Origin of the sequence: Pseudaquabacterium inlustre, assembly GCF_038066595.1 — a bacterium.
In the GTDB taxonomy this organism is placed as follows: domain Bacteria; phylum Pseudomonadota; class Gammaproteobacteria; order Burkholderiales; family Burkholderiaceae_C; genus Pseudaquabacterium; species Pseudaquabacterium inlustre.
This window is the reverse complement of sequence record NZ_JBBUTH010000007.1, coordinates 111,353-568,050: the sequence shown is the minus strand read 5'-3', so window position 1 is coordinate 568,050 and position 456,698 is coordinate 111,353. Positions and strand designations below refer to the sequence as shown.

The window sequence follows — 456,698 nt, the reverse complement described above, 5'->3', positions numbered from 1 at the left end:
ATGAAGCGGCGAAAGCCGTCGATTTCAATTGGCGCAGAAAGGGCACAGGCATGGCCCGATGTTAGACAGGCCGGGCCATGCCCCTGCCCGCCGCAGGGGCCACCGGGCGCTCACAACTGGCGTTCGAGCTGCAACCGCAGCCGTGCGAAGCCATCGGTGTCGTACAGCCGGGTGCTGCCGATGGCGCCGGGCGGCGCATCGCTGGCCGGCAGGTAGCGCGTGCGCTCGTGGCGCGTGGGGCGCAGCAGGTTGGCGGCGCCCAGGCGCAGCTGGGTGCGCGGGTCGATGCGGCACAGCGCATAGGCATCGAGCGTGCCGCTGGCCGAGTCGCGCGTGTCCCACAGGCCACCCGCGACACCCGTGTCACCCGGGCCGGCCATCAGCGTGGCCTGGGTGCCGGCGCGCCAGGCCAGGCTGGCACCCAGCGTCCAGCGTGGGTTGACGGTCCAGTCGGCGCCCAGGTGGGCGCTGAGGGGTTGCTGTGCCGCCAGCACGTTGTGCGGGCCGGGCAGTCGGTCCACGCGCGAGGCGTTCCAGGCCAGGCTGGCGCTCAGGTTCAGCGCCGGGGCCTCGGGCCGCAGCTGGCGCAGCGGCGCCTTCCATTCCAGCTCGGCGCCCCAGGCCCAGGCGGCGCCGCTGTTCATCAGCGTGCTGACCCAGCTGGCGCCGTCCTGGAACAGCTGGCGCATCACCACGGCGTCGATGCGCCGCAGATGCGCGCCGACCGACCAGAAGCCCTGCGCGCCGAAGCTGGCCTCGTAGGCCGCGTCCAGGCCCCAGGCCAGCTCGGGCCGCAGCGCCGGGTTGCCCTGCTGGTCGGGGTTGCTGGGGCTGTTGCCGTTGTTCACCGTGTAGCGGCGCGGCACCAGGCTGGCCGGTGCCGGCGCCTTGTAGGTGCGGGCCAGCGCCAGGCGCAGCTGCTCCTTCGGGCGATCCGGCAGCTTCCACACCAGCTGGGCCACCGGGCTGGGCACGCTGCTGCGCTGGCGCACCGGGCTGAAGCTCAGGCCCGTGACCTCGGTGTCCAGGCCTTCCCAGCGCAGGCCCAGGTACAGCGCCAGGCCGGGCCGCAGGCGCCACTCGTCCTGGGCGAACAGCGCCAGCTGGCGCACCGTGGCGGTGTAGGCCTGGTCGAGGCTGTAGACCAGCGCGTCGGCGGCATCGCGGTCGCGCTGCTGGCGCTGCTCGCTGCGGCGCAGCAGCGCGCCATCCCAGCCCAGGGCCAGGCGGTGCGTGTCGCCCAGGTCGAGGCTGAAGCTGCCCTTGAACGGCGCGGCGTCATCCACCGCGTTGGAGTGCACCGCGCGGTCCAGTGCCGGGTGGCCCGCGTCGGCATCGGCCCGCGTGGCAAAGCCCTGGAAGTCGAAGTCGGTGTCGCGGCGGTTGTGATGGAGGCCCAGCTTGGCATCGAGCTGCGCGGCCTCGCCCAGCTGGCGCGTCCAGGCCAGGTCGGCACGCAGCGTGCGCGCCACGTAGCGGCGGTTGCGCCAGTCGCTGGCCGGGTAGTCGCTGGGCGCGCCTTGCAGCGTGTCCTCGCGCATCGTCCAGTGCGCCGGGGCGTCCTGGTGTTGCAGTAGCGCTTGCAGGCTGAGGGTCTGGCGCTCGTCCTTCCAGCTCAGGCGCGGCGTGAGGTTCAGCGTGGTGTTGCGCTGCCGGTAGTGCATGGCCGTGCGGCGCATCCCGGTGACCTGCTGGGCCGGGTCGAGCGTAAGGTCGGTGATGGTGGCCGTCTCCACCGGTTGCGCCAGGCTGGCGCTGGCCGACAGCTGGGCCTGCAGCGCGCCGGCCTGCTGCTGCCACTGCAGGCTGGCGGAGGGGCTGGCGCGGCCCGATGCCTGCTCCAGCCCCAGCTTCAGGCTGCGCTGGGTGACGCTGACGCGCTTGCGCAGCACGATGTGGATCGTGCCGGCGATGCCGCGCATGGCGTACTCGGCCGATGGCGCGCGCAGGATCTCCACGCGCTCGATCATCTCGGGGTCCAGGCTGTCGATCGAGAAGCCGGCCGGCGCCGGGTCACCATCGATCAGGATCTGCGTGTAGCCCTGGCCCAGGCCGCGCAGGCGCAGCTCGCCATCCACCGTGACACCGGGCACGCGGCGCAGCGCGTCGCGCAGCGAGCGGTCGCCGAACTTCAGCAAGGCCTCGCGCGGCACCACGATGCGGCTGGTGAGCTCCAGCTGGCGCGCATCGGCCGGCGCGGCGCCCTGGATCTCCACGCGCTGGGCTGACGTGGATGGAGCGGGAGCGGCGTCACTGGCCTGGCCATCGGCTGCCAGGCTGGGCGCGGCGAGTGGCGTGGCGGCAGCCAGCGCCCAAGCGGCCGCCGTCGTGGATAACTTCATCAATGCGCGTCCTGATCAGCGCGGCGCAGTATGCCCGACGGGCGCCTGCGCCGTGCTGCTTTCATCCCATCATCAGCCGCCACGCCAGCCCGGCCAGGCCGGCGCCCAGCACCACGCGCAGCACGCTCTGCTTGCCGCGCCACAGCGCCAGCGCGGCCACGATGCCGATCACCGCGGCCGGCCATTCGACGCCGCCGCCCCAGCCGGCAGGCCACAGCACATGCCAGGCGAAGAACAGCGCCAGGTTCAGGATCACGCCCACCACCGCCGCGGTGATGGCGGTGAGCGGCGCGGTGAAGCCCAGGCGGCCATGCGTGGTCTCGATGAAGGGCCCGCCCAGCAGGATGAAGGCGAACGAGGGCAGGAAGGTGAAGAACGTGACCACCGCAGCGGTCAGTGAGCCGGACAGCGCCGCCGAGTCGGCGCCGAACAGCGGCTGCCCCCAGCCGCCGACGAAGCCGACGAAGGCCACCACCATGATCAGCGGCCCCGGCGTGATTTCGCCCAGCGCCAGGCCGTCGATCATCTGCGGCGCGCTGAGCCAGTGGAAATGGTCCACCGCGCCCTGGTAGACGTAGGGCAGCACCGCATAGGCGCCGCCGAAGGTGAGCAGCGCCGCCTTGGTGAAGAACCAGCCCATCTGCGCCAGCAGGCCGTGCCAGCCACCGGCCAGCGCCAGAGCGCCCAGCGCGGCGGCCCACAGCAGGCCGAAGGCCAGCGCCACCTGCCGCAGGCGCGCCCAGCTGAAGCGCGCATGCGCCGGCGTGGGCGTGTCGTCGTCGATCAGCGCCGGCCCGCCGTGGCCCTGGGCCGCGCCATGGCCGCCGCCGCCGGCCCGGAAGTGCTGCGGCGCCAGCCGCCCGCCCACCGTGCCGGCCAGCGCGGCGGCCAGCACGATCAGCGGAAACGGCAGCTGCAGCGCGAAGATGGCCACGAAGGCCAGTGCGGCGATGCTCCACAGCCAGGCGTTCTTCAGCGTGCGCGAGCCGATGCGCCAGGCCGCATGCAGCACCAGGGCCGTGACGGCGGGCTTGATGCCGTAGAACACGCCGGCCACCGCCGGCAGGCTGCCCCAGGCCATGTAGACCCACGACAGCGCCACCAGCAGCAGCAGCGACGGCAGCACGAACAGCCCGCCGGCCACCAGGCCGCCCCAGCGCCCGTGCATCAGCCAGCCGATGTAGGTGGCCAGCTGCTGCGCCTCGGGGCCGGGCAGCACCATGCAGAAGTTCAGCGCATGCAGGAAGCGCCGTTCGCTGATCCAGCGCCGGCGTTCCACCAGGTCCTCGTGCATCAGCGCGATCTGCCCGGCCGGGCCACCGAAGCTGACGCAGCCCAGCTTCAGCCAGTAGGCGAAGGCCTGGGCGCGCGTGGGCGCCGGCGGTGGTGCGGGTGCGGGTGCGGGTGCGGTGGGTGGCGAGGGGTGGTGTGCGGTCATGGGGTGTTGTGCCGGGCCAGCCAGGCATCGCGCTGGCGGATGAAGCTGGCGGCCTGTGCGCCCAGCCAGGCGCGCACGGCCTCGACGCCGGGCACGGCATCGGCCGGCGCCACCAGGCGGTAGGCGGCGCGGCCTCGCAGTGCCACGCCGCCATCGGCCAGGCGGAACGGCGCCACCAGCCGGCCGGCGGCCAGATCGTCCATCACCAGCGCGGCGCGGCCCATGGCCACGCCCTGGCCGGCCAGCGCGGCGGCCAGCGCCAGCTGCGTGAGGTTGAAGTGCCGGCCCAGGTGCAGGCCCTGGGCCAGCGCGGGGGGCAGGCCGGCGGGCCGTGCGGCCTGCAGCCACTGCAGCCATTCCTCGTGCGGGCCGGCGCCGTCCCAGGCCTGGTCGTCGTGCAGCAGCTGCTCGGGCGCCAGCGTGTCCAGCTGCGGCGGCTGCGGCTGCGCGGCCAGCCAGGCCGGGCTGGCCACCGGCAGCAGCCATTCGTCGAGAAACAGGCTGTCCTGCAGGTCGGCATAGCCGCCGGGGTCGTAGCGCACGGCGGCGGCCAGGCCGCGCTGGGCCATGCGCGCGCGGTCCAGCGATTCGAACTCGCCCAGCACGCGCAGCTCCAGCCCCGGATGCTGGCGGAAGAAGTCGCCCAGCCGCGGCGTCAGCCAGCCCATCGCGAAGGATGGCGCGCAGCTCAGCGTCAGCGGCGCGCCCTCGGCTGGTGCACGCAGTTGCAGCAGCGCGGCTTCCAGCGCGTCGAAGGATTCGCGCAGCACGCCGTGCAGGCGCAGGCCCTCGGGCGTGAGCACCAGCGCGCGCGGGCTGCGCAGGAACAGCGGCCGCCGCAGCCACTGCTCCAGCTGCTTGACCTGCTGGCTCACCGCGCCCTGGGTGATGCACAGCGTGGCCGCTGCCTGCGTGAAGCTGCGCGCGCGCGCCGCGGCATCGAAGCAGCGCAGCCACGACAGCAGCGAGGGGTTCAGCGCAGAGGTCACTTCGGCATTGGTGAAACTAATGTGCGGATGAGTATAAGTGGCTTGCCGCCGCGGCCCGCCGGCCCGAGGATGCAGGCCATGTCACTGCCTGTTCACGCCGCCGTCACGCCCTCGACATCACCGCTGCCGACCTGGCACAGCGGCATCGACTGGGTGGCCCTGGCCGGTGGCCGGCCGGTGTGCTGGGCGCAGCGGGCTGCCCCCAGTGGCATCGATGATGCGGCGACCACGGCCGGCGCGGCCAGCGCCCCGCCGGCCGGCGGCCTGCCTGCCGCCGCGCAGCGCCTGGCCTGGTTTGCGCCGCTGCTGGCGCAGCTGTTTCCCGAGGCGCTGGCCGCGGCCGGCGGCCTGATCGAATCGCCGCTGCTGCCGGTGCCTGCGCTGCAGGCGGCGCTCGGCCTGCCGGCAGACGCCGGCACGCTGTTCGTCAAGGCCGACCATGCGCTGCCGGTGGCCGGCTCGGTGAAGGCGCGCGGCGGCATCCACGAGGTGCTGGAGCATGCCGAGGCCCTGGCCCTGCGCCACGGCCTGCTGCCGGCCGATCTGCTGACGAGCCCCCAGGCCCGCGCGCAGGTGCCGTCCACCGTGCTGGCCGGGCCCGCCGCACGGGCGCTGTTTGCCGCGCACCAGGTGGCCGTGGGCTCCACCGGCAACCTGGGCCTGGCCATCGGCGTGATGGCCGCAGCGCTGGGCTTCGAGGCCGTGGTGCACATGTCGGCCGAGGCCAAGGGCTGGAAGAAGGACCGGCTGCGCCAGCGCGGCGTGCGCGTGGTGGAGCACGCCGGCGACTACGCCGAGGCCGTGGCCGCCGGTCGTGCCGAGGCGCAGGCCGCCGGTGGCCGCATCCACTTCGTCGACGACGAGCGCTCGGCTTCGCTGTTCCTGGGCTATGCGGTGGCGGCCGAGCGCCTGGCCGCGCAGCTGGCCGCCGCCGGCCGCGTGGTGGATGCCGAGCATCCGCTGATCGTGTACCTGCCCTGTGGCGTGGGCGGCGCGCCGGGCGGCATCGCCTGGGGGCTGCGGCAGCGCTTCGGCGCGCATGTGCACTGCTTCTTCGCCGAGCCGGTGCAGTCGCCCTGCTTCCTGCTGGGCCTGCTGGCGGCGCATCCGCTGGCGCGCGCCCAGGTGCCGGCGCTGGCCGCGCAGGCAAGCCGGGCGGCCGCCGAGGGCGAGCCGCCGTCGGTGTACGACATCGGCCTGAGCAACCGCACCGAGGCCGACGGCCTGGCCGTGCCGCGCGCCAGCGCGCTGGCCCTGGCCTGGGCGGGGCCAGGCCTGGCCGGCGGCTACACCGTCACCGACGACGACCTGCACCGGCTGCTGCACCAGGCCGCGTTGAGCGAAGCCCTGCGCCTGGAGCCTTCGGCCGCCGCCGGCCTGGCCGGCCCGCGGCTGCTGCTGCACAGCCCTGCCGGCCGCGCCTGGCTCGATGCATCCGGCCTGCGCCCGCAACTGGCCCGCGCCACGCACATCGCCTGGACCACCGGCGGCCAGGCCGTGCCCGATGTCGAGATCGCCGCCTTCCGCCACCGCGGTGCGCAGCTGGCCGCCACGCCCTCCGACGACCCCGCGCTGGCGTCCTGAGCCGGCCCACCGTCTCGCCGTCCAGCCTGCCGTTCACCGCCCTCCCCATCCACCCCGTTCACCCCGCCCCTGTCGGAGACCTCATGACCCACCGCCCCTGCGCCCCTTCGAGCCCGTCGATCGCTGCACCGGCCCGCCGCCGGCTGCTGCGTGGCCTGGCGCTGACTGCCGCCACCGTCGGCGGTGCCGCCGCCCTGCCGGCGCTGGCCGCCGACGCCTGGCCGTCCAAACCCATCCAGATCGTCGTGCCCTTCCCGGCCGGCGGCGCCACCGACGTGATGGGCCGGCTGTTCGCCAAGGCGCTGGGCGAGAAGCTGGGCCAGACCGTGGTGGTGGAAAACCGCGGCGGCGCCGGCACGGTGATCGGCGCGGCCTATGCCGCCAAGGCGCCGGCCGACGGCTACACGCTGCTGATCAGCTCGGGCACCACCTTCACGGTCAACCCGGCCATCAACCCCAAGCTGCCGTACGACCCGGTCAAGAGCTTCGAGCCCATCGGCCTGGTGGGCCGCACGCCGCTGATCCTGCTGGCGCATCCGGACGTGAAGGCCAGCTCGCCCAAGACCTTTGCCGCGCTGGTCAAGCCCGCGCCGGGCAAGTTCACCTGGGCCTCGTTCGGCCAGGGCACCACCTCGCAGTTCACCGGCGAGTTGCTGCAGCGCGCCACCGAGACGCAGATGCTGCACGTGCCCTACAAGGGCAGCGCGCCGGCCATGACCGACCTGATGGCCGGCCAGGTGCAGTTCTCGGTGGACACGGTGACCGCCGCGATCCCGCAGCTCAAGGCCGGCAAGGTCAAGGCCATCGGCGTCACCACCGCCAAGCGCAGCGCGCTGCTGCCCGACGTGCCCAGCTTCCAGGAGCAGGGCTATGCGCTCAACGCCGACACCTGGCTGGCCTTCGTGGCGCCGCGCGGCCTGCCGCCGGCGGTGCGCGCCAAGCTGGAAAAAACCCTGCAGGAGCTGGTGGCCACGCCCGACATCCGCGAGAAGATGCTGGCCAACGGCATGGAGCCCGGCTTCCTGAACGGCGCCCAGCTGGGCCAGCTGATCGAGAACGAGCTGCCGATCATGCGGGCCACCGCGGCCCGCGCCAACATCAAGGCTGAATGAGCACCTTCACGCCCCTGCCCGACGCGGCGCACCCAGGCCAGGCGGCCGCCACGCTGCCCACCCCCACGCTGCTGCTGGACGCGGCACCGTTCGAGCGCAACCTGCAGCGCCTGCAGGCCGCCGCGCAACGCCATGGCGTGGCCGTGCGGCCGCATGCCAAGGCGCACAAGTGCCCCGCCGTGGCGCTGGCGCAGGTGCGCGCCGGCGCGGTGGGCATCTGCGTGCAGAAGGCCAGCGAGGCCTGGCCGTTCCTGGAAGCCGGCGTGCGCAGCGTGCATGTCAGCAACCAGCTGGCCGGCGCGCTGCAGGCCGGCTGGCTGGCGCGTTGGGCGCGGGAAGGGCGCGGCGTGCAGCTGTCGGTGTGCGTGGACGATGTGCGCCAGGTGGCCACGCTGGCCGAGGCCGCCGCACGCGAAGGCCTGGCCGGCGACCAGCGCCTGGGCGTGTTCGTCGAGATCGACATCGGCCAGGGCCGCTGCGGCGTGCCCGGCGCCGACCGCGACGCCTCGGCCGTGCGTCGCCTGATCGACGCCATCGCCGCCGCACCGGGCCTGCGCTGGGCCGGGCTGCAGGCTTACCACGGCGGCGTGCAGCATGTGCGCGATGCGGCCGAACGCCGCGCTTCAGCCCGCGCCGCCGCTGACCGTGCCGGCTCCGTGGTGGCCGCGCTGCAAGCCGCGGGCCTGTCGCCCGCCGTGGTGACCGGCAGCGGCACCGGCAGCGTGGGCTTCGACCTGGCCAGCGGCGTGTACACCGAGGTGCAGCCGGGCAGCTACGCCTTCATGGACCGCGACTACGCCGACAACGAAGCCGGTGGCGATTCTGGCGGCGCTGAAGACCTGCGCTTCGAGCACGCGCTGTTCCTGTTCAGCACCGTGATCAGCACCGCCACCCCTGGCCAGCTGGTGCTGGACTGCGGGCTCAAGACCCTGTCGGCCGAGAGCGGCCCGCCGCAGCCCTGGCCGCCGCGCGCCGGCTGGGGCCCGGTGCGCCTGAACGACGAACACGGCGTGGTGGCCCTGGCCGCCGATGCCGCGCCGCCGGTGCTGGGCGAGGTGGTCCGCCTGATCCCCGGCCACTGCGACCCCACCCTCAACCTGCACGACCGGCTGGTGGTGCTGCGCGACGGCCGCGTGGTCGATCTCTGGCCCATCGCGGCCCGCGGCCACAGCTGGTGAACGCCTTCCTGCCTTCTTGCCTGCTTTTCGATGAACGACAACGCCTCCCCCCACGCCGACCTGCTGTCCCTGTCTGCCGTGGAGCTGCGCCGCCGCATCGGCGCCAAGCAGCTTTCGCCGGTGGAACTGCTGGACGCCTGCGTCGCGCGCATCGCGGCGCTCAACCCGCATGTCAACGCCGTCACGGCCACGGCCTACGAGCGTGCCCGCGCCGAAGCCCGTGCGGCCGAGGCCGCGGTGATGCGCGGCGAGCCCCTGGGCCTGCTGCACGGCCTGCCGCTGGGCGTGAAGGACCTGGAAGAGACCGCCGGCCTGCTCACCACCTATGGCTCGCCGATCTACCGCGCCAATGTGCCGGCGCTGGACAACGTGCTGGTGGCGCGGCTGCGCGCGGCCGGCGCCATCGTCACCGCCAAGACCAACGTGCCCGAGATGGGCGCCGGCGCCAACAGCTTCAACCCGGTGTGGGGCGCCACCGGCAACCCCTTCGATCCGCGGCTGAACGCCGGCGGCTCGTCGGGCGGCTCGGCCTGCGCGCTGGCGCTGGATCTGCTGCCGATCTGCACCGGATCGGACACCGGCGGCTCGCTGCGCATCCCGGCGGCCAAGTGCGGTGTGGTGGGCTTCCGGCCGTCGCCGGGCCTGGTGCCCAGCGCGCGCCGGCCGCTGGGCTGGTCGCCGATCTCGGTGGTGGGGCCGATGGGCCGCACGGTGGCCGACGCCGCGCTGCAGCTGGCCGCCAGCGCCGGCGTGGACGCGAGCGATCCGCTGAGCTACCCGGTGGATGCCAGCGCCTTTCTGAACCTGCCGCCGGTCGATCTGGGCCGGCTGCGCGTGGGCATCACCGAGGACTTCGGTGTCTGCGACGTCGACGACGAGATCCGCGCCACCTTCCGCGCCAAGGTGGCGGCCATGAAGCCGCTGTTCCGCTCGGTGCACACGCTGGACTTCAGCGGTGATGAGCAGCCCTTCGCCCACGCGCACCGCTGCTTCGACGTGCTGCGCGCGGTGGCCTTCGTCACCGGCATGCGCGAGGCCTACGAGCGCGACCCGATGAGCCTGGGCCCCAACCCGCGCAGCAACTACGAGATGGGCGCGAAGATGAGCCTGCTGGATGTGTCGTGGGCCGAGGCCGAGCAGACGCGCCTGCTCAAGCGCTTCCAGCGCGTGTTCGACGAGGTGGACCTCGTGCTGTCGCCGGTGACGCCGGTGTCGCCCTTCGCCTGGACGCTGCCGCATGCCGCCAGCGTGGGCGGCCAGCCGCAGGCCAACTACTACCGTTGGCTGGCGCTGACCTATGTGACCACGCTGACCACCCACCCGGCGCTGGCCCTGCCCTGCGGCCGCGACGACAAGGGCCTGCCCTTTGGCCTGCAGGTGCTGGGCCGCTTCCGCGATGACCTGGGCACGCTGGCCGCCGGCCAGGCGATGGAAGCCGCCTTCGCCACCCACCCGGCGCTGGCCCGCCCGCGCCCCGATGCCGCACGCCTGGGCCCGGTGGAGCCGGCGCTGCGCTCCATCGTCACCGCGCCGCCGGTGCTGGATGCGGCCGCGGCGGCCGGCACTGCCAGTGCCGTTTGATCGGACAGCACGCACCATGAGCGACCACACCCCGATGGACTCCCCGATCGACACCCCGGCTCTGGCCGACATCGCCATCATCGGCGCCGGCATCGCCGGTGCCTCGCTGGCCTGGGCGCTGACCCATGCGCCCGATCAGGCCACGCCGCCACGCGTGCTGCTGCTGGAGCGCGAATCGCAGCCCGGCTACCACACCACCGGCCGCTCGGCCGCGCTGTACATGGCCAGCTACGGCACGCCGGCCATCCGCGCGCTCACCCGCGCCAGCCGCGATTTCTACGACGCGCCGCCGCCCGGCTTCACCGACCACCCGCTGCTGTCGCCGCGCGGCGTGCTGCATGTGGCCACCGCCGCCGAGCTGCCGGCGCTCGATGTGCTGCAGGCCGAACTGCAGGCCATCGACCCCACGGTGCGCCGCGTCGGCACGGCCGAGCTGCTGGCCACCGTGCCGGTGCTGCGGCCCGAGGCGGCCGTGGCCGGCCTGGTGGAAGACAGCGCCGCCGACATCGACGTGCATGCGTTGCACCAGGGCTACCTGCGCGGCGCGCGCGCGGCCGGCGCGACCTTGCTGACCCATGCGGAATTGACCGGCCTGGCGCATGACGGCGAAGCCTGGACGCTCACGCTGGCCGACGGGCGATGCTTGCGCGCCCGCCAGCTGGTGAACGCCGCCGGCGCCTGGGCCGATGCGGTGGGCGTGCTGGCCGGGGCCGCGCCCATCGGCCTGGAGCCGCGCCGGCGCAGCGCGTTCACCTTCGAGGCGCCCGCGGGCACCGACGCCAGCCGCTGGCCTGCCGTGGCCGCCGTGGTGGCCGATCACGGGCCGGACGGCGAAGCCTGGTACATCAAGCCCGATGCGGGCCTGATCCTCGGCTCGCCGGCCAATGCGGATCTCGTGACGCCGCACGACGTGGTGCCCGAGGAACTCGACATTGCACTCGGCATCCACCGCATCGAGCAGGCGACCACGCTGAGCATCCGCCGCCCGCGCAGCACCTGGGCGGGGTTGCGCAGCTTCGTGCCCGATGGCGACCTGGTGGTGGGGCCCGATGGTGCGGTGCCCGGCTTCTTCTGGCTGGCCGCGCAGGGCGGCTACGGCATCCAGAGCGCGCCGGGCGTGGCCGCGCTGGCCGCCAGCCTGCTGCTGGGCCGGCCACTGCCGGCCGAACTGGTGCGCGAAGGGGTGGACCCGGCCGCGTCGTCGCCGGCGCGGCTCAGACGCTGAGCCACAATCTTCGCCATGCATTTCGATCTGGTCGATCTTCGCCTGATGGTCCGCGTGGCCGAGTCCAACAGCCTCACCCGCGGTGCCGAGGCCTCGCACATGTCGCTGCCAGCGGCCAGCACGCGCATCAAGAACCTGGAAGAGAGCATCGGCGCCAAGCTGCTGTACCGCACCAGCCAGGGCGTGACGCTGACGCCGCCGGGCCAGGCCTTCGTGCACCATGCGCGCCAGGTGCTGGGCCAGATCGAGCACCTGCGCGGCGACATGCAGGAGTACGCCCGCGGCATCAAGGGCCACCTGCGCGTGTTCGCCAACACCACCGCGCTGGGCGAGTTCCTGCCGCCGGTGCTGCGCAGCTACCTGCGCACCCACCCCGACGTCAACATCGACCTGCGCGAGCGGCTCAGCCACGACATCGTGCGGGCGGTCAGCGAGGGCCAGACCGACATCGGCATCGTCGCCGGCCATGTGCGCACCGAGAACCTGCAGACCATCCCCTACCGCCAGGACCGCCTGGTGCTGGTGGTGCCCACCGGCCATGCCCTGGCCGAGGCCGGGGGCGGCGTCGGCTTCGAGCAGACGCTCGACCTGGACCATGTGGGCCTGCATGAGAGCAGTGCCATCCACGCCTTCCTGCGCCAGGTGTGCGACGGTCTGCACCGCAGCCTGCGCCTGCGCATCCAGGTGGGCAACTTCGAGGCCGCCTGCCGCATGATCGAGGCGGCCGTGGGCGTGGGCATCCTGCCGGAGTCGGCGGCACGCAGGCATGGGCAGACCATGGCCATCCGCATCGTGCCGCTCACCGACGACTGGGCGGTGCGCGCGATGCATGTGTGCGTGCGCCATCTCGAGGCGCTGCCGCTGTTCGCCCGCGACCTGGTGGACCTGCTGGTGGCCGATGCGGCCCAGGCCGCGCCGTGGGTGCAGCCGGCGCCACCGGTCCGCACGGGCAGTGCCGGCTGAGCTGCGCGATGGCCTGGCCCGGCTACCTGTCGCTGTTCTTCACCGTGGTGCTGCTGGTCACCACCACCTACTTCCTGCTGGGCGGGCTGCCGCTGCTGGTGCTGCAGCACGACACGCCGATGGACGGGCGCTTCGTGCGCCGCTTCTTCGAGATCTACTACAAGGCCCTGTTCGCCGGGGCGGTGGGCGCCTGCATCAGCTATGCGCTGTGGGGGCGCTGGTTCTTCGCGCTGGGCGGTGGCGGCATCGCGCTGGTGGCGCTGGCGCTGCGCCGGCGCGTCATCCCGGCGATGCAGCGCCTGGGCGAGGCCATCCAGTGCGACGACCGCGGCGCCATCACCGCCTTCCGCCGCGTGCATGCGGCCGCGCTGAGCGCCAACCTGCTGCAGCTGGTGCTGCTGGTGTGGGCGGTGCTGCGCATCACGATCTGAGCGCATTCGCCGGCCACGCGCCGGCCTTATCCCTGTTGTTGGCATGGCCTTCATTAGATGCGAACGATTCGCATTTAGGATGGTACCCATGTCGATGCCCTCCGTTCTTCCGCCCCCTGCCCACGCCCGCGAGGCCGTGCCATTGCCTGGGGCCGCCCCGGCCCCGTCGGTTGAGTCGAGCGCCATCACGCCCTGCTGGCCCAGCGAGGTCTTGCTGGGCGACGGGATCGAGGCGCACATCCGCCACGGCGATGCGCTGTACCGCCTGCGCCTCACGCGCCAGGGCAAGCTGATCCTCACCAAGTAAGGCCAGGCGCTCCACACGCCCACCGGCAACGCACCCAGTCCTTCGTCCACGAACGCCCGCGCCGCTGCCAGCAGTCGCCCGCCTGCCGCGCCCGCGTCCAAGCATCCGCCGCCCACCGGCGGCCTGCCCACGGGAGTTCGTCCATGTACCTCGCTCGCAACTGCGTGGCCGCGCCGTCGGCCACCCCGCCCGGCCACCGGCCACCCGCCTTGCCGTGTCACGCCGATGTCCGTGCCGCGGTCGAGGGCGAGGCCTTGCCCGATCTGCGGCTGCTCGACGGGCTGGCCCGCTGGCCCGGCGCCTGAACCCTGGCGCACCGGAGTCCCTGGCATGTGCCGCATCGCCCGCCCGCACCCGTTCTGGCCCACCGCGGGCCAGCCCCTGAACCTGTGGCCCACCCAGGCCGCGCCGGCGCTGCCGGACATCCCCGCCCCACGGCCGTCCGGCTCGCGCCGGCGTCGCCTGTGGGAGCTGGACAGCCATGCCTTCTGCCCGGTGATCGGCGTGTGCCTGCCGCTGGACGCGGTGCGTGCGCTGGTGCAGCGTGAGCAGGGGGCCGAGGCCCCCACCGACGACTACGGGCTGCACTGCGAGGCCATTGCCGCCAGCAAGCGCCGCACGCCGCTGGCCGAGCGCATCCAGCAGGCGCTGGACACCCGCTATGCCGAGGCGCTGCGCACGACGCGGGCGATCAAGGACACCGAGGCGCTGGCCAGCTGGTGGCGCGCGGCGCTGCAGGGCGATGGCGTGGCCGGAGCGCTGTGGGCCACGCTGACCCACGCCGCCTGCGACACCCTGCTGGAGGAGCAGGTGCTGCACGACATCCACCTGCTGCAGCACCAGTGGGGTGCCGCCGAGCGTGCCGACCGCCGCCGCCTGCGCGAGCTGCAGACCGCGCACGAGCGCCTGCAGCACAGCCAGGGCACGCTGCTGGCGCGCCAGGCCGAGCAGTTGCAGCAGCAGGCGCTGCGCCTGGAGCAGCTGCAGGCCAGCCTGGTGCAGTTGCGCGGCGAGCTGATCGGCCGCGACACCCGCATCGCGCAGCTGTCGCACGCCCTGGCGCAGGCGCAGCAGGCCAGCCCCGACCTGGCGCCCCGGCGCGAACTGCAGGCCCAGGTGCTGGCGCTGCGCGAGCGCCTGGTGGGCCTGGACCGCGCCCTGCGCCATGCACGCCTGGCCGCGGCCGGCCCGGCCACGCTGCCCGCCAGCGCCAGCGCCTGTACAGCGCCCGCGGCGGCCGCCGCGCCGGTGCCCGTGCCGCTGCCCTGGCCGGCGCTGTCGCAGCGTGCGGTGCTGTGCGTGGGCGGGCGCAGCCGCGCCGTGCCGGTGTACCGCCATGTCATCGAGCGCGAAGGCGCGCACTTCGCGCACCACGACGGCGGCACCGAGCACAGCCCGGCGCAACTCGAAGCCTGCCTCGCCGCCGCCGACCTGGTGATCTGCCAGACCGGCTGCATCAGCCACGACGCCTACTGGCGCGTGAAGTCGCACTGCAAGCGCACCGGCAAGCCCTGCCTGTTCGTCGAGCAGTCCAGCCGCAGCGGCCTGCAGCGCGCACTGGGCCTGGCGCACGCCGCGGCCAGCCCGGCCACCCCCTCCTGAACCCCCGTCTTCGCGGAGCCTCGCACCATGAACCCCGTCCACGCCCTCCAGCCCCAGGCCGACCCCGCCCCTGACGACGAGGCCACCCTGCCCTGCCCGCATGCGCTGATCGCCGGCACGCTGGCGCTGATGACCACCTGGGCCGATCCCGCCCCCGGCAGCGCGCTGGACGTGGCCGGCCTGCGCTCGCTGCTGGCACGCAAGGTGGTGTCCAACCTGTTCTTCCTGGCCGAGCACCCGGCGCTGTCACCGGCCATGCGGCAGGTGATGACCCAGGCGCGCGAGCGCTGGCAGGGCCTCACCCACGCCGTGCCGGCCGGTGGCGCGGCCCTGGCGGCGGGCGGCGCCTTCTGGCACTGAGCCGGGCGCGGCCCGGCCTGGCGGGCGTCAGTCGGTGCCGGCCTCGGTCAGCCCGCCCGGGCCGCCCGTGGCGGCCGGCGTGAACAGGCCCAGCGCCGTGGCCACGGCCACGGCCTTCTGGCGGTTGGTGGCCTCCAGCTTGGTCATCGCGCGCTGCAGGTGGAAGTTCACCGTGGCCTCGCTGACGTTCAGCAGCTGGCCGGTCTCGCCGCTGGTCTTGCCGCGTGCGGTCCAGTGCAGGCATTCCAGCTCGCGCCGGCTGACCTGGCCCAGGCGCGTCGACAGGCATTCGTCGCGCACGATGCGCAGCAGGCGGTCGTGCAGCAACTCGGCCAGCAGGCCGTATTCGTCGGGTACGTCGGGCAGCACCTCGGCCTGGCAGAAGGCGCCGCGCCCGCGCACCAGCGACACCAGGCACAACGACATCGGCCGGTGGCTGGCCACGCTCAGCCCCTCCCAGAAGCCGGCACAGGTGGCGGCACGCCAGTACTCGGGTGCCTCGTCCCACAGGCGCTCGGCAGTCCACACCAGCGGCTCCGTGCTCTGGCGGCAGTGCCGCACGATCGGGCTGGTCTCGTGCAGCCGGTGCTGCCGGTAGGTCAGCACCCAGGTCTGCCCGGTCGAGGCCACCATGTGCCGCACCGGCGCGCCAAAGCTGCGCCAGTCCTCGATGACCGCGACCGCGGCGTCGAATCCCAGCGCACCGGCCAGCCGGGCCAGGGCCTGTTCCAGTTCGGCCGACGAGCCGGCGCGTGCCAGGCCCACGATCTCGGGCCGCATCAGGACCGGTGGCGTGGCCGGCGAGGCACCCGCGTGGTGCGCCGTGCTGCCATCAGGTGCAACTGCCTGGCGCCACATCACCACCACTCCATACCGGTGCATTGAGCACCATGATCGAGCGGGTTGGCCATGGAATGACCTAACGTGGAATCGAGAGGACCTCCGTGCAGCCCGCGCCGCACGCCTCCGACTGACTTGCTCATGACTGCGCCTTCTGAGAAGTGCTGTGGCCTGCGCCTGTGCGCACAACAGGCCATGTGGGCCCCGCACGGGGGCTGGCACTGCATCGGTGGGCGCCGTTACCCCAGGGTTGCTGCAGCGTGCGAGGCAGCCGCGCCTGATCTCGATGTCGAACGAAAAATAGCAATTATCGTGCGCGTCATCACAGTCAGGGCTCCACCTCCCCGGTGAACGGCCGATTCACAGGAATCTGACTATCTGAAATATGAGTTTCGGGCCTGTGACGAAGCTGTTACGTTTCCTCGAACCCTTTCTGCGCACCCCTGGGTGCTCCTGCCTTGGCCTTTCCTGACGCCACCGATCCCAGCCCTGCCGGCGATGCCGCCCTGCCGTCGGCGCTGTCTGCGCTCGGCGCTGGTGTCACCGAACGGACACCCGCGGGCCGCGCGTGCGAGCCGCTGTGGCGCCGGCTGCAACGGCGGGTGGCCGATCTGTCGGTGGCGCAGAAGCTGCTGCTGATCTACCTGCTCGACCTGTGCGCGGTGATCTTCATCAGCCACATCCTGGTGCGCGAGAAGTACATCGCCATCGACTTTGCGCGCAAGGAACTGCAGGGCGTGGCCTATGTGGAGGCGCTGCAGCCGCTGATGGTGGCCAGCCTGGCGCCGCTGCCGAAGGCCGACGCCCGCGCCCGCATGGCCGACGCCGTGCTGCAGGCCGACGCGCTGCACGGGCAGGACATGGGGGCCACCGCGCAGGCCACCGCCTGGGCCGATGCGCTGCGCGCCCCGCCGCCAGCGGCGGTGGCGCGGCCACTGACCGCGATCCCGCCGGCCCAGGCCTTGCTGACCCGCGTGGTCAATCAGTCGAACCTGGTGCTCGACCCGGCACTGGATTCCTACTACACGATGTCGCTGGCCATGCTGCGCTATCCGCAGGTGCTGGACCTGCTGACGCGCACGCTGCAACTGCTGCAGGCCCAGCCCTCGGGCAGCGTGCAGAGCCGCGAGGCCCAGGCCCAGCTGCTGGTGCTGCAGGGCGCCATCGTGGTGCTGGCGGCCGATCTGCGCAGTGACTTCGACCAGGCCGTCCAGGCCGGCGGGCCCGAGCTGCAGCAGGCGCTGACGCCCAGCCAGGACCAGATTCTCGACCTGGTGTCGCGCGCCGAGCTGCTGATCACCCATGCGGTGAACGACGGTGTCGATGCGCGCGACCGCGGCGAGTTGATCCGCCTGCGCGAGGACGCGCCGCAGACTGTGCTGCAGGCCTGGTCGCAGGTCACGCGGGCGCTCAGCGGCCTGCTGCAGCGCCGCGTGGACGCCGACTTCCACCGCATGCGCGTGCACCTGGGCACGGCCGCGGTGCTGCTGCTGGCCATCCTGGGGGCGGTGTTCTGGATGGCGCGGCGCATCACCCGGCCGGTGCAGGCGCTGGTGCGGCTGGCCGACGAGGTGCGCGTCAGCGGTGATGCCTCGCTGCGGCTGCAGTGGGACAGCGGCGACGAACTCGGCCGCCTGGGCCGCGCCTTCAACGACATGCTGGGCGAGATGGCCGAGCAGCGCCGCGTGCAGGCCGAGCTGGCCGGCGCCGCGCGCGCCGCCGAGGCCCAGCGCCAGCTGCTGGAGCACACACCGGTGCCGCTGCTGGTGACCTCGGTGCCCGAGCACCGCGTGCTGCATGCCAATGCGCAGGCCGCGCGCTGGCTGCCGCCGGGGCAGCACAACCCCTGGGCGCGCTGCCTCAGCGCCGATGCGCGGCGGCAGTTCTTCCAGACCCTGTCCGATCTGGACGTGGTGCGCGAGCAGGAGGTGTGCTGGCGCACCGCCGGCGTCGAGCACTGGGTGCTGCTGTCGGCGCGCCGGTTCGATTACCAGGGCCAGCCGGCGGTGCTGACCACCATCACGCCGATCGGCACGCTCAAGCAGGCCGAGCAGCGGCTGGAGCTGTGGGCCAAGGTCTTCGAGGCCTCGTCCGAAGGCATGGTGCTGCTGGATGCCCAGCGGCGGGTGCTGTCGGCCAACCAGGCCTTCTGCCGCGTGGGCGGTGTCGACGAACTGGGCCGCCCGGCGCTGGCCTCGGTGCGCCTGGGCCCGCAGGCGCTGGCCGACGTGCCGGCCGTGTGGCAGGAGGCCGAACGCCGCGGCTGGTGGCGCGGCGAGGTGAGCCTGCATGCGCCGGACGACAGTGCCGCCGAAGGCCTGCCGGCCCTGGCGGTGGTGACGGCGGTGCGCCACCGCGAAGGTGCGCTGACGCACTTCATCCTCACCTGCATGGACATCAGCGACCGCAAGAACGCCGAGGAGAGCGTGCGCTACCTGGCACACCACGACGTGCTGACCGGCCTGCCCAACCGCACCGTGGCCGAGCAGCGCCTGCGCGAGGCCATGGCGCAGGCGGCCGCTACGGGCGAGTCGATGGCGCTGCTGTTCATCGACTTGGACCGCTTCAAGAACATCAACGATTCGCTGGGCCACCATGTCGGCGACGCGGTGCTGCGCACGGTCTCGCAGCGCCTGCTGCAGGCGGTGCGCCATGGCGACACGGTCAGCCGCTTCGGCGGCGACGAGTTCGTGGTGCTGCTGCATGCGGTGAGCGACCCGGCCGAGGCGCACCACGTGGCCGAGCGCCTGGCGGCCACGCTGCGCGAGCCGATCGGCGTGGACGGCATCGACCTGATCTGCTCGTGCAGCGTGGGTGTGGCCATGTTCCCCGGCGAGGCCAGCACCATCAACGAGCTGATGCGCCATGCCGACGCGGCGATGTACGAGGCCAAGGCCGACGGACGCGACCGCATCCAGTTCTTCAACCGCGACGTCAACGGCCGGGTGCAGCAGCGCCTGCGCCTGGAGATGCACCTGCGTCAGGCCATCGAGCAGGGCGAGCTGAGCCTGGTGTACCAGCCGCAGGTGGATGGCCACAGCCGCCGGCTGCAGACGGTGGAGGCGCTGCTGCGCTGGCAGTCGCAAGAGCTGGGCAGCGTCTCGCCGGCCGAGTTCATCCCGGTGGCCGAGGAGTCACGCCTGATCGTGCCCATCGGCGAGTGGGTGATCGAGCAGGTCTGTGCCCAGCTGGCCGACTGGCGCACCCGCGGCGTGCCCATCGACAGCGTGGCGATCAACCTCTCGGCGGTGCAGCTCGACGACGACCAGCTGCCGGCGGCGCTGCACCGCTCGATGGCCCGGCATGGCGTGTCCGCCAGCGCGCTGGAGCTGGAGCTGACCGAGTCCACGCTGATGGAGCGCGGCAGCGTGCAGCGCTTCGGCCAGCTGCAGGCCTTGCGCGAGCTGGGCGTGCGCCTGTCGATCGACGACTTCGGCACCGGTTATTCCAGCCTCAGCTACCTCAGCCGGCTGCCGATGGGCAAGCTCAAGCTCGACCGCGAGCTGGTGCGCCATGTGCTGCAGGAGCCGCGCGACCTGAAGATCGCCCACGCCGTCATCTCGCTGGCCCACGGGCTGGACATGCGCGTGGTGGCCGAGGGCGTGGAGGACGAGGCGCTGCTCGTGCGCCTGGTCGAGCTGGGCTGCGACACGATCCAGGGCTACCACACCGGCCGGCCGATGACGCCGGCCCTGCTGGAAGCCTGGGTGCAGAGCAGCCAGACCGCGCCGGTGCCCTCAGCGGCCTGAGAGCACCACGGCGGGCCGGCCGGCACGGCGGGCGCATCGCACGCCGCACCCACCCCTATGAGATCTCACAGTCCAGTGCGCTGGACGCGCGACGATATCCAGGACATCCCCTACGTCCATGAGAGAAGTCCGCATGAGATCGATCGAGATGCCCCCCACGCCCGGGATGCCGGCAGCGCACGATGACGGGTCGGAGCCCGCCTTCTTCCGCTACCACGGCGTGATGTCGCCGGGCATCCGCGCCTTCCGCCGCATCGGCTTTCCGGCCAAGGCGGCCTGGGTGTCGATGGCCTTCCTGCTGCCCATCGTGCTGCTGGCCACCTCGCTGTGGATCACGGCGCTGGGCAACATCGACTTCTCGGCCCGCGAGCGGGTGGGCGTGCGCTATGTGCGCGCCGTGCTGCCGGTGCTGCAGGCCTCGCAGAACCTGCGCCGCGCCGCCGCCAGCCAGGCGGTCGATCTGCCGCAGGCGCGCCAGGCGCTCGACGAGGCCATGCAGCGCCTGGCCGAGGTGCAGAACACGCTGGGCGCCGAGCTGAACACCACCGAGGCCTGGGACAAGCTGCGCCAGCAGGTGCAGCAGGCCAACGCCGGCGCGCACGGCACCGGCGGGCCGGGCACCGCCTTCAGCGCCCACACCGCGGTGGTGGAGGCCGGGCTGCGCCTGCTCAATGACGCGGCCGACAACTCCAACCTGACGCTGGACCCTGACCTGAACACCTTCTACCTGATGGATGCGTCGGTGTTCGCGATGCCGCAGCTGGCGGAGCAGTTCGCCCGCCTGCGCGGCATGGGCATGATGGTGCTGCGTGCCGGCTCCACCACCGCCGAGCAGCACGACGGGCTGAACACCGCGCTGGCCTTCGCGCAGACGCACCAGGCGCAGACCGAGAAGTCGCTGCAGCGGGCCACCGCCGCCGACGCCACGCTGAAGGACGAGCTGCACCTGGCCGACATGCAGGACGCCAGCCGCCGCTTCACCGGCCTGGTGCTGTCGCAGGCGCTGGGCGACATGCCGGGCGGTGATCCGGCCGCGTTCCTGGCGCAGGCCAACACCGCGATCGAGCTGCAGTACAAGACCATCCACACCGTGCTGGAGGCGCTCGACAAGCGCCTGGCGCTGCGCGTGGACGGCCTGCGCCATGTGCTGATGCTGCAGAGCCTGGTGTCCTTGTTCGGTCTGGTGGTGGCGGTGTACCTGCTGGTGGCCTTCTACCGTGTCACGCAGGGCGGCATTGCCGAGGTGGCGCGCCAGCTGCGCGAGATCTCGCAGGGCAACCTGACGCTGCAGCCGCGGCCCTGGGGCCGCGACGAGGTGGCCTCGCTGATGAACACGCTGGCCGCCACGCTGGATGCGCTGCGCCGCACCGTGACCGTGGTGCGCGACGGGGCCGGCGAGATCCACACCGCCAGCAGCGAGGTGGCGGCCGCGTCGCTGGACCTGTCGCACCGCACCGAGCAGACCGCCAGCCAGCTGCAGCGCACCGCCTCGGCGATGTCGCAGATCGGCGGCACGGTGTCGCAGTCGGCCGAATCGGCGCGGCACGCCGCCGAGCTGGTGGCGCGCAACGCCGCGGTGGCCGCCCAGGGCGGCAGCGAGGTGAACCAGGTGGTCGACACGATGGGCGAGATCCGTCGCTCGTCGGGCCGCATCGAGGAAATCATCGCCACCATCGACGGCATCGCCTTCCAGACCAACATCCTGGCGCTGAACGCGGCGGTGGAAGCCGCGCGCGCCGGCGAGGCCGGCCGCGGCTTCGCGGTGGTGGCCAGCGAGGTGCGCAACCTGGCCCAGCGCTCGTCGAGTGCGGCGCGCGAGATCAAGGGCCTGATCGGCGCCAGCGTCGGCCAGGTGGAGACCGGCTCCACCGTGGTGGGCCAGGCCGGCCACACCATGCGCCAGATCGTCGACCAGGCCAACCAGATCAAGCAGCTGATCAGCGAGATCAGCGACGGCACGCTGGCGCAGACCAGCGGCCTGTCGGAAGTGAACCAGTCGGTCGAGCAGCTCGACGGCATGACGCAGCAGAACGCTGCGCTGGTGGAGCAGACCGCCGCGGCGGCCGCCTCGCTGCACGACAGCGTGCAGCGCCTGAACCAGAGCGTCGCGTTCTTCCGCATCGCCTGATCCGGCCGCTGGCCGGGGCCACCCCACACCATGCACACACGCGCCGCCCACGGCGCGACAGGGAGTCCACCACATGCGCATGAACCTGCCGGTCACCGACCGCGAATACCCGCTGGGCGCCGACCAGACCCTGGTGTCGGTCACCGATCTGAAGGGCCGCATCGTCTACTGCAACGATGCCTTCGTCGAGGCCAGCGGCTTCACGCTGGACGAACTGCTCGGCCAGCCCCACAACCTGGTGCGCCACCCGCACATGCCGCCCGAGGCCTTCCGCGACCTGTGGGCCACGGTCGGCGGCGGACGGCCCTGGACCGGGCTGGTGAAGAACCGGCGCAAGAACGGCGACCACTACTGGGTGCGCGCCAGCGTCACGCCGATCCGCAGCGGACGGCAGATCAGCGGCTACCTGTCGGTGCGCACGGTGCCGGGCCGCGACAGCGTGGCCCAGGCCGAGCGCCTGTACGCGCAGATGCGGGCCGCCTCGGGGGCCGGGGCGGTGGTGCTGTCGGGCGGCCAGGTGCTGGTGCCGGGCGCGCTGGCGCGCCTGCGCCGCCAGGTGCAGGGCCAGTGGCGGCGCTGGCACCTGGAGGGCGCCGCCAGCCTGGGCGCGGCGCTGCTCACCGGCCTGGCCGCCGCCGCCGGGCCGGCGCTGCTGTGGCTGCCGCTGGGCGTGGCCCTGTCGGCGCTGGCCTGGTGGCTGGGCTGGCGCCGGCAGGAGGCACGCGTGCAGGCCGTGGCCGACGATGCGCTGGCCCTGGCCGCGGGCGACCTGACCCACGGCGTGAACGTGCACGGCCCCGACGCGCTGGGCCTGTTGCAGACCGCGCTGGCCCAGCTGGGCGTGAACCTGCGCGCCACCATCGCCGATGTGCGCCAGCAGATCGAGCAGGTGCGCGCCTCGGCGGGTCACATCGCCGCCGATGGCCGGGCGCTGTCCGACCGCACCGAGTCGCAGGCCGCCAGCCTGCAGGAGACGGCCGCGTCCATGACCCAGATCCAGCAGACCGTGAGCGACACCGCCGAGCGCGCGGGCCGCGGCGCCGATCTGGCCAGCACGGTGCGCAGCGTGGCGCAGCGCGGCCAGGGCGCGGTGCGTGACACGGTCGACTCGATGGACGGCATCAGCGCCTCGTCGCGCAACATCGGCGACATCCTGCAGGTGATCGAGGGCATCGCCTTCCAGACCAACCTGCTGGCGCTGAACGCGGCGGTGGAGGCGGCCCGCGCCGGCGACAGTGGCCGCGGCTTCGCCGTGGTGGCGGCCGAGGTGCGCGGCCTGGCCCAGCGCACCACGCAGTCGGCCAAGGAGGTGCGCCAGCTGATCGCCGAATCCAGCGGCCGCATCGGCGAGGGCGTGCACCACAGCGTGCAGGCGCAGTCGGCGATGGGCGAGGTGCTCAGCAGCGTGGAGGCCGTCAGCGAGATGCTGGGCGGCATCGGCGATGCCGCGCGCATGCAGCTGATCGGTGTGTCGGAGGTGGCGCAGGCCGTGTCACAGCTTGACGAGGTGACGCAGCGCAACAGCGCCATGGTGGAGGGCCTGGCCGCGGCCACCGTGCAGCTGGACCACCGCGTGCTGCGCGTGCGCAGCGCGATGCAGCTGTTCCGCCTGCAGCACAGCGACCGCTTCGTCTGCGAGACCGATGCGGTGGCGCTGCGCCGTGCCGCCAACGACCGGCGCGACGCACCGGCTGCCGCGGCGGCCTGAGGGCCTCAGTCGGCGTACTGGCCCGCCGAGCGGATCAGCGCGCCCCACTTGTCGATCTCGGGCTTCAGCCAGCTGCGCAGGCCCTCGGGCGTCTGCTTGGCCTCGGGCACGATGTCGGCGCCCAGCTCGGCCATGCGCTGCACGATGGCCGGATCCTTCAGCGCCGCGCGCAGCGCGTTGCCGAACTTCTCGACCACGGCCGGTGGCGTGCCCTTGGGCGCGTACACGCCGTGCCACACCTTGACCTCGAAGCCCTTCAGGCCCGATTCGTCCAGCGTGGGCGTGTCGGGCAGCGACTTCAGGCGCTCGTGCGTGGTCACGCCGTAGAGCTTCACGCTGCCGGCCTTGATGTGCTGCAGCGTCTGCGTGGTCTGGTCGCACAGGATGTCCACCTGCCCGCCCAGCAGCGCATTCAGCGCCGGCGCCGTGCCCTGGTAGGGGATGGTCGTCAGGTCAGTCGCCACCATCTTCTGGAACAGCATGCCGCACAGCTGGCTGACCGCGCCCAGCCCGGCATGGGCCAGCGTGAGCTTGTTGCCCTGCGCCTTGACATAGGCGATCAGCTCCTGCGGCGTCTTGGGCGGCAGATCCTTGCGCGCCAGCAGGGTCATCGGCACATCCACCACCTGGCCCACGTACTCGAAGTCGGTCAACGGGTTGAAGGCCAGCTTGCGGTACAGGCCCGGTGCGGTGGCCATGCCGTTGTGGTGGATCAGGAAGGTGTAGCCGTCGGGCGCGGCCTTGGCCACGTAGCCCGAGGCCAGCGTGCCGCCGGCCCCGGTCTTGTTCTCCACCACCACGCCCTGGCCCAGCGTCTTGCTCATGCTGGCGCCCAGCGCGCGGGCCACCACGTCGGTGGGGCCGCCGGCGGCAAAGGGCACCACCAGGGTGATGGACTTGGTGGGATAGGTCTGCGCCTGGGCCAGCATCGGCAGGCCGGCCAGGGCCAGCGCGGCGACGCCGCACCAGGCGGCCAGGCGGCGCCGCGGCGCCAGGGGTGTGCGGGTCATGTTCTTGTCTCCTGTGATGCTGGCGCCAATTGCCAGCGCCAATTGCCGGCGCCAATTGCCGGCTCCCAACGCGTGAATGGGCCGCGGGGCTCAGTCGCCGGCTTCGCGCAGGATGGCTTGCGCACGCAGCAGCACCGGCTTGTCCACCATCTTGCCGTCCACCGCCACCGCGGCGCCACCGGACGATCCCGCAGCCGCCAGCACCCGCTGCGCCCAGTCCAGCTGGGCCGGTGTGGGCCGGAAGCCGGCGCGCACCGTTGCCACCTGCTTCGGGTGGATGCACAGCTTGGCGCCGAAGCCCAGGCGCTTGGCACGGGCCACGTCGGCGCCCAGGCGTTCGGCGTCATCCAGCGCCGTGGTCACGCCGTCGATCGGCGCGGCCATGCCGGCCAGCCGGCTGGCCAGCACCAGTTCCAGCCGCCAGGGCAGCAGTTCGTCTTCGGTGGCGTCGCGCAGGCCCAAGTCCACCTGCAGGTCGATGCTGCCGAAGGCCAGGCGCTGCACGCCGGCTGTGGCGGCGATGGTGCGCACCTGGGCCAGGCCCGCGGCGCTCTCGATCAGTGCGATGACGGGCAGGCCGGCGCGCGTGGCGGTGACGCGGGCGATGGCAGCGGGCGATTCGCTCTTGGGCAACATCACCGCAGCCACGCCGGCATGGCGGGCCAGTGCCAGGTCGGCCGCGAACCAGGGCGTGTCAGCGCCATTGCAGCGCAGCACCACGCCGGGTGCATCGCCGGGGCGCGCGGCCAGCCAGGCGTCCAGCGCGGCGCGGGCCGTGTCCTTGGCGGCGGGCGACACGGCGTCTTCCAGGTCGACGATCACCGCATCGGCGCCGCTGGCCAGGGCCTTGTCGAAGCGCTCGGGCCGGTCGCCCGGCACGAACAGGAAGCTGATCGCCTCAGCGGTGTTCGCCATCGCCATGATCAGACTGCGGCGGGCAACAGGCGGCCCACCACCGGCACATCGGCCATGGCCCACATCGTCGCGATCAGCGCGCGCATCTCGGCCTCGTCGGCACCGCCGCGGTAGGCCGCGAGGCGGATCGCCTTGCCTTCCAGCTCAGACCGGCTGAGCGTGTTGCCGGGGTCGCCCTTGGGTTCGTCGACGCGGCCTTCCAGCCGCCGGCCGTCGGTGGTGCTGACCACCACCTTGCCGATCCAGCGCGCCGGGTAGGCAGTGTCCACCTCGGCATCCAGCGTCATGCTGACGCGGTTGCAGAAGGCCACGGTGGCCGGATCGCGGTAGTGCGCGTCGAACTCGCCCAGGCCCGCATAGCCGTGGATGGCGGCCAGCGCCAGCACCGTGCCCATCGAGAATTTGCTCTGGTGCACCGTCTGTGGATCGACCACCGGGCCCAGCACGTCGATGGCGCCCTGGTGCACAAGCGTTTCCACACGCGCGATGTCGTCGGGCTTCAAGCCATGCGCCGTCATCACCGCCAGCAGCGCATCGGCCGCCGGGTGCGTGTGGCGGCACGAGGCGTGGTACTTGAACGAGGTTTCGGCCGTGGCCCAGCGCGTGCCCAGGCCGTCGGTCAGGCGTGCCGGATCGCTGTCGCTGCTCATGCCGGCGGCCATGCCCTGCGCGCCATCCAGGATGCGCTGCGCGCCGGTGAAGCCATCGGCCGCCAAGTAGGCTGCGGCCAGGCCGGTGTGCGCGGCGTGGGCGGTGTGCAGCTGCTTGCTGTCGGCGGCGGTGCGCAGAAACTCCCACAGCCCGGCCGCCTGCGTGCCGGCCGAGCCGAGTGCATGGCCCATCTGCTCGGGCGTCAGCCGCAGCAGGTGGCCCACGGCCGCCGCAGCGGCCAGCGAGCCGGCCGTGCCGGTGGTGTGGAAGATGCGGTAGTGCGAGCGGCCCAGGAACTCACCCACGCGGATGCCCACTTCATAACCTGCGATGCTGGCGGCCAGCAGATCGGCGCCCGAGCGGCCCAGCGCCTGGGCCACGGCCAGCGCGGGCGGGAACACCACCGCCGCCGGGTGGAACACCGAGCCGTTGTGCACGTCGTCCTGCTCGGCCACGTGCGAGGCGGCGGCGTTGATGGCGGCCGCGGCCAACGGACTGGTGCCGCTGCGGTGGATCAGCACTTCCGACGGGCCGGTGGCCGGGCTTTGTGATTGCCAGAACTTCGCGATGCTTTCCACCGGCCGCGAGCCCTTGCCGGCCAGCGTGGAGCCGGCCCAGTCGAGCATCAGGTCTTCGGTGCGGCGCACCACGGGTGCCGGCACATCCGACAGGCGCAGCGTGGCGGCGAAGGTGGCCAGTTGCTGGCCGGGATGTTGGCCGGGATGTTGGCCGGGGTGGGAGGCGCTCATCGTTGGCTTGCCTTTCGTGTTCTCGTGTTCGCGTGGTGGTCCGCGGGCCAGGGCCCATCAGGGCTCAGACCGTGCCGGCCGCGCGCATCGCGGCAATCGCTTCGGCGGTGTAGCCCAGGCCCTGCAGCACGCTGTCGGTGTGCTGGCCCAGCGCCGGCACGGCGTCCATGCGGGCGGTGGTGCAGCCGGGCGGCAGCAGCGCGGGCACCGGGCCGGCGGGCGTGTCCACGCTGGCCCAGCGCTGGCGCGCCTTCAGCTGCGGGTGCGCCCACAGGTCGGCCATGGTGTTGACCTGGGCGTTGGCGATGCCGGCCTCATCCAGCCGGCTCACCACCTGCTCGGCCGTCAGGCTGGCAAAGGCGTGCACGATCAGCGCTTTCAGTTCCACCCGCGCGGCCGAGCGGCGGGCTGTGGTGTTGAAGCGTTCGTCGGCCGCCAGCGCCGCGTCGCCCAGCACCTTTTGACAGAATACCTGCCACTCGCGGTCGTTCTGCAGGCCCAGCATCACGGTCTTGCCGTCGCCGGTAGGGAACGGGCCGTAGGGGTAGATGGTGGCGTGGGCGGCGCCGGCACGCGGCGGCGGCGGTGCGCCGTCCCAGGCGTAGTACAGCGGGTAGCTCATCCACTCGCCCATGGCTTCGAGCATCGACACATCCAGGTGCTTGCCGCGCCCGGTGCGACCACGCTCGATCAGCGCGTTCAGGATGCCGGTGTAGGCGTACATGCCGGCGGCGATGTCAGCGATCGAGCAGCCGGCCTTGGCCGGCTCGTCCGGCGTGCCGGTGATCGACAGAAAGCCCGACTCGCTCTGGATCAGCAGGTCGTACGCTTTCTTGTCGCGATAGGGTCCGTCCTCGCCATAGCCCGAGATGTCGCAGACGATGAGCTTGGGATAGCGATCCTTCAGCGCGTCGAAGCCCAGGCCCATGCGCGCCGCGGCGCCGGGCGCCAGGTTCTGCACCAGCACATCGGCGCCCGCCAGCAGCTTGTGCAGCACCTCGTCGGCCACGGGAGCCTTCAGGTCCAGCGACAGGCTTTCCTTGCTGCGGTTGGTCCAGACGAAGTGCGAGGCCAGGCCCTTGACGCGCTCGTCGTAGCCTCGCGCGAAGTCGCCCACGCCGGGGCGCTCGATCTTGATCACGCGCGCGCCCTGGTCGGCCAGTTGGCGGGTGCAGAACGGCGCGGCGATCGCGTGTTCCAGCGTGACGACGGTGATGCCTTCCAACGGCAGCATGGTCAGAAGCTCCGGGGCAGGCCGAGGACGTGTTCCGCGACGTAGCTGAAGATCATGTTGGTGCTGATCGGCGCCACCTGGTACAGCCGCGTCTCGCGGAACTTGCGCTCCACGTCGTATTCGCAGGCAAAGCCGAAGCCGCCATGCGTCTGGATGCAGGCATTGGCCGCTTCCCAACTGGCCTTGGCCGCCAGGTACTTGGCCATGTTGGCGGCCGCGCCGGCGTTCTGGTGCGCGTCGATCTGCGCGCAGGCCTTCCAGCGCATCAGGTTGGCGGCCTCCAGCTCGATGAAGGCATCGGCGATCGGGAACTGCACGCCCTGGTTCTGGCCGATCGGCCGACCGAACACCACGCGCTCCTTGGCGTACTTGGCGGCGCGGTCGATGAACCAGTAGCCGTCGCCGATGCACTCGGCGGCGATCAGCGTGCGCTCCGCGTTCAGGCCGTCGAGCAGGGTCTTGAAGCCCTTGCCCTCGGGGCCGAGCAGCGCGTCTTCGGGCAGTTCCAGGTTGTCGAAGAACAGTTCGTTGGTCTCGTGGTTGACCATGTTGGGGATCGGCCGCACGGTCAGGCCGTGGCCGATGGCCTGCTTCAGGTCGACGATGAAGCAGCTCAGGCCTTCGGAGCGCTTGGTCACCTGGTCCAGCGGCGTGGTGCGCGCCAGCAGGATCATCAGGTCACTGTGCTGGATGCGCGAGATCCACACCTTCTGGCCATTGACCACCCAGCGGCCGTCCTTCTTGACGGCCATGGTCTTGAGCTTGGTGGTGTCGCTGCCGGTGGTGGGCTCGGTCACGCCCATGCTCTGCAGGCGCAGTTCTCCCGCGGCGATCTTGGGCAGGTACTGGCGCTTCTGCGCCTCGCTGCCGCTGCGCACCACGGCGTTCATCACATACATCTGGCCGTGGCAGGCGCCGGAGTTGCCGCCCGAGCGGTTGATCTCTTCCATGATCACCGAGGCCTCGGCCATGCCCAGGCCGGAGCCGCCGTACTCCTGCGGGATCAGCGCGGCCATCCAGCCGGCCTTGGTGAGCGCGTCGACAAAGGCCTCGGGGTAGCCGCGCTCGGCGTCGATCTTGCGGTGGTATTCGTCGGGGAACTCGGCGCACAGCGCGCGCACGGCGTCGCGGATCTCGGGGAAGTCGGTGTCGGGGGAGGTGGACATGAGGTTGCAGACGGAAGCGAAAGAGGAGTCAAGCCAATTCGGCGGTGGCGCGCATGGCCAAGTGGCCTTCGTGGTTGCGCGCCCACAGGCTGTAGCGGTGATCGCCGGGCTCGCCTTCCGGCTTGCCGCAGACGGTGAACGGGTGGATGTCGAACAGCGGCTTCATCGCGGTGAACGCGAAGCGCTTGACGCGGGCCTCGGGCTGCTGGCGGCGCAGCAGGTCGAGCAGCAGCGTGGCGATCAGCGGGCCGTGCACGATCAGGCCGGGGTAGCCCTCCACCTGGGTGACGTAGGGCTGGTCGTAGTGGATGCGGTGGCCGTTGAAGGTGAGCGCAGAGTAGCGGAACAGCAGCACCGGGTCGGGCGTGATGCCGCGCGAGAAGACCTCGTCGGTGGGCGCCATCTGGGGTGGCGGCGTGGGCGCGCCCGGCGCCGGCGCCTCCCGGTAGACGATGTCGTGCTCCTCGCTGAGCGCCAGGCCCTGGGCATTCGTCACCTCGTGCCGCACGGTCACGAACACCAGCGTGCCGCTGCGGCCGGTCTTGGTCTCGACGTTGAGGATGCGCGACTGCCGCGTGACCTCGTCGCCCACGCGCAGCGGGTGGTGAAACTCGAGCCGGCCGCCGGCCCACATGCGGCGCGGCAGCGGCACCGGGGGCAGAAAGCCGCCTCGCTTCGGATGGCCGTCGTCGCCGATCTCGGACTGGCGCGCCATCGGCAGAAAGTACAGCCAGTGCCACAGCGGCGGCACGGCGCAGCCGGGCTGCGGTTCGGGGTCGGGCCGGTCGAGGGTGGCCGCCAACGCGGCCAGCGGCGCGGCGGTGATCCAGTCGCCGCGCTGTTCGGCGCGGCCGATCCAGTCTTTCAGGTGCGACAGGTCGGTGGGATCGGGTGATGTCATGCGGGGCGGCAGCGCCCACGCGGGCGCTGCTCTCAGGGGTTTCCGAGGTGCCCGAGCATGACCGCAGCGCCCGCTGCGCGCCATTCGTAATGCGGGAAGCGCGCCTTTTGCGGGCCTTAACGCGCAGCGCCGGGCCGCCGCCGCAGCCGCCAGCCCAGCGCCGTGACACCCAGCGCCCACAAGGCGGCAGTGCCGGGTTCGGGCACCGGCGTCAGCAGTGCGGCGTCCACCGGCGTGCGGCCCCAGCCGGCCAGATCGCCATAGACCTCGGTCACGCCGTCCAGCACCGTCCAGCGCGCGCTGGCCGTGGCGCTGGCACGTCCGCTGCCGGCGGTGCGCAGCGCCATCATGTAACCCCCGTAGGTGCTGCAGGGCACCCAGGCGAACATGGGATCCATGCTGGCGGTCTCCAGGCAATTGGCAGTCCTGTCGCCCCCGACCGGGTAGCGCTGCAGCGTCCCGTGGCTCGGCTGCAAGGTGATCGAGCGGCTGAAGGCGCCCACCGTGTCGATCTGCAGCGACTGCGTGGACCAGGTCTCCGGCAATCGGTAGTCATGGAACACGCTCACGTCCAGCCAGACGGTGGGCATGAACGGGCTTGGGTCGGGCCCGGTGGCCGCCAGCGGGCCGATCTCGCCTTGCAGGTCGATCGTCAGCGACAGCGGCGCGGTGCCCGTGTTCACCTCCTCGGCCAGCGCGCGGCTCATCGCCACGCCAAAACCGCCGCGCATCTCGGCCGTCGCCGTCCCCCGGGTCCACACCCATTCCTGGCTGAACGGATTGGGCCAGATCCGCGTCTGGCTGACAGCGCTGCCGTTGCTGCGCACCTGCAGCAGGCCGGCGCTGGCACTGGCCAGCGCCCAGGCCTCGCTGGCGAGCGACTGGTCGGCCTGGGTCTGGAATCGCGCCGTGGTCTGGCCCTGCATGCCGGCGGCCAGGCCGCTGCCCGGCCGCTGGGTGGGGATCCAGTCCATCACTCCGGCGTAGTCGCCGTTCACCGCCACCCGACCGTCCGGGCCCAGCAGCCAGCCGTTTCCGGTGATGGGCCCGCTGGTCGGGCCGTGGTTGTCGTAGATGTCCGCGCCCACCCAGGCGCTCACACGCTGGTAGTACGGTCCATCAGGGTCGGTGTCCACCGCCGCGGTGGCGGGCAAGGCCAGGTGCAGCAGCAGCGCGGCGGTCAGGGCGGACGGGTGGCGGGCAACGGACAACGTGTGCATGGCGGCAGGCGGGTCAGGTGTTGGCAATGGGTGACGGGCCCCGCCGCACCGTGGCGTGCGGCCCGGCAGAACCTTAGCAGCGCCGCGCAACGTCCAGCGTGGCGGGCCGGCCGCCCGGCTCCCCAGCTTGAGGGGGGGTGGCTGCGGGGGCCAGGCGTTGGCAGATGGCCTGGCAGGTGGCCTGGCAGATGGCCTGGCAGGTGTTGGCCATGCCGTGCGGCGGAATCCACCTGTCACGTCAGTGACGCGGCGTGGCGTTGTCGCCGAATGCGCCATCATCGTAAACACCAGGTTCGGGATAGCAGAAGACACAGCCGTGGCGCAGCGGCATAGACTGCCCTCGCCCCGCCCGCGGAGGAGACGCCATCACACAAGAACACGCGTTGGGCAGCACGAGCAACGTGCCACCGCACAGGCCGGGACTTTCGTCGCCCCCTGACACAGGAGAAGTCCACATGAAGACCTGGAAGAAGATCGCGGCGGGTGCCGCGCTCGCCGCAACGTTCATCGCCCCCGTGGCCGCGCAACAGCTGTACGTGTTCACGTCCGGCTCGATGGGCGGCTTCCCCAAGGCCGCGCTGCAGGCCGGTGGCCAAGGCAACATCGACTGGGCCCCGGTGTCCTTCTACGTGCTCAAGCACCCGAAGGGCAACGTGATGTTCGACTGCGGCAACAACGACAAGACGATCGCCGATGCCGACGCCTGGTGGGGCCCGCTGGCCAAGGGCTTCGGCCTGAAGATGACCAAGGACGACGCGATCCCGGCCCAGCTGGCCAAGATCGGCCTGACCATCAACGACATCAAGTACCTGGTGGTGGGCCACCTGCACCTGGACCACGGCGGCAACGTCGGCCAGTTCACCAAGTCCACCATCGTGGTGCAGGACGACGAGGTGAAGAACGCCCTGGCGCCCGAGGAACCCGGCGCGCTGTACTACATCAAGGGTGACTTCGACAACTTCCGCAGCCTGAACGTCATGCGCATCAAGGGCGACCTGGACCTGTTCGGCGACGGCAGCTTCCGCATCTTCGCGGCGCGCGGCCACACGCCGGGCAGCCAGTTCGCGGTGGCGCGCCTGCCCAAGACCGGCTCGGTGATCCTGACCAGCGACGTGGTGTACCTGAAGGAAAGCCTGGACAAGAACCTGATCCCGCCGGTGCCGGGCGTCAGCCACCCGGTGGACGCGCTCAAGTCGTACCAGAAGATCCGCCACATCCGCGACACCGAGAACGCCAAGATCTTCTACGGCCACGACCCCGAGATCTTCAAGGCCACCAAGAAGGCGCCCGAGTTCTACGACTGATGACCCAGGTGCCGGCCGTCCGGTCGGCCTGAACCGAACCCGAAGGGGCGGCCTGCGCAGGCGGCCGCCCCTTCGTGCGATGCAGTATCCCGTCGCCGCTGATGTCCGCTGTTACGCCTGCCATCCCCTCCCCTGCTGCCGCGGCCCAAGCCGTCCCCCGCCTGAGCGACGAAGTCGCCGTGCGTGCGACGGGTGTGTCCAAGCACTACGGCCCGGTGCGCGCGCTCGATGCGCTGTCGCTGGAGATCCGCCGCGGCGAGATCTTCTGCCTGCTGGGCCCCAACGGCTCGGGCAAGACCACCTTCATCCGCCTGCTGTCGGGCTTTCTCACGCCCACGGCCGGCAGCATCACCGTGGCCGGCCATGACGTGGTGGCCGAGCCCATGGCCGCGCGCCGCGCCATCGGCTATGCGCCCGAGCCCGCGCCGCTGTACCGCCACATGCGCGTGGGCGAGTTCCTGCGCTTCATGGCGCGGCTGCGCCAGGTGCCCGGCCGCGAGGTGGACGCCGCCGTGGCCCGCGTGGCCGACCAGCTGGACCTGGCGCACAAGCTGGATGCCCCGGTGCCCACGCTCTCACGCGGCTACCGCCAGCGCGTGGCGCTGGCCCAGGCCCTGGTGCACCAGCCCGCGCTGCTGATCCTCGACGAACCCAGCAACGGGCTCGACCCGCGCCAGATCATCGAGATGCGCCACCTGATCCGCTCATTGGCCGGCCACTACACGGTGCTGATGAGCTCGCACATCCTGTCCGAGGTGGCCAAGACCGCCGACCGCGTGGCCGTGCTGCTGGAAGGCAAGCTGCGCGGCGAGCGCGTGATCCAGGCCGGTGACGACCTGGAAGACTGGTTTCTCAGCCTGTCATGAATCCTTCGCTCAATGCTTTTGGCGCCTTGCTGCGCAAAGAGTTCGGCGCCGCGCTGATGTCACCCATCGCCTATGTGGTGGGCGCGGTGTTCCTGCTGGTGCTGGGCTACACCTTCGCGCTCACCTTGTTCGCCACCAAGGTGGCCAACCTCAACTACATCTTTCACCAGATGTACGTGCTGTCGATCCTGATCACGCCGGTGCTGACGATGCGCGCCTTTGCCGAGGAGCGCCGCAACGACACGCTGGAGTTGCTGCTCACCGCGCCGGTGGGCGAGGTGTGGATCGTGCTGGCCAAGTTCCTGGCCACCTACGCGGTGATGCTGGCCATCTACGCACTGGCCGGCGTGTACGCGCTGGTGCTGGCCTGGGTGGGTGATCCCGACTGGGGCCCGATCCTCGTCGGCTACGGCGCCATGGCGCTGCTGGCCGCGCTGCTGGTGGCGGTGGGCGTGCTGGCGTCCAGCCTCACCGAGAACCAGGTGATCGCCGCGGCCCTGAGCCTGGGCACCTTCCTGATGCTGTGGTTTGCCGACAGCATCGCGCCAATGCTGCCCTCGGGCCTGGAATCGCTGGCGTTGAACCTGTCGCTGATCGGCCACTTCAAGCCGCTGGCCACCGGCAGCGTGTTCGTCAGCGACGCGATGTACTTCATCACCGCGGCCCTGGCCGCGCTGTGGCTGGCCGCGCGGCGGCTGGCCGACCGCTGAAGGGGCGCGGGCATGGGCATCGTCTGGGCCTTGGGTGTGCTGGCCGCGCTGGTCGTGCTGTTTGCCGCCGGCCTGCGCGCGCCGCTGGGTCGCGGGCGTGGCCGCATCGTCGTGCGCGCCATCGGCGTGGTGGCGGCACTGGGCGCGGTGCTGGCGGCCAATGTCATCGTGTTCCGGCACGACCAGCATTTCGACGTCACGCACGAGCAGGCCTTCACCCCGGCGCCCGAGACCCGCGCCGTGCTGGAGCAACTGACGCAGGACGTGGAACTGGTCTACTTCTACCAGGCGCAGAACCCCGCCGCGCGCGCCGCCAAGACCATGGTGGAGATCATGGGCCGCGAGTACCCGCGGCTGAAGGTGCGCACGGTCGATCCCGACCAGACCCCCGCGCTGGCCAACCGCTACGGCGTGCGCATGTACAACGCCGCGCTGCTGATGGCCGGCGGCCAGCGCATCGAGGTGGCCACCACCGAAGACCGCGAGATCGCGCTCGGCATCCTGCGCCTGCTGCGGCGTGATCCGCGGCCGGTGTGCTTCCTCACCGGGCATGGCGAGTACGACCCCGAGAACTTCGAGTTCCACACCCACTTCGAGGGCAGCCAGGGCCACAACCACGATGCCGGCGGCATGACGGTGGTGAACATGCAGCAGCACGGTATCGGCCGCCTGCGCCGCGCGCTCGACAAGCTGGGCTATGCCATCCGCAAGGTGGGTCTGGCCACCGGGGGCGCCGTGCCGGCCGATTGCGCGGCGCTGATCCTGGCCAATCCGCGCACGCCCTTCGCGCCGCCCGAGGTGGACCTGCTGGGCCGGTACCTGCAGGGCGGCGGCAACCTGCTGGCCCTGCTGGAGCCCGACTACGCCGTGAGTGCCGAGTTGCAGACGCTGCTGGGCCGGGCCGGCGTGAGCGTCGGCGACGGCGTGATCGTCGACCCGCTGAGCCACTACTTCACCGACGAGCAGATGGTGGCGGTGGAGAAGTACGCCGCGCACCCGGCCAGCGTGGGCCTGGCGCTGAGCTTCTTTCCCGGTGCGCGGCCGCTGCAGGCGGTGGCGGCACCGGGCGTGAAGACCACGGTGCTGTTCTCCACCAGCGCCCAGGCCACGGTGGTGGCGCAGGCACAAAGCCAGCGCGCGGCCGATGGCGGAGGCCCGGCGGCCGTGCGGCCGCTGGCCATCGCGGCCGAAGGCACGCTGCCGGGGGGCGCCAGGCCGTTCCGCCTGGCCGTGGTGGGCGATGCCGACTTCGCCAGCAACTCCTTCTACCCCTTCCTGGCCAATGCCGATCTGGCGCTGGGCCTCACCGCCTGGCTGCGTGGCGAGCCGCGCGGCGTGGCCATGAAGCCGCCGGTGGAGGTGATCCCGCTGGTGACCATGACCAACCAGCAGATGCAGCTGATCTTCGTGCTGTGCGTGATCGGTGTGCCGGGCCTGTGCGCCCTGGCCGGGGCCTGGGTGTGGTGGCGCCGCCGGTTCTGAGCGCCTGGCGCCAGCGTCTGGCCGGTCGAGGCTGGCGCACCTGGCTGGCCAGCCATGGCTGGCTGGGGGTGGCCGTGCTGGTGGGCGGCGGCCTGGCCGTCACCGCGCTGATGAGTCCGGATCGTCAGCAACAGTTGCAGGAGCACGTGGCCTCGGGCCCGCTGCGCGACGTGGCCGAGGCCCAGGTACTGCGCGTGGACTTGCAGCAGGGTGATCGCCAATGGCAGGCCCTGCGCACCGCAGGCGGCTGGACGCTGAACGCGCCTGGTGCCGCAACGGCCACGGCGCCGCAGGCACTCAGCGCCCAACTGGACGGCGCCGTGCGCCTGCTGCGCAATGCCGCCATCGAGCGCGAACTGCCGGCCGAGGCGCCCGAGTACGGCCTCGCCGCACCGCAGGCGCTGCAGGTGCGCGTGTTCACGCGCGCCGATGCCGCTGCGGCGCCCGACTTCACTTTCACCTTCGGCGGCGCCAACCCGGTGGCGCTGGCCCGCTACACGCGGCTGCAGGTGGCGGGCGGCGCCGCCTCGGCACCCGCCGCCCAGGTGGTGCTGCTGCCCAGCTACGTGGCCGAGGCCTGGGAGCAGGCCGTGGGCCTGCGCTGACCCCATGCCGGCCGCTGCGCTGCGCTGTGTGCTCCGGGCCCTGCGGGCCGGCCTGGTCGCCAGTCTGATCGCCGGCCTGGTGGGCGCGGCCGGCCTGACCTGGCACCTGCCCGCCCAGGCCCATGCCACCGCCACCGGCCTGGCCAGCATCGATGCCGGCACCGACTCGCCGCACTGGCGCCTGACCATCACACCCAGCGAACTGGGCGCGCCCGCCGCCGACATCGCCCCCGCCGCCCAGGGCCACCAGGCGGCCGCCCAGCGCGTGGCCGGCTGGCTGGCCGCCCATGTGGCCCTGGCCGTGGACGACCAGCCCTGCCGCATCAAGCGCACGCGCATCCAGGGCTCGCCGGCGGGCGATGAGCGGCTGGCCCTGCTGCTGGATTTCAGCTGCCCGGCCACGCCCGGCACGCTGACCGTCACCGACCGGCTGAGCGCCGTTTTCGGCGAGCACTACCGCACCATCGCCAGCGTGCGCCGCGCCGATGGCTCGCACGAGGAGCTCGTGCTCGACCGCGAGCATCCCGAGGCCCGCTTTGCGCTGGGACGCAGCGCGCCCGAGGGCTGGTGGGGCTTCGGCCGCCTGGGCGTGGCCCACATCCTCAGCGGGGCCGATCACCTGCTGTTTCTGGCGGCGCTGCTGGTGGGCAGCCGCAGCCTGCGCGGCCTGCTGCTCACGGTGACCGCCTTCACGCTGGCCCACAGCGCGGCGCTGGCCCTGGCGGTGCTGGGCTGGGTGGATCTGTCGCCACGCATCGTCGAGCCGCTGATCGCAGCGTCCATCGTGGCCGTGGCGCTCGAGAACCTGTGGCTGGCCCGCGCCGGGCCGGCGTCGCCCCCGGCAGCGGGCCGCCGCGCCGCCCTGGCCTTTGCGTTCGGGTTGATCCACGGCCTGGCGTTCTCGGAAGCGCTGCGCGACCTGGGCCTGACCGGCTGGCCGCTGGCGCGGGCACTGCTGGGCTTCAACCTGGGGGTGGAGGCTGGCCAGGCCCTGCTGGTGCTGGTGCTGGCGCCCGCCCTGGCCTGGGCGGCGCGCCGGCCCGCGGCGGCACGCTGGGAGCGTGCCGCGTCGGCCGGCATCGGGGCGGCGGGTGTGGTGTGGCTGGTGCAGCGGCTGGCGGGCTGATCGTGTCGCATACGATCGCGCACCCGTTCGCTGCCACCGCCTTTCGCATGTCCGTGTCGCCTGCCCTCTTCACCACGCCCCCGTCCCTGTTTGCCGGCGCGTGGCGCGCTGCGCTGCTGCTGGGCCTGGCACTGGGCAGCCAGACGGTGCAGGCCAACGACCGCCCGTTCCAGGTGGCCCGCACCGCCGTGATGGAAGACGACGACGAGGTGTTCGGCCTCGACGTCTGGGCGCAGCGCCGCGGTGGCCTGCGCGGCTTCAGCGTGGAGCCCGAATACGCCTTCAGCCCCGCCACCTCGGTGCAGGTGGAACTGACGCGCTGGGTGGACCGTCGCGGCGGGGATCGGTCAGGCCACGAGGCCGAGATCGAGTTCAAGCACTTGTTCAACCACATCGCGCGCGACGGCTGGGGCAGCGGCATCAGCCTGGGCGTGGGCCGCGAGGTGAGCGCCGACGAAGGTGGCCGCAACTCGGCCGTGCTGCGCCTGCCGGTGTCGGTGGCACTGCACCCGCTGATTGGCCGAGGCTCGGGCACCTACCTGCACCTGAACCTGGGCCTGGCTCGCACCCAGGGCGAGCGCCGCCAGTTCACGCAGGCCCTGGCGGCCGAGCACGCGTTCGCGCGCCACGCCACCGCCTTTGTCGAGTGGACGCACCAGGGCGGCGGCCAGCATTACGCCCAGGCCGGCGTGCGCCACTGGCTGAAGCACGAGAAGCTGTCGTTCGACGTGGCCTGGCAGCAGCACCGCGGCGCGGGCGTCGATGGTGCCGACAGGCCGGCGCGGCGCGCATCGGGCCTGATCGTCGGCTTCGGCTGGTACGACCTGTAGCGTCTTGCGACGCGGCCGCAAGCGTAGCCGGCGACCGGGTGCAGCACTCAGGCCCGCGGCTCCAGGATCAGTTGCGTCTGCGTGACCACCGCGCACAGCTTGCCGCTGGCGTTGAACACCGAGGTCTGCCACACCTGGGTGGTGCGGCCGCGGTGCAGGGCCACGCTCTCGCCGCGCACCGTGCTGCCCACCGGCGCGCCGGCGATGAACTTGGTGCTGGAGTCGGTGGTGGTGGTGTGGCGGCCCGGCGGCAGGTTCACCACCGTGCCCACCGCGCCCAGCGTGTCGGCAAAGGCCATGTAGGCGCCGCCGTGCATGATGCCGCCGCTGGTGCACAGATCCGGCCGCACCAGCATCTCGGCCACCACGCGCTCGGGCGATACCTCGGTCAGCCGCACGCCCATCAGGCCGGGGAACAGCGGATCCAGCCGCTGCTGCAAGCTGTCGAGATCGGTCATGGCGCGGGTCTCCGGTGGGGATGACGTGAGTCTGCAGCTTAGGCCGCCGGCACCGGCCTGGGCCTTGGGGTAGACGCGCAGACCGCCGCGGCCGCTCACTCCAGCGCCAGCTTGCCCTCGGTGTGGCGCTTGAAGTTGTCGAGGATGGCCTGCCAGCCGCCGCGCTGCTGTTCCTCGGGGTGGGTGTCCTCGGCGTCGAAGGTGACGGTGACCGTCACGCCATCGGCGCCGGGCGTGAACTCCACCAGGCCGGTGCGCTCGCCAAAGACATAGGCCAGGCGCTGCAGGTGCAGCACCTCGGTGTACTGGCCCGCGAAGTCGAAGCCGAAGGAGCCGTCCTTGGCCTCCATGCGCGAGCTGAACTGGCCGCCCGGCCGCAGATCGACCGTGGCCGCGGTGGTGTGCCAGTCGGGCGAGGCGGTGTTCCACACCACGATGTCGGCGGGCGTGGTGTAGGCCTGCCACACGGTGTGGATCGGTGCGGCGACCAGGGTGGACACGGTGATCTTCATGGCGACTCCGGGGGGTGGGCGGGCTGCAGCGCTTGAACGGCCTGGGCGGCCGCGTCAAATTGGCAGCACAGGTGCCGGGGCAGTATGCATGCACCTCCATCTACCGGCTGCGGCTGACCGTCGACAGCGGACCGATCAAGCCGGTACGCCCGGCATCACGTGGTGCCCCGCACCCATGGCCTGGGCGATCAGCGCCAGATCGTCCTCGGTCATCTTCAACTGCCCGAAGCGGAACGCCGCGCCCCAGTTGGCCAGGCCGCGCGTGAAGCTCAGCTGCGACAGCAGCGGACGGATCGGCGCCTCGTGCACCGGCAGGAAGTCGACATCCACGCGGTAGGGCTGGAAGTCGGGCGCCATCTCCACCTGGTAGACCTGCCCGGTTCGCACCTGGCCCAGGGCCGTGAAGGCCTGCAGCAGTTCACCATCCGGATAGGCCGTGCGCGGCGAGTACACGGCCAGCCAGTCACCGGCCTTCAGCCGGCTGACCGGCGCCTTTTTGCCGTGGTTCAGTTGCATGAAGCTGCCCGCCACGCCGCGCTGCACATGCGACCGCGACACCACACCCACCCAGCACTGGCTCATCTTTGGCTCCAAGACGCGGCGACCCTGCCGCTGCCAGCCACTGTAGGCAGGGGCTGCTGACAACCTGCCGTCAGCAGGCCGCTGCCCTTGGCCCCGGCGCTATGCTGGCGCCATGAACCCCGTTGCCGATGCCAGCCCTGCCACCGTGAGCGCGCCAACGCCGTTGATCGCCGTGATCACCACCGTGGCCACCGAGGCCGATGCCGACACCCTGGCCCGCGGCGCCGTGGCGGCCCGCCTGGCCGCCTGCGTGCAGGTGGAGGCCATCCGCAGCACCTACCGCTGGCAGGGCCAGGTGTGCCAAGAGCCCGAGCAGCGCCTGCTGTTCAAGACCACCGCCCACCAGGCGCCGGCCCTGATGCAATGGCTGGCTGCGCAACACCCGTACGAGCTGCCTTCGATCTACACCCTGCCGGTGGCCGATGCCAGCCCGGCCTATGCCGCCTGGGTGCAGGCCGAGACGGGGGCCGCATGAGTGCATCGCCCGCCGCCCAGGCCATCCTGGACCGCCTGCAATCGGTGGCCGAGCTGGGCCAGCGCCGGCGCAGCGGCGCCGAAGGCCAGGCGCAAGCCGCCGCCGGCGCCGCGTGGGTGATGCCGCTGAAGGCCTACCAGGCTGCGCGCTTCCAGCGCACCTATGCCGACCTGCTGGACGGCCGCGTGGCCGCCGGCCGCTATGCCGCCGGCGCGCGCTTCTTTCTGGACGAGCTGTACGGCCCCAAGGACTTCAGCGCCCGCGATGCCCAGTTCTCCCGCGTGGTGCCCACGCTGGTGCGGCTGTTTCCGGCCGCGCTGGTGGACACCGTGGCCGAGCTGGTGGAACTGCATGCGCTGAGCGAGCAGATGGACGACGCCATGGCGCAGCAACTGGCCCGGCAGCAGGCCGAGGCGGTCGCGCCTTCTGAACCGGCCACGCCCACGCTGAACGCCACCGCCTACATCCGCGCCTGGCAGGCCGTGGGCCAGCCCGCCGCGCGCGAGCGCCAGATCACGCTGACGATGAACATGATGACCGCGCTGGAAAAGCACACCCGCCACCGCCTGCTGCGCGTGGGCCTGCGCGCCATGCGCGGTGCCGCGCACGCGGCCGGCCTGGGCGCGCTGCAGGATTTTCTGGAAGCAGGCTTCGACACCTTCGGCGCCATGGGCGACATCGGCCCCTTCCACACCCTGGTGGCCCAGCGCGAACGGGCGCTGGCGGCGGCGCTGTTCAAGGCGCCGGTGACGGGCGATGCGGGGCAACCCGATACCGCGCTGCAGTGGCTACCCTGATCCCTTGAACGTCTCGGCCCGGATGCTGCCAGCGACTCAACCCAGCGGCGGCGCAATCGGCGGCAGGTCCGCAAACTCAGCCGCCTGCTTCTTCTGCTGCGCCGCGATGGCGCGCTCGATGTCGGCCGGGTCGAACACGCCGGGTTGCAGCGCGTTCATGTAGGTGAAGCTCTCGGCCACCGAGTGGTCGCGGCTGTAGTTGATCATCTCCTTGCTGGCGGCCACGGCCACCGGCGCGCGCTGGGCGATGCGCTGGGCCACGGCCAGTGCGCCGGCCACGGTGGCGGCGGCATCGTCGAACAGGCCGTTGACGAAGCCCAGCCGCTCGGCGCGCTCGGCGCCCAGGCGGTCGCCGGTGTAGGCCAGCTCGCGCATCACCGCATCGGGGATCAGCTTGGGCATGCGGTTCATCGTGCCCACGTCGGCCATCATGCCGATGTTGATCTCGTGGATGCAGAACCAGGCCTCGCGGCTGGCATAGCGCAGGCAGCAGGCGCTGACCAGATCCACGCCGCCGCCGATGCAGCCGCCCTGCACCGCCGCAATCACCGGAAACCGCACCTCGGCAATGGCATTGAAGCTGCCCTGCAGCTGCCGCAGCTGGTGGCGGAACTGCTCACGCGCGCGCACATCCACCGTGCCCAGCGTGCCGGCATTGGCGAACACGCCCAGGTCCATGCCCGCGGTGAAGTTCTTGCCTTCCGACGACAGCACGGCCGCGCGCACGTTGCCCGCCGCATCCAGCGCGCGGAACAGCTGCGGAATCTCGGACCAGAAGGCCGCCGTCATCGCGTTGTGGCGCTGCGGCTGGTTCATGCGGATGTGGGCAACGCCGCCATCCATCGTCACGTCGAAGCAGGTCCAGGAGGTCATGGGGCAAGTGGGCTGGGTGGGATGGATGGCATTGTGGCCAGCGGCTGGTGGGCGCGCTGTGCCGCTCACGACACCCGCACCCACCTCTGCGCGCCAGCGACGTGCCCTCGCCCCTCGCCCCACGCGCCACGGCTCTTGCCCCGAAATTCGCACAGCAGGCCGCTCTCCGAGAGTCGTTTTGCGGCGGAGCGGGCGCTGTTCGTCAAACTCTTACGCGCGGTGCTGCCAATACCTTGGCTTGCGCCGGAATGGGGCGACCGCCAGAACAATCAGCGCGTCTGTCGTCTCGCGATAGATCACCGAGTGCGGAAAGCCATTCGGGAACACGCGGCGGGTGCCGAGCCGGTGCGGGCTGCCAATGCCGGGCATGGACAGCGCCAGCTCCAATGCCGCCTCGACCCGCGCCGTGAATCGCTCACCCAGCCCTGGACTGCGTTCTTCATAGAAGACGGCCTGCGCCTGCAGCTCGGCAAGCGCCTCGGGATGAAAGCGCAGCGCCTTGGTCACTTGCCGATGGCACGGCGGACCTGGGCCAGGGCCTGGTCGCCCGGGATCAACTCAACCGTTCCACGCTCGACTTCGTCAATGCGCCGGCGCAATTCTTCGTCCCACGCCGCGTCGACGGCTGAATCCTGCGGATCCAGGCTGGCCAGCAGTTCCTCGGCCAGACGCGCACGATCCTCGGCCGGCAAGGCCTTGGCCTGGGCTGAGAGTTCATCGACGAGGTTGGGCATGGTTTGCTCCTAGGGCCGGTGGCTCAGTGTACGCAGGTGCCGGTCGGCAGGCTGTCCTGCAGATGCTTCGCCCATTCCTCCCGCGTGATCCGGTACAGGCAATGCCGCCGCAGCGCATGCCCTTCCGGCAAGGCCGGGTGGTCGAAATCCTGGCCCGTGTCGCGCATGCCGATGCGCGCCATCACCGCCCGCGACGGCGCATTGCCCAGCGCCGTGAACGACACCACCTCGGCCAGGCCCAGCTGCTCGAAGCCCACCTGCAGGCAGGCCCGCGCGCCCTCGCTGGCCAGGCCCTGGCCCCAGAACCGGCGGGCCAGCCGCCAGCCGATCTCCACGCACGGCGAGAACGGCAGCACCCGCCGCGGCACCGACAGCCCGATGAATCCGATGAACTCGCCCGTGGCCTTCAGTTCCACCGCCCAGTTGCTCCAGCCCTGCTGCGCAAACTGGCACATCCACAGGTCAATGCTGGCCTGCGTCTGCTCGATGGTTTGCGTGGACGGGAAGTGGCGCATCACCTCGGGGTCGGCGTTCAGGGCGGCGAACGGGGCCAGGTGCTCGGGCCGCCAGGGCATCAGGCGCAGGCGGGGCGTGTCGAGGTGGATGGGCGGGATTGGGGTGGCGTCAGGCATGGGGCCGTTGGGGGGCTGCGTCGCACAATCTCCAGATCACGAAAAGTCAACCAGCTGGGGCATTTACATGGTCGATTCCTTATTTCGATTCTGTTGAGGGATAAGGTCACCGAATATTTTTGTGGCCTCGGATTTTTGTGCTTCCGCTTGATTTATCAGGCGCCAAACCTTGAAGGCTGTGATGTAACTGTGAGCCTTTGCAAGTTCAAAGACCGCAGCGTTCATCTTCGGAATGGCAGCGGATCGTAATCTGGACTCCATCTGCTCAAATCCCTGTAAACCGTCTGGCGTTGATGCTGCCAGTGCTCTTGCGGTATTTAAGATGCCCGGGAGAAGATTTTTGGACCTCAGGCGAAACCCTAAGATGGGGTCAATTCCTGCTAGTGTCGTCACCGCTGCGTCGTACCTCTTATTTAATTCGAGTCCATCTGGAAGAATTGACTCAAGCTGGTTTCTAAAAGTCGATATTGTCTCTGCTGGTATATTGGCTAGTGCGCCGATTTCTTTAATTGCCGCATCAATGGCGTAAATCCTATGTCGTACTTCTAGAAGATCGGCGAGAGCAATTGCTATGACCCGCCTCCTTTCTCTACGCATTCGTATTGCAGACGTCAACCCCGTCAGGATTGCTCCCACAATGACGCCTAAAAGTGGTGCAATGAATTGCAATATTTCCATGCTGCTAACTGGCTGGGTGTTGTTGACAGCGGGTCGCGGAATCGCTCGCCTTGGAGGTGTTGGTCTATGTAAACACGATTAGATTGAAATATCGGGCGCGCTAGGCGTGGTTCTGAGGTTTGTCGCCCAGGCATGGCGAGTCAGAAGTAATTCAATATTCACCTGGTCTGTGCACCCGTGTGAGATATTCGACGAGCGTATCCAGCGCCATGCGTCCGCTGCCAGCGTCTTTGTGGTTCTGTAGAGCAACGAAGGCCCATGTGACCCCTCCAGCACCCGGCACCACCCCCGCCAACGCCACCACATTCCTCAGCGTCCCCGTCTTCAACCGCGCCACCCCCTTGGCCGGGCTGTCCGTCAAGCGCCGTCGCATCGTCCCGTCCTCCCCCGCCACCGGCAGGCTCATCAGCAGTTCATTCGCGCGGCGGCCTGCCAGCGCCACCTGCAGCGCCTGGGCCATCTGCGTGGCGCTGATGCGCTCAGTGCGGCTCAGGCCCGAGCCGTTGTCCATCACCAGGCCGGTGTCGTCAATGCCGTGATCCCTGAACCAGGCGTGCACGCGCTGGGCCGCACGCTCTGCCGTGGTGATGGGGGCGGCTCCCGGCGCTGGCGGCGCATCGCCCGGCCGGGGCAGGCCGAGTGACAGGTACAGCAGCCGCGCAAAGGCGTTGTCGCTGCGCTTGTTCATCGTGCGCAGCAGTTCGCCCCAGGGGTGGGCCACGCGGCGGAAGATCAGGCGGCCCTGGGGCGATTGCGAGGTGGCGGCATCTTGCACCGTGCCCTCGCGCACGCGGCCGCGCCAGGTGCCGCCCAGGCCTTGTTCCCACACCAGGCGCAGATGCGCCTCGGCCAGGCGGTTGCGTTCCATCAGCTGCAGTTGCGGCGTCACCTTGCAGCCGCGGGGAAAGCCGCCTTGCAGGCGCACGCGCACGCTGCCGTCGGGCTGCGGCATCGCTTCGGGCGTGCGCCAGCCGTGTTCGTCCCATTCGCGGCAGGGGGCGTCGATGGGTTGCAGCGCGGTGCTGTCCAGCGTGATGCCGGGCAGCGGTGGGTCGAGCCGGGCGGTCACTGTCGCCTGCGGGCCGGTGCCGGCCTCGATCACCACGCCGGCCAGGCTGCCGTTGAGGTTCAGCGCGTCGGGGATGACGTTGTAGGCGAACTCGGGCGTCTCGTCGAAGGGCGGCAGGCCGATGTCGGGGCGCGGCGGGTTGAACAGGGTGCGGTCGAGCACGATGTCGCCGGCGATTTCGCGCACGCCGGGCTGACCGTTGGCGCCCCAGCGCAGGGCCGAGAGCAGTTGCCACAGCTCGGGCAGGCCCAGTTCGGGGTCTGCGCCGCCGCGCAGCACCAGATCGCCTTGCAGCACCTCGCCCTGCTGGGGCGCGGCCGTGCGCAGCTCGGTGAAGCCGCGGTGCTCGGGGCCCAGCACGTCCAGCGCCACGATGCTGGTGATCAGCTTCATGGCCGAGCCGGGCTGCATCAGCCGGTCGGCGTTGACGCTCAGCAGCGGCGGGCCGAGGGTGGCGCGGTCCAGCTTCTGGCCTGGCCAGGGGGCGGGCACCACCAGCACCGACAGGCTGTCGGCCGGCAGGCCAGCCTCGGCCAGTGCGGCCAGCACCGGCGGCGGCAGCTGGGTGAGCGTGGCGTGCGGGGGTGTGGCGCAGCCTGAGAGCACCAGCGCCAGGCCCAGGGCCAGCGTGGTGATGACACGCCGCGTGAGCGTGCGGGGCTGGGGCGGCAGGGGTGGCAAGAACAGCGGCATGGGGTGTGTGGGGTGGGGTGTTGCCGCGCTGGGGTGAGGTGCCGGGTGGGTGGTTCAGGCCACCGGCCCGGCTGGCGCGGCGGGCCGGCGCACAAAGCCCTGGGCCGCCGCCAGCAGCGCCTGCGTGGCCGGGGCCTGCACGCGGCGGGCGGCGAGATCGGGCGCGGTCAGCTGTTCCACGATGCGGCCGCGTTCCATCACCAGCAGGCGCTGGCACAGGTGCGTCACCACGGCCAGGTCGTGGCTCACCATCAGGTAGCTCAAGCGCCGGCGCTGGCGCAGGCTGTCCAGCAGGTTCAGCACCTCGGCCTGCACCGAGGCATCCAGTGCCGATGTGGGTTCGTCCAGCAGCAGCACACGCGGCTCCAAAATCAGCGCGCGGGCAATGGCCACACGCTGGCGCTGGCCGCCGGAGAGTTGATGCGGGTAGCGGAAGCGGAAACCGTCGCTCAAGCCCACTTCGTCGAGCGCGCGGGCGATGCGCGCCTCGGCATCGGGCACGCCGTGGATGGCCAGCGGCTCGGCCAGCTGGCGGTCCACCGTCTGGCGCGGGTGGAGCGAGCCGAACGGGTCCTGGAACACCATCTGCACGCAGCGGCGGAAGGCCAGGCTGCCGGGGCTGGGCAGTGCGGTGGTTGCGCCCTCGCCTTCGGCTTGCAGTTGCACCTGGCCGGCGTTGCGCGGCGCCAGGCCGCAGATGGCGCGCAGCACCGTGCTCTTGCCCGAGCCGCTGCCGCCCACCAGGCCCAGGGCTTCGCCAGGGGCCAGCGTGAAGCCCACTTCGGTCAGCGCGGTGAAGGCGCCGTAGCGCACGGTCAGGCCATCGACCGTCAAACCGATGGCGACGGGGGTGTCGCTCATGCCAGCCACTCCGGCTTTCGGTCCAGCACGGGCAGCGGATACCGCGGCGTGTCGATCTGCGGCAGGCAGTTCAGCAGGCCCTGGGTGTAGGGGTGGGTGGCCTCGTGCAGGCGGCCGCTGTCCAGCGTTTCCACCACGCGGCCGGCATACATCACCAGCACGCGGTCGCAAAAGCTGCTCACCAGGCGCAGGTCATGCGAGATGAACACCAGGCCCATGCCGCGCTCGCGCACCAGGCCGTCCAGGATGCCCAGCACCTCCAGCTGCACGGTGACGTCCAGCGCCGAGGTGGGTTCGTCGGCGATCAGCAGCTCGGGCCCGGCGATCAGCATCATCGCGATCATCGCCCGCTGGCCCATGCCGCCGGACACCTCGTGCGGGTACAGGCCGGCCACGCGGGCGGGGTCGTCGATGCGCACGGCCTCCAGCGCGGCCAGCATGCGGCGCTTGGCCTCGCTGCGGCCCACCGTGGGCTGGTGGGCGCGCAGGGTTTCAGTGATCTGCGCGCCCAGCGTCATCACCGGGTTCAGGCTGAACTTGGGGTCTTGCAGCACCATGGCGATGCGCCCGCCGCGCAGCGCGCGGCGCTGGGCGGGTGGGCAGGTGAGCAGGTCGATGCCGTCGAAGCGCAGCGCATCGGCCGTCACCTGCCCGCCGGGCGCGGTGAGGCCCAGGACGGCGCGGCCGGTCTGGCTCTTGCCCGAGCCCGATTCGCCCACGATGCCCAGCCGCTCACGGCCGAGGGCAAAGCTCACGCCGCGCACCACCTCGCGCAGGCCCATGTCCCCGCCGTGGCGCTGGGGGTAGGCCACGCGCAGGTTCTGCACGGTCAGCAGCGGCTCATGCGTGCTCATTGATCACCTTTGGGATCGAGCGCATCGCGCAGCCCATCGCCCAGCAGATTGAATCCCAGGCTCACGATGAAGATGGCGGCGCCGGGGGCGGCGGCCACCCACCATTGATCGAGCACGAACTGGCGGCCGGTGGCGATCATCGCGCCCCACTCGGGCTGCGGCGGCTGCGCGCCCAGGCCCAAGAAGCCCAGGCCCGCGGCGGTGAGGATCACGCCGGCCATGTCCAGCGTCACGCGCACGATCACGCTCGGCAGGCACAGCGGCACGATGTGGCGCAGCACCACGCGCGCGGGGCTGGCACCCAGCAGGCGCACGGCGGCGATGTAGTCGCTTTGCGCCACCACCAGCGTCTCGGCCCGGGCGATGCGCGCATAGGCCGGCCACGACACGATGCTGATGGCCAGGATGGCGTTGCCGATGCCCGGCCCCAAGGCCGCCACGAAGGCCAGCGCCAGGATCAGCTTGGGGAAGGACAGGAAGATGTCGGTGATGCGCATCAGCACCGCATCCACCCAGCCGCCGGCATAGCCCGCCACCGTGCCCACCAGCAGGCCGATGGGCGCGGCCAGCACCGCCACCAGGCTCACCACGGCCAGCGTGATGCGCGCGCCATGCAGCAGCCGCGCGGCGATGTCGCGGCCCTGGTCGTCGGTGCCGAACCAGTGGGTGGCCGAAGGCGCCTGCAGCCGCTGCGTCAGCTCGCCCGCGGTGGGCGAATGGCTGGCCAGCCAGGGCGCCAGCGCGGCCAGCAGCACCAGCCCGATCACGATGGCCAGGCCCAGCAGCGCCAGCCGGTTGCGCGCAAAGCCGCGCCAGGCGGCATAGGCCCGGCCGAAGGTGGCCTGGCGGCGCGAGGCGGGGTGCTCGCTCATCAGCCAGGCGTGTAGGTTGGCGGTGCTGCTCATGGGCGCCTCGTGCGTGGGTCGAGCACGCGGTACAGCAGGTCACTCAACAGGTTCAGCGCAATGAACACCGTGCCCACCACCAGCGTGGCGCCCAGCACGGCGTTCATGTCGGCGTTCTGCAGGCTGTTGGTCAAATAGAGGCCCAGGCCGGGCCAGGCGAACACGGTCTCGGTGAGTACCGAGCCTTCCAGCAGGCCGGCGTAGCTGAGGGCGATCACCGTTACCAGCGGCACCATGGCATTGCGCAGCGCATGGCGCCAGATGATGCGCGCCTCGCTCAGGCCCTTGGCGCGGGCGGCCACGATGTACTCCTGCGCCAGCTCGTGCAGCATGAAGCTGCGCGTCATGCGCGAGATGTAGGCCAGCGAGAAGTAGCCCAGCAGCGCGGCCGGCAGCACCAGGTGGCTGAGCGCGTTGCCAAGGGCCTCCCACTCGCCGGCCAGGGCCGCATCCAGCAGCAGCAGGCCGCTGACGGTGGGCACGCTGAACTCGTAGGCCACGTCGATGCGCCCTGGGCCGCCCACCCAGCCCAGCTTGGCGTAGAACACCAGCAGGGCCATCAGCCCCAGCCAGAAGATGGGCACCGAGTAGCCGACGAGTGCCATCACGCGCACGGCCTGGTCGGCCCAGCCGCCGCGGCGCACGGCGGCCCACACGCCCAGCGGCACGCCCAGGCCGGCGCCGATCAGGATGCCGCAGGTGGCCAACTCCAGCGTGGCCGGGAAGGTCTTGCGGATGTCCTCCGCCACCGGGCGGGCGGTGAGCACGCTGGTGCCCAGATCCCCACTCAGCGCCTTGCGCACGTAGATGCCGAACTGCCTGGTCAGCGGCTGATCCAGGCCCAGTTCTGCGCGCACCCGCTGCACCACATGCTCGGGCGCGCGGTCGCCCACGATGGCCAGCACCGGGTCGATCGGCATCACGCGGCCGATGAAGAAGGTGGCGGCCAGCAGGCCCAGGTAGGTGAGGGCCACCACGGCACTGAAGCGTGCCGCGGCGGCCAGGCGTCGGATCACTTACTTCTTGCCGACGTTGAACACGTAGTTGGTGTCGAAGGTGGGGCCGAGCTTCAGCCCTTCCACATTGGCGCGGTACGCCGCCACCTCGGTCTGCTGGAACAGCATGATGAACGGGCTGGTCTTGCGGAACTCGGCCTGCATGGCCTGGTACATCTTGGCGCGCTTGGCGCCATCGCGTTCCAGCACGGCGGCATCCGCCTGCTTGGTCAGCTCGGGGATGTCCCAGGCATTGCGCCAGGCCAGCGGCTTGCTCTTGGCCTGGTCGCTGTTGTCGGGGTTGCGCACAAAGGTGTCGGCATTGGTGTGCGGATCCCAGTAGTCGGCGCCCCAGGGGCCGATGTACATGTCGTGGCTGCGGGCGCGGTACTTGGTGAGCGTCTGCTTGCCGTCGCCGGGGATGATCTCGATGTCGATGCCGGCGCGCTTGGCCGTGGCCTGGAAGGCCTCGGCCATGCCCTGGATGGGCTGCACGGTGCGCACATCCATCGTGATCTTGAAGCCGCCACCCAGGCCGGCCTTGGCCAGCAGGGCCTTGGCCTTGTCCACGTCCAGCTTGTAGGGGTTGTCCTTGGCGGCGCCAAGCAGGCCTTGCGGCAGGAAGTTCTGGTGCACCACACCGATGTTCTTCATCAGCGTGCCGCCGATGGCCTGGTAGTCCACCAGCCACTTCAGCGCCTCGCGCACCTCGGGCTTGGCCAGGTTGGGGTTCTTCTGGTTCAGGCCGATGTAGTACACCGTGCCCTTGGGCGAGGCGATCTGTTTCACGTCCTTGTTGGCACCCAGGGCCTCCAGGTCTTGCGGGCTGAGGTTGCGGGCGATGTCGATGTCGCCCTTTTCCAGCATCAGGCGCTGGGTGGCCGATTCCTTCACGTGGCGGTAGATCACGCGGGCCTGCTTGGCCTTGGTGCCGGCATAGGCGTCGTTGCGCTCCAGCGCCACCAGCTCGTTGGCGCGCCATTCGCGGATCTTCAGCGGGCCCGAGCCGGCGTAGTGCGTCTTCAGCCAGGCGGCGCCCAGGTCGCCATTGGCCTCGTTGGCCAGCACCAGCTTCTTGTCGACGATGCTGGCCACGTTGGCGGTCAGGCAGTTCAGCACGAAGCTGGGGGCGTAGGCCTTGTCGGTGGTGATGGTCAGCGTCAGCGCGCCGGTGGCCTGGATGGCGGTCTTGACGTTGTCCTTGGTGAAGCCGAACTGCGTGAGGATGAAGGCCGGGTTCTTGTCGAGCAGCACCGCGCGCTGCAGCGACCAGGCCACGTCGTCGGCGGTGATCGGGTTGCCCGAGGCGAATTTCAGGCCCGGCTTCAGCTCGAAGCTGTAGGTCTTGCCGTCGGCCGAGACCGTCCAGCCCTTGGCCAGGTCGCCCACCAGTTTGCTGGTGTCGGCCGTATCCAGGCGCACCAGGCGGTCGTAGCTGTTGCCCATCAACTCGCCGGCCGAGATCTCGAAGGCCTCGGCGGGATCCAGCGTGATGATGTCGTCGAAGGCCAGTGCGATGACCAGCGTGTCTTTCGGCGTGGCGGCCAGCGCGGGGCTGGTGGCGAAGGGCACGGCGGCGGTGATCAGTGCGGCCAGGCTGGCGGCGTGGATCGCACGGCGGCTCAGCGGCAGGCGGGTCGGGCGGGCGGCGGCAAGGGTCATGCGTCAAGTCCTCCTGGGATGTGAAAACCATTCTATGCAGGGGTCATGCCAGGGCGACCTGGGCATTGCCAGAGGTGATGGCCCGGTGCCATCCAGGCATCCGGGGTGGCGCGGGGCTTCACAAGCCGGTGGCCGGCGGGCTGCACAATCGGCCGGCTTGGCTTTCACCGCATCCGATGGCGTTCGACGCAGTTCCCTCGCTCGCATCCTCCACACCGCCGCCCCAGGGCCCGGCCCTGCCGGCGCTGGGCCTGGGCCTGGACGTGGGCGGCACCTCCACGCGCTGGGCGCTGGCCGATGCCACCGGCCGGCTGCACGCCCAGGGTGATCTGCCCGGCTTCACCGCCGCGCTGCTGGGCCAGCCGCACGGCCAGCAAGCCGCAGCCGAGGTGATGGCGGCGCTGGGCCAGCGCGTGCGCGGCAACGGCCACCCGGTGGGCAAGCCGCTGCAACTGGGCCCGGTGGGCGCGGTGTGCGCCGGCGTGACGGGCACCGACCGCGCCGGCGGCACGCTGCTGCGGCAGATGCTGGCCAAGGTGCTGGGCGTGCCCGGTGCTCGCATCGAGGTCACCAGCGACATCGAGATGGCCTGCCAGGTGGCCTTTGCGCCGGGTGCGGGCTTTCTGGTCTATGCCGGCACCGGCTCCATCGCCGGGCATGTGGATGCCGGCGGGCACTTCCACCGCGTCGGCGGCCGGGGCGGCCTGATCGACGACGGCGGCAGCGCGCACTGGATCGCCCGCCAGGCGCTGCGCCGCATCTGGCGCGCCGAGGACGCCGAGCCCGGCGCCTGGCGCCGTTCCGGCATGGCACGGCGGGTGCTGGCCGTCATCGCCCGCGAGGCCGGCGAAGGCGTGGACCTGGACAACGACCTGGGCGACTGGGCGCTCAGCCGCCACTGGCTGGCCCATGCCTCGCGCGGCGAGATCGGCCTGCTGGCGCGCGCCGTGGCCGCGGCCGACGGCCCGGCGGGCACCGAGCAGGCCGATGCCGATGCGGCCGACATCCTGGACGAGGCCGGCCGCGAGCTGGCGCGTCTGGCGCTGGCGCTGGCGCGGCGCTTCGGCCCGCGGCCGGTGGCGCTAGCCGGGCGGGCCTTTCTGCTGAGCCCGCGCCTGGCCGCCGCCATGAGCGCGGCCCTGCCCGACACGCTGCCGGTGACGCAGGCGCCGCTGGCCGAGGAAAGCACCGCCGCCGGCGCCGCGCGCCGCGCTGCGCGGCTGATGGGGGACGCCGCATGAGCCGCCGGCGTCACCTGCTGGCCCTGGCGCTGGGCGCCGTGGCGCTGCTGGCCGGCTGTGCGCAGCCCGGTGGCCTGCAGATCGACCGCGACACCTACCGCGCCAAGGGCCAGGACAGCCGCGTGCAGTTCCTGATCCTGCACTACACCGACGAGGACATGCCGCGCTCGGCACGCATCCTCACCGAGCAGGCGGTGTCGGCCCACTACCTGCTGAGCGACGAAAGCCCGCCGCGCGTCTACCAGCTGGTGGACGAGAGCCGCCGCGCCTGGCATGCCGGGGCCAGCTTCTGGGCCGGCAGCGCCAACCTCAACAGCGCGTCGATCGGCATCGAGATCGTGAATGCCGGCGAGGAGAAGAACGCCGACGGCAGCAAGCGCTTCACGCCCTACCCCCAGGCGCAGATGGACCTGATGGTGGCGCTGGTGCGCGACATCGTCACGCGCCACCAGATCAAGCCCGAGCGCGTGCTGGGCCACAGCGACATCGCGCCGCAGCGCAAGATCGACCCCGGCCCGCTGTTCCCGTGGCAGCGGCTGGGCGAGGCCGGGCTGATCGCCTGGCCCGATGCCGCCAAGGTGGCCGCGGTGCGGCCGGTGTTCGACGCGCAGCTGCCCGGCGTGGCCTGGTTCCAGGAGGCGCTGGCCCGGCACGGCTTCCAGGTGGACCGCCACGGCCAGCTGGACGCGCCGACGCGCCGCGTGATCGCGGCGTTCCAGATGAAGTACCGCCCGGCCCGGTACGACGGCCAGCCCGATGCCGAGACCGCCGCGCTGCTGCAGGCGCTGACCGGTCTGGCGCCGCCCGCGGTGGCCGGGCCGGTGGGCGCGGCTGCCTCGCGCAACGGCGGCGGCGCCACTTCACCCACCGCCAGCCCCGCCAAGCCGTGACACGGCCCGCCGCCCTGCCCACACGACGCGCCCTGCTGGCCGCGGCCGGCGGCGGGGTGGCAGTGGGCGCGGCCGGCTGGCTGGCCGGCTGTGCCATCCCGGCCGGTACGCCGCTGCCGGCCGCGCCAGCGATGTGGCCCGAGGTGCCGGCAGTGGATCTGCCGGCGGCCGAGCAGCCGCCCGAAGCCCCGCGCGAGTTGCGCGCCGCCTGGGTAGCCAGCGTGGCCCACATCGACTGGCCCGCGGCGCCGGGCCTGCCGGTGGCCGCGCTGCGCGCCAGCGCGCTGGCGCAGATCGAGCGCGCCCAGGCCATCGGGCTGAATGCTCTGATCCTGCAGGTGCGGCCGGCGGCCGACGCGCTGTACCGGTCGGCGCTGGAGCCGGCCAGCGAGTACCTGTCGGGCACGCAGGGTGTGGCCCCGATGGACGAGGCCACCGGCCAGCCCTTCGACGCGCTGGCCTTCTGGGTGGCCGAGGCGCACCGCCGCGGCATCGAGCTGCATGCCTGGCTGAACCCCTACCGGGCGCGGCATGCCTCGGCCCGCTCGGCACCGGCCGCGGGCCATGTGTCGCAAGCCCATCCCGAATGGGTGCGCCAGGTGGCTGACCAGCAATGGCTGGACCCCGGCGAGCCCGGCGCGCTGGCCCACACGCTGGCCGTGGTGGCCGATGTGGTGCAGCGCTACGACGTGGACGCCATCCACCTGGACGACTACTTCTACCCCTACCCGGTGAAGGACGCGTCCGGCCGCGATTTGCCCTTTGACGACGAACGCAGCTGGCAGGGCTACCTGGCCAACCAGGCCAGTGGCGGCCGCCTGGCGCGCGACGACTGGCGCCGCGCCAATGTCGACCGCCTGGTGCAGGCGCTCAAGCCCACGGTGCAGGCCCTCAAGCCCTGGGTGCGCGTGGGCATCAGCCCGTTCGGCATCGGCCAGCCGGCACTGCGCCCGCCGGGCATCACCGGCTTCAGCCAGTACGACCAGCTGTTCGCCGATGTGGAGCGCTGGTGCAGCGAGGGTTGGATGGACGAGCTGGCGCCGCAGCTGTACTGGCCGCGTGCCCGCACGGCCCAGGCCTTCGAGCCGCTGCTGGATTACTGGCTGGCCCGCAACACCCACCGCCACCACCTGTGGCCGGGCCTGTTCAGCAGCCGCGTGGCCGATGGCAGCGCCGACCCCTGGCCGGCCGACGAGGTGCTGGCGCAGATTGCGCTGCAGCGCCAGCGGCCCGGCGCGCGCGGCCACATCCACTTCAGCCTGAAGGCCCTGCTGCAAGACCGGGGCGGCCTGGCCGAACGCCTGCGCCAGGAGGCTTATGTGCAGCCCGCGCTGGTGCCGGCCACACCCTGGTTGACCACCGGCGACGCGCCGCCTGCCGCGCCGGTGCTGCGCCGCGAGGCCGGCGGCACGCTGCAGCTGCGTACGGCGGACGGCCGCCCCCCCTGGCGCTGGGCGCTGTGGCGGCGTCGCAGCGGCCAGTGGTTCTTCGACACCCTGCCCGGTGCGGCCACGCAGCTCGATGCCCAGGCCGCCGACACCGTGGTGCTGCAGGCCACCGACCGCCTGGGCGACGACGGGCCACGCCGCGCCTTCAGCCTCGTTTCCTGAGCCCTGCTCTCGCCATGAACGCCCCATGAGCCACCTCAGCGCCACCGAGACCCCGCACCCCGCGCATGCCGCGCTGGACCTGTACGACACACCCTCGCTGCTGGCCGCGCTGGTGGACGACCAGCAGCGCGCCGTGGCCGCCGTGCAGGCCGCCGCACCACAGCTGGCGCGTGCGGTGGACGCCGCCGCGCAGCGCCTGGCCCAGGGCGGCCGGCTGATCTACGCCGGCGCCGGCACCAGCGGCCGGCTGGCGGTGCTGGACGCGGTGGAGCTGAACCCCACCTTCAGCTGGCCGCCCGACCAGGCCCCGGCGCTGCTGGCCGGCGGGCCGGGCGCGATGTTCCTGGCCGTGGAAGGCGCCGAGGACGATGGCGCGCAAGGCGCCGAAGACCTGCACCGCCTGGGTCCCACGCCCAACGACGTGGTGTTCGCCATCGCCGCCTCGGGCACCACGCCGTTCGCCCTGGGTGTGCTGTCGGCCGGCCGCGCGCTGGGCACGCTGACCATCGGCATGGCCAACAACGCCGGCTCGCCTCTGGTGACCGAGGCCGAGATCGGCATCGTGCTCGACACCGGGCCCGAGGTGATCTCGGGCAGCACGCGGCTGAAGGCTGGCACGTCGCAGAAGATCGCGCTCAACAGCTTCAGCAGCGCGGTGATGGTGCGGCTGCACAAGGTGTACGGCAACCTGATGGTGGACCTGCGCGCCACCAACGTGAAGCTGGTGCACCGCGCCGTGCGCCTGACTGCCCAGGCCGCCGGCTGCGCCCCGGCGCAGGCTGAAGCCGCGCTGCGCGACAGCGGCTACCGCGTGAAGCTGGCGGTGCTGATGGTGCGCCTGGGCCTGGGCGCCGACGCGGCGCGCGCCCGGCTGGAGGCGGTGCATGGCGATCTGCGCGCCGCGCTCGGCGAGGGCTGATCGGCCGGGCGACACACGGGGTCGACCCGGTGTGCCGCAGCGGCGTGGCCGCTGACAATGCGGGGCATGCCAACACCGATCGTCCGAGGAGCCCGCATGCCGATCCACCGCCGTCAACTCCTGAGCACCACCCTGGGCCTGGCCGCTGCGCCGCTGCTGGGCGGCAGCCTCGCCGGCTGCGCCACCACCGCGGGCGGCTGGACTACGCTGCTGGACGGCCCCAGCCTGAAGAACCTGGACGACTGGTCGCCGCTGGGCCAGGGCAACTGGAAGATCGTGGACGGCACGCTGGAGGGCCGCAACGGCAAGCTGGGCTACCTGCTGACCCGCGAGGCCTATGCCGACTTCGAGCTGCGCTGCGAGTTCTGGGCCGACGCCGACTGCAACAGCGGCCTGTTCCTGCGCTGCCAGGACCGCGCCAAGGTGGACGCCGACAACAGCTACGAGGTCAACATCTTCGACAAGCGGCCCGACCCCAGCTACGGCACGGGCGCCATCGTCAACGTGGCCAAGGCACCGGTGCCGATGCCCAAGGCGGCCGACCGCTGGAACACCTACGAGGTGACGGCGCGCGGCGACCGCATGGTTGTGGTGCTGAACGGCCAGCAGACGGTGGACGTGCGCGACGCCAAGTTCCGCAGCGGTCCGATCGCGCTGCAATCGGCCGGTGGCGTGATCCGTTTCCGCAGCCTGAAGATCCGCACGCTCTGACGGCCCTGTGGCCGACACGCGCCGGTGCTAACCTGCCCGGCCCCACGCCCTGTGAACCTGGAGTTGTGACATGCCCGGCCTGAACCCGAACGTCGATCCCGACGGCCTGCTTGAATACTCGGTGGTCTACACCGACCGCGCGCTGAACCACATGTCCAGGCGCTTCCAGGGCGTGATGCGCGACATCTCGGCCACGCTGAAGCAGGTGTACCACGCGCGCTCGGCCATCGTGGTGCCAGGCAGCGGCACCTTCGGCATGGAGGCCGTGGCGCGCCAGTTCGCCAGCGGCCAGCCGGCGCTGGTGATCCGCAATGGCTGGTTCAGCTTCCGCTGGAGCCAGATCTTCGACATGGGCGGCATCCCGTCCGGCCACGAGGTGCTGAAGGCCCGCCGCACCGGCCCCGGTGCGCAAGACCCCTACGCCCCGGCACCGATCGACGAGGTGGAAGCCGCCATCGCCCGCATGAAGCCCACCGTGGTGTGCGCCCCGCATGTGGAAACCGCCAGCGGCATGCTGCTGCCCGATGACTACTTGCGCCGCGTGGCCGCCGCCACGCATGCGGCGGGTGGCCTGTTCGTGCTGGACTGCATCGCCTCGGGCTGCCTGTGGGTGGACATGGCGGCCCTCGGTGTGGACGTGCTGGTGAGCGCGCCGCAGAAGGGCTGGAGCGGCTCGCCCGGCTGCGCCTTCGTGATGCTGAGCGAGGCCGCGCGGGCGCGCATCGACGCCACCACCAGCAGCAGCTTCGCCTGCGACCTGAAGAAGTGGCTGCAGATCATGGAGACCTATGAGGGCGGTGGTCATGCCTACCACGCCACCATGCCCACCGACACGCTGGCGCGCAACCGCGAGGTGATGGCTGAGAGCGCGGCCTATGGCTTCGAGCGCCTGCGCGCCGAGCAGATCGAGCTGGGCCGCCAGGTGCGTGCGCTGCTGGTGAAGCACGGCTTCCCCAGCGTGGCTGCACCCGGCTTCGAGGCGCCGGGCGTGGTGGTGAGCTACACCACCGACGCCGCCGTGCAGAACGGCAGCGCCTTCATCGCCCAAGGGCTGCAGACTGCCGCTGGCGTGCCGCTGCAATGCGACGAGGGGCCGGATTTCAAGACCTTCCGCATCGGCCTGTTCGGGCTGGACAAGCTGCATGAGCCGGCGCGGGCCGTGGCGGCGCTGGAGCGTGCGCTGCGTGTGGTGGCCCCGCTGCCTGAAATGCAGACAGTGTCCGCCAAGTGACTAGATTTCGGACGATTGCCTGACGGTCTATCGTCTGAAGATCGGACAGTGAAATCCGGCCCGCGTGCCGGATTTCGCATTTCAGGGCGCCAGAACGGGGCCAGGCCGGCCTGAATGGTCGCCTGAGTCCCTGGAATCTCAGGGTTTGCACCAGGTTCGTGCCGGACGGCACGGCGGTTGCACTGACTCCGGCACGAGCCGCCGCCGCAGCATGGTCGGCCGCATCCAACCGCCCGAGTCAGGAGACCCCCGTGATGAACCGTCGCCTCTTCCACACCGTTGCCTGGGCTGCAGCGCTGGCCGCCGGCGTCACCGCCGCGCCCGCCACTTTCGCCCAGGGCAAGGGCGAGGTGAAGATCGCGCTGATCGCCAGCAAGACCGGCCCGCTGGAAGCCTTTGCCAAGCAGACCATCGTCGGCTTCAACCTGGGCCTGGAATACGCCACCAACGGCACCATGACCGTGGCCGGCAAGAAGCTGGTGGTGATCGAGAAGGACGACCAGGGCAAGCCCGACGTGGGCAAGAACCTGCTGGCCCAGGCCTATGCCGACGACAAGGTCGACATCGCCGTCGGCCCCACCGCCAGCCCGGTGGCGCTGGCCATGCTGCCGGTGGCCGAGGAGTACAAGAAGATCCTGCTGGTGGAGCCGGCCGTGGCCGACAGCATCACCGGCGACAAGTGGAACAAGTACATCTTCCGCACCGGCCGCAACAGCAGCCAGGACGCCATCGCCAACGCCGCAGCACTCGACAAGGCCGGCACCAACATCGTCACGCTGGCGCAGGACAACGCCTTCGGCAAGGACGGCGTCAAGGCCTTCAAGGACGCGGTGAAGAAGGCCAAGCTGGTGCACGAGGAGTACCTGCCCGCGGCCACCAGCGACTTCACGGCCGCCGCCCAGCGCATCATCGAGAAGCTGAAGGACCAGCCGGGCCGCAAGATCGTGTGGATCATCTGGGCGGGTGGCAACCCGTTCAAGATCGCTGACCTGGACCTGAAGCGCTACAACATCGAGATCGCCACCGGCGGCAACATCCTGCCGGCGATGACCGCGTACAAGCAGTTCCCCGGCATGGAGGGCGGCCTGTACTACTACTTCGGCATCCCGAAGAACAAGGTCAACGAGTGGCTGGTGGCCAACCACTACACCAAGTACAAGAACCCGCCCGACTTCTTCACCGCCGGCGGCATGAGCGCGGCCATCGCCGTGGTGGAGGCGCTGAAGAAGACCAATGGCGACACGGCCACCAACAAGCTCATCAGCACCATGGAGGGCATGAGCTTCGACACGCCCAAGGGCAAGATGACCTTCCGCAAGGAAGATCACCAGGCCATGCAGGACATGTACCACTTCAAGATCAAGGTCGATCCGGCGTTCCCGTGGGGCGTGCCGGAGCTGGTGCGCGAGATCAAGGCGTCCGAGATGGACGTGCCGATCCGCAATAAACGCTGACGCCAGCGACCTGAAGGAACCTCCCCCGCTGTCAGTCGGAGGCGCGGGGGTTCCCGCGGCAGGTGGCGCACAAGACGCCGCCGCCGCACCCCACCACTGAGGAGACAACCCCATGGTTCAACCGGCCCGTTCCGGCCGGCTGGGCAGCGCTTTGCTGTTCGCCGCCGCACTCACCCCGATCGCGATGTTGCACACCACCGTCCATGCCGCCAGTGCACTGCCCGCGCTGGTGCTCGACAAGACCCAGACCACGGTCTCGGGCCTGTCGTCGGGCGGCTTCATGGCCGTGCAGCTGCACGTGGCCTACTCGGCCACCTTTGCCAAGGGTGCCGGCGTGGTGGCCGGCGGGCCGTTCTACTGCGCCGAGGGTTCGGTGACCAATGCCACCGGCCGCTGCATGGCGCACAACACCAGCATCCCGGTGGCCACGCTCGTCAGCACCACCAAGAGCTGGGCCACCAGCGGCTATATCGACCCCGTGGCCAACCTGCAGAACAGCAAGGTCTACCTGTACTCGGGCACCAGCGACAACACGGTCAAGCAGGCGGTGATGAACGACCTGCAGACCTACTACGCCAGCTTCGTGCCGTCGGCCAATGTGGTCTACAAGAACAACATCGCTTCCGGCCACGCGATGATCACCGACGACACCGGATCGAGCTGCGCCACCACCGCGTCGCCCTACATCAACAACTGCGGTTTCGACCTGGCCGGCGCCATGCTGCAGCAGCTGTACGGCACGCTGAACGCGCGCAACAACGGCACGCTGGGTGGCAGCTTCATCGAGTACGACCAGACGGCCTTCATCACCGGCCACGGCATGGCCACCACCGGCTGGGCCTACGTGCCGGCCGCGTGCAGCACGGGCAGCACCTGCAAGCTGCACGTGGTGCTGCACGGCTGCAAGCAGAACACCGCCGACATCGGCACGCAGTACGTCAAGAACACCGGCTACAACCGCTGGGCCGACACCAACAAGATCGTGATGCTCTACCCGCAGACGGGCACCGGCGCCACCAACAGCTGCTGGGACTGGTGGGGCTACGACAATGCCAACTACAGCAAGAAGAGCGGCCCGCAGATGGCGGCCGTGAAGGCCATGGTGGACAAGCTGGGCAGCGGCACGCCGCCCGCCAACCTGGCCGCACCCACGGGAGTGGCCACCTCGGGCGCCACAGCCAGCAGCCTGGTGGTGAGCTGGGGCAGCGTGAGCGGCGCCGCGGGCTACAACGTGTACCGCGCGGCCACCAAGGCCAATGCCACGCTGGTGGCCGGCACCAGCTACACCGACACCGGCCTGGCCAGCGGCACCACCTACAGCTACACCGTGCGCGCGGTGGACGCCAATGGCGCCGAAGGCCCCGCGTCGGCCACGGCCACCGGCACCACCACCGGCACGGCGGCGGTGTGCTTCACCGCCAGCAACTACGCCCACACCACGGCCGGCCGCGCCTACCAGAGCGGGGGCAACACCTTCGCCAATGGCAGCAACCAGGCCATGGGGCTGTGGAACACCTTCACCACCACCACGCTGAAGCAGACCGGCCCGAACTACTACGTGATCGGCACCTGTCCCTGACCGGCGCCCTTTGAAGTCCCGCCCCGCACCCATGCTCGAAACCAAGAACCTCACCATCCGCTTCGGCGGCCACGTGGCGGTGGACCATGTGTCGTGCGCCTTCGCGCCCGGCACGCTCACCGCCATCGTCGGCCCCAATGGCGCCGGCAAGACCACCTACTTCAACCTGATCTCGGGCCAGCTGCCGGCCAGCGAGGGGCAGGTGCTGCTGGATGGTGAGGACATCACCGCGCTGCCCGCCCCGCTGCGCACGCGGCGTGGGTTGGGGCGGGCCTTCCAGCTGACGCAACTGTTCCCCAACCTCACCGTGCGCGAGAACGTGCGCCTGGCCATCCAGGCGCGCGAGGCGGGCCGCGGCCAAGGCGGCGGCCTGGGTGGCGTGGACCTGCTGCGCGTGTGGCTGGACCGCCAGACCTGGATCGCCGAGGCGCAAGCCATCCTGCAGCAGGTGCGCCTGGCCGACAAGCACGACGTGCACGCCAGCGCCCTGCCGCACGGCGACCAACGCAAGCTCGAGGTGGCGATGCTGATCGCCCTCGACCCCAAGGTGTTCATGTTCGACGAACCCACCGCCGGCATGAGCGTGGACGAGGTGCCAGTGATCCTGGACCTCATCCGCGCACTCAAGCAACGACGCGACTGCACCATCCTGCTCGTGGAGCACAAGATGGACGTGGTGCGCGAACTGAGTGACCGCATCATCGTGCTGCACAACGGCCAGCTGGTGGCCGATGGCGAGCCGGCCACGGTGATCGCGTCGCCCGTCGTCCAGCAAGCCTACCTGGGCATGGCGGCGGAGGAGCCGGCATGAGCACCAGCCCCATCCTCACGCTCAAGGGCGTGCACACCCACATCGGCGCGTACCACATCCTGCATGGTGTGGACTTCGAGGTGCCGGCCGGCGAGGTGACCATGCTGCTGGGCCGCAACGGCGCCGGCAAGACCACCACGCTGCGCACCATCATGGGCTTGTGGCAGGCCAGCCAGGGGCAGCTGAGCTTCAAGGGCCAACCCTTGAACGGCCTGGCCACGCCCGACATCGCCACGCGCGGCATCGCCTACGTGCCCGAGAACATGGGCATCTTCAGCGACCTGACGGTCAAGGACAACATGGTGCTGGCCGCGCGCGCGGCGCGCCATGCCGGTGAGCTGGACACGCAGCGGCTGGAATGGATCTTTGGCCTGTTTCCGGCGCTGAAGAAGTTCTGGCTCTACCCAGCCGGCAAGTTGAGCGGCGGCCAGAAGCAGATGCTGGCCGTGGCCCGTGCCATCTGCGAGCCGCGCGCGCTGATCCTGATCGACGAGCCCAGCAAGGGCCTGGCGCCCTCGATCATCCAGAACCTGGTGACGGCCTTCAACGAGCTCAAGCGCCAGCAGACCACCATCCTGCTGGTGGAGCAGAACTTCATGATGGCCAAGGCACTGGGCGACAGCGTGGCCGTGATGGACGACGGCCGCGTGGTGCACCGCGGCCGCATGAAGGAACTGGCCGAGGACGAATCGCTGCAACAACGCCTGCTGGGCCTTTCTCTGGGAGCGCATCAATGAGCGCCGCCACCGCCACTGCCGCGCCGGCCGCCGCCGCCGCGGCCATCCCGAAGGCCAGCTTCGACTGGAAGCCGATTGTCCTGCTGCTGGCCTTGATGGCCATCGGCCTGCCGGCCGTGGGCAGCGGCAGCACCTGGGTCACGCTGACCGTGGCCGGCCTGGCCATGGGCCTGATCATCTTCGTCATCGCCTCGGGTCTGACGCTGGTGTTCGGCCTGATGGACGTGCTGAACTTCGGCCACGGCGTGTTCATCGCGTTGGGTGCCTTCGTGGCCACCAGCGTGGTGGGCGGCATGGCCGGCTGGGCGGGTGATTCGGGCCTGAACCAGATCGTCAGCATCTTCGCGGCGATGCTGGTGGCCATGGCCGTGGCCGGCGCCATCGGCTGGGCCTTCGAGCGCGTGATCGTGCGGCCGGTGTACGGCCTGCACCTGAAGCAGATATTGATCACGATGGGCGGCATGATCGTCGGCGAGGAGATCATCAAGGTGATCTGGGGCCCGCTGCAGATCGCGCTGCCGCTGCCCGAGGTGCTGCGCGGCGCGTGGTACCTGGGGGATGCGGCAGTCGAGAAGTACCGCGTGCTGGCCTCGCTGATCGGCATGGCGGTGTTCGCGGCCATGGTATTCACGCTCAACCGCACCAAGGTGGGCCTGCTGATCCGCGCCGGCGTGCAGGACCGCGAGATGGTGGAAAGCCTGGGCTACCGCATCAAGCGCCTGTTCGTCGGCGTGTTCGTGGCCGGTTCGGGCCTGGCCGGCCTGGGCGGCGTGCTGTGGGGCCTGTATCAGCAGAACGTGACGCCGCAGATCGGCGCGCAGGTCAACACGCTGACCTTCATCGTCATCATCATCGGCGGCCTGGGCAGCACGCTGGGCTGCTTCGTCGGTGCGCTGCTGGTGGGGCTGATGGCTAACTACACCGGCTTCCTGGCGCCCAAGGTGGCGCTGTTCTCGAACATCGGGTTGATGGTGGCCATCCTGCTGTGGCGGCCGCAGGGCCTGTATCCCGTGACGAACCGTTGAGCGCCCGGTCATGCTGAATCGAATCCTCTCGCACGACCTGCCGCGCAGCCGCTGGCTGGCGCTGGCGCTGATCGTCATCACCGTGGCGCTGGCCGTGGCGCCCTTCGCCTTCCCCGGCAGCAAGGCGCTGGGCGTGGCGGCCAAGATGCTGGTGTTCATCCTGTTGGTGGCCAGCTACGACCTGCTGCTGGGCTACACCGGCATCGTCAGCTTCGCGCACACCATGTTCTTCGGCATCGGTGCCTATGGCGTGGCCATTGCCAGCACGCGGCTGGGGGCGGGCTGGGGCGCGGTGGCGCTGGGCCTGGGTGGGGCGCTGGGCATCTCGCTGGTGCTGTCGCTGGTGATCGGCCTGTTCTCGCTGCGGGTCAAGGCCATCTTCTACGCGATGATCACGCTGGCCGTGGCCTCGGCCTTCCAGACCCTGGCCTCGCAGCTGAGCGAGGTGACGGGAGGCGAGGACGGCCTGAGCTTCAAGAACCCCGAGGTGCTCAGCCCCAGCTTTGAGCCCTTCGAGAACCCGCTGCTGGGTGTGACGGTGGACGGCAAGCTGTTCGCCTACTACGCCATCTTCGTGGCCGTGGCGCTGCTGTTTTTGCTGCTGCTGCGCATCGTCAACTCGCCCTTCGGCCGTGTGCTGCAGGCCATCCGCGAGAACGACTTCCGGGCCGAGGCCATCGGTTTCCGCACCGTGGTGTTCCGCACGCTGAGCAATGTGCTGGCGGCGCTGTTCGCCACCGCGGCCGGCGCGCTGCTGGCGCTGTGGCTGCGCTACACCGGGCCCGACACCACGCTGAGCTTCGAGATCATGCTCGACATCCTGCTGATCGTGGTGATCGGCGGTATGGGCACGATGTATGGCGCCGTGCTGGGCAGCGTGCTGTTCGTGCTGGCGCAGAACTACCTGCAGGACCTGCTGAAGCTGGGTGCGGGCGCCGTGGAAGGCGTGCCGGTGCTCAGCGCGCTGGTCTCGCCCGACCGCTGGCTGCTGTGGCTGGGCGTGCTGTTCGTGCTGAGCGTCTACCACTTCCCCACCGGCGTGGTGGGCAAGCTGCGCGCGGCCGCGCTGCGGCTCAAGGCCTGAGACCGAGGGAGCGACAACGACCATGGAACCCACCTCGAACTACCTGGTCTGCGCCGGCCGCGAGATCCACTACATGGAATGGGGCGCGCAGCACGCCGACACCATCGTGGCCTGGCACGGCCTGGCCCGCACCGGGCGCGACATGGACGACATCGCCGCGCACCTGAGCAAGCGCTGGCGGGTGATCTGCCCCGACACCATCGGCCGCGGCCTCAGTGAATGGAGCCCGGCGCCCGACAGCGAATACTGCCTGGGTTTCTACGAGCAGCTGGCCGTGAGCCTGCTCGACCAGCTGGGCATCGCCAGCTGCCTGTGGCTGGGCACCAGCATGGGCGGCGCCATCGGCCTGCATGCGGCGGCGGGTGGCCTGCGGGGCCGCATTCGCCGCCTGGTGATGAACGACATCGGCCCCGAGCTGGCGCAGCCGGCGGTGGAGCGCATCCGCAGCTATGCCGGCAGCCCGGCGTCGTTTGCGCGCGTGAGCGAGCTGGAGCAGTACCTGCGCACGGTGTACAAGCCCTACGGCTGGTTGAGCGATGCGCAGTGGCGCCGCATGGCCGAGACCAGCACGCGTCGCCTGCCCGATGGCCGCGTGACGCCGCACTACGACCCCGCCATGGTGCGCCAGTTCATCGCCCACCCGAACGACTACGACCAGTGGCCGGCCTGGGACAGTCTGGAGATCCCGGTGCTGGTGCTGCGCGGGCAGGACAGCGACCTGCTGCTGCCCGACGTGGCCGAGGCCATGCGCAACCGCGGCCCGCGCGCCGTGGTGGTGAACCTGCCCGACTGCGGCCACGCGCCGGCGCTGAACACGCCCGAGCAGTACGCGCTGGTGGAACGCTTCTTCGCCGCGGCTTGACCCTTGCGCGACCGGGCGGGGCCGCGGCACCCGCTTTGCCCCATCGCGACTTTCGAAATCAGGAGACGAGGATGATCGAGAGCAGCAAGAAGGCCTTGTGCCTGGGCACCCTGGCCGTGGCCATGCTCGGCGCCGGCTTCACCGCGCAGGCCGGTGGCACTGTGGGCACCAGCTTCCCCAGCAACTTTCCGGTGATCGAGGACGCGTCGCTGGCCAAGCCGGTTATCGGCTTCGGCGCGGCCGGCACGGTGCAGCGCACGCCGGTGATCTTTCTGCACGGCAACAACGACACGCCGTACCCGATCAAGGGCTGCGCGCTGTTCGGCAATGCCCAGGCCTTTGCCCAGTACCTGGCCGACAACGGCTGGTCGACCAGCGAGCTGTGGGCGCTGGGCTACCAGGGCGACCAGTGCAACCTGGCGGCTGACCAGACGAACCGCTCGCGCATCGCGCACAGCAACCAGGCCAACGTGCCCGACCTGCGCCGCTTCGTGGCCGCGGTGCTGGCCTACACCGGCGCCAAGAAGGTGGACATCGTGGCCCACAGCCTGGGCGTGACGCTGGCGCGCGAGTGGATGCGCCAGGACGACGCGTACGGCCAGGTGCGCCGCTTCGTGGCGGTGGACGGGCCCAACCACGGCATCATCAACTGCAGCCCGGACGCAGCCAACTACTTCCAGGCTCCGGCGGCCGGAGGCTTCACACCCGCGAGCGAGGTGTGCCAGGAACTGGGCTCGCCGAACACGCCCTTCCTGAAGCGCCTGAACGGCGTGGGCGAGGGGCGTGATCGCGGCGAGCGCGAGGCCCGCGAGATCCCCAGCCACCCGCGCACGCTGGTGATCCGCAACACCGACGCGAGCTTCGTCTACATGCCGGTGCAGGACGGCTACATCGCCCCGGTGCCGGCGCAGGACAGCTATGGCCAGCCGACCGACTTTTCGAAGAGCGCCAGCCTCAAGGGCGCGCGCGAGATCGGCCTGACCGGCCAGGGCGTGTACGACCCGGTGCTGAAGACCGCGCACATCGGCATCTTCAACTCGCCGCAGACCTGGGCCGCGGCGGTGGAGTTCCTGGGCGGGCGTTGACCGAACCGGCGCGTCAGCCATCCACCGGCTGCGCCGGCGTCTCCAGCAGCAGCTGGTAAAAGGCCAGGTCGAGCCAGCGGCCGAACTTGAAACCCACCTGCGGCAGCGTGCCGGCATGGCGGAAGCCCAGGCCTTCGTGCAGGGCGATGCTGCCGGCATTCGACGCGTCGATGCCGCCGATCAGGGCGTGCACGCCGTTGCGGCGGGCGATGGCGATCAGCTGCTGCATCAGCTGGCGGCCGAGCCCTTGGCCGCGATGGTCCTTGTGCACGTAGACCGAGTGCTCGACGGTGTACTTGTAGGCCGGAAACGCGCGGAAGGTGCCGTAGCTGGCAAAGGCCATCAGCGTGCCCTGTGCGTCTTCCAACCCCAGCACCGGAAACGCACCCAGCGCCGGATGGCCGCGGCGCTTGGTCTCGAACCACGGTGTCATGCTCTCCAGGCTGCGCGGCTGGTAGTCGTACAGCGCGGTGGAGGTGACGATGGCGTCGTTGAAGATGTCCAGGATCGCCTGGGCATGGCGTTCGTGGGTGCAGTCGACGAGGGTGGGCTGGGTCATGGTGGCTGGCGGCGGCAGGGCCGGCTGAACATTGAATCCATCATACTGGAGCACCAATCCATTGAATTGGAATTTGTCCAGCCACTTTCCACAAGCCAGCCTGGTGGCCGCTGGCTAGAGTGGGTTGCGCAAGCCCGGCCGTTGCCTGGGCACGGGACGGGGCTGCGCGATGGGATCGGCAACTGCAACGCATGGGGCGCTCTCGGCGCCCAGCCCGCGCGCCCAGGCCTTGCTGGCCCAGGTGCAGGCCTTCATGGCGGCCGAGGTGCTGCCCGTCGAGGCGCGCTTTCGCCAGCAGTTGCGCGAGGCCGCTCCCGGCCACGCCCCGCCGCTGCTGGCCGAGCTGAAGGCCAAGGCCCGGGCGCTGGGGCTGTGGAACCTGTTCTTGCCGGGTTCGCACGGCGCGGGGCTGACCAACCTGGAATACGCGCCGCTGGCCGAGGCCATGGGCCGGGTGGAGTGGGCCAGCGAGGTCTTCAACTGCTCGGCACCCGACACCGGCAACATGGAGGTGCTGTCGCTGTACGGCACGCCGGAGCAGCAGGCACGCTGGCTGCAGCCGCTGCTGGACGGCGAGATCCGCTCGGCCTTCTCGATGACCGAGCCGGCGGTGGCCTCGAGTGACGCCACCAACATCCAGTGCAGCATCACGCGCGATGGCGACCACTACGTCATCCACGGGCGCAAGTGGTACAGCTCGGGCGCGATGAACGCGGCCTGCCAACTGCTGATCGTGATGGGCAAGACCGCGCCCGATCACCCCGACCGCCACCGCCAGCAGTCGATGATCCTGGTGCCGCGCGACACGCCGGGCGTGACCATCGTGCGCGACATGCAGGCCTTCGGCTATGACCATGCGCCGGGCGGCCACCCTGAGATCGTGTTCGATAACGTACGGGTGCCGGCGGCCAACCTGCTGCTGGGCGAAGGGCGTGGCTTCGAGGTCGCGCAGGGCCGCTTGGGCCCCGGCCGCATCCACCATTGCATGCGCCTGATCGGCTGCGCCCAGCGGGCGCTGGAGCTGATGTGCCAGCGCGCCAACAGCCGCATCGCCTTCGGCAAGCCGCTGGGCGAGATGGGCTCGGTGCGAGAAGACATCGCCCGCTCGCACTGCGAGATCACGCAGGCGCGGCTGCTCACGCTGGCCGCTGCCGACAAGATGGACCGCGAGGGCAACAAGGCCGCGCGCGACCTCATCGCCGCGGCCAAGATCGTGGTGCCGCAGATGGCGGCCACGGTGATCGACCGCGCGATCCAGATCCACGGCGCGGCCGGCGTGTCGCAGGACACCTTTCTGGCCGAGGCCTACGTCTATGCCCGCTTCATCCGCATCGGCGACGGGCCCGACCAGGTGCACCTGGCCGCACTGGGCAAACAACTTCTCAAGGAATTCGCATGACGACCACAACGATGAAGGCCGTGCTCTGCCAGCAATACGGCCCGCCCGAAAGCCTGGTGGTGCAGGACGTGCCCATGCCTCAGCCCGGCCCCGGCCAGGTGCGCGTGGCGGTGCATGCCGCGTCGGCCAACTTCCCCGACACGCTGATCATCGAAAACAAGTACCAGTTCAAGCCGCCGCTGCCCTTCTCGCCCGGTGGCGAGGTGGCCGGCACGGTGGATGCAGTGGGCGATGGCGTCACGGCGTTCAAGGCCGGCGACCGCGTGATCGCCGCCTGCGGCTGGGGTGGCTTTGCCGAACAGGTGGTGGTGGATGCGGGCAAGCTGACGCCGCTGCCCGAGGGCATTGCGATGGATGCCGCGGCCTCGCTGCTGGTGACCTACGGCACCACGCATTACGCGCTGCGTGAGCGTGCGCATCTGCAACCCGGTGAAACGCTGTTGGTGCTGGGTGCGGCCGGCGGCACGGGCCTGTCGGCCATCGAGCTGGGCAAGCGCATGGGCGCGCGCGTGATCGCCGCGGCCTCCAGCGACGAGAAGCTGGCCGTGTGCCGCCAGATGGGCGCCGACGAGACCATCAACTACGCCACCGAAGACCTGCGCGCCGGCTTGAAGCGCCTGACCGGCGATGTGGGCGTCGACGTGGTCTACGACCCCGTGGGCGGCGCCTACACCGAGGCCGCGCTGCGCGGCACGGCCTGGAACGGCCGCTACCTGGTGATCGGCTTCACCACCGGCGAGATCCCGCGCCCGCCGCTGAATCTGGCGCTGCTGAAGGGCTGCGCCATCGTCGGCGTGTTCTACGGTGCCTTCAATGCCAAGCAGCCCGCCCGTTCCGCCGAGCTCACGGCCGAACTGCTGGGCTGGCTGAAGGACGGCAGCATCCGCCCGCACATCGCCCAGCGCCTGCCGCTGGAGCAGGCGGCGCAGGCGCTGCGCACGCTGGCCGACCGCCGGGCCACCGGCAAGATCGTCATCAGCACGGCGCTGGGGCGGCGCCACGGCGTGGCGGGCGAGTCGCGCGGTTGACGGTGCCCGCCCCGCCTGGGCGGCACACTGCGCGGCATTCCTTCCCCCTGCACCACGAACCCATGGCCTTCGAACCCACCCCGCGCGTTGCCGAACTGCAGGCCCGCCTGCAGGCCTTCATGGCCGAGCACATCTACCCCAACGAGGCCCGCCACATGGCCGAGGCCGAGAAGCTGGGGCCGTTCGCGGTGCACCCCATCATCGAGGAGCTCAAGCCCAAGGCCCGCGCCGCCGGGCTGTGGAACCTGTTCCTGCCCAAGGACACGGCCGAGCTGGCGAGCCGCGTGCTGGAGCCCGGCCAGGGCGGCGCCGGCCTGACCAACCTGGAATACGCCCACCTGTGCGAGATCATGGGCCGCTCGGTGCTGGCGCCCGAGGTCTTCAACTGCGGCGCGCCCGACACCGGCAACATGGAGGTGCTGGCCCGCTACGGCACCGACGCGCACCGTGAGCAGTGGCTCAAGCCCCTGCTGGCCGGCGAGATCCGCAGCTGCTTCGCGATGACCGAGCCCGCCGTGGCCTCGAGCGACGCCACCAACATCGAGAGCTTGATCCGCCGCGACGGCGACGAGTACGTGATCAACGGCCACAAGTGGTACACCACCGGCGCCAGCGATCCACGCTGCAAGATCAGCATCTTCATGGGCAAGACCGATCCGGACAACCCGAACCGGCACCTGCAGCAATCGATGATTCTGGTGCCGATGGACAGCCCGGGCATCGAAGTGAAGCGCTCGCTGCCGGTGTTCGGCTTCTACGGCATGCCCGACCGCGCCAGCGAAGTCACCTTCACCAATGTGCGCGTGCCGGCGACCAACATGCTGCTGGGCGAGGGCCGCGGTTTCGAGATCGCGCAGGGCCGGCTCGGCCCCGGCCGCATCCACCACTGCATGCGCCTGATCGGCCTGGCCGAGCGTGCGCTGGAGCGCATGTGCACGCGCAGCCTGCAGCGCGTGGCCTTCGGCAAGCGCGTGGCCGACCAGGGCGTCACCATCGAGCGCATCGCGCAGGCCCGCATCCTGATCGAGCAGACGCGGCTCTTGACGCTGAACGCCGCGCACAAGATGGACACCGTGGGCAACAAGGAGGCCAAGCTCGAGATCGCGATGATCAAGGTGGCCGCGCCCAAGATGGCCTGCCAGGTGGTGGACTGGGCCATCCAGGCCCACGGCGGCGGCGGCACCAGCAACGACTTCGGCCTGACCGTGGCCTATGCGCTGGCCCGCCTGCTGCGCCTGGCCGACGGCCCCGACGAGGTGCACGAGGCGCAGATCGGCAAGATGGAGCTCAGAAAACACAAGGCTTGAGCACCCGGCGCCGCGGGTACGCGGCGCCACCCGCCAAGCGGGTTGGCCGGCCGGGCTTGCGGGCTGAGCCCGGACACAAGGCGTCCTGGGGACGGCTTGTGCCTGGCGAAGGCCAAGAGCCTCCGGCTCTTGGCGGCCCGGCGCTTGGCCGGTGTGTGCCCTTCGGATAAACCCTGACCGGGAAGATCCCGGCGCGAACAGCCAGCTCGCACAAGAACAGGGGCACCGGGTTTTCCTATGCTGCGCGCAGGCGGTGGCTGTCGCCTGCGCAGCAACGCGCGGGGGCGGCCACCGGGATCATTCGCAGCACGCCCGCGTTGAACGGGCCACAGGAGACGAGCCCCATGCAGACGAGCCCCTGCACCGCCGCCGCCACCGCGCCGCGCCGCTGCACCAGCGCTGACCGCTTGATGTGGATCACGCCGGACCGGGTGCTCTACGTCGGCCTGCTGGGCGTGCCCTCGGTGCGCACCATGGGCGGCATCGTCGCCTATGTGGCGCTGGACGGCGACATCCAGATCCGCACCGAGCAGGGCGACGGCGGCCTGGACGGCGCCTGGCAGCGCACCCAGCTGGCCGTGGTGCAGCCCTATGTGCGCCACCAGGTGGCCTGCGACACGCGCCACATCGCGGTGCTGAAGGTCGAGCCCGAGAGCGTCGATCTGGCCCAGCTGCCGCCGCTGCTGCGCGCGCCCAGCGGCGCAGTGGACGATGCCGCGTTCGTGGCCCATGTGCGCGCCTGCCATGCCCGCCTGGCCTCGGCCGGCCGCAACCTCGACCTGCAGCTCGAAGACTTCGACCACCTGCTGTTCGGCCGCGCGCTGGCGCCGCGCCAGATCGACCCGCGCATCGCCGCCGTGCTCGAACGCATCAAGCGCGACCCGGCCGCCCCGGCCATGGCCGAGGAGTTCGCGGTGCAGGCGCGGCTGTCGTTCTCGCGCTTCCTGCACCTGTTCAAGCAGGAGGTGGGTGCGCCGTTCCGCAGCTTCCGCACCTGGAAGCGCGCGCGCAGCCTGCTGCACTACGTCAACCGCGAGACCAATCTGGCCCATGTGGCGCTGGATGCGGGCTACCCCGACAGCACGCACTTCAGCCACTCGATCCGGCAGGTGTACGGGCTGAAGCCGCGCGACATCTTCGCCGGCAGCCGCAAGCTGCGGGTCATCGACCCGCTGCCGCCGCGCGACGGCCAGCGGCTCGGATTCTGACGAAGGCCCCTGCCGCTCAGGGCGTGCGCATGCGGCAGCGCGTGGGCGGCGGCTCGGCCACCTCGTTGCAGCGCGTGAAGGCTTCGGCCTTGAGGCCACCGAGCACGGTGCGGTAGGGCGCGAAGCAGTCCAGGCTTTCCTGGTACAGGCGTTGCCAGGTGGCGCAGTCGGTGCGCTCGTCGGGCAGCCGCGCCGGACGCTTGGGCACCGGCGCCGAGGCGGCCGAGGCCGGCGCGCGTGCGGCACTGGCCGCGCTGGCAGCCGACGTCGCCGCTGCGGCCCCCAGCGCCGCGGCCCGCGCCTTGTCGCGCCGGGCGCGTTCCTGCGCCTGCTGCTGCTCCTGCGCGCTGGGCGCGGTGGCCGGGCCGTCGATGGCGCGGGCGCGCTCGCGGTAGCGCTCGGGCACGGTTTCGCCGTAGTGCACCCGGCCCTCGTCGTCCTGCCAGCGGTACACGGTGGCGGCGTGGGCGGCGGCACACAGCCACAGGCCGAGCACCACCGCCGTCATGCGCGTGGCCAGGCCGTGCGCGGCCAGGGTCGGGCTGAGCGGCATCACGCGGCCATCAGGTGGGTGAGCGGGCCAGCCAGGTGGCGCTGCCAGTCGCTCTCGTTGTGGCCGCTGCCCTCGTGCACCAGGCTGCGAAAGCGCGGCGGTGCGAAGCCGCGCTCGGCCATCAGCGCATCCACCTGCGACTGGGCCTCGTCGTACAGCGCGTCCAGTTCGCGGGTGCCGCGGTCCATCCACAGCCGCACGCTGTCGGGCGGCGGCAGCCGGCTGCGCAGGTAGCGCAGTGCGGCATCGGGCACCGCCCGGTTGCGCTCGAAGCTGCCGATCCAGTGCGTGCTGAGGCAGCCCGCCGCGCCGAACACCTGCGGATGCTCGCACAGGCCGTACAGGCTGATCAGGCCACCCATGCTGGAGCCCATCAGCGCGGTGTGCTCACGCGCCGGCCGCGTGGCGTAGCGTGCGTCGACGGCCGGCTTCAGCTCCTCGACCAGGAAACGCAGGTAGGCATCGCTGCGCGGCGCGCCCTGCAGTGCCCGCTCGGCCAGGGCCTGGCGCCAGGCGTCGTCCAGCAGCGCCAGCCAGGCCTGCGGAAAGTACTCGGCAAACCGCAGCGCGCCGTTGTTCCACGGGCCCACCACGATGAACGGGCGCAGCACGCCCTGCGCCAGCAGCGGCGCGGCCACCTGGTCGACCGCCCAGGCCTGGCGGTTCCAGGTGGTGGCGGCGTCGAACAGCATCTGGCCGTCGTGCATGTACAGAACGGCGTGCGGGGTGCGGCCGTCGTAGGTGGGCGGCAGCCACACCTCCACCGGCCGGGTGTCCACATGGCGCGATCGGAAGGCCGGCCAGCGCTCCAGGCGGCCGAAACGCACCTGCGGGCTGGCGCTTTGCGTCGCACCGTCTTTCGCCGCCGACAGGCCTGGCAGGCCGGCGCCCAGCGCGGTGGACGACAACTGCTGGAGCACGGTGCGGCGCGAGCGGGGCATGGTCAGGCGGTGCGGACGGTGGTGTGGACGGTGGTGCAGACGGTCGTGGGGGCGCTCAGGCGCTGGCCGGCCGGTGGATGCGGTAGCGCAAGCCGGGCTTGCCGCCAAACTGCGCCGGCTTGGTGAAGGTCTCCACCAGTTGCCCGCCATTGGCCAGGATCACGCGCTGCGAGGCCAGGTTGTCGGGATCGGTGGTCAGCTCCACGTAGGACAGGCCCACCGCCCAGGCCTCGGGCAGCAGGGCCGCCAGCGCCTGGGTGGCCAGGCCTTGGCGCTGCTTCCAGGGCACCACGGCATAGCCGATGTGGCCCAGGCAGTGCGGCGGCAGCGCGGTGGTGCCGGGCTGCCAGCGCAGGTTGAGGCTGCCGCAGAACCCGCCGTCCCAGATCCAGCGGCGAAAGCCGGGGATGCGCTGCACCATCGAACCATCGGGCAGCGTGACCGGCGGGCCCTTGGCCTCGCCATCGTCCATCGCGTCCAGAAAGGCCGCGGCGTCCTGGCCGATGCGCTGCAGTTCCTCGGCCGCCGCAGCCGCGCCGCGGACGTTGTCGGCCGACCAGCCGCGCTGCAGCGCGGCGGTGTAGCTGTCGAGGTGCTGAGGCTGGGGGCGGACGAGTTGCATGGCCCGCTTTATACCGTCGGCGGCGCGGCCTTTCAGCCCGGGATGTCGGGCTCCACCAGCTGGGCCAGCTGGGCCAGCGATTCCTGCCAGCCCAGATAGCACATTTCCAGCGGAATGGCCTCGGGGATGCCGCTTTGCGACACCGACAGCTCGGTGCCGCACAGCACCGGCTTCAGGTCCACCGTCACCACCAGTTCTCCGGGCAGGTTCGGGTCGTCGAAGCGGTCGGTGTAGCGGATGCGTTCGTGCGGCACCAGTTCCAGGTAATCGCCGCCGAAGGCATGGCCGTTGCCGGTGGAGAAGTTGCGAAAGCTCATGCGGAAGCCGCCGCCCACGCGGGGGTCGAACTGGTGCACCTGGCAGGTGAAGCCGTAGGGCGGCAGCCACTTGGCCAGCGCCTCGGCGTCCAGGAAGGCGCGGTACAGCTTCTCGGGGGTGGTGCGCAGCACGCGGTGCAGGCGGACGGTGCGGTCGGTGCAGTCGGTCATGGGGGAGCTCCCGGTGGCAGGGCGGTGTCAGCGCCGCGCCACCGCGCCGCTGCCCACCGCCGTGTAGGCGTCGTTGATGCGGCCGAAGCTGGCCTCGCGCTCGGCCTCGATGAAGGCGCGCAGCCCGTCGATCTGGAAGGGCCGCAGCGCCGACACATGGTGTAGCGCGATCTCGGCGGCCAGCGCCCAGTCGACATGGCCGGCGTCGGGGTCGAGCCACAGCGGCGCCTCGGCCGCCTCGGCCGGCCGCGCGGCCAGCAGGGCATCGGCCGCCGCCTCGGCCGGCAGCGGCGCCAGCAGCACCAGCCGGGGCCACCGGCCGGGATGCGGCGCATCCAGCCCTGGCGGCGCCCACAGCACCAGCAGGCGCTGGGCCTCGTAGCTTTCCACCACCGGGGCCGTGCCGGGGGCGGCACCGGCCGGGGTGACGAACTCGGTGCTGGCCGCCAGCACCTCGCGTTGCGCCCCGATCCAGGCGCCGGGCTGCCAGCGTGGCAGCACGCGGGGATCGGCGGTGCGGCGCAGTTGCAGCGCCTGCGGATCGGGCTGCCAGTCCACCGTCGCCTGGGCCGAGGCCTCGGCCGCCTGGGCCGCCGCCGCGCTGGCCGCACGGCCGATGCCGTCCAGCAGCGCGGCGTTCTGCGCCGCGTCGGCTGCGGCAGCCGGGGGCACGCGCGGCAGTTCCACCACCGGCACATCGGTCACGTCGTCGGCGGTCCAGCGCTCGCCGTTGCGCAGCGTGCCGCCCTTGTGGCGGGCGGCGGCGGTGCTGCGCTCGGGGTTCAGCCGGGCCGTCAGGCCCGACAGGTCGATGAGGTCGTCGTCGGCCCCGGCGGCGGGCGGGCTGGTGGGCCGCATGCGGCGCAGGAAGTCGTCCAGCGCGTGCGTGGGGTCGGGCATGCCGGCGGCGTCGGCCGGGTCGTCGGGGCGCGTGCTCATGGGGCGATTCTGCGCCGGCCGCGGCGCGGTTCGTCGCGGCGTCACGCCCCTGTCACGGGGGATTCAACTGCCGCGGCGAAGATGCGCTGGCGGCGACGCTCAGGCGGTGGCGTTCAGTCGGCGGCGGCCAGGCGCTGGTGCCGGCGGTCCTGCCATCGGCTGCGCGCCAGCGCCAGGCACTCCAGCAGGCCGAAGGCCAGCGCCGCGGCGATCACCGCCCAGTGGCCGATGGCCGGGCCGGCCGCGCGCAGGATGCGGGCGGTGCGCGCCGCGCCGGGCGACGCCACCGACGAAGGGACATGCGAGGGATGTGTCATGCGAAGAATCTCCAGCCGGGCGGCGCGGGGCCGGGCCCGCAGCGGGCCAGTCTGCGCGGCGTGCATGACGGCGGCGTGACCGTACGCCCGGCGCCCGGCCGTGGCACCGGCGGCGCCGGCGGAGCGGGCGATGGCAGCTGAGCGCCTGCCCGCGCCACCGCCGGCGGGTCCGCCGGGCGATCTGCCGCTGCTGGACGAGGTGCGGCACCTGGCCGGCATCAGTGGCGGCCTGGCGCAGCTGCGCACGGTGTGCGAGGTGCACACCGGCGGACGGCGCTTCGCGGTGCCGGTGGTGACCTTGGGCAACCCCGATGCGGCGGCGCCGGCCGTGGGCTTCTTCGGCGGCGTGCACGGGCTGGAGCGCATCGGCGCCGAGGTGGTGGTGGCCGGCCTGCGCCAGCTGGTGCAGCGCCTGCGCTGGGACGACGGCCTGCACGGCCTGCTGGCCGGCGTGCGCGTGGTGTTCATGCCGCTGGTCAACCCCGGCGGGCTGTGGCGTGGCACGCGCGCCAACCCGCAGGGCGTGGACTTGATGCGCAACGCGCCTGTGGATTGCGCCGGCCGAGCGCTGCCGCTGATCGGCGGCCAGCGCATCGGCCCCACCCTGCCCTGGTACCGCGGCCCGGCCGGCGCGCCGATGGCGCCCGAGGCCCAGGCCCTGTGCGAGGTGGTGCGGCAGGAGCTGCACAGCCACCGCGTGGCCCTGGCCGTCGACTGCCACTCGGGCTTCGGCCTGACCGACCGGCTGTGGTTCCCGTTCGCCCACACCGCCCGGCCGGTGCCGCAGCTGCCTGAATGGCTGGCACTGGCCCGCCTGCTCGACGACAGCCTGCTGCACCACCGCTATGTGTTCGAGCCGCAGAGCCGCCAGTATCTGGCGCATGGCGACCTGTGGGACCACCTGGTGCTGCAGGCGCCGGCCGAGCGCCTGTTCCTGCCGCTGACGCTGGAGATGGGCTCGTGGCTGTGGGTGCGTAAGAACCCGCGCCAGGTGTTCTCGCGCCGCGGCATCTTCAACCCGCTGATCGCCCACCGCCAGCAGCGCGTGCTGCGCCGCCACCTGGGGCTGCTGGACTTTTTGCTGCGCGCGGCCTACAGCCACCGCCGCTGGCTGCCGGCCGCGCATGAGCGCGACGCGCTGCGCGAGGCGGCGCTGGACCGCTGGTACCGCGGCACCGGGGCCCAGGCATGACCGCCGACCAGCCCGAGACCTGGGTGCTGCTGCGCGGGTTGACCCGCGAGGCCGGGCATTGGGGCGGCTTTCCAGCGCAGCTGGCGCAGGCCTTGGCGGCGGCCCGCGCGGGGCGGCCGCCGCCGCGCATCCTGATGCTCGACCTGCCGGGCGCGGGCACGCTGCACCGCCGGCCCTGCCCGCTGAGCGTGCGCGCCATGCTGCCGGCGTGCCGCGCCCAACTGCAGGCGCAGATGCAGGTGCAGATGCAGGTGCAGATGCAGGCCCTGGACCTGACCGGCCCGGTGTACCTGCTGGGCCTGTCGCTCGGCGGCATGGTGGCCACGGCCTGGGCGGCGGCGCATCCGCAACAGGTGGCGGCCCTGGTGGTGGTGAACACCAGCCTGCGCCCGCACAGCCCCGTGCAGCAGCGGCTTCAATGGCGCCACCTGCCGCAGCTGCTGCGCCTGCTGGCGCCGCGCGACGCACTGGCGGCCGAGCGGGCGATCCTGGCGCTGACCAGCGCCTGGCCCGAGCGGCATGCCGACGTGCTGGCCGACTGGGTGGCCATTCGCCGGGCGCGGCCGGTGAGCGCTGCCAACGCGCTGCGCCAGCTGTGGGCGGCGGCACGCTTCGCCCACCCCGGCGCGCCGCCGCCGGTGCCGACGCTGGTGTTGGGCAGCGCCGGCGATGCGCTGGTCAGCCCACGCTGCGCGCAGGCACTGGCCGCCGCCTGGGGCTGCGCCTTCGCCCAGCACCCGGCGGCGGGGCATGACCTGCCGCTGGACGACGGGCCGTGGGTGGCCGAGCAGGTGGCGCGTTGGTGGGACGGCACGGACCGTCGCGCCAACCACTGGCCGCAAGACGCCGGCACCCCTGGGGCCTAGGCTGGCGGATCCGATCCGCACCGCTTGGAGCCCCCGGCATGAGCCTTTCCCCCGTCACCCTGCGCCGCGACGGCACGGTCGCCGTGCTGCACATCGACAACCCGCCGGTCAATGCCTTGTCGCCCGCCACGGTGCAGGGCCTGATCGACGGCCTGAAGGCCTTCGAGGCGGATGCCTCGTTCACGGCGCTGGTGCTGCACTGCGAGGGCCGCACCTTCGTGGCCGGTGGCGACATCGCGTCCTTCGACATCCCGGACTTCAGCGCCACGCCGTTCAACAGCTTTCTGGCGCGGCTGGAAGGCCAGGCGCGGCCGGTGGTGGCCGCCGTGCACGGCACGGCACTCGGCGGCGGGCTGGAACTGGCGATGGCCTGCCACTGGCGCGTGGCCACGCCCAGCACGCGCGTGGGCCTGCCCGAGGTGAAGCTGGGCCTGATTCCCGGCTCGCTGGGTACGCAGCGCCTGCCGCGCCTGGCCGGGCCGGTGCTGGCACTCGACATGATGAGCAGCGGCCGCATGGTGGACGCCAAGACGGCGCTGGCCGCCGGCATCCTGGACGAGATCAGCGAGTTGCCGCCGCTGCAGGCAGCGGTGGCACGCGCTCAGGCGCTGGCGGCGGAAGGCTGGACGCTACGCCGCGCCAGCGCCTTGGCCGTGCCGGCTGACAAGATCCCCGACGGATTCCTGGACAGGACAATAGCCGACGCAGCCGCCAAGCCGCAGTACCCGGCGCTGGGTGCCATCGCCCGCAGCGTGGTGGCGGCCTGCACGCTGCCGTTTGCCGAGGGTGAGCGTGCCGAGAGCGAGAACTTCATGGGTGTGCTGCGCTCGCCGCAGTCGGTGGCCATGCGGCATCTGTTCTTCGCTGAGCGCACGGCCAACAAGATTCCCGGCCTGCCGCGCGATGTGACGCTGCGCGAGGTGCAGCGCGTGGGCATCGTCGGGGCCGGCACCATGGGCGGCGGCATCGCGATGACCTTTGCCAACGCCGGTTTCCCGGTCACGCTGGTGGAGGCCACCGATGCGGCCTTGCAGCGCGGGGTGGGCATCATCCGCGCCAACTACGAGGCCACGGTGGCCAAGGGCAAGCTGAAGCCCGAGGCCATGGCCGAGCGGCTGGGCCGCATCACGCCCACGCTGAGCTATGACGACCTGGCCGGCTGCGACCTGGTGATCGAGGCCGTGTTCGAGAACATGGATCTCAAGAAGGAAATCGCCGCCAGGCTGGGTGCCGTGTGCAAGCCCGGTGCCATCATCGCCACCAACACCTCCACGCTGGATGTGGACCAGATCGCCGCCGCCACCGGCCGCGCCGCCGACGTGCTGGGCATGCACTTCTTCAGCCCGGCGCATGTGATGCGGCTGCTGGAGGTGGTGCGCGGCGCGCAGACCGCGCCCGGCGTGCTGGCCACGGTGATGAAGCTGGCCGGGCGCATTGGCAAGGTGGCCGTGGTGTCGGGCGTTTGCTATGGCTTCATCGGCAACCGCATGGCCGAGGCCTACATGCGCGAGGCCGAGTTCCTGCTGCTCGAAGGCGCCACGCCGGCCCAGGTGGATGGCGCGGTGGAAAGCACCGAGCGCCTGGGCCTGGCGATGGGCCCGTGCCGCATGCTCGACATGGCCGGCATCGACGTGGGCGCCAAGACCGTGATCGAGCTGGACAAGAGCGGCGGCCTGCCGGCCGACCCCAGCTACCGCGTGCTGGTGCGCGCCTTGTTCGAGCGCGGCCTGTTCGGCCAGAAGACCGGTGCGGGCTACTACCGCTATGACGGGCGCAAGCCACTGCCCAATCCGGACGTCGAGGCGCTGTGCATCGAGCTGGCGGCCCGGCACGGCATCACCCGCCGCAGCGACATCACGCCCGACGAGATCCTGCAGCGGCTGATGTTCGCGATGGTCAACGAGGGCGCGCGCATCCTCGACGATGGCATCGCCTACCGCGGCAGCGACATCGACATCGTGTGGACCGCCGGCTATGGCTTCCCTGACCACCGTGGCGGCCCGATGTGCTGGGCCGATCTGCAGGGGCTGGGCAACGTGGTGGCCGGCATCGAGCGCCTGGCCGCCACGTGCGGCAATGCCCACGGCTACTGGACCGTGAGCCCGCTGCTGGTGCGGCTGGCGCAAAGCGGCGGCAAGCTCAGGGAAGCCACCGCCCCCGGCGTGAAGTGAACGACGCGGTCGTGCCACCGCGTGTAGCCAACGTGACGCGTGCCACGGCGCGCCGCGGCCTAGACTGATCCGACAACACGCCGGCCACACGAAGCGGCGGCCCTGAACCCCACTGCAGGAGACACCGACCGATGATTTCCCCCTTCGTCATCCGTGTGGCCACGGCCGCAACCCTGGGCGCCGCGGCGCTGCTGGCCCAGGCCGCCACCAAGACCGAGATCAAGCTGGGCAACACCGTGCCCTACAGCGGCCCGGCCTCGTTCTACGGCCTGGTGGGCCAGGCCGCCGCGGCCTGCTTTGCCGAGGTCAATGACAAGGGCGGCATCAACGGACGCAAGGTCACGGTGATCACGCTGGACGACGCGCTGCAGCCGCCCAAGACCGTGGAGCAGGTGCGCAAGATGGTCGAGCAGGAAGAGGTGGACGCCATCATCAACCAGGTGGGCACGGCCACGGCCTCGTCGGTGCGCAAGTACCTGAACGACCGCAAGGTGCCGCAGCTGTTCGTGATGTCGGGCTCGAACAACTTCCAGCAGCCCAAGGACTTCCGCTACAGCACCTCGGCGTTGATGAGCTACGAGTTCGAGGCCAAGGTGTATGGCCAGTGGGTGGCGCGCGACAAGCCGGCCGCCAAGGTGGCCATCCTCTACCAGAACGACGACTACGGCAAAGACTACCTGCGCGGCCTGAAGGCCGGCTGGGGCAAGCCGCTGGTGGCCGAGATCACCTACGAGCAGACCGATCCGACCATCGACTCGCAGATCGTGGCGCTGAAGAGCTCGGGCGCCGACGTGGTGGTGCTGGCGGCCTACAGCAAGCAGGTGAGCCAGGCGCTGCGCAAGATCACCGAGCTGGGCTGGAAGCCGCAGATCTGGATCAGCCATGTGTCGGCCCAGGTGCATCCCACGCTGTCGGTGGTGGGCCTGGACAACGCCGTGGGCGTGATGACCGCCTCGGTGATCAAGGACCCGTCCGACACCAGCTGGCACAACGACGCCGACTACAAGGTCTACCAGGCCTGGATGCAGAAGTACCTGCCCAAGGCCGACATCGCCAACTCCAGCTATGCCTCGGTGTATTCCACCTGCGCGGCCATGACCCAGGTGCTCAAGGCCGCGGGCGACGACCTGAGCCGCGAGAACATCCTCAAGCAGATGACGCAGCTGAAGGATTTCACCGCGCCGATGCTGTTTCCCGGCGTGACGATGAACATGTCGGCCGACAACTACAACCTGTTCCGCAAGATCCAGATCTTGAAGTTCGACGGCAAGCGCTGGGTGCCCCAGGGCAAGCCGGTCGGGGATTGAGCGTGGGCACGACAAGCGCTCCGTTCGGCTTGCCCGTGGTGGCGCCGCGCCCGGCGGCCACCACGCTGGTGGTGCGCGATGGCGATGCCGGGCTGGAGGTGCTGATGGTGCGCCGCTCGTTGCAGGCCAGCTTCATGCCCGGCGCCTATGTGTTCCCGGGCGGCGCGGTGGATGCCGCCGATGGCGAGGCCGCGCCGCAGTGCGATGAGCCGGCTGACGCGCTGGTGCAGCGCATCGGCGCGGTCACGCAGGTGGGCGATCAGGCGCTTGCCTTCGCGGTGGGCGCGCTGCGTGAGTGCTTCGAGGAATGCGGCCTGTGGCTGGGCGCTGGCGATGCAGCCGCGGCCGACTTCGGCGCGCTGCGCGCCCGGCTGCATGGTGGCGCGGCGCTGCACGGCCTGGCGGCCGATGCCGGGTTGCGGCTGCACACCTCGGTGCTGCAACCCTTCAGCCACTGGGTGACGCCGCTGGGCCTGCCCAAGCGCTTCGACACGCTGTTCTTCGTGGCCGCTGCGCCGCCGGGCCAGGTGCCCGAGGTGGACGCCGGCGAGACCACCACACTGGCCTGGGTGAACCCGGCACAGGCGCTGGCGGCGCATGCGCTGAAGGAATTTCCGATGGAGTTCGCCACCGTCAGCACGATGCGCCAGCTGCAACCCTTTGCCGATGCCGCCGCCCTGCTGGCCCATGCCGCCGCGCAGACCGCGCTGCCGCCGCTGCACCCGCGGCTGAAGCTCAGTGCCGAGGGCAAGCCCGCCGGCGTGCTGCTGCCCGGCCAGACCGGCTACGACGACCTGTGGGGCGACGGCTGAACGCGCCGCCCCGACCTCCCGACGCCCCCATCCCTTTCACTGGAGACCGCACATGACCGAGGCCTACATCATCGACACCTGCCGCACGCCGCGAGGCATCGGCAAGGTGGGCAAAGGCGCACTGGCCGATTTCCACCCGCAGCACCTGGCCGCCACGGTGCTCAAGGCGCTGGCCGAGCGCAACAACCTCAACACCGCCGACGTGGACGACGTGATCTGGGGCACCAGCACCCAGCGCGGCAAGCAGGGCATGGACATGGCCCGCATGGCCCTGCTGGACGCCGGCTACGACCAGCGCGCCAGCGGCGTCACGCTCGACCGTTTCTGCGGCTCGGGCATCACCAGCGTGAACCTGGCGGCCGCGTCCATCCTGTCGGGCATGGAAGACCTGGTGATCGCCGGCGGCTGCGAGATGATGAGCTACACCGCCACGCTGGCCGATCCGAAGAACCCGTCGCTGATGGACGCCGGCAACCTGCGCCTGCGCGCCAAGGTGCCGCAGTCGCACCAGGGCGTGTGCGCCGACGCCATCGCCACGCTGGAAGGCATCCCGCGCGAGGCGCTGGACGACCTGGCGCTGGTGAGCCAGCAGCGCGCCGCGGTGGCCATCGAGGAAGGCCGCTTCAAGCGCAGCGTGGTGCCCGTGGTCCGCGATGACGGCACGGTGGCGCTCGACCGCGAGGAGTTCCCGCGCCCGCAGACCACGCGCGAAGGCCTGGCCGCGCTGAAGCCCTCGTTCGAGGTGCTGGCCAACGTGGTGATCGACGAAGCCGGCAACACCTTCGGCGGGCTGATCCGTCAGGTCTTCCCCGATCTGAAGATCCAGCACATGCACCATGCCGGCAACAGCAGCGGCGTGGTCGATGGCGCGGGCGCCATCCTGCTGGCCTCGCCGGCCTATGTGAAGAAGAGCGGCCTGAAGCCGCGCGCCCGCATCGTGGCCACGGCCAATGTGGGCGACAGCGCCACGCTGATGCTCAACGCCCCGGTGCCGGCCGCGCGCAAGGTGCTGGCCAAGGCCGGCCTGACGGTGGACGACATCGACCTGTGGGAGATCAACGAAGCCTTTGCCGTGGTGGCCGAGAAGTTCATCCGCGACCTGAAGCTCAACCGCGACAAGGTTAATGTCAACGGCGGCGCGATGGCGCTGGGCCACCCGATCGGCGCCACCGGCTCGCTGCTGATCGGCACCGTGCTGGACGAACTGGAGCGCCGCGACCTGAAGCGCGGCCTGGTCACGATGTGCGCTGCCGGCGGCATGGCGCCGGCCATCATCATCGAGCGGGTCTGACACCGCCTTCGTCGGGGAGAATGCGCCCTGCGCGATGACCCCTGACCTGACCCCCCTCAGGCCGACGCACCCGCGTCGGCCTTTTTCGTTCCGCCATCCGCTGGCGCTGTGCGCCGCCCTGCTGCTGGGCGCGGCGCATGCCGCCGGACCGGCGGTGACGGACCTGCCGTTCTCGCAGTTCTTCCAGCAGCCCATCGGGCCGCGGGGGCTGCAACCCACCGCCGCGCTGCGTGCCGCCGATGGCCAGCGTGTGCGCCTGGTGGGCTACATGGTGCAGCAGGAGCATGCCCAGCCCGGGCGCTTCCTGCTGGCGCCGCGGCCGGTCAGCATGAGCGAGCATGCCGACGGCGAGGCCGACGACCTGCCGCCGGCCACCGTCACCGTGCTGCTGGATGCTGCCCGTGCCGACCACCTGGTGCCGCACCGCGCCGGGCGCATCGCGCTGGTTGGGCGCCTGTCGCTGGGCCGTGTCGAAGACGCCGAGGGCCGTGTGTCCTGGGTGCGCCTGCAACTCGAAGCCGAACCTGCTGCCAAGCCATGAACCTGCGTTCCTCCCCCGTTGTCCGGGCCGCGCTGAGCGCGCTGGCCGCGATCGCCACCCAGCTGTCGCCCGCCACGGCGCAGGCCGCGCCCACGGTGAGCCGGCTCACGCCACCCAGCGAGCTGTTCGCCAATGGCCGCGAGGCGCCGCTGATCGCGCGCTTCCTGCCCGGCCAGCGTTTTGACCTGCAGGCCACGCTGCGCCCGGATGCGGGGCAGAAGATCGTGTCGGCGCGCTTCAGCATCGACGGCAAGCCGGTCGATGTGACCCATGCCTTGCGCGACTGCGCCAGCGGCTGCCGCAAGGACCTGCCGGCGAACACGGCCATCGCGACCGTGCGTGCGGTGTCGCTCGACAAGCCGGGCGTGCACCGCTTCAGCGTGCAGGCCCTGCAGGACGACGGGCGCAGCGTCACGGCCGAGGGCAACTTCGAGATCGTGCCCTTCCAGGCGGCGCTGGGCCCGAAGGTGAAGAACATCATCATCCTGCTGGGCGACGGCATGGGCGCGGCCCAGCGCACGGCGGCGCGCATCGTGCGTGGCGGCTATGCACAGGGCAAGGTGATCGAGCCACTGGCGATGGACACCTTCTCGGCCACCGCGCTGGTGAAGACCGCGTCGCTGAACTCGGTGGTCACCGATTCGTCGCCGGGCATGACCGGCTACGTGCTGGGCAACAAGAACGACAACAACGAGGAAGGCGTGTTCCCCGACGACACGGTGGACGCCTTCGACAACCCGCGCATCGAGTACCTGTCGGAGTACCTGCACCGCACCCAGGGCAAGGCGCTGGGCATCGTCACCACGGCCGACGTGTTCGATTCCACGCCGGCCGGCAATGCCATCCACACCAGCAACCGGGGGGCCGGCACCGGCATCGTCGACCAGTTCTTCGACGACCGCCGCCACACCGGCCTGGCCGTGCTGATGGGCGGCGGGCGCAAGTGGTTCCTGCCGGCGGGCACACCGGGCTCGGCGCGCGCCGAGCGCAGCGACTACGCGTTCTCGGCCAGCGAGGCCCACACCGCCGAGATCGTGCGCCGCTGGGGTGCGGCACCTGGCGCGGTGGACACCCAGCGCGACCTGATCGCTGATTTCCAGGGCGCGGGCTGGCGCTATGCCGCCACGCGCACCGACCTGGACGCGGTGGACGCTGGCCGCACCGATCGGCTGCTGGGCCTGTTCGCGTTCTCGAACATGAACGTTGCGCTGGACAAGATCGACGGCCGCCGCCGCAAGGCAGCCGGCACGCCGGGCGCCACGGTGGTCGACGACTTCGGCCTGCCCGATCAGCCGATGCTCGACGAGATGGCGGCCAAGGCGCTGGGCGTGCTGTCGCGCCAGCCGCAGGGCTTCGTGCTGATGATCGAGGGCGCCTCGATCGACAAGCAGGCCCATGCCATGGACACCGAACGCTGGATGCTCGACACGATCGAGTTCGACCGCGCGGTGCGTCTGGCCCAGACCTTCGCGCGCGAGCGCGGGGACACGCTGGTCATCGTCACCGCCGACCATGAGTGCTCGGGCGCGTCGCTGATCGGTGGGTCGCGCGTCAGCGATGCGCGGCTGCAGGAACTGGTGCAGGCCGGCGGCAAGGAGAACCTGCGCGACAAGGTGGTGGGCATCTACGAGCAGGCGGGCTTTCCGCGCTACCGCATCGCCGCCGACGGCTACCCGGAGACCACCGACATCGACCACCGCCTGCTGGTGGGCTACGGCGCCAACGCCGACCGCCACGAGGACTGGCGCACCAACCCGCAGCCCTTGCGCGACGGGCAGCAGCCCTTCGTGAAGGAGCCGCCGCTGGCCAGCTACCCGGCCAGCGCCCTGGCGCGCGATGCCGAGGGCCGCTACCTGGTCACCGGCCAGGTGCCGGGCAGCAGCGCGGCGCACACCGGCACCGACATCCCGTTGTCGGCCTTCGGGCCCGGCGCGCTGGCCTTCACCGGTGTGATCGACAACACCGATGTGTTCTTCAAGCTGGCGCAGGCGGCCGTGCGCGGCGTGGTGGCGCCGGCCGATGCCAGCGGCCGCTGGACGCCCGTGTCGCCGACCCAGACCGCAGCGCCTGCGGCCATGTCGGCTGGCAAGGCGGCCGCGGCGGCGAGCCGGCAGCGCGTGTCGGCCACGCGCTGATGCATGTCGGGCCCGCGAGGCCCGCGGAGTCTGAGGCGCCCGGCCGCGCGGTCGGGGGCTGACTGGATGCGCCCGTGATCAGGCTTTCCTTCGGGGAACTACCGATATTGCAATCGATTGCAACGATGCGATGATTCGGCAACGGCCCGGTTGCGGGCCACGCCCTGGCCACTGGCCCGTCGTGTCATGCACCTCGATTCCGCCCAACTGCCTCCCCGTCGAAGCCCTGTCGGCTTCGGCATCGTCGTGCTGCTGCACGTGGTGCTGGGCTGGGCCCTGATGAACGGGCTGGCGCGCAAGGTGGTCGAGGTGATCAAGGCCCCGATCGAGACCAAGATCATCGACGAGGTCAAGCCGCCGCCCCCGCCTCCGCCCGAGAACCTGCCGCCGCCGCCCAAGATGGCCGCACCGCCGCCGTCCTTCGTGCCGCCGCCCGAGGTGCAGGTGGCCACCCCGCAGCAGGCTCCGGCCATCACCGTCACCCGCGAGGCTCCGCCGCCCGCCCCCGTGACCGTCGCGCCCGCCCCGGCCCCCGCCGTGGTGGCCGCGCCGCCGGCCCCGCCCGCCCCGCCGGCCCGCCCCCGCGTGCCGGTGGCCCGTGTGGACGTGGGCAAGTGCGTGAACTACGACGACTACCCGGCCGCCGCGCTGCGTGCCGAGGCCTCGGGCACCACGCGGCTGCGCCTGACGGTGGATCCGTCGGGCGTGGTCAGCAAGGCCGACGTCATCAACTCGGCCGGTCCGACGCGTGAGCACCGCCTGCTCGACCGCGCCGCCGTGTCGCAGATGGCCTCGGGCACCTGCAAGGGCGTTGCCGCCACCGACGAGGCCGGCAAGCCCATTGGCAGCACCATCGACGTCGACGTCGTCTGGCGCATCCAGTAGTTCGTCATCACCCGCCCGCCCTCGCCTGGCCTCACGCACCCCTGCCCGGCCGCCACCCGTCCGCTTTCCCGAAGGAGCCCGCCCCATGTCCTGGATGAAGACCCTGCGCGCGCCGCTGGCCGCAGCCCTGATGGCGTTCGCTGCGCTCGCCACCACCGCCCTGCCCGAGACCGCGCAGGCCCAGGCCTCCGCCCCGGCCGCCGAAGGCTCGGCCCCGGCGCCCGGCGCCGCACCCGCCCCGGCCGCCACCGTGCACAAGGAAGAAGTGGCCAACCCCTATGGCGTCGAAGCCATGTGGAAGGAAGGCGACTTCGTCACCAAGGGCACCGCGATCATCATGATCATCATGTCCATGGGCTCGTGGTACATCATCTTCACCAAGCTGTTCGAGCAGCAGAAGCTGATGAACGCCTACAAGAAGGTCGGCGACGGCTTCTGGAAGGCCGCCTCGATGAAGCAGGCCGCCACCACGCTGGACGAAGGCAGCGCCTTCCGCTACATCGCCGAGCAGGGCGTCAAGGCCGATGACCACCACGAGGGCACGCTGGTCGAATCGATCGACCGCCACACCTGGATCAGCATGAGCATCGACCGTGCGGTGGGCAACGTGCAAAGCCGCATGCAGGACGGCCTGGCCTTCCTGGCCACCGTGGGTTCGACCGCGCCGTTCGTCGGCCTGTTCGGCACGGTCTGGGGCATCTACAACGCGCTGACGGCCATCGGCATCAGCGGCCAGGCCTCGATCGACAAGGTCGCCGGCCCGGTGGGTGAAGCGCTGATCATGACCGCCTTCGGCCTGGCCGTGGCCGTGCCCGCGGTGATGGGCTACAACTGGCTGATCCGCCGCAACAAGACCGTGATGGAAGGCGTCAAGGCCTTCAGCGGCGACGTGCACAACGTGTTGCTGGCGGCCCCCCGCACCTGACGGCGCGCGCCCCCCGCGGGGGCTGCCGCCGCCGGACGCTTGGGGCGGCCCGGCGCTGGCGGCGGCTCTCTCCGATCAAGATTTCTAGGAGCCAGACATGGCCATGGCAGTCGGATCGCCCGATGGCGAAGAAGACGGGATGAATTCGGCCATCAACACCACGCCCCTGGTGGACGTGATGTTGGTGCTGCTGATCATCTTCCTGATCACCACGCCGGTGATCACGCAGAGCGTGAAGCTAGAACTGCCCAAGGAAGCCAACGTCCCCACGCAGACCAAGCCGGAGAACATCCTGCTGGCGGTCAGCAAGGAAGGCGAGTGGTACTGGGCCACCAAGCGCTACACCGACCTCGAGGCCCTGGTGTCCGACCTGAAGAAGGAATCGGTCAAGGAGCCGCAGCCGGAGGTGCACATCCGTGGCGACATGGACTCGCGCTACGAGAGCGTGGGCAAGCTGGTGGTGGCCTGCCAGCGCGCGGGCATCGCCAAGGTCGGCTTCATCACCGAGCCCCCGCCCAGAAATTGACAACCCCGGGACCTGGGGTACCAGGTCCCACCCCCGGGGGGTGTGCGCCGGCTTGGGGCGGCCCGGCGCCCGGCGCACCCCTTCGACACCCGTTCAGGAGCAGCCACCATGGGCATGCAAGTAGGAGGGGCCGAGGACGACGGCCCGATGATCGAGATCAACACCACGCCGCTGATCGACGTGATGCTGGTGCTGATCATCATGCTGATCATCACGATCCCGATCCAGACGCACGCGGTGAAGATGAACATGCCGGTGGGGCCGAGCGCGGCGCCGCCCAAGCCGCCCGAGGTGGTGCGCATCGACGTCGACTTCGACGGCACGATCGGCTGGAACGGCACGGTGGTGGCCGACCGGGCGGATCTGGAGAACCGCCTGACCCAGGTGGCGGCAATGCCCGACCAGCCCGAGGTGCACCTGCGGCCGAACAAGCTGGTGAGCTACAAGGTGGTGGCCATGGTGATGGCCAGCGCACAGCGCCTGGGCGTCACCAAGATCGGCATCGTCGGCAACGAGCAGTTCATGTCATGAGCCAGGTCAAGCCGCATCTGAGCCTGGGCCAGGTGCTGAACATGAATGTCGGTTTCTTCGGCATCCAGTTCAGCTTCGGGCTGCAGCAGGGCAACATGACGCCCATCTACCAGTACCTGGGCGCCGACGAGGCCAGCCTGCCGCTGCTGTTCCTGGCGGGCCCGGTCACCGGCCTGGTGGTGCAGCCCATCATCGGCGCGATGAGCGACCGCACCGAGAGCCGCTGGGGCCGCCGCACGCCCTACTTCCTGATCGGCGCGCTGCTGTGCAGCCTGGGCCTGCTGGTGATGCCCTTCAGTCCCACGCTGTGGTTCGCGGCCAGCCTGCTGTGGATCCTGGACGCGGCCAACAACGTGACCATGGAGCCCTACCGGGCCTATGTGTCCGACCGGCTCGACGCGAAGCAGCACGGCATCGGCTACCTGAGCCAGAGTGCCTTCACGGGTCTGGCGCAGACACTGGCCTACCTGGCGCCCAGCATCCTGGTGTGGCTGGGCATGAACAAGGACGCGGTCAACAGCCACAACATCCCGCACATCACGATCGCGGCCTTCATGATCGGCGCGGTGTTCTCGCTGACCACCGTGTGGTGGAGCGTGCACACCACGCCCGAGCTGCCGCTCACCGAGGCCGAGCGCGCCCACATCCGCGCGCAGCCCAAGGGCGTGGTGGCCACGTTGCGCGAGATCTGGCAGGCCATGCGCGACATGCCCGACACCATGCGCCGGCTGTGGTGGATGAAGCTGTTCCAGTGGTACGGCATGCTGTGCTACTGGACCTACATCGTGCCCAGCCTAGCCAGCAGCATGTTCGGCACGCACGATGCCAGCACCACCGGCTACCGGGATGCCAGTCTGCTGAACGGGCAGATCGGCGGCTTCTACAACGCCGTGGCCTTCGTCGCCGCGCTGGCCATGGTGCCGTTCACGCGGCGCCTGGGCGCCAAGTGGGTGCATGCCTTCTGCCTGACCGCCGCAGGCATCGGCATGTGGGCCATTCCGGGCATCCAGAGCAAGGCGCTGCTGTTCATCCCGATGATCGGCGTGGGCCTGGCCTGGGCCAGCATCATGGGCAACCCGTACATCCTGCTGGCCGGCAGCATCCCGCCCGAGCGGGCCGGGGTCTACATGGGCATGTTCAACATGTTCATCGTGGTCCCGATGATCATCCAGCAGCTCACGCTGCCGCTCTACTACAAGAGCTTGCTGGGCGGCCAGCCCGAGAACGTCATCCGTCTGGCCGGTGTGCTGCTGATCGCAGCCGCCGTGGCCGTCTGCTTCGTCAAGCCGGCCACCCCGGCGACCACCGCACGCACCTCCCCATGAAGAACCAGGTTCAACTGATCACCTACGTCGACCGCCTGGGCGGCGGCAACATCGCCCAGTTGCAGGCCCTGCTGCGCGGGCCGCTGCAAGGCCTGTTCGGCGGCGTGCACCTGCTGCCCTTCTATCACCCGATCGACGGCTCGGACGCCGGCTTCGATCCGATCGACCACACGCAGGTCGATGCGCGCCTGGGCGACTGGGGCAGCGTGGCCGCATTGACGCAGGACGTGGACGTGATGGCCGACGTCATCGTCAACCACATGAGCAACCGCTCGCCGCAGTTCCTTGAATATTCCGCAAAGGGCGCGTCCTCGGCGTATGCCGGTCTGTTTCTGACCATGGACGCGGTGTTCCCCAACGGCGCCACCGAGCGCGACCTGCTGGCGGTGTACCGGCCGCGGCCGGGTGTGCCGTTCACGGTGGTGACGCTGGCCAATGGCGAGCGCAAGCTGTTGTGGACCACCTTCACGCCGCAGCAGATCGACATCGACGTGCAGCACCCACAAGGCCGCGCCTACCTCAGCGGCATCCTGCGCACGCTGGCCGATGCCGGCATCCGCATGGTGCGGCTGGACGCCGTGGGCTACGCCATCAAGAAGGCCGGCGCCAACTGCTTCATGATGCCGGAGACCTTCGCCTTCATCGACGCCTTCGCGGCCGAGGCCAAGGGTCTGGGCATCGAGGTGCTGGTGGAGATCCACTCATACTACCGGCGGCAGATCGAGATCGCCGAGCGCGTGGACTGGGTGTATGACTTCGCGCTGCCGCCGCTGGTGCTGCATGGCCTGTTCTTCGGCACAGCCAAGCCGCTGAAGCACTGGATCGCCATCCGTCCCAACAACGCGCTCACCGTGCTGGACACGCACGACGGCATCGGCGTCATCGACATCGGCGCCGATGCGGCCGACCGCGCCGGCTCGCCCGGCCTGGTGCCGCCGGAGGAACTGGACCGCCTGGTGGAGATGATCCACGACAAGAGCGGTGGCCAGAGCCGCCAGGCCACCGGTGCCGCCGCCAGCAACCTGGATCTGTACCAGGTGAACTGCACCTACTACGACGCACTGGGCCGTGACGATGCCGCCTACCTGGCAGCGCGCGCCATCCAGTTCTGGCTGCCGGGTGTGCCCCAGGTCTACTACACCGGCCTGCTGGCCGGCCACAACGACATGGACCTGCTGGCGCGCAGCGGCGTGGGCCGCGACATCAATCGCCACCACTACACGTCAGCCGAGATCGACGCCGACCTGCAGCGGCCGGTGGTGCAGGCGCTGTGCAGCCTGATCCGGCTGCGCAACACCCATCCGGCCTTCCAGGGCAGCTTCGAGGTGCTGCCGGCAGACGATCACCTGCTGCATCTGCAGTGGCGGGCCGAGGACGGTGCGGGCCTGGCGCATGTGGCGCGGCTGGCGGTCGACCTGTCGCTGCGCAGCGCGCGCATCAGCGTCTCGGTGGCGGGCGTGGCCGGGCTGCGCGAGCTGTCGCTGGATGGCAGCGCTTTCAGCATTTGATTGTTTTGCAATCGTTGGCTAGAGCCAACGGGTCGCCACCGCATCGCCTGTGGTGAAACCTTGATGTCTAGGGTTTTGCCCAATAACGCAATCGATTGCAGCGTAATGCAATCACATCAGTTCCCTCATGATCGGGTCCGGCACGCTGGTGCCGCCCGGCGCTCAACACCAGGAGACACTCCATGAACCGACGACTCTTCAACCTGCGTCCCGTGGCCCTCGCGGCCAGTTTCTGCCTGGCGCCGGCGTTGGCCGCCGCCCAGCAGGCCACCGAGCCAGCCGGCGACGGGTTGAAGCTCGACACCGTGGTGATCACCGGCACCTCGACCGCCCGCACGAAGATGAAGCAGTCGGTGTCGGTGTCGACCATCGACGCGGACTCGTTGCAGAACACCGTGGCGGCCAGCGCCACCGAGGTGCTGCGCACCGTGCCGGGCATCCGTGCCGAGGCCAGCGGTGGTGAAGGCAATGCGAACCTGGGCGTGCGTGGCCTGCCGATGAGCGACGGCGGCGGCCGCTATGTGCAGCTGCAGGAGGATGGCCTGCCGGTGCTGCTGATCGGCGACATCTCGTTCGCCACGGCCGACCAGTTCGTGCGCGCCGACTTCATGACTGACGGCGTCGACGCCATCCGCGGTGGCTCGTCGGCCACGCTGGCCACCAATGCGCCGGGCGCCATCGTCAACTTCCGCAGCAAGACCGGCAAGGCGGCCGGGGGCGCCTTCGGTTTCTCCACCGGGCTGGACCATCGGCAGCAGCGGATCGACTTCGCCTACGGCGGCAAGCTCGGCGACGGGCTGACCTTCCAGATGGGCGGCTTCTACCGCAATGGCGAGAGCACGCGCAACACCGACGTGACGGTGGAGAACGGTGGCCAGTTCCGCGCCAACATCACCAAGGACCTGGGCAAGGGCAGCTACCTGCGCGTCAACTTCAAGAGCCTGCATGACAAGACGCCCACCTTCCTGCCGGTGCCGGTGGTGGCCAATGGCAGCAAGATCGAGACGATCGCCGGCATCGATCCGCGTTCGGCCTTCTTCATCAACAGCAAGTTCGCCAGCGATGTGGTGGTCGACAAGAACGGCAACCGCGTCTCCACCAACCCGGCGGACGGCCTGCAGGTCAACGTCGACTCGATCGGCGTGGAAGGCCAGTTCAACCTGGGCGGCGGCCTGACCGTGACCGAGCGCTTCCGCAAGAGCGCGATCAGCGGCCGCTTCATCGGCGTGTTCCCGGCCGGCAGCCAGCCTGCCGACTACAGCGGCACGGCCAAGGTGTTCTCGGCGCACATTTTCAACACCTCGCTCGACGACATGGGCAATGTGTTCAACGACCTGCGCGCCACCAAAGAGATCGCGCTGGCCGGCAACAGCAAGCTCACCGTGGTGGGCGGTCTGTTCAACGGACAGCAGAACGTCGGCCAGACCTGGTACTGGAACCGCTACAACATCGGCCTGAACGGCGATGGGGCCGGCCTGTTCAGCAATGCGGGCGCCGCCACCACCGCCGCGGTGGGCGATGCCACCACCACCTGGGGCGGCTGCTGCTTCCGCAACATCGACGTGCGCGTGACGGCCACGGCGCCCTATGCCGCCCTCACCTGGGAGCAGGGGCCGCTGTCGGTGGATGCCAGCGTGCGCCATGACAAGCAGAAGGGCAGCGGCACGCAGAAGTTCGGCAGTGCCACCACCGGCACCTGGGATCCCGCCAAGCTCAACACCATCGGCTGGAGCAGCAGCGCCACGTCCTACTCGCTGGGCGCGAACTACGAGTTGCAGCGCAACATGGCCCTGTTCGCGCGCGCCAGCCATGGCGCGTCGTGGAAGTCGCCTGACCGCGTGGTGTGGGATCTGGACGTGGACAGCGGCAAGGCGCCCTACCCGATCAACAAGATCGACCAGGTGGAAGCCGGTGTGAAGTACCGTGGCAACGGCTTCTCGGCCTTCGTGACCGCCTTCTTCGCCAAGACCAAGGAAGGCGCCGGCTATGAGTTGACGACGCAGACGGTGAAGAACAACTCCTACGACTCCAAGGGCATCGAGGCGGAGTTCTCCACCAGCATCGGGCCGGTGCGTCTGATCGGCGGTGCCACGCTGACCGATGCCGAGATCACCTCCGGCAGCAACCAGGGCAAGACGCCGCGTCGCCAGGCCAAGCTGATCTACCAACTGTCGCCCAGCTACGTGATGGGTCCGGTGGAAGTGGGCGCGTCCATCATCGGCACCACCAAGAGCTATGCGCAGGACGACAACGTGGTGGTGCTGCCCGGCTTCGCGACGGTCAATGCCTACCTGAACTACGAGCTGCGCGAGAACCTGACGCTGCAGCTGGGCGTGAACAACCTGTTCAACACCCTGGGCTACACGGAAGCCGAGGGCCAGAACAACCTGGGCACCAACCCGCTGTACGTGGCCCGCGCCATCAATGGCCGCAGCGCCAAGCTGGCCGTGCGCTACAACTTCTGACCACGGGCGCGCACACGGCAGGGCAGCGCCTCAGCTGCTCTGCCGCGCCACCAACTCGGTGCGCAGCAGCCGCGGGCCCACGCGCTCGCCGGCCAGCTGGGCCAGCAGGCCCTCCACCAGCAGTTCGCCGGCCTCGCTGATCGGCTGGCGCACGGTGCTGATCGGCGGCTCGAAGTTGGCCGCCAGCGCGATGTCGTCGTAGCCCACCACACGCACATCCTCGGGCACGCGCCGGCCGTGGCGGCGCAGCGTGCCGATGACCGTCATGGCCATCAGGTCGGAGGCGCAGAACACCGCGTCGAAGGCCAGCTTCTGGCGCAGCAGCGACTCCACCTCGGCGCGGATGGCCTCGGCCACGAAGGGCACCTTGCGCGCCAGCGTGGGGTCGGCCATGCGGCCGGCGCGGGCATGGGCGCGTTCCCAACCCTGCTGGCGCTGGCCGATCTCGGGTAGGTCGGGGTCGCCCATGAACAGCACGCGCTGGGCACCGCGCTCGAACAGGTGGGCGGTGGCCAGTTCGCCGCCGGCGATGTTGTCGCTGCCCACCGTGGCGTACAGCTGCTGCGGCAGCTGCGCGCCCCACACCACGAAGGGCACGCCCTGCACCGCCATGGCGTTGAGCTGGTCGTGGTGGTGCCACTGCCCCACCAGCACCACGCCCGCCGCCTGGCCGGTGCGCCAGGGCCGCGCGGCCTCGTCCAGGTGGCCGGCGTCCACGCGGGTGATCAGCATGTCCAGGCCGCGGTCGGTCAGCGCATCGGCCAGGCTGCCCAGCAGGCTGAGGAAGAACGGGTCGCTCAGGTGCTGCCGCGTGGCGGGGTCGTAGGGCACGATGACCGCGACGGTGCGGTTCTGCTTCAGGCGCAGGTTCTGCGCCCCGATGTTGATGCTGTAGTTCAGCGAGCGGGCCAGCTCGGCCACGCGGGCGCGTGTCTCGGGATTGACCAGGCTGCTGTCGGACAGCGCCCGCGACACGGTGGACACCGACACGCCGGCCAGGCGCGCGATGTCGGACATCTGCACCCGCGACGGGCGGGCCAGCGGGGCCGTGCCCGCGCCGCCCTTGCCCGTGGCGGACGAGGGCGTGGGCGCGGGGGAAGGCGTGGAAGTCTTGGGTGGGCGGGCCATGACGGGGCGCGGGCGATCGCAGGCGGTCAGGCGGCGGGTCTGCCGCCGGGTGGCCGTGGATGATGCCACGCGGCCAGGGCCGCGCCAGGGCTGGCGGCGGCGATCAGCCGGCCATCCCCTTCAAGGCGGTGGGGTGGCCCTGATGGTCGGCGATGTACTGGCGGATGATGTCGTCGAAGCTGGCGTCGGCCTGTAGCCCCAGCGCGTTGGCACGGGCGGCCGACGAGGCCCTGGGCCAGCGCGCCACGATGCCGGCGATGCGCTCGTCGTGCTGGAAGCTGACCCGCGCGCGCACCTCGGGGCCGGCCACGCGGGCCAGCGCGTCCAGCATCTGCTGCACGGTGATGGTCAGGCCCGGCAGGTTCAGCGCGGTGCGGCCGCCATAGGCCTCGCGGCTGGCCTCGTAGACGGCGATCAGACCGGCCACGGTGCTGGCGGGCGAGGCCACCGGGTGCGAGGTCTCGGGCGCCACCGGGCACACCGAGGTCTCGCCGGCCAGCGGCTCGCGGATGATGCCGCTGAAGAAGGACGAGGCGGCGCCGTTGGGCCGGCCAGGGCGCACGGTGACGGTCATCAGGCGGGCGCTGCGGCCGTCGATGAAGCCCTTGCGGGTGTAGTCGGCCACCAGCTGCTCGCAGATGAACTTCTGGATGCCGTAGCTGGTCTGCGGCGTGGGCAGGGTGTCGTCGCCCACCACCTCGGGCATCGGGTGTGCATCCTCGGGGCCGAACACGGCCACCGAGCTGCTGAACACCAGGCGCGTGGGCGCCGCGCCGGCCTGCACGCGGCTGCGCAGTGCGTCCAGCAGCGCGCGGGTGCTGTCCAGGTTCGAGCGCATGCCGAGGTCGAAATCGGCCTCGCACTCGCCCGACACCGCGCTGGCCAGGTGGAACACGCCGTCGAAGGCTTCGTCGCGCAGCGCCTCGCACTGCGCCAGCAGCGGGCTGGTGCGGGCTTCCACGCGGGCGTCGGCGGCCAGATCGGCCAGGTGCGGCCCCAGCGGGAACTGGTCGGACAGCACGATGCGGGTGATGGGCTGGCCGGCCAGCGTGCCGCGGGCCAGCAGGGTGCGCGCCAGGCGGGCGCCGACGAAGCCGGCGCCGCCGGTGATCAGGATCTTCATGAGGGGCTGTGCAGGGACTTGGGGGAACGAAGGGGCTTGGGCGCCTTCAGGCGCGGTGCGGGGTCGGCCAGCGAGGGCAGCTTGCGGCGCGGTGAACCGAGCACTTCCTCGATGTCGTCCTGCGCACCGTCGATCTGTGCCAGCGAGGCGCGTTCGGCGCGTGCCGCGTCGCGGGCGATCAGTGCGTCGAGCACCTCGCGGTGCAGCGGCAGCGAATGGGCCGGGCCGTCGGGGCGCGAGGTGGAGATCTCGAAGCTGGTGCGCAGCAGCGCGCCGAGCGCCTTGCCCATCTGCACCATCATGCGGTTGTGGCAGGCGTGCAGCAGGCCCTGGTGGAAGCGCAGGTCGTGGGTGACGTAGTCGCCCCCGTGCTCGATGGCGTCCTTCATGCCGGCGTAGGCGGCCTCGATCTCGGCGATGTCGTCGGGCGTTGCGCGCTCGGCGGCCATGCGCACGGCGGCGGGCTCGACGATGCGGCGCAGTTCCTGCAGATCACGCAGGAACTCGCGTGTGAGCCCGATGCGCGACTGCCAGGCCACCACCGAGGGATCGAACCAGTTCCACTGGTCGGCCGGCAGCACCCGGGTGCCCACCTTGGGTCCGGTGCTGACCATGCCCTTGGCCACCAGCGACTTGATGGCCTCGCGCACCACCGTGCGGCTGACGCCGAGCTCGGTGCACAGCTGGGCCTCGGGCGGGATGGCGCCGCTGGCGCCGTAGCGGCCGGCCACGATGGCCTCGCCCAGCAGGTCGAGCGTGTGGCCCAGGACGTTCTTGATGGCGTTCATGGGCGCGGGATTGTCACAGCGTTGCCGTCACGCCGCCGTCCACGTACAGGATGTGGCCGTTGACGAAGGCCGCGGCATCGCTGGCCAGGAACACGCAGGCCGGCGCCAGCTCGTCCACCTCGCCCCAGCGGCGGCTGGGCGTGCGGTTGATCAGCCAGCCGCTGAAGGTCTCGTCGGCCACCAGCTTGGCGGTGAGCTCGGTCTTGAAGTAGCCTGGGCCGAGGCCGTTGACCGTGATGCCGTGCGGGCCCAGGTCGATGGCCATGCCCTTGGTCAGCATCTTCACCGCGCCCTTGCTGGCAGCGTAGGGCGCGATGCCGGGGCGGCCCAGTTCGCTCTGCACCGAGGCGATGTTGATGATGCGACCGCGCCGGCGCGTCACCATGCGCCGGGCCACCGCCTGGCCGACGATGAACAGGCTGTCGACATTGGTGCGCATGATGTCGGCCCAGTCGTTCGTGGCGAACTCGTGGAAGGCACCGCGGCGCTGGATGCCGGCGTTGTTGACCAGGATCTCGACCGGGGCGATGCCGGCCTCGATGGCGGCCACGGCGGTCTCCGCCTGGGCGGCGTCGGTGACGTCGAAGGCGCTGGCGTGCACGCGCAGGCCCTCGGCCGCCAGTTGCGCCCGGGTGGCTTCCAGCTTGGCGGCGTCACGGCCGTTGAGCACCACGGTGGCACCGGCCTGGGCCAGCCCACGCGCCAGCGCCAGGCCGATGCCGGCCGACGAGCCGGTCACGAGCGCCAGCTTGCCATCCAGGCGGAAGGTGGAAGCGTCGATCATGGGAGGCGGTCCGGCCGGTCAGAGGCGCTGCTGCGACTTGCCGTCGAAGACATGCGCCTTCACCGGGTCGAACTGCAGGTGCACGGTGTCGTCGGGCTGGGCGGCGGTGCGGCCATGCATCACCACCACCAGACGGGCGTCGCCCACCTGCACGAGCAGCTCGGTCTCGGCGCCGGTGGGCTCCACCACCACCACGCGGGCCGCGACGCCGGAATCGGCCAGCCGCAGGTCGGTCGGGCGGATGCCGTAGTGCACGGCCTGTCCGTGGCGGGCCGCGGTGCCCGGCGGCAGCGGCCAGCGGGCTCCCAGGGCCTCGACCGCACCGTCGTTGACCGTGCCTTCGAACACGTTCATGGACGGTGAGCCGATGAACTGCGCCACGAACAGGTTGCCCGGCCGATCGAACAGCTCGAGCGGCGTGCCAATCTGCTCGACGATGCCGTCGTGCATCACCACGATGCGGTCGGCCATGGTCATGGCCTCGATCTGGTCGTGCGTGACGTAGACGGTGGTGGTCTTCAGGCGCTGGTGCAGGGCCTTGATCTCGGCGCGCATGGCCACGCGCAGCTTGGCGTCCAGGTTGGACAGCGGCTCGTCGAACAGGAACACCTTGGGGTCACGCACGATGGCGCGGCCCATGGCCACGCGCTGGCGCTGGCCGCCCGACAGCTCGCGCGGGTAGCGGCCCAGCAGGTGGTCGAGGTTCAGGATCTTGGCGGCCTTGGCCACGCGTTCCTCGGTGGCCTGGGGATCGGCCTTGCGCAGGCGCAGGCTGAAGCCCATGTTCTCGCCCACAGTCATGTGCGGGTACAGCGCGTAGCTCTGGAACACCATCGCGATGTCGCGGTCCTTGGCCTCCAGGTCGTTGACCACCTTGCCATCGATCAGGATCTCGCCGCCGGAGATCTCCTCCAGGCCGGCCAGCATGCGCAGCAGCGTGCTCTTGCCGCAACCCGAGGGGCCGACGAGGACGACGAACTCGCCGTCGCGGATGTCGACATCGATGCCGTGCAGCACCTTGACCTTGCCGCCGTAGGTCTTCTGGACGTTCTTGAAAGTGACGGATGCCATGTTCTTCTCGCGTTAGCTCTTGACTGCGCCTGCCGTGAGACCGGACACCATGTAGCGCTTGAATGCGTAATAGATCGCTGCCGGCGGCAGCGCGTAGACCAGGCCGGTGGCCATCAGCACCTCCCAGGGCGAATCGTCGGCAGCCAGGAAGTTGCCCAGCGCCACGGCCAGCGTGATGTCGGTCTCGGCCGACAGCAGCAGGAAGCCGTAGAGGTACTCGTTCCAGGCCAGCAGCAGCGCGTAGGTGCCCACGGCCACCAGACTGGGCACCATCAGGGGCACGTACACCAGGCGGAACAGCTGCAGCGGGCTGGCGCCGTCGATGCGCGCGGCCTCGTCCAACTCCCAGGGCAGCTTGTCGCTGGCCTGCTTGAGCACCCAGATGCAGTACGGCGTGGCGATGGTCACCATGGCGAGGATCAGCGACCAGTGGTTGTTCAGCAGGCCGTAGGTGGCCATGGTCTTGTACATCGGCACGGCCAGGAAGGCGGCCGGGATGAAGTACGTGAACAGCGCCATGTTCATCACCGTGCGGCCGCCCTTGACCTTCAGCCGGCTGATGGCGAAGGCGGCGCAGGTGGCCACCGCCAGTGTGATGACACCCACGCTGACCGCGATGAACAGCGAGTTGCCGAGCTGCGTCCAGAAGTGCGTGAGGTAGTAGTGCTTCTGGTGGAAGACGGTGTCGAAGTTGTCCAGCGTGGGGTTCTTGGGCCACAGGCGGCCGCTGGTGGCCTGGTCGCGCGGGGAGATGGCGAACAGCACCAGGTGGTAGACCGGGATGAGGGTCCACAGGAGCACCGGAATGCCCACCAGCAGCAGCTGGGCCTCGGTGACGATCTTCTTGAGCTTCATGGCGGGCGCCTTACTTCGACAGGCGTTTCATCATCAGGTAGACCATCGGCAGCACCAGCGGCAATGCGACGACGATGGTGGCCATGGCGAGTTCCATGTGGTCGAGCCGCAGGTAGCGGATGCCCAGCGTGGCCAGCACATGGGTCAGGTCGGCCGGGCCACCGCCGGTGAGCAGGTACACGCTGTTGAAGTCGCCCAGCGTCCAGATCATCGACAGCACGGTGCTGGTGAGGTAGAGCCCCGCCATCGCCGGCCAGGTGATGAAGCGGAACTTCTGCCAGCGCGTGGCGCCGTCGACGCTGGCAGCCTCGTAGTGCTCGCTCGGGATGGCCAGACGCCCGGCCAGCAGGATCAGGGTCCAGAAGGGCAGCGACTTCCAGATGTGCATCAGCATCGAGAAGGCCAGGGCCAGCGTGGGGTCGTTCAGCCAGTTCGGGCCGTCCAGCCCGGTGAGCTTGAAGTAGGTGGTGTTGATGACACCCCATTCCGGGTTGAGCATGAAGCGCACGCTCAGGATCGTGGGGATGCTGGGCATGGCCCAGGGCAGGATGAAGATCGCCGACAGGATCTTGATCCACCAGCGCCCGGTGGTGAAGAAGCCCGACAGGCCCAGCGCCACCATCATCTTGATGTTCACCGCCACCACGATGAAGACCACCGTGTTGATGGCCGTGCGGAAGAAGATCGGGTCGTCGAAGAGCTTGACGTAGCTGGACGGGTGCCGTGCCAGCCACAGGCCGTAGCCCACCGGATACAGCACGAAGACCAGGAAGATGACCAGATAAGGCAGCAGCATCGCCCGGCCCCAGAAGGTCCAGGCGCTCATCGGCCGCGCGGGCAAGGGAGCAGGTAAGGCTGCGGTGCTCATGACTCGCTGCAATCAAACGGGGGAGAAACGGCAGGGCCGGCATGCGGCTTCGGCATTCGGCAGGCGCGGGCCACGGGCATTCGCCCGGCGGGCGCGGTGCCCCGCGCCTTCCAGGGGTCGGACCAGCCCCTTCACGGCGGGCCGGCCGGCAGAGCGCCCCGGCCGCCAGGCGCCGGCGATGCGGCGTCTGGCGATGCCGGGCGGGGACTCAGTTGCTGGCCACCGCCTTGATGCGGGCGATCATCTCGTCGACGGCCTTGTCCACCGGCACCTTCTCGTTGAGTACGCGGTTCATGGCCTTGGCCCAGACGTTCTCGTTGTTCAGCACGGTGAACTTGTAGTTCTTGGTGAACTCGAAGGGCACGGTGCCGCTCTTGAACTGGTTGTAGACCGTCTGGCGGTGCGGGTCGGCCTTCCAGAAGGCACTTTCCTGCGCGGCCTTGGTCACCGGGAACCAGCGGCCCTGCGAACCCTCGACATACGGCGTCAGGTTCTTCTCGTCGAGCATGAAGGCCACGAACTGCTTGGCCAGGGCCTTGTTCTTGGCCTCCTTGAAGATCACACCGGTCTTCACGGCCGCGCGGTACTGCATCTTGCTGCCGTCGGGCTTGGCCGGGAAGGCGGCGGTGGCGATGTTCTCGCCGTAGTTCTTCTTGGCGGTGGCACGCTGGGCGTCGGTCAGCGTGGGGTTCACGCTGTCGTCCAGCCACTTGGCCGCGATCGAGATCGTGGCGTTGTGGGTCAGGATGATGGTCTTGTTGTGGAAGGCGACGTTGTTGTCCGGGTCCTTCCAGCTGGTGGACGACGGCGGCGTGCAGCTCTTGGTGTAGACCGAGGTGTAGTCGGTCATCGCGTTGATCAGGCCCTGGCGCACGGCCGGGTCATCGACCAGCAGCTTGCCGGAGTCGTTCACCAGCTTGACGTTGTGGGCGTCCATGAAGGTCAGGAACGAATAGAACGCGTCGCTGGAGTCCACGCCCATCGGGAAGCCGGTGGCGTAGCCGCGCGAGCCGGTCTTCTGGCGATAGGCCGGCTGCACCTTCTCGCACCAGAAGCTCCAGTACTCCTTCCAGGTCTTGGGGATGTCGGCTTCCTTGAAGCCGGCTTCGCCCAGCATGTCCTTCCAGTACTGGATGTGCATGGTCTGCTGCTTGATCGGGAAGGCGTAATAGGCGCGCTTGCCGTCGGCGTTGTTCAGCAGGAAGGTGGTCGACAGGGCCTGCGGCTCGAACTTGGCGCGCAGCGGGTCGATGATGGAGCTCAGGTCTTCCAGCTTGCCGTCGTAGGCCCACTTGGCCGTGACCTGGAAGTCGTACACGTCGCCATAGGCCACGTCGGGCGGGTTGCCGGCGTCCAGCGCGGCCACGCTCTTGGGAATGATTTCCTGCGGGGCGTACAGCGACAGCGCCACCTTGCTCTTGGTCTTGTCCTCGAAGGCCTTCACGGCGGCGAACAGCGCGTCGTCCTCGCCCTTGTAGTAGCCCTTGTTCCACCACACGGTGAGGGTCTGCTGCGCGAAGGCGGGGGCGGCGGAGATCAGGCCGGCAGCGATCAGTGCGCCGGTGATCCAGGTCTTGGCATGCATCGTGAGGTCTCCTTGTTCCTGTCGAAGGCAGGGCTGGGCTGTGCTGGCCGGCAGCTCTCCGACCATGGTGTGATCGTATGATGAATGACGAGGGCAGGCTTCGGGGCTTACCCGTGGGCCGGCCGGCTCAGCGGCACTCGGGCACCGGCGTCAGCAGGGGCTGGCCAGCGAAATGCGCGGCCAGGTTGCCGTAGGCCAGGTCGGCCATGGCCTGCCGGGTGGCGGTGGTGGCGCTGCCGATGTGCGGCGCCAGCACCACCTGCGGCAGGGCGCGCAGGCGCTCGGGCACGCGCGGTTCGTCCTCGAACACGTCCAGGCCCGCGCCGGCGATCACGCCCTGCTCCAGCGCGGTGATCAACGCGGCCTCGTCGACGACCGAGCCGCGCGCCACGTTGACCAGGATGCCCCGCTCGGGTGAGCTGCGGCCCAGCGCGGCCAGCACCTCGGCATCGATCAGATGGCGCGTGCCCGCGCCGCCGGGCGTGATGACGACCAGGAAGTCGCTCTCGGCGGCCAATGCGGCCGGGCTGGGCAGGTAGCGGTAGGGCAAGGCCGGCTTGGCCGAGCGCGCGGTGTAGGCGATGGCCATGTGGAATGCCGCGGCGCGGCTGGCGATGGCCTGGCCGATGCGGCCCATGCCCACGATGCCCACCCGTGCGCCGCTCATCTTTCGTGCCAGCGGCAGGGCGCCCTTCTCGGCCCAGGCGCCGCTGCGCACATGCCGGTCGGCGGCGGGGATCTGGCGTGCGGCCGCCAGCATCAGGGCCAGTGCCAGGTCGGCCACGTCGTCATTCAGCACGTCGGGCGTGTGCGTGACGGTGATGCCGCGGGCCTTGGCTGCCTCGACCGCAATGCCGTCGTAGCCCACGCCCATCACCGAGATGACTTCCAGCGCGGGCAGCTGGGCGATCAGTTCGGCGCTGACCTTGCTGTCGCCGCTGGCGGCGATGCCGCGGATGCGCGGCGCCACGGCGGCGAAGGCGGCCGCGTCGGATTCGTGCACGCGGTCATGCACGGTGAAGGCGGCGCGCAGCCGTGGCTCGAGCAGCGGCGACAGCCGGGTGACCGACAGGATCTCGGGCAGGGACGCGTCGGCCGGATGGGAGGTGGCGGGGGTCAAGGGCGGGGCTCCAGGGCTGTCTCGGGGGTTCTACGGGTGTTCGCCTCAATCGTCATACCATAGTATCTCGACCGCTCCGGGCCAGGCGCCCGGGAAAACGAGAACCCAGCGAGAAGACGATGAGCGACGCACCGAAGAAGAAACGCCCCGAGGAACTGCGCAGCCAGCAATGGTTCGGCCGCCAGGACCGCGACGGCTTTGCCTACCGCAGCTGGGTGAAGGGCAAGGGCGTGCCGCACGACCAGTTCGACGGCCGCCCGGTCATCGGCATCTGCAACACCTACAGCGAGCTGACGCCCTGCAACAGCCACTTCCGCACGCTGGCCGAACAGGTGAAGATCGGCGTGTACGAGGCCGGCGGCTTCCCGCTCGAGTTTCCGGTGATGAGCCTGGGCGAGACCCTGCTGCGCCCCACGGCCATGCTCTACCGCAACCTGGCCAGCATGGACGTGGAAGAGAGCATCCGCGGCAACCCGATCGACGGCGTGGTGCTGCTGATGGGCTGCGACAAGACCACGCCCAGCCTGCTGATGGGCGCCGGCAGCGTCGACCTGCCCACCATCGGCGTCAGCGGTGGCCCGATGCTCAACGGCAAGTGGCGCGGCCAGGAACTGGGCAGCGGCACCGGCGTGTGGAGCATGAGCGAGCAGGTGCGCGCCGGCACGCTGAAGCTGCAGGACTTTTTCGAGGCCGAGAGCTGCATGCACCGCAGCCACGGCCACTGCATGACTATGGGCACCGCCAGCACCATGGCCAGCATGGTGGAGGCCTTGGGCGTGGGCTTGCCCGGCAATGCCGCCTACCCGGCCGTGGATGGCCGCCGCAATGTGTTGGCGCGCAACGCCGGCCGCCGCATCGTCGAGATGGTGCATGCCGACCAGAAGCTGTCCAGCATCCTGACCCGCGAGGCCTTCGAGAACGCCATCCGCACGCTGGCGGCCATCGGCGGCAGCACCAATGCCGTGATCCACCTGATCGCCATCGCCGGCCGCCTGGGCGTGCCGCTGTCGATCGACGACTTCGACCGCCTGGGCAGCGAACTGCCCTGCCTGGTGAACCTGCAGCCCAGCGGCGAGCACCTGATGGAGGACTTCTGCTACGCCGGCGGCCTGCCGGTGGTGATGCGCCAGCTGCTGGAGGCCGGCCTGCTGCATGCCAACGCCGTGACGGCCAACGGCTGCACCGTGGCCGAGAACGTGGGCACGGCCGAGAACTACGACGCCCGCGTCATCAAGACCATGGCGCAGCCGTTCAAGCCGGCCGCCGGCATCGCCGTGCTGCGCGGCAACCTGGCACCGCGCGGCGCCGTCATCAAGCCCAGCGCCGCCACGCCCGAGCTGATGAAGCACACCGGCCGCGCCGTGGTGTTCGAGGACAGCACCGACTTCCACGCCCGCATCGACGACGAGAGCCTGGATGTGGACGAGACCTGCATCCTGGTGTTGAAGAACTGCGGCCCCAAGGGCTATCCCGGCATGGCCGAGGTGGGCAACATGCCGCTGCCGCCCAAAGTGCTGCGCAAGGGCATCACCGACATGGTGCGCATCAGCGATGCACGCATGAGCGGCACCGCCTACGGCACCGTGGTGCTGCACACCGCGCCCGAGGCCGCGGCTGGCGGCCCGCTGGCTCTGGTTCAGAACGGCGACCTGATCACACTGGATGTGCAGGCGCGCAGCCTGCATTTGCATGTGGACGACGCTGAACTGGAGCGCCGCCGCGCACACTGGGCGCCGCCCACGCCGCCGCTGGACAGCGGCTACTGGAAGCTCTACATCGACCACGTGCTGCAGGCCGACGAAGGGGTCGACCTCGACTTCCTGCGCGGCAAGCGCGGCGCGTTCGTCCCGAAGGACAACCACTAACTCCTGCCATCCATGAGCATTGCCCATAACAAGTACGCGCTGGTCACCGGCGCCAGCAGCGGCATCGGCCGCGCCTGCGCCCTGGCCCTGCTGGCCGAGGGCTGGACCGTGGCCCTGGTGGGCCGCCGCGCCGATGCGCTGGCTGAAACGGCCGCCGCCGCCGGTGAGGCCGCCAGCCGCGCCCACGCCCTGCCCTGCGATGTGAGCGACGACGTGGCCGTGGCGCAGCTGTTCGACACCGTGCGCGAGCGCTTCGGCCGGCTGGACCTGCTGTTCAACAACGCCGGCGTGTCGCTGCCCAACACGCTGCCCGGCGACCTGTCGGCCAGCGAATGGCGCCGCGCGGTCGATGTCAACCTGCACGGCATGTTCTTCTGCCTGTCGGCGGCCTTCAAGCTGATGCAGACGCAGGCACCGCAGGGCGGTCGCATCATCAACAACGGCTCGATCTCGGCCCATGTGCCGCGCCCCGGCACCATCGCCTACACGGCCACCAAGCATGCGGTCTCGGGCCTGACCCGCGCCGCCGCGCTGGACGGCCGCAACTTCGACATCGCCGTGGGCCAGATCGACATCGGCAACGTGGCCAGCGACATGACCCTGAAGATGGCCGCCGGCGTGCCGCAGCCCGACGGCAGCATCCGCCCCGAGGCGCGCATGGACATGTCCTCGCTGGTCGAGACCTTCATGGCCATGACCCGCCTGCCGCTGAGCGCCAACGTGCTGTTCACCACCGTGATGGCCACCAAGATGCCCTTCGTGGGCCGGGGTTGAGACACCATGACGCTGGCCTGCCAGATCCACGCCGCGCATGACCTGCGCCTGATCGACGAAGCCCCGCCCGAGCTCGGCCCGCACGATGTGCGGCTGCGCCTGGGCGCGGGTGGCATCTGCGGATCCGACCTGCATTACTACACCCACGGCCGCGTGGGCGCCTTCACCGTGCGCCAGCCGCTGGTGCCGGGCCACGAGGCCTCGGGGGTGGTGGATGCCATCGGCTCGGCCGTCACGCGGGTCAAGCCCGGCGACCGCGTGGCCTGCAACCCCTCGCACGCCTGCGGCCGCTGCGATTACTGCCGCGCCGGCCGCGGCAACCTGTGCCGAAGCATGTTCTTTCTCGGCAGTGCCAGCGTGTTCCCGCATGCGCAGGGCATGTTCCGTGAGCGCTTCGTGCTGGGCGAGGCGCAGCTCACACCGATCACGGAGGATCACATCAGCCTGGGCGAGATCGCCTGCGCCGAGCCGCTGTCGATCGGCCTGCACGCCATCCACCGCGCCGGCCCGGTGCTGGGCGAGACGGTGTTCATCACCGGCGGCGGCACCATCGGCTGCATGACGGCCCTGGCCGCACGCCTGGCCGGTGCGGCGCGCATCATCGTGGCCGATGTGCAGCCGCGTGCGCTGGAGGTGGCACTGCAGTGCGGCGCCGACGAGGTGCTGCGCAGCGACCAGGTGGACCTGGCCACGCTGGCCGATGTGGCCGATGTCAGCCTGGAATGTGCCGGTCATCCCGGCGCGCTGCTGGGCTGCCTGACCGTCACGAAGCGCGGCGGCCGCATCATCCAGGTGGGCACGCTGCCCGACGAGGTGGCGTTCCCGGCCAACAAGATCATGGCCCGCGAGCTGGACTACCGCGGTGTGTTCCGCGCGCACCTGGCCTTCGACTGGGCGGTGCAGGCCATCCGCAGCCGCCGCGTGGACGTGCGGCCGCTGATCACCGCGCAGTTGCCGCTGTCCAAGGCGCGCGAGGCCTTCGATCTGGCGCTGGACAAGACGCGCAGCACCAAGGTGCAGCTGGTGGCCGAGGCCTAAGCCGGCGCACCGTTTTCTCTCTCTCCTCTTCCCTTGCACAGGACCACAGCATGACTTCCCGACTTGCGGGCAAGACCGCCCTCGTCACCGCCGCCGGCCAGGGCATCGGCCGCGCCACCGCGCTGGCCTTCGCGGCCGAGGGCGCGCGCGTGATCGCGACAGACATCAACCAGGCGCTGCTGGACAGCCTGGCCACCGAGCTGGGCGCGGGGCACAGCGTGCAGCGCCTGGACGTGACCGATGCCGACGCCATCCGCGCGCTGGCCGCGGCACACACCGACGTCAACGTGCTGTTCAACGGCGCCGGCTTCGTGCATGCCGGCACTGTGCTGGAGTGCACCGAGGCCGATTTCGACATGGCCGTCACGCTGAACGTGCGCTCGATGTTCCGCACCATCCAGGCCTTCGTGCCGGCGATGCTGGCGCGGGCCAAGGCGGGCGGCGTGGGTGGCTCGGTGATCAACGTGGCCTCGGTGGCCGGCAGCATCAAGGGCGCGCCCAACCGCTTCATCTACGGCACCACCAAGGCAGCGATCATCGGCCTGACCAAGGCCGTGGCCGCCGACTTCATCACCCAGGGCGTGCGCTGCAACGCCATCTGCCCGGGCACGGTGGAGTCGCCCAGCTTGCGCGACCGCATTGCCGCCCAGGCCGCCGCCAGCGGCCAGACGCTGGAACAGGTGGAAGCCGCCTTCGTGGCCCGCCAGCCCATGGGCCGCCTGGGCAAGGTCAGCGAGATCGCCGCGCTGGCGGTCTATCTCGCGAGTGACGAATCTTCCTTCACGACCGGCACCGCTCAAGTCATCGACGGCGGCTGGAGCAACTGAACTCTCTCGACAGAAAGCACAAAGCATGAAACTCCTCCGCCACGGCCCCCGCGCCAACCCCAAGCCCGGCCTGATGGATGCCCAGGGCCAGGTGCGTGACCTGTCCGGCCTGATCGGTGACATCACCCCGGCCACGCTGTCGCCGTCGGCGCTGGCGGCGCTGGCCAGCGTGGATGTGAACACCCTGCCCGTGGTGCCGCTGGGCGAGTACCAGGTGCCCTTCACCGGCATGACCAAGTTCATCGCCATCGGCCTGAACTACGCCGACCACGCCGCCGAGTCGAACCTGCCGATCCCGGCCGAGCCCATCGTGTTCCAGAAGACGGTGGAAAGCGCCGTGGGCTGCAACCACGCCGTCGTGCTGCCCAAGGGCTCGAAGAAGACCGACTGGGAGGTGGAGCTGGGCGTGGTGATCGGCACCCGCGCGCGCTATGTCGACGAGGCCGATGCGCTCAAGCATGTGGCCGGCTACTGCACGATCAACGATGTGTCGGAGCGCGAGTACCAGATCGAACGCGGCGGCACCTGGGACAAGGGCAAGGGCTGCGACACCTTCGGCCCGATCGGCCCGTGGCTGGTGACGGCCGACGAGGTGGGCGACCCGCAGAACCTGGACATGTGGCTGGAGGTCAACGGCCACCGCTACCAGAACGGCAACACCAAGACGATGATTTTCACGGTGGCCAAGATCGTCAGCTACGTCAGCCAGTTCATGACGCTGAACCCCGGTGATGTGATCACCACCGGCACGCCGCCGGGCGTGGGCATGGGCGTCAAGCCGGCGCCGGTGTTCCTGAAGCCGGGCGACGTGATGCGCCTGGGCATCCAGAAGCTGGGCGAGCAGCAGCAGACCGTGTACGCCTGGGATCCGGCGCTGATCGACGCCTGAGCCCGTGGTTGCCCACCGCCGCACGAACTGGACGCAGGAGGCCCGCATGACGCCATCGACCGCTTGTACCTCCGGCCGGGGCCGGCGCCTGTGGGGGGCCGGCGGTCTGCTGGCTGCCCTGGCCCTGGTGCTGGGAATGCAGGGTTGCGCCGTGCCGGGCGGCGGGGCGTCGAGCGCGCCCGCGCCCGCGACGGCCGAGCCCGCGGCCTCCGGGCCGCCGCAGTCGATGCTGTGGGTGGGCAACAGCTTCTTCTACTACAACAACAGCCTGCACGGCCATGTGGGTCTGCTGGCGGCTTCGGGCGGCGTGCGGGTGCGCGGCGTCTCGTCCACCATCAGCGGCTCGGGCCTCGACTGGCACGACCTGCCGTCGCTGCTGCGGCCGGGCGGGCTGGGCCGCTACTCCTTCGTGGGCGACAACGAGATCCGCTTCAATCCGCCGGGCCGGCAGTTCGACAGCGTGGTGATGATGGACTGCAGCCAGTGCCCCGTGCACCCGCAGCTGCAGGGCGCCTTCCATGACACCGTGAAGAAGAACGCCACGTTGCTGCGCGAGCGCGGCATCCGCCCGGTGCTGTTCATGTCCTGGGCCTACGCCGACAAGCCCGACATGACCGAGGCGCTGGCGGCCCAGTACACCGCCGCCGGCAAGGCCAATGGTGCCCAGGTCATCCCGGCCGGCCTGGCCTTCGCCCGTGCGCTGGCGCTCGACCCTGCCGTGCAGCTGTATGCGCCCGACAAGCGCCATCCCAGCTTGGCCGGCACCTACCTGGCCGCCTGCACCACCTATGCGGCGCTGTGGGGCAAGAGCCCGGTGGGCCTGGGCTACACCGCCGGCCTCGACCCCGCCCTGGTGCGCACGCTGCAGACCGCCGCCTGGGACGCCGTGCAGGCGCAGGCCCGGCGCTGATGGCGCCGCGGCCGGCGCCCTCTCCCCCTTCTGACCGAACCGAGGTGCTTCGCGTGAGCGTTCCCCCCGTCATCCGCATCCATCCCGACGACAACGTCGTCATCGCCCGCCAGCAGCTGGTGGGCGGCACGGCGCTGCCGGCCGAGGGCGTCACCGTGGCCGGCCTGGTGCCGCCGGGCCACAAGCTGGCCACCCGCGCCATCCGCCAGGGCGAGCCGGTGCGCCGCTATGGCCAGATCATCGGCACGGCCACGCGCGACATCGCGCCCGGCGAACATGTGCACACGCAGAACCTGGCCTTCAGCGCCTTCGAGCGCGCGCACGAGCCCGGCGCCGCCGCCACGCCCACCGCCTACGTGGCCGAGCCGGCCACGTTCATGGGCATCGTGCGCGATGAACCTTGGCGCAAGGGCCGCGTGGCCACGCGCAACTACATCGGCGTGCTCACCAGCGTGAACTGTTCGGCCACCGCCGCACGCGCCATCGCCGACCACTTCCGCCGCGACATCAAGCCCGAGGCGCTGGCCGACTACCCCAACGTCGACGGCGTGGTGGCGCTCACCCACGGCATGGGCTGCGCCACCGCCAGCGACGGCGAGGAACTGCAGGTGCTGCGCCGCACGCTGGGCGGCTATGCCAAGCACCCCAATTTCGCCGCCGTGCTGGTGGTGGGCCTGGGTTGCGAGACCAACCAGATCCAGGGCCTGATCGCGCAGGAGGGCCTGCAGGAAGGCGCCAAGCTGGCCGCCTTCAGCATCCAGGACACCGGCGGCACGGCCAAGACCGTGGCCCGCGGCATCGAGCTGGTGAAGGCCATGCTGCCCGAGGCCAACCGCGTGCAGCGCCAGCCGGTGCCGGCGCGGCACCTGGTGGTGGGCCTGCAGTGCGGCGGATCGGACGGCTACAGCGGCATCAGCGCCAACCCGGCGCTGGGCGCTGCGGTCGATCGCCTGGTGCGCCACGGCGGCACGGCCATCCTTAGCGAGACGCCGGAGATCTACGGCGGCGAGCACCTGCTGACCCGCCGCGCCGTGAGCGCCGAGGTGGCCGACAAGCTGACGCGGCGCATCGCCTGGTGGGAGGCCTACACCGCCCGCAACCAGATGCAGATGGACAACAACCCCTCGGCCGGCAACAAGGCCGGCGGGCTGACCACCATCCTGGAAAAAAGCCTGGGCGCCATCGCCAAGAGCGGCACCACCAACCTGGTGGATGTGTATGAATACGCCCAACCGGTCACGGCGCAGGGCTTCGTCTACATGGACACGCCGGGCTACGACCCGGTGTCGGCCACCGGCCAGGTGGCGGGCGGCGCCAACCTGATCTGCTTCACCACCGGCCGTGGCTCGGCCTACGGTTGCGCGCCCAGCCCCAGCCTGAAGCTGTCGACCAACAACGCGCTGTACGCGCGCCAGGCCGAGGACATCGACATCAACTGCGGCGACATCGTCGACGGCGGCGAGACGGTCGACGAGGCCGGCGAGCGCATCTTCCGCATGATGCTGGCCGCGGCCTCGGGCGAGAAGACCAAAAGCGAGATCCATGGCTACGGCCAGAACGAATTCGTGCCCTGGCAACTGGGCGCGGTGATGTGACATGAGCCATCCGATTGCTGCCGGATCCGTTCCGGTTCCACACGACACGCTGCGCACCTGGGCCACCGCCTGCCTGCAGGCCGTGGACATGCCGGCCGACGATGCCGCCGAGCTCGCCGACAGCCTGGTGCAGACCAGCCTGTGGGGCGTGGACAGCCACGGCATCGCGCGCCTCACGCACTACCTCGACCGGCTGACGCGCGGCTCGATCAAGGCCCGGCCTCAGCTGCAGATCACGCGCAGCGGCCCCTGCACCGCCCAGGTGGCCGGCGATGCCGGCCAGGGCATCGTGGTGGCGCACAAGGCCAACCGGCTGGCCATGGAGATCGCGCGCGAGAACGGCGTCGCGGCCGTGGGGGTGAACGATTCGTCGCACTGCGGCGCCATCGGCCTGTACACGCGGGCCGCGGCGCGCCAGGGCTTCGTGGCCTTCGCATTCACGCATGCCGACAGCATCGCGGCGCCGCATGGCGGCACGCGGCCCTACTTCGGCACCAACCCGATCAGCATCGCCTTTCCGCGCGCGGGGGCCGAACCCACCTGCCTGGACATGGCCACCACGTCGATTCCGTGGAACCGCGTGATGAACGCGCGGCGCGAGGGCCATCCGCTGCCGCCCGACGTGGCCATCGACGCCCACGGCCAGCCGACCACCGATGCCGATGCGGCCATCGCTGTCACGCCGCTGGGCGGCGAGCAGTACGGCCACAAGGGCTATGCCATGGCGCTGATGGTCGACCTGCTGTGCGGCCCGCTGAACGGCGCCCCCTTCGGCGCCCACATTCCGCCGATGTTCAAGGACCTGGATGCGCCGCGGCGCATCGGCGCCTTCTTCATCGTCATCGAGCCGGCGCGCTTTGCCGGTGGTGCGATGCTGGCCGCCGTGGTGGCGCAGCTGGCTGGCGAGCTGGCGCTGGAGCCCGGCAGCCCGCGCATGCCCGGCGATCCCGAGCGTGACCACGACGCGCAGCGCCGCGCCGAGGGCATCCCGATCGAGCCGGCGCTGGCCGAGCAGATGCGGGTCTGGAGCCAGCGGCTGGGCGTCGCGGCGCCGCTGTAGCCCGCGCATCGTGTCCAATCGGGCCATGCCCGATGACCTGACCCACCCGACCGACCAACGCCTGACCGAGCTGGAGATCAAGCTCAGCTTCACCGAGGACGCGCTCGACCGCCTGAACGAGGTGATCGTGCGCCAGCAGGCGCAGATCGACGCGCTGGTGCGCGAGGTGCTGGCGCTGCGCAGCCAGGCCGCCAGCGGCGACGCCGGCCAGCCACCGTTCCGCAGCCTGCGCGACGAGCTGCCTCCGCACTATTGAGCCGAGGGCGCGGTCTCGCCGCCGAACTGCTCGTAGGCCTGCAGCGCGTGGGCGGCGTACATCAGCGACGGGCCGCCGCCCATGTACACGCACATGCCCAGCATCTCCTCGAACTCGGCGCGGCTGCAGCCCAGCTTGACCAGCGCCTCGGCATGGAAGCCCAGGCAGGGGTCGCAGCGCGCGGACACCGACAGCGCCATCGCGATCAGTTCCTTGGTCTTGCGGTCCAGCACGCCGGCCTTGCCGGCCGCCTGGGCCAGGGCCGAGAAGCCGCGCAGCGTGTCGGGCGTGTCGGCGCGCAGCTTGGCCATCAGGGCCGAGACCTCGCGCGTGATCTCCGGGTAGTTCTTGCTCATCGTCATGCCGGGTGGGGTATGTGGATGCGTGGATGATAGGTTGGCGGGTGACCAGGCGGGTGCCCCATCTGTCCCCCGCTTGACAGCGCGCAAGGCCTTCGATCGCCGACGCTCGATGGTCCCTGCCGCAGGGCCGCCGACGGGCGGCAGCCGTCCCCTCCGATGAACCTCGTCTCGCGCTGCCGCGCCCCGATCGAACGCGCCGTCAGCCGCGCCACCGCCCGCACCGCCCACTGGAGCCCCACCACCCGCGGCCTGCTGTGGATCAGCAGCTCGGGGCTGATCTTCAGCATGCTCAACGCGCTGATGCGGGGCCTGACGCTGCACATCGACCCGTTCCAGGCGCAGTTCCTGCGGTACTTCTTCGGCCTGCTGGTGCTGCTGCCGGTCGTGCTGCCGGCCGGGCTGGCCGCCTACCGGCCGCGCGATGTCGGCGCGCAGTTCACCCGTGGCCTGGTGCACACGCTGGGCCTGTGTCTGTGGTTCACGGCGCTGCCGCGCATTCCGCTGGCCGACATGACGGCCATCGGCTTCACCGGCCCGATCTTCATCATGATCGGCGCCCGCCTGGCCTTCCAGGAGCCGATGCGCTGGGAACGCTGGGTGGCTACGCTGCTGGGCTTTGCCGGCGTGCTGATCATCGTGGGCCCCAAGCTGTCGGGATCGGGCGGGGTGTGGCACCTGGTGATGCTGGCCTCGGCGCCGGTGTTCGCCGGCTCGTTCCTGCTCACCAAGGCCATGACGCGGTACGAGACGGCCAGCGTGATCCTGGTGTGGCAGTCGATCACCGTGTCCATCATCAGCCTGCCGCTGGCGCTGTGGCACTGGCAGGGGCTGAGCACGGCGCAGTGGTCGCTGTTCGCGCTGTGCGGCGTGCTGGGCAGTGCCGGGCACTACTGCCTGACCCGCGGCTTTGCCGCCGCCGACATCTCGGCCACGCAGTCGGCGCGCTTTCTGGATCTGGTGTGGTCGGCGGTGATGGGCTGGCTGCTGTTTTCCGACGTGCCCAGCGCCGCCACGCTGCTGGGCGGCACGGTGATCAGCGCGGCCACGGTGTGGCTGGCGCGGCGTGAGTCGCAGCGCCGCCAGCGCGCCGCGCGCGAGGCCGAAGCCCAGGCCGAGATCGAGGCCGAAGCCGAGGCGCGCGGCAGTCCCTGACCGCGCCACGGGCCGGTCAAGACCCTGACCGCGGTTGGGGCGCTGCGCCGGGATGCTCCATTTCCGTGTGCGGCGGCCGATATACCCCCATGGCCATCGGCCTCGCGGGGCAGTCACAGCGGGACGAGGGTCAGATCCTGCAACCTGTTGTCCTGACTGTCCCGCGAGGGCCTTTCCATGTCATTTTTGAACCATTGGCGCATCGGCCAACGCGTCGCGCTGGCCTACGGCCTGGTGCTGGCGGTGCTGCTGGCGGTGATCGCCGTCACGCTGCCGCAACTGGCCTCCACCGAAGCCTCGATCCGCAACCTCGTCACCGAGCAGGCCGAACGCCTGGCCCTGGCCCAGGAATGGCGCGAGGCCATCGCCACCAACTCGCAGCGCGCGCTCGCCCTGGGCCTGAGCGCCGACGACGGGCTGAAGGCGCATTTCGAGGACAAGATCAAGGCCACCTCCGCGCGCACGACCGAGGTGCAGAAGCGCTACGCCGAACTGGAGACCACGCCCGAGGGCCGGGCCGGCCAGGAGCGCCTGGCCGATGTGCGCAAGCGCTACCTGGCCACGCGCGAGCGGCTGCTGGCCGCCCGCGGCAACCCGGCGCAGGTGGCCAGCATCGGCGAGGAGTTCAAGAAGACCGCCGACGAGTACATGGGCGTGGCCCGCGAGGTGGTGAGCTTCCAGCAGAACCGGGCCAAGGATGTGGGCGCCAAGGTGCACGAGGACCTGGCCTTCGCGCGCGCCGTGTTTCTGGGCGCGGTGCTGCTGGCGGTGCTGGTGGCCGCCGGCTCGGGCGTGCTGCTGTCGCGCTCGCTGAGCGTGCCGCTGGCCCGGCTGGAGGCCAGTGCCCAGCGCATCGCGGCCGGCGATCTGGGCGAGCGCCTGGCTGCCACGGGCGAGCGCTCGGAGGTCGGCCGCCTCAACGATGCGATGGCCAGCATGCAGGAGGCCCTGCGCCAGCTGGTGCAGCAGGTGCGCGACAGCAGCGAATCGATCCGCGTGGCCAGCGCCGAGGTGGCCACCGGCAACGCCGACCTGAGCCAGCGCACCGAGGCCACCGCCAGCCACCTGCAACAGACCGCCTCGTCGATGGAGCAGATCGCCGGCACCGTGCGCCAGAGCGCCGGCACCGCCGCCGAGGCCAACCACATGGCCGCGCAGGCCCAGCAGGTGGCGCAACAGGGCGGCCAGGCGGTGCACAGCGTGGTCGACACGATGGCCGGCATCCAGGATGCCTCGCGCCGCATCGCCGACATCATCGGCACCATCGATGGCATCGCCTTCCAGACCAACATCCTGGCGCTGAATGCGGCGGTGGAGGCCGCCCGTGCCGGCGAGCAGGGCCGCGGCTTCGCCGTGGTGGCCGGCGAGGTGCGCACGCTGGCGCAGCGATCGTCGGCCGCGGCGCGCGAGATCCGCGGGCTGATCGAGGCCTCGGTCGAGCGCGTGTCGCAGGGCACGCAGGCGGCCGAGGGCGCCGGGCGCACCATGGGCGACATCGTCTCGGGCGTGCAGCGGGTCAGCAGCCTGATCGCCGAGATCAACGTGGCCACCACCGAGCAGAGCCAGGGCCTGGACGTGGTGAACCAGGCCGTGGCCTCGCTCGACCAGGCCACGCAGCAGAACGCGGCGCTGGTGGAACAAGGCGCCGCCGCCGCCCACAGCCTGCAGGAGCAGGCGCAGCGCCTGCACAGCCTGGTGGCCGGGTACCGGGTCTGACGGGGAGTGCTCAGGCCGCGCCCCCCGGCGCGCTACAGTGCCGGGCATCGATGAGCCTGCCGCGTTGCCTGATTCCCCAGCCGCCTGGCGCCCTGGCGCGCCTTGCCGCCTGGCCCCTGCTGGCGCTGGTCTGGGGCCTGTTGACCGCCGGGCCGGTGGCCTGGGCGCAGGGCGCGCCGGCGGCCGCGCCCATGACCTTGACGGCCCCGGTGGCCTCAGCGGCCTCTGCGGCACCGGGCAGAACGCCTGGTGCACCGGCAGCGTTGCCGCCCATCGACTCGATGGCGCGCCGAGTGCTGGCCTGCACCGCCTGCCATGGCGCGGAGGGCCGTGCCGTGGGCAGCGCCTTCGTGCCGCGCATCGCCGGCAAGCCGGCCGGCTACCTGTACCGGCAGATGCTGAACTTCCGTGACGGCCAGCGCCGCCACGAGGGCATGGCGCGCCTGCTGGCGCCGCTGAGCAACGAATACCTGCGCGAGATCGCCGCGCATTTCGCCGCGCTGGACCTGCCCTGGCCCACGCCGCAGCCCGGCCCCGCCACACCGGCGCTGCTGGCGCAAGGCGAGCAGCTGGTGCGCCAGGGCGATGTGGCGCGGCGGGTGCCCGCCTGCACGGCCTGCCATGGCGCGGCGCTGACCGGCGTGGCCCCGGCCGTGCCCGGCCTGCTGGGCCTGCCGCACGACTACATCACCGCCCAGCTGGGCGCCTGGCGCGCCGGCACGCGCCGCGCGCTGGCGCCCGACTGCATGCACGACGTGGCGGCACGCCTGAGCCCGGAAGCCTCGGCCGCAGTGGCCGCCTGGCTGACCCGCCAGCCGATGCCGGCCGACCACCGCGCCGTGGCCGCCCTGCCGGCCCCGATGCCGCTGCGCTGCGGCGCGGCACCCGAGGCGCGGTGATGGCCACCGGTACCCCGGCGTCGCCGCCACCGCCGAGCGCGCAGCCGGGGCCTGCGCCCGCGGGCGCCGGGCCAGCGGCGCGCGGCGCCTGGCGCCGTGGGCTGCGGCGGCTGGGGCTGGGTGCGCTGCTGGCGGTGGCCGGTCTGGCGGCGGCCGTGGCCTGGCTGGACCGCCTGCCCGAGACGGTGCCCGCCACCGCGGGCGTTGCCGACGCCGCCACGCTGGCCCGCGGCGCGCAGCTGGCCCGCCTGGCCAACTGCGCCGGCTGCCACACGGCGCCGGGCGGTGCCGCCTATGCCGGTGCGCGGGCGCTGGCCACACCGTTTGGCACCGTGTATGCCGGCAACCTGACGCCCGATGCCGACACCGGCCTGGGCCGCTGGAGCGCCGACGACTTCTGGCGCGCGTTGCACCATGGCCGGGGCCGCGATGGCCGGCGCCTGGTGCCGGCCTTTCCGTACACCAGCTTCACCCACATCGGCCGCGCCGACAGCGACGCGCTGTTCGCCTGGCTGCGCACGCTGCCGCCGGTGGCCGCCGCACGCCCGGACCATGCGCTGCGCTGGCCCTTCGGCAGCCAGCCGGCGCTGGCGGCCTGGCGCGCGCTGTACTTCCGTCCGGCCGCCGACCAGCCGGCCCCGCCCCCCGGCCCCAGCGCCGATCGGGGCGCCTGGCTGGTGCGCGGGCCGGGCCACTGCGCCGAATGCCATGCCCCGCGCGATGTGCTGGGCGGCCGCATCGACCCCGCTGCGCTGCGCGGCGGGCTGATGCCCATGGGCGACTGGGAAGCCCCGTCGCTGGCCTGCCTGAGCGGCCGGGGCCAGGCCGAGCCGGCGCGCGGCGCGGCGCTGGTCGCGCTGCTGCGCGACGGGCAGTCGGGCCCCGACGCCGTGGCCGGGCCGATGGCCGAGGTGGTGCGCGGCAGCACCCAGCACTGGCCCGAGGACGAATTGCGCGCCGTGGCCGCCCACCTCGCCACCCTGCCCTGCCCGGCCGCGGCGACGACGCACACCGCCCGGCCTGCGCCGCTGGACGACGCGCGCCGCACGCTGGGCCAGCAGCTCTATACCCGGCACTGTGCCGATTGCCACGGCACCCAGGGGGAGGGGGTGGCGGGCGTCTACCCGGCGCTGGCGGGCAACCGCTCGGTCAACCTGCCCACGGCCACCAACCTGGTGCAGGCGCTGCGGCACGGGGGCTTTGCGCCGGCCACGGCGGCGCATCCACGACCGCACGGCATGCCGCCACAGTTCCTCAGCGACGACGAGATGGCCGCAGTGGCCAGCTGGGTGCGCCAGGCCTGGGGCAACGCGGCCGAGCCGGTGGGCTGGCTGGCCGTGTCGCGCATGGGGCGCTGACGCGCCCTGCCGCAGGCCGGGCGAGCCCAACCCGGCGGCTTGGGTCTGTGGCTGGACTTGCCGGTGAGCGTGACGTAGCCGTGGCCGGTCCACGGTGCCCATCCCCAATCGGGCGGATGTTCCGGGAACGCCTTTGGCCGTGCCGGGCGGCGCCGTTCAGCGCCCGGTGAAGCGCGGTGGCCGCCGCTCACGGAAGGCCGCCACCGCCTCGGCATGGTCTTCGGTGCGGTTGGACAGGCATTCGTAGGCCAGGCCGGCGTCGAAGTGGGCGTGGAACAGCGCCTTCAGTGGCAGGTTCACGGTGATCTTGGTCCAGCGCATGGCTTGCGTGGCGCCGGCGGCCAGGCGGTCGGCCAGCGCGTCCACATGGGCGTCGAGCTGCGCGCGCGGCACCACCTCGGTGACCAGGCCGATGCGCTCGGCCTCGGCGGCAGGGAGCAGTTCGCCGGTGAACAGGTAGCGCCGGGCCTTGGCATAGCCCACGATCTGCGGCCAGATCAGGGCGCCACCATCGCCGGCCACCAGGCCCACGCCGACATGCGGGTCGCCGATCTTCGCCTCGTCGCTCATCACGCTGATGTCGGACAGCAGCGCCAGGCTGGCGCCCAGGCCGGTGGCGTGGCCGTTGATCTTGCAGATCAGCGGCTTTTCCAGGTCGAGCTGGCCGAGGGCGATGTCCTTGCCCTCGCGTGCCATGCGCTCGAAGCTGGCGGGGTCGTCCACATGCTGCTGCATCCAGTCGATGTCGCCGCCGGCGCAGAAGGCGCTGCCCCGGCCGGTGAGCACGATGACGTCGGAGTCGGCATCGCGCTGCAGCTCAGGCCACAGGCGCGACAGCTCGGTGTGCAGCCGCGCATTCACCGCGTTGCGCTGCTCGGGGCGGTTCAGCGCCACGGTGAGCACGCGGCCGCGCCGCTCGAAGGTCAGGCATTGGTAGTCGGCGAAGTTCATCGGCCCATTGTGTTGGGGCCGGCCCGCCGGGGCTGTCGTCAATGCGGCAGTTCGTCCAGCCCGGCCAGCTGGCTGGGGCGCAGCCGGGTGTCGGCCAGCGCGCCGCGGCTTTCCAGGATCGGGTAGGCGATCGAGCAGATGTGCGAGTTGATGCGCTTCAACTCGCTCAGCAGGTCCAGGTGCAGCGAACTGGTCTCGATGCTCTCGGGCGTGTGCTCCTGCAGGCGCGCGATGTGGGTGGCGGCGTAGGCATGCTCCAGCTCGCGAAAGCGCGCCTTCTCCTGCAGCAGGCGCTGCGCGTCGCGCGCGTGGCCGTCGAGGAACACGCTCATCCCCAGGCGCAGGTTGGCCAGCAGGCGCTCGTGCAGGTGGCAGATCTCGGCCATGCCGGCGTCCGAAAAGCGCCGGCCCTTGCGGATCTTCTTGTCCTCGATGTCGATCAGCACGCGCTCGATGCCGTCGCCGATCTGCTCCATGTTGATCGTGAAGCTGACGATGTCGGTCCAGCGCCGGCCCTCGCGTTCGCTCAGCGCCTCGCGCGAGATGCGGGTGAGGTAGAGCTTGATGTCGGTGTAGAGCCGGTCGACCTCGTCGTCGCGTGCGCGCAGCTGGCCGGCCAGCGCCAGGTCGTTGTTCTGCAGCACCGGCAGCACGCCGCGCAGCATGGCCTCCACCACGTCGGCCTGGTGCAGGGCCTCGCGCGCGGCGCAGCTGATGGCCAGGCTGGGCGTGGCCAGGGCCACCGGGTCGAGGTGACTGTTGCGCGCATGGTGGCGGGCCTCGGGCGTCTCGGCCAGCCAGCGGTCGACCAGCCCCGCCACCGGGCCGGTGACGCCGACGAACAGCAGCGCCAGCACGACGTTGAAGCCCAGGTGGAAGCCCACCACCTGCGCATGCACATCGGGCACCCACTGCGCCAGCAGCGGCAGCAGCGGGCCCAGCAGCGGCATGGCGATCAGCGCGCCGGTCAGCTTGAACAGCAGGTTGCCCAGCGGCAGGCGCCGCGCCACCGGCGAATCGGCCCCGGTGGCCAGCCAGGCCAGCAGGCCGCTGCCCAGGTTGGCGCCCAGCACCAGGCCCAGCGCCACATCCACCGGCACCAGGCCCTGCGCCGCCAGCGTGGCGGTGAGCAGCACGATGGCCAGGCTGGAATAGCAGGCCACGGTGAGCGTGGCGCCCACCACCATGTCCAGCAGCACCTCGTGCGGCAGGGCGGCCAGCAGCGCGCGCACGGCGGGCGCCTCGGTCAGCGGGCGGGTGGCGGCCACGATCAGCTGCAGCGCCAGCGTGATCAGGCCCAGGCCGATCAGCACCCGGCCGATGCGCCCGGCCGGGCCGGACGCGGCGGTCTGGCGCGAGGTGAACAGCACCACGCCCACCACGATCAGCAGCGGCGACAGCCAGCGCAGATCGAACGAGAACACCACCGCCATCAGCGCCGTGCCCACGTCGGCGCCCAGCATCACCGTGAGGGCCGCCGCGGTGGGCACCAGGCCCTTGCCGACGAAGCTGGCCACGATCAGGCAGGTGGCGGTGCTGCTTTGCACCAGGCTGGTCACGCCCAGGCCGGCGGCCAGTGCGGCCGGCCGGTTGCCGAAGCTGCGGGCTAGCACGCCGCGCAGGTTCTCGCCGAACACGCGCAGCATGCCGGTGCGCACCTGGGAGGTGCCCCAGACCAGCAGGGCGATGGCGGCGAGCAGGTTGAGCAGGTGGATCACGGCAGGGCCCGGTGAGCGCGTGCGGTTCAAATCCGGTTGTCAGCAAGGCCCGTGCCGCGCACACGCGCCCAGGCGACGATGGTGCGCCGCTCGGCCGGCGGCCGAAGCCGCCAACAGCGCCGGGATTCCCGCGCTGGCGGGGCGATGGCCCGGCGATGGCCCGGCGGTGGCATGACGTTGGCGGCCGCAGGCCCCCGGCGGCCAGGGGCATGCCGGGGCAGAGACAATCGCGGCATGTCCCTGCCTGCTTCCGACGCCTTGGCCTGCGGCCCCGGCGGCCAGCCCCTGCGCGTGCTGTCGGTCATCGCCCCGATGACCCAGCTGAACACGCCCTACCCGTCCACGGCCTACCTCACCGGCTTTCTGCGCGGCCGCGGCATCGCCGCGCAGCAGGAAGACCTGGCGCTGGCCCTGGCGCTGGCGCTGCTGTCGGCCGACGGGCTGGATGCGCTGAAGACCGAGGCCGAAGCCCAGCCCAAGCGCGAGCGTTCGGACCGCGTGGCCTTCTTCCTGGCCAACTTCGCGCGCTACCGGGCGGCCATCGGCCCGGCCGTGGCCTTTCTGCAGGGGCGCGACGGCACGCTGGCCCAGCGCATCGCCGGCCGCGAGTTCCTGCCCGAGGGCGAGCGATTCCGCAGCCTGGACGTCTACGAAGACCCCGACGGCGGCGATCCGATGGCCTGGGCCTTCGGCGCACTGGGGCAGACCGACCGTGCCAAGCACCTGGCCACGCTGTTCCTGAATGACCTCGCCGACGTGGTGAAGGACGCCGCCGACCCGCGCTTCGAATTCGTGCGCTATGCCGAGAGCCTGGCGCAGAGCCAGGCCAGCTTCGAGCCGCTGGCCCGGGCGCTGGCCGCGCCGCCCACGCTGGTGGACCGCCTGCTGCAACGCCTGACGCTGGAGGCGGTGCAACGCCACCAGCCCGGCCTGGTGCTGCTGAGCGTTCCTTTCCCAGGCGCCGTGTACGCGGCGCTGCGCATCGCGCAGACGATCAAGGCCCGGCATCCGCAGATCGCCATCGCGCTGGGCGGCGGCTACGTGAACACCGAGCTGCGCGAGCTGGCCGAGCCACGCGTGTTCGACCATGTGGACTACGTGACGCTGGACGCCGGCGAGCGCCCGGTGCTGGCGCTGATCGAGCACCTGCAGGGTCAGCGCGGCGCGCAGCGCCTGGTGCGCACCTTCCGCCGCAGCGCAGATGGCCAGCGCGTGGACTACGTGAACTGGCCTGAGCCCGACATCCCGTTCGAGGACACCGGCACGCCCACCTGGGACGGCCTGCCGCTGCACCGCTACCTGTCGCTGCTGGACATGCTGAACCCCATGCACCGGCTGTGGAGCGACGGGCGCTGGAACAAGCTGACCGTGGCCCACGGCTGCTACTGGAAGAAGTGCAGCTTCTGCGACGTGGGCCTGGACTACATCGGCCGCTACGAGGCCGCCAGCGCCGAACGGCTGGTGGACCGCATCGAGACGATCGTGGCCGAGACCGGGCAGACCGGCTTCCACTTCGTCGACGAGGCCGCGCCACCCAAGAGCCTGAAGGCGCTTGCCGCCGAGCTGACGCGCCGCGGCACTGCCATCAGCTGGTGGGGCAACATCCGCTTCGAGAAGAGCTTCAGCCGCGAGCTGGCGCTGGCCATGGCCGACAGCGGCTGCATCGCCGTGACCGGCGGCCTGGAGGTGGCGAGCGACCGCCTGCTGCAGAAGATGAACAAGGGCGTGTCGGTGGACCAGGTGGCGCGCGTCACCAAGGCCTTCAGCGACGCCGGCATCCTGGTGCACGCCTACCTGATGTACGGCTTTCCCACGCAGACCGTGCAGGAGACGGTGGACGCGCTGGAGACCGTGCGCCAGCTGTTTGCCGAGGGCTGCATCCAGAGCGGCTTCTTCCACCGCTTTGCCTGCACCGTGCATTCACCGGTGGGCCTGGACCCCGACGCCTACGGCATCCGCCTGAAGCCGCTGCCGGTGCCCGATGGCGGCCGCGTGTTCGCGCGCAACGACGTCGACTTCACCGACCCCACCGGCACCGACCACGACCTGCTGGGCGTGGGCCTGCGCAAGGCCATCTACAACTTCATGCACGGCATCGGGCTGGACGAGGACGTGCGCGCCTGGTTCGACCACCCGGTGCCCAAGGCGCGCGTGGCGCGCCACCGCATCGCCAAGGCGCTGGCCGAGGCGGGTTGAGCGCGCCGCCCGTCAGTCGGCCACCGTGTCCACCTGCACGGCGCTGACCGGGCGGTGCCGGTCGGCCGCGGCGCGCACGTTCAGCCAGGCGCTGGCCGCGCCGCACACCCCGATGACGGCCATGCCCAGCCAGCTCCAGCCGTCGGGAGCCAGGCCGAAAGCCAGGTAGCCGGCCAGCGCGGCGGCGGCCAGTTGCACGTACTGGAAGGGCATCAGCGTGCTGGCCGGCGCCTTGCCCAGCGCCATGATCAGCAGCAGGTGGCCGGCCGTGCCCAGCACCGCGATGGCCGCCAGCGCCCCCACCTGTTCGGCCGGGGCCTGCAGCAGCGTGTCGATCGGGTCGGCCACGCTGGCCAGCAGCAGCGGCGTGGCGATGGTCATGCCGGTCAGGCCGGTGTAGAAGTTGGTGGTGAACGGGTTCTCGTGCGGCGCGTAGCGGCTGGTCATGATCTGGAAGCTGGCGTTCGAGAACGCCGCGGCCAGCGGCAGCAGCGCCGCCCAGCCGATGATGCCGCTGCCCGGCCGCACGACGATCAGCGCGCCGACGAAGCCACCCACCACCAGCGCCCAGCGCAGCCGCGACACCGGCTCGCCCAGCCACACGCGCGCGATCAGCGTGGCCACCACCGGCGTGAGCATGGTGATGGCGGTGAACTCGGCCACCGGCATGCGCCGCAGCGCCGCGAAGGCCATGGTGGACGAGAAGGCCAGCAGCGTGCCGCGGGCGATCTGGAACATCGGGTTGGCGCTGCGGAAACCGTGCGCGCGCGACAGCGCGATCCACACCGTCATGATGGCCGCGTGCAGGCCGTAGCGCGCCCACAGCACCAGGGCCACCGAGAAGTAGGCGCCGACGTAGCGGATGGTGGTGTCCATCGTGGCGAAGCAGCAGGCCGCGCCAATGACGAACAGGATGCCGAGCAGGGTGTGCTGCTTCTCGGGTGCGGACATGCGGACGGTGGGGCGGCGGAGGTGTTGGCCAGTATCCCCGTGCCGACGCGGGCTTGCCGGCACAGCCGGCCTGCGCGGGTGCACGGGTGCAAGGGTGCGCGGGTGCGCGGGTGCGCGGGTGCCCGGGCGCTGGCGCGACCGGGCTCAGGCGGCCGGGTGGGTCGCGGCGTCCGCCAGGCCCCACCAGGCCGGCAACAGGGCCGTGACCTCGGGCGCGCGGTAGCGCTGGTCCAACAGCCACAGCCAGCCACGGTCGTCGGGGGTGCGCAGCACGCGGCCGGCGGCCTGCACCACGCGCTGCAGCGCCGGCACGCGGTCGGCGTAGCCGTGGCCGGGGCCGAACAGCGCGTCCAGCCGCTCGCGCAGGTGCGTCTGCAGCGGCGACACCGGGGGCAGCCCCAGCGTGGCGATGAAGGCGCCGATCAGCAGCGGGCCCGGCAGGTCCACGCCCTCGGCGAACACGCCGCCCAGCACCGCGAAGCCGATGCCACGGCCCTGCGGCGCAAAGCGCGCCAGAAAGGCCAGGCGAGCCTCCTCGGGCATGCGCCGCTGCTGGCACCACTGCGGGATGTCGGGGCGCTGCCGGGCCAGCTGGGCCGCAGCCTGGGCCAGGTAGTCGAAGCTGCTGAAGAAGGCCAGGTAGTTGCCGGGGTGCGCGTCGAACTGCCGGGCCATCGTGTCGACCAAGGCCTGCAGCGAGCGGCGGCGGTGCGCATAGCGCGTGGACAGGCCGTCGGCCACCTGCACGCACAGGTGTTCGGGCGGAAAGGCCGGCGGCACGTCGATCCAGCCGGTGTCGTCGGGCAGGCCCAGCAACTGGCGGGCGAAGTCGGGCGGCGCCAGCGTGGCCGAGAACAGCGTGGCGCTGTGCAGCGCCGCCCAGCGCGGGCGCAGGAACGGCGCGGGCACCACGTTGTGCACGGCCAGCACGCCATCGCCGTCGGCGGGCAGCGCGGCCAGCGGGGCGTCGTCCGGCAGCGTGGGCGTGGGCGGCGAAGCCTGCAGCTCGAACAGCGAATGCTCGCCCAGCGTGTCCACCAGCCGCTGCAGCCGCTGCAGCTCGAAGAAGAAGTCCAGCAGCGTGCCCACGCTCAACGGCTGCTGCTGGAAATGCTCGGCCAGCGCGCCGGTGGCCGTCTGCAGCGCCTGGGCGAAGCCCTCGGGCACGCGGCCAAGCACCGTGCCCTCGGGGGGCCCGGCCTCGCCCAGCAACTGCGCCGCGGCACGCCGCAGACCGGCCAGCGCCGGCGCCACGGCGGGCGGGGCGCTGCGCAGCGCGGTGTCGATCTGGCGCAGCCGCAGCTGGGCCGAGTACATGCGCCGCGTGCGCTCGACCAGGTTGTGCGCCTCGTCCACCAGCACGGCCAGCTGCCAGTCCAGCGCCTGGGCCAGGCCGGGCAGCTGGCCGTGCGGGTCGAACAGGTGGTGCACGTCGCCCACCAGCACGTCGGCCCAGCGCAGCAGCTCCTGGCCCAGGTAGTAGGGGCACAGCTGGTGCTGCGCCGCCACCGCGCGCAGCGCCGGGCCGTCCAGCCAGGCCTGGGCCACGGCCTGCGCGCGCGCGGCCGGCAGGCGGTCGTAGAAGCCGCGGGCCAGCGGGCAGGCGTCGCCGTGGCAGGCCTTGTCGGGGTGCACGCAGGCCTCCTCCTTGGCCAGCATCAGCTGCACGCGCAGCGGCGCCGGCGCACCGGCCGACGGTGTGCCGCGCAGGTTGTGCAGCGCCTCCAGCGCGGCCAGCCGGCCGGTGTTCTTGCAGGTCAGGAAGGCGATCTTGTCGATGCGCTCGGCGGGCATGGCGCGCAGCAGCGGGTACAGCGTGCCCACGGTCTTGCCGATGCCGGTGGGCGCCTGTGCCAGCAGCCGGTGGCGCTGCCGTGCCGTGCGGTACACGGCGGCAGCCAGGTCGCGCTGGCCGGGGCGGAAGGCGGGCTCGGGAAAGGCCAGGCCGGCCAGTGCCGCATCGCGGGCGGCGCGGTGGGCCAGCTCCTGCCGGGCCCAGGCGCTGAAGGCCTGGCAGCGCTGCGCCAGCAGGGTCTCGAGCTCGGCGGCGCCGTACACCTGGCGCAGCTCGGTCTCGGTCTGGCTGGCGATGTCGAAGTACACCAGCGACAGCGCGATCTCGTCGACGCCGCGCGCACGGCAGAACAGCGCGCCATAGGTCTGCAGCTGGGCCCAGTGCAGCCGGCGGCGGTTGGCCGGGATCTCGTCGGGCGGCCCGCGCAGGGTCTTGATCTCCTCCAGGCAGCGGCGGCGCGGGTCGTAGCCGTCGGCGCGGCCACGCACGCGCAGCGGCCCCAGCGTGGCCTCCAGGGCGATCTCGGTCTCGTAGTCGGGGCCGCGGCGCTGCGCCACCAGGCCCTGGCCGAGCAGGCCTTCCAGCGCCGTGGCGCTGGGGGTGAAGCGGCGGTCCAGGTCGCCCTGCTTGGCGGTGAACTCGCACAGCGTGCGCACCGCGACGCTGTAGGGCGCATCGGTGGCAGGGGGCGGCAGGGGCGCGTTCACAGGGCGTGATTGTCGCCACGCGGCACCGTCGCAGCGGCCCGTTGGCGCGGGCGTCCCACGCACGGGCGGCGTTGCTCAATCCCTATGTCGACACGTTTGTTTCAGGGGGATCTGGCGGGCACTACGGCTTGTTACCGTTGACACAGGTCGGGCCGCGACGGCCAATGGTCTTCCAGGCCGCCCAACCCGTCGGGCGGCCGATGTCACACCCGCCTTACCGAGGAGAGCCCCATGCGCCCAACCATGGCCAGTGCGCTGGCCGGTCTGTGTCTGACACTCGGCGCGCTGTACGCGCCAGTGCAGGCCGCCGATGCCAGCCCTGCGACGCCGGACGCCGGCACCGCCGCCGCCCCAGCCCCCGAACGGCAGCCTGCCCCCAAGGGCGGCAAGCCCGGTGCGCTGCGTGAGCACCTGACGCTGCTGAAGCAGGCGCTGCCGCCCAACGCGATCGAGGGCCCGGGCTCGGCCGGCGACGGCGGCTTCCTGCAGCGCGCCTACCCCGACACCGACATCCCGCTGGCGCGCATCGAGGCTGCGCGTACCGCGGCCAAGGCGGTGGGTGGGCGCAACTTCCCGTCCGGCAAGGGCCGTCCCGGCACCTTCGTGAGCGTGGGGCCGGCCGACGCGCTGTACCCGCGCACGCCGTTCCGCAGTTCGTCGAGCTATGTGCCCAACGACTACCTGGCCGCCGGCCGCACCGTGGCGCTGGCCATCGACCCGAACTGCGCCCCCGGACAATGCCGGCTGTGGGCCGCACCGGCCGGTGGCGGCATCTGGCGCACCAAGAACGCGCTGTCGGGACAGCCGAACTGGCAGTACCTGAGCGGGCCCTTCGGCATCAATGCCGTGGGCGCCATCACGCTCGACCCGAACGACCCCAGCGGCAACACGCTGTGGGTGGGCACCGGCGAGGCCAACTCCTGCGGCAGCGGCTGCATCGCCGGCGTGGGGCTGTACAAGAGTACCGACGGTGGTGACAGCTGGACCGGCCCGTACGGCAGTGCCGCCTTCAATGCCCGTGGCGTGGGTGCCATCGCCGTGAAGAAGGGCGACCCGTCGACGCTGTACGCGGCGTCGGTGCGGGCCGGGCGCGGCGTGTCGGCCGTGGGCACGGCCGGCGTGGTGACGCTGGTGCCGGGCGCGCCGCAATGGGGTCTGTACAAGAGCACCGATGGCGGCCAGACCTGGACCTTCCTGCACAACGGCGCGGCCACCGCCGCGGAGTGCACGGCGCTGACCCTGCTTGCGCAGGCCGGCAATGGCAGCACCTGCTCGCCGCGCGGCGTGCGCCAGGTGGAACTGGACCCGGTGGACCCCGACGTGGTGTACGCCTCGTCGTTCTCACGCGGCGTGTGGCGTTCGGCCGATGGCGGCGCCACCTGGGTGCAGATCAAGCCCTCGCTGAATGCTGGCAACGCGTCCACCCGGGCGATGCTGGCCGTCAACCGCCTGCCCAATGGCAGCACGCGGCTGTATGTGGCCGAGGGCAATGTGGGCTCGCCGTCGGCGCGGCTGTTCCGCACCGACGACGCCCGCGCCGCGGCGCCGGTCTTCAGCATGCTGACCAGCAGCAACCCGGCCGACCCGGGCTACGGCTCGTACAACTACTGCACCGGCCAGTGCTGGTACGACAACTTCGTGGTGTCGCCGGCCGGCCATCCCGACGTGGTCTACCTCGGTGGCTCGTACAGCTACGGTGAGACCGGCAACATCTCCAACGGCCGTGGCGTGGTGCTGTCCACCGACGGTGGCGTGTCGTTCACCGACATGACCATGGACGGCACCGATCCGGTCAACCCGAACGGCCTGCACCCGGACCAGCACGCGCTGGTGGTCCACCCCGCCAACCCGATGCAGTTCTTCGAGGCCGGCGACGGTGGCATCGTGCGCTCCAGCGGCCTGTTCAGCAACGTGTCGTCGTGGTGCGACAACCGTCCGCTGTCGGGTGACCGGCTGACGCGCTGCCGTCAGCTGCTGTCACGCGTGCCGGAGCGGCTGGAGAGCATGAACAAGGGCCTGCGCACGCTGCAGTTCCAGAGCCTGTCGGTCAGCCCGCACAACGTCAACCTGGTGCAGGGCGGCACGCAGGACAACGGCACCTGGCAGTCCAGCGGCAACCCGACGCGCTGGATCAACACCATGGTGGGTGACGGCGGTCAGTCGGGCTTCGACGTCGGCGAGCCGGCGTTCCGCTTCCACACCTACTTCGATGCGTCGCCCGACGTGAACTTCAGCCATGGCGACATGGCCGACTGGAACTGGATCGGCGATCCGATCTACGGCCATGCCAACACGCAGTTCTACGTGCCCATCATCTCCGACCCCAAGGTCAGCAAGACGATGTTCGCCGGCACCGGCCGCACCGTCTACCGCACCAAGACCTGGGGCATGGGAACGATGAGCCTGGCCGAGTTCCGCCGCCAGTGCAACGAGTGGACCGGCGTGTTCCAGGTGGTGTGCGGTGACTGGGTGCCGGTGGGCCCGGTCTGGCTGACCGCCGGCAATGCGAACGACCGCGCGGGCGGCGCGATGGCGGCCATCCGCCGCACCGCGTCCGACACCGGCACCGCCTGGGCGGCCACCACCACGGGCCGGCTGTTCCTGTCGCGCAATGTCGATGCCGAGCCGGCCAGCGCGGTGGCCTGGACGCGCCTGGACACCCTGTCCAGTGCCGATCCGAACCGCTTCGTCAGCGGCATCCATGTCGACCCGGCCAACCCGAACCGTGCCTGGGTGTCGTACAGCGGCTTCAGCGCCAGCACGCCGGCCACGCCGGGCCATGTGTTCGAGGTGGTCTACAACCCCGACGCCGGCACCGCCACCTGGACCGACCGCAGCTTCGACCTGGGCGACATCCCGATCACCGACGTGGCGCGCGACGACGTCACCGGCGATCTGTACGCGGCCAGCGACTTCGGCGTGTTCCGCCTGGCCGCCGGCACCAGCAGCTGGACCGTGGCGGCGCCGGGCATGCCCCATGTGGAGGTGGCCTCGCTGACCATCATCCCGTCGGCGCGCAAGATGTACGTGGCCACGCATGGCCTGGGCGCCTGGTTGCTGAACCTGCCCTGAACCTGCGGCTCAGGCCGCCGGGCGCTGGCGCCCGGCGGCCTCGGCCGGCAGCCACAGCACCGTGAACGCGGTGCACAGCGCCACGCCGGCCAGCAGCTGCAGCAGCGCGCTGAAGCCCAGGCCCTTGACCAGCGGGCCCAGCAGCCACACCGCCAGCGAGCTGATGCCCAGCGACACCGCCAGCCGCAGCCCGGCCACGCGCGAGCGCATCGCGTCGTCCACGTAGCGGGCGATCATCGCGTCGGTGAACGGGATCGCGCCGAAGATGAACACCATCATCGCCAGCATCGCGGCATAGGCCCACCAGCCCTCGGCCCGCGACAGCAGCAGCAGCGCCGGCACCTGCATCAGCACCACGCCCAGGTACAGCGGCTTGAGGGCCACGCGGTCGATCAGCCGCCCCACCACCACCTGGGCCAGCGAGGCCATCGCGTACACGCTGGCCAGCACCGCACCCAGCCGCGCGGGGTCGGTCATCAGGCCGTGGAAGCGCTCGGCCAGCAGCTGCGCGTTGCCGTTGGTGGTCAGGTTGAACAGGATGCCGCCGGTGGCCGAGGCCACGGTCATCACCGCCAGCGCGCGCAGCACCTGGGCGCGGCTGTAGGCCACGCCGGCACCCCCCTTGCGCCGTGCCGGGGCCTCGGCCTCGGGCGGCACGACGCGCAGGAACAGCGCGCCCAGCAGCAGGCACAGCACGCCCGGCACCGCGAAGGCTGCGCGCCAGCCCAGGGCCTGCATCAGCGCCCCGGTGACCGCGGCGGCCACTGCGATGCCCAGGTTGCCGGCCAGGCCGTTGACGCCGATGGTGGCGCCGGGCCGCGCCGCGCCCTGCAGCAGCATCGGGATGCCCACCGGGTGGTAGATCGACGCGAAGGCGCCGATCAGCGTCAGCGCCGCGGCCAGCTGCCAGGGCCCCTGGGCCAGCGCCGCCAGCAGGGCCGAGACGCCCATGCCGAAGAAGAACACGCCCATCATCGCGCGCCGGCCCCACAGGTCGCCCAGACGGCCGGCGGGCAGCGAGCCCAGGCCGAACATCGCGAAGGCACCCACGCCGTAGGGCATCAGGTCTTCCCAGCGGGCGAAGCCGAACTCGGCGGCGATGCTGCCCACGGCGGTGGCGAAGATCAGCAGGAACATGTGGTCCACCGCGTGGGCCACGTTCAGCAGCAGGATGGTCGGTCGGGCGTGCATGCGCCCGAGGTTAAGCCATCGGCCAGCGCCACCAGATGCAGGGCGGCCCGCAGCTCAGCGCTGAGGCATGTCCTTCGCGCCGTAGCCCAGGCTGACCGTGGCGTCCTCGGGGATCGGCGGCATCGACGCGTTCCAGGCCTCCCAGTCGGCGCGCATGGCGGCCAGGCGCTCGGGCTGGCGCGGACCCAGGTTGGCGCGCTCGCGGGCATCGGCCGGGATGTCGAACAGGTAGTCGTGGCCGTCCACGCGCAGGTACTTCCACCGGCCCTGGCGCAGCGCGCGCTGGCCGCGGTGGTTCATGCGCCAGTGCATCGGCCGCTCAAAACACGCGCTGGGGTCGGCCAGCACCGGGGCCAGGCTCACGCCGTCCAGCGGGCAGTCGTCGAGGGGCGCGGCGCCACCCAGGTCCAGCATCGTGGCCGTCCAGTCCATGGTCAGACAGTGCTGGTCGGTCACGCCGCCGGGGGCGATGCCGGCCGGCCAGTGGGCGATCCAGGGCACGCGGATGCCGCCTTCGGTGAGGTCCATCTTGCCGCCCACCAGCGGCCAGTTGTCGCTGAATCGCTCGCCGCCGTTGTCACTGGTGAAGACGATCAGCGTGTCGTCGAGCTGGCCAGTCTCGCGCAGCGCGTCGACGATCCAGCCGATGCCCTCGTCCATGTGGTGGATCATGCGCTGGTAGGTGTGGATGTTGCCGCCGTGCAGGTGGAACAGGTTGGCCTTGACGTCGTCGACGATGTGCGCGTCGTCACGCGTCTCCCACGGCCAGTGCGGTGCGGTGTAGTGCAGGCTCAGCAGGAACGGGGCCGCGCCGCCGCCGTTGTCGGGGCCGGCCATGCGGCGCACGTAATCGGCGGCGCGGCGGCTCAGCAGGTCGGTCAGGTAGCCCTCGTCGTGGCGCTCGGTCTCGCCTTCGAAGAGGTCGTGCGCGCCGGTGTTGCTGCAGTGGCTGAAGTAGTCCACGCCGCCCGACATCGGGCCGTAGAACGCCTCGTAGCCTGATTTCAGCGGGCTGAAGTGCGGCGGATAGCCCAGATGCCATTTGCCGATCAGCGCGGTGCGGTAGCCGGCAGCGCGCAAGCGCGAGGGCAGCGTGGGCAGCTCGGGCGGCAGGCCCAGCGTGGTGCTGCCCTTGCTGCGGCTGTTGATCGGCTCTTCGGCGGCGCCGCGCAGCCGGTACTGCCAGCGGCCGGTGATCATGGCGAAGCGCGTGGGCGAGCACACCGGCGAGTTGCTGTAGCCCTCGTTGAAGCGCAGGCCGTGGGCAGCCAGGCGGTCGAGCTCCGGCGACACGGGGCCGAACTTGGCGTCGCGGCCGCCGTAGCAGCCCAGGTCGGCAAAGCCGAGGTCGTCGGCGACGATGAAGATGAAATTGGGGCGGCGGGAGTTCAATTCGGGGCGGCGCTCGGTCATGGGGGCGTGATGGGGTCAGTCGAGCTTCATGTCGGTGGCCTTGACGATGCGCTGGTAGCGCGCGCTGGCCTCGGCCAGGCGCTTGCTGGCGGCGGCGCCGGTCAGGCCTTCCCAGCGCATGTCCAGCTGGGCCAGGCGTTGCTGGTTGTCAGGGCGCTGCAGCGCGGCGGTGATGGCCTGGGCCAGCTGGGCCACGATGGGCTCGGGCGTGGCGGCCGGCGCCATCACCACATACAGCACCTCCTGCTCCAGCTGCGGCAGGCCCAGTTCGGCCACCGTGGGCACCTCGGGCGCCAGGCTGCTGCGCTCGCGGCTCGTCACCGCCAGTGCGGCCACCTTGCCGCTCTTCACATGCGGCAGCATGCCGGGCGTGGCCAGCATGCCGGCGCCCACCTCGCCGGCCACCACGGCCTGCACGGCCGGGGTGTTGCCCTTGTACGGGATGTGGGTCACGCGGGCCTGTGCGGCATCGGTGAACTGCTCGGCCGCCAGGTGGCCGGGGCTGCCGTTGCCGCCCGAGCTGAAGCTCAGGCCCTTGGGCATCTTGCCCTCGGCGATCAGGTCCTTCAGCGTCTTGACCTGCGGCAGGGCCGAGGTGCTGGCGCCGATCAGCAGGCCCGAGGCAGCCATCACCAGCACCGGCTTCAGGTCGGCCGGCTTGAACGGCATGCTGCGGTAGACATGCGGGTTGACGGTGAAGGTGCTGTCGATGCCGAACAGCAGCGTGTAGCCGTCGGCTGGTGCCTTGGCCACCGCATCGGCGCCCAGGTTGCCGCCGGCCCCGGCGCGGTTGTCCACCACCACAGCCTGCTTCCACTGCGTCTGCAACACATCGGCCACGCTGCGCGCCAGGATGTCGGACGGGCCGGCCGGCGGAAAGTTGTTGACGAAGCGCAGCGGGCGGCTGGGGAAGGCGTCTTGTGCCAGCGCGATGGGGCTGGCCAGGGCCAGCGCGCTGGCGCCCAGGCCGGTGAGAACTTGGCGGCGATGCATGCGGGGGTCTCCAGGCGCGGTGTCAGTCCAGCTGCACGCCGGTGGTCTTGATCGGGCGCTCCCAGCGCGCCAGGTCGGCCTTCTGCGCGGCGGCCAGTTCCGTGCCGGTGGAGCCCACGGGCTGGTAGCCCAGCTTCTGCAGCTTCTCGCGCAGCGCGGGGCTGCGCACGGCGGCCTGCGTGGCCTTCTCGATCCTGCCCAGCACCTCGGGCGGCGTGCCGGCCGGCGCATACAGCGCAAACCAGGCGGTGATCTCCAGCGGCACGCCCTGCTCCTTCAGCGTGGGCACTTCGGGCACCTGCGGGTCGCGCTCGGGGCCGGTGACGGCGATGACCTTCACCTTGCCCTGGCGGTGCAGCTCGGCCGACTCGGACACCACGTCGATCTTGTAGCCCACATGGCCGCCCACCAGCGCGGTGTTGGCCGGTGCGCCGCCCTGGAAGGGCACGTGCAGGAAGGGCACGCCCATGGCCTGCTCGAGCATCACGCCCAGGAAGTGCGGCGCCGTGCCCTGCCCCGGCGTGCCGTAGGTGGCGGTGTCGGGCTTGGCCCTGGCCTTGGCCATCAGCTCGGCGATGGTGCCGGCGCCGGTGGCTGGCCCGGACACCACGCCGAAGTTGAAGCGCGCCAGCAGCGACACCGGCGCGAAGTCCTTGACCGGGTCGTAGTCCAGCTTCTTGAACACATGCGGAAAGATCACCATCGGCCCGCTGGGCACCAGCAGCAGGGTCTGGCCGTCGGGCTTGGCCGTGCGCACGGCGTTGATGGCGAGGCGGCCGGCGGCGCCGGGCTTGTTGTCGACCATCACCGTGCCCAGGCCGGTCTCGCGCAGCGTGTCGGCCAGCAGGCGGGCGATCACGTCGGCCGAGCCGCCGGGTGGAAAGCCCACCACGATGCGCGAGGTGCCGGTCTGGGCCGTGGCCAGTGGCGCAAAGCCGGCCAGCGGCAGGGCCAGGGCCACCAGCGCAAGGCTGGCACGCAGGGTCAGGCGTCGGGTGATGGTGGGCATGGCAGTGTGAAGTGGAAGCGGCAGACCGGCGCACTCTAGTCAGCCGACAATGGATTGACCAAGTCAATCATCCTGCGGGCTTACCCGATGGCCGACCCTGCGGCGCCCGATGGCGCCAGCCTTCCGTCCCGCGGCGCGGCCCTGCGCGCGCCGCAGCGGCTAGACGATCTGTTCCTCTACCGCCTGGCGCAGTTGCAGAACCTGGCGCGCCAGCCGGTGGTGCGCCTGTGCGAGCGCGAGGCCGGCATTACCCGGCGCGAGTGGCGCCTGCTGGCGCTGCTGGCCGAGCATCCCGGCATCGCGCCCTCGGCGCTGGCCGAGCGTGCCGGGCTGGACCGTGCGCGCACCTCGCGGGCCCTGGGCTCGCTGGCGGCCAAGGGCCTGCTGCTGCGCGCCGCGGCCCCGGCCGACCGCCGCGAGGCGCGGCTGAGCCTCACGCCCGCCGGCGAGGCGGCGTGCCAACGCCTGCTGCCGCGCATTGCCGCCGTCAACCAGGCCTTGCTGGCCGAACTGAGCGACGCCGAACTGGCGCAGGTGGACGCGCTGCTGCAGCGCCTGCACCGCCGCGCTGCGGCCTTGCGTGACGGCAACGACGGCACTGACCCCGGCTGATTGCCGCGCGCGCTGCGGGTCGGCTCCGTGCGGTCCCGTGCGCCTCTCAGTGTGGTGCCGGGGTGGTGTCGGCCAGTGGCGGCGCCACCGGCGTGCCTGGGGCGCCGGGCATCACCGGTGCGCGCCGCGCCATGGCGCTGGCCACCAGTGCGCTGGCCGTGGCCGCGGCGGGCGTGGTGCCGGGTTCCGCAGATGCCAACGCTGACGTTGGCGGGGCGGGTTCCACCGCGGTGACAGCGGCCCGCGGTGCCGGCGCGCCGTCCGTGGGCTCGTCCTCGCCCACCTGCCGGCCGCGGCCGGCCGCCTTGGCGCGGTACAGCCGAGCGTCGGCCTCGTGCAGCAGCTCGGCCACGCTGGCCTGGGCGCGCGGCAGCACGGCCACGCCGATGCTGGCGCCCACGTGCCGGGTCTGACCCGACAGCTCGAAGGGCCGGCCCACGGCGGCCAGCACCTTGTCGCCCACGCCGCGGGCGATCGCGCGGTCGCACACGCCGGTCAGCAGGATGGCGAACTCGTCACCGCCCAGGCGGCACACCAGGTCGGTGCTGCGCACGGCGCGCTGCAGGCGGCGGGCCACGCCCTGCAGCACCTGGTCGCCGGCGGCATGGCCCAGCGTGTCATTGATGGCCTTGAAGTGGTCGAGGTCGATGTACAGCAGGGCCAGTTCGTCGCCCGTGCCCTGCAGGCGCTGCTGCTGCACGCGCTGCTCGAAGCCGGCGCGGTTGAGCAGGCCGGTCAGCGGGTCGCGCTCGGCCAGGTGGGCCAGGCGCTCCTGCTCGCGGCGCTGCATCGTGATGTCCTGGCTGATGCCGACGAAGCCGTCGAACACGCCGTCCAGCTTGATCGGCAGGCAGCTCAGCGCCAGCCAGGTGGTGCCCTCGGGCGTGGGGTAGTCGAGCACGAACTCCACCGGCTCGCCGGCAAAGGCCTGCTTCATGAACGGGCGGCGGCGTGCCACCTCGTCGGCGCCCAGCACCTCGCCGGCGGTGCGGCCGATGATGTCGGCCGCCGGCCGCCCGGCGTAGCGCTCGAAGGCGCTGTTGACATAGCGGTAGCGGCCCTGCGAGTCGACGATCACCACGGTGGCCGGCAGGGCCTCGGTGATGGCGCTGAGGATCTGGTTCTGGCGCTGCGTCTGCTGGTGCGCGGCCTGGTCGGCCGACAGGTCGCGCAGCACCGCGGTGCAGCCCTGCCAGCGGCCGGCGCGGTCGCGCTGGGCCAGCACGGTCAGCGCGAAGGGCACATGGCGGCCCTCCAGGCGCAGCGTGGTCTCGCCGGCCCACACGCCGCGGATCAGCAGCGTGGGCCGGATCTGGCGCAGCCAGCGCCGCCACTCACCGGGTGCAGCCAGGCGCCGCAGGCGCGCGCCGGGCAGCAGCGCGGCGCGCAGGTGCAGGGCCGCGCGCTCGTTGCCGCCCACCACGCGGCCGTCGGCGTCCAGGTGCAGCACCAGGTCGGGGCTGTGGGCCAGCAGGTCGGCCAGGCCGCCGTCGCCGGCCACGGGCGGGGCCGGCGCCGCAGCGGGGCTGGGCGGGGCCATGGGCGGGGTTGGGGCCGGGGCGCTCTGGCGCCAGGCGGCGCGCGCGGCCCGCCAGGCCAGGCCGATGCGCTGGGCCAGGCTGGGCGGGGTGGCGGGGCCCGGTGGGGGCGGCGTGGGGGAATGCAGCGGCGGCATGGGCAGGGTCCGGTGGGCGGCGGCCGGCGGGCGCCGGCACGGTGGCGGCCCGAGGTGCTGCGTGACGGCCCGCCACGGCAAGATCGGCTGGCTCGGCGCGAACTTGAGTGCGCTGGCCTGCGATGATCGCCACCCGCGCCGCCGGGGCGCGCAGTTGCTGGAGTGGGCAAGGCATGTCGTCGTTCGCTTGGGGCCTGATCGGGCCGGGTCGCATCGCCCACAGATTCGCCGAGGTGGTGCAGCAGCGCCCCGGCATGCACCTGCATGCCGTGCAGGGCCGCGACGCGGGCCGCGCCCAGGCCTTTGCCGCGCAGTGGGCGCGGGCCGGCCGGCCGGTGCCGCAGGTGGCGGCCGATGTGGCCGCGCTGCTGGCCGATCCGGCGGTCGACGGCGTCTACATCGCCACGCCGCATGCCCAGCATGCCCAGGCCATCGAGGCCTGTCTGCAGGCCGGCAAGGCGGTGCTGTGCGAGAAGCCGCTGGTGGCCACCCTGCCCCAGGCGCAGCGCGTGGTGGCGCTGGCGCGCGAGCGCGGCGTGTTCCTGATGGAAGCGCTGTGGACGCGCTTCCTGCCCGCGGTGGCCGCCGCGCGCGCCTGGCTGGATGCCGGCGAGATCGGTGCCGTGCAGCATGTGCAGAGCAGCTTCTGCTTCGCCGCACCCTATGAGCCCGACAGCCGCATCTGGAACCCGGCGCTGGCCGGCGGCGCGCTGCTGGACCTGGGCGTCTACAACCTGGCCATGAGCCGCTGGGCGCTCGAGCCGGCGCCCGGCCGCTGCCCGCCGCTGGCGCGCCTGCATGTGGACGGCGCGCTGGCGCCGACCGGGGTTGACCGCCGCGTGGCCGGCAGCCTGGTGTTCGACGGGGGTGCGGTGGCGCAGTTCGTCTGCGCGGTGGACGGCCAGGGCGAGAACGCGCTGTCCATCCAGGGTGAACGGGGCTGCATCCGCCTGGCCGAGCCCTTCTGGGGCGCCACCCAGGCCACGCTGCAGCGCCACGGCCAGCCGCCGGTGCTGCTGCAGCGCCCGCACGAGATCAACGGTTTCGAGGGCGAGATCGACGAGGCCGTGCGCTGCGTGCGCGCAGGCCTGCCGGAGAGCCCGACCATGCCGCTGGACGAAACCCTGGCGCTGGCCGGCTGGATGCAGGAGATCCGCCGCCGGCTGGGCGTGCGCTACCCGTTCGACTGAACGGCCGCGCGACGCCGCCGAGCGGCCGGCTTCTTGGCGGCGGATGGCGCCGGCAGCACGCTGCGCAGCAGGGCCTCGCAGGCCATCTGCGTCATGCGGCGCGGCACCGGGTAGTTGGTGTCGGCCTCCCAGCAGGCGGCGCGGGCCAGCGCGGGGATGTCCTCCTCACGCAGCGCCGCCAGCGTGCGCGGGATGCCCAGCGCGTCGTTGAGCGCCTGCACGCCGTCGATGAAGCGCAGCGCCAGTGCGGCGTTGGCGTAATGGCCGTCGTCGATGCCGTCGTCCAGGCCCACGGCGCGCGCCAGGGCCGCCAGCGGCGCAGCCGCCTCGGCCTGGCAGAAGCGCAGCACGGCCGGCAGCATGATGGCGTTGGCCAGGCCATGCGGCGTGTGGTAGCGGCCGCCCAGCTGGTGCGCGATGGCATGCACATTGCCCACGTTGGCGCGGGTGAAGGCCAGGCCGGCCCAGGTGCTGGCCAGCGCCATCTGCTCGCGCGCCTGCAGGTGGGCGCCGTCGGCATGGGCCCGCTTCAGCCAGCGCCAGATGAGCGCCACGGCGGCGCGGGCATGGCGGTCGGTGTGCGGCGTGGCCCACTGGCTGATGGTGGCCTCGATGGCGTGGGTGAGCGCGTCGATGCCGGTGGCCGCCGTCACCTCGGCCGGCAGGCCCAGCATCAGCGTGGGGTCGAGCGCGGCCATCTCGGGCACGATGCGGGTGTCGGCCACCACCATCTTGCGGCCGGGCACGCTGTCGCTGCCGGGGTCGGAGATGACGGCGGCCACCGTCACCTCGCTGCCGGTGCCGGCGGTGGTGGGCACGGCGTAGATCGGCGCCGGGCCGTGGCGGCCCTTGAAATAGCCCACCAGCTCGGCCGGTGCCTTGCCATTGGCGGCGGCCAGCGCGATGACCTTGGCCGCGTCCATCGCCGAGCCGCCGCCCACGGCCACCACGCCGTCACAGCCGGCGGCGGTGTAGCGCGCCACGCCGGCTTCCACCAGCGGAATCGGTGCATCGGGCGTCACCGCGTCGAACACCTCCACCGCCACGCCGGCGGCGGCCAGTGCGTCGGTCAGCGGCCGGGCCAGGCCCAGCTTGGTGATGATCGCGTCGGTCACCAGCAGCAGCCTGCGGTGCCCGAAATCGGCAATCGCCTGGCCCAGCCGGGCCGACGAGCCGGCACCCACCAGCAGCACCGGCTGCGGAATCGGCAGCCGCTTGGTCACCACACCGGCGGCGCGCTTCAACCGGGGCAGGCCAACACTGCGGGCCATGTCGCTGATCAATTCGGGAATCATCCGGCGGCTCCATCATCTTGACTTTGGCCAGTTTGCCGAAGGAAGAGCATGAAGAACGTGATCGGCATCAGTCTCGGTGCGCGTCGCCAGGATTTCGAGCTGCGCACCCGGTTTCTGGGCGAGGACCTGCACGTGCAGCGCGTGGGCACCGACGGCAGCCTGGCGCAAGCCACCAAGCTGCTGAAGTACTGGGACCGCCATGCCCAGGCCATCGGCCTGGGGCTGGTGAAGGACAGCGCCCGCATCGGCGCCCAGCGCGAGATCGACGCCGACTTCGCCCGACTGGCCGGCGTGGCCCACCGCGTGCCGGTGACCAACGGCGCGCGGCTGTCCGAGATCTTCCTGGAGTGGGCGCTGCGCCATGCGCAGACCTCGCTGGGCCACTACTTCGACAACGCCAACGTGCTGTTCTTCTCGGGCCTGGCCAACTACCGCCTGGCGATGGCCATGCAGGAGTACACCGAGAACCTGCTGTTCGCCGACCCGCTGATGCAGCTGGGCGTGCCCAAGCTGCTGACCTCGCTGGACGCGCTGGGCCTGTACGCCAGCGGCGCGCATTACGTGAGCGACTGGACCCCGCCGCGCATGATGAGCGGCCCGCTGCTGCGGCAGTGGACGCAGTTCGTGCTGCGCAAGGCGATGGCCCGCGCCACCGTGGTGGTGGCGCCGGTGCACGAGCTCGACGGCTTCGGCCTGGAAGAGCTGGCCGGCAAGACGATCATCACCACCACGGTGAACGACGAACGCCTGGCGCGCTTCAAGGACTGCGGGGTGCTCCTGGTGATCGATGGCGCGCCGCTGTGCGAGGGCCAGGTGCTCGACCCCGCGCTGCTGGATGCCATGGTGCTGGCCGCCACCGGCAAGGCGGCCGACGACATCGCCGACGACGATTACCTCGGCATCCTCACCAGCCAGGGCCTGCAGCCGCGGCTGCTGTACCCCAACGGCTTCAAGCGGGTGAACCGCTTCGCCTTCGTGATCCACCCGCTGTCGCAGGAGTACTTCAAGAAGGTCAAGCCGATCGAGCTGCTGAGCCGCGTGTCGCCGCCGCTGCTGATGGACTCGCTGGAAAAGGTGATGGCCTATGCGCCGCCTTTCGTCTACAGCAAGGTCGAGGGCATCCGCAGCCCCACCGGGGTGGAATGCGAGGGCTGGCTGATCAGCGTGGGCGGCACGCCGCGCGAGATCATGAACCACCGGCCCGAGTTCACCTACCGGCGCCTGCTGGCCGCGGCCGACATGGCCAAGAAGCTGGGCGCGCAGATCATGGGCCTGGGCGCCTTCACCAAGGTGGTGGGCGATGCCGGCGTCACGGTGGCGCGCCGTGCGCCGCTGCCCATCACCACCGGCAACAGCTATTCGGCCAGCGGCGCGCTGTGGGCCGCGCACGATGCGCTGCTGCGCATGAACCTGCTGCCCAAGCCCAAACCCGGCAGCAAGGAACGGGTGAAGTTCAAGGCCATGATCGTCGGCGCCACCGGGGCCATCGGCTCGGCCTGCGCGCGGCTGATGGTGCGCGCCGCCGAAGAAGTGACGCTGGTGTCGCCCGAGACGGCCAAGCTGCTGGCGCTGAAGGAATCCATCCTGCGCGAGACGCCCGACGCCAAGGTGGTGCTGTCGGCCCAGGCCGACACGCACATCGGCGAGATGGACATGATCGTCACCGCCACCTCGGGCGCCGGCAAGAAGGTGCTCGACATCCTGAAGGTCAAGCCCGGCTGCGTGATCACCGATGTGGCGCGCCCGCTCGATCTGCCGCCGGCCGAGGTGGCTAAGCGCCCCGACGTGCTGGTGATCGAGAGCGGCGAGATCCAGCTGCCCGGCGAGGTGCAGATGAAGAACATCGGACTGCCCAGGGGCGTGGCCTATGCCTGCCTGGCCGAGACCATCGTGCTGGCGCTGGAGGGCAAGTTCGAGAACTTCACGGTGGGCCGCCAGATCGAGTGGGAGAAGGTGCGCGAGATCTACCAGCTGGGCCTGAAGCACGGCATGAAGCTGGCGGCGATCTCGGGCGTCAACGGCGTGTTCTCGGACGAGGACATCGCCCGCGTGCGCGCGCTGGCGCTGGCCGCCCGGGCGAAGGCGCAGCGCGCCGGCCGTGCGCGCCGCTCGGCGCTTGTCAAGCCCGCCAGCCCGGCCGGCAGCGCCCGGACAACGCGGGCAGCGCCCGCTTCTTCGGCCGATCGACCCGCCGCGCGCCGCCGCATCATCGCGGCCAACGACTGATGGAGTGACTGGTGATCGTGCTCGATGCTGCGACGGGATGGCTGTGGGGTGGCGCTGTGCTGGCCGTGGTGCTGGTGGGGTGGCGCCTGCTGGCCCGCCGCCGCCGCGGGGCACACTGGGAACGGCACGCGATGCCGGCCTCGCCACCGCCGGTGGAGGCCACCGCGGCGGCGCGCCCGGCACCCGGCTCGGCACCTGGCTCGGCCCCCGCGCCGGAGGCCGACGCCGCAGCGCGGCGCCAGGAGACCATCCGTGCCGAGCTGGCGGCCCATGCCGACCGCCTGGCGGCTGCCCGTGCCGCACGGGCGGCTGCGGCCGCCCAGGCCCCGGTGGCCGGCGCGGCCGCCGGTGACGGCACGGCGGCCCAGCCGGCCGGGCCGGCCGTGTTCGACCCCACCCGCACCACCCCCTGGCAGCAGGTGGTGGATTCGGTGGCGCGTGCCCGCGCCGGCCTGCCGCCGCAGGCCGGTGGCACCGAGGCGCTGAGGGCCGCCGTCGCTGCGGCACCCGCGGTTCAGCCGAGCCCTGCCCTGACCCATGCGCCGACCCGTGCGCCGACCCCCGCTGCCCTGCCCGCCAGCCCGCGCCCGGCCAGCGTGCGGCCCGGCGACTTCATGGTGCGCACCTCGGTGCCGCGCGTGCCGCCGCTCGATCCGAACGAACTGGGCGCCCGCCCACGCCGTGTGCTGGTGGCCGACGATGCCCGGGTGGTGCGCGTCAAGCTCCATCGCCTGCTGGTGGCCCAGGGCTGGGAGGTGATCGAGGCCGAGGACGGCGACGCCGCGCTGCGCCTGGTGCGCAGCCGCGCCCCCGATCTGCTGATCACCGATGTGGACATGCCCGGCCTGGACGGCTTTGCACTGACCCGCGCGGTGCGCGGCGACGCCGCCACGGCGCAGCTGCCGGTGGTGATGATCACCGCCGCCGACGACCAGCACCGCGACGAGGCGCAGCGCGCCGGCGTCACCGTGCTGCTGGGCAAGCCCTATGGCGAGGCGGCGCTGCTGGCCCACCTGCGCCGGCTGATGGGCCTGCACGCCGTGGCCGGCGACGCGCTGCCGGCCTGACCTGCCCGCCCTGCCCGGTTGACCCTTGCGGGGGGGCGATTCAGGCGCCGGCCGGCCCGTGGCCCAGCCGGCGCGACACCGACGCCGCCGCCTCGCGCAGCCGGCGGGCCATGGCGCCGTCCCAGGCCGTGTCCATCGCGGCCGACGGGGCAATGATCACCAGCGCCAGCACCATGGCACCGCGGTGGTCGAACACCGGCGCCGCCAGGGCGCTGACGCCCGCCACCACACCACCATCGGTGCGCGACAGCCCCTGCGCGCGCACCTCGGCCAGCACCTGGCGCTCGAACTGCGGCCACGGCGCCAGCGTGTCGTCGCGGCGTTCGGCCTCGTAGAACGGGCGCACCAGGGCCTCGGGCAGATGGGCGGCGAAGGCCCGGCCCGAGGCCGTGCCGGCGATCGAGAACACCGTGCCCTGGCGCATGTTCACGTGCACCGCGGCGGGCGATTCGGCCAGCCACACGATGGTGGGCCCGGCCGTGCCCCACACGGCGATGGCCAGGGTGTGGCCGGTCTCCGCCGCCAGCTCGTCCAGCAGCGGCGCGGCCATGCGCACCGGGTCCACCTGCTGCAGGCTCATCAGGCCCAGCTGCAGCGCCAGCGGGCCCAGGCCGTAGCGGCCACTGGCCTTGTCCTGCTCCACCAGGCCGATCTTGCCGAAGCTCACCAGGTACGGGTGGGCCTTGGCGGCGGCCATGCCGGCGGCGGCGGCCAGGTCCTTCAGCGCCATCGGCCGGCCCTGGTGCGCCAGCGCGCGCAGCAGCTGGCCACCGACCTCGATGCTCTGGATGCCGCGCTGTTCGTGTTCGGGCTTGGGCTCGGGCGTGTTCAAGGGTGGGCTCGGTCAGGGGCGGCGGGGCCTCGATTGTCGTCGCGGCGCGGGTGCGTCGGGCTGGCGGCAGAATGGGCCGATACCGACTTTCAGACGTGCCGTCCGGTGCGCCGTTTCCCGCCATGTACGAGTGTCACCACTGCCACGACCGCCCGTCCCTTCCCGCGCGTGCCGCCCGTGTGCGGAGGCCTGCATGAGCGCCGCGCCTTTGCGTGTGGCCGTGGTGGGTGTGGGGGCCATCGGCGGCTTCATCGGGGCGCGGCTGGGCCTGTTGCCCGATGTGCAGGTCAGCGCGCTGGCGCGCGGCGCCACCTTGCAGGCGCTGCAGTCGCACGGGCTGCGGTTGCGCCAGGGCGGCGAGGTGCTGAGTGCCCCGGTGCGGGCCAGCGCGCAAGCCGCCGATCTGGGTGAGCAGGATCTGGTCATCATCGCCGTGAAGGCGCCTGCCCTGGCCGCGGTGGCGGCGGGCATCGCCCCGCTGCTGGGCCCGCACACCGTGGTGCTGCCGGCCATGAACGGCGTGCCCTGGTGGTTTGGCGAGGCCCTGCCGGCGCTGGGCCGCCAGCCGCTGGCGGCGGTGGACCCCGACGGCGCGATCGCCGCGGCCATCCCCTTCGCGCAGGTGCTGGGCTGCGTGGTGCATGCCAGCTGTTTCACCGAGGCGCCGGGCGTGGCCACGCATGTGATGGGGCGCGGCCTGATCGTCGGTGAGCCGCTGGGTGCATCGCAGGCGTCGTCGGCGCGGGCCGAGGCCCTGGTGGCGCTGCTGGACCGTGCCGGCTTCGAGGCCACGCTGTCGGCCGATGTGCGGCGCGACGCCTGGTACAAGCTGTGGGGCAACATGACGATGAACCCCATCACCGCGATCACCGGTGCCACGGTGGACAAGGTGCTCGACGACCCGCTGACGCGCCAGCTGTGCACCCGTGCGATGTCCGAGGCTCAGGCGGTGGGCGCCGCGATCGGTTGCGAGATCACGCAGACGCCGGAAGACCGGCACCAGATCACGCGCAAGCTGGGAGCCTTCAAGACCTCGATGCTGCAGGACGTGGAGGCGGGTCGGGCGATCGAGCTGGACGCGCTGGTGAGCGCGGTGCACGAGATCGCCCAGCGCGTGGGGGTGGACACGCCCTTCATCGGCGCGCTGCTGGGCCTGACCCGGCTGCGCGGGCAGGTGCTGGGCCTGTATCCGGCCTGAGGCTGGCCGCGCCGCTCCGGTGGTGCGCGCCGGGCGATTCAGGCCGTGGGTGACGCGGCCGCGGGCAGCGGCGGGCGCTGCTCGCGGATCGGCAGGTGCAGCAAGGCCGCGGCCACGGCCAGCGCGATGTCGGCGAACCACATCCAGTCGTAGTGGCCGCTGCGCTCGAAGGCCTTGCCGCCCAGCCAGGCGCCGAGAAAGCCGCCGATCTGGTGCGTCACCATCACCAGGCCGAACAGGGTGCCCATGTGCGCCGGGCCGAAGAAGCGCGCCACCAGGCCGGCGGTGGGCGGCACGGTGCTCAGGAAGGTGAGGCCCATCACCGCGGCGAAGGCCAGCATCACGCCAGGCGTCTTGGGGGCCAGCACGAACAGCAGCACGGCCACGGCGCGCGTGGCGTAGATCAGCGACAGCAGCCGCTTCATCGGCCAGCGGCCGTGCTGGAAGCCGATGGCCCAGCCGATGCCGAAGCTGCCGACGATGTTGAACAGGCCGATCATCGCCAGCGCCCAGGCGCCTACCTCGGGCGGCAGCTGGCACGAGGCCACCACGCCCGGCAGGTGCGTGGCCAGGAAGGCCACGTGAAAGCCGCAGACGAAGAAGCCCGCGGCCAGCAGGCGATAGCTGCGGTCGGCCAGGGCCTGGGCCACGGCCTCGCGGGTGGTCTGGCGCGGGACGCCGGCCGTGGTGGCGGCGCCCTGGCCCTGGCCACGCAGCACCCAGGCCGCGGGCAACGCCAGCAGCGTCATCAGGGCCAGGGTCTGCAAGGCGGCCGCCCAGCCGGCCGCGGCGGTGATGGCCTGGGCGATCGGTGCGAAGACGAACTGCCCGAACGAGCCGCCCGCGTTGACCACGCCGGTGGCCAGGCCGCGCCGCTCCGCAGGCACCAGACGCGTGGTGGCGGCCATCAGCACCGACGGGCCGGCCATGCCGGCGCCGCCGGCGGCCAGCACGCCAATGGCGAGGATCAGCCCGGCCGTGGAGTGCATGTGCGGGATCAGCGCGGTGCCCGCGGCCACCAGCAGCACGCCACACACCAGCACCCGGCCGGGCCCCACGCGGTCGGCCACCATGCCCGCCAGCGGTTGGGTGAGGCCCCACCACAGCTGGCCGAAGGCGAAGGCCAGGCTGATGCTGGCCAGGCCCAGGCCGGTGTGCGTGTTCAGGGCGCCGAGGAACAGCCCCATGGATTGCCGCGCACCCATGGTCAGTGCAAAAGTGCCGGCGGCGGCCAGCAGCACCCAGGCCAGGGCGGGCACCGCGGGTTGGGCCGATGGCGGACGGGCGGGCTGGTCAACCATGGCGGGCTCCTTTGCGGCGCGTGGCCGTGGGGGGTGAGGCGGGTGCGGTGGCGGCGCGGTCGTCGGTGCCAGCGTCCAGGGGTTCGGGCCCCATCAGGCGCATGCAGTCGTCCAGCAGCGCATGCAGCTGGGCCACGCGCTCGGCGCCGATGCGCGCGTTGAAGGCCAGCTGGGCGGCCTTCCAGGCGCGCCGGGCGTCCTGGCGCTTGGCCAGGCCGGCGTCGGTCAGCACGATCGCGCGCGAGCGGGCATCGTGGCCCGGCCCCACCTGCACCCAGCCCTGGGCCACCAGCGGCTGCAGGTTGCGGGTCAGCGTTGAGGGCTCCAGGCCCATGTGCTGCGCCAGCACGGCCGGCTGCACCGGCGCCAGCGCGGCGATGTGGCTCAGCAGCGAGTACTGCGAGGTCTTCAGCCCGGTGCGCGGCAGCAGGTGGCTGTCGTAGAAGCGGCTGACCACGCGGTCGGCCTGGCGCAGGCGGAAGTTGCTGCAGCCCTGCGGCGCGGGCATGGCGGCGGCGGCGTCGTCGTCGGCGGGGCTGTCGTTGGCTTGCAGGGCGCGTGGCGGCATGTCGGGCTCCGGGCGGGCGGGGGCTCTGGCGGCGGTGTGTGCCGGCAGAGACCTTGCGGCATCGAAGGTTTTTAGTGTACCTACAATGAATGTACCTGCAACAAACAAGGTGAAGCCGTGAACCGTGCCCATGAACTGCCGACCGATGTGATCGAGACCCTGGCCCGATGGGAGGCCGATGAAGCCCGGGTGCGTGGCCTGCTGGCCGCACCCGGCGTGGCGCGTCGCGAGCAACTGGCTGGCATGACCGGGCTGGACATGTTCGACGCCATCGGTCGCGGCGAACTGCCCTCGGTGCCGATTGGCGCGTCGATGGACTTCTGGCCCATCGAGTACGAGCGCGGCCGCTTCGTGTTCCAGGGCCGGCCCGGCGCCCGCTTTCTCAACCCGCTGGGCACGGTGCACGGTGGCTGGATCGCCACGCTGCTGGACTCGGCGGTGGCTTGTGCCGTGCACACCATGCTGCCGGCGGATGTGAGCTACACCACGGCGGAGCTGAAGGTGAGCTATGTGCGCGCGCTGACGCCGGACGTGCCGCTGGTGCGGGCCGAGGGCCGGGTGATCAACAGCGGCCGCACGCTGGGCTTTGCGGAAGGCCGCTTGCTGGGCCCCGACGGCCGCTTGTATGCGCACGCCACGACCACCTGTGTGGTTCTGGGCTGCCCGCGGTGATCGCGGCGCCCGGCCATCGGTGATGATCGGGCCATGCAGATCGATCGTGCGGGCGAGGCAAGGGCAGCGTGTTTTCCGGCGACGCGACGGGCCGGCATGGGGCGAGGGGCGCGGTGCGTGGCCCGCGCATCCGGGGTGATCGGTGTGACGGCGGCCGCGCTGTGTCCAGCGTGGGCGCACGCGGCCGACACGGCCACGGCGCAGGCCGAGGCCGGTGAGCCGTCCGCTGCGGCGGCGGCGCCTGCGCAGCCTGCCGCCACCGAGTACGCCCTGGGCCTGGCGCTGGTGAACCGGCCGGCGTATGCGGGCTCGTCGCAACTGGCCTGGAAGCTGCGTCCGCTGTGGACGGTGAAGTGGGGCCGCTACCGGCTGAGCGGGCCGCGCGCCTCGGGCTTGCTGGGGCGCACCGGTGATGAAGGCTCCGGGGCCAGTGCCGAGCTGGCCGAGGGCGCGCACTGGCGCCTGGGCGCGTCACTGGGCGTGGATGGCGGGCGCAGCAGCGGCGATGACCCGCGGCTGGCCGGTCTGCCCGACCAGCGCCCCAGCCTGCGGGGCAAGCTCTACGCCAGCCGCGATCTGGGTGGGCGCTGGGGCGTGTCGGCCCATGTCAGTCAGGACCTCGCGGGCCGCGGGGGTGGCACCCTGGGCGGTGTGGACCTGGGCTACAGCCTCGTGCCCGGGCCCGGTTGGCGGGTGTCGTTCGGCGCCGGCATCGGCCTGGCCGACGCGCAGGCCATGCGGCACCAGTTCGGCATCGCGCCCGAGGTGGCTGCGCGCACCGGACGCACCGCCTATGTGCCGGGCAGCGGCCTGCGTGACCTGCACGTGGGCGGCACGGCGCAGTGGGCGGTGTCGAACGTGTGGTTCGCCTTTGCCGGCCTGGGCCTGTCGCAGCTGCAGTCACAGGCTGCGCAAAGCCCGCTGGTGGCCCGGCGCAGCAGCAGCTCGCTGGCGCTGGGCCTGGCCTGGCGCAACCTGCCGTGAATGGGGGCGCCGGTCTGGCCTGGCGGCAAGATCAGTCCTCGGCGTCGCGTGGACGCTGTTGCCAGCGCAGGTAGCGCTGCATCACCGCCGGATCGCTGACGCCCAGCCAGCGGGCCACCGTGTCGGGCGCATGGCCGCGCTCGAGCTGGCGCAGCGCAAAGCTGTGCCGCAGGCGGAATGAGCCGCCGGCGGCACGCGCTGGAATGTCGGCCGCGCCCAGCACGGCGCAGCCGGCCTCGTACTGCGCCACCTTGCCCCAGGGCTTGCCGGTGCGTGTGGACGGCAGCAGCCAGTCGCCTGGAATGCCCAGCTGCGCACGCAGCTGCAGCCAGGCCAGCAGCACGCGCGTGGCCCAGGGCGCCAGCGGGGCCTCGTGCGTGGGCGCGTTGCCGTTGGCGGGCACACGCACCCACAGGCGCGGCGCTGTGCGAGCGGGCGTGGCGGCGCTGTCGGCCACTGGCGGGGGCAGATCGGGCCAGGCCTGGTTGCTGCCGGTGGCGGCGTGGCGGGGCGACAGCGCAGGGTCGGCATCGCGGCAGGTCAGGGCCCGCACATCGCCAGGACCCAGGCCCGCCCCCAGTTGCAGCGCGGCCGCGGTGACGTTGCGCAGGTCCTGCCAGCGCGCCAGCCGGCCTTGCCGCGCCAGTCGGTGCTGGTGGCCAATGACGCGCAGCAGCCGTCTCACCTCGTCGGTGCCGAGGTGCTCGATCGCTTCGTTGCTGCGCTGCAGATTGGCCAAGCGGACTTCCGGACGGGCGGCCATCAAGAGATCGGCCGCAGTGCCCCCACGCGGTGCGGCGGCGGCCCAGGTCTGCACCCGGCGTACCAGGCTCATCAGGCGCCATGCGTAGCGTGGGGTGAGCGACTCGCCCGGCGGCAGCAGCGCCTCGCGTGAGGCCACGAAGGCCGCGAGTGTGGCGCTGTCCAGCTCGACTAGCTGGCGCACGGCGGGGGTCTGGCCCAGGCACCACTGCGCGAGCGCGCCCCACATCGCGGCGTAAACAGCCTGGGACGAGCGACGGTGAAGGCGGCCCAAGCGGTGCTCCTCCGCCAGCCAGCGATCGAAGATGTCTTGAATTTGAACCATAAACGAACTAACGGCATTATTCCGTATCCAAGGCTCCGGTGACCGTCAAACCTCTATCAACGACGCGCAAAAAAGACACCGAAGCCGTTAGTTCAGTCTTACGTCTGACCTGACAAACCGCAACGACCCACCAAGGCCCGAGGCCCGAGGCCCGAGGCCCGCCGGCAGCCCCAGCCCTTGAAATCTAGGGCGCGGCCTGCAGTTGATGCGTCATCCCGCCGCCCAACCCCGCCGCGCACACCATGTCCACGCCCAGCTCCACGCAACGCGCCCTGCCGCCCGCCCTGCATGCCCTGGCCGCCATGGCCTTGCTGCTGGAGAAGCTGGAACGCCAGCCGCGTGACGCCAGCCCCGGCCAGTACCGCCAGGTGGCCATGCAGGTGCAACAGCTGCTGGCAGAGGCCGCGCATGGGCCGGCGCTCGATCAGCTGCTGCAGGCCATGCCCGCCGCTGCACAGCTGTACGAGAACCTGCACTACGCGCAGGCAGGCCTGTGCCGCGCGCCGCTGCAGCCGGCGCTCGATGCCGAGCTGGCCGCCGCCGCCGCGCTGCGCCGGGCGCGCGGACGCGCCTGATCATCGCGCGGCGCCGCGCCCCGCCACAGCCTGCGCCACATCGCGCAGGCAGCCGATGAACTGTTCGGCCGCCGGTGCGCGCAGGCGGCCGCGCAGCGTGATCAGGCCCACCGGCGGCAGATCGATCGGCACCGCCACGGGCAGCACCCGGGCCAGACCCTGCGCCGCGAAGTGCTCGGCCACCGAGCGCGCCCAGAACCCCACCGCGCCGTGCTCGCGCAGCCCCGTCAGCGTCACCAGGAACGATGCGGTCTCGATCACGTCCACCGGCGGCTGCAGCCGGTGCTTGTAGAACAGCTGGTTCAGCTTGATGCGTGACGAGGCCCAGGTCGGCGGCATCACCCAGGGCTGCGTCGCCAGATCGGTCCAGCGCACGCGGCTGCGCCCGGCCAGCGGATGCTCCGGCGCCACCACGATGCACATGGCTTCGTCGTAGAAGGGCTCGGTCTCGAGGTCGGGCGCGGCATAGCCCGGCTCGAGCCGGCCCACCAGCAGGTCCAGCTCGCCCTGGCGCAGCCGCGGCAGCAGGCGGGTCAGGTCGCCCTCCTCCACGGCCACCGTGGTCTGCGCCGAGCGCGCCTTCATCGCCGCCACGGCCTGCACCAGCAGCACCGGCGTGGCCACCACCATCGCCCCCACCCGCACACGGCCCGCGGCACCGCTGGCCACGGCCTGCAGTTCCTCGCGCGTGCGCTCCAGATCGGCCAGCACCGAGCGCGCGAAGCGCACCACCGTCACGCCATACGGTGTGGGCTCGGTGCCGCGCGTGCTGCGCACGAACAGCGGCACGTCGAACAGGCGCTCCACCTCGGCCAGCGTCTTGCTGACCGCCGGCTGCGTGAGCGACAGGTACTCCGAGGCGCGTCCGAGATGCCGGAACTGGTCCAGCGCCAGCAGCAGCTGCAGGTGCTTGAGCTTCAGGTTCGAGCGCAGCAGGCGCTCCACGCGGCTGTCATTCTTCTTCATATCAAAAATGGCATCCAGCCTGTCCACTTCTTCATTGGACGGCGATGTTAGGCCAACGCATCATGCGCCCCGCTCGGTGCCCAGACACCACGACATCCGGAGACAGCCCGCATGACCTTCCCCCGCCTCACCCGCCGCAAATTCGCGCTCTCGTCGCTGGCCGTCGCCGTCCCGTCGCTGGGCCGCGCCGCCACCTACCCCGACAAGCCGATCACCTTCATCTGCCCGTGGCCGGCCGGCGGCACCGCCGACACGCTGATGCGCGCGCTGTGCACCGCCGCCGCCAAGCCGCTGGGCCAGACCGTGGTGGTGGAGAACAAGGCCGGCGCGTCCGGCATGCTGGGCCTGAAGGCGCTGGCCACCGCCAAGCCCGACGGCTACACCATCGGCCAGGTGCCGATCTCGGTGACGCGCTTCGCGCAGCTGGGCACGGTGCAGCTCGATCCGATGAAGGACCTGACCTACCTGGCCCGCGTGTCGGGCCAGACCTTCGGCATCGCCGTGCGCGCCGACAGCCCCTACAAAACGCTGAAGGACCTGGTGGCCGCTGCCAAGGCCGCCCCCGGCAAGATCACCTACGCGTCGGCCGGCATCGGCGGCGCCACGCATGTGGGCATGGAGGAGTTCGCCCACACCGCCGGCGTGCAGTTCAACCACATTCCGTACAAGGGCGGCGCCCCGGCGCTGCAGGACCTGCTGGGCGGCCAGGTGGATGCGCTGGCCGACTCGAGCAGCTGGGCGCCGCATGTCAAGGCCGGCAAGCTGCGACTGCTGGCCACCTGGGGTGCCAAGCGCACGGTCGACTTCCCCGAGACGCCCACGCTCAAGGAGCTGGGCTGGGACGTGGTGGTCGATGCGCCCAACGGCATCGGAGCGCCCAAGGGCCTGGACGCCGCGATCGAGAAGCGCCTGCGCGAGGCCTTCAAGGCCGCCGCCAACAGCCCCGAGTTCCTGGCCGCCTGCGACAAGATCGACGCTCCGCCGATGTACCTGGACGGGCCCGACTACGCGGCCTACATCGCCGCCACCTACAAGCGCGACACCCAGCTGATCGAACGGCTGAAGCTGCGCGAACTGCTCGCCAAGGGCTGACATGTCCCCGCTGATCCGCCTGCACCCGCATGACAACGTGCTGGTGGTGCGCCACCCGCTGGCCCTTGGGCAGGAGCTGCCCGAGTTCGGCCTGAAGCTCAAGGCCCAGGTGCCGGCCGGCCACAAGATTGCCGCGCGCGACATCGCCCAGGGCGAGCGCGTGCTCAAGTACAACGTGGTGATCGGCGCGGCCACGCGCGACATCGCTGCGGGCGAGCATGTGCACGGCCACAACATGGCCCTGGTGGACGAGTACCGTGACCCCGGCTTCGGGCTCGATGTGAAGCCGGTCGACTTCGTACCGGTGGCGCAGCGCGCCACCTTCATGGGCTACAAGCGCGCCAACGGCCGCGTGGGCACGCGCAACTTCATCGCGCTGATCAGCACGGTGAACTGCTCCGCCACGGCCATCCACAAGGTGGCGGCGCACTTCACCCCCGAACGCCTGGCGGCCTATCCCAATGTGGATGGCGTGGTGGCCTTCGCGCAGACCAGCGGTTGTGGCATGTCCAGTCCCAGCCCGCACTTCGACCTGCTGCGCCGCACGATTGCCGGCTATGCCACGCATGCCAACGTGGCCGGCGCGCTGATCGTGGGCCTGGGCTGCGAGCGCAACCAGGTAGCCGACCTGATCGCCAGCCAGGGCCTAGGCGACCAGCCGCAGATCAAGCCCTTCGTGATGCAGGACAGCGGCGGCACCCGCGCCACCGTGGCCGCGATGATCGACGCCATCGAGGCCATGCTGCCGGCGGCCAATGCCTGCACGCGCGAGCCCTGCAGCGCCGAGCACCTGACCATCGGCACCGAGTGCGGTGGATCCGACGGCTTCAGCGGCATCGGTGCCAACCCGGCGCTGGGCGCGGCGATGGACATCCTGGTGCGCCACGGTGGCACCGCCATCCTGTCCGAGACGCCCGAGATCCACGGCGTGGAGTTCATGCTCACGCGCCGCGCCATCACGCCCGCCGTGGGCCAGAAGCTGCTGGACCGCCTGGACTGGTGGGCCGAGTACACGCGCGGCCACAACGCGCAGTTCAACGGCGTGGTGGGCGCCGGCAACCAGGCCGGCGGCCTGGCCAACATCTTCGAGAAGAGCCTGGGCTCGGCGATGAAGGGCGGCACCACGCCGCTGATGGAGGTGTACCAGTACGCCGAGCCGATCACGCAGCACGGCTTCGTGTTCATGGACTCGCCGGGCTACGACCCCGTGGCCACCACCGGCCAGATCGCCAGCGGCGCCAACCTGATCTGCTTCACCACCGGGCGCGGCAGCATGTTCGGCAGCAAGCCGGCACCCACCATCAAGCTGGCCAGCAACACGCCGATGTTCACGCGCCTGGAAGAGGACATGGACATCAACTGCGGCCTGGTGATCGATGGCGACCTCGACATCCAGCAGATGGGCCAGCGCATCTTCGAGCACATCCTGCGCACGGCCAGTGGTGAACGCACCAAGAGCGAGTTGCTGGGCCTGGGCGACCAGGAGTTCGTGCCCTGGCACCTCGGCATTGTTTCTTGATTGACGTCGTCACCATGACCCTCACCCTGACCCGCACCGACCTGATCCGCACCCGCCACTGCATCGGCGGCCAGTGGGTGGACAACCGCGATGGCCGCGAGGCTGCGCGCCACGCGGTCACCAACCCGGCCGACCTGTCGGCCATCGCCGAGGTGGCCGACGGCGGTGCGGCGGATGCGCAAGCCGCGGCCGATGCTGCGCACGCGGCCTTTGCCAGCTGGCGCGCCACACCGGCCAAGGCCGGCGCCGCCATCGTGCGCAAGTGGCATGACCTGATCCAGGCCCATGCGCAAGACCTGGGCAAGCTGATCAGCCTGGAGCAGGGCAAGCCGCTGGCAGAGGGTGTGGGCGAGGTGCAGTACGCGGCGAGTTATGTGCAGTGGTTTGCCGAGCAAGCCACGCGCAGCAATGGCGAGATCATTCCCGCGCCCGTCAGCGGCCGCCGCATGATGGCCGTGCCTGAGCCGGTGGGCGTGGTGGCCGTCATCACGCCGTGGAACTTTCCGGCGGCGATGATCGCGCGCAAGATCGCGCCCGCCCTGGCTGCAGGATGCACCGTGGTGGCCAAGCCGGCCGAAGACACGCCGCTCACCGCACTGGCCCTGGTGCTGCTGGCGCACGAGGCGGGCGTGCCGGCCGGCGTGCTGAACATCGTGGCCGCCTCGCGCGCCCAGACCCCGGCCGTGGTGGATGTGTGGCTGGCCGACGACCGCGTGCGCAAGATCAGCTTCACCGGCAGCACGCCGGTGGGCATGCACCTGGCGCGCCAGTCGGCCGCCACGCTGAAGAAACTGAGCCTGGAGCTGGGCGGCAACGCACCGTTCATCGTGTTCGAGGATGCCGAGCTGGATGCCGCGGTGGATGGCCTGATGGCCGCCAAGTTCCGCAATGGCGGCCAGACCTGCGTGTGCCCCAACCGCGTGTACGTGCACGAGGCCGTGCACGACGCCTTCGTGGCCAAGCTGGCCGCCCGCGTGGGTGCACTGAAGGTGGGCCCGGCCAGCGACACCAGCTCGCAGATCGGCCCGATGATCAACGCCCGCGCGGTGGAGAAGATCGAACGCCATGTGAACGATGCCGTGGCCAAGGGCGCGCGCGTGGTGGTGGGCGGCAGGCGCCTGCAGGGCGCGGCGCTGGCCAGCCCGAACTATTACGCCCCCACCGTGCTGGTGGACGCCACGCCGGCCATGGACTGCGCCTGTGAGGAAACCTTCGGCCCCGTGGTGCCGGTCACGCGCTTCAGCACTGAAGCCGAGGTGATCGCCCAGGCCAACGCCACGCCTTACGGCCTGGCCGCGTACTTCTACAGCCAGGACGTACGCCGCATCCACCGCGTGACCGACGCGCTGGAGGCCGGCATTGTGGGTGTGAACGAAGGCGCCCTGGCCGCCGAGGCCGCGCCCTTCGGCGGCGTCAAGCACTCGGGCTACGGCCGCGAGGGCTCGGTGCACGGGCTGGAGGACTATCAACACCTGAAGTACGTCTGCCAGGGCGGCCTGCAGTAGCGCAGGCCACGCGGGCAGCGGTGCCACGGCACTCCATCGCCCACCGCACGTACCATGGCGCCTGGCCGGCAATGCCGGCAGACCCCCCGAGGAGCACACCGACCATGAGCAACCCCTTCAAGACCGCCATCACCAGCGGCCAGCAACAGGTCGGCCTGTGGCTGTCGCTGGCCGACCCGTATGCCACCGAACTGTGCGCCACCGCCGGCTTCGAGTGGATGCTGATCGATGGCGAACACGCGCCCAATGACGTACGCAGCATGCTGCACGCGCTGCAGGCCTGCGCGGCCTATGGCAGCCACCCGGTGGTGCGCGTGGTGCAGGGCGAGACGGCACTGATCAAGCAGGTGCTGGACATCGGCGCCAAGACCATCCTGGTGCCGATGGTGGACACCGCCGAGCAGGCCGCCACCATGGCCCGCGCCATGCGCTACCCGCCGCAGGGCAACCGCGGCGTGGGCTCGGCCGTGGCGCGTGTGTCGCAGTGGGGTGCGCGCAGCAACTACCTGAACGAGGCCAACGACGAGGTGTGCCTGCTGGTGCAGGCCGAGACCGCCACCGCGCTGGACAACCTGGAAGCCATCTGCGCCGTCGATGGCGTGGACGGCGTGTTCATCGGCCCGGCCGACCTGGCCGCATCGATGGGCCACCGCGGCAACCCCGGCCACCCCGACGTGCAGGCCGCCATCGACGGCGCCATCCGCCGCATCACCGCCTGCGGCAAGGCCGCCGGCACGCTGACCAGCGACGTCAACGCCGGCCGGCACTATCTCGACATCGGCGCCCGCTTCGTTGCCGTGGGCATCGACACCAGCCTGCTGGCCCAGGCCACGCGCAAGCTGGCGCGCGAGTTCGGGCTGGGCACCGCGCCGGTGGCACCGGCCAAGGGCAGCGGCCCGTACTGAGCGGACACGGCACCGCGGCCGGGCGCCTACCCGGCCGCCTGCAGCTTGGCCAGAAAGTGCGCCAGGTTGGGATCGCTGGGCAGCCGTGCCGCTTCAGCGAACGGGAACCAGCGCACGCCGTGGAACTCGGCCTCGTCGAACACGATCGGCGCATGGCGCGGGTGGCGGATGGGGTACCACAGCGAGACATCGGTGTGGCCCGCGGTGAGCCCCACCGTGCCGGTGACCGACACCATCAGCGGCGCCGGCACCTGCGGCACGGTGATGGCGATGCCCAGCTCCTCCAGAAGCTCGCGCACCACCGTCTGGCGCGGGTCTTCACCCGGCTCCACATGGCCGCCGCTGGGCAGCCAGCGCTGGGCATTGCGGTGGTCCACCAGCAGGATGTGGCCGTCGTCCACCACCGGAAAGTAGGCCACCAGGTGCTTGGGCGGCGTGGCCGGCTTGGCCGTGCGGCACAGCGGCGCGCCCGAGGCCACCCACTGGCGCGCATCCAGCCACTGAGACCGCTCATTTTGAGCGCTGGGCTGGATCTGGTCGAGTTGTTCAAGGACGAGTGCGTGCATGGCCGGCATTGTGCGTGGCGCCGCACACCGCGGCCGGCCCCAACGTCGCTCAGACCTCGGGATCGTGCATGAACACCCGCAGCTCCTGCGCGCAGCGGCAGGCGGCGGCGATCTTGGCGGCCCAGTGCACGGCCTCTTCGCGCGTGGCGCATTCCAGCACCGAGTAGCCGCCTTCGAGGCGCTGCGTCTGCGGGTAGGTGCCGGGCGTCACCGAGCCATCGGCCGCCACGCGCACCGGCGGCACCGCTTCGTCGATGCCACCGCCGAACACCCACACGCCGGCCGCCTTGGCCTCGCGCACCACCGCATGCGCGGCGTCGGCCACGGCCGGCAATTCGTCGGGCGTGCAGGCCATCTCGCCGCTGGGAAAGGAGATCAGGTACTTGGCCATCGGGTGCTCCGGGTAGGGGTGATCACTGCCGCTCAATCCACCGCCAGATGCCCGCGCGCGATGGCCGCATCGCGGTCGCGAAAGATGGCCATCGCCGTGAGCATGTGGCCAAAGCCCAGCTTGCGGTAGAAGCCCTCCTTGCCCGGCACCGAGTACAGGATGATCTTGCGGTAGCCGCGGCTGTCGTCGACGAGGCGCTGCACGATCTGTCGGCCCAGCCCCGTGCCCTGCCACTCGGGCAGCACGGCCACATCGCAGATGTACGAGCAATCGCCGCCGTCGGCCAGCGCGCGGCCGGCCGCCACCAGTTGCCCGCGCTGCCGAACCAGCCAGCGGTAGCGGCTGTGGCCGAACACCGTCTGCAGATCGGCCGCCGACTTGTTGCCCAGTGGCGCACGGCGGTACAGCGAGGCCAGTTCGTGCCAGTCGACATCGGCCACGGTGGACGACCAGACCAGGGCGTCAACGTGCGTGGGCACCGCATCGGCCACGGCCGCGGCACCTGCCTCAGCCCGCAGTGTCTTGGCGAACACGACGTTCTCATAACCCACACCGTGGATGACATAGGTGGTTCGGCCCACATCGCGAAAGCCGGCCTGGGGGTAGAAGCGCAGGGCACGCCCATTGCCCACCCAGGCGGTGAGCCACAGCGCGCCTGCCGGCTGAACCGGCGCGCCCCGCGCGGCCTGCTCGGCCCGCTGCAGCAGCGCGCGGCCCAGGCCCCGGCCCTGGAACGCGCGCAGCACATACAGCCGCAGCACTTCCGAGCCAGCCCACGCCGGCACCGGACATGCGCGGCCATGCTGCACATCGACAAAGCCGACCAGGCCGCCGCCCTCGGCCACGGCGACGAACATCTCCACATCGGGCAGCGCCAGGCGCTGCGCGAACACCGGCTCGGCGTACTGGTCCTTGGCCTCTTGCGCCAGATCGGGCCGCACACCCTGCGTGGCATAGGTTTCCAGAAACACCTGCGTGGCCACGGCCGACAGGCAGGCTGCATCGTCCGCCGTGGCGCGGCGGATCTGCACACACGCGTCATTCACACCGGCCATCGGCCCGTCCCCTTCGGCGACTGGCGCCATGCCCCCAGGCCGGCGATTGTGAGCCGGTTGCGGGCACAGCGGCCCACGGCCGAATCTCTCTCTGCCGGGACGATGGTGAGGCTGAGAAGCAACAAGCGGCATAGCCGCTGAAGGGGCGGCCTCTCGTCAATGTCACAGGTCGGTTGACTTCGGTTGAAGCCCCTGCAGTTGCCGTTGCGGTGTGCAGCCAAGAGCCCGGCATGAGGAGGAAGGAATCTGGGCCGCACGTCGCAATCGGTCCGGCTGAGCGAATAGCTAGGCGGCACCCCTTACAGCCAGCAGGGCCATCGCAGTGCCATTGACCAATGCGTGCGGGACTGAGGCAGCGATGAAGGCATGAGCGAAAGAGCGCTGTCGCCATACCAGAAAGGCACAGGAAAACAGAAAGAAGCTCCAGAATGTGCCGAAGAACCAGAGCGCCCCTTGGACGGCGTGTAGCAGGCCCCAGATAACTGCCGACAGGCCAGCAGTTACCAGAAGGCTCTGCTTCAGTAGACACAGAATCCGAAGACCTGCCGCTAGCAAAAGGGTCTCAGCCACTGGCGCGAAGGCCACTGCGCCAAGAACTTCGCCCATCGAAGGAGAGCGATCAGGCGGCATGAGTTGCTGCGCAGGAAGACCTGTTGCGACGGAGATGGTCAACGCAACTTTGAAGAGCGCAGCGGAAGGGAAAATGGCTGCCGGAAACAGTGCCAGTGCGTGACGCCATGGTCCAACGCGTGGCCTGAGAAGGGCGGACAGCACGGTCTCGATCAGCATGAGAACAGGGTTACACACCGGCCACCGCCGAGTACGGCCGAATGCGTCAGGCTCCAGAGGTCAGATTGGCGGCAGGCAAGCTCGATAACTCGCCAGTACCTTGTGCACGTTGAACGAATGGGTCCGTGTCGAGCGGTTCGTATATGGGGCCTCGGCATTGACCGCAAGAAGCCAGTCTGCAGATGTGCAGTCTGTTCCTCATCGGTGGCGATCTATTCGTCATTATTCCATTGCCGCTCATATCGTCTATCCAAGTGCAGGATGACCATTGCTATGACGACGAACAACTCCGGCTGGCCAATCACTTCGATGTTGTGCCGGCCTCTCAGCGTGAGAATCCTGCCTGTGGCTCGCGCGATGGTTTCCTCGCCCAGCTGCACCTCAAAGCGAAGGTCAAACAGATTACCTTTGATGATCGCGCCATCAAGTTCGCCTCCGACAGCGTAGTACTGGCGAGTCCACGAAAGGAGCTTACGCTTGACCTTGAACTCGCCGAGTTCGCCGCAAACGACCCAAGTCGGAACCCATGCAAAAATCTTTCTGCGAACTTGAGCGACTTCTCTTCCCTCGCCCGTAATTCGCCAAGTAGGCGACAACAGCGAAAACTCGCCTCGAGCTTCATAGGCTTGATTCCCTTGGCCATCAGCAATCTCCATTCGGCCGCGCAGGGAAAGAAGCTTGTTTGCAATTGAAAGTTGCCTAGGCATCACGGGTGCTTGTGGAGAGGGCTAACTTCGGCCGTAACCGAACGGCTAAAGCCGGCGAAGCCGGCTTTAGCCGATCCGGTTGACGAACAGGTTAGCCATTACCCGCCACCTGCTGTTTGGCTCAGGCTCAGCAAAGTGCCTCCGTGCGCGAAGACAAGCTCTACCGCCTTCTTGGCGGCCTCAGATCCGACATTCTTAATACCCCCCTTGACCAAATCACGAAGCGTTTCGGCGATGCTGACGTGTGTAGTCAATGAATCTGGCGTTTGGCCAAGCAAAGCCAGACTCTTGCTTGTGAGCCTTGCCTGTTGGAAGGCCGTGCCGTCTAGATAGTGGTCGACATAATCGATATAGCCTTCCTTCTTCAGGAACTCAATGGTGTAGAAGACAGGCTTGATCGATTCGAACGATTCGTCGAACTCAGCGTCAGGAGGGAGTGTGTCCATCGCAATCTTGGACGCACTTAGCTCGACAGGAACAGGGAACGCCAAGTACAGCGTGTCGAAGACGAGCAGCGTTGCCTTGTTGAAGCGATCAATGTTGGGCGGCACGGACATGACTCGACTCTCCCTGTGATGGCTAACGCAGAGGTAACCGGGGCGACGCGGCAGGACGGCCGGGCCGTGCGGCCGACGATAAACCAAGGCGGTTGCACGGCCCGGCTGGCCTGCCGTGGCGCCTCCGGTTGACCGACCTGTTAGGCCATACGGTTTTCGCCGCAGGCAAGTACTTGGGGCCCGAATGCGAACGAGGCGCTTTGGATGAGGCCCTGCTCGACGACGTACACGCAGATGAGCTCGATATGGCCCGGACCTTCAGGAAAAGTACGAGTGACATCCTCGTGGTCGACTACGACATTGCCCATGACTTCCCGGCGCAGAAGCTTTGCATGGAGATTGGGCTCTGAGAATCTTGGAGCCGTTCGAGCCTTGATCTGATCATGTCCTTCCGCGAGGAGCTTGCCGCCAAGTTCGTATTGGCGAGCGTCCGGTGCGTAGGTGCTGAGCCAGCCCTCAAGGTTCTTCGAGTTGTATGCATCCAATTGCCTCTGGATGACGACTTCCGGTGATGTGTACTGTGGCATTGCGGTACGAGGGGGAAGTGGCGTTGAGTCTGTGTGGCCTAACTTGTTATCGAGCGCGGAGCCGCGCCGTATCCGGAAACGGGCGATGCGGGCGTACCCAGATACGGGCGCAACCCAAGCATATCCTGCCCCCCATCCGCAGCGTCCACCCCATCACACCCTCCCCGCCTCCGGCCCCGCGGTCGCCCTCACCGTCCTCCTCAACCACTGCTGCAAGAACGCCACCGCCACCCGCACCTTGGCGGAATTGGCCAGACGCTGCGGCGTGACGGCCCACACGCTGGCGGCCTGGTGCCAGCCGGGCAGCAGCACTTGCAGCTGGCCGGCGTGCACATGCTCGGCAATGTCCCACCAGCTGCGCAGCACGATGCCGCGGCCGTCCAGTGCCCATTGCACGCCCACCTCGCCGTGGTTGGTGGACAGCGGACCGGTCACCTTGGCGGTAGCGCTTGCGCCACCTGGCCCCTGCAGGCGCCACACGCCGAAGGGGTGGTCCCGTTCCTTGATCACCAGGCACGCGTGCTGCGACAGATCGGCCGGTGTGCGTGGCGGTCCACCGCTGCGGGCCACCTTGGCCAGGTAGGCGGGCGCGGCGCACAGCACGCGGTGGTTGTCCAGCAGCTTGTGGGCGATGAGGTTGGGCGCGATCTCGTCGCCCACGCGCACGTCCAGGTCGTAGCCTTCGGCCACCGGGTCCACCAGGCGGTCAAACACCTCGAAGCGCACCTGCAGGCCGGGGTGCTGTTCCACCAGGGCCGAGATGGCCGGCGCCACCCTGCGCCGGCCGAAGCCGAAGCTGCTGCACACGCGCAGCAGGCCGCGTGGCTGCTCACGTGCATGGCCCACGGCCTGCACCAAATGGTCCAGTTCGTCCAGCACCTGCAGCGCATGGCCGTACACGCGCTCGCCGGCCTCGGTGACGGTGACGCGGCGCGTGGTGCGCAGCAGCAGCGGCGTGCCCAGGGCCTGCTCCAGCAGGCGGATGCGCTTGGTGACGTAGGCGGGCGAGACGCCCAGCTCCTCGGCCGCGGCACTGAAACCGGCACGGCGCGCCACCACGGTGAACACGCGCAGGTCGTCGTGCGAGGGCAGGCTGACCGGGCCGGCGGGCGCGGGCTCGGCCAGGGCAGGTTCAACAACGGGCGGGGCGCGGCGGCTGGGCATGGCGCCGATCATGCACGAAGCGTGCATGACGGATGAACCAAACCTGCATTGATGCCAATCCGTGCACGGCGACAATGGCTGCTTTCACCATTCGGCCCCACGCCAGGAGACGCACGCATGAGCAAAGCCCACAAGATCGCCATCATCCCGGGCGACGGCATCGGCAAGGAAGTGATGCCCGAAGGTCTGCGCGCGCTGAAGGCCGTGGCCCAGCGCTTCGACCTGAACCTGGAGCTCACCGAGATCGACTGGGCCAGCTGCGACTACTACGCCGCGCACGGCCAGATGATGCCCGACGACTGGAAGGCGCAGCTGCAACCGATGGATGCGCTGCTGTTCGGCGCCGTGGGCTGGCCGGCCACCGTGCCCGACCATGTGTCGCTGTGGGGCAGCCTGCTGAAGTTCCGCCGCGAGTTCGACCAGTACATCAACCTGCGCCCCGCCAAGCTGATGCCCGGCGTGCCCTGCCCGCTGGCCAACAAGAAGCCCGGCGACATCGACATGCTGATCGTGCGCGAAAACACCGAGGGCGAATACACCTCGCTGGGCGGCGTGATGTTTCCCGGCACCGACCGCGAGTTCGTCATCCAGGAGAACGTGTTCACCCGTCAGGGCAGCGAGCGCCTGCTGAAGTACGCCTTCGAGTTGGCGCGCCAGCGCGCGCGCAAGCATGTGACCGTGGCCACCAAGAGCAACGGCATCGCGGTCAGCATGCCCTGGTGGGACGAGCGCGCGGCCGAAGTGGCCTCGCAGTTCAGCGATGTGACCTGGGACAAGCAGCACATCGACATCCTCTCCGCCCGCTTCGTGCTGCAGCCGCAGCGCTTCGACGTGGTGGCCGCCACCAACCTGTTCGGCGACATCCTGAGTGACCTGGGCCCGGCTTGCACCGGCACCATCGGCATCGCGCCCAGCGCCAACCTGAACCCCGAGCGCAAGTTCCCCAGCCTGTTCGAGCCGGTACACGGCAGCGCGCCCGACATCTACGGCCAGAACATCGCCAACCCGGTGGCCATGGTGTGGAGCGCGGCAATGATGCTCGACTTCCTGGGCCGCAAGGACGCGCACGACGCCATGCTGCGCGCCATCGAGGCGGTGCTGGTCGACGGGCCCCGCACGCGTGACCTGGGCGGCACGGCCAACACCACCGAGATGGGCATCGCGATCGCTGAGCGGATCGCCGGCGGGATCTGATCCACCTTAGGGCGGCGCAGCACGCGCCGTCCTATGCTGCAGCCATGGATCTGCTGCCGTATGTGCACTTCGGTGACACGCCCTTCAGCACCACCGAAGTCCAGCTGATCGCACGTCGTGGCACGCCACGCAGCCGCCAACTGCTGCCGATCGGCCTGCTGGAGTTGGACCACGGGGACGTGGTGCACCGCTTCCAGACCAGCACCGGCCGGCTGGAGGAGATCACACGCCCTGCCCCGCTGCTGTGGCTGAATGGCCAGATGCTGCTGTTTCCACAGCTTGGTGCGCATGTGCGGGCTCACGACGCCACGGCCTTCGAGCGCGGCGGCTTTCTGGTGAGCCCGCGCTACGGCCTGGCCTTCGTGCCTGGCCAGCCCAGCTGGGTGACGGCGCTGGCCGTGCATTGCATCGATACGTGGCGGCGCATGGGTTGAGCAGGTGGGCCGCTCGCGCTGCGTTCAGACCGGCTGCGCGTGCAGCCGGACACCAAGCGCTCGGGCCACCTTGAGCACGGTGGCGAAGCTGGGGTTGCCACCTTCGCTCAGCGCGCGATAGAGGCTCTCGCGGCTCAGGCCTGCCTCCTTGGCCACTTGGCTCATGCCCTTGGCGCGGGCAATGTCTCCCAGCGCACGTGCGATGCCCGACACATCGTCGGGCGCCTCTGTCAGCCAAGCATCAAGGTAGGCAGCCATTTCTTCGGGCGTACGCAGATGCTCGGCCACGTCATAGCTGGATGTCTTGGTCCTGGCAGCCTTGCCTGGCTGGGCGTCGACGTTGGCGGCGACAGCTGTGCGCTTGGTGGTCATGTTGAATCAGTCCTTGTAAGCCTCGGCCAGGCGAATGGCTTTGGCAATGTCACGCGGCTGGCTGGACTTGTCGCCGCCCGCCAGAAGGAGCAGCAGAAGCCGATCACCACGCAAGGTGTAGTACACGCGATAGCCAGGTCCAACATCCACTTTCAGCTCGGACACGCCGTGAGTCAGATGCCGGTGATCGCCTGGGTTGCCATGGATCAGGCGGTCTACCCGCATCAGGATGCGAGCGCGCCCTGACAGATCCCTCAGGCCATCTATCCAATCACGATACTCGTCGGTCTTTTCGACGCGCATGCCAAAATGTAGCCCATGAGCTACAAGCTGGCAAGCTCATCGTTGCCGGCCTTCATCGGGCGCATCACCCAACGCAGCCAGCCGCCGGTACAGCGTGCGCTGGCTCCAGCCCAGGGCGCGGGCCAGATCGGCGCGGCGGCCGGCATGGCGGGCCAGGTGCTGGCGCAGTTCATCGTCGGTGACGGCGCCGCTGCGGGCGCGGGCCAGCCCGGCATCGTCCGGTTGGACGCTCACCTTTTCAGCCATTGACGGCCCCGCCCGTCGCGCACCACCGGCCGGCCGCGCCCAGCCGGCTTCCAGCGCATCGGCCACGTGCGCGGCGGTGATCGTGTCGCCATCGCACAGCAGTGCGGCGCGCTCCACCACGTTGCGCAGCTCGCGCACATTGCCGGGAAAGGCCTGCTGTTCCAGCAGGGCCAGCGCGGCCGGCGCAAAGACCAGTCGGCGCGCACGCTGCGACGCATGGGCCACGCGCGCCAGCAGCGCAGCGGCCAGCAGGCGCACATCGCCCGCGCGCTCGCGCAGCGCCGGCAGGCGGATCGGGAACACGCTCAGGCGAAAGTACAGGTCTTCGCGGAAGCGGCCGTCGGCCACCATCGCCTGCAGATCGCGGTGGGTGGCGGCCACCACGCGCAGGTCAGCGCGCTTCAACTCCGTGCCGCCCACGCGGCGGAATGTGCCGCTTTCCAGCAGGCGCAGCAGCTTGACCTGGATGCTCAGCGGGATGTCGCCCACCTCGTCGAGGAACAGCGTGCCGCCATGCGCGCTTTCCACCAGGCCCGCCCGCGGGCCGCTGGCGCCGGTGAAGGCGCCGCGCTCATGGCCGAACAACTCGTTCTCGAACAGGGTTTCGGGCAGGCTGGCGCAGTCCACCACCACCAGCGGCGCACTGGCGCGCGGGCTTCCCTCGTGCACGGCGCGGGCCACCAGTTCCTTGCCGGTGCCCGATTCACCCAGCAGCAGCACGCTGGCCTGCGACGGCGCCACGCGGGCCACGCGCTCCAGCATCTGCTGGAAGGCGGGCGAGCGGCCGATCAGGCCCTGCACCGCCGTCCCACTGGCCGACCCTGTGGCCATCGGCAGCGCCTGCATTTGCTCGATGAAGAAGGCGGGCTGGCCGCTGGCATCGCGCAGCGGCGTCAGCGCGATCTGCACATAGGCCTCGCCCTGCGGCGTGTGGTGCAGGTGCAGCACCTGCTCGCGCTGGCCCGACCTGCGGGCACGGGCCAGCGGGCAGCTTTCGCCGGCCTGGTCGCACGGCACGTCGATGTGGTGCGACACGGCATGGCAGGTGCGGCCGACGACGCTGGCGCGCGGGCTGAACTGGCGCCGGTAGGCGGCGTTGGCGGCCAGGATGCGGTAGTCGGTGCCGAACAGGATGTGCGGCTCGGGCAGGGTCTCGAGGAAGGACAGCAGCTCGGGCGGCGGCGGGGTGGTCGCGGTGGGCTTGGCCATGGTGGCGGGCATCGTACGCCGGCACTGCCAGTTTGTCTGCCATGGCAGTGCCATTGGCAGCCAATGGCGGCTTGAGTGGCATCACATCGGGCGCTGCAGGCCGTTGCAGCCATCCGTCGAAAGCGCCGCAAGTGGCTGTCAGCGCTGGTGTTTTCGCACGCGGCCACTCGGCGCGGTGGCCCGGCTGGTGCCTGGCTGGTGCCTGGCACGCGGGTTGCGCTGTCTTGACCATGGTCACATCCACCCTGCCCCTCCCGCAGCCGCTGCCTGGCAGCGAACCCCAGGCCGCCGACCCCGAGCGCCGCACTTGGCTGATCGCCACCGGCGCGGCCGGCGGCGTGGCGGCGGCGGGCACGGCCGTGCCGCTGCTGTCCAGCTTCGCGCCCAGCGAGCGCGCCCGCGCCCAGGGCGCCGCCGTGGAGGTGGACATCGCCGCGCTGGCCCCGGGCCAGATGACCACGGTGGAGTGGCGCGGCAAGCCGGTGTGGATCGTGCGGCGCACGGCCGCGATGCTGGCCGCGCTGGGCGGCCACGATGCGCAGCTGGCCGATCCGGCCTCGGCGCGTGAGCAGCAGCCGGCCTACGCCACCAATGTGCAGCGCTCGACGCGGCCCGAGATCTTCGTGGTGATCGGCATCTGCACGCACCTGGGCTGCTCACCCACGGCCGTGCCGCAGGGCAGCGCGCACCCGAGCGTGGGCGGCGACTGGCCGGGCGGCTTCTTCTGCCCCTGCCACGGCTCCACCTTCGACGGCGCCGGCCGTGTGTTCAGGAACAAGCCCGCGCCCACCAACCTGGAAGTGCCGCCGCACCGCTACCTGAGCGACACGCGCCTGCTGATCGGCGAAGACGCCCAGGCATGAGCACCGCGCCGCAGGCCCCTGCCCCGCACACGGCCATCGAAACCCCGCATCCCCCATCCGCCATGAACGCCCACACCACCGCCGCCACCGCCGATCCGGGCGCCACGCCCCGGCCTGCCGAGACGGTCGAAGTCAAGCCCGTCTTCCTGTACCAGGCCCACAGGAAGATCTACCCCAAGGCCGTGCAGGGCCTGTTCCAGAACTGGCGCTGGGCCGTGGTGTGGATCACCCAGCTGGTGTTCTACGGCCTACCCTGGCTGAGCTGGAACCAGCGCCAGGCGGTGCTGTTCGACCTGGGCGCGCGGCGCTTCTACATTGGCCCGCTGGTGCTGTACCCGCAGGACTTCATCTACCTGACCGCGCTGCTGCTGATCAGCGCCTACGCGCTGTTCCTGTTCACCGCGGTGGCCGGGCGCCTGTGGTGCGGTTATGCCTGCCCGCAGACCGTGTACACCGAGGTCTTCATGTGGCTGGAGCGCCAATTCGAAGGCGACCGCGCCGCGCGCATGAAACGCGACGCCGGCCCGTGGACGGCCGACAAGCTGGCGCGCAAGAGCGGCAAGCAGGCCAGCTGGCTGGCATTGGCCGGCTGGACGGGCTTCACCTTCGTCGGCTACTTCACGCCCATCCACACGCTGGCTGCGTCGGTGATTGCCGGCACGCTGGGGGCGTGGGAGATCTTCTGGGTGCTGTTCTACGGCTTCGCCACCTACGGCTTTGCCGGCTACATGCGTGAGCAGGTGTGCAAGTACATGTGCCCGTACGCCCGCTTCCAGAGCGCCATGTTCGACAAGGACACGCTGATCATCAGCTACGACAGCGCCCGCGGTGAGCCGCGCGGCTCGCGCAGCAAGAAGGCCGATCCGTCGCAGCTGGGCCTGGGCAGCTGCGTGGACTGCAACCTGTGCGTGCAGGTGTGCCCCACCGGCATCGACATCCGCAAGGGTCTGCAGTACGAGTGCATCGGCTGCGCCGCCTGCGTGGATGTGTGCGACCAGGTGATGGACAAGATGAACTACCCGCGCGGCCTGGTGCGCTATGCCACGCAGAACGGCCTGGCGCAGGGGCTCAGCCAGAGCCAGATGCTGCGCCGCATGGCGCGGCCGCGGGTGCTGGTGTACACCGCCATCCTGGCGCTGATCACGCTGGCCTTGGGCACCAGCCTGGCGCTGCGCACGCCGTTCAAGGTGGACATCGTGCGCGACCGCGCCTCGCTGGCGCGCATGGTCGACGATGGCTGGGTGGAGAACGTCTACCGCCTGCAGGTGATGAACGCCACCGAGGCGGCCCAGACCTACCGCGTCAGCGCCGACGGCCTGCCCGGCCTGGTGGCCGACAGCCAGCCGCTGAAGCTGGGCCCGGCCGAGGCCCGCTGGCTGACGCTGGCGTTGCGCGTGCCGCCGCAGACGGTGCAGCAGCAAAAGGCCGGTGCGCACGAGGTCCATTTCACGATCGAGCGCGTGGCGCACGATGGCGACGCGGCCCGCTTACTGCGAGAAAAGAGCACCTTCATGATCCCGAGGTAAGGGCACCCCGGAGCTTCCCGCGCCTTGACACCTAAGTGACCACGGCGGCGCGTGAACGGGCCACACTGGCCCGCCATGAACCGCCTCGACAGCCTGAGCCTGACGCCCATCCCGCCCGAGGACGAGGCGCTGCGCGCCCCGGTGCGCGCCTTCCTGGCCGAACAGCTGCGCCACATGCCGGCCGTGCGCCGCGCGCGCAGCTGGAGCGGGCACGACGCCGCCTTCAGCCGCGCGCTGGCCGCCCAAGGCTGGCTGGGCCTGACGCTGCCACGTGACTACGGCGGCGGCGGCCGCAGCCCCTACGCCCGCTATGTGCTGGTGGAAGAACTGCTGAACGCCGGCGCTCCGGTGGGCGCACACTGGATCGCCGACCGGCAAAGCGGGCCGCTGATCCTGAAGTACGGCACCGAGGCGCAGAAGCAGCGCCACATCCCGGCCATCTGCCGCGGCGAATCCTTCTTCTGCATCGGCATGAGCGAGCCCGGCGCCGGCTCCGATCTGGCCAGCGTGCGCACCCGTGCCACGCGCCAGGCCGACGGCAGCTGGCGTCTGAGCGGCCAGAAGATCTGGACCACCAACGCGCACCAGTCGCAGTTCATGATCGCGCTGGTGCGCACCTCGGGCGCGCCGGAAGACCGGCATGCCGGCCTGTCGCAGCTGATCGTCGAGCTGGGTCTGCCGGGCATCACCATCCGTCCGATCACCGACCTGTCGGGCGACCGGCACTTCTGCGAGGTGTTCTTCGACGACGTGGCGCTGGACGCCGACGCGCTGATCGGCACCGAGGGCCAGGGCTGGGCGCAGGTGACGGCCGAGCTGGCCTACGAGCGCAGCGGCCCTGAGCGGCTGTACTCCAGCATGGTGCTGTTCGACGAATGGCTGCACTGGGTGCGCACGCCGCAAGGCCGCAGCGACGCCGCCGTGCAACTGGCCGGGCACATCGCCGCGCAGCTGGCGCCGCTGCGCGCGATGTCGATCGCCGTCACCGCCAAACTGGCTGCCGGCGAAAGCCCGGTGGTGGAGGCCGCACTGGTCAAGGACCTGGGCACCGGCGTCGAGCAGGCCATTCCGGCGCTGATCGCCGACGACCTGGCTTCGCGGCCCGAGGACTGCGAGCCGCCCGCCGAACTGCTGCGCACACTGGCCTATGTGACCCAGGTGGCGCCCAGCTTCTCGCTGCGCGGCGGCACGCGCGACATCCTGCGCGGCATGATCGCCCGCGGCCTCGGCTTGCGCTGAAAGGTTCCCCGATGACCGAAGCCACCGACACCCTGTTCTCCGACGCCCTGGCCGCGCTGCTGGCCGACCATTGCACGCCCGCCACCGTGCGCGCCATCGAGGCGGCCGTGGCCTCGACGAATGGCGCGGCCGCCCCACCCGCCTGGCAGCCGCTGTGGCGCGCGCTGGCCGACGCCGGCTTTGCCGATGCGCTGGTGCCCGAAGCCGCCGGTGGCGCCGGGCTCACGCTGGCCCAGGTGGCGCCGCTGTGGACGCTGTGCGGCGCCCATGCCCTGCCCGTGCCGCTGGCCGAGACCATGCTGGCCCGCGCGCTGCTGGCGCAGGCCGGCTTCGCCACGCCCGATGGCCCGGTGGCGCTGGCCCGCATGCGGGCCTTGCCGGACGGTGCGCTGCGCGCCCAGGGCGTGACGGGCGCGCGCTGCGCCGTGGCCGTGCTGGCCAGCGATGGCGCCCAGTACCGCCTGTTGCCGACGGCCGCCGCGCAGCTTGACGCCGCCGCCTTCGAGCTGGACGCCACCCTCACCTGGCCGGCCGCCGCCTGGGCTGCCGCGCCGGTGCTGCAGCCCCCTACCCTGCCCGATGTTCGTGAATGGCAAGCCCTGGTGCTGGCCCAGCAACTGGCCGGCGCGCTGGGCGCCGTGTTCGAGCGCACGCTGGCCCATGCCAATGAGCGCCAGCAGTTCGGCCGCGCGATCGGCAAGTTCCAGGCCATCCAGCACCAGCTGAGCGTGATGGCCGAGGAGGTGTTCGCCGCCCGCATGGCCGCGCAGATCGCCGGTTGGGCTGATGGCCACAGCCTGCGGCCCGACCCGCTGCGCGTGGCCACCGCCAAGGCGCGCTGCAGCGAGGCGGCCTTGCAGGTGGCGGCGCTGGCGCATGCCATTCACGGCGCCATCGGCTTCACGCGCGAGTTCGACCTGCAGCTCTACACCCGCCGCCTGCACGCCTGGCGCCAGGCTGCTGGCAGCGAATCGCACTGGCACCGCGTGCTGGGCGCAGCGCTGGTGGACGGCAGCAATGCACCGCTGCTGCACACGCTGCAGCGCATCAGTGACCATCCACACACGGCCTGAGCTTTCATCCATCCACGAACAGAAATACACAAAATGAGCGACTTCCTGCAGATCACCCGCGACGGCGCGGTCGTCACCTGGACCATGAACCAGCCGGCCACGCGCAACGCGCTGACCGGCAACACCGCGGTGGCCGAGTTCGTGGCGGCCATCGAGGCCGTGGCGGCCGACCGCACGGTGCGCGCGGTCATCCTCACCGGCGCCGGGCCGGTGTTCAGCTCGGGCGGCAACGTCAAGGACATGGCGCGCTTTGCCGACGCGGCCGAGGCCGGCACGCTGGATGCCGAGGCCGTGCGCAACGAGTACCGCCACGGCATCCAGCGCATCCCCAAGGCGCTGTGGCACCTGGACGTGCCGGTGATCGCCGCCGTCAACGGCCCGGCCGTGGGCGCGGGGCTCGACATCACCTGCATGTGTGACCTGCGCATCGCCAGCAGCACGGCCACCTTTGCCGAGAGCTTCGTGCGCGTGGGCATCGTGCCGGGCGACGGCGGCGCCTGGCTGCTGCCGCGCGCGGTGGGTGCGGCCAAGGCCGCCGAGATGGCCTTCACCGGCGACCCGATCACTGCCCAGGAGGCCCTGGCCTGCGGCCTGGTGAGCCAGGTGGTGGCGCCCGAGGAACTGATGAACGCCGCGCGCACGCTGGCCGGCCGCATCGCGCGCAACCCTGGCGGCGTGCTGCGCATGACCAAGAAGCTGCTGCGCGAGGGCGTGCACAACACGCTGGAATCGGTGCTGGAGACCTCGGCCGCCTACCAGGCCCTGGCCCACCTGGGCCCGGACCACCGCGAGGCGGTGCGGGCCTTCATCGAGAAGCGCCCGCCGATCTTCAAGGACTGAGCCCACCCGACCGGCGGGGTTTTGACGCGGGCACGAAAGACTGTATGAAAATACAGTCATGCCCGACCTGCACCGCAAGATCGAGATCCTGGCCGATGCGGCCAAGTACGACGCCTCGTGCGCTTCCAGCGCCGCGCCCAAGCGCGATTCGCGCGACCAGCGGGGCCTGGGCAGCACCTCGGGCATGGGCATCTGCCACAGCTATGCGCCCGACGGGCGCTGCATCTCGCTGCTGAAGATCCTGCTGACCAACTGGTGCCAGTACGACTGCCTGTACTGCGTCAACCGCGTCAGCAGCGACGTGCCCCGCGCCCGCTTCACGCCCGAAGAGGTGGTGGAGCTCACGCTCGACTTCTACCGCCGCAACCTGATCGAGGGCCTGTTCCTCAGCTCGGGCATCGTGCGCTCGCCCGACCACACGATGGAGCAGCTGGTGGAGGTGGCGCGCAGCCTGCGCGAGGACCACCACTTCCGCGGCTACATCCACCTGAAGACCATTCCCGACGCCAGCGACGACCTGCTGGCCCGCGCCGGCCGCCATGCCGACCGGCTGAGCATCAACATCGAGCTGCCTTCGGCCGACGCGCTGCGCGCGCTGGCGCCCGAGAAGGACGCGGCCGGCATCTCGCGCTCGATGGCGCGCATCCGCACCCGGCTCGATGAAACCGCCGCGGCCCGGCGTGCGCCCGTGGCGCCACGCTCGATGGCCGGTGCCACACCGCGTGTGCCGCGGCCGCCGCGCTTCGCCCCGGCCGGTCAGAGCACGCAGATGGTGGTGGGCGCCGATGCCAGCGACGACCGCAGCATCCTGAAGACCAGCGTGGCGCTGTACCGCCGCCACAAGTTGAAGCGGGTGTACTACTCAGCCTTCAGCCCGATCCCGCATGCCAGCCCGCGGCTGCCGGCGCAGGCCGCGCCGCTGATGCGTGAGCACCGGCTGTACCAGGCCGACTGGCTGATGCGCTTCTACGGCTTCGAGGAACACGAGCTGGTCACGCCCGGCGGCATGCTGTCGCTGGCCATCGATCCCAAGCTGGCCTGGGCGCTGGCCCACCCTGAGGCCTTTCCGGTCGACGTGAACCGCGCCCCGCGCGAAACCCTGCTGCGCGTGCCCGGCCTGGGCAGCACCTCGGTCGAGCGCCTGCTGGCCGCGCGCCGGGTGCGCACGCTGCGCCAGGCCGACATCGCGCGCCTGGGCACCGAATCGGCCCGCGTGCTGTGCTTCGTGGTGCTGCCCGACCACCGGCCCGATGCGCAGGCGCTGCAGCGCTGGCTGGCGCGCGACGGGCGGCGGCGCGCGGGTGACGCTGAGCCGGGGGATGCCGCCGCCATCCGGCCGGCCCGCAAGCCCTCGCCGCAGCTGGACCTGTTCGCCCCCGCGGTGGCGGTGCCATGAGCCGCACCGTGCACCTGGCCGGCCCCGACGACGTGGCCGGTGTGCTGGCCGCGCTGGCCGAGTTGCTGGTGTGCGACGTGCCCCCCGAGGCCGTGCGCTGGGACGATGGCTCGCCGCAGCAGACCGATCTGTTCGGCGACCTGTTCTCGGATGCGCCGGTGAATGATGCTCAACATGAGCGTCCATCGCACAGCGAGCGCGGCCGCACCCAGCGGGCTGATCTGGGCCTGCCCGCCGAAGCCGAGCGCCTGCTGCGCCAGGCGCTGCTGCATGCCGAGCCGCTGCGCTTTGCCTGGGTGCATGGCTATGCGCGCCGGCTGCACGCCGACCCGCGCATCTGGCTGGACCGCCTGCACCCCGACCGCCTGCGGCTGGAGCGCATGGCGCGCGAGGTCTCGCGCGAGATCCACAAGATGCACGCCTTCGTGCGCTTTCGCCCGGTGGCCGACGACGAAAGCGCCGCGGCCCAGGATGGCAGCACGGCGGGTACACCGGCCATCCGCCACGTGGCCTGGTTCGAGCCGGCGCACCCGGTGCTGCGCGCGGCGGCGCCCTTCTTCCAGCGCCGCTTTGCCGCGATGCGCTGGGCCATCCTGACGCCCTGGGGCAGCGTGCGCTGGGATCCCGATCCGGCGCTGCATGCGCCTGGCTCGTCCGACGAACCCAGCACCCCGCGCCCGCGCCCGCGCAGCACCCTGCACTACGGCCCGCCCGCGCGGCGCGAGGACGCGCCGGCCGCCGACGCCGGCGAGGCCCTGTGGCTGGCCTACTACCGCAGCACCTTCAACCCGGCCCGCGCCAACCCCGCGATGATGTGCCGCGAGATGCCGCCGCGCTACTGGCCCAACCTGCCCGAGGCGGCGCTGATCGGCCCGCTGCTGCGCGATGCCGCCGTCCGCACCGAGGCCATGCAGGCCCACACGGCCGACACGCAGCGGCGGCTGCCGGCGGCCGCACGCCGGCCACGCTAGCGGATGCGCGCATGAGCCGCTGAGCGGCCAGCGGCTGGGTACAGTCGTGCCCATGTCGTCGATGCCTCCCGCTGTTGCGCCCGCCGTCCCCTCCGCCTCCGCGGCCGATCCCATCGCCGACCCCGCCCCGCCGCGACGCCAGCTGGGCGTGTGGCATGCCATCTCGGTGTGCGTGGGCATGGTGGTGGGAGCCGGCATCTTCAAGACCTCGCCGATGGTGGCGCAGAGCCTGGCCAGTGACCAGGCGCTGTACCTGGCCTGGGCGCTGGGCGGTGTGCTGTCGGTGATCGGCGGGCTGTGCTTTGCCGAACTGTCGGCGGCCTTCCCCGATGCCGGTGGCGACTACCACTTCCTGCGCCTGGCCTATGGCCGGCGGCTGGCGCTGCTGTTCGCGTGGTCGCGCTTCGCGGTCATCCACACCGGCTCGATGGCGCTGCTCGCCTTCGTGTTCGGCGATTACCTGGGCCAGCTGGTGCCATTGGGACGCTACGGCAGCGCGGTGTTCGCCGCCGGCGCCATCGGCTTGCTGATGGCGCTGAACCTGCGCGGCGCGCGCTGGGGCCTGGGCACCCAGGTGGGGCTGATGCTGCTGGTGATCGCCGGCCTGCTGGCCGTGGGTGCGGCCGGCCTGAGCCTGGTGCTGCAGGGCCAGGCGCCGGCCACGCCGCTGGCCAACCCGGTGGTCACGGCCGATCGGCCGGCCTGGGGCGTGGCCCTGGTCTTCGTGTTCCTGGCCTATGGCGGCTGGAGCGATGCCGCCACGCTGTCGGCCGAGATGCGCGACCCGCGGCGCGGCATCGTCCAGGCCCTGCTGGGCGGGCTGGCCATCGTGGCTGCGCTGTACCTGCTGGCCAACTGGGCCTATCTGCAAGGCCTGGGGCTGGACGGCCTGGCGCGCAGCGAGGCACCGGCGGCCGAGCTGCTGCGCCGCGCCGCCGGGCCCTGGGGCGAGGTGGCCATCGTCGGCGTGGTGGCCATCACCTCGATCACGGTGATGAACGCCACGCTGATCGCCGGCGCCCGCACCACCTATGCCGCGGCGCGCGACCTGCCCCACCCCACGCGCCTGCTGGGCCGCCTGGGCGACTGGGACTTCGACCGCGGCGTGCCGCCCGGCGCGGTGCTGGCACTGGGCAGCGTGGCGCTGCTGCTGGTGGGCTTCGGCACCGCCACGCGCGGCGGCTTTGCCACCATGGTGGACTACCTGTCGCCGGTGTACTGGTTCTTCCTCACGCTGTCGGCGCTGTCGCTGATCGTGCTGCGCGTGCGCCTGCCGCAGGCGCCGCGGCCGCTGCGCGTGCCGCTGTTTCCGTGGCTGCCACTGCTGTTTGCCGGCTGCAGCGCCTACCTGCTGTGGTCCAGCGTGGTCTACGTCAAGGCCGGGGCCATCGCCGGCCTGGCCGTGCTGGCGCTGGGCGCGCTGCTGCTGTGGCCGCTGACGCGCAGCGCGCGCTGACGGCAGCCCGGCCGCCCTCCCCCGCTCTCGCTCGCTTTCCGTTTCTCAGCTTCGTCCTTCAACAACGCCTCATTGCCATGAACCGATCCCTGCCTCCCCTGAAACGCCGGCTCTCGCTGCTGGTGCTGGCCAGCCTCGGCGCCCTGCCCGCCTTCGCCCAGTCAGAGCCCGCAACGGCGGCCGAAGTCACCATCGTCGGCTCACGCGTCAAGGGCCGCACGGTGTTCGACAGCGTGGCCCCGGTCGACCGCTTCAGCGCCAAGGATGTCGAGCAGGCGCTCGGCGCCACCGGCGAAGTGGGCGCGGCGCTGCAGGCGCTGTCGCCGTCGATCAACCAGCCGCGCGTGTCGGCCAGCGGCAGCGCGGATTCGGTGCGCGTGGTACAGCTGCGCGGCCTGGCGCCCGACCAGGTGCTGGTGCTGGTGAACGGCAAGCGCCGCCACACCAATGCCGTGCTCGACCTGGAAGGCATCTTCCAGGGCACCGTGCCTGTGGACCTGAACGCCCTGCCCGGCAGCGCCATCGAGCGCATCGAGATCCTGCGCGATGGCGCCGGCGCGCAGTACGGCAGCGACGCCGTGGCCGGCGTGATCAACATCGTGTTGAAGAGCGGCGGCACGGGTGGCAGCGCCAGTGCCGATGTGGGCGCCTATCACACGAAGTTCGCGCCCACCGGCCGCACCATCACCGACGGCCAGACCGTGCAGCTGGCCACCGACCATGGCTTCAGCTTTTCCAACGGCGGCACGCTGCGCCTGGGTGCCGAAGTGAAGCGCCAGGCCGGCACCCACCGCGCCGGCCGCAGCGATGCCGGCTGGACCTCGTGGAACAGCACGCCCGAAGACCTGGCGCTCGATGGCCAGGTGCTGTTCAAGAGTGGCGACCCCAAGCTGCACGCGGCCAGCGCCTTTGCCAATGCCACGCTGCCGCTGGCCAGCGGCGTGCTGGGCTACGGCTTTGCCACGCTGCACACACGCGGCACCGAGGGCGCGGCCTTCTTCCGCTACCCCGGCGATCCGAACAATGTGGCCGCGCTGTACCCGGCCGGCTACCGCCCGGTGACGACCGGCAACGTGAACGACCTGGGCGCCACGCTGGGCGCGCGCTTCGACTGGGCCGGCTGGGCCAGCGATGCCAGCCTGCGCGTGGGTGACAACCGCTACGAGCAGGGCGTCCAGCAGTCGCTCAACGCCTCGCTGGGCGCGGCCAGCCCCACGCAGTTCCACCTGGCCACGCTGCGCTCGGGCCAGACCAGCCTGAACCTGGACGCCAGCCGCGCCTTCACGCTGGACGGCGGCCGTGCGCTGAACCTGGCGCTGGGTGGCGAGTGGCTGCACGAGACCTACCGCACCCGGCCGGGCGATGCCGCCTCGTACGCCGCGGGCAGCGTCACCAGCGCGCCACCGGGCGCCCAGGCCGGCCCCGGCCTGCGTCCCGAGGATGCGGTGTCCTTGAGCCGCAACGTGCGCTCGGTGTTCGCCGATGCCGAGCTGGAACTCAGCCGCGCCTGGCTGCTGGCCGCCGCGCTGCGTGCGGCCGACTACAGCGATGCCGGCAGTTCCACCACCGGCAAGCTGGCCAGCCGCGTCAAGCTCAGCCCCGCGTGGCTGCTGCGCGGCAGCCTGGCCACGAGCTTCCGTGCGCCGGCGCTGGCGCAGACGGGCTTCCGCTTCGCCACGCTGAACTTCAATGCCGATGGCACGGCGCTGCAGAACAACGCGCTGCTGCCGGCCAGTGACGCGCTGGCCCAGGCCTTCGGCGCGCAGGCGCTCAAGCCCGAGACCTCGCGCCACCTGTCGCTGGGCGCCGCGTGGCGCCCAGCCGCGGCCACCACGGTGACGCTGGACGCCTACCGCGTCAAAGTGCAGGACCGCATCACCCGCAGCAGCGACTTGCAGAGCGACGCGGTGAGCGACTGGCTGACCGCCCACGGCCGCAGCGACATCCAGAGCGTGGCCTTCCTGACCAATGCACTCGACACCACCACCACCGGCCTGGACCTGGCGGCCAGCCACGAGCTGCGCGCCAATGGCGGCGCGCTGCAGCTGAACGCCGCGCTGAACCTGAACCGCACCGTGCTGGACGCGGTGCGCCAGGGCTCGGCCGCACTCAGCGCCATCGACCCGGCGCTGACGCTGATCGGCGACGACGCACGCCTGCGCGTGACCCGCGGCACGCCACGGCACAAGCTGATCCTGGGCGCCGACTGGCAGCAGGGCCAGGCCGGGCAGGCCGGTGCCTGGGGCCTGAACCTGCGCGCCACGCGCTACGGGCCGGTGTGGGCCTATTCCTTCGACAGCGCGGCGCCGCTGGTGGACGGCGCCCCGGCCCAGCGCCTGGGCAACACCTGGGTGGTGGATCTGGAGGCGCGCTATGCACTGGCCCGCGGCCTGACCGCGAGCCTGGGCGCGGCCAACCTGTTCAACCGCTATCCGGCGCGCACCTATGCCGACAGCAGCTACGGCGGTGCGTTCCCGTACAACTTCACCGATCCCACCGGCCTGAACGGGCGCTACCTGCACGCCCGCCTGGCCTGGACCTACTGACCCGCAGCGGGCGCCGGCCGGTCCCAGCCGGCGCCATAGCGCGCGGTGGCATAGCGCTTCACCACCACCGAGCCCAGCATGCCGTGCAGCACATCACCCTGGGCGGCGCGGCGTGACACCACGGCACTGAGCAGGCCCTTCTCGGCCAGTTCGGCCAGGGCCTGGTCGACCCAGGGCTGGCGGTGCAGCGGATCGAGCGCGGCGATCTCGGCCTTGATCTCGGCGATGCGACCGGCCAGCCACTGGCCCTGCTGTTCATGCGCGGCCAGCGCCGGCGAGACCGGGGCGCCAGACAACGCAGCGGTGCCGCCCTGCCCGGTGATCGGCACGATGGGGGCGGCAGCCGCCGCCGAGACGGCCGACAGCGCCGTGACCGGTGCCGCGGCGGCACCCGCGGCCGGCGCACCCGACGCGGCCGACATGGCGCGAGGCAGCGGCGCGGCATCCGCCGCAGAGACCGCCGCCGCGCCCGTGCCGGCCACGGTCTCGGTGCCAGCGACGCTGGCGGCACCGGCCTCGTCGTGGCGCAGCAGCGAGCGCAGGTAGGAATAGGCGTTGTCCACGCCACGCAGCCGGCTGTTGCTGGCGCGGCGCTCGAGCACCTCCACCTTGTCACGCACCGCCGCCTCGCCAAACTCGTTGATCAGGCCTTCGAGCTTGGATTCGCGCACGCCCAGGCTCTCGGCGCGCAGCACCAGGTTGGCATCCACCGGCGCGGCCTCGCGCGTGGGCAGCCGGGCCGGCGCGCGCTTCTTGCGCACCGCGAACTGCGCCTCCACCACCGCCCTGCCCTCGCGGTGCTCGATCAGCTCGATCTCGAGGTCGGTCTCGCGGTTGATCTCCTCGATGGCGTCCTTCACGCGCTCGTTCTTGAACTTGCGCCACTCGCGCCGCTCGGCGCCAGCGGGCGCGGCGCTCAGCGCATCGGCCCACCACTGCACCGGCTTGCGGCTGGTGACGCCCGAGGGGTTGTCGCGGTAGCGCGCGCAGATCTCGTACAGCGCCAGCGCGGCATAGGTGCCCAGCTTGGCCAGGATGTCCAGGTCGATGCGCGCCCAGCGCGTGGGCTCCTTCAGCGCAGCCATCAGCGTGGGCGGGTAGGACCACGACACCCAGTTCTCGCCATGGCGGATCTCGATGGCCACTTCCGACAGCATCGAGAAGCCGCGCCACTTCACGCCATCGCCCGGCGCGGTGGATTCCCAGTCGACCTCGAGCCCGCGCATCTCGCGCAGGTAGCGCTTGGCGGCGGTGCGGTCTTCGCCACTGGACCCGGTGGTGCGCAAAATGGCGGGCAGCGGCGCCTCGAACATGTAATCGGCCGGTGGCATGCTGCTCATGGCCGCCAGGCGCGACTGCGCCACCTGCAGCAAGGCGTTGTAGATGCGCCGGCCGGTGAGCGTGACCCGCTTGGCCCGCGGCACCAGCACGATCATCTCGTGCGGCTTGCGCAGTTCGGTGCCGGTGTCGACACCGGGCACCAGCACCGGTGTGGCCGAGGCGGGCTCGGGCAACGGGGTGGGCGCCGGCGGGGTCGAACTGTCCATGCGCAATGATATGTCCTTCTTCGATTGGACAGACACCGCCGCCGCATCGCCGGGACGGTTCCATCCGCTTGTCCCAAGCCGGTAAAAAGCTGGACATCGGGCCGGAATCGGCGCATTCGTCAGGCGGTAAAAACCTGGACAGTCGGCCAGAACGCCCGCACTCACCCGCGCCCGGGCTGTCCGGTAAGAACGCGGACACTTGCCAAAGCGACTGGAACAGCCCGTTCGGCCCATCGGGGCCGTGTGCCAGCCGTCACACGCGCGCGGTGCGGGTAGTCAGCGGACGCCAGGCGGTTAAAACACGGACAGAAGCGGTAAGCGCACGGACGGATGCGGTAAGCATCCGGACAAGTTGCTTGAAAAAATTTCTGCAAGTACTTGTTTTAAATGGATAAATTGACTTATCCACAGGCGCTTAATCTTTTGAAGAAGATGAACTACCTTTGAATCTCCCCCGGGAGATGTGAAGATCTTTGGGAAACCCCAGGGTTCAAGGCCTCCACGAAGTGTCCGCAGATGCCCCGGCCCCTGTTCAATGCACCGTCCGTCATGCGATTTTCGGGTGGATGGGCAGATAATCGCAGGTACTGCATTGAACGGGGACTCTCCTGATGGATGGCAAGAAGACCGTGCTGGCCGATGGCGCCCGGCCAGGCACCGCACCGATCCGCCGGCAATCGCTGGCCGACATCGAGCTGCAGGCCGCCCGCATCGCGGCGATGATGACGCAGATCCGCGCGACCATGCTGTCGCCCAACGCCGCCAAGACCGCCCCCACGGTCAGCGCCGCGCAACTGGCCGCGCTGTGCGGTGTGGACAAGAGCAAGATCGCCTACCGCCTGACCCGGGGCGACCTGCCCGAGGGCCACATGGTGGGCAACCGCCGCGAGTGGCGCATGGACGAGGCGCGCGACTGGGTGCGCGCCTTCCGCAGCCAGCACCTGCGGCCCGAGCACGCGGCCGGCACCACGCTGACCGTGGCCAACTTCAAGGGCGGCGTGGCCAAGACCACCTCGGCGGTGACGCTGGCGCAAGGCCTGTCGATGCGCGGCCACCGCGTGCTGGTGGTCGACCTGGATCCGCAGGGCTCGGCCACCACGCTGTTCGGCGTGCTGCCCGATGCCGAAGTGGAGCCCGAGCACACCGCCATGCTGCTGTTCGGCGGCCAGCAGGAAGACCTGAGCTACGCGGTGCGCCCCACCTACTGGCCGGGCATCGACCTGGTGTGCGCGGCGCCGCTGCTGTTCGGCGCCGAGTTCGCGCTGCCGGCGCGCCAGACGCGTGATCCGGGCTTCGAGTTCTGGCGCTGCCTGGACCGCGGCCTCGACCAGGCCCGTGCCGACTACGACGTGATCGTCATCGACACGCCGCCCTCGCTGTCGTACGTGACCATCAACGCGCTGATGGCGGCCGACGGCGTGATCATGCCGCTGCCGCCGTCGGCGCTCGACTTCGCCTCGTCGGCGCAGTTCTGGGACCTGTTCTCCGACCTGTGCAACCAGCTGATCCGCAGCCGCGGCCAGGACAAGACCTTCGAGTTCATCGACGTGCTGCTGTCGCGCGTGGAGTCGTCGGACGCGGCCAGCTCGGTGGTGCGGCAGTGGGTGCTGGAGGGCTACACCGAGAAGGTGCTGCCGATCGAGATCCCGAAGACGGCGGTGACGGCCACCGCGTCGGCCGAGTTCGGCACGGTGTACGACCTGCCACGCGGCGCGATGAACGCCAAGACCTTTGCCCGCGCCCGCGACGCCTACGATCGCATGTGCGAGCTGGTGGAACAGCAGATCGTGGCCGTGTGGGCCATGCAGGTGGAACAACTGGGAGGCTGAGCAGATGGCGAGCAACAAGCTCACGGCCAAGGCGGCCAAGCTGGACTTCAGCGCCCTGCCGGGCGCCCTGCCCTCCCCCGTGGCGCCGTCGCCCGGTCCCGGCGGTCAGCCGGCGCCTGCGGCCGCCGCGTCGGCACCGGCCGGCACGCCGGCGGCTCCCGCGGCGGTGGTCCATGAGCCGATGGGCTTGCACCGCCCGAAGACGGCGCCTGGCGCGATGATGGCCTTTGCCACCGACGCGCGCTCGGACCTGATGCGCGAGAACGAGAGCCTGCGCGCCAAGGCGCAGGAGGCCGATGCGCTGCGCGGCCAGCTCGACGAGGCGCTGGGCGATCTGGCGCAGTGGGACGGCGCCAAGGCCGCCCGACTGCTCGACCCGCGCCAGGTGGACGCCAGCCGCTTTGCCAACCGCCATGCGCTGAACTACGCCACGCCCGAGTTCGCCGCGCTGCGCGCCGAGATCGAGAGCGCCGGCGGAAATGTGCAGCCGATCAAGGTGCGCCGGGTGGTGGCGGCCGAAGGGGCGGGCGGGGTCACGGGCGAGGGCGCCGCGGCCGAGGGTGAGCGCTACGAACTGGTGTTCGGCCACCGCCGTCACCGTGCCTGCCTGGAACTGGGCCTGCCGGTGCTGGCCGTGATCGACAACCTGGACGATCGCGCGCTGTTCGTCGAGATGGACCGCGAGAACCGCGCCCGCAAGGATCTGTCGGCCTGGGAGCAGGGGATGATGTACCGGCGGGCGCTGCAGCAGGGCCTGTTCCCGTCCAACCGCAAGCTGGCCGAGGCCATTGGCGTGGACCTCAGCGCGCTGGGCAAGGCGCTGGCGCTGGCCGATCTGCCCGACGCCATCGTGCAGGCCTTCGCCTCGCCACTGGCGCTGCAGTTCCGCTGGGCCAAGCCACTGGCCGACGCGCTGGCCAGCAACCCGGACGCCGTGCTGGCCTGCGCCACGGCCCAGGCGTCAGGCCCTGCCGATCGCAAGCCCAAGGACGTGTTCGATCGCCTGGTGGCCGCTGGCCAGAAGGGGGTGGAACCGTTCCACCCCCCGCAGACCATCACGCTGGAACACGACGGTGTGGCCGTCGGCACGGTGAGCCAGGGCAGTCGTGGCGAGGTGAGCATGTCGCTGAAGCCGGGGCAGGTGCCGGCCGAGAAGCTGGTGGCGCTGGCCGAATGGATCGACGAGTTCCTGCGCAAGCCCAAGGGCCGGCGCTGAGGTTCGAGCCAACGCGCTGACGGTCGACCAGGCACTCGCCTTGGGCCAGCAAGCAGAAGGGGGTGGAACCGTTCCACCCCCTTCTGCTTTTCAGGCATCGGTCGGGGCCGGCGAATCCAGGCCGCGGGCCAGGCGGCTGTAGGCGGCGGCAGATGCGCGGCTGCGGTGGCCCATCTGCTGCTGCAGCGTGGGGCCGGCCACGCCCTCGGCCGCAGCACGCAATCCGTAGCCGTTGCGCAGCCAAATCGTCGAAACCTGCCGAAGTCGCAGGGCCTCATCCGGTTTGAAGCTGGACAGTTCGTCGGCGCAGTGGCTGAAGGCCTGGGCGAACAATTCATACAGGCGCGCTGCGGACAGTGCGGATTCAGTGCGCAGCTGGGCAAGCAAGGGAGCCTGGTGCGACGCGCCAGCGGCTGGGGCGTCCAGCGGGCGGCTGTCCAGGTAGTTGCGCAGGGCGTGCGTCACGTGCGCCGGCAGTTGCACCAACCGGGCCTTGCAGCCGAGGCCATCGGTCACCTGCAGCCAAGTCTCGACGACGCCAGTCACTGCCGTGTCCGCGTCGGGTGTTCTCTGCAGCCAACCGATGCGGGCGGCCGCCAACTCGGCCGGCCGCAACCCCGCATCCAGGGCCAGGCAGAGCATGGCGCGCAGCCGCAAAAGGGCGGGCGTGCGGCCCTGCTGCCGGATGCGGAGGTCGATCCACTGCCTCAGTTCAATTTGCAAGTCGAGATCCAGCGCACGCGGCAGGCGCAGGCCGGGTGCACGCTGGGTCGGCACGCGCAAATTGGCCGGCTGATCGGCCGGCTGATCGACCGGCGGGGTGGCTTCCTCAACTGTCCAGCCATTAACCGCCAGGTAGCCCTGGGCCTGCCACCAGGCGAACAACCCGCGCAGGATGCCCAGCGCCATCGACCGCGAGCGCTCGGCCAGCGGACCTTCGAACGGGCGCCAGTCATCGTGCCAGCGCGGCGTGCCGCGGGGCGCCGTCCAGTCTGCTGGCGGGGCGGCCAGGAACGCAGCGTAGGCGTGCAGGTCGGCCGCGTCCAGCGACGACACCGGCTTGCCCGCGATCCACAGCGCCCACAGCGTCAGGCGCTCGGCCTCCTTGCGGTAGGCGCGCCAGGTGGCGCTGCCCGCGGTGCGCAGCGACAGCCAGGCCTGCAAGGCCTGCAGGTCGTCGGCCGCCGCGATGCGCAGGTGCGCCGGCGCGGCGCGGAAGCGGCCGTTGCTGCCGGTCAGGCCGGCCGGCACGCGCAGCCGCTCCAGCGGCACCGGGCGGGCTGGCATTGCCGCACGCCGCATCAGGCTAGGGCGGTCGAGCTGGTGGGGCGGCGTCAGGGCCCAGGCGGGCAGGGCACCCAGCGTGCGGGCATGTTCCTGCCACCACTGGGCCAGACGCTGCGCCGCCGCCGGCCCCACGCGCTCGACACCCCGGTGCCAGTGGTAGCCCCGGGCCTGAATGCGCTGCTTCAAATCGTCCAGCCGGTGCAGGCCGGCCCGCGCCAGCCGCGCGGCCAGGCGCTCGTCCAGCCAGGCGCCCACCGCATCGTCGGGCCGGGGCTCGCGCACGGCCACGGTTTCCAGCCACTGCAGCGCGGCCACCTGGCGCGCGCGCAGGCGCTGCCGGCGGCGTGCGCCGCTGCGCGCATCCGGCGCGCCGTGCGTGGCCTCGTACAGCTCCAGCAGTTCGGCTTCGGAGTAGAAGTCCTCGGGCTGTTGCGCGCGGAAGTCGTCGAGGCTGGGCCGGTCCGTCCCAGCCTCGGCCATGGCCTCGGGGTCGCGGCGCAGCAGCGCGGCCAGATCGGCTCGGCCTTGCGCGCGGGCCACGCCACGCAGCACATCCAGCAGGCGTTGCAGCTCGGCGCGCACCCGCCGGCCGTCGGCGGGCTGGCCTTGTCCGATGTAGCGCTGCCAGGCCTGCGCGGCGTCCAGGCCTTCGGCCCAGGCGCGCACAAAGGCCATCTGGTGCGATCCCAGACGGCGCGTGGCAGCCGCCGACAGCACCGGCTGGGCGCGGGGCTTCGGTGAGGGCGTCACGCGTCGCTGCCGCGGACCTGTCGCCTAGCGACTGAGCAACCCGATCGCTCGCCCAGGACTTTCGGAATCGACGCCAAGTTCATGATTTAACGCAGTTTTTCTTTCCCGCCTGTCCGTCCTGCATGGATTGTCCAGGTAAAACAAATACCTTGATAATCATACAGCCGCATGCCGTCCGCAGGTTGTGCCGGGCCCCTGGGCGATGGGTGCCCTGGGCAGGCCACGGCGTCGCGGTACGCTCGCACCCCGATGAACCTGATCGAGGCCTATCGCTACCTGGCTGCGCTGGCGCAGCACCGGCACTTCGGCCGTGCGGCCACCGCCTGCCACATCACGCAGCCGGCGCTGTCGAATGCGCTGCGGGCGCTGGAGGCGCACCTGGGCGTGGCCATCGTTCGGCGCAGCCGCCAGTACGAGGGGCTGACGCCCGAAGGCGAGCAGGTGCTGGCCACCGCCCACCGCGTGCTGCGCGAGCAGGAGGCGCTGCGCCAGCAACTGGCCGGCAGCGCCGAGCAACCGCGCGGACGGCTGCTGATCGGCGCGGTGCCCACGGCCGTGCCGGTGGCCGCGCGCTTCGCCGCACGGCTGCAGGCGCGCCACTCGGGCGTGCAGCCGCAGGTGCGGTCGATGGCCTCGCAGGAGATCGAGACCGGACTGGACGCGCTGGCGCTCGACCTGGGCCTGGGCTATGCCGAGCGCGCGGGCCGCGGCACCGCACCGCAGGTCTGGCCGCAGTACCTGGAGCAGTACTACGTGCTGACCCACGGGCCCGCCGCGTCACCCAACCCGACGACCGATCTGGCGGCCGGTCTGGCGGCCGATTTGGCGGCGCCAGAACCCGCGGGCCAGCGCCTGCCGCCGATGACCTGGGCCGACGCCGCCACGCGGCCGCTGGCGCTGCTGTCGGCCGAGATGCACAACCGCGTGCTGATCGACGCGCAGTTCCGGCGCCTGGGTCTGGCGGTGCAGCCGGTGCTGGAGACCAATTCGGTCAGCGCGCTGCTGGCCGCGGTGCAGACCGGCCAGCTGGCCGCCGTGCTGCCCGGCGCGGTGGTGGCCACCGTGGCGGGTCAGCCGGGGTGGTGCGCGCGGCCGCTGGGCGAGCCCGAGCTGCGCACGCCGATCGCCTTCATGGCGGCTGCGGGCGCACGCCGCTCCCAGGCCCTGGAGGCCGCGCTGCGCCTGGCCGCCGACGCCGAATGGCTGGCCGAGGTGGCGCGGCACAGCGGGCAGCTGGGTCAGGGCTGAGGGGCCGCTGCCAGGGCCTGCCCGTCATCAGCCGATTGAATCGCCCGGTTCGGCGATTCCATTGGACAGCGGGCCCGCGCATGACCATCATGCCCCGCGGCGCATGAGGGCTTTCGGCCCTGGTGCGGCCACACGCCCGACCGACGCCACGCCCCGCCTCGCCCATGACAGAACCGCATCACGAGCCCGTGCCGAGCCCGGCGCAGCAGCAGGCGCTGGCCCAGGCCATCGCCCGCCACGCCCAACGCCCCGGCGCCCTGCTGCCGCTGCTGCACGATGTGCAGGCCGCGCTCGGCCATGTGCCGCCGGCCCTGGTGCCGGGCATCGCCCAGGCGGTGAACCGCTCGCGCGCCGAGGTGCATGGCGTGATCAGCTACTACCACCACTTCCGCAGCACGCCGGCCGGGCGCCATGTGGTGCAGGTGTGCCGCGCCGAGGCCTGCCAGGCCAATGGCAGCGAGGCGCTGGCCCAGGCGGCCGAGGCGTTGCTGGGCTGCGCCATGCACGGCACGCGTGCCGACGGTGCCGTGACGCTGGAGCCGGTGTACTGCCTGGGCCTGTGCGCCACCGGCCCGGCGGTGCAGATCGATGACCGGCTGCATGCACGCATGACACCCGAGCGGCTGGCGCAGCGCCTGCAGGCGCTGGGCGTGGCCGTGACGGCAGGGGAGGGTGCATGAGCCCGGTGACGACGATCTGGGTGCCTCGCGACTCGGCCGCGCTGGCCGCTGGCGCCGACGAGGTGGCCGCGGCCCTGGCCACCGAGGCAGCCCGCCGCGGCCTGGCCATCGACCTGAAGCGCAACGGCTCGCGCGGCCTGCTGTGGCTGGAGCCGCTGATCGAGGTGGCCACGCCGCAGGGCCGCATCGCCTACGGGCCGGTGATGGCCGAGGATGTGCCGGGCCTGCTCGATGCCGGCCTGCTGCGGGGCGACGCGCATGCGCTGCGCCACGGCGTGTCCGAACAGATGCCGTATCTGGCGCTGCAGGAGCGCCTGACCTTCCGCCGCGTGGGCCTCACCGACCCGCTGAGCCTGGACGACTACGCCGCGCACGAGGGGTGGGCCGGCCTGAAGGCGGCCGTGGCGCTGGACAGCGCGGCGCTGCTGCACGAGGTCACGCACTCGGGCCTGCGCGGGCGCGGCGGCGCGGCCTTTCCGGCCGGCATCAAGTGGCGCACGGTGGCGCATGCGCAAGCCGTGCAGAAGTACATCGTCTGCAATGCCGACGAGGGCGACTCGGGTACCTTCAGCGACCGCATGCTGATGGAGGGCGACCCGTACCAGCTGATCGAAGGCATGGCGATTGCCGCGCTGGCCGTGGGCGCCACGCAGGGCTTCATCTACATCCGCAGCGAATACCCGCACGCGCTGGCGACGATGGACGAGGCCATTGCCCGCGCCACCGCGGCCGGCTGGCTGGGTGACAGCGTGGCCGGCAGCGGCCGCGCCTTCCATCTGGAGACACGCCAGGCCGCCGGCTCCTACGTCTGCGGCGAAGAAACCGCGATGCTGGAGAGCATCGAAGGCAAGCGTGGCATCGTGCGCGCCAAGCCGCCTCTGCCGGCGCTGCAAGGCCTGTTCGGCCAGCCCACCGTGATCAACAACGTGATCACCTTCGCCAGCGTGCCGGTGATCCTGGCGCGCGGCGCGCAGTACTACCGTGACTACGGGGTGGGCCGCTCGCATGGCACGCTGCCCTTCCAGCTGGCTGGCAATGTGAAGCACGGCGGCCTGGTGGAGAAGGCCTTCGGCCTGACGCTGCGCGAGCTGGTCTACGGTTTTGGCGGCGGCACGCGCAGCGGCCGGCCGATCAAGGCCATCCAGGTGGGCGGCCCGCTGGGCGCCTATGTGCCCGAGCACCAATGGGACGTGCCGCTGGACTACGAGGCCTACACGGCCATCGGCGCGGTGCTGGGCCATGGCGGCATCGTGGTGCACGACGACACGGCCGATCTGGCCAGGCTGGCGCGCTACGCGATGGACTTCTGCGCCATCGAGAGCTGCGGCAAGTGCACACCCTGCCGCATCGGCAGCACGCGCGGCGTGGAGGTGATCGACCGCATCACCCGCAGCCAGGGCGTGCAGCGCGCGCAGCAGGTGGAACTGTTGCGCGACCTGTGCGACACCATGCTGCAGGGCAGCCTGTGCGCCATGGGCGGCATGACGCCGTACCCGGTGCTGTCGGCGCTGAACCACTATCCGCAGGACTTCGGCCTGGCGCGCGATGGCGCGCCGGCCGCGGCCACGCCATCGGCGGCCTGACCGAACGAGGCAGAGGAACACCATGCTGCACCACCACGCCCCCGAGATCGACCACGGCACGCCGGCGCGCGAATCTGCCGAGACCGTCAGCCTGCAGATCGATGGCCACACCGTCAGCGTGCCGCGCGGCACCTCGCTGATGCGCGCCGCGGTCGAGGCCGGCATCCAGGTGCCCAAGCTGTGCGCCACCGACAGCCTGGAACCCTTTGGCTCCTGCCGGCTGTGCCTGGTGGAGATCGACGGCCGCAAGGGCACGCCGGCCAGCTGCACCACGCCGTGCGAGCCCGGCATGGTGGTGCGCACGCAGACGCCCACGCTGCAGCGCCTGCGCCGCAACGTGATGGAGCTCTACATCAGCGACCACCCGCTGGACTGCCTGACCTGCAGCGCCAATGGCGACTGCGAGCTGCAGACCCAGGCCGGCGTGGTGGGCCTGCGCAACGTGCGCTACGGCAATGCCGGCCAGGCCGTGGCCGGTGTGACGGGTGCAAATCACTGCGCCGACGCCAAGGACGAATCGAACCCCTATTTCACGTACGACGCGTCCAAGTGCATCGTCTGCAACCGCTGCGTGCGTGCCTGCGAGGAAGTGCAGGGCACGTTTGCGCTGACCAACTCGGGCCGCGGCTTCGACAGCCGCGTCACGGCAGGGCAGGGCGGCAGCTTCATGCAGAGCGACTGCGTCAGCTGCGGCGCCTGCGTGCAGGCCTGCCCCACGGCCACGCTGCAGGAAAAGAGCGTCATCGAGCTCGGCCAGCCCGAGCACAGCGTGGTCACCACCTGCGCCTACTGCGGCGTGGGCTGCGGCTTCAAGGCGGAGATGAAAGGGACGACGGTCGTTCGCATGACGCCGTGGAAGGACGGCAAGGCCAACGAAGGTCACTCTTGCGTCAAGGGCCGCTTCGCCTGGGGCTATGCCACGCACAAGGACCGCATCACCAAGCCCATGATCCGCGCCAAGATCACCGACCCCTGGCGCGAGGTGAGCTGGGACGAGGCGATCGGTCACGCTGCGGCGGAGTTCAAGCGCATCCAGGCGAAGCACGGCAAGGATTCGGTGGGCGGCATCACCAGCAGCCGCTGCACCAACGAAGAGGTGTACCTGGTGCAGAAGCTGATCCGCGCAGCCTTCGGCACCAACAACGTGGACACCTGCGCCCGCGTCTGCCATTCGCCCACCGGCTACGGCATGGGCCAGACCTTCGGCACCTCGGCCGGCACGCAGACCTTCAAGAGCGTGGCGCAGGCCGACGTGATCGTGGTCATCGGCGCCAACCCCAGCGATGCGCACCCGGTGTTCGCGTCGCGCATGAAGCGGCGTCTGCGTGGTTCAGCTGAGCATCCTGGGGCGCGCCTGGTCGTCATCGACCCGCGCCGCATCGACCTGGTGGATGCGCCACATGTGCGCGCCGACCACCACCTGGCGCTCAAGCCCGGCACCAATGTGGCGGTGATCACGGCCATGGCGCATGTGGTGGTCACCGAAGGCCTGGTCAACGAGGCCTATGTGGCCGAGCGCTGCGACAGCAAGAGCTTCAACGACTGGCGCGCCTTCGTCGCCCGGCCCGAGAACTCGCCCGAGGCGTTCGAGGCCACGACAGGCGTGCCGGCGGCCGAGATCCGCGCTGCCGCGCGCCTGTATGCGCAGGGCCCCAACTCGGCCATCTACTACGGCCTGGGCGTCACCGAGCATGCGCAGGGCAGCACCATGGTCATCGGCATCGCCAACCTGGCCATGGCCTGCGGCATGGTGGGGCGCGATGGCGTGGGTGTGAACCCGCTGCGCGGCCAGAACAATGTGCAGGGCAGCTGCGACATGGGCAGCTTTCCGCACGAACTGCCGGGCTACCGCCACATCAGCGACACCACGGTGCGCAGCCAGTTCGAAGCCGCCTGGGGCGTCACGCTGGACCCCGAGCCGGGCCTGCGCATTCCCAACATGTTCGACGCCGCGCTGTCGGGCAGCTTCAAGGGCCTGTATTGCCAGGGCGAGGACATCGCGCAGAGCGATCCCAACACCCAGCATGTGCAGGCGGCGCTGGAGGCGATGGAATGCATCGTCGTCCAGGACATCTTCCTGAACGAGACCGCCAAGTACGCCCATGTGCTGCTGCCGGGCAGTAGCTTCCTGGAAAAGGACGGTACCTTCACCAATGCCGAGCGGCGCATCAGCCGCGTGCGCCAGGTGATGCCGCCGCTGGCCGGCCTGGCTGACTGGCAGGTCACGCAAAAGCTCAGCACCGCACTCGGCTACCCGATGCACTACGAGCATCCGGAACAGATCATGGCCGAGATCGCCGCGCTGACGCCCAGCTTCGCCGGCGTGAGCTACGCCAAGATCGAGCGCCTGGGCAGCGTGCAGTGGCCGTGCAATGAGAGCACGGACGAAGCCGGCACCGCCATCATGCACCGCGAGCGCTTCGTGCGCGGCAAGGGCCGCTTCTTCAACACCCAGTACGTGCCCAGCGACGAGAAGGTGACGCAGCGTTACCCGCTGCTGCTGACCACCGGCCGATGCTTAAGCCAGTACAACGTGGGCGCGCAGACGCGGCGCACGCCCAACAACCAGTGGCACGACGAGGACCGGCTGGACATCCACCCGCACGACGCCGAGGCGCGCGGCATCGCCGATGGCGACTGGGTGGGCATCAGCAGCCGTGCCGGCCAGACCGTGCAGCGCGCGCGTGTGACCGAGCGCATGCAGCCCGGCGTGGTGTGGACCACCTTCCACTTCCCCGAGAGCGGCGCCAACGTCATCACCACCGACAGCTCCGATTGGGCCACCAACTGCCCCGAGTACAAGGTGACGGCGGTGCAGGTGAGCAAGGTGATGCAGCCGTCGGCCTGGCAGACGGAGTACGCGGACTTCAACCGCACGCAGCTGTCGCTGGCTGAGCAGGCGCACCACCCGGCGGCCAAGGGCGGCGCACATCACCCGGTGACCGCCAAGTGAAGCCCATGGACGCCCCGCTGCCGCCCGCCGGTGCCCGCCTGGCCCAGGTGGTGGCCCGGCGCGACGGCGCCGCCGCGCCGCAGGCCGATGCGCTGGCCGAGGAGCTGCCGGTGGCCCTGGTGTTCAACGGCATCACGCATGCGGTGATGCTGGCCACGCCGATGGACCTGGCCGACTTCGCCCTCGGCTTCGGCCTCACCGAAGGCCTGCTGGACCATGCCGGCGAGTTGTACGGCGTGGACGAGGTGCGCGTGGCCGATGGCATCGAGCTGCGGCTGGACGTGGCTGCCGCCTGCGAATGGCGGCTGAAGGAGCGCCGTCGCACGCTGGCCGGCCGCACCGGCTGCGGCCTGTGCGGCACCGACAGCCTGGCCCAGGTGCGCCAGGTGCTGCCCATGCTGCCGGCCGTGGCCTTCGACCCCGCCGCCTTCGGCCGCGCGCAGCGTGATCTGCGCCAGTGGCAGGTGCTGCAGCACAGCACCGGCGCCACCCATGCCGCGGCCTGGTGTGCGACCGATGGCACGGTGCGCGTGGTGCGCGAGGACGTGGGCCGCCACAACGCGCTGGACAAGCTGGTGGGCGCGCTGCAGCGCGGGCCGCAGGCGGTGCCGGCGCAAGAGCGGGCGCAGGGCTTCCTCTGCATCACCAGCCGCGCCAGTTTCGAGATGGTGCAGAAGACCGCGCGCGCCGGTGTAGCGGCGCTGGCCGCCGTGTCGGCGCCCACCGCGCTGGCCGTGGACACCGCGCGCGGCTGCGGCCTGCTGCTGGCCGGCTTTGTGCGCGGCGACGACCTGGTGGCCTACAGTTTCAGCGAGCGCCTGGGCCTGCCCGCCCTGGGCCCGACCACCCCCGACCTTTGACGCCGAGACACGCGATGGACCTGGATAACCTGGTGCTGATGGCCAACCGCATCGGCCAGTTCTTCGAAGCCATGCCCGACCGGCAGGAAGCCATCGACGGCATCAGCGGTCACATCCGCAAGTTCTGGGAGCCGCGCATGCGGCATGAACTGCGCGATGCCATCGCCAGCGGCCGGGCCGAAGGCCTGCGGCCGCTGGTGGCCGAGGCGCTGGCGGCCAAGCCGGAGGTGCTGGCGTGAACTGACGTGCGCCACGCGGGCCAGCGCCGGGCCGCCCCAAGCAGGCCCGCGCCACCCGCCCGGCGGGTGGCCTGGCGTACCCGCCAGGCCGGGTGCCTCATTCCCCCTTGAAGACCGGCTTGCGCTTTTCCAGGAACGCGGCGCCGCCCTCGGCGGCATCGGCGCTGTCGCCGGCCACATGCTGGTGGGCGGCTTCCATCTGCAGCGTCTCGGCATAGGTCTGCTGCAGCGAGCGCGCCACGCCCTTGCGGATCAGGCCGAGCGCCAGCGTGGGGGCGTTGGCCAGGCGCTGGGCCAGCGCGGCCACCTGGCCCTGGAATTCGGCATCGTCCACGGCCTTGTAGATCAGGCCCCAGCTTTCGGCCTGCTCGGCCGGGATGCGCTCGCCCAGCATCATCATCTGCATGGCGCGGGCCTTGCCCACCAGGCGCGGCAGCATCCAGGTGGCGCCGCCATCGGGCACCAGGCCGATGTTGACGAAGGCCTCGAGGAAGTACGCCGCCTTGGCCGCGACGACGAAGTCACCGGCCAGCGCCAGCGAGGCGCCAATGCCGGCCGCCACGCCGTTGACGGCGCAGATCACCGGCATCGGCAGCTCGGCCAGCGCCAGCATCGTGGGGCCGTACTGCTCGGTCAGGGCCTTGAAGGCGCCGGCGCCGCGGGTCAGGTTGCCGGCCAGTGCGCGGCCCTGCAGGTCGGCGCCGCTGCAGAAGGCGCGGCCTTCGCCGGTGATCACCAGCACGCGGGCGCCGCTGCCGGGCAGCCACTGCAGTGCGGTGCGGATCTCGCCGAACATCTGCGGCGGCGCGGCATTCAGGCGCTCGGGGCGGTTCAGCGTGAGGGTGGCCACCGCGCCGTCGACGGCAAGGCGGATGGTCTCGAAGCTGGGCTGGGTGCTCATCGCGGGTCTCCTGGGCGGCGCGCGGCCGCGGGGTGTCGGTGGAATGCGTTCAGGGGCGCTGCGGCCACGGCCGGCCAGGGTAAGTGTGCCCTCGCGGCGCGGCTGTCACGCGAAGGACGCCGGTGTGCGGTGCGGCATCAGCTGCGCGCCTCGTCGAGTGCGGGCCCGAGCCGGCGCACCAGCGCGCCACGCTGTCGCCACTCGGCCTGTACCCGCGCGGTGAAGGCGGCGCGGCCCAGTTGCAGCGGCAGGTTGTCGGCGGCGATCAGGCGCTGGCGCCAGGCCTCGTCGGCGGTGGTGGCGGCCAGGGCCTGGTGCAGGGCGTCGAGCAGCGGTGCCGGCGTGCCGCCGGGCGCAAACAGGCCGAAGGTGGAGCCCAGGTTGGCCTCGGGGTAGCCGGCCTGGGCCAGCGTGGGCACGCCGGGCAGGCTGGGCAGCGGGCTGTCCGCGCCCACGGCCAGGGCCTTCAGCCGGCCCTGGCGCACCAGGGCCAGCTGGGCCGCCGCCACGTTGCTGGACAACAGCTCGAACTGGCCGCCCAGCGCATCGCTGATCTGCTGGCCGCCGCCCTTGTAGGGCACGTGCACGATGGGCGCGCCGCTGGCCAGGCGCACGGCCTCCAGCGCCAGGTGGCCGCTGGTGGCCAGGCCCGAGCTGGCCCAGCGCAGCGGCCCCGGCAGGCGCAGGGCCTCGGCCAGCGTGGCGGCGCGCAGCGCGGGCGTGCCCACCACCAGCAGCGGCACCGCCATCACCGCGAACAGCGGCTGGATGTCGCGCAACGGGTCGTAGCGCAGCCGGCCCAGGTGCGGCGAGACGGTGAGCGGGCTGGTGGCGCTGAACACCAGCGCCTGGCCATCGGGCTCGGCATGGGCCAGCCAGTCCATCGCCAGCGCGCCGCCGGCGCCGGGCAGGTGGTCCACCAGCACCGGCACGCCCAGGCGCGGCGCCAGCCGGGCGGCCAGCGCGCGCAGCACCTCGTCGCTGACGCCGCCCGCCGGGTAGGCCGAGCGCAGGCGCAGCGGGCGCTGCGGCCAGGCTGCGGCGTTGCTGGCAGCTGCAGTGAGGCCGGGTGTGGCAGGGCCGGGCGAGGTGGTGACCGCAAGCGCAGGGGCTGTCCGCGCGCCGATGAGGCCGCCCAGCGCCAGGCCCAGCGCGCGGCGCCGCGTGGGCCGCCGTTTGGCGCTTTCCGCAGGTGGTGAGAGGACGCTCACGTTGTCGCCCAGGCCTGCGCCGTCTCGCAGGCGCTGCGGCAAAAGCGCTGCAGCAGTGGCGAGGCCTCGGCCGGCCGGTGCACCAGGGTCAGCGGGGCGTCCAGCGGCTGGTCGGGTGGCAGCGCGCGGTAGGCCACCGATTCGGTGTGCACGCCGGTCATCGAGGCCGGCACCACCGACAGGCCCTCGCCGGCGGCCACCAGGTTCAGGTTGGTGAGCATGCGCTCGACCTCGGCCACCACCTGCACCGTGATGTCGCGCTGCTCCAGCTGGCGCAGCAGGTTGGCATACAGGCCCGGTGCGCCGGGGCGGCGGGCCAGGATCAGGCGCTCGCCGGCCAGCGCCTCCAGCGGCACGGGCTGTCCGCGGCCGTAGCGGCGGGCCAGCGCATGGTCGATCGGCAGGGCCAGCATGGCCGGCTCGGTGAGCAGGGTGTCGAACTGCAGGCCGGGCGGCGTGGCCACCGGCACGCGCAGAAAGGCCGCATGCAGGCTGCCGGCCGCCAGGCGCTCGGTGAGCTCGGCGGCGGTGGCCTCGCTCAGGCGCAGCTGCACCTGCGGGTGGGCGCGGCGCCAGTCGCGCAGCAGCGTGGGCGTGAAGGCATGGGCCGCGGCCGAGCTGGTCAGGCCCAGGTCCAGCACGCCGGCGGTGCCGGCGGCCACGCGCTGCATGTCGTCCATCAGCTGCCCGTGCAGGGCCAGCACGCGGCGCGCGCGCGGCAGCAGCTCGCGGCCGGCATCGGTGAGGGCCACGCCGCGCGGATGGCGCAGGAACAGCGCCGTGCCCAGCGCGCCCTCGATGGCGCGGATCTGCTGGCTCAGCGGCGGCTGCTGCAGGCCCAGCGTGGCGGCGGCGCGGGTCATGTGGCCGGCCTCGGCCACGGCGACGAAGTAGCGCAGCTGGCGCAGATCCATATGGTGAACGTATTGATTCCGGTGTTGGATGGTATTTGACGCTATGACGACGGCTGGCCACCATCCGCAGATGCCCTCGACACCGCGTGTTCCCCGTCCCTGTCTCCCCCGTTGGATCGGCGCTGGCCTGGCGCTGGCCGCCCTGGCCTGGCTGAGCGCCTGCAGCACCCCGGCGCCGAATGTCGCGTCCAGCGCGGTGGCGGCAGCTGCCGCCACCGAGCCGGCGCTGCAGCCCACCGCCTGCCCGGCCGAACTGCCGGCCGGCACGCGCTGCCTGGCCGGGCGCGACAGCGCCGGCGCCCATGTGCTGGCCGCCGTGCCGCCGGCCTGGAGCGGCGTGTTGGTGGTGCATGCACACGGCGGGCCGCTGCTGGGCGCGCCGCGGGCCGACCGCACGCTGGAGGACCTGCAGCGCTGGGCCATCGTGGTGAAGGCCGGCCATGCCTGGGTGGGCAGCAGCTACGCCCAGGGCGGGGTGCAGGTGCGCGCCGCGGGCGACGACACCGAGCGCGCGCGCCGCATCTTCGTGGCCCAGGTGGCGCAGCCGCAGCGCACCGTGCTGCACGGCCAGAGCTGGGGCGCCAGCGTGGCCGCCAAGCTGGCCGAGCGCGCCGGCGCCCGCTACGACGCCGTGCTGCTCACCAGCGGTGTGCTGGCCGGCGGCACGCGCAGCTACGACTTCCGGCTCGACCTGCGCGTGGTCTACCAGCAGCTGTGCGCCAACCACCCACGCCCCGACGAGCCGGCCTACCCGCTGTGGATGGGCCTGCCGGCCGGCAGCACGATGACCGCCGCCGACCTGGCCGCGCGCGCCCGCAACTGCCTGGGGCTGGGCCTGCCGGCGGCGCAGCGCACGCCCGAGCAGGCCCAGCGGCTGAAGACCCTGGTGGACGTGATCCGCATCCCCGAGCGCAGCGTGCTGGGCCACCTGAACTGGGCCACCTTCCACTTTGCCGACATCGCGCACCAGCGCAGCGGCGACCGCCCGGTGTTCGGCAACGAGGGCGTGCGCTACAGCGGCTCGGCCGACGACGCGGCGCTGAACGCCGGCGTGCTGCGCTACCGCGCCGACCCCGCGGCCGTGCGCACCTTCGCCGACGACACCGACCCCACCGGCGCCATCGACCGCCCGGTGATCACCGTGCATGCGCGCCAGGACCCGGTGGCCTTTGTCGAGCTGTCGGGCGAGTTCGGCCGCACGATGGCGCGCGCCGGCCGTGCCGACCGGCTGCTGCAGGTCTACACCGACCATGCCGAGCACAGCTACCTGGCCGACCCGGTCTACCCCGCCTTGCTCGAGGCGCTGCTGGACTGGGCCGCCACCGGTCAGCGCCCCCGCGAGGCCGCCCTGGCCGCACGCTGCGAGGCCCTGCGCAGCCGCTTTGCCGGCGACTGCCGCTGGCTGCCCGGCTGGCAGCCGCCGCCCTTGAGCCAGCGCGTGCCGCCGCGCTGATGCGCTGACACGCGATGGCCGCAGCGACCACACCAACCACAACCACAGCCCGAAGGAGACAACGATGCACCCGATCCACCCCGTACGCGCCCGCAGCCCGCTGCGCCGCTCGCTCACCGCGCTGGCCTGCGCCGCCGCTGTCGGCCTGACCTTGCTGCCCGGCATGGCCCATGCGGCCAGCAGCGAGCCGATCAAGCTGCTGTTCGTCGGCAACAGCTACACCTTCGGCCGCCTGAACCCGGTGCTGACCTACAACGCGGCCAATGTGCACGACCTCACCCAGCCGCAGGGCGCGCTGAACGGCGGGCGCGATCCGGCGCTGGCCTTCACCACCGGTGCGCCGTTCACCAACCTCACCGGCACCAACTCGTACCCGGCGGGCACCATCAACCCGGCTACCGGCGCCGAGTTCACCTCGTACTCGCCGCACAGCCAGACGGTGGCCTGGGGTGGCGTGCCCGGCATCTTCAAGCAGCTGACGGTGCAGGCCGGGCTGAACTACGACGTCTCGCTGTCCACGCGCAATGCCGCCTCGCTGCGCGGACAGTTCCTGAACACCGCCAACAGCAACTGGGACCTGCGCGGCAACATCGGCAGCCAGAAGTGGGACCAGGTGGTGCTGCAGGAGCAGAGCGACGAGGCGCTGTCGCCCAAGACGGTGAACGGCGTGGCGCTGGGCTCCAACAACCCGGCGTTCACGGCCTACGCCAACGTGATCGAGAACTGGGTGCACCAGGGCACCGCGCTCAGCTACACCGAGCGCGGGCTGTACGAGGGCCTGTACGGCAGCGTGGCCAACTGCGTGGCGGCCGGCGGCAGCACCGCGTCATGCAGCAACAGCACCACGCGCAACATCGTCGCCAACGGCAATGCCAATGCCAACGCGCAGATCTGGCTGATGCAGCCCTGGGCGCGGCCCAACATCATCAACGCGCCGGGCACCAACACCATCGACCCGCGCACCGGCAATGCACTCTATGACCTGAACAGCCCGGCCCGCTCGTACTACGACTCGCTGGAGGCCATGACCGCCGACAACACCGCCGCCTACCTGCGCGCCGTGGACGTGGCCGACAACGACGGCAGCGGCGGCTTTGCCGGCATCGCGCCGGTGGGCCAGGCCTTTCTGCGCGCGGTGACCAGCGGCGTGGCCACGCGCGACATGTACGGCGCCTCAGCCGCCACCGACGGCTTGATCGACCTGTGGTTCAACGACGGCACGCACGCCAGCGTGGCGGGCTCGTACCTCAGCGCACTCACGCTGTTCGGCACGCTGACCGGGCAGGATCCGGCGCGCTTCGGCGCGGCCGAGATCGCGGCGCGCGACCTGGGCCTGTCCTCGGCCGAGGCCTTGCTGCTGCAGCGCGTGGCCAGCGACCAGCTGGGCTTCAGCGCGCCGGTGCCCGAGCCCGGCACCGTGGCGCTGTGGTTGCTGGGCCTGGCCGGCGTGGCGGGTGCCGCCCGGCGCCGCGCGGCATGACGGCGTGACGGCATGACGGCGTGACAGCGGGCGCGGCTGTCCGGTAGGGGGCAGCGCGGGGCAGGCGGGCTGCCCACAATCGGCCGATCGTCCTGATCTGTGGACCGACTGCCGGAGTGCCGATGACCCCCACCCCCGTTTCTGCCCCCAACGCGGGCGGCCGCCTGCAAGGCCGCGTGGCCCTGATCACCGGTGCCGGCTCAGGCATCGGCCGCGCCGCGGCGCGGCTGTTTGCCGCCGAAGGCGCGCGCCTGGTGCTGGGCGACAAGACCGAGGCCGTGCACGCCACCGCCCGGCAGGTGATCGACGCCGGCGGCCAGGCCGTGGCGCTGCAGATCGACGCGGGCAACGAAGCCGACGTGATGCGCCTGGTGGCCACCGCGCAAGAGGCCTATGGCCAGCTCGACATCGCGTTCGCCAACGCCGGCATCTCAGGCGGCATGGCCGGCATCTTCGACGCCACGGTGGACCTGTGGACCGAGGTGCTGCGCGTCAACCTGATCGGCCCCTGGCTGATGATCAAGCACGCCGGCAAGGTCATGGCCGATGCCGGCCGTGGCGGCAGCATCATCTGCACGGCCAGCGTGGCCGGCATCCGCTCGGGCGCGGGCGGGCCGGCCTACTCGGCCAGCAAGGCCGGCGTGATCAACCTGGTGACGGTGGGCGCGCAGCAGCTGTGCGAGGCCGGCGTGCGCGTCAACGCCATCTGCCCCGGCCTCACCGAGACCGGCATGACCCAGCCCACCTTCGACTACGCCAAGGACAAGGGCGTCACCCACAAGCTGGGGCGCCTGAACCCGCTGCGCCGCGCGGCCCAGCCCGATGAGCTGGCGAATGCCGCGCTGTTCCTGGCCAGCGATCAGTCCAGCTACGTCAACGGCCAGGCACTGGTGGTGGACGGCGGCCTGTCGAGTTCGCATCCCGTCACACGACAACTGACCGGCCAAACCGCAGTCTGATCCACAGGAGACAAGCACCATGGGCGTTCAGATCACCAAGCCGGGCATCGATCTCGGCATCGTCACCACCAACGGCGAGGCCATGCTGGCTTTCTACCGCGATGTGCTGGGCCTGGAGTTCAAGGCCAGCATCCCGATGCCGGTGGGCGACGGCACCATGCACCGCTTGATGTGCGGCGACACGTTGATCAAGCTGGTGGCCGTGCCCAGCCTGCCGGCCCAGGCCGCGCCGGGCGGCATCCAGGGCGCCTCGGGCTACCGCTACTTCACCATCACGGTCAGCAACCTGGCCGAGATGGTGGCCACCTGCGCCGCCGCCGGCCACAAGGTGGCGATGAAGCCGCGCGAGATCCGGCCGGGCGTGTCAATCGCGATGGTCGAGGACCCGGATGGCAACTGGGTGGAGTTTCTCCAGGTGGGTTGACCCAGCCTCAGCCCGGGTTGCGCTGCTGCAGTTCGTCGAACGACAGCAGCGTGCCGGCGATGGCGCTGGCCGCCACGGTGGCCGGGCTGGCCAGCCACACACCGCCGGGGCCGCTTCGGCCAGGGAAGTTGCGGTTGATCGCGCTCACCGTCACCTGATCGGCGCGCTCCGACGAGCCCGGCCCGCAGTTGGCGCAGGCGCCGCAGGCGGGCTGCAGCAACTCGGCGCCCACGGCCTCGAACACCGGCAGCCAGCCTTGGGCGGCGCACCAGTCACGCACGTCGGCGGTGCCGAACTGCAGGTACAGCCGCGTGCCGTCGGGTACGCGCAGGCCGCGGGCAGCGGCCCAGGCCAGCACGGCGTGGTACTGCGCGAAATCCTCGCGTTTGCCGGCGGTGCACGAGCCACCATAGCCGATGTCCACGTGCGGCCGTTCGGTCATCGGCAGGTCGGCCAGCGGCACGCCGCGGCCCGGATCACCCGGCCGGGCCACCACCGCTGACAAGGCCGCGGCATCCACGGTGATCACCTCGGCATAGCGCGCGCCGGGGTCGCTGGCCATCCACGGCTCGATGTGGAAGTCCACGCCGCGCCGTTCACGCAGAAAGCGCTGCGTCTCGGCGTCGGGCTCGACGATGCCGGTGAAGCCGCCCAGTTCGGCCGTCATGTTGGTCAGCGTGGCGCGCTCGTCGATCGACAAGGCGCGCACGCCCGGCCCGCCAAACTCGAACACCCGGCCCACGCCAGCCCCGGCACGCAGCGCGGGCAGGGCCAGCAGGTGCAGCACCAGGTCCTTGGCGCTCACGCCGGCGGGCAGCGGCGCATCCACCTCGATGCGCAGCACCTCAGGGCTGGCGGCAAAGCGCACCGCGCCGGTGGCGAAGGCATTGGCCATGTCGGTGCTGCCCACGCCGAAGGCCACGCAACCCAGCGCGCCGCTGTGCGGCGTGTGCGAGTCGGTGCCCACGATCAGCTGGCCGGGCAGGGCGTAGCGCTCGGCCACCATGGCGTGCGAGATGCCTTGCGAGCCGCCGTCGGCGTCCGCGGCCTGCTGGTCGGGCCCCAGCGGGCCGTGGTCCACCAGGCCGTGCCGGGCCACGAAATCACGGTGCGCGCGCTGCAGCCGCCGCACGCCACCCACCAGGCCCTGGCCCAGGTGCAGCGGGCTGCGGTGCACATAGCTCAGGTGGTCTTCGAAGCAGACGATACGGGACGCGTCGTGCAGCCGGTAGGCTTCACCGAACTGCCCGGCCAGCAGGTGGTGGCACATGCCGGTGTAGTACTCGTGGATGAAGCGCAGGTCGGCGCGCACGAAGCCCGGTGTGGCGCGGTGGCGCGCGACGATCTTCTCGAACAGCGTGCGCGGCCGGTCGGCCTCTTCCGGTCCGGGCGCGGGTTGAGCATCGGCATGGCCCAGCCCGTAGGCCAGCAAGCCGCCGGCACGCAGGATGGCCGCGGCCTGCGCATCGCGCCCGGCCAGAAACTGGTCCAGCGTCACCGGCTCGCCGCGTTCCAGCCGCGTCAGCAGGCCCAGGTCGGTGCTGGTGATCAGGCCCAGGTTGTCGGCGTTCTGGCGGTAGATGCGCTCGAAGCTCTCGGCGAACACCAGGCGCACGCCGGCCGACACTTCGGCCAGCGGGCTGTGCTCTCGGGAGCTGCCCTTGCCGTAGCGGCGGCCGCCCACCAGCACCACCGGCGCGGCATCGCGCAGTGCGTTCTTGCCGATGGGCCGCGTGCCGTCGGCGGCGGTGAAGCCGGTGTGGGCGTAACGGCCCAGTTCGGCGTCGAAGTTCACCATCGCGGCCAGCGGCGAGATCTCGTCGGTGGAGATGTCATCGCGCAGCGCACCGGCGCTGGCCAGCGTGAGCTGCGTGCCAGCCAGCTGGGCCTGCAGCGTGGACGCGTCTTTCGTCAGGTAGAGACGGCGGCCGCTGAGCCACGGCGCGGCGTTGGAAGCGGGTTCGGTCACTGCGCCTCGACGCCCGCCTTCTTCACCAGCTGCGCATAGCGGGCCAGTTCAGCGCGGAAGAAGGGCATGGCCTTGTCCGGCGCGCCCACGTTGATCACATTGCCCTGCTTGGCCATGGCCTCCTTGGTGGCCGGGTCGTTGAAGGCGGCCACCACGGCGGCGTGCGCGCGCTGCACCTCGGCGGCGGGCAGGCCTTTGGGGCCGATCACCGCGAACCAGGCCTCCACCACATAGCCCGGCAGGCCTTGCTCGGTCATCGTGGGGATGTTGGGCGCGGCGGCCACGCGCTGGGCCGTGCCCATGCCGATGGCCTTCAGCGCGCCCGAGGCCAGGTGCTGCTGCACGCTGGGCAGGGCCACCACGGCAAAGTCGATCTGGCCGCCGATCAGGTCGGTGACCATCGGACCCACGCCCTTGTACGGGATGTGGCGCGCCGTGGTGTGGCTCTCTTCCAGGAACTGCTGGCCGGCCAGGTGCAGGATGGTGCCGTTGCCGCCCGAGCCATAGGTGAGGTCGCCCTTGCGCTGCAGCAGCAGGGCCACGAACTCCTTGGCATTGGCCGCCGGCACCTTGGCATTGACCACCAGCACCACCGGCGTCGAGCCCACCACGGCGATGGGCGTGAAGTCACCGGGGATGTCGAAGGGCATGCTCTTCAACACGCTGGGAAAGATCACCACGTTGTTGGACACCACGCCCAGCGTGCTGCCATCGGGCGCCGAGCGGGCGATGGCCTGCAGGCCCACGATGCCACCCGCGCCCGGCTGGTTGTCCACCACCACCGGCCGGCCCAGCGCCTTGGCCAGCGCCGGCTGGGCGGCGCGGGTGATGGCGTCCACGCCCGAGCCGGTGGCATTGGGCAGCACGAAGCGGATGGGCTTGGCATCGCTCTGTGCCAGCGCGGTGGCCGGGGCCAGCGCGGCAGCGGCGGCCGACAGCAGGGCCAGGGTGATCGCGCGACGGGTGGCGCGGCGCGTGGTCTTCAGGGTCTGCGTCATGGCGTGTCTCCGTATCGGTGGTGTTGTGGGATCGGAATCGTCAGGCGACCACGCTGCGCTGGCGCAGGTCGGCCATCTCGTCGGCCGCATAGCCCAGGCCGGCCAGCAACTCGGTGGTGTGGGCGGCAAAGCGGGGCGGCTGCAGGCGCACGCCCAGGCGCTGGCCGTCCATGGTGATCGGGAACAGCGTGGTCTTCACAGTGCGGCCGGCGTCGGCGCCGTCGGGCAGTTCCACATCGGCCAGGCCGCCGGTGGCGTTCAGATGCGGGTCGTCGAACAGGTCTTCGGGCCGGCGGATCGGCGCGAAGGGCAGGCCGGCGCGTTCCATGATGTCGGCCAGCTCGGCGGCGGGGCGGTGGGCCAGGCGCTCACGCAAGGTGGCCAGCAGCTGCGGGCGCCGCTGCACGCGCTGGTTGTTGGTGGCGAGCTGGGGGTCGGCCTTCAGGTCGGGCAGGTCCAGCGCATCGCAGAAGGTGGCGAACTGCGCATCGCTCACCGCGGCCAGGAAAATCTGCTCGCCGTCCTTCACGGTGAACACGTCGTACACGGCCCAGGGGTTGTCGCGCGCGGGCATGGGCTGTGGGTGGCGGCCGGTCATCGCGTACTGCAGCATGTGCTGGCCCATCAGGAACACGTTGTTCTCGTACAGCGCGCTCTGCACCTCCATGCCGCGGCCGGTGATGCCGCGCTGGATCAGGGCGCCTAAAGCGCCGATGGCGCCGAACAGCCCGCCCATGATGTCGTTGACGCTGGTGCCGGCGCGCAGCGGATCACCCGGCCGGCCGGTCATGTAGGCCAGGCCGCCCATCATCTGCACCACCTCGTCGAGTGCGGTGCGGTGCTCGTAGGGGCCGGGCAGAAAGCCCTTGTGGCTGACGTAGATCAGCCGGTCATTGCGCGCGGACAGGCTGGCGTAGTCGAGCCTGTACTTGGTCAGCGCACCGGGCTTGAAGTTCTCGGCCACCACGTCGGCGCTGAGCGCCAGGCGGCGCGCCACCTCGGCGCCGTCGGCCTGCTTCAGGTCCACCGCGATGCTCTTCTTGTTGCGGTTGAACATCGGGAAGAAGCCGGCCCCGGCGCCCAGCAGGCGGCGCGTGCCCTCGCCATCGATGGGCTCGACCTTGATCACCTCGGCACCCATGTCGGCCAGCACCATGCCGCAGGTGGGGCCCATGACCATGTGGGTGAATTCAACGACCCTCAGTCCTGCCAGGGGTTGCGGCGCGGCGGCTTGCACAGACATCTTCTCGGGCGCGTTCATGCAGCCTCCTTCAAATTCTTGGGCAGGCCAGCGCGCCAGATCGCGCCATGCAGCGCCTCGCCTTCCAGCCATTGGCCAATGCGCGCGCGCAGCGCGATCAGCGCGTTGAAATCCAGCCCGGTGGCCACGCCCATGCTGGCGAACAGCCAGGCCAGGTCTTCGGTGGCCACATTGCCGCTGGCGCCGGGCGCATGCGGGCAGCCGCCGATGCCGCCCACGCAGCCGTCGAACTGGCGCACCCCCGTCTGCCAGGCCGCGTAGGCATTGGCCAGGCCCAGGCCGCGCGTGTCATGGAAGTGCGCGCAGCCCAGGCGATCGCCGGCCACGGCGCGGGCACGCTCGAACAGGCGCTGCACCTGCAGCGGGTTGGCGTAGCCCACGGTGTCGGCCAGGCCCACCACGTCGGCGCCGGCGTCCAGCACGGCCTGCAGCAGGCGCAGCACCTCGCTTTCAGCCACCTCGCCCTGCAGCGTGCAGCCGAACGCGGTGCTCATGCCGACCTCCAGCTTGCAGCGGCTGCCGGCCGCATCGCGTGCGGCGCGGATGCGGGCGATCTCGGCCACCACCTCGTCGGGTGTCTTGCGCAGATTGGCCAGGCTGTGGGCATGGCTGGCCGACAGCGGCAGCAGCATCAGATCTGCCCCCGAATCCAGCGCGGCTTGCGCGCCCTTCAGGTTGGGCACCAGCACCGAGGTGGTCAGTCCGGGCAGGGCGCGCGCGGCGGCCACCAGCTCGGCCGTGTCGGCCAGTTGCGGCAGCAGCCGGGCGGGCACGAAGGAGCCCACCTCGATCTCGCGCAGGCCGGCGGCATGGGCGGCGCGCAGCCAATCGAGCTTGGTGGCGGTGGGCACGGTGCGGGCGATGCTTTGCAGGCCGTCACGCAGGCCCACTTCGCGAACCGAGACCGACGGGGAAACAGGGGTGGAGGAAGACGTCATGGCCGCACACTCTAGACGTTCCGATCGGAATCCTGGGTGGCAAATTTTCAGCGTTGACGTTCCAATCAGGAACGTCTTGGCCATTTCAGCATGTCGCAATCCAGACCCCCAATGAACCGTCCCTTCGATGCCGTCTCGGTGCAGCTGTTCGTGTCCGTGTGCGAGGAGGGCAGCCTGGCGCGCGCCGCCGAGCGCCATGCGCTGGTGCCCTCGGCGCTCAGCAAGCGCATTGCCGCACTCGAAGCAGACGCCGGCGTGCCGCTGCTGCAGCGCCAGCGCCGCGGCGTGCTGCCCACGCCGGCCGGCCATGCGCTGTTGGCCGGCGCGCGCGAGTGGCTGTCGGGCATGCAGCGCGTGCGCGCCGAACTGGGCGCCTTCGGCCAGGGGGTTCAGGGCAGCGTGCGCGTGCTGGCCAGCCCGTCGGTGCTGGCCGAGCAGCTGCCTGACGACATCGCCCGCTTCCTGGCCCAGCACCCCACGCTGCAGGTGAGCCTGGACGAGCGCAACAGCGCCGACATCGCGCGCAGCCTGCGCGAGGGCGCGGCCGACCTCGGCGTGATGTGGGATGCGGCCGACCTGCAGGGCCTGCAGGCCTGGCCCTACCGCGGTGACCAGCTGTGCGTGGCGATGGCGCCCGGCCACCCGCTGGCACGGCGCAGCCAACTGAGCTTTGCCGAGACGCTGGACCAGCACTCGGTGGGTGTGGCCACCGCCGGCATGATGGAGCGGCTGATGCAGCGCCACGCCGCGCTGCTGGGGCGCAGCCTGGTGCACCGCATCCAGGTGTCGAGCATGGACGCCGCCTGCCGCATCGTGGCCGTGGGCTTAGGGCTCGCCATCCTGCCGCGCGAATCGGCCGTGCCCCACGCCGGCGCCGGACGCTTGGCCCTGGTGCCGCTGAGCGACGACTGGGCCCGACGCCGCTTCGTCGTGGTGGGCCGTGGCGAGGCGCTGCTGTCACCCGCGGCGAGGGCGATGGTGGCGCATCTGCAGGCGGTGGCGGGGGAGGGTGGGTGAACCCGCCACCGAGCTGGCGATCGGCGTGCGAGCGGGCTTCAGCCTTCGGCCACGGCGCGCTGGATCGCCTCGGTGGCCCACTGGTTCAGGCTCTTGCCCTTGGCCTGGGCGGCCACAAGGGCGCGGCTGTGCACCTCGGGCGGCACACGCAGCAGCAGCTTGCCTGAGGCGGGCTTCTCGGGCGCCAGGCCCTGTGCCTCGCAGTCGCGCAAATAGTCCTTCACCGCAGCGGCGAACTCGCGCCGCAACTGGGTCACCGTCTCGCCGTGAAAGCTGATGATGCTGCGCAGGCCCAGGATGCGACCGACGAAGATGCCATCACGCTCGTCAAACTCGATCCGGGCCGTGTAGCCGCCGTGGCTCATCGTGTTCATGGGGTCACTCCTGCGCGCTCCAGCAGTTCTCGCGCTTCTTCCACCTGGTACCGCTTGGCTTCCTTGCCGGGATGCGGCCGATGGCAGCGCCACTGATGCCCGGCCAGTTCGATCTTCACACGCGAGCCTTCGCGCTCTGTCACGGCGCCTCCCAGCGCCTTGATCAGCGCTTCGATGTCCGAAAAGACGATGGATGCCGAGGTGGGCTTGGCGAAGATCGAGGCCAGCGTCTTGCGGTGACGAGCGTTCACAGCAGTATGATATCGCGAAGTGCTATCAATCAAGGCGTGGCATGCCCGGCATGTCCGCCCTGTGGTGCGTGGATCGAGGCCGGGTCGTTCCACATCAGCGTGGGATCCAGCATGCCGAAGATCATCGCGATGTGGGCCACCACCAGGAAGATGGCCACGCACACGGCGTGGCGTGCCAGGCGCTGCTCGGTGGTCCAGCGCCGGCCCACCAGGCCCAGGTCGATCAGCGCCATGGCGCCCAGCGGCAGCACGCCCGCCAGGTAGAAGCCCACGGCGATCACATCGGCCGGGCCGCGCCAGCCGCCGTCGCGGGTGAGTGGCAGCACGGCGTGTGCCATCAGCCAGACAAACACGCCGACGAAGTACAGGCCGCCCAGGATGCTGGCCGCGCGGTTGATCTGCGCCAGCGCGCCGGCCGCGCCACGGCGCAGCAGCACGAAGAGCTCGGTGACGGCCACGGTCTCGGCCAGCAGCACCGGCACCACCATGAAGAGCAGCAGGTTCCAGGGCTGGTTGTCGGCCAGCAGTTGCATGTAATGGGTCATGTTCATGATCGGGTTCCTCGCAGGAACGGAAGAGGGCACGGCGGGCCGAACGGCGGGCGCCGGAAAGCGGTGTGAGAGAGAGGGGCTCCGGCCGCGGGCCGGGGCAGGGCGCTCAGATGGCCCGGGGCGGGCGGCGCTCAGGCATCACCACGCGGCCCGGGGGCAGCGTGGGCTGCGCATCCAGCCGCGCGCTGGCGCCATGGGCCAGCCACAGCGCGGGCACCTGCACCGGCAGCACGGCCGCGAAACCGGCCGACAGCGCCAGGCAGGCCTGCCTGCAGCGCGGCGTGCTGCCATGCGTGGCCATGGCGCTGCCGGTGTGGCGATGGGGGTCGCAGGCGGCGTGCGGGGCCGCGGGGCGCGCCTCGGCGGCCAGCGCCACGGGTGTGGCGTCCTGCACCGCGCCATGCCTGTGCGATGCGGCCGAGGCCGATCCCGCTGCCAGCAGCAGCATGGCCAGCAGGGCGTGCAGCACAAGATGGAAGAGCGGGCGCATGGCGAGCGGCGTGGACAGCCTTCAGCTTACGACCGGGCCGCCGGCACGCGGCTTGATCTGCGGCAAGTGCCGCCGACTCACAGCATCTCGCGCACCAAGCCCGCCACCCGCGCCGGCTCTTCCATCGGCATCAGGTGGTTGCAATCGGCCAGATGCACCTCGTGCCCGTGGCGGAACTCGGCGGCCAGCCCAGCCCAGGTGGGCGAGCCCAGCGGGTCGAAGGGCAGCACCGATGGATCGCGGTCGCGCACGCGCACCACGCGCACCGGGATGTGCAGTGCGCGGATGCTGGCGTAGATGCTCGCGTTGAAGTGCGCGCTGCTGTAGATCATGGCCTCGGTGAGCGGGGCGCAGCACAGTTCGTAGCCCTGGTGGTGGCCCTGGGCGTCGATCACCGGTTTCAGTGCGTGCTCGCAGTAGTCGCGCAGCGCCTGGCGGTCGAAGCGGGCATAGGGCACGCGATCGGCAAAGCGCTCGGCCATGGCCTGGGGCGAGGTGAAATGGTTCTTGCGCGAGGCGGCTGGATGCTTGGCCGCGGCCACGGCATCGAACGCGTCCATGCGGTGATAGGCCTCGGGCTCGAACAGCACCGGGTCGATCGTCACCAGCGCGCCGAAGCGGCTGGGCTCGAAGGCCGCGGCCTGGATCAGGCTGTGCGCGCCCATGCTGTGGCCGATGCCCACGGCGCGCTCCAGGCCCAGCGCGCGGGCGGCAAGCGCCACGTCACGGCCGAAGTCGCTCCAGCCCATGAAGGGCAATCCGCCCGGCAGGTGCGTGGGTAATGCGCTGCGGCCGTGGCCGCGCAGTTCCAGCGCGACGATGTGACGCGGCTGCGGCAGGCTGGCCGTGAGGTGGTGGATCACCTGGTCCCACACCCGGCCGTGGAAGCCGGTGGCGTGCACGAACAGCAGCGGCGGTGCCTTGCCGCGCTGCTCGGCAAACCACTCCCACGCGGCCAGGCGCAGGCCGTTGGCGTCGACGTGGATCAGCTGCGGCGTGTTCACACCAGGGCGGCCATCTCGCTGGCCTGCTTGATCGCGCGCTTGGCATCCAGCTCGGATGCTTCAAACGCACCGCCCACCAGCTGCGAGTTCACGCCCAGCGCCAGCAGCTCATCGTGCAGCGTGCGCAGCGGCGTCTGGCCGGCGCACAGGATCACGGTGTCCACCTCGAAGAGCCGCGGCTCGCCGTTCACCCGCGTGTGCAGGCCGGCGTCGTCGATCTTCAGGTACTCCACGCCGGCCACCATGTTGACGCCGCGGCGGCCCAGCACCATGCGGTGCGTCCATCCGGTGGTGCGGCCCAGGTTCTTGCCCAGCGCATCGGCCTTGCGCTGCATCAGGTACACGGTGCGGTCGTTCTTGGCCACCTGCGGCTGCACGCCGGTGACGCCGCCGCGCGGGTGGTTGACGAAGTCGATGCCCCATTCGCGCGCGAAGGTGGAGATGTCGAGCGCTGCCGAGGTGCCCTCGTGCGTGATCAGCTCGGCCACGTCGAAGCCGATGCCGCCGGCGCCCAGGATGGCCACCGTCTTGCCGATGGGCTTGCGACCCAGGATGGCGTCGATGTAGGGCACCACCTTGGCGTGGGTGATGCCGTCGATCTGGGGCGTGCGCGGCGTGATGCCGGTGGCCACCACCACGGTGTCGAAGCCTTCGTCTTTCAGGGCCTGAGCCGTGGCCTTGGTGTTCAGCCGCAGCGTGATGCCCAGCAGCTCGATCTGACGGCGGAAGTAGCGCAGGGTCTCGTGGAACTCTTCCTTGCCGGGGATGCGCTTGGCCAGGTTGAACTGGCCGCCGATCTCGGCCGCGGTGTCGATCAGCGTCACCTGATGCCCGCGGCGGGCGGCCACCGTGGCATAAGCCAGGCCGGCCGGGCCGGCGCCCACCACGGCCACGCGCTTGCCGGCCTTCACCGGCAGGTACTGCAGCAGCGTCTCGTGGCAGGCGCGCGGGTTCACCAGGCAGCTCACCTCCTGGTTGCCGCCGAAGGTGTGGTCCAGGCAGGCCTGGTTGCAGGCGATGCAGGTGTTGATCTCGTCCTCGCGTCCCTGCAGCGCCTTGGTCACCAGATCGGGGTCGGCCAGCATCGGCCGGGCCATGGACACCAGGTCGGCATCGCCGCGCGCCAGCACCTCTTCGGCCACCTGCGGCATGTTGATGCGGTTGCTGGTGATCATCGGCACCTTGAGGTGCTTCTTCAGCCGGCCGGTCACCTGCGCAAAGGCCGCGCGCGGCACCATCGTGGCGATGGTGGGCACCGGTGCTTCGTGCCAGCAGAAGTGGGTGCTGATGATGTTGGCGCCGGCGGCCTCGATGGCTTTGCCGAGAGAGACCACCTCGTCCCAGGCCAGGCCGCCATCGAGCATGTCCATCGCCGAGATGCGGAACACGACGATGAAGTTCGGGCCCACCGCTTCGCGCACGCGCTGCACCACCTCCACCGCGAAGCGCATGCGGTTTTCCCACGGGCCGCCGTACTGGTCGGTGCGCAGGTTGGTCTTCTGGACCAGGAAGGTGCTGATCAGGTAGCCGGCCGAGCCGATGATCTCCACGCCGTCGTAGCCAGCCAACTGCGCCATGCGCGCGCATTGCACGAAGTCGGCCTGCTGCTTCTCGATGCCGGCCTCGTCCAGCGCATTCGGCGTGTGGCGGCCGATGCGCGATTTCACGGCCGAGGCCGCCACGCAATCCGGGTTGCCGGCCAGCGGGCCGGTGTGCAGGATCTGCAGGCAGATCTTCACATCCGGGTCGGCCTGGTGCACGGCGTCGGTGATCAGCTGGTGCTGCGCGGCCTCTTCGGGCGTGCTGAGCTTGCTGCCACGGCCGGCTTCCAGGTTGGGGCAGATGCCGCCGGTGATGATCATGCCCACGCCGCCGCGCGCGCGCTCGGCGTAGTACTCGGCCATGCGCGGGTAGCCGTCGGCGGCCTCTTCCAGGCCCGTGTGCATCGAGCCCATCAGGATGCGGTTCTTCAGCCGGGTGAAGCCCAGGTCGAGCGGTTCGAACACATGCGGGTAGCGGGTGAGGCCGGGCAGGGCGGTGGCTTCAGCTTGGGTGATGGCAGTCATCTTGAGCGACTTCTCTTCAAGGATGGAAATGGGTGTTCAGCGCTTCTTGGCTGTGGCCGCGGTCGGGATCTGATTGAACGGCAGTCCGCGATCCGCGCGCAAGTCGGCCGGCAGGCCCAGCACGCGCTCGGCGATGATGTTGCGCAGGATCTCGTCGGTGCCGCCCTCGATGCGCGTGGCCGGTGAGCGCAGCAGCATGGCCTGGAAGCGCGCGGCGGCCTCGGATTGGTCGTCGCCCATCAGGATGCCGGCGGGGCCTTGCAGGTCGAGCGCGAACTGCGCGATCTCCTGCAGCGTGCTGCCGGCCACCAGCTTGCCGATCGAGTTCTCCGGTCCCGGCTCCTGGCCCTTGCTGAGGGCCGAGATGCTGCGGTAGGCCGTGTACTTCAGGCCGCTGGTGCGCACGGCCCAGGTGGCCAGGCGGCTGCGCACGGCAGGGTCGTCCACGGCCTTGCCCTCGCCGGTCTCGAATTCACAGCACCAGTCGAACAGCTCCGGAAAGCCCGTGGGCATGCCGGCGCCGATGGACAGGCGCTCGTTCATCAGCGTGGTGAGCGACACGCGCCAGCCCTGGCCCACACCACCCAGGCGCTGGTGATCGGGCACGCGCACGTTGGTGAAGAACACCTCGTTGAAGCCGCTCTGGCCGTTCACCTGCTTGATCGGCCGCACCTCCACGCCCGGGCTCTTCATGTCCAGGAAGAACATGGTCAGGCCGTCGTGCTTGGCCACGCCGGGATCGGTGCGCACCAGGATCATGCCGTGGTCGGAGTAGTGCGCGCCGCTGGTCCAGATCTTCTGGCCGTTGATGATCCAGTCGTCGCCATCCTTCTCGGCCTTGGTTCTCAGGCCGGCCAGGTCGGAGCCGGCCACCGGCTCGCTGAACAGCTGGCACCAGATCTCCTCGCCCGAGGCCAGCGGCGGCAGGAAGCGGCGCTTGTGGTCCTCGGCGGCATAGGCCATCAGCGTGGGCGCGATCATGCCCTGGCCGATGATGAACACGCCGGCCAGCTTGGCGTACACGCCTTCCTCCTGCTGCCAGATCACGCGCTGGATGGGTGTGGCGCCGCGGCCGCCGTAGTCTTTGGGCCAATGCAGGCAGGCCCAGCCGGCCTCGGCCTTCTTCTTCTGCCAGGCCTTGGATTCGGCGATCACGTCGCCGCTGGTCAGCGCGGGCTGGCCGAAGCCGGCCAGTTCCAGCTGCGGCTTCAGGTTGTCCGGGGCGTTGGCGGCGATCCAGGCGCGCGCCTCGGCGCGGAAGGCGGCTTCTTCGGGGGTGTCGTCGAAGTTCATCGCTGGGGTTCCGTGTCTGGGGTGCGTTGGATTGAAATCAGGCTGCAGCGCGCCGTGCTTTGAGCGCGTTGACCAGCCGGTCTTCCCACTGGCTCAGGGGGCCCAGCGCCAGCGCCAGGTGTTGCGAGCGGCGGTAGTGCAGGTGGCAGTCGAACTCCCAGGTGAAGCCCATGCCGCCATGCGTCTGCAGGTTGTTGCGCGCGCAGTGCTGGTAGGCCTGCGTGGCGGCCACGCGCGCGGTGGCGGCCGCCTCGGGCAGCTCGGCCGATTGCGTGCTCAGCGCCCAGGCGCCGTAGTAGGCGTTCGATCGCGCCAGCGTGGCCGACACGTACATGTCGGCCAGCATGTGCTTGATGGCCTGCTGCGTGGCGATGGGCCGGCCGAAGGCGTAGCGCTCCTGCGCGTAGGCCACGGCGGTCTCCAGCGCCTTGTCGGCGCCGCCCACCTGCTCGAAGGCCAGCGGCACGGCGGCGCGGTCGAGGGCCGCATCCAGCAGCGCGGCGCCCTGGCCGGGCGTGCCCAGCAACTCGGCACTGGCGCCGTCGAACGTGATGCGGGCCTGGCTGCGGGTGAGGTCCACGCTGCTCAGCGTGGTGCGGGTTATGCCGGCAGCGGCGGCCTGCACCAGCCACAGGCTGTAGTTGCCGGCCGTGTCGGCCTCGCCGCGCGCGGCCACGATCAGCAGCTGCGCGATGTCGCCATCGGCCACCGGCTGCTTGGTGCCCGACAGCTTGCCGCCGCGCACCGCGCAACCCGCCACCTGCGCCGCATCCAGCCGCCCCGGCTTCTCGGCCCAGGCCACGGTGGCGATCACCTCGCCGCTGGCCAGCGCGGGCAGCCAGCGCTGCTTCTGCGCCTCCGTTCCGGCGGCCAGGATCAGCGGAGCCGCCAGGCCGATGCTGCTGGCAAAGGGCACCGGCGCGATCGCGCGGCCCAGTTCCTCGGCGATCACGCACTGGGCCAGCACGCCGTCGGCCAGGCCGTCGCTTTCGGCGATGCCGCCATAGGCCTCGGGGATGGCAGCGCCCAGGTAGCCCTGCGCCCCCAGGCCCTTCCACAGCGCGGCGTCGAAGCTTTGCGGGCCGTCCAGCACCGCGCGCACCTGGGCGCGGCCGCACTGGTCGGCCAGGAAGCGGCGCGCCTGCGCCTGCAGTTCACGCTGATCGGGGGAGAAGTCGAAGTCCATGGCCGTCCCTTGATGCCAACCGATGCCCGGCCCCGGCACAGGGCCGCCTGCCGGCATGGTGCTGCGCGTGACGGCGGCCGCAAATCGTCGGAAGGGACGAATGTGGCGGCATCCGGGCGGCATCCGCGGCCGCCTGTCGCCTGCGGCACAGCCGGTCTGCAGCCCATGCCCTACAAGCACGACCCCATGGCCACCTACCACCCCGAAGCCCTGTTGCAGGGCGACGAACCCGGCGCCTGGAGCGCACCGGTGCCGCTGAGCTACACCCGCCGCAGCGTGCTGCTGTATGCACTGGGCATCGGCCTGCCGGGCAGCACCGGCACACCCGGCGCGGCGCCGGACCTGCGCTATGTCTACGAAGGCCACCCCGAATTCGCGGTGTTTCCCACTTTCGCCATCCGCTGGGGCAGCCTGGGCCTGCAGCTCGATCCGGCGGCGCTGCCGCCCTCACCCGGCCCGCTGATGATCGACGCCGAGCGTCAGCTGGAGCTGCTGGCCCCGCTGCCGCTGGAAGGCACGGTGCAGGTGCGCTCGCGCCTGCTGGCGGCGCACCCGCGCGGCAAGGGCAGCGCCTTCGTCGAGGTGGAGAGCGAGGCGCACGACGCCGAAGGCCGGCTGTGCGTGCGCATGGTGTTCGGCTCGTTCCGCCGCGGCGTGGCGGCGCTGGGCGACATCGCGCCCTTCACCGGCCGTGGCCTCACCCGCTCGATGAAGATCGAGCCGCCGGCGCGCGCCTCTGATGTGCAGGTGCAGGCCGTGATCCCCACCACGCAGGCCATGCTGTACCGCCTGTCGGGCGACTACAACCCGCTGCACATCGACCCCGAGGCGGCACGCTTCGGCGGCTTTCCGCGGCCCATCCTGCACGGGCTGTGCACCTACGGCCATTGCGGCCAGCTGCTGCTGCGCGCGCTGGCCGGTGGTGATGCGTCGCGCTTTGCCAGCCTGCGCGCGCGCTTCTCGGCGCCGGTGTACCCCGGCGACACGCTGCGCATCCTGGGCTGGCACGACGGCCCGGGCCGCCTGGTGTTCGAGGCCCGCACCGGCACGCCGGGCGGCGCCGACGACACTGTGGTGGTCAGCCACGCGGCCTTCGGCTGGCGGGCCTGATCGGGGCGGCAGCGACGGCATAGGATGGGGCCATCCCCATCCCTGAACGCCCTCGCCCTGCCATGAACCGACTTCCCTCCCGCCGCGCCCTGCTGCTGGCCGCGGCCGGCGCCGCCGCGCTGGCCCCCTGGCTGCCGGCGCACAGCCAGCCCAAGCCCATCCGCCTGGTCGTGCCCTTTCCGGCGGGTGGCGCCACCGACCTGTTCGCCCGCGCCTTGCAGACCCGGCTGGGCGAGGCCCTGGGCGCGACCGTGGTCATCGACAACAAGCCCGGTGCCGGCGGCAGCCTGGGCAGCGACATCGTGGCCAAGGCGCCGGCCGATGGCCTGACCCTGCTTCTGGCCACCACCAGCACCCACACCATCGGGCCGGCGCTGGGCGTGAAGCTGCCCTACGACACGGTGCGCGACTTCACGCCCGTCGTGCATGTGGGCAACGCGCCCAGCGTGATGCTGGTGCCCAACGCCTCGCCGGCGCACAGCGTCAAGGACTTCATCGCGCTGGCGCGGGCCAAGCCGGGGCGGCTGAACTACGGCTCCAGCGGCAACGGCACCATCGTGCAGCTGACGGCCGAGCTGTTCAAGGCGCAGGCCGGCATCTTCGTCACCCACATCCCGTACAAGGGCACGGCGCTGGCCATCCCCGACCTGGTGAGCGGCAACCTGGACGTGATGTTCGACTCACTGCCCACCGGCATGCCGCACGTGCGCGACAAGCGCCTGCGTGCGCTGGCCGTCACCTCGCTGCAGCGCAGCCCGCTGGCGCCCGAACTGCCGCCGGTGGCCGACACGCTGCCGGGCTTCGAGTCGGTCACCTGGTTCGGCCTGTTCGGGCCCAAGGGCCTGCCGGCGGATGTGGTGCAGCGCCTCAACACGGCGGTGAACACCGTGATCGCCCAGCCCGAGATGCGCGGCAAGCTGGCGGTGCTGGGCATCGACCGGGTGGGCGGCACGCCGGCCCAGCTGGCCAAGACGGCGGCCGACGAACTGGCCAAGTGGAAGCGCATCATCACCGAGCGCAAGATCAGCAACGAGTGAGGCGCAGGCCGCTCAGGCCACCACGCCCCGCGCCCGCAGCTCGGCAATCTGCGCAGCCGTGAGGCCCATGCCGGCCAGCACGGCGTCGGTGTCGTCGCCCAGCCGGGGCGCGCTGCTGCGCACCGTGCCCGGCGTGGCCGACAGCTTGGGCACGATGCCGGGCACGGCCACGGTGTGGCCGTCGCGCGTGGCCTGCTGCAGGATCATGTCGCGGGCGCGGTAGTGCGGGTCGTCGTGGATGTCGGCGGCGGTGTACACCTTGCCGGCGGGCACGCGCGCGGCGTCCAGCGCAGCCAGGGCCTCGGCCATGGTGCGCTGGGCGGTCCAGGCGCCGATCACCGCATCCAGCTCGGCCACGCGGGCCACGCGGCCGGCGTTGTCTGCCAGGTCGGGCGCTTGGGCCAGGTCGTCGCGGCCGATCACGGCCATCAGCCGCTTGAAGATGCTGTCGCCATTGCCGCCGATCAGCACCCAGCCGTCGCTGCAGGGGTAGGCGTTGCTGGGCGCGATGCCGGGCAGCGCGCTGCCGGCGGGCTGACGCACCACGCCGAAGGCGCTGTACTCGGGGATCAGGCTTTCCATGCAGTTGAACACCGCCTCATGCAGCGCCACGTCCACCACCTGGCCCTGGCCACCGTTCACCTCGCGGTGGCGCAGCGCCATCAGCACGCCGATCACGCCATGCAGCGCGGCCAGAGTGTCGCCGATGCTGATGCCCACGCGCACCGGCACGCGGCCGGGCTCGGCGCTCAGGTGGCGCAGACCGCCCATGGCCTCGCCGATGACGCCGAAGCCGGGCTTGTCGCGGTAGGGCCCGGTCTGGCCGTAGCCCGACACGCGCAGCATCACCAGTTTCGGGTTCAGCGCCAGCAGCTGCTCGGGCGCCATGCCCCAGGCCTCCAGCTGGCCGGGGCGGAAGTTCTCCACCAGCACGTCGGCCTCGGCGATCAGGCGGCGTGCCAGGTCCTGACCCGCGGCGCTGCGCAGGTCGATGGCCACCGACTGCTTGTTGCGGCTTTGCACCTGCCACCACACCGAGGTGCCATCCTGCAACAGGCGCCAGTTGCGCAGCGGGTCGCCCGCGCCGGGTGGCTCGATCTTCACCACCTCGGCACCGAACTCGCCCAGCATCTTGGCCGCGAACGGCCCGGCGATCAGCTGGCCCATCTCGACCACGCGCAGACCGCGCAGCGCGGCGGGGGAGGGGGGTGTCAGGGCCAGGGTGGGGTCGTGGGCCATGGTGCGGTGGGTGCTGTGGGATGTGGCAGCGGGATTGAAAGCCGCATGCTAGCTGCGCCCTGATGCGTTCCTGATGCGGGCTTTGCTACCGTGCAGGCATGCCAGCAGTCGACGAACTCACCACGGATCCGGTGCCGCCCGGCCTGCCCGCGCGCCTGGCGCTGGCGGGGCTTGCCTGGATGGGCGGCTGGGTCGCCATGGCGGTGCTGGATGGCCAGGTGGATCTGGCCAACCTGGCCATGGTGCTGGTGCTCAGCGCCGCCGTGGCCTCGCTGTGGTTGCCGGTGCTGGCATCGGCGGCGGCCAGCGCGCTGGCGGTGCTGGCCTTCAACTGGGCTTTCGTGCCGCCACGCGGCAGCTTTGCGGTCAACCTGCACCAGCATGCGCTGCTGCTGGGGGCCATGCTGGGCGTCAACTGGATCGTCGCCGCGCTGATGGCGGCGCAGCGCCACCAGGCGCAGCAGGCCCACCGCCACGCGCGGCAGGCGCAGCAGCTGCGCCACTGGAGTGAGACCCTGCGTGACGCCGTCGATCCGCTGGCCCACACGGGCGCGCTGCATGCCTCTCTGGTGGCGCTGAGCGGCGGCCCGGTGGCGCTGATGGCGCTGATCGACGGCCTGCCGGCCGGCAACGACGATGCCGCCGTGCTGCGCGTGGGCGAGCCCGATGCCGACCAGCGCGCCGGCCTGTGGCACTGCCTGCGCCAGGGCCATGCCATGGGCCCCGGCACCGGCCGGCACGACGAGCTGCCCGCCTGGTACCTGCCGCTGCGCGGCCGTGGCAGCTGCTGGGGGGCGGCCGTGCTCACCGGCCCGGCGCCCGAGCGCGGTGACGACGCTGTGCGCGACCATGCCCAGGCGCTGTGCGACCCGCTGGGCCTGGCGCTGCAGCGCCAGCAGGCTGCCCGCGAGACCCAGCGTGCCCACGATGCGGCCCAGGCTCAGGGCGTGCGCAACGCGCTGCTGGCCGCCATCTCGCACGACTACCGCACGCCGCTGGCCACCATTCTGGGCGCCGCCTCGTCGCTGGACGAGCAGGGCGAGCGGCTCCCTGCCGCGCAACGCCAGGCCCTGGCGCGCCGCATCGTCGACGAGGTGGGCCAGCTCAGCCGCCTGACCGACAACACACTGCAGCTGGCACGCCTGGATGCGCCCGGCGTGAGCCTTCGCTGCGACTGGGAATCGGCCGAGGAGCTGGTGGGTGCCGCACTGCGCCATGCCCGCGCGCGCGACCCTGAGCGCCGCACCCGCGTGCGCGTGGAGCCGGGCCTGCCGCTGCTGTGGTGTGATGCGCTGCTGATGAGCCAGCTGCTGGACAACCTGATCGACAACGCGCTGAAGCACACCCCGCCCGAGGGCGCGGTGGAGTTGCTGGTGCGGCGCCAGTTGCCGGGCGGGTTGCCGGGCGGGTTGCCGGGCGGCTTGCCTGGCGGGTTATCGAGCGGACTGCCGGGCCAGGTCGCCGCGGACGCCAGCGCGGCCTCGCTGGGCTGGGCTGTGCTGGCCGTGCGCGACCGCGGCCCCGGCGTGGCGCCGGCCTGGCGGGAGCGCATCTTCGAGGTCTTCCAGCGCGGGGCCGAGGCCATGCCTGGTGCGGCGGCGCCGCTGCCCACACGCGGCGCCGGCGTGGGCCTGGCCGTGTGCCGCGCCATCGCCCGCGCGCACGGCGGTGAGTTGCGCCTGCGCGCCCGCGGCCATGGCGGCAGCAGTTTCGAATGCTGGCTGCCGCTGCGCGAACCACCGGCCCCGGCGCCGGAGGCGGATGCATGACACTGCGCGTGTTGCTGGTGGAAGACGACCGCGCGCTGCGCGCCACGCTGCGCGCCGCGCTGGCGGTGGAGGGTTACGAGGTGCTCACCGCAGCCAGCTTGTCCGAGGGCCTGGCTGTCGTGGCCCATGCCGCGCGGCCAGGCGAGGCCAGCCCGGGTCTGGACCTGGTGCTGCTGGATCTGGGCCTGCCCGACGGCGACGGCGATACCCTGCTGCAGAGCCTGCGCAAGCGCCACGGCCTGCCGGTGCTGGTGATCTCGGCGCGCGAGGCCGAGGGCCAGAAGATCCGCCTGCTGGACGCCGGCGCCGACGACTACCTGGTCAAGCCCTTCGGCATGGCCGAGCTGCTGGCGCGCATGCGCGTGGCCTTGCGCCACCGCGGCACCGCCCTGGCCCCCGCCATCACCCGCTGGCAGCACGAAGGCGTGTGCGTCGACCTGGCCGACCCGCGCGTGCTGCGCGACGGCCAGCCGGTGCACCTCACGCCCACCGAGTTCAAGCTCCTGGCCCGCCTGGTGCGCAGTGCGGGCCGCATCGTCACCCACCGCCAACTGCTGGCCGACGTGTGGGGCGCCGAGTACGTGGACCACACCCACTACCTGCGCCTGTACATGGGCCAACTGCGTGCCAAGCTGGAAGCGGTGCCGGCCGAGCCGCGGCTGCTGCTCACCGAGCCGGGGATGGGCTATCGGCTGGTCGAGGGGGCGTGAGCCGTGGCGCCTGGCGCCGGCGACGTGTCCCTGGCTTCTGCCGACAGGCAGCACAGACCTGCGGCATGGACCGTCAGCCGATCAGCCTGCCGATGCAGCCGATTTGGTGGAAGCGTCAGGATCTCCCGAATTTCTTGCTATAGTCGTGGGCTTCAGTCAGTGACTGACCTGAAAGCCCAGGTGGCGGAATTGGTAGACGCACTAGTTTCAGGTACTAGCGGGTAACTCCGTGGAGGTTCGAGTCCTCTCCTGGGCACCAACACCAGCAAGCAGCCAGCACGCACGTGCTGGCTGTTTTGCTTTGGGCGTCCGGTTCCCTGCCGTGGGGGTGGCGTGGGTGGCGCGGGTGCCATGGGTGGCGCTTATGCGTTCCTGATGCCGGCCGCGGCACCGTGCAGGCCTGTTCACTGACAGCCTGCACAGGGCTGGACATCATGGCCATCGCTGTTCCCGCAGGTGCCGAGCCACCCGTCTCGCCTGCATCCGCTCCTTCTGCTGCCCACCCGCAGCGCAGTTCACGGGCCGCCCTGACCCTGGGCGCCATCGGCGTGGGGTACGGCGACATCGGCACCAGCCCGCTGTACACGATGAAGGAGGTGTTCTCGCCGGCCACCGGTGTGCCGCTGGATGCGCCGCACCTCATCGGCGCGGTGTCGTGCATCGTGTGGGCACTGATGGGGGTGGTCACGCTGAAGTACGTGATCCTGATCCTGCGCGCCGACAACCGGGGCGAGGGCGGCGGCCTGGCGCTCACGGCGCTGGCCGTGCAGGCGGTGGGGCATCGGCCGCGCCTGCGCCGTGCGCTGCTGCTGCTGGGCGTGGCCGGTGCCACGCTGTTCTATGGCGACAGCATCATCACGCCGGCCATCTCGGTGCTGGGCGCGGTGGAGGGGCTGGAGGTGGCCACGCCGGCCTTCAAGCCCTACGTCGTGCCGGCCTCGCTGCTGATCCTGGTGGGGTTGTTCGCGGTGCAGCGGCTGGGCACGGCGGTGGTGGGGCGGCTGTTCGGCCCGGTCATCGTGCTGTGGTTCGGCGTGCTGGCGGCGGCGGGTGTACTCAACATCCTGGCCCAGCCGGGCATCCTGGCGGCGTTGAACCCGCTGCATGCGCTGCACTTCCTGATCGACCGCGGCCCAGGCGTGCTGCTGGCCGTGGGCGCCATCGTGCTGGCGCTCACCGGGGCCGAGGCGCTGTATGCCGACATGGGCCACTTCGGTCGCCAGCCCATCCAGATCGCCTGGACCGGGCTGGTGCTGCCCGCGCTGGCGCTCAACTACCTGGGCCAGGGCGCGCTGCTGATGGGCCAGCCGGCGGCCATCGACAACCCGTTCTTCCGCATGTTTCCGGCCGGGCTGATCTGGCCGGTGCTGCTGCTGGCCACGGCGGCCGCGGTGATCGCCTCGCAGGCAGTGATCTCGGGCGCCTATTCGATGACGCGCCAGGCCATCCAGCTGGGCTTTCTGCCGCGCATGGCGGTGCGCCACACCTCGGCACGCGAGTCGGGCCAGATCTACCTGCCGGCCGTGAACTGGCTGCTGGCCGCTGGCGTGCTGGCCGCGGTGCTGGGCTTCGGCAGCAGCAGCGCGCTGGCCGGCGCCTACGGCATCGCCGTCACGCTGACGATGATGATCACCACCGTGCTCACCTTCGTGGTGGTGCGCCTGGGCTGGCGCCTGCCGGCGCCGCTGGCCTTGGGTGCCACGGCCGTCTTCCTGGCCATCGATGCGCTGCTGGTGGCCGGCTGCGCGATGAAGTTCTTCGACGGCGGCTGGTTCCCGCTGGCCGTGGGGGCGCTGCTGTTCGGGCTGATGCACACCTGGCAGGCCGGCCGGGCCCGCGTGCTGGCGACCATCCGGCGCGATGGCCTGGACCTGGCCGGGTTCGTGGCCACGCTGGATGCTGGCAGCGTGCCGCGTTGCCAGCGCGTGGCGGTGTACCCGGTGGCCGACCCCACGTTGGTGCCGCAGGCGCTGCTGCACAACCTCAAGCACAACCAGGTGCTGCACGCCACCAACGTGGTGGCCACGGTGCAGTTTGCCGAGACGCCCTTCGTCGACGAGGCGCACCGCGTGCAACTCGAGCCGCTGGGCCAGGGCTTCTGGCGCGCGCGGCTGCGCTTCGGCTTCATGGAGCAGCCCGATGTGCCGCGCGCCATGGCGCTGTGCCGTGCGCAGGGTCTGGACGTGCCGATGTTCGAGACCAGCTGGTTCCTCAGCCGCGAAACGCTGGTGCCGGCCGAAGCCGTGGCCGCCCTGCGCGGCCCGCTGCAACGCTGGCGCGACCGCCTGTTCGGCGCGATGAGCCGCAATGCCGGCAGCGCGGCGGCCTACTTCCGCCTGCCCGACAACGCGGTGGTGGAACTGGGCACGCGCGTGCAGGTGTAGGACCGGTCGGACATCGGTGTGTCCCGGGGCGTGGCGCGGCCGCTCAGGCCGCGCCGTCCAGCCGGTGGCGCAGCACCGTCAGGGCCTCGATGGCGGCGCTCACGCGGGCCGGCAGCAAACGGCCGGACGGGTAGATGACGTGGATGGGCATGGACTCGGGGCGGCAGCTGGGCAGCAGTTCCACCAGTTCGCCGCGGGCCAGTTCCTGTTGCGCCAGCATGTCGGGCAGCTGGCAGATGCCCAGGCCCAGCTTCACGGCGGCCAGCAGGCCTTCGGTCTCGTTCACGCGCACCTGCGGCGCCGGCTGCAGCGTCACCGGCTGGCCGCGCTGGCGCAGCTGCCAGGGCCGGTCGCGTCCGCTGGTGGGCAGGCGGAACACGATCGCGGCATGGCCGCCCAGGTCTTCGATGCGGCGTGGCGTGCCGCGCCGCGCCAGGTAGGCCGGGCTGGCGCACAGCACCAGGTGCTGCCGGTCGATGCGGCGGGCCACCAGACTGGAGTCATTGAGCGCGCCGATGCGCACGGCCAGGTCGACGCCGTCGCGCACCAGGTCCACCTGGGTGTCGGTCATGCGCACATCCAGCCGCAGCTGCGGGTAGCGCTCGGCCAGATCGGCCAGCAGCGGCATCACGAAGGTCTTGCCGTAGTACACCGGCAGATCGATGCGCAGCGTGCCCATGGGCACGGCACGGCTGCCCGAGGCTTCGGCCTGCAGGTCCTCCACCTCGGCCAGCACGCGCTGGCAGCGCTGGTACAGGCGCTCGCCATCGGGTGTCAGCGTCACCTGCCGCGTGGTGCGGTGGAACAGCTTCACCCCCAGCGCCGCCTCCAGCCGGCCCACCGCCTTGGCCAGCGTGGACGGGGCCACGCCCTGCTCGCGCGCGGCGGCGGCAAAGCCGCCGTGCTTGGCGGTCTCGGCAAAGGCGATGAACTGCTGCAGGCCCTGCATCGCGTTCCCCTGGCTGATTGACGATGGAATGTCGGCAATGTTACGGCGCGCGAGGCTATTCACGCGGCAATGATGGATCGCCACACTGCGAAGCACGTCAACCGGAGAACCCGCATGAACCTGATCGAACAGACCCCGCCCGCTGCCACGCTGCTGCCGGGCATCCAGCACAGCACCTGGGCCGGCCAGGCCGACGGGCTGGCGCAGCTCTCGCTGTGGCGGCAGAGCCTGGCGGCCGGCGCGGCCACGCCACCGCACCAGCACGACTGCGACGAAGTGGTGCTGTGCCTGGCCGGCTGGGGCGAGGTGCACAGCGACGGCCAGGTGCTGCGCTTCGGCGCCGACACCACGCTGACGCTGCCGCGCGGCCATGTGCACCAGATCTTCAATGTGGGGCCGGAGCCGCTGGAGATCCTGGGCATCTTCGGCGCCTCGCCGGTGCCCACCAGTCTGCCGGATGGCCAGGCGCTGGCGCAGCTGAGGCCGTGCGCCGCGGCACTGGCCTTTGATGCGCATCAAGCGCCGGGCCAGCCCCGTCGCTGCCGCGACAAGCCGGGCCGGTGGGGCCCACCAAGATCGGCGCTCTGCTTGCACCGCCGGCCTGTTGGCCGCACACCGCGATGGACTTCACGCCCTCTCCCCGCAGCCTGGCGCTGCGTGCCCAGATCGAGCGCTTCATGGCCGACCTGGTGCTGCCGTCGATGGCCGAGTGGCACCGCTGGAGCGACGCCGGCGTGTTCCCGCTCGACCTGGTGCTCGACCTGCAGGCCCGCGCGCGCGAGCAGGGACTGTGGAACCTGTGCCTGCCCAAGCTGGCCGACGACGAGCCCGGCACGCGCCTGAGCACCACCGACTACGCCCCGCTGGCCGAGGCCATGGGCCGCGTGCCCTGGGCGGCCGAGCTGTTCAACTGCAACGCGCCCGACAGCGGCAACATGGAGCTGCTGCAGATGTTCGCCTCGCCGATGCAGCGCGAGCGCTGGCTGATGCCGCTGCTGCGTGGCGAGATGCGCTCGTGCTTCGCGATGAGCGAGCCCGACGTGGCCTCGTCCGACCCCACGCAGCTGGAAACCCGCATCACCCGCGATGGTGACCACTATGTGATCAACGGCCGCAAGTGGTTCATCACCGGCGCGGCGCACCCGAACTGCCGCGTCGCCTTGGTGATGGGCCACAGCGCCTCGCCCAGTGACGAGGAGGGCGCTGACCACCACCACAGCCACTCCATCGTGCTGGTGCCGATGGACAGCCCGGGCCTGGCCATCGAGCGCAACATCCCGGTGATGGACCACCAGGCGCTGGACGGGCACTGCGAGCTGGTGTTCCGCAACGTGCGCGTGCCGGTCGATCACTTGCTGGGCGAGGAGGGCGCCGGCTTCGCGATGGCCCAGGCGCGGCTGGGGCCGGGCCGGGTGCACCACGCCATGCGCAGCATCGGCCAGTGCGAGCTGGCGCTGGAGCTGATGTGCGAGCGCGCGCTGGAGCGCCGCACCTTCGGCCAGCGCGTGGGCGACTTCGCCAATGTGCAGGACTGGATCGCCGAAAGTCGATTGGAGATCGACCAGGCGCGCCTGCTCGTGCTTCACGCCGCGTGGAAGATGGACACGCTGGGCAATGCCGCGGCGCGCGTCGACGCGTCGGCGATCAAGTTGGTGACATCGCGCCTGCAGACCCGGGTGCTGGACCGCGCGATGCAGGTCTTTGGCGCTATGGGCCTGACGCCCGACACGCCGCTGGCCCGGCTGTGGGCCTGGGGCCGCGCGCTGCGCCTGCTGGACGGGCCCGACGAGGTGCACCTGCGCACGGTGGCGCGCGCCGAGTTGTCGGGCGCCAAGAAGCGGCGCGGCGCCAATGCCGCGCACCTGCGGCGCTGGATGCCGGCGCCGACCTGAACCCCATCTGACGCGCGTTCGACCCTGCCGCCACGCTACATTGCGCGTGGCGCAAGGCCGGACGCCGGCCGGCGCCGACTTGCAGGAGCACAGGAGGACAGGTCATGGTGTTGCGCATCGTCAGGCTGGGCTCGCCACGGGCCGAGCAGGAAGGCACCCGCATCGGCACCGTGCGCCGGCCGCCGCGCGGCGTGCCCAAGGCCGAGTTCGCCACGCAGAACTGGTACGACGTGTGGTTTCCGCTGCTGGCGCCCAGCGCCGAGACCATGAAGGACGGCCAGGCCGCGGTGGCCGCTGGCGATGACGCCGCCTGGCAGGCCTTTGTCCGCCGCTACCGCAGCGAGATGAAGGCGCCCGAGGCCGAGCAGGCGCTGAACCTGCTGGCCGCGCTGTCGCACACCTCGAACCTGTCGGTGGGGTGCTACTGCGACACCGAAGCGCGCTGCCATCGCAGCCTGCTGCGCGAACTGCTGGCTGCCCGCGGGGCGGATCTGGCATGAGCCCGGGCGCCAAGCGCCCGGTGGCCAACGCTCAGAGCCCCAGGCGCTTGCAGATCTCCAGCGTCAGCGCACTCTGGTTCAGCGCGTAGAAGTGGATGGCCGGCACGCCGCCGGCAATCAGGCGCTCGCACAGGCGCGTCACCACATCCAGCCCGAAGGCGCGGATGCTGGCGGCGTCGTCCATGTAGCCCTCCATCTTCAGCATCACCCAGCGCGGGATCTCGATGCCGTCACGGGCAGCAAACTGCACGATGCGCGAGAAGCTGTGGATGGGCATCACGCCCGGCACGATGGGCACGTCCACGCCCAACGCCCGCACCTCATCCACGAAGTGGAAGTAGGCGTCGGGGTTGAAGAAGAACTGCGTGATCGCCGCATCGGCGCCGCACTTCACCTTGTGGGCGAAATGCTGCAGGTCCTTCTTCGCGTAGCGCTGCTCGGGGTGGTACTCCGGGTAGGCCGCCACCTCGATCTTCCAGTCGGGCCCCTGCGTCTCGCGGATGAAGCTCACCAGTTCCGACGCATAGCGGAACTCGCCCGCCACCGCGGTGCCGCTGGGCAGATCGCCCCGCAGCGCCACGATGCGGCGGATGCCCTGGGCCCGGTAGGTGGCCAGGATCTCGGCAATGCCTTCGCGCGTGGAGCCCACGCAGCTCAGGTGCGGGGCGGCCTCGAAGCCCAGCGCTGCGATGTCGCGCACCGTGGCCAGGGTCTTCTCGCGCGTGGCGCCGCCGGCGCCATAGGTCACGCTGAAGAACTCCGGCTTGAGGGCCGAGAGCTCCTGCACCACGGTCTTGAGCTTCTCCGCCCCCACCGGGGTGTTGGGCGGGAAGAACTCGATGCTGATCGGCAGCGTCATCTCAATAGCGGTAGGTGTCGGGCTTGTACGGACCCTGGACCTGCACGCCGATGTAGGCGGCCTGTTCCTCGGTCAGCGTGGTCAGCTGGGCGTTCAGCGTCACCAGTTGCAGGCGGGCCACCTTCTCGTCGAGGTGCTTGGGCAGCACGTAGACCTTGCCGATGTCGTACGCGTCCTTGTGGGCGTACAGCTCGATCTGGGCCAGCGTCTGGTTGGCGAAGCTGGAGCTCATCACGTAGCTGGGGTGGCCGGTGCCGCAGCCCAGGTTCACCAGGCGGCCCTTGGCCAGCAGGATGATGCGCTTGCCGTCGGGGAAGATCACGTGGTCGACCTGGGGCTTGATCTCCTCCCACTGGCACTTCTCTTCCAGCTTGGCAACCTGGATCTCGTTGTCGAAGTGGCCGATGTTGCAGACGATGGCGTTGTTCTTCATCGCCGCCATGTGCTCATAGGTGATCACGTCGCGGTTGCCGGTGGTGGTGACGAAGATGTCGGCCTGGGCGGCGGCCCAGTCCATCGTCACCACGCGGTAGCCTTCCATCGCGGCCTGCAGCGCGTTGATCGGGTCGATCTCGGTCACCCACACCTGGGCGCTCAGTGCGCGCAGGGCCTGGGCGCTGCCCTTGCCCACGTCGCCGTAACCGCACACCACGGCGATCTTGCCGGCGATCATCACGTCGGTGGCGCGCTTGATGCCGTCCACCAGGCTTTCGCGGCAGCCGTACAGGTTGTCGAACTTGCTCTTGGTGACGCTGTCGTTGACGTTGATGGCGCGGAACATCAGCTGGCCCTTGGCCGACATCTCGTTCAGGCGGTGCACGCCGGTCGTGGTCTCTTCGGTCACGCCCAGGATCTGCGCGCTCTTGCGGCTGTACCAGGTGGGGTCCTTGGCCAGTGTGGCCTTGATCGAGGCGAACAGCTCGCGCTCTTCCTCGCTGCCCGGGTTGGCGATCACCGAGGCGTCCTTCTCGGCCTTCTTGCCCAGGTGCATCAGCAGCGTGGCATCGCCGCCGTCGTCCAGGATCATGTTCGGGCCTTCGCCGGGCGTGCCAGCGGCGCCGAATTCGAAGATGCGGTGGGTGTAGTCCCAGTAGTCGCGCAGCGTCTCACCCTTGTAGGCGAACACCGGCGTGCCCTTGGCCACCAGGGCGGCGGCGGCGTGGTCCTGCGTGCTGAAGATGTTGCAGCTGGCCCAGCGCACCTCGGCGCCGAGGGCCTGCAGCGTCTCCACCAGCACGGCGGTCTGGATGGTCATGTGCAGGCTGCCGGTGATGCGCGCGCCCTTGAGCGGCTGCGCGGCGGCGTATTCGGTGCGGATGGCCATCAGCGCCGGCATCTCGGTCTCGGCGATGTTGAGTTCCTTGCGGCCCCAGTCGGCAAGCGACAGGTCGGCAATGGCGTACTGGTCGGCGGCCAGGGCGGTGTGGATGGCGTTCAGGGGGGCGTTCATCGTTCAGCTCTCCAGGGCGGGTGAAGATCACGCCGGGGGCGAACGGGAACCTGTGGCACCCACTCACCCTCGGCACAAACTGCTGGGTGAGCGCGGTTGCAGGAGACTGGCCGACAGCGGGCCCGACTCGACATGTGTTCCGAGCCTGGGGCCTGCACGACGGGTCGGCGGCCTCGCAACGCTCCTCGGAACGGGGCGCATTCTACGCAGAGCCACTCGGCCTGCACCGGCCGCGGCGCGTGAAACAGAGTGCGAAGCGTGGGCTTTTTCGCCCCCGCAGGCGCTGGCGGGGCGTCAAGACGCCATCAGGCCGGCATCAGGCGGCGGGCCACCTCGGCGGCCACCGCCTCGACGCCGCTTTGCAGCGCCTTGCGCGCCTGCTCGACCTGGCCCAGCAGCGCCTGCACGTTGTCGAATCGCTCGGGCATGTCCACCACCTCCAGGTGCGTGGCACGCGGGTCCAGCCCACGGAAGCCGGCGGTGAACACCGCGTCCAGCAGCGGCTTGCTGCCGGCGCCGGTCTGCGCGGGAATGACCTTCACGCCGACCATCAGGGCCGGCGCGTAGGCCGCCAGGCCGTGCAGCGCCACGAAGCGGCCCATCACGTTGGCCAGCAGCAGCGCATCGGCCTGCGGCGCCTTGCGGCGCATCTGGGCCATCAGCTTGTCTTCGCTGTCGGCAGCTTCCACCGGCACCAGCAGGGTCTTCACCTCGGCCTCGGACAGTTCGTCGGCCAGGGCCTGCACGAAGTGCTCGTGCAACTGGGTCTTGTCGGGGTCGAGCGCGGCGGTGAGCTTCTCGCTCTTCAGGTACTCGTCGGTCTCGGTGACGGCGCGTGTCAGCACCCGGCCGACGATGCCGCGCGCCAGCGGCGGCGCCGCGGCGATGACGACCTCGTACTCCTCGACGAAGGGTGGGTCGGCCACCGCCAGGCGGCGAAACGGCGCGCTGCGCGCGGCGAGGGACACACCCGGCAGGGCGAGTGCCGCACCACCCGCCAGGCCGCTGGACAGCAGGCGGCGTCGATCGAACGTCATGCCGCGATGCTAGCGGCTCCGCGGTGTGGCGGTGTGGTGGCCTGGCTCAGCTGTTGCCTTGCGACAGCAGGTCCTCTCCCGTGCCGGGCACCAGCGAGGGCCGGCCGACGATCAGCGGATCGACCGCGCCGATGGTGCCCAGGTCGCGCCGCGCGAAGGGCATGCGGTGCAGCACGTAGCGCATGGCGTTCAGGCGTGCGCGCTTCTTGCAATCGCTCTTGATCACGGTCCACGGCGCATCGCTGGTGTCGCAGTGCAGGAACATGGCCTCCTTGGCGCGTGTGTAGTCGTCCCACTTGTCCAGGCTGGCCAGGTCCACCGGGCTCAGCTTCCACTGCTTGAGCGGGTGCAGCTTGCGCTCCTTGAAGCGGCGGCGCTGCTCGTCCCGGCTGACCGAGAACCAGAACTTGAACAGGTGTATGCCGCTGCGCACCAGCTGGCGCTCGAACTCGGGGCACTGGCGCAGGAACTCGTCGTACTCGCGCTCGCTGCAAAAGCCCATCACCCGCTCGACGCCGGCGCGGTTGTACCAGCTGCGGTCGAACATCACGATCTCGCCGGCCGTGGGCAGGTGCTGGATGTAGCGCTGGAAGTACCACTGGCCGCGCTCCACCTCGCTGGGCTTTTCCAGCGCCACCACGCGCGCACCGCGCGGGTTCAGGTGCTCCATGAAGCGCTTGATCGTGCCGCCCTTGCCGGCCGCGTCGCGCCCCTCGAACAGGATGACCACGCGCGCGCCGGTCTCCTTCACCCAGGCCTGCAGCTTCAGCAGTTCCACCTGGAGGCGGTATTTCTGGCGCTCGTAGGTGCGGCGGCTCAGCAGGTTCTTGTACGGGTAGCCGCCTTCGCGCCAGCCGGGGGCCAGCGCGGTGTCGGCATCGGGCGTGGGTGCCGTGGTGGCCGTGTGCTGGGCCAGCAGGCGGCGCAAGGCCTTCAGGTCGTCGGGCGAGGCGCCGGCCAGCAGCGGGCTCACGTTGTCCAGCAGCGGCGGCTGGCCAGCGCCCAGGCCGGCCTGGGCGGCATCGGCGGCCAGGGCGTCCTCGAGGGCCAGGCTCTGCACCGTCTGGGCCCGGGTGAGGGCGCGGGCCACGCGGTGGCGCTCCAGTGCCGCCGGCGCCATCGAGGGCGGCGTGTCGCCGGCCTGCACGGCGCGCGCCCGGCGGGCGGCGGGCTTGGCCGAGGCCGATGCCGCGGACTGGCGCGGCGCGGCCTTGCGGGCGGCGGGGCTGGGCGAGGTGGGGGCGGTGTCCTTGGCCATGGCGGTCTCGTGTGTCAGGCGGATGAAAACAAGCATGGTGTGCCTGCGCAGGGCACCGGTCTTTGACACGCATCAAGCGCGGCCGGCCCTTCGCGGCGGCTTTGCGGCCCATGCGAGACTGCGGCCCATGTCCGCTTTTCACCGTGGCGACCTGCCTGCCGCACCAGCCGTTGATCGACCCGCCGACGCGCCCAACCGCCGCCTGCGCCCGCTGGCCGAGTTGCCGTCCGAGCGCCTGCGCAGCGTGCGCGGCGTGCTGACCGACATCGACGACACGCTCACCGCCGACGGCGCCATCGCGCCTGCTGCCTTGCACGCGCTGGGTGACTTGGCCGCCGCCGGCGTGCCGGTGATCGCCATCACCGGCCGCCCGGCCGGCTGGAGCGAGCCGATGGCGCGCGCCTGGCCGGTGGCCGCCATCGTGGCCGAGAACGGCGGCGTGATGCTGCGCCGTGACGCCGCAGCGCCCGACGGCCTGCGCCGCGACTACACGGTGGACGAGGCCACCCGCGCCGCGCGCTTCGCACGCCTGCAGGCCTGTGCGGCCGAGGTGCTGGCGCGCGTGCCCGGCGCCACGCTGGCGCAGGACAGCCCGGGCCGCTTGACCGACATCGCCATCGACCACAGCGAGTTCGCCCACCTCGACGCGGCGCAGATCGACGCCGTGTGCGCCGTGATGCGCGCGCATGGCCTGACCGCCACGGTGAGTTCGATCCACGTCAACGGCTGGATCGGCGAGCACAGCAAGTGGACAGCCGCCGCCTGGGCCGTGAGCGAGGTGCTGGGCCAGGCCTTCGGGCCGGCTGAGCAGGCCGACTGGCTGTACGTGGGCGATTCCACCAACGACCAGCTGATGTTCGAGCGCCTGCCGCTGAGCGTGGGCGTGGCCAACATCGCGCGCTTCGTGCCGCAGCTGGCGCACCTGCCAGCCTGGGTCACGCAGGCCGAGCGCGGCGAGGGCTTTGCCGAGCTGGCGGCGCGGGTGCTGGCGGTCAGGTGATTGGGGCACCCGGCCCGCTGGAGCACCCGCCCCGCTCAATCCACCATCACGGCGCCATCGCGCAGCTGCGCGATCTCGGCCCGCGGTGGCGCGCCGAACAGGCGCCGGTACTCGCGGCTGAACTGCGAGGCGCTTTCATAGCCCACGCGGTGAGCGGCCGCGGCGGCATCCAGGCCCTCGGCCAGCATCAGCCGGCGCGCCTGGTGCAGGCGCAGCTGCTTCTGGTACTGCAGCGGCGACATGGCCGTCACCTGCTTGAAGCGCAGGTGCAGGCTGGACGGGCTCATGTGCGCGGCGGCCGCCAGTTCGTCGATGCGCACCGGCTGGTCGAAGCGGCGCTCCAGCAGGCCGATGGCACGCGCAATGCGCTGGCCGTGGCCATCGGCCAGCGCCAGCTGCCGCAGCGGGCCACCCAGCTCGCCCACCAGCACGCGGTACAGGATCTCGCGCATGGCCAGCGGCGCCAGCACACGCAGGTGCTCGGGCGTGTCCAGCAGGTGCAGCAGGCGCAGCACCGCGTCCAGCAGGGGCGGTGACACGCGGGCCACGTTCAGGCCGCAGGTGGCACTGCTGGCGGGGGCGGCGCTGGCGCTCGCCGCGGCGGGCGTGGTGCCGGCCGGCCCCAGCTCCAGCAGCAGCGCGCTCAGCGCCTGGGTGTCCAGGCCGAGACGCAGGCAGAGGTAGGGCGCCTCGGGCGAGGCCTCGGTGATCTGGCCGGCGGGCAGCATCTTCACCGACACCACCAGGCAGTGCAGCGGGTCGTAGCGCAGCACCTGCTGGCCCAGCAGCGCCTGCTTGCGACCTTGCAGCACCACCACCAGGCCGGGCTCGTACACCGTGGGCAGCGGCTGGGCCGGCGCGCTGGCGCGGATCAGCATCAGCCCCGGCACCGCGGTGGCATGGTGGCCGTCCACTGGCGCATGCCGCAGCGCTAGTTGCACGGCCTGGCTGAGTCGGGCGGCCCATTCGGGTGGCAGGGGATCGAGGCTGGAGGATCGTGTCGGCAGCATGGCCGGCGGATTGTGGTGGCTGCCAGGGCATCGCGGGCCGCTCGGGGGCTGGCCAGAGGCCGGGTCTGGAGGATCGGGCAAACATCGGCGAGCTTCGCGCTGGCCGGCGGACCGGTGGCTGCCTACGCTGGCGGCCTGCTCGATCCATCGCTGTTTCCGGAGTTCTCACGATGACGCACGCCACCCCGTCCTTTCCCCGCCGCCGCCTGGGCGCCGATGGCCCCGAGGTCTCCGCCCTGGGCCTGGGCTGCATGGGCATGTCCGACTTCTACGGCCCGGCCGACGACGCGCAATCGCTGACCGTGCTGAACCATGCACTCGACATCGGCATCAACTTCCTCGACACCGCCGACATGTACGGCGTGGGCGCCAACGAGCGCCTGCTGTCGCGTCTGCTGGCCACGCGGCGCAGCGAGCTGGTGCTGGCCACCAAGTTCGGCAATGTGCGCGCGGCCGACGGCGCCCTGCTGCGCATCGACGGCAGCCCGGCCTATGTGAAGCAGGCCTGCGACGCCAGCCTGCAGCGCCTGGGCGTGGACCACATCGACCTGTACTACCAGCACCGCGTGGACAAGACCGTGCCCATCGAGGACACGGTGGGCGCCATGGCCGATCTGGTGCAGGCCGGCAAGGTGCGCTTCCTGGGCCTGTCGGAAGCCGGCCCCGAGACGCTGCGCCGCGCCGCCGCCGTGCACCCGATCGCCGCGCTGCAGACCGAGTACTCGCTGTGGACGCGCGACGTCGAGGCCGCCATCCTGCCCACCTGCCGTGCGCTCGGCATCGCGCTGGTGCCCTACAGCCCGCTGGGCCGCGGCTTTCTCACCGGCGCCATCCGCAGCACCGATGCGCTGGCCGCCAACGACTGGCGCCGCGCCAACCCGCGCTTCCAGGGCGACAACCTGGCCCACAACCTGGCGCTGGCCGATGCCGTCAGCCGCCTGGCCCTGGCTCACGGCATGAGCCCGGCGCAACTGGCCCTGGCCTGGCTGCTGGCCCAGGGCGACGACATCGTGCCCATCCCCGGCACGCGGCGCATCGAGCGGCTGGACGAGAACGCCAGCGCCGCCCGCACGCCGCTGAACCCCGCGCTGCGCGCGGCCGTGGATGCGCTGCTGGCCGTGCAGCCGGTGGCGGGCACACGTTACCCGGCGGCAGCGATGGCCAACGTGGGCGTCTGACGGGCGCTCAGCCCAGTCCCAGGAAGGTGCCCATGCGCTGCAGTTCCTCGTCCAGCGCCGCGCGGTAGGCTGCCTCGCGCGGCGGCTTGCCGGCCACATAGCCCAGCTCGGGCTGCAGCCGGCCCGCCTTCACCGACAGGTTGCCCCAGCCGATGACCTGGTCGCGCCACAGCAGCGGCAGCGCGTAGTAGCCGCGCACACGCTGGGGCGCCGGCGTGTAGGCCTCGAAGCGGTAGGCCCAGCCCCAGAACCTCTCGAAGCGGCGGCGGTCCCACACGATGGGATCGAACGGGGCCAGCAGGCGCACCGTGTCGGCGGTGGCGGTGCGGGCGTGGCGCAGGCTGCGCGGGTTCTCGCCGGCCGGCCAGTACCAGTCCACGCCGTCCACGCGGGCGCTGGGCAGCCGCGCGCGGGTGCGGGCCAGCGCGGCGGCGCGCTCGCCCGCCCATTGCGGGGCGCCGCCGCGCAGGTGGCTGACCAGTTCGGACAGCGAGCGTTGCGGCAGCGGCGCGTACTTGGCCACGATCACGTCGATCAGCGCGTCCATGGCCGCAGCGGCATCGGTCGCAGGCTCGTGCACATCGCGTGCCGCATACAGGCGCACGCCGCCCTCGCGCCGCGCGATGCGCAGCAGGCCGCGGTAGTGCATGCCGTCCAGCAGCTGGGTGCTGGCATTGCTGCTGCCGCCGAACCAGTTCTTCGTCTTGCCGTGGGCGAACTGCGCATCCACCTCGCGCGGGTGCACCACGCCGCGGTCCTTCACGAAGGCCAGCACCTCATGCGCCTGCTGCCAGCGCGTCTTGGGCCACACCGTGCGCGGCGTGCGCGGGTGCATCAGCGCCGCCGTGGCGCGCGGCAAAAAGCCGTAGTTGACGAAGAAGTCTTCCTCGATGCCCAGCCGGGCGTAGCGCGCTTCCAGATCGCCGGCGCGGTAGCCCTGGACGCGGTGGCGCAGCGTCAGATCCTGCGCCCGCGCCGGGGCGCGGATCGGATCGGCCTGCACGAAGCCCAGGCGCGCGATGGCCTTCGGCAGCGTGGTGGGCGTGAACAGCGTGCGCGCCACGGCGTGGTGGCGCAGGTGGTCCAGCGTGAGCGGTGCGGCGGGCATGGCAGCAAGCGTAACCGGGCGTCGGCCGGCCGCTGGCGAGGCGGCGACAATGCGCCATTCACCCCCACCTTCTGCGCCCCGCCATGACGAAGCCGATCGGAACCCCGCTGTCCCCCAACGCCACCCGCGTGATGCTGCTGGGCAGCGGCGAGCTGGGCAAGGAGGTGCTGATCGCGCTGCAGCGCCTGGGTGTGGAGACGATCGCGGTCGACCGCTACCAGAACGCGCCCGGCCAGCAGGTGGCGCACCACGCGCGCACCATCACGATGAGCGATGCGGCGCAACTGCGTGCGCTGATCGAGGCCGAGAAGCCCGACCTGGTGGTGCCCGAGATCGAGGCCATCGCCACGCCCGAGCTGCAGGCGCTGGAGGCCGAAGGCAAGGTGCGCGTGATCCCCACGGCCCGCGCCGCGCGCCTGACGATGGACCGCGAAGGCATCCGCCGCCTGGCCGCCGAGACATTGGGCCTGCCCACCAGCCCGTACCAGTTCTGCGACTCGCTGGCCGAACTGCAGGCGGCCATCGACGGGGGCATCGGCTACCCCTGCATTGTCAAGCCGGTGATGAGCAGCAGCGGCAAAGGCCAGAGCAAGATCGACGGCCCCGCCGATGTGCAGAAGGCCTGGGACTACGCCATGGCCGGCGGCCGGGTCAGCCACGGGCGCATCATCGTCGAGGGCTTCATCGATTTCGACTACGAGATCACCCAGCTGACCGTGCGCGCCTTGGGGCCTGACGGTCAGGTGCAGACCCACTTCTGCGACCCGATCGGCCATGTGCAGGTCAGCGGCGACTATGTGGAAAGCTGGCAGCCGCACCCGATGACGGCCACCGCGCTGCAGCGCTCGCGCGAGATCGCCAAGGCCATCACCGACGACCTGGGCGTGGGCCTGGACGGACAGCCCTCCGGGCTGGGCCTGTTCGGCGTCGAGCTGTTCGTCAAGGGCGACATGGTGTGGTTCAGCGAGGTGAGCCCGCGCCCGCATGACACCGGCATGGTGACCATGATCACGCAGTGGCAGAACGAGTTCGAACTGCACGCCCGCGCCATCCTGGGCCTGCCGGTCGACGCCACGCTGAAGAGCCCCGGCGCCAGCGCCGTGATCTATGGCGGCGTCGAGGCGCAGGGCATCGTGTTCGACGGCGTGGCCGAGGCGATGCGGGTGCCCAACAGCGAGATCCGCCTGTTCGGCAAGCCCGAGAGCTTCACCAAGCGCCGCATGGGCGTGGCCCTGGTGCACGATGCCGATGTGGAGCGCGCACGCACCCAGGCCAAACTGGCTGCGTCGAAGGTCAAACCCCGCCAGGCCTGAAGCAACCCGCGTCACCCCCGCGACCCGCCGGGCCGCTGCGGCGCCTTCACAATCGGCGGCCATGCCTGCCGCCATCCACACCCGCGCCAGCGATCCGTTCGACGGCCTCACCGTGCTGGAGCGCGGCTGGCTGTCGTCGAACAACCTGCTGATCCACCCGGCGCGCGGCGAGGCCGGGGCGCTGCTGGTCGACGCCAGCCACGCCAACCACGCCGCGCAGACGCTGGCGCTGGTGCGCCAGGCGCTGGCGGCTGCGGGTGAGGCGCCGCTGGCCGGCATCGTCAACACCCACCTGCACTCCGACCATTGCGGCGGCAATGCCACGCTGCAGGCGGCTTTCGGCGCGCCGCTGCGCATCCCGCCCGGCCAGGCCGAGACGGTGCGCGCCTGGTTCGACAGCCGTCCGCCGGTGGGAGCCGATGGCGTGGGCCGCAGCTGGGACGGCACCGGCCAGCGCCTGATGCCCTTCTGCCACGATGGCGTGCTGACCCCTGGCGAGCCGCTGGTGGCCGGCGGGCGCGAATGGCAGGTGCTGCCCGCGCCGGGCCATGACCCCGACTCGGTGATGCTGTTCGACGCCGCGAGCGGTGTGCTCGTCTCGGCCGACGCGCTGTGGGAGCACGGATTCGGCGTGGTGTTTCCCGAGATCGAGGGCGAGCCCGGGTTCGACGACGTGGGCGCGGTGCTCGACCAGATCGCCGCGCTGCCGGTCAGGTGGGTGCTGCCGGGCCACGGCGCACCCTTCAGTGACGTGGCCGGTGCGCTGGGGCGGGCGCGCTCGCGGCTGGCCGGCTTCCAGGCCGATCCGTCGCGCCATGCCCGGCATGCGATGAAGGTGCTGTTGAAGTACCACCTGATGGAAGAACGCAGCCAGCCGGTCGAGGCCCTGCTCGACTGGGCCGAGGACACCCCGCTGCTGCGCGGCGCCTGGGCGCTGAACCCGCCGCGCGGCGTGCCCAGTGCCCGCGCTTGGCTGCGCGCGCTGCTGGAGGAACTGGCTGCGGCCGGCGCGCTGCGCGCCGACGGTGACACCGTGCACGACTGCTGACACGGCGCAGGCCCGCGGGCGGCGGATCAACCCGCATCCGGGCTCCAGTTCGGCGGCCGGATGCCGAAGACAAGGGCTGGTCGGGTGGCGCCCAGGCGCCGCCGTTTCGTTCCTCACGCACGCACGCCGTGCCCGCCTCCATGTCCGACAACACCCCGTCGCTGGCCGCCAAGGTGCTGCTGTTGGAGCACGATCCCTCGCACTACCGCGCATTGCTGGAGTTCTGCGACGGCATGGGGCTGATGCCGCTGCCCTGCACGCCGGCCGAAGCCCAGTCGACGCTGGCCATGCACAAGGACCTGGCCGGCGTGCTGCTGGCCGAAGATCTGCCCTGCGAGAGCGGCGATGCGCTCGCGCTGGCGCGCAGCATCCACGCGTTGCGCGCCGAGCTGCCGATCTTCCTGCGCCGCACCGGCAGCGCGCCGCTGTCCGACGCCGATGCCCAGGCGGTTCGCTACCCCTGGCCGACCGGCGAACTGGCGATGCTGCGCCAGCTGGTGCAGGGCAGCCTGTTCCGCCTGCATTACCCGCATGAACTGGTGCAGGGCGTGCTGGACCTGACGCGCGAGGCGCTGGCCGGCATGTTCCCCGGCGCCGAGGTCAGCCACGAGCCGCCGTACGCGGTGCACGACCGCATCATCTTCGGCCAGGTGTCGACGCTGATCCCGATCGAGAGCACCTGGTGCCGTGGTTACATGATGCTGCAGACCGAGGAGGCCGCCCTGCGCCAGGCGGTGATCCAGGGCCTGGGCATGGAAGGGGCCAGCACGGACCTGAGCTTCCGGGCCATGAACCAGCTGCTGGCCGAGACCACCAACCTGGTGTGGGGGGCGTTCAAGAACCGCTACATCCCGCCCGAGGCCTTTGCCAGCGAGCAGATCCAGGTGCCGATCGTCATCAACCACGAGCAGAAGTACATCTCCTTCGGCTCGAGCGACCCGCAGCTGTGCGTGCGCTGGCGCCTCAGCGATCCGCGCCGCGCCGGCATGCCGGCACTGACCATCGTGCAGCGCCTGATCTTCAACCTGCTGTGGTCGCCCGAGGGCTACGCCAGCTATGCCGCGAGCGCGGTGCCGCCGCAGGCCTCGGGCGCGCTGGAATTCTTCTGACCCGCCGTGGTCGACCGCCACATCGCCACCCCTGCCGCGCCGCCCCTGATCCTCGCGCGAGAAAAACCTGCCCATGGCCCATGTCCTGATCGTCGATGACTCCAGCGTCTCGCGCGACTTCGTCGCCGGCTACCTCAGCCGCAACGGTTTCGAGGTGGCCACGGCCAGCGATGGACGGGAGGGCTTGGCGCAGTTGCGCGACGACCCGTCGATCCGCCTGGTGGTCAGCGACGTGAACATGCCCAACATGGACGGCATCACCATGGCCGAGAAGATGCGCCAGGAGCTGTGCAACAAGCAGGTGCGCATCGTGATGCTGACCACCGAGAACAACACCAAGCTGCGCGAGCGCGGCAAGGCCGTGGGCGTGAACGGCTGGATCGTCAAGCCCTTCCGCGGCGAGCAGGTGCTGGGCTCGTTCCGCATGATCTGCGGGCTGAACTGAGGCGGGCTTCAAGCCCTCGGCCATGAAAAAGGGCGGCCTTGCGGCCGTCCTTGGCGTTTGTGGCCCGGCGCGCGCGGCGCCGGAGCCAACCGGACTTACTTCAGGCCGGCGGCGGCACGCAGCGCCTGGGCCTTGTCGGTGCGCTCCCAGGTGAACTCGGGCTCGTCGCGGCCGAAGTGGCCGTAGGCGGCGGTCTTCTGGTAGATCGGGCGCAGCAGGTCCAGCATCTGGATGATGCCCTTGGGGCGCAGGTCGAAGTGGGCCTCCACCAGCTTGGCGATCTCGTTGTCGGGGATCACGCCGGTGCCCTCGGTGTACACCGTGATGTTCATCGGCTTGGCCACGCCGATGGCATAGGCCACCTGCACCTGGCACTGCTTGGCCAGGCCCGCGGCCACCACGTTCTTGGCCACGTAGCGGGCGGCATAGGCGGCCGAGCGGTCTACCTTGGACGGGTCCTTGCCCGAGAACGCGCCACCGCCGTGCGGGCAGGCGCCGCCGTAGGTGTCGACGATGATCTTGCGGCCGGTCAGGCCGCAGTCGCCCTGCGGGCCGCCGATGACGAAGCGGCCGGTCGGGTTGACCAGGTAGCGCGTGTCCTTCAGCCACTCGGCCGGCAGCACCGGCTTGATGATTTCCTCGATCACGGCCTCGATGAAGCTGGCCTTCATCGTGGTCTGGGTCTCGCTCTGGTCGGGGCTGTGCTGCGTGGACAGCACCACGGTGTCGATGCTGTGCGGCTTGCCGTCCACGTAGCGCATCGTCACCTGGCTCTTGGCGTCGGGGCGCAGGAAGGGCAGGCGGCCGTCCTTGCGCAGCTGGGCCTGGCGCTCGACCAGGCGGTGCGCGTAGTGGATCGGCGCCGGCATCAGGCTGGGCGTCTCGTCGCAGGCGTAGCCGAACATCAGGCCCTGGTCACCGGCGCCGGTGTTCAGGTGGTCGTCCGAGGCGTGGTCGACGCCCTGGGCGATGTCGTTGCTCTGCTTGTCGTAGGCCACCAGCACCGCGCAGCCCTTGTAGTCGATGCCGTACTCGGTGTTGTCGTAGCCGATGCGCTTGATCGTGTCGCGCGCGACCTGGATGTAATCCACGTGCGCGTTGGTGGTGATCTCGCCGGCCAGGACCACCAGACCGGTGTTGGTCAGGGTCTCGGCGGCCACGCGGCTGCGCGGGTCTTGCGCGAAGATCGCGTCGAGGATCGCGTCGGAGATCTGGTCGGCCACCTTGTCGGGATGGCCCTCGGAGACGGATTCCGAGGTGAAGAGGAAGTCGTTCGCCATTCAATACACTCCTGAGCTGTTGAAAAACGCGTCGCCGTTTCAACGTCTGGAGGCGGCGAACGCTTTAGCGGTATTTGGCGCACTGCCAGGGCTCAGGCCCCGGCCGCACGGCGTGGACTTGCACCACGCTTCGCCCCGCAAGTTGTCCTTTAACTCGGCGATCCGCCCATTATAAGAACCATGTTGTCGCTGATGCGCTGGTTAGCGCGGCGTTCCCTGAGCAATTTGCAGCGTCTGGGTGCCCTGTTGGGTTGGCTGGCCTACGCCTTGTCGGCCGTGTACCGGCAGCGCCTGGCGGCCCATGTGGCCCAGGCGGGCTTCGATGCGGCCGTGTGCCGCCAGGCCGTGGCCGAGGCCGGCCGCATGGTGGCCGAGCTGCCCTGGCTGTGGCTGCGGCCGGTGGACCGGCCGCTGGGGCCGCTGGTGCAGTGGCAGGGGGCCGAGCGCATCGAGCAGGCGCTGGACGCCGGCCGCGGCCTGGTGTTGCTGACGCCGCACCTGGGCAGCTTCGAGGTCTGTGCCCAGGCCATCGCCGAGCGCTGGGGCCAGCGCACGCGGCTCACCGCCATGTACCGCCCGGCGCGGCAGGACTGGCTGCGCACGCTGCAGGAGACCGCCCGCGCCCGCCCCGGCCTGGCCACCGCGCCGGCCGCGCTGGCCGGCGTGCGGCAGATGATCCGCGCCTTGCGCCGTGGCGAGTGCGTGGGCGTGCTGCCCGACCAGGTGCCGCCCGAGGGCATGGGCGTGTGGGCGCCGTTCTTCGGCCGGCCGGCCTACACCATGACGCTGGCGGCCCGCCTGGTGCAGCAGACCGGGGCCGCCTGGCTGCTGATCTGGGCCGAGCGCCTGCCGGCCGGTGCGGGCTGGGTGCTGCGGGTCAGCGAGCCGGCCGCGCCCCTGCCCGCCTCGGCGGCCGATGACGAGGCCCTGCAACTGGCCTGCGCCAGTGTGCTGAACGACGAGATGGCCCGCCTGATCGCCCAGCAGCCCGGCCAGTACCTGTGGGGCTACCACCGCTACAAGCAGCCGCGCCGCGTGCACGCGGCCACCGGCGAGGAGACCGGAGCTTGAGCGCCGGTCGATCGGCTTCGCCGCTGGCCCAATTCGGCGCGCGCGCCGTGCTGGCGCTGCTGTGGCTGCTGCACCTGCTGCCGCTGGGCCTGCAGGCGGCGCTCGGCCGCGGGCTGGGTCGGCTGCTGTACGCACTGGCCGGCTCGCGTCGCCGGGTGGCGCTGCGCAACCTGCAGCTGTGCTTTCCCGATCTGGACGGTGCCGCGCGCGAGCGCCTGGCGCGCGAGCACTTCCAGTGGCTGGCGCGCAGCCTGCTGGAGCGCGGCCTGCTGTGGTACGCCTCGCACGATCGGCTGCGCCGCCTGATCCACGTGGAGGGCGAGGTCGACTGGGCCGACCGCCACCCCGACCGCGCGGTGATGTGGCTGGTGCCGCACTTCGTGGCGCTGGACGTGGCCGGCGCCAGCACCCAGTTGTTCCAGCGCCGCCAGGTGGCGTCGATCTACCAGTCGCAGAGCAACCCGGTGTTCGACGCTGCGATGCGCCGCGGCCGCCTGCGCTTCGGCCAGGGCCAGGTGTTCTCACGTGGCGAGCGTGCATTGCCGCTGATCCGTGCGGTGCGCCAGGGCCATGTGTTCTTCAACCTGCCCGACATGGATTTCGGCGAGCGCGACGCGGGCTTCGTGCCGTTCTTCGGTGTGAGCGCTGCCACGCTGCTGGCGCCAGCGCGCATGGCGCGCAGCCTGAACATGGTGGTGCAGCCGGTGGTGGCCGAGCTGCTGCCCGGTGGCCAGGGCTACCGCGTGCGCTTCCTGCCGCCGTGGGAGGACTTCGCGGGCGACGATGACCTGGCCGCCGCGCGCCGCATGAACGCCTGGATCGAGGACGAAGTTCGCCGCCTGCCGGCACAGTACCTGTGGGTGCACCGCCGGTTCAAGACGCGGCCACCCGGCGAAGCCGACCGGTACGGCCGGGACCGCGGCGGATAATCGGCGCATGCGATTGAAATTCACCAAGATGCACGGCGCGGGCAACGACTTCGTCGTGCTCGACGCCACGCGCGCGCCGATCGAGCTCACGCGCGAGCAACTGCGCCACCTGGGCGACCGGCGCTTCGGCGTGGGCGCCGACCAGATCCTGATGGTCGAGCCGGCGCGCAGTGCGGGGGTGGATTTCCGCTACCGCATCTTCAACAACACCGGCGACGAGGTGGAGCATTGCGGCAACGGCGCGCGCTGCTTCACCCGCTTCGTGCACGAGCAGGGCCTGACCACGCAGCGCACGGTCAAGGTCGAGACGGTGAACAACCTGATCGAACTGACGCTGCAGGACGACGGCCGCGTCACCGTGGACATGAACCGTCCGATCTTCGAGCATGAACGCATCCCGTTCAGCGCCGACGGCCTGACGCCGCGCCTGGAGAACGGTTTCGCGCTGTGGCCGTTGGACGTGGGCGAGGGCCGGCGCGTCGAGGTGGCCGTGCTGTCGATGGGCAACCCGCATGCGGTGCAGCGCGTGAGCGATGTGCGCGAGGCGCCGGTCACGGCGCTGGGCCCGCTGGTCGAGACGCATGCGCGCTTTGCGCGCAAGGTGAATGCCGGCTTCATGCAGGTGCTGTCGCGCCACGAGATCGCGCTGCGCGTGTGGGAACGCGATGCCGGCGAGACCCTGGCCTGCGGCACCGGCGCCTGCGCCGCCGTGGTGGCCGGCATCCGCCTGGGCTGGCTGGACCGCCGCGTGGACGTGCAGGCCCGCGGCGGCCTGCTCACCATCGAGTGGCCGGCCGACGACGCCAGCGTGCGCATGACCGGGCCCGCCGCAACCGTGTACCAAGGAGAGATCGAACTGTGACCATCGAAGGCGCGATCACCGAGACCGACATCGCCAACTACCTGGCCAACACGCCCGGGTTCTTCGAGCGCCATGCCGAACTGCTGGCCAGCATCCAACTCACCAGCCCGCACGGCCAGCGCGCCGTGTCGCTGCAGGAGCGGCAGATGGAGATGCTGCGCGAGAAGATCCGCGGCCTGGAGCACCGCATCATCGAGATGATCCGCCATGGCAACGAGAACATGGCCATCGCCGACCGGCTGCACCGCTACACCCGGGCCATCATGCTGGTGCGCTATGCCGGCAACATGCCCGAGGTGCTGCTGTCGACGCTGAAGCACGAGTTCATGATCCCGCAGGCCACGCTGCGCCTGTGGGGCATGGACGAGGCCTACGATGACCTCACCTTCACCCAGGGGGTCAGCGAGGACACCAAGGCCTTCGTCGGCAGCCTGGCGCTGCCGTATTGCGGCCTGAATTCGGGCTTCGAGGCGGTGGGCTGGCTGGAAGACACCGCCCATGTGCAGAGCGTGGCGCTGATCCCCCTGCGTGGCGGCCTGGCCGACGAGCCCTTCGGCCTGCTGGTGCTGGGCTCGCCCGACCCCACGCGCTACACCGCCGAGATGGGCACCGATTTCCTGGTGCGCATCGGCGAGGTGGCGGGCGCGGGCCTGTCGCGCCTGCTGCCGATGAACTGACGCCCAGGCGCGGCGGTGCATGGCGCAGACGCAGGTGTCGCAGGCTGACGCGCAGGCTGAGCGTGCACCGCTCGGGCCGGGCGTGCTGCAGTTCATCGAGCACCTGCGCGTGGCGCGCCGTCTGGCGCCGCGCACCGTGGCCATGTACACCGATGCACTGCACTGGCTGCAGGCCAGTGCGGCCGAGGAAGGCATCGCGCTCGACCAGGCCCAGGCGTACCACATCCGCCGCTGGATGGCTCAGCTGCGCGAGCGCGGCCTGGGGCCGCGCAGCATCGCCATCGCGCTGGCCGCCTGGCGCGGGCTGTACCGGCACTGGGGCCGTGAGCTGAAGGTCACGCACAACCCGGTGGACGGACTGCGCCCGCCCAAGGCGCCCAAACCGCTGCCCAAGGCCTTGTCGGTCGACCAGGCCATGGCCTTGGCCGACCAGCCGGTGCCCACCGAGAACCCGGTGCTGGCGGCGCGCGATCACGCCATCGTCGAGCTGCTGTACGGCTGCGGCCTGCGCGTGGGCGAGCTGGTGGGGCTGGACGCTTCGCCGGGCCCGCATGCCGCCGGCTGGATCGACGCGGCCGAGGGCACGGCCCATGTGCTGGGCAAGGGCAGCAAGCGGCGCAGCGTGCCGGTGGGCGGCGCCGCGCTGAAGGCGCTGGCGGCCTGGCTGGCGCTGCGTGGCGAGATGGCCGCGGCCGACGAGCCGGCGCTGTTCGTCACCCGCACCGGCACGCGGCTGTCCAGCAGCCAGGTGCGCACGCGGTTGGCAGCCATCGGCCAGGCGGCCGGCCTGCCCACCGGCGTGCACCCGCACATGCTGCGCCACAGCTATGCCTCGCACCTGCTGCAAAGCAGCGGCGATCTGCGCGGCGTGCAGGAACTGCTGGGCCACGCCAGCATCAGCACCACGCAGATCTACACCAAGCTCGATTTCCAGCACCTGGCCAAGGTGTACGACGCCGCCCACCCCCGGGCCAAGAAGAAGAAAGAACCCTCATGAAGACCATCCGCTTGCGCGACGGCAAGGAGCGCTCGCTGCAGCGCCGCCACCCCTGGGTGTTCCAGGGCAGCATCAGCCAGGGCCAGGCCGAATCGGGCGACACCGTGCGGCTGGAGGGCGCCGATGGCCGCTTTCTCGGCTGGGGCGCCTACAGCCCCACCTCCAGCATCCGGGTGCGCGCCTGGAGCTTTGACGAGGCCGAGGCCATCGACGAAGCCTTCTTCGAGCGCCGCCTGCGCCGCGCCATCGCACTGCGCGAGCGCCTGGCCATCCAGAGCGACGGCGTGCGCCTGGTGCATGGCGAGGCCGACGGCCTGCCGGGCCTGATCGTCGACCGCTATGGCGACACGCTGAGCGCGCAGTTCCTGGGTGCCGGTGCCGAGCGCTGGCGCCCCGTGATCGCCGATGCGCTGCTGCGCATCACCGGCCTGCAGCGCCTGTACGAACGCTCGGACGCCAGCACGCGCAAGCTGGAAGGGCTGGAACTGCGCGCCGGCTGGCTGCGCGGCGATGGGCCGACCGAGCTGGCCATCACCGAGCATGGCTGGACGCTGGGCCTGGACGTGGCGCAAGGCCACAAGACTGGCTACTACCTCGACCAGCGCGACAACCGCCACCGCTTCAGCCAGCTGGTGCGCCAGCTGGGCTGCCAGACGGTGCTGAATTGCTATGCCTACACCGGCGGCTTCAGCGTGGCGGCGCTGGCGGGTGGTGCCAGCCATGTGACCACGGTGGACTCATCCGGCCCGGCGCTGGAGCGCGCGCGCGACAACCTGCGCCGCAACGGCTTCGATGACACGGCGCACAGCTTTGCCGATGCCGACGTCAACGCCTACCTGCGCCAGGCCCTGGCCGAGGGCCGGCAGTTCGACGCCATCGTGCTCGACCCGCCCAAGTTCGCGCCCAGCGCGGCGCATGCCGAGCGCGCCTCGCGCGCCTACAAGGACATCAACCGCCTGGGCCTGAAGCTGCTGGCCCCCGGCGGCCTGCTGATGACCTACAGCTGCTCGGGCGGCGTGGGCGCCGAGCTGTTCCACAAGATCGTGGCCAGTGCCGGGCTGGATTCGGGCGTCAACGCCACCATCCTGCAGCGCCTGGAAGGCGCGTGCGACCACCCGACGACGATCGAGTTCCCCGAGGGCGAGTACCTCAAGGGCCTGGCGCTGCTGCGTGTCTGAGCTGCCGTTGCGTCAGGCCGGCGGGCGCCGCGTCGGCCTGATCGAGGATGACCCGGCCAGCGCGGCACGCCTGTGCATGGCGTTGGCGCCGGGCGGCTGGCAGCTGGCCTGGCAGGCGGCCAGCGTGGCCGAAGCCCAGGCCGCACTGGCGCGCGAGGTGCCCGAGGTGCTGCTGGTGGACCTGGGCCTGCCCGACGGGCATGGCACGGCACTGATTGCCGAGGCCCTGCGCCGCCGTGTGGATTGCCAGGTGCTGGTGATCAGCGTGTTCGGCGACGAGCGCAGCGTGCTGCAGGCGATCGCGGCGGGCGCCAGTGGCTATCTGGTGAAGGGGCAGGGTGACGAGGACATCGCACGCCACCTGGGCCACCTGACCGAAGGCGGCTCGCCGATGTCGCCCGCCATCGCCCGCCACCTGCTGCTGCAGCTGCGTGAGCGCATGGCGCCGCCGGCGGCCGCCCCGGTGGCCGGGCCGGACACCCCGGACCTGGGCGAGAGCCTCACGGCCCGCGAGCAGGAGGTGCTGCGCCACATCGCCCGCGGCTACACCTACGACGAGACCGCCACCGCGCTGGGCCTGAGCGTCAACACCGTACGCCACCACGTCAAGCAGATCTATGCCAAGCTGGCCGTGCGCTCGCGCGGGGCGGCCGTCTATGTGGCGCAGCAGCGCGGCTGGCTGGCAGCGCCGCCGCGGCGCTGAGGTGATGGGCGGGCGGGCCGGCGGGCCATCCGGGGCAAGGTGCCGGAGGCCGCTGCGGGCATCGGCCGGGATGCTGGTCTGCCTGATCGTCATGGCGCTGGCCGGGTGGGTGTGGCCTGCGCGCGCCGTGTCTGCCGCCGTCGACACCGCTGACACCGAGGTGCAGACCCTGTGGCAGGCCGAGCGGGCGGTGGGCCTGCGCGATCCCGCGCAGCCTGGCGCCGCGTCCGACTGGCAGGCGGTGGCATTGGACGAGGCCTGGCGCCGTCAGCAGCCGCCGATCGCCGGCCTGTGGACCTACCGCCTGCATTTCACCGCTTCACGCGACAGCCCGCCGCTGGGCTTGCTGATCCCGCGCGTCGGCGACCGCGTCCGCCTGTTCGTCAACGGCCGGCAACGGCTCGAGCTGGGTGCGCCGGGGCAGCCTGCCGGCGACGGCGAGGACCACTCGGCCTGGCCCGTGTGGCTGCCGCTGGAGCAGGCCGACCTGCGCGAGGGCGAGAACACGCTGCACATCCAGGTGCAGGGCAACGGCTGGCGGCTGTCGGGCCTGTCGCATCTGGTGGTGGGCCCGCGGGACCGGGTGGCCGCGCAACACCGCCGCAGCCTGACCGCGCAGCTGGCGCTGGCCGGCATCAGCCTGAGCGTGTGCGCGGCCGTGGCCCTGCTGGCCGGTGCTTATGCGCTGTGGTGGCCGGGGCAGCGCGTGGCCGGCATGCTGGCGCTGTCGGCCGCGGCGTGGGGGCTGCGCTCGCTGCTGTGGTGGTGGCCGGACAGCGGCCTGTCCCAGGCCCTGCGCCTGCTGTTGCTGGACCTGGGCTTCAGCGCGGCCGTGGCGCTGGCCAGCGCCACGGCCTTGCGTCTGGCCGGTCTGCCCACGCGCCGCTGGTGGCTGCTGCTGGGGGCGTTGCTGGCGCTGCAACCGCTGGTGGCGCTGTGGCTGGCGCATGGCGGGCCGGTGGCCGGGCGTGCCCTGGCGCAGAACGCGCTGGTGCTGGTGTGCGTGGGCGTGCTGTTGCGTCTGGCGTGGCGGGCACGGCGGCGCGGGCAGTGGCCGGCACGGGTGGTGGCCGCAGGTGGCCTGGCCATGCTGGCGCTCAGTGGCCATGACCACTGGTTCCTGTTCCTCTCCACGGCACGCGACGCCCACTCGCAGCCCTACCTCACGCCGCTGGGCCTGCCGCTGTTCCTGCTGGCGTGCGGCTGGTTGCTGGCCTGGCGCGTGCACCGCGGCCTGCGGGCCGAGGCGCTGGCCCAGCGCCTGCGCGACCGCCGCGAGCAGCTGCGCCGCGCGGCGGCCGAGCATGAGCGGCAACGCCTGCTGCGCCAGCTGCACGACGGGCTGGGCGCGCAGCTGGTGGGCCTGCTGGCCGCCGTGCAGCGCGGCACGCTGCAGGGGCCGCAGATCGCCGATGGCCTGCGTGACACGCTGGACGAGTTGCGGCTGTCGCTGGACCTGATGGACTGCGATGGCGATGACCTGGGCGAACTGCTGGGCCAGCTGCGCTTCCGGCTCGAACCGCGCCTGCGCCAGGCGGGGCTGGCGCTGCACTGGCAGGTGCCGGTGGGCCCGGCACTGCCACCGCCGCCCGGCATGGCGCGGCCGGGCGGGCCCGATCACCTGCGGCACTGGCTGCAGGAGGCGCTGACCAATGTGCTGAAGCACGCGCGGGCGACGCGGGTGCAGGTGTCTGCCGGCCCGGGTTGGCTGGCCGTGCAGGACGATGGCATTGGCGCATCGGCGCCGACGGGCATGCCTGAACAGAGCGCCGCGGGCGGGCGCGGCCTGCGCCACCTGGGCGAGCGCGCCCGGGCCCTGGGCGCGGTGCTCGAGGTCGGCCCCGCACATCCTGGCTGGCGGGTCGCCCTGCGCTGGCCCGTGCACAGTTCACACACCTAGGCCGATGGTGCAGCGGCACTGCATGAAGATGTGATGCGGCGACCAGGCAGGGGCCAAGAGACTGCGGGCCTTTCCCACTGTCCGGTTCCCGTCATGAAGCACACCTCTGCCCTTGTTCGTTTCTCCGCCTCGCTCGCGCCGTTGGCGGTGCTGTTGTCGCTGACTGCCTGTGGCGGTGGCAGCGGCAGCGACGAGCCTGCCACCGTGACGCTGGAAGGGCAGGTCATCAAGGGCCCCGTGGTCGGTGCCACGGTGGTGGCTTACCGGGTGGGGGCGGATGGGCAGCGGGGCGCCGAGCTGGCGCGCACCACCAGCATCGCCGGTGGCACCTATCGGCTGGTGGTGCCGGCCGATGCCGCCACGTTGCTGGTGCAGGCCACGGGCGGCACCTACGACCACGAGGCCATCGAGGGCGTGGACAGCACGCCGCTGGACACGCCGCTGCGCAGCTGGACGACGCTGACCGCCGGCAGCAGCGGCAGCCGCACCGTGCACCTGACGCCGCTGACCGAGACCGCGGTGCGCCGCGCCCTGGCGGCCAAGGACGGGGCCACCGCCGCCAACCTGGCGGCGGCGGCCAGCGCCGTGGTCAGCGAGGCGGCGCTGGGCAACACCGATCTGGTGACCACCACCCCGGTGCTGAGCGGCAGCACCAACGCCTACGGGCAGGCCGTTCTGCGTCTGGCCCGGCTGATGCTGTACGCCGGCAACCTGGACAGCATCCTGGCCACCTATGCCCAGGCGGTGCCCGGTGACCAGGCGGTCCTGGCCACTGGTGCCTTGCCCGGCACCTTCTCGGCCACGGCGCTGAACGGCACGCACTGGCGCAGCGACTGCAAGCCGGGTGCCGGCCGCGCCAGCGAGGCCTCGGGCCAGGCCTTCAATTACCAGTCACGGGTGGAGACGGCCGCGTACGACAGCACCGGCACCGACCACGAGTACCGGGTGAGCACCGAGACCGGCTACTTCAGCGATGCCGCCTGCACCCAGCCTGTGGCCATGGTGAGCGACGCCTACGCGGCCGACCTGCGCAGCGACCGTGTGCGCTTCACGGCCCTGGTGAAGCTGGCCGACGGCAGCAGCGCCTACCGCTACACGCGCACCACCGTCACCCACAGCACCGGTGTGCAGCGCGAATCCACCGGCATGCTCAAGCTGGATGGCAGCGGCAGCAGCCGCCGGCTGGTGCGCGCCGACGGCTACAGCGAGGCGCTGGGCGTGAACTTCAGCGGCGCCACCGGCTTTGGCCTGGCCTCGGGCAGCGACATTCCCGAGCGCTACCAGAACAGCCTGGTGCTGGCCAATGCCTGGTACCAGCCCTGTGTGACCGGCAGCGGCACGGCCACCGTGCCGGAGTGGAACATCAGCTACCCCTATGCGTCCTACCGGCCCGGTGTGGCCGTGGGCAACATGGGGGCGACCACGCCGCTGCTCTACACCTACCAGACCGAGGTGGTCTATTTCAGCGATGCGGCGTGCCAGAGCGCGGTGCTGATCGACGGCGCGCGCGGTGATCACCGCATGACGCTGGAGTCCTGGGTGACGCTGGCCGATGGCAGCACGGCCGTGCGCGGCACCCAGGTCAGCACCCTCACGGACAGCAGCGGCAGCCAGACCGTCAACCGCTACAAGGTGCTGCTGCGGCTCAACAGCAGCGAGGGCGTCGACACCCTGGATGCGGCCACCAGCACCGCCGGTGCCACGGCGTACCCCGAGGGCAGCAGCCTGCGCCGCCACACCGCAGGCTGGCAGGCCGGCGGCCGGTGAGCAGCGCGCCGCCATCTGTCCACCACTGCCACCAGCGCCACCAACGCCACCAACGCCACCACCACATGCACACCTCCGTGAAGTTCCAACGCCTGGCCATCTCCCTGGCCGCGGTCATGCTCGTGACCACGTTCCCGACGGCCGCATCGGCCCAGGCCCTCTTCGACAAGCTGGCCGAGAAGGCCGCGCAGAAGCTGGCGCCAGCCCAACCCAAGCCCGGCGAGTTCAGTGCCGACGACGCCAGGCATTCGGCACCAGCACCCAGTCCAAGAGCCGCACGCTGCGTGCGCTGGCCGGTTTCACGCACTTCCTGATGCGCGACGCCAGCCCGGAGGCGCGTACGAACCACCAGTACGGCCAGATGTCCTGCAAGACCGACCTGCAGCACAACGAGGTGCCGGACAAACTGCTGCCCCAAGGGCTGGAGAGCCTGCTGCTGCTGGAGCCTGGTGTGGTCTACGTGGGGCCGCCACCCTTTGCGGGGGACAAGACCAGGCCCTCTGGTCACAACCTGCTGCGTCCGGGCTTCGTGCTGCCCCTGCTCTACAAGGAGGGCAAGGCCGAGGCGGCCAAGGTGCAGTGGGCGCGCGTGATCAAGGATCGCAACGTGGCCGACACGCAGAAGACCCGCAGCTTCACGCTGGTCTACACCTACCCGGCCACCGGCTTCGAGAACATGACCCAGAAGCAGGTCATCAACAACAGCTACGTGGACACCATCGTGTCGCGCAGCCGCGTCTACGTGGCCGTGTGCCAGGACCAGGACAGGAAGTACTGGACCCACCGGTTCTACCTGGTCGAGAAGGCGCCGCCGGGTGTCTTCTTCGGCGAGCGCTGGTCGGGCCAGTACGACCATGCCCTGCCGGCCAGCGCCGTGCCTGTGGCTATTGCGTCCGAGGCGGCGCTGAAGTACCAGGGATTCAAGCCACGCTGATGGGGTGGCGCCGCGCCAGTGGCCGACAGCCCGACCGGGCGGCCCGCCATGGCCGGGTCCCGATCATGGGGCCGGCAGATCCACCCGCGGCTCGAACTTCGCCCGGTGCGTGGCGAAGAAGGTCTTCACGTTGCGCACGTTGGCGTCCTGCGTGAAAAGGCGCTGCACCAGCGCGTGGTAGGCCGGCATGTCGGCCAGCCACAGCACCAGCACCACATCGGGCCCTGGGCTCACGCGGTAGCACTGCTGCACGGCGGCATCGGCCACGGCGCGGGCCTCGAAGGCGGCCACCTGCTCGGCGCCCTGGCGGTCGAGCGTCACCTCCACAATGGCCTGCAGCCCGCCGGCGCGCTGCGGTGACACGATGGCCACCTGGCGCTCGATGACGCCCAGTTCCACCAGCCGCCGCACGCGCCGCAGCGCCGTGGCCGGCGACACATGCGCTGCCTCGGCCAGGGCCTGGTTGGAGCGCGAGGCATCCTGCTGCAGCAGGGTGAGCAGACGGCGGTCGATCGCGTCCAGCACCTCTGACGAGATTGATTCTTGCGTTGAAGTCAACATTGCAGTCTGAAAATTGCAGACGGCATCATGCATGCTCATGGATTGCAGAATCAAGTTGATTTTGCACGCCTCTTTCATGGTGGCTTGGCTAGCATGCGCGGCAACCACTGTTCATCACCGCAAGCAAAGGCCCAAACCCATGTGTGGCATCGTCGCAGCCGTCAGCAACCGCAACATCGTGTCCGTGCTGGTCGAGGGCCTGAAGCGCCTGGAGTACCGCGGCTATGACAGCTGCGGCGTGGCGGTGCACCAGGACGGCACCCTGCGCCGCACCCGCAGCACCAGCCGCGTGGCCGAGCTCGATGCGCAGATCGCCGCCGATGCCGTGGCCGGCGGCACCGGCATCGCCCACACCCGCTGGGCCACGCATGGTGCGCCGGCGGTGCACAACGCCCACCCGCACTTCTCGGGCGATCGTATTGCCCTGGTGCACAACGGCATCATCGAGAACCATGACGAATTGCGCGCCGAACTGCAGTCCAAGGGCTACCAGTTCGCCAGCCAGACCGACACCGAGGTCATCGCGCACCTGATCCACCAGCTGTATGACGGCGACTTGCTGGACGCCGTGCAGCGGGCCGTGGTGCGCCTGAAGGGTGCCTATGCCATCGCCGTGTTCGCCAAGGACGAGCCCCACCGCGTGGTGGGCGCACGCGAAGGCAGCCCGCTGGTGCTGGGCGTGGGCGAGGGCGAGACCTTCCTGGCCAGCGATGCCATGGCCCTGGCCGGCGTGACCGACCAGATCGTCTACCTGGAAGAGGGCGACGTGGTCGACCTGCACCTGGGCAAGCACTGGATCAGCCAGCGCCAGGCCGATGGCGGCTTTGCCCGCGTGGAGCGTCCGGTGCGCACCGTGCATGCTCACAGCGGCGCGGCCGAGCTGGGCCCCTACCGCCACTACATGCAAAAGGAGATCTTCGAGCAGCCCAAGGCCATTGCCGACACGCTGGAAGGCGTGGCCGGCTTCGACCCCGACCTGTTCGGTGACAAGGCGGCGGAGGTGTTCGACGCCATCGACCGCGTACTGATCCTGGCCTGCGGCACCAGCAGCTACTCGGGCCTGACCGCCAAGTACTGGCTGGAGGCCATCGCCGGCATTCCCTGTAGCGTGGAGATCGCCAGCGAGTACCGCTACCGCGAGAGCGTGCCCGACCCGCGCACCCTGGTGGTCACCATCAGCCAGAGCGGTGAGACCGCCGACACGCTGGCCGCGCTGAAGCATGCCCGCTCGCTCGGCATGACCCGCACGCTGACCATCTGCAACGTGGCCACCAGCGCCATGGTGCGCGAGTGCGAACTGGCCTACATCACCCGCGCCGGCGTGGAGATCGGTGTGGCCAGCACCAAGGCCTTCACCACCCAGCTGGTGGCGCTGTTCCTGCTGACCATGGTGCTGGCCAAGCGCCGCGGCAAGCTGCCGGCCGAGGGTGAGGCCGCCGCGCTGCGCAACCTGCGCCACCTGCCCGCCGCGCTGCAGGCCGTGCTGGCACTGGAGCCGCAGATCATCGGCTGGGCCGAGCAGTTCGTGCCGCGCCAGAACGCGCTGTTCCTGGGCCGCGGCCGCCACTACCCCATCGCGCTGGAAGGCGCGCTCAAGCTCAAGGAGATCAGCTACATCCACGCCGAGGCCTACCCGGCCGGTGAGCTCAAGCACGGCCCGCTGGCCCTGGTGGATGCCAGCATGCCGGTGATCACCGTGGCGCCGGCCGACGATCTGCTGGAAAAGCTCAAGAGCAACATGCAGGAGGTGCGTGCCCGCGCCGGTGAGCTGTATGTGTTTGCCGACGCCGACACCCACATCGAGAGCAGTGCCGGTATTCACGTGATCCGCCTGCCCGAACACTACGGCGCACTGAGCCCGATCCTGCACGTGGTGCCGCTGCAGCTGCTGGCCTATCACACAGCCTGCGCGCGCGGAACGGACGTGGACAAGCCTCGCAATTTGGCCAAAAGCGTCACAGTGGAGTGACGCGTTCAGGGCGCTCGATCATCCCGTTGATCCGCGTCCGGCCCGCGCCTCCCGAGGAGTCACCCACGCCCTCACCGAGGCCAGGCGCCCGCCTGTCGGCTCGGCAGTCAGGGCGTCCGTGATGCCGCCTGGGCAGGCGTGATCAGGCGCGGGATCTCGCCGGCGCAGGCCGTGCGGCCGCGGGCGTATTCCTGCGGGCTGTCGAACTGCCGCTGGGCATCCATCAGCCGCGTCAGTTGCTGCCTGGCGTATTTCAGGACGGCGTCGCTGCCGAGGCGGTCTGGCCAGGGGTAGGTCAGGGCCCTGAACTGGCGCGCGATCTCCTGGTGGATGCGCACATGGGTCTGCTCATGCGCCATCACCAGGGCGTGGCTGCAGCTGCCGGCGGGCATCTCGCGGGCGATGCGCAGCACCGGCTGCACGAAGTCCAGCCGCACGGTCAGTCCGTTGCACGTGGTCTGGGGCTCCACCGACAACTGGGTCTTGACCACCACATGTCCGAGCTGCGTGCCCGGCCCGCGTGCGGCGCCGGCCAGGGCATCCAGTTCCGCGGCCGATTTGCTGTGGTCAAACTGCGGATCGGTCAGCCACGCGGCGGTGAAGCGCACGGGTTGCACGCACGCGGGCAGCCCGGCAGCCAGTGTGGGCAGGCCGATGGCGGTCAGCAGCAGGGCGAGGGCCGGTTTCATGTCCTGGCGGCTGATGATGCCGGATGCACCGCCGCCGGATCGGCCGAACATCGCGCCGGATCACCCGCAGGCCGGGCGATGGCCCCTCGGACGCCGCCCCGGCTGGCCCGTCGGCGCTCAGGCCGGCAGGTCGATGCGCTGCAGCAGACCGGTGAAGTAGTTGACGGTCCGGGCCAGGCCCGCGTCCAGCGCCACCTGGGGTTCCCAGCTCAGTTGCTGTCGGGCCCGTGTGATGTCGGGATTGCGCTGGCGCGGGTCGTCTGAGGGCAGCGGCTTGAACACCAGCTGCGACCGTGAGCCGGTCAGCGCGATCACCTGTTGCGCCAGTTCCAGCATGGTCATCTCGCGCGGGTTGCCCAGGTTGATCGGGCCGGTGATGTCTTCCGGCGAGGCCATCAGCCGCACCAGTCCGTCGATCAGGTCGTCCACGTAGCAGAACGAGCGTGTCTGCGTGCCTTCGCCGAAGATGGTGATGTCCTGCCCGCGCAGGGCCTGCACGATGAAGTTCGACACCACGCGGCCATCGTTGGGATGCATGCGCGGGCCGTAGGTGTTGAAGATGCGCGCCACCTTGATCTGCAGCCGGCTCTGGCGCCAGTAGTCGAAGAACAGCGTCTCGGCACAGCGCTTGCCCTCGTCGTAGCAGGAGCGCGCACCGATCGGGTTGACATGCCCCCAGTAGTCCTCGGTCTGCGGGTGCACCTGCGGATCACCGTAGACCTCGCTGGTGGAGGCCTGCAGGATGCGCGCCCGCAGCCGCTTGGCCAGCCCCAGCATGTTGATCGCGCCATGCACGCTGGTCTTGGTGGTCTGTACCGGATCGTGCTGGTAGTGCACCGGCGAGGCCGGGCAGGCCAGGTTGTAGATCTCGTCCACCTCCACGTACAGCGGGAAGGTGACATCGTGGCGCATCAGTTCGAAACGCGGGTTGCCCAGCAGATGGGCGACGTTGTCGCGCGTGCCGGTGAAGAAGTTGTCCACGCACAGCACGTCGTGGCCGTCACTGACCAGGCGTTCGCACAGGTGCGAACCGAGGAAGCCGGCGCCGCCGGTGACCATGACCCGCTTGCGCAATGCATAGGACGCCATCGAATTCCCTGCCAGACCCGAAGCTGTCGTGCGCGGATTGTGCGGGGATGCGTGCATGCCGCCTAGCCGCCGGGGCGCTTGCCGAGGCCCTCGAATGCAGGTCCTGGCCGCGCCTTCCCTAGTTGTGCAGTGCGGCGGCGGCGCCGCTATGCTTGCGCGCGGCGCCACCCGGTGCCACCCGGTGCCACCCGGCGCGCCAATCGCTTCAGCGCAAGGGGGGTGTCCGGGGCGGGGGGCGCGGCGGACGGAGGTGGCATGGCAGGTTTTTCGCGCGCGCGTCGCCAGCTGGCGGTCTGGCCGGTGGCCGCCTCGCTGTCCGGGCTGGGCCGATCGGCCGCTGCGCGGGGGCGGCCGGACCTGTCGGTGTCGATCGATGTCGATGCCGACGAGGTGGTGGCACGCTCGGCGCCGCCGATGTTCGGCTTCGGCGGCAACATCTGGCTGACGCCGGGCGCGTTCGGCCTGGGCATTGCCGATCGCATCCTCGACATGCCGCACCTGGGCATGAGCCGCGTCAGCCTGGGCGATCAACTGCTGGAGGACGCAAGCAGCCTGGCCGAGCTGCGGCGTCGCCTCGAGCAGTTCGCGCTGAACGACTTCCTGCGGCGCGTGCGCCAGCGCGGCGGCCGGGTGATGCTGGTGCTGGACGGCACGCCGCGCTGGCTCAGCAGCAACCCGTCCACCACGCGTCAGAAGAATCCGAACCAGCCCTTGTTCCGTCTCAGCCCGGCCGCCAACCTGGCGGGTTGGGCCGAGGTGGTCGAGGCCATCGTGCGCCACTTCAATGGCGTGCTGGGACTCGATGCCTGGTACGAGGCCTGGAACGAACCCAATCTGTACTACCAGGGCTCGTTCGAACAGTTCATGGCGCAATACCGCGCCTCGGTGCTGGGGGCGCGGCGGGCCGATCCCAAGGCGCGCATCGGCGGGCCGGGCGTCGGTCACTTCAATGGCGTGCGCACGGCGCAGCAGCCCGGGGCCGAGCGTGAGCGGCTGGCGGCCGTGAACCAGACGCTGGAGCAGAAGTACCTGTTCCAGCAGTTCATCGAAGCCGCCGCGGCGATGCCGCTGCCCGAGCTGAGGCTGTCGCGGCTGCCGGTCGACTTCTTCTCGTGGCATGGTTTCTATCTCGATCCGTCACAGGTGTATGCGACGGTGACGCCCTACATCCGCGAGGTGCTGGCCAGCGCCGGTTATCCGCGGGACACGCCCATCGTGAACAGCGAGTGGAACCTCGCCCCGGTGCCGCCCTATCCCGAGGGCGATCTGAACGCCACGCATGTCGGCGCGGCCTTTGCCGCGGCCTCGGTGTTGGCCATGCACGCGGCCGGTGTCGATCAGCAGATCTTCCAGATGTACGTCGACCCCGGCGTCGACGGCTACAGCGGTGGGCTCTGGACAGCGCAGGGCCTGGCGCGCGCCAACTGCCACGCGCTGCGTCTGCTGTCGATGTTGCGTGGCCGTGAACTGCGTGTGCGCAGCGACGACCCGTGGGTGCGGGCGGCGGCCTTCCGCGATGGCCGCCACCTGCATGTGCTGGTGGCCAGTTGCACGCCGACGCCCGAGATGCTGAAGAACGCCGAGAACGTGCTCGGCCCGCTGCGCAATGCCGACTTCATGCGCAAGCTCGCGCGCGAGGGCCACGGCGAGCGCCTGTTGCGTGGCGTGCCGCTGCCCACCGACCGGGCACGCGAGGCACAGCAGCGCGAGCAGGCGGACGGCGCCCGGCTGCGCGCCGACACCGAGCGTGCCAAGGCGCGGGCCCGCGGCACGCTGGACCTGCGCATCAGCGTGCGCGGGCTGACGGGCGCGACCGGCCGTGCGGCGCACTGGCTGATCGACTCGCGGCACGCCAACATCGCGCCGGAGGTGGCCACCGCCGCGCGTGCGCTGGAAGGGCAGCGCCGCGCACTCGGCAGGCTGCCCGAGGACATCCGCCAGGCGCTGCGGCGCGACGGCGTGCCCGCCGGCGAGGCCGACCGCCTGGTGGCCGCCCTGGCTGCCGGCCGCCCGCTGGACGACGCGCTGGCCACGGTGGATGCGCGGCGCCAGCCGGAAGTGCGGCGCCTGGTGGAGTCGGTGGTGGCCGATGCCTCGGCGCCGGTGCGCAAGGCGCTGGCGCAGGCCGAGGCCTCGCCCCAGGCGGCACTGGTGGAGCGCGAGCTGGACTGGCCGGCCTCTGGTGTGCTGGACATCGAGGCCGAGCCGCACTCGGTGCAGCTGTTCACGCTCAGGCTGGGGGCCTGAGCGTGCGATGCCCCGGCGCTCAGTACACCAGGTCGCCGAGGATGCCCAGGAGCACCAGTGACACCAGCGTGAGCAGCAGCGCCAGCAGCGTCAGCTCGAAGGCCTGGATCCAGGCCTTGCGCCGTGCCTGACGCTGCCTGGCCGCCACCTCCTCGGCGGGCAGCCACTGGCCCTCATGGGGCAGCAGCTGCGCGGCCAGGCGTCGCTGCATGGCCTGGTGCAGGCGTTGCTGAAGCGACGCGGTGCCTGCGGTGGCCGGCGCCGGTGCGGCGGGCGGCATGGTGCTGGGATCGGCGCTCATAGCCAGGTATAGCGCGAGAAGTCCACGTGCAGCAGCACGCGGGTGACGACGAAGACCAGCAGCACGCAGGTCGAGGCGATCAGCAGCCCCAGCACGATGGCGCAGCCGTATTCGAACAGCGCGCGAAAGCGCGTGAGCACGGTGCCACCGGACGGCAGGCGGCCACTGGCGCGCTCGGCCGCTTCGATCTCCAGGTAGGTCTGCAGCAGCAGGTCCCTGGGGTCCTGCGGCGGGCGTCGGGTGGGTGGCGTCACGGGGCGGCCTCCGTCAGGGGGCTGTCGTCCAGCTGGCGGCGGATGCGCTCGAGCCGCAGCTGCCGCAGGTATTCCAGCAGCAGCGCGCAGTAGCAGCCCGCGGCCAGGCCCACGATCAGCGCGACGATGGCGTTCAGGGTCATGATCGGGAAGCCGGGCACCGACGGTGGCCGGGCCACCTGCACCTGCACCACCTCGACATTCGGAAACTCGATCTGCAGCCGCGTCTCGGCCAGGTTGGTCTCAGTGTTGACCAGCTGCTGCTCGAGCACGCGCTTGTCGGATTCCAGGTTCTGGATCGACGAGGTCTCGCTGATGGCCGAGCCGGTGGTGCGCGCCAGTTCGTCGATGCGCTTGCCCAGCGCCGTCTGCCGGGCCTCCAGCGCCTTCAGCTGCTCGAGCCGGGGGTTGGCCAGCACGGCGTCGTCGCGGGCGCCGGTGTCGTTGGGCCCCAGCACCACGCCATCGGCCAGCAGGCGCTGCCGCGCCGACGAGATGGCCAGCGCGTTCTCGTCGCGCTGGCGTTCCAGGTCTTCGCGCTGGCGCAGGTACAGGCGCTCGGTGGCCGAGCCCGACAGCACCTTGTTCGACTCCTGGTAGGCCAGCAGTTCGGCCCGCTTGGCGACCAGGCGGGTGCGCAGTTCCGCCACCTTGCCCTCCAGCGCCTTGACGGTGCGCTCGGCCGAGTTGCGCAGGTTGTTGGCGTGGAAGTCGCGGTAGGCCTCCACATAGGCGTTGGCGATGTCGGCGGCCAGGCGCGGATCGCGGTCGCGCACGTAGATGTCGGTGAAGAACTGCGGGCTGGTCACGAAGTTCACGTTCTTCTTGAAGAAGCCGGCCTCCTTCTGCGGGAAGCGCCGCTGCACGGCCTCGATCATGTCGTTGCTGCGCAGGATGCCCACATGGATGCCCGCCTCGCGGTCATCGGGCTGCGGACGCAGTGGCAGCTGCGCCGGCCCGAGCGGGGCCCCGTACAGCTTGGGGCTGAGGTTGGCCGGCACGTACAGCGTGGCTTTGGCCTCGTACACGGGGGGCAGGTAGCGGGTGATGGCCATGGCGAAGACCATGGCCGAGAGCGCCACCGCGAGGATGATGCCCTTGCGGGTGTACAAGGCCATCCAGTAGTCGGCCAGGGTCGCGTGTTCACGCATCGTGCTGCTGCTTGGCTGGAGAAAGGGTTGCCATCGGGTGGGTCGGCGCGGGCGGTGGTGGCAGGGCCGGGCGGCCGCGCGCCTGCCGGTTGGCGATGAGGATCGCCGATTGCGCCAGTGCCAGGTAGAACCAGACCAGCGGCGCGCTCATGTGCGGCTCGGCAAACATCTCGACAACGATGCCGGTCAGTCCCAGGGCCAGGGCCTGCAGGTGCTGGCGGATGGGGCCGCTGCGTGACATCGCCAGCAGCCACAGCTGGGTGAACAGCGTGCCCAGCATCGCCAGGTAGACCAGGAAACCGGCCAGACCCAGGTTGGTCCACAGCTGCAGCCCGGTGTTGTGCACCCGTTTGCGGTAGAAGTTCTCCGAGAACGACTGCTCGGCATGGAAGCCCGAGCCCCACCACGGGTCACGCGAGAGTTCCTCGATGGCCGCCTTCAGGTAGACATCGCGCTCGACGATGCCGGCCGACTGCAGCACCAGCTTGTGGAACAGGTGCCAGGCCCAGTCGAAGCCGCCGAAGGCGTAGAACAGCGCGCCGAAGAACATGGCGCCGATCAGGAAGTGCAGGGCGCGGTGCGGCCAGCCATAGACCGGAAACAGCAGCAGGATGACCGCAAAGGCCGCGTAGGACGCGTAGGTGAAGGTGCCCACCACGCCGGCCAGCAGCAGCAGCACCGCGAGCACATGGCCGGCCCGTGCTCGGGTGGTGCTGGCGTTCACCAGGCGGAACAGCGTGAACGGCAGCGCCATCACCAAAAAGTCGGCCAGCCAGCTGGGCCAGGCGGTGAGCCCCGACGATCGCTTGGTGGTGCCCAGGAAGGTGGGCTTGGTCTCCAGCTCCTCGGCCACCAGCGTCCATGAGTTGCCGGTGAAATAGGCCTGTGCGGTCTGGCCCACGCTGACCAGCGCGCTGGCCATGGCCACCACGAAGAAGGCCTGCAGCGTGAACGTCAGGTGGCGCTCGGTCTGGATCAGGTTCACCAGCACGAAGGCCACCAGCAGGGCTCGGAACACCGACACAAAGTTGGCGAGAAACGTGACTGGCGAGTGGACCAGCGGATTGGCCAGGTGCGGCAGGTCCAGCAGCAGCAGCAGCAGGCCGAAGAAGGTCAGCCCGGACAACTGCATCGGGCTGTCCGGCCGCAGCATGGCCTCGGCCAGCAGGCCCAGTGCGATCAGGAAGGGCAGGAAGGTGATCAGGTCCAGCCCCGGTCCGAGCTTGATGCCGTTGGTCTGCAGTGCGATGAGCAGCAGCACGATCCACAGGCTGCGGGCATCGGGTGCCTTGCGCACCTGCAACAGCAGCCAGGTGATCGACGCCATCAGCAAGGGCGCGATCCACGACAGCTTGTAGTCCAGCTCGAGCAGGTGCAGCCGCTGCCACAGTCCGTGCGGCAGCAGGGCGCTGAGCAGCGGATCGAACGCGACCAGCGCCGCGACCAGCAGCGATGCCAGGGCGAACGGCCACCAGGGTGACGGCAACGACGGGCGGTGAAGTGGTTGCGCGGAGGCCAAAACTGCGTTCCCGCGTGGGTCCAGGTCCGGTCCGCAGGGCCGGCAGGCACACCGCGGTTCACGCCTCGCTCAGGCCCGCCCGCGCAGGGCGGCTGATCGATCGAAGCCGACTGTAGCGTGCAGTGCGCGCGGCGACATGGGCCGTGGACGACCGACCAGGGGGGTGTGCGCGTTTGCGCGACATTCCTTTAGGGGGTGGCGCGATTGTGTGCGGTCTGTAAACTTTTCCGCACGAAACGCATGTAGAGGGGTCGCCATGATGCGCAGTCTCATTGCCAAGCTGGTACTTGCCGCAGGCGCCTGCCTCGCATTCGTGGCACCGGCACAGGCCTTGACCCTGGCCGGCGTCTTCGGCCCCGGCCAGAGCCCGATCCTCATGGGCGACCTGACCGACAAGGCGGGGGTGCTGATCAACCAGCATGTCGGTGCCACCGACCCGTTCAGCGATCTGTTCCTGTTCACGGTGACGCAGCGGTCGCTGGGCGTCGCATCGATCGTCCTGCCCAACCCGCCCACGCTGACCGGTCCGACCAGCGATCTGGCCGCGATCGCGGCGATCGCCTTTGTTTCCGTCGCGCCCGACAACACGCCCACGCTCCTGGGCATCGACACGACCGCCAGCGACGGCTTCACGCTGCCGGCGTTGCTGCCGCAGGCGGGCCTGTACGGCCTGGTGGTCGTTGGTGTGTCGGCCGGTGGCAATGGTGCCTACCTGGGTGTGCTGGGCAGCACGCCGCTGCCGGTGCCCGAGCCAGCGTCGCCGCTGATGCTGATGGCCGGTCTGCTGGCCTTCGGCGTGCATCGCGGACTGCGCCGTCGCTGAGGCGTTCGGCGCCGAGGCGCCATCGCGTGCAACAGGCCGCCTGCGGGCGGCCTGTGTCGTTCAGGCGGGCAGGAAGCCCAGCGGCGACGAGCCGCTCACGGCCGACAGGTTGGGCAGCGCCTGTGCCAGCTGCGAGCTGTCGGCCCCGCACCAGCGCAGCAGCGTGGCCACGTACTCTTCCACGGCGGTGGTGGGCAGCCAGCGCCCGGCCGGCTCGGTGGCCAGCGCGTCGATGTCGTCCGGCCCGGCCAGCTGCAGCTGGGGATGCAGGCCCCAGCCGCGCCCGCCCAGCACCGACGAGCCGAACACCAGCTGCGTGTTGCCCCAGGCATGGTCGGTGCCCAGGCTGCGGTTGGGCCGGAATGTGCGGCCGAAGTCGCTGTGCGTGAACGTGGTCACTGCGCCGTCGAGCCCGATGGCGGCCATGGCGCGGTGCAGCGCGGCCACCGCGTCACCGAACTCGGTGAGCAGCCGCGCATGGTCGCCAGCCAGCACGTCGCCCCGCGCGATCTGGCCGCGGTGGGTGTCGTAGCCATGCTGCGAGGTGAAAAAGATCTGCCGGCGCACGCCCAGTCCGGCACTGGCGGCCACCATCTTGGCCACCTGGTAGAACTGCTGGCCCATCGAGGTCTGGATGCCGCCGTTGGCCACCAGCGGCGCGAACGCGGCATCGACCGCGGCCAATGCGCTGGCCTGGCCGGGCTGCACCTTGACCAGCGAGGCCAGACCCGAGGCCATGTCGAAGGCCTGCTGCTGGCCCGCGACGAAGGCGTCGGCCAGGGCTGAATCACCTGGGGCGGCGTACATGGCGGCCAGGGCGTCGCGGCGCGCCGCACCTGCTGCAGTGGCCAGATCGGCGGTGCTGAAGCCGGCGGGCACCAGGTCGGTGCCCGGGCCCGGCAGCACCACCGCGCCCGATTGCGACGACAAGCCGAAGCGCAGCCCGGCGTCGCCGATCGCCATCACCGGCCAGGTGGTGGCCAGCGCCTGGCTGGCCCGGCCACCCCAACCGGTGCGGTCCAGCGTCGAGGCGCCAGCGGTCTCCCACAGCACCTGCTGGTCGGAATGCGAGAACAGGTTGTCGGGCACCGCGCTGGCGTCGCCGGCCAGGATGGCGGCGCGCAGACCGGCGAGGTCGAGGCGGCGGCGCATCGGACCGACGTTCCACACCGGCGCGGCGCGGCGCTCGGCAAACATTGTGGCCAGCGACGACAGCGCCGGATGCAGGCCGAAGTCGGTGCCCGGCACGGCAATCAGGCGCTCGCGCGGCAGCGCCAGCTCGCCGCGCACCGCCGCATAGGCAGCGTAACGGGCGTCGTCGGTCGGCACGATGGTGTTCAGGCCGTCGTTGCCCCCGTACTGGAACACGCAGACCAGTGCGCGGTAGTCGGCCGCCTGCACCGACGAGGCGGGCAGCAGCAGCGAGGCGCCGGCGCCGCCGCCCAGGGCGGCACCGAAGCCGGCCACACGGCGCAGCCACTGGCGGCGCGACAGGAGATGCTGAGGGTTCATCGTTGGACCTGGAACTGCGGCGAGGCGAAGACCAGCCAGGCGGCGCGCTTGGCGCGTGCCAGCTGGGCGGCGGTACCGGTCTCGGCACTGCCGGCCGCTTGCACGGCCTGCACCACCTTTGACCGGGCCGATGCCGGCAGCGTGCCGCCGGTGGCCAGCGTGGACAGGCGGTCGACCAGCGCGCCGGCGTCGTCGGCGCTTGTGGCGAAGCGGCTGAGATCGACCCGTGTCGGCAGTGCGTCGCTGCGGCCCGTGCCGGCGGCGCTGCCGCCCTGGTCGATCAGCCATGACAGGAAGTTCAGCCGCGCCAGTGCCGTGTTGGCGCCGTGGATGCCGAAGGCGGGGGCCACCAGCGTGCTGCCGGGCAGCGGCTGGTCGGGCAGGTAGAAGCTGAACACCGTGGGCGGCCGGAAGACCACCTGGCGCAGCGCGCCGCCGATGGCGAAGCCGAAGGGTTCACCGTCGGTGGTGCCGTCGAGTGCGCGCAGCACGCTGGTGAACAGCAGGGCCGGTTCGCGCAGGCGGCCGAAGTCGCGGCCCGGATCGGCGCGGCGTGCCTCGCTGTCGAGCAGCACGGCGGCCACCGTGGCCGCCAGGTCACCTTTGCGGCCGGTGCCGAAGGTCTGCGCGCCCGCGGTATAGCGCCCGCTGTCGAAGGCGCTGGCCACACGGGTCACATAGGCCGCCGAGGGGTTGCTGGTGACCAGGTGCTGGATCAGTTGCCGGCCGATGAACGGGCCCATCGAGGCGTGGGCCATCAGGCTGTCGAGCACCAGGTCGGCGGCAGACGCCGGGTCGCTGCCGGCGGGTACCACGATGCCCGACAGCAGGCGCCGCGTGCTGGTGTCGTGGTAGGCGGGCAGCGCCACCATCTCGCCGTCGAGGTAGCGACAGTTCGTGCCGGCCGGCCAGCAGCCGCCGGCGCCCTGGCCGCCAAGCGGATAGGTCCAGCCGGTCAGTGCATAGGCATAGGCCCGCACGGTCTCGTTGTCGTAGTTGGCAGTGCAGCGCCCGCCCTCGAGGCGGCCGTCGGCGGACAGGCGGCAGGTGCCGATCGAGAACAGCTGCAGCAGCTCGCGCGCGAAGTTCTCGTTCGGCGCGGCCTTGTGGTTGTTGATGTGGCCCAGGTACTCGCCCATCAATGGCGAGACGATGGCCTGGCGCAGCACGTCGCGCCAGTTGGCGAAGGCCTTGTCCAGCAGCGCGTTGTGCCAGCGGCGATGGCCGTAGGTGCCCAGCACCTCGGCATTGCTGACCACGACGATCTGCTGGATCGCGAAGGCCACGCGCTGGCGCAACTGGTCGGGCTGGGTCAGCGCGTTGCGGTAGAAGTCGCGCACCAGCGGCTGGGTCGATTGGTACTCCATCCAGCAGGCGGACACGTCCACGCCGGCGCGGTCGCACCAGGCCACGCCGCTGGTCTGGCGGTCGATCTCGTCGCCGCCGCCGCTGTGGTAATGCGAGCCGGAGGCCTGCATCTGCGTGGCGATCCAGGCGCCCGGGCCCTGGTTTCGGATGTCGTCGACCAGGGCTTCGGTGGCGCCGAAGCTGGCCTGGGCGGCCAGGCGTGCGGCGTCGGTGCTGGTGGTGCGGGGCGATGCCGCCGTGGCATTGGCCGTGGTGGCCGCGCTGGCGGTGGATTCGGTGCTGCTCGTGCTGCTGCTGGCACCGCCCCCGCCGCCGCCGCAGGCGGCGAGCAACCACAGGGCCGACAGCATTGCTGCGCCGGTACGGCTGGCACGCCACAGGGTGCGGGGCTTCCGCAGGGACAGGGGATCGGCTGACATGGTACGTCAGTGTTCCCCGCAGCCGGGGCGGCCGATCCCGCGAAAAACCGCCCTTTGCGAAACCTAATGCGGCCCGCGTGCACGCGGTGGCGGGGCAGCCTCAGGGCCAGGCGCTGTGCTGCAGCGTGGCTGGCAGGCCGTCGCCGGCCACCGCGGCGCGATAGGGGCCGGCCACGCCCAGATCGCACCACCACCAGGCGTGCCGCGCGGCGGCGGTGTCTGGCGGCGCCGTCACCGTGCCGTGCCCGGCCGGCGATGCGACCTCGAAACGGTGCAGGTCCACGGCCAGGCCGTCGCCCCAGGCCTTCAGCACCGCTTCCTTGCGTGACCACAGCGTGATGAAGGTGTCGTCCGGTGAAGACGAGGCCTGCACCGCGGCCGCCTCCAGCGGGTGGAAGAAGCGCTCACCCAGGCCCTCGCGGCCGATGCCGGGCCGCACCTGCTCGATGTCGGCCCCCACCTCGATGTCCCAGGCCCAGGCCACCAGCACCCGGTCGCCGGCATGCGAGAGGTTGAAGCGCCAGGGCGAGGGCGGCCACAGCGCCGGCTTGCCGCCGGGTGCGTCGACGAAGCTCAGCGCCGCAGGATCAGCGCCGATGGCGCGGCCCAGCAGTCCACGCAACAGGCCGTGGGCGCGGCGGTGGCGCCTGGCGTCGACCTCGCGGTGGAAGCGCGCCGCGCGGGCTTGCTCGTTGGCGTGCAGCCAGCGCGCGAACTGGTCGTCCCAGCCGGCCAGCGCATCCACCGAGGCTTCGCACCAGTGCACCGTGCGCGTCGGCTGCCGGCTCATCGCGCTGCGGCGTGGTGATCGGGGCGGCGGCGCAACAGCTCAGCCATGCCGCGCCGACAGCACCTCCGACAGCGCGGACATGAACCCGGCGCGTGCGCTGTTCAGGTAGAAGTGCCCACCGTCGAACATGCGCAGCGTGAAGCCCGCGCCGGCGAGTGCCTGCCAGGGCTGGAGCTGGGCCTCACCGGCCTCGGGATCGCTGCGGCCACCGAACACGGCCAGCGGCACCGGCAGCGGCGTGGTGTCGCGCAGCCGGTACTCGTCGCACACCTGGCAGTCGGCGCGCAGGATCGGCAGGATCATCTCCATCAGCTCGGGCGAGTCGAGCGCCGCCTGCGGCGTGCCCTCCAGCTTGCGCAGGCGGTCGACGAACTCGTCGTGGGGCAGGTCGTAGGGCAGGGCGCTCCAGTGCGGCAGCGTCGGGGCGCGGTAGGCCGACAGCACCAGCTGCTCGGGCGGGCGCAAGCCGCGGTGCAGCAGCTCGCGCGTCAGCTCGAAGGCCATCAGCGCACCCATGCTGTGGCCGAAGAAGGCGTAGGGTTCGTCGAGCAGCGGCTCCAGTGCGCCGGCGGCCATGCGCACCAGCACGGGCAGCGCGGTCTGCAGCGGCTCGGTGATGCGGGTCTCGCGCCCTGGATACTGCACCGGACACACCTCGACGTCGGACGGCAGTTCGCGGGCCCAGCCTCGGTAGGCGGACGCGCCCCCGCCGGCGAACGGAAAGCAGAACAGCCGCAGGCGTGCGGCTGGGTTCGGCACATGGTGGCTGATCCAGGGCTGGCGGCGGGGGTCGAAGGGGCGCATGTCCAGGGCCTCAGCGCGGGATGACACCGAAGATCGGGACGGCCTGCCGCAGCGTGCGCTCCCAGTCGGTGAGGCCGGTGGCCGGCACGAACAGCCGGTCGCCGGGCAGCAGTGCGATCTCGGGGGCGGCCAGCGCCTCCTCCAGCGAGAAGCGGTAGATCGCCGGCTCGGCCGCGTCGCCGGCGCGCAGCAGCACCAGCGCGCGCTGGTCGGCCTGCGGCACCAGCGGGCCCTTGGCCTGTGCCAGGGCCTGCAGCACCGTGAGGCCCTGGGTGGGGATCGGGTAGAGGCCGGGGTTCGAGACCTCGCCGAAGACATACACCACACCGACGCGGCGGGGCGGGAAGTAGATGCGGTCGGCCGGCTGCAGCGCCACGCGGTGCAGGTCGCTGCCGCCCTGCTGCGCCGTGTCCCAGTCCAGCGCGTACTGGTCGCCGCCGCGGAAGAGCACGCCACGCGCCGGGTTGGCGGCCTCGGTGAGGCCGCCCGCCGCGCCGACCACGGCCTCGCCCAGCGTGCTGCCCTCGGGCGCCAGCGTCACCTGGCCGGGGCGGACCACGGCGCCTTCGACCAGCACCGTCTGGGGGCGGGCGCGGGCCAGCGCGGCATCCACCTGGAAGCGCGCACCGGCCACGCCGCGGTAGGCCTCGCCGATGCGTTGCAGCGCCTCGGTCACCGTCAGGCCGGCCACGGCCACACGGCGCACCAGGGGCAGCACGATGGCGCCGTCGTCCTGCACCGTGACCTGGCTGCGCGATGGGTTGCCGCCTTGCGGCACCACGTCCTGCCAGACCTCGCGCGGGCCCCACACGGTGACGGCCAGTTCGTCGCCCGCGCCCAGGCGGTAGGCCGGGCGCGGCGCGCTGGCCGGCAGGCGCGGCAGCGTGTTGGCGCTTTGCGCCGGTGCGGATGCGGTGGTCTGCGCCAGCAGGTCGGGCAGGCCGCGTTCGGTCTGGTAGCGCGGGGCGGTGCTGCAGCCGGCGGCCAGCAGCGCCAGCGCCAGGAGCGGACAGAGTGGCTTCATGGCAGGGATGGGGAAACGAGCGGGTCGGCGGGCAGCGGCAGGCGGCCGGGGGGCCGCAGGCCGAACAGGTGGTCGAAATCGGCGAAGACGCGGCTGCGGCCGAACTCGCGTTCGAACACGGCCGACGCGGCCTCGCCGATACGGCGGTTGCAGTCGCGGTCGAGCAGGCGCTGCATCGGGGCGGCGAAGCTGGCGGGCGTGTCGGCCAGCAGCACCTGCTCGCCGTCGCGCAGCGGCAGGCCCTCGATGCCGGCTGCGGTGGCCACGATGGGCAGGCCGTGGTGCATGGCGGTGAGTGCCTTCAGGCGCAGGCCGCCACCGGCCAGCGAGGGCACCAGCAGCGCACAGGCGCGCGCGAACAGCGGCGCGATGTCGTGCACGAAGCCCGCCAACTCGGTGCCCGGCCGGCGCCGGCAGGCCTCGACCACCCCGGTGTCGGCACCGTCGCCGACGATCACCAGCCGCAGCCCCGGCAGCGCCGCGAACACCGCATCGCCCTCGGTCCCGATGAAGCGCAGCACCGAGGCCCGGTGCACCGGATGGCGCAGCGACCCGAACAGCACGAACAGCGCCTCGCCGGCGTAGGCCCGCGGTGGCGGCGTGGGGCCCTGCACCAGCAGGGGCCGCACGGTCTGGACCTGTGCCGCCGCGGCGCCGGCACGCGCGCGCAGCAGCGTCGTCTCGTCGGGGTTGATCAGCAGGCAGGTGTCGAAGCGGTGCGGTGCGGCCAGTTCACGGCGCTCGACCTTGCGTGCCTCCAACCGGTACAGCCGGTTGCGCAGCGCCGGCCAGGCCAGCAGGGCCCGGGCTGGCGCGGGCAGCACGCGCGCGAAGGTGCCCGCCGGCGCCATGGCCTGGCCCGCGCCCTGCGCAGCCAGCGCGGCCAGACGTGCGAAGCGCAGGTGGAACAGGTCGTCCATGTACAGCACCCGCCGCGGGCCGTCGGCGTGGCCCTGCTCGACGTACTGGCCGACGCGCAGGGTGTCCAGTACCAGCAGCGCCGGGCGCCGCTGCGCCACCAGCGCCCGCAACGCGGCGCCGACACGGCCCGAGCGGGTCATGGCCTCCTGCAGCGACAGGCCCGACAGGCCCGCCAGGCTGGCCAGCGCGTGTGCGACCTGGGCCATGCGGCCGGGCGGCGGGATCCACACCGTCTCGCAGGGCAGGGCCTCGGCCACACCGTCGGCGGGCGGATGGTCGATGACCACGTAGGTGACCTGCGCCGCGCCATGGCGTTCGATCAGCCAGGCGGCAAACCCGGCCAGCACGGCCTTCTTGCCGTCATCGGTGGGGTAGGGATGCTTGTGGCTGATCAGCATCGCACGGGGCGCGGCGTGGCGCGGGCCTTGCGCGCTCATGGCGTCTCTCCCCGTGCCGCGGCGGCCACCAGGTCGAGCACGCGGTGTGCATTGCGCCGGCCGTCGAACTGCGCCAGCGCCATCGCGCGGGCGGCAGCGGCCATCGCGGCGCGGCGCGGCGCGTCGGTGGCCAGCGCACGCACGGCGGCCAACAGCGCGGTGGCATCGCCCACCGGCACGACCAGGCCGGTGCGGCCATCGATCACCATCTCGTGCACCGCGCCGACGGCCGTGGCGATCACCGGCAGCCCGCTGGACAGCGCCTCGACGATGGCGAACGGGCTCGCGTCGCCCTGGCTGGGGTGCAGGAACAGGTCGGCGCGGGCGAACAGCGCGCGCAGCGCCGGATCGCCGGGCGACAGGCCGGTGTGCACGCGCAGCCCCGGTGCCGGCGGGATGTCGGCGTCGCGGCTCACGATGTCGAGCTCGCAGTCGGCCGACAGGCCGGCGCGCCAGGCCTGCAGCAGCGTGGCGCCGCCCTTGCGCAGGAAGTTGCCGCCGACGAACAGCAGGCGCGTCGGGCCGCCGGCCGCACGCGGCGGGGGGGGCGAGAACTCGGCCGTGTCAATGCCCGGCGGGATGACGCTGATGCGCGAGGCCTCGACGCCGTAGTCGCGCTGCAGCCCGTCGCGCACCCAGGCCGACATCGCGACAAAGGCCTGCGCGCGGCCGAACAGCGAGCGGAACATCAGGTGCTTGATGCGGCCCTTGGTGCCGGTGGCCACCTGGCTGTCGTAGGCGAAGGCCAGCTGGTTGAAGTCGGCCGGCGTGGCGTCCATCGAGATCACGCTGGGCGTCGACGCGATCTGGTGCCAGCACGCCGGCAACAGGGCCTGGGTGTGGAAGAACAGCGCCTGCGGTGCCTGCGGCAGCTGGGCCAGCGCCGAGCGTGCGCGCAGCGACAGCCGGGCGCTGAACGACAGGCCGCGCAGCCGCCCGGGCCAGTCGGTGGCGGTGTAGGGGATCTGCACGAAATGCGCCGCCAGGTCGTCGCGCTCGGCGGCTGCGGCGCGCAGCGCGCGTGCGTGGGTGACGTGGCCCAGCGCGTCCTCGACGACGAAGGCCGCCGACAGGCGCTGCGCGGGCATGCCGGCCACCACCTGGCGCTGCGGGGCGGACGCGGGGGCGGTGGTCATGGGCGTGGGGGCGGGCGTGGCAACCGGCGTGGGGTGCTAGAACACGCCCAGGCTGCCGTCGCGCTTGGCGCGTGCGATCGCTGCCGTGCAGGCCATGAACGCCAGCGGCAGGCCGACGGCCGCGAAGGCCAGCAGCTTGGCCAGCTGCGGCAGCAACTGCACTGGCGTGGCCCCGGCCAGCAGCCCCAGCCGCAGGCCGTCGTAGGCATAGGTCATCGGCAGCGCCTGGGCGACGAAGCCCAGCCACGGCGGCAGCAGCTCGACCGGGAAGAACGCGCCACCGATCATGGCGGTGGCGGCACTGAAGGCGGTGTTCAGCACGTCGCCACGCTTGAGCACCAGGATCATCGACGCCACCAGCAGGCCGAACACGCTGTACGAGGCCACCGTGGCCAGCACCATCAGCACCGTGCTGGCCAGGTTGGCGCGGCCCAGGTCGGCGCCGAACAGCACGATGCCCATGGCGATGACGACGCAGGCCTTCAGCGTCTCGAACACCATCGACCACACGCAGGGCAGCACGATGACCCAGGTGGGGCGCACGGGGCACGAGAAGGTCATCTCCAGCGAGCCCTCGGTCATGCCCATGCGCAGCTGGTCGGCAAAGCCGTTCAGCGAGGCCTGCATCAGCCCGGCCACCGCGGCACCGATCAGGATGAACGAGAAGTAGTCGGCCTGGTAGCGCGCCAGGGCCTCGCGCGCCGCGCCACCGTCCATCAGCTTGGCCATGAAGTAGAAGACCGCGACGATGAAGTAGCCGTAGGTCAGCTGGAAGACGAAGTTGACCTTGTAGCTCGTCGCGATCTCGAAGTCGCGGCGCAGGAAGGCGGCGATGGTGCGGCTCAGGTGCATGGCGTCAGGCCCCGGCGGCATGCGTGGCGGGTTGCGCGCGCTCGCCGCTGGCCAGGTGCGAAAACACCTGGTGCAGCGGCTCGGCCTGGCGCTGCACCTGCCGCACCAAGGCGCCTGCGGCGATCACGGCCGACAGCACGCCCGAGAGCGCGCGTTCGTCGCCGTGGCCCACCAGGGCGAGCTCGCCGCGCTCGTTCACCGGCCCGCACTGCAGGCCCAGGCGCGCCATGGCCTCGGTGAAGGCGTCGCTGCCGGCCGCCGGGGCCAGCGCCTCGATGGTGAACACCATGTGACGGCGGCTGATGCCCAGGAAGCGCTCGGCGCTGTCGTCGAAGTGCACGCGTCCGCCGATCATCACGATCACACGGTCGCACAGCCGCTCGATCTCGTCGGCGCGGTGCGTGGCCCACAGCACGGTCTTGGGCCGCCGCCCGATCTCCTGGCGCACCATGGCCAGCAGCTCGTCGGTGGAGCGGGTGTCCAGCCCGCTGGTGGGTTCGTCGAGCAGCAGCACCGAGGGCTCGTGCAGGAAGGCGCGCGCCAGGCCCAGGCGCTTCTTCATGCCGGCCGAGTAGGTGTGGAACAGCTTCTCGGCGTGGGCCTGCAGGTCGAAGCGGCGCAGCATCTCGTCGGCGCGCGCACGCGCCTCCTCGCGCGGGTAGTCCTGCAGCGCGGCGAAGAACTCGAGGTTGCTGCGCCCCGACAGCCGCCAGAAGAAGCTGCGGTCGTTGGTGGAGCAGTAGCCCAGGCGGCGGCGTGCGGCCCGGCCCTGCTCCGGGATCTCGAAGCCGGCCAGCTCGACGCGGCCCTCGTTGGCGCGGGTCAGGTCGCACAGGATGTTGATCAGCGTGGTCTTGCCCGCGCCGTTGGGGCCCAGCAAGGCCGTCACCTGACCGGCCTGCAGCGCGAAGGACACGCCGTCGAGCGCCTGCGTGATCCGGGGCGGGCGCAGGCCCAGCAGGCTGCGGAAGCCGGTCGAGACATAGGTCTTGCGCAGGCCGTCCACGCGCAGCAGGCAGGGCGCGGCCAGCGCGGCGCCAGGTGCCGGCGCGTTCATCGCCACGACCCCGACACGGCCGCGGCCAGCGCCCCCCCGGCGCGGGGCCCGGCGCGGCGCGGTGCCACCACCGTCTCCACCCGGTCGGCCGCCTGCCTCACCCCGGTCTCGGCGTCGGTGCGTTCGCGCCAGTGGGCACAGCGCGCGGCCACGCTCTCGGAGTCGATCAGCCGGGCCATGGTGCGGGCGATGTCGTCCACGCTGTCGCGGGCGGCAGACATCATGCGCCCGGTGCCCAGGCGCTGGACGCGGTTGGCGTTGTCGAACTGGTCGCCGCGCATCGGCATCATCAGCTGCGGCACGCCGGCGGCCAGCGCATAGGCCGCGGTGCCGATGCCGCCGTGGTGCACCACCAGCGCGGCACGGCCGATCAGTTCGTCGAACGGGGCGTGTGCGACATGGCGCACGCCCTCGGGCAGCGAGGCCGGGATGTGGCACTGGTTGGGCGAGACCAGCAGCGCCTGCAGGTCGGGCCGGCCCAGGCGCATGAACGCGGCCACCGCCTTGTCGTAGAACGCATCCTGGGCGGCAGCCAGCGTGCCGGTGGTGATGACCACCAGCCGCCGTTCAGCGCGCGGCAGCGGCGGCTGCGGGCGGGGATACAGCGGAAAGCCGCACACGCGCATGCGGGGCGGCCAGTCGCGCTGTGCCGGTGCGAAGTGCGCGGGCCACATGCACAGGGCCTCGCGCGGCGCGCAGTCGAACTCGGGCCGCAGGCCCAGCGCCACACGGAACGCGCGCGCCTCGTCGGTCATGAAGGCCGCTTCGCCCTGCAGGCGCGGCCAGCGCCACAGGCCATGGCGGGCGTGGTGCAGGCGCCAGTACAGCCACACGCCGCGCCCGCTGCCGGCCAGCCAGCGCAGCGGCCGTGGCATGGGCCGCTCGGGGTGCAGCGGGTCGCTGCGGCTGTCGATGCCGGTGTTGCCGCCAGGTGATGCCGCCACCTTGAACCAGGGCACGCCGGCCACCTGCGCGGCGGCGATGGAGCCGAGCTCGCCGCCCACCAGTACCCGCGCGCCCGCCGCAAAGGCCTGCGCCGCGACCCGGTGGAAGTCGGCCATGCGCGGAAAGTAGTGCTTCTCCAGCAGCTCGATCGGCGACAGGCGCTGCGCATCGAACAGGTCGTTGTCGGCCATCATGGCCTCGTGGTGCGCACGCTCGCCCACGGCCAGCACCTCGAGGCCGGCGCGCTCGGCCAGGCCCTGGAAGTACGGGTTCGCCGCGAAGGCCACGGCATGGCCGCGGCGCTTGAGCTCGCGCCCGATGGCCAGCGAGGGCAGGATGTCGCCGGTGCTGCCCCAGATCGCGACCAGGACCTTCATCGGCCGCTCAGAGCACCCGCTCGATGAAGCGCATCAGGGCCAGGTTGGCGACATGCAGTGGCAGGGGCAGCGGCCGGCGCACATACATCAGCAGCACCGCGCGGTGGTGCGGCGTGTCGTTCCAGACCTCGTGCTCGAAGGTGTCGTCGAACACGATCATGCGGCCCAGGTCCCACGACACGGTGGTGTCGCCCACGCGCAGCTTGCAATGATCGCGGTCGTCAGGCACGCGCAGGCCGAGGTGGCAGTCGACCAGTCCGGCATAGGGCCCGTGGTGCGCCGGCAGCCGCTTGCCCGGCGCCAGGATCGAGAACATCGCGTGCTCGAGGCCGGGCACCCGTTCGAGCAGGCGCCGCGTGGTCGGGCAGCGGCGGCAGTTGTCTTCCTCCCATTCACCGGCGCCGCGGCAGAAGACGAAGGCCTTCCACTTGTCGTCGGTGGACAGGAACTCCTGGCCGGCATAGGCCTTGTGCGTGTCGGGCACGTCGGCCAGCCGGGCCAGCACGGCATCGAGCTCGTCGCGGATCTCGGTCCAGTGCGCCTCAAGCTCGGCCACCCAGGGCAGTTCGTCGCAGGGATAGAACTCCACCGCCCCCAGCCGGGTGCGGCGCACCGCGCGGTTGAACGGTGGAATGAGCTTCAGCCCCAGCTTCAGCAAAGGCTGGCGGACGGCATTCGGCAAGGCCTTGATGCGGCGGGGGCTGACGTCGATGTCCATGGAGAAATGCGCTCCGAAGGTACGCGTCCAGTATCGCCCAACGCCCCTTTTCAGACGCCTGCGTGGACCCCCTACCTTGGGGTCGGGGCCGACCCGGTCCGGTGCCTGCCGGGCAGGAGGCGATGCCATAGTATTGCTTCACAAAAGGCCGCCCGCCCGCATGGACCGACTTCAGATGTTTCGCGAAGAGCCTGCGTTACTGGACGTCTGCGTCAGTGAACGTTCGGACGCGTCCGGGCATCGTGTCGGCGTCGTGCATGTCGTGGTGCGCGGGCCGTGGCAGCCCGACGCGCTGCTGCAGCGGCTGCGCCAGGCCTGGGGCAGCCGCTTCGACGAGATCGTGGTGGACCGTGTCGATCACCTGCCGCGTGACGCGGGCGGTCAGGTGGATGCCCAGGCGCTGCGCGCGCTGCCGCTGCCCGACGACACGGCCGGCCGTGCGGCCGAGGCCGCGCTGGCGCGGCAGCCCGGCGTGCGTGCGGCGGTGGCGCTCGGGCCGGTGTGCGAGCCGCCCTCGCCACTGCATCTGGCCGATCTGCTGCCCGGCTGGCAGCGCCCGCCGCTGAGCCTGCCCGGCACGGGTGCTGCCGCGGCCGCCGCGGCGGTGGCGCAGGAGGGCGCCGGGCCGCTGGCGCTGGCCGATGGCGGGCCGCTCGATGCGCCGCCCGATACACCGTGGACGCTGCCGGCCCTGCTGGCCGCGGCGGCCGAAATCCGCAGCGGCCCGGGGCTGGTGTGCATCGACGCCGATGGCATCGAGTCCACGCGCAGCTATGCCGAGCTTCTGGCCGATGCGCGGCGCGTGGCCGGTGGCCTGCTGGCGGCCGGGCTGCGTGTAGGCGATGCCGTGCTGCTGCATGTGCGGCACAACCGCGAGTTCTTCGATGCCTTCTGGGGCTGCCTGGTGGCCGGTGTGGTGCCGGTGCCCACGCCGGTGGCGGTGTCGTACACCGACCTGGGCGCCAACGTGCGCCGCCTGGCCGACGCCCATGCACTGCTCGGCGGCGCGACGGTGCTGGCCGGCAGCGGCGAGGCCGCCGCCGTGGCGCAGGCGCTCGGGCGCGCCGGCGTGGCCGCGCCGCGCGTGCTGGAGGTGGCGGACCTGGCAGCGGCGGCGCCCGCCGCGGTGGCCCGCCCGGCGCGCGACGACATCGCGCTGATGATGCTCACCTCCGGCAGCACCGGCCGGCCCAAGGGCGTGCCGCTGCGCCATCGCAACCTCATCGCGCGCGGGCTGGGTTCGGTGCGCGTCAACGGCCTGGGGCCGCACACGGTGTCGGTCAACTGGATGCCGCTCGACCATGTCGGCGGTCTGGTGCTGATGCACCTGCGCGACGTGGGCGCGGCCTGCCTGCAGGTGCATGCCGCCACCGAGACGGTGGGCGCTGATCCACTGGTCTGGCTCGACCTGATGAGTCGCTTCGGCGCCACCGCCACCTTCGCCCCCAACTTCGCCTACGGGCTGGTCAACGGCCAGGCCGCGCGCATGGCCGGCCGGCACTGGGACCTGTCGGCGCTGCGCATGATGACCAACGGTGGCGAGGCCGTGGTGGCCGCCACGGCGCGCCGCTTCCTGACGCTGCTGGCCCCGCACGGCCTGCGGCCGTCGGCGATGGTGCCGGCCTGGGGCATGTCGGAGATCTCGTCGGGCGTGGCCTACTGGCCGGCCCTGACGCCCGACAGCGTGAGCGACGCCGACCCCTGCGTGCCGGTGGGCCCGCCGCTGCCCGGCGTGCGGTTGCGCATCGTCGATGAGCAGGGCCGGCTGCTGCGCGAGGGCCAGGTGGGCTCGCTGCAGGTGGCTGGGGAGACCGTGTTCCCCGGCTACCACGGCAACCAGCCGCCGCGCGACGAGGTGTTCACGCCCGATGGCTGGTTCCGCACCGGTGACCTGGCGCGCATCGACGCCGGCGTGCTCACGATCACCGGCCGCGAGAAGGACGTGATCATCGTCAACGGCGCCAACTACCCCGGCGCCGCAATCGAGGCCGCGGTGGAGGACACCGGCCTGGTCGAGCGCTCGTTTACGGCGGCCTGTGCGGTCGGCGATCCGCGGGCCGATGGCGGCGAGGGACTGGCCGTGTTCTTCGTGCCGGCGGCCGACGACGACGCCACGCTGGCCGCCGCGCTGCGCGCGGTGCGCGAGCGCACGCTGGCCGATTTCGGCCTGGTGCCGGCCGTGCGCGTGCCGCTGTCGCGCGCCGACGTCCCCAAGACCTCGCTGGGCAAGATCCAGCGCCGCGCGTTGCAGCAGGCCCTGGCCGAGGGCCGCTTCGAGGCCGCGCTGCGCCGCGTGGACCGCCTCAGCGCGTCGGAACACACGCTGCCGCCATGGTTCATGCGCCGCAGCTGGCGGCTGCGGCCGGGGGACGAGGCCACGGCGCCGATCGCGGCGCCGGTGGCGCTGATCGGCGCTGCCGGTCCGCTGGCCGACGCCCTGGCTGCCGCGCTGGCCGCGCACGGTGCCGTGGTGTCCCGGCAGCCCGGCGACGACCTCGCCGCGGCCTTCATGGCGCTGGCGCCCGATGCGCGGCGCCGGCTCGAACTCGTCGTGCTGGCGCCACCCGGTGTGGCGGATGCCTCGCCAGCGCGGCGGGCCGCGGCCCAGGGCGCGCGCCTGGCGCGGCTGATGGCGGCGCTGCACCGCCATGGCGGCGAGGTGGGCCTGAGCTGGGTGGGCGCCTGCGGCGAGCACGTGGCCGACGGCGATGCGCCCGATGCCGCGCAGGCCGATCAGGCGGCCCTGGTGGGCCTGCTGCAGTCGGCCGCGCGCGAGCAGCCGGCGCTGACGCTGCGCTGCCTGGACGTGTCGCGCCTGCCCGCCACCGAGGCCGCGGCGGCCGTGGCTGCCGAAATCGCCGCCGGGCTGCCGGCCGAGGAGGTGGCCTGGTGCGGCGGCCGCCGTGTGCCGGTGCTGGCGCCGTGGGTGCCCGTGCCGCAGGCGGCTGCGCGGCCGCTGCTGCGCCGGCAGGGGCGCTATGTGGTGGCCGGCGGTGCCGGCGGCGCCGGGCGGCTGCTGTGCGAGATGCTGGTCACGCGCTGGCAGGCCCAGGTGCTGGTGGTCGGGCGCAGCGGCCGGGCGCCGGCCGGGTGCGACGCGGCGGTGGCCGACGTGGCCGACGCCGGCGCGCTGGCGTCGGCACTGGCGTCCTGGCTGGCCGGTGGTGCACCCGATGCGGTGTTCCATCTCGCGGCCGAGGTGTCCGAGTGCGCCGTGGCCGACGAGACCGAGGCGACGCTGCACGCGCGCCTGGCCGCCCGGATCGACGGTGCGCTGAACCTGCGGGCGCTGGCCCGCGCCCACGGCGCCCCGCTGGTGCTGTACTCGTCCATCGTGGGCCTGGGAGGCGGCGCGCAGTTCGGCGCCTACGCGGCGGCCAGCCGTGCCATCGACGCGCTGGCCGCGCCCGATGTGCGGGTGATCGGCTGGAGTGCCTGGCGCGACACCGGCCTGAACCAGCGTTACGGCGCCGCCGAGCCGCTGCGCGCGATGGGCGGTCTCGAGATCGCCCCCGAGCAGGGCCTGCTGAGCCTGCAGGCGCTGCTGGCGGCCGAGCCCGCGGCCTGCCTGGTGGGGCTGGACCCGCAGGCCGCGCCAATCGCTGCGCGCCGCGACGATGCGCCCACCCCGCGCCGGCTGCGCGTGGTGGCCGAGACCGACGCTGCATGGCTGCCCGCGCCCGCGCCGGTGGCCGACCGATTCGGCACCCCGCTGGCGCTGCAGGTGCAGGTGCTGGACGCGCTGCCGCGCACGGCCGAGGGGGCGCCCGATGTCGCGGCGCTGGCAGCTCTGGTCGGCCAGGGCCAGGGCTTCAACGCGCCGACGCGGCCCACCGAGATCGAGGTGGCCGCGATCTGGCGCCGCGTGCTGGGCGTCGACGCCATCGCCGTCGACGCGAGCTTCTTCGACCTGGGCGGCCAGTCGCTGCTGGCCACGCAGTTGCTGCACGCGATCGCCCAGCGCTTCGGTGTGCGCTGGAGCCTGCGCGATGTGTTCATCGCCACCACCGTGGCGCAGCAGGCCGAGCGCATCGACAGCGCCCGTGCAGCGGCGCCAGCCGCCGCCATCCCCACGCCGGCGCCGGCGCAGGCGCAGGCGCAGGCCGAGGCACCGGACCCGGCCGCGGCGGCGCAGCGCCCGGCCGCGCGCGTGCTGCCCATCGGTTCGGGCCAGCAGCGCCTGTGGTTCATCGACCGGCTGCTGCCGCACAACCCGGCCTACCACGTCACCTGCTCGGTCAGCTTCGACGCGCCACCGCCACTGGCGCAGATCCAGGCCATCGTCGACACGCTGGTGGCCCGGCACGACAGCCTGCGCACCCGGCTGCCGCTGCTGGAAGGCGAGCCGGTGCAGTGCATCGAGCCCGCGCTGGCGGTGCCGGTGCGCGAGGCGACTGTGGCCGATGCGGCGGCGCTGGCCCAGGCCGAGCAGGACGAGGTGCGCGCAGCGTTCCAGCTGGCCACCGGGCCGCTGGTGCGCGCCTGCCTGTGGCGCCTGCCCGACGGCCGTGCGCGGCTGCAGCTGTCGATGCACCATGCCATCGCCGATGGCTGGTCGTTGCAGGTGCTGTTCGGCGAGATCCAGGCGCTGCTGCGCGGCCAGGCGCTGCCGGCCGCGGTGGCGCAATACCCCGAATTCGCCCAGTGGCAGCGCCAGCGCCTGGCCTCCGGCGCGCTGGAGGCCCAGGCGGTGTTCTGGCAGCGCCGGCTCGAGGGCAACCTCGACGGCATGGTGCTGCCCGCCGATCGTCCGCGTCGCAGCCAGCCCTCGCGCCGGGGCGGTCGCTGTGTGGTGCCGGTGCCGGCCGCGCTGTCGCGCCGGCTCAAGACCCTGGCACGCGAGCGGGGCGTGACGCCCTTCGTGGCCCTGCTGTCCGCGTTCAAGGCGCTGATGGCCTGGACGACCCAGCAGGACGACATCGTCGTCGGCAGCGTGGTCGCCAACCGCCACGACGAGCGCCATGCCGGCCTGGTGGGCTTTGCGGTCAACATGCTCACGCTGCGCACCGACCTGGGCGGCGATCCGCGCTTCACCGAGGTGCTGCAGCGCGTGCACCGCGTGCTGCTCGACGCCCACGCCAACCAGGAGATCCCGTTCGAGACCCTGGTCGACCGCCTGCAGCCGCCGCGCGATCCGGGCCGCGCGCCGCTGTTCCAGGTGGCCTTCGACATGCGCGATCCGGCCATCACCCGCAGCCAGACGCCCGGCGTCCGCTTTGCGGTGATGCGGCCCGACCTGGGCGCCTGCCAGTACGACCTGCACCTCACCTTCGACGACACCGACGACGGCTTCGTCGGCTTCTGGATGTTCGACGCCGAGCTGTTCCTGCCCGAGACGGTGCAGCGCCTGGCGGCCAACTTCGAGGCCCTGGTCGAAGGCGTGGTGGCCGATCCCGAGGCGCGGCTGGCCGCACTGCCGCTGCCCTGCGCCGCCGAGCGGGCGCTGCTCGACGCCTGGAACGACACCGCCCGACCCTACCCGCGCGACCGCACCGTGCATGCGCTGTTCGCCGAGCAGGCGGCGCGCACGCCCGATGCACCCGCCGTCGCGCAGGGCGACGAGGTGCTGAGCTACCGTGCCCTGGAGGCCCGCGCCAACCGGCTGGCGCACACGCTGCGCGCCGCCGGCGTCACGGCCGGGGTGCCGGTGGGCCTGGCGCTGCCGCGCACGCCGGCCCTGGTGGTGGCCATGCTGGCCATCCTGAAGGCCGGCGGCGCCTACCTGCCGCTGGACACCGACTATCCCGCCGAGCGCCTGGCCTTCATGCTGCGCGACACCGCTGCACCGCTGGTGCTGGCCGATGCCGGCACCGCGCCGCGCCTGCCGGCCTTTGCCGGGCGTGTGCTGCGCGTCGACGAACAGGCCCTGGACGACGCGGGTGCCGACACCGCGCCGCCGGCCGAGGTGGCCCAGGCCACCGACCTGGCCTATGTGATCTACACCTCGGGCTCCACCGGCGTGCCCAAGGGCGTGGAGGTGCTGCACCGCTCGATCGCGCGCCTTGTCTGCAACACCGACTACGTGCGCTTCGGGCCCGATGACCGCGTGGCCCAGGTCTCGGTGGTGTCCTTCGATGCCGCCACCTTCGAGTTCTGGGGCGCGCTGCTGCACGGCGGCTGCCTGGTGATCGCCGAGCGCGAGACCACGCTGGCGCCGGCCGCGCTGGCCCGCTTCCTGTCCGAGCAGCGCATCAGCGTGATGTTCCTCACCGCCGCGCTGTTCGACCGCGTGGCCCGCGACCAGCCGCGCGCCTTCGGCGGCATGCGCTACTTGGTCTACGGCGGTGCGGCGGCTTCGGTGGACGCGCTGCGCGCGGTGCTCGATTCCGGCGCGCCGCCGGCCCACCTGGTCAACGGCTACGGCCCCACCGAGGTGACCACCTTCGCGGTCACGCACGAGGTGCGCGGCATCGAGCCCGGTGCCAGCACGGTGCCCATCGGCCGGCCGATCGCCAACACCAGCGCCCATGTCGTCGGCCGCCACGGCGAGCGCCTGCCCATCGGCGTGTGTGGCGAGCTGCTGCTGGGCGGCGATGGCGTGGCGCGTGGCTACCGCGGCCGGCCATCGCTCACCGCCGAGCGCTTCGTGCCCGACCCGTTCTCGCCTGCGCCGGGCGCGCGGCTGTACCGCACCGGCGATGTGGTGCGCCGGCGTGCCGACGGCCTGATCGACTACCTGGGCCGCAACGACCAGCAGATCAAGCTGCGCGGCTTCCGCATCGAGCTGGGCGAGGTCGAGGCCGCGCTGTGTGCGATCGACGGCGTGCGCGAGGCCGTGGTCACGGTGCGCGCCGCGGCCGACGGCGACCGCACGCTGGCCGCCTATGTGACGCCCGCCGACCCGGCCGCGCCGCCGGCGGCCGATGCGCTGCGCCGCCGCCTGGCCGAGACGCTGCCGTCCTACATGCTGCCCACCGACCTGCTGCTGCTGCCGGCGCTGCCCTTGTCGCCCAACGGCAAGGTCGACCGCGCGCGGCTGCCCGATCCCGCCGCGCTGGCCGCGCCGGCGCCGGCCGGTGACCTGCCGCAGGGCGAGCTGGAACGCGTCATCGCCGGCATCTGGCGGCAGGTGCTCGAGCGCGCGCAGTTCGACCGCCGCACCAACTTCTTCGATGCCGGCGGCCATTCGCTGAAGCTGGCCCAGATGCACGGGCTGCTGGCGGCCCGCCTGGGCCGCGAGATCGCCATCGTCGACCTGTTCCGTCACCCGACGATCGCGGCGCTGGCCGCGCACCTGTCGCGCACGGCCGATGCCGACGCGCCCGAGACCACCGGATGACCGAACCCACCGCGCCGAAGGACGCCGCCGCGCACAAGGATGCTGCCGCGCAGAAGGTCGAGCTGCTGCGCCGCCTGGTCGCCGAGGGCAAGATCGCGCCGTCCGACCTGCCGATCCCGCCGCGCGCCGCGGCGGTGGCCGAACTGCCGCTGTCCTTCGCGCAGGAGGACGTCTGGCTGGTCGACCGCATCGAGCCGGGCAGCGTGGCCTACAACCTGGCCGTGCCGCCGCTGTGGCTGGAGGGCCCGCTGGATGCGGCCGCGCTGGCCGCGGCCTTCGACGCAGTGGTGCGCCGCCACGAGGCGCTGCGCACCACGGTGCGCACCGGTGACGACGGCGAGCCCCGCCAGGTGGTGGCCGACGAACTGGCCGTGCCTTTCGAGACCGAGACGCTGACGGTGGACGCCGCGGTGCGCGAGGCGGCGGTGCGCGAGGCCATGCGCCGCGAGGTCGAGAAGCCTTTCGATCTGGCGTGCGGGCCGCTGTTGCGCGCACGCCTGCTGGTGCTGGGCCCCGAGCTGCATGCGCTGCTGCTGACGATGCACCACATCGTCTTCGACGAACGCTCGATGGGCATCGTGCTGGGCGAACTGGGTACCCTGTATGGCGTGCTGCGCCGTGGCGAGCCCGCGCCGCTGCCGCCGCAGCGCCTGCACTATGCCGACTTTGCGCTGATGCAGCGGCGCTGGTTCAAGGGCCCGGCCTTCGAGCGCCAGATCGCCTACTGGCGCGAGCGCCTGCAGGGCGCCGAGGAACTGCGCCTGCCGCTCGAGCGCGCGCGCGCGGCGGGCCAGCCCGACCGCACGCTGCGCGACTCGGTGCAGCTGTCGCCCGAGCTCAGCGAGGCGCTGCGGGCGCTGGGGCGGCGCGAGGGCGTGACGCCCTTTGCGCTGATGCAGGCGGCCTTCGGTGCGCTGATGCATCGCTGGTGCGGGCAGGACGACGTGGTCATCGGTTCGCCGGTGACCACACGCACGCGGCCCGAGATGGCGGGCGTGGTGGGCTTCTTCGTCAACATGGTGGTGCTGCGCACCGACTTTGCCGGCCGGCCCTCGTTCCGTGAGGCGCTGGCCCGCGCGCGCGACACCACGCTGGCCGCGATGCAGCATGCGCAGGTGCCGTTCGACGCCGTGGTGCGCGCCACCGGCGTGCGCCGGCGCGGTGCGCTGAACCCGCTGTTCCAGGTGGCCTTCGCCTTCGAGAGCGGCCAGGCCGACGCGCTGGCCTTCGACGGCCTGCAGGCGCGGCTGCTGCGCTTCCATGCCGACGGCGGCAGCGGGGCTCTCGAGTCGGCCGTGGCGCGCTTCGATGTCGAGGCCTACGCCCGCGACGAGGCCGGCTGCCTGAGCCTGGAGCTGTCGGTCACCGAGCGGCTGGGCCGCGGGCCGCTGCGCCACCTGCTGCTGTCGTTCCGGCAGCTGGTGGCCGGCATCGTGGCCGAGCCCGACCGGCCGCTGGCCGAGCTGCCGCTGCTGGACGAGGCCATGCGCCGCCAGGTGCTGGACGACTGGAACCGCACCGGTACCGACTGGCCGCAGCACAGCGGCCTGGTGGCGCTGTTTGCCGCCCAGGTGGCCCGCGCGCCCGACGCCGTGGCGGTCGAGCATGGCGCGCAGCGCCTGAGCTATGCCGCGCTGGACGCGGCGGCCAACCGCCTGGCGCAGCGCCTGGCCGCGCGCGGCGTGGGGGCCGGCACCATGGTCGGCGTGGCGCTGCCGCGCTCGGTGGCGCTGGTCACGGCGCTGCTGGCCATCGTCAAGGCCGGCGCGGCCTATGTGCCGCTCGACCCCGACTACCCGGCCGACCGCCTGGCCTTCATGCTCGAGGACACCGCGGCCCCGGTGGTCGTCACCGACGCCGCGCTGGCCGGCCGCCTGCCGCCGGCCTGGGCCGGGCGCCTGCTGCGGCTGGAGGGCGACGCCGATGTGCCGCTGGCCGGTGCGCCGTTGGCCGAGCCACCGGGCCTGCCCGCGGCCGGCGACGACGCGTCCCGCCTGGCCTACGTGATCTACACCTCCGGCTCCACCGGCCGGCCCAAGGGCGTGATGGTCGAGCAGCGCTCGATCGTGCGCCTGGTGTGCGGCACCGACTATGTGCAGATCGGCCCTGGCCAGCGCGTGGCGCAGGTCTCGGTGGTGTCCTTCGACGCCGCCACCTTCGAGATCTGGGCGCCGCTGCTCAACGGCGGCACGGTGGTCGTGGTGCCGCGCGAAACCGTGCTGGCGCCCGACGACTTCAGCGCCTTCCTGGCCGGTGCCCGGCTCTCGGCGCTGTTCCTGACCACGGCGCTGTTCAACCAGATGTCGCGGCTGGCGCCGGCCGCGTTCCGGCCGGTGGGCGCCGTGCTGTTCGGTGGCGAGGCCTGCGATCCCGCGGCCATCCGCCGCGTGCTGGACGCCGGCCCGCCCGGTCGGCTGTTGCATGTCTACGGCCCGACCGAAGTCACCACCTTCGCCACCGCGCACGAGATCCTCGACGTGGCCGAAGGCGCCTTCACGGTGCCGATCGGCCGGCCGATCGCCAACACCCGCGCCGTGGTGCTCGACCCGCTGGGCCAGCCCCTGCCGATGGGCGTGGCCGGCGAGCTGTACCTGGGCGGGCCCGGTGTGGCGCGCGGCTACCTGAACCGCCCCGACGCCACCGCGCAGGCCTTCGTGCCCGATCCGTTCAGCCGCGAGCCCGGCGCGCGCCTGTACCGCACCGGCGACCAGGTGCGCCAGCGCGCGGGCGGTGCGATCGAGTTCGTCGGCCGCCGCGACCACCAGGTCAAGCTGCGGGGCTTCCGCATCGAGCTCGGCGAGGTCGAGACCGCGCTGCGCGCCGCTGCCGCGCTGAGCGACGTGCTGGCCATGGTGCGCGAGGACGAACCGGGCGACCGCCGCCTCGTCGCGTATGTGGTGCCGGCGGCCGGTGCCACGGTGACGGGCGAGGCGCTGCGTGCCGCCCTGCGCGAGCGTCTGCCCGCCCACGCCGTGCCGGCGGCCGTGGTGGTGCTGCCGCGCATGCCGCTGAACGCCAACGGCAAGATCGACCGCGGCGCGCTGCCGCCGCCGACTGCCCGCCCGACCGGCGGCGCCGACGGCACCGGCTCGGCGGCCATGGCTGCCGGGGCTGGTGCACCCGACGGTGCCGGCGCGGCGGTGCCGCCCAGTGCGCTGGAGGCCCGCATCGCCGGTGTCTATGCGCAGATGCTGGGGTTGGACGCGGTGGACCCGCGCGCCAACTTCTTCGAACTGGGCGGGCATTCGCTGCTGCTGGTGCGCACCCATGCCCGGCTGGTGGCCGCGCTGGGCATCGACTGCAAGGTGGTCGACCTGTTCTCCTACCCCACGGTGGCGTCGCTGGCGGCGCACCTGCAGGGCCAGGCGCAGGCGGCGCCTGCGGCTGACCCACTGGCCGCCGAGGCCCGCGCACGCCAGGCCCGCCGCCGCAGCGGCGTGGCGCCGCCGATCGCCATCGTGGCGATGGCCGGCCGCTTTCCGGGCGCGGCCGACGTGCAGACCTTCTGGGACCACCTGTGCGCCGGGCGCGAGGCGATCCGCTTCTTCAGTGCCGACGAGATGCGCGCCAGCGGTGTGCCCGAGTCGCTGATCGCCGATCCCGACCATGTGCCGGCCCGCGGCTGGCTGGCCGATGTCGACCAGTTCGACGCCGGCTTCTTCGGCTACTCGGCGCGCGAGGCCGAGGCCATCGATCCGCAGCAGCGCCTGCTGCTCGAATGCGCGCACGAGCTGCTCGACGCCGCCGGTATCGACCCCGAGCGCAGCCCGGCGGCGATCGGCGTGTTCGCCGGCGCCAGCCAGAACAGCTACCACGCCCACCTGCTGGCCTGCGGCGCCGAGCTGCCCGGTGGCCTGAGCCGCGTGCTGGCCGGCGGGCAGGACTTCCTGGCCACGCGCCTGTCGTACAAGCTGAACCTGCGCGGCCCCGCGCTGAACCTGCAGACCGCCTGCAGCACCTCGCTGGTGGCGGTGCACGCGGCCTGCCGCGCGCTGGCCGACCACGAGTGCGACGCGGCCATGGCCGGCGGCGTGTCGGTGACCGTGCCCACGCTGTCGGGCCATGTGTGGATGCCCGAGGGCATCGGCTCGCGCGACGGGCATTGCCGCGCCTTCGACGCCGACGCCGGTGGCACCGTGGGCGGCAACGGCGTGGCGCTGGTGATGCTCAAGCGCCTGGACGATGCGCTGGCCGACGGCGACCGCATCCACGCCGTGATCCGCGGCAGCGCGATCAACAACGACGGCGCGGCCAAGGTCGGCTACACGGCGCCCAGCGTCGAGGGCCAGGCCCGCGCGATCGCGCTGGCCCAGGCCGCCGCAGGGCTGACCCCCGACGAGGTGCAGGCCATCGAGGCCCACGGCACCGGCACCGCGCTGGGCGATCCGATCGAGATCGAGGCGCTGACGCGCGTCTTCGGCCCGCGGCCGCGGGCGGGCGAGCCCTGCTGGATCGGTGCGCTGAAAACCCATGTCGGCCATCTCGACGCCGCGGCCGGCGTGGCCGGGCTGATCAAGGCCGCGCTGCAGGTCGAGCATGGCCGCCTGGCGCCGACGCTGCATTTCCACGCGCCCAATCCGCGCATCGATTTCGCGCACTCGCCGTTCGCGGTGAACGCCACGCTGCGCGACTGGCAGCCGCCCGCGGGCACGCCGCGGCGCATCGGCGTCAGCAGCTTCGGCCTGGGCGGCACCAATGCGCATGTGGTGCTCGAGCAGGCGCCCGAGCGCCCGCCGGGTGGCGCCGCGCGCGACGTGCAGCTGCTGCCGCTGTCGGCGCGCAGCCCGGCCGCGCTGGAGCGGCTGGCGCAGGCCCTGGCGCAGCGTCTGGCCGCGCTGCCGGCCACGCCCGAGGCGCTGGCCGACGTGGCCTGGACGCTGCAGACCGGGCGGCGCGAGTTCGCGCACCGGCGCATCGTCGTGGCCCGCAGCGGCGCCGAGGCGGCGGCCCGGCTGGCGGCGGCGCCGGCAGAGCGCGCACCGGCCGGTCAGGCGGCCGCGGGCGGTCGGCGGGTGGTGTTCCTGTTCAGCGGCCAGGGCAGCCAGTACCCCGGCATGGGGGCCGGGCTGTACCGCGACGAGCCGGTGTTCCGCGACGCCGTCGACCGCTGCGCCGAGGCGCTGATGCCGCGCCTGGGCCTGGATCTGCGCACGCTGCTGTTCCCGGCCGATGCGGCGGCGCCTGCGGCGGCCGAGGCGCTGCAGCGCACCGAGATCGCACAGCCGGCGCTGTTCACCATCGGCTGGGCCACCGCGCAGTGGTGGCAGTCCGTGGGCGTGCGGCCGGCCGCCGTGCTGGGCCACAGCATCGGCGAATGGGTGGCGGCCTGCGTGGCCGGGGTGCTGTCGCTCGACGATGCGCTGTCGGCGGTGGCCGAACGGGGCCGGTTGATGGGCGCGATGGCGCCGGGCGCGATGCTCTCGGTGCCCCTGGCCGAGGCCGAACTGCTGCCGCTGCTGCCGGCCGACGTGGAACTGGCGGCCGAGAACGGTCCGGCGCTGTGCACCGTGGCCGGCCCGCAAGCCGCGATCGCGGCGCTCGAGGCCACGCTGGAGGCGCAGGGGCTGGCGCCGCGCCGGTTGCACACGTCCCATGCCTTCCACTCGGCGGCCATGACACCGGCGCTGGCGCCGTTCGCGCAGCATGTGGCCACGCTGTCGCTGCGCCCGCCGGCGCTGCCCTGCCTGTCCAACCTCGACGGCCAGCTGCTCGGCGAGCGCGCCACCGATCCGGCCTACTGGGCGCAGCAGCTGCGTGCGCCGGTGCGGTTCTCGCAGGCGCTGCAGACGCTGTTTGCCGACCCCGCCCACCTGCTGCTGGAGGTGGGCCCCGGCGGCACGCTGGCGGCGCTGGCGCGTGGCCATGCCGAGCGGCCGGCCGCGATGGCCCCCGTGGCCTCGCTGCGCCATCCCGGCGATGCCCGTGACGACCTGGCCGTGCTGCTCGAGGCCGCCGGCCGCCTGTGGCTGCAAGGCGTGCGCCCCGACTGGGCGGCCCTGCACCGGGGCGCGCGCCGCCTGAAGGTGGACTTGCCCGCCACGCCGCTGGAGCGCCGCCGCTACTGGATCGATGCCCGGCCTGGCGCTGTTGGCGCCGTCGGTGCCGCGCCGGGACAGGCTGCGGCACCCGCCTCCGTCGCCTCTTGCGCACCGCTGCCCGCAGGCCGCCTGGCGCAGCCGGCCGACTGGCTGTACCTGCCCTCCTGGCGCCGCACCGGTGTGGCGCCGGCGCAGGCGCTGGCCACGCGCTGGCTGCTGGTGGCAGCTGCCGGCGACGTCCGTGCCGGGGCGCTGGCCACGGCATTGCAGGCGCAGGGCGCACCGGTGCAGCAGGCCATGCCGTCCGATGTGGCGGCACTGGCGGCCTGGGTGGCCACCCACAGCGACGTCATTGACGGCAGCGATGACCGCCTGCCGTCCGTCGTGTGGCTGGGCACCACCGGTGCGGCCGGGGCCGATGAACGCGACGCGGGCTTCCATGCCGTGGCCGCCGCGCTGCGGGTGCTGGGTGCCAGCGGCCGTCCGGCGCGCCTGGCCTACATCGCCGAGCGCACGCTGGCCGTGCAGCCCGGCGAGGCCCTGGTGCCAGAGCGCTGCATGGCGCTGGCGCCGCTGAAGGTGGCGGCGATGGAGCACCCCGGCCTGGTCGCACGCGCCATCGACTGCGATGCGGCGACTCCTGCCGCGCGTCTGGCGGCCGATCTGCTGGCGCCTTGGGCCGACCCGGCCGTGGCCTGGCGCCGCGGCGCGCGCTGGGTGCAGGGCTTCGAGGCCCTGCCCACGCCGGCGCCTGCGCCGATGTCCGGCGCCCCCGGTGGCCTGGCCGACGGCGACACCGTGCTGATCACCGGTGGACTGGGCGGCGTGGGCCTGGCGCTGGCGGCGCACTGCGCGCGCCGGGCCCGGGTGCGCCTGGTGCTGGTGGGGCGCAGCGGCCTGCCGCCACGCGATGCCTGGGCCGAGGCAGTGGCCGCAGGCGGCGCCGCTGCCGCGCAGATCCGCGCCGTGCAGGCGCTCGAGGCCCAGGGCGCGGCGGTGCTGGTGTGCCGCGCCGACGTGGCCGACGCCGCGCAGATGGAGGCCGCGCTGGCCATCGCCCGCGCCCGCTTCGGCGCCATCGACGTGGTGGTGCATGCCGCGGGGGCCGACAAGCACGGCCGCGCGCTGGCCGATCTGGACGCCGCGCACTGCGCCGCTCAGTGGCGACCCAAGATCGATGGCCTGCGCGTGCTCGACGCGCTGCTGGCCGCCCAGCCACCGCGGCTGGCGCTGCTGCATTCGTCGCTGGCCGCCGTCACCGGCGTGGCCGGTTTCGCCAGCTATGTGGCGGCGCACCAGTACCTGGACGCAGTGGCCCTGTCGGGCGGCGGCGCACTGGGCTGGCGCAGCATCGGCTGGGACCACTGGGGCGCTGGCGAGGCGGCCCGCGACGCCCGCGCGATGCCCGTGGCCGCCGCCTGCGAGGCGCTCGACCGCGCACTGGGTTGCGACGAGGCCTGGTTGCTGGTGTCCACCGAGCCGCTGGACGCCCGCGTGCGGCGCTGGGCGCTGGCTGGCGGGTCGGCCGGGTCGATGGCCGCCGGGGCCGCGGGGCAGGACAGCGCGATGGCCGCGGTGGGCGCCGTGGATGCCGAGGGTGCCGAGGGTGCCGAAAAGGAGGCCCGCGACGGCCCCTCGCGCGGCCATCCGCGTCCGGCGCTGGCCACGGCCCATGTGGCGCCGCGCAGTGCGCTGGAGCGCACGCTGGCCGGCCTCTGGCAGCAGGTGCTGGGCATCGACGGCATCGGCGTCGACGACGATTTCTTCGAGCTGGGCGGCGACTCGGTGCTCAACCTGCAGATTGCCGGCCGGGCGCGCCAGGCCGGGCTGGCGATGTCGCCCAGGCTGGTGTTCGAGCACCCGACGATCGCCCGCCTGGCGGCGCAACTGGGCGATGTGCCCGGCGGGGGCGTGTCGGCGGGGGCCCCCGCCATGCTGCCGCACGCGCAGGCGCCGGCCGCCGCCGGCCCGTTGCCGCTGACGGCGATCCAGGCCTGGTTCCTCGGCCGCGGCCTGGCCCGGCCGCAGCACTTCAACCTGCCGCTGCTGCTGGAAATGCGCCAGCCCGTGACACCGGCCCGCCTGCTGGAGGCGCTGGCGGCCCTGGCCGCGCGCCACGAGGCCCTGCGCCTGCGCTTCGCGTGCACGGCCGGCGCCTGGCAGGCCGAGATCGCTGCCAGCGTGGTCACGCCGCCGCTGGCGCGCCACGACCTGTCGGCGCTGGACGCGGCGGCCCAGGACGCGCGCATCGACGCCGCGGGGCAGGCCCTGCAGGCGGGCCTCGACCTGGCGCAGGGCCCGCTGTGGTGCCTGGCCTGGTTCGATCTGGGGCCGGCCCGCACACCGCGCCTGCTGTTCGTGGCCCACCACCTGATCGTGGACATGATCGCCTGGCGCGTGCTGCTGGAAGACCTGCAGCTGCTGGTGCAGTGCCAGGCGCAGCGGCTGGCGCCGCCCGGCGTGTCGCTGCGGCACTGGGCCGAGCACCTGCACCGCTGGGCGGCCAGCCCGGCCGCAGCGGCCGAACTGCCGCACTGGCGCAGCCTGCGCGCCGCCGCGCCGCTGCCCTGCGATGACCGCGCGGGCGCGAACGACGTGGCCTCGGCGGCGCAGTGGGTGCAGACGCTGGACGCGGCCACCACGCGCGCGCTGGTGGCCGAGCTGCCGCGCACCGCGGGCGGTGCGCCGGTGCGCACCGACGACGCACTGCTGCTGGCCCTGGCCCAGGCCGTGTGCGGCTGGGCCGGTGGCGACGCCCTGCTGGTGGATGTGGAGGGCCATGGCCGCGATGCGCTGGAGGGTGTGCTCGACACCTCGCGCACCGTGGGCTGGTTCACCACCGTGCATCCGCTGCGCCTGGTGCTGCCGCCGGCCGGTGGCGCGGCCACGCGTTTGGCGGCGGTGCGCGCGCAGCGTGGCGCGGTGCCGCGCGACGGTGCCGGCTTCGGCGTGCTGCGCCACCTGTCACCCGATGCCGCTCTGCGCACCGAGCTGGCGGCGCTGCCGGCGCCCGAACTGTCCTTCCTGTACCTGGGCCAGTTCGACCAGGCCTTCGCCGGTGATGCGATGTTCGTGCCGGCGCTGGAGCCCTGTGGCGCCTTCCATGACCCCCACGGCGCGCGCCCGCACCTGATCGAGGTGAACGCGCTGATCACCCAGGGCCAGCTGCGCGTGTCCTGGGGCTACAGCCGCCACCGCCACCACGAGGCCACGGTGCGTGCGCTCGCCGACGCATTCGCGCAGGCGCTGCGTGCGCTGGTGACGCCGCCCGCCGGCCCGCGCTACAGCGGCGAAGGTTTCGCCGCCGGGGATCTGGCCGAGATCGCGCGGCAACTGGCCCAGAGCAAGGTGTCCGGATGAGCCTCGACGGCGTCGAAGACCTGTACGAGCTGACCCCGCTGCAGCAGGGCATGCTGTTCAACGGCCTGCTGGCGCCGGAGTCGCAGGCCTACACCATCGTCGTCGATGTGGGCGTCGCCGGTCCGCTGGACACCGCCACCGTGCAGACCGCCTGGCAGGAGGTGCTGGCGCGGCATGCGGCGCTGCGCACCAGCTTCCTGTGGGAGCGCATGGAACGGCCGGTGCAGGTGGTGCACCGCGCAGTCGATGCCGGCGTGACCTGGCACGACCTGGCCGGTCTGCCGCCCGAGGCGCAGGCGGCGCGCCAGCGCGAGATCGCCGCGGCCGAGAAGGCAAGCGGCTTCGACCTGCGGCGCGCGCCGCTGATCCGGCTGGCGGTGCTGGCGCTGGGCGGTGCGCGCTGGCGCTGCGTCTGGACCTTCCATCACATCGTGCTCGAAGGCTGGTCGGCAGCGCTGGTGATGGCCGACTTCTGGACCGCCTGCGAGGCGCTGGCCGCCGGCCGACCCGTGGCGCTGCCGCCAGGGCCGGCCTACGCCGACTACCTGCGCTGGCTGCGCCGGCAGGACCGCGACGCGGCCCAGGCCCATTGGCGCGAGGCCCTGGCCGGCCTGGCCGTGCCCACGCGGCTGCCCTATGACCGCGCCACCACCGGTGGCCCGCAGCCGGTGCAGCAGGTGGCGCAGACCCGGTTGTGCCTGTCGAGCCAGGCGCATGCGGCGCTCGCGGCCTTCGCCCGTGCACAGCGGGTCACGCTGAACACCGTGCTGCACGGCGCCTTTGCGCTGCTGCTGTCGCGCAGCGCCGGCGAGGACGATGTGCTGTTCGGCACCGTGGCCTCGGGCCGGCCAGCCGACCTGGACGGTGCGCACGGCATCGTCGGCCTGTTCGTCGCCACGCTGCCGGCGCGTGTGCGCTGCGCGCCCGACGAGCCGCTGCTGCCCTGGTTGCGCCGGCTGCAACTGGCGCTGGCCGCAATGCGCGAGCACGGCCACGTCTCGCTGGTCGACCTGCAGGCCTGGAGCGACGTGCCCGCCGGCCAGCCGCTGTTCGAGGCGGTGCTGGCCTTCGAGAACTGGCTCGACACCCCGCCGCCGGCCGGTGGCCTGCTGCAGGTGGCCGACCGCCAGGTGCACGAGACCAGCGACCAGCCGCTGACGCTGTTCGCCACCTTCGAGCCGACGCTGACGTTGACGCTGATGTACGACGTGGCGCGTTTCGACGCCGCACCGATGGCGCGCATGCTGGGCCAGCTGCGCACGCTGCTGGAGGGCTTCGTCGGTGCCAGCGAAGCCACGCTGCTGGCCCAGCTGCCGTGGCTCACGGCCGATGAACGGGCGGCCCTGCTGCACGCCGGCCAGGCCACCGCCACGGCCTACCCGCGTGACGCGTCCATCGCCACGCTGTTCCGCGCCCAGGCGCGGCAGCGGCCCGATGCCGTGGCGCTGCAGCACCTGGACCGGTGCATGACCTATGCCGAACTCGACGCGTCCAGCGACCGCATGGCCGCGGCGTTGCAGGCCGCCGGGGTCGGCCACGAGACGCCGGTGGCCCTGCTGTCCGAGCGCTGCTTCGAGCTGGTGGTGGCCATCCTGGGCATCCTGAAGGCCGGCGGCGCCTACGTGCCGCTGGACCCCGGTTCGCCGCCGGCCCGGTTGGCGGCCATGCTGGCCGATGCCCGCCCGGTCCTGGTGCTGGCGCAGCGCGCGCTGGCTGGCCGGCTGCCGGCCGGTGGCGCGCCGCTGCGCTGGCTGGACGACGCCGCGGCCTGGGCCGACGCGTCGCTGCCGGGGCCGTGCCCGGCGCAGGGCGGCAGCCTGGCCTACGTGATGTACACCTCGGGCTCCACCGGCGTGCCCAAGGGCGTGTGCATCGAGCAGCGCAGCGTGCTGCGCCTGGTGTGCGGCACGCAGTTCGCCCGCTTCGGGCCGGACGAGACCTGGCTGATGTTCGCGCCGGTGTCCTTCGACGCGTCCACGCTCGAGATCTGGGGCGCGCTGCTGCACGGCGCGCGCCTGGTGGTGGCGCCGCCGGGGCCGCAGTCGCTGGCCGAGCTGGGGGGGCTGATCCGCGACGGGGGCATCCGTGCGCTGTGGCTCACCGCGGCGCTGTTCAACCAGATGGTGGCCGAGCAACGGGACTGCCTGGCCGGCGTACGCCAGCTGCTGGCCGGCGGCGAGGCGCTGTCGGTGCCGCATGTGCAGCGCATGCTGGCGGTCATGGCGCCGGATGCGCGCGTGATCAACGGCTACGGCCCCACCGAGAACACCACCTTCACCTGCACCCATGCGCTGGCGCCTGGCAGCGCGCTGGGCGACTCGGTGCCGATCGGCCGGCCGATCGCCAACACCCGCGTGCTGGTGGCCGATGCACGGCGGCAGCCGGTGCCGGTGGGCGTGTGGGGCGAACTGCTGATCGGTGGCGACGGCCTGGCCAGGGGCTACCTGAACCAGCCCGCGCTGAGCGCGCAGGCCTTTGTCGACGATCCCGATGTGCCGGGTGCCCGGCTGTACCGCAGCGGCGACCGCGTGCGCTGGACCGACGCCGGCGTGATCGAGTTCGGCGGCCGCATTGACCGCCAGATCAAGCTGCTGGGCCATCGCATCGAGCCCGGCGAGATCGAGGCCGCGCTGCAGCGCCATGCCCAGGTGGGTGATGCGGTGGTGGGTGTCGTCGGCGAATCCGAGGCGCGCCGCCTGGTGGCCTGGGTGGCCGGCCGTGATGGGCAGCGGCCCGACGCCGCCGCGCTGCGCGAGCACCTGCGCGCGCTGCTGCCGGCACCGATGCTGCCGCAGCACCTGGTGGTGCTGGCGGCGCTGCCGCTCACGCCCAACGGCAAGGTCGACCGCGCGGCGCTGCCGCTGCCCGAGGCCGCACCGCGCGAGGCCGGCGCAACCCCGCGCAATGCGCGCGAGCAGCGCCTGGCGGCCTGCTGGGCCGAGGCCCTGGGCCGCGACGTGGTGGGCCTGGACGACAACTTCTTCGACCTGGGTGGCAACTCGCTGCTGGTGATGAAGGTGCACGGCCGGCTGCAGGCCGACGAGCCGGCGCTGAAGGTGGTCGACCTGTTCCGCCACCCCACCGTGCGCGCGCTGGCCGCGCACCTGGCGGCGCTGGCGCCGGCCGCTTGCGCCCCGGTGCCCTTGCCGCAGAACCCATCGGCGAGTGCGGCGCTGAATGCGCCCGTGAATGCCCCGGTGCCGGCCCCGGCGCCCACCGCGGCCCCCGATCCCCTGGCCGAGCGTGCGCGCAAGCGTCGCGAGGCGATGCGCCGTCCGGCGCGCTCCTGAGACCACGACGATGAGTGCCCTGCCCAGCGATGCCGCCGCCCCCGCCGAACTGCCCGAGGCCGTTGCCATCGTCGGCTGGGCCGGCCGCTATCCCGGCGCCGCCCACCTCGACCAGCTGTGGGACAACCTGCGCGGGGGCGTCGAATCGGTGCGTTTCTTCACCCGCGACGAACTGCTCGCCGCCGGCCTCGACCCGCAGCTGATCGACCGCCCCGACTACGTGCCGGCCAAGGGCCGGCTCGACGACGTGGAGCTGTTCGACGCCTCGTTCTTCGGCTACACGCCGCGCGAGGCGGCGGTGATGGACCCGCAGCACCGCCTGTTCCTCGAATGCGCCTGGGAGGCGCTGGAGAACGCAGGCCGCATCGTGCCCCGTGACGGCCAGGCCGTGGGCGTGTACGCGGCGAGCAGCATCAACACCTACCTGCTTCGAAACTGGAACACCGAGGCCTTCCGTGCGCTGGACGGGCTGGAGCTGCTGATCAGCTCCGACAAGGACTTTCTGGCCACCCGCGTGGCCTACAAGCTCGACCTCAAAGGCCCCGCGGTGGTGGTGCAGACGGCCTGCTCGTCGTCGCTTTCGGCGGTGTGCCAGGCCGCGCAGTCGCTGCTGGACTTCCAGTGCGACCTGGCGCTGGCCGGGGGCGTGTCGGTCAACAACCCGCGTGTCGGCGGCTATGTCTACCGCCAGGGCGCGATCATGTCGCCCGACGGCCACTGCCGCGCCTTCGACGCCGAGGCCCAGGGCACGCTGTCGGGCGAGGGCGTGGGCATCGTCGTGCTCAAGCGCCTGTCGGAGGCGCTGGCCGACGGCGACACCATCCACGCCGTGCTGCGCGGCTTCGCGCTGAACAACGACGGCGCCAACAAGATCGGCTACACCGCGCCCAGCGTCGACGGCCAGGCGGAGGTGATCCGCATGGCGCAGGCCTTCGCCGGCGTCGGGCCCGACGACATCTCCTACATCGAGGCCCACGGCACCGGCACCGAACTGGGTGATCCGATCGAGATCGCTGCGCTGACCCAGGCCTTCCGTGCCGGCACCGCGCGCCGGGGCTTCTGCGGCATCGGCTCGGTCAAGACCAACTTCGGCCACACCGATGCGGCGGCCGGCGTCACCGGCCTGCTGAAGGCGGCGCTGGCGCTGGACCACGGCGAGATCCCGCCCTCGCTGCACTACCAGCGGCCCAATCCGCACATCGATTTCGCCAACAGCCCGTTCCGCGTCATCGACCGCCTGACACCCTGGCCCGCCGAGGCGCCGCGGCCGTGGCGTGCCGGTGTCAGCGCCTTCGGCATCGGCGGCACCAATGCGCATGTGATCGTCGAGGAGGCGCCGCCGCAGGCCGCGTCGGGGCCGTCGCGGCCGGCGCAGCTGCTGCTGCTCTCGGCCCGCAGCGAGAAGGCACTGGACGCCGCCCAGCAGCGCCTGGCCGCCCATCTGGCCGCCCATCCGGAGCAGCCGCTGGCCGACGTGTGCCACACGCTGCAGGCCGGCCGGCGCGCGTTCGACTGGCGCCGTGCCGTGGTGGTGCGCGACGCCGCCGCTGCCCGGGACCGCCTGGCCCAGGGCGGCGGCGTCAAGCGCGTGGCCGGCGACCGGCCGGTGGTGTTCTGCTTCAGCGGCCAGGGCACGCAGCATCCCGGCATGGGTGCGGGCCTGTACCGCGACGAGCCGGTGTTCCGCCAGACGCTGGACCACTGCCTGGCCCTGCTGCGTGAGCACGCCGGCCTCGACCTCGCCCCGCTGCTGTTCGCAGCCGCCGACGACGAAGCCGCGGCCGCTGCGTTGCGCGACACCCGCTGTGCGCAGCCGGCGCTGTTCGCGCTGGAGTACGCGCTGGCCAGCACCTGGATGCACTGGGGCGTGCAGCCCGACGCGATGATCGGCCACAGCATCGGCGAGTACGTCGCCGCCTGCCTGGCCGGCGTGATGTCGCTCGACGACGCGCTGGCGCTGGTGGCGCTGCGGGGCCGCCTGGTGGCGTCGCTGCCGGCGGGGGCCATGCTGGCGGTGCCGATGGCCGAGAAGCCGCTGGCGCCGCTGCTGCGGCCGCCCCTGGCCATCGCCGCGGTCAATGCGCCCAAGCTGTGCGTGGTGGCCGGCGAGACCGCTGCCGTGGCCGCGCTCGAGGACGAACTGCGTGCCAGCGGGCTGGCGCCGACACGGCTGCACACCTCGCACGCCTTCCACTCGCCGATGCTCGACCCGATCCTGGACGAGTTCCACCGCGCGGTGGCGCGTGTGCGCCTGTCGCCGCCGCAGCGGCCGTATGTGACCAATGTCGACGGCGGCTGGATCCGGCCCGAGCAGGCCACCGACCCACGGCACTGGGTGCGCCACCTGCGCGAGGCGGTGCGCTTCTCGGCCGGCGTGCGCCTGCTGCTGGAGGACGAGGCCCGGCTGTTCATCGAGATCGGGCCGGGCGCCACGCTCACCGGCCTGGTGCGCCAGCATGTCGAGGCCTCGGGGGCCGAGCGGGCGCTGGCCTCGATGCGCTCGCCGCGCGACGGCACCGACGACGGCGAGTTCCTGCTCGGCGCACTGGGCCGCGCCTGGCAGTCGGGTGTCAACGTCGACTGGGACGCCTTCGCCGCCCAGGAGCGCCGGCGCCGCGTGCCGCTGCCCAGCTACCCGTTCGAGCGCCGCCGCTTCTGGGTCGAGCCTTCGGCCACCGACGGCCCGCCGCGGGCGGAAGCGCCGTTGCGCAAGCTGGCCGACCCGGCCGACTGGCTGCACGTGCCGGCCTGGCGCCAGGCGCCGCTGGCGCCGGCCGACGCGCCGGCCGGCCCCTGGCTGGTGCTGGCCGATGCCGCTGGCCTGGGCGACGCGCTGGTGGCGGCCCTGGCCGCCACGGGGCGGCGCGTGACCGTGGCCACCGCGGGCACGGCCTTCGAGCAGCCGGCGCCGGGGCGCTTCACGCTGCGCCCCGCGGTGGCCGAGGACCATGAGGCGCTGTTCGCGGCGCTGGAGGCGCAGGGCGCCGCGCCCGCGGTGGTGGTGCATGCCTGGGCCGCCGACGGCGGCGAGACCCGCTGCTTCTGGAGCCCGCTGGCCACCGTGCGGGCCGCCGGCCGGCGCGGCGCGGTGCGCCTGCTGTTCGTCACCGCCGGCGCCCAGGCGGTGCTGGCCGGGGAGCACGTCGACGCCACGGCGGCGCTGGTGGCCGGCCCCGCGCTGGTGGGCCGGGCCGAGTACGAGCGGCTCGATGCGCGCTGGATCGACCTGCCGCGCGAGCCCGCTGCCGCGGCCGCGGCCCTGCTGGCCGAGGCCGGCGCGCCGGCCGCACCGCGCGGCGCGCCGGCCGAGCCCGTGGCCTGGCGCGGCGCGCAGCGCTGGCTGCGCGGCCATGCGCCGCTGCCGCTGGCGGCACCGGCTCCTGGCGTGCCCGGGCTGGGCGCCGGCGCGGTGGTGCTGGTCACCGGCGGCTTCGGCGGCATCGGCCTGGCGCTGGCCGCGGGCATCGCGCGCAGCGTGCCGCAGGCGCGGCTGGCGCTGCTGGGCCGCCACGCGCTGCCGCCGCGCGAGACCTGGGACGGCTGGCTCGCCGCCCAGCCTGCCGGCGACGCCACGGCGCGCCGCATCCGCGCCGTGCAGGCGCTGGAGCAGGCGGGCGCCACCGTGCTGCCGCTGGCGGTCGACTTGGCCGATGCCGCCGCACTGGCGCAGGCGGTGGCCATGGTGCGCCAGCGCCTGGGCCGCATCGATGCGGCCATCCATGCCGCCGGCGTGGCGGGCGGCGGCATCGTCGAGCTCAAGACGCCCGAGGCCGCCGCCGCGGTGCTGGCGCCCAAGGTGAGCGGCACGCGGGCGCTGGAGGCCGCCCTGGCGGCCACCCCCGGCGCGCCGCCGCTGGCCTGGCTGCTGCACTGTTCGTCGCTCACCGCCACGCTGGGCAGCGCAGGGCAGGTGGACTACACCGCGGCCAACGCCTTCCAGGACGCCCATGCCCATGAGGCCGCGGCGCAGGGCCGGCGCGTGGTGTCGGTGCAGTGGGACACCTGGGCCGAGTCGGGCATGGCGCTGGCCGCCGAGTTGCCGGCGGCGATGGCCGCGCAGCGCGCGCAGGGCCTGGCCGCCGGCCTCACCGATGCCGAGGGTTTCGAGGTGCTGCGCCGTGCGCTGGCCGCCGGACAGCCGCAGCTGCTGGTGTCGACCCGCGACCTGGCCGCCCGCCTGCGTCCGCCGCCCGCTGCCGCCAGGCCGCTGGCGCCCAGGGCCGATGCCGAGGCCCCCCCCGATGGCGACGCCGCCGCGGCCGATGATGCAGCCCCCGAGGGCCGCGCGCGCCGCAGCCTGTCCACCCCCTTCGTCGCACCGCGCACCGACACCGAGCGTGCCGTGGCCGCGGCCTGGCAGGACCTGTTCGGCATCGAGGCCATGGGCGTCGACGACGATTTCTTCGAGGCCGACGGTCACTCGCTGCTGGCCATCCAGATCGTCGCGCGCCTGACCAAGGACCTGAACGTGCGCCTGCCGGTCAACGCGCTGTTCGAGTCGCCCACCATCGCCCGGCTGGCGGCGCGCATCGACGGCCTGCGTGCCGAGCCGGGCAGCGACGAGGCGCGCATCGCCGAGGCGCTGGCGATGGTCGAGCAGCTCAGCGACGACGAGATCGCCAAGCTGCTGGCCGACGACGGCGCGGCGCCGCACTGAGCCCCAGCCGCGATGGCCACGCTGCCGCCCACGCCCCCCGATCCGCGCGCGCGCCTGGCGGCGCTGCCGCCGGACAAGCGCGCCGCGCTCGAGGCGCTGCTGCGGCGCCAGGGCGTGGCGCTGCCGGCCGAGGCCGCGCCCACGCCGCAGCGCCGGGCCGATCCGTCGGCGCCGGCGCCCCTGTCCTTCGACCAGCTGCGCATGTGGTTCCTGCACCAGCTGGCACCGCAGGGCCAGGCCCTGCACCTGCAGCTGCGCGGCATCTTCGACGCCGACGTGGCCCGGCTCGAGGCTGCGCTGGGGCAGCTGCTGCAGCGCCACGAGATCCTGCGCACGCGCTATGTGCTGCAGGGTGCCGAGCCGGTGCAGATCGTGGACGCAGCCCCGGCGTCGGTCACGCTGTCGGTCGTCGACCTGTCGCAGCTGGACGACGACGGGGCGATCACCGCTGCCGCGCTGCCGCACATCGAGGCCGCGCGTGCGCGGCCGATCGACCTGGCGCAAGGGCCGGTGTGGCACGCGCTGGCCTTCCGCCTGGCGCGTGGGCGCAGCGGGCTGTGCCTCACGGTGCACCACATCGCCAGCGATGGCTGGTCGATCGACGCGCTGATCGCCGAGCTGCGCGAGCTCTGTGCCGCCGCCCAGGCCGGGCGCGCGCCGGCGCTCGAGCCGCTGCCGCTGCAGTACGCCGACTACGCCACCTGGCAGCGCGCCTGGCTGCAGGGTGAGGCGCTGCAGCGCCAGATCGCCTGGTGGCGCGAGCGCCTGGCCGGCATGCCCCAGGTGCTGGACCTGCGCACCGACTTCCCGCGGCCGGCCGTGGCCGGCGGCCGCGGCGCGGCCATCGCGGTGGTGGTCGAGCCGGCGCTGCTGGAGGGCCTGCGCACCGTCGCCAAGGCGCAGCGTGCCACGATGTTCATGACGCTGCTGGCCGTCTACCAGTGCGTGCTGGCGCGCAACACCGGGCAGTTCGATGTCGTCGTCGGCACCCCGGTGGCCGGCCGCGAGCGGCCCGAGTTCGCGCAGGTGCAGGGCCTGTTCCTTAACAGCCTGGTGCTGCGCACCGACCTGTCGGGCGACCTGCGCTTCGACGAGGCCCTGGCCCGCGTGCGCGACACCGTGTCGGCGGCCTTCAGCCATGCCGAGCTGCCCTTCGAGAAGCTGGTGGCAGCCCTGCAGCCGCAGCGCGACCTGTCGCGCAACCCCTTGTTTCAGGCCCTGTTCACCCAGCCCATCCTGGGCCGCTACACCGAAGGCGTCACGCGCCGCAGTGCCGAGGGGCCGCAGGCCCTGGCCCAGGGGCAGGGCGAGTTCGACCTGGGCCTGTGGTTCGAGGACTATGGCGGCGAGGCCACGCTGACCTGGCATTACGACGCCGACCTGTTCGCGCCGCCCACGATCGAGCGGCTGGCGCGCCAGTTCCTGAGCCTGGCGCGTGCCGCAGCGGCCGATCCCGGCGTGCGCGTCGAGCAGGCCGACCTGCTGTCGCCCGACGAGCACGCGGCGCTGGCCGCCGAGCGCGCCGCGGCGCGCCGGCCCCTGCCCACCGAGCCGTTCGTGCTCGCCGTCGAGCGGCAGGCGGCGCGCCGCCCCGAGGCCACGGCCCTGGTGTTCGAGGACCAGCGCCTGGGCCGTGCCGAGCTCGATGCGCGCGCCAACCGGCTGGCGCGCCATCTGCGTGCGGCCGGTGCGGGCCGCGAGACGCGGGTGGCCGTGCACCTGCCGCGTGGTGTCGACATGCTGGTGGCGGTGCTGGCCGTGCTGAAAGCCGGCGCCAGCTATGTGCCGATGGACCCGGCCTACCCGCGTGAGCGCCTGGCCGGCATGCTGGACGACAGCGGCGCTGCGCTGCGCCTGACCCACGCCGCGCTGCGCGACGCGTTGCCCGTGGATGCGGCGCGCCCGGTGTGCCTGGACACCGAGGCCGATGCCATCGCCGCGCACGACAGCGCGCCGGGGGCCGACCTGCCGTGCCCGGCGCTGGGCGATCTGGCCTACACCATCTACACCTCGGGCTCCACCGGGCGGCCCAAGGGCGTGATGGTCGAGCACGGTGCGCTGGCCAACTTCCTGGCCGCGATGGCCGAGGCGCCGGGCTGCGGCGAGGACGACGTGCTGGTGGCCGTGACCACGCTGTCCTTCGACATCGCCGGGCTCGAGCTCTACCTGCCGCTGGTGTGCGGCGCCACCGTGGTGCTGGCACCGTCTGCGGTGGCCGCCGATGGCGCGGCGCTGGCGCGGCTGATCGACGGCCAGGGCGCCACCATGGTGCAGGCCACACCGGCCACCTGGCGCCTGCTGCTGGCCGCCGGCTGGCGCAGCCGGCCGGGCCTGACGATGCTGTGCGGCGGCGAGGCGCTGCCGCGTGAGCTGGCCAACCGGCTGCTCGCCGGCGGTGGTGCGCTGTGGAACCTGTACGGGCCCACCGAGACCACCATCTGGTCGACGGCCGGCCGGGTCGAGCCGGGCAGCGCCAGCGTGCCGCTGGGCCGTGCCATTGCCAACACCCAGTTGCACGTGCTCGACCGCCATGGCCGGCCGGCACTGCCCGGCGCGGTGGGCGAACTGGCCATCGGCGGCGCCGGCGTGGCGCGCGGCTACTGGCGCCGCGACGCGCTGACCGCCGAGCGCTTCGTGGCCGATCCCTTCGCCGACGCGCCGGGGGCGCGCATGTACCTCACCGGCGACGCCGTGCGCCGCCTGGCCGATGGCACGCTGGAGTTCATCGGCCGCAACGACGGCCAGGTCAAGCTGCGCGGCTTCCGCATCGAGCTCGGCGAGATCGAGGCCGTGCTGGAACGCGCGCCCGGCGTTGCGCAGGCCGTGGTGCTGCTGCGCGAGGACCGACCCGGCGATGCCCGGCTGGTGGCCTATGTGGTGCCCGCGCCCGGCGGCCCGGCACCGGAGGTGGCCTCGCTGCAGCGCCATGCCGCGGCCACGCTGCCGGTGCACATGCTGCCCTCGGCCTGGGTGCTGCGCGAGGCCATGCCGCTGACGGCCAATGGCAAGGTCGACCGCAAGGCGCTGCCGCCGCCCGCGCAGCGCGCTGCCGACGCACCGGCGCAACCGCCGGCCACCGTGCTGGAGCAGCGCATCGGCGCCATCTGGCAGCAGGTGCTGGGGCTGGAGCGGGTGGGCCGCGATGACAACTTCTTCGACCTGGGTGGGCATTCGCTGGGCTTCGTGCAGGTGCAGGCGGCGCTGCGCGAGGCCACCGGCGTCGAGGTGCCGGTGGTGCAGCTGTTCGAGCACCCGACCGTGGCGGCGCTGGCCGCCCATCTGGCGCGCCTGGCCGGCACCGATGCGGACCGTGCCGATGGGTCGCCCACGCCCACCTCCGACCGTACCCCCATGTCCGCACCGCGGCCGGCCTCGCGGGACATAGCGGTGGTGGCCGTGCACGGGCGCTTTCCCGGCGCCGACAGCGTGGATGCGCTGTGGCGCATGCTGTGCGAGGGCCGCGAGGGCATCCACTTCGCCACCCGCGACGAACTGCTGGCCGCCGGCCATGACCCGGCCCTGGTCGACCACCCCGATCACGTGCCGGCCAAGGGCGTCGCGCCCGATGTCGACCGCTTCGATGCCGGGCTGTTCGGCTATGCGCCGGCCGATGCCGAGGCGCTCGATCCGCAGCAGCGCATCTTCCTCGAGCATGCCTGGGCCGCGCTGGAGGCCGCCGGCGTCGATGCGCGGCGCTTTGCCGGTGCGGTGGGCGTGTACGCCTCGTCCAGCCTGAACAGCTACTCGCTGCAGGAGGTGCAGGCCGGCGGTGAGGCCAGCCGCATGTTCCTCAACGACAAGGACTACCTGGCCACGCGGGTGGCCTACAAGCTGGACTTGCGCGGCCCCAGCCTGACGGTGCAGACCGCCTGCTCGTCGTCGCTGGTGGCCATCGTCGAGGCCTGCGAATCGCTGGCCGCCGGCCGCTGCGATCTCGCGCTGGCCGGCGGCGTGTCGGTCAGCGCGCCGCTGCCGGGCGGCCACCTGTGGCTGCAGGGCGGCGTGGCCTCGCGCGACGGCCATTGCCGCGCCTTCGACGCCCAGGCCAGCGGCTGCGTGGCCGGCAATGGCTGCGCGGTGGTGGTGCTGGAGCGGCTCGACGACGCGCTGGCCGCCGGCCGGCCGGTGCTGGCCGTGGTGCGGGGCGCGGCCGTCAACAACGACGGCGCGGCCAAGGCCGGCTTCACGGCCCCCAGCGTGGCGGGCCAGGCGGCGGTGATCGCCGCGGCCCAGGCCGCCGCCGGCGTGGCGCCCGACAGCATCGACCTGGTGGAATGCCATGGCACCGGCACCGTGCTGGGCGATCCGATCGAACTGGCGGCGCTGACCCGCGCCTTCCGCGACGGCGGTGACACGCGCGAGCAGGCCTGCGCGATCGGCTCGCTGAAGACCAACATCGGCCATCTCGACGCGGCCGCCGGCGCCGCCGGCTTCATCAAGGCCGTGCTGTGCCTGGCCCATGCCCGGTTGGTGCCCAGCCTGCACTTCGAGCAGCCCAATCCGAAGCTGGCGCTGGCCACCAGCCCATTCCGGGTGCAGACGGCCGTGGCCGACTGGCCTGCCCGTGCCGGCCAGCCGCGCCGCGCGGGCGTCAGCGCCTTCGGCATCGGGGGCACCAATGCGCATGTGGTGCTCGAGCAGGCGCCGGCACCGGCCCGCGCTGCGGCTCCGACTGACGCCGGCCCGCAGCTGCTGCTGCTGTCGGCCCAGGGCCCGCAGGCGCTGCAGGACGCCGCGGTCGCGCTGTCGGCCCATCTGCAGGCCCATCCCGGGCTGTCACTGGCCGATGTGGCGCACACCTTGCAGCAGGGTCGGCGGGTGTTCGCACAGCGCCTGGCGGTGGTGGCGCGCGACAGCGCCGATGCGGCCGCGGCACTGGCCGATCCGCGCCGCGCGCTGCACGGCCACGCGCCCGACGCCGCGCCCGGCGTGGCCTTCCTGTTCAGCGGCCAGGGGGCGCAGGCGCCCGGCATGGCGCGCGGGCTGTACGAGGCGTTCGCGGTGTTCCGCGCCCAGTTCGACCGCTGCGCCGAGGCGCTGCGTGCGCCGCTGGGGCTGGACCTGCGCGATCTGGTGTTCGCCGCGCCCGAGGATCCGGCCGCCGCCGCGCGCCTGGCCGAAACCTGCCATGCGCAGCCGGCACTGTTCGCGGTGGAGATCGCGCTGGCCGCGCAATGGGCGGCCTGGGGCGTCACGCCGGCGGCCATGCTGGGCCACAGCCTGGGCGAGTACGTGGCCGCCACGCTGGCCGGCACCTTCACGCTCGACGACGCGCTGCGCCTGGTGGTGCTGCGCGGCCGCGCCATGCAGGCCCAGCCGCCCGGCGCGATGTGCGCGGTGCCGTTGCCCGCCGATGCGCTGGGCCTGTGGTGGCAGCCGGGGCTGGCTGTCGCGGCGCACAACGCGCCGGCGCTCACCGTGGTGTCGGGCCCGTTCGAGGCGGTGGCCGCGTTCGAGGCCGCGCTGGCCGGCGCGGGCCACGCGGTGCGCCGGCTGCAGACCTCGCACGCCTTCCACTCGCCGCTGATGGACGGCGCGGCCGAGCCACTGCGCGCCGCGCTGGCGGCCACGCCGATGGCGGCGCCGCGGCAGCCCTGGGTGTCCAACCTCAGCGGCACCTGGATCACGCCGGAGCAGGCCACCAGCCCCGATTACTGGGTTCGCCACCTGCTGGCGCCGGTGCGCTTCCACGAGGGCCTGCAGACCCTGCTGGACGCGCACACGGTGTGCATCGAGATCGGCCCCGGCCAGGCGCTGACCGCGTTCGCGCGGCAGGCCGGCACCCCCACTGCGATCACCGCGATCCCCAGCCTGCCGCGCGACCGCTCGGCCCAGCCCGAGGCCGAGGCGCTGCTGGCCGCGCTCGGCCGCGCCTGGACTGCCGGCGTGGCGCCCGACTGGGCGGCGCTGCACGGCGGCGCACCGCGGCGAAGCCTGACCCTGCCGGGCTATGCCTTCCAGCGCCAGCGCTACTGGACGCCGCCGCGTCCGGCGCGGCGCGACGCCCCCGACGGCCGCAGCAAGCGGGCCGACACCGCAAGCTGGCTGTACCGGCCGGCCTGGACCTCGGCCATGCCGGCGCCGGTGGATGCCGCGGCGCTGGCCGGCGAATGGCTGGTGTTCCTGCACCCGGGGGGCCTGGCCGATGCGCTGGCGGCCGACCTGCGCCGGCATGGCGCGCGCGTGCTGTGCGTGCAGCCGGGCGAGCGCCTGCGCGAGCTGGGCCCCGACCGTTTCGAGCTCGACGCGGCCGACCCCGCCGCCTACCGCAAGCTGCTGCAGGCCCTGGAGGCCGCCGGCCGCGCGCCCGCACGGGTGCTGCATGCCTGGGGCCTGGACGAGGCCGGTGCGTCGGGCGCCAACCCGGCCGCACTGGATCTGGGCTGGTACAGCGCGCTCTATCTGGCCCAGGCGCTGGCCGCCGCTGCCCCGGCCGGGCCGGGCGCACCGCCGCCGCTTGCGCTGCTGACCGAAGGCGCCCAGGCCGTCACCGGCGACGAAGCCCTGCGGCCCGAGGCCGCGGCCGTGCTGGGCCTGGCCCGCGTGCTGCCGCAGGAACGGCCCGGCTGGGCCGTGCGCATGATCGATGTGGGCGGGCGCGATGGCGCCTTGGCGCCCGGGCTGCGGCGGGCGCTGCTGGGCGAGCTGTCGCAGCACCGCGGTACGCCGGCGAGCGGCGCCACGGGGACTGTGGAGTCCGTGGAGGCCCTGGAGGTCGTGGTGGCTGTCCGCGCACGCCGGCGCTGGACGCTGCGACACGCGCCGGCAACGCAGGGCGCGGCACCGCAGGGCGCGGCCCTGGCGCCGCCGCTGCGTCCGCGCGCCGTGGTGCTGATCAGCGGCGGCCTGGGCCAGGTGGGTCTGGCGCTGGCGGGGCATTTCGCCACGGCCGCGCAGGCGCGGCTGGTGCTGCTGGGGCGCAGCGCGTTCCCGCCGCCGACGCAGTGGGACGACTGGCTGGCCCGCCATGACGCGACCGACGCCACCGCGCAGCGCATCCGCCGGCTGCGCGACCTGCAGGCCCTGGGCGCCGAGGTCTGCGTGGTGTCGGCCGATGTCACCGACGTTGCCGCGATGCAGGTGCTGGCCGCCGATCTGCGCCAGCGCTACGGTGCCGTGCATGGCGTGGTGCATGCCGCCGGTGTGCTGGCCGGCGCGTCGTTTGCGCCGTTCTCCCAGCTCACGCGCGCCGCCTGCGAGCAGCAGTTCGGCCCCAAGCTGCGCGGCGCGCAGGTGCTGGCCGACTGCTTCGACGCCGACGGCGGGCTCGACTTCTTCCTGCCGGTGTCGTCGATCTCCACCGTGCTGGGCGGCTGGTCGATGGCGGCCTACGCCGCGGCCAACGCCTGCCTGGACGCGCTGGCGCAGCGCCGCCATGCCGACGGACACGGCCACTGGTGCAGCGTCGACTGGGACGCCTGGCGCTTCGACGACGCAGGCCCCGCCCGCGCCGGCACGCTGGCCGCGCTGGCGCTGCGGCCTGACGAAGGCACGCAGGTGCTGGCGCGCGTGCTGGCGCTGCGCGCCGGCACGGCCGAGCCGCAGTGGGTGGTGTCCACCGCCGACCTGGCGGCGCGCCAGGCCCTGCTGGCCAGCGATGCGCAGGCGCCTGCCGCGGTGGCCCCTGCCGCTGCGCATGAGCGTCCGGCGCTGGCCGGCCAGTTCGTCGAGCCGCGCAGCCCGATCGAGCAGGCCATTGCCGAGGTCTGGCAGGAACTGCTGGGCATCGACCGCGTGGGGGTCCACGACAACTTCTTCGACCTGGGCGGTCATTCGCTGCTGGCCGTGCGCGCCGCGGCGCGGCTGCGCGAGAAGCTGGGGCTGGACATCACGCTGGAGCGCTTTCTGTCGGCCGGCACCATCGACCAGGTGGCCTGGCAGACCATGGGCCAGTTCGCGGCCAGCGTGCAGGCTGCGGGTGCGACCGCGCCAGACACGCTTGACATGCCGGATGCCGCGGCCGAGCCTGACGCGCCCGCCGCGTCCGTGGCAACCGTGGCGCCGGTCCCGCCGCTGCAGCCGGCGCTGGAGCCGTTCTTCTTCGGCCCGGCCGGGCGCACACTGTTCGGCCTGCTGCGCCGGGCACCGCAGCCCACCGGCCGGGCGGTGCTGCTGTGCGCGCCGCATGGCCACGAGTACGTGCGCTGCCACCGCGCCTTGCGCGAACTGGCGGTGGCGCTGGCCCATGCCGGCTGCGACACGCTGAGCTTCGACTACCACGGCACCGGCGACGCGTTCGGCGACTATGCCGACGTCACGCTGGATGGCTGGATCGACGACGCGCGCTGCGCCATCGACACGCTGCGCCAGCGCACTGGTGCGGCCCAGGTGCATGTGGCGGGCCTGCGCCTGGGCGGGGCCATCGCGCTGCAGGCCGCACTCGGCCGCAGCGACGTGGCCGCGCTGCACCTGTGGGACCCGGTGGTCGCGGCGGCCGATCTGGCGGCCGAGCGGGCCGAGATCGCGGCGCTGCAGGCGCTGTCGCCGCACCAGCAGCAGGACGTGCGCCAGTCCGACGTGCTGGCGTTCCCCGAGCCGCCGGCCCTGGCTGCGGCGCTGGATGCGCTGGACCTGACCGCGCAGCTGGGGCCGGGCCTGCCCCCGATCGGCGTGCTGGAAACCGGCCGCGAGGCCGGCGGCCGGCGCCTGGTGGACCTGGCCCGTGCGCTGGGCGTGGCGGCGCGTCACCGGCGCGTCGACGAGGCCCGGGTGTGGACGCGCGAGCCCTACGAGGCGGTGGCCGCGCGCGACGCGCTGGCGGCGCTGCACGGTGCCATCACGGAGGCGGCATGAGGGCCGAGGCGCATCCGGTGCGCGAGCAGGCGCTGGTCTTCGGCGACGGCCTGGTCGGCGTGCTGAGCGCGCCGGCTGTGGCGCCGCCCGGGGCGGGTGAGCGGCCGGCACTGCTGGTGGTCAACGCCGGCCTGGTGCACCGCAGCGGCCCGCAGCGCCTGCACGTGGCCCTGCTGCGGCGCATGGCGGCCCAGGGCTTCACCGGCCTGCGCTTCGACTTCTCGGGCATCGGCGACAGCCTGCCGCGGGCCGACTCGCTGCCTTACACGCAGAGCACGCTGCTCGAACTGCGCCAGGCCATGGATGCGGTGGCCGCCCACAGCGGCTGCACGCGCTTCGTCGTGCTGGGGTTGTCCAGCGGCGCGCTGGTGTCGCTGGCCGCTGCCGGGGCCGACGAGCGGGTGGCCGGCGTGTGCCTGATGAACCCGCATGGCTTCGGCAGCGCCTCGGTGTGGGGCGAGCATGTCGACGCGCTGTCGGCCGGCCGCGACTACGCGCGCAACCTGCGCAGCCTGGACAGCTGGCGCAAGCTGCTGACCGGGCGCACCAACTACCGCCGGCTGTTGTCGGCGGTGCGCGCGCGCGTGGTGCCGCGGCCCGCCGATCCCGAGCATGCGGCCGTCACCGCGGCGGCGCAGCCGCTGTTCGCCGGCGTGTTCGCGCGGGCGCTGCCGGCGCTGTTCGTGTTCTCGGAAAAGGACGCCAGCCGCGACAACATCGAGCAGATCCTCGGCCGCGGCTGGCAGCGCCGCCTGGGGGCCACGGTGCGCGTGGCCACCATCGCCGACGCCAACCACACCTTCGCCAATCCCGGCCACCTGCAGCAGGTGCTGGCGGCCATCGAGCAGTGGATTCTGCAGGCCTGGCCGGTCGCCAGCGCGGCGCACAATCAGGGCCCGGCAGCGCGGGCCGGCCTCGCCCTCGGAGATTCGCATGGCCTTTGAGTTCAGCGACCGTCACATCGTGGAGTACCACACCCAGGGCTATGTGGTGCTGCGCGACCTGCTGCCTGCCACGCTGCTGACCGACCTGCGCCGCGAGACCGACCGTGGCCGCGAGATCGCGCGGCGCCTGGGCGGCGGCAATGCCCAGCGCCTGCAGCCGGTGCAGGAGCATCTGGACCCCCGCCCGTTCGCCGAGCTGTGGGGCCTGCCGGCGCTGCACCACGCGCTGACCGAGATCCTGCGCGGCATCGAGTTCAGCGTCGAAGGCGACGCGGTGCTGTACGAGCCTGGCGAGTCGCCGTACTGCATGTGCTGGCACCGCGACTTCCGCGACCTCTCACCCGGCATGGACCTGGCGGCCTGGCAGGCCAGCTTCCACGACCTGCGGCTGTTCAACCAGACCAATGTGGCGCTGTACGACGACGCCTGTCTGTGGGTGGTGCCCGGCAGCCATCTGCGAGCCGACACGCCCGACGAGATCCGGCGCTTCCCGGAGCGGCCGGTGCCCGCGCCCGACTTCACCGGCCTGACGCCCGAGCAGGCCGAGTACACCGCCCGCGACTACGCCCACAGCATGCCCGGCGCGGTGCAGGCGCCGCTGAACGCCGGCGATTTCATGGTCTACCGCAACACGCTGTGGCACCTGGGCAGCTACGTGCCGTACATCAAGCGCGCCACGGTGCACGGCTCCATCGTCACCGAGGCCTACCGGCAGTACGTGCTCACGCAGTGGCTGCCCTATGCCAAGGGCGAGTTGCCGCGGGTGTGGCACAACGTCAACGCCGGCACGCCGGCCTACCGCGAAGGCCTGTGGCAGCGCCGTGCCGGCCAGTGGGCGGCGCGCCTGCGCCGCCTGGCCGGCGCCTGAGCGGGGGGGGCGGCAACATGGCCTTCGTCTTCAGCGACCAGCACATCGGCGAGTACCACACGCGGGGCTACACGGTCTTTCGCGACCTCATCCCGCCGCGCCTGCTGGCCGACCTGCGCCGTGAGGCCGACCGCGGCCGGCCCATCGCGCGCCGGCTGGCCGGCGGCAATGCACAGCGCCTGCAGCCCATCGCGCCGCACCTGGACATGCGGCCCTTCGACGAGCTCGACCGCCTGCCGGTGCTGCAGCAGGCGCTGGCGGCGATCTTCGAGCACGACCCCGGCATGGTGGTCGACCTGTCGGCGGCGCGCGAGCACCTGGGCATCCTGTATGAACCCGGCGATTCGCCCTACTGCATGGGCTGGCACCGCGACTACCGCGACCTGTGGCCCGGCATCGACCTGGCCAAGTGGCAGCGCCTGCTGCTGTCGCCACGCATGTTCAACCAGACCAACGTGGCGCTGTACGACGACGGCTGCCTGTGGGCGGTGCCCGGCAGCCACCTGCGCGGCGACACGCCGGGCGAGATCCGGCGCTTTCCAGACCGCCCGATCCCGTACCCCGACGTGTCACGCCTGACACCCGAGGCCGCCGAGCTGACCTGCCGCGACTACGTGCGCTCGATGCCGGGGGCCGAGCAGGTGCGCCTGAACGCGGGCGACTTCATGCTCTACCGCAACACGCTGTGGCACATCGGCAGCTATGTGCCGTATGTCAAGCGCGCCACCATCCACGGTGCGCTGCTGACACCGGAGTACCAGGACTTCTTCGCCCACGATTTCAAGCCGGTGCTCGACGCCTGGGTGGCCGGCGACCGCCGGCCGTTCGAGAACCTGAACGCCCACACCGCGGCCTACCGCGCGGCGCTGCCACGCATCGTGGCGGCGCGCGGCTGGAGGCGGATGCACCAGGCGGCCGGCTGGCTGCTGCCGCGCGTCAAGCGGCGGCTGGGCCTGGGCTAGCGCGGCGTGGCAGTGCCGTGGCGCTGGCTGGCGGCCGCCTTGCGGCGCGCCTCGCCGCACTGGGTGCGCAATGCGCTGGCGGCCGAGCTGATCGGCTACGAACGCTGGCGCCCGCCCGAGGTGCTGCACGCGCCGCCGGGCCGGCGCCTGCTGGTGCTGGCGCCGCACCCGGACGACGAGTCGATCGCCTGTGGCGGCACGCTGGCCCTGGCGGTGGCCGCCGGCGCCGCGGTGCAGGTGGTGTTCCTCACCGACGGCCGGCTCGGTGACGCGGCCCTGCGCCGCCTGCCCGAGGGCTCGGCCGGGCGCCGCGCGGCCGAGGAGGCCCTGGCCGCACGCCGCCAGGGCGAGGCACTGGCGGCCCTGGCCGCACTGGGCGTGACCGAACACTGCTTCGCCGGCGCGCCCGACGGTGCGCTGCGCGCGCACCTGGCAACGGTGGCCGACCAGCTGGCACCGCTGCTGGTGCAATGGCGGCCCGACACCGTGCTGCTGCCCTGCTTCACCGACCGGCATGCCGACCACTTTGCCGCCAACCTGTGCCTGTTCGCCGCGGTCGACCGGGCCGGGCCGGCGGCCTGCGCCGGGCTGCGCGTGCTGGGCTACGAGGCCTGGTCGCCGCTGTACGCCAACCTGGTGGTGGATGTCGACGCCACCTATGCACACAAGCGCCGCGCCATCGCCTGCCATGCCAGCCAGCTGGCGGGCGTGGACTACCTCGCCGGCGTGGAGGGGTTGAACCGCTTCCGCGCCATCTCGTCGATGGCCGGCTGCGGCCATGCCGAGGCTTTTCTGGCCGCGCCACTGCCGACCTACCGCCGGCTGGCCGAGTGCCTGCTGGCCTGAACGCCGCGCCGCCGTGCCCCGGTCGACAGGACGCCGCGTGCTGCAGGTGCTGGACAAGGCGCCCGGCGAGGGCGGCGTGGCCGTGCATGTGCAGTGGCTGTCCGAGGGCCTGGCCCAGGCGGGCTGGGAGGTGCACACGCTGCGCCTGCATGGCGCCGCCGTGCCGCCCCGCGCCGGGCTGGACCGCCACCGCCTGCCCTTCAGCTATGGCCGCAGCGGCGCCTGGCGGCATGCCGCGGCACTGGACGCGGTGCTGGCCGATGCCCGGCCCGACCTGGTGCACCTGCACGGCGCCACCACGCGGCTGGCGCATCCGCTGCTGGCGCGGCTGGCGGCTGCGCAGCCGCTGGTGGCCACGCTGCACGACACGCGGCTCTTCTGCTACGCGATGACGCGGCGCTTCGCGCCCGACGGCTCGCCCTGCACCCGCACCTGCGGCCCGGCATGCTTCGGCAGCGGCTGCATGCGCCCGGCCGGGGCGCTGGATGCGCTGCGCTGGCAGCGCCGCCAGCGCGTGGACGCTGCGGCGCTGGCCGTCTGGCGGCAACTGCCGCGCGTGCTGGTGCCCAGCACCTACCTGGCGGCGCTGGCGCTGCAGCACGGTTTTGCGCCGCAGGCGCTGCGGGTTCTGCCCCATCCGGCGGCGCTGCCGTCCCAGTCACCACAGCCGCGCGACACACCGCCGCTGGTGGCCTATGTCGGCTCGCTGATCGAGCTGAAGGGCCCGCTGGCGCTGCTGGACGCGCTGGAACGCCTCGGCGACCGGCCCTGGCAGGCGGTGATCGCCGGCACCGGCCCGCTGGCCGGCGAGATCGCCCGCCGCATCGCCCGGCCGCCGCTGGCCGGCCGGGTGCGGCTGGAAGGCGCGCTGGCCGGCCGCGCCGCGGTGGATGCGCTGATGGCCCGCGCCCGGGTGGTGGCCGTGCCCTCGCTGGCCGCAGAGTCCTTCGGGCTGGCCGGCCTGGAGGCGCTGGCCGCCGGCACGCCGGTGGTGGCCTTCGCCCAGGGCGGGGTGATGCAGTGGCTGCGCGACGGCGAGAACGGCCTGGCCGTGGCGCCCTTCGACACCGCGGCCTTCGCGGCCGCGCTGGCGCGCCTGATCGACGACGCCGACCTGGCCACGCGCCTGGGCAGGGCGGGCCGGGCGCAGGTGGCGGCGCAGCACCAGCCCGCCGCGGCCCTGGCCGCCTGCGCCGCGGTGTACGACGAGGCCCTCGCGACGCCATGACACCGCTGTACTACGCGCTGTACAGCGGCGAGCTCTATGGCACCGAGCGCATGGCGCTGGCCACCGTGCGCGGGCTGGCGCAGCGCGGCTTCGCGCCGCTGCTGCTGGCGCCGGCCGGACCGGTGCATGCCGCCGCGCGCGATGCGGGGGTGGCCAGCCAGGTGGTGGCCTCGCCGTTGGCCTGGCCTGCGGCCCTGTCCGCGCTGCTGGCGGCCAGCCGGCCCGCAGGCCCGGCGGTCTTCGTGGCCACCCGGCTGGAGCACTCGCTGGCATTCGCGCTGGCCAACGCGTGGTGGCGCCGGCCGGTGCTGCACCGCATGGTGGTGCACGGCGGCGGCGGCAAGAACGTCTACCACCGCAACCGCTGGCTGCGCCCGCTCGACCTGCGCTTCGTCGCCAACGCGCCCTTCGTGCGCGACGAACTGGTGGCCAATGGCGTGCCGGCCGCGCGCATCGACGTGGCCGAGAACTTCCTGGCCGATGCCGATGTGGCGGCCCTGCCGCGGCGCGCCGGCTTCACGACAGACGGCGTGCGCCGCGTCGCGGTGGTCTCGCGGCTGGCAGCGCCGAAGCGGCTGGACCTGCTGTTCGACGCGCTGGACGCCGAGCCGCGGCTGGCGGCCCTGCGTTTCGAGGTGTACGGCGACGGCGAGGAGCGCGCGACGCTCGCGCAGCGCGCCGCCCGGCATCCGAACCTGCGCCTGCATGGCTTCGTGCCCGATGCCGCCGCCCGGTTGCCGGCCCACGATCTGCTGCTGCACACCGCGCCGCGCGAGCCCTTCGGCCTGGTGGTGGTGGAGGCCATGGCCTGCGGCGTGCCGGTGCTGGTGCCCGACACCGGCGGCCCGGCCGACATCGTGGCCGGCGGCGCCGGGCTGACCTACCGGGCCGGCGATGCGCGGGACCTGGCAGCGCGGCTGCTGGACCTGGCCGGGGCGCCGGCGGCGCGATTGACCGCGCAGGCCGCGGCCGGGCTGGCGGCGCAGCAGCGCCGCTTCAGCGAAGCGGTGGGATTGGCGCGCTACGAGGCCCTGCTGCGGCACCCATCCTAGGGATGCCACCTCGACCTCGGGGGCCCACGCCGGTGCGCAGCCGTGCCTGCGGTGCAACACTGGTGTTTCCGCTTTGTTGCAGGGCTGTTTCCGGAATGAACCCCGAACTCGCCTCGCCCGCCGCCAAGCCGCGGCAGTCGCTCGGTCACATCCGTCCGTACAGCGCGCAGCTGGTCGAGCTGATGCGTGCGCTGGACGCCGCGCTGATCGCCGGCAGCCTGTGGTTCATCGCGGCCGTCAGCGGCTGGGGCCATGGCCAGCACAACGCCGCGCTGGCGGCCATTGCGGCCGTGGCCTTCATCCTGATCGCCGGCAGCAACGACGTCTACCGCTCCTGGCGGTCCGAATCGGTGTGGCTCGAGACCGGGCGCGTGGTCGGCTGCTGGGCGCTGGCCGTGGCCATCGCGCTGGCCGCCGAACTGCTGCTGCTGGGCCTGGGCCCCGATCTGCCGCGCTCGCTGGCCTGGGCCTGGGCGCTGGCCACGCCGGTGCTGCTGGCCGGGTCGCGCATCGCGATCCGCGGCTCGCTGCGCTGGGCACGGGTGCGCGGCCACAACTACCGGCGCACGGCGGTGGTCGGCAGCACCAGCATGGCGCTGCGCATCGCGCAGGAGATCGGCGCGGCACCCTGGATGGGCCTGAAGTTCGCCGGCTGCTACGACGACCGCAAGCCGGTCGACGAACGCGTGCTGCCCGAGGCCCTGCCGCACCTGCGCGGCAACATCGACGACCTGGTGCGTGCCGCCCATGCCGGCGATGTGGACCGCGTCTACATCACGCTGCCGATGCGCGCCGAACTGCGCATCAAGTCGCTGGTCGACCGGCTGTCGGAAACGCCGGTCACGGTGCTGTACGTGCCCGACTTCTTCCTGTTCACGATGCTGCACGCGCAGTGGGAGCATGTGGGCTCCAGCCACGCGGTCAATGTGGTGACCACGCCCTTCCTGGGCTACAGCGGCTGGACCAAGCGCGCCGAGGACATCGTGCTGTCCAGCCTGATCCTGGTGCTGATCGCGCTGCCCTTGCTGGTCATCGCGCTGGCCGTGCGCCTGAGCTCCCCCGGGCCGGTGCTGTTCCGCCAGCGGCGCTACGGCCTGAACGGCAAGGCCTTCGAGATCTGGAAGTTCCGCACGATGACGGTGATGGAGGACGGCGCCGACTTCGTGCAGGCCCGACAGGCCGACCCGCGGGTCACGCGGCTCGGGTCCTTTCTGCGTCGCACCTCGCTGGACGAACTGCCGCAGTTCATCAACGTGCTGCGCGGTGACATGTCCATCGTCGGCCCGCGACCACATCCGATGGCGCTGGACGAGCAGCACAAGCAGTTGATCCCGCACTACTGGTTCCGCCACAAGATCCGGCCTGGCATCACCGGTCTGGCGCAGATCAACGGCTACCGCGGCCCCACCGACACGCTGGACAAGATGGAGGGTCGCATCCAGTACGACATCGAGTACATCGACCGCTGGTCGCTGCTGCTCGACCTGAAGATCATCGTGCTGACCATCGTGCGCGGCTTCGTGCACCGCAACGCGTTCTGAACCGGCCGCTCAGGCCGGCCGGTCGGGTGCCGGCGCGGCCGGCTGGCGGCGCAGCCAGGCCTGCTGCAGCAGCGCGTGTTCGCGCGCCATCAGCGTGTGCCAGTCGTACTGGCGGGCCGATTCGCGCGCATGGGCCGCCAGGCGCTGGTAGCGCGCCGGGTCGCCCAGCATCGCGATCGCCGCCTCGGCGAAGGCGGCGGCGGTGTAGGGCACCGCGACGCCGCAGTCGTGCTGGCGCAGGATGTCCTCGGTCTCGGTGCCTTCGGTGCCGATGCTGGGCAGGCCGGCCGCCATGTACTCCAGCACCTTCAGCGGGAAGGCGTACTTGCGCAGTTCCAGCGGCTGGAACGTGGCCACGCCCAGGTGCGCGTCGGCCAGCAGGTCGCGGATCTGCGTGTTGGGCACGCGGCCGGTGAAGCGCACCGCGTCGTGCACGCCCAACTGGCGCGTCAGCGCCTGCAGGCCCTGCACATAGCCGGGCAGTCCGTCGCCCACCACCAGCAGCGTGGCGCCCGGCAGCGCCTCGCGGATGCGGGGCAGGGCCTCGATGACCCGCTCCAGTCCGCTCCAGAACGTGACGTTGCCCGTGTAGACCAGCACCGGGCGGGTGGGCACGCGTTGGGGTGCGGTGTAGCGGTCGACGTCGACGCCGGTGGTCACCACCGCCACCTCGCGGCCGCTTTGCTGCTGGCGCAGCCGCTGCAGGCGGTGGCCGATCGAGATGCACAGGTCGGCACGGCGCAGGCAGGCCACTTCCAGCGCGGCCGCGGCGCGGTGGCGCAGCGGCGTGTTGAAGAAGCCGGGCTCGTAGTCGCGGTCCTCGTAGGCCCACACCCGCAGCTTGCCCAGCCGCCGCAGCAGCCACGCAGCGGCGTTGCCGTTGGGCCCCATGGCCGTGCACACGTCGACCGTGCCCGGCACCGTGCGCAGCGCATACAGGCCCAGGAAGGCAACGGTCGACCAGTCCTTCCACAGCCCGATGCCACTGAACAGGCGGTAGACGCGCTGGCGCCAGCCGCGGCCGCGGGTGTCACCCGCGTCGTGCATCTCGTAGGTGCCGGCCACCGCCATGGCCAGGCCATGGGCGTGGTTGAACAGCGGGTTCACCTCGACATAGCAGATGCCGTCACGCCATTCGGTGCGGGCGCCGGGCACCAGGGCATCGCGCAGCAGCTGGCGCCAGCCGGCCTTCTCGCACTTGCGGCGGAACACCACGTAGACCTGGTCGAAGTGCGGGGCGATGTGCCGCAGCAGGTGATGCTCGCGGTTGTTGGCCATGCGCGCCACGTCGACCGTGGTGATCAGCAGGTAGCTGCGCATCGTCAGGCGTTGGCCGGCAGGCGGGCCGTGCCGGGGTGCGTGCGCCCGACCGGACGGCACAAGCGCTGGGGCATGGGGACGGGGTGCTGCAAGGCGCGAAAGACGGCGGTGAGCAGGCATGCTAGCCGCGCCCTCGCCGCGCGCCAATCCGGCGCGTCCCCCCAATCCCATGTCCGGGTGTCGGCCCGCCTCAGTCGGCCTCGGGCGGCGGCGTGCGCGGCAGGTCACGCTGCGGCGTCGGCTTGGCGCGGCGTGCGGCCTTCTTCGCGGCGCGGGCCGCGTCCTTGGCTTCGCCCTCGGCCAGCCACTGGGCGAACTGCTCGGGCGTCTCGAGCGTGATGCGGCCCCAGGCGCCGCTGCGGAAGTCGTTCAGCGCGATCTCGGCCGCCTTCTGCAGGTCGATGCGGCCGCCGCCCATCAGTGCGCCGCGCTTGCGGCCGATCTCGGCCAGCAGTTCGTCGTCGCTGAAGCCGTCCAGCGCGCCGAGCTTGTAGCGCGCCTGCAGGCGATCGGCATAGGGGCCGCGCACGCTGGACAGCAGCGCGGTGGCCACCTCCTGCTCGTCGTAGGCGTTGCGGCCCACGCTGCCGCCGGCGGCCAGGTGCAGGCCGGCGCGCTCGACCGTGATGCGCGGCCACAGCATGCCCGGCGTGTCGAACAGGTAGAAGTCATCGGCCAGGGTGATGCGCTGCTCGGTCTTGGTGATGCCGGGCTCGTCGCCGGTGTTGGCGCGGCGCTGGCCGGCCAGGCTGTTGATCAGCGTGCTCTTGCCCACGTTGGGGATGCCGCAGATCAGCACCCGCAGCGGCTTGACCATGCCGCCGCGCAGCGGCGCCAGCTGGCGGCAGGCGGCAATCAGCGTGCGCGCCGGGGCGGCCTGGCTGGCGTCGAGCCCCAGCGCGCGCGTGTCGGCCCGGGCCTGGAAGTGCGCCAGCCACGCGGCGGTGCGTTCGGCATCGGCCAGGTCCTGCTTGTTCAGCACCTTCAGCGCAGGTTTGCCGGCGGTCATCTCGGCCAGCAGCGGGTTGCTGCTGGAGCCGGGCAGGCGCGCGTCCAGCAGCTCGATCACCACGTCGATGTCGGGCAGGCGCTCGGCAATCGCCTTGCGCGTGGCGTGCATGTGACCGGGAAACCATTGGATGGGCATGGCGGGCAGGGGCGGCGGGCGCGCCGGGGGAAGGGCAGGGAACCCGCCATTGTCGGTGCAAGCCGCCGCGCGGCCGGCGGCCCGTCCGTCCGGTCAGGCGCCAAGGTCAGACGCCCAGGTCAGCCGCCCAGGTCAACCACCACTGAGTGCCAGCACGATGGCCACGAAGTCGTCGGGCTGCAGTGCCAGCGTCAGGTCGCGCGTGCCCTGGCCGTTGACGAAGATGCGCAGGTTGGGACGCAGCTGCGCCTGCTCGTCCACCACCCGGAAGCGCAGGCCGGGGTAGCGGCGGTCCAGGTCGTCGAACAGCGCCAGCAGCGTGGCGCCGTCGGCCGCGATGTGCGTGGCGCCGGTGTACGACTTCAGCGCCGCGGGCACCATCACCTTCATGGCCGTGCGGCCACGGTGCAGGCCTCCACGGCGTAGATCTCGGGCAGGTGGCGGGCGATGCAGGCCCAGCGCGCGCCGCCGTCGTGGCCGATCCACAGCTCGCCGCTGGTGGTGCCCAGGTACAGCGCCGGCTGCGCCAGGGCGTCCACGCTCATGGCCTGGCGCTTCAGGGTCCACCAGGCCTGCTGCTGCGGCAGTCCGTGATCGAGCCGCTGCCAGCTCAGGCCACCGTCGCGCGTGCCATAGGCCGCCGGCCGGCCGGCGGGCGCGGTGCGCGGCCACACATCGGTGCCGTCCATCGGGAACACCCAGGCGCAATCGGCATCGTGCGGGTGCACCACCATCGGAAAGCCGATGTCGCCCACCTCCACCGGCATGCTGCGGCCGATGCGCCGCCAGCGCTCGCCCGGCCGGTCGAGCCGGTAGATGCCGCAGTGGTTCTGCTGGTACAGGCGGTCGGGCTGGCTGGGGCACTGTCGGATGCAGTGCGGGTCGTGGAAGCTGATGTCGGCGGCGTCGAAGCCCTCTACCACCTCCATGCCCTGGATCAGTGGTGCCCAGCGCAGGCCGGCATCGCGTGATTCGTGCACGCCGCCACCCGACATGCCGAACAGCAGCCGCGCCGGATCACGCGGGTCGACGAGGATCGAGTGCAGCTTGGGGCCGTCGGGCGTGCCGTCCTGGGCCGTGCCCATCCACTGGCGGAACTGCGGGTCGTCGTTCACCGCCGGCAGCGGCGCCCAGCTGGCGCCGCCGTCGTCGGAGCGGAACAGGCCTTGCGGCGAGGTGCCGGCATACCAGCTGCCCGGCTGGCTGGCGTGGCCCGGCGTGAGCCAGAAGGTGTGGTCCACGGTGCGGGCGGCCAGGCCGTTGGTCGGCGCGGCGAAGGCCGGTGGCTGGCGCGCCTCGGCCCAGCTGCGGCCCAGATCGGTGGAGCGGAACACCGTGGGCCCCAGGTGCCCGGTGCGCGCGGCGGCCAGCAACGTGCGGCCGTCGCGCGGGTCGAGCACCAGGTGGCTGATGGTGTGGCCCAGGAAGTGCGGGCCATCCACGGTCCAGGTCTCGCGTTGCGCGTCGCCGTGGAACAGCCACGCACCCTTGCGCGTGGCCACCAGCAGCACCAGGTGGGTGGGGGAGGGGGTCATGGTGATCGCTCCTTCGACGCTGCCTGCCTGCAGCACGGCGAGGCGCCGGTTGCTGCCTCAACGCCACGACGAACGAGTCTGCCGCGGATCGACGCCGGTGGCCAGCCGGCGGGGCAGATCAGCCACCATCCACCTCCACGCGGCCGCGCCCGGCCTGCTTGCCGCGGTACATGGCCTGGTCGGCGCGGCGCAGCAGGTCGTCCAGCGGCGCGGCGTGTTCCACGTACACGCAGCCGGCGGTCAGGCCCAGCGGCGGGCCGTCCGTTCCCGGCCGCAGCGGGGCCTGCAGCGCCTGCAGCAGGTGCTGGCCCAGCGCATGCGCCTCGGCGGCCTGACGCAGGCCCTCGGCGACCAGCACGAACTCGTCGCCCCCCAGGCGCGCCAGCAGGTCGCCGGGCCGCACATGGCTGCGCAGCCGCGCGGCCACGGCGCACAGCAGGCGGTCGCCCTCGGCATGGCCGTGGCCGTCGTTGACCGCCTTGAAGCCATCCAGGTCGATCATGAACAGCGCCAGCCCGTGGCCGGGCTGCGCGCGGGCAAGCATCGGCGCCAGCAGGGCGTCCAGCCCGCGCCGGTTGGGCAGCCCGGTGAGCGGATCGGTCTCGGCCAGGCTGCGCAGGTGATCGGCCTGGCCGGCCGCGTGCTCGGCACGGGCCAGGCGTGCGCGCTGGCCCAGCACCAGCACCTGCAGGAACAGCAGCAGGTCGAGCACGGTGGCCATCTGGAAGGCGTGCAGGGTCCAGGGTGTGGCCGGCAGCCGGCCATATGAGACACCCATCAGCGTGAAGATGCCCAGGTAGTAGCCGGCCCAGGCCAGCAGCAGATAGGCGCCGGTGGCGTCGCGCTGGCGCAGCAGCGACACGGCGCGCGATGCACCCAGCAGCGCCGGCATCATGCCCACCGTGGCGGCCACCGCGCTCAGGCCGGTGACGCCGATGACGTCGGCAGCGAACAGCGCGGCGGTGGCCACCATCACCGTGGCGCCGGCCCGCATCGTGGGGCTGAAACCGCGCCAGCCCGGCTGGTGGCGCAGCACCGCCTCGATGTACAGGAAGCTGGCGCATTGCGCCAGCAGCGCCGCCAGGCCGGCGCCGTGGCGCAGTGCCCAGGGCTGCCCCGGCCACAGGAACTGCGCCGCCAGGCCGAACTGCGCCAACGACACCGTCATCGAGCTGGCCACCAGGAAGGCGTAGCGCAGGCTCAGGCCGTCGCGCCGCCACCAGGCCTGGCACAGGCTGTGGGTCAGCAGCGCCAGGCTGAGGCCGGCCAGCAGGGCCTGCAGCGTCTGGCTGCCCAGCGCGTCGTCCAGAAAGGGGCCGGGCTTGGACAGGCGCAGCGGCAGGATCAGCGGCCCGTCGGATTGCGCGCGCACCAGTAGCTGGTAGGCCTGGCCGGGCTGCAGCGTCAGGCGCGCGGTGGGCACGCGCCCGTGGCGGCGCTCCAGCGCGCCGATGTGGCCGTGCTGCAGCACCCGGCCGTCGGCGTCCAGCAGCTGGTAGGACAGGTGCTGCACCGAGGCATGGTCGACATCGAGGATCCAGTGGCCGTTGCCGTCACCGGCCACGTGCAGGGGCAGCAGCAGCCAGGCCGCCCCCCGGCGCAGGCCCAGCGTGCCGGTGGCGGTGGCCGGCGGCGTGAACTGCGCGCGCCGCGCCAGCGCACCGGCGGCGTCCAGTGCGGCGGCTTCATCGGCCAGCCAGCGCACGGCCGGCCACAGCGCCACCTGACCGGCGGCATCGTGCAACTGCACGGCGGGCCACGACGCCGGGTGTGGCGGGAGCGGCGCACCGCCCTCCTGCACCTGCACCTGCGCCCGCGCCGGGGCGGTGGCCGCGGCCAGCAGTGCGGCCAGCAGCAGGGTGCCGCACAGCCAGCCCAGCGCGGGCGGGATCCAGCGGCGCCAGGTGGCCGCGCGCGGCCCATTCCCAGCCCGCCGTGCGTGCCGTGCATCGCCGCGCCTGCGGCCCTCCCAACTGCCCATCCGTGTTGTCCTGCGAGTGCTTGCGGTCGGCGCGGACCCGCCTTGCCACCTTGTGGGCAGGGGCGGGTCCGCGCCGGGTCGCAAGGTTAGTGCATGACACCGGTGCAGCCTGGGGCGTGGCCGCGCGGCATCCCCCGCATGTCTGAACCGCCGGCCAGGGGAGGCTGCCTGGCGCGGCGATCAAGCCCGGAACCGTGCCGGGCGCGGGTTCAGCGCTTGACGGGCGCGGGCTCGTCGGTCTCGGAGGTGGGGGGCACCAGCTCGCTGACCTTCAGCGGCTCGATCTTCTCGCTCTCGGGCCGCATCGCCACGTAGTCGGTGAAGGACGCGACCGAGCTGATGGCCGAGGTCGGCACCGTATCGTCGGCGGCCACCGTGGTGGTGGGCGCGGCCGCTTCGGGCGTCGAGCCGCCACCACAGCCGGTCAACAGCACCAGCGTGGCGACCAGCAGACCCGGCAGGGACAGGGGCTTGCACATGGACGGCTCCTCAGCGGCTGCCGGCGATCGGCGTGTTCAGGTACGGGAAGGCGTCGAGCAGCGGCACCACCGCCTGGTCCACCGCGTCGTGCAGGTTGAACACCTGGCTGCCCAGCGGCACCGCCGAAGGCTTGCAGCCGGTGCCCAGCCCCAGCGTGTTGCTGTCGCCGTTGGCCATGCACAGGCCACCCATCACCGCCACCAGCGCGATGTCGACCACGTCGTCCTTGGGCCGGCGGCCGTTCGGGAAGCCGGCGTTGTCGCTGCCGCCGGCCAGCAGGTTGCCCACGATGCCCAGGCGGTTCTGCTGCGCGAAGGGCACCGGCGCGATCGAGGTGTTCAGGCGCAGCATCTCCGAGGCCACCACGTTGGCCGGCTGGTTGACGCCGGCAATGCCGGTCAGGAAGGTGGTGACCAGGTCCGTGCGCGGCAGGTTGGTGGGCGCCAGCGACGCGGCATTGCCGGTCAGCGCGATGCCCAGCAGGGCCGGCAGCGTGGGATGGGTGACGTAGTCAGCGAACTGGCCGTCGCCCACCGGCTTGGAGCCGTTGAAACGGTCCTTGTCCTTCAGGCCGATGACCACCTCGTTGACCAGGGGCATGCCCAGGCGTGACACCTGCACCCAGGCGCCACCGGGCTTCTCGCTGGCCTGCAGCCCGGACGGCGGCGTGCCGTCGAGCACGCGGGCCTGGCGCAGGCTGGCCGTGGTCCAGCCGCCGATCACCGGCTCGCTGCCCTGGGTCAGGCAGCTCTTGTGCACCTCGAGCGCGATGGTGGTGACGTTCTTGTCGCCAATGGTGTTGGCCGCCGCGCCCTTGAGCGTGGGGTCCAGCAGCACCGAGGCCGGTGCATTGACCAGGTCGAAGATCGTGCCCAGGTTCACCGCGAACGGGTCCTGGCGCTGGCCCACGAACACGCGGCCGGGCATGCTGCAGCCGGGCAGGTTGATCGTCTGCACATGCTTGGCCGCGTAGCCGGCGTAGTCGGGGATGGTCTTCACGCCGATGTTGTCCACCGGCTTGTCGAACACCGTGCTGCCGCCGGCGTTGGTGGCCATGCTGGTCTGGCCGCCGCGACGGTCGCCCCGCACCACCGTGACCGCGTAGGTCTGGCGATATTGCAGCGACGCGCTGTTGACGTCGGTGACCGTGCCGGCCTGGATCAGCGGGATGTTGAGCGTCTTGTTGCCGATGGGCAGCGAGACGCCGCCGTTGTTCAGCGTGTTCTTGAAGCGGAACTGGAAGGTCAGGTCTTCCTTCGCGTCGCCGTTGTTGTCGATGTGGATCTCGTACAGCGCGTTCGGGTCGAGCGCGAAGTAGTTGGGGCCACCGTACGCGTCCTGCAGCGGCAGGTAGTTGGCGATCAGCGTCACGTAGTCGCTGCGGCCCGCCTCGTAGCTGCGGAACATGTAGAAGTCGGACGCGTCCACCTTGGGTACGGTGGTGATGAACGGGGCCTCGCGGTGGCTGGAGGCCTGGACGTTGCCCAGCGTGGCCAGCGTCAGCGGGAGGGCTGCCAGCGCGAGGCTGGCGCGGCGGGTCATGCGCATGCTTTCTCCTTCGGTGTTCAGCGCCCGGGAGCCGGGCACCTGACAGCACTTACGCGCCGTCGACCGAATCGGATGCAGCGATCAGCTTTCCAGTGCGCCCAGCGACACGATCGGGCCGGTGGGCGCACCGGTGGGCGAGCCGCCCGCGGGCTCCACGCTGACCGCGAAAGCGGACGCGTCCTTCAGGTGCTGGGCGTTCAGCAGCACGGTGGGCCCGTCGGCCTTGACCAGGCCCAGCGAGTGCGGCGCGCCCTGGCGCGGCACCGACCACAGCTCCAGCGCCTGCTGCGCGCCGAGCGCGGGTGCGTCGATCGGGCGCAGCACCAGGGCGCGGCCATCGGCACTGAGGCTGGCGACGAAGCGCGCCGGCGCCGAGGTGGCCACCTTCGGGTTGGCGCCCAGCAGCACCACCACCGGCGCGGCCGCAGGCGCGGGCTGCTGCTCGACGACCACCAGCGCCACCAGCGCGGCGGCGGTGACGCCGCTGAAGGCGCGCCACAGCCCCAGGCGCTGCCACCAGGGGGCGGCGGCCGGGCTGGGGAACAGCCGCGACTCGATGCCCGCCCACACGCGCGGCGAGGGCTGCACCGGCGCCACGCTGTCGCTCAGCGGGGTCAGGCGGGCCTGCCAGCGGGCCACGGCCTCGCGCAGCTGCGGGTGGCCGCCCAGCAGCGCTTCGAAGCGCCGGCGTGCCGGCCCGCGCAGCGTGCCGAGCACGTATTCGGAGGCCAGGCGGTCTGCCCGTTCGCGGCGGCCGTAGTCCATGTCAGCCCTGACCTGCCGCGGCGCGGCCGAGGCAGTCCTTCAGTGATTGCAGTGCGCGGCGCAGCCAGCTCTTGACCGAGCCCAGCGGCTGCGCCAGGTGCTCGGCCACTTCGCTGTGCGACAGCCCTTGATAGTAGGCCAGCGCCACGCATTGCTGCTGCTCGGCCGACAGGCGGCCCACGCAGTGCTGCAGTTCGCGCTTCTCGGCGGCCTGCTGCAGCAGCTGCAGCGGGCCGGCGTCGTCGCTGGCCACCTGCTCGACGAGATCGGCTTCGTCATCGGCCTCGGCCGAGCCGACATGGCTGCTGACCGTCTGCACCCGCGCCTTGCTGCGGCGCAGGCTGTCGATCGCCCCGTTGCGGGCGATGCTGGTCAGCCAGGTCATCGGCTGGGCGCGTGCAGCGTCGAAACTGCCGGCGCTGCGCCAAACGTTGACGAATATTTCTTGCAAGACATCCTCTGCCTGGGCTCGGTCCTGGTTGATACGCAGGATGACGCCCAGCAGATGCGCGCTGGTGCTGCGGTAGAGCGTGGCAAATGCCGCACGGTCACCCAGACCGGTGCGAGACAGGAGTGCGGCAAGTTCGGCGGGCACGGTGTCAGGTGGGTTGGAACTGCCTGGCGAGCGGCGGTCGCCGGATGCCCGCGATGATAGGGGCAGGCCGCCGCGCCGGTTGGTCCCGGTGCGTGCGTGCCGGCGTGACAAATGGCGCGGGAACAAAAGGCGCGGGAACGGACCCGCACCGGGTACACCCCGGCCGGGTGGCCGTCCGGCCGTGCAGCCGTTCAGCCGGCGGCGCGGGCCCGTTCCTGCCGCAGCCGCGTGACCATGAAATCGGCCGCCTGCGTGATGTGGGTGCGCGCCAGTGCCTCGGCCTGGGCGCCGTCGCCACGCGCCACGGCGTCGAGGATGGCGGCATGCTGGTCCCAGATGTCGCGTGGCGTCTCGTCCTTGATCAGCACCTCGCCCATCACGCGCTGGGTGTGGGTCCAGTGCGTGGCCATGGCCGGGCCGATCAGCGGATTGCCCGACAGCGTGTAGACGAAGGCGTGGAACCTCAGGTCGGCGGCCACCATGCGCGCCACGTTGCCGCTGGCCACGGCCTTGCGGCCGGCCTCGATCAGCGCCGGGCCCTGGCGTGCCGCGGCGGCGGCGTTGTGCTCGGCGGCCAGGCGGCAGGCCAGGCCCTCGATCACCGCGCGCACGGCATACATGTGCTGCACCTGGTCGGGCTCCAGCGGCGCCACCACCAGGCCGCGGCCGGGGGCTTCCAGCAGCACGCCCTGGTTGCGCAGCAGCAGCAAGGCCTGCTGCACCGGCTGGCGCGACACGCCCAGCGCCTTGGCCACCTGCTCCTGGATCAGGCGCTCGCCGGCGGCGAACTGCCCGCCGGCGATGCCGTCCAGCACAGCGTCGCGCACCTGTTCCACGAGGTTGGGGGCCGGGGTCAGCGCTTTCATCGCGGCAGTGTAGCAAGCGGCGACATCCGGAACTCTGAATTCAGAATTCACTGGTGACAACCCGGATCGAATTCTGAATTCAAAAGCCTAGAGTGCCGGTCATTCCCTGACGGAGCCTGCCTTGACCGCTTCTGCCTCGCCCGCCGCCACGTCCACCTCGACCTCCACGCCGACCACCACGCCGACCATCAGCCACCGCAGCGTGGCCGAGGTCATCGCCCGCTTCCTGGTGGCGCGCGGCGTCGACCGCATCTTCGGCCTGCAGGGCGGCCACATCCAGCCGATCTGGGACCACCTGGCGCAGCTGGGCGTGCGCATCGTCGACGTGCGCGACGAGGGCGCCGCGGTGCACATGGCGCATGCCCATGCGCAGCTGTCGGGCGGCGTGGGCGTGGCCATGGCCACGGCCGGGCCGGGCGTGACCAACTGCGTCACCGCCATCACCCATGCCCACCTCGAGCGCGTGCCGGTGCTGCTGATCGGCGGCTGCCCGCCGGTGCCGCAGGACGACCTGGGGCCGCTGCAGGGCATCGACCATGTGGCCATCCTGCAGCCGGTCACGCGGCTGGCGCGCACGCTGCGCACGGCCGACCAGATCGCACGCGATCTCGACAAGGCCTGGTCCATCGCCGACGGCGACGGCGGCGCGCCGGGGCCGGTGTACCTGGAGATCCCGACCGACGTGCTGCGCCAGCAGGTGCACCCGGCCCTGGTGCTGCCCGAGCACCTGGCACCCCGCAAGCGCCCGGCGGTGGCGCCCGATGCCGGCGGGGTGGCCGAAGCCGCGGCGCTGCTGCGTGCCGCCAGGCGGCCGCTGGTGGTCACCGGCCGGGGCGCGCGCGGCGCCGGCGCGGCGCTGAACCGCCTGCTCGACGCCAGCGGCGCCGTCTACCTCGACACCCAGGAAAGCCGCGGTCTGGTGGATGGCGCGCACGCGGCCGTGGTGGGCGCGGTGCGTGCCAAGGCCATACAGGAGGCCGACCTGGTGCTGGTGGTGGGCCGCAAGCTCGATTACCAGATGGCCTACGGCTCGCCAGCGGTGTTCAAGGCGGCGCGCTTCGTGCGCATTGCCGACCATGCCGACGAACTCCGCGACAACCGCCGTGGCGAGGTGGAGCTGCTGGCCGATGCCGGCCTGGCGCTGGTGGCGCTGGCCGACGCGCTGGGCCGCCCCTCGGCCGCGCTCGACACCGCCTGGACCGCCGCGCTGCGCGCCGAGCATGTCAAGCGCGCCGCCCGGCATGCCGAGGCGATGGCCAGCGCGCCGGCCGGCAAGGATGGCCACATGCACCCCAACCGCATCTTCGCGGCGCTGCGCCAGGTGCTCGCGCCCGATGCCATCACCATCGCCGACGGCGGCGACCTGCTCAGCTTCGCCCGCATGGGGCTGGAGACGAAGCACTACCTCGACGCCGGCGCCTTCGGCTGCCTGGGCGTGGGCACGCCCTATGCCGTGGCGGCGGCGCTGCTGCACCCCGGCCGCCAGGTGGTGGCCATCACCGGCGACGGCGCCTTCGGCATCAATGCGATGGAGATCGACAGCGCCGCGCGCCATGGCGCCCAGGCGGTGTTCATCGTCTCCAACAACGCGGCCTGGAACATCGAGCGCCTGGACCAGGAGATGAACTACGGCGGTCGCGTGGTGGGCACCACGCTGGCCTGGAGCGATTACGCCGCGATGGCCCGCGCCTTCGGCCTGCACGCCGAACGCGTGACCGATCCGGCCCGGCTGAAGGGCGCCATCGAGGACGCGCTGGCCCACGCGCCGGCGCTGATCGATGTGGTGACCACGCAGGATGCGCTGAGCTCGGACGCCGGCAAGGGCCTGGGCTGGGTGCCCGACCGCCAGGCCCTCACCGCCTGGGATGAGGCCGAGCAGGCCCGCCGCGCCTGAGGGCGCCCACCACGCCGGGGCCCGTGCCGACATGAACCAGTTGCTGACCCTCGCCGAATCGGTGGCCGCCCATGCGCGCACCCAGCCGCACAAGCTGGCCGTGCGCGACAGCCGCCGCACGCTCAGCTACGCCCAGTGGGACGCGCGCGCCACGCGCCTGGCCCATGCGTTGCGGGGCCTGGGCCTGGCCAAGGGCGACCGTGTGGCCCTGCTGGCCTACAACTGCGCCGAGTGGCTGGAGATCTACGTGGCGCTGGCGCGCGCCGGCCTGGTGGCCGTGCCGGTCAACTTCCGCCTGGTGGGCGCCGAGATCGCCTACATCGTGCAGCACGCCCAGGCGCGGGCCTTCATCGTGCAGGAGGCCCTGCGCGGCGTGGTGGACGGCATCCGCGACGGGTTGCCGATCGACGCCGCGGCGTATGTGCACTTCGGTGGCGCTGAGGGCGCTGCGGGCGCCGCGCCGCCGGCCGGCTGGCGCAGCTACGAGGCGCTGATCGATGCGGCCCGCCCGGCCGACGCCGAGGTGGAGGTGCTGCCCGGCGACCTGTTCGCGCTGATGTACACCTCGGGCACCACCGGCCGGCCCAAGGGGGCGATGCGCAGCCACGCCGGCAATGCGCTGCTGGCCCTGGCCACCGCGCTGGAGTTCGGCCTGAGCGCACATGACAACGGCCTGCTGGTGATGCCGCTGTGCCATGCCAACTCGCTGTACTTCAGCGTCACCTTCGCGATGCTGGGCGCCACCATCGTCGTCGACGACCGGCCCAGCTTCGACCCCGAGGCCCTGCTGGGCCTGCTGGCGCGCGAGCGCATCAGCTTCACGTCGCTGGTGCCCACGCACTACATCATGATGCTGGGCCTGCCGGCCGAGGTGAAGGCGCGGCACGACCTCACGCGCGTGGGCAAGCTGCTGGTGTCGTCGGCGCCGGCGCGGGTGGAGACCAAGCGCGCGATCCTCGAGCTGTTTCCCAACGGCCGGCTGTTCGAGCTGTACGGCTCCACCGAGGCCGGCTGGGTCACCGTGCTGCGGCCTGACGAGCAGATCGACCACCTGGGCTCGGTGGGCCGCGAGTGGGCCGGCTCGGGCGCCATCCGCCTGCTGGACGAGCAGGGCCGCGAGGTGCCCGACGGCGAGGCCGGCGAGCTGTTCTCGCGCACGCCCTACGTGTTCGACGGCTACTGGCGCGACCCCGAGAAGACGGCCCAGGCCTTCCGCGGTGCCTGGTGCTCGGTGGGCGACATGGCGCGGCGCGACGCCCAGGGCTTCATCCACCTGGTCGACCGCAAGAGCAACATGATCATCAGCGGCGGCGAGAACATCTACCCGTCCGAGGTGGAGGCCGTGCTGGCCGCCCACCCGGCCGTGCAGGACGTGGCCGTGGTGGGCGTGCCCGATGCCAAGTGGGGCGAGGCGGTGATGGCGGTGGTGGTGCTGCGCGCGGCCGGCCTGGCGCAGCGCGCCGACCTGGAAGCCTGGTGCCGTGAGCGCATCGCCGGCTACAAGCGGCCGCGGCACTACGCCTTCATCGCCGAGACGCAGATGCCGCGCACCGCCACCGGCAAGATCCAGCACCGGCGGCTGCGCGTGCAGATGCTGGCGCAGCCGGGGCTGGCCGGCTGATCCGCCGGTTCAGCGCGCCGCGCTGACGCGCCAGATCACGTCGCCCACGTCGTCGGCCACCAGCAGCGAGCGGCCATCGGGACCGATGGCCACGCCCACCGGCCGGCCGTAGGACACCGACTCGTCGGGCGCCAGAAAGCCCCACAGGATGTCGCGCGGCGCGCCGGCCGGCTGGCCGTTGGCGAAGGGCACGAAGACCACGCGGTAGCCGCTGAGCGTGCTGCGGTTCCAGCTGCCATGCTGGCCGATGACCATGCCGTCTACGTCGAAGCCGGGCAGGGTGCCGGCCGGCATCCAGCACAGGCCCAGGCTGGCGGTGTGGCCGCCCAGCGCGTAGTCGGGGGTGATGGCGCGGGCCACCAGGGCCTGGGCCTCGGCCGTGCCCTGCGGCACGCGGTCGTCCACGGTCTGGCCCCAGTAGCAGTACGGCCAGCCATAGAAGCCGCCGTCGCGCACGCTGCTCAGGTAGTCGGGCGGGGTCTCGTCGCCCAGGCCGTCGCGCTCGTTCACCACCGTCCACAGTGCACCGGTGCCCGGCTCCCAGGCCAGGCCCACCGGGTTGCGCAGGCCGCTGGCATAGATGCGGCTGGCGCCGCTGGCCAGGTCCAGCTCGTAAATGCAGGCGCGGCCTTCCTCGGCCTCGAAGCCATGCTCGGCGATGTTGCTGAGCGAGCCCACGCCCACGTACAAGCGCTTCCCATCGGGGCTGGGCAGCAGGCTGCGCGTCCAGTGGCCGCGGGTCTTGAAGGTGGCGAGGCGCTGGCCTTCGGCGCTGATGCGCGTGGCACCGGGCGTGAAGGGGAAGGCCATCACACCGTCGGTGTTGCCGACGTAGAACGTGCCGTCCAGCCAGGCCATGCCGAAGGGCTGGCGCTGGTGTTCCAGCAGCAGGTGGCGCTGCTCGGCCGTGCCGTCGCCGTCGGCATCGCGCAGCAGCGTGATGCGGTTGGGGCTGTCGCCCACGGCGGCGGCGCGCTTCATCGTGGCCACCATGGCGTGGTCGAACAGCGTGCGCGGCTGGCCGCCGGGCTGCATGGCCTCGGCCACGGTCACGTCGCCGTTGGGCAGCACCTGGATCCAGCGCGGGTGCTTCAGCCCGGCGGCAAAGGCGTTCACCGCCAGGCCGCGGGCGGCGCTGGGCTTCTGGCCGTCGGCCCAGCCCTGGGCGGTGGGCATCTTCAACGTGGGCAGCTTGCCCTGCGGCCGGGCGGCCGGAATCTCGGGCGTGCGGCCCACGGCCTGGGTGCGCACCGTGCCCTGCAGGCGGCGCCAGTGCAGGGCGCCCGCGCCCACCAGGGCCACGGCACGGGCCAGAACGGTGTGAAAGCTCATCGGTCTCCTCCACGCGCGGTGCGCGTTGTCATCGCCCCACCATAGCGGCAAACCGGTGCGCCGCAGTTACCGGTGGGTGACAAGCCCCGGCGGGGCGCAGGGCCGGAAATGGTAGAGTCCGCCGCTTTTCGCGGCCTGGGTTCCGGGCTGGTTTCCACCGTTTCTCCGGCATGGCGTCCGCTCCGCCGCGCAACCGTTTCGCCCGCTCGACGCTCATCCGCCTGCTCTCGGACCTGGCCGCCGCCGATGTGGCCGAATCGCCATTGACCGTGGCGGAGCGCCTGGGCCCGTGGCTGGACTGGACGGACGCCATCGCGCTGTCCACCGCGTTGCAGGCGCCGCCATCCGCGGCCAAGGTGGCGCCGGCGCTGGCCGCCAGGGCCGCACGCGCCGCCGCCGACGAACTGGCGCGGGTGCGCAGCACGCTGTCACGGGCGATCACCAGCGACGAGGCGCTTTGCGCGCCCGATGCACCGGGCGCGGCGGAGGGCAGCGGCGATGCCAAGGCGCCGCCCGACTTCACGCCCTACCGCCTGAGCTGCGGGCTGCACCAGCGGGCGATGACGGCCGCCATCGGCCCGCTGCGCCAGCGGGTGCGTGCGGCGCTGGCCGCGGCCTCGCCGGCGCTGGCGCGGCTGGCGGCCATGGACGAGGTGCTGGACGCGGCCATGACGCAGCGCGAGCGCCACGCCCTGGGCCGGGTGCCGGCGCTGCTGGAGCGCCATGCCCGGCTGCGCGGCCAGCCGGGCCAGGTGCAGGTGGACTGGGTGGAGGGCACCACGGGCCAGGCCGCCGAACCGGCGCCGCTGGGGGCCACGGTGCAACGGGTCTTGCTGGCCGAGCTGGACATCCGGCTCAAGCCGATCGAGGGAATGATGGACGCATTGAAGCAGGCGCACGCCGCCGCCACGGGGATCAACACCACCGCCACTGGCCTGCCCGCTGGCACGCCGGCGACGTCTTCGGCACCCGGGGCCGCCCGATGAACGCCCACCTCGGCACGCGCGCCGCACTGGCGGCCTACGCGCTGGGCGGCCTGGCCGTGGCCTGGGTGGCCGCGGGCTATGTGCCATCCAACCCGCTGGCGCTGGTGATGACGCTGCTGATCGGCGCCGTCTACGCCGTCGGTGGGCTGGAGCTGCGCCGCTTCCACCAGGCCAGCCAGGCGCTGGACGGTGCGCTGCAGGGCCTGGCCACCGACCCGGCCCCGGCCGATGCCGCCGGGCTGGACGCCTGGCTGGCCCGTCTGCCCGCCGGCCTGGCGCCCTCGGTGCGGCTGCGCATCGCCGGCCAGCGCGTGGCCCTGCCCGGCCCCGGCCTCACGCCCTACCTGGTGGGCCTGCTGGTGCTGCTGGGCATGCTGGGCACCTTCGTCGGCATGGTGGTCACGCTCAAGGGCGCCGTGTCGGCGCTGGAGGCCACCAGTGACCTGGCCGCCATCCGCGCCGCGCTCACCGCGCCGGTGCGCGGCCTGGGCGTGGCCTTCGGCACTTCGGTGGCCGGCGTGGCCGCATCGGCCATGCTGGGCCTGGTGTCGGCGCTGTGCCGGCGCGAACGCCTGGCCGTGGCCCAGGCGCTGGACGCCGCCGTGGCCGGCGCGCTGCGCGTCTTCCACCCCGCGCACCAGCGCGACCAGCAGCGCGAGCTGCAGCGTGAGCAGGCGCTGCGCCTGCAACAGCAGCAGGTCCAGGCCCTGCCCGATGTGGCGGCCCAGCTGCAGGCGCTGATCACCCAGTTCGGCCAGCAAAGCCAGGGCCTGATGGCCCAGCTGGCGCAGCAGAACCAGGCCCTCAGCACCCAGCTGGCCCAGCACAGCGAGGCCGTGGCCGCGCAGCTGGCGCGGCATGGCCAGGCGGTGGCGGCCGAGGTGGGCGGCCTGGGCCGCACGGTGGCGGCCGAGGTGGCCCAACACAGCCGCGAGGCCATGGCCGAGCTGGCGCGCCAGGGCCAGGCCGTGAGCGAGACCGTGGCCGGCCACACCCGCGAGGCGATGGCCCAGGTGGCGCAGCACAGCGCCGGCACCGCCACCGGCCTGACGCAGCAGCTGGACACGCTGGCCGGGCAGCTGGCGCAGCAGCACCAAGCCCTGGCCACGCAGCTGGCCGACGGCCAGACGCAGTTCCACCGCGAGGCCGGCAGTGCCTACACCGCGCTGGCGGCCTCGGTCGACCAGTCGCTGCGCGACAGCCTGGCCGAGAGCGCGCGCCAGGCCGGCGCCACGCTGGCGCCGGTGGTGCAGGCCACGATGGACGCCATCGGCCGCGACACCACCACGCTGCACGAGCGCACGGCCGGCGCGCTGGAGCAGCGCCTCGACGGCCTGTCACAGCGTTTCGACAGCGCGATGGCGCAGGTCACCAGCGGCTGGGCCGAGGCGCTGGCCGAGCACCGCCGCCACAGCGGCGATGCCGCCGATGCGCTGCGCCAGGCGCTGGACGGCGCCGCACGCACGCTGGCCAATCAATCGGGCGAGGTGCTGGCGCGGCTGGATGCGGCCCATGCCGGCTGGACCGAGGCCCTGGCCGCCCAGGACGCCCAGCGCCAGGCCACGCTGACCCAGGCCGTGCAGGGCATGGCCAGCGCGCTGCAGGCCGAGTGGCAGCAGGCCGGGGCCCAGGCCCAGGCGCAGCAGGCGCAGATCTGCGCCACGCTGGAGGCCACGGCCCAGCGCCTGCAGGCGCAGGCCGAGGCGCAGTCACGCGACACGCTGGCCGAGATGGCTGCGGTGATGGCCGGCGTGGCCGAGGCGCCGCGCGCGGCCGCCGAGGTGATCGGCCAGCTGCGCGAGAAGCTGTCGGACAGCATGGCGCGCGACAACGCGCTGCTGGAAGAGCGCACCCGCATCCTCGACACGCTGGGCGGCTTGCTGGCCACCGTGAACGCCGCGGCCACCGAGCAGCGCAGCGCCATCGACGGCCTGGTGGCCTCGTCGGGCGCGATGCTGGCGCAGACCGCCGCGCAGTTCGGCGAGCGCGTGCAGGCCGAATCCACCCGCCTGGCCGACACCGCCGCGCAGATCGCCGGCAGCGCCACCGACGTGGCCAGCCTGGGCGAGGCCTTCGGCGGTGCGGTGGCGCAGTTCGGCGCCTCCAGCCAGGTGCTCACCGCGCACCTGGAGCGCCTGGAGGCCGCGCTCAGCCAGGCCACCGCGCGCAGCGACGAGCAGCTGGCCTACTACGTGGCCCAGGCGCGTGAGGTCATCGACCTGAGCCTGCTGTCGCAGAAGCAGATCGTCGAGGACCTGCAGCGCCTGGCGCAGCAGCCCTCGCTGTTTGCCGCCGAGGCCGGCTGATGGCCGCGCTGGACCCGCTGGACGCCGGCCTGGCCGAGGACGGCCTGGACGCCAGCACGCCGGTGTGGGCGGTGTTCGGCGACCTGATGGCCGGCCTGCTGGGCGCCTTCGTGCTGATGTTGGTGCTGGTGCTGGGCACGCAGCTCGACCTGGTGGCCAGCCTGCAGGAGGAAGTGAAGAAGCGCCAGGCCGCCGAGCAGCAGCGCCTGAGCCTGGAGCAGGCCCTGGCCGGGCCGCTGGCCTCGGGCCGCGTGACCCTGGTCAACGGCCGCATCGGCATCAGCGGCAGCGTGCTGTTCACGCCCAACTCCGACGAGTTGCAAGCCGAAGGTCGACAGCTGCTGAAGACCCTGGCCGCGCCGCTGCGCGCCTACCTGGCGGCGCGCAACGAGATGCTGATGGTCAGCGGCTTCACCGACGACCGCCTGCTGCGCGCCAAGAACCGCGATTTCGCCGACAACCTTGAACTCTCGGCCCAGCGCGCACTGACCGTCACGCGCACGCTGATCGAGTTCGGCATCCCGTCGTCCTACCTGTTCGCCGCGGCCTTCGGCCCCGAGCAGCCGGTGGCCTCGAACGCCGACGCCGCCGGCCGCGCCCGCAACCGCCGCGTGGAAATGGCGCCGGTGCCGCGCGCGCCGTCGATGGCAGCGTCGGCTGCTGCACCGGCTTCCTCGTCCGCTTCCGCCGTGGCCCATGACGCCGCCTCCGCCGCCTCGCGCTGACCGGCCGCGCCCCGCGCCCGTGGCCGCGCCGGCGGCACCGGTCACGCCGCTGGGTGAGTTGCTGGCCCACATCGCCCAGGCGCGCGCCCAGGCCGGCCTGCCCGGCACGCAGGAGACGCTGGCGCAGTTCCGTCAGCTGTGGGGCCAGCTCAGCACCGAGCGGCAGATCCGCCAGTCGGTGGCCAGCGTGCCCGAGGGCGCCGGACCGCTGAACTCGCAGCGCCTGGTGCTGCGCGCATTGCAGGCCATGCAGCAGCTGTCGCCGGCCTACCTCAACCGCTACATGGCCTATGCCGAAACGCTGCTGTGGCTGGACGAGGCCGGCGCCGCGCTGATGCCCCCGGCGCCACCGCCGCTGCCGGCCATGCCGTCCGCGCCGACCAAACCCGCGGCGAAGGGCGCCAAGCCGGCCAAGGCCGCGCCCGTCGCCGAGAAGCCCGCACGCAAGACCTCGCGCAAGAAGCTGCGCCCGGTGGACGAGTCCAAGCCGCGTTAGGCGGCGCAGGGCATGCCGTCAGGCCGGGCCGCCGCCCAGGTGGTGGGCGGCGCGGTGCAGGTGGGCCAGGAAATGCCGCACGCTGGGCTTGAGCGCCGTGTCGCTGCGCGCCAGCGCGCCCAGCGTCAGCTTCAACGGCCCCTCGGCCACCGGCACGATGTCGAGGTAGGCCGCGGCCATCGGGTGCACGGCGATCTGGTAGGGCATCAGGCCCACGCAGTTGCCGCCGGCCAGCATCGACAGCAGGCCCAGCGTGCTGTTCACCAGCGCGGCAGCAGGGGGCGGCGGCAGGCCGTGGCGCTCGTAGTACAGCTTCGCGTAGCCTGAGTCGGGGCTGCTGCCGGTGTACACCCACGGCGCCTGCGCCAGGTCAGCCAGCCGCTTGGCCTTGGCCAGCGGGTTGCTCTTGCTCACCACCACCACCATCGAGATCGGCATCAGCGTCTCGACCGTGAACTCGCCGGCCGGCAGCGCCTCGGGCAGCGGGCCCAGCGCGATGTCGACCTCGCCCTTGCGCAGCCGCGTCAGCTGGGCGATGTAGAGCTCCTCCACCACACGCAGCTGGATCTGCGGGAACTCGCGGCCGAAGGTGCGCACGGTCTCGGGGATCAGCAGCATCACGGCCAGCGGCACGGCGCCGATGGTCAGCTGTCCCACCATGCGCCCGCCCAGCTGCTGGATCTGGTCCACCGCCTGGGCCAGCTCGCGCTCGGCGGCCTGGGCGCGCTCGTACAGCACCATGCCCTGGGCCGTGGCCAGCACGCCGGTGGTGCTGCGCAGCAGCAGCGTGGTGGCCAGCTCGCGCTCCAGTTCGCGGATCAGCTTGGTGAGTGCCGGCTGCGTCACGCCCAGGCGCCGCGCGGCGGCGCGCAGGCTGCCTTCCTCGATGGCCGCCACCAGGGCGCGCAGGCTGTTCAGCTTCATGGCGGGAATGATAACCAGGCGTTATCGCCCCGGCTTTCGCGCCATCTTCTCGCTGTGCGGGCCCAAACCTACATTGCCGCCGGATTCGATCCCGCCCCCCGGGACCCCGCACGAGGAGACACGACTTGAGTTCCGCTTCATCCCCACCGGGCGATGCCCTGGGCCGCCTGTGCGACGCCAGTGCCGCCATCGGCGCGCTGGTGCTACTGGCCATTGCCGGCATGACCACGGTCAGCGTCATCGGACGCGCCTTCTTCGCCCAGCCCATCCTGGGCGACGTGGAGCTGGTGCAACTGGGTGGCGCCGTGGTGGTGGCGTCCTTCCTGCCGTACACGCAGATGCGGCGCGCCAACATCATCGTCGACTTCTTCACCACCCGCGCCAGTGCGGCCAGCCAGCAGCGCATGGACCTGCTGGGCACCGCGCTGTACACGGCCGTGATGGCCCTGGTGCTGTGGCGCGTGGCCGTGGGCGGCATCGACATCCACGCAGCGCAGGAGCGCTCGATGCTGATGGACCTGCCGCTGTGGCTGCCCTATGCGCTGATGCTGCCGGGCCTGGCCCTGTGCGTGCTGATCGGCGGGGTGCAGTGCGTGCGCATGCTGCGCGACGGCCCCGATGCGGAGGGCGCGTGATGAGCAGCCTGCAGATCGGACTGCTGATGTTCGGCGGCATGCTGGTGCTGATGGCCGTGCGCGTGCCCATCGCCATCGCCATGTTCGTGCCCGGTGCCGTGGGCTACGTGGCGCTGTCGGGCTGGCTGCCGCTGCTGTCGCACCTGAAGGGCGCGGTCTATGGCCGCGTGTCGGTGTACGACCTGTCGGTGATCCCGCTGTTCATGCTGATGGGCGGGCTGGCGGTGCAGGGCGGTCTGGCCAAGGCACTGTTCGACTTCGCCAACGCGGTGCTGGGGCGCTTTCGCGGTGGCATGGCCATGGCCGGCGTGCTGGCCTGTGCCGCCTTCGGCTCGATCAGCGGCAGCACCGTGGCCACCACGGCCACCATCGCCCAGGTGGCCTACCCGCAGATGCGGCGCATCGGCTACTCGGGCCGCATGGCCACCGCGGCGCTGGCCACCGGCGGCACCATGGGCGTGCTGCTGCCGCCGTCGGTGACGCTGATGGTCTACGCCATCCTCACCGAGCAGAACATCACCAAGATGTTCCTGGCCGCGTACGTGCCGGCGCTGCTGGCGGCGGCGGGCTACCTGATCGCCATCGCCGTGATGGTGCGCCTGCAGCCGCAGCATGCGCCGGCCGCGCAGGCCGCCAGTGCGGCCGAGGTGCTGCAAGCAGGTCTGCGCGTGTGGCCCATCCTGGCCATCTTCGGCGTGGTGTTCGGCGGCATCTACGGCGGCGTGTTCACGGCCACCGAGGGCGCGGCCATTGGTGTGGTGCTCACGCTGGTGATCACGCTGGCGCGCGGCGAGATCAACCGCGCCAAGGCCGCCGAGGCCATCCGCACCACGGCGCAGACCAGCGGCATGATCTTCCTGATCTTCATCGGCGCCGACATGATCAACGCGGCACTGGCGCTCAGCCAGCTGCCGGCGCAGCTGGCGCAGGTCGTCAGCCATCTGCAGCTGTCGCCCTTGCTGGTGATGGCCGGGGTGATGCTGTTCTATGTGCTGCTGGGTTGCGTGATGGATGAGATGAGCATGATCCTGCTCACCGTGCCCACGCTGTTCCCGGTGATCATGGGCATGGACTTCTTCGGACTGAACCCGGCCGACAAGGCGCTGTGGTTCGGCATCCTGATCCTCACCGTGTGCGAGATCGGGATGATCTTCCCGCCCGTGGGCCTGAACGTCTACGTGATGAACGGCCTGGCGCGCGACGTGCCGATGGCCGAGACCTACCGCGGCGTGGTGCCCTTCCTGATCACCGATGCCGTGCGCTTGGCGCTGCTGATCCTCTTCCCGGCGCTGGCGCTCACGCTGGTCCATCGCCTGACTTAGTCCCCCCCGAAGCGCCTGCGGCGCCTCCCCCCAGGGGGCGCCCCCGGCGGCCCGGCAAAGCCGGCTCCGCGGCGGCCGCTTGGTCTGCACCTGCCCTTGAACCACCAGCTTGTTTTGGAGACAACGCCATGAAGACCCGTTCCATCGTTGCGGCTGCCAGCCTGGCGCTGACCGCACTCGCCCCGCACACCGCCGCCCTGGCCCAGGAGGTGACGCTGAAGGTGCACTTCTTCCTGCCCGCCACCTCGTACGCCAACACGCTGTTCATCACGCCCTGGTGCGACAGGATCGCGAAGGAATCGGCCAACCGCCTGAAGTGCCAGATCTACCCCAGCATGCAGCTGGGCGGCACGCCGCCGCAGCTGTTCGAGCAGGTGCGGGACGGCGTGGCCGACGTGGTGTGGACGCTGCCGGGCTACACGGCCGGCCGCTTCCCCAGCCTGGAGGCCTTCGAGCTGCCGTTCATGATGCAGAGCCCCGAGGCCACCAGCAAGGCGCTGTGGGACTACGCGCAGACGCACAGCCAGGCCGAGTTCAAGGACGTCAAGCCGCTGGCCTTCCATGTGCATGGCGATGGCGTGTTCCACATGACCAGCAAGCCCATCAAGGGCCTGGCCGACTTCAAGGGCCTGAAGCTGCGCGCTCCCACCCGCCTGACCAACAAGTTCCTGGCCATGCTGGGCGCCACGCCGGTGAGCATGCCGGTGCCGCAGGTGGGCGACGCGCTGAGCAAGGGCGTGATCGACGGCGCCGTGGTGCCCTACGAGGTGGTGCCCTCGGTGAAGATCCAGGAACTGGTGAAGTTCCACACCGAGACCGACCCCGCGCAGCCGGCCTTCTACACCAGCACCTTCGTGTTCGCGATGAACAAGGCGAAGTACGAGGCCCTGCCGGCCGACCTGAAGAAGGTGATCGACGCCAACAGCGGCCAGGCCCTGTCGGGCCAGATCGGCAAGGCCTTCCTGCAGGCCGATGCCGAGGGCAAGAAGCTGACCGCCCGCAACACCACCAATGTGATCGCGGCGGCCGAGCTGGCGCCGTGGAAGGCGGTGGGCGACAAGCTCTCGGCCGACTGGGTCAAGGAGATGGACGGCAAGGGCCTGAAGGGCACGCAGATGCTGCAGGACGCCAAGGCGCTGATCGCCAAGCACGCGGCCGGCAAGTGAGGGCCTGAGCCATGGCCCGCATCATTGGAGGCCTGGGGGCCTCGCACTCGCCCACCATCGGCTTCGCCAAGGACACCGGCAAGCACAGCGATCCGGCCTGGAAGCCGATCTTCGACGGCTTCGACGTGGTGCGCCGCTGGGTGCGCGAGAAGCGCATCGACGTGATCTTCATGATCTACAACGATCACATCACGTCCTTCTTCTTCGACCACTACTCGGCCTTTGCGCTGGGCATCGACGACCGCTACGAGGCGGCCGACGAAGGCGGCGGCCCGCGCGACGTGGCGCCGGCCGTCGGCCACCTGGGCCTGGCGCAGCACATCGCCGCGGCCATGGTGGCCGACGAGTTCGACCTGTCGGTGTTCCAGGGCAAGCCGGTGGACCACGGCCTGCTGTCGCCGTTGTCGATGCTGGGCGATGCCGACGGGCCCTGGCCCGGCCGCATCGTGCCGCTGCAGGTGGGCGTGCTGCAGATGCCGGTGCCCAGCGCCAGGCGCATGTGGAAGCTGGGCCAGACGCTGCGCAAGGCGGTGGAGAGCTACCCCGAGGACCTGAACGTGGCCATCATGGCCACCGGCGGCCTGTCGCACCAGGTGCATGGTGAGCGCGCCGGCTTTCTCAACGAGGCCTGGGACGCCGAGTTCCTGGACCTGCTGGAGAAGAGCCCCGAGACGCTGGTGAACCTGCGCATCGCCGACTACGCCCAGCGCGGTGGCATGGAAGGCGCCGAGGTCATCATGTGGCTGATCATGCGCGGTGCGCTGTCGCCCCAGGTGCGCCTGGTGTACAAGCAGACCTATGCGCCCTCGGTCACCAACATCGCGACGCTGGTGTTCGAGGACCTGGGTGGCGCGCCCGACGCGCAGGCCGTGGCCGACTACCGCCGCCACATCGGCCACGAGCTGGCCGGCGCGGAAGCGCTGCCGGGCACCTACCCGTTCACCCATGCGCGCAGCCACGCCAACCTGCGGCTGAATGCCTTTCTGCACGACCTGGTGCTGCCGGCGCACCGCGCGCGCTTCGTCAGCGACTTCGAGGCCCTGGCGACCGAACGCGGCCTCAGCGATGACGAGAAGGCCTTGGTGCGCGAGCGCCGCTGGCTGCAGATGGTGCAGCGCGGCGTGAGCTTCTTCGTGCTGGAAAAGATGGCCGCGGTGCTGGGGGTCTCGAACCCCGCCGTGTACGCCGCCTTCCGCGGCGAGACGCTGGCGCAGTTCCTGGCCACGCGCAAGGTGCCGCTGACCTACTCGGTGGCCGGTGGCGCGCAGGCGCAGGCCATCGACCAGCGTTGAGCGCGTGCGGCACGCGCCAGCCCAACCCCGTTCCCCCACCCCTGTAGCAGGAGACAAGCATGAACAAGACCATGATGCGAACGAAGATGGCGGCTGCGGCCGCCGCGCTGTGCTGCGGCGCCGCCCAGGCGCAAAGCGTGCAGATCTATGGCCTGTTCGACCTGGCCGTCGAGCACCTCACCAACGTCGGCGCGGCCGGCACGTCCATCACCCGCATGCCCGGCCTGACCGGCAGCGTGCCGTCTCGCCTGGGCTTTCGTGGCACCGAGGACCTGGGTGGCGGCATGAAGGCGCTGTTCACGCTGGAGGGCGGGCTGGGCGTGGACACCGGCACCTCCAACCAGGGCGGGCGCTTCTTCGGCCGCCAGAGCTTCGTGGGCCTGCAAGGCCCCTGGGGCACGGTGAGCCTGGGCCGCCAGTACAGCATGCTGTTCTGGTCGCAGCTGGACGCCGACATCCTGGGCCCCAACGCCTATGGCTCGGGCTCGATGGACAGCTACCTGCCCAATGCCCGCGTGGACAACGCACTGGCCTGGCGCGGCAGCGTCGGCGCGTGGAGCGCTGGCGCCAGCTACAGCTTCGGCCGCGATGCGGTGAACGCCGGCCCCAGCCCGGCCGGTACCAACTGCGCCGGTGAGAGCGCCACCGACACGAAGGCCTGCCGCCAGTGGAGCGCGATGGTGAAGTACGACGCTGGCGCCTGGGGCGTGACGGCGGCCATCGACCAGATCCGCGGCGGCGCCGGCGCCTTCGCCGGCCTGACCAGCAGCAGCCTGACCGACACGCGCAGCACCGTCACCGGCTGGTACCGCGTGAACGGCGATCTGAAGCTGGGTGCCGGCCTGATCGCGCGCAAGAACGAGGGCAGCACCGCCACGCCGCGCAGCGACCTGTGGTACCTGGGCGCCAGCTGGAAGCCGGCGCCGCTGTGGACCGTGGATGCTGAAGTGTTCAAGCTCGACTTCAAGAACAGCCCGAACGGCGCCACGCTGTTGGCCGTGCGCGGCAGCTACGCGCTGTCGAAGAACACCGTGCTGTACGCCACCGCCGGCCACATCGGCAACGATGGCGCCACGGCGCTGTCGGTCAGCAATGCCGCGGCCGGCAACGCGCCGGCGGCCGGCGCTGGCCAGACCGGCATCGCCACCGGCGTGCGCATGGCCTTCTGACCTGGCTGACGCCGGGGTCGCGCCCGGCCGCGTTCAGTACAGTTTCGCTGCCAGAAAGCCCAGGCTGCGCGACAGCGCCATCACGGCGCTGGGCGCGTGGTGGGCGCCGCGGTCCCAGCAGTTGAAGCCGTGGTCGGCCGCGGGGTAGAGGTGGAACTCGGCGCCCTGCGGGGTGAGTGCCATCGCGGCCTCGATCGAGGCCACGGCCGTCGGCGGGATGTGGGCGTCGCGCCCGGCGTGGTGGAACTGCATCGGGCAGCGGATCTTGTGCGCCAGATCCAGCTGGTCGGCGATGCCACCGCCGTAATAGGCCACCGCGGCGTCCACGCCGCACAGGGCGGCGGCGGCGAAGGCCAGGCGCCCGCCCATGCAGTAGCCGATGGCGCCCACCTTGGCGCCGCACTGTGGCAGCGCGCGCAGCGCGGCCAGGCTGGCCGCCATGTCGGCCACCACGGCGTCGCGCTGCACCGTGCGCATCAGCGCCATCGCGCGCTCGCGGTCGGCCCCGTCATAGCCCAGCTGCACACGCGCCTGCTGGCGCCAGAACAGGTCGGGCGCCAGCACCGTGAAGCCGGCCAGCGCGTACTGCTGCGCCACCGCCTGGATGTGCGTGTTGACGCCGAAGATCTCCTGCAGCAGCAGCAGGCCCGGGCCGCTGCGGCCGCCGGGTGGGCGCACCAGATAGGCATCCATGCGGCCGTCCGGGCAGGCGATCGACATCCATTCAGGGGCAAGGGCGTGGGTCATGGCGGCGCCTGTGTGGGGTGACGCTGCCATTGTGCGGCGCTGTGCCCGGCGTGGCGGCGCGGGCGGCTCAATCCTCGATGTCGGCGTGAAATGCTGGCGCGCCACGCTTCCAGTAGGCCGAGACGCGCTGGCACTCGCGCGGCACGCCCTTCTCGTGCACGAGGATGGCGCGGGCCTGGGCCATCACCTGGGCCTCGCCGGCGCACCAGGCAAAGCCTTCGCCTGGCGGCAGGCTCAGGGCGCGCAGCGCGGCCAGCCAGGCATCGCTGTCTTGCACCCATTGCGTCTGCACCTGGGCGGCACTGTGCCAGGCGCGCTGCTCGTCGGCGCTGCTCGCCTGCACCAGCACCAGGGCGTGGGCGCCGGCCGGCAGCTCTTCCAGTCGGCGGGTGATGGCGGGCAGGGCGGTGGCATCACCGGCCAGCAGGTGCCAGGCGTAGTCGGTGGGGATGATCATCGAGCCGCGCGGGCCGCCGATGGCCAGCGTCTGGCCCGGTGCGGCCTGGCGGGCCCAGTCGCTGGCGGCGCCGTGGGCGTGCAGCGCGAACTCGATGGTCAGCTCGCGGCGCGCCCGGTCGAAGTGGCGCGGCGTGTAGTCGCGGCGCACCGGCTCGGCGCCGGCAGGGGTGTCGAACAGCAGCTTCACATGGTCGTCGAAGGACAGGCTGGTGAAGTCGGCCAGGTCGTCACCGCCGAAGGTGATGGCCACGAAGCCGGGGCTCAGGTGCTGCACCTGGCGCACCTGCAGTTCGCGGCGGCGCAGTTCATGCCGCACGCGTTGCACGCGGCGCACGTGGGTGTGGGTGGTGTCGGTCAATGGATGGATCGATTGGTTGATAATGTCACCCAATGATGCGCAAGAAGATTGACCTTGTCAACCAATCGGCTTTGTCCGACGCGGCGCAGCCGCGCGCGGCCAGGGCCGATGGGGCGGCCGCCCCCGCCCCCGCCCCCGCCCCCGCCACCGAGCCCACGCGCGACGACGATGTGCTCGAAGCCATCCACGGCCTGATGCACCTGGCGCGCAGCCAGCAGCACAAGGCGCTGCGCGATGCCGGGCAGGCGCTGTCGCCGCTGGAAGGGCGCGTGCTGGCCTACTTCGCCCACCACCCCGGCGCCGCGCTCAGTGACCTGGTGGCCCACTCGGGGCGCGACAAGGGCCAGCTGGCACGCATGGTGAGCGGCCTGCGCGAGCAGGGTCTGCTGCGGGCCACGCCCGATGCGCAGGACCGCCGCATCACGCGCCTTCACCTGTCGCCCGAGGCGCAGGCGCAGCATCACGCGCTGGTGGCGCAGCGCCGCGCGCTGTCGGAGCGCGCCGCCGCGGGCCTGAGCGCCACCGAGCGCCGCCAACTGCTGGCCTTGCTGGCCAAGGTGCGCGAGGCGCTGTCGGCCGAGGGGTGATCACCGCCAGGCATCGCGCCTGCCAACGCGACATCACCCCGCAAACTCCCAGCAACCTTGCTTGTTGATAGTGCGCAAGCCGCCCACGGTGTTGCCGTGGCAGGCCCCCACTGTTTCTGCGAGGTTGATGCATGTTTCTCCGATCCTTGGCCTGGCCGTCCTGGCGGCGGATGACCTGGCTGCTGACATGGCTGGCCCTGGGCTCGGCCGGTCTGCTGGCCGCCTGTGGCGGCGGCGGTGGTGCATCCAGCACCAGCACCGAGGCCACCGTGCCCACCATCAGCACGCAGCCGGCCTCGGTCAGCGTGGTGGCCGGCGCCAGCGCCAGCTTCAGCGTGGTGGCCTCGGGCAGCGGAACGCTCAGCTACCAGTGGCGCAAGGGCGGCAGCGCGATCAGCGGCGCCACGGCCAGCAGCTACAGCATCGCCGCCACCAGCAGCAGCGATGCCGGCAGTTACGACGTGGTGGTGAGCAACAGCGCCGGCTCGGTCACATCGAGTGCGGCCACGCTCACGGTCAGCAGCACCAGCGGCGTCACGGCACCGGCCATCACCACACAGCCGGCCTCGCAATCGGCCAGCGTGGGCGCCAGCGTCACCTTCAGCGTGGTGGCCAGCGGCAGCACGCCGTTGAGCTACCAGTGGCGCAAGGACGGCACGGCCATCGCCAACGCCACGTCCAGCAGCTTCACGCTGGCCAGCGTGGCCACCGGCGATGCCGGCGCCTACACGGTGGTGGTCAGCAACTCGGCCGGCAGCGCCACTAGCGATGCGGCCACGCTGTCGGTCACCAGCGCCAGCAGCGGCAGCAGCGCGCTCACCGCCGAGGTGGTGACGGCGGCGCAGGCCTTCGTGGCCACGCTCAGCAGCACGCAGCAGACCACGGTGCAGAAGACCTGGAGCCTCGCCACCGCGCGGCAATGGTCCAACCTGCCGGCGGCCATGGTGTCGCGCAACGGCCTGGCCTGGAGCAGCCTGAGCACCGCGCAGCAGACGGCGGCGCGCGCCCTGATTCTCAAGGCCCTGGGCAGCACCGGCAACACGCTGCACCTGGGCCTGCAGGCGGCCGACCAGGCGCTGGTGGAGCTGTACGGCGCCGGCAGCGGCACCTACGGCAGCGGCCACTACTACATCGCCTTCGTCGGCACGCCCAGCACCAGTGACTTCTGGCTGCTGCAGCTCACCGGCCATCACCTCACCTACAACATCGCCTTCAACGGCAGCGTGAAGACGCCCACGCCGCTGTTCCTGGGTGTGGAGCCCAAGGGCTCGTTCACGCTGAACGGCACCACATACGACCCGATGGTCGCGCAGCGCACCGCCGCGGCCGACCTGGGCGCAGCGCTCACCACCTACAGCGCGGCCGCGCTCAGCGGCACCTACAGCGATCTGCTGTTCGGCGCCAACGGCTCGGGCGGCATCGACGGCACCTACCCCAAGAGCTACCCCACCGGCACCAGCGGACGCGGCATTCTGTACAGCGCGCTGTCCAGCGCCGACCAGGCCAAGGTGCAGGCGATGATCCGCGCCTACGTGGCCACCCAGGCCACCGAGTACGCCGACGAACTGCTGGCGGCTTACCTGTCCGACAGTGCGCTGGCCGCCACCTACGTGGCCTATGCCGGCGCCGGCAATGTCACCAGCAGCGGCAGCTACATCCGTGTGGACGGCCCGCGGGTGTGGATCGAGTTCTCGGTGCAGCGCGGCGTCATCATCAGCAGCGACATTCACTTCCACACCATCTGGCGCGACAAGACCGGCGACTACGGCGGCAAATGCTGTTCATGACCGCCTGGCGCTGGGCCTGGGCGCTGTGGCTGGCCATCGGCATGCTGGGCGCCAGCGCCCACCCGATGCCCGAAAGCCGCGTGTGGATCGACACCCGCGCTGACGGCTTGCACCTGCTGCTGCAACTGCCGCTGAACCGGCTGGAGTTCGCCTACGGCCAAGCGTTGGTGGATCAGCCGGCCACGGTGCTGGAACGCCATGCCGACGGCCTGGCGCGCTACCTGATGCAGCATGTGGGTGCGCGCAGCGGCAGCCACGGCTGGCAGACGCTGCGCCCGCAGCTGCGCGTGGTGGGCAGCGATGGTGCGGCCGAACTGGAGGCCGAGATCGACCTGCGCGCCCCGGCGGGCGCCGACCCGCGCCACACGCAGCTGCTGTACGACGCCATCACGCACGAGGTGCGCACCCACCGCGTGCAGGTGGCGCTGCGCAATGACTGGGCCGCCGGCCAGGTGGGCCAGCCGCCGCAGCCGCTGGGTGAGCTGAACCATGCCCGCAACAGCCTGGATCTGGACCTGGCACCGCCCTCGGCCGGCGCCAGCCTGCGCCGTTTGGCACTGGACGGTGCCGCGCACATCGCCGGCGGCGCCGACCACCTGCTGTTCCTGATGCTGCTGTTGCTGGTGGCGCCGCTGTCGGTGGCTGCCAGCCGCACCGGCTGGCCGATGCGGCAATGGCAGGGCGCACGCCCGGCGCGCGCCGCCTGGCGGCACACGGCGCTGCTGGTCACGGCCTTCACGCTGGGCCACACGGCCACGCTGGTGCTGGGCAGCACCGGCGTGCTGCGGCCGCCGGTGCAGGCGGTGGAGGTGGCCGTGGCGCTGACCATCGTGGTGGCGGCGGTGCATGCCTGGCGGCCGCTGTTCGGCCGCGCCGATCTGGCCATGGCACTGGCCTTCGGGCTGATCCACGGCCTGGCCTTTTCGGCCGCTTTGTCGGGCGCCGGGCTCACCTGGCTGCAGCATGGCCTGGCGCTGCTGGCCTTCAACCTGGGCATCGAGGCCATGCAGCTGCTGCTGGTGCTGGCCGTGCTGCCGCCGTTGCTGTGGCTGGCCCACGGCCGGCCGCAGGCCAGCCACTGGCTGCGCGGCGCCACCGCCGCGGTGGCCGCCGGCCTGGCGCTGTGGTGGGTGCTGGAGCGCGCGGGCCTGGCCGGCGGCGCCCTGCCAGCCTGACTGCGCTGCGCAGCGGGTGGGGCACTACGCCAGCCGCTGCGCCAGCGCCTCGTACAGCGGAATGCCCACCAGGATGTTGAACGGGAAGGTCAGGCCCAGCGACATGCCGAAGTACAGCGACGGGTTGGCCTCGGGGATGGCCTCGCGCACCACCGCCGGCACGGCGATGTAGGACGCGCTGGCGGCCAGCGTCATCAGCAGCGCGGCATTGCCCACCGACAGGCCCAGCAGCGCCGCCACGCCGAAGGCCAGCGCCGCATGGCACAGCGGCCCGCCGATGGCGTACACCAGCAGCCAGGGCGAGCGGCCCTTCAGCGTGCCCAGGTTGCGCGCGGCCAGCAGGCCCATGTCCAGCAGGAAGAAGGCCAGCATGCCCTTGAACAGCTCGCCCGAGAACGGCTGCATCGCCACCCGGCCGGCCTCGCCGGTCACCAGGCCCACCACCATGGCGCCCAGCAGCAGCAGCTGCGCACCGTCGGTGAAGGATTCATGCAGCAGTTTGCCGATGCCATGCTGCGCGGCCTGGCCTGCCCCGGCCGTGCCGGCGGCGCTGGCCGCATGCTGCCGCGCCTTGTTGGCCAGCAGCACTGCCATCACGATGGCCGGTGACTCCATCAGCGCCATGGCCGCGGCCATGTGCCCGCCGTAGGGGATGTGGCGGCTCTCCAGGTACTGCACCGCGGTGATGAAGGTGACCGCACTCACCGAGCCGTAGGTGGCGGCCAGCGCCGCCGCGTCGAAGCGCGACAGCAGGCGCTGCAGCAGCAGGTAGCCGATGGCCGGCACCAGCAGGGCCAGGGCCACGGCCGCGCCCAGGCTCAGCGCCACCTCGGCCGTCAGGCCGGATTGCGCCAGCGCGAAGCCGCCCTTCAGGCCCAGGGCCATCAGCAGGTACAGCGACAGAAAGCGCGCGATCTGCGGCGGAATCTCCAGGTTGGAGCGCAGCGTGCCGGCCACCAGGCCGAACACGAAAAATAGGATGGCGGGATCGAGGAAGTTCTGCATGGGCCGCGATGGTGGTGCGGGCATGGCATCCGGACAAGTGATATGTTCTGATTGAAACCATCAGGCAAGTCGATGAGTGACACCACCGCACCCCCCGGCCTGGAGCGCGCGCTGCGCGCCAGCCTCACGCAGCTGCGCAGCTTCGAGGCCGTGGTGCGCCTGGGCGGCGTGGGCCGCGCGGCGCGCGCCCTGCACCTGGCGCAGCCCACCGTGTCCATGCAGATGAAGGAGCTGGCCGCGGCGCTGGGCCTGGTGCTGTTCGAGCCGCGCGGCCGTGGCCTGGTGCCCACGCCGGTGGCCGAGCGCCTGGCCCAGGCCGTGCGCGCCATGGGCGCCGCCTGGCAGGCCTTCGAGGACGACGCGGCCGATCTGCAGGGCCTGCGCCGCGGCCGCCTGCGCATTGCCGCCGTCACCACCACCGAGTACTTCCTGCCCGACCTGCTGGGCCCGTTTGCGCGGCAGTACCCCGGCATCGAGATCGAGCTGGCGGTGGAGAACCGCGCCTCGGTGGTGGCCCGCCTGCAACGCGGCGACGACGAACTGGCCGCCATGATGCTGCCGCCCACCCACCTGCCGTTGGCGCGCTGGCCGTTTCTGGAGAACCCGCTGGTGCTCATCGCCCCGGCCGGGCACCCGCTGGCCGCGCGCCGCCGCCTGAAGCTGGCCGACCTGGTGACCGAGCCCCTGCTGGCGCGCGAGGCCGGCTCCGGCACCCGCGCCGCGGCCGAGCAGGCCTTCAGCGAACAGGGCGTTGACTGGCCACCACGCATGGCCTTGGGCAGCAACGAGGCGGTGAAGCACGCCGTGCGCGCCGGCCTGGGCCTGGCCGTGCTGTCGCGGCACACGCTGGCGGCCGATCCGGCCAGCGAGGGGCTGGCCGTGCTGCCGGTGGCCGGCTTTCCGTTGCGGCGCCACTGGCAGCTGGTGTGGCGCAACGATCGCGCGCTGTCGCTGCCGGCGCGCACCCTGCTGGACGACCTGCGCGCCCGCCTGCACGTGCGCGCGCGGCCGGCCACTTGAGCGCTTGCCGCGTTGTCCTGCCGGCCGTGCGGGCTGTGCGCCGATGGGCACGCCGCCTGCAGGCCCGCAGCCTGGCGGCGGGGCGCCCCCGATACACTAGCGGGTTGCCCCGTTTCCCCCTGTCCTGACCCCCTGAATCCGAGGTTCTGCCATGCCCGCCTACCGCTCCAAGACGTCCACCGCCGGCCGCAACATGGCGGGCGCACGCTCGCTGTGGCGCGCCACCGGCATGAAGGACGCTGACTTCAGCAAGCCCATCATCGCCATCGCCAACAGCTTCACACAGTTCGTGCCGGGCCATGTGCACCTGAAGGACCTGGGCCAGCTGGTGGCCCGCGAGATCGAGGCCGCCGGCGGTGTGGCGAAAGAGTTCAACACCATCGCCGTGGACGACGGTATCGCGATGGGCCACGACGGCATGCTGTACTCGCTGCCCAGCCGCGACATCATTGCCGACAGCGTGGAGTACATGGTCAACGCGCACTGCGCCGACGCCATCGTCTGCATCAGCAACTGCGACAAGATCACGCCGGGGATGCTGATGGCCGCCATGCGCCTGAACATCCCGGTGGTGTTCGTCTCGGGCGGCCCGATGGAAGCCGGCAAGGCCAAGCTGGCCGTGCCTGGCACGCAGACCGTGCAGGTCAAGAAGCTCGACCTGATCGACGCCATGGTGATGGCCGCCGACAGCAAGGTGAGCGATGCCGACGTGGCCGAGATCGAGCGCAGCGCCTGCCCCACCTGCGGCAGCTGCAGCGGCATGTTCACCGCCAACAGCATGAACTGCCTGACCGAAGCCCTGGGCCTGAGCCTGCCCGGCAACGGCACCGTGGTGGCCACGCACAGCGATCGTGAAGCGCTGTTCAAGCGCGCCGGCCGCCTGGCCGTGGAGCTGTGCCACCGCTACTACGAGCAGGAAGATGCCAGCGTGCTGCCGCGCAGCATCGGCAAGAAGGCCTTCGAGAACGCGATGACGCTGGACATCGCGATGGGTGGCAGCACCAACACCATCCTGCACATCCTGGCCGCGGCGCAAGAGGCCGGCATCGACTTCGACATGGCCGACATCGACCGCTTGAGCCGCGCCGTGCCGCAGCTGTGCAAGGTGGCGCCCAACACCAACAAGTACCACATCGAGGACGTGCACCGTGCCGGCGGCATCATGGCCATCCTGGGTGAGCTGGCGCGCGCCGGCAAGCTGCACCTGGACGTGCCCACCGTGCACACGCCCACGCTGGGCCAGGCGCTGCAGGAGTGGGACATCCTCACCACGCAGTCCGAGGCGGTGAAGACCTTCTACATGGCCGGCCCGGCCGGCATCCCCACCCAGGTGGCCTTCAGCCAGAGCACGCGCTGGCCCAGCCTGGACACCGACCGCGCCGAGGGCTGCATCCGCAGCTATGAGAACGCCTTCAGCAAGGAAGGCGGCCTGGCCGTGCTGCGCGGCAACATCGCACAAGATGGCTGCGTGGTGAAGACTGCCGGCGTGGACGACAGCCTGCTGGTGTTCGAGGGCCCGGCCCATGTGGTGGAAAGCCAGGACGAGGCCGTGGCTCACATCCTGGACGACCAGGTGAAGGCCGGCGACGTGGTGGTGGTGCGCTACGAAGGCCCCAAGGGCGGCCCCGGCATGCAGGAAATGCTCTACCCCACCAGCTACATCAAGAGCAAGGGCCTGGGCAAGGCCTGCGCGCTGCTGACCGACGGCCGCTTCTCGGGCGGCACCTCGGGCCTGTCCATCGGCCACTGCTCGCCCGAAGCGGCCGCCGGCGGCAACATCGGCCTGGTGCGCCACGGCGACCGCATCCGCATCGACATCCCCAACCGCACCATCAACGTGCTGCTGAGCGATGAAGAACTGGCCCAGCGCCGCGCCGAGCAGGACGCCAAGGGCTGGAAGCCGGCGCAAGCCCGCCCGCGCAAGGTGAGTGCGGCGCTGAAGGCCTATGCGCTGCTGGCCACCAGCGCCGACAAGGGCGCCGTGCGCGACCTGTCGAAGCTGGAAGACTGAGTCTTTCGGACTCCAGGTTGCCGCGCTCCGGTCCCCCGAGGGGGGCTCTCAGTCCCTTGGGGCGGTCCGGCGGGACTGAGCAGGAGGTTCAGTCTGCCGAACCGGGCCGGGCCCGCAATTCGCGGCCGTTGAAGACCACCCGCAGCGCCGGCTGCACCGCCAGCAGGCCTTGCAGCCAGTGGCTCAGGCTGTCGGCAGCGGGGCCGGTCGGCAGGTCTGGCCGCAGCCGGCCACGAAGCGTGATGCCCGTGGGCCCTGCGGGCGTGGCCTGGTGCACCATGTCGGCGGGCCGCCCGTGGCGGAAGCACGCGGTCAGCGTCTCGCCGGGCTTGCGCACGGTGAGCTCGAGTTCCGCACACAGGCGGTTCAGCATGGACAGGCCGATGCCCTGCAGCTGCACCGGCGTGGGCCCGGCCGCGTCGTACGGGTAGTCGAAGGCGCTGTAAATGCAGCGCAGGTAGGGTGTGCCCGCCACCTGCTTGTCCAGTGCGTGGCCGCGGCCGTCGTCGCGGATGCTGAAGGCAGGACCGTCCAAAGTGATCCACAGCGTGCTGGCGCCGCCGGTTTGGTGCTCTGCCAGCGCGTAAAGCGTCAAGGCCTGCAGTGCGGTGAAGGCCAGGTTCAGCGCGGGTGCGTCGGCCGTCGGCGCGGGTCCTGGTGTTGCGGCTGGTGCCTGAGCAGGTTCCGGCGCTCGCGATGGCGAGTCATGGCCCGTCAGCGGCAGCTCCAGCACCACCTCGCCGTCGTCCTCGCGGCCGGTGTGCTGGAAGCCGGCGGCCAGGTAGAAGGCTTCGGCGCAGCCGGGGCCCGGCACGTAGCAGACCTGCAGCCGGTCATGGCGCCCGCTGGCGCGCACCCGGTCGATCACCAGCTGCAGTGCGGCGCGGCCGATGCCGCGGCCCTGGTAGCGCTGGTCGATCATGAAGCGCCACAGGCCGATGCCTGGTTGCGGCGTCGGCGGCTCGCGCTGCGTCTCGTCGAACAGCATCACGAACCCGACCGGCGTGTCGCCCAGGTACACCGCGCGGTACCAGGCCTCGCACTTGAACAAGGCCTCGGCCAGCGATTCGGCATTGGTGGCCACGAAGTGCTTCTGGTCCTCGCGCACCGACAGCGCGGTGATCTGCCGCACGGTATCCGAACCGATCTCGCGCAGGCTGACCTGGGGCTCGGGGCGCGCGGCGGCCGGGGTGGGCTCGGCCAGGGGCGGTGTGTGCGAGAAGCCGTCGCCCACCGCCAGCGGGCCGGTGTCGAGTGCATCCGCGCGCAAGCCGGCGCGGCGCACCCAGTGCCTGACCACCTTCGCTGGCGTGAGGTCATCGGCCGCGAGCGCCGCGCCCAGGCCCAGGCAGGGCTCGCACAGTTCCACGCCGCGAAAGCGCAGGCCGCCCACACGGAAGGTCTGACCGACCAGGTCGTTCAGCCGCACGCCGCGCACCACCACGTTGCGGCCGGTGGCCGACGGCGGCAGCGCACGGCCGCAGGTGGCCGCGAAGGCCTCGATCTGCTCGGCCTCGACGAAGGTGATGTTCTGGCCGGGCTCGTCGTGCGCGCCGAAGTAGCGGTCGCCTTCGATGCCCTGGCCGGCCACCACCTGCACGCGCGCGTGCGATTGCTGGCCGGTGGCGCCGCGGGCGCGGATGAACAGGTGCTCGATCATGGCGGGGCGGTCGGTCGCAGTCGTGTCCAGGCAGGTGATGATGGCACGCGGGCGGGCAACTGCTGGCGGCTAGCGGCCGCAGTGCTGGGCCTGGGCGGCCTCCAGCCGCGCCACATGCAACTCCAGCTGCTGGACCCGTTGGGGCGGCGTGGTGGCCAGCGACTCGCGCAGGCGCTCCACCTGCAGCCGCAAGGTGGCGCAGCGTCGCTCGCGCAGGGCGGCCTGGCGCTCCTGCAGGTCTGCCGGCGCCAGCGTTGCGGCGGCATCGCGGCCGGGCACCGACGGGGCGGGGTCGGCGGGCGCTGGGTTCGGTGCCAGCGCCACCGGTGTCGGCGTCACAGTCGCCATCGGTGCCGCTGCCGGTGCCGGTGAGGCGGCCTGGTTCGGCGGCGGCGGCGCGGCGGCGATCTCGGCGGCGTAGTGGTTCTTGCGGTAGGCCGACAGGATCTTCGGGCTCGGCACGCGGCAGGTGTCGGGGATGTCGGCGTAGTACAGGCACTGCGGCACACCGTCGCGGAAGGTCAGGCGCACCTTGCCGGGATAGGTCTTGCCCATTGCCGTGTAGCCGTAGCCCGCCAGGACCTCGGTCGCCTGCCCCTGCGCATCGCGCAGCACGGTGCCGGGGCGCACGCTGCCGGGCAGGAAGCGGTTCATCATCCAGGCCTGCGACTGCTCGGCGATCAGGTCCTCCAGCAGGCGCTTGTGGTCTTGCCCACGGGCGGGGCCGTCCGCCGGCGCGGCCTGGGCCAGCGCGGCCGCGCCGCCTGGCAGCACGATCGGTGCGGCGCCGTTGCCGAAGCGCAGCAGGTTCGCCTGCAGCCGCTGCACCGCCGGATGGGCACAGCCGTTGGCCTGCAGCAGTTGCGGCATGTCGTTGCGGGCGTACAGGGCCAGGTCGGTCATGCGGCGCATGCCGCCCGCGGCGTCGCCCCCCTTGCGCAGCATGCCGGTGAGCATGTCCTGGGTCATCGTCCCGGCCATCGCGGCGTCGAGCCGGCGCTGCAGCGCATACACCTCCGGGTCGGCGTAGCGGCCCGTGCCGACGCTGCGGTAGCTGACGCAGTGGCGCGAGCCGGGCCGCTCGGCGCCGAAGCCGTTCACCGTCCAGGACTCGCGCTCGCACTCCTGCGCCATGATCTCCACCTTGTTGGTGGGCAACTCCGCGGCGCATTGGCGCGAGAAGGCGGTCATGTAGCTGCCCAGCAGCAGTGCAAGCTCGGTGCTGTCGCGCGCGAAGCCCACCCGCGCGAAGTCGCCCACGTACAGGCGCGCGATGTCGTCGCCGAAGTTGAGCCCGTCGGTGCGCAGGCTCTGGGCGCTCAGTTCGGCGGACCGGCCTTCGGCCGCGGCCACCAGCAGCAGGGAGACGATCGGCAGGGAGATCCGCATGGCCATCGCTTTCGGCGTGATGCTGGCGCCAGACTGTCGCACAGCCGGCCCCGACGCGCCCCGCGCAGCCCCCTATGTCGGACCCGTTGGGACGCGTCGTCCGCGCGTTGGGTGCAGCTGCGGGCACGGACTGGAGCCGAGGTCATGGTCATCCGCCGACTAGAATGCCGCGCACCGTGCCACCGGCTCTCCGGCGGGTGACGCGGGCATCCGCTGGGGGTGTTGGCGCAGCCGCAAGGCCGTGCCGACTGAGAGAGTCCCTTTGAACCTGATTGAGGTAATCCTCGCGCAGGGAAGCACGTTCAAGGGCTCGCCGGCCCGGTCTTTCTCACGCCGGCATCCGGGCCCTGGCGTTTGCCGACCTGCCATCTGCACGTCTTGCACATGGCACACACCACGTCGTTCTCCCGTTCGCGCCGCTGTCGGCGCACCTGGCTGCCGTTGGCCTTGCTGGCGACCTTGGCCAGCGCCACGGCCTGGGCGCAGCCGGCGCCCGCCACCACGTCCAACCCGCAACCAACGTCACCCGCCACCAGCATGCCCACCCCTGCCCAGCACATGATTGCCGAGATCCAGGTCATCCCGCGCCCGGCGGGCACGGTCGAGCGCCAGTACCAGCATGTGGACGCGGCCATTGCCGTGATCCAGGCCTCGGGCCTGAAGTACGAGGTGCACGGCCTGGGCACGGTGGTGGAGGGTCCGCCCGAGCGCATCTGGCCGCTGCTGCAGGCGGTGCACCAGGCCACGCTGGAGTCGGGCGCCGAGCGCACGCTCAGCGTCATCAAGGTGTCCAGCGGCGCCAAGGCCGGCGGGCCGCGGGTGGAAGACCTGGTGGGCAAGTTCCGCCGCTGAGCGGCTTGCCGCTGGTGGATGCAGGTCTTCAGCCGGTGATCAGCCGAGGGTGGCCGGCTCCTGCGTCCACCCGCCGCCCAGCACCTTGAACAGCGTGATGCGGTTGGCCTGCTCCAGCAGCTGCAAGGCGATCAGCGACTGCTGGGCCGCAAACAGCGAGCGTTGGGCGTCGTACACGTCCAGCGCCGTGTCCACGCCGTTGCGCTGGCGCGCCTGCGACAGGTTCAGCGCCTTGGCGTAGCTGGCCACCAGGGCCTGCTGCGCGGCCAGGCGCTCGTTCAGGCTGGCGCGCACGGCCAGGGCATCGGCTACTTCGCGGAAGGCGGTCTGCAGCGTCTTGTCGTAGGTGGCCAGCTGGATGTCGCGCGCCACCTCGGCCGAGCGCAGGCTGGCCTGGCGCGAGCCGCTGTCGAAGATCGGCAGGCTGATGCTGGGCGCAAAGCTCCACGCGCCGCCCTGGAACAGCTGGCCCAGGCTGCGGCTGGCGGTGCCGGCCGAGGCCGTGAGGCTGATGCTGGGGTACAGGTTGGCGCGGGCCGCGCCGATGTCGGCCGCCGCGGCGCGCAGGCCGTGCTCGGCCGCCACCACATCCGGGCGCCGCTGCAGCACGCTGCTGGGCAGGCCTTCGGGCACGGCCACCAGGATCGGGCTGCTGGCCTCGGCCAGGGCCGGGGGCAGCAGGTGCTGCGGCACGCTGCCGCCGGCCAGCAGGTCCAGCGCATTGCGGTCCTGCTGCACGGTGGCCTGGTAGGTGGCCACGGCCAGGCGCGCGGTTTCCACCGTGCTCTCGGTCTGGGCCAGGGTCAGGCCGGTGTCCACGCCCAGGTCCTTGCGCTTTTGCACCAGAGCCAGGCTGTCGCGCTGGCTCTTCAGCGTCTGCTCGGCCAGGGCCAGCTGGGCCTGGTCTGCGGCCAGGGTCAGCCAGGCGTTGGCGACCTCGGCCACCAGGGTCAGCTGGGTGCTGCGGCGGGCCTGCTCGGTCTGCAGAAAGCTCTCCAGCGCGGCGTCCTTCAGGTTCTGCAGGCGGCCGAACAGGTCGATCTCCCACGCGGCCACGCCCAGGCCCACGCTCAAGCTGCGGCTGTTCACCGCCGTGCCACTGCTGCTGGCCTGGGCCGGCGTGCGCGAGGCACTGGCGCTGGCCGATCCGGTCACCGTGGGCCTTTGCGCCGCGGCCTGGATGTCGTGCGCGGCGCGCGCCTTGTCCACGGCCAGCAGGGCCAGGCGCAGGTCGCGGTTGTTCTGCAGCGCCAGGTCGATCACGCCGCGCAGGCGGGCGTCGGTGATCAGCTGCTGCCAGCCGATGTCAGCGGCCTGGGGCGCGCTGGCCTGGGAGGCGGAGGCCGTGGCGCTGGCCGCCGTAGTAGGCCAGGCGGTGGGGATGGCGGCGGCCGGCGTCCCCTGAGTGGGCGCGAGGCTGGCGCAGCCGGTGATCAGGGCGGCCAGGGCGGCCACGGTCAGCGTGGCCAAGCGTGCGTGGCGGGGGGCAATGCGTGGGTTGGCAGGGGTCATGTCAGGTCTCCCGTTCTTCAGGCCGGGTGCTTGTTCAGGGCGGCGTTGTCGGCCGGGGCCGGCTTCTGGCGTCGATCGAAGAAGCCGCGCACCAGCACATAGAACACCGGCACCATGAACAGGCCCAGCAGCGTGGCGCTGGCCATGCCGCCCAGCACGCCGGTGCCGATGGCGCGGCGGCTGGCGGCGCCGGCCCCGCTGGCAATGGCCAGCGGCAGCACGCCGAACATGAAGGCCAGGCTGGTCATCAAGATCGGGCGCAGCCGCAGGCGCAGCGCCTGCAGCGTGGCGGCCACCAAGCCCTGGCCCTGCTCCTGCAGCATCTTGGCGAATTCCACGATCAGGATCGCGTTCTTGGCCGCCAGGCCCACGGTGGTGAGCAGGCCCACCTGGAAGTACACGTCGTTGTCCAGCCCGGCCAGGGTGCTGAGGCCCAGCGCCCCCACCACGCCCAGCGGCACCACCAGCATCACGCTGAACGGGATCGACCAGCTCTCGTACAGCGCGGCCATGCACAGGAACACGAACAGCACCGACACCGCATACAGCAGCGGCGCCTGGCTGCCCGACAGCCGCTCTTGATAGCTCTGGCCGGCCCATTCATAGCCGATGCCCTGGGGCAGCTGGGCGATGATGTCCTGCACCGCCTGCATGGCCGTGCCCGAGCTCACGCCTGGCGCCGCGTCGCCCACGATCTCGAAGGCGCTCATGCCGTTGTAGCGCTCGAGCTTGGGCGCGCCGTAGGTCCACTGCGTGCTGGCAAAGGCCGAGAAGGGCACCATCTGGCCATCGCCGTTGCGCACGAACCAGTTCATGATCGCGTCGGGCGCCATGCGGAAGGGCGCATCGCCCTGCACGTACACGCGCTTGACGCGGCCGGCATCGATGAAGTCGTTGACATAGGTGCCGCCCAGCGCGGTGGACAGCGTGCTGTTGATGTCGGCCGCCGACACGCCCAGCGCCCCGGCCTTCTTGTCGTCGATGACGATGCCGAACTGCGGCGCGTCGTCCAGGCCGCTGATGCGCACCTGCTGCAGCGCCTTGTTCTGGCGCGCCAGCTGCAGGAATTGGTCGCGCGCCTTCACCAGGGCCTCGTGGCCCAGGCCGTTGCGGTCTTGCAGCTCGACGGTGAAGCCACCGCTTGACCCCAAGCCGCGGATGGTGGGCGGCTGCATCACGAACACCTGGGCGTCGCGCAGGCTGGCCAGCTCGCGGTTGGCGCGGGCGGCGATCTCGGCGGCGCTCTGGCCCTTGCCGGTGCGCTCGCTCCAGTCCTTGAGCTTGATGAAGGCGTTGCCGCTGGCCTGGTCACCGCCGATGCCGATGATCAGCGTGTAGCCGGCGATGTCGGCCTGCTGGCCCAGCCAGTTCTGCACCTTCTCCAGGCTGGCGTTCAGGCGCTCGGCGGTGCTGCCCGAGGGCAGGCGCACCTGGGCCATCAGAACGCCCTGGTCTTCGGCCGGCAGAAAGGACGTGGGCATGCGGTGGTACATCCACACCACGGCGCCGACGATCAGCGCATACACGATCATCGTGCGGCCACCGCGGCGCACCAGGCGGCCGGTGAAGCCTTCCACGCCCGCGGCGCTGCGCTCGAAGCCGCGGTTGAAGCCGCCGAAGAAGCGGCCCAGCAGGCCCGGCCTGGCGGCATGGCCGCCGCCTTGCACCGGCTTGAGCAGCGTGGCGCACAGCGCGGGCGTCAGCGTCATCGCCGTGGCCACCGACAAGGCCATGGCCGACACCACGGTGATCGAGAACTGGCGGTAGATCATGCCGGTGGAGCCGCCGAAGAAGGCCATCGGCACGAACACGGCCGAGAGCACCAGCGCAATGCCCACCAGCGCGCCGGTGATCTCCTGCATCGACTCGCGCGTGGCCTCCCGTGGCGACAGGCCGCGCTCGGTCATCAGGCGCTCGACGTTCTCGACCACCACGATGGCGTCGTCCACCAGCAGGCCGATGGCCAGCACCATGCCGAACATGGTGAGGCTGTTGATGCTGTAGCCGAAGGCCGACAGCACGCCGAAGGTGCCCAGCAGCACCACCGGCACGGTGATCGCCGGGATCAGCGTGGCGCGCCAGTTCTGCAGGAACAGGTACATGATCAACACCACCAGCGCCACGGCCTCGGCCAGCGTGATGACCACTTCCTCGATCGAGATCCGCACGAAGGGCGTGGTGTCGTACGAGGTCACCGCCTTCAGCTGGTAGGGAAAGGTGGTCTGCAGCTCGGCCAGCTTGGCGTTGACGGCCTGGGCCACGCCCAGCGCGTTGGCGTTGTTGGCCAGCTTCACGCCCATGGCGGCGGCGGGCTTGCCGTTGTAGCTGGTCTTGATGGTGTAGCTCTCGCCGCCCATTTCCACGCGGGCCACGTCGCCCAGGCGCACCACGCTGCCGTCGGTGGCGGTCTTCAGCGCGATGTCCTGGAACTGCGCCACGGTGCTCAGCTTGCTGCGCGCCGAGATGGTGACATTGAGCTGCTGGCCTGTGGTGGCCGGCAGACCGCCCACCTGGCCGGCCGAGACCTGCGCGTTCTGCGCGGTGATGGCGGTGGTCACGTCCGACGGCATCAGCGCATGCGCCGACAGCTTGGCCGGATCGAGCCAGATGCGCATGGCGTGCTGCGTGCCCAGCGTCTGCACGTCGCCCACACCCTCGATGCGGCTGAGCGTGTCGACCAGGCTGGAGCTGATGTAGTCGCCGATCTCGATGTTGCTGGCGCTGCCGTCCTGCGAGTAGAAGCTCACCACCATCAGGAAGTCGGTGCCGGTCTTGGTGACCGTGACGCCCTGGCTTTGCACCGTGGTGGGCAGGCGCGTCATGGCCTGCTGCAGCTTGTTCTGCACCTGCATCTGCGCCACGTCGGGGTTGGTGCCCGAGACGAAGCTGATGGTCACGCTGGCGCTGCCGGCCGAGCTGCTGCTGGACTGCATGGCCAGCATGCCGTCCAGGCCCTTCATCTGCTGCTCGATGACCTGGGTGACCGAGTCTTCCACCGTCTTGGCCGAGGCGCCGGGGTAGGTGGCGCTGATGGTGACGCGCGGCGGCGCGATGTCGGGGTACTGCTCCAGCGGCAGCTGGGTGATGGACAGGGCGCCGGCCAGCATCACCACGATGGCGAGCACCCAGGCGAAGATGGGGCGGTCGATGAAGAAGCGTGCCATGGTGTTGCGCTCCGTCGATCAGCGCGCGGCCACGGTGGCGGCGCTGGCCGGGGTGGCCGGTGCACTGGCAGCGGCCGGTGCGGCGGCCGTGATCTCCTGCGGCTGCACCACGTCGCCCACCTTCACCTTCTGGCCGCCCTCCATCACCACGCGGCTGCCGGCGGCCAGGCCGGCCGTCACCAGCCAGCGGTTGCCCACCGCGCGCTCGGCGGTGATGACCTTCTTCGCCACCTTGTTGTCGGCCCCCACCACCAGCACGCTGGCGCTGCCGTCGGCAGCGCGGGTCACGGCCTGCTGCGGCACCAGCAGCACCTGGTCGGCCACGGCGGTGGGCAGCTGGGCACGCACGTACATGCCGGGCATCAGCAGCCCGTCGGGGTTGGCAAACACCGCGCGCAGCGTCACCGCGCCGGTGCTGGTGTTCACCGCCGGGCTGGCCACGCTCAGGCGGCCGGTGCGGGTGTAGGTGCTGCCGTCTTCCAGCAGCAGCTTGACGCTGGTTTCAACGCCGGCGTCGGTGCCCTTGCCGTCACCCTTTCCGGAGGGCAGCTTCTGCAGCTTGCCGCTGGCCAGGTCGCGCTTCAGGCGCAGCAGCTCGGCGCTGCTCTGCGTGATGTCGACCTGGATCGGGTCCATCTGGCGCACGGTGGTCAGTGCGGTGGTCTGCTCGGCCGTCACCAGGGCGCCCACGGTCACGGTGGAGATGTCCACGCGGCCCGAGATCGGGCTGGTGATTTGCGTGCGGCCCAGGTTGATGCGCGCGGTCTGCAGCGCGGCCTGGGCGGCGGCCAGATCGGCCTGGGCCTGGGCCAGCGTGGCCTGCGCGTCCTGCGCGTCCTGCTGGCTCATGGCCTCGATCTTCACCAGCTCGGCGCGGCGCTGCGCGGTGAGCTGGCTGGTCTTGACGGTGGCCTGCGCCTTGTCCACGGCGGCCTGGGCGCTGGCCACCGCGGCCTGGTAGCTGGCCGGGTCGATCTCGTAGAGCACCTGGCCAGCGCGCACCACCGAACCGTCGGTGAAGCGCTTGGCCTTCACGATGCCGCCCACCTGCGGCCGGATCTCGGCCACCTGCGGCGCCGTGGTGCGGCCGGGCAACTCGGTGGCCAGGGCCACGGCCTCGGGCTGCACCGCCAGCACGCCCACCGCCACGGTGCGCGGCGCGGCGGGCGGCGCCGCGCTCTGGCTGTTGCCGCAGGCGGACAGCACCAGGGCGGCCGCCACGGCGAGGGCGAGGGGGACGGGCGACAGCGGGTGCAGGCGGGACGATTCGGGGCGCATGGCGGCAAGGCTCTGTTCAGGAATGAGCGCATGGTGGCGACCCAATGTGGAGGAACTGTGGAGACCGCCCGCCGTGCGTGGGTGCCGTGGCGAGGGCGCGCGCATCACCGACACTTGCACCTGCCATGCCCCGCCCCGGAATCACCACCCGCCTGTTCCTCGCCGTGCTCGGCATCGCCCTGCTGGTGGTGGTGCTGATGGGCCAGGCCACGGTGTGGAGCTTCAACCGCGACTTCCTCGGCTACCTCAACTCGCAGGCCGTGCTGCGCATGGAAGCGGTGCTGCCGCGCCTGGCGCGGGCCTACCCGCTGCACGGCAACTGGGAGTTCCTGCGCGACCGGCCCGATCTCTGGTACGACCTGGTGGGCCTGGGGCCGGCGCGCTCGCTGCAGGCGGCCGGTGCGGCCAGCGTGGGCGCCGGGCTGGGCGAGGTCGGCGGTCCGGTGGTGGCCAGGCCGGCGGCATCGCCGCCCTCAGGCCCCATCCCCGCGCTGGTGGCGTCCGACCTGCTGGGCGCCGGGCGCCGCCTCACGCTGCTGGACGCGCAGCGCCAGCGCGTGATGGGCTTTCCGCTGGTGCTGGCCCAAAGCGTGCAGCGCGAGATCGTGGTCGATGGCCAGGTGGTGGGCTGGCTGGTGATGGCGCCGGTGGAAACCGTGGCTGACGAGGCTGCGCTGCATTTCATGAAGGAGCAGTGGGACGCCGCCTGGGCGGCCGGCCTGCTGGCGCTGCTGGCCGCGGCCCTGGTGGCCTGGTGGGTGGCGCGCCAGCTGCTGGCGCCGGTGCGCGCGGTGGCCGCGGCCACGCACCGGCTGGCCGGCGGCGCGTACGACACGCGCGTGCCCGTGAAGGGCCATGACGAGGTGGCCCAGCTGGGGCAGGATTTCAACCAGCTGGCGCTGACCTTGCAGCGCAACGAGCAGATGCGCCGCGACTTCATGGCCGATGTGTCGCACGAGCTGCGCACGCCGCTGGCCGTGCTGCGCGGCGAGCTGGAGGCCATGGAGGACGGCGTGCACCCGGTCACGCCCGAGGCGCTGCGCCTGCTGCAGGCCGAGGTGCGCACGCTCACGCAGCTGGTGGGCGACCTGCATGAGCTGGCGTTGGCCGATGTGGGCGCGCTCAGCTACCGAAAGGACGATCTCGACCTGGGCGCGCTGCTGGCGCAGGAGTGCCTGACGCTGAGCACCGCCTGCGCCGAGCACGGCCTGACGCTGCAGGCCGAGCTGCCCGAGGCACCGCTGATGCTGCTGGCCGACGAGGGCCGGCTGCGCCAGCTGCTGCACAACCTGTGCAGCAACGCGCTGCGCTACACCGATGCCGGCGGCACGCTGCGCGTGTGCCTGGCCGAACACGACGACCAGGCCGTGCTGCAGATCGACGACTCCAAGCCCGGCGTGCCGCCCGATCTGCTGCCGCGGCTGTTCGAGCGCTTCTACCGTGTGGAGGCCTCGCGCAACCGCGCCCACGGCGGCAGCGGCCTGGGCCTGGCCATCTGCCGCAGCATCGTCGAGGCGCATGGCGGCCGCATCGAGGCCCAGGCCTCGCCGCTGGGCGGCCTGGGCATCACCGTGCGCCTGCCGCTGGCACGGCGGCGCAAGAGCCTGGTGGGCAAGGGGGCGGTAGCTTGAACGGCATGCGCATCCTGGTGGTGGAGGACGAACCGCGCCTGGCCCGTCTGGTGGCCGACTACCTGCAGGCCGCCGGCGCCCAGGTGCAGGTGATCGGCGACGGCCTGCAGGCGCTGCCGGCCGTGCGCGCCCAGCCGCCCGACCTGATGGTGCTGGACCTGATGCTGCCCGGCATGGACGGCCTGGCCATCTGCCGCGAGCTGCGCAGCTTCAGCGACCTGCCGGTGCTGATGCTGACCGCGCGGGTGGAGGAGGTGGACCGCCTGATCGGCCTGGACGCCGGCGCCGACGACTACGTGTGCAAGCCCTTCAGCCCGCGCGAGGTGGTGGCGCGGGTCAAGGCCATCCTGCGCCGGCCGCGGCAGCTGGCGGCTGCGCCTGCAGCCGGGCTGCAGGCCGCACCACCCGCCGAGGGCTTGCACCTGGATGCCGAGCGCCACGAGGCCCAGCTGAACGGCCAGCCGCTGCTGCTCACGCCGCTGGAGTTCCGCCTGCTGGCCACGCTGGCGGCGCAGCCAGGGCGCGTGTTCTCGCGCGACCAGCTTCTGGACCGGCTGCACGACGACCAGCGCGCGCTGAGTGACCGCGCCATCGACAGCCATGTGAAGAACCTGCGGCGCAAGCTGCAGGCGGTGGACGCCACGCTGGAGCCGATCCGCTCGATCTACGGCGTGGGCTACCGCTTTGAACTCTGACGACAGGAAGCCCTTGCAAGCCTTGCTCGACGCCATCGCCACGATGGACCGCTGCACCGATGCGCAGCGCATCTTCCACGGCCGCGGCGGCCTGCACCCCGGCTGCGAGCACTGGGTGCTGGACGCGTTTCCGCCCGTGTTCGTGCTCACCAGCTTCCAGCCGGTGACCGACGATGAACTCACCGCCGTGGGGGATGCACTGGCCGCACGCTGGGCCGCCATCGCCCCCGGCGAGCCGCTGAACTGGGTGTTCCAGGGCCGGCCGGCCAACCGGGCGGAGGGTCGGGCCGAGACGCGGCTGATGGCCGGCAGCGTGCCCGACCCACACACCGTCACCGAGGATGGCACGGCCTATCGCGTGCATGTGCTCAAGGGCCAGAACCACGGCCTGTTCCTCGACATGGCCGAGGGCCGGCGCTGGGTGCGCGCGCACTGCGTGGCGAACCCCGGTGTGGATGTGCTGAACCTGTTCGCCTACACCTGCGCGTTCTCGGTGGTGGCACGCCAGGCCGGCGCGGGCCGGGTGGTCAACATCGACATGGCGCAGGGCGCGCTGGCCATCGGCCAGCAGAACCACCGGTTGAACGGTGTGGCCGAGGGCGCCAGCTTCCTGGCGCACGACCTGTTCAGCAGCTGGGGCAAGGTGAACCGGCTGGGGCCCTACGGCCTGGTGATCGCCGATCCGCCCAGCTACCAGAAGGGCAGCTTCGTGGCCACCAAGGACTACGCCCGCCTGATCCGCCGCCTGCCCGACTTGCTGATACCCGGCGGCCATGCGCTGCTGTGCCTGAACGCGCCCGAGCTGCCCGAGGCCTTCCTGCACGAGCAGCTGGCCGCCCAGGCGCCGCAGCTGCAGGTGATGGCGCGCCTGCCCAACCCGCCGGCCTTTGCCGATGTGTCGGCCGACCGGGCGCTGAAGGTGCTGGTGGTGCGGCAACCCGATTGAGCCCGACATCGCCAGCCCCGGCAGCGACAATCCACCCGATGCAACAGATCGACTTTGCCCTGCGCGGCGAGCACATCACGCTGGACAAGCTGCTGAAGGCCACCGGCGCCACCCACAGCGGCGCCAGCGCCAAGCAGGCCGTGGCCGACGGCCTGGTGCAGGTGGACGGCCAGCAGGAGCTGCGCAAGACGGCCAAGATCCGCGCTGGCCAGGTGGTGCAGTTCTCGGCCGGGGCGCAGGGCCTGCGCATCCGCGTGCAGGCCGGCGATGACATGGCGGGTGACGCCGCGGGCGAAGCCGACCCCGCTGCATAAAACATTCAGCCACCGGCCGGCGGCGTGGCCCGGGCGGGCGTTTAAGCTGCCGCCACCATGACCCGACCCGCCCTCCGCCCCCGCCTGATCGGCCTGGACGCCGACGACACGCTCTGGCACAACGAGCCGCTGTTCCGCATGACCCATGCGCGCTTCGACGCGCTGTTGCAGCCCTGGGCCGATGCCGCCACCGTGGCCAGCCACCTGGCCGCGGTGGAGCGCCGCAACCTGTCCACCTACGGCTATGGCGCCAAGGGCTTCACGCTGTCGATGCTGGAAACCGCGCTGGACCTCAGCCACCGCGAGGTGCCGGGCGCCGTGCTGCACGAGATCCTGAGTGCCGGCCGCGAGCTGATGCGCCATCCGATGGAACCGCTGCCCGGCGTGGCCGAGGCGCTGCCGCGGCTGGCCGCCATCGCGCCGCTGGTGCTGGTGACCAAGGGCGACCTGTTCCACCAGGAGACCAAGCTCGCGGCCTCGGGCCTGGGCGCGTTCTTCCACGGCGTGGAGATCGTCAGCGAGAAGACCGCCGACACCTACCGCCGCGTGGCCGCGCGCCACGGCGTGGCGCCCGAGGCCACGCTGATGGCCGGCAACTCGGTGCGGTCGGACATCCTGCCGGCGCTGGACGCCGGCTGCCGCGCGGTGCTGATCCCGTACCCGCTGGTGTGGGCGCACGAGGCGGCCGAGGTGCCGCAGGATCACCCGCGGTTCAGCCAGTGCGACTCACTGGCCGCGCTGGCCGACTGGCTGGAGGCCCTGCCTCAGGCGGGCGCCTGATGCGGCTGCTCGTTCGTCGATTCCACCAGCCGCACATAGCTGCCGTCCGACAGCTGCAGCCGCACCCAGCGCATGTGGCAGGGCAGGATGCTCAGCGCGTCGCTGTGGCGCGCGCCGGTGTCGAAGCTCACCTCCGGCGGCGCGGCCTCGTACCAGCCGCGCTCGGCCAGCTGCGCCTCGGCGCGCACGATGTCCTCGGTGGCATAGCGCCACAGCGCGCGGCCCAGCAGATCGTTCAGCGGCACATGGAACTGCGCCTGGCGCCGCGGCGAGGCAGCCAGCAGCCGGTGCGTCAGATCGCAGATCAGGTGCACCGGCTGGCTGGACTGGCGCACCAGCCGGCCCAGGGTGAAATCGGCCGCGCTGTCCAGGCGCGCGGCCAGCAGCGCGCGCAGGCGCTGGGCCTCGTCGGCACTGGGCGTGGCGCGGCCGTTCTCCCAGCGCGACAGCGTGGGCTGCGAGATGCCCAACAACTGCGCGGCAGCATCCTGCTTGACGCGGCGCAGCGCGCGCCAGGTGCGCAGGCTGCGCGCCAGATGGCGGGGGTCGCCGCTGTGGATCACCGGTTCGGTCGTCACGGGGGCGATTGTCGCCAAGCCGGCGCGGCATGCGCCAGCCAGGGGGTGATGCGATGAGCGGGGGCGTGGTTAAGCCTGCCTCGCCCTGGCCGGCCGTGCTGTTGCTGTATGCCGCCGGGCTGATGGCCGCGGCGCAACTGGGCAAGCTGTCGGCGCTGGCCCCGGTGTTCACGCCCGCGCTGGGGCTCACGCTGGCCGGCGCGGCCTGGGCCATCTCGCTGCTGGAGGTGGGCGGCGCCACGCTGGGCGCCGTGGCCGGGCTGCTGGCCCAGCGCTGGGGCCTGCGGCGCACGCTGCAGGGTGGCCTGGTGGCTCTGGCGCTGGCCGGGCTGGGCAGCGCCACGGCGCAAGGCCAGGCCAGCCTGCTGGGCTGGCGCCTGCTGGAGGCCGCCGGCTACCTCAGCGTGACCGTCACCGCGCCGGTGCTGATCGCGCGCCTGAGCCTGGCCGCCGGCGCCCACACCCAGATGCTGGCGATGACGCTGTGGAGCACCTTCGTACCGGTGGGCCTGGCGCTGGGTGCCAGCGGCGCGGCCGCCGCCGCGCTGCCGCTGGGCTGGCGCGGCGCGTTGCTGGCCGGTGGCGTGCTGGCGGCGGTGCTGGCGGTGGCCATGCGCTGGCGCTGGCCGGCTGCGGCCGAAGCCGCCGCCGACGCGGCCGATGCCGAGCGTGAGGCTGCGCACCGCGCTGAATCCCACCACGCCGAAGACAGTGCCGCCTTCCACGCCGCCACGCGGCGCGCGGCGCGGCCCGGCATGGCGGCCTGGTGCCTGGCGCTGGGCTTCGGCCTGTTCGCGCTGTTCGAGGTGGGCCTGCTGGGCCTGCTGCCCACGTTGCTGGTGGAGCAGGCCGGCCTGAGCGCCGCCGCCGCCGGGCAGTGGACCGGCGTGGCCTCGCTGGCGGCGGTGGGCGGCAGCGGCATCGCGGCGCTGCTGCAGCGCCACGCCGTGCCGGCGCGCTGGCCGGCCCTGCTGGCGCTGGCGCTGCCGGCGGTGCTGCTGTGGGGCATCTTCCGCCCCGCGCCCGATGCCGCCTGGGCCGTGGGCCTGGCCATTGCCTGCAACCTGCTGGGCGGCGTGTTCGCCAGCTACGCCTTCGCCATGCTGCCGCGCGTGGCACCGCGCCCGGCGCAGCTGGTGCGCGTGAACGGGCTGATCACCCAGTGCGGCGCCAGCGGCAGCCTGCTGGGCCCGCCGCTGATGGCCGCCGGCGTGGCGTGGGGCGGCTGGACGGGTGCCGCGGCGCTGGGCGTGCTGATCACGCTGCCGGCGCTGCCGCTGGCCTGGCGGGCGTTCAGGGGGCGCTGAGGCCGCGTCGATAGCGCGAAAGCGCAGTGGCAGGCGCGCTGGATGCACGCGGGTCTTGGCTAGGATGGGGGCTTACGGAACCCGACCCGACCGACGCCCCTGATGCTGGACATTGCCACGCTGCTGAGCACGAATGCGCTGCTGTCATCGGCCGCTGCGGCGGTGATGGCGGTGGTGTTGCGCACGCGCAAGACCTACCCCGGCTTCGGCCACTGGACGGCCGGCCTGGTGTGCATGGCGCTGGGGGCCGCGCTGCTGGTGCCCGATGTGCTGCCGCCCAGCTGGTCGGCGCGCATGCTGCGCAACGGCCTGCTGGTGGCCGGCCATGTGCTGCTGCTGCGCGGCATGCTGGCGTTTCGCGGCCTGCGCGCCAGTGCCTGGCTCGAGGCCGGGCTGGCGGCGCTGTTCCTCGTTCCCTTCGCCTACCTGAGCCTGGATGGCGGCCTGCTGGCGGCGCGCATCGTCTATTACGGACTGTTCTCGGGCTCGCTGTGCCTGGCCACGGTGATCGTGACGCTGCGGCGGCGACCGCCGCACTTCGGGTCGAACGACGGGCTGCTGGCGCTGTGGCTCACGCTGCTGGCGGCCATCTCCTTCGTGCGGGCGGCGCAGGAGATCGCCAATGTCAGCACCGCGTTCGAGGGCATCCGCGGCCTGGGTGGCCTGTATGCGCTGGCGCAGATCCTGTCGGTGCAGCTGGTCACGCTGACGCTGATCAGCATGAACTCGCAGCGCATCGAGTGGGAGCTTCGCGCCAGCGCGCTGCGCCTGCAGGCCAGCGGCCGGTTCTACCGCTGCCTGTCGCTGTGCAACGAGGCGGTGGCGCGCTGCGACAATCAGCGTGCGCTGTTCGACGCCGTGTGCCAGGCCATCATCGACGCCGCCGGCATGCGCCTGGCCTGGGTGAGCCTGCTCGACGAGGCCGGCCAGCTGCAGGTGCAGGCCCAGGCCGGCGCGCCGGCGGCGGTGCCGCGCGAGCTGCTCCAGGGTGTGGACGGGCCCGACGCCAACCCCACCGGCCTGGCCCTGCGCAGCGGCCAGCCGGTGTGGTGCCAGCAGTTCCAGCACGACCCCTTCACCCGTGCCTGGAAGGCGCAGGTGCCGCAGGCCGGCTTTGGTGCCGCGGCCGCATTGCCGGTGCGGCGTGGCGGCGCGGTGGTGGGGGCGCTGACGCTGTGCGCCGGCGATGAACGGGCCTTCGACAACGAGACCCGGCAACTGCTGGTGGACCTGGCCGCCAACGTGAGCTTTGCGCTGGACAACTTGGACCGCGAGGCCGCCCGGCGCCAGGCCCAGGAGGCCCTCGACGCGCACCGCCAGCAGCTGGAGGATACGGTGGCGCGCCGCACCCACCAGCTGGCCGAGGCCAGCCAGCGCGCCGAGGCCGCCAACCTGGCCAAGAGCGCCTTTCTGGCCAACATGAGCCACGAGATCCGCACGCCGCTGAACGCGATGATCGGCATGGCCCACCTGATCCGCCGCGAGCCCCTGAGCCCGCGTCAGGTGGACCGCCTGGGCAAGCTGGAGGCCGCCTCGCACCACCTGCTGGAGGTGCTGAACGCGGTGCTCGACCTGTCGAAGATCGAGGCCGGCAAGATGGCGCTGGACGCCGTGCCGCTGCGTGTGGAAGCCGCCGTGGCCAATGTGCTGTCGATGCTGGACGAGCGCGCCGATGCCCGGCACCTGCAGCTGCGCAGCGATGTCGACCGCATGCCGGCCGACTTGGTGGGCGACCCCACGCGCTTGCAGCAGGCGCTGCTGAACTACGCCAACAACGCGGTCAAGTTCACCCAGCAGGGCAGCGTGACGCTGCGCGCCCGCCTGGCCGAGCTGACCGAAGACAGCGCCTTGCTGCGCTTCGAGGTGCAGGACACCGGCGTGGGCATTGCGCCCGAGGTGCTGCCGCGGCTGTTCGCGGCCTTCGAGCAGGGCGATGCCTCCAGCACCCGGCGTGCCGGCGGCACCGGACTGGGCCTGGCCATCACGCGCAAGCTGGCCGAGCTGATGGACGGCGAGGCCGGTGCCAGCAGCCAGCCCGGCGCCGGCAGCACCTTCTGGTTCACGGCCCGGCTGCGCCGCGACCCGGCCGCGGCCAGCGCGCCGCATGCCGCGCACCAGGACGCCGCGCAGGCCATCCGCCAGCGCCATGCCGGCGCGCGTGTGCTGCTGGCCGAGGACAACGCGGTGAATGCCGAGATGGCCCAGGCCCTGCTGGAGGAAGCCGGCCTGGTGGTGGACGTGGCCGGGGACGGCCTGTCCGCGGTGCGCATGGCGCAGGAGCGCGCCTACCGGCTGGTGTTGATGGATGTGCAGATGCCGGGCCTGGACGGCATGGATGCCTGCCGCGTCATCCGGCAGCGCCATGCGCCGGCGGCGCTGCCGGTCATCGCGATGACGGCCAATGCCTTTGCCGAGGACAAGGCGCGCTGCCAGGCCGCCGGCATGGACGACTTCATCAGCAAGCCGGTGGACCCGGACAGCCTGTACCGGCTGCTGCTGCGCTGGCTGGACGGCTCGAACCCGCCGCCGGCCTGAGGCGGCGGTTCAGTCCGGCTTGATGCCGAAGCGCTTGATCAGCTCGGCGCTGCGCTGCGTCTCGGCCTTCATGCGCTCGGCAAAGGCCTTGGCGGGCAGGGCCAGGTCGTCGGTGCCCAGCGCCGCCAGGCGCGCCCGTGCCTCGGACCGGGCCAGCACGGCCAGGGCCGCGCGCTCCAGGCGCTGGGCCACGTCGGCCGGCGTGCGGGCCGGCGCCAGCAGGCCGTACCAGGCCACCAGGTCCTCGTCGCTGCCGGGCTGAGTCGATGCGCTGCCCAGCGCCTCGCGCAGCGTGGGCACCTCGGGCAGCAGCGGCGAGCGGCGCGCCTGCGTCACGGCCCAGGCCTGCAGCTTGCCGCTGGCCAGGTGCGGCCGCGTGGGCGGCGCACCCACCAGAGCGAAGGCGGTCTCGCCGCTCAGCGCCGCCAGCGTGGCGGGTGCCGCGCCCTTGTAGGGCACGTGCACGATGTCCAGCCCGGTGCCGGCGCGCAGCAGCTCCACCGCCAGGTGCTGCGGCGAGCCGTTGCCCGGCGTGCCGATGGGAATGCCGCCGCGCTTGCCGGCGGCGGCCAGCGCCTCGCGCAGCGTGCGCGCGCCCGATGCCGATAGCGGTGCCGAGACCAGCACGCTGGGCGATTGCGCCACCAGCACCAGCGGCGTGAAGTCGGCCAGCGGCGCATAGGGTAGCTTGCCGAACAGCGCGGGCGCGATGGTCAGCTCGGGGTTGCCGGCCAGCAGCAGCGTGTGGCCGTCGGCCGGGGCCTTGGCCGCGGCATCGGCACCCAGCGTGCCGCCCGCGCCGCCCTTGTTCTCCACGTTCACCACCTGCTTCAGCTCCTCGCCCAGGCCCTGCGCGAGATAGCGCGCCACCGCGTCGATGCCACCGCCGGCCGGGTAGGGCACCACCAGGCGCAACGGGCCGCTGGGAAAGGCCTGCGCCCGCAGCGCGGCAGGGGTCAGGCCGCTGGCGGCCAGGGCGGTGAGCAGGGTGCGGCGGTGCATGGGGTTCCTGAGGTCTGGGGCAGGCGTCGGGGGGCAGGTGGCCGGGTCAGGCATTCGCCTTCGGTGCCGGCGTGGCGGTGGACGAGCCCAGCCGGTGCGCCGCATCGGCACCACCATAACGCGCAATCAGGTCGGCCTGATCGGCCTTGGCCAGCGCGTCCACCGCGTCGGGGTCGCACAGGGCCTGCAGCGCCGCGCGCATGTCGGCCAGCACGCCGGCATGGGCCGGGCTGGCGGCCAGGTCGTGCAGTTCCTCGGGGTCGGTCTGCAGGTCGAACAGCTCGGGCGCGAAGCCCACGTAATGGTGGTACTTCCAGCGCCCGCGCCGCAGCATGAAGCCGGCGCTGTTGCTGCCCGCCGCGTGGTATTCACTGAGGATGGGCCGCTCGGGTTCGGGCGGCGCGGCGGCAATGTCCAGCAGCGCGCGGCCGGGCCGGCCGGCCATCTCGGGCGCGGGGTCGAGCCCCACGCCCTGCAGGATGGTGGGAAACAGGTCCAGCAGGTCCACCGGCGTGTCGCACACGCCGGGCGTCACGCCCGGGCCGGCAATCAGCATCGGCACCTTCACGCTTTCCTCGTATAGCGTGCTCTTGCCCCACACGCCGCGCGCGCCCAGGTTGTCGCCATGGTCGCTGGTGTAGACCACCTGCGTGCTGCCGGCCAGGCCGCTGGCCTGCAGCGCGCCCAGGATGCGGCCCACGTTGTGATCGAGCCAGCTGCACAGGCCGAAGTAGGCCGAGAAGGCGCGCTGGCGCTCGCCGGCATCGGCGAACACCTCTTCGTTCGGCATGAAGTCGGCGTATTCCTGCACCCAGGGGTGGCGCCGGTAGCCGCTGCCAGGGCCCAGCTTGGGCTCGGGCAGGGTCTCGGGCGGGTACAGGTCGAAGAAGGCTTGCGGCACCACCAGCGGGAAGTGCGGCGCCACCAGGCCCACGTACAGCACGAAGGGCTCGTCGCGGCCAGCGGCCTCGGCCAGCCAGGCCTCGGTGCGGGCCGTCACGTCGCGGTCGTACTGGGTGTAGCTGGATTCGCCGGGGCCGATGCGCTCGCCCAGCATGCGCGTGCCATCGGCGCGCGGCCGGTAGGGGTTGCGGATCGAGGCCCACACCATGCCGTGCCCGCCCACCACGTGCATGGGCAGGTGCTCGGCGTCGAAGCCGCAGGGGTCTTCCACGCTGCGGTAGTGCAGCTTGCCGATGCTTTCCACGCGCACGCCGTGCTGCTGCAGCACATGGCCCCAGCCGCGCTGCGCGCCGGTGTAGGGCATGGCGTTGTCCCACAGGCGCACCTGGTGCACGCGCAGGCCGGTGGCGAAGGCGGCGCGCGCCGGCACGCAGATCGGGCTGGGTGTGTAGGCGTGGGCAAAGCGCAGGCCGCGGGCGGCCAGGGCATCAAGGTGCGGGGTCTGCACGAACGGATGGCCGGCGCAGCCCATGATGCGCGGGTCATGCTCGTCCGACATGATGACCACCAGGTTGCGGCGGCTCACGGGCGGGGGGTCTCCAGGGTCGGCAGCGTGGTTGCTGCGGCCCGGGAGTGTGTTCAGCCGCGTGGCGCGCGTCCAATAGCGTTTGCGTCTGGGCGGGGATCGGCTTTTCTGATGCCTGGCCTGCCGGCGGCCCGCCCGTGCCGGGGTTCAGACGAAGGCGCTGAGGTCGTCCTCGGCCTTGTCGAAGAATTCCTCGGGGTACTTCTGCTGCAGCAGCGCGTCGACCTTGTCCACCCAGGCGGCGGGTGCGGCGGGGTCGACCTGCAACGATTCCAGCACCTTCAACGTCTTGGGGCCGACGTCGCCGTCGATGTTGCCCAGGTCATGCCCCAGGCGGATCAGCGCCGACTGCACATAGGCGGCGTCCTGCTTGCCCTTGAAGCGGTCGTGCGGCACACCCGAGCCGATGATGGCGCTGATGGCCATGGCCGTGGCCGGCTTGAAGTTGGTGCCGCGCTCGGCGCGGTAGTGCTCGTACACCTTCTGGTGGCTGCCGCGGCATTCGAAGTGCCAGCTCTCGCTGATGCTGGCCTTGGGCTCGGCAATGATCGGCACCACGCCCCAGCGCGCCGCGATCTGCCAGAACTCGGCCAGCGGCACCTTCAGGCGCGAGAGGTCGACGTCGAAGGCGCGGCCCGACTCGTGCATGCTGCCGCCCGGCGGCGGGCTGAAGGCCTTCTTCTTGCCGCTGGTGTAGTCGAGGTGGGCCTGCAGCTGCATGTCGTAGCTGCGGAACAGGTCGGACAGCTCGAGCTTGCCGTCGTGCTGCTTGAGCTCGTCGCGGATGCCGTACAGCGCGCGCTTGAGGTCGGGCGTGACCTTGGCCATGCGTTCGGGCATGAGGATGCGCTGACCGGCAACTTCGTAGATCGAGCGCACGAGGGGTTTGACCAGTGGGGAGGGCATCGTCGGCTTTCCGTCGGGTGGAGGGGCACGCACCGGCGCGCTGTTGCCGCCCGTGCGTCGGGCGATGCTGGGACGGCATGGCGCCGAAGTCGACCCCCTAGCCTGTGATGGGTGCGCAGCGTGGCTCCGCGACGCGTCACGGCAGCCGACCGTCCAGCCGGCCCTGCGCCACCAGATCGGCCAGCACCTGCCCCAGCGCATCGCGCACTACCTCGGCCGCCGGCGGCAGCGGATGGCCCTGGCGCCACACCACCGCCTGGGTGCGCAGCAGCTCGGGCGCCACGATGCGCCGCGCGGCCAGCGCACCGACGTCCAGCGCGTCCTGGCACAGGCTGGCGGGCAGGATGGCATGGGCCAGGCCGGCGCGCACCAGCGCGATCAGCATCGGCGGGCTGTTGAGCTCGTGGCGCACGTCGGCCACCAGGCCGCGGGCGGCGGCTTCGCGCTCGATCAGCTTGCGCAGGTGGTGGGCGCGGTCGGGTGCGGCCAGCGGCCGGGCCAGCGCCTCGGCCAGCGTCACCTCGGCCGGCAGCGTGCGCATGGCCTCGGCGGCACCCACCAGCACCAGGCGCTCGTGCAGCACCGGCTGGGCCCGCATGCCCTGCAACTCGGTGGCGCCGGGCATCAGCGCCAGGTGCACCTGGCCCGATTCCACCTGCAGCGCGCTGGCCGGCGACAGGCCGTCCACCACCGCCAGCTCGATGCCGGGGTGCGAGGCCGCCAGCTGCTGCAGCAGCGGGGCGATGACCACCGGCGCCAGCGTGCCGGCCAATGACACGCGCACCACGCCGCGCGGCCGCACGCTGCGGCCCTGCACCACATCGGCCAGGCCGTCCACCTCGGCCAGCAGGGCCGGCGCACGCTCGGCCAGGCGCTGGCCAGCGGCCGACAGGCTCACGCCGCGCGCATGGCGCTCGAACAGGCGCTCACCCAGCGTGTCCTCCAGCGCCGCCAGGTTCTGGCTGAGAGCTGGCTGGGCCACGCCCAGCTGCTCGGCCGCGCGCGACAGGCTGCCGCAACGCGCGATCTCCAGGAAGTAGCGCAGCTGGCGCAGCGTGAGGTGGGTCATGGCCGCCGCGTTGCGCTTCAGCCCGCCACGCGCGCCCCCGGCGCGACGGTGGGCGGCGCGGCGTTCAGCGCCTCGATGGCGAAGCCGGCCGCGGCCTTGTAGCGGGCCATGAAGGCCTCGCGCTCGGCGGCGGGGATCACGGCGTCGATGTCGTCGAATACGCCGCCGCAGCGCTCGTCCACCAGGCCCAGCAGGCCGAACGGACCCGCGCCGCGGTTGCGCAGCACCAGGGCCGAGATGTCGGCGCACAGGCGCTGGTCGTAGGCGCGCAGCGCGGCCGGCGTGACGCCGTGCTTCAGCAACTCGCTGCCCAGCACACGCGCATCCACGATGGCCTGGCTGGCGCCGTTGCTGCCCACCGGGTACATCACGTGCGCGGCGTCGCCCAGCAGGGCCACGCGGCCATCCTGCCAGGTGGGCACCGGGTCGCGGTCGATCATCGGGTACTCGAACACCTCGCTGGCGCCGCGCAGCATGGCGGGCACGTCCAGCCAGCCGTAGTTCCAGCCCTCGAAGTGGTGGATGAACTCGTCCAGCGCCACCTGGCGGTTCCAGTCGCCCTGGCGCCAGCCGCCGGCGTTGTCCACCGTGATCTCGGCGATCCAGTTGATGGTGGCGAGACCCGTGGCCGGATCGGCCGGCGAGATGGGATAGAGCACCACGCGGTGGCGCAGCGAGCCCAGGCCCACGAAGCTGGCGCCGGTGCGCACCGGCACGCCCGGCGTGGTGCCGCGCCACATGATGGCGCCGCCCCACTGGATGGGCGGCTGCTGCGGGTGCATCTGCGCGCGCACGGCCGAGTGCAGGCCGTCGGCGGCGACCAGCAGGCTGCCGGCCAGCTCGCTGCGCGTGCCGTCGCGGGCTTCGATCAGCGCGGTCACGCCGTCGCCGGTCTGCCGGTAGCCGGCGACACGCTGGCCCAGACGCACGGCATCCGGGCCCAGGCGTTGCAGCACCGTGCGGTACAGCAGCATCTGCAGCTCGCCACGGTGCACGGCGTATTGCGGCCAGCGGTAGCCGGCTGCCAGGCCACGCGGCTCGGCATACACCTCGCGGCCATTGCGGCCCACCAGTGCCCATTCACGTGCCTGCAGGCCGATGGTGTCGAGCAGGTCGTTGCCAAAGCCCAGGTCGTGCAGTTCGCGCACGGCGTTGGGCTGCAGGTTGATGCCCACGCCCAGCGGCTTCAGCGCGGGCACGGCCTCCAGCACCACGCAGGGCACGCCGATCTGGTGCAGCGTGAGCGCCAGGCTCATGCCGCCGATGCCGCCGCCGGCGATCAGCACCGGGGGGATGTCTCTGTTCGTCGTTGTCATGGACCGGGATTGTCGGCGACCGTGCGTGCTACAAACCCGCGCATGCAGGTGCCCACCGTCACCGCCGGTGACGCGCCGGCTCCGCCGCCGTTCTTGCCGCCCCTGTGGCGCCAGCCCGAGTACATGCGCCTGTGGACGGCGCAGGTCATCGGCAACCTGGGCGGCCATGCCTCGGGCATCGCCTACCCGCTGCTGGTGTTGGCGCTGACCGGCTCGCCCAAGGCAGCCAGCGTGGTGTCGGTGCTGCACATCCTGCCGTACCTGCTGCTGTGTCTGCCGGTGGGTGCCCTGGTCGACCGCTGGAACCGCCGCCGCGTGATGCTGACCTGCCATGCCGGCCGCATGCTGGCCGTGGCGGTGCTGGTGGCGGCGTCGGCGCGGGGCGGCCTGAGCCTGCCGCTGCTGTATGCGGTGGCCGTGGTCGAGGGCGTGTGCATGGTGTTCTTCAACATTGCCGAGACGGCCGCGCTGCCGCGCGTGGTGCCCACCCCGCAGCTGGCGCGCGCCACGGCGCAGAACCAGGCCGGCTTCGGTGTCTCGGCCGTGCTGGGCCCGGCGCTGGGGGCCTGGCTGTTCGAGGCCGGTGGCCATGCCGCGCCTTTTGTGCTGGACCTGGCCTGCCACGCCGTGGCCGCGCTGCAGCTGTGGCGGCTGCGCACGTCCTTCGTGCCGCAGCCGGCCGTCGGGCGGCGCCACCTGGGTGCCGAGGTGATGGAGGGCCTGCGCTGGCTGTGGCGCGAGCGCCTGGTGCGCGACATCGCGCTGATCACCGGCGTGGTGAACATGGTGCAGGCGGCGGTGCCGCTGCTGCTGATCGTGCTGGCGCGGCAGCACGGCGCCAGCGAGTCGCAGGTGGGCGTGGTGTTCTCGTGCGGCGGGGCCGGCGCCATCCTGGGGGCCCTGGTCGGGCCCTGGGTGCAGCAGCGCCTGCCCTTCGGCCCGGCGCTGATCGGCGTGCTGGTGATCGAGGCGGCGGTGTTCCCGCTGTTCGCGCTGGGCCAGGGCGCGTGGAGTCTGGGCCTGGTCTACGGCGTGATCATGTTCGTGGGGCCGGTCTACAACGTGCTGCAGTTCAGCCGCCGCATCGCGATGATCCCCGACGGCTTGCAGGGCCGCGTCAACAGCAGCTTCCGCCTGGTGGCCATGGGCCTGAACCCGGTAGGCGCCGCGGCTTGCGGCTGGCTGCTGGAACATGGCGGCAGCGGCCGCACATTGGCGCTGTTTGGCGCCGTGTGGGCCGCGGTGGCGCTGGTGGCCTGGGCCGATCCGGTGCTGCGGCAGGCGCGGCAGCGCGGCGGCTGACCGGCCCTGCGCCGGTGCTCAGCCACCGGCCAGCTTGACCTTGCGCCCCTGCGCCTGCAGCCAGGCCTGCACCTTCTCGCGGTGGTCGCCCTGGATCTCCAGCACGCCGCCGTCCTTCACCGCGCCGCCGGCGCCGCAGGCCGTGCGCAGCTGCTTGCCCCATTGCGCCAGCGTGTCGGGTGGCAGGTCATCGAGGCCGCGCACCACGGTCACGGCCTTGCCGCCGCGGCCCTTGGTCTCGAAGTGCACGCGCACCGTGCCGTCGCCGCGCAGCGCCGCAGCCGCGGCCTGGGCGGCGCAGGTGCAGGCCGCCAGCGGCTGGCGGCAGGCCGGGCACATGCTGCCCGCATCGGTGGAATAGACCAGGCCGCCGGTGCCGGCGCTCTTGAGCTTCATCGAGGGCATGGGCGTCAGCCTTGCACGCTTTCGGTCATGCGCCCGCAATAGGCCTGCATCTGCTCGGGCAGGTCGGTGGGGCACACGCCGCACTGGCGGTTGCCGGGCACGGCATGGTCGATGAACTTCGGATACGGCAGGTTCAGTGCGGCCATGATCTGCTCGAACTCGGCCTGCGCCTTGCCGCCGCCCAGGCGTGGGTTGCGCGCCTTCTCCTGGCCCACCGACGAGACGCGGCGGCCCTGGTAATCGTGCCCCGGGTACACCAGTTGCTCGTCGGGCAGCGTGAACAGCTTGGTGGTGACGCTGCGGTACAGGTCGGCCGCGCTGCCGCCCTGGAAGTCGGTGCGACCGCAGCCGTCGATCAGCAGCGCATCGCCGGTGAACAGGCGCTCGCCGCACACATAGGCATGGTGGCCGCTGGTGTGGCCGGGCGTGTGCAGCGCCTCGATCACCACGCTGCCCACGCGCAGCGGCACGCCCTCGGTCACGCCAAGGTCGGTGCAGGGCAGGGCGTCGATGGCCGGCACGGCGATGCGGCAGCCGGTGCGCTCCTTCAGGTGGCGCGCGCCGGTGATGTGGTCGGCATGGATGTGGGTGTCCAGCGTGACGGCCAGCGTGAGGCCCAGGCGCTGGATCTCGCCCAGGTCGCGGTCGATGCTGTTGACCACCGGGTCGATCAGCAGCGCGTGGCCGGTGTGCTCGCAGCCCAGCAGGTAGGTGTAGGTGGACGACAGGGGTTCGAACAGCTGGCGGAAGATCATGTGCAGGGCCTCCAGGGTGGCGCCAGCCCATTCTGGCAGCGCTGGCGCGCGGCGTCTCGGGGCGGGTTCATCTTCGGTTCAGCCGGGGTTCAGGCCGGGTTCATCTTGCGGCGCCCAGGCTTGCGCCAGATCAATGTGCACCGGCGCCGACACCATGGGTTACACATACCAGCAAGGGTATGCGCATGATGGCTGACAGCGCTGATGTGCGGGCGCGCCGATCCAGCCCCTTGCGAGGAGACCATCCATGTTCATCACCCCATCACTCTGGGCCCGTGCGGCCGTCGGGCTGGGCCTGGCGCTCACCGCGCTGGCCGGCCAGGCGCAGGCCGTGTCGCCCAGCGGCCGCCTGCTGGCGTCCAACTGCTTCCAGTGCCATGGCACCAACGGCCACGGGCCGGGCTTCGACAGCCTGGCCGGCAAGTCGGCCAGCGAGATCTACGGCGAGCTGGCCGAGATGCGCAGCGGCAAGGAAGGGCAGGGACTGATGACCCGCCACGCCATGATCTACACCGACGCCCAGCTGCGCCAGCTGGCCACCTGGTTCGCCGCCCAGCCGGCGCGCTGACACCCGCAGGAGAACGCACATGCAACGACGTCATCTTCTGCTGGGCGGCAGCGCCGCGCTGCTGGCCACCACGCTGCCGGGTTGCGGCGGCGGCGGGGCCGATGCAGGCACCGCGGACACCATGGCCTCGACCAGCGACGGCCTGAGCAGCGCCGCCGGTGTCGGCCGCACGACCACCACCACGGGAACGACCGCCACCGCCGCGAAGGCCCGCGTCATCGTGGTGGGCGGCGGCATGGCCGGCGCCACGGTGGCCAAGTACCTGCGGCTGTGGAGCGGCAACACCATCGACGTGACCCTGGTGGACCGCAATGCGCGCTACACCTCCAACATCATGAGCAGCATGGTGCTCACCGGCCAGCGCACGCTGGCCAGCCTGGGCTACGGCTACGGCACGCTGGCCAGCCAGTACGGTGTGAAGTTCGTGGCCGACGAGGTGCTGGCCATCGACCCGGTGAACACCACCGTCACGCTGCGCAACGGCGGCGTGCTGAAGGCCGACCGCATCGTGCTGGCGCCAGGCATCGCCTTCGATGCAGTGCCGGGCCTGAGCGACCCCACGCGCATGCCGCATGCCTGGCAGGCCGGTGCACAGACCACGCTGCTGGCGCAGCAGCTGGCGGCCATGCCGGCCGGCGGCACGGTGGCGCTGACCATCCCCGCCACGCCCTACCGCTGCCCGCCGGGGCCGTACGAGCGCGCCTGCCTGCTGGCCGACTGGCTGCGCCAGCGCAAGCCGGGCTCCAAGCTGCTGGTGCTGGATGCCAACGCCGACATCGTGACCGAACGTGACAACTTCAGCCGCGCCTTCCTGGGCCTGCACGGCCAGGTCATCGAGTACCGGCCGAACGCGGTGATCGACCATGTCGACCCCGCCGCGATGGCGCTCTACCTGGCCGACGGCAGCCGCGTGAGTGCCAACGTGGTGAACCTGATTCCGCGCCAGCGCGCGGGGGCGCTGGTGGCCACCACCGGCCTGGCCACGGCCACCGGCGGGCGCTTTGTGCCGGTGGATGTGCTGAGCTATGCCTGCACCGTGCCGGGCGCGCAGAACGTGCACGTGATCGGCGATGCCAGCGCCACCACCCAGCCCAAGGCCGGCCACATCGCCAACCAGGAGGCCAAGGTGTGCGCCGACGCCATCGTGCGGCTGGTGTCGGGCGGGCTGCCCGACACCGGGCCGGTCACCAACTCGGCCTGCTTCTCCACCATCACGATGAGCCAGGCCTCGTGGCTGACCGCAGGCTTCCAGTACGACCCCGTGGCCCGCGCAATGGCCCCGGTGGCCGCAGCGGGGGGTGCCTCGGACGGCTGGAGCGGCGACCACTTCGAGGACATGCTGACCTGGTTCAAGGCGCTGATGGCCGACAGCTTTGCCTGATGCCCATGTCCACCCTTCACGCCGAGAAGAAACGTCGCATGCCTGTTGTCGCTGCCCCGTCCCGCTCCCTCACACCCATGCTGGGCGTCGTCGTCACCGGCCTGCTGCTGGCGGGTTGCGCCGCGCCACCACCACCCGCCTCCACACCGGCTGTGTCACCGGTTGTGGCGGCGCCCGACGACCCCTGGGTGGCCGATGCCCGCGGCATCGCCGCCAGCGTGCCACCCCGCCTGTTGGCCACGCTGAAGCAGGAGATCGATCGCGGCGGGCCGGAAGGCGCCATCGCGGCCTGCCGCGAGCAGGCGCCGGCCCTGGCCCGCGCGGCCTCGGCCGAGAGCGGCTGGGCCGTGCGCCGCGTGAGCCTGCGTGAGCGCAACCCCAAGGCATTGCCCGATGCCTGGGAGCGCGGCGTGCTGGCCGAGTTCGACCGCATCGCCGCCGCGCGCGGAACGGCCGCGCCGATCGAGCATGCCGAGGTGGTGGCCACGCCCGACGGAAAGCGTGAGCGCCGCTACATGCGCGCGCTGCCCACCCAGGAGCTGTGCCTGGCCTGCCACGGCGCGCGCGCCAGCCTGAGTGCCGGCGTGACCGAGCGGCTGCGCACCCTGTACCCGGCCGACCGCGCGGTGGACTACCGCGTGGGCGAGATCCGCGGTGCGATGACGCTGCGGCAACCCATTCCCTGAGCGTCCAGCCTCAGCCCAGCTCCCGACTGGCCAGCGCCGCCGCCGCGGCGCGGGTTTCCACGCCCAGCTTCTCGAACACATGTTCGAGGTGCTTGTTCACGGTGCGCGGGCTCATGCCCAGGATGTCGGCCACGTCGCGGTTGGTCTTTCCCTTGGCCACCCAAGACAGCACCTCGGTCTCGCGCGGCGTGAGCATGGCGCTGGCCAGGCGCGAGGGCGTGGCCTCGCCCGCGGCGGCCAGGCTCAGCAGCCACATGGCCTCGCCCATGCCGATGCCGCCCAGCTGGCGCGCCACCAGCGTGCGGCCATCGGGCATGGCGCGCTGCAGCAGCGGGGCGGGCGCATCCGCTGTATCCGCTGCACCGGCCAGCCAGGCGGCGGCGGTCTGGGTGGCCTCCGGCGCAAAGGCCTCGGCCAGCCAGCGCTGCGCCTGGGGTGACTGCCAGGCCAGGCGGCCGCGGCCGTCCACCACCACCACGCCGTGGCCGCCCACGTCCACCGCCTCGCGTGCCAGGCGCACGGCGCGGGCATTGCGCATGTGCGTGGCCAGGCGCACCTGCACCTCGGCCGCGCGCACCGGCTTGACCACGTAGTCGACGCCGCCGGCTTCGAAGCCGGCGACGATGTGCGTGGTCTCGGACAGCCCGGTCATGAAGATCACCGGGATGTGCTGCCAGGCCGGGTGGGCCTTGATCGCGCGGCAGGTCTCGAAGCCCGACAGGCCGGGCATCAGCGCGTCCATCAGGATGGCATCGGGCGTCACCAGATCCAGGCGCTGCAGCGCGGCCTCGCCGCTGTGCGCCACCAGCACCGTGGTGCCGTCGGCTTCCAGCGCCTGGGCCAGCGCGCCGAGCGTTTCAGGTTGGTCATCGACCAGAAGAATGACGGCTGTACTCACGTCGTGTCTCCATCGGCATCGGCGTCATCGCGCACACGCTGCAAGGCCGCCAGCAGCGCCGGGAAGTCGAAGCGGTCCACCAGCTCGCGCAGCGCGTCGGCCTGCAGGGCGCATTCGGGGTGCTCGCTGGCCAGCCGGCCCAGGGCCTGGCGCAGGCCCTGGGCATGGCCCAAGCGCGCCAGGCGGGTGAGGGTGGCGGCAAAGTCGTCGGGCAGCGGCGCGGGGGCTGCGGGGCCGGCCGGCGGCAGCTCGGGCGGTGCCCAGCCGGGCACGGTGAGCTCGGCCACCCATTCCAGTTGCAGGTGCTTCTGCAGCGCGGCCAGCAGCTCGCTCTCGATCACCGGCTTGTCGACGAAGGCCTGGGCGCCGGCCTCGGCCAGCTTGTCGGGCCGGTTCTCGAAGGCATTGGCCGAGACCATGATGATGGGCACGTCGGTCCGGCCCGACAGGCTGCCGGCACGCAGCCGGCGCGCGGTGTCCCAGCCGTCCATGTCGTCCATCGTGATGTCCAGCAGCACCGCGTCGGGCACCTGGTGCAGCACGCTCTCCAGGCATTCGTGGCCGGTGCCGGCCTCGCGGATCTGGAAGCCCAGCGGCAGCAGCAGGCCGGCCAGCATCTGGCGCTGCGTGGGGTGGTCGTCCACCACCAGCAGGGTCTTGCGCGGGCCGATGTAGCCGGTGACCGGCCGGTGCGGCGTGGGTGCGGCCGGGTCGCGCGCCGGCGGCGCGGCGATCTCGCTGAGGTACAGGCGCACGGTGAAGGTGCTGCCCACGCCGGGCGTGCTGACCACGCTGAGATCGCCGCCCATCAGCTGGGTGAGCAGGTGGGTGATGGTCAGGCCCAGGCCGGTGCCGGGGTCGCCGCTGCGGCGCCCGGCGCTGCCGCGCTCGAAGGGCATGAAGATGCGCTCCAGGTCCTGCGCGGCGATGCCGATGCCGGTGTCGATGACCTGGATGCGCGCCACCTCGCGCGTGTGGTCCAGGCGCAGCGTGATGCGGCCCTGGTCGGTGAAGCGCACGGCATTGCCCAGCAGGTTGATCAGGATCTGGCGCAGGCGCTTGGCATCGGCGCGGATGTAGGCCGGCACGCGGCCTTCGGTCTCCAGCGTGAACTGCAGGCGCTTGGCGGCGGCCTGCGGCTGCACCATGCGCACCAGGTCGTCGAGGAACTCGCGCATCGGCAGCGGCGCGGGGTCCAGCCGCAGGCGGCCGGCCTCGATGCGTGCCAGGTCCAGCAGGCCGTCGATCAGCGCATGCAGGTGCTCGCCGCTGCGGTGGATGGTGGCCACGGCGCGGCGCGGCTCGTCGGCCACGCGCTCGTCCTTCAGCAAAATCTGCGCATAGCCCAGGATGCTGTTGAGCGGCGTGCGCAGCTCGTGCGTGATGCCGGCCACGTAGCGGGTCTTGGCCTGGTTGGCCGATTCGGCCTGCTCCTTGGCAGCCTGCAGCGCGGCGTCGGTGCGGCGGTGGGCCTCGATCTCGCGCATCAGCAGCTGGTTCTGGCGGCTGGATTCGTCCTCGGCCATGTGCCGGCTCTCGCTGCCCAGCACCATCCACCAGGCGCCCACCGCGGCGGCCAGGCTCAGCAGCGCAAAGGCCTTGAGAAAGGGCGCGCGCAGCGCCTCGGCCAGCACCGGGTTCACGCCCGACTGCTGGGCCCACACCACGCCCAGGATCACCGCCATCAGCGCCAGCAGCGACACCGTGACCACCAGGTAGTGCGCGGCGCGGAAGTTGATGCGCCGCGCCAGCCGGGGCGGCAGCAGGGCCACCAGCGCGGCATGCACCTGCTCGGCGGTGCGCGCGTCGCTCTTGCAGCGGTCATGGCAGCGCGACTCCAGCGTGCAGCACAGCGAGCAGATCGGCGCGCCATAGGCCGGGCACCAGGCCATGTCGTCGGATTCGAACGGGTTCTCGCATACCGAGCACACCACCGTCTCGCCGGGCCGCCACACCGGTGCCTCGTGCCGCGCCAGGTAGTAGCGGCCCTTCGTCCACCAGGCCAGCAGCGGCGACACCAGCATGGCCGCGCCCAGCGCAATGAACGGGGCATAGGCCTGGGCCAGCACGCCGAACACGCCGGCATAGGCCACCACAGCCAGCGTGGCGGCCACCAGCATGGCGCCCAGGCCCACCGGGTTGATGTCGTAGAGATATGCGCGGCGGAACTCGATGTGCTTCGGGCTCCAGCCCATCGGCTTGTTGATGACCAGATCGGCCACCAGCGCGCCCACCCAGGCGATGGCCACGTTGCTGTACAGGCCCAGCACGTTCTCCAGCGCCTCGAACACGCCGAGCGTCATCAGCAGCACGGCGATGGCCACGTTGAACACCAGCCACACCACGCGGCCCGGGTGGCTGTGCGTCAGCCGCGCGAAGAAGTTGCTCCAGGCCAGCGAGCCGGCATAGGCATTGGTGAGGTTGATCTTGACCTGCGAGACGATGACGAACAGCACCGCCGCCGCCAGGCCCCAGGGGGGCGGCAGCACGTAGGCGAAGCCGGCCAGGTACATCTGGGTGGGGTCCACGGCCTTGTCCACCGGCAACTGCTGCTGCAGCACCAGGAAGGCCAGAAAGGCACCGCCCAGCATCTTCAACATGCCCGGCAGGATCCAGCCTGGTCCGGCCACCAGCACCGCAGCCCACCAGCGGCGTGCGTTCTCGGGTGCTTTCTCGGGCAGGAAGCGCAGGTAGTCCACCTGCTCACCGATCTGCACCACCAGCGAGAAGGCCACGGTGGCGGCGGCGCCGAACATCACCGCATCGAAGCCGGCGCTGCCCGACACGCGACCGGCCAGCGTGGTGAACTCGACGAAGCGCTGCGGCTCCTGCCAGGCCACGAACACATAGGGCAGCACCAGCATGCCCATCCACAGCGGCTGGGTCCACATCTGCAGCTTGCTGATCAGCGTGATGCCGTGCATGACCAGCGGCACCACCCCCAACGATGCCACCAGGTAGCACAGCGGCAGCGGCCAGTCGGTGGCCATCTGCAGTGCCAGCCCCAGGATGGCTGCCTCCAGCGCGAAGAAGATGAAGGTGAAGCTGGCATACACCAGCGAGGTGAGGGTGCTGCCCAGGTAGCCGAAGCCGGCGCCGCGGGTCAGCAGGTCCATGTCGAGCCCGTAGCGCGCGGCATACACGCTGATCGGCAGGCCGGTGAGGAAGGTGATCAGCCCCACCACCAGGATGGCCCATAGCGCGTTGGTGAAACCGTAGCTCAGCGCGATGGCGCCGCCGATGGCCTCCAGCGCCAGGAAGCTGGTGGCCCCGAAGGCGGTGTTGGCCACGCGCGCCTCGCTCCACTTGCGGAAGTGGCGCGGCGTGTAGCGCAGGGCGTAGTCCTCCAGCGTCTCGTTGGCGACCCAGCTGTTGTAGTCGCGGCGGATGCGGAAGATCTTCTGCTGGGCGATGGCCAAGGGCGGTGTCCTGGAAGGCAGCGTGGCGGGGCGCGGCCACTGCTTGCAAGAACCAGTCCCAGCGCGCGCACTGCGTTGAATGACGTATTCGGGATACGCAGGTCGGAACCTACCGTTGCGCCCATGCCGCCGAACCCGCCCCATGCCCTGTGATGGTGCCCGGCGCCCCTGTTTGTCCACCGTCAGGAGAAGCCACCGTGTCGCAACGTGAAGAAGATCTGAAGTCGGCCCAACGCCGCAAACTGCTGCAGGGCGCCGCCGCGCTGCCGCTGGCCGGCCTGCCGCTGCTGGGCCGTGCCGCCAATCTGCCCACCGCGCAAGTCAACACCACCAAGCTGGCCGTCACCGACACCGAGGTGATCGTGGGCCAGCTGCACTCGGCCACCGGCACCATGGCCATCAGCGAGACCGGCTCGATCCAGGCCGAGCAGCTGGCCATCGACCAGATCAACGCCATGGGCGGCATCCTGGGCCGCAGGATCAAGGTCATCAAGGAAGACGGCGCCAGCGACTGGCCCACCTTCGCCGAGAAGAGCAAGAAGCTGCTCGTCAACGACCGCGTGGCGGCCGTGTTCGGCTGCTGGACCAGCGCCTCGCGCAAGGCCGTGCTGCCGGTGTTCGAGAAGGAGAACGGCCTGCTGTACTACCCCACCTTCTATGAAGGCCTGGAGCAGAGCAAGAACGTGATCTACACCGGCCAGGAGGCCACGCAGCAGATCCTGTACGGCCTGGACTGGGCGCAGAAGGAGAAGAAGGCCAAGACCTTCTTCCTGATCGGCAGCGACTACATCTGGCCGCGCACCTCGATGAAGATCGCGCGCAAGCACATCGAGAACTTCCAGAAGGGCAAGGTCGTCGGCGAGGAGTACTACCCGCTGGGCAGCACCAACTTCGGCAGCCTGATGAACAAGATCAAGGTGCAGAAGCCCGACTGCATCTTCACCGCCGTGGTGGGCGGCTCGAACGTGGCCTTCTACAAGGCGCTGAAGGCGGCCGGCATCACCGGCGACAAGCAGCTGCTGCTGACGCTGTCGGTGACGGAAGACGAGATGACCGGCGTGGGTGGCGAGAACTTCCAGGGCTTCTACTCGTCGATGAAGTACTTCCAGAGCCTGGACAACGCCAACAACAAGGCGTTTGTCGCGGCCTTCAAGGGCAAGTACGGCAAGGATGCGGTGATCGGCGACGTGACCCAGGCCGGCTACCTCGGCCCCTGGCTGTGGAAGGCTGCGGTGGAGAAGGCCGGCAGCTTCGACATCGACAAGGTGGTGGCCGCCAGCGAGACCGGCATCGAGCTGAAGACCGCGCCCGAGGGCTACGTGAAGCTGGACAAGAACCACCACCTGTGGAGCAAGTCGCGCATCGCCATGGGCATGCCGGATGCCACGTTCAAGGTGGTGTCGGAGAGCCCGGAGCTGATCAAGCCCGACCCGTTCCCGAAGGGCTACCAGTAAGCCCACCCCCGTAGCGGCCAAGGCCGCTCCCCCTCAAGGGGGCCACGCCAGTGGACCGGCGAAGCCGGATCCACGGCGTGCGCTGGGTTTGTCTTGTGGCCTGCGTGAGGTTTGCGTATGACGTTTTCCGAAATGCTGAACATCGGCCTGATGCAGGGCTTCGCGGGCCTGAGCCTGTTCGCGGTGCTGCTGCTGATGGGCCTGGGCCTGGCCATCATCTTCGGCCAGATGGGCGTGATCAACATGGCGCATGGCGAGTTCATGACCATCGGCGCTTACACCATCTACATGGGCTCGCACCTGGCCGGCCAGTACGCACCGCACTGGCTGCCCTACTACTTTCCGATCGCCATCGTCTGCGCCTTCGGCTTCGCCTTCGCGGCCGGCTGGATGGTGGAGTGGGCGCTGATCCGCCACCTGTACAAGCGGCCGCTGGACACGCTGCTGGCCACCTGGGGGGTGAGCCTGGCCCTGCAGCAGTGCTTCCGCAGCTTCATCGGCCCCAAGGAAGTGAGCCCCACGCTGCCCGAGTGGCTGCTGGGCTCGTGGGCGCCGGCGCCGGGCCTGGACATCCCGATCAACGGCCTGTTCGTGCTGTGCCTGACCGCCTTCACCACCATCGGCGTGCTGATCGCGCTGGCCAAGAGCCGCTGGGGCCTGCGGGTGCGCGCCACGGTCAGCAACCGCCAGATGGCCAACGCCATCGGCATCGACACCAAGAAGACCGACCGCCTGACCTTCGCCATCGGCTGCGGCATCGCCGGCATGGCCGGTGCGGCCTTCACCACCATCGGCTCCACCGGCCCCACCTCGGGCTCGCTCTACATCGTCGATTCGTTCCTGGTGGTCACCTTCGGCGGTGCGGCCAGCCTGCTGGGCACCGTGGTCTCGGCCTTCGGCATCGCGCAGACCCAGTCGATCAGCGAGTTCTTCATGGCCGGCTCGATGGCCAAGGTGCTGACGCTGTCGCTGATCGTGCTGATCCTGATGATCCGCCCGCAGGGCCTGTTCGCCTCGAAGGTGCGTCGCTGAATTCCCCGACATCCGCAAGCTGGAGCCCCAACCCATGAATGCTTTGAAAGAGTTGATCAAGCGCTACCAGCTGGCCAGCCTGCTGGTGCTGGCGGTGCTGCTGGCGGTGGTGCTGCCCGCGCTGCTGCCCATCTTCCGCCTGAACCTGGTGGGCAAGTACCTCAGCTACGCCTTCGTGGCCATCGGCCTGGTGATGGTGTGGGGCTACGGCGGCGTGCTGAGCCTGGGCCAGGGCGTGTTCTTCGGCCTGGGCGGCTATGCCATGGCCATGTTCCTGAAGCTGGAGGCCAGCGACCCCATCACCACCAAGATCCAGAGCACGCCCGGCATCCCCGACTTCATGGACTGGAACCAGCTCACCGCGCTGCCGGCGTTCTGGGTGCCGTTCAAGAGCCTGCCCTTCGCGCTGGCGGCCGTGGTGCTGGTGCCCACGCTGCTGGCCTGGATCGTCAGCTTCGCGATGTTCAAGCGCCGCGTGGGCGGCGTGTACTTCGCCATCATCACCCAGGCGGTGGCGCTGATCCTCACGGTGCTGATCATCGGCCAGCAGGGCTACACCGGCGGCGTCAACGGCATGACCGACCTGAAGACCGTGCTGGGCTGGGACACCCGCACCGACGGCGCCAAGTACATCCTGTACTACCTGTGCGTGGCGCTGCTGCTGGGCAGCATCGTGCTGTGCCGCTGGATCCAGACCGGCAAGGCCGGCACCCTGCTGGTGGCCATGCGCGACAAGGAAGACCGCGTGCGCTTCTCGGGCTACGACGTGGCCAACTTCCGCGTCTTCACCTTCTGCCTGGCGGCTGCGCTGTCGGGCATCGGCGGTGCGCTGTTCACGCTGCAGGTGGGCTTCATGTCGCCCAGCTTCGTGGGCATCGTGCCCAGCATCGAGATGGTGATCTTTGCCGCGGTGGGTGGCCGCATGAGCCTGGTGGGCGCGGTGTACGGCACGCTGCTGGTGAATGCGGGCAAGACCTACTTCTCCGAGAGCTTCCCCGACTTGTGGCTGTTCCTGATGGCTGGCCTGTTCATCGGCGTGACCATGGCCTTCCCGATGGGCCTGGCCGGGCTGTGGGAGAGCCATGTGATGCCCTGGTGGCAGCGGCGAAAGGCGCCTGCGGCCAAGGCCCCGGCCGCGCCGGTGGTCGCTGCCAGCGCCGCACCCGCCGCCGCCCCGGCTGCCCCCGCCCTGCCGCCCGGCGCCGCCGCGCACCAGGCCTGAGCCAAACCTGACCGCAACCGGAGCCTGCCATGAGCAACACCGACTTCGCCCTCGCGGTGGAAGACCTCACCGTCTCGTTCGACGGCTTCAAGGCCATCGACGCGCTGACGCTGTACATCGACAAGAACGAGCTGCGCGTGATCATCGGCCCCAACGGCGCCGGCAAGACCACGCTGCTGGACCTGATCTGCGGCAAGACCAAGGCCAGCGGCGGCAGCATCAAGTTCAAGAACACCGAGCTGACCGCGCTGGCCGAGTTCCAGCGCGTGCGGCTGGGCATCGGCCGCAAGTTCCAGACGCCGTCGATCTACGAAAACCTCAGCGTGTTCCAGAACCTGGAGGTCTCGTACCCCAAGGGCCGCTCGGTGTTCGGCGCACTCGGCTTCAAGTGCACCGAGGAGGTGAAGGCCCGCGTGCAGGTGGTGGCCGAGGAGATCCACCTCGCCGACAAGCTCGACACCGAGGCCGGCCTGCTCAGCCACGGCCAGAAGCAGTGGCTGGAGATCGGCATGCTGCTGATGCAGGACCCCGAGCTGCTGCTGCTGGACGAGCCCATCGCCGGCATGAGCGCGCGTGAGCGCGAGATGACCGCCGAGCTGCTGCAGCGCATCTGCACCAACCGCGCCGTGATCGTCATCGAGCACGACATGGACTTCGTCAAGCAGATCGCCCACAAGGTGACCGTGATGCACCAGGGAAAGATCCTCGCCGAAGGTTCGATGGACAAGGTGCAGAACGACCCCAAGGTCATTGACGTGTATCTGGGCCATTGACTCGGCCATTCAAGGAGCCACTCACATGCTGAGCGTGAAAGACCTGTTCGTCGCCTACGGCCAGAGCGAGGCGCTGCACGGCATCTCCTTCGATGCCGCGAGCAAGGAAACCGTGGCCATCATGGGCCGCAACGGCATGGGCAAGACCACGCTGTTCAAGAGCCTGATGGGCGTGCTGCCCACGCGCAGCGGCTCGGTGACGGTGGCCGGCGCCGAGATCAGCAAGGACGAGAGCTTTCGCCGCGTGGCCAAGGGCATCGCCTATGTGCCGCAGGGCCGTATGATCTTCCCGACGCTGAGCGTGGAAGAGAACATCCAGACCGGCCTGGAGAACAGCAAGACCCGGCGCATCCCCGACGAGATCTATGCGCTGTTCCCGGTGCTGTGGGACATGCGCCGGCGCAAGGGCGGCAACCTGTCCGGCGGGCAGCAGCAGCAGCTGGCCATCGCACGCGCGCTGGTCACCGAGCCCAAGGTGCTGCTGCTGGACGAACCCACCGAAGGCATCCAGCCCTCGATCATCAAGGACATCGCCAAGGCGCTGAACGAGATCCGCAAGATGCGCGACATCACCATCGTGGTGAGCGAGCAGGTGCTGAGCTTTGCGATGGATGTGGCCGACCGGCTGTTCGTCATCGAGGGCGGACGCCTGGTGCACGAGACCGCCCGCGCCGACACCGATGTCGCCCGCATCAAGAGCTATCTGTCTGTCTGACCCCTTTTCCGTCTGACCCCCAACCGCTTGAGGAGAGGCACCATGGCCGAGACCCTGATTTCCGTCGATCTGAACCAGTCGCCCACCACCAACGAGAACGTGCACAACCGCTGGCACCCGGACATCCCGATGGCCACCTGGGTGAACCCGGGCGACGACTTCATCCTGGAAACCTACGACTGGACCGGCGGCTTCATCAAGAACAACGACTCTGCCGACGATGTGCGCGACATCGACCTGAGCACGGTGCACTACCTCACCGGCCCGGTGGGCGTGAAGGGCGCCGAGCCGGGTGACCTGCTGGTGGTGGAACTGCTGGACATCGGCGCCAAGGACGACTCGCTGTGGGGCTTCAACGGCTTTTTCAGCAAGAAGAACGGCGGCGGCTTCCTCACCGAGCACTTCCCGCAGGCGCAGAAGTCCATCTGGGACATCGAGGGCATGTTCACCAAGAGCCGCCACGTACCCGGCGTGCGCTATGCCGGCCTGATCCACCCGGGCCTGATCGGCTGCCTGCCCGACCGCAAGATGCTGGAGATGTGGAACAGCCGCGAGCAGGCGCTGATCGACACCAACCCCACCGGCAGCCTGGCCAATCCGCCGTTTGCCGGCACGGCCCACATGGGCAAGCTGACCGGTGACGCCAAGGCCAAGGCTGCGGCCGAGGGCGCGCGCACCGTGCCGCCGCGCGAGCATGGCGGCAACTGCGACATCAAGGACCTGTCGCGCGGCGCCAAGGTGTTCTTCCCGGTGTACGTGGAGGGCGCGGGCCTGAGCGTGGGCGACCTGCACTTCAGCCAGGGCGATGGCGAGATCACCTTCTGCGGCGCCATCGAGATGGCCGGCTGGGTGCACATGAAGGTCACGCTGATCAAGGGCGGCATGGCCAAGTACGGCATCAAGAACCCGATCTTCAAGCCCAGCCCGATCACGCCCACCTACAACGACTACCTGATCTTCGAAGGCATCAGCGTGGACGAGCAGGGCAAGCAGCTCTACCTCGATGTCAACACCGCCTACCGCCAGGCCTGCCTGAACGCCATCGAGTACCTGAAGAAGTTCGGCTACTCGGGCGCCCAGGCTTACAGCATCCTGGGCACGGCGCCGGTGCAGGGCCACATCAGCGGCGTGGTGGACGTGCCCAACGCCTGCGCCACGCTGTGGCTGCCCACGCAGATCTTCGACTTCGACATCAACCCGACGGCCGCCGGCCCGGTGAAGCACCTGGACGGCAGCATCCAGATGCCGCTGTCGCCTGACCTCTGACCATCCCCAGATCCCCGCCTGATCGAACGCGAAGGAGCCCGCCGCATGCCCACCTACGACTACGCCTGTGCCGAATGCGGCGGCTTCGACGCCTTCCGCACCCTGGCCCAGCGCAACGACCCTGCCACCTGCCCCGACTGCGGTGCTTCGTCGCCGCGCGTGTTCGCCAGTGCGCCGCGCCTGGCCCTGCTGGACGGCAGCGTGCGCAGCGCCATCGCCACCAACGAGCGCGCGCGCCACGAACCCGGCAGCAGCCGCGACTACCAGCGCCTGCGCCACCCGGCCGGTTGCGGCTGCTGCAGCACCGGCCGCAGCAAGAGCACGGTGACGGCGGCCAACGGCGCCAAGGCCTTCCCGTCCAAACGGCCGTGGATGATCAGCCACTGAACCGTGGCCGGCGGCCGGTTCAATACAGCCGGATCGCCGTGTCGAAGTACCAGGTGCGGCGGATCTCCACCACGTCGTAGTCGCGCGCCAGCGCCGGCTGGAAGGGCGGGTAGGGCGCCAGGCCCTCGATCAGCCGGCGGATGGCGTCGTCAAGTGCTGGCAGACCGCTGCTGCGCACGAAGGCGATCGACTCCACCGTGCCGTCGGCACGCATGGCCACGGTGACCATCGGGTCCTGGTGCGGTTGGCGCACCAGCTCGCGCAGCCGGGCGTCAAAGGCCTCACCCAGCTGGAACCTGCGCGCCCAGGTCTCGCCGTACACGGCCAGTTCGGCGTTCGGGTCGGCACGGCCGAACAGGCGACCGCGGCGCAGTGGGCTGGCGGAAGGGTCGCGTACGCTGCTGGCATTGGCGCGGGCCGCGGCCTCGCGGCGTGCGGCTTCCTCGTTGAGCTGGCGGCCGATGGCCTTCAGGCGCTCTTCGCGCTTGGCCTCTTCAGCCGCTGCTTCGGCGCGTGCGGCGGCTTGTTTGGCAGCGGCCTGGCGGGCGGTTTCCTGGCGGGCTGCTTCCTGACGCGCGGCTTCTTGCCGGGTGGCGTCCTGCCGGGCTGCCTCCTGTCGCTCGGCTTCGCGCCGCTCGGCCTCTTGCCGCTCCGCAAGTTGGCGCTCGGCCAACTGCCTGGCGGCGGCTTGCCGTTCGGCCTCTCGTCGCGCCGCCTCCGCGCGCGCGGCTTCGGCCCGGGCGGCCTCGATCCGCGCAGCTTCCTGTCGCGCGGCCTCAATGCGTGCGGCCTCCAGCCGCGCAGCTTCCTGCCGGGCAGCGTCTTGTCTCGCGGCTTCCTGCCGATCAGCCTCGCGCTTCAGTGCCAGTTGCCGCTCAGCCTCGCGGCGGGCCTGTTCCTGGCGCGCGGCTTCCTGGCGCAGGGCTTCCAGCCGATCGGCCTCGGCGCGCTGGGCGGTCAGGCGGGCGGCTTCGGCGCGGGCCGCGGCTTCGCGCTCGGCGCTCAGACGCAGGGCTTCCTGCCGCGCTGCCTCGGCACGTGCGGCCGCCAGTTTCGCGGCTTCCTGGCTGGCGGCCTCGGCGCGGGCGGCGGCCTGTCGTGCCGCTTCCTGCCGCGCAGCCTCCTGACGTGCCAGCTCGATGCGCGCGGCCTCGGCGCGCAGGGCCTCTTGCCGGGCGGCTTCCTTGCGCGCCGCATCGTCGCGGGCCGCCGCTTCGCGCGCAGCCAATTCGCGCGCCGCTGTCTCTCGTGCAGCGGCCTCACGTGCGGCCAGTTCGCGGGCTGCGGCCTCGCGTTGTGCGGCGGCCTGGCGCTCGGCTTCGCGCAGAGCCGCCTGACGTTCGGCCTCCAGGCGGGCGGCTGCCACGCGCGCGGCCTCCGCCGCACGTGCCGCTTCGACACGCGCCGCCTCGGCTTGCGCTGCCTGTCGCTGGGCCTCCAGCCGCAGGGCTTCCTGGCGAATGGCCTCCTGCCGGGCCGCTTCCTTGCGCTCGGCCTCGGCCGCCTGCTCGCGGGCCAGTGCAGCGGCGCGCTCCAGCGCCATCGCTGCCGACGCGCTGTTGGACGGCGCCGACGCGGCCGCCACCACGGGCAGGGCCGCGCTCTGCGGCGCAGGAACGGCCAGCACCACCGCCGCAGGCTCGGCCACCGCGGCTGGCGCATGCGCCTCGGCCGCAACGGCGGCGGTAGCGGGTGGGCTGGCGTCGGCGGACCGCGCCTCGGCCGACGGTGCCGGGCGGGTGGCGCCCGTGGCCGGCGCAGATGTTGTCGCGGCCGCTGCGCCGGGTGGCGGCGCATGGACCGCTGCAGTCGCGTCGCCGGCCGGGCTGGGCGGCGCGGTCATGGCCGCCAGCGGCGCGGCATCCCCCGCTGCGGCTTCTGCCTGGGCGGCATCCTGGCGGTTCGGCGGCGGCTCAGTGCGGGCCGATGCAGCGTCGACCGCGTCGACCGGGTCGGTCTTGCGCGGATCGGCCGCCTCCGTGGCGGGCATCAGGCGCACCCGCAGTTGCTCCACCAGCAGGCGCCGCGGTTGCCAGGGCAGGCTCAGGCTGGGCAGGCCGGGTTCGTCGCCCGTATCGGTCAGGCTCAGCAGCGGCAGGTGCAGCAGCAGTGAGCCGGCCAGCGCCAGCGCCAGCCGGCGTTGCCGCTGCTGGCGCTGCGGCGGCGAGTCGATGTCGGGCGGCGGCACATCGGGGGGGAGCACCGGCTCCGCATCGCCATCGGCGTCGAGATTGGCGTCCAGGTCTGCGTCCCGGTCGGCGATTTCGGCCGCCTCTTGCGCTGCCGATGCATCCGGCTCGTCTGGCAGCCCTTCGGATGGGCCGGGGGGCGGCACGCCGAGATCGCCCGGAGTGCCCGGATCGCCTGCGCCCGATCCCGCCTGGCGCGCCGATCCGTCGAATTCCCCTGCCCACTGCATCGGGCGGATTGTCCCTTGCGCCAGGGGTGTGCCCGGCACCGGTTTCCGGGATGGCGGGCCGCCCCTAATCTGAGGTCGCTGGCCGGCCGGCGACTCGCGGCATGCTCACCTGCCGCCCACCCTGGGTGTGCCGCACCACGAAAGGCTCGACGCGATGTCGCACATGCATCCGCGCAGTACCCGGCCGGCCCCGGCGGCCCGGCCCGCACCCGCCAGCGAGGTGACCCAGTGCCGCGGCCTGCCCGCCGCCGACGCTGGCCAGCGCCAGACGGCGCAGCGCGCTCGCCAGGCGCGGCCCGGCGGTGGCGCCCCGCTGTCCCCGGGCCTGCAGGCCGGCATCGAGCACCTGTCGGGCCTGCCGATGGACGATGTGCGGGTGCACCGCGACTCGGCGCAGCCCGAGCGCATCGGCGCCCTGGCCTTTGCCGAGGGGCGCGACATCCATCTGGCGCCCGGGCAGGAGCGGCATCTGCCGCACGAGGCTTGGCATGTGGTGCAACAGGCGCAGGGGCGGGTGGCGGCCACGCGGCAGCACGCCGGCGGCACGGCTGTCAACGACGATCCCGCGTTGGAGCGGGAAGCCGATGCCATGGGTCAGGCGGCGCTGGGTGGCGGCGGCCAGTCAGGCCGCCAGGGATTCGCGCTGCCTGCCCGGATTGGCAACCTGCCCAGGGTGGCGCAGTGCGTGGGCGGCACCAAGGTCAGCCTGCGCATCGAGGACTCGGTGACGGACGCCGAGCCCTTGCTGCCGACGCTGATTGGCATCTTCAAGACCTACAGGCAGGAGATCCGCGACACCAAGGGCCAGGCCAAGGACGCGTTCAAGGGCCATGAGGACGACATCGGCCAGCAGACTGTTTTCGCCACCGCCCTGCGTGCCGCCGAGATGGATGCCGGTGTGTTGAAGCAGCGCATCGTCGGCACCGGGCTTTTCGAAGTGGACGGCGACGGCGCCATTCGCGCCAAGGCTGCGCCAGAAGTCAAATCAGGTCCGGCGCCACGGCTGGCACGCATCGTCAAGGGCAACGCTGCCTACGCCAAGAGCGCCAGCAAGGCCAAGGCCGTGGTGCATGACGTGTACCGCAAGTTCGACCCCACCGCCAAGACGGGCCTGAAGGCCGGCAGCGAGTACATCCAGGTTGACGGCCGCATGCTGCGCCGCCATGCCTACCGCGGCATCACGCCGCTGGAGATCGGGCAGATCGAGCGTGGCGGCTTGGTCAAGCCCCTGTTCAGCAAAGAGTCGCAGCGGGCCCAGTCGCAAAGCGGCATGCACTTCACCGGCGGCTTCGGCAAGAAGCGCAAGCGCATCAAGGAAAAGCTCGACCTGAGCTACCTGCAGACCTTCTCGCGCGTGACCAGCGTGTCGCCGGCCATGTACGGCTTTGTGCACGGCCGCAAGGGCGTGGGCAAGTTCTTCTCGTTGCGCTCCACGCCGGGCGACATCACATCCAACCACGGGGCCAGCTTTTCCAGTTTTGGCGAGATCAAGCTCGACCTGGCCCAGGTGAAGGCCAGCGACTTCGTCTTTCACTATGCCGATGGGGGTGGCGACGCGCTGACCTCGGGCGTTCCCGACAAGGACATCGAAGACCGCAAGCGGCATGACGATGAGGTGAAGCGTGCCCGCGAATCGGTGGTGCGCAACCGCGAGATCATCCTGAAGGCCTATCCCGCCGCCGCGGTGAGCTGGGTGCGTCCACACGGCATCCGGCCGGAGGACATTGAACGTCAGGGTTTCCAGGACGGCTTTGACGATGGCCGATGGCCCGACTTCGTGCTTTACGAGACCTCGTACCACCTGGGTCGCAAGGCGGGTGCGGCGGCGCGCGAGGCCTGGTTTCTGGGCAAGGCGCATGGTGTGGAAGACCGGCAAGCCGGTTTGCCGGCCAGCCCCGAGCCCGACCGGTTGACCGATGTGAACTACATGAACGGCTACCGGGCCGGCTACGGCGGCTGAACCCGGCCGGGTGCATTGCGGCAGACGGGGTGCGCGGACGGGGCGTCGGGCCGCCGACAATGCGGTGGTCGCTCTGATTGCCACCGCCAAAGCCATTTCCGATGCCGCCTCCGACCGCACCGCCTGTTGCCACCGAGACACTGGCGCGCCTGCATGACGGCACGTTGACCGGCGCCACCCACCTCGACCTGCGCCACTGCGGCCTGACCACACTGCCGCTCGAAGTGCTGGCCCTGGCCGGCACGCTGCAGGTGCTGGATGTCTCTGGCAACGCGCTCACCGATCTGCCCGGGGGCCTGGCCGCCTGCACCCGGTTGCACACCCTGTTTGCATCGAACAACCGCTTCACGCATCTGCCGCCGGTGCTGGGCCGGCTGCCGGCGCTGGACACACTGGGCTTCAAGGCCAACCAGATCGAGCAGGTGCCGGCCGAGGCATTGGCGCCCACGCTGCGCTGGCTGATCCTCACCGACAACCGCATCGCCGAACTGCCGGCCACGCTGACGCGCTGCACCCGCCTGCAGAAGCTGATGCTGGCCGGCAACCGGCTCATGCGCCTGCCGCCCGGGCTGGCCGCGCTGCAGAACCTGGAACTGATCCGCCTGTCGGCCAACGAGTTCGCCCGCGTGGCCGATGCGCTGCCCGATGAACTGCTGGCCCTGCCGCGCCTGGCCTGGCTGGCCCATGGCGGCAACCCGTACAACCAGGTGCTCGAGGCCCGTGCCCCGCAGGCCGACCGCGCGCCGCACATCGCCTGGTCGCGTCTGCAACTGCAAGGCCTGCTGGGCGAGGGGGCCTCGGGCCACATCCACGCCGCGCTGCTGGATGCCGAGGGCGCGGCCCAGCCGGTGGCCGTGAAACTGTTCAAGGGCGCGGTCACCAGCGATGGTCTGCCGGCCAGCGAGATGGCGGCCAGCATCGCGGCCGGCACGCACCCGCATCTGGTGGGCGAACTGGGCCAGATCGATGGCCACCCCGAGGGGCGGCTGGGCCTGGTGATGCGCCGCGTGCCGCCGCAGTGCCGCGCGCTGGCCGGCCCGCCCAGCATGCAAAGCTGCAGCCGCGATGTGTATGCGCCCGGGCTGCGCTTGAGTGCGCGGCGGGCCGAGGGCATCGCCGCGGCGGTGGCCTCGGCACTGGGCCATCTGCATGGGCGCGGCCTGGCCCACGGCGACCTGTACGCGCACAACATCCTGGTCGATGGCGACGATGCCGACGGCGCCACCTGCCTGCTCAGCGACCTGGGCGCGGCGTCCTTCCTGCCCGCCGATGACCCCGATCGCGCCGCGGCCCTGCGCCGGCTCGACTGGCGAGCCTATGCCGTGCTGGTGGACGAGCTGGCGGCGCATTGCGACGCACCGCAGGCCCTGGCGCCGTGGCACCAGCAGGCGGCCGCGCACGGCGCCTGAGCGCGCCCGCAACAGGCACCAGCACCGCTACGTCAATCGACGTATGGGCCGCCCCAGGGCGGATTTCCACAATGGACCGCATCCAGCCCAACATCCCAGGAGCGCGTCCATGCACCACGGCGACATTTCCAGCAGCCACGACACCGTCGGCGTGGCGGTCGTCAATTACAAGATGCCGCGCCTGCACACCAAGGCCGAGGTGCTGGACAACGCGCGCGCCATCGCCCGCATGATCGAAGGCATGAAGATCGGCCTGCCGGGGTTGGACCTGGTGATCTTTCCGGAGTACAGCACCCACGGCATCATGTACGACCCGCAGGAGATGTACGACACCGCCGCCACCGTGCCCGGCGACGAGACGGCCATCTTTGCCGCGGCCTGCCGCAAGGCCAAGGTGTGGGGCGTGTTCTCGCTGACTGGCGAGCGGCACGAAGAGCATCCGCACAAGGCGCCGTACAACACCCTGGTGCTGATGAACGACCAGGGCGAGATCGTCCAGAAGTACCGCAAGATCATGCCCTGGGTGCCCATCGAGGGCTGGTACCCCGGCAACTGCACCTATGTGTCCGAAGGCCCCAAGGGCCTGAAGATCAGCCTGATCATCTGCGACGACGGCAACTACCCCGAGATCTGGCGCGACTGCGCGATGAAGGGCGCCGAGCTGATCGTACGCTGCCAGGGCTACATGTACCCGGCCAAGGAGCAGCAGGTGCTGATGGCCAAGGCCATGGCCTTTGCCAACAACACCTATGTGGCAGTGGCCAACGCGGCCGGCTTCGACGGCGTCTACAGCTACTTCGGCCACAGCGCCATCATCGGCTTCGATGGCCGCACGCTGGGCGAGTGCGGCGAGGAGGAGATGGGCATCCAGTACGCCGCGCTCAGCAAGCACCTGATCCGCGACTTCCGCAAGCATGGCCAGAGCGAGAACCATCTGTTCAAGCTGCTGCACCGCGGCTACACCGGCCTGATCAACAGCCGCGAGGGCGACCAGGGCGTGGCCGCCTGCCCCTACGACTTCTACGCCCAGTGGGTGAAGGACCCCGAGGCCATGCGCAAGCAGGTGGAAAGTTTCACCCGCAGCACCGTGGGCACCGATGAGGCGCCGATCCCGGGCATTCCGAACCCATCCACCGTGGGACACCGCTGACATCGGGCGAGGCGGCCATGGGTGACCTGCTTGGCTCCTGGCGGTTGGCGGAAGAGCCGTTCCATCAGCCCGTGGCCGACGAGGTGCCGCTGTTCGAGGCCGGCATCGTGGCCCATGAATCGGGGCGGGATCTGGCGCGCTGCGCGCCGCTCGTGGCCTGAACGTTCAGCGCGCCTCGGCCGCCGCCTTCATTTGCGCCAGGCCTTTCTCGAAGTCCTTGCCGATCAGCGTGTCCATGCTGACGAACACCGACATCAGCTTGCTCACATAGGGCATCGGGCCGCTCATGGCCCACAGCACCTCGGTGCCGCCGGCCTGCGGTGTGAGCGTGAACTCGGTGAGGTTGTGGCCTTCGAAGGGCTCGATGAAGTCGAGTTGGATGGCCACGCGCAGCGGCGTGGCCTCGCGGATCGCCATGCGGCCCGAGCCCACGTCCTTGTTGCCCTGCCAGGCATAGGTGGCGCCGGCGCCGCTGGCCGGGCCGCCGAAGTCGCGGCGCATGGCCGGATCCAGCTTCTCCCACGGCGACCAGTCGGCCCAGCGGTGGAAGTCGGCGATCAGCGGCTGGATGCGCGCCGCCTCGGCCTGGATCACGGTTCGGCGCTCGACGCGGAAGCTGTCGGGCCGGGTCAGAGCAAACAGCAGCAACGCCGCCACCGCAACCACCAGGCCCAGGGCGATCCTCTTCAGCATGCGGCACTCCATCACGGCGGGGATGCCGCAGTCTAAGCCCGCCATGTGCGTGGCGGACGGGCGGCCGTGGACTCAGGCCAGCGCCGGGCCGCCCTAAGCGGCCTGAGCACCCGCTTGGCGGGTGGTCGCCGTACTCGGCGACCGGGTGCCCCACTCAGGCCAGCGCTGGGCCGCCCCAAGCGGCCTGAGCACCCGCTTGGCGGGTGGTCGCCGTACTCGGCGACCGGGTGCCTCATTCAGCCCTGGGGGGCCTGCAGCGCCGACACCGCCGCGCGCAGCGCCAGCAGGTAGCTGTCGACGCCGAAGCCGGCGATCTGGCCCTTGGCGATCTCGGCGATCACCGAGTGGTGGCGGAAGGCCTCGCGCGCATGGATGTTGGACATGTGCACCTCGAAGATCGGCGCCTTCAGGATGGCCAGCGCGTCGCAGATGCCGTAGCTGTAGTGCGTCCAGGCGCCGGCATTGATCAGCACGGCCTGCGTGCCGTCGGTGTGGGCGGCGTGGATGCGTTCGACCATCTCGCCCTCGTGGTTGGTCTGGAAGCATTCCACCGTGGCGCCCAGCTCGTCGCCCAGCGCCTTCACGCTGTCGTCGATCTGCGCCAGCGTGGCCGTGCCGTACTGCTTGGGATCGCGCTTGCCGAACATGTTCAGGTTGATGCCGTTGAGCACGAGGATCTTCATGGGGAGCACTTTCGCGGAAGAGGTGTTGGAGTGTCGGGCGTTGAAATTCGTCGTTTCGGACGAGTTGCCACCCGCCCGCGCCGCCGTAACTTGCGTGATTGTCGCCAACCCGGGCGACGCCCCAGCGCTCAGGAAGTTCGCCGCGATGTCCACCCCCAGCCCCACGCCCCCCGCCACCGCCGGCCTGTACGACGGCTGCACCGTCGGTGATCTGGTGCTGCGCGCCATCGGCCGGGGCGGCGACCGCACGGCCTTCATCAGCGACCACACGCAGTGGACCTACCGCCAGTTCGGCACGCTGCTCAGCCAGATGGTGCAGGCGCTGTCGGCGCGCGGGCTGAAGCGTGGCGACGCCGTGGCCACGCTGTCGGCCAACCGGCCCGAGGCCTTTCTGGTCACCGCCGCGGCCTATGTGATGGGCCTGCGCCTGACCTGGATGAACCCCACCTCGTCGGAGGACGACCACGCCTACATCCTGGACGACTCGGGCGTGGCCACGCTGTTCGTCGATCCGCTGAGCTTTGCCACCCGCGCGCGCACGCTGGCGCAGCGCGTGCCGGGCGTGCAGCGCATCTTCAGCTTCGGCCCGGCCGAGGACGGCCTGGCGCTGGGCGAGGACATCCTGGCCGTCGCCGCCGGCTTCACCCCCGGCCCGCTGACGCCGCAGGCCGCGCCCGACGACGTGTGCGTGCTGGTCTACACCGGCGGCACCACCGGCCGGCCCAAGGGCGTGGCCCACACGCACCGCGTGCACGTGGCGATGATCCTGGCCGAGATGGCCGACTGGGACTGGCCGCGCGAGATCCGCTTCCTGGCGCTCACACCCATCACCCACGCCGCGGGCGCCATCATCATGCCGGTGCTGCTGAAGGGCGGTACCTACGCCATGACCCAGGGCTTCGCGCCCGACAAGTTCTGCCGCTTGGTGCAGCAGCACCGCATCACCGCCACCTTCCTGGTGCCCACCATGGTGTACGTGCTGCTCGACTCGCCCGCGCGGCAGCAGGCCGATCTGGGCAGCCTGCAACTGATCATCTACGGCGCCTCGCCGATGTCGCCGGCGCGGTTGGTCGAGGGCATGCAGGTCTTCGGTCCGGTGTTCATGCAGCTGTATGCGCAGAGCGAGGCGCCCAACGTCATCAGCGTGCTGCACCAGCACGAGCACGATCCGCTGCGCCACCCCGAGCGCCTGGCCAGCTGCGGCACGCCCTGCGTGGGCACCCAGGTGGCGCTGCTGGACGACGACGGCCGCGAGGTGCCGCAGGGCGAGGTGGGCGAGATCTGCGTGCGCGGGCCGATCGTGATGCAGGGCTACTGGAACAAGCCGGACGAAACGGCCAAGGCGCTGCGCCACGGCTGGCTGTACACGGGCGATCTGGCACGGTGCGATGCCGACGGCTACCTCTACATCGTCGACCGCAGCAAGGACATGATCATCAGCGGCGGCTTCAACGTCTACCCGCGCGAGGTGGAGGATGCGCTGTCGCTGCACCCGGCCGTGGCCTCGTCGGCCGTGGTCGGCGTGCCCGATGCCAAGTGGGGCGAGGCCGTGCACGCACTGGTGGTGCTGCGTGCCGGCGCGGCCGCCGCGGCCGAGGAACTGATGGCCTTCGTGCGCGAGAAGAAGGGCGCCGTGCACACGCCCAAGGCCATCGAGTTCGTCGACGCCCTGCCGGTCACCGGCCTGGGCAAGCTGGACAAGAAGGCGATCCGGGCGCGCTACTGGCAGGGCCAGACGCGCGGCGTTCATTGAATCAATTGCCGTTCAAGCGCGTGTGCCGGTACTCGCCCGGCGCCACGCCACACCACTTCTTGAACGCGCGGTGGAAGGTGCTGGCCTCGGAGAAGCCGACGCGGGCGGCCACCTCGATCAGCGGCAACTCGGGCTGGGCCAGCAGCGCGATGGCGGCGTCGCGGCGCAGGTCGTCCTTCAGTGCCTGGTAGCCGCGGCCCTCGTCGCGCAGGCGGCGGCGCAGGGTCTGCGGCGTCATCGCCAGCGCCTCGCCCACGTCTTCCAGCGAGGGCATCTCGCCACCCAGGTGGCGGCGCAGCAGGCGGCGGATGCGCTCGGTGACGCTGCCGGGGTCGCGGTACTTGATCAGCAGGTTGCCGGGCGCCCGAGCCAGAAACTCGCGCAGGCTCTGCGGGTTCTGCACCACCGGCAGGTCGAGCCAGCGTGCCTCGAAGGTGAAGCCGGGGTGCGGCTGGTCGTGGCGGATGGGCGCCTGGTACACGCGCGAGGTGTCGCTGCCGGCCTGCGGCTCGGTGTAATCCACCGCCACCAGCGGCACGCGCCGCGCCACCAGCCACGAGGCCAGGCCGAAGCCGAACAGCATGAAGGCCTTCTGCGCGTAGTCGAGCCGCGGGTTGAAGGGTGCGCGGCGCACGATCTGCACGCGGGCCAAGCCATCCGGGCCGCCCTGCACCTGCAGCCGCGCGGTGAAGTCGTCGATCAGCAGGTGGTGGAAGGCGAAGCCGGCGCGCAGCGCCTCGCCCAGCGTGGCGCAGTGCACCAGGCGCGCCGCGCACTGGCCGAAGCTGCCCACCGGCAGTGGCCGCGCCGTCAGGCCCCACAGCTCGCTGCGCGTGGCGCGGCGCAGTGCGCGCAGCAGCAGCGCGTACTGGGTGTGCGACACCCGCGCCAGCGGCGAGGCCAGCAGCGCGGGCGGGATGCCGGCGCGCGCCAGCAGCGGCGCCACGTCCAGGCCCTGGTGCACGGCGCCCTGCAGCACGCTGCGCACCTGCACGATAGCCACCGTGTGCTGGGCCAGGGCCGGGGGGGGCAGGGTGGGTGCGTGGTTCACCCTCGCATGCTACGCAGGCCGGGCGGGGGCGGCTGTCGCGGTGTTGCCAGGCTGCAGGCTGTCGGCCCTGGCGGCAGACCATCGGCCGGCCGGCGGCCTGCGTCGCATCGGGCACCATCGCCTGGCCGGGCGCGGCATGATCGGGACTCCTTCACCTTCTGGCCCGCACCGGGCTTGCCACCATGAACGCCCCCGTCGTGACCGTCGGTTCCGAACGTGACCTGTTGCGCATCGTGCAGATCAGCTACGGCCTGCATGCGCTGGGCCTGGCCCTGGGGGCTTTCGGTGCGGCCAGCGTGGTGGGCTCGTTCCTGTTCGGCTGGCCGTCGATCATCGCGGTGATCCTGAACTACGTGAAACGCGGCGAGGCGCGTGGCACCTGGCTGGAGACGCACTTCGCCTGGCAGATCCGCACCTTCTGGTTCGCCGCGCTGTGGGCACTGATCGTGGCCCTGGTGTCGGGCCCGCTGATGTTCGTGCTGATCGGCTTCGGCACCTGGGCGCTGGGCATGCTGGTGCTGGGCGTGTGGGCCATCTACCGCATCGGCCGCGGCTGGATGCGGCTGAACGACGGCCAGCCGATGCCCATCTGAAGTCAGCCCTGAACCTCGGGCCAGTGCGTGTGGAAGTGCTGGCCGGCGGGCTTGTCCACCCGCTCGTAGGTGTGGGCGCCGAAGAAGTCGCGCTGGGCCTGCAGCAGGTTGGCGCTCAGGCGCGGGCTGCGCCAGCTGTCGTGGTAGGCCAGCGCGGCGCTCATGGCCGGCACCGGCACGCCGGCACGCATGGCGGCGGCCAGCACCTCGCGCCAGGCCGTGTGCACCTGGGCCAGCGTGTCGCGGAACCAGGGCGCCAGCATCAGGTTGGCCACCGGTGCTGGCCCCGATTGCGCCTCGGCGATGCGGTTCAGGAACTGCGCGCGGATGATGCAGCCGCCGCGCCACAGCCGGGCGATGGCGGCCAGATCGAGCCCCCAGCCGCGCTCGCGCCCGGCGGTGGCCATCAGGTCGAAGCCCTGGGCGTAGGCCACGATCTTGGCGGCCATCAGCGCGTCGTGCACCTGGGCGATCCAGGCCTCGCGATCGGTGGCGGCGATGCGGCCATCCGGCCCGGCCAGTTGCGTGCTGGCGGCCAGGCGCGACGCCTTCAGTGACGACAGCACGCGCGCATCCACCGCTGCGCCCATGGCGCTGACGGTCACGGCGCGCTCGGCGGCGTCCACCAGCGTCCACTGGCCGGTGCCCTTCTGGCCTGCCTTGTCGAGGATCAGGTCGACCACATGGGCGCCGGTCTCAGGGTCGCGCTGGGCCAGGATTCTGGCGGTGATCTCGATCAGGTAGCTCTGCAGCGGGCCGTCGTTCCAGCGCGCGAACACGGCCGCCATCGCGTCGTTGTCCAGCCCGGCGGTGGCCAGCAGCGCATAGGCCTCGCAGATCAGCTGCATGTCGGCGTACTCGATGCCGTTGTGCACCATCTTCACGTAGTGGCCGGCGCCGCCGGGGCCGATGTGGGCCACACACGGCTCGCCATGCGCGCGGGCGGCGATGGCCTCGAACAGCGGGCGGATGGCGGCCCAGGCCTCGGGCGAGCCGCCAGGCATCAGCGCCGGGCCCTTGCGCGCGCCTTCCTCGCCGCCCGAGATGCCGCTGCCCACGAAGTGCAGGCCACGCGCAGCCAGCGCGGCGCTGCGGCGCTCGGTATCGGTGAAGCGGCTGTTGCCGCCGTCGATGACGATGTCGCCCGGCTGCAGCAGCGGCAGCAGGCCGTCGAGCACGGCGTCCACCGGCGCGCCGGCGTTCACCATCAGCAGGATCTTGCGCGGCGCGGCCAACTGGTCCACCAGGGCTTGCAGTGTCCGGGCCGCGGCCACGGTGCCCTTGGAGCCGGCGCCGCGGGCGGTGGCTGCCTCGGCGGCTTGAGAGGCTGCCGTGGGATTTTGATCGTAGGCGGCCACGACGAAGCCGTGTTCCGCCAAGTTCAAGGCCAGGTTGTGGCCCATCACGCCCAGACCGATCAGGCCGATGTCTGCGTGGTTGTTCATGGGGTGCGTGTCAGGTGGTCGCCGTATCGCCGGCGGGGGCCGCATTGTCCTCTTGCGCGGGGTCGTCGATGGCGGGTGACGCATTCGGGCATGCCACTTCGTGCCAGCGCCCCTTGCCGGCACGCTTGGCCACGTACATGGCGTCATCGCCGTGCCGGATCAGCCAGTCGGGCACCTGCGCCAGCTGGGTGGGGGCTGTCGCTGGACTGCACCGGGCGATGCCCAGGCTGGCACCGATGCGGGCCGTTCGGCCTGCCGGCAAGGCGACAGGAAGACACAACACCCGCAACAGGGCTTCGGCCACGCGCCGCACTTCCTGCCCGCCGGCTGGCAGGTCGCCCATGACGATCAGGAACTCGTCGCCACCCAGCCGCACCACCAGATCGTCGTCGCGGACCACCCCGCGCATGCGTTCGGCGCTGGTGCTGAGCACTTTGTCCCCCGCCTCGTGGCCCTGGCTGTCATTGACCCCCTTGAACCCGTCCAGATCGATGTAGATCACGGCCAGTTCGCGCTGACTCGCGCTGGCCGCCTGCAGCAGGCCTGGCAGGCGATCGAACAACGCCCGGCGGTTCAACAGGCCGGTCAGCAGGTCGTGATTCAGCTCGTGTTCGCGCTGTGCCTGCAAGGCCTTCTCCAGCCGGATGTCGGTGAGCAATCCGACGAAGAAGGTCACCCCGTCCACTTCGGCGCGACCGACCGCCAGGCGCAGGGCCATTGGATGGCCATCTCGGTGCACGCCCACGACCTCGCGCCCCGTGCCCACGATGCGGCTCTCGCCAGTGCGCAAGTGACGCTCGATGTGGCTGTCGTGCACTTGCGCATCGTCCTGTCGCATCAGACGGTGCAGGCTCTGCCCCGACAACTCGGCCTCGCTCCAGCCGAACAGGCGTTCGGTGGCCGTGTTCACGCGGCGGATGTGGCCTGTGGCGTCGATGACCAGCACGGCGTCGACTGCGGTGCGCAGGAACGTGTCGGAGGCAGCCTGCAACTGGCGAAGTTGCAGTGACTGTTCACGCAGAACCATCAGCACCATGCCCAGCACGGCCAGCAGGGCGGACAGGACCACGGTCGAACCGATGCCCAGCGACAGCAACCAGGTGCCCTCGTCGCCAGGCGGCGACATGTGCAGCGCGTCGACGACGCCCACGATGGCCGTGGCCCACATTGCGACGAAATGCAGCGCAGCGGCGCTGCCTCCCAGCGCCAGACCGCCCAGTGCGCAGGCCAGGCGGCCCTGGCAGCGGTCGCGCGTCTTCATCCAGCGCCAGACGCGCAGCGACAGCCAGGGCAGGGTGGCACCGATCAGCAGCAGCACCGGCAGACGCTCGGGGTGGATGCGCAGCGCGGCATCCACGTGCCACGCGGCCATGCCGGCCACGTGCAAGAACAACACCGACAGCGTCCAGACCATGCCGCCCAGGGCATCGCCAATGGCGTCGCGGCGATGCTGCATCCAGCGTAGCAAGCCCACCCCACCAGCCACGCCGGGCAGCATCGATGCGATCGTCGAACCCAGCGAGAACCGGCTGTCCACCCAGACGTGCCACGCCAACGTGCCGATGAAGTGCATCGCCCAGGTGCCGACCCCCAGACACAGGCCGCCCGACAGATGGCCGATCCAGCGGTCGCGCGGGCGGCTGAGCCGGGTGCTCAGCATGGAGACCCGCAGCGCCAGTCCGGCACAGGTTGCGCTGATCAGGATGGACAGCAGTACCAGCCCAGGCACGATGTTGACCGCCAGGATGGGGCACGGGGGCTGACGCAGATCGCATCGGCAAGAACGTCGAAGAGCATGAAGCGAGCAGTGTCTGGTTGTGCCAGCTGAACTGCTCTGGCCTCGCGGGAATTTTCGATGGACAGTGCGCATGAAAGACCCTACGCGCAGTGCGAAATTACCGGTCTGTTCAGACGTGTCGAGGTGGCTCGCGCCCGCAATGGCAGGAATGTTCGCCTGCTCCAGCGCGGGCGAACTGTCCTGCCAATCGCTTCCAACCCTGCGAACCGACCCCTTGGCAATGGCGAATGGCGTCGCGGGCGCCGGGACGGCACGCTACGGGCCTTTCGATGTCCGACAGCGCGCCCACGGCGCAACAACAGCAGGAGCAGCAGGTCATGGCAGGCATGATGGACGGCAAGGTGGTGGTGGTCACGGGCGCGGGCGGCGGCATCGGCCGCGACATCGCGCTGGCGATGGCCGCTGAGGGCGCCAAGGTGGTGGTCAACGACCTGGGCACCAGCACCACCGGCGAGGGTGCCAGCGCCGGCCCGGCGCAGCAGGTGGTCAACGAGATCCAGGCCGCCGGCGGCACGGCCGTGGCCAACACCGAGAGCGTGGCCGAGGCGGTGGCTGCCAACCGCATCATCCAGTGCGCGCTCGACACCTACGGCCGCATCGACGGCGTGGTGAACAACGCCGGCATCCTGCGCGACCGCATCTTCCACAAGATGTCCGACCCCGAGTGGGACGCCGTGGTCAAGGTGCACCTGTACGGCAGCTGGTACGTCAGCCGTGCGGCCGCCAACCACTTCAAGGAGCAGGGCAGCGGCGCCTTCGTGCACATGACCAGCACCTCGGGCCTGATCGGCAACTTCGGTCAGGCCAACTACAGCGCCGCCAAGCTGGGCCTCACCGCCTTCAGCAAGAGCATTGCGCTGGACATGGCCAAGTTCAACGTGCGCTCGAACTGCATCGCGCCGTTCGCCTGGAGCCGCATGATCGGCTCGATCCCGACCAACACGCCCGAAGAGCAGGCCCGCGTGGCGCGCATGCAGCAGATGACGCCGGCCAAGATCGCGCCGCTGGCCGTCTATCTGCTGAGCGACGCGGCCAAGGAGGTCAACGCCCAGGTCTTCGCGGTGCGCAACAACGAGATCTTCCTGATGAGCCAGCCGCGCCCGATCCGCAGCGTGCACCGCGGCGAGGGCTGGACGCCGCAGCACATCGCCGACCATGCGATGCCGGCGCTCAAGGGCAGCTTCATCGCGATGGACCGTTCGGCCGACGTGTTCGGCTGGGACCCGATCTGATGGCAAGCGCCATCACGCGCCGCGCGCTGGCCGCCGCGGCCCTGTGCGCGGCCGCGCTGCCCAGCGCCTGGGCGCAGGCCACGGGCCCGGTGCGCCTGCTGGTGGGCTATGCCCCTGGCGGCCCGGTGGATGCCGCGGCGCGCCTGTTCGCCCCCGCGCTGGCCAAGGAGCTGGGCCAGCCGGTGCAGGTGGAGAACAAGCCTGGTGCCAACGCCACGCTGGCGGGCGACCTGGTGGCCCGCGCGGCGCCGGACGGCCTGACGCTGTGGTTCGCCGCCAGCCCGCCGATCACCATCGGCCCCAACGTGATGAAGAAGATGCCGTTCGACGCGGCCAAGGACATCACGCCGGTGGCGCCGCTGGTGAACTACAGCAACGTGCTGGTGGTCAACAAGGACGTGCCGGCGCAGAACCTGAAGGAGCTGATCGCGCTGGCCAAGGCCCAGCCGGGCAAGCTGAGCTTCGGCTCGGCCGGCATCGGCAGCAGCAACCACCTCAGCGGCGAACTGCTGGCCGACCGCACCGGCACGCAGCTGCTGCACGTGCCTTACAAGGGCAGCGGCCCGGCCATGTCGGACGTCATCGGCGGCCAGCTGACGATGATGTTCGACATCCTGAGCACCGCGCGCATGCACATCGGCAGCGGCCGCGTGCGGCCGATCGCGATCAGCGCGCACAAGCGCAGCCCGTCGATGCCCGATGTGCCGACGATGACCGAGGCCGGCCTGCCCGGTTTCGACGTGGGCGGCTGGTATGCGCTGTACGGGCCGAACAAGCTGCCTGCCGCTGTGTCAGCGCGATTGCTTGAGGCGGCGCGGCGGGCGTTGGCGCAGCCGGAGCTGGCCAAGGCGTATGGCGAGCAGGGCTATGACGCCTGGGCTGGCACGCCGGAGCAGGTGGCGCAGCGGGCGGCGGCGGAGCGGGCGCAGTGGGCGACGGTGACGAAGGGCATCTCGATCGATTGATCTTTTGTTCTGGGTTGCTTGTTGGCGTTTCGCATTTTTCGTTGCAGCGCGCCGGGTGTTCGCCCCGGCGGGCGACCTCCTTTCTTTTCGCGAAAAGAAAGGAGGCAAAGAAAGCGCTCTCCAAACTTTCCGACACCACCTCGCGCTTGAAGCGCATCGAGGCGGGCGCCTCGCCCGCCCGGCGGGCTCGAACATAGCCGGCCGGATACGCCACGGACCACTCACCGGCCGTGCACCCCCGGTCAAGACTTGCGTGAAGAACGCGGCAGGGCACGAACGCTGCCAGAGCCCCTCTACGCGACGGCCTTGCCATCGGCGGCCCTGCATCCGTCACCCAGCCCTATGCCGGCAGCCTGTTCGAGCCCGCCGGGCGGGCGAGGCGCCCGCCTCGGTGGTGGGTGAACAGCAGGGCCTCAACGGAAAGTTCCAGAAGCGTTTCTTTGGGTCCTTTCTTGTCGCGACAAGAAAGGACCTCGCCGGCCGGGCGAGACCGGCGGGCTGCCAAGAGCAATGGGCAACCCCAGCCGTAAGCCGCAACAGCACCGCAAAGCAGCCAAGCAACCCACAACGCTCTTTGAAGAGATGAACCCTCCCCGCATCCACACGTTCTTCGACACCTGGCTCGCCAAGGACCCCCACCGCGTCTTCCTGCACCTGCCCCAGGGCCAAACCAGAGGCTTCCAAGCCATCGCCCAGCAGGTCGACGCCCTCGAGCAAGAGCTCCGCCAGCAAGGCGTGCAAGCGGGCGACCGCGTGCTCATCGTCGCCGAGAACTGCCCCGAGCATGTGGCGCTGATCCTGGCCTGCAGCCGCGTGGGCGCCTGGAGCTGCGGCGTCAACGCCCGCATGGCGCCGGGCGAGATCGCGGCGTTCGAGGCCAAGGCCGATGCCCGCATCACCTACTACACGGCCGATGTGTCCGCCGACGCCGCCGCGCACGCGGCAAGAAGCCTGGCGCAGGCCTCGGTCATCCCCGGCCTGATGCACAGCCCCGCCCGGCCGCAGGCCACGGCCGAGACCGGCCCGCTGCGCGACACAGTGGCGGCCATCATCTTCACCTCGGGCACCACCGGCGCACCCAAGGGCGTGCTGATGACCCACGACGGCGTGATGCACTTCGCCCGCGTGTCGGCGCACTCGCGTGCGCTGGGCCCGGATGACCGCGCCTATGCCTGCCTGCCGATGACCCACATCTTCGGCCTGGCCACGGTGCTGCTGGCCAGCCTGCATGCCGGCGCCAGCCTGGTGATGCGACCGCGCTTCGACCCCGCCGATGCGCTGGATGCGCTGGCCCACCACGGCGTCAGCCAGTTCCAGGGGCCGCCGGCGCTGTTCTCGCGCCTGCTGGCGCATCTGGAGCAGCACGGCATCGCCCATCCGCCCGCCCCTGCGCTGCGCTACCTCTACACCGGCGCCGGGCCGCTGGACATGGCGCTGAAAGCCCGCGTCGAGGCCGCCTTCGGCCAGGCGCTGCACCACGGCTACGGCCTGTCGGAGTACGCCGGCTCCATCCACCTGACCCGGCGCGATGAATGGCGGCAAGACACCTCGTCGGGCTACGTGGTCGACGGCGCCGAGCTGCAGGTGGTCGACCCGGTGAACGGTGCCCCGCGCGCCACCGGCGAGCGCGGCGAGATCTGGCTGCGCGGGCGCGGGCTGATGCCGGGCTACTTCCGCGATGCGGCGGCCACCGATGCGGTGATGCGACCGGGCGGCTGGTACGCCAGCGGCGACCTGGGCGAGCTGCAGGCCGATGGCGCGCTGTTCGTCGTGGGCCGGTTGAAGGAGATGATCATCCGCTCGGGCTTCAACGTCTACCCGGCCGAGGTGGAGGCGGTGCTCAACGCCTTCGGGCCGGTGCAGCGCAGCGCCGTGCTGGGCCGGCCCGAGGCCGATGGCAACGAGGCCGTGCTGGCCTTTCTGGAACTGCGGCCGGGTGCGGTGCTGGACGACGCGGCGCGCCAGGCGCTCGACGCCCACCTGCGCGAGCAGCTGGCGCCCTACAAGCGGCCCACGCAGATCAGCGTGGTGCCGGCGCTGCCGATGACGGCCAGCGGCAAGCTGCTCAAGCGCCAGCTGCTGGCCGACGGGGTGACAGCGCCGCATTTGCCGGCCACTGCGGGAACTCCCTGAGGATGAAGCCGGCCGTCCGGTGCGTAATCGGGTGTCTCGCCTTCTTCACTTCACCAACCCGGGAGTGCCATTGATGCGCCGTTCTCGTTCCTTGTCCCTGGCGGCCGTGCTGGCGGTCGCCGGCGCGCTGGCCGCCTGCGCCACCGCACCGGCCACCGGCCCCATGGGCTTCTTCATCACCAGCGCCGGCCCGGGCCAGGGCGGCAACCTGGGGGGGCTGGCCGGCGCCGACGCGCATTGCCAGAAGCTGGCCGCCGCGGCCGGTGCGGGCGGGCGCACCTGGCGCGCCTACCTCAGCGTGCCGCCCACTTTCGCCACCGCCAACAGCCCGGCGGTGCCGGCCATCAATGCGCGCGACCGCATCGGCACCGGCCCCTGGTACAACGCCAAGGGCGAGCTGATCGCGCGTGACCTGGCCCAGCTGCATGGCGGCAATGCGTTGACCAAGGCCACCGCGCTGGACGAGCGTGGCCGCGTCGTCAACGGTCGCGGCGACAACCCGAACGAGCACGACATCCTGACCGGCTCGCGCGATGACGGCACGGCCTTTGCGCCGCAGGCCGACACCACCTGCCGCGCCTGGACCAGCAGCACCGACGGCTCGGCCATCGTGGGCCACCACGACCGCATCGGCCCGCTGCCCGAGAACTGGGCCAAGAGCTGGAACTTCTCGCACCCCAGCGTGGGCTGCAGCAACGAGGCCCTGGTGCGCACCGGCGGCAGCGGCCGCTTCTACTGCTTCGCGGCGAACTGAAGGGGCACCCGGCCCCGCGGGTACGCGAGTCCACCCGCCGGGCGGGTTGGCGGGCCGGCTTGGGGCGGCCCGGCGCTCGGCCCGCTGGCTGGGCACCCGGCCCCGCGAGCACGCGGCGGCGCCCGCCGGGCAGTTTGCCTTGCCGCGCCGGGCACAGCCCACAGCGCCGGTGACGCTGGGCACAATCCGCCCCGCCTCCCGCATCCGGGGGCGCAGGGAGTGTGCGCATGGAGCGAATCGTCCACCGGAACCTGGGGCCGCAGCGCCTGCTGCGGTACCTGGCCACCGGCCTGCTGGCCGCGGGCCTGGTGATGCTGTCCAACGGTGCCGCGCGGGCCGCTGAGGGGGCGGTGGCGCCGGCCGCCTGGATCGACGACCTGCGCCCCATCACGGCGGCCGACTGGAACCGCGAGCGCGCCGCCCACCTGCTGGAACGCGCGGGCTTTGGCGGCACGCCGCAGCAGATCGACGCGCTGGCTGCGCTGGGCCCGCGTGAGGCGGTGGCTCGGCTGGTGCGGCCACAGGCGGTGAACGACCCCCGCGTGCGGCCCTTCCAGCCCTCGCCGATCCCCGATGCCGGCATCGACCCCTTCCCCGAGAGCCGGCCGGCCACCACCGAGGCGGCCAAGAAGAACGGCGAGGCGCTGGGCATCCAGGCCAAGCCGGGCGGCAACCGGCCGCTGCAGCCGGTGGTCAACCAGTTCTTCTTCTGGCTGCGCGCCAGCTACTTGGAATGCAACCGCATCAACCAGTGGTGGGCCGAGCGCATGCTGCTGACCGAACGGCCGCTGGTGGAGAAGATGGCGCTGTTCTGGCACGGCCACTTCGCCACGCACGAGGACAAGGTGCGTGACCACCGCAAGATGCTGCAGCAGCTGCAGCTGTTCCAGGCCCAGGGCCTGGGCAACTTCCGAGAGCTGATGGTGGCCGTGGCGCAGAACCCGGCGATGCTGGCCTTTCTGGACGCCGGCGTGAATGTGAAGGGCGCGCCCAACGAGAACTTCGCGCGCGAGATCCTCGAGATGTTCACGCTGGGCGTCGGGAACTACAGCGAGCGCGACATCCGCGAATCGGCCCGCGCCTTCACCGGCTGGAACTTCCAGGGCACACGCTTCGTGGTCAACGCCGCCCAGCATGACGACGGCCTGAAGACCGTGTTCGGCCAGGAAGGTCGTTACGACGGCGTGCAGGTCATCGACCGCATCCTGCAGCAGCCTGCCGCGGCTGAGTACATTGCCAGTCGCCTCTACCGCTTCTTCGTGCGCGAGGAGCTGTCGCCGGCCACCGCGCGCCAATTGAGCGAGGTGCTACGCCGCAACCGTTGGGAGCTGGCGCCGCTGATGGAGGCCATCTTCCTGTCGCGCGACTTCTACAGCCCGGCCAGCGTGGGCACGCACATCAAGAGCCCGGTGGAACTGGTGGTGGGCACCTACCGCAAGCTGGGCCTGGCCGCCGTGCCCGGCCTGCCCGACTTCAACGAGGTGACGCAAGCCCAGGGCCAGCACCTGCTGCACCCGCCCACGGTGGCTGGCTGGGCACAAGGCCGCGCGTGGATCACGCCGGGCCTGCTGATCGAGCGCGGCAACTTCATCCATCGGCTGATGTTTCCCGACTTCCTGGCCGAGGCCAACGACCGTGTGCCGATGAACGCCACCGGCTACGAGGTGCGCGCGGTGCATGAGCGCATCGGCCGCGGCTTGGACATCAGCGCCGCCACGGTGCCGGCCACGCAGGGGTATGCGCCCGGTGCGCCGATGCCGGAGAACAGCATGGCCATGTCCAACCGCCTGGCCGACCGCGACGAGGACTTCAACACCCGTTACGGCAGCTACCGCGGCTGGCAGCGTGCGGTGGAGGTCATCACGCCGATCCCGCGCAGCTTTGCGGCGCTGAACCTGGCCGTCCTGGTGACGGCCGACGGCGCCACCACCACGGCCCAGGCCGTGGACGTGCTGGCGCGGCGCTTCTTCAGCGTGCCGCCCACGGCCGCCGACCGCGCCGCGTGGTCGGCCTTCCTGACCCGGGAACTGGGCATCGATCAGTTGCCACGCGCCCGCACCTACATGGAAGACGGCCTGCGTGCGCTGCTGCACCTGATGCTGAGCCACCCCGACTACCAGCTGGGCTGAGGAGCGACGCCATGAGACACGATCACCCGAATCCGCTGCGCCGCGCCTTGCTGGGCGGTGCCCTGGCCGCACCCTTTGCCGGCTGGAACACTGCGCAAGCGGCTGATACCGCCGGTGCCAGTCAGAAGGGCCAGAAGATCCTGGTGGTGCTGGAGATGTCCGGCGGCAACGACGGCCTGAACACCGTGGTGCCCTATGCCGACGACACCTACTACCGCCTGCGGCCCAAGCTGGGCATCAAGCCGCAACGCCTGCGCAAGCTGGACGAGCACCATGGCCTGAACCCCGGCCTAGCCGGCTTCGAGCGCCTGTACAAGGACGGGCAACTGGCCATCGTGCATGGCTGCGGCTACGAGCAGCCCAGCTTCTCGCACTTCGCGTCGATGGCCTACTGGCACACGGCCGCGCCCAACAGCGGCGAGGCCACCGGCTGGGTCGGCCGCCTGGCCGACACGCTGCTGCCGGCCGGGTCGCCCAACGCCATCGTCAACATCGACGCCACGCAGTCGCTGGCCGTGCGCAGCCTGCGCCATGTGCCGGTGGTGTTCGACGACCCCGAACGCTTCGCCCGCCACATGCCCTTCGAAAGCAAGGGCCTGATCGACGCCGCCGGGCCGATGGCCGGTGACACCAACCCCTCGCGTGCGCTCTTGCGCGACGTGGCCCGCAGCGCGCTCGATGCGTCGGAACTGGTGCGCAACGCCTGCGCCAGCTACCGCACGCCAGTGGACTACGGCATCCTGCCGGTGGATCTGCCCAAGGTGGCCGCGCTGATCGCCGCCGGCCTGCCCACGCGGCTGTACTACGTGGCCTACCGCAACAACGCCTTCGACACGCATGTGCACCAGGCCGACCTGCACCAGCGCCTGCTGACCTATGTGTCCGATGGCGTCAGCGCCTTCCTGCGCGACATGGCCCGCATCGGCCGCGCCGACGACGTGGTGCTGATGGCCTTCTCGGAATTCGGTCGCCGCGCCACCGAAAACGCCAACGGCGGCACCGACCACGGCACCGCCGGCCCGATGTTCATCGCCGGCAAGCCGGTGAAAGGCGGCTTCTACGGCCAGCCGGTCAGCTTGGCCGGCCGCGCACCGGATGACAACCTGATCCACACCACCGACTTCCGCCGCGTCTACGCCACGGTGGAGCAGGGCTGGCTGGGCGCGCCTGCCGACCCGGCGCTGCTGAAGGGGCGGTTCGAGCCGTTCCCGGTGTTTGGCTGATCCGGTACGATCCTCCTTGTGACAGTCCCAATTTGGGACTAAACTGCACGCATGCGTGTGATCGCCGTCTCGACACTGCGCGATTTCTGGGCCATGCACCCCGACGCCGAGCAGCCTCTGAAGGCTTGGTTTGACGAGGTGAGCTATGCGTCGTGGTCGCAACCCGCCGACATCAAGGCCCGGTACCGAAGCGCCAGCGTGTTGAAGAACCGGCGGGTGGTCTTCAACATCAAGGGCAACGACTATCGTCTGATCGTGGCCATCGCGTACCACTTGCAGATCGTCTACGTGAAGTTCATCGGCACCCACACAGAGTACGACGATGTGGACGCTGAAACCGTCGACATGAGCTGAAGTTCATCGGAGCAAGGCATGGACATTCGACCGATCCACACCGAGGCTGACTACAAGGCTGCGCTGAAGGACATCGCCAGCCTGATGGAATCCGATCCCGATCTGGGGACGCCGGAGGGTGACCGCTTGGACATCCTGGCCACCTTGGTGCAGGCCTATGAGGCCAAGCACTTGCCGATCGCGCCGCCCGATCCCGTCGAAGCCATCAAGTTCCGCATGGAGCAGAGCGGCATGTCGGTGAAGGATCTGGAGCCGATCATCGGCAAGAGCAACCGGGTCTACGAGATCCTGAACCGCAAGCGGCCGTTGACGCTCGCCATGATCCGCAGGCTTCACATCAGCCTCGGCATTCCGGCAGATGTGCTGATTGCCGAAACAGTAGCGGGCTGATCCCGGTGGTGCCGTTCGGTTCTTTCCCCATCGCCGCCTGGCGGTAGCTGTCACCCAAGGCAACCGCGCCGCGCGCGCCGCTGGCTAGAGTGATCCGCTCCAGCCCCCACCGGAGCGCCACATGTCCCTGGCCCTGTCGCTTCCTGCGCGCGCCGCGCAGCTCAGCCTGTACGGCCTGTTCCAGCAGCAGGTGGCGCGCCACCCGCAGCGTGTGGCGCTGAGCTTCGGCGATCAGCACTTCAGTTACCGTCAGCTGGCCGTCCGCGTGCAGGCGCTGGCGCGGCAGCTGCTGGCGATGGGCCTGCGGCGGGGTGATCGCATCGCGCTGCTCAGCGAGAACCGGTCCGAGTACGTGGAGTTCGAGCTGGCGGCCGCGCGGCTGGGCCTGATCCTGGCGTGCCAGAACTGGCGCCAGAGCGACGAAGAGCTCACGCACTGCATTCGCCTGGTCACGCCGGCGCTGCTGGTGCATTCGGGCCGGCAGGCCGCAGCCATCGCCCGGCTGGACCACGGCGTCGGCCGCGTGCTCGACCTGGACGCCGGTGGCTACGAAGCCTGGCTGGCCGCGGCCGAGGCGCGTGCCGGGCTCGACGACGCAGCACTCGATCCAGACCTCGATCCCGAATGTGGCCTGGTGATCCTGTACACCAGCGGCACCACCGGCCTGCCCAAGGGCGCACTGATCAGCCAGCGGGCGATGCTGGCCCGTGCGATGGTGGGCGCGGTGGACCTGGGCGGCCAGCCAGGCGATGCCTTCATCGCCTGGGCGCCGCTGTTCCACATGGTGTCCACCGATTCGGTCTACGCCACGCTGGTCACCGGCGGCCATGTCATCGTGATGGACGGGCTGGATGTGCCCGAACTGGTGGCCATCACCGCCCGCACCCGCATCGGCCACCTCACCTTGATGCCCGGCATGGTGGACCGCGTGATCGACGAGATCGAGCGCACCGGCCTCACGCCCAAGGGAGCGCGCTCGATCGGCTGCATGGCCGACCTGGTGCCGCTGGCGCAGATCCAGCGCGTCACCACGCTGTATGGCGCACCGTTCCTCAACTCCTTTGGCTCCACCGAGACCGGCGCGCCACCGGCCAGCCGCCACACCATCGCGGTGGGCAGCCTGCCCGAGCGCCTGTCCAAGCAGCAGAACACCTATGTGCAGATCAAGCTGGTGGACGAAGACGACGCCGAGGTGCCCGACGGCCAACCCGGCGAGATGTGCGTGCGCGGCCCCACGCTGTTCTCGGGCTATTGGGCGAATGACGCGGCCACGGCGCGCGACTTCCGCGGCGGCTGGTTCCACATGGGCGATGTGTTCGTGCGCAACCCCGATGGAACGCTGGACTTCGTGGACCGGCGCAAGTACCTGATCAAGTCGGGCGGCGAGAACATCTACCCGGCCGAGATCGAGCGCGTGCTGATGGGCCACCCGCAGGTGGCCGAAGCCGTGGTGGTGCGCCAACCCGACCCCAAGTGGGGCGAGGTGCCGGTGGCCTTCGTTGCGCGGCTCGATGAATCACTCACCGCCGACGACCTCAAGGCCCTGTGCCGCGGCCGCATCGCCGGCTACAAGCAGCCCAAGGATGTGATCTTCATCGCCTTCGAGGCTTTTCCGCGCAGCACCACCGGCAAGGTCAAGCGACATGAGCTGGAGTTGATGCTGCCCAAACCCTGACGCTGCCTGGCGACCCAGCGCCTGCGCCTGATCAAGCCACGGCCGCCGCAGCGGCCAAGAATGGCTTGAGACATCAGGAACAGGAGAGCCAGCATGCAACGACGAATCTTCATCGCACTGGGTCTGGCAGGGCTTGCCGCGTTGTCGGGCTGCGAGACCACCGGCAGCATCGACCGGCATGCGGCACCCGAGACGCTGAAGGGCGCCGGCTGGGTGCTGTTCAGCGTGACGCACGAGCGCGACATGACAGCGATCGCGCGGCGGGCCGGCAACGTGACCCTGTTCGTCGACATGCGCGACCTGGATCGCCAGCAGGACTTGCAGCGCGCCTTCTCCACCCAGCTGGCAACGCTGTCGCCGGTCATCGAATCGTCGTTCGATGACCTGTGGGGCCGGGTGTTCGTGCGCGAGTTGCCGCCTGGGCGCTACGCCTTCACGCAATGGACGGTGTTCCAGAACTACGTCTACTTCACGCGCAGCTATTCGCCTCAGCCCGCGCCGCCGCCCTTGACCTTCGAGGTGCAAGCCGGGAGCGTGACCTACCTGGGTAACCTGCACGGGCACCTGAACTGGACCAGGAACGCGCTCGGCGTCGACATGCTGAGCAGCGCCGAGGTGACCGTGCGCCACGAGGCCGACCGCGATCTGGCTGCCATCTTCAAGAGCTATCCGCAGTTGCGCGGCAAGGTCGATGTGAAGCCCCTGCCGGCCATGCGCTGGGCATCGCCCGACTGACGTCAGCCGTCGCCCAAGGCGCTGGGCACCCGCACGGTCTTGGCCAGGATCGCCTCGCCCACCGCCTTGCCGGCCTGATCGGCGCGCAGGTTGCTCGATCCACCGCGGCCCAGCAGTCCTTCGATGACGAAGTGCACCGCGTGCAGGTGCGGCAGCTCGTGGCGGCGCAGCGTGAGGCCCGCAGCTTCGGGCAGCAGGGTGCGCAGGCGGTCGCTGCTGAGATAGGCGCGTAGCCAGGGCCACGCCGCCGCGTCCTTCGCCCACAGCCCCACATTGCTGTTGCCGCCCTTGTCGCCGCAGCGGGCGTGGGCGATCAGGCCCAGCGGGACGTCGCGGGTCGGTTCGTCGCCGGTCGGCGCATCGGGCTCGGTCGATGGCGGCTGCTCGATCAGCGGCCCGGCGGGCGGATGGGGCACGGCCAGCCGCGTGCCATCGGCCAGCACCGCCTCGTGGCGGATCACGCTGACCGGCAGCACGGCCGGCCAGTACTCGGTGCGCGGCCAGGGCTCGTTGACGCGGCGCGCGCCGGTGTCCAGGTGCACCCCCGGAAAGCTGCTCAGGTACAGCGCATGCAGGCCGCCGGCCAGGCGCTTCAGCGGCCCGGGCTCGCGCGCCGTGGCCATCACGCGCACGGCCACGCTGGCGTCGGCCTGCGTGGCGCCGGGGCCGCAGTCGGGACGGCCGAAGCGGGTGATCTCCAACTCATCGACCTGGTCGGCGCCGCCCCAGCCGATCAGCTGCTCGCGCAGCAGCGCGATCTTGGCGTCGATGTCGCGGCCGGTGACGAACACGGTGTTCACCAGCTGCCAGCCGATGTCGGCAAACAGCGCCAGCTTGGTGGTGGCCGGCGGCGGCGCACCGACGGCGCCGCGCACGGCCACGCGGTCAGGCGCAATTTGTTCCAGCGTGACGCCCGAGAAATCGGTGGTGACGTCGGGGTTCAGGTAGATGGGGCCCTGGATCTCGTAGACCAGCTGGGCGGTGACCGTGTCCACGGTCACCATGCCGCCATGGCCGGCGTGCTTGGTGATGATCGCGCTGCCGTCGTGCGCCACCTCGGCGATCGGGAAGCCCGGTTGGGCCATGCCGGGCACGGCCGTGAAGCCGCTGAAGTTGCCGCCGGTGGCATGCGGGCCGCACTCGATGATGTGGCCGGCCACCACGGCGCCGGCCAGCGCGGGCCAGTCGTCCAGGGCCCAGCCATGCCACCAGGCGCAGGGGCCGACGGTGAGGGATGCATCGGTGACGCGGCCGCAGACCACGATGTCGGCGCCCGCGGCCAGCGCGCGGGCGATGCCCCAGCCGCCCAGGTAGGCGTTGGCGGCGATCGGTTGGGCGCCTTCGGGCTTGTCCACGCTGGCGCCCCAGGTGGCCAGCGGCTCGTGCGTGTCGAGGTGCGGAAGCGCATGGCCGGCGGCGCGCAGCTCGGCCATGCGCGGCAGCAGGTTGTCGCCTTCCACGTGGGCCACGTTCAGATCGAGCCCGGCGGCCGCCACCAGGCCGCGCAGGTGCTCGGCCAGCGCGGCGGGGTGGAAGCCGCCGGCATTGGTGACGACCTTCAGCCCGCGCTCTGCAATGCGCGGCAGCTGCGGCCGGATCTGCGACACGAAGGCATCCACATAGCCCTTGCGCCCGTCGCGCGCATGCAGGGCCGACAGCGTGGCCAGCGTGATCTCGGCCAGGTAGTCGGCGGTGAGCACGTCCACCGGGTCGCCGTCCAGCACCTCGGCCAGCGCGGTGAAGCGGTCGCCCAGGTAGCCGGAGAAGTTGGCCAGGCGCAGCGGGCGGCGGGGTGTTGTCATGGTGCTGGCTGGCGTGCGGTGTGGACCTGCGCAGTCTGGCGCGCCGGCGTCGGGATGCCCATCGTCCGATGCGACGAATGGCCCCGCCCGACGGGCGTCACGACACCCAGGTGACACCCCCTCTCCGGGCATGCCCTGATGCCGCGCTGTCCGCCGCGTGACGCGGCGCCAGCGCCGCGCAGGCGCACCATGCCGCGAGACACAGCCACGGGAGAGCGAGATGAACGACACCGATTTCACCGGCCAGCGCGTGCTGGTGGTGGGCGGCAGCAGCGGCATCGGCAACGGTGTTGCCCACGCCTTCAGGGCGCGCGGTGCCGAGGTGCATGTGTGGGGCACGCGCCCCAGCGCGGCCGACTACGCCGGCAGCGAGGGCAGTGACCTGACCGGCCTGCACTACACCGGCGTGAACGTGGGCGACCCCGACGCGATTGACCGCGCGCCGCAGCCGGGCGGTGACGGTGCCACGCTGGATGTGCTGGTGCTGTGCCAGGGCACCGTGGTGTACCGCCGCGGCGAGTTCGAGCGCGAAGGCTGGGACCAGGTGATGGCCGTCAACCTCGACAGCCTGATGCACTGCTGCCGCCGCTTCAAGCCGGCGCTGCTGCCGTCCGACGGCAGGCCGGGCGGCCGCATCGTCATCGTCAGCAGCATCGCCGGCTATGGCGCCAACGTGGGCAACCCGGCCTATGCCGCCAGCAAGGCCGGTGCCATCAGCCTGACGCGCACGCTGGGCGTGGCCTGGGCGCCCGAAGGCATCCGCGTCAACGGCATGGCGCCGGGCCTGGTGGACACCAAGCTCACCAAGGTGACCACCGAGCACCCCAAGCGCCTGGAAGGCGCGCTGGCCAGGATCCCCATGCACCGCATGGGCACGCCCGCCGACATGGCCGGCGCCGTGCTGTTCCTGGCCTCGCCGCTGGCCGCGTACATGGCGGGCCAGACCATCGCCTGCGATGGCGGTTTGAGCCTCGCCTGATCCAACCCCTCACGAGACCCCGAACATGAACTTCGACCACAGCGAGAAAGTGCAAGGCCTGCTGGCGCAACTCAACGCCTTCATGGACCAGCATGTCTACCCCAAGGAGCGCGAGCACGAGGACTGGGTGAACGACCCGAGCAAGCTCTGGCAGCACTGGCCCGGCATCGAGCCGCTGAAGAAGCTGGCGCGCGAGCAAGGCCTGTGGAACCTGTTCCTGCCGCACGAATACGGCGCCATCAGCCCGGGCCTCACCAACCTGGAGTACGCGCCGCTGGCCGAGGTGATGGGCCGCGTGCCCTGGAGCAGCGAGGTCTTCAACTGTTCGGCACCCGACACCGGCAACATGGAGGTGCTGGCTCGCTACGGCACGCCGGCGCAGCAGGCGCAGTGGCTGCTGCCGCTGCTGGATGGCGCCATCCGCTCGGCCTACGTGATGACCGAGCCGCAGGTGGCGTCATCCGACGCCACCAACGTGGCGCTGCGCATCGAGCATGACGGCGACGAATTGGTGCTGAACGGCCGCAAGTGGTGGATCAGCGGCATCATGGACGAGCGCTGCACGCTGCTGCTGGTGATGGGCAAGGATGCGTCGATCGGTGAGGCCGGCGGCCGCTACGGCCAGCACAGCACCGTGATCGTGCCGCGTGGCACACCGGGCCTGACCATCGTGCGCAACCAGAAGGTCTTCGGCCGCCTGCACTCGCCCGGTGGCGAGGCCGAATTGCGCTTCGAGAACGTGCGCGTGCCCAAGGCCAACCTGATCCTCGGCCCCGGCAAGGGCTTCGAGATCGCGCAAGGCCGCCTCGGCCCCGGCCGCATCCACCACTGCATGCGCTCCATCGGCCAAGCCCAGCGCGCACTCGAGACCATGTGCCGCCGCGTCGAGGCGCGCAGCACCTTCGGCCGCAAGCTCAGCGAGCAAAGCGCCATCCGGCAAGACGTGGCCCTGAGCTTCTGCGAGATCGAGCAGGCCCGCCTGCTGACGCTGAAGGCCGCCGACATGATGGACAAGCACGGCAACAAGGTGGCCAAGGACCTGATCGCGGCCATCAAGGTGGTGGCCCCCAGCATGGCCACCACGGTGATCGACCGCGCCATCCAGGCCCACGGTGGCATGGGCGTCAGCGACGACACCGAACTGGCCTACTTCTGGGCCATCAACCGCTTCGTGCGGATTGCCGACGGACCCGACGCCGTGCACATGAACCAGCTGGGCCGGCAGAAGATCAAGGAACTGTCGGCCATTCCGGCGCAGGGCATGTCGCCGGCCGATGCCTCGGGTGAGCAGCCGGCGCACCCGCCCGGCACCACCGGCGCCAGCGTGGTGCAGCCGTCACCGGCGCGCTGAACCGAACTGCAATCAGGGAGGCACACCATGAAAGCCCTGGCCTACTTCGGCCAACGCGACATCCGCTTCACCGAGCTGATCGACCCGAAGATCGAGGACGACCGCGACGCGATCATCCAGGTCAGGGCCTGCGCCATCTGCGGCAGTGACCTGCACATCTACCACGGCCACGGATTCTCGGAAGACATCGGCTTTTGCGTGGGTCACGAGGCCGTGGGCGAGGTGGTGGAGGCCGGCCGCGGCGTGCGCCAGCTGAAGGTGGGCCAGCGCGTGATGGTGTCGGCCGCCGTGGGCTGCGGCCAGTGCGCGCCCTGCCTGGCCGGCGTGGTGAACCGCTGCGTCACCAATTCGGGCAACTGCTACGGCCTGAGCGCCAAGCTGCAGGGCAGCCAGGCCGAATACCTGCGCGTGCCCACGGCCGACTTCAACGCCCGTGCCATCCCCGAAGGCCTGAGCGACGAGCAGGCGCTGATGCTCACCGACGCCCAGGCCACCGCCTGGTTCGGTGCGCGCAATGCCGACATCCGCCCCGGCAGCACGGTGGCCGTGGTCGGCCTGGGGCCCATCGGCCTGATGGGCGTGGAATCGGCCTTCGTGATGGGCGCCAGCCGCGTGTTCGCCATCGACCGCGTGCCCGAGCGCCGCGCGCTGGCCGCCAGCCTGGGTGCCACCGCGCTCGATGGCGACGACCCCAAGGCCCTGGCCGCGCAGCTGGCCGAGGCCACGCAAGGTCGCATGGCCGACTGCGTGCTGGAGGCCGTGGGCTACGAGGCCACGATCAGCCTGGCCATGCGCCTGGCGGGCCGCCGCGGCACGGTGAGTGTGATCGGCGTGGCGCAGGAGAGGATGGTGGCGTTCCCGATGTGGCATGCCTTCAACATGGGGCTCACCTTCCGCATCGGCACCTGCTCGGTGCCCGAGGAATGGCCGGCCCTGGTGCCCCTGGTGCAGGCGGGCCGCCTGCATCCCGAGCGCTTCATCAGCCACCGCCTGTCGCTCAGCGAAGGTGCCCGGGCTTACGAGTTGTTCGACCGGCGCGAAGACGGCGCGTTGAAAATGGTGTTGCGCCCGGGTGGCTGACGCGTGACGCGGGCCACGCCAGGTCCGCTTGGAAGCCGCCGCCTCTGATGAAAGCCACCGATGCCACCCATTGACGCCACCGCCACTGCCACCGCTGCGCGCCTGCTCTGGTCCGCTCGCCAGGCCGGCACGGTGATCGACCAGCTGCCACCTGATCTGCGCCCGCACGACCTGGCCGCCGGCCATGCCATCCAGGCCGCGCTGCCGGCCGTGGCGGGTGACGCGGTGGTGGGCTGGAAGATCGCCGCCACCAGCACGGCGGGCCAGCAGCACATTGCCGTGGACGGGCCGCTGGCCGGGCGCATCCTGGCGGGCTTCGTGCATCCGGTGGGGGCCACGCTGTCGCTGGCGGGCAACCGCATGCGCGTGCTCGAGCCCGAGCTCGCGTTCCGCTTCGGCCAGGCGTTGCCGCCGCGCGCGGCGCCCTACTCGGTGGACGAGGTGATGGCCGCGGTGGCCTCGCTGCATCCGTCGTTCGAGCTGCCCGACTCGCGCTATGCCGACTTCTGTGCCGTGGGCAAGGCGCAGCTGATCGCCGACGACGCCTGCTGCGGCAGCTTCGCGTTCGGCGAGGCCGCGCCCGAGGCCTGGCGCACGCTGGACCTGGCGGCGCACACGGTGCACGCCACGGTGCGCGGTGCCGATGGCACGCCGCGCTATGAGCGCCAGGGCGAGGGCCGGGCACTGCTGGGCGACCCGCGCACCGCGCTCACCTGGCTGGCCAACGAGTTGTCGGCGCTGGGCGTGGGCCTGCGCGCGGGCGACTGGGCCTCGTGCGGCACCTGCATGGTGCCGCTGGCCATCCAGCCGGGCGACCGGGTGGTGGCCGATTACGGTGTGCTCGGGCGCATCGAGATCGGCCTCGCGCCCTGACCGTCCGGCGGCGCGGTGCCCGTCAAGCGAGGGGGTTGACGCCCGGCGTGGGGCCTTCAACCATCGCGCACGCGCGGCGCCGTCGCGGCGACATCCTGTGGCCGCACAGGCGCCTTGCGACCCCCCCCCACAGGAGACAACCATGCGCAAGACATCCGCCCTGCTGCTCGCCGTGCTGGTCGCGGTCAGCCTGCCCAGCCTGGCCCAGACGCCGGTGGCCGTGCAGGCCCGTGCCGACGACAACGTGCCCTTCGTGCTGGAGGGACGTTCGTTCGCCAACAAGGCGGCCTTCATCGCCGCCGGCCTGCGCTGCGGCGCGCCGCACATCGACGACATCCGCGCCAACGAGATCGACCGCGAGATCACGCCGCGCATGCCCAAGCGCATCAACGGCAAGCTGTCGGTGCTGGACATGGCGGCCCGTGGGGGCGTGGTCAACGTGGTGTGGCACAGCATCACCAACTCGGCGGGCCAGGGCGCACCCACGGCACAGCAGATCCAGAGCCAGATCGCCGTGCTGAACGCGGCCTACGCGCCCTCGGGCTTCAGCTTCAACCTGGTGGGCACCACCACCACGCGCAATGACGCCTGGTACACCGCCGGGCCGGGCACCACGGCCGAGAAGCAGATGAAGCAGGCGTTGCGCCAGGGCTCGGCCGCCACGCTGAACATCTATTCCAGCAACCCCGGCGGCGGCCTGCTGGGCTGGGCCACCTTCCCGTCCGACTACCAGGCCAACCCGTCGGCTGACGGCGTGGTGCTGCTGTACAGCTCGGTGCCCGGCGGCTCGGCCGCACCCTACAACCTGGGTGACACCGGCACGCACGAGGTGGGCCACTGGATGGGCCTGTACCACACGTTCCAGGGCGGCTGCAAGAAGTCGGCGAACCAGGGCGACATCGTGGCCGACACGCCGGCCGAGCGCAGTGCCGCCTATGGCTGCCCGGTGGGCCGCGACTCGTGCACCACCATCAGCGGGATCGATCCCATCAACAACTTCATGGACTACACCGACGACGCCTGCATGGACCGGTTCTCCACCGGGCAGGACGACCGCATGAACGCGTCGTGGACGACCTACCGCCTGGGCAAGTGAGCCCGGCGCCGGTGCGGCCTGATCGGGAGATCAGGCCGCGTCGATGACCTCGGCGGCGGTGCGGAAGGCATCCACCGCCGCCGGGAAGCCGCAGTACACGCTGGCATGCAGGAAGATCTCCTGCAGTTCTTCCTTCGTCACGCCGTTGTTCAGCGCGCCGCGCACATGCACCTTCAGCTCGTGCATGCGGCCCAGCGCCACCAGCATCGACACCGTGACGATGCTGCGCGTGCGCAGGTCGATGCCTTCACGCTGCCAGGTGTTGCCCCAGGCGTGGCGGGTCACCAGCTCCTGCAGCGGCGCGCTGAAGGGCGTGGCCTTGGCCAGTGCGGCGTCGACATAGGCGTCGCCCAGCACGGCGCGGCGGGTGGCAAGGCCTTGGGGATCGAGGTCCATCGTGGGGGCTCCGTTGTGAGGCCCGCCAGCATAGCGGCGGCCGGTGCCAGGGAATGTCCCAGGGCGCGCGTGCCCGGCGCGATGCGCTGCCACTGATAGCCTCCCGGGCCACGACCAGCCGATGCCGGCCGCGTGGGCCCGGCCCGGGCCGATGGCGCGCACGGCTCTTGCTGGACACCGTGCCAATCTTCTGGAGGGATCTGCCACATGCTTCGCCAACCTCGTTTCACCCTGTCCGCCATCGGCCTGGCCCTGGGCCTGCTGGCCACCGCCAGCAGCTGGGCGGCCGACGACACTCGGCGCGTGATCGTGGCCTACAAGACCGGCTCGGCCGCAGCGGCCAAGGCGGCCGTGCAGGCCGCGCGCGGGCTGCACAAGCACGACGTGCCGGGCCTGGAGGCCATGGTGGTGGAGATGCCCGCCGCCGCGATGGCCGGCCTGGCCGGCAACCCGCACGTGGCGTTCGTGGAAGAGGACGTCAAGCGCTATCCCTACGCCGGCACCACGCCCAGCACCGGCGCGCCCTATGCCGGCGGCCAGCTGGTGCCCTGGGGCATCAAGGCGGTGCAGGCCGACCTGCTGGCGGGCACCAATGCCGGCAGCCGCAAGCTGTGCATCATCGATTCGGGCTACGCGCGTGGCCACGCCGACCTGTCGGCCGGCACCAACGTCACCGGCGAGTACGACAGCGGCACCGGCTGGTGGTACACCGACGAGAACCACCACGGCACCCACGTGGCCGGCACGATCAGCGCGCTGAACAACGCGGGTACCGGCGTGGTGGGCGTCAGCGAGAACAACACGCTGAAGCTGCACATCGTGAAGGTGTTCGACGCCGCCGGCTGGGCCTACAGCTCCACGCTGGTGGCCGCGGCCGAGAAGTGCCGCCTGGCTGGCGCCAACGTGATCAGCATGTCGCTGGGCGGCACGGTCTCCAGCCGCACCGAGGACACCAAGTTCAGCCAGCTGCTCAACACCTACAACATCCTGTCGATCGCCGCGGCCGGCAATGACGGCAACACGCGCACCTCGTACCCGGCGGGCTATGCCTCGGTGGTGTCGGTGGCGGCCGTGGCCGAAGACATGACGCTGGCCACCTTCTCCCAGCGCAACAAGGACGTGGAGATCGCCGGGCCCGGCGTCAACGTGCTGTCCACCGTGCCCGCGGGCGCCGGGCGGCAGAGCGCGCTGAGCGTGGGTGCCACGGCCTATGCGCCGGGCGGCATGGACGGCTCGCCGCTGGGCACGGTGAACGCGCCGCTGGCCGATTTCGGCCTGGGTGGCACGGCCACCGCCGGCAGCATGACCGGCAAGGTGTGCCTGATCCAGCGCGGCACCTACGACTTCGCGGTCAAGGTCAGCAACTGCCAGGCCTCGGGCGGCGTGGGCGCCATCGTCTACAACAACGCGGCGGGCGGCTTCGGCGGCACGCTGGGCACCACGGCCACCAGCATCCCGTCGGTCACGGCGTCAGACACCGAGGGAGCGGCACTGAAGGCCCAACTGGGCCAGGCCGCCACGCTGGCCGTGACCGCCTGGGACTACGCCTACTACGACGGCACCTCGATGGCCACGCCGCATGTCTCGGCCGTGGCTGCCCTGGTGTGGGCGCGCAACCTCAACTGCACGGCCGCGCAACTGCGCACCTCGCTGAACCTGAGCGCCAAGGACCTGGGCGCCGCCGGCCGTGACAGCAGCTTCGGCTACGGCCTGGTGCAGGCCAAGGCGGCCGACGACCGCATCAAGTCGCTGGGCTGCGGGAAGTGAGCCCGCGCGGCGCGCCGGCCCCACGCTGGCGCGCCGCAAAGGCCAGCAGCCGGGCCACGGCCGGGTTGCGGCCATCGCCCGGCCCCTCGGGCGGCAACAGCAGGCCGAGCGCGTCGATCGGCCAGCGCTGATCCAGCGGCAGCGCCACCAGCTGCCTGGCATCGCACAGCTGCCGCACCACGGCCAGCGGCACCATGGCCACCACCCGCTGCTGCTGCAGCAGCGCCCAGGTCATGGGCAATGCGCGGGTCACCACCGGTGACAGCCGCGGCTGCCAGCCGCGCTCGGCCGCCAGCGCGTCGAGCGCGCGTCGCGCCAGGCTGTCGGCCGGCGCCACCAGCCAGGTCTCGTCGGCCAGTGCGTTCACGCGCACCGCCTTGCGCCGGGCCAGCGGATGCGCCGGGCCGCACACCACCACCATCTCGTCGTCCAGCAGGGGCTCGAACACCCAGCCGCTGGGCAGCACGGCGGGCCGGCGGCAGGCCACCGCGTCCACCTCGCCACGGGCCACCAGGCCGTTGAACTGGTCGGCCTCGGCCTGGCCCAGCAGCACCTGCACGCCGGGCTCGGCCGCGCTGAAGGCCGGCAGCAGCCGGTCGAGCAGGCCGCTCAGGCCCGACACGGTGCTGGCCAGACGGATCACGCCATCGGCCTGCGCCAGCCGCGCGGCGACGGCCTCGCTGCCCTCGGCGATGGCGGCCAGTGCGCGCCGGGCCACGGGCAGCAGCTCCAGCGCGATGGCCGTGGGCGTGACGCCCCGGGCATGCCGCTCGAACAGTGGCGCGCCGAGCAGGCTTTCCAGATCGGCCACCACATGCGTCACCGCCGGCTGGGTCAGGCCCACGGCCTGCGCGGCGCGGCGCAGGCTGCCCAGTTCGGCCACCGCCACCAGCACCTGCAGATGGCGCAGCCGCGCGCGGGCCAGCAGGCGGTGCAGCAGCACGGTGGCAGGGGTGGGCATGGCGGCATGTTAGCGATCAATGGCATTGATCGCTGGCGGCGATATTTGATTGGTCACTTCTCGCCCAGGCTTCCAGAATGCGGCGCAAACAACGAAGGAGACTCCGCATGAACCCGACCCGACGACGCCTGGGCGCGTCTCTGCTGGCCAGCGCGGTGGTGGCGCTGCCTGGCCTGGCGCCCACCCACGCACTGGCCCAGGGCGGCGGCGCATCGGCCGCTGCCAGCACCCGCCCGGTGAAGCTGGTGGTGGGCGCGGCGCCCGGTGGCCCGTCCGACTTCCTGGCGCGGTTGATGGCCGATGCCTTGTCGGCCCAGCGCGGCGGCCAGGCCCATGTGGTCGAGAACAAGCCCGGCGCCAGCGGCAGCTTCGCCGCCGATGCGGTGGCCAAGGCCGCGCCCGACGCGCACACGCTGCTGCTCAGCGGCCCGGCCGCCACGGTGAACGCGCCCTTCGTGATGGCCCGGCTGGCCTACGACCCGGTGAAGGACCTGACCCCGGTGGCGGTGATCGGGGCCGGCGCCTTCGTGCTGGCGGTGAATGCCGCGCTGCCGGTGCGCAGCGCGGCCGATCTGATCGCCCAGGCCCGGGCCAACCCCGGCGCCTTGAACTACGGCTCCGGCGGCAATGGGTCGTCGGGCCACCTGGCGGGCGAGTTCTTCGGCCAGACCGTGGGCGTGAAGATGACCCATGTGCCCTACAAGGGCGACGGCCCGGCCGTCAACGACCTGCTGGGCGGCCAGATCCAGGTGATGTTCACCGCACCCAACGTGGCCCTGCCGCATGCCAAGGCCGGCAAGCTGCGCATCCTGGCCGTGACCTCGCGCGAGCGCCTGGCGGCGCTGCCCGAGGTGCCCACGATGATCGAGGCCGGCCTGAAGAACTTCGAGTTCCTGGGCTGGATCATGGCCTTCGTGCCGCAGGGCACGCCCCGCCCGGCGGTGGAGGCCTTGCAGGCCGCCTGGGCCCGGGCCCGCATGCAGCCCGCCCTGCGCAACAAGCTGGAGGAACTGGGCATGCAGCCGCCCGAGCGCCTGGCCGCGCCGGAGGCCGTGGCACCGTTCCTGGCCGAGGAGCGCGAACGCATGGCCCGGCTGGTGAAGATCGCCGGCATCAAGCCGGAATGAGCGCGGCCGTGAATGCAGCCGTGACTGCCGACGTGACTGCCGCGGGGGAACCCGTTCCCACGCTGGAGCGCCTGAACCCGCAGGCCGTGCACCTGCCTGGCGGCGTGCAACTGCACCACGCCACCGCCGGTGCGGGTGCGCCGCTGGTCTTCATCCACGGCGCCATGGGCGACTGGCGCGCCTGGGCACCGCAGTGGGACGCGTTCACGGCACGTTATCGATGCACCAGCTACAGCCGCCGCTACAGCCACCCCAACCGCAACGACATGCCGTCGCCCGACCACTCGGCGCTGATCGAGGCCGACGACCTGGCCGCGCTGCTGGATGCGATGGGCACGCCGCGCGCCATCCTGGTGGGCAGTTCCTACGGGGCCTTCACCGCGCTGGCGCTGGCGGTGGCGCAGCCGCAGCGCGTGGCGGCGGTGGTGGCGGTGGAGCCGGCCATGCTGTGCTATGCCGACTTCTCCGAGGCCGGCCGCGCCGAACGGGCGCGCTTTCGTGCCCAGACCATCGAGCCGGCCAATGCCGCCTTCCGCCGCGGCGAGGACGCGCTGGCCGCGCAGCTGATGACCGGTGGCATCAACGGCGCCGCGTCGCCGGTGAACCAGGGCCCGGCCTACGAGCGCCGGCTGCAGAATGTGCGGGCGATGCGCATGCTGGCCCTGTCGAGCGACGAGTTCCCGCTGCTGCCGCCCCAGGCGCTGGCGGCGCTGCCGATGCCGGTGCTGCTGGTCAGTGGCCAGCGCACGCCGGCCATCCACGCCCACACCTTTGCCAATGTGGCTGCGGCCATGCCGCAGGCCGAGGTGCAGCGCGTGGCCGACGCCGGCCACGGCGTGGCGCGCGACCAGCCGGCGGTGTTCAACGCGCTGGCGCTGGATTTCCTGGCGCGGCACCGCGCCGCCATCGAGGCCCGCCTGTCATGAGCCCCACCGACGCTGCCGCACTGCGCGCGCTGGCCGACACCCTGCCGGCCGAGGCGCCGGGCACCCGCCTGGCCTGGCGCGCCGCCGTCACCGTGGCCGAGCGCGAGGCGCTGGGCACCGGCCCGACGGGCGAGCGCTTCATCGTGCCGATCACCGGCGGGGCGTTCTGGGGCGGGCCGGCGCATCCCCAGCTGCACGGCCACGTGCGGACCGGCGGCGCCGACCGCCAGCTGCTGCGTGCCGACGGCATCAAGGAACTGGATGCGCTGTACGAGCTGCAGGTGCACGACGGCACCGTGATCACGGTGCGCAACCATGTGCGGATCGACGAGGCCGAGAACCCGCGCTATGCGCGCTCGGTCGTGCAGGTCACGGCGCCGGCCGGGCCCTGGGCCTGGCTGAACCGCCGCGTGTTCGTGGGCACGCTGCACAGCCTGCGTCCGCAGGCGGTGGCGGTGCTGGTCAGCGTGTTCGAGCTGGTCTGAGCTGGGCTGGGCGTTCAGGCCCGGTAGCCCGGATCGTCGCGGTCGATCAGCCGCTGCATCGCGGCGAACACGTCCTCGCCCGCGCCGAACTTCGGGTTGAAGTTCAGCGAGTCGCGCACGCAGCCTTCCATCACCGGCACCGGAATGGGCCGTGCGCGGCCCATGCTCATCGTGGCCAGCTGCACCTCGCAGGCGCGCTGCACCAGCCACATCAGGTTGAAGGTCTGCGCCAGCGTGGCGCCCATCACCACCGGGCCGTGGTTGCGCAGCAGCAGCACCTTCTTGCCGCCGGCGCTGGCCAGGATGCGCTCGCCCTCATCCAGGTGCACGGTGATGCCCTCGAAGTCGTGGTACGCCACCTGGCCCCACAGCTGCGCCGCGTAGAAGTTGCTCCAGGAGAGGCCCTCTTCCAGGCAGCACACGGCCATGGTGGGCGTGGTGTGCACGTGCATCACGCAGTGGGCATCCGGCACGCGCTGGTGGATGGCGCCGTGGAAGGTGAAGCCGGCCGGGTTGATCGGCCAGTCGCTGTGGCCCAGGATGTTGCCGCGCACATCCACCTTCACCAGGTTGCTGGCAGTCACCTCGCTGTAGTGCAGGCCGAAGGGGTTGATCAGGAAGGCGTCATCCTCGCCGGGCACGCGCAGCGACAAGTGGTTGTAGATCAGCTCGGCCCAGCCGAGGCGGGCGAACATGCGGTAGCAGGCGGCCAGCTGAACGCGGGCCTGCCATTCGCCATCGCTGTAGCGGGCGGGTTTGACGAACGCGGTCATGGCTTGCTCCTCACGCAAAGCGGAACGAGATCGAGCCGAGCGGCCCGTAGTCGACATGGAAGCTGTCGCCGGCCACGGCATTGACCGGCCGCGTGAAGCTGCCGGCCAGCACCACGTCACCGGCGTTCAGGCGCTCGCCGTGCGGGGCGATCTTGTCGGCCAGCCAGGCCACGCCATTGGCCGGGTGGTTCAGCACGCCGGCGGCCAGGCCCGTTTCTTCCACCACGCCGTTCTTGTGCAGCAGCGCGCCCACCCAGCGCAGGTCCACATCCATCGGCCGCACCGGGCGCCCGCCCAGCACGATGCCGGCATTGGCCGCAAAGTCGCTGATCGTGTCGAACACCTTGCGCATCTGCTTGGTGTCGCGGTCGAACTGCTCGATGCGCGCGTCGATGATCTCCACCGCCGGGCTCACGTACTCGGTGGCCGACAGCACATCGAACAGCGTGACGCCCGGGCCTTCGAGCGGCTTGCCCAGGATGAAGGCCAGCTCCACCTCCACGCGCGGGGCGATGAAGCGGTGGATCGGGATGTCGCCGCCCGACGCGAAGAACATGTCGTCCATCAGCGGTGCGTAGTCGGGCTCGTCGATCTGGCTGCTCTGCTGCATGGCGCGCGAGGTCAGGCCGATCTTGCGGCCCTTCACGGTGCGGCCATCGGCGATCTCCAGCTTCACCCATTCGCGCTGGATGGCATAGCCATCGTCGATGGTCATGCCGGGGTGCTGCTGGCTGAAGTGGCGCACCTGCGTGCGGGTCTTGCGCGCCTCGTACAGTTGGCGGGCCAGGGCGGTGATGGTGGCTTGATCGAGCATCGGTGGGGCTTTCAGGGGGCCTTCTTGGCGAACACGTCGTGCAGGTTGCCGAACTTGGCATCGAAGACCTCGGGGCCTTCGTCGATCTGCAGCGTCAGGCCCACGGGCCGGCGGGCCAGCACGGGGGCGAAGTGGCCGCGCGCGGCCTCGGTGAGCGTCTGCCCGGCGGCGGCCTGGGTGGCGGCGCTGCGCCCCCGGCCCATGCGCACGTTGAAGTAGCAGAAGGCGAAGTCGCCCGAGCCATCGGCCACCGCGTAATGCGCGGCCGGGTAGGCCAGCACGCGCGTGCCGCCGGTGGGGAAGACGGGCTTGCCGGCCTCGTCTTTCACCGTGAGCATGGCGTCGGCCATGGTGCGGCACAGCGCCGCCATGTCGGTGTCGGCCTCGAGGTTGGGCGTGTAGTAGATGACCAGGTGGGGCATGGCGGTGCGTGGGGGTTCAGAGCCGCGTGGCGATGCTGGTGTAGCCGTCGGCCGCCGAGGCCACTGCCTTCGGGATGGCCCGGCCATCCTGCGGCGTGACCGGAAAGATGGCGTTCAGCTGCCCGGTGCCCGAGGCGCCGAAGTAGGGCGTGACGACTTCCACCGGCGCGTCGTAGGCGCTCCAGCCGAGGGCGCCCAGCAGCATGGCCGTGTCATGCATGAAGCCCTCGCCATGGCCCTTGGCCGCGTACTCGGGCAGCATGGCGCAGAAGTCAGCCCACTGCGCCGTGCCCCACATCTCCAGCACGCGGCGGTCCAGTTGCTCCAGGAACGGGCTCCAGATCTTGAACGCGTACTCGGGCGCCAGGCCGTTCTGCGCAAAGCGGTGGCTGAGCGATCCGCTGGCCAGAAAGGCCACCGTGCCGCTGTAGTGCTCTTCCACTGCCTTGCGCAGCGCCCAGCCCAGGCGGGCCGAGTCATTCAGGTAGTGCGCCTGGCACAGAGCCGACACGCTCACCACCTTGAAGTGCTGGTCGGCGTTCATGTAGCGCAGCGGCACCAGGGTGCCGTACTCGGGCGCCAGCGTGGTGGCGTGGTGGGCCAGCGTTTCCACGCCCATGTCGGTGGCCACCTGGGCCATCACGCGGCCCAGCTCGGCATTGCCGGACGACTCAAACGCCATGTTGGCGATGAAGTGCGGCAGTTCGTTGCTGGTGTAGGTGCCCTTGAAGTGCGGCGCGCAGTTGATGTGGTAGTTGGCGTTGACCAGCCAGTGCGTGTCGAACACCACCAGCGTGTCCACACCCAGTTCGCGACAGCGCCGGCTGATCTCGCGGTGGCCGTCGATGGCGTCCTGCCGCGTGCCGTGGCGCGGGCCGGGCAGCTCGCTCAGGTACATCGACGGCACGTGGGTGATCTTGGCGGCCAAGGCGAGCTTACCCACGGCGAGCCTCCTTCAGGTTTTCCAGCTTTCCCATGAGGATCTCCTGTCAGCTGTCGGCCGTGATGCCGGCCTTACGGATGACCGTGGCGTACTTGTCGGTCTCGCTGCGGATGAAGCTGGCAAACTGCGCCGGGCTGCCGGCCAGCGACACGATGCCGCCCTCGCGGAAGGCCTGCACCACGGCGGGCGCGGCCAGCGCCTGGTTGATCGCGGCGTTCAGCTTGGCCACCACCGCATCGGGCGTGCCGGCACGGGTGAGGATGCCGTTCCACGAGTTGCTTTCCAGCGCCAGGCCCTGCTCGGCCAGCGTGGGGATGTCGGGCGCGAAGGCGCTGCGCCTGGCGGTGGCCATGCCGATGGCCACCAGCTTGCCGCCCTTGACGTGGTTGCGGAACTCGGGCCAGTTGCCGAACATCACGCTCACCTGGCCGCCCAGCAGATCGTTCAGCGCCGGGGCCTGGCCCTTGTAGGGCACGTGGATCAGGTCCACGCCCAGTTGCGCCTCCAGCATGGCGCCCGACAGGTGCGCCGAGGTGCCATTGCCGAAGGACGCATAGCTCAGCTTGCCGGGCGCCTTTTTGGCGGCGGCGGTCAGATCGGCCAGCGTGCGCAGGCCGCTACCGGGGTGGGTGGCCAGCACGTGCTCGCTCAGGCCCATCAGGCCCACCGGGCGCAGATCACGCGCGGCGTCGTAGGGCAGGGCCTTCACCAGCGTCTGGTTGGCGCAGAAGCTGTTGGCCACCGTCACCAGCGTGTGGCCATCGGCCGGCGCCTTGGCGGCGGCATCCACGCCGATCACGGTGCCGGCGCCGGGCTTGTTGTCCACCACCACCGGCTGGCCCAGCGTCTTGCTCAGCTCGGTGGCCACCAGGCGCGTCACCACGTCGGTGGTGCCACCGGGCGGGAAGGGCACGATCAGGCGGATGGGCTTGCTGGGCCAATCGTCCGCGCGGGCGGTCATGGCGCTGAGGGGCAGGGCGGCGCTGATGGCCGCGCCTTGCAGTAGGTGGCGGCGGCGCAGCATGCTCAAACGCCCCAATGCGGGATGTGGTGACTGCCCAGCGACACCGCCACGTTCTTCGGCTCCAGAAACACCTCGTAGCTCCAGGTGCCACCCTCGCGCCCGGTGCCGCTGGCCTTGGTGCCGCCGAAGGGCTGGCGCAGGTCACGCACGTTCTGGCTGTTGACGAAGCACATGCCGGCCTCCACAGCCGCCGCCACGCGGTGGGCCTTGCCGATGTTCTCGGTCCACACATAGCTGGACAGGCCGTAGGCGATGTCGTTGGCGATGCGGATCGCATCGGCCTCGTCGTCGAACGGGATCAGGCAGGCCACCGGGCCGAAGATCTCTTCCTGCGCGATCTTCATGCGGTTGTCCACGTCGGCAAACACCGTGGGCCACACGAAGTTGCCCTTCTCCATGCCGGCGGGCAGCGCGGGGGCATAGCTCGGCCGGTCGAGCCCGCCGCACAGCAGCGTGGCGCCTTCCTTGGGGCCCAGCTCGATGTAGCTGCGCACCTTGGCCAGGTGGGCTTGGCTGATCATCGGGCCGATGATGGTGCTCTCGGCCAGCGGATCGCCCACGCTGATGCGCTTGGCGCGCTCGGCGAACTTCTGCGCGAAGTCTTGGTAGATCGAGCGTTGCACCAGGATGCGGCTGCCCGCGGTGCAGCGTTCGCCGTTGTTGCTGAAGATCATGAACACGGCGGCGTCGAGCGCGCGGCTCAGATCGGCGTCGGCAAAGATCACGAACGGGCTCTTGCCGCCCAGCTCCATGCTGAACTTCTTCAGCCCCGCGCTGCGCACGATGCGGTCGCCGGTGGCGGTGGAGCCGGTGAAGCTGATGGCGCGCACATCGGGGTGGCTGACCAGCGGCTCACCCGTGGCCTTGCCGGTGCCGTGCACGATGTTCAGCACGCCCTTGGGGATGCCGGCTTCCAGTGCCAGCTCGCCCAGGCGCGCGGCGCTCAGGGGCGACAGTTCGCTCATCTTCAGCACCGCCGTGTTGCCAAAGGCCAGGCAGGGCGCCACCTTCCACGTGGCGGTCATGAAGGGCACGTTCCAGGGGCTGATCAGCGCGCACACGCCCACCGGGGCAAACAGCGTGTAGTTCAGGTGCGTGGGCGTGGGGTAGGTGTGGCCATCCACCCGCGTGCACATCTCGGCGAAGTAGTGGAAGTTGTCGGCCGCGCGCGGCACCAGCTGCTTGCCGGTCTGGCTGATGGTCTGGCCGGTGTCCTGCGTCTCGGTGCGGGCGATCTCGGGCACGTGCTTCGTGATCAGCTCGCCCAGCTTGCGCATCAGCGCGGCGCGCTCGGTGGCGGGGCGGCCGGCCCAGGCCGGAAAGGCCGCCTTGGCGGCGGCCACGGCGGCGTTCACTTCAGCCGCGCCGCCATCGGCCACCTCGGCCAGCACGGCTTGGGTGGCGGGGTTCACGGTCTCGAAGTAGGTGCTGCTTTCAACGGCCTGGCCGTCGATCAGGTGCTGGATGCGCATGGGGTCTCCAGGAAGCGTCTTCTATCAGGAATGTTCAGCGGCCGAACTCTGCGTCAGGCACCAGCGTGTTCACCAGCGTGCCGATGCCGTCGATCTCGCACTCGACCACATCGCCCGCGTTCACGTTCACCACGCCTTCGGGCGTGCCGGTCAGGATCACGTCGCCCGGCAGCAGGGTCATGAAGCTGCTGAGGTAGGCGATCAGCTCGGCCACGCTGTGCACCATGTTGGCGGTGCTGCCCTGCTGCGTGACCTGGCCGTTGACGCGCGTGCGCAGCGCCAGCGCCTGCGGATCAGGCACCTCGCAGGCGGCCACCAGCCAGGGGCCCAGCACGGTGCCGCCGTCGCGGTTCTTCACGCGCAGGTTGGGGCGGTACCAGTTCTCCAGGTAGTCGCGCACCGCGTAGTCGTTGCACACGCAGTAGCCGGCCACATGCTGCAGGGCCTGGGCCGCGCTGACGTTCTTGGCCGGCGCGCCGATCACCACGGCCAGCTCGCACTCGTAGTGCATGAACGTGGCATCGGCCGGGCGGCGCGTGTGGCCACGGTGGCCCAGCAGCGAGCCGGGGCCTTTCAGGAACACCAGCGGTTCGTCCTTGGCCCCGTCGTTCGAGCCGAGGGTGAGCTCCTTGCTCAGCTCTTTCACATGGTCGGCGTAGTTCAGGCCCAGCGCGATGATGGTGCCCACCTCGAAGGGCGGCAGCCACTGCACCTGGTCTTCCGCCAGCACGCGGCCATCGGCCAGCTGCAGGCCTTGCGGGTGCGGCACCGCGGTGTGCGTGGCGCCGGCATAGGCCACGCGGGCGGTTCGGGCCGGGGCGCTCATGCGGCGGCCTCCACGGCTTCGGCCACCAGGGTGAGGTGCAGCGTGCCGATGCCATCGATGGTGATGGCCACGGCCTGGCCCACGCGGGCCTGCGACGCCTGGGCGGCCACGCCCAGCATCAGCACATCGCCGGCCTCCAGCGTCATGAACTCGGTGACGTCGGCGATCAGCCGCGCGATGCCGCGCACACGCTCGCCCGTGTGGCTGTGGTGCACCGGCTGGCCGTGCACGGCCACGGTGACCGACAGGGCATCGGCCCCGGCCAGGCCGCCCACATCGGCCAGCGCCACCACGCGCGGGCCCAACGGGCAGAAGCCATCGCGGGCGCGCTGGCGCACCGCGGGGCGGTAGTGGCTGGCATGCGGCACGCGGATGTCGGCCGCGATGGTGAGCCCGGCGATCACGCTGGCGGCATCGCCTTCAGCCACCCGGCAGGCCGTGCGGCCGATCACGATGGCCAGCGAGGCGCCGATCTCCAGCGTGGCCGCCTCGGCCGGCACCGGCACCTGCGCGCCATCACCGGCCAGCGTGTTGCGCGGCTTCACCTGCAGCACCGGCGCACGCGGCGGCGCCTTGTAGGGCGGCTGCTGCGCCGCATCGCCCAGCGCGGCCAACTCGGGCGCATGGTTCAGCAAGGCGCCATAGACGCGGCCCGACAACTGCCACGGCGGCACCGGCAGGCCGGGCAGCGGCCCGCTCTTGACCAGGGGAACAAGGTTCATGGCGCGCGGCCACGACGGGGTGGCCGAAGAAATCACTCACAAGTTAGCGACTCTATTCGCTAACATGTGAGCATGTCAACGTTCCAGCACCGCAACCTGCCGCTGCTGCTGCTGCATGCGCGCGAGAGCGTGATTGCGCATTTCCGGCCCATCCTGAACGCGCATGGCGTGACCGAGCAGCAATGGCGCATCGTGCGCGCGCTGCTGGAACGCGGCCCGCTGGAGCCGCGCCAGATCGGCCACGTGTGCCGCATCTCCAGCCCCAGCCTGGCGGGCGTGCTGGCGCGCATGGAGGCCATGGGCCTGGTGAGCCGCGAACGCCTGCCCCACGACGCCCGCCGCGTGATGGTGAGCCTGACCGACGCCAGCCGCGCGCTGGCCGATGCGATGGCACCGCAGATCGAGGCCGTGTATGCCGGCATCGAGGCGCACATCGGTAGCGAGTTCATCGAGCGGTTCTATGCGACGCTGGATGAGCTGATCGGGATGTTGGGGGAGTTGCCGGCGGGGGAGGAGGGCGGGGGGTGACGGCGCGGCTCCTTTCGACCCTGCGCCGACATCGGTCGTCTCGATCTCGCGACCGTGAAGCAGCCGGTCGGGCGCAGAGGGTGCAGAGGGTGCAAGGAGTATCTGCGGTACTCTGAAGCGAGTAGCAAACCAAGCGCCAGGAAGAGCACCCTCATTTCGGGGGTTATGGGCGATCACTTCTGACGAACCCGCTTGTCCAATGTAAAGAAGCCCGCTACAAAGCCTTACAAGGGAGAGGGTCGGACACAGATGGTGTGGCCGTGCGTCTTCTCTTGGGAGCTCCGCACGATATGCGACAAGACCAAGCACCACGAGGGCCCTACACCTGGAGACAGCGCTCAACTGTCGCTGTTCCTCTTCTCCTTGTGACTGCGGCAGTGCTTGTTGCCTGCGGTGGTGGGTCGGGAGATGGAGCCAGCCAGGCCTCATCCGCGGACGGCACGAAGACCGCTCAGGCGGTCTCGGCGAGCAGCGCCGCATCAGTCCCTGTGGGATGGACGGGGCGAGCGCCCAAGATGGAAGTGATCAATGGGATCACTGTTCCTCCGGAACCTGCACCTTCGGTTAACAACGCGACGCTCGCGGGTGTGGATGTGAATGGGAATGGGGTGCGGGATGATGTGGAGAGGAGGATTGCGGCAGCCGTTCAGGACAGCGCATCCTTCAAATCATTGAATCTTGTGGCGGCAGGGTACCAGCGTGCGGTGATCAGCGGTGGCAGTTCCACCAAGCCATCTGAAGCCGAAGTACAAAGGATGTTGGCGGATATGCATTGTGCAAACCTTCGGTACTGGGGTGCTGCGAGCCCGACAAGAGCCAAGTCAGACACGGCGCGTGCTCTGGTATCGCAAATACTAAACACGCCTGTCCGAATTGATGCGTATAACAATGTATTTGGATCGGTTCCGGGCTATTTTAGTGATGAGTTTCCGCCCTGCACACAAGACTGAGAGGGATGGAGGTCGAATATGCGTTGGATTCTTCTGTTTCTCTTTGCTGTGATTTCAATATCATGCAACGCGAAAGTTTCCGTAATTTTCGTGAATGGAATTAAAAATGACGAAGGTGCGGCGGCCGAGTCAGCAAATGCTCTCTGGCTTACCATAAATGACGACTGGGCATCCGCGAAAATCAAGAACCATCAGATCGAAGTTTCTTATTATCACAATCCAAGCGAAGGTTTTGTTCCTGACGTGCGAGAGTTAATCGATTACGCCGGCGTTGAGCGCGACTCACTCGCGACCGCAAAGAAAATAGTGTCCTCGGCGGTCGTGGGTGATATATCATACCGAACAGCGTTGGGAAGATACTACTTCGATCTTTTTTCTGGCGCGCGTCAATCAAGATTGGCAGAGAGGCGAACTGCTCCAATCGTAAAAGGTCTTTCCCAAAAAATCGCAAAAATTCTGAGTGAGGATAATTCGGTTGTGATAGTTTCTCATTCGCAGGGCAACCAAATAGCCGAAGCCGCGTACGCATATATAGAATACGCGGGCTTGGTCTCACCGGAAAAACTTGCAGGAAATTTTCGCGTGGTTGGTGTGGCGCCAGTGGCAGCCTCTCTACCCGGGGGGCGCTATATTCGGCTTTCCGAGGATAATGCCGTTTTGGGATATATATTCCAACTTGGCCGAAATAAGATTTTTGGCGTGCCGCCTCTGGAGTATAACGCCGTTGGTTGTTATTTTCCGCCGCTATGTTCAATTGAATTTTCTGCTGATTCTTTTGTCAATCACTCCTTTGTTGACACATATTTGAGTCGGACGATCTTCGACAAGAGAACTGGCAAGTCATTGGCGACGATCGTATCTGAAATGACTCGAGATGCCGTAGATGATGTCTTGCCAAAAGCAGCGTCTACACAAAAGCTCTTTGATGACTTCTCCGGCACCTCCCTCGACTCCACCAAATGGACCGGTCGAGCCTCCATCCCAAATGCCGGATATGGCTTGCCTACCGTTGCCAATGGAGTTGCACATTTCGACAATTGCCAATACGCAGACACAAAAGATAAAGTCACCATCTCAGGGTCAAAGATTGTTGTTGAGACACGATTCGTAGGCCCCAAATCATTGGGGCGCGCTACTTGGGTGAGTTTTACCAACGTTGACGACGGCTCCTACATCACGGTCGTTGACACAAACTATCGTGGTTGGGGAGTTACAGTCCAGTCCGGAACTCGCACTGCGTATGATGTGAATGACGTCTTTGGTAGTTCGGCAAGTACATACAAGGAGTACAGAATAACAATAGATGGCAGTACGGTGACTATCGACCGAGGAGACAGCCTCGCAAACCTCACTGACCACTTCGTCTCGACACTTCCACGAAGTGTGATCGGAAATACCTACTACCTAGGTATTGGAACCGGCGGCTGTGACGGCTTCTATTCCCCTGGCGACTTCGATTGGATCCGCGTTATCTCAACTGGAGCAAGTACCGCGAGCGCCGTGCAGGCATTCACTGTTCCGGCAATTAGTGAGGCAGGAGCCGATTTTGTGAACACAGCGGGTTCACCAAAGACCTGCACCTTTACTGCGTCTGGACAGTGGGGTGAGATGGGCGCTAACAATACGGTCAACTACTACGCGCCCACTGGCTTGGCTGGCAACTTCTATGCGGCTACACCGCTCCCGACTTCCAACAGCTACGCCCTCATTGCCAACTACCGCGGGTCGTATGTGTATGTCGGTAACTCTTGGACGGGGCCACTTGCCGCGGGAGAGAAGATCAAGTTCCTGATGAACGACACGTTCAGTGCCTTCTATAACAATGTTGGCGCCCTGACGGTGGTGCCTGTTTGCCAGTAACTTCTTGCAGTCGGAAAGAGCTACCAATGTCAGTTAAAAAGAGCCTTCTCTGGGCAGCGCTCTCGTGCTGCTTCGCGCCGGCCGGCGCAGGCGCAGCGGTCTTCACCTTCGAGGACCTGACCCCTCCCGCCGCAACCGGGTATGACGCCATGCCCAACTCCTACGCTGGCCTGACGTTCTCCGGGTGGTATTACGGGTACGACAACACGTACACACCGGCGTCTGGCGTCATCGACCTCTTCACCGACTATGCCGACCCGACCAACCCGGCCGACTACGTCGTGACGAAGAACAACTCGATCACGAGCGCGACCCCGTTCTACTTCGGTGGTGCATGGTTCTCGGGGTACTCGGGCGTGACCTTCGAGCTTTCACTCGGTGGAACGCTGGTTGCCACGTCCGCCACGCTTCCGGATGCAGGAGCATTGCCCTACGCCCCGACCTTCCTTGACAGTGGATATGCCGGCCTCGTGGACTCTGTCGTCGTGTCTGGCGTCCAGGGCTACTACTCGATGGATGACCTGTCGGTGACGTTCCAGAGCGCGCAGGGCGTGCCGGAACCGAGTTCGCTCCTTCTTGCCGTCGGTGCGCTGGCCGCTGTTGGGGCGACTCGTCGCAAGCAAAGCTAGACACTGAAGACTGACAAGCAGGCTCCACCTGCTCGCTACCAGTCAGCAAAGCCCCGAGGAGGTCCACGCCTCTCGGGGCTTCTTTCACATTGGGAGCCGGGTTCCATAACTCGAGTGGCCGTCATACATTCACGACGCAGCCACCGCGGCTGGGAGCAAAAGGAGAGCGAAGCCGAAACGGTTCAGGCCCGGCCGCACCTTATCAGCTAGGCGGGGCTGCTCAAGCGCGTCCTCGGCATCGACATGCAGCATTGCCCGAACTGCGGCGGAGCGGAGCCAAGCATTTTCGCGCCCGTGCTCAGGTTGATCGGCCGGCAAGCTGCCGGTCCCGAACGACTCCTCATGGCCGATAGCGGACCCCCGATTCCCATCCCAAAGCCCGATCACTCATTTCGCCCGCCCCACAAATCCCTCCCTCACCGCCCTCCCCAACAACCCCGGCGGCAACAACCCCTGCCCCACCACAAAATCATTGAACGCCAGCCGATCAAACCGCGCGCCCAGCGCCACTTCGGCCTCGGCGCGCAGTTGCAGCAGCCGCAGGTAGCCATACAGGTAGCTTCCGGCCTGGCCGGGGTTGCGGAAGGTGTAGCGCTCCACTTCCTGGCGGGTCATGGCGGGTGACAGCATCACCTCGTCGCGCAGCAGGCGGGTGGCTTCTTCGGGGGTGGTCAGGCCCAGGTTCAGCATCGGGTCCAGCAGGGCGCGGGCGGCGCGCAGCAGGCGGAACTGCAGGGCCACCATCTGGCCTTCCAGCGGCTCGTAGGGCAGGGCCTCGGCCTCGGCATACAGGGCCCAGCCTTCCACGTTCACGCTGTTGAAGGCGTACAGGCTGCGCGCCAGGCTCACGCCGCGCTCCACCATGGCGCTGAACTGCAGCTCGTGGCCGGGGCGGCCTTCGTGGGCCACCATGGTCCATGCGGCGGCGGGGAAGTTGAAGTCGTCGTACGCCTCGCCGGGGCCCGCGTTGGGGTTGCGCAGCGGCAGCATGAAGATGCCGCGCTCGCCGGTGTTGCCCACCAGGCGTGGCGGGCGCAGGTGGGGCGCGGGCTGGGCGGCCGATTCGGCAGCGCTGGCCAGCTGGATGGCCAGTTGCCGCGCGGGCAGGGTGGCGATGCGCTCGCGGCGGATGATGGCTTCCATCTGCTGCGTCACCGCGGCGTAGTGGGGCATCAGCTGGGCGTCGGGCAGGGGCTCGGCCTTCAGGCGGCGGATCACGTCCTGGTAGCCCAACCCCGCAGGCCAGCCCTTGGCGGCGGCCACCTGCGGCGCCAGCGCCACCATGGCCGCGCGGGTTTCCTGGTAGCTCACCTGGGCCAGGCGCATCAGCTCGGTGGGCGCGATGTCGATGCCCACCTGGCGCAGCCGGTCGGCATACAGCTCGGGCGGGGTGCGGAAGTCAGCGCGCGCCAGTGGCAGCACCACGCGCTGCTGCCAGGCGGTGTGCTCGGCCACCTGGGCGGCCAGCGCGGCCAGGGCCGGTGCCATGCCGGGCTGCGGGTAGCGCTTGAACAGGTCTTGAATGCCTTGCACGTAGGTGGCGGCCTGTTCGTTGGCCTGTTCCACCTCGGCCTTCACCGGGCCGATGCGGCCGCTCACCTTGGCAGAGTCTTCAAAGCGCTGGCGGATCTGCTGCAGCAGCGGCGTGCGGCCACCGTGCAGGCCCAGGTAGTGCTGCAGGCGCTCCAGTGCCTTGGCATGACGCTCGGGCGGCAACTGCTCGTCCAGCAGGCCGCGCAGGCCTTCAAAGATCATCGCCGGGCCGTCCACCCAGTCCAGCGCCAGGCGGGTGTTCAGCCGGGTGCTGTCCACCATGCCCTGCACGCTGTCGATCAGGATCTGCACGTCCTGCCGCACATTGGCATCGGGCTCGGTGGCCAGGCGCTGGCGCAGGCGGGCCAGCTGGGCATCACTGGCGGCCAGCAGGCGGTTGTCGAAGTCGGGGCTCAGGTTGCGGGCCTGGCCGTCAAACGCCGTCAGGCCCATCTGCGAGGCGAACTCGGGGGCGAATTCGCCTTGCGCCTGCAGCAGCTCGCGGGTGAGGACATCGCTGGCGGCCACCCAGGCGGCCGGTGCGGGCGCCGTGGTGGGGGTCGGGCTCTTGGGCTGGGCCCAGGCAGGTTGGCCGAGTGGTGCCAGCGCCAGCAGCAGCACGGCTGCCTTCAGCTTGAACCGCCGGCAGCCCGCCGATGACGCCGGCGCGCCGCGCCCGCCGCTGAATCCCTGAGCCATCCGGCTCTCCCCAAAGCCTGTGATGCAGAACATTCCAACACAAACCGTGGGCGGCACAGCGGTGCGGTCCCTGGTGCCAACCAGCAGACAAGCGCCGCGCCTGCTACAATCCGCCGTTCGCTGCAGTCTCGCTTTCCTCCGCAGCGTCTTCTCAGCTGGCCCGCCACCCAAGCGCGGCCGTCTCGGTTGAGTGAGCCTGATCTGTCTTTCAGCGCTCCTCCCTCTCCAGGCAAGCTTCGTCTGGTGGTCGATCCCCGGTGTCCCAAGGCGGCACCCTGTTGACGGGATCGCGAACCTCTCCCCTCTTGCGGCTGCAGCCGGCACATTCTTGCCGTGGCTGCCCGGCCGCACGCGCCTGCGGTCACCGCGGGCCCTTTGTGCTTTCACTGCTTGATCGAATCCTTCCATCGCCCGCGTTCCGTGGGCCGCTTCCTGCTCTCTCCCTTGACCCGTGCGACCGATTGCGGCCGCTATGCCGCATCGCTGTCCATCCGCAGCGGCCAGGGCCAGGGCACGCATGACCGGATCTTCCGGTTCACCCCCTTGTTCGGTTCTGCCCAGGCTGCGGCGCGCTATGCGCTCAACCAGGGCATGGACTACCTCGCCCAACCCTGCCTGCCGGCCTGACGCGCCGGCACGCCTTCCCCCCTTTTCGGAGACGCCCCATGGCCAAGGAAGAACTCATCGAGATGCGCGGCACCGTGGACGAGGTGCTGCCCGACTCGCGCTTTCGCATCACCCTCGAGAACGGCCACAACCTGGTGGCTTACACGGGCGGCAAGATGCGCAAGCACCACATCCGCATCCTGGCCGGCGACAAGGTGTCGCTGGAGTTGTCTCCGTACGACCTGAGCAAGGGCCGGATCACCTTCCGGCACCTGGAGCCGCGCCGCCCCGGCGCGCCGGCCATGCCCACGCGGCGCAAGTAGGCCGCACACCCCTTCACCGCCCCATCGTCTGGGGCATCGACGACACGGTGACCGCGGCCGTCCGATCGACATCACGCGGTTTTTCCTGAAAGGTCCACCATGGACAACAACAGCAAGCTCTACGTCGGCAATCTTCCCTACGGCATGCGCGACGACGACCTGCAGCAGCACTTCGGCGCCTTCGGCCAGGTGCAATCGGCCAAGGTCATGATGGACCGCGAGACCGGCCGCTCCAAGGGCTTCGGCTTCGTGGAAATGGGCTCGCCCAGCCAGGCGCAAAGCGCCATCCAGGGCATGGCCGGCCAGCAGTTCGAAGGCCGCGCGCTGGTGGTCAACCTGGCCCGCCCGCGTGAAGAGCGTCCGGGCGGCTTCGGTGGCGGCGGCTACGGCAGCGGCAACGGTGGCGGCAACGGCGGCTACCGCGAGCGTTCGCGCTACTGATCGGCAGCGCGGCCACATCACCGGCCGCGCACGCTGATCAGCACCCCACACCCGGCGGCAGCGCTCATGGCGGGCTACCAGACCAAGCGTGAGCGCATCGTCATCCGCGGTGCGGCCAGCCTGCTGATCCGCTCGCTGTTCGACCGGCTGCAGTACGACGACCCGCGCGGCGAGGCCGAGGCCGCGGGCTTCTCGGCGGCCACCTGGCCGCTGTTCGGCCTGCTGTGGCCCTCGGGCCTGCAACTGGCGGCGCAGATGGCCGCGCGCCCGCTGCGCGCCAACGAGCGCATCCTCGAGGTGGGCTGCGGCCTGGGCCTGGCCAGCCTGGTGTGCCACCGCCAGGGCGCCGACATCACGGCGTCCGACAGCCATCCGCTGGCGGGGCACTTTCTCAGGCGCAACGCGCGCCTGAACGGCCTGCGGCCCATGGACTACCGCCATGGCCGCTGGACCGACCCCACGGCCCTGAGCGCGGCGCACAGCTCGCGCGATCTGCAGGGCCGCTTCGACCTGATCATCGGCAGCGACGTGCTCTACGAGCGCGACGAGCCCGGCCACCTGGCGCGCTTCATCGCCCGCCACGCATCGCCCGAGGCCGAGATCCTGATCGTCGACCCCAACCGCGGCAACCGCGCCGCCTTCACCCGCCGCATGCAGGCCCAGGGCTATGTGCTGCGCGAAACCGCGCTGAGCACGCCCGAGGCCGATGGGCTGCCGTACCGCGGGCGGCTGCTGCACTACGCGCGCTGCTAGGCTGCGCTGACGGCGCCGTGGCGCCGCGGCCTGTGGCCGGTGGCGGTCGGGCCAGGTTGGCGCCCAGGCTGCCTGGCAGCCTCCGTGGCTCATCGCGTCCTGCAGTCGATCACCTCGGTCTTGCCGGTGCCGACATCCAGCCACGACAGTCGCAACGCTCCGGTCTGCAGCACCATGTCCACGTTCTGACCCTCGTAGTGGCCGCCGGCCTCATCGCCCACGCGCCACAGGGTGGCCGTGCGGTCGCCGCGCTCCAGCCGGAGGGTGGGCGGATCGGTGGCGAAGAGGTTGACAACCACCTCGTTGGCGGGCTGGTTCTGGCAGATGTAGCGGGTGGTGACCGGTGGCTCAAGGCGCCACACGGCCTGCAGTTCCGAGGTGCGCAGCCGGTACTGCGCATCGATGCAGGCTGCCACTGTATCCACCGTCCAGCTGGCGGTGATCCAGGTGGCCTGGCCATCGGCCTTCCAGCAGTCGTTGCGGCCCTTGACCCAGCCGCGCTGGTCGGCCATCAACCGCCGGGCCGGCGCGCCACGCGCCTGGGCCAGAGCGGCCTGGTAGACCTGGGCCAGACGGCGATCGCGTGCGACCAGTGCCGGGTCGGCACAGATCTGCCGCTCCACCTGGCCGCTGGGTCGGGTGCACGCCGAGCTGGGGCCGCTGGCCGCCTGCGCCGCGCCGGCCCCGAGCAGGCACCACAGCGCGATGGGCTGCAGCAGCCGGCAGTACAGCCGTCGCATCGCCATCACCAGATGCGCACGCGTTGGGCCGGCGCGCGCCACATCGCATCACCCGGGCGCGTACCGAAGGCCTGGTGGAAGGCGTCGAGGTTCAGCAGCGGCTGCGTGGCGCGCACGAAGCCGATAGCGTGGTAATCGGTGGCGGCCAGCAGGCGAATGCGCTCCTCGCGCGCCTTGTAGATCCACAACTGCGACCAGGCCACGAAGCAGCGCTGGTCGGCCGTCATGCCGTCGACCTTGGGCAGGGTGCGGCCCTTCAGCGCACGCTGCAGCGCGGCATGCGCCAGCGTGATGCCGCCCAGGTCGGCGGTGTTCTCGCCCAGGGTCAGCGTGCCGTCCTGCTTCAGCCCCGGCAGCAGCTCGACGCGGCTGACCTGCCGGGCCAGCGCATCGGTGCGCTGGGCGAAGTCGGCCGCGGCGCGGGGCGTCCACCAGTCGCGTACGTTGCCGGTGGCGTCGTACTGGCGGCCGTTGCTGTCGAAGCCGTGGGTCAGCTCATGGCCGATCACCGCGCCCATGGTGCAGTAGTTGACCGCGATGTCACCGCCCGGCTGGTAGAACGGCGGCTGCGCGATGGCCGCGGTGATGTCGATGCTGTTCATCGACGGGTTGTAGCCGGCATTGACGGCGATCGGGCTGGTGTAGCGGGCGTCGGCAAAGCGCTCGGCCACCACGGGCACGCCCACTTTGGCCAGCTCACGCCGGAAGTTGAACGCGGCGATGCGCCGGTTGTTGCCCACGAAGTCGTCGGCGCGGATGTCCAGGCTGCTGTTGTCGATCCACTGCCGTGGATAACCCACCTGGATGTCGACCCTGGCCAGCTTGTTGAGCGCCGCCGCGCGGGTGGGCCCATCGAGCCAGGGGTTCGAGCGCAGGCGGATGGCGAACTCCTGCTTGATGTGGCCCACCATGGTGGCGATGTCCTGCCGCATCGCGTCGCTGAAGTGGGCCTGCACATAGAGCTGGGACAACGGGCTGAACAGCTGCACGCTGATGGCCTGCACCGTCTCGCGATCGCGCGGCAGGCTGGCGGCCAGGCCGTCGCGCTGGCGCTGGAAGTCCTGGCTTAAGCCCCGCCACGGCTGGCCCAGCTGGTCGGCGCTGGCCGACAGCACGGACCAGCGCAGAAAGGTGCGCAGCTCGTCGGCCGGGCGCGTCTGCAGCAGGCGGTTCAGGCCCTGCGGCGCCGCCACGTCGATGATCTGCACCTGCGCGGGCGCGGCGATGCCGGCCTCGGCCAGCAGGGCCTTCAGGTCGATGGCCGGGATCATGGCCTGCGCCTCGTCGGGCGTGGCCAGGTTGTAGATGCGCGCCGGGTCGCGGCTCTCCAGCGGCTTCAGGCGTGGCGCCATCAGCTCGGTCTCGATCGCCAGGATCAGCCGGGCCTTGGCGGCGGCGGCCTCGGGCGTGTCGCCCAGCTGCCGGTGGGCCCGCGAGATGTAGTCGACGTAGAGGTCGCGGATGCGCTGGCTGGCCGGCTCGGTGTATTGCGACTGCTCCAGTTGCGGGCCGCCGGGGTACAGCACCAGCCGGGTGCGCGTGCTGTCCTTCAGGTCGGTCATGGCCAGCAGGTTCAGCAGCGGCGACACCTGGTTGCCCATCTGCAGGCGCACCGACAGGCGTGCCAGTTCGGCCGGGCTGCGGGCGCGCCCGGCCTCGTCCAGATCGGCCTGGATGGGCTGCAGGCCCAGCGCGTCCAGCCGCTGCACATCCATCGCGGCGCGGAAATGGTCGCCCACCAGCTGCTGCGGGCTGCCCTTGGGGCCGCCTTGCTGGCTGGCGGCCTGCACCAGGGCCAGCAGGCGTTGATCGAGGCTGGCGCGCAGCAGCGAGAAGCCGCTGACCTCGGACTCGGCTGCGGGAATCGTCAGCCGGTCGAGCCAGTGGCCGGCGGCGTAGCGGTAAAAATCCTGGCGCGGGCTGGCGCCGCGGTCCATGTGCTGGGGCGAGTAGCCCAGCGGGCCATCGGGCAAGGCGCTGGCGGCTTGGGTCGGCCGCTCGATCACGGCCGACGAGCCGCTGGCCGGCCCGGCTGGCCCGGGTGTGCCGGTGGCCCCGGCGAAGGCCTGCGCGCTCAGCGCCGAAGCCAGGACGAGGATGCTGTGGTGGACGCGCATGCCGATGACACTCCCTGCTGTGTTGCTTGTTGGGGGGAACCCTAGCATGCAAAGGCGATGGGCGAGTGACGGCCTGTGCCCTCACCGCCTGGTCACTGCCTGGGCAGATCAAGAGCCGGTCAGCCGCGCCGGGGCGGCAGGCGCTCTATGCTTGCGGTGCCGCGCGGCGGTGCCCAACCCGAGGAGACCCGCATGTCCACCTTCGTGCTTTATGGCCGCCCCGGCTGGGGATCGGCCATCGTCGAGGCCCAGCTGGCCTGGTATGGCCTGCCCTATCGGCTGGAAGACGCCGGCGATCTGTTCGAGTCGGAAGAAGCCCGCGCGCGGCTGCGGCCGCTGAACCCGATCACGCAGGTGCCCACGCTGGTGCTGCCCGACGGGCAGGTGATGACCGAAAGCGCGGCCATCACGCTGCACCTGGCCGACATCACCGGAAGCGACCATCTGGTGCCTGGCCCGAAGGCGCCGGAGCGCGCGGCCTTTCTGCGCTGGCTGGTGTTCATCGTGGCCAACATCTACCCCACGTTCACCTACGGCGACATCCCCGAGCGCTTCGTGCCGGCGGGCGGCGAGGCGGCGCAGGGCTTCCGTGCCGAGATCGACGCCTATGTGCGCCGGCTGTGGCTGGCTGTGGAATCGCAGGCCGGCACGCCCTGGGTGCTGGGCGGGCGCTTCAGCGCGCTGGACCTCTACGCCGCGGTGATGACCCACTGGCGGCCGCGCCGCGACTGGTTTGCCGAGCATGCACCGCGTGTGCTGGCGGCCGCCGATGCGGCCGGCGCGCTGCCGGCCGTGGCACCGGTGATGGCGGCGAACTTTCCGCCGCCTGCGGCGGCACCGACGTCGACCAGCGGTTGAACCCTTCCTGGCGTGGCTTGAGCCGAGCGCTGCTTTGTAGTAACGTGTCTACATAACGCAGCCCTTGCTGAAAGGCAGCGCATGACCGTTACCACCCTCTCCAGCCGGGAATTCAATCAAGACGCCAGTGGCGCCAAGCGCGCCGCCAGCAAGGGGCCTGTGATCATCACCGATCGTGGCCGGCCTGCCCATGTGCTGCTCACGATCGAGGACTACGAGCGGCTTACCCAGCAGACCGCGAGCATGGCCGACTTGCTGGCCATGCCTGGCGTCGAAGACATCGACTTCGATCCGCCCCGCGTAGGCCACCTGGCACGGCCTGCGGATCTGAGCTGACCGCAGCCCCGCCGATGTATCTGCTCGACACCAACGTGGTGTCCGAACTCCGCAAGGTGAAGGCTGGGAAGGCCGATCGCCATGTCGCGGCTTGGGCCTCGGCTGTTCCGGCGGATGCCATGTACATCTCTGCCATCACGGTGCTGGAACTCGAGATGGGCGCATTGCTCATGCAGCGCCGGGATGTTGCGCAGGGCGCCTTGCTCAGGGTGTGGCTTGATGCGCATGTGCTGCCGGCCTTTGCGGGTCGGGTGCTGCCGGTGGACGCCGATGTGGCACGGCGCTGTGCAGCGCTTCATGTGCCCGATCCGCGGTCGGACCGCGACGCACTCATCGCTGCCACGGCACTGGCTCACCGCATGACGGTGGTCACACGCAATGTCACGGATTTCCAGCCCACAGGCGTTGCGCTGCTGAACCCATGGGAGCCCCAAGTGCCTCCGAAGCGGGCAGCGCGACGCAAATCGCGCTGAGGAATCCGCGGGCGCGCGGCCAGGTGCCTGCCGCGCCACGCGAAGTGCACTCAATCCAGCTGCAAGCCAATGCCCTTGGCCGTCTTGGGCAGCACGGCCAGTTCCTTGGCGACGATGTCGGCAAAGGCTTCGGGGGTGTTGTTGCTGGTGGGCGCAATGCCGCCCAGTTCCTTGAGCTTCTGGCCGAAGGCGGGCGCGGCCACGATGGCGGCGATCTTCTGGCTGAGCAGTTGCACCACCGGCTTGGGTGTCTTGGCCGGGGCGGCCACGCCGAACCACACGTCGAAGTCGACGCCGTCGGTCAGGCCCTGCTCGGGCAGCGTGGGCAGTTCGGGCCACAGCTGCGAGCGGCCGTTGCGCAGCTGGCCGATGGCGCGCAGCTTGCCCGATTGCACGATGCCACGCGCGTCGGCCGTGCCCAGCAGGCCCCAGGCCACCTCGCCGGCCATCAGCGCCTGGGTGAGCGGCGCACCACCCTTGTAGGGCACGTGGGTGAAGTTGCCGTCGGCATGGCCGTTGATCAGCTCGGAGGCCAGGTGCGACAGGCCACCGGCACCGGCCGAGCCGTAGGCCATGCCGGCCTTGCCCGCCTTCTTGCCGGCGGCCAGCAGCTCGGGCACGGTCTTGTACGGCGAGTTGGCCGGCACCACCAGGATCAGCGGCGCGGTGGACACCTGGGCCACCGGCACGAAGTCGGCCGCGGTGAAGCCGGGCGACTTGAAGATCACCGGGTTGATGGACATCATGCCGGTCAGCGTCATCACCAGCGTGTGGCCATCGGCCGGGCTTTGCGCCACGGCGTTCATCGCGATGTTGCCGCCGGCGCCGGGGCGGTTCTCCACCGTCACCGGCTGGCCCAGCTGCTCCTGCAGGCCGGGCTGGATCATGCGCGCGGCCACATCGGTGGCGCCGCCGGCCGGGTAGGGCACGATGATCTTGATAGGCTTGGTGGGAAAGCTCTGCGCCGCGGCGGTGAAGGCGGCGGCGGCCAGCGTGGCGGCCAGGCCCAGGTGGCCGAGGAACTGCTTGCGGGTGAGGGACATGTGCGCTCCGTTGGAATGTTGGGGTGTTCGGGATGTTTGAGTGGTCCGTGATGCCTGGCGTGCCGGGCTCAGTGGCCTTCCAGCCGCGCCTGCTGTTCTTCCAGCGCCTGCCAGCCAATGAAGCTCTTGAACTCGGCCATGCTCACCTGGCCGCAGGGCAGCTCGCCGGCATCGCCGCTGCGGCGCGCGGCCAGCGCGGCCAGGTTGGCGCGCAGTGCGTGCACCGTGCTCATCAGCGCGGCGATCGGGTAGGTGGCGAAGGTGGCCACCTGTTCCACCTGGGTACGGCTGAGCGCCGACATCCAGGTGCCGGCCATCAGCTGCAATGACAACGGCCGGCCGCAGGCCTCGCGCAGCTGCACCAGCTGCTCGAATCGGCTGAAGGTGCGCGAGATCGGCTGGATCACGTCGGCCCCGGCCTCGGCATAGCGCGCGCAGCGTTCGATGGCCTCGGCGGGGTCGTTCGCGTCGCTGCGCGCCACGATCACCAGGTCGGCATCGCGGCGGGCGTCCACCGCGGCGCGGATGCGCGCCACGGCATCGGCCATCGGCACCACCAGCGAGGTGGCGGCGGCCGCCGGGCAGCGCTTGGGGCTGATCTGGTCCTCGATCGACAGCGCGGCCACGCCGGCCTTCTCGAACTCGCGCACCGTGCGGCCCACGTTCAGCACATTGCCGTAGCCGGTGTCGGCATCGGCAAAGATCGGCTTGGCCACCACGTTGGCGATGCGGTTCACCACGCCCAGGTTCTCGGTCAGCGTGTAGATCTCCATGTCGGGCTGGCCCAGCAGCGAGGCCGAGATGCCGAAGCCGGTGGTGAACACGCCGTCGAAGTCGCTCTGATCGACCAGCAGGGCCGAGAGCGCATCCTGCGCGCCGGCGAACCAGGTGGTGCGGCCAGCCGTCATGCGCTGGCGAAGTTTCTGGCGAGGGGTGCTCATACGGACTCCTGGGGTGTGCCAGCGGCCTGCGCTGCCAGCCGCCGCTTCAAGTAGGGATTGAGGCCGCCGGCCTCCAGCATGCCGCGCTCGGCGGCGGCCAGCGGCTGCAGCGGCAGGCTTTGGCCCGAGGCGAGGTGCTGCACCTGGCCGGCCGCCCAGTCCACGCGCAGCGAATCGCCGCGCTTTGCCAGGCCCAGGACGCCTGGGCAGGTGACCAGCGGAAAGCCCATGCTGATCTCGCCGCGGAAGAAGCCGGGCGAGAACGACTCGGCCACCACGCCGGCAATGCCCAGCGCACGCATCGCCCGCATGGCCGGGTAGTGCGGGTGGCAGTAGCCGAAGTTGCGGCCGCCCACCAGCAGGTCGCCCTTGCTCACGGTGGCGGCAAAGCCGGGCGTGTAGTCGCTCATCGCCACCTTGACCAGCTCGTTCAGGTCGGTGATCTTGATGTTGCGTACGCCGATGATCAGGTCGATGTCGTAGTCGTCCTGTTCGAACACCCAGGCGACCTTGCCTTCGAGGTTCTTGAGGCTCATGCGGCGGCTCCTTCACGGGACGCGCTGTTCGAGAGGTAGGGTCGCGGATCGGCGATCCTTCCTTCGATGGCTGAAGCGGCGACCACCGCGGCGTTGCAGATGTAGATCTCGGAATCCACGCTGCCCATGCGGCCCGGCGTGTTGAGCGTGCCGGTGGACACGGCGCGCTGGCCGTCGCTCATCGTCGCGATCTTGCCGAAGCAGTAGTCGCAGCTGGGCGAGCTGAGGAAGGCGCCGGCCTCCACGAGCGTCTCGATCAGGCCTTCGCGCGCGGCTTGCGCCATGATGGCCTGCGAGGTGGGCACCACGTGCAGCTGGAAGCCCGGCGCCACCTTGCGGCCCTTCAACACCTGGGCGGCAATGCGCAAGTCTTCCAGCCGGCCGCTGGCGCAGCTGCCCAGGTAGCCGGTGTGCACCTCGGTGCCGGTGTGGTCCTTCAGGTCACGCGTGTTGGCCGGGCTGGGCGGGATGACGACGATGGGTTCCAGTGCCGACACGTCGATGGTCAGCGCGCGCTCGTAGGTGGCGTCGGGGTCGGGGTAGACCGGGTCGAGCGCGATCTTCGCGCGGCCCTTGACGTAGGCCAGCGTCTTGGCATCGGGCGCGATCAGCATCGTGGTGGCGCCCAGGAACATGGCCTGGCCGCACAGCGTCTGCCGGCCCTCGATGCTCATTGCGTCAATCACCGGGCCGCTGAGCTCCACCACCTTGAAGGCGCAACTCGACGGGCCCATCACCCGCACCATGTGGTGGAACACATCGCGCGCCATCACACCGGGCTGCAGCGTGCCGGTCAGCACCACCTTCACGGTGGGCGGCACGGTGAGTGCCATGGTCTCGCTGACGAAGGGCTCGATGATGCCCTTGCGCGCCCCGAAGGCGTAGGTGCCGAAGGCGCCCAGCTGGCTGACATGGCCGTCGAAGTGCACCGCAAACGCGCCCGGCACCGCATAGCCGCGCTCGGCCGACACCTGGTGGCCAATGCCCTCGCGCTCATGCACCGGCACGCCCTGTTCACGGCCCCAGGCGCGGGTCTGCTTGTGCAGCTCTTCCTCCTTGGGCGCGGCGGCCGGCACCATGTGGTCGATGAACAGCACGAAGCGCTCGGGGCTGGGCACGCGCTGCACGCCGAACTCCTCGCGCGACTCGCGGAAGAACACGTCGGTGTAGCCGGGGAAGTCGTAGGCGATGACGAAATCCGGCCGCGCCAGGATCTCGTCGCCCGGCTTCACGCTGGCCCGCCCGGCGGCGCGGGCGAGGATCTTCTCGGTCATGGTGTGCGGCATGCGCGCTTCCTGGGTTTGCCACGATGTGGTTGAATGAAATCACCACGCTCAGCCGGAATTACACGGCGCTACAGGCGTGCATCGTTCAGTTGAAACCCTGGCTATTGCCACATCGTGGATGAAACCTGAGAAACCGGCTGCCACCGCAGCGGCGCAGCCCGAACTGCCGCGCACCGGCACCCAGAGCATCGAGCGCGTGGTGGGCATGCTGCGCGTGGTGGCCTCGCGCGGGCGGCGCGGCATGCGCATCGCCGAGGTGGCCAGCACCAGCGGCCTGCCCACGTCCACGTGCTTTCGCATGCTGCAGCGGCTGGAGCTGGAGGGCCTGGTGGTGCGCGACGCGCTCACGCGCAAGTACTTCCTGGGCCCGCTGCTGTACGAACTGGGCCAACTGGCCGAACCCGGCTACCGCCTGGCCGACCTGTGCGATGCCGCGATGAGTGCGCTGGCCGAGCAGACGCAGGACACGGTCTACCTCAGCGAGCGGCGCGGCCTGGAGGCCATCTGCACCCACCGTGTGCTGGGCGACTACCCGATCAAGGCGCTGACGCTGGACATCGGCATCCGCCGCCCGCTGGGCGTGGGCGCGGGCGGTCTGGCCATGCTGGCTGCCATGCCCGAGGACGAGGCCGAGGCGCTGATCGAGGCCAACGCGCACCGCTATGCGCGCTTTGCCCGCTTCGACGCGGGCTTTCTGCGCGCCGAGGTGCAGGCCACGCGCGAGCGCGGCCACTCCTTCCTCGACAGCGCGGTGACGCCCGGCACCGCCGCCGTGGGCGTGGCTTTCGCCGCCGCGCCGGGTGAGCGGCCGATCGGTGCCATCAGCGTGGCCGCCATCTCCAGCCGGCTGACCGAGCCACGCCTGGCCGAGGTGGTGCGGCAGATGCAGCAGCAGCTGCGGCAGATCAGCGCGCGGCTGGCGGCGCAGGCCAGCCGGCCGGCGGCGGGCGCCGCGCGACGCTGACGCTCAGGCAGATCGTCCCCCCTAGAAGGAGCGAGGCGACAAGCCGCCTGTCGTCTGGTGTCCGCGCCTTTCGGGTGTTACAAGGTGCGACAGTGAGACGGCCGCGGTCGCGGATCGCCATTCGCCGCTTTGCTCGCTGATGTGGCTTCTTGGCACGGCAAGCACCGTGAGACACCGGTCGGGTCCGGTCGGGTCCTGCCGACGCAGGGCTCGTGGAGGGCAGGGCATGCGCAAGCTTCACCTCATCGCGCTGGCAGTGGCGCTGTCGGCGGCCATCACGCCTTCCCAGGGCGGCCTGTTGACCCGGATGGCCGCCAGTGGCGCGGCGAAAGCCGCCAAGGCCGAAAGGGTGGCCGCGGCAGCAGCGTCGCTGGAAAAGACCGGTGAAGCCGCGGCCAGCACGGGCGCACGCGCCGGGCAGGCGATGAAGTCGGGCGTTGCGGCCGAGCGTCTGGCGGCCGACCTGGAGCGCAACCTGGCCGGCGAGGCCAAGTCGCTGGGGCTGCAGCGCGGCAAGGATGGCCGCTACCTGCTGACCGGCGGCCCCGCCACGGCCCGGCTGCTGCACGCGCGTGTGGGCTATTCGCTGGCGGCATCGCCGGCGTCGGTGTTCAAGCGTGCGCCCAATGGCAGCTATGTATCGCTGGCGCAGGCCGCACTGCCCACCTCGCCCCGGGCGGTGGAACTGGTGCTGGTGGCAAGCGGCCGCGAGTCGCACCCACCTGCGATGGCGCCCGAGTTGATCGACCAGTTGTTTGCCGCCGCCGACCAGGCCGTCAACGACACCATTGCCACCGCGTTCAGCGAGGCGGTGTACGACGGACGGATGGCGGTGGACGAGGCCCGTGCCCAGGGTCAGCGCACGGCCAGCGGTCAATTGCCCAGCCTGTCGCGTGCCAGGGTGCTGGCCGAGACGCGCGAACTCCTGCACGACCTGGCCTATCCCGAGGTGCTGGTCGAGGCGCGCAAGGTCTCGGTGGCCCGCGCGGCCGGCCTGGGCGGGTTCTCGCTGCGCAACGTGGCGGAGGTGATGGTCATCGAACGCCCCTCCAAGCCGGCCATTCTGATGATCACGCTGTTCCCGATCCAGGGCGCGCCGAACCAGCCGATCCGCGCCTTGATCGATCTCGACCAGGTGCTGGCCAATATTTCGACGGCCGGGCTGTGAGGCCGGTCAGCAGCACTGCGCGTGGATGACCAGCGGCGCGTCGTCGAGGCTGGGGTAGACCTCGGTCAGCACCTCCCAGCTCAGGCGCGCCAGGGCCTCCATGTCGCGCTCGCTGTTCAGGGGCGCGTAGCGCAGCAGGTTCTCGCAGGGGTCGGCCTGCCTGAAGCGCAGGCGCCGCGTCAGGTGGCGCATCTGCAGGGCGCCGAGACGCCGGCCGTTCTGCAGGTAGGCGTTCGATTGCACCTCCATCAGCACCGCGCGGTCGTCCAGCGTGGGCCGGTAGTCGAACTGCACGTAGTAGCCATCGCACTCGAACACCGCGAAGCCGACCTCGCGGGTGTAGGCCTTCAGGCGCAGCAACTGGTTCTCGATCTCGGCCAGGGCCACACGCGGCGGCACGATGGCGCTGAAGCTGGCAGTGTCGGTCCAGCGGGGCACGGGCGGTTCGCCATCGTCGGTCTGGGCGTCGGCGTCGTCGCCCACGCCGGCGCCGTCGCCGCCGGTGGCAGTGGCCGGGGTGTCCGGCGTGGTGGGCGGCAGGGCCGGCGGGCTCATGCCGGCGGCCGCCAGCGCTGCCGCTGCCGGGCCGTCATCGGCGGCCTGCGGGCCCTGTTCGATCAGCTCACGCACGTACTTCGCCACCTTCAGGTACCAGGCCTGTTGCTCGAAGTCGCTCATGCCGCCCAGCGGCAGCTCGGGCGGGTTGACGAACTGCAGCTGGTCCACCCCGCTGATCGACAGGTCGATCGGGCTCACCAGCATCGGCAGCACCTTCAGCTCGCCGCGGCGGCTGCGGTCGAGCAGGCGCGGGAGCTCGCGGTCGTGGATGAACTCGGAGGCCAGGAAGTCGGCACTCATCAGCAGCACCGCGAAGCGGGCCTGGTCGATGGCCTGCTCGATCTGGCCGAGCCAGTCATCGCCGGCGCGGATCAGGCTGTCGTCCCACAGCAGCTGGCAGCGGAAGCGCCGCTCCAGCGGGATGAAGAACTTGCGCAGCCCGGCGACGATCTGCTTGTCCTCGTGCGCGTAGCTGACGAACAGGCTCGGGCGGTGGCGGGTGCGGTCGGGATCGTCCATGCGGGCTCCTGGTCGGCGCCGCGCGGGGCCGTGGCCGGCGTGGGCGATGCGCTGCCGAGTCTCGCACCGAATGCGTGTCAGCGGTGGGCCCTGTGCGCGTGGCCGACGCGCATGGCCCGTGGTTGAATGACGGCCTCGAGCCAGCCGCCCATCCAGGAGCTCCCGCGTGTCCTACCTGCTGTTGATCCACGAACCCGTCGGCCAGCGCGCCACCCGCACCCGCGCCGAGGGCGAGGCGGCCTATGCCGCGATGGTGGCCTTTGCCGAAGACCTGCAGCGCCAGGGCCAGCTGCGCGCGGTGGAATCGCTGACCGGCCTGGACCAGGCCACGCGGGTGGAACAGCGCGACGGCGCCGTGCGCCTGCTGGACGGCCCGTTCGCCGAGGCCAAGGAGATGGTGGGCGGCTTCTTCCTGCTGCAGAACGTGGACCGTGAACAGGCCCTGGCCATCGCCCAGCGCTGCCCGGCGGCCGCCTGGTGCACGGTGGAGGTGCGGGCGCTGGGGCCGTGCTTTCTGGGTTGAGGTTGCTGGCGCGCCGGGGCTTGTCGAAATGCCGTGCGCCGCTTCGTCGTGGGGAGGTTGATCCCCCCATCCTCACCGGAGACTCCCCATGACCCAGCAGATCTTCGTCAACTTGCCCATCGCCGACGTGGCCGCCTCGCGGCGCTTCTTCAGCGCACTGGGCTTCGGCTTCAACGAGCAGTTCAGCGGCGACCATGCGCTGTGCATGGTGGTGGCCGACAACATCTTCGTGATGCTGCTGCGGCGCGACTTCTTCGAGGGCTTCTGCACCAAGCCGGTGGTGGATGCGCGCCAGGGCACCGAGGTGCTGGTGTGCCTGAGCCGCGACAGCCGCGCGGCGGTGGACGCCATGGTGGCCCAGGCCGTGGCCGCGGGCGGCAGCGTGCCGCGCCCGCCGCAGATCCACGGCGACTTCATGTACGGCCATGCCTTCGAAGACCTGGACGGCCATGTCTGGGAACTGGCCTGGATGAACCCCGACGCGGCGCCGCCGCAGGCCTGATGCACGGCTGAATGGCAGCACGACGCCCCCGTTCCGAGCTTCAAGGCACGCCGCGCGCCACGCGCGCCCAGGTGGAGGCGGCCATCGCCGACACCTGGCACCGCGAGGCGGCGCTGATCGTGGCCACCGTGGCGCGCATGGTGCGCGACATCGGCCTGGCCGAAGACCTGGCGCAGGACGCCGTGCTGGCCGCACTCGACACCTGGCCGCGCGACGGCCTGCCCGACCGCCCCGCCGCCTGGCTGACCGCCACCGCCAAGAACCGTGCGCTCGACCTGCTGCGCCGCGACGCCGTGCTGGCCACCAAGCTGGCGCAGATCGGCACCGACCTCGAAGCCCAGGAAGCGCTGACCGTGCCCGACTTCGTGGATGCGCTCGACGATGCCCGCGCCGATGCCTTCGGCGACGACATGCTGCGGCTGGTCTTCACCGCCTGCCATCCGCTGCTGTCGCCCGACGCGCGCAGCGCACTGACGCTGAAGTGCGTGGCGGGTCTCAGCACCGAGGAGATCGCGCGTGCCTTCCTGGCCACCGAGGCCACCGTGGCGCAGCGCATCGTGCGCGCCAAGCGCACGCTGGCCGAGGCCGGCGTGCCCTTCGAGATGCCACGCGGCGCCGCGCTGCGCGAGCGCCTGGCCTCGGTGCTGGAGGTGGTGTACCTGCTGTTCAACGCCGGCTACAGCGCCGTGCGCGGGCCCGAGGTGCTGCGCGGTGACCTGGTGCACGAGGCGCTGCGCCTGTCGGCCCTGCTGGCGCGCCACCTGGATGCGGCGACGGCGGGCGCCGAGGCCGCCGAGGTGCAGGGCCTGGATGCGCTGCTGGCGCTGCAGGCCTCGCGCAGCGCCGCGCGCGTGGATGCCGCCGGCCAGCCGGTGCTGCTGGCCGACCAGGACCGCCGCCGTTGGGACCGCGCGCTGATCGACCGCGGCCTGGCCGCACTCGACCGTGCTGCCGCGCTGGCCGCCAGCCACGGCCAGGCCGCCGGACCGTATGCGCTGCAAGCGGCCATCGCCGCGTGCCATGCCCGGGCTGGCCAGGCGGTGGACACCGACTGGGCGCAGATCGCCGCGCTGTACGGCCGCCTGCTGGCGCTGCAGCCCTCGCCGGTGGTGGCGCTGAACCGTGCCGTGGCCGTGGGCATGGCCGAGGGCCCGG

390 protein-coding genes, 1 tRNA gene, 1 pseudogene and 2 riboswitches (1 of these 394 cut by a window edge) are annotated in these 456,698 nt (G+C 71.4%); of the genes and pseudogenes, 224 read left to right on the top strand and 168 right to left on the bottom strand.

Going from position 1 to position 456,698, the window contains the following annotated elements; genetic code table 11:
* Positions 1 to 110: 110 nt before the first annotated feature.
* The 3 genes from AACH10_RS14105 to AACH10_RS14095 all read right to left on the bottom strand — a co-directional run bounded on the left by AACH10_RS14105 (position 111) and on the right by AACH10_RS14095 (position 4,769).
* On the bottom strand, positions 111 to 2,342 hold the full coding sequence (locus AACH10_RS14105) for a TonB-dependent receptor plug domain-containing protein (RefSeq protein WP_341411065.1): 2,232 nt from the start codon (positions 2,340 to 2,342) through the stop codon (positions 111 to 113).
* Between the two features lie 61 nt (positions 2,343 to 2,403).
* Positions 2,404 to 3,780 (bottom strand): chromate efflux transporter, encoded by a 1,377-nt coding sequence (gene chrA, locus AACH10_RS14100; protein WP_341411064.1) that lies wholly within the window; start codon positions 3,778 to 3,780, stop codon positions 2,404 to 2,406.
* Entirely contained in the window at positions 3,777 to 4,769 is a 993-nt protein-coding gene (locus tag AACH10_RS14095) for a LysR family transcriptional regulator (protein WP_341411063.1), read from the bottom strand. Before AACH10_RS14095 ends, chrA begins: the two co-directional genes overlap by 4 nt.
* A gap of 78 nt (positions 4,770 to 4,847) precedes the next feature.
* On the opposite strand from AACH10_RS14095, the gene AACH10_RS14090 reads away from it, so the two are divergent.
* The 11 genes from AACH10_RS14090 (at position 4,848) to AACH10_RS14040 (ending at position 15,112) form a co-directional block, all read left to right on the top strand.
* Complete coding sequence (locus AACH10_RS14090; protein ID WP_341411062.1) at positions 4,848 to 6,353, top strand: D-serine ammonia-lyase; 1,506 nt, start codon at positions 4,848 to 4,850, stop codon at positions 6,351 to 6,353.
* Between the two features lie 83 nt (positions 6,354 to 6,436).
* The gene (locus tag AACH10_RS14085) at positions 6,437 to 7,465 is read left to right on the top strand and encodes a Bug family tripartite tricarboxylate transporter substrate binding protein (protein WP_341411061.1); all 1,029 of its coding nucleotides are present in this window, start codon (positions 6,437 to 6,439) and stop codon (positions 7,463 to 7,465) included.
* On the top strand, positions 7,462 to 8,643 hold the full coding sequence (locus AACH10_RS14080) for a DSD1 family PLP-dependent enzyme (protein ID WP_341411060.1): 1,182 nt from the start codon (positions 7,462 to 7,464) through the stop codon (positions 8,641 to 8,643). Before AACH10_RS14085 ends, AACH10_RS14080 begins: the two co-directional genes overlap by 4 nt.
* Before the next feature lie 30 nt (positions 8,644 to 8,673).
* Positions 8,674 to 10,224: an amidase gene (locus tag AACH10_RS14075; protein ID WP_341411059.1), complete on the top strand. Its 1,551-nt coding sequence runs from the start codon at positions 8,674 to 8,676 to the stop codon at positions 10,222 to 10,224.
* Positions 10,225 to 10,240: 16 nt separating this feature from the next.
* Positions 10,241 to 11,449 (top strand): NAD(P)/FAD-dependent oxidoreductase, encoded by a 1,209-nt coding sequence (locus AACH10_RS14070; RefSeq protein ID WP_341411058.1) that lies wholly within the window; start codon positions 10,241 to 10,243, stop codon positions 11,447 to 11,449.
* 15 nt (positions 11,450 to 11,464) lie between these two features.
* A complete protein-coding gene (locus AACH10_RS14065) occupies positions 11,465 to 12,412 on the top strand; it encodes a LysR family transcriptional regulator (protein WP_341411057.1) in 948 nt (315 codons plus the stop codon).
* 8 nt (positions 12,413 to 12,420) lie between these two features.
* Entirely contained in the window at positions 12,421 to 12,843 is a 423-nt protein-coding gene (locus tag AACH10_RS14060) for a hypothetical protein (protein WP_341411056.1), read from the top strand.
* A gap of 88 nt (positions 12,844 to 12,931) precedes the next feature.
* Positions 12,932 to 13,150: a hemin uptake protein HemP gene (gene hemP / locus AACH10_RS14055; protein WP_341411055.1), complete on the top strand. Its 219-nt coding sequence runs from the start codon at positions 12,932 to 12,934 to the stop codon at positions 13,148 to 13,150.
* 143 nt (positions 13,151 to 13,293) lie between these two features.
* A complete protein-coding gene (locus tag AACH10_RS14050; RefSeq protein ID WP_341411054.1) occupies positions 13,294 to 13,455 on the top strand; it encodes a hypothetical protein in 162 nt (53 codons plus the stop codon).
* Positions 13,456 to 13,480: 25 nt separating this feature from the next.
* Entirely contained in the window at positions 13,481 to 14,752 is a 1,272-nt protein-coding gene (locus AACH10_RS14045; protein ID WP_341411053.1) for a DUF2325 domain-containing protein, read from the top strand.
* A gap of 27 nt (positions 14,753 to 14,779) precedes the next feature.
* Entirely contained in the window at positions 14,780 to 15,112 is a 333-nt protein-coding gene (locus AACH10_RS14040) for a hypothetical protein (protein ID WP_341411052.1), read from the top strand.
* Positions 15,113 to 15,139: 27 nt separating this feature from the next.
* Here AACH10_RS14040 and AACH10_RS14035 read toward each other — a convergent pair whose 3' ends face one another.
* Positions 15,140 to 15,892: an autoinducer binding domain-containing protein gene (locus tag AACH10_RS14035; protein ID WP_341411051.1), complete on the bottom strand. Its 753-nt coding sequence runs from the start codon at positions 15,890 to 15,892 to the stop codon at positions 15,140 to 15,142.
* A 518-nt stretch (positions 15,893 to 16,410) separates the two neighbouring features.
* Between AACH10_RS14035 and AACH10_RS14030 the strand changes: the two genes are divergently transcribed.
* From AACH10_RS14030 to AACH10_RS14020, 3 genes are all read left to right on the top strand, one after another.
* Positions 16,411 to 19,701, top strand: coding sequence for an EAL domain-containing protein (locus tag AACH10_RS14030; RefSeq protein WP_341411050.1), 3,291 nt, complete (start codon positions 16,411 to 16,413; stop codon positions 19,699 to 19,701).
* 133 nt (positions 19,702 to 19,834) lie between these two features.
* On the top strand, positions 19,835 to 21,829 hold the full coding sequence (locus tag AACH10_RS14025) for a methyl-accepting chemotaxis protein (RefSeq protein WP_341411049.1): 1,995 nt from the start codon (positions 19,835 to 19,837) through the stop codon (positions 21,827 to 21,829).
* Positions 21,830 to 21,902: 73 nt separating this feature from the next.
* A complete protein-coding gene (locus AACH10_RS14020; RefSeq protein WP_341411048.1) occupies positions 21,903 to 23,537 on the top strand; it encodes a methyl-accepting chemotaxis protein in 1,635 nt (544 codons plus the stop codon).
* A 5-nt stretch (positions 23,538 to 23,542) separates the two neighbouring features.
* Here AACH10_RS14020 and AACH10_RS14015 read toward each other — a convergent pair whose 3' ends face one another.
* The 7 genes from AACH10_RS14015 to AACH10_RS13985 form a co-directional block, all read right to left on the bottom strand.
* Positions 23,543 to 24,547 carry a Bug family tripartite tricarboxylate transporter substrate binding protein gene (locus tag AACH10_RS14015; protein WP_423228604.1) on the bottom strand — a complete coding sequence of 335 codons (1,005 nt, stop codon included), beginning with the start codon at positions 24,545 to 24,547 and terminating at the stop codon, positions 23,543 to 23,545.
* Positions 24,548 to 24,637: 90 nt separating this feature from the next.
* The gene (locus AACH10_RS14010) at positions 24,638 to 25,462 is read right to left on the bottom strand and encodes an HpcH/HpaI aldolase/citrate lyase family protein (RefSeq protein WP_341411047.1); all 825 of its coding nucleotides are present in this window, start codon (positions 25,460 to 25,462) and stop codon (positions 24,638 to 24,640) included.
* 8 nt (positions 25,463 to 25,470) lie between these two features.
* Positions 25,471 to 26,862, bottom strand: a complete 1,392-nt coding sequence (locus AACH10_RS14005; protein WP_341411046.1) for an MmgE/PrpD family protein — start codon at positions 26,860 to 26,862, stop codon at positions 25,471 to 25,473.
* Positions 26,863 to 26,926: 64 nt separating this feature from the next.
* Entirely contained in the window at positions 26,927 to 28,096 is a 1,170-nt protein-coding gene (locus tag AACH10_RS14000) for a CaiB/BaiF CoA transferase family protein (protein WP_341411045.1), read from the bottom strand.
* Between the two features lie 2 nt (positions 28,097 to 28,098).
* Positions 28,099 to 29,262: an acyl-CoA dehydrogenase family protein gene (locus AACH10_RS13995; RefSeq protein WP_341411044.1), complete on the bottom strand. Its 1,164-nt coding sequence runs from the start codon at positions 29,260 to 29,262 to the stop codon at positions 28,099 to 28,101.
* 28 nt (positions 29,263 to 29,290) lie between these two features.
* Positions 29,291 to 30,163: an HTD2 family dehydratase gene (locus AACH10_RS13990; protein WP_341411043.1), complete on the bottom strand. Its 873-nt coding sequence runs from the start codon at positions 30,161 to 30,163 to the stop codon at positions 29,291 to 29,293.
* 116 nt (positions 30,164 to 30,279) lie between these two features.
* Positions 30,280 to 31,383, bottom strand: coding sequence for a PEP-CTERM sorting domain-containing protein (locus AACH10_RS13985; protein WP_341411042.1), 1,104 nt, complete (start codon positions 31,381 to 31,383; stop codon positions 30,280 to 30,282).
* Between the two features lie 455 nt (positions 31,384 to 31,838).
* Between AACH10_RS13985 and AACH10_RS13980 the strand changes: the two genes are divergently transcribed.
* From AACH10_RS13980 to AACH10_RS13950, 7 genes are all read left to right on the top strand, one after another.
* Positions 31,839 to 32,687, top strand: a complete 849-nt coding sequence (locus tag AACH10_RS13980; protein ID WP_341411041.1) for an N-acyl homoserine lactonase family protein — start codon at positions 31,839 to 31,841, stop codon at positions 32,685 to 32,687.
* Positions 32,688 to 32,866: 179 nt separating this feature from the next.
* Positions 32,867 to 33,553 carry an ABC transporter ATP-binding protein gene (locus AACH10_RS13975; RefSeq protein WP_341411040.1) on the top strand — a complete coding sequence of 229 codons (687 nt, stop codon included), beginning with the start codon at positions 32,867 to 32,869 and terminating at the stop codon, positions 33,551 to 33,553.
* Positions 33,550 to 34,263, top strand: coding sequence for an ABC transporter permease (locus AACH10_RS13970; RefSeq protein WP_341411038.1), 714 nt, complete (start codon positions 33,550 to 33,552; stop codon positions 34,261 to 34,263). The genes AACH10_RS13975 and AACH10_RS13970 overlap by 4 nt, the downstream gene beginning before the upstream one ends.
* A 12-nt stretch (positions 34,264 to 34,275) precedes the next feature.
* A complete protein-coding gene (locus tag AACH10_RS13965; protein ID WP_341411037.1) occupies positions 34,276 to 35,745 on the top strand; it encodes a GldG family protein in 1,470 nt (489 codons plus the stop codon).
* A complete protein-coding gene (locus AACH10_RS13960) occupies positions 35,727 to 36,350 on the top strand; it encodes a hypothetical protein (RefSeq protein ID WP_341411036.1) in 624 nt (207 codons plus the stop codon). The genes AACH10_RS13965 and AACH10_RS13960 overlap by 19 nt, the downstream gene beginning before the upstream one ends.
* Before the next feature lie 4 nt (positions 36,351 to 36,354).
* Positions 36,355 to 37,476 (top strand): HupE/UreJ family protein, encoded by a 1,122-nt coding sequence (locus AACH10_RS13955; protein WP_341411035.1) that lies wholly within the window; start codon positions 36,355 to 36,357, stop codon positions 37,474 to 37,476.
* 47 nt (positions 37,477 to 37,523) lie between these two features.
* A complete protein-coding gene (locus AACH10_RS13950) occupies positions 37,524 to 38,306 on the top strand; it encodes a hypothetical protein (RefSeq protein ID WP_341411034.1) in 783 nt (260 codons plus the stop codon).
* A gap of 47 nt (positions 38,307 to 38,353) precedes the next feature.
* Here the strand turns inward: AACH10_RS13950 and AACH10_RS13945 are convergent, their stop codons facing one another.
* The 3 genes from AACH10_RS13945 to AACH10_RS13935 all read right to left on the bottom strand — a co-directional run bounded on the left by AACH10_RS13945 (position 38,354) and on the right by AACH10_RS13935 (position 39,858).
* On the bottom strand, positions 38,354 to 38,764 hold the full coding sequence (locus AACH10_RS13945) for a PaaI family thioesterase (protein WP_341411033.1): 411 nt from the start codon (positions 38,762 to 38,764) through the stop codon (positions 38,354 to 38,356).
* A gap of 95 nt (positions 38,765 to 38,859) precedes the next feature.
* The gene (locus AACH10_RS13940) at positions 38,860 to 39,276 is read right to left on the bottom strand and encodes an SRPBCC family protein (RefSeq protein ID WP_341411032.1); all 417 of its coding nucleotides are present in this window, start codon (positions 39,274 to 39,276) and stop codon (positions 38,860 to 38,862) included.
* A 135-nt stretch (positions 39,277 to 39,411) separates the two neighbouring features.
* Complete coding sequence (locus AACH10_RS13935; protein ID WP_341411031.1) at positions 39,412 to 39,858, bottom strand: EVE domain-containing protein; 447 nt, start codon at positions 39,856 to 39,858, stop codon at positions 39,412 to 39,414.
* A 112-nt stretch (positions 39,859 to 39,970) separates the two neighbouring features.
* Between AACH10_RS13935 and cutA the strand changes: the two genes are divergently transcribed.
* Positions 39,971 to 40,333, top strand: coding sequence for a divalent-cation tolerance protein CutA (cutA, locus tag AACH10_RS13930; RefSeq protein ID WP_341411030.1), 363 nt, complete (start codon positions 39,971 to 39,973; stop codon positions 40,331 to 40,333).
* Positions 40,330 to 41,130, top strand: a complete 801-nt coding sequence (locus AACH10_RS13925; RefSeq protein ID WP_341411029.1) for a DUF8198 family protein — start codon at positions 40,330 to 40,332, stop codon at positions 41,128 to 41,130. The genes cutA and AACH10_RS13925 overlap by 4 nt, the downstream gene beginning before the upstream one ends.
* A gap of 36 nt (positions 41,131 to 41,166) precedes the next feature.
* Here AACH10_RS13925 and AACH10_RS13920 read toward each other — a convergent pair whose 3' ends face one another.
* The 11 genes from AACH10_RS13920 to AACH10_RS13870 all read right to left on the bottom strand — a co-directional run bounded on the left by AACH10_RS13920 (position 41,167) and on the right by AACH10_RS13870 (position 51,086).
* The gene (locus tag AACH10_RS13920; protein WP_341411028.1) at positions 41,167 to 42,003 is read right to left on the bottom strand and encodes a crotonase/enoyl-CoA hydratase family protein; all 837 of its coding nucleotides are present in this window, start codon (positions 42,001 to 42,003) and stop codon (positions 41,167 to 41,169) included.
* A gap of 210 nt (positions 42,004 to 42,213) precedes the next feature.
* A complete protein-coding gene (locus AACH10_RS13915) occupies positions 42,214 to 42,510 on the bottom strand; it encodes a type II toxin-antitoxin system RelE/ParE family toxin (RefSeq protein WP_341411027.1) in 297 nt (98 codons plus the stop codon).
* The gene (locus AACH10_RS13910) at positions 42,507 to 42,737 is read right to left on the bottom strand and encodes an addiction module protein (protein ID WP_341411026.1); all 231 of its coding nucleotides are present in this window, start codon (positions 42,735 to 42,737) and stop codon (positions 42,507 to 42,509) included. The genes AACH10_RS13915 and AACH10_RS13910 overlap by 4 nt, the downstream gene beginning before the upstream one ends.
* 23 nt (positions 42,738 to 42,760) lie before the next feature.
* The gene (locus AACH10_RS13905) at positions 42,761 to 43,369 is read right to left on the bottom strand and encodes a GNAT family N-acetyltransferase (RefSeq protein WP_423228603.1); all 609 of its coding nucleotides are present in this window, start codon (positions 43,367 to 43,369) and stop codon (positions 42,761 to 42,763) included.
* A 63-nt stretch (positions 43,370 to 43,432) separates the two neighbouring features.
* Complete coding sequence (locus AACH10_RS13900) at positions 43,433 to 44,047, bottom strand: hypothetical protein (protein WP_341411025.1); 615 nt, start codon at positions 44,045 to 44,047, stop codon at positions 43,433 to 43,435.
* Between the two features lie 151 nt (positions 44,048 to 44,198).
* On the bottom strand, positions 44,199 to 45,809 hold the full coding sequence (gene dacB, locus AACH10_RS13895; protein ID WP_341411024.1) for a D-alanyl-D-alanine carboxypeptidase/D-alanyl-D-alanine endopeptidase: 1,611 nt from the start codon (positions 45,807 to 45,809) through the stop codon (positions 44,199 to 44,201).
* Between the two features lie 54 nt (positions 45,810 to 45,863).
* Complete coding sequence (locus AACH10_RS13890; RefSeq protein ID WP_341411023.1) at positions 45,864 to 46,670, bottom strand: ABC transporter ATP-binding protein; 807 nt, start codon at positions 46,668 to 46,670, stop codon at positions 45,864 to 45,866.
* Complete coding sequence (locus AACH10_RS13885; RefSeq protein ID WP_341411022.1) at positions 46,667 to 47,524, bottom strand: ABC transporter ATP-binding protein; 858 nt, start codon at positions 47,522 to 47,524, stop codon at positions 46,667 to 46,669. The genes AACH10_RS13890 and AACH10_RS13885 overlap by 4 nt, the downstream gene beginning before the upstream one ends.
* Positions 47,521 to 48,429, bottom strand: a complete 909-nt coding sequence (gene nikC, locus AACH10_RS13880; protein WP_341411021.1) for a nickel transporter permease — start codon at positions 48,427 to 48,429, stop codon at positions 47,521 to 47,523. Before nikC ends, AACH10_RS13885 begins: the two co-directional genes overlap by 4 nt.
* The gene (locus AACH10_RS13875) at positions 48,426 to 49,445 is read right to left on the bottom strand and encodes an ABC transporter permease (RefSeq protein ID WP_341411020.1); all 1,020 of its coding nucleotides are present in this window, start codon (positions 49,443 to 49,445) and stop codon (positions 48,426 to 48,428) included. Before AACH10_RS13875 ends, nikC begins: the two co-directional genes overlap by 4 nt.
* Positions 49,446 to 51,086 (bottom strand): ABC transporter substrate-binding protein, encoded by a 1,641-nt coding sequence (locus tag AACH10_RS13870; protein ID WP_341411019.1) that lies wholly within the window; start codon positions 51,084 to 51,086, stop codon positions 49,446 to 49,448.
* Between the two features lie 176 nt (positions 51,087 to 51,262).
* On the opposite strand from AACH10_RS13870, the gene AACH10_RS13865 reads away from it, so the two are divergent.
* The 14 genes from AACH10_RS13865 to AACH10_RS13800 all read left to right on the top strand — a co-directional run bounded on the left by AACH10_RS13865 (position 51,263) and on the right by AACH10_RS13800 (position 66,325).
* A complete protein-coding gene (locus AACH10_RS13865; RefSeq protein ID WP_341411018.1) occupies positions 51,263 to 52,327 on the top strand; it encodes a BadF/BadG/BcrA/BcrD ATPase family protein in 1,065 nt (354 codons plus the stop codon).
* Positions 52,324 to 53,217 (top strand): N-acetylmuramoyl-L-alanine amidase, encoded by an 894-nt coding sequence (locus AACH10_RS13860; RefSeq protein ID WP_341411017.1) that lies wholly within the window; start codon positions 52,324 to 52,326, stop codon positions 53,215 to 53,217. The genes AACH10_RS13865 and AACH10_RS13860 overlap by 4 nt, the downstream gene beginning before the upstream one ends.
* Positions 53,214 to 54,827 (top strand): glycoside hydrolase family 10-like protein, encoded by a 1,614-nt coding sequence (locus tag AACH10_RS13855; RefSeq protein ID WP_341411016.1) that lies wholly within the window; start codon positions 53,214 to 53,216, stop codon positions 54,825 to 54,827. The genes AACH10_RS13860 and AACH10_RS13855 overlap by 4 nt, the downstream gene beginning before the upstream one ends.
* A gap of 25 nt (positions 54,828 to 54,852) precedes the next feature.
* On the top strand, positions 54,853 to 55,746 hold the full coding sequence (locus AACH10_RS13850) for an N-acetylmuramic acid 6-phosphate etherase (protein WP_341411015.1): 894 nt from the start codon (positions 54,853 to 54,855) through the stop codon (positions 55,744 to 55,746).
* Between the two features lie 96 nt (positions 55,747 to 55,842).
* Entirely contained in the window at positions 55,843 to 56,457 is a 615-nt protein-coding gene (locus AACH10_RS13845; RefSeq protein ID WP_341411014.1) for a 3-keto-disaccharide hydrolase, read from the top strand.
* A 70-nt stretch (positions 56,458 to 56,527) separates the two neighbouring features.
* Complete coding sequence (locus tag AACH10_RS13840) at positions 56,528 to 57,688, top strand: aminotransferase class V-fold PLP-dependent enzyme (RefSeq protein WP_341411013.1); 1,161 nt, start codon at positions 56,528 to 56,530, stop codon at positions 57,686 to 57,688.
* Between the two features lie 254 nt (positions 57,689 to 57,942).
* Complete coding sequence (locus AACH10_RS13835; RefSeq protein ID WP_341411012.1) at positions 57,943 to 59,142, top strand: substrate-binding domain-containing protein; 1,200 nt, start codon at positions 57,943 to 57,945, stop codon at positions 59,140 to 59,142.
* Between the two features lie 112 nt (positions 59,143 to 59,254).
* Positions 59,255 to 60,721 carry an extracellular catalytic domain type 2 short-chain-length polyhydroxyalkanoate depolymerase gene (locus AACH10_RS13830; RefSeq protein ID WP_423228602.1) on the top strand — a complete coding sequence of 489 codons (1,467 nt, stop codon included), beginning with the start codon at positions 59,255 to 59,257 and terminating at the stop codon, positions 60,719 to 60,721.
* A gap of 31 nt (positions 60,722 to 60,752) precedes the next feature.
* Entirely contained in the window at positions 60,753 to 61,532 is a 780-nt protein-coding gene (locus AACH10_RS13825; RefSeq protein WP_341411011.1) for an ABC transporter ATP-binding protein, read from the top strand.
* On the top strand, positions 61,529 to 62,269 hold the full coding sequence (locus tag AACH10_RS13820) for an ABC transporter ATP-binding protein (protein WP_341411010.1): 741 nt from the start codon (positions 61,529 to 61,531) through the stop codon (positions 62,267 to 62,269). Before AACH10_RS13825 ends, AACH10_RS13820 begins: the two co-directional genes overlap by 4 nt.
* 95 nt (positions 62,270 to 62,364) lie before the next feature.
* Positions 62,365 to 63,294 carry a branched-chain amino acid ABC transporter permease gene (locus tag AACH10_RS13815; protein WP_341411172.1) on the top strand — a complete coding sequence of 310 codons (930 nt, stop codon included), beginning with the start codon at positions 62,365 to 62,367 and terminating at the stop codon, positions 63,292 to 63,294.
* A gap of 10 nt (positions 63,295 to 63,304) precedes the next feature.
* Complete coding sequence (locus tag AACH10_RS13810) at positions 63,305 to 64,378, top strand: branched-chain amino acid ABC transporter permease (protein WP_341411009.1); 1,074 nt, start codon at positions 63,305 to 63,307, stop codon at positions 64,376 to 64,378.
* 22 nt (positions 64,379 to 64,400) lie between these two features.
* Entirely contained in the window at positions 64,401 to 65,240 is an 840-nt protein-coding gene (locus AACH10_RS13805) for an alpha/beta fold hydrolase (protein WP_341411008.1), read from the top strand.
* Positions 65,241 to 65,311: 71 nt separating this feature from the next.
* Entirely contained in the window at positions 65,312 to 66,325 is a 1,014-nt protein-coding gene (locus AACH10_RS13800) for an esterase/lipase family protein (protein WP_341411007.1), read from the top strand.
* Between the two features lie 13 nt (positions 66,326 to 66,338).
* On the opposite strand, the gene AACH10_RS13795 is transcribed toward AACH10_RS13800, so the two are convergent.
* Positions 66,339 to 66,884 carry a GNAT family N-acetyltransferase gene (locus tag AACH10_RS13795; RefSeq protein ID WP_341411006.1) on the bottom strand — a complete coding sequence of 182 codons (546 nt, stop codon included), beginning with the start codon at positions 66,882 to 66,884 and terminating at the stop codon, positions 66,339 to 66,341.
* Positions 66,885 to 67,053: 169 nt separating this feature from the next.
* Here AACH10_RS13795 and AACH10_RS13790 point away from each other — a divergent pair, with 169 nt between their 5' ends.
* The 4 genes from AACH10_RS13790 to AACH10_RS13775 all read left to right on the top strand — a co-directional run bounded on the left by AACH10_RS13790 (position 67,054) and on the right by AACH10_RS13775 (position 71,826).
* Positions 67,054 to 68,283, top strand: coding sequence for an acyl-CoA dehydrogenase family protein (locus tag AACH10_RS13790; RefSeq protein ID WP_341411005.1), 1,230 nt, complete (start codon positions 67,054 to 67,056; stop codon positions 68,281 to 68,283).
* 11 nt (positions 68,284 to 68,294) lie between these two features.
* On the top strand, positions 68,295 to 69,311 hold the full coding sequence (locus AACH10_RS13785; RefSeq protein ID WP_341411171.1) for an NADPH:quinone oxidoreductase family protein: 1,017 nt from the start codon (positions 68,295 to 68,297) through the stop codon (positions 69,309 to 69,311).
* 62 nt (positions 69,312 to 69,373) lie between these two features.
* Complete coding sequence (locus AACH10_RS13780) at positions 69,374 to 70,618, top strand: acyl-CoA dehydrogenase family protein (protein ID WP_341411004.1); 1,245 nt, start codon at positions 69,374 to 69,376, stop codon at positions 70,616 to 70,618.
* 344 nt (positions 70,619 to 70,962) lie between these two features.
* Positions 70,963 to 71,826 (top strand): helix-turn-helix transcriptional regulator, encoded by an 864-nt coding sequence (locus AACH10_RS13775; RefSeq protein ID WP_341411003.1) that lies wholly within the window; start codon positions 70,963 to 70,965, stop codon positions 71,824 to 71,826.
* 16 nt (positions 71,827 to 71,842) lie between these two features.
* On the opposite strand, the gene AACH10_RS13770 is transcribed toward AACH10_RS13775, so the two are convergent.
* The 6 genes from AACH10_RS13770 to AACH10_RS13745 form a co-directional block, all read right to left on the bottom strand.
* The gene (locus tag AACH10_RS13770; protein WP_341411002.1) at positions 71,843 to 72,379 is read right to left on the bottom strand and encodes a DUF4124 domain-containing protein; all 537 of its coding nucleotides are present in this window, start codon (positions 72,377 to 72,379) and stop codon (positions 71,843 to 71,845) included.
* Entirely contained in the window at positions 72,379 to 73,320 is a 942-nt protein-coding gene (locus AACH10_RS13765; RefSeq protein WP_341411001.1) for an alpha/beta hydrolase, read from the bottom strand. Before AACH10_RS13765 ends, AACH10_RS13770 begins: the two co-directional genes overlap by 1 nt.
* 55 nt (positions 73,321 to 73,375) lie before the next feature.
* A complete protein-coding gene (locus AACH10_RS13760; RefSeq protein WP_341411000.1) occupies positions 73,376 to 73,942 on the bottom strand; it encodes a GNAT family N-acetyltransferase in 567 nt (188 codons plus the stop codon).
* Between the two features lie 32 nt (positions 73,943 to 73,974).
* Complete coding sequence (locus tag AACH10_RS13755; protein ID WP_341410999.1) at positions 73,975 to 74,430, bottom strand: SRPBCC family protein; 456 nt, start codon at positions 74,428 to 74,430, stop codon at positions 73,975 to 73,977.
* Between the two features lie 27 nt (positions 74,431 to 74,457).
* Positions 74,458 to 75,369 (bottom strand): hypothetical protein, encoded by a 912-nt coding sequence (locus tag AACH10_RS13750; protein ID WP_341410998.1) that lies wholly within the window; start codon positions 75,367 to 75,369, stop codon positions 74,458 to 74,460.
* Positions 75,370 to 75,482: 113 nt separating this feature from the next.
* Entirely contained in the window at positions 75,483 to 75,686 is a 204-nt protein-coding gene (locus AACH10_RS13745; RefSeq protein WP_341410997.1) for a hypothetical protein, read from the bottom strand.
* A gap of 130 nt (positions 75,687 to 75,816) precedes the next feature.
* Here AACH10_RS13745 and AACH10_RS13740 point away from each other — a divergent pair, with 130 nt between their 5' ends.
* The 15 genes from AACH10_RS13740 to AACH10_RS13670 all read left to right on the top strand — a co-directional run bounded on the left by AACH10_RS13740 (position 75,817) and on the right by AACH10_RS13670 (position 94,166).
* Complete coding sequence (locus AACH10_RS13740) at positions 75,817 to 76,878, top strand: M14 family zinc carboxypeptidase (RefSeq protein ID WP_341410996.1); 1,062 nt, start codon at positions 75,817 to 75,819, stop codon at positions 76,876 to 76,878.
* Positions 76,875 to 77,744: an alpha/beta fold hydrolase gene (locus AACH10_RS13735; protein WP_341410995.1), complete on the top strand. Its 870-nt coding sequence runs from the start codon at positions 76,875 to 76,877 to the stop codon at positions 77,742 to 77,744. Before AACH10_RS13740 ends, AACH10_RS13735 begins: the two co-directional genes overlap by 4 nt.
* Positions 77,745 to 77,782: 38 nt before the next feature.
* The gene (locus AACH10_RS13730; protein ID WP_341410994.1) at positions 77,783 to 79,915 is read left to right on the top strand and encodes a 3-hydroxyacyl-CoA dehydrogenase NAD-binding domain-containing protein; all 2,133 of its coding nucleotides are present in this window, start codon (positions 77,783 to 77,785) and stop codon (positions 79,913 to 79,915) included.
* Between the two features lie 131 nt (positions 79,916 to 80,046).
* Positions 80,047 to 81,222: an ABC transporter substrate-binding protein gene (locus tag AACH10_RS13725; RefSeq protein ID WP_341410993.1), complete on the top strand. Its 1,176-nt coding sequence runs from the start codon at positions 80,047 to 80,049 to the stop codon at positions 81,220 to 81,222.
* Positions 81,223 to 81,260: 38 nt separating this feature from the next.
* The gene (locus tag AACH10_RS13720) at positions 81,261 to 82,034 is read left to right on the top strand and encodes an NUDIX hydrolase (RefSeq protein WP_341410992.1); all 774 of its coding nucleotides are present in this window, start codon (positions 81,261 to 81,263) and stop codon (positions 82,032 to 82,034) included.
* Positions 82,035 to 82,086: 52 nt separating this feature from the next.
* Positions 82,087 to 83,325, top strand: coding sequence for an acetyl-CoA C-acetyltransferase (locus AACH10_RS13715; protein WP_341410991.1), 1,239 nt, complete (start codon positions 82,087 to 82,089; stop codon positions 83,323 to 83,325).
* A gap of 34 nt (positions 83,326 to 83,359) precedes the next feature.
* The gene (locus AACH10_RS13710; protein WP_341410990.1) at positions 83,360 to 83,866 is read left to right on the top strand and encodes a hypothetical protein; all 507 of its coding nucleotides are present in this window, start codon (positions 83,360 to 83,362) and stop codon (positions 83,864 to 83,866) included.
* Positions 83,863 to 86,001: an alkaline phosphatase gene (locus AACH10_RS13705; protein WP_341410989.1), complete on the top strand. Its 2,139-nt coding sequence runs from the start codon at positions 83,863 to 83,865 to the stop codon at positions 85,999 to 86,001. The genes AACH10_RS13710 and AACH10_RS13705 overlap by 4 nt, the downstream gene beginning before the upstream one ends.
* 186 nt (positions 86,002 to 86,187) lie before the next feature.
* Positions 86,188 to 86,886 (top strand): energy transducer TonB, encoded by a 699-nt coding sequence (locus AACH10_RS13700; protein ID WP_341410988.1) that lies wholly within the window; start codon positions 86,188 to 86,190, stop codon positions 86,884 to 86,886.
* Between the two features lie 85 nt (positions 86,887 to 86,971).
* Positions 86,972 to 87,811: a MotA/TolQ/ExbB proton channel family protein gene (locus tag AACH10_RS13695; protein ID WP_341410987.1), complete on the top strand. Its 840-nt coding sequence runs from the start codon at positions 86,972 to 86,974 to the stop codon at positions 87,809 to 87,811.
* Positions 87,812 to 87,908: 97 nt separating this feature from the next.
* Complete coding sequence (locus AACH10_RS13690; RefSeq protein ID WP_341408422.1) at positions 87,909 to 88,337, top strand: ExbD/TolR family protein; 429 nt, start codon at positions 87,909 to 87,911, stop codon at positions 88,335 to 88,337.
* A gap of 108 nt (positions 88,338 to 88,445) precedes the next feature.
* Positions 88,446 to 88,868: an ExbD/TolR family protein gene (locus tag AACH10_RS13685; protein WP_341410986.1), complete on the top strand. Its 423-nt coding sequence runs from the start codon at positions 88,446 to 88,448 to the stop codon at positions 88,866 to 88,868.
* The gene (locus AACH10_RS13680; RefSeq protein ID WP_341410985.1) at positions 88,865 to 90,193 is read left to right on the top strand and encodes an MFS transporter; all 1,329 of its coding nucleotides are present in this window, start codon (positions 88,865 to 88,867) and stop codon (positions 90,191 to 90,193) included. Before AACH10_RS13685 ends, AACH10_RS13680 begins: the two co-directional genes overlap by 4 nt.
* Positions 90,190 to 91,701: a sucrose phosphorylase gene (gene gtfA / locus AACH10_RS13675; RefSeq protein WP_341410984.1), complete on the top strand. Its 1,512-nt coding sequence runs from the start codon at positions 90,190 to 90,192 to the stop codon at positions 91,699 to 91,701. Before AACH10_RS13680 ends, gtfA begins: the two co-directional genes overlap by 4 nt.
* A gap of 182 nt (positions 91,702 to 91,883) precedes the next feature.
* Complete coding sequence (locus AACH10_RS13670; protein ID WP_341410983.1) at positions 91,884 to 94,166, top strand: TonB-dependent receptor domain-containing protein; 2,283 nt, start codon at positions 91,884 to 91,886, stop codon at positions 94,164 to 94,166.
* A 30-nt stretch (positions 94,167 to 94,196) separates the two neighbouring features.
* On the opposite strand, the gene AACH10_RS13665 is transcribed toward AACH10_RS13670, so the two are convergent.
* From AACH10_RS13665 to AACH10_RS13625, 9 genes are all read right to left on the bottom strand, one after another.
* Entirely contained in the window at positions 94,197 to 95,294 is a 1,098-nt protein-coding gene (locus tag AACH10_RS13665; RefSeq protein ID WP_341410982.1) for a LacI family DNA-binding transcriptional regulator, read from the bottom strand.
* Positions 95,295 to 95,397: 103 nt separating this feature from the next.
* Entirely contained in the window at positions 95,398 to 96,417 is a 1,020-nt protein-coding gene (denD, locus tag AACH10_RS13660) for a D-erythronate dehydrogenase (RefSeq protein WP_341410981.1), read from the bottom strand.
* A complete protein-coding gene (locus tag AACH10_RS13655; RefSeq protein WP_341410980.1) occupies positions 96,414 to 97,205 on the bottom strand; it encodes a FadR/GntR family transcriptional regulator in 792 nt (263 codons plus the stop codon). Before AACH10_RS13655 ends, denD begins: the two co-directional genes overlap by 4 nt.
* A gap of 13 nt (positions 97,206 to 97,218) precedes the next feature.
* Complete coding sequence (locus AACH10_RS13650) at positions 97,219 to 97,989, bottom strand: SDR family NAD(P)-dependent oxidoreductase (protein ID WP_341410979.1); 771 nt, start codon at positions 97,987 to 97,989, stop codon at positions 97,219 to 97,221.
* An 18-nt stretch (positions 97,990 to 98,007) separates the two neighbouring features.
* Positions 98,008 to 99,060, bottom strand: coding sequence for an ABC transporter ATP-binding protein (locus AACH10_RS13645; protein ID WP_341410978.1), 1,053 nt, complete (start codon positions 99,058 to 99,060; stop codon positions 98,008 to 98,010).
* Between the two features lie 12 nt (positions 99,061 to 99,072).
* Complete coding sequence (locus tag AACH10_RS13640) at positions 99,073 to 99,915, bottom strand: carbohydrate ABC transporter permease (protein ID WP_341410977.1); 843 nt, start codon at positions 99,913 to 99,915, stop codon at positions 99,073 to 99,075.
* A 10-nt stretch (positions 99,916 to 99,925) separates the two neighbouring features.
* The gene (locus tag AACH10_RS13635; protein WP_423228601.1) at positions 99,926 to 100,783 is read right to left on the bottom strand and encodes a carbohydrate ABC transporter permease; all 858 of its coding nucleotides are present in this window, start codon (positions 100,781 to 100,783) and stop codon (positions 99,926 to 99,928) included.
* Positions 100,784 to 100,991: 208 nt separating this feature from the next.
* Positions 100,992 to 102,368, bottom strand: a complete 1,377-nt coding sequence (locus AACH10_RS13630; protein WP_341410975.1) for an ABC transporter substrate-binding protein — start codon at positions 102,366 to 102,368, stop codon at positions 100,992 to 100,994.
* A gap of 127 nt (positions 102,369 to 102,495) precedes the next feature.
* Entirely contained in the window at positions 102,496 to 103,488 is a 993-nt protein-coding gene (locus AACH10_RS13625) for a 2-hydroxyacid dehydrogenase (protein WP_341410974.1), read from the bottom strand.
* A 119-nt stretch (positions 103,489 to 103,607) separates the two neighbouring features.
* Between AACH10_RS13625 and AACH10_RS13620 the strand changes: the two genes are divergently transcribed.
* From AACH10_RS13620 to AACH10_RS13580, 9 genes are read left to right on the top strand one after another with little or no spacing between them, the layout of a single operon-like run.
* Positions 103,608 to 105,353 carry an IlvD/Edd family dehydratase gene (locus AACH10_RS13620; RefSeq protein WP_341410973.1) on the top strand — a complete coding sequence of 582 codons (1,746 nt, stop codon included), beginning with the start codon at positions 103,608 to 103,610 and terminating at the stop codon, positions 105,351 to 105,353.
* A gap of 12 nt (positions 105,354 to 105,365) precedes the next feature.
* Positions 105,366 to 106,127: an SDR family oxidoreductase gene (locus AACH10_RS13615; RefSeq protein ID WP_341410972.1), complete on the top strand. Its 762-nt coding sequence runs from the start codon at positions 105,366 to 105,368 to the stop codon at positions 106,125 to 106,127.
* A 6-nt stretch (positions 106,128 to 106,133) separates the two neighbouring features.
* Positions 106,134 to 107,165, top strand: a complete 1,032-nt coding sequence (locus AACH10_RS13610; protein WP_341410971.1) for an L-idonate 5-dehydrogenase — start codon at positions 106,134 to 106,136, stop codon at positions 107,163 to 107,165.
* 50 nt (positions 107,166 to 107,215) lie between these two features.
* Positions 107,216 to 107,992, top strand: a complete 777-nt coding sequence (locus AACH10_RS13605) for an SDR family oxidoreductase (protein ID WP_341410970.1) — start codon at positions 107,216 to 107,218, stop codon at positions 107,990 to 107,992.
* Between the two features lie 25 nt (positions 107,993 to 108,017).
* The gene (locus AACH10_RS13600) at positions 108,018 to 108,881 is read left to right on the top strand and encodes a fumarylacetoacetate hydrolase family protein (RefSeq protein ID WP_341410969.1); all 864 of its coding nucleotides are present in this window, start codon (positions 108,018 to 108,020) and stop codon (positions 108,879 to 108,881) included.
* A gap of 46 nt (positions 108,882 to 108,927) precedes the next feature.
* Complete coding sequence (locus AACH10_RS13595; RefSeq protein WP_341410968.1) at positions 108,928 to 109,791, top strand: hypothetical protein; 864 nt, start codon at positions 108,928 to 108,930, stop codon at positions 109,789 to 109,791.
* A complete protein-coding gene (locus AACH10_RS13590; protein ID WP_423228600.1) occupies positions 109,791 to 111,386 on the top strand; it encodes a UxaA family hydrolase in 1,596 nt (531 codons plus the stop codon). The genes AACH10_RS13595 and AACH10_RS13590 overlap by 1 nt, the downstream gene beginning before the upstream one ends.
* A 1-nt stretch (position 111,387) precedes the next feature.
* Positions 111,388 to 112,446: an Ldh family oxidoreductase gene (locus tag AACH10_RS13585; RefSeq protein ID WP_341410966.1), complete on the top strand. Its 1,059-nt coding sequence runs from the start codon at positions 111,388 to 111,390 to the stop codon at positions 112,444 to 112,446.
* Between the two features lie 25 nt (positions 112,447 to 112,471).
* Positions 112,472 to 112,702 carry a SlyX family protein gene (locus tag AACH10_RS13580; RefSeq protein ID WP_341410965.1) on the top strand — a complete coding sequence of 77 codons (231 nt, stop codon included), beginning with the start codon at positions 112,472 to 112,474 and terminating at the stop codon, positions 112,700 to 112,702.
* On the opposite strand, the gene AACH10_RS13575 is transcribed toward AACH10_RS13580, so the two are convergent.
* Complete coding sequence (locus AACH10_RS13575; RefSeq protein ID WP_341410964.1) at positions 112,696 to 113,064, bottom strand: carboxymuconolactone decarboxylase family protein; 369 nt, start codon at positions 113,062 to 113,064, stop codon at positions 112,696 to 112,698. The genes AACH10_RS13580 and AACH10_RS13575 overlap by 7 nt on opposite strands.
* A 156-nt stretch (positions 113,065 to 113,220) precedes the next feature.
* Between AACH10_RS13575 and AACH10_RS13570 the strand changes: the two genes are divergently transcribed.
* From AACH10_RS13570 to AACH10_RS13555, 4 genes are all read left to right on the top strand, one after another.
* Positions 113,221 to 114,216, top strand: coding sequence for a DMT family transporter (locus tag AACH10_RS13570; RefSeq protein WP_341410963.1), 996 nt, complete (start codon positions 113,221 to 113,223; stop codon positions 114,214 to 114,216).
* A gap of 177 nt (positions 114,217 to 114,393) precedes the next feature.
* Positions 114,394 to 115,932 (top strand): methyl-accepting chemotaxis protein, encoded by a 1,539-nt coding sequence (locus tag AACH10_RS13565; RefSeq protein ID WP_341410962.1) that lies wholly within the window; start codon positions 114,394 to 114,396, stop codon positions 115,930 to 115,932.
* A gap of 281 nt (positions 115,933 to 116,213) precedes the next feature.
* The gene (locus tag AACH10_RS13560; RefSeq protein WP_341410961.1) at positions 116,214 to 116,831 is read left to right on the top strand and encodes a c-type cytochrome; all 618 of its coding nucleotides are present in this window, start codon (positions 116,214 to 116,216) and stop codon (positions 116,829 to 116,831) included.
* Positions 116,831 to 118,189 carry a c-type cytochrome gene (locus AACH10_RS13555; RefSeq protein WP_341410960.1) on the top strand — a complete coding sequence of 453 codons (1,359 nt, stop codon included), beginning with the start codon at positions 116,831 to 116,833 and terminating at the stop codon, positions 118,187 to 118,189. Before AACH10_RS13560 ends, AACH10_RS13555 begins: the two co-directional genes overlap by 1 nt.
* Before the next feature lie 156 nt (positions 118,190 to 118,345).
* On the opposite strand, the gene AACH10_RS13550 is transcribed toward AACH10_RS13555, so the two are convergent.
* Both AACH10_RS13550 and AACH10_RS13545 read right to left on the bottom strand, forming a co-directional pair.
* Entirely contained in the window at positions 118,346 to 119,140 is a 795-nt protein-coding gene (locus AACH10_RS13550; protein ID WP_341410959.1) for an enoyl-CoA hydratase/isomerase family protein, read from the bottom strand.
* A gap of 38 nt (positions 119,141 to 119,178) precedes the next feature.
* Positions 119,179 to 120,858, bottom strand: coding sequence for a Na/Pi cotransporter family protein (locus AACH10_RS13545; RefSeq protein ID WP_341410958.1), 1,680 nt, complete (start codon positions 120,856 to 120,858; stop codon positions 119,179 to 119,181).
* 234 nt (positions 120,859 to 121,092) lie between these two features.
* Between AACH10_RS13545 and AACH10_RS13540 the strand changes: the two genes are divergently transcribed.
* Positions 121,093 to 123,054 carry a B12-binding domain-containing radical SAM protein gene (locus tag AACH10_RS13540; protein WP_341410957.1) on the top strand — a complete coding sequence of 654 codons (1,962 nt, stop codon included), beginning with the start codon at positions 121,093 to 121,095 and terminating at the stop codon, positions 123,052 to 123,054.
* Between the two features lie 12 nt (positions 123,055 to 123,066).
* Here the strand turns inward: AACH10_RS13540 and AACH10_RS13535 are convergent, their stop codons facing one another.
* Positions 123,067 to 124,005, bottom strand: coding sequence for a DMT family transporter (locus AACH10_RS13535; RefSeq protein WP_341410956.1), 939 nt, complete (start codon positions 124,003 to 124,005; stop codon positions 123,067 to 123,069).
* Between the two features lie 144 nt (positions 124,006 to 124,149).
* Positions 124,150 to 126,507: an ATP-dependent DNA helicase gene (locus AACH10_RS13530; protein ID WP_341410955.1), complete on the bottom strand. Its 2,358-nt coding sequence runs from the start codon at positions 126,505 to 126,507 to the stop codon at positions 124,150 to 124,152.
* Between the two features lie 231 nt (positions 126,508 to 126,738).
* Here AACH10_RS13530 and AACH10_RS13525 point away from each other — a divergent pair, with 231 nt between their 5' ends.
* Positions 126,739 to 129,579, top strand: a complete 2,841-nt coding sequence (locus AACH10_RS13525; RefSeq protein ID WP_341410954.1) for a WD40/YVTN/BNR-like repeat-containing protein — start codon at positions 126,739 to 126,741, stop codon at positions 129,577 to 129,579.
* 9 nt (positions 129,580 to 129,588) lie between these two features.
* Here AACH10_RS13525 and AACH10_RS13520 read toward each other — a convergent pair whose 3' ends face one another.
* The 4 genes from AACH10_RS13520 to AACH10_RS13505 are packed head-to-tail and all read right to left on the bottom strand — an operon-like array spanning position 129,589 to position 134,185.
* Positions 129,589 to 130,770 (bottom strand): MFS transporter, encoded by a 1,182-nt coding sequence (locus tag AACH10_RS13520; protein ID WP_341410953.1) that lies wholly within the window; start codon positions 130,768 to 130,770, stop codon positions 129,589 to 129,591.
* Positions 130,771 to 130,824: 54 nt separating this feature from the next.
* Entirely contained in the window at positions 130,825 to 132,183 is a 1,359-nt protein-coding gene (locus tag AACH10_RS13515; protein ID WP_341410951.1) for a sulfatase family protein, read from the bottom strand.
* Between the two features lie 15 nt (positions 132,184 to 132,198).
* Positions 132,199 to 133,176, bottom strand: coding sequence for a Bug family tripartite tricarboxylate transporter substrate binding protein (locus AACH10_RS13510; protein WP_341410950.1), 978 nt, complete (start codon positions 133,174 to 133,176; stop codon positions 132,199 to 132,201).
* Positions 133,177 to 133,198: 22 nt separating this feature from the next.
* Positions 133,199 to 134,185 (bottom strand): Bug family tripartite tricarboxylate transporter substrate binding protein, encoded by a 987-nt coding sequence (locus tag AACH10_RS13505; protein ID WP_341410949.1) that lies wholly within the window; start codon positions 134,183 to 134,185, stop codon positions 133,199 to 133,201.
* A gap of 87 nt (positions 134,186 to 134,272) precedes the next feature.
* On the opposite strand from AACH10_RS13505, the gene AACH10_RS13500 reads away from it, so the two are divergent.
* The gene (locus AACH10_RS13500; RefSeq protein ID WP_341410948.1) at positions 134,273 to 134,797 is read left to right on the top strand and encodes a MarR family winged helix-turn-helix transcriptional regulator; all 525 of its coding nucleotides are present in this window, start codon (positions 134,273 to 134,275) and stop codon (positions 134,795 to 134,797) included.
* Positions 134,798 to 134,843: 46 nt separating this feature from the next.
* Here the strand turns inward: AACH10_RS13500 and AACH10_RS13495 are convergent, their stop codons facing one another.
* A complete protein-coding gene (locus tag AACH10_RS13495; protein ID WP_341410947.1) occupies positions 134,844 to 136,472 on the bottom strand; it encodes a diguanylate cyclase domain-containing protein in 1,629 nt (542 codons plus the stop codon).
* A gap of 173 nt (positions 136,473 to 136,645) precedes the next feature.
* On the opposite strand from AACH10_RS13495, the gene AACH10_RS13490 reads away from it, so the two are divergent.
* Positions 136,646 to 137,662: a Gfo/Idh/MocA family protein gene (locus AACH10_RS13490; RefSeq protein WP_341410946.1), complete on the top strand. Its 1,017-nt coding sequence runs from the start codon at positions 136,646 to 136,648 to the stop codon at positions 137,660 to 137,662.
* Here the strand turns inward: AACH10_RS13490 and AACH10_RS13485 are convergent.
* Positions 137,647 to 138,957, bottom strand: a complete 1,311-nt coding sequence (locus tag AACH10_RS13485) for an iron-containing alcohol dehydrogenase (protein WP_341410945.1) — start codon at positions 138,955 to 138,957, stop codon at positions 137,647 to 137,649. The genes AACH10_RS13490 and AACH10_RS13485 overlap by 16 nt on opposite strands.
* Before the next feature lie 48 nt (positions 138,958 to 139,005).
* Between AACH10_RS13485 and AACH10_RS13480 the strand changes: the two genes are divergently transcribed.
* Both AACH10_RS13480 and AACH10_RS13475 read left to right on the top strand, forming a co-directional pair.
* Entirely contained in the window at positions 139,006 to 141,183 is a 2,178-nt protein-coding gene (locus AACH10_RS13480; RefSeq protein ID WP_341410944.1) for a dehydrogenase, read from the top strand.
* A gap of 11 nt (positions 141,184 to 141,194) precedes the next feature.
* Positions 141,195 to 142,250, top strand: coding sequence for a response regulator (locus AACH10_RS13475; RefSeq protein ID WP_341410943.1), 1,056 nt, complete (start codon positions 141,195 to 141,197; stop codon positions 142,248 to 142,250).
* 40 nt (positions 142,251 to 142,290) lie between these two features.
* On the opposite strand, the gene AACH10_RS13470 is transcribed toward AACH10_RS13475, so the two are convergent.
* Entirely contained in the window at positions 142,291 to 143,082 is a 792-nt protein-coding gene (locus AACH10_RS13470; RefSeq protein ID WP_341410942.1) for an IclR family transcriptional regulator, read from the bottom strand.
* A 208-nt stretch (positions 143,083 to 143,290) separates the two neighbouring features.
* On the opposite strand from AACH10_RS13470, the gene AACH10_RS13465 reads away from it, so the two are divergent.
* Complete coding sequence (locus AACH10_RS13465; RefSeq protein ID WP_341411170.1) at positions 143,291 to 144,280, top strand: 2-dehydropantoate 2-reductase; 990 nt, start codon at positions 143,291 to 143,293, stop codon at positions 144,278 to 144,280.
* A 38-nt stretch (positions 144,281 to 144,318) separates the two neighbouring features.
* Here AACH10_RS13465 and AACH10_RS13460 read toward each other — a convergent pair whose 3' ends face one another.
* Positions 144,319 to 145,581, bottom strand: coding sequence for an MFS transporter (locus AACH10_RS13460; RefSeq protein ID WP_341410941.1), 1,263 nt, complete (start codon positions 145,579 to 145,581; stop codon positions 144,319 to 144,321).
* Positions 145,574 to 146,149, bottom strand: a complete 576-nt coding sequence (locus tag AACH10_RS13455; RefSeq protein ID WP_341410940.1) for a MarR family winged helix-turn-helix transcriptional regulator — start codon at positions 146,147 to 146,149, stop codon at positions 145,574 to 145,576. The genes AACH10_RS13460 and AACH10_RS13455 overlap by 8 nt, the downstream gene beginning before the upstream one ends.
* 117 nt (positions 146,150 to 146,266) lie before the next feature.
* Here AACH10_RS13455 and AACH10_RS13450 point away from each other — a divergent pair, with 117 nt between their 5' ends.
* Positions 146,267 to 146,821, top strand: a complete 555-nt coding sequence (locus AACH10_RS13450) for a PaaI family thioesterase (protein WP_341410939.1) — start codon at positions 146,267 to 146,269, stop codon at positions 146,819 to 146,821.
* 117 nt (positions 146,822 to 146,938) lie between these two features.
* A complete protein-coding gene (locus AACH10_RS13445) occupies positions 146,939 to 147,805 on the top strand; it encodes a MipA/OmpV family protein (RefSeq protein WP_341410938.1) in 867 nt (288 codons plus the stop codon).
* Positions 147,806 to 147,836: 31 nt separating this feature from the next.
* Here AACH10_RS13445 and AACH10_RS13440 read toward each other — a convergent pair whose 3' ends face one another.
* Complete coding sequence (locus AACH10_RS13440; RefSeq protein ID WP_341410937.1) at positions 147,837 to 148,841, bottom strand: integrase; 1,005 nt, start codon at positions 148,839 to 148,841, stop codon at positions 147,837 to 147,839.
* A 293-nt stretch (positions 148,842 to 149,134) separates the two neighbouring features.
* Here AACH10_RS13440 and AACH10_RS13435 point away from each other — a divergent pair, with 293 nt between their 5' ends.
* Complete coding sequence (locus tag AACH10_RS13435; RefSeq protein ID WP_341410936.1) at positions 149,135 to 149,467, top strand: hypothetical protein; 333 nt, start codon at positions 149,135 to 149,137, stop codon at positions 149,465 to 149,467.
* Here AACH10_RS13435 and AACH10_RS13430 read toward each other — a convergent pair whose 3' ends face one another.
* Positions 149,468 to 150,433, bottom strand: coding sequence for a LysR family transcriptional regulator (locus AACH10_RS13430; RefSeq protein WP_341410935.1), 966 nt, complete (start codon positions 150,431 to 150,433; stop codon positions 149,468 to 149,470).
* Positions 150,434 to 150,544: 111 nt separating this feature from the next.
* Between AACH10_RS13430 and AACH10_RS13425 the strand changes: the two genes are divergently transcribed.
* The 4 genes from AACH10_RS13425 to hpaI all read left to right on the top strand — a co-directional run bounded on the left by AACH10_RS13425 (position 150,545) and on the right by hpaI (position 155,454).
* Positions 150,545 to 151,525, top strand: a complete 981-nt coding sequence (locus tag AACH10_RS13425; RefSeq protein WP_341410934.1) for a tripartite tricarboxylate transporter substrate binding protein — start codon at positions 150,545 to 150,547, stop codon at positions 151,523 to 151,525.
* 1 nt (position 151,526) lies between these two features.
* On the top strand, positions 151,527 to 153,044 hold the full coding sequence (locus AACH10_RS13420; protein WP_341410933.1) for a UxaA family hydrolase: 1,518 nt from the start codon (positions 151,527 to 151,529) through the stop codon (positions 153,042 to 153,044).
* Positions 153,045 to 153,058: 14 nt separating this feature from the next.
* A complete protein-coding gene (locus AACH10_RS13415) occupies positions 153,059 to 154,549 on the top strand; it encodes an NAD-dependent succinate-semialdehyde dehydrogenase (RefSeq protein ID WP_341410932.1) in 1,491 nt (496 codons plus the stop codon).
* Positions 154,550 to 154,653: 104 nt separating this feature from the next.
* The gene (gene hpaI / locus AACH10_RS13410; RefSeq protein WP_341410931.1) at positions 154,654 to 155,454 is read left to right on the top strand and encodes a 4-hydroxy-2-oxoheptanedioate aldolase; all 801 of its coding nucleotides are present in this window, start codon (positions 154,654 to 154,656) and stop codon (positions 155,452 to 155,454) included.
* Between the two features lie 26 nt (positions 155,455 to 155,480).
* Here the strand turns inward: hpaI and AACH10_RS13405 are convergent, their stop codons facing one another.
* The 8 genes from AACH10_RS13405 to AACH10_RS13370 form a co-directional block, all read right to left on the bottom strand.
* The gene (locus AACH10_RS13405; RefSeq protein WP_341410930.1) at positions 155,481 to 156,020 is read right to left on the bottom strand and encodes an NUDIX hydrolase; all 540 of its coding nucleotides are present in this window, start codon (positions 156,018 to 156,020) and stop codon (positions 155,481 to 155,483) included.
* A gap of 49 nt (positions 156,021 to 156,069) precedes the next feature.
* The gene (locus AACH10_RS13400; RefSeq protein ID WP_341410929.1) at positions 156,070 to 156,411 is read right to left on the bottom strand and encodes a YciI family protein; all 342 of its coding nucleotides are present in this window, start codon (positions 156,409 to 156,411) and stop codon (positions 156,070 to 156,072) included.
* Between the two features lie 32 nt (positions 156,412 to 156,443).
* Positions 156,444 to 157,466: a GNAT family N-acetyltransferase gene (locus AACH10_RS13395; protein WP_341410928.1), complete on the bottom strand. Its 1,023-nt coding sequence runs from the start codon at positions 157,464 to 157,466 to the stop codon at positions 156,444 to 156,446.
* 285 nt (positions 157,467 to 157,751) lie between these two features.
* A complete protein-coding gene (locus AACH10_RS13390) occupies positions 157,752 to 158,255 on the bottom strand; it encodes a hypothetical protein (protein WP_341410927.1) in 504 nt (167 codons plus the stop codon).
* Positions 158,256 to 158,467: 212 nt separating this feature from the next.
* Positions 158,468 to 158,962, bottom strand: coding sequence for an LURP-one-related family protein (locus AACH10_RS13385; RefSeq protein ID WP_341410926.1), 495 nt, complete (start codon positions 158,960 to 158,962; stop codon positions 158,468 to 158,470).
* Between the two features lie 98 nt (positions 158,963 to 159,060).
* Positions 159,061 to 159,519, bottom strand: coding sequence for a hypothetical protein (locus AACH10_RS13380; RefSeq protein ID WP_341410925.1), 459 nt, complete (start codon positions 159,517 to 159,519; stop codon positions 159,061 to 159,063).
* 140 nt (positions 159,520 to 159,659) lie between these two features.
* A complete protein-coding gene (locus AACH10_RS13375) occupies positions 159,660 to 160,046 on the bottom strand; it encodes a nuclear transport factor 2 family protein (protein ID WP_341410924.1) in 387 nt (128 codons plus the stop codon).
* Between the two features lie 153 nt (positions 160,047 to 160,199).
* Positions 160,200 to 161,138, bottom strand: a complete 939-nt coding sequence (locus tag AACH10_RS13370; protein WP_341411169.1) for a LysR substrate-binding domain-containing protein — start codon at positions 161,136 to 161,138, stop codon at positions 160,200 to 160,202.
* A 189-nt stretch (positions 161,139 to 161,327) separates the two neighbouring features.
* Between AACH10_RS13370 and AACH10_RS13365 the strand changes: the two genes are divergently transcribed.
* Positions 161,328 to 162,404, top strand: a complete 1,077-nt coding sequence (locus AACH10_RS13365) for a tartrate dehydrogenase (RefSeq protein WP_341410923.1) — start codon at positions 161,328 to 161,330, stop codon at positions 162,402 to 162,404.
* A gap of 44 nt (positions 162,405 to 162,448) precedes the next feature.
* Positions 162,449 to 162,838, top strand: coding sequence for a hypothetical protein (locus AACH10_RS13360; RefSeq protein WP_341410922.1), 390 nt, complete (start codon positions 162,449 to 162,451; stop codon positions 162,836 to 162,838).
* A gap of 24 nt (positions 162,839 to 162,862) precedes the next feature.
* Here AACH10_RS13360 and AACH10_RS13355 read toward each other — a convergent pair whose 3' ends face one another.
* From AACH10_RS13355 to AACH10_RS13345, 3 genes are read right to left on the bottom strand one after another with little or no spacing between them, the layout of a single operon-like run.
* A complete protein-coding gene (locus AACH10_RS13355; protein WP_341410921.1) occupies positions 162,863 to 163,210 on the bottom strand; it encodes an addiction module antidote protein in 348 nt (115 codons plus the stop codon).
* Between the two features lie 6 nt (positions 163,211 to 163,216).
* Positions 163,217 to 163,513 carry a type II toxin-antitoxin system RelE/ParE family toxin gene (locus AACH10_RS13350; protein WP_341410920.1) on the bottom strand — a complete coding sequence of 99 codons (297 nt, stop codon included), beginning with the start codon at positions 163,511 to 163,513 and terminating at the stop codon, positions 163,217 to 163,219.
* A gap of 36 nt (positions 163,514 to 163,549) precedes the next feature.
* Positions 163,550 to 164,968, bottom strand: coding sequence for a sigma-54 interaction domain-containing protein (locus AACH10_RS13345; RefSeq protein ID WP_341410919.1), 1,419 nt, complete (start codon positions 164,966 to 164,968; stop codon positions 163,550 to 163,552).
* 230 nt (positions 164,969 to 165,198) lie between these two features.
* Here AACH10_RS13345 and petA point away from each other — a divergent pair, with 230 nt between their 5' ends.
* From petA to AACH10_RS13300, 9 genes are all read left to right on the top strand, one after another.
* Positions 165,199 to 165,831, top strand: a complete 633-nt coding sequence (gene petA, locus AACH10_RS13340) for a ubiquinol-cytochrome c reductase iron-sulfur subunit (protein ID WP_341410918.1) — start codon at positions 165,199 to 165,201, stop codon at positions 165,829 to 165,831.
* 62 nt (positions 165,832 to 165,893) lie between these two features.
* A complete protein-coding gene (ccoG, locus tag AACH10_RS13335) occupies positions 165,894 to 167,357 on the top strand; it encodes a cytochrome c oxidase accessory protein CcoG (protein WP_341410917.1) in 1,464 nt (487 codons plus the stop codon).
* Between the two features lie 75 nt (positions 167,358 to 167,432).
* Positions 167,433 to 168,596 carry an acyl-CoA dehydrogenase family protein gene (locus AACH10_RS13330; RefSeq protein ID WP_341410916.1) on the top strand — a complete coding sequence of 388 codons (1,164 nt, stop codon included), beginning with the start codon at positions 167,433 to 167,435 and terminating at the stop codon, positions 168,594 to 168,596.
* Positions 168,597 to 168,607: 11 nt separating this feature from the next.
* Positions 168,608 to 169,669 (top strand): acyl-CoA dehydrogenase family protein, encoded by a 1,062-nt coding sequence (locus AACH10_RS13325; RefSeq protein ID WP_341410915.1) that lies wholly within the window; start codon positions 168,608 to 168,610, stop codon positions 169,667 to 169,669.
* A 33-nt stretch (positions 169,670 to 169,702) separates the two neighbouring features.
* Positions 169,703 to 170,509, top strand: a complete 807-nt coding sequence (locus tag AACH10_RS13320) for a crotonase/enoyl-CoA hydratase family protein (protein ID WP_341410914.1) — start codon at positions 169,703 to 169,705, stop codon at positions 170,507 to 170,509.
* Between the two features lie 58 nt (positions 170,510 to 170,567).
* Entirely contained in the window at positions 170,568 to 171,905 is a 1,338-nt protein-coding gene (locus AACH10_RS13315; RefSeq protein ID WP_341410913.1) for a putative DNA modification/repair radical SAM protein, read from the top strand.
* On the top strand, positions 171,902 to 172,876 hold the full coding sequence (locus tag AACH10_RS13310) for a TIGR03915 family putative DNA repair protein (protein ID WP_341410912.1): 975 nt from the start codon (positions 171,902 to 171,904) through the stop codon (positions 172,874 to 172,876). The genes AACH10_RS13315 and AACH10_RS13310 overlap by 4 nt, the downstream gene beginning before the upstream one ends.
* Positions 172,877 to 172,928: 52 nt before the next feature.
* Positions 172,929 to 174,332 (top strand): APC family permease, encoded by a 1,404-nt coding sequence (locus AACH10_RS13305; protein WP_341410911.1) that lies wholly within the window; start codon positions 172,929 to 172,931, stop codon positions 174,330 to 174,332.
* Positions 174,333 to 174,409: 77 nt separating this feature from the next.
* On the top strand, positions 174,410 to 176,878 hold the full coding sequence (locus AACH10_RS13300; protein WP_341410910.1) for a TonB-dependent receptor plug domain-containing protein: 2,469 nt from the start codon (positions 174,410 to 174,412) through the stop codon (positions 176,876 to 176,878).
* Here the strand turns inward: AACH10_RS13300 and AACH10_RS13295 are convergent.
* Positions 176,872 to 178,425 (bottom strand): replication initiation protein, encoded by a 1,554-nt coding sequence (locus AACH10_RS13295; RefSeq protein WP_341410909.1) that lies wholly within the window; start codon positions 178,423 to 178,425, stop codon positions 176,872 to 176,874. The two genes, AACH10_RS13300 and AACH10_RS13295, sit on opposite strands and share 7 nt — an antisense overlap.
* 611 nt (positions 178,426 to 179,036) lie before the next feature.
* Here AACH10_RS13295 and AACH10_RS13290 point away from each other — a divergent pair.
* A complete protein-coding gene (locus tag AACH10_RS13290) occupies positions 179,037 to 180,254 on the top strand; it encodes an AAA family ATPase (protein ID WP_341410908.1) in 1,218 nt (405 codons plus the stop codon).
* Positions 180,255 to 180,258: 4 nt separating this feature from the next.
* Positions 180,259 to 181,470, top strand: coding sequence for a ParB/RepB/Spo0J family partition protein (locus AACH10_RS13285; RefSeq protein WP_341410907.1), 1,212 nt, complete (start codon positions 180,259 to 180,261; stop codon positions 181,468 to 181,470).
* 90 nt (positions 181,471 to 181,560) lie between these two features.
* On the opposite strand, the gene AACH10_RS13280 is transcribed toward AACH10_RS13285, so the two are convergent.
* Positions 181,561 to 183,507, bottom strand: a complete 1,947-nt coding sequence (locus AACH10_RS13280) for a phage integrase family protein (protein WP_341410906.1) — start codon at positions 183,505 to 183,507, stop codon at positions 181,561 to 181,563.
* Positions 183,508 to 183,756: 249 nt separating this feature from the next.
* Between AACH10_RS13280 and AACH10_RS13275 the strand changes: the two genes are divergently transcribed.
* From AACH10_RS13275 to AACH10_RS13250, 6 genes are all read left to right on the top strand, one after another.
* Positions 183,757 to 184,755: a LysR substrate-binding domain-containing protein gene (locus AACH10_RS13275; RefSeq protein WP_341410905.1), complete on the top strand. Its 999-nt coding sequence runs from the start codon at positions 183,757 to 183,759 to the stop codon at positions 184,753 to 184,755.
* A gap of 164 nt (positions 184,756 to 184,919) precedes the next feature.
* Positions 184,920 to 185,435, top strand: coding sequence for a formate dehydrogenase subunit gamma (locus AACH10_RS13270; RefSeq protein ID WP_341410904.1), 516 nt, complete (start codon positions 184,920 to 184,922; stop codon positions 185,433 to 185,435).
* Complete coding sequence (locus AACH10_RS13265; RefSeq protein WP_341410903.1) at positions 185,432 to 187,018, top strand: formate dehydrogenase beta subunit; 1,587 nt, start codon at positions 185,432 to 185,434, stop codon at positions 187,016 to 187,018. Before AACH10_RS13270 ends, AACH10_RS13265 begins: the two co-directional genes overlap by 4 nt.
* Positions 187,019 to 187,040: 22 nt before the next feature.
* The gene (gene fdhF / locus AACH10_RS13260) at positions 187,041 to 189,971 is read left to right on the top strand and encodes a formate dehydrogenase subunit alpha (RefSeq protein WP_341410902.1); all 2,931 of its coding nucleotides are present in this window, start codon (positions 187,041 to 187,043) and stop codon (positions 189,969 to 189,971) included.
* 5 nt (positions 189,972 to 189,976) lie between these two features.
* Positions 189,977 to 190,831 (top strand): formate dehydrogenase accessory sulfurtransferase FdhD, encoded by an 855-nt coding sequence (fdhD, locus tag AACH10_RS13255; protein ID WP_423228599.1) that lies wholly within the window; start codon positions 189,977 to 189,979, stop codon positions 190,829 to 190,831.
* Positions 190,832 to 190,845: 14 nt separating this feature from the next.
* Complete coding sequence (locus AACH10_RS13250; RefSeq protein ID WP_341410900.1) at positions 190,846 to 191,070, top strand: formate dehydrogenase subunit delta; 225 nt, start codon at positions 190,846 to 190,848, stop codon at positions 191,068 to 191,070.
* Positions 191,071 to 191,167: 97 nt separating this feature from the next.
* On the opposite strand, the gene AACH10_RS13245 is transcribed toward AACH10_RS13250, so the two are convergent.
* The 3 genes from AACH10_RS13245 to AACH10_RS13235 all read right to left on the bottom strand — a co-directional run bounded on the left by AACH10_RS13245 (position 191,168) and on the right by AACH10_RS13235 (position 194,096).
* Complete coding sequence (locus AACH10_RS13245; protein WP_341410899.1) at positions 191,168 to 191,971, bottom strand: enoyl-CoA hydratase-related protein; 804 nt, start codon at positions 191,969 to 191,971, stop codon at positions 191,168 to 191,170.
* A gap of 137 nt (positions 191,972 to 192,108) precedes the next feature.
* Entirely contained in the window at positions 192,109 to 193,182 is a 1,074-nt protein-coding gene (locus AACH10_RS13240; protein ID WP_341410898.1) for a tripartite tricarboxylate transporter substrate binding protein, read from the bottom strand.
* Entirely contained in the window at positions 193,179 to 194,096 is a 918-nt protein-coding gene (locus AACH10_RS13235; protein WP_341410897.1) for a LysR substrate-binding domain-containing protein, read from the bottom strand. The genes AACH10_RS13240 and AACH10_RS13235 overlap by 4 nt, the downstream gene beginning before the upstream one ends.
* Positions 194,097 to 194,292: 196 nt before the next feature.
* On the opposite strand from AACH10_RS13235, the gene AACH10_RS13230 reads away from it, so the two are divergent.
* The 4 genes from AACH10_RS13230 (at position 194,293) to AACH10_RS13215 (ending at position 198,412) form a co-directional block, all read left to right on the top strand.
* The gene (locus AACH10_RS13230) at positions 194,293 to 195,549 is read left to right on the top strand and encodes a hypothetical protein (RefSeq protein ID WP_341410896.1); all 1,257 of its coding nucleotides are present in this window, start codon (positions 194,293 to 194,295) and stop codon (positions 195,547 to 195,549) included.
* A gap of 64 nt (positions 195,550 to 195,613) precedes the next feature.
* Positions 195,614 to 197,029: a PEP-CTERM sorting domain-containing protein gene (locus AACH10_RS13225; RefSeq protein ID WP_341410895.1), complete on the top strand. Its 1,416-nt coding sequence runs from the start codon at positions 195,614 to 195,616 to the stop codon at positions 197,027 to 197,029.
* A gap of 122 nt (positions 197,030 to 197,151) precedes the next feature.
* The gene (locus AACH10_RS13220) at positions 197,152 to 197,988 is read left to right on the top strand and encodes an SDR family NAD(P)-dependent oxidoreductase (protein WP_341410894.1); all 837 of its coding nucleotides are present in this window, start codon (positions 197,152 to 197,154) and stop codon (positions 197,986 to 197,988) included.
* 19 nt (positions 197,989 to 198,007) lie between these two features.
* On the top strand, positions 198,008 to 198,412 hold the full coding sequence (locus AACH10_RS13215; protein WP_341410893.1) for a VOC family protein: 405 nt from the start codon (positions 198,008 to 198,010) through the stop codon (positions 198,410 to 198,412).
* Positions 198,413 to 198,419: 7 nt separating this feature from the next.
* Here AACH10_RS13215 and AACH10_RS13210 read toward each other — a convergent pair whose 3' ends face one another.
* Genes AACH10_RS13210 through AACH10_RS13195 form a run of 4 tightly spaced genes read right to left on the bottom strand, consistent with a single transcriptional unit; the run spans position 198,420 to position 203,578 of the window.
* Positions 198,420 to 200,381, bottom strand: a complete 1,962-nt coding sequence (locus AACH10_RS13210; RefSeq protein ID WP_341410892.1) for an aconitase family protein — start codon at positions 200,379 to 200,381, stop codon at positions 198,420 to 198,422.
* On the bottom strand, positions 200,378 to 201,379 hold the full coding sequence (locus AACH10_RS13205) for a Bug family tripartite tricarboxylate transporter substrate binding protein (RefSeq protein ID WP_341410891.1): 1,002 nt from the start codon (positions 201,377 to 201,379) through the stop codon (positions 200,378 to 200,380). Before AACH10_RS13205 ends, AACH10_RS13210 begins: the two co-directional genes overlap by 4 nt.
* Positions 201,380 to 201,419: 40 nt before the next feature.
* Positions 201,420 to 202,640 carry a CaiB/BaiF CoA transferase family protein gene (locus tag AACH10_RS13200; RefSeq protein ID WP_423228598.1) on the bottom strand — a complete coding sequence of 407 codons (1,221 nt, stop codon included), beginning with the start codon at positions 202,638 to 202,640 and terminating at the stop codon, positions 201,420 to 201,422.
* Positions 202,637 to 203,578 carry a hydroxymethylglutaryl-CoA lyase gene (locus tag AACH10_RS13195; protein ID WP_341410890.1) on the bottom strand — a complete coding sequence of 314 codons (942 nt, stop codon included), beginning with the start codon at positions 203,576 to 203,578 and terminating at the stop codon, positions 202,637 to 202,639. Before AACH10_RS13195 ends, AACH10_RS13200 begins: the two co-directional genes overlap by 4 nt.
* 111 nt (positions 203,579 to 203,689) lie before the next feature.
* On the opposite strand from AACH10_RS13195, the gene AACH10_RS13190 reads away from it, so the two are divergent.
* Positions 203,690 to 204,595: a LysR family transcriptional regulator gene (locus AACH10_RS13190; RefSeq protein ID WP_341410889.1), complete on the top strand. Its 906-nt coding sequence runs from the start codon at positions 203,690 to 203,692 to the stop codon at positions 204,593 to 204,595.
* A gap of 38 nt (positions 204,596 to 204,633) precedes the next feature.
* Here the strand turns inward: AACH10_RS13190 and AACH10_RS13185 are convergent, their stop codons facing one another.
* The 8 genes from AACH10_RS13185 to AACH10_RS13150 form a co-directional block, all read right to left on the bottom strand.
* Positions 204,634 to 204,969 (bottom strand): type II toxin-antitoxin system HicB family antitoxin, encoded by a 336-nt coding sequence (locus tag AACH10_RS13185; protein WP_341410888.1) that lies wholly within the window; start codon positions 204,967 to 204,969, stop codon positions 204,634 to 204,636.
* On the bottom strand, positions 204,966 to 205,220 hold the full coding sequence (locus AACH10_RS13180; RefSeq protein WP_341410887.1) for a type II toxin-antitoxin system HicA family toxin: 255 nt from the start codon (positions 205,218 to 205,220) through the stop codon (positions 204,966 to 204,968). Before AACH10_RS13180 ends, AACH10_RS13185 begins: the two co-directional genes overlap by 4 nt.
* Before the next feature lie 29 nt (positions 205,221 to 205,249).
* Positions 205,250 to 205,771, bottom strand: coding sequence for a DUF6803 family protein (locus AACH10_RS13175; RefSeq protein ID WP_341410886.1), 522 nt, complete (start codon positions 205,769 to 205,771; stop codon positions 205,250 to 205,252).
* A gap of 106 nt (positions 205,772 to 205,877) precedes the next feature.
* Complete coding sequence (locus AACH10_RS13170; protein ID WP_341410885.1) at positions 205,878 to 206,261, bottom strand: hypothetical protein; 384 nt, start codon at positions 206,259 to 206,261, stop codon at positions 205,878 to 205,880.
* 77 nt (positions 206,262 to 206,338) lie between these two features.
* The gene (locus AACH10_RS13165; protein ID WP_341410884.1) at positions 206,339 to 207,265 is read right to left on the bottom strand and encodes an alpha/beta fold hydrolase; all 927 of its coding nucleotides are present in this window, start codon (positions 207,263 to 207,265) and stop codon (positions 206,339 to 206,341) included.
* Positions 207,262 to 209,331 (bottom strand): oxidoreductase, encoded by a 2,070-nt coding sequence (locus AACH10_RS13160; protein ID WP_341410883.1) that lies wholly within the window; start codon positions 209,329 to 209,331, stop codon positions 207,262 to 207,264. The genes AACH10_RS13165 and AACH10_RS13160 overlap by 4 nt, the downstream gene beginning before the upstream one ends.
* Positions 209,332 to 209,367: 36 nt before the next feature.
* Positions 209,368 to 210,624 (bottom strand): acyl-CoA dehydrogenase, encoded by a 1,257-nt coding sequence (locus AACH10_RS13155; protein WP_341410882.1) that lies wholly within the window; start codon positions 210,622 to 210,624, stop codon positions 209,368 to 209,370.
* A gap of 37 nt (positions 210,625 to 210,661) precedes the next feature.
* Positions 210,662 to 211,810, bottom strand: a complete 1,149-nt coding sequence (locus tag AACH10_RS13150) for an acyl-CoA dehydrogenase family protein (protein WP_341410881.1) — start codon at positions 211,808 to 211,810, stop codon at positions 210,662 to 210,664.
* A gap of 165 nt (positions 211,811 to 211,975) precedes the next feature.
* Between AACH10_RS13150 and AACH10_RS13145 the strand changes: the two genes are divergently transcribed.
* Both AACH10_RS13145 and AACH10_RS13140 read left to right on the top strand, forming a co-directional pair.
* Positions 211,976 to 212,920, top strand: coding sequence for a MaoC family dehydratase (locus AACH10_RS13145; protein ID WP_341410880.1), 945 nt, complete (start codon positions 211,976 to 211,978; stop codon positions 212,918 to 212,920).
* A gap of 62 nt (positions 212,921 to 212,982) precedes the next feature.
* A complete protein-coding gene (locus tag AACH10_RS13140; protein WP_341410879.1) occupies positions 212,983 to 213,957 on the top strand; it encodes a tripartite tricarboxylate transporter substrate binding protein in 975 nt (324 codons plus the stop codon).
* Positions 213,958 to 213,969: 12 nt separating this feature from the next.
* Here AACH10_RS13140 and AACH10_RS13135 read toward each other — a convergent pair whose 3' ends face one another.
* Positions 213,970 to 215,196 carry a CaiB/BaiF CoA transferase family protein gene (locus AACH10_RS13135; protein WP_341410878.1) on the bottom strand — a complete coding sequence of 409 codons (1,227 nt, stop codon included), beginning with the start codon at positions 215,194 to 215,196 and terminating at the stop codon, positions 213,970 to 213,972.
* Between the two features lie 98 nt (positions 215,197 to 215,294).
* On the opposite strand from AACH10_RS13135, the gene AACH10_RS13130 reads away from it, so the two are divergent.
* The 4 genes from AACH10_RS13130 (at position 215,295) to AACH10_RS13115 (ending at position 220,059) form a co-directional block, all read left to right on the top strand.
* On the top strand, positions 215,295 to 216,965 hold the full coding sequence (locus AACH10_RS13130; protein ID WP_341410877.1) for a sensor histidine kinase: 1,671 nt from the start codon (positions 215,295 to 215,297) through the stop codon (positions 216,963 to 216,965).
* Positions 216,962 to 217,675 (top strand): response regulator, encoded by a 714-nt coding sequence (locus AACH10_RS13125; RefSeq protein WP_341410876.1) that lies wholly within the window; start codon positions 216,962 to 216,964, stop codon positions 217,673 to 217,675. The genes AACH10_RS13130 and AACH10_RS13125 overlap by 4 nt, the downstream gene beginning before the upstream one ends.
* A gap of 174 nt (positions 217,676 to 217,849) precedes the next feature.
* Positions 217,850 to 217,934 (top strand) — tRNA-Leu (locus AACH10_RS13120).
* A 175-nt stretch (positions 217,935 to 218,109) separates the two neighbouring features.
* Positions 218,110 to 220,059 (top strand): potassium transporter Kup, encoded by a 1,950-nt coding sequence (locus AACH10_RS13115; RefSeq protein ID WP_341410875.1) that lies wholly within the window; start codon positions 218,110 to 218,112, stop codon positions 220,057 to 220,059.
* A gap of 43 nt (positions 220,060 to 220,102) precedes the next feature.
* Here the strand turns inward: AACH10_RS13115 and AACH10_RS13110 are convergent, their stop codons facing one another.
* A complete protein-coding gene (locus AACH10_RS13110; protein WP_341410874.1) occupies positions 220,103 to 221,008 on the bottom strand; it encodes a LysR family transcriptional regulator in 906 nt (301 codons plus the stop codon).
* Positions 221,009 to 221,077: 69 nt separating this feature from the next.
* Between AACH10_RS13110 and AACH10_RS13105 the strand changes: the two are divergent.
* The 3 genes and pseudogenes from AACH10_RS13105 to AACH10_RS13095 all read left to right on the top strand — a co-directional run.
* A pseudogene (locus AACH10_RS13105) lies at positions 221,078 to 221,449 on the top strand (cupin domain-containing protein); the annotation flags it as partial.
* 179 nt (positions 221,450 to 221,628) lie between these two features.
* Positions 221,629 to 222,900 (top strand): acyl-CoA dehydrogenase family protein, encoded by a 1,272-nt coding sequence (locus tag AACH10_RS13100; RefSeq protein WP_341410873.1) that lies wholly within the window; start codon positions 221,629 to 221,631, stop codon positions 222,898 to 222,900.
* A 104-nt stretch (positions 222,901 to 223,004) separates the two neighbouring features.
* A complete protein-coding gene (locus AACH10_RS13095; RefSeq protein WP_341410872.1) occupies positions 223,005 to 223,400 on the top strand; it encodes a DUF488 domain-containing protein in 396 nt (131 codons plus the stop codon).
* 31 nt (positions 223,401 to 223,431) lie between these two features.
* Here the strand turns inward: AACH10_RS13095 and metF are convergent, their stop codons facing one another.
* The 4 genes from metF to ppk2 all read right to left on the bottom strand — a co-directional run bounded on the left by metF (position 223,432) and on the right by ppk2 (position 228,004).
* Entirely contained in the window at positions 223,432 to 224,259 is an 828-nt protein-coding gene (metF, locus tag AACH10_RS13090) for a methylenetetrahydrofolate reductase [NAD(P)H] (protein WP_341410871.1), read from the bottom strand.
* A 1-nt stretch (position 224,260) separates the two neighbouring features.
* Positions 224,261 to 225,709 (bottom strand): adenosylhomocysteinase, encoded by a 1,449-nt coding sequence (ahcY, locus tag AACH10_RS13085; RefSeq protein WP_341410870.1) that lies wholly within the window; start codon positions 225,707 to 225,709, stop codon positions 224,261 to 224,263.
* Positions 225,710 to 225,790: 81 nt separating this feature from the next.
* Positions 225,791 to 225,902, bottom strand: a riboswitch (S-adenosyl-L-homocysteine riboswitch).
* A 112-nt stretch (positions 225,903 to 226,014) separates the two neighbouring features.
* Complete coding sequence (locus AACH10_RS13080; protein ID WP_341410869.1) at positions 226,015 to 226,746, bottom strand: hypothetical protein; 732 nt, start codon at positions 226,744 to 226,746, stop codon at positions 226,015 to 226,017.
* 46 nt (positions 226,747 to 226,792) lie between these two features.
* The gene (ppk2, locus tag AACH10_RS13075; RefSeq protein WP_341410868.1) at positions 226,793 to 228,004 is read right to left on the bottom strand and encodes a polyphosphate kinase 2; all 1,212 of its coding nucleotides are present in this window, start codon (positions 228,002 to 228,004) and stop codon (positions 226,793 to 226,795) included.
* A 202-nt stretch (positions 228,005 to 228,206) separates the two neighbouring features.
* On the opposite strand from ppk2, the gene AACH10_RS13070 reads away from it, so the two are divergent.
* Positions 228,207 to 229,004 carry an HAD-IIB family hydrolase gene (locus AACH10_RS13070; RefSeq protein ID WP_423228607.1) on the top strand — a complete coding sequence of 266 codons (798 nt, stop codon included), beginning with the start codon at positions 228,207 to 228,209 and terminating at the stop codon, positions 229,002 to 229,004.
* 35 nt (positions 229,005 to 229,039) lie between these two features.
* Here the strand turns inward: AACH10_RS13070 and AACH10_RS13065 are convergent, their stop codons facing one another.
* Positions 229,040 to 230,014 (bottom strand): AraC family transcriptional regulator, encoded by a 975-nt coding sequence (locus tag AACH10_RS13065; RefSeq protein WP_341410866.1) that lies wholly within the window; start codon positions 230,012 to 230,014, stop codon positions 229,040 to 229,042.
* Positions 230,015 to 230,184: 170 nt separating this feature from the next.
* On the opposite strand from AACH10_RS13065, the gene AACH10_RS13060 reads away from it, so the two are divergent.
* Positions 230,185 to 231,192 (top strand): aldo/keto reductase, encoded by a 1,008-nt coding sequence (locus AACH10_RS13060; RefSeq protein WP_341410865.1) that lies wholly within the window; start codon positions 230,185 to 230,187, stop codon positions 231,190 to 231,192.
* 7 nt (positions 231,193 to 231,199) lie between these two features.
* Here AACH10_RS13060 and AACH10_RS13055 read toward each other — a convergent pair whose 3' ends face one another.
* Positions 231,200 to 232,300, bottom strand: coding sequence for a DNA glycosylase AlkZ-like family protein (locus AACH10_RS13055; RefSeq protein ID WP_341410864.1), 1,101 nt, complete (start codon positions 232,298 to 232,300; stop codon positions 231,200 to 231,202).
* Between the two features lie 83 nt (positions 232,301 to 232,383).
* Between AACH10_RS13055 and purT the strand changes: the two genes are divergently transcribed.
* The 4 genes from purT to AACH10_RS13035 all read left to right on the top strand — a co-directional run bounded on the left by purT (position 232,384) and on the right by AACH10_RS13035 (position 236,215).
* Complete coding sequence (gene purT / locus AACH10_RS13050; RefSeq protein WP_341410863.1) at positions 232,384 to 233,613, top strand: formate-dependent phosphoribosylglycinamide formyltransferase; 1,230 nt, start codon at positions 232,384 to 232,386, stop codon at positions 233,611 to 233,613.
* Positions 233,614 to 233,674: 61 nt separating this feature from the next.
* Complete coding sequence (locus AACH10_RS13045) at positions 233,675 to 234,661, top strand: MBL fold metallo-hydrolase (protein ID WP_341410862.1); 987 nt, start codon at positions 233,675 to 233,677, stop codon at positions 234,659 to 234,661.
* A gap of 140 nt (positions 234,662 to 234,801) precedes the next feature.
* Positions 234,802 to 235,770 (top strand): chemotaxis protein CheX, encoded by a 969-nt coding sequence (locus tag AACH10_RS13040; protein WP_341410861.1) that lies wholly within the window; start codon positions 234,802 to 234,804, stop codon positions 235,768 to 235,770.
* A 73-nt stretch (positions 235,771 to 235,843) separates the two neighbouring features.
* Positions 235,844 to 236,215, top strand: coding sequence for a response regulator (locus AACH10_RS13035; protein ID WP_341410860.1), 372 nt, complete (start codon positions 235,844 to 235,846; stop codon positions 236,213 to 236,215).
* A gap of 95 nt (positions 236,216 to 236,310) precedes the next feature.
* On the opposite strand, the gene metK is transcribed toward AACH10_RS13035, so the two are convergent.
* The gene (gene metK, locus AACH10_RS13030) at positions 236,311 to 237,495 is read right to left on the bottom strand and encodes a methionine adenosyltransferase (RefSeq protein ID WP_341410859.1); all 1,185 of its coding nucleotides are present in this window, start codon (positions 237,493 to 237,495) and stop codon (positions 236,311 to 236,313) included.
* A gap of 180 nt (positions 237,496 to 237,675) precedes the next feature.
* Here metK and AACH10_RS13025 point away from each other — a divergent pair, with 180 nt between their 5' ends.
* The 11 genes from AACH10_RS13025 (at position 237,676) to AACH10_RS12975 (ending at position 248,513) form a co-directional block, all read left to right on the top strand.
* Positions 237,676 to 238,566: a lysophospholipid acyltransferase family protein gene (locus AACH10_RS13025; RefSeq protein WP_341410858.1), complete on the top strand. Its 891-nt coding sequence runs from the start codon at positions 237,676 to 237,678 to the stop codon at positions 238,564 to 238,566.
* Positions 238,563 to 239,495: an LpxL/LpxP family acyltransferase gene (locus AACH10_RS13020; protein WP_341410857.1), complete on the top strand. Its 933-nt coding sequence runs from the start codon at positions 238,563 to 238,565 to the stop codon at positions 239,493 to 239,495. The genes AACH10_RS13025 and AACH10_RS13020 overlap by 4 nt, the downstream gene beginning before the upstream one ends.
* A gap of 7 nt (positions 239,496 to 239,502) precedes the next feature.
* Positions 239,503 to 240,357: a diaminopimelate epimerase gene (gene dapF / locus AACH10_RS13015; RefSeq protein ID WP_341410856.1), complete on the top strand. Its 855-nt coding sequence runs from the start codon at positions 239,503 to 239,505 to the stop codon at positions 240,355 to 240,357.
* Positions 240,354 to 241,034 carry a DUF484 family protein gene (locus AACH10_RS13010; RefSeq protein ID WP_341410855.1) on the top strand — a complete coding sequence of 227 codons (681 nt, stop codon included), beginning with the start codon at positions 240,354 to 240,356 and terminating at the stop codon, positions 241,032 to 241,034. Before dapF ends, AACH10_RS13010 begins: the two co-directional genes overlap by 4 nt.
* 19 nt (positions 241,035 to 241,053) lie before the next feature.
* Positions 241,054 to 242,031: a tyrosine-type recombinase/integrase gene (locus tag AACH10_RS13005; protein ID WP_341410854.1), complete on the top strand. Its 978-nt coding sequence runs from the start codon at positions 241,054 to 241,056 to the stop codon at positions 242,029 to 242,031.
* Positions 242,028 to 243,209 carry a class I SAM-dependent rRNA methyltransferase gene (locus tag AACH10_RS13000; RefSeq protein ID WP_341410853.1) on the top strand — a complete coding sequence of 394 codons (1,182 nt, stop codon included), beginning with the start codon at positions 242,028 to 242,030 and terminating at the stop codon, positions 243,207 to 243,209. The genes AACH10_RS13005 and AACH10_RS13000 overlap by 4 nt, the downstream gene beginning before the upstream one ends.
* Entirely contained in the window at positions 243,202 to 243,912 is a 711-nt protein-coding gene (locus tag AACH10_RS12995) for a LuxR C-terminal-related transcriptional regulator (protein WP_341410852.1), read from the top strand. Before AACH10_RS13000 ends, AACH10_RS12995 begins: the two co-directional genes overlap by 8 nt.
* Before the next feature lie 127 nt (positions 243,913 to 244,039).
* Positions 244,040 to 245,812, top strand: coding sequence for a sensor histidine kinase (locus AACH10_RS12990; RefSeq protein ID WP_341410851.1), 1,773 nt, complete (start codon positions 244,040 to 244,042; stop codon positions 245,810 to 245,812).
* 93 nt (positions 245,813 to 245,905) lie between these two features.
* A complete protein-coding gene (locus tag AACH10_RS12985; protein ID WP_341410850.1) occupies positions 245,906 to 247,579 on the top strand; it encodes a hypothetical protein in 1,674 nt (557 codons plus the stop codon).
* Between the two features lie 65 nt (positions 247,580 to 247,644).
* Entirely contained in the window at positions 247,645 to 247,893 is a 249-nt protein-coding gene (locus tag AACH10_RS12980; RefSeq protein ID WP_341410849.1) for a hypothetical protein, read from the top strand.
* Positions 247,893 to 248,513 (top strand): hypothetical protein, encoded by a 621-nt coding sequence (locus AACH10_RS12975; protein ID WP_341410848.1) that lies wholly within the window; start codon positions 247,893 to 247,895, stop codon positions 248,511 to 248,513. Before AACH10_RS12980 ends, AACH10_RS12975 begins: the two co-directional genes overlap by 1 nt.
* A 63-nt stretch (positions 248,514 to 248,576) precedes the next feature.
* Here the strand turns inward: AACH10_RS12975 and AACH10_RS12970 are convergent, their stop codons facing one another.
* Positions 248,577 to 249,074 (bottom strand): Lrp/AsnC family transcriptional regulator, encoded by a 498-nt coding sequence (locus AACH10_RS12970; RefSeq protein WP_341410847.1) that lies wholly within the window; start codon positions 249,072 to 249,074, stop codon positions 248,577 to 248,579.
* A 139-nt stretch (positions 249,075 to 249,213) separates the two neighbouring features.
* Between AACH10_RS12970 and glmS the strand changes: the two genes are divergently transcribed.
* Positions 249,214 to 251,043 (top strand): glutamine--fructose-6-phosphate transaminase (isomerizing), encoded by a 1,830-nt coding sequence (gene glmS, locus AACH10_RS12965; RefSeq protein WP_341410846.1) that lies wholly within the window; start codon positions 249,214 to 249,216, stop codon positions 251,041 to 251,043.
* 107 nt (positions 251,044 to 251,150) lie between these two features.
* Here the strand turns inward: glmS and AACH10_RS12960 are convergent, their stop codons facing one another.
* The gene (locus AACH10_RS12960; RefSeq protein WP_341410845.1) at positions 251,151 to 251,732 is read right to left on the bottom strand and encodes a hypothetical protein; all 582 of its coding nucleotides are present in this window, start codon (positions 251,730 to 251,732) and stop codon (positions 251,151 to 251,153) included.
* Positions 251,733 to 251,849: 117 nt separating this feature from the next.
* Positions 251,850 to 252,821, bottom strand: a complete 972-nt coding sequence (locus tag AACH10_RS12955; protein WP_341410844.1) for a UDP-glucuronic acid decarboxylase family protein — start codon at positions 252,819 to 252,821, stop codon at positions 251,850 to 251,852.
* A gap of 255 nt (positions 252,822 to 253,076) precedes the next feature.
* Here AACH10_RS12955 and AACH10_RS12950 point away from each other — a divergent pair, with 255 nt between their 5' ends.
* Positions 253,077 to 255,068, top strand: a complete 1,992-nt coding sequence (locus tag AACH10_RS12950; RefSeq protein WP_341410843.1) for a GH39 family glycosyl hydrolase — start codon at positions 253,077 to 253,079, stop codon at positions 255,066 to 255,068.
* A gap of 19 nt (positions 255,069 to 255,087) precedes the next feature.
* Here AACH10_RS12950 and AACH10_RS12945 read toward each other — a convergent pair whose 3' ends face one another.
* Genes AACH10_RS12945 through AACH10_RS12930 form a run of 4 tightly spaced genes read right to left on the bottom strand, consistent with a single transcriptional unit; the run spans position 255,088 to position 258,260 of the window.
* On the bottom strand, positions 255,088 to 255,369 hold the full coding sequence (locus tag AACH10_RS12945; RefSeq protein WP_341410842.1) for a hypothetical protein: 282 nt from the start codon (positions 255,367 to 255,369) through the stop codon (positions 255,088 to 255,090).
* Positions 255,366 to 255,623, bottom strand: a complete 258-nt coding sequence (locus AACH10_RS12940) for a hypothetical protein (protein WP_341410841.1) — start codon at positions 255,621 to 255,623, stop codon at positions 255,366 to 255,368. Before AACH10_RS12940 ends, AACH10_RS12945 begins: the two co-directional genes overlap by 4 nt.
* Positions 255,620 to 256,774: a Wzz/FepE/Etk N-terminal domain-containing protein gene (locus tag AACH10_RS12935; protein WP_341410840.1), complete on the bottom strand. Its 1,155-nt coding sequence runs from the start codon at positions 256,772 to 256,774 to the stop codon at positions 255,620 to 255,622. Before AACH10_RS12935 ends, AACH10_RS12940 begins: the two co-directional genes overlap by 4 nt.
* Positions 256,767 to 258,260 (bottom strand): O-antigen ligase family protein, encoded by a 1,494-nt coding sequence (locus AACH10_RS12930; protein ID WP_341410839.1) that lies wholly within the window; start codon positions 258,258 to 258,260, stop codon positions 256,767 to 256,769. The genes AACH10_RS12935 and AACH10_RS12930 overlap by 8 nt, the downstream gene beginning before the upstream one ends.
* A gap of 364 nt (positions 258,261 to 258,624) precedes the next feature.
* Between AACH10_RS12930 and AACH10_RS12925 the strand changes: the two genes are divergently transcribed.
* Complete coding sequence (locus AACH10_RS12925) at positions 258,625 to 259,116, top strand: FxDxF family PEP-CTERM protein (protein ID WP_341410838.1); 492 nt, start codon at positions 258,625 to 258,627, stop codon at positions 259,114 to 259,116.
* Between the two features lie 60 nt (positions 259,117 to 259,176).
* Here AACH10_RS12925 and AACH10_RS12920 read toward each other — a convergent pair whose 3' ends face one another.
* The 11 genes from AACH10_RS12920 to AACH10_RS12870 all read right to left on the bottom strand — a co-directional run bounded on the left by AACH10_RS12920 (position 259,177) and on the right by AACH10_RS12870 (position 271,476).
* The gene (locus tag AACH10_RS12920; protein ID WP_341410837.1) at positions 259,177 to 260,628 is read right to left on the bottom strand and encodes a DUF1501 domain-containing protein; all 1,452 of its coding nucleotides are present in this window, start codon (positions 260,626 to 260,628) and stop codon (positions 259,177 to 259,179) included.
* Positions 260,625 to 262,346 carry a DUF1800 family protein gene (locus AACH10_RS12915; protein ID WP_341410836.1) on the bottom strand — a complete coding sequence of 574 codons (1,722 nt, stop codon included), beginning with the start codon at positions 262,344 to 262,346 and terminating at the stop codon, positions 260,625 to 260,627. Before AACH10_RS12915 ends, AACH10_RS12920 begins: the two co-directional genes overlap by 4 nt.
* 169 nt (positions 262,347 to 262,515) lie before the next feature.
* Positions 262,516 to 263,205: a 4'-phosphopantetheinyl transferase family protein gene (locus tag AACH10_RS12910; RefSeq protein WP_341410835.1), complete on the bottom strand. Its 690-nt coding sequence runs from the start codon at positions 263,203 to 263,205 to the stop codon at positions 262,516 to 262,518.
* Positions 263,206 to 263,244: 39 nt separating this feature from the next.
* Complete coding sequence (locus tag AACH10_RS12905; RefSeq protein WP_341410834.1) at positions 263,245 to 264,009, bottom strand: thioesterase II family protein; 765 nt, start codon at positions 264,007 to 264,009, stop codon at positions 263,245 to 263,247.
* Positions 264,010 to 264,019: 10 nt separating this feature from the next.
* The gene (locus AACH10_RS12900; RefSeq protein WP_341410833.1) at positions 264,020 to 265,033 is read right to left on the bottom strand and encodes a polysaccharide biosynthesis/export family protein; all 1,014 of its coding nucleotides are present in this window, start codon (positions 265,031 to 265,033) and stop codon (positions 264,020 to 264,022) included.
* On the bottom strand, positions 265,030 to 266,391 hold the full coding sequence (locus AACH10_RS12895; RefSeq protein ID WP_341410832.1) for a glycosyltransferase family 4 protein: 1,362 nt from the start codon (positions 266,389 to 266,391) through the stop codon (positions 265,030 to 265,032). Before AACH10_RS12895 ends, AACH10_RS12900 begins: the two co-directional genes overlap by 4 nt.
* Positions 266,388 to 267,527, bottom strand: coding sequence for a glycosyltransferase family 4 protein (locus AACH10_RS12890; protein WP_341410831.1), 1,140 nt, complete (start codon positions 267,525 to 267,527; stop codon positions 266,388 to 266,390). The genes AACH10_RS12895 and AACH10_RS12890 overlap by 4 nt, the downstream gene beginning before the upstream one ends.
* A 36-nt stretch (positions 267,528 to 267,563) precedes the next feature.
* Complete coding sequence (locus AACH10_RS12885; protein ID WP_341410830.1) at positions 267,564 to 268,379, bottom strand: ABC transporter permease; 816 nt, start codon at positions 268,377 to 268,379, stop codon at positions 267,564 to 267,566.
* Positions 268,380 to 268,383: 4 nt separating this feature from the next.
* Positions 268,384 to 269,436 carry an ABC transporter ATP-binding protein gene (locus AACH10_RS12880; protein ID WP_341410829.1) on the bottom strand — a complete coding sequence of 351 codons (1,053 nt, stop codon included), beginning with the start codon at positions 269,434 to 269,436 and terminating at the stop codon, positions 268,384 to 268,386.
* A complete protein-coding gene (locus tag AACH10_RS12875) occupies positions 269,433 to 270,758 on the bottom strand; it encodes a glycosyltransferase (protein ID WP_341410828.1) in 1,326 nt (441 codons plus the stop codon). Before AACH10_RS12875 ends, AACH10_RS12880 begins: the two co-directional genes overlap by 4 nt.
* Before the next feature lie 7 nt (positions 270,759 to 270,765).
* Complete coding sequence (locus tag AACH10_RS12870; protein WP_341410827.1) at positions 270,766 to 271,476, bottom strand: aspartyl/asparaginyl beta-hydroxylase domain-containing protein; 711 nt, start codon at positions 271,474 to 271,476, stop codon at positions 270,766 to 270,768.
* A 253-nt stretch (positions 271,477 to 271,729) separates the two neighbouring features.
* Here AACH10_RS12870 and AACH10_RS12865 point away from each other — a divergent pair, with 253 nt between their 5' ends.
* The 12 genes from AACH10_RS12865 (at position 271,730) to AACH10_RS12810 (ending at position 312,334) form a co-directional block, all read left to right on the top strand.
* Positions 271,730 to 278,755, top strand: a complete 7,026-nt coding sequence (locus tag AACH10_RS12865) for an amino acid adenylation domain-containing protein (RefSeq protein WP_341410826.1) — start codon at positions 271,730 to 271,732, stop codon at positions 278,753 to 278,755.
* The gene (locus AACH10_RS12860) at positions 278,752 to 288,153 is read left to right on the top strand and encodes a hybrid non-ribosomal peptide synthetase/type I polyketide synthase (RefSeq protein ID WP_341410825.1); all 9,402 of its coding nucleotides are present in this window, start codon (positions 278,752 to 278,754) and stop codon (positions 288,151 to 288,153) included. Before AACH10_RS12865 ends, AACH10_RS12860 begins: the two co-directional genes overlap by 4 nt.
* Positions 288,150 to 291,443, top strand: a complete 3,294-nt coding sequence (locus tag AACH10_RS12855) for a non-ribosomal peptide synthetase (RefSeq protein WP_341410824.1) — start codon at positions 288,150 to 288,152, stop codon at positions 291,441 to 291,443. The genes AACH10_RS12860 and AACH10_RS12855 overlap by 4 nt, the downstream gene beginning before the upstream one ends.
* Positions 291,444 to 291,453: 10 nt before the next feature.
* Complete coding sequence (locus tag AACH10_RS12850; RefSeq protein WP_341410823.1) at positions 291,454 to 296,100, top strand: type I polyketide synthase; 4,647 nt, start codon at positions 291,454 to 291,456, stop codon at positions 296,098 to 296,100.
* A gap of 12 nt (positions 296,101 to 296,112) precedes the next feature.
* Positions 296,113 to 304,893 carry a non-ribosomal peptide synthetase/type I polyketide synthase gene (locus AACH10_RS12845; RefSeq protein ID WP_341410822.1) on the top strand — a complete coding sequence of 2,927 codons (8,781 nt, stop codon included), beginning with the start codon at positions 296,113 to 296,115 and terminating at the stop codon, positions 304,891 to 304,893.
* Positions 304,890 to 305,837, top strand: coding sequence for an alpha/beta fold hydrolase (locus AACH10_RS12840; protein WP_341410821.1), 948 nt, complete (start codon positions 304,890 to 304,892; stop codon positions 305,835 to 305,837). Before AACH10_RS12845 ends, AACH10_RS12840 begins: the two co-directional genes overlap by 4 nt.
* Entirely contained in the window at positions 305,827 to 306,705 is an 879-nt protein-coding gene (locus AACH10_RS12835; RefSeq protein WP_341410820.1) for a phytanoyl-CoA dioxygenase family protein, read from the top strand. Before AACH10_RS12840 ends, AACH10_RS12835 begins: the two co-directional genes overlap by 11 nt.
* Before the next feature lie 17 nt (positions 306,706 to 306,722).
* Positions 306,723 to 307,667: a phytanoyl-CoA dioxygenase family protein gene (locus AACH10_RS12830; RefSeq protein WP_341410819.1), complete on the top strand. Its 945-nt coding sequence runs from the start codon at positions 306,723 to 306,725 to the stop codon at positions 307,665 to 307,667.
* A gap of 6 nt (positions 307,668 to 307,673) precedes the next feature.
* Entirely contained in the window at positions 307,674 to 308,513 is an 840-nt protein-coding gene (locus AACH10_RS12825; RefSeq protein WP_341410818.1) for a PIG-L deacetylase family protein, read from the top strand.
* 13 nt (positions 308,514 to 308,526) lie between these two features.
* On the top strand, positions 308,527 to 309,741 hold the full coding sequence (locus AACH10_RS12820) for a glycosyltransferase family 4 protein (protein ID WP_341410817.1): 1,215 nt from the start codon (positions 308,527 to 308,529) through the stop codon (positions 309,739 to 309,741).
* On the top strand, positions 309,738 to 310,793 hold the full coding sequence (locus AACH10_RS12815) for a glycosyltransferase (RefSeq protein ID WP_341410816.1): 1,056 nt from the start codon (positions 309,738 to 309,740) through the stop codon (positions 310,791 to 310,793). Before AACH10_RS12820 ends, AACH10_RS12815 begins: the two co-directional genes overlap by 4 nt.
* A 95-nt stretch (positions 310,794 to 310,888) precedes the next feature.
* Positions 310,889 to 312,334, top strand: a complete 1,446-nt coding sequence (locus AACH10_RS12810) for an undecaprenyl-phosphate glucose phosphotransferase (protein WP_341410815.1) — start codon at positions 310,889 to 310,891, stop codon at positions 312,332 to 312,334.
* A 9-nt stretch (positions 312,335 to 312,343) separates the two neighbouring features.
* Here the strand turns inward: AACH10_RS12810 and AACH10_RS12805 are convergent, their stop codons facing one another.
* From AACH10_RS12805 to AACH10_RS12760, 10 genes are all read right to left on the bottom strand, one after another.
* A complete protein-coding gene (locus AACH10_RS12805; RefSeq protein WP_341410814.1) occupies positions 312,344 to 313,654 on the bottom strand; it encodes a glycosyltransferase in 1,311 nt (436 codons plus the stop codon).
* A gap of 190 nt (positions 313,655 to 313,844) precedes the next feature.
* Positions 313,845 to 314,801, bottom strand: coding sequence for a ribosome biogenesis GTPase YlqF (ylqF, locus tag AACH10_RS12800; RefSeq protein ID WP_341410813.1), 957 nt, complete (start codon positions 314,799 to 314,801; stop codon positions 313,845 to 313,847).
* A 132-nt stretch (positions 314,802 to 314,933) separates the two neighbouring features.
* Positions 314,934 to 315,191, bottom strand: a complete 258-nt coding sequence (locus AACH10_RS12795; RefSeq protein ID WP_341410812.1) for a MoaD/ThiS family protein — start codon at positions 315,189 to 315,191, stop codon at positions 314,934 to 314,936.
* A complete protein-coding gene (locus AACH10_RS12790; protein ID WP_341410811.1) occupies positions 315,188 to 316,336 on the bottom strand; it encodes a glycosyl hydrolase in 1,149 nt (382 codons plus the stop codon). Before AACH10_RS12790 ends, AACH10_RS12795 begins: the two co-directional genes overlap by 4 nt.
* Positions 316,337 to 316,454: 118 nt before the next feature.
* A complete protein-coding gene (locus tag AACH10_RS12785; protein ID WP_341410810.1) occupies positions 316,455 to 318,317 on the bottom strand; it encodes a diguanylate cyclase domain-containing protein in 1,863 nt (620 codons plus the stop codon).
* 209 nt (positions 318,318 to 318,526) lie between these two features.
* A complete protein-coding gene (locus AACH10_RS12780) occupies positions 318,527 to 318,796 on the bottom strand; it encodes a hypothetical protein (RefSeq protein WP_341410809.1) in 270 nt (89 codons plus the stop codon).
* Positions 318,797 to 318,806: 10 nt separating this feature from the next.
* Complete coding sequence (locus AACH10_RS12775) at positions 318,807 to 320,345, bottom strand: DUF4331 domain-containing protein (protein ID WP_341410808.1); 1,539 nt, start codon at positions 320,343 to 320,345, stop codon at positions 318,807 to 318,809.
* Positions 320,346 to 320,426: 81 nt separating this feature from the next.
* A complete protein-coding gene (locus AACH10_RS12770; protein ID WP_341410807.1) occupies positions 320,427 to 321,110 on the bottom strand; it encodes an anti-sigma factor in 684 nt (227 codons plus the stop codon).
* A gap of 1 nt (position 321,111) precedes the next feature.
* Positions 321,112 to 321,705 carry a sigma-70 family RNA polymerase sigma factor gene (locus AACH10_RS12765; RefSeq protein WP_341410806.1) on the bottom strand — a complete coding sequence of 198 codons (594 nt, stop codon included), beginning with the start codon at positions 321,703 to 321,705 and terminating at the stop codon, positions 321,112 to 321,114.
* Between the two features lie 191 nt (positions 321,706 to 321,896).
* Complete coding sequence (locus AACH10_RS12760; protein WP_341410805.1) at positions 321,897 to 322,571, bottom strand: GntR family transcriptional regulator; 675 nt, start codon at positions 322,569 to 322,571, stop codon at positions 321,897 to 321,899.
* Positions 322,572 to 322,692: 121 nt separating this feature from the next.
* Between AACH10_RS12760 and AACH10_RS12755 the strand changes: the two genes are divergently transcribed.
* Complete coding sequence (locus tag AACH10_RS12755; RefSeq protein ID WP_341410804.1) at positions 322,693 to 324,465, top strand: thiamine pyrophosphate-binding protein; 1,773 nt, start codon at positions 322,693 to 322,695, stop codon at positions 324,463 to 324,465.
* A gap of 31 nt (positions 324,466 to 324,496) precedes the next feature.
* Entirely contained in the window at positions 324,497 to 326,086 is a 1,590-nt protein-coding gene (locus tag AACH10_RS12750; protein ID WP_341410803.1) for a class I adenylate-forming enzyme family protein, read from the top strand.
* A gap of 9 nt (positions 326,087 to 326,095) precedes the next feature.
* Here AACH10_RS12750 and AACH10_RS12745 read toward each other — a convergent pair whose 3' ends face one another.
* Positions 326,096 to 327,418, bottom strand: a complete 1,323-nt coding sequence (locus AACH10_RS12745; RefSeq protein ID WP_341410802.1) for a PQQ-dependent sugar dehydrogenase — start codon at positions 327,416 to 327,418, stop codon at positions 326,096 to 326,098.
* 170 nt (positions 327,419 to 327,588) lie between these two features.
* Between AACH10_RS12745 and AACH10_RS12740 the strand changes: the two genes are divergently transcribed.
* From AACH10_RS12740 to AACH10_RS12725, 4 genes are read left to right on the top strand one after another with little or no spacing between them, the layout of a single operon-like run.
* Positions 327,589 to 328,404 carry a DUF3348 family protein gene (locus AACH10_RS12740; protein WP_341410801.1) on the top strand — a complete coding sequence of 272 codons (816 nt, stop codon included), beginning with the start codon at positions 327,589 to 327,591 and terminating at the stop codon, positions 328,402 to 328,404.
* The gene (locus tag AACH10_RS12735) at positions 328,401 to 330,710 is read left to right on the top strand and encodes a DUF802 domain-containing protein (RefSeq protein ID WP_341410800.1); all 2,310 of its coding nucleotides are present in this window, start codon (positions 328,401 to 328,403) and stop codon (positions 330,708 to 330,710) included. The genes AACH10_RS12740 and AACH10_RS12735 overlap by 4 nt, the downstream gene beginning before the upstream one ends.
* Positions 330,710 to 331,435, top strand: coding sequence for an OmpA family protein (locus AACH10_RS12730; protein WP_341410799.1), 726 nt, complete (start codon positions 330,710 to 330,712; stop codon positions 331,433 to 331,435). Before AACH10_RS12735 ends, AACH10_RS12730 begins: the two co-directional genes overlap by 1 nt.
* 19 nt (positions 331,436 to 331,454) lie before the next feature.
* Positions 331,455 to 331,931: a DUF2894 domain-containing protein gene (locus AACH10_RS12725; protein ID WP_341410798.1), complete on the top strand. Its 477-nt coding sequence runs from the start codon at positions 331,455 to 331,457 to the stop codon at positions 331,929 to 331,931.
* An 18-nt stretch (positions 331,932 to 331,949) separates the two neighbouring features.
* Here the strand turns inward: AACH10_RS12725 and AACH10_RS12720 are convergent, their stop codons facing one another.
* Complete coding sequence (locus AACH10_RS12720; RefSeq protein WP_341410797.1) at positions 331,950 to 332,855, bottom strand: LysR family transcriptional regulator; 906 nt, start codon at positions 332,853 to 332,855, stop codon at positions 331,950 to 331,952.
* Positions 332,856 to 332,980: 125 nt separating this feature from the next.
* Here AACH10_RS12720 and AACH10_RS12715 point away from each other — a divergent pair, with 125 nt between their 5' ends.
* From AACH10_RS12715 to AACH10_RS12695, 5 genes are all read left to right on the top strand, one after another.
* A complete protein-coding gene (locus tag AACH10_RS12715; RefSeq protein WP_341410796.1) occupies positions 332,981 to 333,490 on the top strand; it encodes a TRAP transporter small permease in 510 nt (169 codons plus the stop codon).
* Positions 333,490 to 334,812 carry a TRAP transporter large permease gene (locus AACH10_RS12710; RefSeq protein ID WP_341410795.1) on the top strand — a complete coding sequence of 441 codons (1,323 nt, stop codon included), beginning with the start codon at positions 333,490 to 333,492 and terminating at the stop codon, positions 334,810 to 334,812. The genes AACH10_RS12715 and AACH10_RS12710 overlap by 1 nt, the downstream gene beginning before the upstream one ends.
* Positions 334,813 to 334,940: 128 nt before the next feature.
* Positions 334,941 to 335,978, top strand: a complete 1,038-nt coding sequence (locus tag AACH10_RS12705; RefSeq protein WP_341410794.1) for a TRAP transporter substrate-binding protein — start codon at positions 334,941 to 334,943, stop codon at positions 335,976 to 335,978.
* A gap of 11 nt (positions 335,979 to 335,989) precedes the next feature.
* On the top strand, positions 335,990 to 337,270 hold the full coding sequence (locus AACH10_RS12700) for a gallate dioxygenase (protein WP_341410793.1): 1,281 nt from the start codon (positions 335,990 to 335,992) through the stop codon (positions 337,268 to 337,270).
* 71 nt (positions 337,271 to 337,341) lie between these two features.
* Positions 337,342 to 338,439, top strand: a complete 1,098-nt coding sequence (locus AACH10_RS12695; protein WP_479725276.1) for a porin — start codon at positions 337,342 to 337,344, stop codon at positions 338,437 to 338,439.
* 33 nt (positions 338,440 to 338,472) lie between these two features.
* On the opposite strand, the gene AACH10_RS12690 is transcribed toward AACH10_RS12695, so the two are convergent.
* Both AACH10_RS12690 and AACH10_RS12685 read right to left on the bottom strand, forming a co-directional pair.
* Complete coding sequence (locus AACH10_RS12690) at positions 338,473 to 339,186, bottom strand: dienelactone hydrolase family protein (protein ID WP_341410791.1); 714 nt, start codon at positions 339,184 to 339,186, stop codon at positions 338,473 to 338,475.
* Between the two features lie 67 nt (positions 339,187 to 339,253).
* Positions 339,254 to 340,003 (bottom strand): siderophore-interacting protein, encoded by a 750-nt coding sequence (locus tag AACH10_RS12685; RefSeq protein WP_341410790.1) that lies wholly within the window; start codon positions 340,001 to 340,003, stop codon positions 339,254 to 339,256.
* A 35-nt stretch (positions 340,004 to 340,038) separates the two neighbouring features.
* On the opposite strand from AACH10_RS12685, the gene AACH10_RS12680 reads away from it, so the two are divergent.
* From AACH10_RS12680 to AACH10_RS12670, 3 genes are all read left to right on the top strand, one after another.
* The gene (locus AACH10_RS12680; protein WP_341410789.1) at positions 340,039 to 340,590 is read left to right on the top strand and encodes a MarR family winged helix-turn-helix transcriptional regulator; all 552 of its coding nucleotides are present in this window, start codon (positions 340,039 to 340,041) and stop codon (positions 340,588 to 340,590) included.
* A 170-nt stretch (positions 340,591 to 340,760) separates the two neighbouring features.
* Entirely contained in the window at positions 340,761 to 342,377 is a 1,617-nt protein-coding gene (locus AACH10_RS12675; RefSeq protein ID WP_341410788.1) for a DUF3500 domain-containing protein, read from the top strand.
* The gene (locus AACH10_RS12670) at positions 342,365 to 343,552 is read left to right on the top strand and encodes a HupE/UreJ family protein (protein WP_341410787.1); all 1,188 of its coding nucleotides are present in this window, start codon (positions 342,365 to 342,367) and stop codon (positions 343,550 to 343,552) included. The genes AACH10_RS12675 and AACH10_RS12670 overlap by 13 nt, the downstream gene beginning before the upstream one ends.
* Before the next feature lie 24 nt (positions 343,553 to 343,576).
* Here AACH10_RS12670 and AACH10_RS12665 read toward each other — a convergent pair whose 3' ends face one another.
* The gene (locus AACH10_RS12665) at positions 343,577 to 344,557 is read right to left on the bottom strand and encodes a sodium-dependent bicarbonate transport family permease (RefSeq protein ID WP_341410786.1); all 981 of its coding nucleotides are present in this window, start codon (positions 344,555 to 344,557) and stop codon (positions 343,577 to 343,579) included.
* A gap of 72 nt (positions 344,558 to 344,629) precedes the next feature.
* On the opposite strand from AACH10_RS12665, the gene AACH10_RS12660 reads away from it, so the two are divergent.
* The gene (locus tag AACH10_RS12660; protein ID WP_341410785.1) at positions 344,630 to 345,577 is read left to right on the top strand and encodes a LysR family transcriptional regulator; all 948 of its coding nucleotides are present in this window, start codon (positions 344,630 to 344,632) and stop codon (positions 345,575 to 345,577) included.
* Between the two features lie 151 nt (positions 345,578 to 345,728).
* Complete coding sequence (gene ilvD / locus AACH10_RS12655) at positions 345,729 to 347,588, top strand: dihydroxy-acid dehydratase (RefSeq protein WP_341410784.1); 1,860 nt, start codon at positions 345,729 to 345,731, stop codon at positions 347,586 to 347,588.
* 88 nt (positions 347,589 to 347,676) lie between these two features.
* On the opposite strand, the gene AACH10_RS12650 is transcribed toward ilvD, so the two are convergent.
* From AACH10_RS12650 to AACH10_RS12640, 3 genes are all read right to left on the bottom strand, one after another.
* Positions 347,677 to 349,248: a GNAT family N-acetyltransferase gene (locus tag AACH10_RS12650; RefSeq protein ID WP_341410783.1), complete on the bottom strand. Its 1,572-nt coding sequence runs from the start codon at positions 349,246 to 349,248 to the stop codon at positions 347,677 to 347,679.
* A gap of 69 nt (positions 349,249 to 349,317) precedes the next feature.
* Complete coding sequence (locus AACH10_RS12645; RefSeq protein ID WP_341410782.1) at positions 349,318 to 350,637, bottom strand: hypothetical protein; 1,320 nt, start codon at positions 350,635 to 350,637, stop codon at positions 349,318 to 349,320.
* A 205-nt stretch (positions 350,638 to 350,842) separates the two neighbouring features.
* A riboswitch (TPP riboswitch) is annotated at positions 350,843 to 350,949 on the top strand.
* The gene (locus AACH10_RS12640; RefSeq protein WP_341410780.1) at positions 350,940 to 351,176 is read right to left on the bottom strand and encodes a hypothetical protein; all 237 of its coding nucleotides are present in this window, start codon (positions 351,174 to 351,176) and stop codon (positions 350,940 to 350,942) included. Its footprint overlaps the riboswitch before it by 10 nt.
* Between AACH10_RS12640 and AACH10_RS12635 the strand changes: the two genes are divergently transcribed.
* Positions 351,175 to 351,489 (top strand): thiamine-binding protein, encoded by a 315-nt coding sequence (locus tag AACH10_RS12635; RefSeq protein ID WP_341410779.1) that lies wholly within the window; start codon positions 351,175 to 351,177, stop codon positions 351,487 to 351,489. The two genes, AACH10_RS12640 and AACH10_RS12635, sit on opposite strands and share 2 nt — an antisense overlap.
* Positions 351,490 to 351,528: 39 nt before the next feature.
* Here the strand turns inward: AACH10_RS12635 and AACH10_RS12630 are convergent, their stop codons facing one another.
* The 3 genes from AACH10_RS12630 to AACH10_RS12620 are packed head-to-tail and all read right to left on the bottom strand — an operon-like array spanning position 351,529 to position 357,443.
* Positions 351,529 to 353,001, bottom strand: coding sequence for an efflux transporter outer membrane subunit (locus AACH10_RS12630; protein ID WP_341410778.1), 1,473 nt, complete (start codon positions 352,999 to 353,001; stop codon positions 351,529 to 351,531).
* Positions 353,002 to 353,018: 17 nt separating this feature from the next.
* Entirely contained in the window at positions 353,019 to 356,165 is a 3,147-nt protein-coding gene (locus AACH10_RS12625; RefSeq protein ID WP_341410777.1) for an efflux RND transporter permease subunit, read from the bottom strand.
* Positions 356,166 to 356,183: 18 nt separating this feature from the next.
* Positions 356,184 to 357,443, bottom strand: coding sequence for an efflux RND transporter periplasmic adaptor subunit (locus AACH10_RS12620; protein ID WP_341410776.1), 1,260 nt, complete (start codon positions 357,441 to 357,443; stop codon positions 356,184 to 356,186).
* A gap of 125 nt (positions 357,444 to 357,568) precedes the next feature.
* Here AACH10_RS12620 and AACH10_RS12615 point away from each other — a divergent pair, with 125 nt between their 5' ends.
* From AACH10_RS12615 to AACH10_RS12595, 5 genes are read left to right on the top strand one after another with little or no spacing between them, the layout of a single operon-like run.
* A complete protein-coding gene (locus tag AACH10_RS12615; protein WP_341410775.1) occupies positions 357,569 to 359,074 on the top strand; it encodes an ATP-binding protein in 1,506 nt (501 codons plus the stop codon).
* Between the two features lie 5 nt (positions 359,075 to 359,079).
* Positions 359,080 to 359,769, top strand: a complete 690-nt coding sequence (locus AACH10_RS12610; RefSeq protein WP_341410774.1) for a response regulator — start codon at positions 359,080 to 359,082, stop codon at positions 359,767 to 359,769.
* Between the two features lie 13 nt (positions 359,770 to 359,782).
* Entirely contained in the window at positions 359,783 to 360,715 is a 933-nt protein-coding gene (locus AACH10_RS12605; protein ID WP_341410773.1) for a class I SAM-dependent methyltransferase, read from the top strand.
* Positions 360,716 to 360,753: 38 nt separating this feature from the next.
* Positions 360,754 to 361,029, top strand: coding sequence for an RNA-binding S4 domain-containing protein (locus AACH10_RS12600; protein WP_341410772.1), 276 nt, complete (start codon positions 360,754 to 360,756; stop codon positions 361,027 to 361,029).
* A 57-nt stretch (positions 361,030 to 361,086) separates the two neighbouring features.
* On the top strand, positions 361,087 to 361,809 hold the full coding sequence (locus tag AACH10_RS12595; protein WP_341410771.1) for an HAD family hydrolase: 723 nt from the start codon (positions 361,087 to 361,089) through the stop codon (positions 361,807 to 361,809).
* Here the strand turns inward: AACH10_RS12595 and AACH10_RS12590 are convergent.
* Positions 361,794 to 362,387, bottom strand: a complete 594-nt coding sequence (locus AACH10_RS12590) for a helix-turn-helix transcriptional regulator (RefSeq protein ID WP_341410770.1) — start codon at positions 362,385 to 362,387, stop codon at positions 361,794 to 361,796. The two genes, AACH10_RS12595 and AACH10_RS12590, sit on opposite strands and share 16 nt — an antisense overlap.
* Before the next feature lie 65 nt (positions 362,388 to 362,452).
* On the opposite strand from AACH10_RS12590, the gene AACH10_RS12585 reads away from it, so the two are divergent.
* Entirely contained in the window at positions 362,453 to 363,694 is a 1,242-nt protein-coding gene (locus AACH10_RS12585; protein ID WP_341410769.1) for an MFS transporter, read from the top strand.
* Positions 363,695 to 363,796: 102 nt separating this feature from the next.
* The gene (locus tag AACH10_RS12580; RefSeq protein WP_341410768.1) at positions 363,797 to 366,229 is read left to right on the top strand and encodes an ATP-binding protein; all 2,433 of its coding nucleotides are present in this window, start codon (positions 363,797 to 363,799) and stop codon (positions 366,227 to 366,229) included.
* A gap of 9 nt (positions 366,230 to 366,238) precedes the next feature.
* On the opposite strand, the gene AACH10_RS12575 is transcribed toward AACH10_RS12580, so the two are convergent.
* The 5 genes from AACH10_RS12575 to AACH10_RS12555 form a co-directional block, all read right to left on the bottom strand.
* Entirely contained in the window at positions 366,239 to 367,231 is a 993-nt protein-coding gene (locus AACH10_RS12575) for a Bug family tripartite tricarboxylate transporter substrate binding protein (protein ID WP_341410767.1), read from the bottom strand.
* Positions 367,232 to 367,277: 46 nt separating this feature from the next.
* Entirely contained in the window at positions 367,278 to 368,720 is a 1,443-nt protein-coding gene (locus AACH10_RS12570; RefSeq protein WP_341410766.1) for a sulfatase family protein, read from the bottom strand.
* A 147-nt stretch (positions 368,721 to 368,867) separates the two neighbouring features.
* Positions 368,868 to 369,626: a M15 family metallopeptidase gene (locus AACH10_RS12565; RefSeq protein WP_341410765.1), complete on the bottom strand. Its 759-nt coding sequence runs from the start codon at positions 369,624 to 369,626 to the stop codon at positions 368,868 to 368,870.
* A gap of 136 nt (positions 369,627 to 369,762) precedes the next feature.
* On the bottom strand, positions 369,763 to 370,695 hold the full coding sequence (locus AACH10_RS12560; RefSeq protein ID WP_341410764.1) for a LysR family transcriptional regulator: 933 nt from the start codon (positions 370,693 to 370,695) through the stop codon (positions 369,763 to 369,765).
* 17 nt (positions 370,696 to 370,712) lie between these two features.
* Positions 370,713 to 372,011 carry a flavin-dependent oxidoreductase gene (locus AACH10_RS12555; protein ID WP_341410763.1) on the bottom strand — a complete coding sequence of 433 codons (1,299 nt, stop codon included), beginning with the start codon at positions 372,009 to 372,011 and terminating at the stop codon, positions 370,713 to 370,715.
* Positions 372,012 to 372,053: 42 nt separating this feature from the next.
* On the opposite strand from AACH10_RS12555, the gene AACH10_RS12550 reads away from it, so the two are divergent.
* The gene (locus AACH10_RS12550; protein ID WP_341410762.1) at positions 372,054 to 373,313 is read left to right on the top strand and encodes an MFS transporter; all 1,260 of its coding nucleotides are present in this window, start codon (positions 372,054 to 372,056) and stop codon (positions 373,311 to 373,313) included.
* Positions 373,314 to 373,331: 18 nt separating this feature from the next.
* Here AACH10_RS12550 and AACH10_RS12545 read toward each other — a convergent pair whose 3' ends face one another.
* The gene (locus tag AACH10_RS12545) at positions 373,332 to 373,718 is read right to left on the bottom strand and encodes a translation initiation factor (protein WP_341410761.1); all 387 of its coding nucleotides are present in this window, start codon (positions 373,716 to 373,718) and stop codon (positions 373,332 to 373,334) included.
* 5 nt (positions 373,719 to 373,723) lie between these two features.
* Positions 373,724 to 374,473 (bottom strand): MBL fold metallo-hydrolase, encoded by a 750-nt coding sequence (locus tag AACH10_RS12540; RefSeq protein WP_341410760.1) that lies wholly within the window; start codon positions 374,471 to 374,473, stop codon positions 373,724 to 373,726.
* A gap of 247 nt (positions 374,474 to 374,720) precedes the next feature.
* On the opposite strand from AACH10_RS12540, the gene AACH10_RS12535 reads away from it, so the two are divergent.
* From AACH10_RS12535 to AACH10_RS12525, 3 genes are all read left to right on the top strand, one after another.
* Positions 374,721 to 375,041: a c-type cytochrome gene (locus AACH10_RS12535; protein WP_341410759.1), complete on the top strand. Its 321-nt coding sequence runs from the start codon at positions 374,721 to 374,723 to the stop codon at positions 375,039 to 375,041.
* Positions 375,042 to 375,060: 19 nt separating this feature from the next.
* Positions 375,061 to 376,422 (top strand): NAD(P)/FAD-dependent oxidoreductase, encoded by a 1,362-nt coding sequence (locus tag AACH10_RS12530; protein WP_341410758.1) that lies wholly within the window; start codon positions 375,061 to 375,063, stop codon positions 376,420 to 376,422.
* A gap of 77 nt (positions 376,423 to 376,499) precedes the next feature.
* The gene (locus AACH10_RS12525) at positions 376,500 to 377,108 is read left to right on the top strand and encodes a Tll0287-like domain-containing protein (RefSeq protein WP_341410757.1); all 609 of its coding nucleotides are present in this window, start codon (positions 376,500 to 376,502) and stop codon (positions 377,106 to 377,108) included.
* A gap of 10 nt (positions 377,109 to 377,118) precedes the next feature.
* Here the strand turns inward: AACH10_RS12525 and AACH10_RS12520 are convergent, their stop codons facing one another.
* Both AACH10_RS12520 and AACH10_RS12515 read right to left on the bottom strand, forming a co-directional pair.
* Positions 377,119 to 378,006, bottom strand: a complete 888-nt coding sequence (locus AACH10_RS12520; RefSeq protein WP_341410756.1) for a response regulator — start codon at positions 378,004 to 378,006, stop codon at positions 377,119 to 377,121.
* A complete protein-coding gene (locus tag AACH10_RS12515; RefSeq protein WP_341410755.1) occupies positions 378,003 to 381,425 on the bottom strand; it encodes a hybrid sensor histidine kinase/response regulator in 3,423 nt (1,140 codons plus the stop codon). The genes AACH10_RS12520 and AACH10_RS12515 overlap by 4 nt, the downstream gene beginning before the upstream one ends.
* Before the next feature lie 197 nt (positions 381,426 to 381,622).
* On the opposite strand from AACH10_RS12515, the gene urtA reads away from it, so the two are divergent.
* The 7 genes from urtA to AACH10_RS12480 all read left to right on the top strand — a co-directional run bounded on the left by urtA (position 381,623) and on the right by AACH10_RS12480 (position 388,274).
* On the top strand, positions 381,623 to 382,879 hold the full coding sequence (gene urtA, locus AACH10_RS12510) for an urea ABC transporter substrate-binding protein (protein WP_341410754.1): 1,257 nt from the start codon (positions 381,623 to 381,625) through the stop codon (positions 382,877 to 382,879).
* 117 nt (positions 382,880 to 382,996) lie between these two features.
* The gene (gene urtB, locus AACH10_RS12505) at positions 382,997 to 383,911 is read left to right on the top strand and encodes an urea ABC transporter permease subunit UrtB (protein WP_341410753.1); all 915 of its coding nucleotides are present in this window, start codon (positions 382,997 to 382,999) and stop codon (positions 383,909 to 383,911) included.
* 34 nt (positions 383,912 to 383,945) lie between these two features.
* The gene (gene urtC, locus AACH10_RS12500; protein ID WP_341410752.1) at positions 383,946 to 385,133 is read left to right on the top strand and encodes an urea ABC transporter permease subunit UrtC; all 1,188 of its coding nucleotides are present in this window, start codon (positions 383,946 to 383,948) and stop codon (positions 385,131 to 385,133) included.
* A gap of 29 nt (positions 385,134 to 385,162) precedes the next feature.
* Positions 385,163 to 385,906: an urea ABC transporter ATP-binding protein UrtD gene (gene urtD, locus AACH10_RS12495; protein WP_341410751.1), complete on the top strand. Its 744-nt coding sequence runs from the start codon at positions 385,163 to 385,165 to the stop codon at positions 385,904 to 385,906.
* A gap of 25 nt (positions 385,907 to 385,931) precedes the next feature.
* The gene (urtE, locus tag AACH10_RS12490) at positions 385,932 to 386,621 is read left to right on the top strand and encodes an urea ABC transporter ATP-binding subunit UrtE (protein ID WP_341410750.1); all 690 of its coding nucleotides are present in this window, start codon (positions 385,932 to 385,934) and stop codon (positions 386,619 to 386,621) included.
* 42 nt (positions 386,622 to 386,663) lie between these two features.
* Positions 386,664 to 387,887 (top strand): formamidase, encoded by a 1,224-nt coding sequence (gene fmdA, locus AACH10_RS12485; protein WP_341410749.1) that lies wholly within the window; start codon positions 386,664 to 386,666, stop codon positions 387,885 to 387,887.
* Between the two features lie 45 nt (positions 387,888 to 387,932).
* The gene (locus AACH10_RS12480; RefSeq protein WP_341410748.1) at positions 387,933 to 388,274 is read left to right on the top strand and encodes an FmdB family zinc ribbon protein; all 342 of its coding nucleotides are present in this window, start codon (positions 387,933 to 387,935) and stop codon (positions 388,272 to 388,274) included.
* A 19-nt stretch (positions 388,275 to 388,293) separates the two neighbouring features.
* On the opposite strand, the gene AACH10_RS12475 is transcribed toward AACH10_RS12480, so the two are convergent.
* On the bottom strand, positions 388,294 to 390,732 hold the full coding sequence (locus AACH10_RS12475; protein WP_341410747.1) for a TonB C-terminal domain-containing protein: 2,439 nt from the start codon (positions 390,730 to 390,732) through the stop codon (positions 388,294 to 388,296).
* Positions 390,733 to 390,847: 115 nt separating this feature from the next.
* Between AACH10_RS12475 and AACH10_RS12470 the strand changes: the two genes are divergently transcribed.
* From AACH10_RS12470 to AACH10_RS12455, 4 genes are all read left to right on the top strand, one after another.
* A complete protein-coding gene (locus tag AACH10_RS12470) occupies positions 390,848 to 392,653 on the top strand; it encodes an eCIS core domain-containing protein (protein WP_341410746.1) in 1,806 nt (601 codons plus the stop codon).
* Between the two features lie 101 nt (positions 392,654 to 392,754).
* Positions 392,755 to 394,062 carry a leucine-rich repeat-containing protein kinase family protein gene (locus tag AACH10_RS12465; protein WP_341410745.1) on the top strand — a complete coding sequence of 436 codons (1,308 nt, stop codon included), beginning with the start codon at positions 392,755 to 392,757 and terminating at the stop codon, positions 394,060 to 394,062.
* Between the two features lie 109 nt (positions 394,063 to 394,171).
* Positions 394,172 to 395,212, top strand: a complete 1,041-nt coding sequence (locus AACH10_RS12460) for an aliphatic amidase (protein WP_341410744.1) — start codon at positions 394,172 to 394,174, stop codon at positions 395,210 to 395,212.
* 17 nt (positions 395,213 to 395,229) lie between these two features.
* Positions 395,230 to 395,373 (top strand): hypothetical protein, encoded by a 144-nt coding sequence (locus tag AACH10_RS12455; protein ID WP_341410743.1) that lies wholly within the window; start codon positions 395,230 to 395,232, stop codon positions 395,371 to 395,373.
* Positions 395,374 to 395,377: 4 nt separating this feature from the next.
* Here AACH10_RS12455 and AACH10_RS12450 read toward each other — a convergent pair whose 3' ends face one another.
* Both AACH10_RS12450 and aroQ read right to left on the bottom strand, forming a co-directional pair.
* On the bottom strand, positions 395,378 to 395,905 hold the full coding sequence (locus tag AACH10_RS12450; protein WP_341410742.1) for an SRPBCC family protein: 528 nt from the start codon (positions 395,903 to 395,905) through the stop codon (positions 395,378 to 395,380).
* A 236-nt stretch (positions 395,906 to 396,141) separates the two neighbouring features.
* A complete protein-coding gene (aroQ, locus tag AACH10_RS12445; RefSeq protein ID WP_341410741.1) occupies positions 396,142 to 396,588 on the bottom strand; it encodes a type II 3-dehydroquinate dehydratase in 447 nt (148 codons plus the stop codon).
* Between the two features lie 145 nt (positions 396,589 to 396,733).
* Between aroQ and AACH10_RS12440 the strand changes: the two genes are divergently transcribed.
* Positions 396,734 to 398,341 carry an AMP-binding protein gene (locus AACH10_RS12440; RefSeq protein ID WP_341410740.1) on the top strand — a complete coding sequence of 536 codons (1,608 nt, stop codon included), beginning with the start codon at positions 396,734 to 396,736 and terminating at the stop codon, positions 398,339 to 398,341.
* 1 nt (position 398,342) lies between these two features.
* Here the strand turns inward: AACH10_RS12440 and AACH10_RS12435 are convergent, their stop codons facing one another.
* Positions 398,343 to 399,392, bottom strand: coding sequence for an AraC family transcriptional regulator (locus AACH10_RS12435; protein ID WP_341410739.1), 1,050 nt, complete (start codon positions 399,390 to 399,392; stop codon positions 398,343 to 398,345).
* Between the two features lie 182 nt (positions 399,393 to 399,574).
* Between AACH10_RS12435 and AACH10_RS12430 the strand changes: the two genes are divergently transcribed.
* Entirely contained in the window at positions 399,575 to 399,985 is a 411-nt protein-coding gene (locus AACH10_RS12430) for a DUF4870 family protein (protein WP_341410738.1), read from the top strand.
* 2 nt (positions 399,986 to 399,987) lie between these two features.
* Here the strand turns inward: AACH10_RS12430 and gndA are convergent, their stop codons facing one another.
* The gene (gene gndA / locus AACH10_RS12425; protein ID WP_341410737.1) at positions 399,988 to 401,430 is read right to left on the bottom strand and encodes an NADP-dependent phosphogluconate dehydrogenase; all 1,443 of its coding nucleotides are present in this window, start codon (positions 401,428 to 401,430) and stop codon (positions 399,988 to 399,990) included.
* Between the two features lie 10 nt (positions 401,431 to 401,440).
* Entirely contained in the window at positions 401,441 to 403,159 is a 1,719-nt protein-coding gene (locus AACH10_RS12420; RefSeq protein WP_341410736.1) for a sensor domain-containing diguanylate cyclase, read from the bottom strand.
* A 395-nt stretch (positions 403,160 to 403,554) separates the two neighbouring features.
* Here AACH10_RS12420 and AACH10_RS12415 point away from each other — a divergent pair, with 395 nt between their 5' ends.
* The 10 genes from AACH10_RS12415 (at position 403,555) to AACH10_RS12370 (ending at position 414,818) form a co-directional block, all read left to right on the top strand.
* Positions 403,555 to 404,460, top strand: a complete 906-nt coding sequence (locus AACH10_RS12415; protein WP_341411167.1) for an SDR family NAD(P)-dependent oxidoreductase — start codon at positions 403,555 to 403,557, stop codon at positions 404,458 to 404,460.
* The gene (locus AACH10_RS12410; RefSeq protein WP_341410735.1) at positions 404,460 to 405,425 is read left to right on the top strand and encodes a Bug family tripartite tricarboxylate transporter substrate binding protein; all 966 of its coding nucleotides are present in this window, start codon (positions 404,460 to 404,462) and stop codon (positions 405,423 to 405,425) included. Before AACH10_RS12415 ends, AACH10_RS12410 begins: the two co-directional genes overlap by 1 nt.
* A gap of 582 nt (positions 405,426 to 406,007) precedes the next feature.
* Positions 406,008 to 407,558 carry a class I adenylate-forming enzyme family protein gene (locus AACH10_RS12405; protein WP_341410734.1) on the top strand — a complete coding sequence of 517 codons (1,551 nt, stop codon included), beginning with the start codon at positions 406,008 to 406,010 and terminating at the stop codon, positions 407,556 to 407,558.
* Positions 407,559 to 407,631: 73 nt separating this feature from the next.
* Positions 407,632 to 408,312: a hypothetical protein gene (locus tag AACH10_RS12400; protein ID WP_423228597.1), complete on the top strand. Its 681-nt coding sequence runs from the start codon at positions 407,632 to 407,634 to the stop codon at positions 408,310 to 408,312.
* 227 nt (positions 408,313 to 408,539) lie between these two features.
* Positions 408,540 to 410,441, top strand: coding sequence for a DUF1800 domain-containing protein (locus AACH10_RS12395; protein ID WP_341410733.1), 1,902 nt, complete (start codon positions 408,540 to 408,542; stop codon positions 410,439 to 410,441).
* Between the two features lie 11 nt (positions 410,442 to 410,452).
* The gene (locus AACH10_RS12390) at positions 410,453 to 411,664 is read left to right on the top strand and encodes a DUF1501 domain-containing protein (RefSeq protein ID WP_341410732.1); all 1,212 of its coding nucleotides are present in this window, start codon (positions 410,453 to 410,455) and stop codon (positions 411,662 to 411,664) included.
* A gap of 51 nt (positions 411,665 to 411,715) precedes the next feature.
* Positions 411,716 to 412,018 carry a type II toxin-antitoxin system HigB family toxin gene (locus AACH10_RS12385; RefSeq protein ID WP_341410731.1) on the top strand — a complete coding sequence of 101 codons (303 nt, stop codon included), beginning with the start codon at positions 411,716 to 411,718 and terminating at the stop codon, positions 412,016 to 412,018.
* An 18-nt stretch (positions 412,019 to 412,036) separates the two neighbouring features.
* Entirely contained in the window at positions 412,037 to 412,408 is a 372-nt protein-coding gene (locus tag AACH10_RS12380) for a helix-turn-helix domain-containing protein (protein WP_341410730.1), read from the top strand.
* A gap of 121 nt (positions 412,409 to 412,529) precedes the next feature.
* Entirely contained in the window at positions 412,530 to 414,083 is a 1,554-nt protein-coding gene (locus AACH10_RS12375; protein ID WP_341410729.1) for a class I adenylate-forming enzyme family protein, read from the top strand.
* Between the two features lie 93 nt (positions 414,084 to 414,176).
* On the top strand, positions 414,177 to 414,818 hold the full coding sequence (locus tag AACH10_RS12370; protein ID WP_341410728.1) for a hypothetical protein: 642 nt from the start codon (positions 414,177 to 414,179) through the stop codon (positions 414,816 to 414,818).
* A gap of 2 nt (positions 414,819 to 414,820) precedes the next feature.
* On the opposite strand, the gene AACH10_RS12365 is transcribed toward AACH10_RS12370, so the two are convergent.
* Positions 414,821 to 416,620, bottom strand: coding sequence for an acyclic terpene utilization AtuA family protein (locus AACH10_RS12365; protein ID WP_341410727.1), 1,800 nt, complete (start codon positions 416,618 to 416,620; stop codon positions 414,821 to 414,823).
* A gap of 220 nt (positions 416,621 to 416,840) precedes the next feature.
* On the opposite strand from AACH10_RS12365, the gene AACH10_RS12360 reads away from it, so the two are divergent.
* The 5 genes from AACH10_RS12360 (at position 416,841) to AACH10_RS12340 (ending at position 421,999) form a co-directional block, all read left to right on the top strand.
* Positions 416,841 to 417,599 carry an SDR family NAD(P)-dependent oxidoreductase gene (locus AACH10_RS12360; RefSeq protein ID WP_341410726.1) on the top strand — a complete coding sequence of 253 codons (759 nt, stop codon included), beginning with the start codon at positions 416,841 to 416,843 and terminating at the stop codon, positions 417,597 to 417,599.
* Positions 417,600 to 417,624: 25 nt separating this feature from the next.
* The gene (locus AACH10_RS12355; protein ID WP_341410725.1) at positions 417,625 to 418,950 is read left to right on the top strand and encodes an acyl-CoA dehydrogenase family protein; all 1,326 of its coding nucleotides are present in this window, start codon (positions 417,625 to 417,627) and stop codon (positions 418,948 to 418,950) included.
* Between the two features lie 27 nt (positions 418,951 to 418,977).
* A complete protein-coding gene (locus AACH10_RS12350; protein WP_341410724.1) occupies positions 418,978 to 420,030 on the top strand; it encodes an alcohol dehydrogenase family protein in 1,053 nt (350 codons plus the stop codon).
* A 60-nt stretch (positions 420,031 to 420,090) separates the two neighbouring features.
* Positions 420,091 to 420,903: a 2-keto-4-pentenoate hydratase gene (locus AACH10_RS12345; RefSeq protein ID WP_341410723.1), complete on the top strand. Its 813-nt coding sequence runs from the start codon at positions 420,091 to 420,093 to the stop codon at positions 420,901 to 420,903.
* Between the two features lie 142 nt (positions 420,904 to 421,045).
* Complete coding sequence (locus tag AACH10_RS12340) at positions 421,046 to 421,999, top strand: zinc metalloprotease (RefSeq protein ID WP_341410722.1); 954 nt, start codon at positions 421,046 to 421,048, stop codon at positions 421,997 to 421,999.
* A 30-nt stretch (positions 422,000 to 422,029) separates the two neighbouring features.
* Here AACH10_RS12340 and AACH10_RS12335 read toward each other — a convergent pair whose 3' ends face one another.
* On the bottom strand, positions 422,030 to 422,395 hold the full coding sequence (locus tag AACH10_RS12335; protein WP_341410721.1) for a carboxymuconolactone decarboxylase family protein: 366 nt from the start codon (positions 422,393 to 422,395) through the stop codon (positions 422,030 to 422,032).
* Positions 422,396 to 422,602: 207 nt separating this feature from the next.
* On the opposite strand from AACH10_RS12335, the gene AACH10_RS12330 reads away from it, so the two are divergent.
* Complete coding sequence (locus AACH10_RS12330) at positions 422,603 to 424,162, top strand: S8 family serine peptidase (RefSeq protein WP_341410720.1); 1,560 nt, start codon at positions 422,603 to 422,605, stop codon at positions 424,160 to 424,162.
* Here the strand turns inward: AACH10_RS12330 and AACH10_RS12325 are convergent.
* Positions 424,137 to 425,123: a LysR family transcriptional regulator gene (locus tag AACH10_RS12325; protein WP_341410719.1), complete on the bottom strand. Its 987-nt coding sequence runs from the start codon at positions 425,121 to 425,123 to the stop codon at positions 424,137 to 424,139. The genes AACH10_RS12330 and AACH10_RS12325 overlap by 26 nt on opposite strands.
* Positions 425,124 to 425,230: 107 nt before the next feature.
* On the opposite strand from AACH10_RS12325, the gene AACH10_RS12320 reads away from it, so the two are divergent.
* From AACH10_RS12320 to AACH10_RS12310, 3 genes are read left to right on the top strand one after another with little or no spacing between them, the layout of a single operon-like run.
* Complete coding sequence (locus AACH10_RS12320) at positions 425,231 to 426,250, top strand: Bug family tripartite tricarboxylate transporter substrate binding protein (RefSeq protein ID WP_341410718.1); 1,020 nt, start codon at positions 425,231 to 425,233, stop codon at positions 426,248 to 426,250.
* Positions 426,251 to 426,258: 8 nt separating this feature from the next.
* Positions 426,259 to 427,176: an alpha/beta fold hydrolase gene (locus AACH10_RS12315; protein ID WP_341410717.1), complete on the top strand. Its 918-nt coding sequence runs from the start codon at positions 426,259 to 426,261 to the stop codon at positions 427,174 to 427,176.
* Entirely contained in the window at positions 427,173 to 427,661 is a 489-nt protein-coding gene (locus AACH10_RS12310) for a DUF3237 domain-containing protein (RefSeq protein ID WP_341410716.1), read from the top strand. The genes AACH10_RS12315 and AACH10_RS12310 overlap by 4 nt, the downstream gene beginning before the upstream one ends.
* Before the next feature lie 14 nt (positions 427,662 to 427,675).
* Here the strand turns inward: AACH10_RS12310 and AACH10_RS12305 are convergent, their stop codons facing one another.
* The 8 genes from AACH10_RS12305 to AACH10_RS12270 are packed head-to-tail and all read right to left on the bottom strand — an operon-like array spanning position 427,676 to position 434,657.
* A complete protein-coding gene (locus tag AACH10_RS12305; protein WP_341410715.1) occupies positions 427,676 to 428,434 on the bottom strand; it encodes a class II aldolase/adducin family protein in 759 nt (252 codons plus the stop codon).
* A gap of 10 nt (positions 428,435 to 428,444) precedes the next feature.
* Entirely contained in the window at positions 428,445 to 429,248 is an 804-nt protein-coding gene (hpaH, locus tag AACH10_RS12300) for a 2-oxo-hept-4-ene-1,7-dioate hydratase (protein ID WP_341410714.1), read from the bottom strand.
* Between the two features lie 11 nt (positions 429,249 to 429,259).
* Positions 429,260 to 429,670, bottom strand: coding sequence for a 5-carboxymethyl-2-hydroxymuconate isomerase (locus tag AACH10_RS12295; RefSeq protein ID WP_341410713.1), 411 nt, complete (start codon positions 429,668 to 429,670; stop codon positions 429,260 to 429,262).
* A gap of 16 nt (positions 429,671 to 429,686) precedes the next feature.
* The gene (hpaD, locus tag AACH10_RS12290) at positions 429,687 to 430,613 is read right to left on the bottom strand and encodes a 3,4-dihydroxyphenylacetate 2,3-dioxygenase (RefSeq protein ID WP_341410712.1); all 927 of its coding nucleotides are present in this window, start codon (positions 430,611 to 430,613) and stop codon (positions 429,687 to 429,689) included.
* Positions 430,614 to 430,659: 46 nt separating this feature from the next.
* Positions 430,660 to 431,634, bottom strand: a complete 975-nt coding sequence (locus AACH10_RS12285; protein WP_341411164.1) for a Bug family tripartite tricarboxylate transporter substrate binding protein — start codon at positions 431,632 to 431,634, stop codon at positions 430,660 to 430,662.
* Positions 431,635 to 431,639: 5 nt separating this feature from the next.
* Positions 431,640 to 433,109, bottom strand: a complete 1,470-nt coding sequence (gene hpaE / locus AACH10_RS12280; RefSeq protein ID WP_341410711.1) for a 5-carboxymethyl-2-hydroxymuconate semialdehyde dehydrogenase — start codon at positions 433,107 to 433,109, stop codon at positions 431,640 to 431,642.
* A 34-nt stretch (positions 433,110 to 433,143) separates the two neighbouring features.
* Complete coding sequence (locus AACH10_RS12275; protein ID WP_341410710.1) at positions 433,144 to 433,935, bottom strand: fumarylacetoacetate hydrolase family protein; 792 nt, start codon at positions 433,933 to 433,935, stop codon at positions 433,144 to 433,146.
* Complete coding sequence (locus AACH10_RS12270; protein ID WP_341410709.1) at positions 433,932 to 434,657, bottom strand: fumarylacetoacetate hydrolase family protein; 726 nt, start codon at positions 434,655 to 434,657, stop codon at positions 433,932 to 433,934. Before AACH10_RS12270 ends, AACH10_RS12275 begins: the two co-directional genes overlap by 4 nt.
* A 72-nt stretch (positions 434,658 to 434,729) precedes the next feature.
* On the opposite strand from AACH10_RS12270, the gene hpaR reads away from it, so the two are divergent.
* The 4 genes from hpaR to AACH10_RS12250 all read left to right on the top strand — a co-directional run bounded on the left by hpaR (position 434,730) and on the right by AACH10_RS12250 (position 438,624).
* Entirely contained in the window at positions 434,730 to 435,185 is a 456-nt protein-coding gene (gene hpaR, locus AACH10_RS12265) for a homoprotocatechuate degradation operon regulator HpaR (protein ID WP_341410708.1), read from the top strand.
* A 515-nt stretch (positions 435,186 to 435,700) separates the two neighbouring features.
* Entirely contained in the window at positions 435,701 to 436,135 is a 435-nt protein-coding gene (locus AACH10_RS12260; protein WP_341410707.1) for a hypothetical protein, read from the top strand.
* 18 nt (positions 436,136 to 436,153) lie between these two features.
* The gene (locus AACH10_RS12255; RefSeq protein ID WP_341410706.1) at positions 436,154 to 437,995 is read left to right on the top strand and encodes a hypothetical protein; all 1,842 of its coding nucleotides are present in this window, start codon (positions 436,154 to 436,156) and stop codon (positions 437,993 to 437,995) included.
* 26 nt (positions 437,996 to 438,021) lie between these two features.
* Positions 438,022 to 438,624 (top strand): PEP-CTERM sorting domain-containing protein, encoded by a 603-nt coding sequence (locus AACH10_RS12250; RefSeq protein WP_341410705.1) that lies wholly within the window; start codon positions 438,022 to 438,024, stop codon positions 438,622 to 438,624.
* 387 nt (positions 438,625 to 439,011) lie between these two features.
* On the opposite strand, the gene AACH10_RS12245 is transcribed toward AACH10_RS12250, so the two are convergent.
* The gene (locus AACH10_RS12245; RefSeq protein WP_341410704.1) at positions 439,012 to 440,856 is read right to left on the bottom strand and encodes a DUF885 domain-containing protein; all 1,845 of its coding nucleotides are present in this window, start codon (positions 440,854 to 440,856) and stop codon (positions 439,012 to 439,014) included.
* Between the two features lie 390 nt (positions 440,857 to 441,246).
* On the opposite strand from AACH10_RS12245, the gene AACH10_RS12240 reads away from it, so the two are divergent.
* The 4 genes from AACH10_RS12240 to AACH10_RS12225 all read left to right on the top strand — a co-directional run bounded on the left by AACH10_RS12240 (position 441,247) and on the right by AACH10_RS12225 (position 442,979).
* Positions 441,247 to 441,483 carry a hypothetical protein gene (locus AACH10_RS12240; protein WP_341410703.1) on the top strand — a complete coding sequence of 79 codons (237 nt, stop codon included), beginning with the start codon at positions 441,247 to 441,249 and terminating at the stop codon, positions 441,481 to 441,483.
* A gap of 38 nt (positions 441,484 to 441,521) precedes the next feature.
* Positions 441,522 to 441,785, top strand: coding sequence for a translation initiation factor IF-1 (infA, locus tag AACH10_RS12235; protein ID WP_341410702.1), 264 nt, complete (start codon positions 441,522 to 441,524; stop codon positions 441,783 to 441,785).
* A gap of 99 nt (positions 441,786 to 441,884) precedes the next feature.
* On the top strand, positions 441,885 to 442,226 hold the full coding sequence (locus tag AACH10_RS12230; RefSeq protein WP_341410701.1) for an RNA recognition motif domain-containing protein: 342 nt from the start codon (positions 441,885 to 441,887) through the stop codon (positions 442,224 to 442,226).
* 66 nt (positions 442,227 to 442,292) lie between these two features.
* Complete coding sequence (locus tag AACH10_RS12225; protein WP_341410700.1) at positions 442,293 to 442,979, top strand: class I SAM-dependent methyltransferase; 687 nt, start codon at positions 442,293 to 442,295, stop codon at positions 442,977 to 442,979.
* Positions 442,980 to 443,068: 89 nt separating this feature from the next.
* On the opposite strand, the gene AACH10_RS12220 is transcribed toward AACH10_RS12225, so the two are convergent.
* Together AACH10_RS12220 and AACH10_RS12215 are read right to left on the bottom strand one after the other, a co-directional pair.
* Positions 443,069 to 443,725, bottom strand: a complete 657-nt coding sequence (locus AACH10_RS12220; RefSeq protein WP_341410699.1) for a lysozyme inhibitor LprI family protein — start codon at positions 443,723 to 443,725, stop codon at positions 443,069 to 443,071.
* Positions 443,725 to 445,836 (bottom strand): M13 family metallopeptidase, encoded by a 2,112-nt coding sequence (locus AACH10_RS12215; protein WP_341410698.1) that lies wholly within the window; start codon positions 445,834 to 445,836, stop codon positions 443,725 to 443,727. The genes AACH10_RS12220 and AACH10_RS12215 overlap by 1 nt, the downstream gene beginning before the upstream one ends.
* 192 nt (positions 445,837 to 446,028) lie before the next feature.
* On the opposite strand from AACH10_RS12215, the gene AACH10_RS12210 reads away from it, so the two are divergent.
* The 3 genes from AACH10_RS12210 to AACH10_RS12200 all read left to right on the top strand — a co-directional run bounded on the left by AACH10_RS12210 (position 446,029) and on the right by AACH10_RS12200 (position 447,503).
* A complete protein-coding gene (locus AACH10_RS12210; protein WP_341410697.1) occupies positions 446,029 to 446,694 on the top strand; it encodes a glutathione S-transferase family protein in 666 nt (221 codons plus the stop codon).
* A gap of 81 nt (positions 446,695 to 446,775) precedes the next feature.
* Positions 446,776 to 447,030 carry a type II toxin-antitoxin system Phd/YefM family antitoxin gene (locus AACH10_RS12205; protein WP_341410696.1) on the top strand — a complete coding sequence of 85 codons (255 nt, stop codon included), beginning with the start codon at positions 446,776 to 446,778 and terminating at the stop codon, positions 447,028 to 447,030.
* Between the two features lie 14 nt (positions 447,031 to 447,044).
* The gene (locus AACH10_RS12200) at positions 447,045 to 447,503 is read left to right on the top strand and encodes a type II toxin-antitoxin system VapC family toxin (protein WP_341410695.1); all 459 of its coding nucleotides are present in this window, start codon (positions 447,045 to 447,047) and stop codon (positions 447,501 to 447,503) included.
* A 50-nt stretch (positions 447,504 to 447,553) separates the two neighbouring features.
* On the opposite strand, the gene AACH10_RS12195 is transcribed toward AACH10_RS12200, so the two are convergent.
* The 4 genes from AACH10_RS12195 to AACH10_RS12180 form a co-directional block, all read right to left on the bottom strand.
* Complete coding sequence (locus tag AACH10_RS12195) at positions 447,554 to 448,546, bottom strand: Bug family tripartite tricarboxylate transporter substrate binding protein (protein WP_341410694.1); 993 nt, start codon at positions 448,544 to 448,546, stop codon at positions 447,554 to 447,556.
* A gap of 68 nt (positions 448,547 to 448,614) precedes the next feature.
* Entirely contained in the window at positions 448,615 to 449,487 is an 873-nt protein-coding gene (locus AACH10_RS12190) for an isocitrate lyase/PEP mutase family protein (RefSeq protein WP_341410693.1), read from the bottom strand.
* Positions 449,484 to 450,023 (bottom strand): 3-isopropylmalate dehydratase small subunit, encoded by a 540-nt coding sequence (locus AACH10_RS12185; protein WP_341410692.1) that lies wholly within the window; start codon positions 450,021 to 450,023, stop codon positions 449,484 to 449,486. Before AACH10_RS12185 ends, AACH10_RS12190 begins: the two co-directional genes overlap by 4 nt.
* Positions 450,020 to 451,309: a 3-isopropylmalate dehydratase large subunit gene (locus AACH10_RS12180; RefSeq protein ID WP_341410691.1), complete on the bottom strand. Its 1,290-nt coding sequence runs from the start codon at positions 451,307 to 451,309 to the stop codon at positions 450,020 to 450,022. The genes AACH10_RS12185 and AACH10_RS12180 overlap by 4 nt, the downstream gene beginning before the upstream one ends.
* A 118-nt stretch (positions 451,310 to 451,427) precedes the next feature.
* Between AACH10_RS12180 and AACH10_RS12175 the strand changes: the two genes are divergently transcribed.
* Positions 451,428 to 452,273: an IclR family transcriptional regulator gene (locus AACH10_RS12175; RefSeq protein ID WP_341410690.1), complete on the top strand. Its 846-nt coding sequence runs from the start codon at positions 451,428 to 451,430 to the stop codon at positions 452,271 to 452,273.
* A 226-nt stretch (positions 452,274 to 452,499) separates the two neighbouring features.
* Positions 452,500 to 453,441, top strand: a complete 942-nt coding sequence (locus AACH10_RS12170; RefSeq protein ID WP_341410689.1) for a hypothetical protein — start codon at positions 452,500 to 452,502, stop codon at positions 453,439 to 453,441.
* A 6-nt stretch (positions 453,442 to 453,447) separates the two neighbouring features.
* Here the strand turns inward: AACH10_RS12170 and AACH10_RS12165 are convergent, their stop codons facing one another.
* Positions 453,448 to 454,518 (bottom strand): toll/interleukin-1 receptor domain-containing protein, encoded by a 1,071-nt coding sequence (locus AACH10_RS12165; protein ID WP_341410688.1) that lies wholly within the window; start codon positions 454,516 to 454,518, stop codon positions 453,448 to 453,450.
* Between the two features lie 166 nt (positions 454,519 to 454,684).
* Here AACH10_RS12165 and AACH10_RS12160 point away from each other — a divergent pair, with 166 nt between their 5' ends.
* The 3 genes from AACH10_RS12160 to AACH10_RS12150 form a co-directional block, all read left to right on the top strand.
* Positions 454,685 to 455,041 (top strand): YciI family protein, encoded by a 357-nt coding sequence (locus AACH10_RS12160; protein WP_341410687.1) that lies wholly within the window; start codon positions 454,685 to 454,687, stop codon positions 455,039 to 455,041.
* Between the two features lie 88 nt (positions 455,042 to 455,129).
* Complete coding sequence (locus AACH10_RS12155; RefSeq protein WP_341410686.1) at positions 455,130 to 455,543, top strand: VOC family protein; 414 nt, start codon at positions 455,130 to 455,132, stop codon at positions 455,541 to 455,543.
* Between the two features lie 11 nt (positions 455,544 to 455,554).
* Positions 455,555 to 456,698, top strand: partial view of an RNA polymerase sigma factor gene (locus AACH10_RS12150; protein WP_341410685.1) — the 5' portion only. Its footprint extends 212 nt past the window's final position; 1,144 of the gene's 1,356 nt are visible here — the first part of the coding sequence; its start codon is at positions 455,555 to 455,557; its stop codon lies beyond the right edge, outside the window.

Coding starts and splice junctions, on each gene's coding strand:
- AACH10_RS14105 (WP_341411065.1), bottom strand. CDS start 2,342: ATGAAGTTATCCACGACGGCGGCCGCTTGGGCGCTGGCTGCCGCCACG.
- chrA (WP_341411064.1), bottom strand. CDS start 3,780: ATGACCGCACACCACCCCTCGCCACCCACCGCACCCGCACCCGCACCC.
- AACH10_RS14090 (WP_341411062.1), top strand. CDS start 4,848: ATGTCACTGCCTGTTCACGCCGCCGTCACGCCCTCGACATCACCGCTG.
- AACH10_RS14085 (WP_341411061.1), top strand. CDS start 6,437: ATGACCCACCGCCCCTGCGCCCCTTCGAGCCCGTCGATCGCTGCACCG.
- AACH10_RS14080 (WP_341411060.1), top strand. CDS start 7,462: ATGAGCACCTTCACGCCCCTGCCCGACGCGGCGCACCCAGGCCAGGCG.
- AACH10_RS14075 (WP_341411059.1), top strand. CDS start 8,674: ATGAACGACAACGCCTCCCCCCACGCCGACCTGCTGTCCCTGTCTGCC.
- AACH10_RS14070 (WP_341411058.1), top strand. CDS start 10,241: ATGAGCGACCACACCCCGATGGACTCCCCGATCGACACCCCGGCTCTG.
- AACH10_RS14065 (WP_341411057.1), top strand. CDS start 11,465: ATGCATTTCGATCTGGTCGATCTTCGCCTGATGGTCCGCGTGGCCGAG.
- AACH10_RS14060 (WP_341411056.1), top strand. CDS start 12,421: ATGGCCTGGCCCGGCTACCTGTCGCTGTTCTTCACCGTGGTGCTGCTG.
- hemP (WP_341411055.1), top strand. CDS start 12,932: ATGTCGATGCCCTCCGTTCTTCCGCCCCCTGCCCACGCCCGCGAGGCC.
- AACH10_RS14050 (WP_341411054.1), top strand. CDS start 13,294: ATGTACCTCGCTCGCAACTGCGTGGCCGCGCCGTCGGCCACCCCGCCC.
- AACH10_RS14045 (WP_341411053.1), top strand. CDS start 13,481: ATGTGCCGCATCGCCCGCCCGCACCCGTTCTGGCCCACCGCGGGCCAG.
- AACH10_RS14040 (WP_341411052.1), top strand. CDS start 14,780: ATGAACCCCGTCCACGCCCTCCAGCCCCAGGCCGACCCCGCCCCTGAC.
- AACH10_RS14035 (WP_341411051.1), bottom strand. CDS start 15,892: ATGCGGCCCGAGATCGTGGGCCTGGCACGCGCCGGCTCGTCGGCCGAA.
- AACH10_RS14025 (WP_341411049.1), top strand. CDS start 19,835: ATGAGATCGATCGAGATGCCCCCCACGCCCGGGATGCCGGCAGCGCAC.
- AACH10_RS14020 (WP_341411048.1), top strand. CDS start 21,903: ATGCGCATGAACCTGCCGGTCACCGACCGCGAATACCCGCTGGGCGCC.
- AACH10_RS14015 (WP_423228604.1), bottom strand. CDS start 24,547: ATGACCCGCACACCCCTGGCGCCGCGGCGCCGCCTGGCCGCCTGGTGC.
- AACH10_RS14010 (WP_341411047.1), bottom strand. CDS start 25,462: ATGGCGAACACCGCTGAGGCGATCAGCTTCCTGTTCGTGCCGGGCGAC.
- AACH10_RS14005 (WP_341411046.1), bottom strand. CDS start 26,862: ATGAGCGCCTCCCACCCCGGCCAACATCCCGGCCAACATCCCGGCCAG.
- AACH10_RS14000 (WP_341411045.1), bottom strand. CDS start 28,096: ATGCTGCCGTTGGAAGGCATCACCGTCGTCACGCTGGAACACGCGATC.
- AACH10_RS13995 (WP_341411044.1), bottom strand. CDS start 29,262: ATGTCCACCTCCCCCGACACCGACTTCCCCGAGATCCGCGACGCCGTG.
- AACH10_RS13990 (WP_341411043.1), bottom strand. CDS start 30,163: ATGACATCACCCGATCCCACCGACCTGTCGCACCTGAAAGACTGGATC.
- AACH10_RS13985 (WP_341411042.1), bottom strand. CDS start 31,383: ATGCACACGTTGTCCGTTGCCCGCCACCCGTCCGCCCTGACCGCCGCG.
- AACH10_RS13980 (WP_341411041.1), top strand. CDS start 31,839: ATGAAGACCTGGAAGAAGATCGCGGCGGGTGCCGCGCTCGCCGCAACG.
- AACH10_RS13970 (WP_341411038.1), top strand. CDS start 33,550: ATGAATCCTTCGCTCAATGCTTTTGGCGCCTTGCTGCGCAAAGAGTTC.
- AACH10_RS13965 (WP_341411037.1), top strand. CDS start 34,276: ATGGGCATCGTCTGGGCCTTGGGTGTGCTGGCCGCGCTGGTCGTGCTG.
- AACH10_RS13955 (WP_341411035.1), top strand. CDS start 36,355: ATGCCGGCCGCTGCGCTGCGCTGTGTGCTCCGGGCCCTGCGGGCCGGC.
- AACH10_RS13950 (WP_341411034.1), top strand. CDS start 37,524: ATGTCCGTGTCGCCTGCCCTCTTCACCACGCCCCCGTCCCTGTTTGCC.
- AACH10_RS13945 (WP_341411033.1), bottom strand. CDS start 38,764: ATGACCGATCTCGACAGCTTGCAGCAGCGGCTGGATCCGCTGTTCCCC.
- AACH10_RS13940 (WP_341411032.1), bottom strand. CDS start 39,276: ATGAAGATCACCGTGTCCACCCTGGTCGCCGCACCGATCCACACCGTG.
- AACH10_RS13935 (WP_341411031.1), bottom strand. CDS start 39,858: ATGAGCCAGTGCTGGGTGGGTGTGGTGTCGCGGTCGCATGTGCAGCGC.
- cutA (WP_341411030.1), top strand. CDS start 39,971: ATGAACCCCGTTGCCGATGCCAGCCCTGCCACCGTGAGCGCGCCAACG.
- AACH10_RS13925 (WP_341411029.1), top strand. CDS start 40,330: ATGAGTGCATCGCCCGCCGCCCAGGCCATCCTGGACCGCCTGCAATCG.
- AACH10_RS13920 (WP_341411028.1), bottom strand. CDS start 42,003: ATGACCTCCTGGACCTGCTTCGACGTGACGATGGATGGCGGCGTTGCC.
- AACH10_RS13910 (WP_341411026.1), bottom strand. CDS start 42,737: ATGCCCAACCTCGTCGATGAACTCTCAGCCCAGGCCAAGGCCTTGCCG.
- AACH10_RS13905 (WP_423228603.1), bottom strand. CDS start 43,369: ATGCCTGACGCCACCCCAATCCCGCCCATCCACCTCGACACGCCCCGC.
- AACH10_RS13900 (WP_341411025.1), bottom strand. CDS start 44,047: ATGGAAATATTGCAATTCATTGCACCACTTTTAGGCGTCATTGTGGGA.
- dacB (WP_341411024.1), bottom strand. CDS start 45,809: ATGCCGCTGTTCTTGCCACCCCTGCCGCCCCAGCCCCGCACGCTCACG.
- AACH10_RS13890 (WP_341411023.1), bottom strand. CDS start 46,670: ATGAGCGACACCCCCGTCGCCATCGGTTTGACGGTCGATGGCCTGACC.
- AACH10_RS13885 (WP_341411022.1), bottom strand. CDS start 47,524: ATGAGCACGCATGAGCCGCTGCTGACCGTGCAGAACCTGCGCGTGGCC.
- nikC (WP_341411021.1), bottom strand. CDS start 48,429: ATGAGCAGCACCGCCAACCTACACGCCTGGCTGATGAGCGAGCACCCC.
- AACH10_RS13870 (WP_341411019.1), bottom strand. CDS start 51,086: ATGACCCTTGCCGCCGCCCGCCCGACCCGCCTGCCGCTGAGCCGCCGT.
- AACH10_RS13865 (WP_341411018.1), top strand. CDS start 51,263: ATGGCGTTCGACGCAGTTCCCTCGCTCGCATCCTCCACACCGCCGCCC.
- AACH10_RS13860 (WP_341411017.1), top strand. CDS start 52,324: ATGAGCCGCCGGCGTCACCTGCTGGCCCTGGCGCTGGGCGCCGTGGCG.
- AACH10_RS13850 (WP_341411015.1), top strand. CDS start 54,853: ATGAGCCACCTCAGCGCCACCGAGACCCCGCACCCCGCGCATGCCGCG.
- AACH10_RS13845 (WP_341411014.1), top strand. CDS start 55,843: ATGCCGATCCACCGCCGTCAACTCCTGAGCACCACCCTGGGCCTGGCC.
- AACH10_RS13840 (WP_341411013.1), top strand. CDS start 56,528: ATGCCCGGCCTGAACCCGAACGTCGATCCCGACGGCCTGCTTGAATAC.
- AACH10_RS13835 (WP_341411012.1), top strand. CDS start 57,943: ATGAACCGTCGCCTCTTCCACACCGTTGCCTGGGCTGCAGCGCTGGCC.
- AACH10_RS13830 (WP_423228602.1), top strand. CDS start 59,255: ATGGTTCAACCGGCCCGTTCCGGCCGGCTGGGCAGCGCTTTGCTGTTC.
- AACH10_RS13825 (WP_341411011.1), top strand. CDS start 60,753: ATGCTCGAAACCAAGAACCTCACCATCCGCTTCGGCGGCCACGTGGCG.
- AACH10_RS13820 (WP_341411010.1), top strand. CDS start 61,529: ATGAGCACCAGCCCCATCCTCACGCTCAAGGGCGTGCACACCCACATC.
- AACH10_RS13815 (WP_341411172.1), top strand. CDS start 62,365: ATGGCCATCGGCCTGCCGGCCGTGGGCAGCGGCAGCACCTGGGTCACG.
- AACH10_RS13810 (WP_341411009.1), top strand. CDS start 63,305: ATGCTGAATCGAATCCTCTCGCACGACCTGCCGCGCAGCCGCTGGCTG.
- AACH10_RS13805 (WP_341411008.1), top strand. CDS start 64,401: ATGGAACCCACCTCGAACTACCTGGTCTGCGCCGGCCGCGAGATCCAC.
- AACH10_RS13800 (WP_341411007.1), top strand. CDS start 65,312: ATGATCGAGAGCAGCAAGAAGGCCTTGTGCCTGGGCACCCTGGCCGTG.
- AACH10_RS13795 (WP_341411006.1), bottom strand. CDS start 66,884: ATGACCCAGCCCACCCTCGTCGACTGCACCCACGAACGCCATGCCCAG.
- AACH10_RS13790 (WP_341411005.1), top strand. CDS start 67,054: ATGGGATCGGCAACTGCAACGCATGGGGCGCTCTCGGCGCCCAGCCCG.
- AACH10_RS13785 (WP_341411171.1), top strand. CDS start 68,295: ATGAAGGCCGTGCTCTGCCAGCAATACGGCCCGCCCGAAAGCCTGGTG.
- AACH10_RS13780 (WP_341411004.1), top strand. CDS start 69,374: ATGGCCTTCGAACCCACCCCGCGCGTTGCCGAACTGCAGGCCCGCCTG.
- AACH10_RS13775 (WP_341411003.1), top strand. CDS start 70,963: ATGCAGACGAGCCCCTGCACCGCCGCCGCCACCGCGCCGCGCCGCTGC.
- AACH10_RS13770 (WP_341411002.1), bottom strand. CDS start 72,379: ATGCCGCTCAGCCCGACCCTGGCCGCGCACGGCCTGGCCACGCGCATG.
- AACH10_RS13765 (WP_341411001.1), bottom strand. CDS start 73,320: ATGCCCCGCTCGCGCCGCACCGTGCTCCAGCAGTTGTCGTCCACCGCG.
- AACH10_RS13760 (WP_341411000.1), bottom strand. CDS start 73,942: ATGCAACTCGTCCGCCCCCAGCCTCAGCACCTCGACAGCTACACCGCC.
- AACH10_RS13755 (WP_341410999.1), bottom strand. CDS start 74,430: ATGACCGACTGCACCGACCGCACCGTCCGCCTGCACCGCGTGCTGCGC.
- AACH10_RS13750 (WP_341410998.1), bottom strand. CDS start 75,369: ATGAGCACGCGCCCCGACGACCCGGCCGACGCCGCCGGCATGCCCGAC.
- AACH10_RS13745 (WP_341410997.1), bottom strand. CDS start 75,686: ATGACACATCCCTCGCATGTCCCTTCGTCGGTGGCGTCGCCCGGCGCG.
- AACH10_RS13740 (WP_341410996.1), top strand. CDS start 75,817: ATGGCAGCTGAGCGCCTGCCCGCGCCACCGCCGGCGGGTCCGCCGGGC.
- AACH10_RS13735 (WP_341410995.1), top strand. CDS start 76,875: ATGACCGCCGACCAGCCCGAGACCTGGGTGCTGCTGCGCGGGTTGACC.
- AACH10_RS13730 (WP_341410994.1), top strand. CDS start 77,783: ATGAGCCTTTCCCCCGTCACCCTGCGCCGCGACGGCACGGTCGCCGTG.
- AACH10_RS13725 (WP_341410993.1), top strand. CDS start 80,047: ATGATTTCCCCCTTCGTCATCCGTGTGGCCACGGCCGCAACCCTGGGC.
- AACH10_RS13715 (WP_341410991.1), top strand. CDS start 82,087: ATGACCGAGGCCTACATCATCGACACCTGCCGCACGCCGCGAGGCATC.
- AACH10_RS13710 (WP_341410990.1), top strand. CDS start 83,360: ATGACCCCTGACCTGACCCCCCTCAGGCCGACGCACCCGCGTCGGCCT.
- AACH10_RS13705 (WP_341410989.1), top strand. CDS start 83,863: ATGAACCTGCGTTCCTCCCCCGTTGTCCGGGCCGCGCTGAGCGCGCTG.
- AACH10_RS13700 (WP_341410988.1), top strand. CDS start 86,188: ATGCACCTCGATTCCGCCCAACTGCCTCCCCGTCGAAGCCCTGTCGGC.
- AACH10_RS13695 (WP_341410987.1), top strand. CDS start 86,972: ATGTCCTGGATGAAGACCCTGCGCGCGCCGCTGGCCGCAGCCCTGATG.
- AACH10_RS13690 (WP_341408422.1), top strand. CDS start 87,909: ATGGCCATGGCAGTCGGATCGCCCGATGGCGAAGAAGACGGGATGAAT.
- AACH10_RS13685 (WP_341410986.1), top strand. CDS start 88,446: ATGGGCATGCAAGTAGGAGGGGCCGAGGACGACGGCCCGATGATCGAG.
- AACH10_RS13680 (WP_341410985.1), top strand. CDS start 88,865: ATGAGCCAGGTCAAGCCGCATCTGAGCCTGGGCCAGGTGCTGAACATG.
- gtfA (WP_341410984.1), top strand. CDS start 90,190: ATGAAGAACCAGGTTCAACTGATCACCTACGTCGACCGCCTGGGCGGC.
- AACH10_RS13670 (WP_341410983.1), top strand. CDS start 91,884: ATGAACCGACGACTCTTCAACCTGCGTCCCGTGGCCCTCGCGGCCAGT.
- AACH10_RS13665 (WP_341410982.1), bottom strand. CDS start 95,294: ATGGCCCGCCCACCCAAGACTTCCACGCCTTCCCCCGCGCCCACGCCC.
- denD (WP_341410981.1), bottom strand. CDS start 96,417: ATGAAGATCCTGATCACCGGCGGCGCCGGCTTCGTCGGCGCCCGCCTG.
- AACH10_RS13655 (WP_341410980.1), bottom strand. CDS start 97,205: ATGAACGCCATCAAGAACGTCCTGGGCCACACGCTCGACCTGCTGGGC.
- AACH10_RS13650 (WP_341410979.1), bottom strand. CDS start 97,989: ATGATCGACGCTTCCACCTTCCGCCTGGATGGCAAGCTGGCGCTCGTG.
- AACH10_RS13645 (WP_341410978.1), bottom strand. CDS start 99,060: ATGGCATCCGTCACTTTCAAGAACGTCCAGAAGACCTACGGCGGCAAG.
- AACH10_RS13640 (WP_341410977.1), bottom strand. CDS start 99,915: ATGAAGCTCAAGAAGATCGTCACCGAGGCCCAGCTGCTGCTGGTGGGC.
- AACH10_RS13635 (WP_423228601.1), bottom strand. CDS start 100,783: ATGAGCACCGCAGCCTTACCTGCTCCCTTGCCCGCGCGGCCGATGAGC.
- AACH10_RS13630 (WP_341410975.1), bottom strand. CDS start 102,368: ATGCATGCCAAGACCTGGATCACCGGCGCACTGATCGCTGCCGGCCTG.
- AACH10_RS13620 (WP_341410973.1), top strand. CDS start 103,608: ATGAGCGACGCACCGAAGAAGAAACGCCCCGAGGAACTGCGCAGCCAG.
- AACH10_RS13615 (WP_341410972.1), top strand. CDS start 105,366: ATGAGCATTGCCCATAACAAGTACGCGCTGGTCACCGGCGCCAGCAGC.
- AACH10_RS13610 (WP_341410971.1), top strand. CDS start 106,134: ATGACGCTGGCCTGCCAGATCCACGCCGCGCATGACCTGCGCCTGATC.
- AACH10_RS13605 (WP_341410970.1), top strand. CDS start 107,216: ATGACTTCCCGACTTGCGGGCAAGACCGCCCTCGTCACCGCCGCCGGC.
- AACH10_RS13600 (WP_341410969.1), top strand. CDS start 108,018: ATGAAACTCCTCCGCCACGGCCCCCGCGCCAACCCCAAGCCCGGCCTG.
- AACH10_RS13595 (WP_341410968.1), top strand. CDS start 108,928: ATGACGCCATCGACCGCTTGTACCTCCGGCCGGGGCCGGCGCCTGTGG.
- AACH10_RS13590 (WP_423228600.1), top strand. CDS start 109,791: ATGGCGCCGCGGCCGGCGCCCTCTCCCCCTTCTGACCGAACCGAGGTG.
- AACH10_RS13585 (WP_341410966.1), top strand. CDS start 111,388: ATGAGCCATCCGATTGCTGCCGGATCCGTTCCGGTTCCACACGACACG.
- AACH10_RS13580 (WP_341410965.1), top strand. CDS start 112,472: ATGCCCGATGACCTGACCCACCCGACCGACCAACGCCTGACCGAGCTG.
- AACH10_RS13575 (WP_341410964.1), bottom strand. CDS start 113,064: ATGACGATGAGCAAGAACTACCCGGAGATCACGCGCGAGGTCTCGGCC.
- AACH10_RS13570 (WP_341410963.1), top strand. CDS start 113,221: ATGAACCTCGTCTCGCGCTGCCGCGCCCCGATCGAACGCGCCGTCAGC.
- AACH10_RS13565 (WP_341410962.1), top strand. CDS start 114,394: ATGTCATTTTTGAACCATTGGCGCATCGGCCAACGCGTCGCGCTGGCC.
- AACH10_RS13560 (WP_341410961.1), top strand. CDS start 116,214: ATGGCGCGCCGAGTGCTGGCCTGCACCGCCTGCCATGGCGCGGAGGGC.
- AACH10_RS13555 (WP_341410960.1), top strand. CDS start 116,831: ATGGCCACCGGTACCCCGGCGTCGCCGCCACCGCCGAGCGCGCAGCCG.
- AACH10_RS13550 (WP_341410959.1), bottom strand. CDS start 119,140: ATGAACTTCGCCGACTACCAATGCCTGACCTTCGAGCGGCGCGGCCGC.
- AACH10_RS13540 (WP_341410957.1), top strand. CDS start 121,093: ATGTCCCTGCCTGCTTCCGACGCCTTGGCCTGCGGCCCCGGCGGCCAG.
- AACH10_RS13535 (WP_341410956.1), bottom strand. CDS start 124,005: ATGTCCGCACCCGAGAAGCAGCACACCCTGCTCGGCATCCTGTTCGTC.
- AACH10_RS13525 (WP_341410954.1), top strand. CDS start 126,739: ATGCGCCCAACCATGGCCAGTGCGCTGGCCGGTCTGTGTCTGACACTC.
- AACH10_RS13520 (WP_341410953.1), bottom strand. CDS start 130,770: ATGCACGCCCGACCGACCATCCTGCTGCTGAACGTGGCCCACGCGGTG.
- AACH10_RS13515 (WP_341410951.1), bottom strand. CDS start 132,183: ATGACCGAGCGCCGCCCCGAATTGAACTCCCGCCGCCCCAATTTCATC.
- AACH10_RS13510 (WP_341410950.1), bottom strand. CDS start 133,176: ATGCATCGCCGCCAAGTTCTCACCGGCCTGGGCGCCAGCGCGCTGGCC.
- AACH10_RS13505 (WP_341410949.1), bottom strand. CDS start 134,185: ATGCCCACCATCACCCGACGCCTGACCCTGCGTGCCAGCCTTGCGCTG.
- AACH10_RS13500 (WP_341410948.1), top strand. CDS start 134,273: ATGGCCGACCCTGCGGCGCCCGATGGCGCCAGCCTTCCGTCCCGCGGC.
- AACH10_RS13495 (WP_341410947.1), bottom strand. CDS start 136,472: ATGCCGCCGCTGCATTCCCCCACGCCGCCCCCACCGGGCCCCGCCACC.
- AACH10_RS13490 (WP_341410946.1), top strand. CDS start 136,646: ATGTCGTCGTTCGCTTGGGGCCTGATCGGGCCGGGTCGCATCGCCCAC.
- AACH10_RS13485 (WP_341410945.1), bottom strand. CDS start 138,957: ATGATTCCCGAATTGATCAGCGACATGGCCCGCAGTGTTGGCCTGCCC.
- AACH10_RS13480 (WP_341410944.1), top strand. CDS start 139,006: ATGAAGAACGTGATCGGCATCAGTCTCGGTGCGCGTCGCCAGGATTTC.
- AACH10_RS13460 (WP_341410941.1), bottom strand. CDS start 145,581: ATGGTTGACCAGCCCGCCCGTCCGCCATCGGCCCAACCCGCGGTGCCC.
- AACH10_RS13455 (WP_341410940.1), bottom strand. CDS start 146,149: ATGCCGCCACGCGCCCTGCAAGCCAACGACAGCCCCGCCGACGACGAC.
- AACH10_RS13435 (WP_341410936.1), top strand. CDS start 149,135: ATGTCCACGCCCAGCTCCACGCAACGCGCCCTGCCGCCCGCCCTGCAT.
- AACH10_RS13430 (WP_341410935.1), bottom strand. CDS start 150,433: ATGAAGAAGAATGACAGCCGCGTGGAGCGCCTGCTGCGCTCGAACCTG.
- AACH10_RS13425 (WP_341410934.1), top strand. CDS start 150,545: ATGACCTTCCCCCGCCTCACCCGCCGCAAATTCGCGCTCTCGTCGCTG.
- AACH10_RS13420 (WP_341410933.1), top strand. CDS start 151,527: ATGTCCCCGCTGATCCGCCTGCACCCGCATGACAACGTGCTGGTGGTG.
- AACH10_RS13415 (WP_341410932.1), top strand. CDS start 153,059: ATGACCCTCACCCTGACCCGCACCGACCTGATCCGCACCCGCCACTGC.
- hpaI (WP_341410931.1), top strand. CDS start 154,654: ATGAGCAACCCCTTCAAGACCGCCATCACCAGCGGCCAGCAACAGGTC.
- AACH10_RS13405 (WP_341410930.1), bottom strand. CDS start 156,020: ATGCACGCACTCGTCCTTGAACAACTCGACCAGATCCAGCCCAGCGCT.
- AACH10_RS13400 (WP_341410929.1), bottom strand. CDS start 156,411: ATGGCCAAGTACCTGATCTCCTTTCCCAGCGGCGAGATGGCCTGCACG.
- AACH10_RS13395 (WP_341410928.1), bottom strand. CDS start 157,466: ATGGCCGGTGTGAATGACGCGTGTGTGCAGATCCGCCGCGCCACGGCG.
- AACH10_RS13390 (WP_341410927.1), bottom strand. CDS start 158,255: ATGCTGATCGAGACCGTGCTGTCCGCCCTTCTCAGGCCACGCGTTGGA.
- AACH10_RS13385 (WP_341410926.1), bottom strand. CDS start 158,962: ATGCCTAGGCAACTTTCAATTGCAAACAAGCTTCTTTCCCTGCGCGGC.
- AACH10_RS13380 (WP_341410925.1), bottom strand. CDS start 159,519: ATGTCCGTGCCGCCCAACATTGATCGCTTCAACAAGGCAACGCTGCTC.
- AACH10_RS13375 (WP_341410924.1), bottom strand. CDS start 160,046: ATGCCACAGTACACATCACCGGAAGTCGTCATCCAGAGGCAATTGGAT.
- AACH10_RS13365 (WP_341410923.1), top strand. CDS start 161,328: ATGAGCAAAGCCCACAAGATCGCCATCATCCCGGGCGACGGCATCGGC.
- AACH10_RS13360 (WP_341410922.1), top strand. CDS start 162,449: ATGGATCTGCTGCCGTATGTGCACTTCGGTGACACGCCCTTCAGCACC.
- AACH10_RS13355 (WP_341410921.1), bottom strand. CDS start 163,210: ATGACCACCAAGCGCACAGCTGTCGCCGCCAACGTCGACGCCCAGCCA.
- AACH10_RS13350 (WP_341410920.1), bottom strand. CDS start 163,513: ATGCGCGTCGAAAAGACCGACGAGTATCGTGATTGGATAGATGGCCTG.
- AACH10_RS13345 (WP_341410919.1), bottom strand. CDS start 164,968: ATGGCCAAGCCCACCGCGACCACCCCGCCGCCGCCCGAGCTGCTGTCC.
- petA (WP_341410918.1), top strand. CDS start 165,199: ATGGTCACATCCACCCTGCCCCTCCCGCAGCCGCTGCCTGGCAGCGAA.
- ccoG (WP_341410917.1), top strand. CDS start 165,894: ATGAACGCCCACACCACCGCCGCCACCGCCGATCCGGGCGCCACGCCC.
- AACH10_RS13330 (WP_341410916.1), top strand. CDS start 167,433: ATGAACCGCCTCGACAGCCTGAGCCTGACGCCCATCCCGCCCGAGGAC.
- AACH10_RS13325 (WP_341410915.1), top strand. CDS start 168,608: ATGACCGAAGCCACCGACACCCTGTTCTCCGACGCCCTGGCCGCGCTG.
- AACH10_RS13320 (WP_341410914.1), top strand. CDS start 169,703: ATGAGCGACTTCCTGCAGATCACCCGCGACGGCGCGGTCGTCACCTGG.
- AACH10_RS13315 (WP_341410913.1), top strand. CDS start 170,568: ATGCCCGACCTGCACCGCAAGATCGAGATCCTGGCCGATGCGGCCAAG.
- AACH10_RS13310 (WP_341410912.1), top strand. CDS start 171,902: ATGAGCCGCACCGTGCACCTGGCCGGCCCCGACGACGTGGCCGGTGTG.
- AACH10_RS13305 (WP_341410911.1), top strand. CDS start 172,929: ATGTCGTCGATGCCTCCCGCTGTTGCGCCCGCCGTCCCCTCCGCCTCC.
- AACH10_RS13300 (WP_341410910.1), top strand. CDS start 174,410: ATGAACCGATCCCTGCCTCCCCTGAAACGCCGGCTCTCGCTGCTGGTG.
- AACH10_RS13295 (WP_341410909.1), bottom strand. CDS start 178,425: ATGGACAGTTCGACCCCGCCGGCGCCCACCCCGTTGCCCGAGCCCGCC.
- AACH10_RS13290 (WP_341410908.1), top strand. CDS start 179,037: ATGGATGGCAAGAAGACCGTGCTGGCCGATGGCGCCCGGCCAGGCACC.
- AACH10_RS13285 (WP_341410907.1), top strand. CDS start 180,259: ATGGCGAGCAACAAGCTCACGGCCAAGGCGGCCAAGCTGGACTTCAGC.
- AACH10_RS13275 (WP_341410905.1), top strand. CDS start 183,757: ATGAACCTGATCGAGGCCTATCGCTACCTGGCTGCGCTGGCGCAGCAC.
- AACH10_RS13270 (WP_341410904.1), top strand. CDS start 184,920: ATGACAGAACCGCATCACGAGCCCGTGCCGAGCCCGGCGCAGCAGCAG.
- AACH10_RS13265 (WP_341410903.1), top strand. CDS start 185,432: ATGAGCCCGGTGACGACGATCTGGGTGCCTCGCGACTCGGCCGCGCTG.
- fdhF (WP_341410902.1), top strand. CDS start 187,041: ATGCTGCACCACCACGCCCCCGAGATCGACCACGGCACGCCGGCGCGC.
- fdhD (WP_423228599.1), top strand. CDS start 189,977: ATGGACGCCCCGCTGCCGCCCGCCGGTGCCCGCCTGGCCCAGGTGGTG.
- AACH10_RS13250 (WP_341410900.1), top strand. CDS start 190,846: ATGGACCTGGATAACCTGGTGCTGATGGCCAACCGCATCGGCCAGTTC.
- AACH10_RS13245 (WP_341410899.1), bottom strand. CDS start 191,971: ATGAGCACCCAGCCCAGCTTCGAGACCATCCGCCTTGCCGTCGACGGC.
- AACH10_RS13235 (WP_341410897.1), bottom strand. CDS start 194,096: ATGGATCTGCGCCAGCTGCGCTACTTCGTCGCCGTGGCCGAGGCCGGC.
- AACH10_RS13225 (WP_341410895.1), top strand. CDS start 195,614: ATGCACCCGATCCACCCCGTACGCGCCCGCAGCCCGCTGCGCCGCTCG.
- AACH10_RS13220 (WP_341410894.1), top strand. CDS start 197,152: ATGACCCCCACCCCCGTTTCTGCCCCCAACGCGGGCGGCCGCCTGCAA.
- AACH10_RS13215 (WP_341410893.1), top strand. CDS start 198,008: ATGGGCGTTCAGATCACCAAGCCGGGCATCGATCTCGGCATCGTCACC.
- AACH10_RS13205 (WP_341410891.1), bottom strand. CDS start 201,379: ATGACGCAGACCCTGAAGACCACGCGCCGCGCCACCCGTCGCGCGATC.
- AACH10_RS13200 (WP_423228598.1), bottom strand. CDS start 202,640: ATGAACGCGCCCGAGAAGATGTCTGTGCAAGCCGCCGCGCCGCAACCC.
- AACH10_RS13195 (WP_341410890.1), bottom strand. CDS start 203,578: ATGACGTCTTCCTCCACCCCTGTTTCCCCGTCGGTCTCGGTTCGCGAA.
- AACH10_RS13190 (WP_341410889.1), top strand. CDS start 203,690: ATGAACCGTCCCTTCGATGCCGTCTCGGTGCAGCTGTTCGTGTCCGTG.
- AACH10_RS13185 (WP_341410888.1), bottom strand. CDS start 204,969: ATGAACACGATGAGCCACGGCGGCTACACGGCCCGGATCGAGTTTGAC.
- AACH10_RS13175 (WP_341410886.1), bottom strand. CDS start 205,771: ATGAACATGACCCATTACATGCAACTGCTGGCCGACAACCAGCCCTGG.
- AACH10_RS13170 (WP_341410885.1), bottom strand. CDS start 206,261: ATGCGCCCGCTCTTCCATCTTGTGCTGCACGCCCTGCTGGCCATGCTG.
- AACH10_RS13160 (WP_341410883.1), bottom strand. CDS start 209,331: ATGACTGCCATCACCCAAGCTGAAGCCACCGCCCTGCCCGGCCTCACC.
- AACH10_RS13155 (WP_341410882.1), bottom strand. CDS start 210,624: ATGAACTTCGACGACACCCCCGAAGAAGCCGCCTTCCGCGCCGAGGCG.
- AACH10_RS13150 (WP_341410881.1), bottom strand. CDS start 211,810: ATGGACTTCGACTTCTCCCCCGATCAGCGTGAACTGCAGGCGCAGGCG.
- AACH10_RS13145 (WP_341410880.1), top strand. CDS start 211,976: ATGCCCTACAAGCACGACCCCATGGCCACCTACCACCCCGAAGCCCTG.
- AACH10_RS13140 (WP_341410879.1), top strand. CDS start 212,983: ATGAACCGACTTCCCTCCCGCCGCGCCCTGCTGCTGGCCGCGGCCGGC.
- AACH10_RS13135 (WP_341410878.1), bottom strand. CDS start 215,196: ATGGCCCACGACCCCACCCTGGCCCTGACACCCCCCTCCCCCGCCGCG.
- AACH10_RS13130 (WP_341410877.1), top strand. CDS start 215,295: ATGCCAGCAGTCGACGAACTCACCACGGATCCGGTGCCGCCCGGCCTG.
- AACH10_RS13125 (WP_341410876.1), top strand. CDS start 216,962: ATGACACTGCGCGTGTTGCTGGTGGAAGACGACCGCGCGCTGCGCGCC.
- AACH10_RS13115 (WP_341410875.1), top strand. CDS start 218,110: ATGGCCATCGCTGTTCCCGCAGGTGCCGAGCCACCCGTCTCGCCTGCA.
- AACH10_RS13110 (WP_341410874.1), bottom strand. CDS start 221,008: ATGCAGGGCCTGCAGCAGTTCATCGCCTTTGCCGAGACCGCCAAGCAC.
- AACH10_RS13100 (WP_341410873.1), top strand. CDS start 221,629: ATGGACTTCACGCCCTCTCCCCGCAGCCTGGCGCTGCGTGCCCAGATC.
- AACH10_RS13095 (WP_341410872.1), top strand. CDS start 223,005: ATGGTGTTGCGCATCGTCAGGCTGGGCTCGCCACGGGCCGAGCAGGAA.
- metF (WP_341410871.1), bottom strand. CDS start 224,259: ATGACGCTGCCGATCAGCATCGAGTTCTTCCCGCCCAACACCCCGGTG.
- ahcY (WP_341410870.1), bottom strand. CDS start 225,709: ATGAACGCCCCCCTGAACGCCATCCACACCGCCCTGGCCGCCGACCAG.
- AACH10_RS13080 (WP_341410869.1), bottom strand. CDS start 226,746: ATGACGTTCGATCGACGCCGCCTGCTGTCCAGCGGCCTGGCGGGTGGT.
- ppk2 (WP_341410868.1), bottom strand. CDS start 228,004: ATGGCCAAGGACACCGCCCCCACCTCGCCCAGCCCCGCCGCCCGCAAG.
- AACH10_RS13065 (WP_341410866.1), bottom strand. CDS start 230,014: ATGCTGCCGACACGATCCTCCAGCCTCGATCCCCTGCCACCCGAATGG.
- AACH10_RS13060 (WP_341410865.1), top strand. CDS start 230,185: ATGACGCACGCCACCCCGTCCTTTCCCCGCCGCCGCCTGGGCGCCGAT.
- AACH10_RS13055 (WP_341410864.1), bottom strand. CDS start 232,300: ATGCCCGCCGCACCGCTCACGCTGGACCACCTGCGCCACCACGCCGTG.
- purT (WP_341410863.1), top strand. CDS start 232,384: ATGACGAAGCCGATCGGAACCCCGCTGTCCCCCAACGCCACCCGCGTG.
- AACH10_RS13045 (WP_341410862.1), top strand. CDS start 233,675: ATGCCTGCCGCCATCCACACCCGCGCCAGCGATCCGTTCGACGGCCTC.
- AACH10_RS13040 (WP_341410861.1), top strand. CDS start 234,802: ATGTCCGACAACACCCCGTCGCTGGCCGCCAAGGTGCTGCTGTTGGAG.
- AACH10_RS13035 (WP_341410860.1), top strand. CDS start 235,844: ATGGCCCATGTCCTGATCGTCGATGACTCCAGCGTCTCGCGCGACTTC.
- metK (WP_341410859.1), bottom strand. CDS start 237,495: ATGGCGAACGACTTCCTCTTCACCTCGGAATCCGTCTCCGAGGGCCAT.
- AACH10_RS13025 (WP_341410858.1), top strand. CDS start 237,676: ATGTTGTCGCTGATGCGCTGGTTAGCGCGGCGTTCCCTGAGCAATTTG.
- dapF (WP_341410856.1), top strand. CDS start 239,503: ATGCGATTGAAATTCACCAAGATGCACGGCGCGGGCAACGACTTCGTC.
- AACH10_RS13005 (WP_341410854.1), top strand. CDS start 241,054: ATGGCGCAGACGCAGGTGTCGCAGGCTGACGCGCAGGCTGAGCGTGCA.
- AACH10_RS13000 (WP_341410853.1), top strand. CDS start 242,028: ATGAAGACCATCCGCTTGCGCGACGGCAAGGAGCGCTCGCTGCAGCGC.
- AACH10_RS12985 (WP_341410850.1), top strand. CDS start 245,906: ATGAAGCACACCTCTGCCCTTGTTCGTTTCTCCGCCTCGCTCGCGCCG.
- AACH10_RS12980 (WP_341410849.1), top strand. CDS start 247,645: ATGCACACCTCCGTGAAGTTCCAACGCCTGGCCATCTCCCTGGCCGCG.
- AACH10_RS12975 (WP_341410848.1), top strand. CDS start 247,893: ATGCGCGACGCCAGCCCGGAGGCGCGTACGAACCACCAGTACGGCCAG.
- AACH10_RS12970 (WP_341410847.1), bottom strand. CDS start 249,074: ATGTTGACTTCAACGCAAGAATCAATCTCGTCAGAGGTGCTGGACGCG.
- glmS (WP_341410846.1), top strand. CDS start 249,214: ATGTGTGGCATCGTCGCAGCCGTCAGCAACCGCAACATCGTGTCCGTG.
- AACH10_RS12960 (WP_341410845.1), bottom strand. CDS start 251,732: ATGAAACCGGCCCTCGCCCTGCTGCTGACCGCCATCGGCCTGCCCACA.
- AACH10_RS12955 (WP_341410844.1), bottom strand. CDS start 252,821: ATGGCGTCCTATGCATTGCGCAAGCGGGTCATGGTCACCGGCGGCGCC.
- AACH10_RS12950 (WP_341410843.1), top strand. CDS start 253,077: ATGGCAGGTTTTTCGCGCGCGCGTCGCCAGCTGGCGGTCTGGCCGGTG.
- AACH10_RS12945 (WP_341410842.1), bottom strand. CDS start 255,369: ATGAGCGCCGATCCCAGCACCATGCCGCCCGCCGCACCGGCGCCGGCC.
- AACH10_RS12935 (WP_341410840.1), bottom strand. CDS start 256,774: ATGCGTGAACACGCGACCCTGGCCGACTACTGGATGGCCTTGTACACC.
- AACH10_RS12920 (WP_341410837.1), bottom strand. CDS start 260,628: ATGAACCCTCAGCATCTCCTGTCGCGCCGCCAGTGGCTGCGCCGTGTG.
- AACH10_RS12915 (WP_341410836.1), bottom strand. CDS start 262,346: ATGCTGTCGGCCCTGTGGTTGCTCGCCGCCTGCGGCGGCGGCGGGGGC.
- AACH10_RS12910 (WP_341410835.1), bottom strand. CDS start 263,205: ATGAGCCGGCAGCCGACGCGCACGGTGCACTGGTGCGAAGCCTCGGTG.
- AACH10_RS12905 (WP_341410834.1), bottom strand. CDS start 264,009: ATGCGCCCCTTCGACCCCCGCCGCCAGCCCTGGATCAGCCACCATGTG.
- AACH10_RS12900 (WP_341410833.1), bottom strand. CDS start 265,033: ATGAAGCCACTCTGTCCGCTCCTGGCGCTGGCGCTGCTGGCCGCCGGC.
- AACH10_RS12895 (WP_341410832.1), bottom strand. CDS start 266,391: ATGAGCGCGCAAGGCCCGCGCCACGCCGCGCCCCGTGCGATGCTGATC.
- AACH10_RS12890 (WP_341410831.1), bottom strand. CDS start 267,527: ATGACCACCGCCCCCGCGTCCGCCCCGCAGCGCCAGGTGGTGGCCGGC.
- AACH10_RS12885 (WP_341410830.1), bottom strand. CDS start 268,379: ATGCACCTGAGCCGCACCATCGCCGCCTTCCTGCGCCGCGACTTCGAG.
- AACH10_RS12880 (WP_341410829.1), bottom strand. CDS start 269,436: ATGAACGCGCCGGCACCTGGCGCCGCGCTGGCCGCGCCCTGCCTGCTG.
- AACH10_RS12875 (WP_341410828.1), bottom strand. CDS start 270,758: ATGAAGGTCCTGGTCGCGATCTGGGGCAGCACCGGCGACATCCTGCCC.
- AACH10_RS12870 (WP_341410827.1), bottom strand. CDS start 271,476: ATGGACATCGACGTCAGCCCCCGCCGCATCAAGGCCTTGCCGAATGCC.
- AACH10_RS12860 (WP_341410825.1), top strand. CDS start 278,752: ATGACCGAACCCACCGCGCCGAAGGACGCCGCCGCGCACAAGGATGCT.
- AACH10_RS12855 (WP_341410824.1), top strand. CDS start 288,150: ATGAGCCTCGACGGCGTCGAAGACCTGTACGAGCTGACCCCGCTGCAG.
- AACH10_RS12850 (WP_341410823.1), top strand. CDS start 291,454: ATGAGTGCCCTGCCCAGCGATGCCGCCGCCCCCGCCGAACTGCCCGAG.
- AACH10_RS12845 (WP_341410822.1), top strand. CDS start 296,113: ATGGCCACGCTGCCGCCCACGCCCCCCGATCCGCGCGCGCGCCTGGCG.
- AACH10_RS12840 (WP_341410821.1), top strand. CDS start 304,890: ATGAGGGCCGAGGCGCATCCGGTGCGCGAGCAGGCGCTGGTCTTCGGC.
- AACH10_RS12835 (WP_341410820.1), top strand. CDS start 305,827: ATGGCCTTTGAGTTCAGCGACCGTCACATCGTGGAGTACCACACCCAG.
- AACH10_RS12830 (WP_341410819.1), top strand. CDS start 306,723: ATGGCCTTCGTCTTCAGCGACCAGCACATCGGCGAGTACCACACGCGG.
- AACH10_RS12815 (WP_341410816.1), top strand. CDS start 309,738: ATGACACCGCTGTACTACGCGCTGTACAGCGGCGAGCTCTATGGCACC.
- AACH10_RS12810 (WP_341410815.1), top strand. CDS start 310,889: ATGAACCCCGAACTCGCCTCGCCCGCCGCCAAGCCGCGGCAGTCGCTC.
- AACH10_RS12805 (WP_341410814.1), bottom strand. CDS start 313,654: ATGCGCAGCTACCTGCTGATCACCACGGTCGACGTGGCGCGCATGGCC.
- ylqF (WP_341410813.1), bottom strand. CDS start 314,801: ATGCCCATCCAATGGTTTCCCGGTCACATGCACGCCACGCGCAAGGCG.
- AACH10_RS12795 (WP_341410812.1), bottom strand. CDS start 315,191: ATGAAGGTGATGGTGCCCGCGGCGCTGAAGTCGTACACCGGCGCCACG.
- AACH10_RS12790 (WP_341410811.1), bottom strand. CDS start 316,336: ATGACCCCCTCCCCCACCCACCTGGTGCTGCTGGTGGCCACGCGCAAG.
- AACH10_RS12785 (WP_341410810.1), bottom strand. CDS start 318,317: ATGGGCAGTTGGGAGGGCCGCAGGCGCGGCGATGCACGGCACGCACGG.
- AACH10_RS12780 (WP_341410809.1), bottom strand. CDS start 318,796: ATGTGCAAGCCCCTGTCCCTGCCGGGTCTGCTGGTCGCCACGCTGGTG.
- AACH10_RS12775 (WP_341410808.1), bottom strand. CDS start 320,345: ATGCGCATGACCCGCCGCGCCAGCCTCGCGCTGGCAGCCCTCCCGCTG.
- AACH10_RS12770 (WP_341410807.1), bottom strand. CDS start 321,110: ATGGACTACGGCCGCCGCGAACGGGCAGACCGCCTGGCCTCCGAATAC.
- AACH10_RS12760 (WP_341410805.1), bottom strand. CDS start 322,571: ATGAAAGCGCTGACCCCGGCCCCCAACCTCGTGGAACAGGTGCGCGAC.
- AACH10_RS12750 (WP_341410803.1), top strand. CDS start 324,497: ATGAACCAGTTGCTGACCCTCGCCGAATCGGTGGCCGCCCATGCGCGC.
- AACH10_RS12745 (WP_341410802.1), bottom strand. CDS start 327,418: ATGAGCTTTCACACCGTTCTGGCCCGTGCCGTGGCCCTGGTGGGCGCG.
- AACH10_RS12740 (WP_341410801.1), top strand. CDS start 327,589: ATGGCGTCCGCTCCGCCGCGCAACCGTTTCGCCCGCTCGACGCTCATC.
- AACH10_RS12735 (WP_341410800.1), top strand. CDS start 328,401: ATGAACGCCCACCTCGGCACGCGCGCCGCACTGGCGGCCTACGCGCTG.
- AACH10_RS12730 (WP_341410799.1), top strand. CDS start 330,710: ATGGCCGCGCTGGACCCGCTGGACGCCGGCCTGGCCGAGGACGGCCTG.
- AACH10_RS12720 (WP_341410797.1), bottom strand. CDS start 332,855: ATGAAGCTGAACAGCCTGCGCGCCCTGGTGGCGGCCATCGAGGAAGGC.
- AACH10_RS12710 (WP_341410795.1), top strand. CDS start 333,490: ATGAGCAGCCTGCAGATCGGACTGCTGATGTTCGGCGGCATGCTGGTG.
- AACH10_RS12705 (WP_341410794.1), top strand. CDS start 334,941: ATGAAGACCCGTTCCATCGTTGCGGCTGCCAGCCTGGCGCTGACCGCA.
- AACH10_RS12700 (WP_341410793.1), top strand. CDS start 335,990: ATGGCCCGCATCATTGGAGGCCTGGGGGCCTCGCACTCGCCCACCATC.
- AACH10_RS12695 (WP_479725276.1), top strand. CDS start 337,342: ATGATGCGAACGAAGATGGCGGCTGCGGCCGCCGCGCTGTGCTGCGGC.
- AACH10_RS12690 (WP_341410791.1), bottom strand. CDS start 339,186: ATGACCCACGCCCTTGCCCCTGAATGGATGTCGATCGCCTGCCCGGAC.
- AACH10_RS12680 (WP_341410789.1), top strand. CDS start 340,039: ATGCGCAAGAAGATTGACCTTGTCAACCAATCGGCTTTGTCCGACGCG.
- AACH10_RS12675 (WP_341410788.1), top strand. CDS start 340,761: ATGACCTGGCTGCTGACATGGCTGGCCCTGGGCTCGGCCGGTCTGCTG.
- AACH10_RS12670 (WP_341410787.1), top strand. CDS start 342,365: ATGCTGTTCATGACCGCCTGGCGCTGGGCCTGGGCGCTGTGGCTGGCC.
- AACH10_RS12665 (WP_341410786.1), bottom strand. CDS start 344,557: ATGCAGAACTTCCTCGATCCCGCCATCCTATTTTTCGTGTTCGGCCTG.
- AACH10_RS12660 (WP_341410785.1), top strand. CDS start 344,630: ATGAGTGACACCACCGCACCCCCCGGCCTGGAGCGCGCGCTGCGCGCC.
- ilvD (WP_341410784.1), top strand. CDS start 345,729: ATGCCCGCCTACCGCTCCAAGACGTCCACCGCCGGCCGCAACATGGCG.
- AACH10_RS12650 (WP_341410783.1), bottom strand. CDS start 349,248: ATGATCGAGCACCTGTTCATCCGCGCCCGCGGCGCCACCGGCCAGCAA.
- AACH10_RS12645 (WP_341410782.1), bottom strand. CDS start 350,637: ATGCGGATCTCCCTGCCGATCGTCTCCCTGCTGCTGGTGGCCGCGGCC.
- AACH10_RS12635 (WP_341410779.1), top strand. CDS start 351,175: ATGCCCACCCCTGCCCAGCACATGATTGCCGAGATCCAGGTCATCCCG.
- AACH10_RS12640 (WP_341410780.1), bottom strand. CDS start 351,176: ATGCTGGTGGCGGGTGACGTTGGTTGCGGGTTGGACGTGGTGGCGGGC.
- AACH10_RS12630 (WP_341410778.1), bottom strand. CDS start 353,001: ATGACCCCTGCCAACCCACGCATTGCCCCCCGCCACGCACGCTTGGCC.
- AACH10_RS12625 (WP_341410777.1), bottom strand. CDS start 356,165: ATGGCACGCTTCTTCATCGACCGCCCCATCTTCGCCTGGGTGCTCGCC.
- AACH10_RS12620 (WP_341410776.1), bottom strand. CDS start 357,443: ATGCGCCCCGAATCGTCCCGCCTGCACCCGCTGTCGCCCGTCCCCCTC.
- AACH10_RS12615 (WP_341410775.1), top strand. CDS start 357,569: ATGCCCCGCCCCGGAATCACCACCCGCCTGTTCCTCGCCGTGCTCGGC.
- AACH10_RS12610 (WP_341410774.1), top strand. CDS start 359,080: ATGCGCATCCTGGTGGTGGAGGACGAACCGCGCCTGGCCCGTCTGGTG.
- AACH10_RS12600 (WP_341410772.1), top strand. CDS start 360,754: ATGCAACAGATCGACTTTGCCCTGCGCGGCGAGCACATCACGCTGGAC.
- AACH10_RS12595 (WP_341410771.1), top strand. CDS start 361,087: ATGACCCGACCCGCCCTCCGCCCCCGCCTGATCGGCCTGGACGCCGAC.
- AACH10_RS12580 (WP_341410768.1), top strand. CDS start 363,797: ATGCTGGACATTGCCACGCTGCTGAGCACGAATGCGCTGCTGTCATCG.
- AACH10_RS12575 (WP_341410767.1), bottom strand. CDS start 367,231: ATGCACCGCCGCACCCTGCTCACCGCCCTGGCCGCCAGCGGCCTGACC.
- AACH10_RS12565 (WP_341410765.1), bottom strand. CDS start 369,626: ATGCCCTCCCCACTGGTCAAACCCCTCGTGCGCTCGATCTACGAAGTT.
- AACH10_RS12560 (WP_341410764.1), bottom strand. CDS start 370,695: ATGACCCACCTCACGCTGCGCCAGCTGCGCTACTTCCTGGAGATCGCG.
- AACH10_RS12555 (WP_341410763.1), bottom strand. CDS start 372,011: ATGACAACGACGAACAGAGACATCCCCCCGGTGCTGATCGCCGGCGGC.
- AACH10_RS12550 (WP_341410762.1), top strand. CDS start 372,054: ATGCAGGTGCCCACCGTCACCGCCGGTGACGCGCCGGCTCCGCCGCCG.
- AACH10_RS12545 (WP_341410761.1), bottom strand. CDS start 373,718: ATGCCCTCGATGAAGCTCAAGAGCGCCGGCACCGGCGGCCTGGTCTAT.
- AACH10_RS12540 (WP_341410760.1), bottom strand. CDS start 374,473: ATGATCTTCCGCCAGCTGTTCGAACCCCTGTCGTCCACCTACACCTAC.
- AACH10_RS12535 (WP_341410759.1), top strand. CDS start 374,721: ATGTTCATCACCCCATCACTCTGGGCCCGTGCGGCCGTCGGGCTGGGC.
- AACH10_RS12530 (WP_341410758.1), top strand. CDS start 375,061: ATGCAACGACGTCATCTTCTGCTGGGCGGCAGCGCCGCGCTGCTGGCC.
- AACH10_RS12525 (WP_341410757.1), top strand. CDS start 376,500: ATGCTGGGCGTCGTCGTCACCGGCCTGCTGCTGGCGGGTTGCGCCGCG.
- urtB (WP_341410753.1), top strand. CDS start 382,997: ATGACGTTTTCCGAAATGCTGAACATCGGCCTGATGCAGGGCTTCGCG.
- urtC (WP_341410752.1), top strand. CDS start 383,946: ATGAATGCTTTGAAAGAGTTGATCAAGCGCTACCAGCTGGCCAGCCTG.
- urtD (WP_341410751.1), top strand. CDS start 385,163: ATGAGCAACACCGACTTCGCCCTCGCGGTGGAAGACCTCACCGTCTCG.
- urtE (WP_341410750.1), top strand. CDS start 385,932: ATGCTGAGCGTGAAAGACCTGTTCGTCGCCTACGGCCAGAGCGAGGCG.
- fmdA (WP_341410749.1), top strand. CDS start 386,664: ATGGCCGAGACCCTGATTTCCGTCGATCTGAACCAGTCGCCCACCACC.
- AACH10_RS12480 (WP_341410748.1), top strand. CDS start 387,933: ATGCCCACCTACGACTACGCCTGTGCCGAATGCGGCGGCTTCGACGCC.
- AACH10_RS12470 (WP_341410746.1), top strand. CDS start 390,848: ATGTCGCACATGCATCCGCGCAGTACCCGGCCGGCCCCGGCGGCCCGG.
- AACH10_RS12465 (WP_341410745.1), top strand. CDS start 392,755: ATGCCGCCTCCGACCGCACCGCCTGTTGCCACCGAGACACTGGCGCGC.
- AACH10_RS12460 (WP_341410744.1), top strand. CDS start 394,172: ATGCACCACGGCGACATTTCCAGCAGCCACGACACCGTCGGCGTGGCG.
- AACH10_RS12455 (WP_341410743.1), top strand. CDS start 395,230: ATGGGTGACCTGCTTGGCTCCTGGCGGTTGGCGGAAGAGCCGTTCCAT.
- AACH10_RS12450 (WP_341410742.1), bottom strand. CDS start 395,905: ATGCTGAAGAGGATCGCCCTGGGCCTGGTGGTTGCGGTGGCGGCGTTG.
- aroQ (WP_341410741.1), bottom strand. CDS start 396,588: ATGAAGATCCTCGTGCTCAACGGCATCAACCTGAACATGTTCGGCAAG.
- AACH10_RS12440 (WP_341410740.1), top strand. CDS start 396,734: ATGTCCACCCCCAGCCCCACGCCCCCCGCCACCGCCGGCCTGTACGAC.
- AACH10_RS12430 (WP_341410738.1), top strand. CDS start 399,575: ATGAACGCCCCCGTCGTGACCGTCGGTTCCGAACGTGACCTGTTGCGC.
- gndA (WP_341410737.1), bottom strand. CDS start 401,430: ATGAACAACCACGCAGACATCGGCCTGATCGGTCTGGGCGTGATGGGC.
- AACH10_RS12415 (WP_341411167.1), top strand. CDS start 403,555: ATGATGGACGGCAAGGTGGTGGTGGTCACGGGCGCGGGCGGCGGCATC.
- AACH10_RS12410 (WP_341410735.1), top strand. CDS start 404,460: ATGGCAAGCGCCATCACGCGCCGCGCGCTGGCCGCCGCGGCCCTGTGC.
- AACH10_RS12405 (WP_341410734.1), top strand. CDS start 406,008: ATGAACCCTCCCCGCATCCACACGTTCTTCGACACCTGGCTCGCCAAG.
- AACH10_RS12400 (WP_423228597.1), top strand. CDS start 407,632: ATGCGCCGTTCTCGTTCCTTGTCCCTGGCGGCCGTGCTGGCGGTCGCC.
- AACH10_RS12395 (WP_341410733.1), top strand. CDS start 408,540: ATGGAGCGAATCGTCCACCGGAACCTGGGGCCGCAGCGCCTGCTGCGG.
- AACH10_RS12390 (WP_341410732.1), top strand. CDS start 410,453: ATGAGACACGATCACCCGAATCCGCTGCGCCGCGCCTTGCTGGGCGGT.
- AACH10_RS12385 (WP_341410731.1), top strand. CDS start 411,716: ATGCGTGTGATCGCCGTCTCGACACTGCGCGATTTCTGGGCCATGCAC.
- AACH10_RS12380 (WP_341410730.1), top strand. CDS start 412,037: ATGGACATTCGACCGATCCACACCGAGGCTGACTACAAGGCTGCGCTG.
- AACH10_RS12375 (WP_341410729.1), top strand. CDS start 412,530: ATGTCCCTGGCCCTGTCGCTTCCTGCGCGCGCCGCGCAGCTCAGCCTG.
- AACH10_RS12370 (WP_341410728.1), top strand. CDS start 414,177: ATGCAACGACGAATCTTCATCGCACTGGGTCTGGCAGGGCTTGCCGCG.
- AACH10_RS12365 (WP_341410727.1), bottom strand. CDS start 416,620: ATGACAACACCCCGCCGCCCGCTGCGCCTGGCCAACTTCTCCGGCTAC.
- AACH10_RS12360 (WP_341410726.1), top strand. CDS start 416,841: ATGAACGACACCGATTTCACCGGCCAGCGCGTGCTGGTGGTGGGCGGC.
- AACH10_RS12355 (WP_341410725.1), top strand. CDS start 417,625: ATGAACTTCGACCACAGCGAGAAAGTGCAAGGCCTGCTGGCGCAACTC.
- AACH10_RS12350 (WP_341410724.1), top strand. CDS start 418,978: ATGAAAGCCCTGGCCTACTTCGGCCAACGCGACATCCGCTTCACCGAG.
- AACH10_RS12345 (WP_341410723.1), top strand. CDS start 420,091: ATGCCACCCATTGACGCCACCGCCACTGCCACCGCTGCGCGCCTGCTC.
- AACH10_RS12340 (WP_341410722.1), top strand. CDS start 421,046: ATGCGCAAGACATCCGCCCTGCTGCTCGCCGTGCTGGTCGCGGTCAGC.
- AACH10_RS12335 (WP_341410721.1), bottom strand. CDS start 422,395: ATGGACCTCGATCCCCAAGGCCTTGCCACCCGCCGCGCCGTGCTGGGC.
- AACH10_RS12330 (WP_341410720.1), top strand. CDS start 422,603: ATGCTTCGCCAACCTCGTTTCACCCTGTCCGCCATCGGCCTGGCCCTG.
- AACH10_RS12325 (WP_341410719.1), bottom strand. CDS start 425,123: ATGCCCACCCCTGCCACCGTGCTGCTGCACCGCCTGCTGGCCCGCGCG.
- AACH10_RS12320 (WP_341410718.1), top strand. CDS start 425,231: ATGAACCCGACCCGACGACGCCTGGGCGCGTCTCTGCTGGCCAGCGCG.
- AACH10_RS12310 (WP_341410716.1), top strand. CDS start 427,173: ATGAGCCCCACCGACGCTGCCGCACTGCGCGCGCTGGCCGACACCCTG.
- AACH10_RS12305 (WP_341410715.1), bottom strand. CDS start 428,434: ATGACCGCGTTCGTCAAACCCGCCCGCTACAGCGATGGCGAATGGCAG.
- hpaH (WP_341410714.1), bottom strand. CDS start 429,248: ATGCTCGATCAAGCCACCATCACCGCCCTGGCCCGCCAACTGTACGAG.
- AACH10_RS12295 (WP_341410713.1), bottom strand. CDS start 429,670: ATGCCCCACCTGGTCATCTACTACACGCCCAACCTCGAGGCCGACACC.
- hpaE (WP_341410711.1), bottom strand. CDS start 433,109: ATGCGCATCCAGCACCTGATCGACGGCCAGGCCGTTGAAAGCAGCACC.
- AACH10_RS12275 (WP_341410710.1), bottom strand. CDS start 433,935: ATGAGCGCCCCGGCCCGAACCGCCCGCGTGGCCTATGCCGGCGCCACG.
- AACH10_RS12270 (WP_341410709.1), bottom strand. CDS start 434,657: ATGAACCTTGTTCCCCTGGTCAAGAGCGGGCCGCTGCCCGGCCTGCCG.
- hpaR (WP_341410708.1), top strand. CDS start 434,730: ATGTCAACGTTCCAGCACCGCAACCTGCCGCTGCTGCTGCTGCATGCG.
- AACH10_RS12260 (WP_341410707.1), top strand. CDS start 435,701: ATGGAAGTGATCAATGGGATCACTGTTCCTCCGGAACCTGCACCTTCG.
- AACH10_RS12255 (WP_341410706.1), top strand. CDS start 436,154: ATGCGTTGGATTCTTCTGTTTCTCTTTGCTGTGATTTCAATATCATGC.
- AACH10_RS12250 (WP_341410705.1), top strand. CDS start 438,022: ATGTCAGTTAAAAAGAGCCTTCTCTGGGCAGCGCTCTCGTGCTGCTTC.
- AACH10_RS12245 (WP_341410704.1), bottom strand. CDS start 440,856: ATGGCTCAGGGATTCAGCGGCGGGCGCGGCGCGCCGGCGTCATCGGCG.
- infA (WP_341410702.1), top strand. CDS start 441,522: ATGGCCAAGGAAGAACTCATCGAGATGCGCGGCACCGTGGACGAGGTG.
- AACH10_RS12230 (WP_341410701.1), top strand. CDS start 441,885: ATGGACAACAACAGCAAGCTCTACGTCGGCAATCTTCCCTACGGCATG.
- AACH10_RS12225 (WP_341410700.1), top strand. CDS start 442,293: ATGGCGGGCTACCAGACCAAGCGTGAGCGCATCGTCATCCGCGGTGCG.
- AACH10_RS12220 (WP_341410699.1), bottom strand. CDS start 443,725: ATGGCGATGCGACGGCTGTACTGCCGGCTGCTGCAGCCCATCGCGCTG.
- AACH10_RS12215 (WP_341410698.1), bottom strand. CDS start 445,836: ATGCGCGTCCACCACAGCATCCTCGTCCTGGCTTCGGCGCTGAGCGCG.
- AACH10_RS12210 (WP_341410697.1), top strand. CDS start 446,029: ATGTCCACCTTCGTGCTTTATGGCCGCCCCGGCTGGGGATCGGCCATC.
- AACH10_RS12205 (WP_341410696.1), top strand. CDS start 446,776: ATGACCGTTACCACCCTCTCCAGCCGGGAATTCAATCAAGACGCCAGT.
- AACH10_RS12200 (WP_341410695.1), top strand. CDS start 447,045: ATGTATCTGCTCGACACCAACGTGGTGTCCGAACTCCGCAAGGTGAAG.
- AACH10_RS12195 (WP_341410694.1), bottom strand. CDS start 448,546: ATGTCCCTCACCCGCAAGCAGTTCCTCGGCCACCTGGGCCTGGCCGCC.
- AACH10_RS12190 (WP_341410693.1), bottom strand. CDS start 449,487: ATGAGCACCCCTCGCCAGAAACTTCGCCAGCGCATGACGGCTGGCCGC.
- AACH10_RS12185 (WP_341410692.1), bottom strand. CDS start 450,023: ATGAGCCTCAAGAACCTCGAAGGCAAGGTCGCCTGGGTGTTCGAACAG.
- AACH10_RS12180 (WP_341410691.1), bottom strand. CDS start 451,309: ATGCCGCACACCATGACCGAGAAGATCCTCGCCCGCGCCGCCGGGCGG.
- AACH10_RS12175 (WP_341410690.1), top strand. CDS start 451,428: ATGAAACCTGAGAAACCGGCTGCCACCGCAGCGGCGCAGCCCGAACTG.
- AACH10_RS12170 (WP_341410689.1), top strand. CDS start 452,500: ATGCGCAAGCTTCACCTCATCGCGCTGGCAGTGGCGCTGTCGGCGGCC.
- AACH10_RS12165 (WP_341410688.1), bottom strand. CDS start 454,518: ATGGACGATCCCGACCGCACCCGCCACCGCCCGAGCCTGTTCGTCAGC.
- AACH10_RS12155 (WP_341410686.1), top strand. CDS start 455,130: ATGACCCAGCAGATCTTCGTCAACTTGCCCATCGCCGACGTGGCCGCC.